The organism is Amycolatopsis sp. A1MSW2902 (assembly GCF_017312175.1).
Classification (GTDB): Bacteria; Actinomycetota; Actinomycetes; order Mycobacteriales; family Pseudonocardiaceae; genus Amycolatopsis; species Amycolatopsis nivea.
Genome location: NZ_QJPO01000001.1, coordinates 1,995,990 through 2,457,362, shown reverse-complemented (window position 1 = coordinate 2,457,362; position 461,373 = coordinate 1,995,990). Strand labels below are relative to the sequence as shown.

406 protein-coding genes, 1 tRNA gene, 4 pseudogenes and 1 riboswitch (2 of these 412 running past the window's edge) are annotated in these 461,373 nt (G+C 70.3%); of the genes and pseudogenes, 172 read left to right on the top strand and 239 right to left on the bottom strand.

Going from position 1 to position 461,373, the window contains the following annotated elements; genetic code table 11:
• The 4 genes in view from DMP23_RS11150 to DMP23_RS11135 are tightly spaced (at most 18 nt apart) and all read right to left on the bottom strand, a layout consistent with a single transcriptional unit that may run on beyond the window.
• Positions 1-304, bottom strand: partial view of a hypothetical protein gene (locus DMP23_RS11150; protein WP_158691474.1) — the 5' portion only. It extends 185 nt beyond the left edge of the window; the window shows 304 of its 489 coding nt (coding positions 1-304); its start codon is at positions 302-304; its stop codon lies off the left edge, out of view.
• Positions 297-1,058, bottom strand: coding sequence for a hypothetical protein (locus DMP23_RS11145; protein ID WP_337820979.1), 762 nt, complete (start codon positions 1,056-1,058; stop codon positions 297-299). Before DMP23_RS11145 ends, DMP23_RS11150 begins: the two co-directional genes overlap by 8 nt.
• A gap of 18 nt (positions 1,059-1,076) precedes the next feature.
• Entirely contained in the window at positions 1,077-1,820 is a 744-nt protein-coding gene (locus tag DMP23_RS11140) for a hypothetical protein (protein WP_037812380.1), read from the bottom strand.
• Positions 1,817-2,176, bottom strand: a complete 360-nt coding sequence (locus tag DMP23_RS11135; RefSeq protein WP_051172698.1) for a hypothetical protein — start codon at positions 2,174-2,176, stop codon at positions 1,817-1,819. Before DMP23_RS11135 ends, DMP23_RS11140 begins: the two co-directional genes overlap by 4 nt.
• Before the next feature lie 168 nt (positions 2,177-2,344).
• On the opposite strand from DMP23_RS11135, the gene mgrA reads away from it, so the two are divergent.
• Entirely contained in the window at positions 2,345-3,373 is a 1,029-nt protein-coding gene (gene mgrA / locus DMP23_RS11130; RefSeq protein ID WP_037812382.1) for an L-glyceraldehyde 3-phosphate reductase, read from the top strand.
• 23 nt (positions 3,374-3,396) lie between these two features.
• On the opposite strand, the gene DMP23_RS11125 is transcribed toward mgrA, so the two are convergent.
• Both DMP23_RS11125 and DMP23_RS11120 read right to left on the bottom strand, forming a co-directional pair.
• Complete coding sequence (locus tag DMP23_RS11125) at positions 3,397-3,993, bottom strand: NUDIX hydrolase (protein WP_337824386.1); 597 nt, start codon at positions 3,991-3,993, stop codon at positions 3,397-3,399.
• On the bottom strand, positions 3,957-4,481 hold the full coding sequence (locus DMP23_RS11120) for a PadR family transcriptional regulator (protein WP_107051028.1): 525 nt from the start codon (positions 4,479-4,481) through the stop codon (positions 3,957-3,959). The genes DMP23_RS11125 and DMP23_RS11120 overlap by 37 nt, the downstream gene beginning before the upstream one ends.
• Positions 4,482-4,570: 89 nt before the next feature.
• Here DMP23_RS11120 and DMP23_RS11115 point away from each other — a divergent pair, with 89 nt between their 5' ends.
• The 6 genes from DMP23_RS11115 to DMP23_RS11090 all read left to right on the top strand — a co-directional run bounded on the left by DMP23_RS11115 (position 4,571) and on the right by DMP23_RS11090 (position 12,405).
• A complete protein-coding gene (locus tag DMP23_RS11115; RefSeq protein ID WP_037812383.1) occupies positions 4,571-5,131 on the top strand; it encodes a hypothetical protein in 561 nt (186 codons plus the stop codon).
• Between the two features lie 4 nt (positions 5,132-5,135).
• Positions 5,136-6,440: a carotenoid oxygenase family protein gene (locus tag DMP23_RS11110; RefSeq protein WP_337820978.1), complete on the top strand. Its 1,305-nt coding sequence runs from the start codon at positions 5,136-5,138 to the stop codon at positions 6,438-6,440.
• Between the two features lie 229 nt (positions 6,441-6,669).
• The gene (locus DMP23_RS11105; RefSeq protein ID WP_199817639.1) at positions 6,670-7,827 is read left to right on the top strand and encodes an ROK family transcriptional regulator; all 1,158 of its coding nucleotides are present in this window, start codon (positions 6,670-6,672) and stop codon (positions 7,825-7,827) included.
• A 247-nt stretch (positions 7,828-8,074) separates the two neighbouring features.
• Positions 8,075-8,905, top strand: coding sequence for a transposase family protein (locus DMP23_RS11100; protein WP_337820977.1), 831 nt, complete (start codon positions 8,075-8,077; stop codon positions 8,903-8,905).
• 402 nt (positions 8,906-9,307) lie between these two features.
• Positions 9,308-10,039 carry an HAD family hydrolase gene (locus DMP23_RS11095; protein WP_337820976.1) on the top strand — a complete coding sequence of 244 codons (732 nt, stop codon included), beginning with the start codon at positions 9,308-9,310 and terminating at the stop codon, positions 10,037-10,039.
• Positions 10,036-12,405 (top strand): glycoside hydrolase family 65 protein, encoded by a 2,370-nt coding sequence (locus DMP23_RS11090; RefSeq protein ID WP_037812390.1) that lies wholly within the window; start codon positions 10,036-10,038, stop codon positions 12,403-12,405. The genes DMP23_RS11095 and DMP23_RS11090 overlap by 4 nt, the downstream gene beginning before the upstream one ends.
• Positions 12,406-12,444: 39 nt before the next feature.
• Here DMP23_RS11090 and DMP23_RS11085 read toward each other — a convergent pair whose 3' ends face one another.
• The 5 genes from DMP23_RS11085 to DMP23_RS11065 all read right to left on the bottom strand — a co-directional run bounded on the left by DMP23_RS11085 (position 12,445) and on the right by DMP23_RS11065 (position 19,447).
• Complete coding sequence (locus DMP23_RS11085; protein WP_037812392.1) at positions 12,445-12,648, bottom strand: hypothetical protein; 204 nt, start codon at positions 12,646-12,648, stop codon at positions 12,445-12,447.
• Between the two features lie 41 nt (positions 12,649-12,689).
• Positions 12,690-13,652, bottom strand: coding sequence for a Ppx/GppA phosphatase family protein (locus tag DMP23_RS11080; protein WP_037812394.1), 963 nt, complete (start codon positions 13,650-13,652; stop codon positions 12,690-12,692).
• Between the two features lie 159 nt (positions 13,653-13,811).
• The gene (locus DMP23_RS11075; protein WP_037812396.1) at positions 13,812-14,852 is read right to left on the bottom strand and encodes an LLM class F420-dependent oxidoreductase; all 1,041 of its coding nucleotides are present in this window, start codon (positions 14,850-14,852) and stop codon (positions 13,812-13,814) included.
• Between the two features lie 84 nt (positions 14,853-14,936).
• A complete protein-coding gene (gene fahA / locus DMP23_RS11070) occupies positions 14,937-16,136 on the bottom strand; it encodes a fumarylacetoacetase (RefSeq protein WP_337820975.1) in 1,200 nt (399 codons plus the stop codon).
• A complete protein-coding gene (locus DMP23_RS11065) occupies positions 16,133-19,447 on the bottom strand; it encodes a DUF885 domain-containing protein (protein ID WP_337820974.1) in 3,315 nt (1,104 codons plus the stop codon). The genes fahA (DMP23_RS11070) and DMP23_RS11065 overlap by 4 nt, the downstream gene beginning before the upstream one ends.
• Before the next feature lie 372 nt (positions 19,448-19,819).
• Between DMP23_RS11065 and DMP23_RS48020 the strand changes: the two genes are divergently transcribed.
• Positions 19,820-21,316, top strand: coding sequence for an AsnC family protein (locus tag DMP23_RS48020; protein WP_443111258.1), 1,497 nt, complete (start codon positions 19,820-19,822; stop codon positions 21,314-21,316).
• On the opposite strand, the gene DMP23_RS11050 is transcribed toward DMP23_RS48020, so the two are convergent.
• Positions 21,313-22,239, bottom strand: coding sequence for an RluA family pseudouridine synthase (locus DMP23_RS11050; protein ID WP_107051029.1), 927 nt, complete (start codon positions 22,237-22,239; stop codon positions 21,313-21,315). The genes DMP23_RS48020 and DMP23_RS11050 overlap by 4 nt on opposite strands.
• Positions 22,236-22,844 (bottom strand): signal peptidase II, encoded by a 609-nt coding sequence (lspA, locus tag DMP23_RS11045; RefSeq protein ID WP_337820973.1) that lies wholly within the window; start codon positions 22,842-22,844, stop codon positions 22,236-22,238. Before lspA ends, DMP23_RS11050 begins: the two co-directional genes overlap by 4 nt.
• A gap of 88 nt (positions 22,845-22,932) precedes the next feature.
• Between lspA and DMP23_RS11040 the strand changes: the two genes are divergently transcribed.
• On the top strand, positions 22,933-23,421 hold the full coding sequence (locus tag DMP23_RS11040) for a hypothetical protein (RefSeq protein ID WP_134728589.1): 489 nt from the start codon (positions 22,933-22,935) through the stop codon (positions 23,419-23,421).
• An 11-nt stretch (positions 23,422-23,432) separates the two neighbouring features.
• Here DMP23_RS11040 and DMP23_RS11035 read toward each other — a convergent pair whose 3' ends face one another.
• The 7 genes from DMP23_RS11035 to ileS all read right to left on the bottom strand — a co-directional run bounded on the left by DMP23_RS11035 (position 23,433) and on the right by ileS (position 34,580).
• Complete coding sequence (locus DMP23_RS11035; protein ID WP_337820972.1) at positions 23,433-24,764, bottom strand: aminotransferase class V-fold PLP-dependent enzyme; 1,332 nt, start codon at positions 24,762-24,764, stop codon at positions 23,433-23,435.
• 40 nt (positions 24,765-24,804) lie between these two features.
• A riboswitch (SAM riboswitch) is annotated at positions 24,805-24,919 on the bottom strand.
• A gap of 96 nt (positions 24,920-25,015) precedes the next feature.
• Positions 25,016-26,494 carry a potassium/proton antiporter gene (locus DMP23_RS11030; RefSeq protein WP_337820971.1) on the bottom strand — a complete coding sequence of 493 codons (1,479 nt, stop codon included), beginning with the start codon at positions 26,492-26,494 and terminating at the stop codon, positions 25,016-25,018.
• A 99-nt stretch (positions 26,495-26,593) separates the two neighbouring features.
• Positions 26,594-27,289, bottom strand: a complete 696-nt coding sequence (locus tag DMP23_RS11025) for an ArsR/SmtB family transcription factor (RefSeq protein ID WP_337820970.1) — start codon at positions 27,287-27,289, stop codon at positions 26,594-26,596.
• A 265-nt stretch (positions 27,290-27,554) separates the two neighbouring features.
• Positions 27,555-29,156, bottom strand: coding sequence for a penicillin-binding transpeptidase domain-containing protein (locus tag DMP23_RS11020; protein WP_337820969.1), 1,602 nt, complete (start codon positions 29,154-29,156; stop codon positions 27,555-27,557).
• Between the two features lie 127 nt (positions 29,157-29,283).
• A complete protein-coding gene (locus tag DMP23_RS11015) occupies positions 29,284-30,675 on the bottom strand; it encodes an amino acid permease (RefSeq protein WP_337820968.1) in 1,392 nt (463 codons plus the stop codon).
• 59 nt (positions 30,676-30,734) lie between these two features.
• Positions 30,735-31,325, bottom strand: coding sequence for a helix-turn-helix domain-containing protein (locus tag DMP23_RS11010; RefSeq protein WP_037812410.1), 591 nt, complete (start codon positions 31,323-31,325; stop codon positions 30,735-30,737).
• Between the two features lie 93 nt (positions 31,326-31,418).
• Positions 31,419-34,580 (bottom strand): isoleucine--tRNA ligase, encoded by a 3,162-nt coding sequence (gene ileS / locus DMP23_RS11005; RefSeq protein ID WP_337820967.1) that lies wholly within the window; start codon positions 34,578-34,580, stop codon positions 31,419-31,421.
• Positions 34,581-34,992: 412 nt separating this feature from the next.
• On the opposite strand from ileS, the gene DMP23_RS11000 reads away from it, so the two are divergent.
• Positions 34,993-36,762, top strand: coding sequence for an HSP90 family protein (locus tag DMP23_RS11000; protein ID WP_337820966.1), 1,770 nt, complete (start codon positions 34,993-34,995; stop codon positions 36,760-36,762).
• A complete protein-coding gene (locus DMP23_RS10995; RefSeq protein WP_337820965.1) occupies positions 36,762-39,506 on the top strand; it encodes a hypothetical protein in 2,745 nt (914 codons plus the stop codon). The genes DMP23_RS11000 and DMP23_RS10995 overlap by 1 nt, the downstream gene beginning before the upstream one ends.
• Positions 39,507-39,759: 253 nt before the next feature.
• On the opposite strand, the gene DMP23_RS10990 is transcribed toward DMP23_RS10995, so the two are convergent.
• On the bottom strand, positions 39,760-41,103 hold the full coding sequence (locus tag DMP23_RS10990; RefSeq protein ID WP_337820964.1) for an MFS transporter: 1,344 nt from the start codon (positions 41,101-41,103) through the stop codon (positions 39,760-39,762).
• Positions 41,104-41,167: 64 nt separating this feature from the next.
• Between DMP23_RS10990 and DMP23_RS10985 the strand changes: the two genes are divergently transcribed.
• Entirely contained in the window at positions 41,168-41,956 is a 789-nt protein-coding gene (locus DMP23_RS10985; protein WP_337820963.1) for an ArsR/SmtB family transcription factor, read from the top strand.
• Here DMP23_RS10985 and DMP23_RS10980 read toward each other — a convergent pair.
• The 11 genes from DMP23_RS10980 to DMP23_RS10930 all read right to left on the bottom strand — a co-directional run bounded on the left by DMP23_RS10980 (position 41,901) and on the right by DMP23_RS10930 (position 51,186).
• Positions 41,901-42,509 carry a hypothetical protein gene (locus tag DMP23_RS10980; RefSeq protein WP_337820962.1) on the bottom strand — a complete coding sequence of 203 codons (609 nt, stop codon included), beginning with the start codon at positions 42,507-42,509 and terminating at the stop codon, positions 41,901-41,903. The two genes, DMP23_RS10985 and DMP23_RS10980, sit on opposite strands and share 56 nt — an antisense overlap.
• A 152-nt stretch (positions 42,510-42,661) precedes the next feature.
• Positions 42,662-43,513, bottom strand: a complete 852-nt coding sequence (wag31, locus tag DMP23_RS10975) for a DivIVA-like cell division protein Wag31 (RefSeq protein WP_037812417.1) — start codon at positions 43,511-43,513, stop codon at positions 42,662-42,664.
• A gap of 53 nt (positions 43,514-43,566) precedes the next feature.
• Positions 43,567-43,839, bottom strand: coding sequence for a YggT family protein (locus DMP23_RS10970; protein ID WP_037367937.1), 273 nt, complete (start codon positions 43,837-43,839; stop codon positions 43,567-43,569).
• A gap of 115 nt (positions 43,840-43,954) precedes the next feature.
• A complete protein-coding gene (locus DMP23_RS10965; protein ID WP_037812419.1) occupies positions 43,955-44,527 on the bottom strand; it encodes a cell division protein SepF in 573 nt (190 codons plus the stop codon).
• 81 nt (positions 44,528-44,608) lie between these two features.
• A complete protein-coding gene (locus DMP23_RS10960) occupies positions 44,609-45,352 on the bottom strand; it encodes a YggS family pyridoxal phosphate-dependent enzyme (protein WP_337820961.1) in 744 nt (247 codons plus the stop codon).
• Positions 45,349-46,062 carry a peptidoglycan editing factor PgeF gene (gene pgeF, locus DMP23_RS10955; RefSeq protein ID WP_337820960.1) on the bottom strand — a complete coding sequence of 238 codons (714 nt, stop codon included), beginning with the start codon at positions 46,060-46,062 and terminating at the stop codon, positions 45,349-45,351. Before pgeF ends, DMP23_RS10960 begins: the two co-directional genes overlap by 4 nt.
• A gap of 235 nt (positions 46,063-46,297) precedes the next feature.
• Complete coding sequence (gene ftsZ, locus DMP23_RS10950) at positions 46,298-47,614, bottom strand: cell division protein FtsZ (RefSeq protein WP_043838482.1); 1,317 nt, start codon at positions 47,612-47,614, stop codon at positions 46,298-46,300.
• A gap of 228 nt (positions 47,615-47,842) precedes the next feature.
• Entirely contained in the window at positions 47,843-48,604 is a 762-nt protein-coding gene (locus tag DMP23_RS10945; protein ID WP_337820959.1) for an anti-sigma factor, read from the bottom strand.
• The gene (sigK, locus tag DMP23_RS10940) at positions 48,601-49,194 is read right to left on the bottom strand and encodes an ECF RNA polymerase sigma factor SigK (RefSeq protein WP_037812427.1); all 594 of its coding nucleotides are present in this window, start codon (positions 49,192-49,194) and stop codon (positions 48,601-48,603) included. The genes DMP23_RS10945 and sigK overlap by 4 nt, the downstream gene beginning before the upstream one ends.
• Positions 49,187-49,912, bottom strand: coding sequence for a DUF1365 family protein (locus DMP23_RS10935; protein ID WP_037812784.1), 726 nt, complete (start codon positions 49,910-49,912; stop codon positions 49,187-49,189). The genes sigK and DMP23_RS10935 overlap by 8 nt, the downstream gene beginning before the upstream one ends.
• Positions 49,906-51,186: an NAD(P)/FAD-dependent oxidoreductase gene (locus DMP23_RS10930; protein ID WP_337820958.1), complete on the bottom strand. Its 1,281-nt coding sequence runs from the start codon at positions 51,184-51,186 to the stop codon at positions 49,906-49,908. The genes DMP23_RS10935 and DMP23_RS10930 overlap by 7 nt, the downstream gene beginning before the upstream one ends.
• Before the next feature lie 63 nt (positions 51,187-51,249).
• Here DMP23_RS10930 and DMP23_RS10925 point away from each other — a divergent pair, with 63 nt between their 5' ends.
• Positions 51,250-52,488 carry a cyclopropane-fatty-acyl-phospholipid synthase family protein gene (locus tag DMP23_RS10925; RefSeq protein WP_337820957.1) on the top strand — a complete coding sequence of 413 codons (1,239 nt, stop codon included), beginning with the start codon at positions 51,250-51,252 and terminating at the stop codon, positions 52,486-52,488.
• Positions 52,485-53,264: a DUF1295 domain-containing protein gene (locus DMP23_RS10920; RefSeq protein ID WP_337820956.1), complete on the top strand. Its 780-nt coding sequence runs from the start codon at positions 52,485-52,487 to the stop codon at positions 53,262-53,264. The genes DMP23_RS10925 and DMP23_RS10920 overlap by 4 nt, the downstream gene beginning before the upstream one ends.
• Positions 53,265-53,393: 129 nt before the next feature.
• On the opposite strand, the gene DMP23_RS10915 is transcribed toward DMP23_RS10920, so the two are convergent.
• Positions 53,394-53,903 carry a DinB family protein gene (locus DMP23_RS10915; protein WP_134669168.1) on the bottom strand — a complete coding sequence of 170 codons (510 nt, stop codon included), beginning with the start codon at positions 53,901-53,903 and terminating at the stop codon, positions 53,394-53,396.
• Positions 53,904-54,017: 114 nt separating this feature from the next.
• Here DMP23_RS10915 and DMP23_RS10910 point away from each other — a divergent pair, with 114 nt between their 5' ends.
• Both DMP23_RS10910 and DMP23_RS10905 read left to right on the top strand, forming a co-directional pair.
• Positions 54,018-54,452, top strand: coding sequence for an OsmC family peroxiredoxin (locus DMP23_RS10910; RefSeq protein ID WP_337820955.1), 435 nt, complete (start codon positions 54,018-54,020; stop codon positions 54,450-54,452).
• Between the two features lie 120 nt (positions 54,453-54,572).
• Positions 54,573-55,286 (top strand): DinB family protein, encoded by a 714-nt coding sequence (locus tag DMP23_RS10905; protein ID WP_337820954.1) that lies wholly within the window; start codon positions 54,573-54,575, stop codon positions 55,284-55,286.
• Positions 55,287-55,503: 217 nt separating this feature from the next.
• On the opposite strand, the gene DMP23_RS10900 is transcribed toward DMP23_RS10905, so the two are convergent.
• The 17 genes from DMP23_RS10900 to DMP23_RS10820 form a co-directional block, all read right to left on the bottom strand.
• Entirely contained in the window at positions 55,504-56,337 is an 834-nt protein-coding gene (locus tag DMP23_RS10900) for an NAD(P)H-binding protein (RefSeq protein WP_337820953.1), read from the bottom strand.
• A 213-nt stretch (positions 56,338-56,550) separates the two neighbouring features.
• The gene (locus DMP23_RS10895; RefSeq protein WP_337820952.1) at positions 56,551-57,414 is read right to left on the bottom strand and encodes a cell division protein FtsQ/DivIB; all 864 of its coding nucleotides are present in this window, start codon (positions 57,412-57,414) and stop codon (positions 56,551-56,553) included.
• On the bottom strand, positions 57,411-58,829 hold the full coding sequence (murC, locus tag DMP23_RS10890; RefSeq protein WP_337820951.1) for a UDP-N-acetylmuramate--L-alanine ligase: 1,419 nt from the start codon (positions 58,827-58,829) through the stop codon (positions 57,411-57,413). Before murC ends, DMP23_RS10895 begins: the two co-directional genes overlap by 4 nt.
• Positions 58,822-59,946, bottom strand: a complete 1,125-nt coding sequence (gene murG / locus DMP23_RS10885; protein ID WP_275295789.1) for an undecaprenyldiphospho-muramoylpentapeptide beta-N-acetylglucosaminyltransferase — start codon at positions 59,944-59,946, stop codon at positions 58,822-58,824. Before murG ends, murC begins: the two co-directional genes overlap by 8 nt.
• Positions 59,943-61,379, bottom strand: coding sequence for a putative lipid II flippase FtsW (gene ftsW, locus DMP23_RS10880; RefSeq protein WP_037812789.1), 1,437 nt, complete (start codon positions 61,377-61,379; stop codon positions 59,943-59,945). Before ftsW ends, murG begins: the two co-directional genes overlap by 4 nt.
• Positions 61,366-62,772, bottom strand: a complete 1,407-nt coding sequence (gene murD / locus DMP23_RS10875; protein ID WP_134728573.1) for a UDP-N-acetylmuramoyl-L-alanine--D-glutamate ligase — start codon at positions 62,770-62,772, stop codon at positions 61,366-61,368. The genes ftsW and murD overlap by 14 nt, the downstream gene beginning before the upstream one ends.
• Before the next feature lie 3 nt (positions 62,773-62,775).
• Positions 62,776-63,858, bottom strand: a complete 1,083-nt coding sequence (mraY, locus tag DMP23_RS10870; protein ID WP_037812444.1) for a phospho-N-acetylmuramoyl-pentapeptide-transferase — start codon at positions 63,856-63,858, stop codon at positions 62,776-62,778.
• A complete protein-coding gene (locus DMP23_RS10865; protein WP_037812446.1) occupies positions 63,855-65,360 on the bottom strand; it encodes a UDP-N-acetylmuramoyl-tripeptide--D-alanyl-D-alanine ligase in 1,506 nt (501 codons plus the stop codon). Before DMP23_RS10865 ends, mraY begins: the two co-directional genes overlap by 4 nt.
• A complete protein-coding gene (locus DMP23_RS10860) occupies positions 65,357-66,916 on the bottom strand; it encodes a UDP-N-acetylmuramoyl-L-alanyl-D-glutamate--2,6-diaminopimelate ligase (RefSeq protein ID WP_238608300.1) in 1,560 nt (519 codons plus the stop codon). Before DMP23_RS10860 ends, DMP23_RS10865 begins: the two co-directional genes overlap by 4 nt.
• A 403-nt stretch (positions 66,917-67,319) precedes the next feature.
• On the bottom strand, positions 67,320-69,239 hold the full coding sequence (locus DMP23_RS10855) for a peptidoglycan D,D-transpeptidase FtsI family protein (protein ID WP_134728571.1): 1,920 nt from the start codon (positions 69,237-69,239) through the stop codon (positions 67,320-67,322).
• Positions 69,239-69,892, bottom strand: a complete 654-nt coding sequence (locus DMP23_RS10850) for a hypothetical protein (RefSeq protein ID WP_134669154.1) — start codon at positions 69,890-69,892, stop codon at positions 69,239-69,241. The genes DMP23_RS10855 and DMP23_RS10850 overlap by 1 nt, the downstream gene beginning before the upstream one ends.
• The gene (gene rsmH, locus DMP23_RS10845) at positions 69,889-70,845 is read right to left on the bottom strand and encodes a 16S rRNA (cytosine(1402)-N(4))-methyltransferase RsmH (protein ID WP_337820950.1); all 957 of its coding nucleotides are present in this window, start codon (positions 70,843-70,845) and stop codon (positions 69,889-69,891) included. Before rsmH ends, DMP23_RS10850 begins: the two co-directional genes overlap by 4 nt.
• Before the next feature lie 192 nt (positions 70,846-71,037).
• Complete coding sequence (mraZ, locus tag DMP23_RS10840; protein ID WP_009080393.1) at positions 71,038-71,469, bottom strand: division/cell wall cluster transcriptional repressor MraZ; 432 nt, start codon at positions 71,467-71,469, stop codon at positions 71,038-71,040.
• A gap of 649 nt (positions 71,470-72,118) precedes the next feature.
• Positions 72,119-72,817 (bottom strand): ESX secretion-associated protein EspG, encoded by a 699-nt coding sequence (locus tag DMP23_RS10835; RefSeq protein ID WP_037812452.1) that lies wholly within the window; start codon positions 72,815-72,817, stop codon positions 72,119-72,121.
• Positions 72,814-73,383, bottom strand: a complete 570-nt coding sequence (locus DMP23_RS10830; RefSeq protein ID WP_037812454.1) for a PPE domain-containing protein — start codon at positions 73,381-73,383, stop codon at positions 72,814-72,816. The genes DMP23_RS10835 and DMP23_RS10830 overlap by 4 nt, the downstream gene beginning before the upstream one ends.
• Before the next feature lie 22 nt (positions 73,384-73,405).
• Positions 73,406-73,948: a DUF3558 domain-containing protein gene (locus DMP23_RS10825; protein WP_240690919.1), complete on the bottom strand. Its 543-nt coding sequence runs from the start codon at positions 73,946-73,948 to the stop codon at positions 73,406-73,408.
• A complete protein-coding gene (locus DMP23_RS10820; protein ID WP_337820949.1) occupies positions 73,941-74,306 on the bottom strand; it encodes a hypothetical protein in 366 nt (121 codons plus the stop codon). Before DMP23_RS10820 ends, DMP23_RS10825 begins: the two co-directional genes overlap by 8 nt.
• A gap of 264 nt (positions 74,307-74,570) precedes the next feature.
• Here DMP23_RS10820 and DMP23_RS10815 point away from each other — a divergent pair, with 264 nt between their 5' ends.
• The 3 genes from DMP23_RS10815 to DMP23_RS10805 all read left to right on the top strand — a co-directional run bounded on the left by DMP23_RS10815 (position 74,571) and on the right by DMP23_RS10805 (position 79,574).
• Complete coding sequence (locus DMP23_RS10815) at positions 74,571-75,635, top strand: AAA family ATPase (protein ID WP_443111257.1); 1,065 nt, start codon at positions 74,571-74,573, stop codon at positions 75,633-75,635.
• Positions 75,636-75,667: 32 nt separating this feature from the next.
• Positions 75,668-76,939: a DUF58 domain-containing protein gene (locus DMP23_RS10810; protein ID WP_337820948.1), complete on the top strand. Its 1,272-nt coding sequence runs from the start codon at positions 75,668-75,670 to the stop codon at positions 76,937-76,939.
• 76 nt (positions 76,940-77,015) lie between these two features.
• On the top strand, positions 77,016-79,574 hold the full coding sequence (locus DMP23_RS10805) for a transglutaminase family protein (protein WP_337820947.1): 2,559 nt from the start codon (positions 77,016-77,018) through the stop codon (positions 79,572-79,574).
• Between the two features lie 497 nt (positions 79,575-80,071).
• Here DMP23_RS10805 and DMP23_RS10800 read toward each other — a convergent pair whose 3' ends face one another.
• From DMP23_RS10800 to DMP23_RS10790, 3 genes are all read right to left on the bottom strand, one after another.
• Positions 80,072-80,476 (bottom strand): DUF3040 domain-containing protein, encoded by a 405-nt coding sequence (locus tag DMP23_RS10800; RefSeq protein WP_043827044.1) that lies wholly within the window; start codon positions 80,474-80,476, stop codon positions 80,072-80,074.
• Positions 80,477-81,395: 919 nt separating this feature from the next.
• The gene (gene dinB / locus DMP23_RS10795) at positions 81,396-82,613 is read right to left on the bottom strand and encodes a DNA polymerase IV (protein ID WP_337824383.1); all 1,218 of its coding nucleotides are present in this window, start codon (positions 82,611-82,613) and stop codon (positions 81,396-81,398) included.
• Between the two features lie 134 nt (positions 82,614-82,747).
• Positions 82,748-83,473 (bottom strand): methyltransferase domain-containing protein, encoded by a 726-nt coding sequence (locus tag DMP23_RS10790; RefSeq protein ID WP_134669146.1) that lies wholly within the window; start codon positions 83,471-83,473, stop codon positions 82,748-82,750.
• A 111-nt stretch (positions 83,474-83,584) separates the two neighbouring features.
• Between DMP23_RS10790 and DMP23_RS10785 the strand changes: the two genes are divergently transcribed.
• From DMP23_RS10785 to DMP23_RS10770, 4 genes are all read left to right on the top strand, one after another.
• Positions 83,585-84,436 (top strand): ParA family protein, encoded by an 852-nt coding sequence (locus DMP23_RS10785; protein WP_037812467.1) that lies wholly within the window; start codon positions 83,585-83,587, stop codon positions 84,434-84,436.
• A 3-nt stretch (positions 84,437-84,439) separates the two neighbouring features.
• Positions 84,440-85,258, top strand: coding sequence for a DNA-formamidopyrimidine glycosylase family protein (locus DMP23_RS10780; RefSeq protein ID WP_134669144.1), 819 nt, complete (start codon positions 84,440-84,442; stop codon positions 85,256-85,258).
• Positions 85,259-85,634: 376 nt separating this feature from the next.
• Positions 85,635-86,207, top strand: coding sequence for a GNAT family N-acetyltransferase (locus tag DMP23_RS10775; protein ID WP_134728567.1), 573 nt, complete (start codon positions 85,635-85,637; stop codon positions 86,205-86,207).
• 552 nt (positions 86,208-86,759) lie between these two features.
• Positions 86,760-87,785 (top strand): quinone-dependent dihydroorotate dehydrogenase, encoded by a 1,026-nt coding sequence (locus tag DMP23_RS10770; protein WP_337820946.1) that lies wholly within the window; start codon positions 86,760-86,762, stop codon positions 87,783-87,785.
• A 66-nt stretch (positions 87,786-87,851) separates the two neighbouring features.
• On the opposite strand, the gene DMP23_RS10765 is transcribed toward DMP23_RS10770, so the two are convergent.
• From DMP23_RS10765 to DMP23_RS10725, 9 genes are all read right to left on the bottom strand, one after another.
• The gene (locus DMP23_RS10765; RefSeq protein ID WP_337820945.1) at positions 87,852-89,159 is read right to left on the bottom strand and encodes an allophanate hydrolase-related protein; all 1,308 of its coding nucleotides are present in this window, start codon (positions 89,157-89,159) and stop codon (positions 87,852-87,854) included.
• A gap of 390 nt (positions 89,160-89,549) precedes the next feature.
• Positions 89,550-90,533 carry a phage shock envelope stress response protein PspM gene (gene pspM, locus DMP23_RS10760; RefSeq protein ID WP_337820944.1) on the bottom strand — a complete coding sequence of 328 codons (984 nt, stop codon included), beginning with the start codon at positions 90,531-90,533 and terminating at the stop codon, positions 89,550-89,552.
• Positions 90,534-90,571: 38 nt separating this feature from the next.
• Positions 90,572-91,426 carry a PspA/IM30 family protein gene (locus tag DMP23_RS10755; protein ID WP_134728562.1) on the bottom strand — a complete coding sequence of 285 codons (855 nt, stop codon included), beginning with the start codon at positions 91,424-91,426 and terminating at the stop codon, positions 90,572-90,574.
• 253 nt (positions 91,427-91,679) lie between these two features.
• The gene (locus DMP23_RS10750) at positions 91,680-92,129 is read right to left on the bottom strand and encodes a helix-turn-helix domain-containing protein (protein WP_037812480.1); all 450 of its coding nucleotides are present in this window, start codon (positions 92,127-92,129) and stop codon (positions 91,680-91,682) included.
• 100 nt (positions 92,130-92,229) lie between these two features.
• Entirely contained in the window at positions 92,230-92,694 is a 465-nt protein-coding gene (locus tag DMP23_RS10745; protein ID WP_238605445.1) for a CinA family protein, read from the bottom strand.
• Complete coding sequence (gene pgsA, locus DMP23_RS10740) at positions 92,694-93,341, bottom strand: CDP-diacylglycerol--glycerol-3-phosphate 3-phosphatidyltransferase (RefSeq protein WP_337820943.1); 648 nt, start codon at positions 93,339-93,341, stop codon at positions 92,694-92,696. The genes DMP23_RS10745 and pgsA overlap by 1 nt, the downstream gene beginning before the upstream one ends.
• Entirely contained in the window at positions 93,338-94,786 is a 1,449-nt protein-coding gene (gene rimO, locus DMP23_RS10735; RefSeq protein WP_337820942.1) for a 30S ribosomal protein S12 methylthiotransferase RimO, read from the bottom strand. The genes pgsA and rimO overlap by 4 nt, the downstream gene beginning before the upstream one ends.
• A gap of 167 nt (positions 94,787-94,953) precedes the next feature.
• Positions 94,954-99,159 carry an AAA family ATPase gene (locus tag DMP23_RS10730; protein ID WP_337820941.1) on the bottom strand — a complete coding sequence of 1,402 codons (4,206 nt, stop codon included), beginning with the start codon at positions 99,157-99,159 and terminating at the stop codon, positions 94,954-94,956.
• A 119-nt stretch (positions 99,160-99,278) separates the two neighbouring features.
• Complete coding sequence (locus tag DMP23_RS10725) at positions 99,279-101,327, bottom strand: acyltransferase family protein (protein WP_337820940.1); 2,049 nt, start codon at positions 101,325-101,327, stop codon at positions 99,279-99,281.
• 156 nt (positions 101,328-101,483) lie between these two features.
• Here DMP23_RS10725 and DMP23_RS10720 point away from each other — a divergent pair, with 156 nt between their 5' ends.
• Entirely contained in the window at positions 101,484-102,002 is a 519-nt protein-coding gene (locus tag DMP23_RS10720) for an amino-acid N-acetyltransferase (RefSeq protein WP_037812807.1), read from the top strand.
• 215 nt (positions 102,003-102,217) lie between these two features.
• On the opposite strand, the gene DMP23_RS10715 is transcribed toward DMP23_RS10720, so the two are convergent.
• Complete coding sequence (locus DMP23_RS10715; RefSeq protein WP_240691273.1) at positions 102,218-102,625, bottom strand: hypothetical protein; 408 nt, start codon at positions 102,623-102,625, stop codon at positions 102,218-102,220.
• Positions 102,626-102,669: 44 nt separating this feature from the next.
• Positions 102,670-105,012, bottom strand: coding sequence for a DNA translocase FtsK 4TM domain-containing protein (locus DMP23_RS10710; RefSeq protein WP_043827035.1), 2,343 nt, complete (start codon positions 105,010-105,012; stop codon positions 102,670-102,672).
• Here DMP23_RS10710 and DMP23_RS10705 point away from each other — a divergent pair.
• The 6 genes from DMP23_RS10705 (at position 105,002) to DMP23_RS10680 (ending at position 109,470) form a co-directional block, all read left to right on the top strand.
• Positions 105,002-105,232 carry a hypothetical protein gene (locus DMP23_RS10705; protein ID WP_037812487.1) on the top strand — a complete coding sequence of 77 codons (231 nt, stop codon included), beginning with the start codon at positions 105,002-105,004 and terminating at the stop codon, positions 105,230-105,232. The genes DMP23_RS10710 and DMP23_RS10705 overlap by 11 nt on opposite strands.
• A 115-nt stretch (positions 105,233-105,347) precedes the next feature.
• Positions 105,348-105,992, top strand: coding sequence for a hypothetical protein (locus DMP23_RS10700; protein ID WP_337820939.1), 645 nt, complete (start codon positions 105,348-105,350; stop codon positions 105,990-105,992).
• A 133-nt stretch (positions 105,993-106,125) separates the two neighbouring features.
• Positions 106,126-106,785, top strand: a complete 660-nt coding sequence (locus tag DMP23_RS10695) for a hypothetical protein (RefSeq protein WP_336161105.1) — start codon at positions 106,126-106,128, stop codon at positions 106,783-106,785.
• A gap of 123 nt (positions 106,786-106,908) precedes the next feature.
• A complete protein-coding gene (locus DMP23_RS10690; RefSeq protein WP_037812490.1) occupies positions 106,909-107,718 on the top strand; it encodes a lysophospholipid acyltransferase family protein in 810 nt (269 codons plus the stop codon).
• Between the two features lie 47 nt (positions 107,719-107,765).
• Entirely contained in the window at positions 107,766-108,419 is a 654-nt protein-coding gene (gene wrbA, locus DMP23_RS10685; RefSeq protein ID WP_337820938.1) for an NAD(P)H:quinone oxidoreductase, read from the top strand.
• Positions 108,420-108,525: 106 nt separating this feature from the next.
• A complete protein-coding gene (locus DMP23_RS10680; protein WP_337820937.1) occupies positions 108,526-109,470 on the top strand; it encodes an EamA family transporter in 945 nt (314 codons plus the stop codon).
• Between the two features lie 211 nt (positions 109,471-109,681).
• Here DMP23_RS10680 and DMP23_RS10675 read toward each other — a convergent pair whose 3' ends face one another.
• The 6 genes from DMP23_RS10675 to thyX all read right to left on the bottom strand — a co-directional run bounded on the left by DMP23_RS10675 (position 109,682) and on the right by thyX (position 116,690).
• The gene (locus DMP23_RS10675) at positions 109,682-111,271 is read right to left on the bottom strand and encodes a ribonuclease J (RefSeq protein WP_235146553.1); all 1,590 of its coding nucleotides are present in this window, start codon (positions 111,269-111,271) and stop codon (positions 109,682-109,684) included.
• Positions 111,272-111,375: 104 nt separating this feature from the next.
• The gene (gene dapA, locus DMP23_RS10670) at positions 111,376-112,389 is read right to left on the bottom strand and encodes a 4-hydroxy-tetrahydrodipicolinate synthase (protein WP_337820936.1); all 1,014 of its coding nucleotides are present in this window, start codon (positions 112,387-112,389) and stop codon (positions 111,376-111,378) included.
• Positions 112,390-112,501: 112 nt separating this feature from the next.
• Complete coding sequence (locus tag DMP23_RS10665; protein ID WP_337820935.1) at positions 112,502-114,004, bottom strand: serine/threonine-protein kinase; 1,503 nt, start codon at positions 114,002-114,004, stop codon at positions 112,502-112,504.
• 84 nt (positions 114,005-114,088) lie between these two features.
• Positions 114,089-115,330, bottom strand: coding sequence for an Nramp family divalent metal transporter (locus tag DMP23_RS10660; protein ID WP_337820934.1), 1,242 nt, complete (start codon positions 115,328-115,330; stop codon positions 114,089-114,091).
• A 192-nt stretch (positions 115,331-115,522) separates the two neighbouring features.
• Entirely contained in the window at positions 115,523-115,921 is a 399-nt protein-coding gene (locus tag DMP23_RS10655; protein ID WP_134728550.1) for an ACT domain-containing protein, read from the bottom strand.
• A 10-nt stretch (positions 115,922-115,931) separates the two neighbouring features.
• Positions 115,932-116,690, bottom strand: coding sequence for an FAD-dependent thymidylate synthase (gene thyX, locus DMP23_RS10650; protein ID WP_037812497.1), 759 nt, complete (start codon positions 116,688-116,690; stop codon positions 115,932-115,934).
• 84 nt (positions 116,691-116,774) lie between these two features.
• Between thyX and DMP23_RS10645 the strand changes: the two genes are divergently transcribed.
• Positions 116,775-117,305: a toxin-antitoxin system HicB family antitoxin gene (locus DMP23_RS10645; RefSeq protein ID WP_134669123.1), complete on the top strand. Its 531-nt coding sequence runs from the start codon at positions 116,775-116,777 to the stop codon at positions 117,303-117,305.
• 323 nt (positions 117,306-117,628) lie between these two features.
• Entirely contained in the window at positions 117,629-118,504 is an 876-nt protein-coding gene (locus tag DMP23_RS10640; RefSeq protein WP_051728925.1) for a DUF4097 family beta strand repeat-containing protein, read from the top strand.
• Positions 118,505-119,289: 785 nt separating this feature from the next.
• On the opposite strand, the gene DMP23_RS10635 is transcribed toward DMP23_RS10640, so the two are convergent.
• Positions 119,290-120,504, bottom strand: coding sequence for a winged helix-turn-helix domain-containing protein (locus DMP23_RS10635; protein WP_336161103.1), 1,215 nt, complete (start codon positions 120,502-120,504; stop codon positions 119,290-119,292).
• Positions 120,505-120,554: 50 nt separating this feature from the next.
• Here DMP23_RS10635 and DMP23_RS10630 point away from each other — a divergent pair, with 50 nt between their 5' ends.
• Positions 120,555-121,109 (top strand): GNAT family N-acetyltransferase, encoded by a 555-nt coding sequence (locus DMP23_RS10630; RefSeq protein ID WP_043827028.1) that lies wholly within the window; start codon positions 120,555-120,557, stop codon positions 121,107-121,109.
• Here DMP23_RS10630 and DMP23_RS10625 read toward each other — a convergent pair.
• Complete coding sequence (locus DMP23_RS10625) at positions 121,099-121,575, bottom strand: GtrA family protein (RefSeq protein WP_078870439.1); 477 nt, start codon at positions 121,573-121,575, stop codon at positions 121,099-121,101. The two genes, DMP23_RS10630 and DMP23_RS10625, sit on opposite strands and share 11 nt — an antisense overlap.
• 152 nt (positions 121,576-121,727) lie before the next feature.
• Here DMP23_RS10625 and DMP23_RS10620 point away from each other — a divergent pair, with 152 nt between their 5' ends.
• Positions 121,728-122,243 carry a membrane protein gene (locus tag DMP23_RS10620; RefSeq protein ID WP_037812507.1) on the top strand — a complete coding sequence of 172 codons (516 nt, stop codon included), beginning with the start codon at positions 121,728-121,730 and terminating at the stop codon, positions 122,241-122,243.
• 69 nt (positions 122,244-122,312) lie between these two features.
• On the opposite strand, the gene DMP23_RS10615 is transcribed toward DMP23_RS10620, so the two are convergent.
• From DMP23_RS10615 to DMP23_RS10550, 15 genes and pseudogenes are all read right to left on the bottom strand, one after another.
• Positions 122,313-123,167 carry an IS3 family transposase gene (locus DMP23_RS10615; RefSeq protein ID WP_337819872.1) on the bottom strand — a complete coding sequence of 285 codons (855 nt, stop codon included), beginning with the start codon at positions 123,165-123,167 and terminating at the stop codon, positions 122,313-122,315.
• Positions 123,164-123,487: a helix-turn-helix domain-containing protein gene (locus tag DMP23_RS10610; protein WP_240691576.1), complete on the bottom strand. Its 324-nt coding sequence runs from the start codon at positions 123,485-123,487 to the stop codon at positions 123,164-123,166. Before DMP23_RS10610 ends, DMP23_RS10615 begins: the two co-directional genes overlap by 4 nt.
• Positions 123,488-123,520: 33 nt before the next feature.
• Positions 123,521-123,631, bottom strand: a pseudogene (locus tag DMP23_RS48015) (helix-turn-helix domain-containing protein); the annotation flags it as partial.
• Between the two features lie 140 nt (positions 123,632-123,771).
• Entirely contained in the window at positions 123,772-124,221 is a 450-nt protein-coding gene (locus DMP23_RS10605) for a tetratricopeptide repeat protein (RefSeq protein WP_167756728.1), read from the bottom strand.
• Positions 124,218-124,967, bottom strand: a complete 750-nt coding sequence (gene dapB / locus DMP23_RS10600) for a 4-hydroxy-tetrahydrodipicolinate reductase (RefSeq protein WP_037812509.1) — start codon at positions 124,965-124,967, stop codon at positions 124,218-124,220. Before dapB ends, DMP23_RS10605 begins: the two co-directional genes overlap by 4 nt.
• On the bottom strand, positions 124,964-126,328 hold the full coding sequence (locus DMP23_RS10595; RefSeq protein WP_275294329.1) for a M16 family metallopeptidase: 1,365 nt from the start codon (positions 126,326-126,328) through the stop codon (positions 124,964-124,966). The genes dapB and DMP23_RS10595 overlap by 4 nt, the downstream gene beginning before the upstream one ends.
• An 86-nt stretch (positions 126,329-126,414) precedes the next feature.
• Positions 126,415-128,661 (bottom strand): polyribonucleotide nucleotidyltransferase, encoded by a 2,247-nt coding sequence (locus DMP23_RS10590; protein ID WP_037812512.1) that lies wholly within the window; start codon positions 128,659-128,661, stop codon positions 126,415-126,417.
• 237 nt (positions 128,662-128,898) lie between these two features.
• A complete protein-coding gene (gene rpsO, locus DMP23_RS10585; RefSeq protein ID WP_037812514.1) occupies positions 128,899-129,168 on the bottom strand; it encodes a 30S ribosomal protein S15 in 270 nt (89 codons plus the stop codon).
• A gap of 144 nt (positions 129,169-129,312) precedes the next feature.
• The gene (gene thpR, locus DMP23_RS10580) at positions 129,313-129,825 is read right to left on the bottom strand and encodes an RNA 2',3'-cyclic phosphodiesterase (RefSeq protein ID WP_337820933.1); all 513 of its coding nucleotides are present in this window, start codon (positions 129,823-129,825) and stop codon (positions 129,313-129,315) included.
• A 3-nt stretch (positions 129,826-129,828) separates the two neighbouring features.
• Positions 129,829-130,305, bottom strand: a complete 477-nt coding sequence (locus DMP23_RS10575; RefSeq protein WP_043827020.1) for a helix-turn-helix domain-containing protein — start codon at positions 130,303-130,305, stop codon at positions 129,829-129,831.
• Between the two features lie 164 nt (positions 130,306-130,469).
• Entirely contained in the window at positions 130,470-131,435 is a 966-nt protein-coding gene (locus DMP23_RS10570) for a bifunctional riboflavin kinase/FAD synthetase (protein WP_078870440.1), read from the bottom strand.
• A 42-nt stretch (positions 131,436-131,477) separates the two neighbouring features.
• On the bottom strand, positions 131,478-132,425 hold the full coding sequence (truB, locus tag DMP23_RS10565) for a tRNA pseudouridine(55) synthase TruB (RefSeq protein ID WP_443111256.1): 948 nt from the start codon (positions 132,423-132,425) through the stop codon (positions 131,478-131,480).
• Between the two features lie 733 nt (positions 132,426-133,158).
• A complete protein-coding gene (locus DMP23_RS10560; RefSeq protein WP_134670175.1) occupies positions 133,159-134,478 on the bottom strand; it encodes an MFS transporter in 1,320 nt (439 codons plus the stop codon).
• A 111-nt stretch (positions 134,479-134,589) separates the two neighbouring features.
• A complete protein-coding gene (locus tag DMP23_RS10555; protein WP_037812522.1) occupies positions 134,590-135,411 on the bottom strand; it encodes a PhzF family phenazine biosynthesis protein in 822 nt (273 codons plus the stop codon).
• A gap of 57 nt (positions 135,412-135,468) precedes the next feature.
• Positions 135,469-136,806 carry an MATE family efflux transporter gene (locus tag DMP23_RS10550; protein WP_337820932.1) on the bottom strand — a complete coding sequence of 446 codons (1,338 nt, stop codon included), beginning with the start codon at positions 136,804-136,806 and terminating at the stop codon, positions 135,469-135,471.
• Positions 136,807-137,057: 251 nt separating this feature from the next.
• Here DMP23_RS10550 and DMP23_RS10545 point away from each other — a divergent pair, with 251 nt between their 5' ends.
• Complete coding sequence (locus DMP23_RS10545; protein WP_336161101.1) at positions 137,058-137,627, top strand: TetR/AcrR family transcriptional regulator; 570 nt, start codon at positions 137,058-137,060, stop codon at positions 137,625-137,627.
• Between the two features lie 112 nt (positions 137,628-137,739).
• Here the strand turns inward: DMP23_RS10545 and DMP23_RS10540 are convergent, their stop codons facing one another.
• A complete protein-coding gene (locus DMP23_RS10540; RefSeq protein WP_337820931.1) occupies positions 137,740-138,750 on the bottom strand; it encodes a DHH family phosphoesterase in 1,011 nt (336 codons plus the stop codon).
• Positions 138,751-138,775: 25 nt separating this feature from the next.
• On the opposite strand from DMP23_RS10540, the gene DMP23_RS10535 reads away from it, so the two are divergent.
• Complete coding sequence (locus DMP23_RS10535) at positions 138,776-139,810, top strand: TRM11 family SAM-dependent methyltransferase (protein WP_205673485.1); 1,035 nt, start codon at positions 138,776-138,778, stop codon at positions 139,808-139,810.
• Between the two features lie 25 nt (positions 139,811-139,835).
• Here DMP23_RS10535 and DMP23_RS10530 read toward each other — a convergent pair whose 3' ends face one another.
• The 7 genes from DMP23_RS10530 to rimP form a co-directional block, all read right to left on the bottom strand.
• Positions 139,836-140,669 carry an alpha/beta hydrolase gene (locus tag DMP23_RS10530; RefSeq protein WP_134734481.1) on the bottom strand — a complete coding sequence of 278 codons (834 nt, stop codon included), beginning with the start codon at positions 140,667-140,669 and terminating at the stop codon, positions 139,836-139,838.
• Between the two features lie 4 nt (positions 140,670-140,673).
• Positions 140,674-141,147 carry a 30S ribosome-binding factor RbfA gene (gene rbfA, locus DMP23_RS10525; protein ID WP_134734482.1) on the bottom strand — a complete coding sequence of 158 codons (474 nt, stop codon included), beginning with the start codon at positions 141,145-141,147 and terminating at the stop codon, positions 140,674-140,676.
• A gap of 34 nt (positions 141,148-141,181) precedes the next feature.
• Complete coding sequence (locus tag DMP23_RS10520) at positions 141,182-141,475, bottom strand: DUF503 domain-containing protein (RefSeq protein ID WP_337824382.1); 294 nt, start codon at positions 141,473-141,475, stop codon at positions 141,182-141,184.
• Between the two features lie 180 nt (positions 141,476-141,655).
• The gene (infB, locus tag DMP23_RS10515) at positions 141,656-144,610 is read right to left on the bottom strand and encodes a translation initiation factor IF-2 (RefSeq protein WP_337820930.1); all 2,955 of its coding nucleotides are present in this window, start codon (positions 144,608-144,610) and stop codon (positions 141,656-141,658) included.
• A gap of 88 nt (positions 144,611-144,698) precedes the next feature.
• Positions 144,699-145,001: a YlxR family protein gene (locus DMP23_RS10510; protein WP_238605427.1), complete on the bottom strand. Its 303-nt coding sequence runs from the start codon at positions 144,999-145,001 to the stop codon at positions 144,699-144,701.
• An 89-nt stretch (positions 145,002-145,090) separates the two neighbouring features.
• Positions 145,091-146,149 (bottom strand): transcription termination factor NusA, encoded by a 1,059-nt coding sequence (gene nusA, locus DMP23_RS10505; RefSeq protein ID WP_037812537.1) that lies wholly within the window; start codon positions 146,147-146,149, stop codon positions 145,091-145,093.
• Complete coding sequence (rimP, locus tag DMP23_RS10500) at positions 146,146-146,664, bottom strand: ribosome maturation factor RimP (RefSeq protein WP_275294336.1); 519 nt, start codon at positions 146,662-146,664, stop codon at positions 146,146-146,148. The genes nusA and rimP overlap by 4 nt, the downstream gene beginning before the upstream one ends.
• A gap of 111 nt (positions 146,665-146,775) precedes the next feature.
• Between rimP and DMP23_RS10495 the strand changes: the two genes are divergently transcribed.
• Positions 146,776-147,696, top strand: a complete 921-nt coding sequence (locus DMP23_RS10495; protein WP_037812821.1) for a ferritin-like domain-containing protein — start codon at positions 146,776-146,778, stop codon at positions 147,694-147,696.
• A 51-nt stretch (positions 147,697-147,747) separates the two neighbouring features.
• On the opposite strand, the gene DMP23_RS10490 is transcribed toward DMP23_RS10495, so the two are convergent.
• The 5 genes from DMP23_RS10490 to DMP23_RS10470 are packed head-to-tail and all read right to left on the bottom strand — an operon-like array spanning position 147,748 to position 152,357.
• Positions 147,748-148,413, bottom strand: coding sequence for a hypothetical protein (locus DMP23_RS10490; protein ID WP_337820929.1), 666 nt, complete (start codon positions 148,411-148,413; stop codon positions 147,748-147,750).
• Between the two features lie 32 nt (positions 148,414-148,445).
• Positions 148,446-149,468, bottom strand: a complete 1,023-nt coding sequence (locus DMP23_RS10485; RefSeq protein WP_037812540.1) for an aminotransferase class V-fold PLP-dependent enzyme — start codon at positions 149,466-149,468, stop codon at positions 148,446-148,448.
• Positions 149,469-149,478: 10 nt separating this feature from the next.
• Complete coding sequence (locus DMP23_RS10480; protein WP_337820928.1) at positions 149,479-150,243, bottom strand: isocitrate lyase/PEP mutase family protein; 765 nt, start codon at positions 150,241-150,243, stop codon at positions 149,479-149,481.
• Between the two features lie 48 nt (positions 150,244-150,291).
• Positions 150,292-150,921 (bottom strand): GPP34 family phosphoprotein, encoded by a 630-nt coding sequence (locus DMP23_RS10475; RefSeq protein WP_337820927.1) that lies wholly within the window; start codon positions 150,919-150,921, stop codon positions 150,292-150,294.
• Positions 150,918-152,357, bottom strand: coding sequence for an ArnT family glycosyltransferase (locus DMP23_RS10470; protein WP_337820926.1), 1,440 nt, complete (start codon positions 152,355-152,357; stop codon positions 150,918-150,920). Before DMP23_RS10470 ends, DMP23_RS10475 begins: the two co-directional genes overlap by 4 nt.
• 168 nt (positions 152,358-152,525) lie before the next feature.
• On the opposite strand from DMP23_RS10470, the gene DMP23_RS10465 reads away from it, so the two are divergent.
• The gene (locus tag DMP23_RS10465) at positions 152,526-153,737 is read left to right on the top strand and encodes a sensor histidine kinase (RefSeq protein WP_134730606.1); all 1,212 of its coding nucleotides are present in this window, start codon (positions 152,526-152,528) and stop codon (positions 153,735-153,737) included.
• Positions 153,734-154,384 carry a response regulator gene (locus DMP23_RS10460; protein ID WP_134666707.1) on the top strand — a complete coding sequence of 217 codons (651 nt, stop codon included), beginning with the start codon at positions 153,734-153,736 and terminating at the stop codon, positions 154,382-154,384. Before DMP23_RS10465 ends, DMP23_RS10460 begins: the two co-directional genes overlap by 4 nt.
• A 1-nt stretch (position 154,385) precedes the next feature.
• On the opposite strand, the gene DMP23_RS10455 is transcribed toward DMP23_RS10460, so the two are convergent.
• The gene (locus DMP23_RS10455) at positions 154,386-155,063 is read right to left on the bottom strand and encodes an IclR family transcriptional regulator (RefSeq protein WP_037812547.1); all 678 of its coding nucleotides are present in this window, start codon (positions 155,061-155,063) and stop codon (positions 154,386-154,388) included.
• Between the two features lie 117 nt (positions 155,064-155,180).
• Here DMP23_RS10455 and DMP23_RS10450 point away from each other — a divergent pair, with 117 nt between their 5' ends.
• The 9 genes from DMP23_RS10450 to fahA (DMP23_RS10410) all read left to right on the top strand — a co-directional run bounded on the left by DMP23_RS10450 (position 155,181) and on the right by fahA (DMP23_RS10410) (position 163,872).
• On the top strand, positions 155,181-155,600 hold the full coding sequence (locus DMP23_RS10450; protein ID WP_134730608.1) for a nuclear transport factor 2 family protein: 420 nt from the start codon (positions 155,181-155,183) through the stop codon (positions 155,598-155,600).
• A 23-nt stretch (positions 155,601-155,623) separates the two neighbouring features.
• Positions 155,624-156,457: an SDR family NAD(P)-dependent oxidoreductase gene (locus DMP23_RS10445; RefSeq protein ID WP_337820925.1), complete on the top strand. Its 834-nt coding sequence runs from the start codon at positions 155,624-155,626 to the stop codon at positions 156,455-156,457.
• Positions 156,450-157,244, top strand: a complete 795-nt coding sequence (locus DMP23_RS10440; protein WP_037812554.1) for an SDR family NAD(P)-dependent oxidoreductase — start codon at positions 156,450-156,452, stop codon at positions 157,242-157,244. Before DMP23_RS10445 ends, DMP23_RS10440 begins: the two co-directional genes overlap by 8 nt.
• Positions 157,241-158,644: an FAD-dependent oxidoreductase gene (locus tag DMP23_RS10435; protein WP_337820924.1), complete on the top strand. Its 1,404-nt coding sequence runs from the start codon at positions 157,241-157,243 to the stop codon at positions 158,642-158,644. Before DMP23_RS10440 ends, DMP23_RS10435 begins: the two co-directional genes overlap by 4 nt.
• A 38-nt stretch (positions 158,645-158,682) precedes the next feature.
• Positions 158,683-160,017: an MFS transporter gene (locus tag DMP23_RS10430; protein ID WP_134666713.1), complete on the top strand. Its 1,335-nt coding sequence runs from the start codon at positions 158,683-158,685 to the stop codon at positions 160,015-160,017.
• Between the two features lie 43 nt (positions 160,018-160,060).
• Positions 160,061-160,600, top strand: coding sequence for a MarR family winged helix-turn-helix transcriptional regulator (locus DMP23_RS10425; protein WP_037812827.1), 540 nt, complete (start codon positions 160,061-160,063; stop codon positions 160,598-160,600).
• A gap of 82 nt (positions 160,601-160,682) precedes the next feature.
• Positions 160,683-161,882, top strand: a complete 1,200-nt coding sequence (locus DMP23_RS10420) for a homogentisate 1,2-dioxygenase (protein WP_043830279.1) — start codon at positions 160,683-160,685, stop codon at positions 161,880-161,882.
• The gene (locus DMP23_RS10415) at positions 161,849-162,706 is read left to right on the top strand and encodes a hypothetical protein (RefSeq protein WP_337824381.1); all 858 of its coding nucleotides are present in this window, start codon (positions 161,849-161,851) and stop codon (positions 162,704-162,706) included. Before DMP23_RS10420 ends, DMP23_RS10415 begins: the two co-directional genes overlap by 34 nt.
• The gene (fahA, locus tag DMP23_RS10410) at positions 162,703-163,872 is read left to right on the top strand and encodes a fumarylacetoacetase (protein WP_336161092.1); all 1,170 of its coding nucleotides are present in this window, start codon (positions 162,703-162,705) and stop codon (positions 163,870-163,872) included. Before DMP23_RS10415 ends, fahA (DMP23_RS10410) begins: the two co-directional genes overlap by 4 nt.
• Positions 163,873-164,198: 326 nt before the next feature.
• Here the strand turns inward: fahA (DMP23_RS10410) and DMP23_RS10405 are convergent, their stop codons facing one another.
• Positions 164,199-164,828, bottom strand: coding sequence for a CoA transferase subunit B (locus tag DMP23_RS10405; protein WP_037812570.1), 630 nt, complete (start codon positions 164,826-164,828; stop codon positions 164,199-164,201).
• Positions 164,825-165,535: a CoA transferase subunit A gene (locus tag DMP23_RS10400; RefSeq protein ID WP_037812574.1), complete on the bottom strand. Its 711-nt coding sequence runs from the start codon at positions 165,533-165,535 to the stop codon at positions 164,825-164,827. Before DMP23_RS10400 ends, DMP23_RS10405 begins: the two co-directional genes overlap by 4 nt.
• Before the next feature lie 157 nt (positions 165,536-165,692).
• Here DMP23_RS10400 and DMP23_RS10395 point away from each other — a divergent pair, with 157 nt between their 5' ends.
• Complete coding sequence (locus DMP23_RS10395) at positions 165,693-166,460, top strand: IclR family transcriptional regulator (RefSeq protein ID WP_240690789.1); 768 nt, start codon at positions 165,693-165,695, stop codon at positions 166,458-166,460.
• Between the two features lie 12 nt (positions 166,461-166,472).
• Here DMP23_RS10395 and DMP23_RS10390 read toward each other — a convergent pair whose 3' ends face one another.
• Positions 166,473-166,844, bottom strand: coding sequence for a winged helix-turn-helix transcriptional regulator (locus tag DMP23_RS10390; protein ID WP_037812581.1), 372 nt, complete (start codon positions 166,842-166,844; stop codon positions 166,473-166,475).
• 141 nt (positions 166,845-166,985) lie between these two features.
• Here DMP23_RS10390 and DMP23_RS10385 point away from each other — a divergent pair, with 141 nt between their 5' ends.
• From DMP23_RS10385 to DMP23_RS10370, 4 genes are read left to right on the top strand one after another with little or no spacing between them, the layout of a single operon-like run.
• Positions 166,986-167,381: a hypothetical protein gene (locus tag DMP23_RS10385; protein ID WP_037812583.1), complete on the top strand. Its 396-nt coding sequence runs from the start codon at positions 166,986-166,988 to the stop codon at positions 167,379-167,381.
• Positions 167,378-167,551: a hypothetical protein gene (locus DMP23_RS10380; RefSeq protein WP_199817627.1), complete on the top strand. Its 174-nt coding sequence runs from the start codon at positions 167,378-167,380 to the stop codon at positions 167,549-167,551. Before DMP23_RS10385 ends, DMP23_RS10380 begins: the two co-directional genes overlap by 4 nt.
• 50 nt (positions 167,552-167,601) lie before the next feature.
• A complete protein-coding gene (locus tag DMP23_RS10375; RefSeq protein ID WP_037812584.1) occupies positions 167,602-168,282 on the top strand; it encodes a response regulator transcription factor in 681 nt (226 codons plus the stop codon).
• On the top strand, positions 168,279-169,631 hold the full coding sequence (locus DMP23_RS10370; RefSeq protein ID WP_337820923.1) for a sensor histidine kinase: 1,353 nt from the start codon (positions 168,279-168,281) through the stop codon (positions 169,629-169,631). Before DMP23_RS10375 ends, DMP23_RS10370 begins: the two co-directional genes overlap by 4 nt.
• A gap of 211 nt (positions 169,632-169,842) precedes the next feature.
• Here DMP23_RS10370 and DMP23_RS10365 read toward each other — a convergent pair whose 3' ends face one another.
• Both DMP23_RS10365 and DMP23_RS10360 read right to left on the bottom strand, forming a co-directional pair.
• Complete coding sequence (locus tag DMP23_RS10365; protein ID WP_037812591.1) at positions 169,843-171,069, bottom strand: LCP family protein; 1,227 nt, start codon at positions 171,067-171,069, stop codon at positions 169,843-169,845.
• A gap of 158 nt (positions 171,070-171,227) precedes the next feature.
• On the bottom strand, positions 171,228-171,971 hold the full coding sequence (locus DMP23_RS10360) for an SDR family NAD(P)-dependent oxidoreductase (RefSeq protein ID WP_037812593.1): 744 nt from the start codon (positions 171,969-171,971) through the stop codon (positions 171,228-171,230).
• Between the two features lie 100 nt (positions 171,972-172,071).
• On the opposite strand from DMP23_RS10360, the gene DMP23_RS10355 reads away from it, so the two are divergent.
• Genes DMP23_RS10355 through DMP23_RS10345 form a run of 3 tightly spaced genes read left to right on the top strand, consistent with a single transcriptional unit; the run spans position 172,072 to position 175,267 of the window.
• Positions 172,072-172,680 carry a TetR family transcriptional regulator gene (locus DMP23_RS10355; protein WP_037812595.1) on the top strand — a complete coding sequence of 203 codons (609 nt, stop codon included), beginning with the start codon at positions 172,072-172,074 and terminating at the stop codon, positions 172,678-172,680.
• Positions 172,681-172,708: 28 nt separating this feature from the next.
• Positions 172,709-174,265 carry an MFS transporter gene (locus DMP23_RS10350; protein ID WP_037812597.1) on the top strand — a complete coding sequence of 519 codons (1,557 nt, stop codon included), beginning with the start codon at positions 172,709-172,711 and terminating at the stop codon, positions 174,263-174,265.
• A 15-nt stretch (positions 174,266-174,280) separates the two neighbouring features.
• Positions 174,281-175,267 (top strand): RNA polymerase subunit sigma-70, encoded by a 987-nt coding sequence (locus DMP23_RS10345; RefSeq protein WP_337820922.1) that lies wholly within the window; start codon positions 174,281-174,283, stop codon positions 175,265-175,267.
• A gap of 136 nt (positions 175,268-175,403) precedes the next feature.
• Here DMP23_RS10345 and DMP23_RS10340 read toward each other — a convergent pair whose 3' ends face one another.
• Positions 175,404-175,673, bottom strand: a complete 270-nt coding sequence (locus tag DMP23_RS10340; RefSeq protein WP_037812602.1) for a WhiB family transcriptional regulator — start codon at positions 175,671-175,673, stop codon at positions 175,404-175,406.
• Between the two features lie 422 nt (positions 175,674-176,095).
• Here DMP23_RS10340 and DMP23_RS10335 point away from each other — a divergent pair.
• A pseudogene (locus DMP23_RS10335) lies at positions 176,096-176,530 on the top strand (RNA polymerase sigma factor); the annotation flags it as partial.
• Positions 176,531-176,581: 51 nt separating this feature from the next.
• On the top strand, positions 176,582-177,262 hold the full coding sequence (shbA, locus tag DMP23_RS10330) for an RNA polymerase sigma factor ShbA (protein WP_337824380.1): 681 nt from the start codon (positions 176,582-176,584) through the stop codon (positions 177,260-177,262).
• On the opposite strand, the gene DMP23_RS10325 is transcribed toward shbA, so the two are convergent.
• Positions 177,239-178,102, bottom strand: coding sequence for a LysR substrate-binding domain-containing protein (locus DMP23_RS10325; RefSeq protein WP_337820921.1), 864 nt, complete (start codon positions 178,100-178,102; stop codon positions 177,239-177,241). The genes shbA and DMP23_RS10325 overlap by 24 nt on opposite strands.
• Before the next feature lie 100 nt (positions 178,103-178,202).
• Between DMP23_RS10325 and DMP23_RS10320 the strand changes: the two genes are divergently transcribed.
• From DMP23_RS10320 to DMP23_RS10245, 16 genes are all read left to right on the top strand, one after another.
• On the top strand, positions 178,203-179,228 hold the full coding sequence (locus DMP23_RS10320; protein ID WP_337820920.1) for a bile acid:sodium symporter family protein: 1,026 nt from the start codon (positions 178,203-178,205) through the stop codon (positions 179,226-179,228).
• A gap of 40 nt (positions 179,229-179,268) precedes the next feature.
• Positions 179,269-179,949: an SAVMC3_10250 family protein gene (locus tag DMP23_RS10315; RefSeq protein ID WP_134666737.1), complete on the top strand. Its 681-nt coding sequence runs from the start codon at positions 179,269-179,271 to the stop codon at positions 179,947-179,949.
• 182 nt (positions 179,950-180,131) lie between these two features.
• The gene (locus DMP23_RS10310; protein WP_337820919.1) at positions 180,132-180,680 is read left to right on the top strand and encodes a DUF1062 domain-containing protein; all 549 of its coding nucleotides are present in this window, start codon (positions 180,132-180,134) and stop codon (positions 180,678-180,680) included.
• Between the two features lie 555 nt (positions 180,681-181,235).
• Positions 181,236-181,574 (top strand): WXG100 family type VII secretion target, encoded by a 339-nt coding sequence (locus tag DMP23_RS10305; RefSeq protein ID WP_037812610.1) that lies wholly within the window; start codon positions 181,236-181,238, stop codon positions 181,572-181,574.
• 30 nt (positions 181,575-181,604) lie between these two features.
• Positions 181,605-181,904 carry a WXG100 family type VII secretion target gene (locus DMP23_RS10300; RefSeq protein WP_037812613.1) on the top strand — a complete coding sequence of 100 codons (300 nt, stop codon included), beginning with the start codon at positions 181,605-181,607 and terminating at the stop codon, positions 181,902-181,904.
• 45 nt (positions 181,905-181,949) lie between these two features.
• Positions 181,950-182,501, top strand: a complete 552-nt coding sequence (locus tag DMP23_RS10295; protein ID WP_037812616.1) for a WXG100 family type VII secretion target — start codon at positions 181,950-181,952, stop codon at positions 182,499-182,501.
• A 45-nt stretch (positions 182,502-182,546) separates the two neighbouring features.
• On the top strand, positions 182,547-186,614 hold the full coding sequence (locus tag DMP23_RS10290) for a hypothetical protein (protein WP_337820918.1): 4,068 nt from the start codon (positions 182,547-182,549) through the stop codon (positions 186,612-186,614).
• Positions 186,611-190,624, top strand: a complete 4,014-nt coding sequence (gene eccCa / locus DMP23_RS10285; RefSeq protein WP_238605409.1) for a type VII secretion protein EccCa — start codon at positions 186,611-186,613, stop codon at positions 190,622-190,624. Before DMP23_RS10290 ends, eccCa begins: the two co-directional genes overlap by 4 nt.
• Complete coding sequence (gene eccD, locus DMP23_RS10280) at positions 190,621-192,006, top strand: type VII secretion integral membrane protein EccD (protein ID WP_337820917.1); 1,386 nt, start codon at positions 190,621-190,623, stop codon at positions 192,004-192,006. The genes eccCa and eccD overlap by 4 nt, the downstream gene beginning before the upstream one ends.
• A 16-nt stretch (positions 192,007-192,022) precedes the next feature.
• The gene (locus DMP23_RS10275; RefSeq protein WP_037812626.1) at positions 192,023-192,256 is read left to right on the top strand and encodes a type VII secretion protein EccB; all 234 of its coding nucleotides are present in this window, start codon (positions 192,023-192,025) and stop codon (positions 192,254-192,256) included.
• 17 nt (positions 192,257-192,273) lie between these two features.
• Positions 192,274-194,727, top strand: a complete 2,454-nt coding sequence (locus DMP23_RS10270) for a hypothetical protein (RefSeq protein ID WP_337820916.1) — start codon at positions 192,274-192,276, stop codon at positions 194,725-194,727.
• Positions 194,728-194,746: 19 nt separating this feature from the next.
• The gene (locus DMP23_RS10265) at positions 194,747-198,034 is read left to right on the top strand and encodes a right-handed parallel beta-helix repeat-containing protein (RefSeq protein WP_337820915.1); all 3,288 of its coding nucleotides are present in this window, start codon (positions 194,747-194,749) and stop codon (positions 198,032-198,034) included.
• A 19-nt stretch (positions 198,035-198,053) separates the two neighbouring features.
• Positions 198,054-198,452, top strand: coding sequence for a YbaB/EbfC family nucleoid-associated protein (locus DMP23_RS10260; RefSeq protein ID WP_337820914.1), 399 nt, complete (start codon positions 198,054-198,056; stop codon positions 198,450-198,452).
• Positions 198,449-199,192: a hypothetical protein gene (locus DMP23_RS10255; RefSeq protein WP_337820913.1), complete on the top strand. Its 744-nt coding sequence runs from the start codon at positions 198,449-198,451 to the stop codon at positions 199,190-199,192. Before DMP23_RS10260 ends, DMP23_RS10255 begins: the two co-directional genes overlap by 4 nt.
• 30 nt (positions 199,193-199,222) lie before the next feature.
• Positions 199,223-214,357 carry a WXG100-like domain-containing protein gene (locus DMP23_RS10250; RefSeq protein WP_337820912.1) on the top strand — a complete coding sequence of 5,045 codons (15,135 nt, stop codon included), beginning with the start codon at positions 199,223-199,225 and terminating at the stop codon, positions 214,355-214,357.
• Between the two features lie 43 nt (positions 214,358-214,400).
• Positions 214,401-214,910 (top strand): type VII secretion system-associated protein, encoded by a 510-nt coding sequence (locus tag DMP23_RS10245; protein ID WP_337820911.1) that lies wholly within the window; start codon positions 214,401-214,403, stop codon positions 214,908-214,910.
• Positions 214,911-214,992: 82 nt separating this feature from the next.
• Here DMP23_RS10245 and DMP23_RS10240 read toward each other — a convergent pair whose 3' ends face one another.
• On the bottom strand, positions 214,993-216,003 hold the full coding sequence (locus tag DMP23_RS10240; protein WP_037812648.1) for a helix-turn-helix domain-containing protein: 1,011 nt from the start codon (positions 216,001-216,003) through the stop codon (positions 214,993-214,995).
• A 168-nt stretch (positions 216,004-216,171) separates the two neighbouring features.
• Between DMP23_RS10240 and DMP23_RS10235 the strand changes: the two genes are divergently transcribed.
• Complete coding sequence (locus tag DMP23_RS10235; RefSeq protein WP_134730637.1) at positions 216,172-218,064, top strand: putative Ig domain-containing protein; 1,893 nt, start codon at positions 216,172-216,174, stop codon at positions 218,062-218,064.
• 279 nt (positions 218,065-218,343) lie between these two features.
• On the opposite strand, the gene DMP23_RS10230 is transcribed toward DMP23_RS10235, so the two are convergent.
• The 4 genes from DMP23_RS10230 to DMP23_RS10215 are packed head-to-tail and all read right to left on the bottom strand — an operon-like array spanning position 218,344 to position 221,854.
• Positions 218,344-219,267 (bottom strand): ribokinase, encoded by a 924-nt coding sequence (locus tag DMP23_RS10230; protein WP_337820910.1) that lies wholly within the window; start codon positions 219,265-219,267, stop codon positions 218,344-218,346.
• On the bottom strand, positions 219,264-220,298 hold the full coding sequence (locus tag DMP23_RS10225) for a phosphotriesterase family protein (RefSeq protein ID WP_134730641.1): 1,035 nt from the start codon (positions 220,296-220,298) through the stop codon (positions 219,264-219,266). Before DMP23_RS10225 ends, DMP23_RS10230 begins: the two co-directional genes overlap by 4 nt.
• Positions 220,291-221,283 (bottom strand): DMT family transporter, encoded by a 993-nt coding sequence (locus DMP23_RS10220; RefSeq protein WP_337820909.1) that lies wholly within the window; start codon positions 221,281-221,283, stop codon positions 220,291-220,293. Before DMP23_RS10220 ends, DMP23_RS10225 begins: the two co-directional genes overlap by 8 nt.
• 31 nt (positions 221,284-221,314) lie before the next feature.
• Entirely contained in the window at positions 221,315-221,854 is a 540-nt protein-coding gene (locus tag DMP23_RS10215) for a glutamine amidotransferase (RefSeq protein ID WP_337820908.1), read from the bottom strand.
• Between DMP23_RS10215 and DMP23_RS10210 the strand changes: the two genes are divergently transcribed.
• Positions 221,813-222,355, top strand: coding sequence for a peptidase dimerization domain-containing protein (locus DMP23_RS10210; RefSeq protein WP_337820907.1), 543 nt, complete (start codon positions 221,813-221,815; stop codon positions 222,353-222,355). The genes DMP23_RS10215 and DMP23_RS10210 overlap by 42 nt on opposite strands.
• 266 nt (positions 222,356-222,621) lie before the next feature.
• Here DMP23_RS10210 and DMP23_RS10205 read toward each other — a convergent pair whose 3' ends face one another.
• Genes DMP23_RS10205 through DMP23_RS10185 form a run of 5 tightly spaced genes read right to left on the bottom strand, consistent with a single transcriptional unit; the run spans position 222,622 to position 227,133 of the window.
• Positions 222,622-223,311, bottom strand: coding sequence for a GntR family transcriptional regulator (locus tag DMP23_RS10205; RefSeq protein WP_337820906.1), 690 nt, complete (start codon positions 223,309-223,311; stop codon positions 222,622-222,624).
• A 25-nt stretch (positions 223,312-223,336) separates the two neighbouring features.
• On the bottom strand, positions 223,337-223,801 hold the full coding sequence (locus tag DMP23_RS10200; RefSeq protein ID WP_037812664.1) for a ribose-5-phosphate isomerase: 465 nt from the start codon (positions 223,799-223,801) through the stop codon (positions 223,337-223,339).
• Positions 223,798-225,480, bottom strand: coding sequence for a dihydroxyacetone kinase family protein (locus tag DMP23_RS10195; RefSeq protein WP_337820905.1), 1,683 nt, complete (start codon positions 225,478-225,480; stop codon positions 223,798-223,800). The genes DMP23_RS10200 and DMP23_RS10195 overlap by 4 nt, the downstream gene beginning before the upstream one ends.
• A gap of 27 nt (positions 225,481-225,507) precedes the next feature.
• The gene (locus tag DMP23_RS10190) at positions 225,508-226,281 is read right to left on the bottom strand and encodes an SDR family NAD(P)-dependent oxidoreductase (protein ID WP_337820904.1); all 774 of its coding nucleotides are present in this window, start codon (positions 226,279-226,281) and stop codon (positions 225,508-225,510) included.
• 30 nt (positions 226,282-226,311) lie between these two features.
• On the bottom strand, positions 226,312-227,133 hold the full coding sequence (locus DMP23_RS10185; protein WP_337820903.1) for a sugar phosphate isomerase/epimerase family protein: 822 nt from the start codon (positions 227,131-227,133) through the stop codon (positions 226,312-226,314).
• A gap of 187 nt (positions 227,134-227,320) precedes the next feature.
• Here DMP23_RS10185 and DMP23_RS10180 point away from each other — a divergent pair, with 187 nt between their 5' ends.
• From DMP23_RS10180 to DMP23_RS10170, 3 genes are read left to right on the top strand one after another with little or no spacing between them, the layout of a single operon-like run.
• A complete protein-coding gene (locus DMP23_RS10180) occupies positions 227,321-228,664 on the top strand; it encodes an MFS transporter (protein ID WP_337820902.1) in 1,344 nt (447 codons plus the stop codon).
• A 27-nt stretch (positions 228,665-228,691) separates the two neighbouring features.
• Entirely contained in the window at positions 228,692-229,576 is an 885-nt protein-coding gene (locus DMP23_RS10175; RefSeq protein ID WP_308196535.1) for a transketolase, read from the top strand.
• Positions 229,573-230,568 (top strand): transketolase family protein, encoded by a 996-nt coding sequence (locus DMP23_RS10170; RefSeq protein ID WP_134666771.1) that lies wholly within the window; start codon positions 229,573-229,575, stop codon positions 230,566-230,568. Before DMP23_RS10175 ends, DMP23_RS10170 begins: the two co-directional genes overlap by 4 nt.
• Before the next feature lie 25 nt (positions 230,569-230,593).
• Here DMP23_RS10170 and DMP23_RS10165 read toward each other — a convergent pair whose 3' ends face one another.
• Genes DMP23_RS10165 through DMP23_RS10145 form a run of 5 tightly spaced genes read right to left on the bottom strand, consistent with a single transcriptional unit; the run spans position 230,594 to position 239,009 of the window.
• The gene (locus DMP23_RS10165; RefSeq protein ID WP_134666773.1) at positions 230,594-231,322 is read right to left on the bottom strand and encodes a TetR family transcriptional regulator; all 729 of its coding nucleotides are present in this window, start codon (positions 231,320-231,322) and stop codon (positions 230,594-230,596) included.
• A gap of 19 nt (positions 231,323-231,341) precedes the next feature.
• The gene (locus DMP23_RS10160; RefSeq protein WP_337820901.1) at positions 231,342-232,874 is read right to left on the bottom strand and encodes an FAD-dependent monooxygenase; all 1,533 of its coding nucleotides are present in this window, start codon (positions 232,872-232,874) and stop codon (positions 231,342-231,344) included.
• Positions 232,871-234,550 carry a (2,3-dihydroxybenzoyl)adenylate synthase gene (locus DMP23_RS10155; RefSeq protein WP_337820900.1) on the bottom strand — a complete coding sequence of 560 codons (1,680 nt, stop codon included), beginning with the start codon at positions 234,548-234,550 and terminating at the stop codon, positions 232,871-232,873. Before DMP23_RS10155 ends, DMP23_RS10160 begins: the two co-directional genes overlap by 4 nt.
• A gap of 10 nt (positions 234,551-234,560) precedes the next feature.
• Entirely contained in the window at positions 234,561-236,882 is a 2,322-nt protein-coding gene (locus DMP23_RS10150) for a hydantoinase B/oxoprolinase family protein (RefSeq protein WP_337820899.1), read from the bottom strand.
• 18 nt (positions 236,883-236,900) lie between these two features.
• Entirely contained in the window at positions 236,901-239,009 is a 2,109-nt protein-coding gene (locus DMP23_RS10145) for a hydantoinase/oxoprolinase family protein (protein ID WP_337820898.1), read from the bottom strand.
• A 195-nt stretch (positions 239,010-239,204) separates the two neighbouring features.
• Here DMP23_RS10145 and DMP23_RS10140 point away from each other — a divergent pair, with 195 nt between their 5' ends.
• From DMP23_RS10140 to DMP23_RS10125, 4 genes are read left to right on the top strand one after another with little or no spacing between them, the layout of a single operon-like run.
• Positions 239,205-239,951, top strand: coding sequence for a maleate cis-trans isomerase family protein (locus DMP23_RS10140; RefSeq protein ID WP_337820897.1), 747 nt, complete (start codon positions 239,205-239,207; stop codon positions 239,949-239,951).
• 23 nt (positions 239,952-239,974) lie between these two features.
• Positions 239,975-240,595 (top strand): VOC family protein, encoded by a 621-nt coding sequence (locus tag DMP23_RS10135; protein ID WP_337820896.1) that lies wholly within the window; start codon positions 239,975-239,977, stop codon positions 240,593-240,595.
• Positions 240,592-240,837, top strand: a complete 246-nt coding sequence (locus DMP23_RS10130) for a hypothetical protein (RefSeq protein WP_134666785.1) — start codon at positions 240,592-240,594, stop codon at positions 240,835-240,837. Before DMP23_RS10135 ends, DMP23_RS10130 begins: the two co-directional genes overlap by 4 nt.
• Positions 240,834-242,063, top strand: coding sequence for an alpha/beta hydrolase (locus DMP23_RS10125; protein ID WP_337820895.1), 1,230 nt, complete (start codon positions 240,834-240,836; stop codon positions 242,061-242,063). Before DMP23_RS10130 ends, DMP23_RS10125 begins: the two co-directional genes overlap by 4 nt.
• Before the next feature lie 39 nt (positions 242,064-242,102).
• Here DMP23_RS10125 and DMP23_RS10120 read toward each other — a convergent pair whose 3' ends face one another.
• The gene (locus DMP23_RS10120; RefSeq protein WP_337820894.1) at positions 242,103-242,507 is read right to left on the bottom strand and encodes a hypothetical protein; all 405 of its coding nucleotides are present in this window, start codon (positions 242,505-242,507) and stop codon (positions 242,103-242,105) included.
• A gap of 682 nt (positions 242,508-243,189) precedes the next feature.
• Between DMP23_RS10120 and DMP23_RS10115 the strand changes: the two genes are divergently transcribed.
• On the top strand, positions 243,190-244,455 hold the full coding sequence (locus tag DMP23_RS10115) for an MFS transporter (protein ID WP_337820893.1): 1,266 nt from the start codon (positions 243,190-243,192) through the stop codon (positions 244,453-244,455).
• Between the two features lie 36 nt (positions 244,456-244,491).
• Here DMP23_RS10115 and DMP23_RS10110 read toward each other — a convergent pair whose 3' ends face one another.
• Positions 244,492-245,571 carry a DUF6801 domain-containing protein gene (locus DMP23_RS10110; protein WP_337820892.1) on the bottom strand — a complete coding sequence of 360 codons (1,080 nt, stop codon included), beginning with the start codon at positions 245,569-245,571 and terminating at the stop codon, positions 244,492-244,494.
• A gap of 67 nt (positions 245,572-245,638) precedes the next feature.
• Positions 245,639-246,874 carry a DUF6801 domain-containing protein gene (locus tag DMP23_RS10105; protein ID WP_337820891.1) on the bottom strand — a complete coding sequence of 412 codons (1,236 nt, stop codon included), beginning with the start codon at positions 246,872-246,874 and terminating at the stop codon, positions 245,639-245,641.
• 320 nt (positions 246,875-247,194) lie between these two features.
• Between DMP23_RS10105 and DMP23_RS10100 the strand changes: the two genes are divergently transcribed.
• Genes DMP23_RS10100 through DMP23_RS10090 form a run of 3 tightly spaced genes read left to right on the top strand, consistent with a single transcriptional unit; the run spans position 247,195 to position 249,416 of the window.
• Positions 247,195-247,758, top strand: coding sequence for a hypothetical protein (locus DMP23_RS10100; protein ID WP_337820890.1), 564 nt, complete (start codon positions 247,195-247,197; stop codon positions 247,756-247,758).
• Complete coding sequence (locus DMP23_RS10095; protein WP_337820889.1) at positions 247,755-248,939, top strand: lipase family protein; 1,185 nt, start codon at positions 247,755-247,757, stop codon at positions 248,937-248,939. The genes DMP23_RS10100 and DMP23_RS10095 overlap by 4 nt, the downstream gene beginning before the upstream one ends.
• A 3-nt stretch (positions 248,940-248,942) precedes the next feature.
• Positions 248,943-249,416 (top strand): GtrA family protein, encoded by a 474-nt coding sequence (locus tag DMP23_RS10090; RefSeq protein ID WP_337820888.1) that lies wholly within the window; start codon positions 248,943-248,945, stop codon positions 249,414-249,416.
• Positions 249,417-249,443: 27 nt separating this feature from the next.
• Here the strand turns inward: DMP23_RS10090 and DMP23_RS10085 are convergent, their stop codons facing one another.
• Entirely contained in the window at positions 249,444-250,625 is a 1,182-nt protein-coding gene (locus tag DMP23_RS10085; protein ID WP_134730675.1) for a helix-turn-helix domain-containing protein, read from the bottom strand.
• 188 nt (positions 250,626-250,813) lie between these two features.
• Between DMP23_RS10085 and DMP23_RS10080 the strand changes: the two genes are divergently transcribed.
• From DMP23_RS10080 to DMP23_RS10065, 4 genes are all read left to right on the top strand, one after another.
• Positions 250,814-252,013 carry a PucR family transcriptional regulator gene (locus DMP23_RS10080; RefSeq protein ID WP_337820887.1) on the top strand — a complete coding sequence of 400 codons (1,200 nt, stop codon included), beginning with the start codon at positions 250,814-250,816 and terminating at the stop codon, positions 252,011-252,013.
• Positions 252,014-252,950: 937 nt separating this feature from the next.
• Entirely contained in the window at positions 252,951-253,904 is a 954-nt protein-coding gene (locus DMP23_RS10075) for an alpha/beta fold hydrolase (protein ID WP_337820886.1), read from the top strand.
• 196 nt (positions 253,905-254,100) lie between these two features.
• Positions 254,101-255,435, top strand: a complete 1,335-nt coding sequence (locus tag DMP23_RS10070; RefSeq protein WP_337820885.1) for a helix-turn-helix domain-containing protein — start codon at positions 254,101-254,103, stop codon at positions 255,433-255,435.
• Between the two features lie 31 nt (positions 255,436-255,466).
• Positions 255,467-256,663: a PucR family transcriptional regulator gene (locus tag DMP23_RS10065; protein WP_337820884.1), complete on the top strand. Its 1,197-nt coding sequence runs from the start codon at positions 255,467-255,469 to the stop codon at positions 256,661-256,663.
• Between the two features lie 87 nt (positions 256,664-256,750).
• On the opposite strand, the gene DMP23_RS10060 is transcribed toward DMP23_RS10065, so the two are convergent.
• Genes DMP23_RS10060 through DMP23_RS10005 form a run of 12 tightly spaced genes read right to left on the bottom strand, consistent with a single transcriptional unit; the run spans position 256,751 to position 268,218 of the window.
• Entirely contained in the window at positions 256,751-257,371 is a 621-nt protein-coding gene (locus tag DMP23_RS10060) for a hypothetical protein (RefSeq protein WP_337820883.1), read from the bottom strand.
• Positions 257,368-257,874, bottom strand: a complete 507-nt coding sequence (locus tag DMP23_RS10055) for a hypothetical protein (RefSeq protein WP_337820882.1) — start codon at positions 257,872-257,874, stop codon at positions 257,368-257,370. Before DMP23_RS10055 ends, DMP23_RS10060 begins: the two co-directional genes overlap by 4 nt.
• Positions 257,871-258,977 carry an MlaD family protein gene (locus DMP23_RS10050; protein ID WP_337820881.1) on the bottom strand — a complete coding sequence of 369 codons (1,107 nt, stop codon included), beginning with the start codon at positions 258,975-258,977 and terminating at the stop codon, positions 257,871-257,873. The genes DMP23_RS10055 and DMP23_RS10050 overlap by 4 nt, the downstream gene beginning before the upstream one ends.
• Positions 258,977-259,948 (bottom strand): MCE family protein, encoded by a 972-nt coding sequence (locus DMP23_RS10045; protein ID WP_337820880.1) that lies wholly within the window; start codon positions 259,946-259,948, stop codon positions 258,977-258,979. Before DMP23_RS10045 ends, DMP23_RS10050 begins: the two co-directional genes overlap by 1 nt.
• Entirely contained in the window at positions 259,945-260,943 is a 999-nt protein-coding gene (locus DMP23_RS10040) for an MCE family protein (protein ID WP_337820879.1), read from the bottom strand. The genes DMP23_RS10045 and DMP23_RS10040 overlap by 4 nt, the downstream gene beginning before the upstream one ends.
• Positions 260,943-261,953, bottom strand: coding sequence for an MCE family protein (locus DMP23_RS10035; RefSeq protein WP_240690791.1), 1,011 nt, complete (start codon positions 261,951-261,953; stop codon positions 260,943-260,945). The genes DMP23_RS10040 and DMP23_RS10035 overlap by 1 nt, the downstream gene beginning before the upstream one ends.
• On the bottom strand, positions 261,950-262,966 hold the full coding sequence (locus DMP23_RS10030; protein WP_337820878.1) for an MlaD family protein: 1,017 nt from the start codon (positions 262,964-262,966) through the stop codon (positions 261,950-261,952). Before DMP23_RS10030 ends, DMP23_RS10035 begins: the two co-directional genes overlap by 4 nt.
• On the bottom strand, positions 262,963-264,147 hold the full coding sequence (locus DMP23_RS10025; RefSeq protein ID WP_134666821.1) for an MCE family protein: 1,185 nt from the start codon (positions 264,145-264,147) through the stop codon (positions 262,963-262,965). The genes DMP23_RS10030 and DMP23_RS10025 overlap by 4 nt, the downstream gene beginning before the upstream one ends.
• Positions 264,144-264,959 (bottom strand): MlaE family ABC transporter permease, encoded by an 816-nt coding sequence (locus DMP23_RS10020; protein ID WP_134666823.1) that lies wholly within the window; start codon positions 264,957-264,959, stop codon positions 264,144-264,146. The genes DMP23_RS10025 and DMP23_RS10020 overlap by 4 nt, the downstream gene beginning before the upstream one ends.
• Entirely contained in the window at positions 264,960-265,754 is a 795-nt protein-coding gene (locus DMP23_RS10015; protein WP_134666825.1) for an MlaE family ABC transporter permease, read from the bottom strand. It abuts the gene before it with no gap.
• Positions 265,751-266,497 (bottom strand): hypothetical protein, encoded by a 747-nt coding sequence (locus DMP23_RS10010; RefSeq protein ID WP_337820877.1) that lies wholly within the window; start codon positions 266,495-266,497, stop codon positions 265,751-265,753. The genes DMP23_RS10015 and DMP23_RS10010 overlap by 4 nt, the downstream gene beginning before the upstream one ends.
• A 35-nt stretch (positions 266,498-266,532) precedes the next feature.
• Positions 266,533-268,218: a DUF6801 domain-containing protein gene (locus DMP23_RS10005; RefSeq protein WP_337820876.1), complete on the bottom strand. Its 1,686-nt coding sequence runs from the start codon at positions 268,216-268,218 to the stop codon at positions 266,533-266,535.
• A 254-nt stretch (positions 268,219-268,472) separates the two neighbouring features.
• Here DMP23_RS10005 and DMP23_RS10000 point away from each other — a divergent pair, with 254 nt between their 5' ends.
• Both DMP23_RS10000 and DMP23_RS09995 read left to right on the top strand, forming a co-directional pair.
• On the top strand, positions 268,473-269,408 hold the full coding sequence (locus tag DMP23_RS10000) for an ATP-binding cassette domain-containing protein (RefSeq protein ID WP_337820875.1): 936 nt from the start codon (positions 268,473-268,475) through the stop codon (positions 269,406-269,408).
• The gene (locus DMP23_RS09995) at positions 269,405-270,238 is read left to right on the top strand and encodes an ABC transporter permease (protein WP_337820874.1); all 834 of its coding nucleotides are present in this window, start codon (positions 269,405-269,407) and stop codon (positions 270,236-270,238) included. The genes DMP23_RS10000 and DMP23_RS09995 overlap by 4 nt, the downstream gene beginning before the upstream one ends.
• Here the strand turns inward: DMP23_RS09995 and DMP23_RS09990 are convergent.
• From DMP23_RS09990 to DMP23_RS09965, 6 genes are read right to left on the bottom strand one after another with little or no spacing between them, the layout of a single operon-like run.
• Entirely contained in the window at positions 270,235-271,377 is a 1,143-nt protein-coding gene (locus DMP23_RS09990; protein WP_337820873.1) for a glycosyltransferase, read from the bottom strand. The two genes, DMP23_RS09995 and DMP23_RS09990, sit on opposite strands and share 4 nt — an antisense overlap.
• Positions 271,353-272,129, bottom strand: coding sequence for an alpha/beta fold hydrolase (locus DMP23_RS09985; protein WP_134666835.1), 777 nt, complete (start codon positions 272,127-272,129; stop codon positions 271,353-271,355). The genes DMP23_RS09990 and DMP23_RS09985 overlap by 25 nt, the downstream gene beginning before the upstream one ends.
• Positions 272,117-272,407 (bottom strand): phosphopantetheine-binding protein, encoded by a 291-nt coding sequence (locus tag DMP23_RS09980; RefSeq protein ID WP_134666837.1) that lies wholly within the window; start codon positions 272,405-272,407, stop codon positions 272,117-272,119. Before DMP23_RS09980 ends, DMP23_RS09985 begins: the two co-directional genes overlap by 13 nt.
• The gene (locus DMP23_RS09975; RefSeq protein ID WP_337820872.1) at positions 272,404-272,637 is read right to left on the bottom strand and encodes a hypothetical protein; all 234 of its coding nucleotides are present in this window, start codon (positions 272,635-272,637) and stop codon (positions 272,404-272,406) included. The genes DMP23_RS09980 and DMP23_RS09975 overlap by 4 nt, the downstream gene beginning before the upstream one ends.
• Positions 272,634-276,470, bottom strand: a complete 3,837-nt coding sequence (locus DMP23_RS09970; RefSeq protein ID WP_337820871.1) for a beta-ketoacyl synthase N-terminal-like domain-containing protein — start codon at positions 276,468-276,470, stop codon at positions 272,634-272,636. The genes DMP23_RS09975 and DMP23_RS09970 overlap by 4 nt, the downstream gene beginning before the upstream one ends.
• Positions 276,464-282,229 carry an SDR family NAD(P)-dependent oxidoreductase gene (locus DMP23_RS09965; RefSeq protein ID WP_337820870.1) on the bottom strand — a complete coding sequence of 1,922 codons (5,766 nt, stop codon included), beginning with the start codon at positions 282,227-282,229 and terminating at the stop codon, positions 276,464-276,466. The genes DMP23_RS09970 and DMP23_RS09965 overlap by 7 nt, the downstream gene beginning before the upstream one ends.
• 272 nt (positions 282,230-282,501) lie before the next feature.
• Here DMP23_RS09965 and DMP23_RS09960 point away from each other — a divergent pair, with 272 nt between their 5' ends.
• The 4 genes from DMP23_RS09960 (at position 282,502) to DMP23_RS09945 (ending at position 286,216) form a co-directional block, all read left to right on the top strand.
• Positions 282,502-283,290 carry an SDR family oxidoreductase gene (locus tag DMP23_RS09960; protein ID WP_337820869.1) on the top strand — a complete coding sequence of 263 codons (789 nt, stop codon included), beginning with the start codon at positions 282,502-282,504 and terminating at the stop codon, positions 283,288-283,290.
• Between the two features lies 1 nt (position 283,291).
• Complete coding sequence (locus tag DMP23_RS09955) at positions 283,292-284,254, top strand: aldo/keto reductase (protein WP_337820868.1); 963 nt, start codon at positions 283,292-283,294, stop codon at positions 284,252-284,254.
• A 253-nt stretch (positions 284,255-284,507) separates the two neighbouring features.
• Positions 284,508-285,722, top strand: coding sequence for an LppP/LprE family lipoprotein (locus DMP23_RS09950; RefSeq protein ID WP_337820867.1), 1,215 nt, complete (start codon positions 284,508-284,510; stop codon positions 285,720-285,722).
• A gap of 71 nt (positions 285,723-285,793) precedes the next feature.
• Positions 285,794-286,216: a hypothetical protein gene (locus tag DMP23_RS09945; protein ID WP_337820866.1), complete on the top strand. Its 423-nt coding sequence runs from the start codon at positions 285,794-285,796 to the stop codon at positions 286,214-286,216.
• A 66-nt stretch (positions 286,217-286,282) separates the two neighbouring features.
• On the opposite strand, the gene DMP23_RS09940 is transcribed toward DMP23_RS09945, so the two are convergent.
• Positions 286,283-286,651, bottom strand: a complete 369-nt coding sequence (locus tag DMP23_RS09940) for a hypothetical protein (protein ID WP_037812704.1) — start codon at positions 286,649-286,651, stop codon at positions 286,283-286,285.
• A 133-nt stretch (positions 286,652-286,784) separates the two neighbouring features.
• Here DMP23_RS09940 and DMP23_RS09935 point away from each other — a divergent pair, with 133 nt between their 5' ends.
• Both DMP23_RS09935 and DMP23_RS09930 read left to right on the top strand, forming a co-directional pair.
• Entirely contained in the window at positions 286,785-287,405 is a 621-nt protein-coding gene (locus DMP23_RS09935; protein WP_134666853.1) for a TetR/AcrR family transcriptional regulator, read from the top strand.
• A 19-nt stretch (positions 287,406-287,424) separates the two neighbouring features.
• Positions 287,425-288,294: an SAM-dependent methyltransferase gene (locus DMP23_RS09930; RefSeq protein ID WP_337820865.1), complete on the top strand. Its 870-nt coding sequence runs from the start codon at positions 287,425-287,427 to the stop codon at positions 288,292-288,294.
• Between the two features lie 20 nt (positions 288,295-288,314).
• Here the strand turns inward: DMP23_RS09930 and DMP23_RS09925 are convergent, their stop codons facing one another.
• Positions 288,315-289,136: a hydrolase gene (locus DMP23_RS09925; RefSeq protein WP_337820864.1), complete on the bottom strand. Its 822-nt coding sequence runs from the start codon at positions 289,134-289,136 to the stop codon at positions 288,315-288,317.
• A gap of 34 nt (positions 289,137-289,170) precedes the next feature.
• Positions 289,171-289,806 (bottom strand): TetR/AcrR family transcriptional regulator, encoded by a 636-nt coding sequence (locus DMP23_RS09920; protein WP_337820863.1) that lies wholly within the window; start codon positions 289,804-289,806, stop codon positions 289,171-289,173.
• Between the two features lie 102 nt (positions 289,807-289,908).
• Between DMP23_RS09920 and DMP23_RS09915 the strand changes: the two genes are divergently transcribed.
• The 3 genes from DMP23_RS09915 to DMP23_RS09905 are packed head-to-tail and all read left to right on the top strand — an operon-like array spanning position 289,909 to position 291,885.
• Positions 289,909-290,319 carry a DUF4345 domain-containing protein gene (locus DMP23_RS09915; protein ID WP_337820862.1) on the top strand — a complete coding sequence of 137 codons (411 nt, stop codon included), beginning with the start codon at positions 289,909-289,911 and terminating at the stop codon, positions 290,317-290,319.
• 30 nt (positions 290,320-290,349) lie between these two features.
• A complete protein-coding gene (locus tag DMP23_RS09910; RefSeq protein WP_337820861.1) occupies positions 290,350-290,682 on the top strand; it encodes a hypothetical protein in 333 nt (110 codons plus the stop codon).
• Between the two features lie 39 nt (positions 290,683-290,721).
• Complete coding sequence (locus tag DMP23_RS09905) at positions 290,722-291,885, top strand: FAD-dependent oxidoreductase (protein ID WP_337820860.1); 1,164 nt, start codon at positions 290,722-290,724, stop codon at positions 291,883-291,885.
• 10 nt (positions 291,886-291,895) lie between these two features.
• On the opposite strand, the gene DMP23_RS09900 is transcribed toward DMP23_RS09905, so the two are convergent.
• The 11 genes from DMP23_RS09900 to DMP23_RS09850 form a co-directional block, all read right to left on the bottom strand.
• Positions 291,896-292,516, bottom strand: a complete 621-nt coding sequence (locus tag DMP23_RS09900; protein WP_337820859.1) for a hypothetical protein — start codon at positions 292,514-292,516, stop codon at positions 291,896-291,898.
• Positions 292,517-292,687: 171 nt separating this feature from the next.
• Positions 292,688-293,839, bottom strand: coding sequence for an acyl-CoA dehydrogenase family protein (locus DMP23_RS09895; protein WP_337820858.1), 1,152 nt, complete (start codon positions 293,837-293,839; stop codon positions 292,688-292,690).
• A complete protein-coding gene (locus DMP23_RS09890; protein WP_337820857.1) occupies positions 293,839-295,506 on the bottom strand; it encodes an AMP-binding protein in 1,668 nt (555 codons plus the stop codon). Before DMP23_RS09890 ends, DMP23_RS09895 begins: the two co-directional genes overlap by 1 nt.
• Before the next feature lie 102 nt (positions 295,507-295,608).
• Positions 295,609-296,199 carry a TetR/AcrR family transcriptional regulator gene (locus DMP23_RS09885; RefSeq protein ID WP_199818128.1) on the bottom strand — a complete coding sequence of 197 codons (591 nt, stop codon included), beginning with the start codon at positions 296,197-296,199 and terminating at the stop codon, positions 295,609-295,611.
• Between the two features lie 713 nt (positions 296,200-296,912).
• Positions 296,913-297,686 (bottom strand): TIGR03084 family metal-binding protein, encoded by a 774-nt coding sequence (locus DMP23_RS09880; protein WP_337820856.1) that lies wholly within the window; start codon positions 297,684-297,686, stop codon positions 296,913-296,915.
• Positions 297,687-297,694: 8 nt separating this feature from the next.
• Positions 297,695-298,459 carry an enoyl-CoA hydratase/isomerase family protein gene (locus tag DMP23_RS09875; protein ID WP_337820855.1) on the bottom strand — a complete coding sequence of 255 codons (765 nt, stop codon included), beginning with the start codon at positions 298,457-298,459 and terminating at the stop codon, positions 297,695-297,697.
• Positions 298,452-300,437 (bottom strand): acetyl/propionyl/methylcrotonyl-CoA carboxylase subunit alpha, encoded by a 1,986-nt coding sequence (locus DMP23_RS09870; RefSeq protein ID WP_337820854.1) that lies wholly within the window; start codon positions 300,435-300,437, stop codon positions 298,452-298,454. The genes DMP23_RS09875 and DMP23_RS09870 overlap by 8 nt, the downstream gene beginning before the upstream one ends.
• An 11-nt stretch (positions 300,438-300,448) precedes the next feature.
• On the bottom strand, positions 300,449-302,047 hold the full coding sequence (locus DMP23_RS09865; RefSeq protein ID WP_134666873.1) for an acyl-CoA carboxylase subunit beta: 1,599 nt from the start codon (positions 302,045-302,047) through the stop codon (positions 300,449-300,451).
• Positions 302,044-302,892 (bottom strand): phosphate acyltransferase, encoded by an 849-nt coding sequence (locus DMP23_RS09860; protein WP_337820853.1) that lies wholly within the window; start codon positions 302,890-302,892, stop codon positions 302,044-302,046. Before DMP23_RS09860 ends, DMP23_RS09865 begins: the two co-directional genes overlap by 4 nt.
• Entirely contained in the window at positions 302,889-303,224 is a 336-nt protein-coding gene (locus tag DMP23_RS09855; RefSeq protein WP_337820852.1) for an AtuA-related protein, read from the bottom strand. The genes DMP23_RS09860 and DMP23_RS09855 overlap by 4 nt, the downstream gene beginning before the upstream one ends.
• Complete coding sequence (locus tag DMP23_RS09850) at positions 303,221-304,594, bottom strand: acyclic terpene utilization AtuA family protein (protein ID WP_337820851.1); 1,374 nt, start codon at positions 304,592-304,594, stop codon at positions 303,221-303,223. Before DMP23_RS09850 ends, DMP23_RS09855 begins: the two co-directional genes overlap by 4 nt.
• 195 nt (positions 304,595-304,789) lie before the next feature.
• Between DMP23_RS09850 and DMP23_RS09845 the strand changes: the two genes are divergently transcribed.
• Positions 304,790-306,376 (top strand): AMP-binding protein, encoded by a 1,587-nt coding sequence (locus DMP23_RS09845; protein ID WP_337820850.1) that lies wholly within the window; start codon positions 304,790-304,792, stop codon positions 306,374-306,376.
• Here DMP23_RS09845 and DMP23_RS09840 read toward each other — a convergent pair.
• From DMP23_RS09840 to DMP23_RS09800, 9 genes are all read right to left on the bottom strand, one after another.
• Positions 306,361-306,918, bottom strand: a complete 558-nt coding sequence (locus tag DMP23_RS09840) for a GNAT family N-acetyltransferase (protein WP_337820849.1) — start codon at positions 306,916-306,918, stop codon at positions 306,361-306,363. The two genes, DMP23_RS09845 and DMP23_RS09840, sit on opposite strands and share 16 nt — an antisense overlap.
• A 75-nt stretch (positions 306,919-306,993) precedes the next feature.
• Positions 306,994-308,388 carry an MATE family efflux transporter gene (locus DMP23_RS09835; RefSeq protein WP_337820848.1) on the bottom strand — a complete coding sequence of 465 codons (1,395 nt, stop codon included), beginning with the start codon at positions 308,386-308,388 and terminating at the stop codon, positions 306,994-306,996.
• Positions 308,389-308,408: 20 nt separating this feature from the next.
• A complete protein-coding gene (locus DMP23_RS09830; RefSeq protein WP_337820847.1) occupies positions 308,409-309,464 on the bottom strand; it encodes a PLP-dependent cysteine synthase family protein in 1,056 nt (351 codons plus the stop codon).
• Positions 309,461-310,801: an alanine racemase gene (locus tag DMP23_RS09825; protein WP_337820846.1), complete on the bottom strand. Its 1,341-nt coding sequence runs from the start codon at positions 310,799-310,801 to the stop codon at positions 309,461-309,463. Before DMP23_RS09825 ends, DMP23_RS09830 begins: the two co-directional genes overlap by 4 nt.
• Positions 310,792-311,772, bottom strand: a complete 981-nt coding sequence (locus tag DMP23_RS09820; protein ID WP_337820845.1) for an ornithine cyclodeaminase — start codon at positions 311,770-311,772, stop codon at positions 310,792-310,794. Before DMP23_RS09820 ends, DMP23_RS09825 begins: the two co-directional genes overlap by 10 nt.
• A gap of 303 nt (positions 311,773-312,075) precedes the next feature.
• Complete coding sequence (locus DMP23_RS09815; protein WP_337820844.1) at positions 312,076-312,837, bottom strand: ABC transporter ATP-binding protein; 762 nt, start codon at positions 312,835-312,837, stop codon at positions 312,076-312,078.
• Positions 312,828-313,910, bottom strand: a complete 1,083-nt coding sequence (locus tag DMP23_RS09810; protein ID WP_205673254.1) for a FecCD family ABC transporter permease — start codon at positions 313,908-313,910, stop codon at positions 312,828-312,830. The genes DMP23_RS09815 and DMP23_RS09810 overlap by 10 nt, the downstream gene beginning before the upstream one ends.
• Positions 313,907-315,088: an ABC transporter substrate-binding protein gene (locus DMP23_RS09805; protein WP_238605305.1), complete on the bottom strand. Its 1,182-nt coding sequence runs from the start codon at positions 315,086-315,088 to the stop codon at positions 313,907-313,909. Before DMP23_RS09805 ends, DMP23_RS09810 begins: the two co-directional genes overlap by 4 nt.
• A gap of 128 nt (positions 315,089-315,216) precedes the next feature.
• On the bottom strand, positions 315,217-316,053 hold the full coding sequence (locus DMP23_RS09800) for a helix-turn-helix transcriptional regulator (protein ID WP_037819283.1): 837 nt from the start codon (positions 316,051-316,053) through the stop codon (positions 315,217-315,219).
• A gap of 101 nt (positions 316,054-316,154) precedes the next feature.
• On the opposite strand from DMP23_RS09800, the gene DMP23_RS09795 reads away from it, so the two are divergent.
• A complete protein-coding gene (locus DMP23_RS09795) occupies positions 316,155-317,030 on the top strand; it encodes an alpha/beta hydrolase (protein WP_337820843.1) in 876 nt (291 codons plus the stop codon).
• A 19-nt stretch (positions 317,031-317,049) separates the two neighbouring features.
• Here the strand turns inward: DMP23_RS09795 and DMP23_RS09790 are convergent, their stop codons facing one another.
• Positions 317,050-317,511, bottom strand: a complete 462-nt coding sequence (locus tag DMP23_RS09790) for an AsnC family transcriptional regulator (protein WP_037819279.1) — start codon at positions 317,509-317,511, stop codon at positions 317,050-317,052.
• Between the two features lie 69 nt (positions 317,512-317,580).
• Here DMP23_RS09790 and DMP23_RS09785 point away from each other — a divergent pair, with 69 nt between their 5' ends.
• The 3 genes from DMP23_RS09785 to DMP23_RS09775 all read left to right on the top strand — a co-directional run bounded on the left by DMP23_RS09785 (position 317,581) and on the right by DMP23_RS09775 (position 320,716).
• Positions 317,581-318,477 carry an SMP-30/gluconolactonase/LRE family protein gene (locus tag DMP23_RS09785; RefSeq protein WP_337820842.1) on the top strand — a complete coding sequence of 299 codons (897 nt, stop codon included), beginning with the start codon at positions 317,581-317,583 and terminating at the stop codon, positions 318,475-318,477.
• Positions 318,478-318,623: 146 nt separating this feature from the next.
• On the top strand, positions 318,624-320,300 hold the full coding sequence (locus DMP23_RS09780; protein ID WP_337820841.1) for a right-handed parallel beta-helix repeat-containing protein: 1,677 nt from the start codon (positions 318,624-318,626) through the stop codon (positions 320,298-320,300).
• Between the two features lie 14 nt (positions 320,301-320,314).
• Positions 320,315-320,716 carry a hypothetical protein gene (locus tag DMP23_RS09775; RefSeq protein WP_134666889.1) on the top strand — a complete coding sequence of 134 codons (402 nt, stop codon included), beginning with the start codon at positions 320,315-320,317 and terminating at the stop codon, positions 320,714-320,716.
• A gap of 257 nt (positions 320,717-320,973) precedes the next feature.
• Here the strand turns inward: DMP23_RS09775 and DMP23_RS09770 are convergent, their stop codons facing one another.
• Entirely contained in the window at positions 320,974-321,927 is a 954-nt protein-coding gene (locus DMP23_RS09770; RefSeq protein WP_134666891.1) for a helix-turn-helix domain-containing protein, read from the bottom strand.
• 71 nt (positions 321,928-321,998) lie between these two features.
• On the opposite strand from DMP23_RS09770, the gene DMP23_RS09765 reads away from it, so the two are divergent.
• Together DMP23_RS09765 and DMP23_RS09760 are read left to right on the top strand one after the other, a co-directional pair.
• A complete protein-coding gene (locus DMP23_RS09765; RefSeq protein ID WP_134666893.1) occupies positions 321,999-322,838 on the top strand; it encodes an alpha/beta fold hydrolase in 840 nt (279 codons plus the stop codon).
• A 219-nt stretch (positions 322,839-323,057) separates the two neighbouring features.
• Entirely contained in the window at positions 323,058-323,231 is a 174-nt protein-coding gene (locus DMP23_RS09760; protein WP_240690796.1) for a hypothetical protein, read from the top strand.
• A 109-nt stretch (positions 323,232-323,340) separates the two neighbouring features.
• On the opposite strand, the gene DMP23_RS09755 is transcribed toward DMP23_RS09760, so the two are convergent.
• Positions 323,341-324,045: a FadR/GntR family transcriptional regulator gene (locus DMP23_RS09755; RefSeq protein ID WP_134666895.1), complete on the bottom strand. Its 705-nt coding sequence runs from the start codon at positions 324,043-324,045 to the stop codon at positions 323,341-323,343.
• Between the two features lie 75 nt (positions 324,046-324,120).
• On the opposite strand from DMP23_RS09755, the gene DMP23_RS09750 reads away from it, so the two are divergent.
• The 4 genes from DMP23_RS09750 to DMP23_RS09735 all read left to right on the top strand — a co-directional run bounded on the left by DMP23_RS09750 (position 324,121) and on the right by DMP23_RS09735 (position 327,740).
• On the top strand, positions 324,121-324,996 hold the full coding sequence (locus DMP23_RS09750; protein WP_337820840.1) for a carbon-nitrogen hydrolase family protein: 876 nt from the start codon (positions 324,121-324,123) through the stop codon (positions 324,994-324,996).
• Positions 324,993-326,318 (top strand): APC family permease, encoded by a 1,326-nt coding sequence (locus DMP23_RS09745; RefSeq protein WP_037819260.1) that lies wholly within the window; start codon positions 324,993-324,995, stop codon positions 326,316-326,318. Before DMP23_RS09750 ends, DMP23_RS09745 begins: the two co-directional genes overlap by 4 nt.
• A 115-nt stretch (positions 326,319-326,433) precedes the next feature.
• Complete coding sequence (locus DMP23_RS09740; protein ID WP_078870749.1) at positions 326,434-327,054, top strand: sensor histidine kinase; 621 nt, start codon at positions 326,434-326,436, stop codon at positions 327,052-327,054.
• Complete coding sequence (locus tag DMP23_RS09735; RefSeq protein ID WP_337820839.1) at positions 327,051-327,740, top strand: response regulator transcription factor; 690 nt, start codon at positions 327,051-327,053, stop codon at positions 327,738-327,740. The genes DMP23_RS09740 and DMP23_RS09735 overlap by 4 nt, the downstream gene beginning before the upstream one ends.
• Positions 327,741-327,911: 171 nt before the next feature.
• Here DMP23_RS09735 and DMP23_RS09730 read toward each other — a convergent pair whose 3' ends face one another.
• Positions 327,912-328,436 (bottom strand): hypothetical protein, encoded by a 525-nt coding sequence (locus tag DMP23_RS09730; RefSeq protein ID WP_337820838.1) that lies wholly within the window; start codon positions 328,434-328,436, stop codon positions 327,912-327,914.
• Positions 328,437-329,531: 1,095 nt separating this feature from the next.
• On the opposite strand from DMP23_RS09730, the gene DMP23_RS09725 reads away from it, so the two are divergent.
• Entirely contained in the window at positions 329,532-329,930 is a 399-nt protein-coding gene (locus tag DMP23_RS09725) for a VOC family protein (RefSeq protein WP_037819255.1), read from the top strand.
• A gap of 46 nt (positions 329,931-329,976) precedes the next feature.
• The gene (locus DMP23_RS09720) at positions 329,977-330,597 is read left to right on the top strand and encodes a CBS domain-containing protein (RefSeq protein WP_134666903.1); all 621 of its coding nucleotides are present in this window, start codon (positions 329,977-329,979) and stop codon (positions 330,595-330,597) included.
• 10 nt (positions 330,598-330,607) lie between these two features.
• Here the strand turns inward: DMP23_RS09720 and DMP23_RS09715 are convergent, their stop codons facing one another.
• The 5 genes from DMP23_RS09715 to hxlA (DMP23_RS09695) form a co-directional block, all read right to left on the bottom strand.
• The gene (locus tag DMP23_RS09715) at positions 330,608-331,990 is read right to left on the bottom strand and encodes an ATP-dependent 6-phosphofructokinase (protein WP_037819252.1); all 1,383 of its coding nucleotides are present in this window, start codon (positions 331,988-331,990) and stop codon (positions 330,608-330,610) included.
• Positions 331,991-332,021: 31 nt separating this feature from the next.
• Positions 332,022-332,990, bottom strand: a complete 969-nt coding sequence (gene glpX, locus DMP23_RS09710) for a class II fructose-bisphosphatase (protein ID WP_037819251.1) — start codon at positions 332,988-332,990, stop codon at positions 332,022-332,024.
• Positions 332,991-333,034: 44 nt separating this feature from the next.
• A complete protein-coding gene (gene hxlB / locus DMP23_RS09705) occupies positions 333,035-333,622 on the bottom strand; it encodes a 6-phospho-3-hexuloisomerase (RefSeq protein ID WP_134730770.1) in 588 nt (195 codons plus the stop codon).
• A gap of 305 nt (positions 333,623-333,927) precedes the next feature.
• Complete coding sequence (gene tkt, locus DMP23_RS09700) at positions 333,928-336,030, bottom strand: transketolase (RefSeq protein WP_337820837.1); 2,103 nt, start codon at positions 336,028-336,030, stop codon at positions 333,928-333,930.
• 104 nt (positions 336,031-336,134) lie between these two features.
• Entirely contained in the window at positions 336,135-336,761 is a 627-nt protein-coding gene (gene hxlA / locus DMP23_RS09695; protein WP_051729834.1) for a 3-hexulose-6-phosphate synthase, read from the bottom strand.
• A gap of 165 nt (positions 336,762-336,926) precedes the next feature.
• On the opposite strand from hxlA (DMP23_RS09695), the gene rpe reads away from it, so the two are divergent.
• A complete protein-coding gene (gene rpe, locus DMP23_RS09690; protein ID WP_134734447.1) occupies positions 336,927-337,583 on the top strand; it encodes a ribulose-phosphate 3-epimerase in 657 nt (218 codons plus the stop codon).
• A 183-nt stretch (positions 337,584-337,766) separates the two neighbouring features.
• Here rpe and DMP23_RS09685 read toward each other — a convergent pair whose 3' ends face one another.
• Positions 337,767-339,218 (bottom strand): DNA-binding protein, encoded by a 1,452-nt coding sequence (locus tag DMP23_RS09685; protein WP_337820836.1) that lies wholly within the window; start codon positions 339,216-339,218, stop codon positions 337,767-337,769.
• A 482-nt stretch (positions 339,219-339,700) separates the two neighbouring features.
• Here DMP23_RS09685 and DMP23_RS09680 point away from each other — a divergent pair, with 482 nt between their 5' ends.
• Positions 339,701-341,095: a DNA-binding protein gene (locus tag DMP23_RS09680; RefSeq protein WP_337820835.1), complete on the top strand. Its 1,395-nt coding sequence runs from the start codon at positions 339,701-339,703 to the stop codon at positions 341,093-341,095.
• A 357-nt stretch (positions 341,096-341,452) separates the two neighbouring features.
• Here DMP23_RS09680 and DMP23_RS09675 read toward each other — a convergent pair whose 3' ends face one another.
• From DMP23_RS09675 to DMP23_RS09660, 4 genes are all read right to left on the bottom strand, one after another.
• Positions 341,453-343,132 (bottom strand): PQQ-dependent dehydrogenase, methanol/ethanol family, encoded by a 1,680-nt coding sequence (locus tag DMP23_RS09675; RefSeq protein ID WP_037820735.1) that lies wholly within the window; start codon positions 343,130-343,132, stop codon positions 341,453-341,455.
• A gap of 15 nt (positions 343,133-343,147) precedes the next feature.
• On the bottom strand, positions 343,148-343,603 hold the full coding sequence (locus tag DMP23_RS09670) for an MSMEG_3727 family PQQ-associated protein (RefSeq protein ID WP_037820734.1): 456 nt from the start codon (positions 343,601-343,603) through the stop codon (positions 343,148-343,150).
• Positions 343,604-344,037: 434 nt separating this feature from the next.
• A complete protein-coding gene (gene katG, locus DMP23_RS09665; RefSeq protein ID WP_337820834.1) occupies positions 344,038-346,245 on the bottom strand; it encodes a catalase/peroxidase HPI in 2,208 nt (735 codons plus the stop codon).
• 19 nt (positions 346,246-346,264) lie between these two features.
• Entirely contained in the window at positions 346,265-346,819 is a 555-nt protein-coding gene (locus tag DMP23_RS09660; RefSeq protein ID WP_337820833.1) for a manganese efflux pump MntP, read from the bottom strand.
• Positions 346,820-347,296: 477 nt separating this feature from the next.
• Here DMP23_RS09660 and DMP23_RS09655 point away from each other — a divergent pair, with 477 nt between their 5' ends.
• On the top strand, positions 347,297-347,767 hold the full coding sequence (locus DMP23_RS09655; protein ID WP_337820832.1) for a ribose-5-phosphate isomerase: 471 nt from the start codon (positions 347,297-347,299) through the stop codon (positions 347,765-347,767).
• 100 nt (positions 347,768-347,867) lie between these two features.
• Here the strand turns inward: DMP23_RS09655 and DMP23_RS09650 are convergent, their stop codons facing one another.
• The 9 genes from DMP23_RS09650 to pqqB form a co-directional block, all read right to left on the bottom strand.
• Positions 347,868-348,893 (bottom strand): HAD-IIA family hydrolase, encoded by a 1,026-nt coding sequence (locus DMP23_RS09650; protein ID WP_336162238.1) that lies wholly within the window; start codon positions 348,891-348,893, stop codon positions 347,868-347,870.
• Positions 348,886-349,866 (bottom strand): fructose-bisphosphatase class II, encoded by a 981-nt coding sequence (locus tag DMP23_RS09645; protein ID WP_337820831.1) that lies wholly within the window; start codon positions 349,864-349,866, stop codon positions 348,886-348,888. Before DMP23_RS09645 ends, DMP23_RS09650 begins: the two co-directional genes overlap by 8 nt.
• Before the next feature lie 95 nt (positions 349,867-349,961).
• Positions 349,962-350,939 (bottom strand): class I fructose-bisphosphate aldolase, encoded by a 978-nt coding sequence (locus DMP23_RS09640; RefSeq protein ID WP_238605286.1) that lies wholly within the window; start codon positions 350,937-350,939, stop codon positions 349,962-349,964.
• Complete coding sequence (locus tag DMP23_RS09635; RefSeq protein ID WP_037820728.1) at positions 350,926-351,903, bottom strand: LysR family transcriptional regulator; 978 nt, start codon at positions 351,901-351,903, stop codon at positions 350,926-350,928. Before DMP23_RS09635 ends, DMP23_RS09640 begins: the two co-directional genes overlap by 14 nt.
• A gap of 551 nt (positions 351,904-352,454) precedes the next feature.
• The gene (gene pepN, locus DMP23_RS09630; protein ID WP_337820830.1) at positions 352,455-354,947 is read right to left on the bottom strand and encodes an aminopeptidase N; all 2,493 of its coding nucleotides are present in this window, start codon (positions 354,945-354,947) and stop codon (positions 352,455-352,457) included.
• Between the two features lie 3 nt (positions 354,948-354,950).
• Entirely contained in the window at positions 354,951-356,051 is a 1,101-nt protein-coding gene (pqqE, locus tag DMP23_RS09625; protein WP_167756686.1) for a pyrroloquinoline quinone biosynthesis protein PqqE, read from the bottom strand.
• On the bottom strand, positions 356,048-356,323 hold the full coding sequence (gene pqqD / locus DMP23_RS09620) for a pyrroloquinoline quinone biosynthesis peptide chaperone PqqD (RefSeq protein ID WP_037820723.1): 276 nt from the start codon (positions 356,321-356,323) through the stop codon (positions 356,048-356,050). Before pqqD ends, pqqE begins: the two co-directional genes overlap by 4 nt.
• A complete protein-coding gene (gene pqqC / locus DMP23_RS09615; RefSeq protein ID WP_337820829.1) occupies positions 356,323-357,018 on the bottom strand; it encodes a pyrroloquinoline-quinone synthase PqqC in 696 nt (231 codons plus the stop codon). Before pqqC ends, pqqD begins: the two co-directional genes overlap by 1 nt.
• Complete coding sequence (gene pqqB, locus DMP23_RS09610) at positions 357,015-357,917, bottom strand: pyrroloquinoline quinone biosynthesis protein PqqB (RefSeq protein ID WP_337820828.1); 903 nt, start codon at positions 357,915-357,917, stop codon at positions 357,015-357,017. Before pqqB ends, pqqC begins: the two co-directional genes overlap by 4 nt.
• A gap of 536 nt (positions 357,918-358,453) precedes the next feature.
• Between pqqB and hxlA (DMP23_RS09605) the strand changes: the two genes are divergently transcribed.
• The 4 genes from hxlA (DMP23_RS09605) (at position 358,454) to DMP23_RS09590 (ending at position 361,304) form a co-directional block, all read left to right on the top strand.
• Positions 358,454-359,080 (top strand): 3-hexulose-6-phosphate synthase, encoded by a 627-nt coding sequence (gene hxlA, locus DMP23_RS09605; protein ID WP_051729834.1) that lies wholly within the window; start codon positions 358,454-358,456, stop codon positions 359,078-359,080.
• Between the two features lie 35 nt (positions 359,081-359,115).
• Positions 359,116-359,385 carry a hypothetical protein gene (locus DMP23_RS09600; RefSeq protein ID WP_337820827.1) on the top strand — a complete coding sequence of 90 codons (270 nt, stop codon included), beginning with the start codon at positions 359,116-359,118 and terminating at the stop codon, positions 359,383-359,385.
• Between the two features lie 40 nt (positions 359,386-359,425).
• Positions 359,426-360,040, top strand: a complete 615-nt coding sequence (locus DMP23_RS09595; RefSeq protein ID WP_134667817.1) for a GPR1/FUN34/YaaH family transporter — start codon at positions 359,426-359,428, stop codon at positions 360,038-360,040.
• Between the two features lie 61 nt (positions 360,041-360,101).
• Positions 360,102-361,304: an NAD(P)/FAD-dependent oxidoreductase gene (locus DMP23_RS09590; protein WP_134667818.1), complete on the top strand. Its 1,203-nt coding sequence runs from the start codon at positions 360,102-360,104 to the stop codon at positions 361,302-361,304.
• Between the two features lie 46 nt (positions 361,305-361,350).
• On the opposite strand, the gene DMP23_RS09585 is transcribed toward DMP23_RS09590, so the two are convergent.
• Positions 361,351-361,980 carry an MBL fold metallo-hydrolase gene (locus tag DMP23_RS09585; protein ID WP_037818440.1) on the bottom strand — a complete coding sequence of 210 codons (630 nt, stop codon included), beginning with the start codon at positions 361,978-361,980 and terminating at the stop codon, positions 361,351-361,353.
• Positions 361,977-363,062 carry an S-(hydroxymethyl)mycothiol dehydrogenase gene (locus DMP23_RS09580; protein WP_037818441.1) on the bottom strand — a complete coding sequence of 362 codons (1,086 nt, stop codon included), beginning with the start codon at positions 363,060-363,062 and terminating at the stop codon, positions 361,977-361,979. Before DMP23_RS09580 ends, DMP23_RS09585 begins: the two co-directional genes overlap by 4 nt.
• Before the next feature lie 148 nt (positions 363,063-363,210).
• Here DMP23_RS09580 and DMP23_RS09575 point away from each other — a divergent pair, with 148 nt between their 5' ends.
• The gene (locus DMP23_RS09575) at positions 363,211-364,464 is read left to right on the top strand and encodes a helix-turn-helix transcriptional regulator (RefSeq protein ID WP_134734094.1); all 1,254 of its coding nucleotides are present in this window, start codon (positions 363,211-363,213) and stop codon (positions 364,462-364,464) included.
• 122 nt (positions 364,465-364,586) lie between these two features.
• On the opposite strand, the gene DMP23_RS09570 is transcribed toward DMP23_RS09575, so the two are convergent.
• The 9 genes and pseudogenes from DMP23_RS09570 to DMP23_RS09530 all read right to left on the bottom strand — a co-directional run bounded on the left by DMP23_RS09570 (position 364,587) and on the right by DMP23_RS09530 (position 369,523).
• The gene (locus tag DMP23_RS09570) at positions 364,587-364,805 is read right to left on the bottom strand and encodes a hypothetical protein (protein ID WP_337820826.1); all 219 of its coding nucleotides are present in this window, start codon (positions 364,803-364,805) and stop codon (positions 364,587-364,589) included.
• Positions 364,806-364,997: 192 nt separating this feature from the next.
• A tRNA-Met gene (locus tag DMP23_RS09565) sits at positions 364,998-365,068 on the bottom strand.
• Positions 365,069-366,626: 1,558 nt separating this feature from the next.
• Positions 366,627-366,863, bottom strand: a pseudogene (locus DMP23_RS09560) (MerR family transcriptional regulator); the annotation flags it as partial.
• A 27-nt stretch (positions 366,864-366,890) separates the two neighbouring features.
• Positions 366,891-367,130 carry an integrase core domain-containing protein gene (locus DMP23_RS09555; RefSeq protein ID WP_337824379.1) on the bottom strand — a complete coding sequence of 80 codons (240 nt, stop codon included), beginning with the start codon at positions 367,128-367,130 and terminating at the stop codon, positions 366,891-366,893.
• 11 nt (positions 367,131-367,141) lie between these two features.
• The gene (locus DMP23_RS09550) at positions 367,142-367,768 is read right to left on the bottom strand and encodes an IS3 family transposase (protein ID WP_337820825.1); all 627 of its coding nucleotides are present in this window, start codon (positions 367,766-367,768) and stop codon (positions 367,142-367,144) included.
• Positions 367,765-367,989 (bottom strand): transposase, encoded by a 225-nt coding sequence (locus tag DMP23_RS09545; protein WP_337820824.1) that lies wholly within the window; start codon positions 367,987-367,989, stop codon positions 367,765-367,767. The genes DMP23_RS09550 and DMP23_RS09545 overlap by 4 nt, the downstream gene beginning before the upstream one ends.
• Positions 367,958-368,419 (bottom strand): IS3 family transposase, encoded by a 462-nt coding sequence (locus DMP23_RS09540; protein ID WP_337820823.1) that lies wholly within the window; start codon positions 368,417-368,419, stop codon positions 367,958-367,960. Before DMP23_RS09540 ends, DMP23_RS09545 begins: the two co-directional genes overlap by 32 nt.
• Positions 368,416-368,727 (bottom strand): transposase, encoded by a 312-nt coding sequence (locus DMP23_RS09535; RefSeq protein WP_337820822.1) that lies wholly within the window; start codon positions 368,725-368,727, stop codon positions 368,416-368,418. The genes DMP23_RS09540 and DMP23_RS09535 overlap by 4 nt, the downstream gene beginning before the upstream one ends.
• Before the next feature lie 148 nt (positions 368,728-368,875).
• A complete protein-coding gene (locus DMP23_RS09530) occupies positions 368,876-369,523 on the bottom strand; it encodes a MerR family transcriptional regulator (protein ID WP_337820821.1) in 648 nt (215 codons plus the stop codon).
• 121 nt (positions 369,524-369,644) lie between these two features.
• Between DMP23_RS09530 and DMP23_RS09525 the strand changes: the two genes are divergently transcribed.
• The 8 genes from DMP23_RS09525 (at position 369,645) to DMP23_RS09490 (ending at position 378,878) form a co-directional block, all read left to right on the top strand.
• Complete coding sequence (locus DMP23_RS09525) at positions 369,645-370,520, top strand: ATP-binding cassette domain-containing protein (protein ID WP_337820820.1); 876 nt, start codon at positions 369,645-369,647, stop codon at positions 370,518-370,520.
• A gap of 30 nt (positions 370,521-370,550) precedes the next feature.
• Positions 370,551-371,546 (top strand): ABC transporter substrate-binding protein, encoded by a 996-nt coding sequence (locus DMP23_RS09520; protein ID WP_337820819.1) that lies wholly within the window; start codon positions 370,551-370,553, stop codon positions 371,544-371,546.
• On the top strand, positions 371,546-372,901 hold the full coding sequence (locus DMP23_RS09515) for an NtaA/DmoA family FMN-dependent monooxygenase (protein ID WP_337820818.1): 1,356 nt from the start codon (positions 371,546-371,548) through the stop codon (positions 372,899-372,901). The genes DMP23_RS09520 and DMP23_RS09515 overlap by 1 nt, the downstream gene beginning before the upstream one ends.
• Positions 372,902-372,989: 88 nt before the next feature.
• Complete coding sequence (locus tag DMP23_RS09510; protein ID WP_337820817.1) at positions 372,990-374,525, top strand: MFS transporter; 1,536 nt, start codon at positions 372,990-372,992, stop codon at positions 374,523-374,525.
• 3 nt (positions 374,526-374,528) lie between these two features.
• On the top strand, positions 374,529-375,113 hold the full coding sequence (locus tag DMP23_RS09505) for an iron chelate uptake ABC transporter family permease subunit (protein ID WP_337824378.1): 585 nt from the start codon (positions 374,529-374,531) through the stop codon (positions 375,111-375,113).
• Positions 375,114-375,470: 357 nt separating this feature from the next.
• Positions 375,471-375,767, top strand: coding sequence for a hypothetical protein (locus DMP23_RS09500; RefSeq protein WP_337820816.1), 297 nt, complete (start codon positions 375,471-375,473; stop codon positions 375,765-375,767).
• 476 nt (positions 375,768-376,243) lie between these two features.
• Complete coding sequence (locus DMP23_RS09495; RefSeq protein WP_337820815.1) at positions 376,244-378,061, top strand: AAA family ATPase; 1,818 nt, start codon at positions 376,244-376,246, stop codon at positions 378,059-378,061.
• Positions 378,012-378,878 carry a hypothetical protein gene (locus DMP23_RS09490; protein ID WP_337820814.1) on the top strand — a complete coding sequence of 289 codons (867 nt, stop codon included), beginning with the start codon at positions 378,012-378,014 and terminating at the stop codon, positions 378,876-378,878. The genes DMP23_RS09495 and DMP23_RS09490 overlap by 50 nt, the downstream gene beginning before the upstream one ends.
• Positions 378,879-379,003: 125 nt before the next feature.
• Here the strand turns inward: DMP23_RS09490 and DMP23_RS09485 are convergent, their stop codons facing one another.
• From DMP23_RS09485 to DMP23_RS09445, 9 genes and pseudogenes are all read right to left on the bottom strand, one after another.
• A complete protein-coding gene (locus DMP23_RS09485) occupies positions 379,004-380,020 on the bottom strand; it encodes a methyltransferase (protein ID WP_337820813.1) in 1,017 nt (338 codons plus the stop codon).
• Positions 380,017-380,772, bottom strand: a complete 756-nt coding sequence (locus tag DMP23_RS09480) for a thioesterase II family protein (protein ID WP_337820812.1) — start codon at positions 380,770-380,772, stop codon at positions 380,017-380,019. Before DMP23_RS09480 ends, DMP23_RS09485 begins: the two co-directional genes overlap by 4 nt.
• Entirely contained in the window at positions 380,765-381,889 is a 1,125-nt protein-coding gene (locus tag DMP23_RS09475; RefSeq protein ID WP_337820811.1) for an acyl-CoA dehydrogenase family protein, read from the bottom strand. The genes DMP23_RS09480 and DMP23_RS09475 overlap by 8 nt, the downstream gene beginning before the upstream one ends.
• Before the next feature lie 45 nt (positions 381,890-381,934).
• Entirely contained in the window at positions 381,935-382,099 is a 165-nt protein-coding gene (locus DMP23_RS09470; protein WP_337820810.1) for a hypothetical protein, read from the bottom strand.
• Positions 382,089-383,093, bottom strand: a complete 1,005-nt coding sequence (locus tag DMP23_RS09465; RefSeq protein ID WP_337820809.1) for an FAD-dependent monooxygenase — start codon at positions 383,091-383,093, stop codon at positions 382,089-382,091. The genes DMP23_RS09470 and DMP23_RS09465 overlap by 11 nt, the downstream gene beginning before the upstream one ends.
• Positions 383,051-383,950 carry a non-ribosomal peptide synthetase gene (locus tag DMP23_RS09460; RefSeq protein WP_337820808.1) on the bottom strand — a complete coding sequence of 300 codons (900 nt, stop codon included), beginning with the start codon at positions 383,948-383,950 and terminating at the stop codon, positions 383,051-383,053. Before DMP23_RS09460 ends, DMP23_RS09465 begins: the two co-directional genes overlap by 43 nt.
• Positions 383,951-384,062: 112 nt before the next feature.
• A pseudogene (locus DMP23_RS48010) lies at positions 384,063-385,032 on the bottom strand (AMP-binding protein); the annotation flags it as partial.
• A 17-nt stretch (positions 385,033-385,049) separates the two neighbouring features.
• Positions 385,050-386,213: a condensation domain-containing protein gene (locus DMP23_RS09450; protein ID WP_337820806.1), complete on the bottom strand. Its 1,164-nt coding sequence runs from the start codon at positions 386,211-386,213 to the stop codon at positions 385,050-385,052.
• Positions 386,180-386,827: a hypothetical protein gene (locus tag DMP23_RS09445; RefSeq protein ID WP_337820805.1), complete on the bottom strand. Its 648-nt coding sequence runs from the start codon at positions 386,825-386,827 to the stop codon at positions 386,180-386,182. Before DMP23_RS09445 ends, DMP23_RS09450 begins: the two co-directional genes overlap by 34 nt.
• A gap of 172 nt (positions 386,828-386,999) precedes the next feature.
• Between DMP23_RS09445 and DMP23_RS09440 the strand changes: the two genes are divergently transcribed.
• Complete coding sequence (locus tag DMP23_RS09440; RefSeq protein ID WP_443111255.1) at positions 387,000-388,163, top strand: IS30 family transposase; 1,164 nt, start codon at positions 387,000-387,002, stop codon at positions 388,161-388,163.
• A 1,019-nt stretch (positions 388,164-389,182) separates the two neighbouring features.
• On the opposite strand, the gene DMP23_RS09435 is transcribed toward DMP23_RS09440, so the two are convergent.
• The 9 genes from DMP23_RS09435 to DMP23_RS09395 all read right to left on the bottom strand — a co-directional run bounded on the left by DMP23_RS09435 (position 389,183) and on the right by DMP23_RS09395 (position 400,973).
• On the bottom strand, positions 389,183-389,362 hold the full coding sequence (locus DMP23_RS09435) for a thiomuracin/GE37468 family thiazolyl RiPP peptide (RefSeq protein ID WP_337820804.1): 180 nt from the start codon (positions 389,360-389,362) through the stop codon (positions 389,183-389,185).
• A gap of 97 nt (positions 389,363-389,459) precedes the next feature.
• A complete protein-coding gene (locus DMP23_RS09430) occupies positions 389,460-390,470 on the bottom strand; it encodes an acyl-CoA dehydrogenase family protein (protein WP_337820803.1) in 1,011 nt (336 codons plus the stop codon).
• Between the two features lie 44 nt (positions 390,471-390,514).
• Complete coding sequence (locus tag DMP23_RS09425) at positions 390,515-392,473, bottom strand: TOMM precursor leader peptide-binding protein (RefSeq protein WP_337820802.1); 1,959 nt, start codon at positions 392,471-392,473, stop codon at positions 390,515-390,517.
• The gene (locus DMP23_RS09420) at positions 392,470-394,335 is read right to left on the bottom strand and encodes a YcaO-like family protein (protein WP_337820801.1); all 1,866 of its coding nucleotides are present in this window, start codon (positions 394,333-394,335) and stop codon (positions 392,470-392,472) included. The genes DMP23_RS09425 and DMP23_RS09420 overlap by 4 nt, the downstream gene beginning before the upstream one ends.
• A 17-nt stretch (positions 394,336-394,352) precedes the next feature.
• A complete protein-coding gene (locus DMP23_RS09415) occupies positions 394,353-395,726 on the bottom strand; it encodes a SagB/ThcOx family dehydrogenase (RefSeq protein ID WP_337820800.1) in 1,374 nt (457 codons plus the stop codon).
• A 1-nt stretch (position 395,727) separates the two neighbouring features.
• Entirely contained in the window at positions 395,728-396,840 is a 1,113-nt protein-coding gene (locus DMP23_RS09410; RefSeq protein WP_337820799.1) for a thiopeptide maturation pyridine synthase, read from the bottom strand.
• Between the two features lie 4 nt (positions 396,841-396,844).
• Positions 396,845-397,759, bottom strand: a complete 915-nt coding sequence (locus DMP23_RS09405; RefSeq protein WP_337820798.1) for a lantibiotic dehydratase C-terminal domain-containing protein — start codon at positions 397,757-397,759, stop codon at positions 396,845-396,847.
• Positions 397,756-400,332, bottom strand: a complete 2,577-nt coding sequence (locus tag DMP23_RS09400; protein ID WP_337820797.1) for a lantibiotic dehydratase — start codon at positions 400,330-400,332, stop codon at positions 397,756-397,758. The genes DMP23_RS09405 and DMP23_RS09400 overlap by 4 nt, the downstream gene beginning before the upstream one ends.
• On the bottom strand, positions 400,329-400,973 hold the full coding sequence (locus DMP23_RS09395) for a hypothetical protein (protein WP_337820796.1): 645 nt from the start codon (positions 400,971-400,973) through the stop codon (positions 400,329-400,331). Before DMP23_RS09395 ends, DMP23_RS09400 begins: the two co-directional genes overlap by 4 nt.
• Positions 400,974-401,536: 563 nt before the next feature.
• Here DMP23_RS09395 and DMP23_RS09390 point away from each other — a divergent pair.
• Positions 401,537-404,350 carry an AfsR/SARP family transcriptional regulator gene (locus DMP23_RS09390; protein ID WP_337820795.1) on the top strand — a complete coding sequence of 938 codons (2,814 nt, stop codon included), beginning with the start codon at positions 401,537-401,539 and terminating at the stop codon, positions 404,348-404,350.
• A 290-nt stretch (positions 404,351-404,640) separates the two neighbouring features.
• Here DMP23_RS09390 and DMP23_RS09385 read toward each other — a convergent pair whose 3' ends face one another.
• From DMP23_RS09385 to DMP23_RS09375, 3 genes are all read right to left on the bottom strand, one after another.
• Positions 404,641-405,234, bottom strand: a complete 594-nt coding sequence (locus DMP23_RS09385) for an MFS transporter (protein ID WP_337820794.1) — start codon at positions 405,232-405,234, stop codon at positions 404,641-404,643.
• A 236-nt stretch (positions 405,235-405,470) separates the two neighbouring features.
• On the bottom strand, positions 405,471-406,970 hold the full coding sequence (locus DMP23_RS09380; RefSeq protein ID WP_337820793.1) for an ISL3 family transposase: 1,500 nt from the start codon (positions 406,968-406,970) through the stop codon (positions 405,471-405,473).
• A 360-nt stretch (positions 406,971-407,330) separates the two neighbouring features.
• Positions 407,331-407,558 (bottom strand): hypothetical protein, encoded by a 228-nt coding sequence (locus DMP23_RS09375; RefSeq protein ID WP_337820792.1) that lies wholly within the window; start codon positions 407,556-407,558, stop codon positions 407,331-407,333.
• Between DMP23_RS09375 and DMP23_RS48005 the strand changes: the two genes are divergently transcribed.
• The 3 genes from DMP23_RS48005 to asnB all read left to right on the top strand — a co-directional run bounded on the left by DMP23_RS48005 (position 407,502) and on the right by asnB (position 412,379).
• A complete protein-coding gene (locus DMP23_RS48005) occupies positions 407,502-407,789 on the top strand; it encodes a transposase (protein ID WP_443111254.1) in 288 nt (95 codons plus the stop codon). The two genes, DMP23_RS09375 and DMP23_RS48005, sit on opposite strands and share 57 nt — an antisense overlap.
• A 1,550-nt stretch (positions 407,790-409,339) precedes the next feature.
• On the top strand, positions 409,340-410,521 hold the full coding sequence (locus tag DMP23_RS09370; protein WP_337820791.1) for a cytochrome P450: 1,182 nt from the start codon (positions 409,340-409,342) through the stop codon (positions 410,519-410,521).
• A gap of 28 nt (positions 410,522-410,549) precedes the next feature.
• Positions 410,550-412,379: an asparagine synthase (glutamine-hydrolyzing) gene (gene asnB / locus DMP23_RS09365; RefSeq protein ID WP_337820790.1), complete on the top strand. Its 1,830-nt coding sequence runs from the start codon at positions 410,550-410,552 to the stop codon at positions 412,377-412,379.
• A 149-nt stretch (positions 412,380-412,528) separates the two neighbouring features.
• Here the strand turns inward: asnB and DMP23_RS09360 are convergent, their stop codons facing one another.
• Entirely contained in the window at positions 412,529-413,062 is a 534-nt protein-coding gene (locus DMP23_RS09360; RefSeq protein ID WP_337820789.1) for a CGNR zinc finger domain-containing protein, read from the bottom strand.
• 26 nt (positions 413,063-413,088) lie between these two features.
• On the opposite strand from DMP23_RS09360, the gene DMP23_RS09355 reads away from it, so the two are divergent.
• From DMP23_RS09355 to DMP23_RS09305, 11 genes are all read left to right on the top strand, one after another.
• Positions 413,089-414,495, top strand: a complete 1,407-nt coding sequence (locus DMP23_RS09355) for an MFS transporter (RefSeq protein ID WP_337820788.1) — start codon at positions 413,089-413,091, stop codon at positions 414,493-414,495.
• 291 nt (positions 414,496-414,786) lie between these two features.
• Entirely contained in the window at positions 414,787-416,052 is a 1,266-nt protein-coding gene (locus DMP23_RS09350) for a DegT/DnrJ/EryC1/StrS family aminotransferase (protein ID WP_337820787.1), read from the top strand.
• Entirely contained in the window at positions 416,049-416,996 is a 948-nt protein-coding gene (locus DMP23_RS09345; RefSeq protein WP_337820786.1) for a streptomycin biosynthesis protein, read from the top strand. The genes DMP23_RS09350 and DMP23_RS09345 overlap by 4 nt, the downstream gene beginning before the upstream one ends.
• Before the next feature lie 100 nt (positions 416,997-417,096).
• Positions 417,097-417,354 (top strand): hypothetical protein, encoded by a 258-nt coding sequence (locus tag DMP23_RS09340; RefSeq protein WP_051729097.1) that lies wholly within the window; start codon positions 417,097-417,099, stop codon positions 417,352-417,354.
• Positions 417,351-418,997, top strand: a complete 1,647-nt coding sequence (locus DMP23_RS09335) for a (2,3-dihydroxybenzoyl)adenylate synthase (protein ID WP_337820785.1) — start codon at positions 417,351-417,353, stop codon at positions 418,995-418,997. Before DMP23_RS09340 ends, DMP23_RS09335 begins: the two co-directional genes overlap by 4 nt.
• Positions 418,994-419,743 (top strand): thioesterase II family protein, encoded by a 750-nt coding sequence (locus tag DMP23_RS09330; RefSeq protein ID WP_337820784.1) that lies wholly within the window; start codon positions 418,994-418,996, stop codon positions 419,741-419,743. Before DMP23_RS09335 ends, DMP23_RS09330 begins: the two co-directional genes overlap by 4 nt.
• Complete coding sequence (locus tag DMP23_RS09325; RefSeq protein WP_337820783.1) at positions 419,740-420,930, top strand: NAD(P)/FAD-dependent oxidoreductase; 1,191 nt, start codon at positions 419,740-419,742, stop codon at positions 420,928-420,930. Before DMP23_RS09330 ends, DMP23_RS09325 begins: the two co-directional genes overlap by 4 nt.
• Positions 420,927-423,836 carry a type I polyketide synthase gene (locus DMP23_RS09320; RefSeq protein ID WP_337820782.1) on the top strand — a complete coding sequence of 970 codons (2,910 nt, stop codon included), beginning with the start codon at positions 420,927-420,929 and terminating at the stop codon, positions 423,834-423,836. The genes DMP23_RS09325 and DMP23_RS09320 overlap by 4 nt, the downstream gene beginning before the upstream one ends.
• A gap of 8 nt (positions 423,837-423,844) precedes the next feature.
• Positions 423,845-424,855, top strand: a complete 1,011-nt coding sequence (locus DMP23_RS09315) for a pyridoxal-phosphate dependent enzyme (RefSeq protein ID WP_337820781.1) — start codon at positions 423,845-423,847, stop codon at positions 424,853-424,855.
• Positions 424,856-424,951: 96 nt separating this feature from the next.
• The gene (gene epsC, locus DMP23_RS09310) at positions 424,952-425,461 is read left to right on the top strand and encodes a serine O-acetyltransferase EpsC (RefSeq protein WP_337820780.1); all 510 of its coding nucleotides are present in this window, start codon (positions 424,952-424,954) and stop codon (positions 425,459-425,461) included.
• Between the two features lie 181 nt (positions 425,462-425,642).
• Positions 425,643-426,317, top strand: a complete 675-nt coding sequence (locus DMP23_RS09305; RefSeq protein ID WP_337820779.1) for a hypothetical protein — start codon at positions 425,643-425,645, stop codon at positions 426,315-426,317.
• A gap of 19 nt (positions 426,318-426,336) precedes the next feature.
• Here DMP23_RS09305 and DMP23_RS09300 read toward each other — a convergent pair whose 3' ends face one another.
• Both DMP23_RS09300 and DMP23_RS09295 read right to left on the bottom strand, forming a co-directional pair.
• The gene (locus tag DMP23_RS09300) at positions 426,337-427,308 is read right to left on the bottom strand and encodes a FecCD family ABC transporter permease (RefSeq protein ID WP_037815296.1); all 972 of its coding nucleotides are present in this window, start codon (positions 427,306-427,308) and stop codon (positions 426,337-426,339) included.
• A gap of 115 nt (positions 427,309-427,423) precedes the next feature.
• Positions 427,424-428,440: a FecCD family ABC transporter permease gene (locus DMP23_RS09295; protein ID WP_051729103.1), complete on the bottom strand. Its 1,017-nt coding sequence runs from the start codon at positions 428,438-428,440 to the stop codon at positions 427,424-427,426.
• Positions 428,441-428,568: 128 nt separating this feature from the next.
• Between DMP23_RS09295 and DMP23_RS09290 the strand changes: the two genes are divergently transcribed.
• Together DMP23_RS09290 and DMP23_RS09285 are read left to right on the top strand one after the other, a co-directional pair.
• Positions 428,569-429,537 carry an ABC transporter substrate-binding protein gene (locus DMP23_RS09290; RefSeq protein WP_337820778.1) on the top strand — a complete coding sequence of 323 codons (969 nt, stop codon included), beginning with the start codon at positions 428,569-428,571 and terminating at the stop codon, positions 429,535-429,537.
• Positions 429,538-429,626: 89 nt separating this feature from the next.
• Complete coding sequence (locus tag DMP23_RS09285; protein WP_337820777.1) at positions 429,627-430,649, top strand: pyridoxal-phosphate dependent enzyme; 1,023 nt, start codon at positions 429,627-429,629, stop codon at positions 430,647-430,649.
• A gap of 820 nt (positions 430,650-431,469) precedes the next feature.
• Here the strand turns inward: DMP23_RS09285 and DMP23_RS09280 are convergent.
• Entirely contained in the window at positions 431,470-431,994 is a 525-nt protein-coding gene (locus DMP23_RS09280) for a GNAT family N-acetyltransferase (protein WP_167754401.1), read from the bottom strand.
• A gap of 51 nt (positions 431,995-432,045) precedes the next feature.
• Here DMP23_RS09280 and DMP23_RS09275 point away from each other — a divergent pair, with 51 nt between their 5' ends.
• The gene (locus DMP23_RS09275; protein ID WP_238604499.1) at positions 432,046-432,783 is read left to right on the top strand and encodes an alpha/beta fold hydrolase; all 738 of its coding nucleotides are present in this window, start codon (positions 432,046-432,048) and stop codon (positions 432,781-432,783) included.
• On the opposite strand, the gene DMP23_RS09270 is transcribed toward DMP23_RS09275, so the two are convergent.
• Entirely contained in the window at positions 432,776-433,606 is an 831-nt protein-coding gene (locus tag DMP23_RS09270; protein ID WP_337820776.1) for an aminoglycoside phosphotransferase family protein, read from the bottom strand. The genes DMP23_RS09275 and DMP23_RS09270 overlap by 8 nt on opposite strands.
• 135 nt (positions 433,607-433,741) lie before the next feature.
• Here DMP23_RS09270 and ctaD point away from each other — a divergent pair, with 135 nt between their 5' ends.
• The 4 genes from ctaD (at position 433,742) to DMP23_RS09250 (ending at position 438,432) form a co-directional block, all read left to right on the top strand.
• Positions 433,742-435,514, top strand: coding sequence for an aa3-type cytochrome oxidase subunit I (gene ctaD / locus DMP23_RS09265; protein WP_037815289.1), 1,773 nt, complete (start codon positions 433,742-433,744; stop codon positions 435,512-435,514).
• Between the two features lie 461 nt (positions 435,515-435,975).
• Complete coding sequence (gene serB / locus DMP23_RS09260; protein WP_337820775.1) at positions 435,976-437,205, top strand: phosphoserine phosphatase SerB; 1,230 nt, start codon at positions 435,976-435,978, stop codon at positions 437,203-437,205.
• Positions 437,202-437,975: a peptidyl-tRNA hydrolase gene (locus DMP23_RS09255; protein ID WP_337820774.1), complete on the top strand. Its 774-nt coding sequence runs from the start codon at positions 437,202-437,204 to the stop codon at positions 437,973-437,975. Before serB ends, DMP23_RS09255 begins: the two co-directional genes overlap by 4 nt.
• Positions 437,976-438,027: 52 nt before the next feature.
• Positions 438,028-438,432 (top strand): OsmC family protein, encoded by a 405-nt coding sequence (locus DMP23_RS09250; RefSeq protein WP_134667353.1) that lies wholly within the window; start codon positions 438,028-438,030, stop codon positions 438,430-438,432.
• A gap of 277 nt (positions 438,433-438,709) precedes the next feature.
• On the opposite strand, the gene DMP23_RS09245 is transcribed toward DMP23_RS09250, so the two are convergent.
• From DMP23_RS09245 to DMP23_RS09235, 3 genes are all read right to left on the bottom strand, one after another.
• A complete protein-coding gene (locus DMP23_RS09245; protein WP_037815281.1) occupies positions 438,710-439,042 on the bottom strand; it encodes a hypothetical protein in 333 nt (110 codons plus the stop codon).
• Positions 439,043-439,099: 57 nt separating this feature from the next.
• Positions 439,100-441,151, bottom strand: a complete 2,052-nt coding sequence (locus tag DMP23_RS09240) for an ATP-dependent DNA helicase (protein ID WP_037815279.1) — start codon at positions 441,149-441,151, stop codon at positions 439,100-439,102.
• Positions 441,152-441,242: 91 nt separating this feature from the next.
• Positions 441,243-441,833 carry a biotin transporter BioY gene (locus DMP23_RS09235; protein ID WP_337820773.1) on the bottom strand — a complete coding sequence of 197 codons (591 nt, stop codon included), beginning with the start codon at positions 441,831-441,833 and terminating at the stop codon, positions 441,243-441,245.
• A gap of 187 nt (positions 441,834-442,020) precedes the next feature.
• Between DMP23_RS09235 and DMP23_RS09230 the strand changes: the two genes are divergently transcribed.
• The gene (locus tag DMP23_RS09230; protein ID WP_337820772.1) at positions 442,021-442,677 is read left to right on the top strand and encodes a choice-of-anchor P family protein; all 657 of its coding nucleotides are present in this window, start codon (positions 442,021-442,023) and stop codon (positions 442,675-442,677) included.
• A 4-nt stretch (positions 442,678-442,681) separates the two neighbouring features.
• Here the strand turns inward: DMP23_RS09230 and DMP23_RS09225 are convergent, their stop codons facing one another.
• Both DMP23_RS09225 and DMP23_RS09220 read right to left on the bottom strand, forming a co-directional pair.
• Positions 442,682-443,257, bottom strand: coding sequence for an isochorismatase family protein (locus DMP23_RS09225; RefSeq protein WP_037815275.1), 576 nt, complete (start codon positions 443,255-443,257; stop codon positions 442,682-442,684).
• Positions 443,258-443,267: 10 nt separating this feature from the next.
• Positions 443,268-444,572 carry a nicotinate phosphoribosyltransferase gene (locus DMP23_RS09220; protein ID WP_037815273.1) on the bottom strand — a complete coding sequence of 435 codons (1,305 nt, stop codon included), beginning with the start codon at positions 444,570-444,572 and terminating at the stop codon, positions 443,268-443,270.
• A gap of 74 nt (positions 444,573-444,646) precedes the next feature.
• On the opposite strand from DMP23_RS09220, the gene clpS reads away from it, so the two are divergent.
• Genes clpS through DMP23_RS09205 form a run of 3 tightly spaced genes read left to right on the top strand, consistent with a single transcriptional unit; the run spans position 444,647 to position 446,513 of the window.
• Positions 444,647-444,946, top strand: a complete 300-nt coding sequence (gene clpS / locus DMP23_RS09215) for an ATP-dependent Clp protease adapter ClpS (RefSeq protein ID WP_037718267.1) — start codon at positions 444,647-444,649, stop codon at positions 444,944-444,946.
• Positions 444,943-445,500 carry a DUF2017 domain-containing protein gene (locus DMP23_RS09210; protein WP_037815272.1) on the top strand — a complete coding sequence of 186 codons (558 nt, stop codon included), beginning with the start codon at positions 444,943-444,945 and terminating at the stop codon, positions 445,498-445,500. The genes clpS and DMP23_RS09210 overlap by 4 nt, the downstream gene beginning before the upstream one ends.
• Positions 445,461-446,513, top strand: coding sequence for a P1 family peptidase (locus DMP23_RS09205; protein WP_337820771.1), 1,053 nt, complete (start codon positions 445,461-445,463; stop codon positions 446,511-446,513). Before DMP23_RS09210 ends, DMP23_RS09205 begins: the two co-directional genes overlap by 40 nt.
• Here the strand turns inward: DMP23_RS09205 and DMP23_RS09200 are convergent.
• Entirely contained in the window at positions 446,497-446,868 is a 372-nt protein-coding gene (locus DMP23_RS09200) for a hypothetical protein (protein ID WP_134667356.1), read from the bottom strand. The genes DMP23_RS09205 and DMP23_RS09200 overlap by 17 nt on opposite strands.
• An 81-nt stretch (positions 446,869-446,949) precedes the next feature.
• Between DMP23_RS09200 and DMP23_RS09195 the strand changes: the two genes are divergently transcribed.
• The 3 genes from DMP23_RS09195 to DMP23_RS09185 all read left to right on the top strand — a co-directional run bounded on the left by DMP23_RS09195 (position 446,950) and on the right by DMP23_RS09185 (position 448,659).
• Positions 446,950-447,357, top strand: a complete 408-nt coding sequence (locus DMP23_RS09195; protein ID WP_043827849.1) for a Mov34/MPN/PAD-1 family protein — start codon at positions 446,950-446,952, stop codon at positions 447,355-447,357.
• Positions 447,358-447,425: 68 nt separating this feature from the next.
• Complete coding sequence (locus tag DMP23_RS09190) at positions 447,426-447,704, top strand: MoaD/ThiS family protein (RefSeq protein WP_009082495.1); 279 nt, start codon at positions 447,426-447,428, stop codon at positions 447,702-447,704.
• A gap of 4 nt (positions 447,705-447,708) precedes the next feature.
• The gene (locus tag DMP23_RS09185; RefSeq protein WP_037358507.1) at positions 447,709-448,659 is read left to right on the top strand and encodes a PLP-dependent cysteine synthase family protein; all 951 of its coding nucleotides are present in this window, start codon (positions 447,709-447,711) and stop codon (positions 448,657-448,659) included.
• Between the two features lie 36 nt (positions 448,660-448,695).
• Here the strand turns inward: DMP23_RS09185 and DMP23_RS09180 are convergent, their stop codons facing one another.
• Positions 448,696-449,340 carry a TetR/AcrR family transcriptional regulator gene (locus DMP23_RS09180; RefSeq protein WP_337820770.1) on the bottom strand — a complete coding sequence of 215 codons (645 nt, stop codon included), beginning with the start codon at positions 449,338-449,340 and terminating at the stop codon, positions 448,696-448,698.
• A gap of 22 nt (positions 449,341-449,362) precedes the next feature.
• Here DMP23_RS09180 and DMP23_RS09175 point away from each other — a divergent pair, with 22 nt between their 5' ends.
• The 10 genes from DMP23_RS09175 (at position 449,363) to DMP23_RS09130 (ending at position 458,581) form a co-directional block, all read left to right on the top strand.
• The gene (locus tag DMP23_RS09175) at positions 449,363-450,685 is read left to right on the top strand and encodes an MFS transporter (protein ID WP_337820769.1); all 1,323 of its coding nucleotides are present in this window, start codon (positions 449,363-449,365) and stop codon (positions 450,683-450,685) included.
• 186 nt (positions 450,686-450,871) lie between these two features.
• The gene (locus tag DMP23_RS09170; RefSeq protein WP_043827852.1) at positions 450,872-451,558 is read left to right on the top strand and encodes a rhomboid family intramembrane serine protease; all 687 of its coding nucleotides are present in this window, start codon (positions 450,872-450,874) and stop codon (positions 451,556-451,558) included.
• A complete protein-coding gene (gene murI / locus DMP23_RS09165; protein WP_037815260.1) occupies positions 451,555-452,355 on the top strand; it encodes a glutamate racemase in 801 nt (266 codons plus the stop codon). The genes DMP23_RS09170 and murI overlap by 4 nt, the downstream gene beginning before the upstream one ends.
• Positions 452,356-452,391: 36 nt before the next feature.
• On the top strand, positions 452,392-453,159 hold the full coding sequence (locus DMP23_RS09160) for an MBL fold metallo-hydrolase (RefSeq protein ID WP_337820768.1): 768 nt from the start codon (positions 452,392-452,394) through the stop codon (positions 453,157-453,159).
• Between the two features lie 37 nt (positions 453,160-453,196).
• Entirely contained in the window at positions 453,197-453,973 is a 777-nt protein-coding gene (gene rph, locus DMP23_RS09155; protein WP_037815257.1) for a ribonuclease PH, read from the top strand.
• Entirely contained in the window at positions 453,970-454,578 is a 609-nt protein-coding gene (gene rdgB / locus DMP23_RS09150) for an RdgB/HAM1 family non-canonical purine NTP pyrophosphatase (protein ID WP_337820767.1), read from the top strand. The genes rph and rdgB overlap by 4 nt, the downstream gene beginning before the upstream one ends.
• Positions 454,579-454,644: 66 nt before the next feature.
• On the top strand, positions 454,645-455,334 hold the full coding sequence (locus DMP23_RS09145) for a response regulator transcription factor (RefSeq protein ID WP_043827855.1): 690 nt from the start codon (positions 454,645-454,647) through the stop codon (positions 455,332-455,334).
• The gene (locus DMP23_RS09140; RefSeq protein WP_337820766.1) at positions 455,324-457,069 is read left to right on the top strand and encodes a sensor histidine kinase; all 1,746 of its coding nucleotides are present in this window, start codon (positions 455,324-455,326) and stop codon (positions 457,067-457,069) included. The genes DMP23_RS09145 and DMP23_RS09140 overlap by 11 nt, the downstream gene beginning before the upstream one ends.
• A gap of 51 nt (positions 457,070-457,120) precedes the next feature.
• Positions 457,121-457,936: a helix-turn-helix domain-containing protein gene (locus DMP23_RS09135; RefSeq protein ID WP_337824376.1), complete on the top strand. Its 816-nt coding sequence runs from the start codon at positions 457,121-457,123 to the stop codon at positions 457,934-457,936.
• Positions 457,937-458,002: 66 nt separating this feature from the next.
• On the top strand, positions 458,003-458,581 hold the full coding sequence (locus DMP23_RS09130) for a dihydrofolate reductase family protein (RefSeq protein WP_337820765.1): 579 nt from the start codon (positions 458,003-458,005) through the stop codon (positions 458,579-458,581).
• A 50-nt stretch (positions 458,582-458,631) separates the two neighbouring features.
• Here the strand turns inward: DMP23_RS09130 and bcp are convergent, their stop codons facing one another.
• From bcp to DMP23_RS09110, 4 genes are all read right to left on the bottom strand, one after another.
• The gene (bcp, locus tag DMP23_RS09125) at positions 458,632-459,108 is read right to left on the bottom strand and encodes a thioredoxin-dependent thiol peroxidase (protein ID WP_037815250.1); all 477 of its coding nucleotides are present in this window, start codon (positions 459,106-459,108) and stop codon (positions 458,632-458,634) included.
• A 15-nt stretch (positions 459,109-459,123) separates the two neighbouring features.
• Positions 459,124-459,663 carry a hypothetical protein gene (locus tag DMP23_RS09120; protein WP_037815248.1) on the bottom strand — a complete coding sequence of 180 codons (540 nt, stop codon included), beginning with the start codon at positions 459,661-459,663 and terminating at the stop codon, positions 459,124-459,126.
• A 197-nt stretch (positions 459,664-459,860) separates the two neighbouring features.
• Complete coding sequence (locus DMP23_RS09115) at positions 459,861-460,043, bottom strand: hypothetical protein (protein ID WP_037358542.1); 183 nt, start codon at positions 460,041-460,043, stop codon at positions 459,861-459,863.
• Positions 460,044-460,074: 31 nt separating this feature from the next.
• Positions 460,075-460,950 carry a LysR family transcriptional regulator gene (locus DMP23_RS09110; RefSeq protein WP_337820764.1) on the bottom strand — a complete coding sequence of 292 codons (876 nt, stop codon included), beginning with the start codon at positions 460,948-460,950 and terminating at the stop codon, positions 460,075-460,077.
• A 117-nt stretch (positions 460,951-461,067) separates the two neighbouring features.
• Between DMP23_RS09110 and DMP23_RS09105 the strand changes: the two genes are divergently transcribed.
• A protein-coding gene (locus DMP23_RS09105) for an MBL fold metallo-hydrolase (RefSeq protein ID WP_337820763.1) crosses the window boundary here: on the top strand, positions 461,068-461,373 show its start. 594 nt of this gene lie beyond the right edge of the window; 306 of the gene's 900 nt are visible here — the first part of the coding sequence; the start codon lies at positions 461,068-461,070; its stop codon lies beyond the right edge, outside the window.

Here is a 461,373-nt window from a genome sequence, read left to right as displayed (position 1 = left end):
TGCTCGATTCGCTGTGCCCGCTCCAGTCCTCCGCCTCGCCGAGCTCCAGCGTCGCGGCCAGGTCGCCGCCGGTCAGCTTGCCCGACGGCGGGTTCCATTCGGTGCGGCAGCCGCCGACGCCTCCCGACGCCCCGGAGTCCGCCAGCTTGTACTCGCTGTGCTGTGGGTCGATCGGCGTGCCCCGCGCGGCCGTCGCCAGCAACTCGCAGGCGTTCGTTTTCGCGAACGTCTCCTCCGGACCGGCACCGCCGCATCCCGCCACCGAGACGGCGACCGCCAGCACGGGCACGAGCCGCTTAATCATTGCCATGGAACCCCTGCCACGCGTCCTCTTCGTCGTCGAACTCGCGGCCGGCCGACCGGTCCGGGCGGACACTGCCCGATTCCGAGACGGCGTGCGGCGATTTCAGCCCCGCGTTGCCGAACGCGGCTTCGATGTCCTCCTGGATGTTGGCCGTGCCGGCGTTGTCCAGCGCACTGACGTTCGGGGTCGCCGAGATCATCGCGCCGCCCTGGACGCGCAGGGTCAGGTAGCCGAAGCTCCCGCGCACCTCACGCGGCCCTTCCGGCTCCGCCGCCGAAGCGCGTTCTCGCTGCTGCCGGAGCCGTTCGTTCTCGTTGCGCTCCCGGCTGGCCCTGGCTGCCGCGACCACTTCGTCGAGCGTCGGGACCACCACGGGACCGTCCGCGTCGCCCGGAGCCCCGGCAGGCGGCGGTTCCGAAGCCAGGCGTTCGGATCTGGCCTGCACCGCCGCGTCCAGCGCGGACAGGTACGCCTCCGTCAGCGCTTCGCCGAGGAAAGCCGGCTCGACCCGGTCTTTCCAGTGGTCCAGGACGGTCGCCTCGACCAGCCTGAGGTCCTCGTCCAACGTGATCGTGACGACGCCGGTCCGGTCGGACGCGCGGAAACCGCGCGCGTGCCCGGTGCCGACCAGCACGGGTTCGGCGACGGTCGGCAGTGCCTGCGGCTCCGGGGCCCGATCGAGCCGTGCGCTGATGTCCCGAAGTGCTTCCAGCCCCGCGTCGAGCGTGTTCGCCGAGGCGACCGGATCGGTCATTGTCGCTCCTCCGTGCGGCTAGCCGGCCAGGCTCGGCCATTTGTCATGCGGGAATTCCGCGGCGTCGTACTGGATGCTGGTGGCGTCGCGCGTGCGCCCGACCGCCTCGCTGTACATCTCGACCACCTTGGTGAGCCGCTGCCCCGCGGTGGTGACGAGCTTCTCGACGAGTTTGCCCGCTTCCCCGATGGCTTCCAGCGCGCCGACGATCGTCCCGGCCTCGACCAGAACGGCGACGAACTCCCCCGCGATGGCGGCGAAGGCGTCGCCGAGTTCCTTCACGAACATGATGTTCGCCTTGGCGATGTCGAGCAGCCAGCTGCTGATGTTGTCCGCTTTGGTCTTGATCGCGCCCAGCGCGGCGTGCTGCAGGTCGACGGCGTCGTTGTACGCGTTCCGGGCCGCGCCTTCCCAGTACCCGAAGTTCGCGTCCGGGTGTTCCTTGACGACGCCCTGGAGCTGGGACGCGGGACGCTGGGCGTCCTCCAGCCAGGAGAACCCCTGGACGATGATCGAGACGATCGGGGTCGAATGCTCCAGGATCTTCTTGATGTCCTCGACGATCTTCGTCAGCTTCTCGCTGAGCGCCTTCATTCCCCGGTCGAAGGCGATGACCGCCGGGCCCAGGACGTACCGCCACGCGGAGTCCGCCCATTTGCCGACGAACTCCCGGAACCCGTTGACCATGTCGTTGACCCACTGGACCAGCTGGTCGATCAATTTCTTGAACTCGGCGGTGGTGCTTTCCGCGTCCTCGCTCACGAGCCGCCCTCCGGGATCTTCTTCGACCAGTCCTTGAGGTCGAGTTCGACGATTTCTTCGTTCTGGTCGTAGGTGTTGGCCGCCTTGACCAGCACGTCGCCGATGTGGCCCATGTCCGCGCCCGCCGTGGAGAGTTTCTGCTCCATGAACTGCTGGAGCTTGTCGTAGGCGGATTTGTCGATCGCGGCGACCCCGGCGGTGAGGAGGAAGTTCACGCCGTCGCCGATCCAGAACGCCGAGATGTCGAGCGTCATGCCGGAAACCGCCGTGTGCACGCCGGCGATCTTCTCCGCGTGCGGATCCCACTTCTTCGCTTCGGTGCGCAAAGCGCCGGTGATGACCTTGTAACCGGCCATGCGTTCCTCCCTCGTTCGCCGTCGGGCTGCCCGGCCGTGACGGGTGCCACAGCCCGCATAGTACGGAGCCAAATGGGATGTCGCGCGCAAAACCGCCTTTTGCCACCGATCAGGAGGTCACCGGCAGTGTGCGGGCTCCGGCGGCGGGTCGCGGGCTAGCATCGCGGCGTGACTTACGCTGCCGCTGACGCCCGTTACGACTCGATGCCCTACCGCCGCTGCGGGCGCAGCGGCCTGAAGCTGCCCGCGATCTCGCTGGGGCTGTGGCACAACTTCGGGAACGACCGCCCGCTCACCGTCCAGCGCGACATCGTCCGGCGCGCCTTCGACCTCGGCATCACGCATTTCGACCTGGCCAACAACTACGGCCCGCCCTACGGCAGCGCCGAGGAGAACTTCGGCCGGCTGCTGGCGAGCGACCTGAAGCCGTACCGCGACGAACTGGTCGTCTCCACCAAGGCGGGCTACGACATGTGGCCCGGCCCGTACGGCGAATGGGGTTCGCGGAAGTACCTGCTGGCCAGCCTCGACCAGTCGCTCGGGCGGATGGGCCTGGACTACGTCGACATCTTCTACTCGCACCGCTTCGACCCGGAGACGCCGCTGGAGGAGACCGTCGGCGCGCTCGACCGGGCGGTCCGGTCCGGCAAGGCGCTGTACGTCGGGATCTCGTCCTACAACTCCGCGCGGACCGCGGAAGCCGCGCGGTTGCTGCGCGAACTGGGCACGCCGCTGCTGATCCACCAGCCGTCGTATTCGATGTTCAACCGCTGGACCGAGACGGACGATCTGCTCGGGACGCTGGAGCAGGCCGGGGCCGGGTGCATCGCGTTCTCGCCGCTGGCGCAGGGCTTGCTGACCGACAAGTACCTTTCCGGGGTGCCCTCGGATTCTCGTGCGGCGCAAGGGAAATCGCTGAACCCGGACACGATCACCGAGGAGAAGCTCGCCAAGATCCGGGCGCTGGGCGAGATCGCGGCGCGGCGCGGGCAGACGCTGGCGCAGCTCGCGCTGGCGTGGGCGCTGCGGGATCCGCGGATGACGTCGCTGGTGATCGGGGCCAGCAGCGTGAAGCAGCTGGAGGACAACGTCGCCGCGCTGGACAACCTGTCGTTCACCGCGGAGGAGCTGGCCGAGATCGACCAGCACGCCACCGAAGAAGGCATCAACATCTGGAAGCGGTCTTCCGACGGATGACCCGGCACGGCCGGAGGCGAGGACTACCCGAGCCTCCAGCCGAACTCGCCGTAGACCGTCTCCCCGGCCAGAAACGCTTGGTGCGCCAGCGCGATCCGCCGTGCCTTCGAGGGCCGCAATTGCGTTTGCGCGGCCTCGAGGTCAAGGAACTCGAACCGGCTCACTTCGTCCGTTGCCAGGCGGATCGCGCCGATCTGCTCGCGGCTCAGCACGCCGCCGTCGAAGACGAATTGCAGGCTGTCGCGCCAGACTCCGTGCTCGGGCAGCCAATCGACCACGAGAAGCCGCCCCACCGGCACGTCGATGCCGAGTTCCTCGCGGACCTCCCGACGGCACGCCGCCAGCGGTGATTCGCCGTCTTCGACCAAGCCGCCCGGGATTTCCAGGAACGGCTTGTAGGTCGGGCAGACGAACAGGATCCGACCGCGTTCGTCGCGGACGAGCGCTCCCGCGGCCGCGTTCTTGCGCGGAAACCGTTCGGCGATGCCCGGGTTGAACTCGGCCTCCGGCTCGCCCTCGTCCCGAAGATCGCGCGCGAAAACCGCGTCGTCGCCGCAATGGCGGGCCTCGCTGCCGGTCATGATCAGCCGCGGGCCGCGCGGATCGTCTCCGCCGCCCACTCCGCCCAATCGCGTTCCATCGCCGCGTATCGCTTGCCCCACTCCAGCGCGAGGCGGCCGTACAGCGACGGATCGCTGTCGTCCCAGTCCACCGACGCGTCGATCGCCGCCAGTTCGTCGACCAGTCCCTCGGCGAAAGCCCCGTGCCTGCGCAGGAATCCGCGGGCCTCCTCCGGCGTGACCTCGCCCAGGAAGTACACCCGCAGCAGCATCTCGTTCCGCCGTGCGGCCGGCGGCCGCTCCTCCAGCAGCCACTTGCGCAGTTCCGACCGGCCGGCGTCGGTGATCGCGTACTCCTTGCGGCCGCGCGGGCCTTCTGCGGAGACCTCGATCAGGTCCGCGCTCTCGAGCTTGCCCAGTTCCCCGTACAGCTGGCTCTGCGTGGCCGTCCAGACGCTCGACATTGCCGTTTCGAAGCGTTTCAGCAGGTCGTAGCCGCTGCCGGGGGCAGTGGCGAGCAGCCCCAGCACCGCGTGTCGCAAGGTCATGCGCTCACCCTACCTTCCACTATTGACATGTGCACGCCGGACGTTCTAGCTTTGACATGTCACCACAGGAACGTGAGCGAGGGGCACCGATGAACTACCTGAAGAGTTTCCTTCCGTGGATCGCCTTCGCGGTCGTGTCGACGCAGGCCGACTGGCGCTGGTCCGGGCTGACCGGCCTGGTGCTCGCGGGCGGACTGCTCCTGCTCGAGCGCCGGCGCGGCAAGGGCTGGGACACGCTGGTCATCGAGGTCTCCGCGGTCGTTTTCTTCGCGGCGCTGTCGATCTGGTCCTTCAGCGACCCGGCCTCGCCGCTCCGGGATTACGTCGGCGCGCTCACCGATCTGTGGCTCGCGGCGACCGCCTGGGGGTCGGTCGCCGCGAAACGGCCGTTCACCCTGGGAATCGCGAAAACGATGGTCCCGCCGGAAATCGCCGCGACCGCGGTGTTCCGCCGCGTGAACGTCGTCATCACCGCGGTATGGGCGGCCAGCTTCACGGTCGCCGGAATCGCCGAAGCCGTCCTGCTGCATTACGCGCCGCACGACACCGTCGGCTTGGTCGTCATCAAGGTGCTCGGCTTCGCGATTCCGATCTCGTTCACCATCCGCTATCCGCGCATCGTCCGGGCCCGTGCCCAGAAAGCCGCGTGAATCCATGACCACCACCGATTTCCACCTCAAGGGCCACTACGCCCCGGTCCACGACGAACTCACCGCCTACGACCTGCCGGTCACCGGTGCGCTGCCGCCGGAACTCACCGGCTGGTATCTGCGCAACGGGCCGAATCCGCGCCAGGACAGCGCGCATTGGTTCACCGGCGACGGAATGGTGCACGGCGTGCGGCTGGAAAACGGCCGCGCCGCTTGGTATCGCAATCGCTGGGTGCGCACCGAAAGCTTCGATCTTCCGGATCCGGCGCTCTACAACGCGGACGGAACCCGGAATCTCCGGTGGAGCGTCGCCAACACCCACGTCGTCAACCACGCGGGACGCACGCTTGCGCTCGTGGAATCCTCGCTGCCGTACGAAATCACCACGGATCTCGACACTGTCGGCGTCTACGATTTCGGCGGCAAGCTCGCCGATGCGATGACCGCGCATCCCAAGATCTGCCCGGAAACCGGCGAACTGCATTTCTTCGGCTACGGCAGCATCACCGCCCCGCACGTGAGCTACTACCGCGCCGACGCCGCCGGGGAACTCGTGGTGCAGCAGCCGATCGACGTTCCCGGGCTGACGATGATGCACGACTTCGCGCTCACCCGGCGGCACCTGGTGTTCTTCGACCTCCCGGTGGTGTTCGACCACGCGACCGACGGCGGGATCCCGTACCGCTGGAGCGACACGTACGGCGCGCGGCTCGGCCTGCTCAGCCGCGACCGGCCGGAGGACGGCGTGCGCTGGTTCGAAATCGACCCGTGCTACGTCTTCCACACCCTCAACGCGCACGACACCGCCGACGGCCGGATCGTGGTGCACGTCGTGCGGTATGAGCACCTGTCCAAGCCGGACGTCCCGAATCCGAAGGGCGTGCTGTGGCGGTGGACGATCGACCCGCGCGCGGGCACCGTCGCCGAGGATCTGCTCGACGACCGCGACGGCGAGTTCCCCCGCATCGACGACCGGCTCGCCGGGCTCGACGCTCGCTTCGGCCACGTCACCGGATGGCACAGCCCGGAAGGCCCGCTCGTGCTGCGCCGGTACGACCTGCACACGAACGCGTCGCGCGAGCACCTGTTCCCGGAAGGACACATCCCGGGCGAAGCGGTTTTCGTACCGGCGGACGACCGTCCGGACGGCGCGGGCTGGCTGCTCGCCTACGTCTACGACGGCCCCAACGACCGCAGCGATCTGGTCGTGCTCGACGCACAGGACCTCGAAGCCGATCCGGTCGCGACGGTCCACCTGCCCGGCCGCGTGCCCGCCGGGTTCCACGGCAACTGGCTGCCCGACGCCTGATCCGCCTCGATCAGCGGACGGCACACTCCGCGTGCCGTCCCCGGGTCTTGCCCGCCGAGCCCGTATCGTCGGGCAAGACCTCCCGCCTGCCCTCCCGAGCCGGAAGAAAAGAAACTTTCCTGCCAAAGCGGGGCGAATCCGGTTACCGTGGCAGGACGGAAGTCCGAACGGGAAGGAAACTCAGCAGGTGGCAGGGTCGGGTACACCACCGGTCGGCACCCCGGCCGGGATGCGCATGATCAACCAGCGGGCGGTGCTCGACCTGCTGCGCCGCGGCGGGCCCGCGACGCGGCCGCAGGTGGCGAAGGACACCGGGCTGTCGAAGCCCACGGTGAGCCAGGCGCTGCTGGCGCTGGAGGCCGCCGGGCTCGCCCGCGCGACCGGGCACACGTCCACCGGCACCGGCCGTTCGGCGGTGCTCTACGAGGCGGACCCGACCGCGGGGTACGTGCTGGGCCTGGACATCGGCCGCGAGCACATCCGGGTCGCGGTCGCCGACCTGGGCCGCACCACGGTCGCCCGGCGCGACGTGCGCAACACGGCCCGCTCCGGCAGCGCGCTGATCTCCGCACTGGGCAAACTGGCCGCCGACATCGTGGCCGAGGCGGGCCTGACCAACGACGACATCGTGGTCCGCGTACTGGGCTCCCCCGGCGTCGCGGACCCGGTGAAACGCTGCTTCCGGCACGCCCCGAACCTGCCCGGCTGGGGCCGCCCCGGCTTGCTCGACGACCTGGAGCAGGTCCTGGGCCCGGAACTGGTGGTGGAGAACGACGCGAACCTCACCGCCGTCGGCGAATGGGAAAGCGGCGCCGCCCGCGGAGCATCGGTGGTCGGCTGCATCACCATCGGCACCGGCGTAGGCATGGGCCTGATGGTCGACGGCCGAGTTTTCCGCGGCGCCACCGGCGCCGCAGGCGAAATCGGCTACCTCCCCTACGGCCGCACCCGCGTCGCCGACGAACCAGCCGAACCACCCGCGCGCGGACACTTGGAAGAAGCCACCGCCGCACAGTCAGTAGTCCGCGGCGCACGAGAACTGGGCCTGGGCACAGCACGATCCGCCCGCGAAGTCTTCCGCCTAGCCCGCGAAGGCGACGAACTGGCCCAACGCGCAGTCTCCGCGGAAGCAGACCGCCTCGCCTACACAGTCGCTTCGGTAGCCGCAGTAATCGACCCAGAACTCATCGTCCTGGGCGGCGGCGTAGGAACAGCAGCAGACCTGCTGCTGGAACCGATCGACCGAGCACTCCGCGCCTTCACCCCCCTGACCACCACAGTGGTACAGGGCGAACTAGGCGACGACGGCGTACTGACCGGCGCAATCAGCGTCGGCTTACGCGCAGCGGAACGCCTGGTATTCGACCGCCGAGTAGGCGCCGCCTAGCGTTCCGCCGCAGCCACCGGGATGCCGCCCCAATGGGGATTTTTCATCTTGTTGGTGCTGGTTAGGTGGGGTTGACGGGGCTGGTTGTGGTTGTGCTGTAACGGAGTTGCGGGGCGGGCGTGGGCCGGGCGGGAACGCGGCGGAGCCCCCGGATGTTGATCAAGTCGTGACTCGAGAAAAAACGTCCGGGGGCTCCGCTCTCACTGTCTCACAGCAGGTTCTGGCCTCGTATCGCAGCGTGTTGCCGGTGTCGCCGCCCACGATCGCGATGCTGGCCGGGTTGATCGGCCGCCGCCGGGCGATCGGGTCGCGGTGGCGCAAGGCGTCCCCGGCCGAGCAGGCGGTGCTGGTGCTGGCGATGCTGCGCCACGACCAGCGCCTGCTGGACCTGTCCCGCGCCAACGCGGTGTCGGCCGCCACGCTGCGCCGCTGGCTGCTGGAGGCCATCGACCTGCTCGCGGCCCGGGCGCCGCGGCTGGGGCGGGTGCTGCGGCGGCTGGCCGCCCGCGGCGCGGCGGTGGTGCTGGCCGACGGGACCCTGATCCGCACCCGCCGCCGCACCGGCACAGACAATCGCCGCAACTACAGCGGCAAGCACAAACACCACGGCCTCAACGTCCAAGGCCTCACCGACGAACACGGACGGCTGCTGTGGGTCTCGGCCGTGCTGCCGGGCAGGACCGCCGACATCACCGCCGCCCGCCGCCACCGGCTGCGCGACCGCCTCCACGCCCACGGCCTGACCCCCGCCGCGGACAAGGGCTACCAGGGCTGGCACAAAGACGTCCGCGACACCCGCCACTGCCCGGACTGCGGCGGCCCCTGCGCGCAGATCGTGCTCACCCCGTTCAAAGCCGAAACCAACCGGCCGCTCACCGAGCCGCAGAAACAGGCCAACAGCGTGTTCAACGCGATGCGCTGCGCGGTCGAGGGCGGCTTCGCCGCCCTCAAAACCTGGCGCGTCCTCGACAAACTCCGCATCGCACCACGCCACGCCACCACCCTCGTCCGCGCCCTGCTCGTCCTCACCCAGCACGAACAAGCCGTCCGCGACACCGCCCAGCCCACCCCGGCCTGACAACTACCACACCCCGTCAACCCGCCATGAACAGCACAAACCAGGATGAAAAATCCCCAATGTGGCATTGGGTGCGTCAGACGCACCGAACGCCACATTGGGTGCATCCCACGCACCCAATGCCACATTGGGGCGCTAGCCCCCACCCCCGCCCAACCGCAGCCGATGCACCCACGAGCGAGGCACCCAGCCCCTCCCCCGCACCCCGATACGAAGCCTCCCTGCGGTTCGGGGGTGCTTGTCAAGGCATCTTTCCCGCCTTGACAAGCACCCACCGCCCGTCAGCACAATCGGGCTTCGGGGTGCCCCACGCAACCAACGGGCCAATGTCGCCGCCAGGCGACGAGACCCACCCACCCCCAGGAGCCCGCGAACAAAGCCGGAGACCGGTACCTTGCAGGCATGATCGGACTGCCCGACACCATCACCGCCTGCCTCTTCGACCTGGACGGCGTACTGACCGGGACGGCCGTGCTCCACCGCGAGGCGTGGAAACGGACGTTCGACGAATACCTCCGCACCCGCGACACCGCGAACTTCCAGGAATTCACCGACGCGGACTACGCCACCTACGTAGACGGCCGCCCGAGGGCCGACGGCGTCCGGGAATTCCTCCGCTCCCGCGGAATCGACCTCCCCGAAGGCACCCCGGACGACCCCGTCGACGCCCCGACCGTGAACGGCATCGGCAACCGCAAAAACGAGTTAGTCCTGAAAATCATCGACGAACGCGGCGTAAACCCCTACCCGGGCTCCGTCCGCTACCTCGAAGCCGCCAAGCAAGCCGGACTCAGGATCGCCGTAGTGACCTCCTCCGCGAACGGCGCGAAAGTCCTCGACGCAGCAGACCTGTCCCGCTTCGTGGAAGCCCGCGTAGACGGCCTGGTCATCCGCCGTGACCACCTCAAAGGCAAGCCCGCACCCGACTCGTTCCTCGCCGGCGCCAAGGAACTCGGCGTGGACCCGAAGCAGGCCGCGGTGTTCGAGGACGCACAATCCGGCGTCCAAGCAGGCAAAGCCGGCGGTTTCGGTTACGTCGTGGGCGTGAACCGGGAAAACCAGGCCGACGCCTTGCGCGCGCACGGCACCGACGTCGTGGTGGACGACCTCGCCGACCTGCTGGAGGACAAGTGACGGAATCCGGTTACGAATGCGCGCCGTGGGAGCTGCGCTGGCGCGGTCTCGACGTGGATGCGTTGCAGCGCACCGAATCCGCCTTCGCGGTGTCGAACGGACACATCGGGCTGCGCGGCACGCTTGAGGAAGGCGAACCGCGCGGGCTGCCCGGCACGTACCTCAACGGCTTCTACGAACAGCACGAACTCCCTTACGCCGAGGGCGGTTACGGCTATCCGGAGGAAGGCCAGACCGTCGTCAACGTGACCGACGGCAAGATCATCCGGCTGCTGGTCGAGGACGAGCCGCTGGACATGCGCTACGGCATCGCGACCGCGCACGACCGTGTGCTCGATTTCCGCCGCGGCACGCTGCGGCGCGTCACCGAATGGTCTTCGCCCACCGGCAGGCGGGTGCGGGTGACCACCGAACGGCTGGTTTCCTTCACCCAGCGCGCGGTCGCCGCGATCCGCTACGAGGTCGAACCGCTGGACGAGGACCTGCAGCTCGTCGTGCAGTCCGACCTGCTGGCCAACGAGCCGGTCGAGTCCGACACGCACGATCCGCGTGTCGCCGCCGCGCTCGACGCGCCGCTGGTCGGCGAGTTCAGCCACGCCGCGGGCTACCAGGCCGTGCTGGTGCACCAGACCCGGATGTCCGGGCTGCGGGTCGCCGCCGCGATGGACCACAAAATCGAGGTCGACGACGGCCTGCGCACCCGCATCCACGCCGAGGAGGACCTCGCCCGGCTCACCGCCGCGGTCGACGTGCCCAAGGGCGGACGGCTGCGGGTCACCAAATTCCTCGCCTACGGCTGGTCCGCGCAACGCTCCGCACCGGCGTTGCGGGCGCAGGTCGAAGCCGCGCTCGCGGGCGCGAGGCAGACCGGCTGGAAGGGGCTCGCCGCCGAGCAACGCCAGTTCCTGGACGATTTCTGGGCCACGTCGGACATCGAAATCGACGGCGACCCGGAACTCCAGCAGGCCGTCCGGTTCGCGCTCTTCCACCTGCTGCAGGCCGGCGCCCGCGGCGAAACCCGGGCTATCGCGGGAAAAGGCCTCACTGGACCGGGATACGACGGGCACGCGTTCTGGGACAGCGAGACTTTTGTGCTGCCGGTGCTGACGTACACGATGCCGGACGCCGCCCGCGACGCGCTCGGCTGGCGACACTCCACAATAGACAAAGCCAAGGAACGCGCGACCCAGCTCGGGTTGCGCGGCGCGGCTTTCCCGTGGCGGTCCATCAACGGGGCCGAATGCTCCGCGTACTGGCCCGCCGGCACCGCCGCGTTCCACGTCAGCGCGGACATCGCCGACGCTGTCGTGCGCTATGTCAACGCCACCCAGGACGAGCATTTCGAGCGCACCTGCGGCGCGGAACTGCTGCTGGAAACCGCGCGGCTGTGGGCGTCCCTCGGGCATTTCGACCACCACGGGCACTTCCGCATCGACGGCGTCACCGGGCCGGACGAGTACTCCGCGGTGGCGGACAACAACGTCTACACGAACCTGATGGCGCGCCGGAACCTGCTCGCCGCGGCTGAGGTGTGCCAGCGGCATCCGGACGTCGCCGAACAGTTCGAAGTGGACGCTCCGGAGATCGATTCCTGGCGCGCCGCGGCGGACGCGATGGCGCTGCCGTACGACCAGGAACTCGGCGTGCACCCGCAGTCGGAAGGCTTCCTGCAGCACGACGAGTGGGATTTCGCCGCCACCGACGAGGATTTCTACCCGCTGCTGCTGAACTACCCGTATTTTGACCTCTACCGCAAGCAGGTCGTCAAGCAGGCCGACCTCGTGCTCGCCCTGCACCTCTGCGGCGATTCGTTCAGCCCGGAGGAAAAAGCCCGCGACTTCGCCTACTACGAGGCACGGACGGTCCGCGACTCCTCGCTGTCCGCGGGCACGCAGGCCGTCATCGCCGCCGAGGTCGGGCACCTGCAACTTGCGTACGACTACCTCGCCGAAGCCGCGCTGACCGACCTGCACGACGTGCACAACAACGTCCGCAACGGCCTGCACATGGCATCGCTGGCCGGCGCCTGGCAAGCCGCGGTGGCCGGATTCGGCGGTTTCCGCGACTACGGCGGCCAGCTGTCGTTCGCGCCCCGGCTGCCGGACGAGCTCGGCGGCCTCACCTTCCGCCTCGCGTTCCGCGAAACGCGGTTCCAGGTGTCGATCCGGCCCGGCGCGGCGACGTATCGGGTGCTCAACGGCCCGCCGCTGGACCTGCTCCACCACGGCGAGCGGTTCACCGTGACCGAGGAGCCGGTGGAACTGCCGATCCCGAAGCTCGACCCGGGCCCCGCGCCGGTCCAGCCGATCGGCCGGGCCCCGGCGCGCCGGGATCCGTCGAAGGTGCGGCAGTTCGACCGGAGCTGACTCGTGAGCGGCAATCGCGGAGAGAACCGCGATTGCCGCTCACGACGGCGTTTCGTCCGTACCCGGCACCCGAGGCACCTCGTCGGTCCGGGAAGGGCTCAGATCCGGCCCCGGCGCGTTCGCCACCTCGCCGGGCAGCTCGTCCGGGTCCGGCAGCTCGCGTTTGCGGCGCGCGGGGAACGGCGTTTCCTCGTCGTCGTCCTCGGACCGGTCGCGGGGAAGGAATTCGCTGCGCGGGGTCATCTCTCCGGGATACCCGGTTTACCGCGCCCGCACCAGGGAGTTCACGCGGCCGGACGCGAGCGCTGCTTTCCGGTCGCGTCCGTGAGCTGGTCCAGCAGCGTCAGCAGGAGCCCGTCCCGGGTCGACCACGGGCAGATCGACAGGCTCCCGCCCGCGACCGTCAGCAGCGCCTCCGCGACGACCGCGCCGCCGAGCGCTTGCTGGGCCCGCTGCCGCGAAATCCCCGGCAGCTGCGCGCGCCGCGCGAACGGCATCGCCGACAGCCGCGGAATCCACGCGCGCACGTCGTCCAGGTGCAGCTCGCGAGCCTTGCCCGGACGGTCGCCCGCCAGCCGCGCCAGCTGCCGCAGCACCTTCGAGCAGCCGACCACCCGGTGTTCGGCCAGCTCGTCCTTAACGTCGCCCAGTGCGGCGGAGACTTCCTCCAGCACGTGGTCACGCAGCGCACGCACTTGCTTGCTGCGCACCGGCGGTTCGGCGGGCAGCCAATCGCGCGTAACCGACCGGGCGCCCAGCGGCAGCGACCGCGCGAACGTGGCCTGCTCGCCCGCTCCGGCGGACAGCTCGACCGTGCCGCCGCCGATGTCGAGCGCCAGCAGCGGGCCGCCGGACGCGCCGTACCAGCGGCGCGCGCCGACGTAGGTCAGTTCCGCCTCGCGGCGGCCGGACAGGAACCGCAGTTCGACCCCGGTCTCACGAGCGACCTCGCGGACCGCGTCGCGGGAGTTGACCGCGTCCCGGATTGACGAGGTGGCCAGCGGAAACACGTCTTCGACGCCGTGCTCGCGGGCGAATTCCATCCCGTTCGAGACGGCCTTGGCGATGGCGGCGATGCCGCACTTGCTGAGCCGTCCGTCGTCGTCCAGTTCGCGGTCCAGCCGCAGCCGGGTCTGGTGCGTCAAGGCCGGGTCGATCGGGGATCCGCCGGGTTCGAGCACGACAAGCCGGGCGCTGAACGACCCGACGTCCAGCACCGCAGCAGCGGGTCCTTCGATTCTGCGCACAGCCCGGCCTACCTCGCTTTCGCCCCGCCCGGATTCCCCGTTGAACCCGTTCTTACTCCCGAATTCGCGTCCCGCGCGGGGAGTTGACGGCATTTCGACGGCGGCATCGACCTGAGGTGCGGTTTTTTCACACTCTCAGTAGCCCGCATCATAGCGGACCTACCCGAGCAGCTCCTTCAGCTTGGCGACGGCGGCCACTCGCGCCTCGCGTCCGGGCTGCAGCGGGTTGACCGCCAGGGTCGTCGCGCCGGCCTCCTTGAACGCCGCCAGCCGCTCCTTCACGTACCCCGCCGGACCGACCAGCGACGTGGCGCGCAGCAGCTCCGTCGGGACCGCCGCGGCGGCTTCTTCCTTCTTGCCGTCGAGGTAGAGGTCCTGGATCTGCTTGGCCTCGGCCTCGTAGCCGTAGTTGCAGGCCAGCGTGTTGTAGAAGTTCTTGCCGCGCGCGCCCATCCCGCCGATGTACAGCGCGAACACCGGGCGCACCCAGTCGAGCAGGTGGTCGACGTCGTCGCCGATGGCCAGCGGCGGAGCGGCGAACACGTCCAGCTCGCCCAGCTGCGGGTCGCGCTTGGCCTTGCCCTCGGCGAGCGAAGCGCCCCAGACGTCGGCGGCCTTCTCCGGGTGGAAGAAGATCGGCTGCCAGCCCTCGGCGACCTCGGCGGCGAGCGCGACGTTCTTCGGCCCGAGCGCGGCGAGCACGACCGGGATCCGCTCGCGGACCGGGTGGTTGATCAGCTTGAGCGGCTTGCCGAGGCCGGTGCCCTGGTCGGCGGGCAGCGGGATCGTGTAGTGCTTGCCGTCGTGCACGACGCGCTCGCGCTTCCACACCTGGCGGCAGATCTCGATGATCTCGCGGGTGCGGCCGATCGGCGCGTCGTACTTCACGCCGTGGAAACCCTCGATGACCTGCGGTCCGGACGCGCCGAGGCCGAGAGTGAACCGGCCGTCGGACACGAAGTCCAGCCCGGCCGCGGTCATCGCGGTGAGGCTCGGCGTGCGGGTGTAGATCTGGAAGATGCCCGACATCAGTCCGACGCGCTCGGTCTTCGCGGCGAGGAAGCCGAGCTGGCTCACCGCGTCGAAGCTGTAGGCCTCGGGGACGAACACGATGTCGAGCCCGACCCGTTCCAGCTCCACGATGTCCGCGACGCTTTCGGCGAACCCGCCCGAGTAGCTGACGCCGGTGCCGATCCTCATCGATCCCTCATTCCCGTGCCGGTCGACTGTGACTAAGCGTTTGCTCATTATGCGGCCGCCCGGGTGACGACGCTACGGCGTGGGTCACACCACAGCGGGCGCCACCGTCCCGCGCACCTCGCCGAACCCGATCCGCGCACCGCCTGGACCTGGGGCGGAAGCGGTGATGACGACCTCGTCGCCGTCCTCCAGGAACGTCCTGGTCTCCTCGCCGACCGCGAGCGGTTCGCGCCCGCCCCAGCTCAGCTCCAGCAGCGAGCCGCGCTGGTCCTTCGCCGGGCCGGTGACCGTGCCGGACGCGTACAGGTCGCCGGTGCGCAGGCTCGCGCCGTTGACGGTGAGGTGCGCGAACTGCTGCGCGCCCGTCCAGTATTGCGTGGCGAACGGCGGACTGGACACGAGCCGTCCGTTGATCCGGATTTCCAGCGTCAGGTCCAGGCTCCACGGCTCGGCCGCGCGCAGGTATTCGAACGGCTCCGGGTCCTGCGCGGGCTGCGGCACGCGGGCGTGCTTCAGCGCGGCCAGCGGAACCAGCCACGGCGACATCGACGTGGCGAACGATTTGCCGAGGAACGGCCCGAGCGGCTGCGATTCCCAGCCCTGCAGATCGCGCGCCGACCAGTCGTTGACCAGGCAGACACCGAAGACGTGGCGGGGGAACTCGTCGATCGGCACCGGCGCGCCCAGCTCCGATCCCACGCCGACGACGAAGCCGACCTCCGCCTCGAAGTCGAGCCGCTTGGCCGCGCCGAACGACGGTTGCGTCGCCTTGCGCGGTTTCCGTTGCCCGGCCGGGCGGATCACCGGCGTGCCGGACGCGACGACGGTGCCCGCGCGGCCGTGGTAGCCGATCGGCAGGTGTTTCCAGTTCGCCGGCACCAGATCGTCGCCGCCGGTGAAGATCCGGCTGGCGTTGATCGCGTGCTGTTCGCTGGAGTAGAAGTCGACGTAATCCGCGACCTCTACTGGCAGATGGCTCGTGATTTCGTTGCGGGGCACCAGATGCGGCCGGATCCGGTCGGCGTGCCGCGGTTCGGAGAGCCATTCGCGGACCCGCGCCCGCACATCGGCCCAGATGTCCGGGCCGGCGGCGAGCAGCGGGTTCAGCACGCCCGCGCCGAGCAGGCGGCCGAAGGACTCCCCCTCGGCCGCCGCGGTCAGGTCGAGCACCTGGTCCCCGACCGCGACGCCGGCCCGGCGGGTCCGCTCGCCGTGCGAGAAGACGCCGTAGGGCAGGTTGCCGAGGCCGAAGAGGGTGTCGGCCGGAAGGTCGAGCCACGTCACGCGGACGCCTCCGCGATCCACGCGCCGACCACGGTGTCCAAAGCGGACAGCGGGAGAATCCCGTTGCCCAGGATGACATCGTGGAACGCGCGGATGTCGAACCGGTCGCCCAGCGCCCGCTCGGCCTCGGCGCGCACGCGCTGGATTTCCAGCCGCCCCACCATGTAGCTGAGCGCCTGGCCCGGATTCGCGACGTACCGGTCGATCTCCGCTTCGATCTCCATCTTCGCCATCGGCGTGTGCTCGACGAGGTAGTCGACCGCCTGCTGCCGGGTCCAGCCCAGCGCGTGCAGGCCGGTGTCGACGACGAGCCGCCCGGCCCGCATCGAGTCCTGGGCGAGCATGCCGAAGCGGGCGACGTCGTCGGAGTACAGGCCCATCTCGTCGGCGAGGCGCTCCGCGTACAGGCCCCAGCCCTCGATGTAGGCGTTGAACGGCGCGATCCGCCGCAGCAGCGGCAGATCGGTGAGTTCCTGCGCGAACGTGAGCTGGAAGTGGTGCCCGGGAACGGCCTCGTGGAACGCGATCCCCTCGCTGGTGAACCGCGGCCGCGAACTCGCCTCGTAGGTGTTCGCGTAGTACGTGCCGGGCCGGGAACCGTCGAAGGCCGCCTGGAGGTAGTAGGCGATGGTGCCGCTCGCCGCGTCCGCCTCCGGGACCGGCTCGACCGCGCACTTCGCGTCCGGCACCCGGGAGAACCATTGCGGGGCAACGGTTTCCGCCCGGGCGATGGCGGTGCGAGCGCCTTCCAGCAGCTCCTCGCCGTCGCGCCAGCGCAGCTCCGGGTCGGTGCGGAGGCGGTCGAAGATTTCCCGCAGTTCTCCGGTGCCGAACACGCGGGAGCCCAGTTCGCGGTACTCCTCGGCCAGCTTCTCGCCCAGCCGCAGCCCGGTGTCGTGCAGTTCCTGCGCGGTGCGGTCCGTGGTGGTGTGCGCGCGGATCAGGCCCTGGTACTTCTCCAGCCCGCCCGGCAGGTGGCTGATGCCCGGCTGGCTGTCCGTCTTCGAAACCGGCAGCACGTCCTCGGCGAGGAAGTCGCGGTAGCGGCGGTACGCGGGCCGCACGACCTCGGCGAGCAGCCGGTCGCACTCCGCCGCGAAGCCCTCGACCTCGACTGACGGCGTGACGCGGAACGGGTCGCCGTCCTCGTTCGCGAGGTACCGCTCGACGTACTCGATCCCGATGCGCACCAGGAAGTCCGGCGGCGCGAACCCGTCCGCGACGGTCGTCCGCTGCGCCTCGATCACCGCGTCCAGATAGCCGCCGATCGCCGCCAGCCGGGTGAGGTAGTCGCGCGCCTTGTCCGCGTCGTCCGGGGCCAGCGCGGGAAGGATGGTCATGAGGTTGAGCGCGGGCGAGCTGAACCCGTCGCTCACCGCGAAGCCGGACAGCCGCGAGTCGATCGTGTCGATCGCGCCGCGGGCGTGCGTGCGCACCACCTCGCGGGTGATGACCTCGGACGGAGTCAGCCCGGCCGGGTCGATCGCGTCGGCGCGTTCGGCGATCGCGGCGTACTTGGCCCGGTCGCGCTCGGCCGCGGCGAGGCTCGGGTCGGCGAGCTTCGTGTGGTCGCCGGGGAGGCCGAGGACGGTGCGCTCCAGCGGTTCCCGCTCGAAGTCCAGTTCGACCAGCTCGTCCGCCAGACCGACGACGGTGTCGCCGTAGCCCGCGGCCCATTCGGTGACCACGGCGTCCAGCACCGACAGGGGCAGGGAGCCGCCGGAGAGGACCGTGTCGTGGAAGGCCTTGACGTCGAAGCGGCTGCCGAGCCGCTGTTCGGCCTGCTTGCGCAACCGCTCGATCTCCAGCCGCCCGACCAGGTACGCGAGCGCCTGGCCCGGGTAGCCGAGGTACCGGTCGACCTCGGACTCGATCTCGACCTGCGCCATCGGCGTGTGCTCCAGCAGGTAGTCGACCGCCTGCTGCCGGCTCCAGCCCAGCGCGTGCAGGCCGGTGTCGACGACCAGCCGCCCGGCCCGCATGGACTCCATCGTCAACATGCCGAGCAGCGACACGTCGTCGGAGTACAGGCCCATCTCGTCGGCGAGGCGCTCGGTGTAGAGGCCCCAGCCCTCGGCGTACGCGGTGAAGTTGCCGATGCGGCGCAGCAGCGGCAGGTCGGCGAGGTCGAGCGCGGTGCTGAGCTGGAAGTGGTGGCCCGGGATCGCCTCGTGGAACGCGATGACCTCGGCGGTGTGCCGGAACCGCTCGGTGGCCTGGTGGGTGTTGGCGAAGTAGACGCCCGGCCGGGACCCGTCCGCGGCGGGCGGCATGTAGTACGCCGGGGGCGCGCCGGGCGCGGAGTCCTCCGGCACCGCCTCGACGGTCCACGGGTGCTCCGGGATCTTGCCGAACCAGTTCGGTGCCTCGGCCGCGGCGCGGGAGATGGCCGTGCGGGCGGTTTCGAGGAGGTCCTCGGCGCTCGTCCAGCGGAGCTTCGGGTCGGTGCGCAGCCGCTCGAAGATCTCCGGCAGCTCGCGCGTGCCGAACACGCGCTCGCCGAGCGCCTGGTACTGCTCGACCTGGCCGGCGATCACCGCGAGGCCGGTGTCGTGCAGTTCCTGCGGGGTGCGGTTGCTGGTGGTGTGGGTGCGGGCGAGACGGGCGTAGATCTCGTCGCCGCCGGGCAGCCAGGAGACGCCTGCCTTGTCGTCCGGGCGGCCGTGCGGGAGGACCTCGGCCTCGAGGAAGTCGCGGTACTCGCGGAAGCCGGGCCGGGCGACGTCTTCGAGGATCTGCCTGCGGCGCGCGGCGAACTCGTCGTCCGGGGCGGGCTGGCGCAGCAGCGGGTCGTTCTCGGGCTCGGCGAGGTAGCGGTCGAGGTGCGCGATCGCGGCCTTGACCAGGCGTTCGATCGGCAGCAGCCCGGCGGCGATGCCGTCGCGGTGCCGTTGCGCGACGGCGCGGAGGTACTCCGGGATCTCGCGGAGCCTGCCGAGGTGCACCTCGGCGGTTTCCGCGGTGACGGTGACCATCGGCAGCGCGGACAGCAGCCCGGAAGCGGGCCCGACGAACAGGTCGGTGACGGTGAAGTCGACGACCCGGCTGTCCATCCGGTCGAGGGTGCCGTCGACGGAGCTGAGCAGGACGTCGCGGGTGACGCGGTCGACGTCGTCGAGCCCGGCCGGGTCGACCGCCTCGGCCCGCTCCCGGATCCCGGCGAGCTTCCCGCGCAGCGCCGCCTCCGCCGCGGCCGACGGATCGCCGAGCCCCGGCGCGTCCGGCCGGATGCCGAGAATGGCGGCGTCGAGCGGCTCGTGGTCGAACGACACCTCGACGAGTTCGTCGGCGAGATCGGAAACGACGGTCATCGGCGTGGACCCCCAGGGTAGGCGGAGCGAGTGCTGCTCCCGACCCTAATCGAGACAGGGGCTCCGACGCCCGTGTCCTCGGCGGCCGGTCCCTCGGCAGGCCGTATCGGCGTGCCGGGGCGTGGAACTCGCGCAGTCCCGTCTGCCGCCGCGGGACACGCCGATCGCCGACGTCGCGGTGGCGCGGTGGCGCGGTGCCGCGGCGGCGCGGGCCACGTGGTGCGGCAGGCCGTACCGGCGTGCCAGGGCGTCGAACTCGGGCGGTCCCGCCCGCCCCCCGGGACGCGCCGATCGCCGACGTCGCGGTGGCGCGGGGCACGCCGGGCGCGTGGTGCGGCCGGGCCGGGCGGGCGAGGCGGTAGCGTTGCCGGAGTGGCCGTGACCGATCCCGCCGACATCCGCCTGCTCGCCGCGCTCGCCGAGCTGGGCAAGGGGGCTGTGCACGAGCTGGCGGCGAAGGTCGGGATGGACCCGAGGGAGGTCGCGTACCGGCTGGTCGCGCTGTCCGGGAGCGGATTGCCGCTGCTGGTCGGGGTCGAAAGCGACCCGAACGGCCTCCGCGCGGCGATTTCCGGGGCTCCGGCTTCGTGGCAGCGTCCCCCGGGCGGCTATCCGGGCGGGCCCGGGTCGGTGCCGTTCCCCGCTGCGGGCGGACCGAACGCGGGGCCCGGGACGGCGGGACAGAACCTGGGCGGGATGCCCGGGGCTGCTGGACCTAACCAGGGCGGAATGCCAGGGGCTGCCGGGCCCAACCAGGGCGGGATGCCCGGGCCCAACCAGGGCGGTATGCCGGGGCCGATGACGTCCGGCCAGGGTGCGGCGCCAGGCGCCGGCCCGGCGTCGGCGGGAGTCCCCGTGCGAGGCGGGGCGGCGGGAATGCCGGGCGCGCAGGGCTCCGGTCCGCATCCGCCCGGGCCGAACGGGATCCCCGATTCCGCCGGGATGCCGGGGCACTCCGGACCGCATCCGCCGGGACAGCACGGCATGCCCGGCCCGGGAACCTCCGGCGCCTACTCACCGGGGCAGACCGGGATTCCCGCGGGTCCGGGGCAGCACGGCATGCCCGGCCCGGGGACTTCCGCCGCGTACCCGCCCGGGCAGACCGGCCTTCCGGCGACCGGGCCAGGTCCGGGCGTGTCCGGCGCGTACGCACCCGGACCGGCCGGGATTTCCGGCGCGTATCCCCCTGGGCCGAATGGAATTCCCGGCGGGCCGGGGGTGTCGGGCGCGTATGCCCCGGGACCGAACGGGATCCCTGCCGGGCCAGGAGTGTCCGGCGCGTACTCCCCCGGGCAAACCGGGATGCCGCACCAGGTTCCCGTCGGCACGAATGTCCACAATGGACCCTCCGGGCCGTACCCTGCTCCGGATCCGGTCGTCAGCACGTGGGGCGTCCCGCAGACCGCGTCCTGGGCCCGCGGCGACGAACCCCGGCCCGCCGCGGCGCCTGCCAAGCAGGGGCGGATCGGCGAGACGATGCAGTCGCAGGGGCTCGAAGGGGAACAGCTTTCCGTGCAGCTGCTGGAGGTCCAGGATCCCGCCGACTTCCTCTTCGGCGCGGCGGGCTACCGGCTCGAGGACGGCGAGCGCGCGGTCGTCGTGCACACCGAGATCACCAATCGCGGGCCGATCCCGTTCGCGTCGCTGCCCGACAACTATCTCGAGCTCGTCACCGACAGCGGCGAGACCGTCGCGAAGGCCCCGGTTTCGCTGACGTCCCGGCCGCCGCACAAGATCGGCGTGCAGCCGGGCGAGACGCTCGGCGGGCACACCGTCTACGTGCTCCCCACCGCGACCCGCGTCGTCTCGGTGCGCTGGAGCCCGCGGCCCGAGCCGGACGAGCGCACCCTGACCTGGGCCGTCGACTAGTTCCCGTCGCGCAGGATCTCCAGCGCACTGGCCAGATCGTCGGGGTACTCCGCCTCGAACTCGACCCACCGGCCGTCCGCGGGGTGCGCGAACCCGAGCGTCCGCGCGTGCAGCCACTGCCTCGTCAGGCCGAGTTTCCGGGCCAGCACCGGGTCCGCCCCGTAGGTCAGGTCGCCCGCGCACGGGTGGCGCAGCGCGGAGAAGTGCACGCGGATCTGGTGCGTACGGCCGGTTTCCAGCTTCACGTGCGCCAGCGACGCCGCCCGGAACGCCTCGACCACCTCGTAGTGCGTGACGCTCGGCCGTCCGCCCGCGACGACGGCGAACTTGTAGTCGTGGCGCGGATGGCGGTCGATCGGGGCGTCGATGGTGCCGCGCGTCGGGTCCGGGTGGCCCTGCACGACGGCGTGGTAGCCCTTGTCGACGGTCCGTTCCTTGAACGCCCGCTTCAGCACGGTGTACGCGTGCTCGCTCTTCGCCACCACCATCACCCCGGTGGTGCCCGCGTCGAGCCGGTGCACGACGCCCTGCCGTTCGGCCGCGCCGGAGGTCGAGATGCGCAGCCCGGACGCGGCGAGTCCGCCGACGACCGTCGGGCCGGTCCAGCCGGGGCTGGGGTGCACGGCGACGCCGACCGGTTTCGAAATCACCACGATGTCGTCGTCATCGTGCAGGATCTTCATGCCTTCGACCGGCTCCGCGACGATTTCCGCCGCACGTTCCGGTTCGGGCAGCGTCACCTCGAGCAGCCCGCCCGCGGACAGCCGGTCCGATTTGCCCGCCGGGCGGCCGTCGAGGAGGACGTCGCCCGCCGCGGCGAGGTCCGCGACCGCGGTGCGGGACAGGCCGAGCAGTTTGGCGAGCCCGGCGTCGACGCGCATCCCGTCGAGCCCGTCGGGGACGGGCAGCATGCGCGCGCTCACTCGGAGTCCTTCTTCTTGCCGCGGGTGGAGGTGCCGTCGTAGTCCTTGCCGAGCAGGGACAGCAGCACGATCAGCGCGCCGCCGACGCAGATCGCGGAGTCGGCGATGTTGAAGATCGCGAACCCCTGGCCGTTGGGCGCGAACGCGGAGATGAAGTCGACGACGTGGCCGCGCAGCGGTCCGGGCTCGCGGAAGAACCGGTCGGTCAGGTTGCCGAGCGCGCCGGCGAGCACGAGCCCGAGGCCGATCGCCCAGCCGACCGAGCGCAGCCTGCGCGAGATCCACACGATCGCGATCACGACGCCGATCGCGACCAGCGCGAGCACCCACGTCATGCCGGTCGCCATCGAGAACGCGGCGCCCGGGTTGCGGATGACCTGCAGGTAGATCAGCCCGCCGAGGATCGGCTTGGGCTCCTTGCCCTCGAGGTTCGCGACGACCAGGTTCTTCGTGATCAGGTCGATCGCCCACAGCAGCGCCGCGACCGCGAACACCACCCAGACCCGCCGCTTGGGCAGCGGCGCGCCGTCCCCGGCGGCATCCTGCTCAGGCGGTTCCGCAGACGGCTCGACCTCGGACTCGGACGGCGAAGGATCGGTGCTCACACCCCCATTGTCCACAACCGCGCCCGAGCAGGTCACAGCGGCCGAATTCAGTCGCCCCGGAGGCCCCTCGCCCGCCATCATCGCTGCCATGCCCGCCGAGATCCCCGCCCCCGCCGCGGCCGCGGCCTGGATCGCCCTCGACCTCTCCCCCACGAGCGACCTCCCGCTCTGGGCCGCCCACTGGCTGGCCGACGGCGAGGACGGCGAGCACCTGCGCCACCTGGCCGGGCTGTCCCGCAGCGAACCACGGGAAATCCACGACGTGCAGGAGGCGGCCTTAGCCGACTGCCGCACGCCCATTCCTGCGGTGGCCGACGCAGCCGAAGCCGCGTTCACTCACCTGGCCCGGCTGTTCCTCAACGGCCATCTCAGCGAGCGCGGCCTGCTGAACGACCTGCACGCGGTTATCTTGCGCACCGGTTACGCGGAGAGCGCCACTTCCTTGCCGCTCGCCCAAGTCTGGCTGGCGGACGAAGAGTGGGACGGAGGCTGGGGCCGCACCGAAGAGCAGATCAAAGAGGCGATCCGGGCCGCCTGCAGATCCCAACTCGACCACAATGCGAGCTCACGCGGTTAAACCCAGCCCGGTCAGGCGCAGAACGGCGGCAGCTCCCGCGGGTCCCCGACCGGTGCCCACCGCCCGTCCACCTTCGCGTACTCCCAGCGGGCTCCCCGGGCCACGATCTGCCGCAGTGCCAGCACCAAGCGGTCGACGTGTTCCTCGGTGCTCCCCAGCCCGAGGCTCACCCGGACCGCCTGCTGGCCCTGGCTTCCGGCTTCCCGGATCAACCGCCGGGCGGCCACGTGCGCGCAGAACGCCCCGTCCCGCACGCCGATTCCGTACTCGGCCGACAGCACCGCGGCCAGCCATCCGGGCTCGAACCCGTCGACCACGAAGCTCACCGTGCCGACCCGGTCCACCGGCGCGTCGAAGAACCGCAGCTCGGCGAACCCCGGCAAGCTCTCAAGACCCTTGCGCAACCGCTCCAGCAACACGGCCTCGTGCGAACCCACGGCATCCCACTGAGCCGCCAGCTGCTCGCAGGCCACTCCAAGCGCATACACGCCAACGGTATTCGGCGATCCGGCCTCGTGCCGCTCCTCGCCGCTGTTCCACACCACGGCTTCCTCGGTCACCAGCTTCGTAGCGCCACCACCGGCCAGGTACGGCTCGGCCGCCCGCAACCAGTCGCTGCGCCCGATCAGCGCACCGGCCCCGAAGGGCGCGTACAGCTTGTGCCCGGACAGCGCAACATAGTCAACATCCAGCTCCCGCAACGAAATCTGCCGATGCGGAGCGAGCTGCGCGGCGTCGAGGGCCACCCGGGCGCCGTGTTTCCGGGCCACCGCAGCGATCTCGGCCACCGGCAGCAGCTCGCCGGTCACATTGGACGCACCGGCGACGACCACCAACCGCGGCCCCTGCGGGCATTCCGCGAGCGCTTCGTCCACAACGGACACTGCGGCGAGCCGGGTCCGCGGCAGCTGCACGCGCCGGACGTTCGGGCCGCGCCACGGCAGCAAGGCCGCGTGGTGCTCGCTGTCGAACACCACCACGGAAGTCTTGCGCGGCAACGCTTTCGCCAGCAGGTTGAACGCGTCCGTGGTGTTGCGGGTGAAGATCACCGAGTCGCCGTTGCGAGCGTCCACGAACCGGCGCAGCACGTCGCGCGTCCGCTCGTACAGCCGCGTCGAGACCTGCGAAGCGAAGCCCGCGCCGCGGTGCACGCTGGCGTACCAGGGAAGGAACTCGTCGACCGCCGAACGCACCGCGTCCAGACACGGCGCGCTCGCCGCGTGGTCGAGGTTGGCGTACCCGATGTCGCCGCCGGTGACCAGCGGGACCCGCAGCGTCGCACCGGCGACAGCGGGAACGGCAGCGGCAACAGTTTCCGTGGACCGGTCGAGTGCGAGAGTCATGACGGCGCCTCCTCGGCGTTCCGGGGGACCCCCGGCGAGGGGCCCGCGCTTGCCCGCCGCACTGCGCGACCGGCCTGGTCCTCACCCGGGGCACCCCACCGCGGTAGGAGGGTTGCCGGCCAGCAAGCCGGGGCTTCGCGCTGGCACTCATGACCTGAAACCGAAGATAGCGGACGACCCCTGGGAGAAACCAGACCCGTCTCGTGATCTGAGACGGCAGTCACAGGGTGTGTCCACAAAGGACAGAAAGATCAGGCTCCGGATTCCCCGTGCCAGCGCGCGAGGCGGCCGGCGCGATCGACGGCACGGATGCGCCGTTCGGTCGCGTCGCGGTCGGCGGCGGTCGTGACCACCAGAAGCTGGTCCTCGACCTGCAAGCGGCTCGTTTTCTGCGGGGTGAAGCCCGTCCCGCCGCGCACCACGAGGCTGACCGTCGCCCCGGCGGGCAGCCGCAGCTCGGACAGGTACACGCCGTGCAGCTTCGACCCCTTCTGGATGCGCACCTGCAGCAGTTCGGCGCCGAGTTCGTCGAGCGGGGCGGCGTCGACCTCGATCTCGTGCGCCTGCGTCGCCTTCGCCAGTCCGAGGATCCGCGCGAGCGGGCTGAGCGTCGCGCCTTGCAGCACGGTGAGCACGATGACGAGCACGAAAACCGCGTCCACGAGCCGTTGCGCACCGGGCACGCCCTCGGACAGGGGGATCATCGCGAGCACGATCGGCACCGCACCGCGCAACCCCGCCCAGGACAGGAACACCTGATCCCGCCACGGCAAACGGAACGGCAGCAGCGACAGGACCACCGACAGCGGCCGGGCGAGCAGCAACACCACCGCGCCCGCGACCAGGCCGGGGATGAGCGTTTCGAGCAGCCGGGTCGGCGACGCGAACAGGCCGAGCAGCACGAACAGCCCGATCTGCGCGAGCCAGCCGAGCCCTTCGGCGAACGACAGGGTGTCCGACCGGTGCGGCAGCTTGGAATTCCCCAGCACCAGGCCTGCGACGTAGGTGGCGAGCAGGCCGGACGCGTGCGCCAGCTGACCCGAGGAGTACGCGAGCACGCACACCGCGACCGTGGCGAGCGGGTACAGGCCGGTCGCCGGGAGCGCGGCCCGGCGCAGCGCCTGCGCGCCCAGCCAGCCGAACGCGAGGCCGAGCACGAGGCCGGTGAGCAGTTCGTAGACCACCAGCAGCGGCAGCGACCAGTCGACCGCCTCGCCGGACGCGAGCACGACGACCGCGATGTAGGCGGGCGCGTCGTTGATGCCGGATTCCAGTTCCAGCGCGCCGACGAGCCGTTTCCCGACCCCGGCCATGCGCAGCACGGAGAACACCGCCGCGGCGTCGGTGGACGCGAGAACCGCGCCCCACAGCAGGGCGAGCCGCCAGTCGAGGCCGAGCAGCCAGTGCAATGCCGCGCCGGTGACCGCGATGCTGATCACCACGGCCACTGTGGACAGCAGGATTCCGGGCCCCAGCGAGGGTTTCACCGCGGACCACCGCGTGGTGAGCCCGCCCTCGGTGAGGATCAGGACGAGCGCGGCGAGCCCGAGGGACTGGGTGAGCGCCGGATTGTCGAAGCGGATGCCGAACCCGGCTTCGCCGAGCACGACGCCGATCCCGAGATACAGCAGCAGCGACGGGAATCCGAGCCGGATGGACACCCGCACCGCGACGACCGAGACGACGAGAACCAGCGCTCCGACGCCCAGCACCAGGGGAAGCTCGTTCACCCTCCGCCTCCCTCCCGGTCGCCCGCAGGCGTCCAGAATAGTGAGGCAGTGTCCGGTTCCCGAGCGCGCACCACCGGTCCGGGGGACCTCGCCGGTGTGTTACGAAGCCTCGGCGGCACTCACCGTCGCGAGATCGACACCGAGCGCGGCGAACGGCCCCTGCGCGCCTGGCAGGACGCGGACCGCGCGCTGCTGGTCCCGCGTCAGCCATCCCGCTTCGACCGCCCGCTCCAGCACCGCCGCCGGGACCGCGCCGGCGAGGTGCTCCCGCCGCTCTGTCCAATCCAGACAGTCGCGCAACAGCGGCCGCCGTGGCCGATCCGGCACCGCGACGCCGAGCTCGGCCAGCACGTCGCGTCCGGCGTCGGTGAGCGCGAGCCCGTCCGACACGTCGATCAGGCCCCGCTCGACCATCCCGTCCCGCAAGGCGACGCCGAGGGTCCCGGCGAGATGGTCGTAGCAACTGCGCGCGAACGACAAACGCTGCACCCGCAACGAAGTCCGGAGCCCGGACGGCCGTTTCAGTTCGGCATGCTGCGCCAAATGCTCGATCAGCTCCGCGACCCGCGGATTCGCGAGCCGCACGTACGCGTGCCGCCCCTGCTTCACCCGGGCGACGAACCCGGCCTCGGCCAGCCGCGTCACGTGCTCGCTGGCCGTAGACACCGCGATCCGCGCCGCGGCGGCCAGTTCGCCGACCGTCCAGGCCCGCCCGTCGAGCAGGGCGAGACACATGGTCGCGCGGCTCGGGTCGGCGAGCACGGCGGCGACCTCGGCCAATGCGACGGTTTCCATGTGCCCACGGTAGAGCGGGGACGCTTCGGCCGCGGCCGAAGTGAGGTTTCTCAGCAGCCGCGGCGTGCGCCCTGGTTGCCGCGACGCGCGGCATCAGCCGGGCTTCGTGGCTTCTCCGCACCCGCCGACACGCATCGCGGCTCGCGGAGCTGGCGCGGTTGCGAGGTCCGTGAAGGGCTCCTTGAGGGAATCAGATTCCCTCAAGGAGCCCTTCACGGACTTTCAACGGGAGAGGAACCCGCCGCACACCCGCGCTGCTGAGTCCCTACAGCGCGTCGAGGAACTTGGCACCCAGCGAGACGGCCGGTTTGGAGTCGTTGGCTCCCTCCAGGAACACCGCGAACGCCAGGTCGCCGCGGTAGCCGACGAACCAGCCGTGTGCCTCCGCACCGTCGCCGAACTGCGCGGTGCCGGTCTTGCCGAACACCGGGCCGGAGTGTGCCAGGCCGGTAGCCGTGCCGCCGGTGACGACCTCGCGCATCATCCCGCGCAGCGCCGCCAGGACCGGGCCGGACGGCGGGTGGTAGCCGGTGTTGACCTTGGTGCCGTCCTCCCACAGCCGCGGCACGACCGCGCGCCCGGACGCCGCGGTCGCCGCCATCACCGCCGCTCCCATCGGGCTGACCTGCACCTTTCCCTGGCCGATGCCGTCCTCGACCTGTTCGTCCGCGTTCGCCGCCGGGTCGACGCGGCCCATCTCGGTGGACAGGCCCTCGATCGAGAAGTCGGCGTTGAGGCCGAACTGGGTGGCCGCCTTCGCGAGCCCGTCGGCGGGCAGCTGCGACGCGAGCCGGGCGAACGTGGTGTTGCAGGACTTCGCGAACGCCTTGTGCACGGTCGTCGTGCCGAGGTCGAACCCCTCGTTGGAGAGCGTGCGGGTGCCGATCCGGTCGGTCAGCGGGCACGGAACCGTGGAATCCGGCGTGACGATCCCGGCTTCCAGCGCCGCGGTCGCGGTGACGATCTTGAACGTCGACCCCGGCGCGTACTGGCCGCTGAACGCCGACGCCGCGTTGGTGACGCTGGCGTTCTGCGCCACCGCGAGCAAGTCGCCGGAGGACGGCTGGATGGCGACGAGAACGGCCTTGCCGTGATACCCGTCGACCGCTGCCTGAGCCGCGTTCTGCGTCGCGACGCTGAGCCCGGTGGCAGCCGGTTTGTGGTCGCCTTCGGGGTTTCCGAACAGCGCCTCCAGGTTCTTGCCCGAGGCATCCACGCGCTCGACCGCGAAGGCTTCGGACGACTGCCCGTGCCCGGTGAGCGCCGAACGGAGCAGCGGGAACGCCTTGTCGTCGGCCAGCTTCAGTCCCCCGCCGCCGGAGACGACGAGCGGTTTGCCGTCGCGGTCGACGACCGCCGGGACGTCCGAGGACGCGATCGCCAGCCGCTGCCCCGCTTCCAGCTTGGGGTGCAGCACCGTCGGGGCCCAGTGGACCCGCCACTTGCCCTGCGCCTGGACGAGCCCGAGGCTGCCGGTGTACGTCCAGACGTGGCCGGGGCCGAGGTTCCAGGTGATCGTGTAGCCGGCGGTGGCCTTGTCGCCCTGCGCCGCGCCGACGTCGCCGAGCTTCGCGGTCAGTTCCTTGGGCTTGAGCATCGCCCACGCGTCCTGCAGTGCGGTAGAGGCGTCCATCGGAGCGTCGGTGGCTTTGCTGGCGGCGTCGGCGTCCTTCCCCGCGAAAGCGAGCAGGTAGGTGCGGGCCGCCGACGTCGGGTCGCTTGGCGCCGCGGCCGTCGAGGCAGTCTCCGCGCCTGGTGAGGCCGCTGTCGTTCCGCTGCCGTTGAGCAGCACGACCGCGGCCACGACGATCGCGACCACGACCAGCGCGCCCCCGATCAGCACGCCCTTCTTCCCGGCAGGACTCACCGTCGCCTCCCCCTCGCCCACGCGGTCCGCCCGCGTCCGTGGCTCAGCTTGCCCATCGCAGCGCGGGACCGGGCGTTACCTCGGGGAACGCGACGGATTCGTGATCAACGCCAGGCCGTATAGGTCGTTATACAGTCTGATCAGCCGCCCGGCGGGCGCGTTGCCAGCAGATCCCGGCCACGACCAGCGCCGCCACGAGGACGCCTGAGCTGATCAGCTGGATCCGGGCGTCGGCGTCGCCGGTCATCACCGCCAGGATCGCGATCATCGCGGCGAGCGTCGCCCAGGTCAGGTACGGGAAGCCCCACATGCGCACGGTCAGGCTCTCCGGCGCGGTGCGTTCTAGCTGCTTGCGCACCCGCAACTGCGTGCAGGCGACCAGGATCCACACGATCAGCAGCACCGAGCCGACCGCGTTGAGCAGGTATTGGAAGACGGTGTCCGGCCAGAGCGCGTTCAGCGCCACGGCGACGAACCCGAAGAGCACCGAGGCCGCGACCGCGAAGACGGGCACGCCGTTGCGGTCCACTTTGGTCAGTGCGCGCGGTGCGTGACCGCGGCGCGCCAGCGAGTACACCATGCGGGCCGCGCCGTACATGTTGGTGTTCAGCGTGGACAGCAAGGCGAACAGCACGACCACGTTCATGATCTGCCCGGTCGCCGGGATCCCGATCCGCTCGAGCACCGCGGCGAACGGGCTCTGTCCGATGTGGACACTCGACCACGGCAGCAGCGAGACGATGACCAGCATGGAACCGATGTAGAACACCGAAATCCGCACGACCGCGTTGCGGACCGCCTTGCCGACCGCGTGCGCCGGGTCGTCGGATTCGGCGGCCGCGATGGTCACCACTTCCAGGCCGCCGAAGGTGAAGACCACCGCGAGCAAACCGGTGCCGACGCCTTCCCAGCCGTTCGGGAGCAGCCCGCCGTTGCCGAGGAGATTGGCCGTGCCGACGAAGGACGTTCCCGGGAGCACACCGAGGAACGCGAGCACGCCGAGGACCAGGAAGGCCACGACCGCCACGACCTTGATCAGCGCCAGCCAGAACTCGAGCTCGCCGAAGCGGGACACCGCGGTGAAGTTGACCGCGGTCAGCACGGCCATGAAGAGCAGGACCAGCGCCCACTGCGGAATGCCGGGCAGCCAGCTGTTCACGATGATCGCGGCCGCGGTGGCCTCGACGGCGAGCACGACCACGAGCGCGGCCCAGTACAGCCAGCCGATGGCGAACCCGGCCCACGGCCCGAACGCGCGCTCGGCGTGCACCGAAAACGACCCGCTGGACGGGATCGCGGCGGCCATTTCCGCCATCATGCGCATGACCAGCATCGCGAGCGTGCCCGCGAGCACGAAGGACAGCACGATGCCGGGCCCGGCGAGCTTGATCCCGACGCCGGAGCTGACGAACAGTCCCGAACCGATCACGCCGCCCATCGCGAGCATGGCGAGGTGCCGCTGGCGCAGGCCGGCGGCCAGCCCCTCGGCGGCCGGTTCGGCGGCGGCTTTCGAAGTCATGGGGAAATCCCTAGCAGACGCGTTCCGCGGCGCAGGAGCCGAGGCCCGTCCGTCCGGAGTCACCGGCTGGGCCGGTAGCGGGCCCTGAGGTGGAATCGTTCGCCCTGCGGCCCGAGGATGCTGAGGAATTCCACCGCGTGCTCGTCGGCGTTGCCGAACCAGTGCGGCAGATGCGTGTCGAATTCGGCGACCTCGCCGGCCTTCAGCACGAAATCCTGGTCGCCGAGGATCATCCGCAGCCGCCCGCTCAGGACGTACAGCCAGTGGTATCCCTCGTGCGAACGCGGATCCGGGTCGAGCCGGTCGGTCCGCCCGGCGGGAAGGATCTGCTTGTACACGTGCAGCCCGCCGGGTTTGCGGGTCAGCGGCAGGACTGTCATGCCGTTGCGGTCGAACGGCCGGAGATGCACGCGAGGGTCGCCGCTGGGCGGGGCGTCGACGAGTTCGTCGAGCGGCACCTGATAAGCCTTGGCCAGCGGGAGCAGCAGTTCCAGGCCCGGTTTGCGCTGCCCGGATTCCAGCCGGGACAGGGTGCTCACCGCGATCCCGGTGGTCTCCGACAACGCGGTGAGGGTGATCCCGGTCCGGCGGCGCAGCTCCCGCAGCCGGGGACCGACCGCGGCCAGCACGGCGTCGAACTCTTCGCTCATGCCCTCATGGTGCGGGCGGCTTTGCGGTTTCCGCCAAGAATTTTGCCGAAACCGCGGTCTTGCCCCGGAGGCCCGGAGCAAGACCGCGGCACGTCACGCCTTAGCGACCGCCACGCGCACCTTCACGCCCTCGCCGACCGTGCCGTCGAAGCCCTCGGCCACCTCGCCGTAGGACACCGACGTCGCGAGCGTCTCGGACGCCACGAACTCCTCGTGCTTGCGCACCGCGGCCGTCACCTCGCCGGCGGCGTCCACGGTCAGCGAGATCCGGTCGCCGACGTCGAGACCGGCCTCGCGGCGCGCCTGCTGGACCACGCGGACCAGGTCGCGGGCAAGGCCCTCGGCCGCCAGGTCCCCGGTGACCTCGGTGTCCAGCACGACCAGACCGGCCCCGCCGGGCAGTTCGGCCGCCGCGCCGCCGCCGGACGCGACCAGTCGCCGGTCGTACTCGCCCTCGACAAGTTCGACGCCCGCCGCCACGACCGCGCCGGACGCGTTGGTCGTCCAGTCGCCCGCCTTGACCGCCTTGATCACCTGCTGCACGGCCTTGCCCAGCCGCGGCCCGGCCGCCCGCGCGTTCACCGCGACCTCGAACGTGCCGTGCGCCGCGACGTCGGTGGTCAGCTCCACCGACTTCACGTTCACCTCGTCCCGCAGGATCTCGGTGAACCCGCGCAGCGCTTCGACGTCCTCGGCCGCGACGACGAGCTTCGCCAGCGGCAGCCGCACGCGCAGCTTGTTCGCCTTGCGCAGCGCCAGCGCCGACGACGCCACCTGCCGCACCTTGTCCATCGCGGTCACCAGCGCCGCGTCGGCGGGCAGGTCGAGCGCGTTCGGCCAGTCGGTCAGGTGCACCGAACGGCCGCCGGTGAGCCCGCGCCACACGGTTTCCGTGGTGAGCGGCAGCAGCGGCGCGACGACCCGGCAGGTCACCTCCAGCACGGTGTGCAGCGTGTCGATCGCGTCCTGCTCGCCCGCCCAGAACCGGTCGCGCGACCGGCGCACGTACCAGTTCGTGAGCACCTCGAGGAAGTCCCGCACGGTCTGGCACGCGCCCGCGATGTCGTAGCCGTCCATCGCGGACTCGACGTCGGTGACGAGTTCGTGCGTCTTGGCGAGCACGTACCGGTCGAGCAGATGCGTCGAATCCGTGCGCCACTGCCCCTGCTTGCCTTCGGCGTTCGCGTACAGGGCAAGGAAGTAGTACGAGTTCCACAGCGGCAGCACGGCCTGGCGCACCGCGTCGCGGATCCCCCGGTCGGTGACGACGAGGTTGCCGCCGCGCAGGATCGGGCTCGCCATGAGGTACCACCGCATGGCGTCGGACCCGTCGCGGTCGAAGACCTCGTTGACGTCCGGGTAGTTCCGCAGCGACTTCGACATCTTCTGGCCGTCGGAGCCGAGCACGATGCCGTGCGACACGCAGGTGCGGAACGCCGGCCGGTCGAACAGCGCGGTCGCGAGCACGTGCAGCAGGTAGAACCAGCCGCGGGTCTGCCCGATGTACTCGACGATGAAGTCGCTCGGGTAGTGGTGCTCGAACCATTCGCGGTTCTCGAACGGGTAGTGCACCTGGGCGTACGGCATCGACCCGGAGTCGAACCACACGTCGAGCACGTCCGGCACGCGGCGCATCGTGGAGCGGCCGGTCGGGTCGTCCGGGTTCGGCCGGGTCAGCTCGTCGATGTAGGGCCGGTGCAGGTTGTCCAGCCGCACGCCGAAGTCGGCCTCCAGCTCGTCCAGCGAGCCGTAGACGTCGATGCGCGGATAGGCCGGGTCGTCCGAGCGCCACACCGGGATCGGCGTGCCGAAGTAGCGGTTGCGGGAGATCGACCAGTCGATGGCGTTCTCCAGCCACTTGCCGAACTGGCCGTCCTTGACGTTCTCCGGGTACCAGGTGATCTGCTGGTTCAGCTCGACCATCCGGTCCTTGAACTGCGTCACCGCGACGAACCACGACGACACCGCGCGGTAGATCAGCGGGTTCCGGCACCGCCAGCAGTGCGGGTACGAGTGGTCGTAGGTCTCGTGGCGCAGCAGCACCGCGCCCTGGCGCTCCGCGCCGCCGGTGCCGTTCTTGAGGTCCCGCACGATGTTCGGGTTCGCGTCGAACACCAGCTGCCCGGCGTAGTCCGGAACGGTCTCGTCGAACTTGCCGTGGTCGTCCACCGGCGTCACCGGGGCGATCCCGGCCGCGTCGGTGACTACCTTGTCCTCGGCGCCGTAGGCGGGCGCGATGTGCACGACGCCGGTGCCGTCGTCGGTGGTGACGTAGTCCGCCGACAGCACGCGGTGCGCGTTCTCCGTGCCGACGAAGTACGGGAACGGCGGCGCGTAACGGGATCCGAGCAGCTGCTCGCCGGTGTAGCGCGCGACGACGGCCGGCTCCTCGCCGAGTTCGCGCGCGTACGCGGCGACGCGGGCCTCCGCGAGCAGGAAGCGCTTGCCGTCGCTTTCCACCACGACGTACTGCACCTCGGGGTGCACCGCGGTGGCGAGGTTGGACGGCAGCGTCCACGGGGTCGTGGTCCAGATCAGCAGGTACGTGCCGTCGAGGTCGTTGTCGTTGCCCTCCAGGCGGAATCCGACCGTGACGGCCGGGTCCTGCCGGTTGCGGTAGACGTCGGCGTCCATGCCCAGCTCGTGGTTGGACAGCGGCGTCGCGTCGCGCCAGCAGTAGGGCAGGACGCGGTAGCCCTCGTAGACGAGTCCCTTGTCCCACAACCGTTTGAACGCCCAGAGCACCGACTCCATGTAGGTGACGTCGAGCGTCTTGTAGTCGTTGTCGAAGTCGACCCAGCGGGCCTGGCGGGTCACGTAGTCGCGCCACTCGTCGGTGTAGCGCAGCACGGACTCGCGCGAGGCCTCGTTGAACTTCGCGATGCCCATCTCTTCGATCTCGGTCGTCTCGGTGATCCCGAGCTGCCGCATCGCTTCGAGTTCGGCGGGCAGGCCGTGGGTGTCCCAGCCGAACCGCCGGTCGACGTGCTTGCCCTTCATCGTCTGGTAGCGCGGGACGATGTCCTTGACGTACCCGGTGAGCAGGTGCCCGTAGTGCGGGAGGCCGTTGGCGAAGGGCGGGCCGTCGTAGAAGACGTACTCGTTGTCGCCGTTCGTGCCCTCGGGACGGGCGTCGATCGTCGCCTGGAAGGTCCGGTCGCTCTCCCAGTACGCGAGGACGCTCTCCTCCAGCGCGGGGAACGACGGCTGGGACGGGACCGTGGTCTCTCCGCCCGGCGAAGCCTGGGGGTACATCCGGGTGCTCCTTGCGTTCGTCGCTCGTACGGGCGACCGGCGGCCACCCACACGGGGACGAGACGCTGGCGCGTCACGCGGTACCACCCCGCTTGCCCGGCGCACTGCTCCCGGGCCACTCGTTGCGCGGCTGTCACGGGCCGCACCCGTCCGGTTCTACTGCGGGCGGCGACCGCCCGGTTCTTCCGGAGGCTCCCCGGTGATGGCCGGATCGACGCCTTGCTGACTCCAGGTTAACCCGTCGCCGCAACCCGCTTTCGCCCTGCCCCGGCCGGGCTCGCGGGATCGCCGGGGGAAAAGGCGAAAACCGATGTCCGGCACCGGGTTCCGCCGATACGGTAACGACCGGGCGTGCGCGGCGGATGTGCCGGGCAGATTTTCCTTCCGGCCACAGCACAGGAGTCGAGCACGGGTGAACCGTAGTTTTCAGGTGGATCTTCGCGGGGTCGTCGACCTGCTGAGCCAGCACCTCTATTCCAGTCCCCGCGTCTACGTGCGCGAACTGCTCCAGAACGCCGTCGACGCGGTCACCGCGCGCCGGGCGGCCGACGCTTCGGCGCCCGCGGAGATCGCGATCGAAGCCGGCGACGGGACGCTGCGGATCACCGACACCGGCATCGGCCTGTCCGAGGCGCAGGTGCACGAACTGCTCGCGACGATCGGCCGCAGCTCCAAACGGGACGAACTCGGCTACGGACGGCGGGATTTCCTCGGCCAGTTCGGGATCGGGCTGCTGTCCGCCTTCCTGGTCGCCGACGAGACCCGCGTCGTCACGCGTTCCGCGAGCGGCGCTCCCGCGGTCTCGTGGACCGGCCGCGCGGACGGCACCTACGCCGTCGGGCCTGGCGAACGGGACACGGTCGGCACCACCGTCACCCTCACCGCGCGCCGCGGCGCCGAGCAATGGTTCGTGCCGGAGACGGTCGCCGATCTCGCGACGCTGTACGGCTCGATGCTGCCGTTCGAAATCACCGTCAACGGCAAGGCGATCAGCGGCGCCGGCATCCCGTGGCAGGCCGACGAGCGCTCCCCCGGGCACCGCTCCGCGGACCTCGTCGGCTACGCGCAGGAGGTCCTCGGCTTCACTCCGTTCGACGTCGTCGACCTCGACGTGCCGGAGGCCGGGCTCACCGGCGTCGCCTACGTGCTGCCGTTCCCGGCGAACCCGGCCGAGCGCGCCGGGCATCGCGTGTACCTCAAGCGGATGCTGCTCGCGGAGAACGCGCCCGGGCTGCTGCCGGACTGGGCGTTCTTCGCCCGCTGCGTCGTGGACACCGGCGAGCTGCGGCCCACCGCGAGCCGCGAGGCGCTTTACGACGACGACCAGCTCGCCGCGACCCGCGAAGCGCTCGGCGAGCAGCTGCGCGGCTGGCTCGTCGGGCTCTCGGCGACCAGCCCGCGGCGGCTGAACCAGTTCCTGAAGATCCACCACCTCGGCGTCAAAGCGCTCGCGCTGCACGACGACGACATGCTGCGGCTGGTCGACGAGTGGTGGCCGCTGGAGACGAACGTCGGCCGGATGACGCTCGCCGAGTTCCGCTCGCGCCACGGCGTGCTCCGCTACTGCGCGACCGCCGACGAATTCGACCAGCTGGCCGGGGTCGCCGCCGCGCAGAACCTGCCGGTGATCAACGGCGGCTACACCTACGACAGCGAACTCGTCGAACGCGTCGGCGCGCTCGAACCGGGGGTGCGCGTCGACCGGCTCGACCCGAGCGACCTCACCACCGCCTTCGCCGATCTCGCCCCGGACACCGCGCTGGCGGTCCGGCCGTTCGTCGCGGCCGCGCAACGCTGCGTCGACCGGCTCGGCTGCGAGGTCGTGCTGCGCGAATTCGAGCCCGCGTCGCTCCCGGTGCTCTATCTCGTCGACCGCGCCGCCTCGTTCGCCGGCGAACTGCGCGCGACCAAGGAGGCCGTCGACGAGCTGTGGGCCGGGGTGCTCTCGGCCTTCGAAAAGCCGGAACGGGACCGCCCGCAGCTCGTGCTCAACTACCGGAACCCGTTGGTGCGGCGCGTTTCCCGGCTCGAGAACGCGGAACTGACCGCGCTGGCCGTCGAATCCCTCTACGGCCAGGCGCTGCTGCTCGGCAAGCACCCCATCCGGCCCGCCGACTCCGCGCTGCTCAACCGGGCCTTCCTCAGCCTTCTCGACCACGCCGTCCCGAACCGGGAGAACTGATGACCGCACCGACCGAAGAGGACCTGTGGAACCGGCTGGGGTCGGCCCGGGCCCTTCCGTTCGGCAAGGGCCAGATCGCCGCGACGGAGAGCCTGGTCCGGACCGCCGACGCCGAGCGACTGCCGGACCTGCAGTACGCCGCCCGGCTCTCGCTCGTCCGCGCGTACACGCACGGCGGCGAGCCGGCGAAGTCGTTCGTGCCGTTCGCCTGGTGCCTCGCCAAGCACGACCAGGGCGAGGGCAACGAGCGGTGGGACTACATCCTCTTCTGGTCGTTCAAGTCCATCGTCACGTCGCTGACCGACTTTCCCGAGGTGCCGCTGGACCGCACCTACGCCGTGCTCGACGACATGGAGCGCCGGTACCGGGCGGCCGGGTACGCGATGAACCCGGTGCACCAGCACCGGCAGATCGTGGCGCGGCACGTCGGCGACCACGAAACAGCCGTCGAGCAGTACCGGCTCTGGGCCGCGGCCCCGCGCGGCGAGATGTCGGACTGCGTCGGCTGCGAACCGTCCGCCAAGGTCGCCCACCTGAGCCGCTACGGCCGGTTCGAGGAGGCGATCGAGGTCGCCGAACCCGTCCTCGGCGGCACGTTCACCTGCAGCGAGCAGCCGAACGGGATCCTCTCCTCGCTGCTGCTCCCGTTCGTCCGCACCGGACGGCTCGAGGAGGCCGCGCGAGCCCACCGGCAGGTGTACCGCACGATCCGGCACAACCGGCTGGACCTGGATCTCCTCCCCCGCCACCTCCGGTTCTGCGCGCTCACCGGCAACCACGTGCGCGGGCTGGAAATCCTCGAACGGCATCTCGGCTGGCTCGCCGACGCGCCCTCTCCGGACGTCGAGATGGAGTTCTGCGCGGTCGCCGCGCTCAACCTGCGCCTGGTCGCCGATTCCGGGCACGGCGGCACGACGGTGCGCCGTACCGACGGCGAGATTTCCGTCCAGGCACTGCACGACGAGCTTTCCGAGCGCGCCCTGGGCATCGCGGCCCGCTTCGACGCCCGGAACGGGACGAGCGAGCAGAGCGACTTGATCCGCGACGTCCTCGCCTCCGAGCCGATCGTGGACCACCTTCCGCTGTCCTTGACCAGTCCGCGTCCGGTTTCCCCGCCGCAGACGCCCGCCGCACCGTCCCTTCCGGACACTCCCGAAGAGCTGGCCGATCTCGCCGATCAGCACTCCCGGCTCAGCGCCTACGAGGCCGCCGAAGCCGCTTGGGCGAAGTTCGACGAACTGTGCCCGGAACCGGCGGGGTCGCTGCTCGCCCGGCGGCTGTCCGGATCCGCGACCGCGGTCGTGGACACCGACCCCGAGGCCGCCGTGCGGGATTGGCTGCGCGCGGCCGAACTGTTCGCGGCCGAAGGCGACGAGGTCGCCCGGCACACCGCGGCGAGCAAGGCCGGGCTCGCCCGTTACCAGCTGGGCGAGCCCGAATCCGCTCTCGCCGCCCTCGCCGGCACGGCCGAGGCGCTCGCCGGGCTCGGCGACGTAGAACAGCACGTCCGCGCGCTGCTGCGGTGGTCCCTGGCGCTTTCCGGGAACGACGACCTCGACGCCGCGCTCGAGATTCTCGGCCGTGCCGAAGCCGCCGCCACCGAGGTTCCCGCTGAGCTGACCGCCCGGCTTTTGCTGCTGCGCGGCGAACTCACCGCACGCAGCGGCCGGCTGGACGAGGCGCGGGAACCGGCGGGACGCGCGGTGGACCTGTTCGCCGAAGCCGGGTTGGCCGAGCAGGAGGCGTGGGCGCGGCTCATCGCCGGGCGGATGGCCGCCGCGAGCGGCGAACTCGAGACGGCCTACGCCACGGTGCGGCCCGCCGAGTCCGCCGCCTCCCCGGGCCTGCGCGCCCAGGTGCGGCACACGCTCGGCTTGCTCGCGTCCGACCTCGACCTGCGGGACGAGGCGGTGGCCCACTACCGCGGCGAGGTCGCTGACCTGGTCGAAGCCGGGGACCTGTCCGGCGCCGCGCTCGCCCAGCTCGGACTGGCGTCCGCGGCCGAACGCGCCGGGGACCCGCTGACCGCCGCCGATGCCGCCGAGGCCGCGATCGAGGTCCTGGAGCAGGGCGACGACGAGGACGAACTGGCCCGGGCGCGCTACCTGCTCGCCGGAGCGCACCGCGCACTCAACCAGCCGGATCCGGCGCTGACCCTGCTGGAGCAGGTACTCGGGCACTTCGCCGCCGCGGGCAACCAGCCCGCCGCCGGGCAAGCGGCCGAGACCATCGGCGACCTCCTCGACGAACTCGACCGCGACGCCGAGGCCGCCTCGTCCTACGGGCGCGCAGCGGAGTACTACACGGCAGCGGAACTCCCGGTCGACGCCGTGCGCAACCTCCGTCAGGCAGCGCTGTCATGGCAGTGGACGACAGAAACGGATCAGGCGCTTTCGGTGCTGGCAGAAGCGGAAAAGAGCGCCGCGGACCTCGACGGCGACGAGCCGCCGATCCGCTGGGAACGAGCCATGGTCGCCTTGAACGGCGGCAAACTGCTGGGTGCCGCAGAGCGGCCCGAGCAAGCACTGCCCCGGGCGACCGCGGCCGTCGAACTGTTCCTGGCCCTCGACGCGACCACCGAAGCCGCGATCGCCGCGGGACTGCGCGCCCGGCTGCTGGTCGACCTGGGCCGCCCCGCCGAAGCCCGCGCCGCGACGCAGGCCGCGATCGAAGGCCTGCCGCCGGAAGCGACGGAACAGATCGAACGGCTCGAATACATCCTGGCGAGTCTCGACGCGGAGTAAGCGCTTTCGCCGGGCCCACGGGTTCGCCCGCGAGCCCGGCGGAGGGTGCGCTCTCGCCGGGCTTTTTCCCGGCCATTGCCGTGAGCCCGCAGCCGCCGAGCCCACGGGTTTTCCCGCGGGCCCCGGCGGAGGCTGCGCTCTCGCCGGACTCCTCTCCCGGCCGTTGCCGTGAGCCCCGCAGCCGCCGAGCCCACGGGTTTCTCGCAGGCCGACGGAAGTTGCTCTCTCGCCGGACTCCTCTCCCTGCCTCAGCTCACCCCGTCGGCTCAAGCCGCTTCCCGCGCACCCGCCTCTGCACCGTCACGACCGCCAGCACCGCGGCCACAACCCACAACCCACCCGAAACAAACCCCAGCAAGTGCAGACCGTGCACGAACGACCCGCGCGCCCCCGGTTCCCCCGCCACCGCACCGAAAACCGCCACGCCAAGCGCACCGCCCGCCTGTCGCGCCGCGTTGTTGATTCCGCCCGCGATGCCTGCCCGCTCGTCCGGCGCGTCGGAGACCGCGGCGGTTACCACGGCGGCGGTCAGCAGTCCCATTCCGATGCTGAGCACGAACAGCGTCGGCAGCAGCGTCCAGTACCCGGTGCCGGGGCCGATGCGCAGCAGGTTCAGCATCGCCGCCGCGCCGAGCAAGAGCCCGGTCACGATCTGCGGGCGCGGGCCGAACCTCGCGGTGAGCCGTCCGGAGACCGGGCCGAGCAGCACCATCGGGACGAACATCGGCAGCAGCGCCGCGGCCGCGGCGATCGGGTCCGCGTGGAGCACGTCCTGCAAGTACAGCGTGAACACCAGCACTGAACCCAGGCCGACGAAGTTCATCGCGGCGGACACCAGGTTCGCGCCCGCCGCCTGCCGCGACCGCAGCAGCGGCAACGGCAGCATCGGCGCCGCAGAACGCCGTTCCACCACCACGAACGCCACGGCCGCCGCCACCGCGAGCAAACCGACCCACGGCGTCCCCGCGATCACCGCGTACACCGCGGAGCCGAGCGCCAACGCCGCGGTCGCCGCCCCGGGAACGTCCACGCGGCCCGGTTTCCGGACGTCCCGCGGCACCAGTCGCCGGGTCGCGACGGCCGCCGCGGCGACGATCGGGATGTTCAGCCAGAACACCGGCCGCCATCCGGCCGTCTGCACGAGAATCCCGCCGAGCAACGGTCCGGCAGGCAGGGCGAGCGCGGAAATCCCGGCCCAGATCCCCAGCGCCCGGGCCCGTTCGGTACGGCCGGGGAACGCCCCGGAGATCACGGCCATCGTGCCCGGCAGCAACAACGCCGCCCCGACCCCTTGCACCGCCCGGGACGCGACCAGCCAGCCCGCCGACTGCGCGAGCCCGCACGCCGCCGACGCGGCCCCGAAAACGCCCAGCCCGGTCAACACCACGCCGCGGTGCCCGAGGACGTCGCCGAGCGCTCCCCCGGTCAGCAGCAACGCGGCGAGCACGACCGAATAGCCGACCACCACCCACTGCAACTGCGGGACGTCCGCGTGCAGTTCGCTGCCAAGAGTCGGAAGGGCGACGTTGACGACAGTGACGTCGAGCTGCACCAGGAACATCCCGGCGCACATGGTGAACAAGATCGCGGTGCGCATGGGTCCAGCAGACACCGGGAACGCTTCCGTCGCGGTGGAAGTGTGCCGGGGGCATGCTGGAGGCATGGAAGGAGACGCCGACATCGCGCGCACCGCCGCCCTGTTCGCCGATCCGGCGCGGGTCCGCGTGCTGATGGCCCTCGCGGACGGCCGGTCGCTGGCCGCGTCCGTGCTGGCCGGCGAAGCGGGCCTGACCGCCCAAGGCGTGAGCGCGCACCTGTCGAAACTGCTGGCCGCCGGGCTGGTGACGGCGGAAAAGTCCGGCCGGCACCGGTTCTACCGCATCGCCGGCGCGGCCCCGGAACTGCTGGAAGCACTCGCCCGGCACTCCCCCGCGCGCCCGGTCCGCTCGCTGCGGGAAGGCACGCGCGCGGAAGCCTTGCGCACCGCGAGATTGTGCTACGACCACGTCGCCGGACGCCTCGGCGTCACCGTCACGGCCGCCTTGCTCGATCGCGGCGCGCTGGCCACTGTGGACGGTGACCCGACCACGCAACGACGGCCCGGGGACCGGATTTCCTCGCAGCTGCAAGAACATCCGTACGTGCTGGGGCCCGCTGCCGACGACGTGTTCGCCGCGTTAGGCGTGGATGTCGAGGCGGCCGCGAAGAGCCGTCGCCCGCTGCTGCGGTTCTGTCTGGATTGGACAGAGCAGCGCCATCACCTGGCCGGAGCCTTGGGCGCGGCGGTGACGCGACGGTTCATGGACGCGGGCTGGCTGCGGTCACGCGCGAAGGCGCACCGAGCCGTTCAGCTCACCGGAAGCGGCGCGAAGGTACTTGAAGAGGTGCTCGGCGTCAGCGATGCGCCGCGGCCAGCACAGCGTCCGGACCGCACCGCGCGCACGGCGTGAAGCCGAGCTGCCGTGCCTCGCCGACGCCGATCGGGATGGTGTCGCGGCCGGACAGCCAGCCGCAGTCCACCAGGTGGTAGCGCGGGTACTCGTCGACGACCACGACCTCGTCCTCGAGCTCCTTGACCACCTCGAGGTCCTCCGGCGCGGTCTCCTCGACGCCGGGCGGCGTGTCGCGCACCGCCTTCGCCTCGGACTGGGGCTCGGCCTCCGCGGCGGGCTTCTCGAGCTCCGGTTCCGGCACGTCCGCCGGATCGCCCAGCTCGCCCGTCGCCGGGATCAGCGCGGTCTGCTCGGCGTCCTCCTCGGCCGGGACCGCTTCGTCCTTCTCCTCCGCCGCATCCGAATCGGCGGCTTCGGAGTCCTCGGACTCCTCGGCGTCCGGGCCGCGGTCCGCGCGCTTGCGCCGGCGCAGCCAGTCGACGAGCAGAAGGAGCCCGGCGAGCACGGAAAGGCCGATGGAAACCCAGGCCCACAGCGAGGTGCCCGTGATGAGCGCCGTGACGAGCAGCCCGAGAGCCGCCAGCACCAGAAGGAGGACGATGTAGAGCACGCTGAATTACAACACGCGCGGCCCGTCAACCGGGCGCGACCCGCCCACGCGGCGTGCTCCGCCGATGCCCCACCGTGGCGGGAACCGGACCCGGACACGCCGAAACCCCGCCGGGTCGGAAGGTCTTCCGGCGGGGTGCGTACGGCGGTGGGTCAGCCGGCCTCGGCGCGCGGGCCGAACGAGTAGCCCTGACCGCTGCTGCCGGTCGAGGACTGGCTCGAACCGGAAGAGGCCGACGCCGGGGCCGCGGAGCCGCGGTCGTCGAGCTCGCGCAGCTGGGACTCGAGGAATCCGCGCAGCCGGGTGCGGTATTCGCGCTCGATCGTGCGGAGTTCTTCGATCTTCTTGCCCAGAGCGCCCTTTTCGGCGTTCAGGTTGTTCATCGTCTCGGTGTACTTGCGCTGCGACTCGCGTTCCATGGTGGTCGCCTTGTCGCGCGCCTGGCGCTCCAGCGTCTCGGCGCGCGTGCGCGCGTCGTTCAGCATCGTCTCGGCGCGGGTGCGCGCCTCGTTCACCATCGAGTCGGACTTCGCCCGGGCGTCGGACAGCAGCTGCTCGGACTTGGTCCGCGCCTCCGCCAGCATCCCGTCGGACTCGGTCTTCGCCTCGGCGGTGAGCCGGTCGGCCATCTCCTGCGCCAGGCCGAGCACCTTGGCGGCCTGCACGTTCGGCTCGCCGCTGTCGGGGACCATCGAGTGCGCCTGGGTCTGTTCCATCGCCGAAGCGGGCGGCGGAACCGGGGCGAGCCGCCGCGACGGCTCGGGGTCGCGGCCCGGCGGCGGGCCGGCGACCTTCGCGTTCTCGAGCTCCGAGCGGGTCGACTCGAGCTCGGAGTCGAGCTGCTCGACCTGCTGGCGCAGCTCGTTGTTGTCCTCGATCAACCGGGCAAGCTCGGTCTCCACCAGGTCGAGGAACGCGTCCACCTCGTCCTCGTTGTAGCCCCTCTTGCCGATGGGCGGCTTGCTGAACGCGACGTTATGCACGTCAGCGGGGGTCAACGACATCAGATCACCTCACGCACTCCATGGCCTGCAGGACACACCCGGGTTTTCCCCGATCACCTGGGTGTCAGTTGCATCGCGAAGAACACAACCAACAGCAGCACCATAATCGACAAGTCCAGTCCTACGCCGCCGATCCGGACCATCGGAATGATCCTGCGGAACAACCGCACCGGCGGGTCGGTCACTGTGTAGATGGTCTCGAGCGTCACCGCAACCCCTCCGGCGGGACGCCATTCCCGTGCGAAAGTCCGCACGAGCTCGACCACGATCCGGGCCGTGAGCAGCAGCCAGAAGGCAAACAGCACGTACCAGATCGCAAGCCACACAGCATTCACGGCGACCACTCTAGCGGGGGACGGCCGGATTGGGCGCGACCAGTCGCCCTGAGGGCGACATAGTCGACAAAATCACGTCTGGCTGCGCCCAGCGGTCCGTTCCCGTTCACCCGCGCAGGAACAATCCGCCCTCGGCGATCCGCCTGCGGTCCTCGGCGGTCACGTCCACGTCGGGCGGTGAGAGAAGGAACACCTTGTTGGTGACCTTGTCCATCGACCCCCGCACGGCGAACGCCAGGCCCGCCGCGAAGTCCACGATCCGCTTGGCGTCCGCGTTGTCCATCTCGGTGAGGTTGATGATCACCGGGATGCCCTCGCGGTAGTGCTCGCCGATCGCCCGCGCCTCGATGTAGCTCGTCGGGTGCAGCGTGGTGATCCGGCTGAGCGGGTCCCTCGCCGGCGCGGCGACCGGTTCGGCGACCGGGCGCAGCCGGGCGACCGGCTCCGGCTGGCGGTCCACGGCGAGCGCGCCGTGCGTCGCCGGCTCGGCCGCCATCGACCGGGACCGCACGCGCGCGGCCGGTTCGTCGTAAGCCTCTTCGACGTCGCGGTAGCGCGCCCGGGACCGCGCCGGCGGCTGGTCGTAGCCGTCGTCGTAGTCGTCGTAACCGTCGTCGTAGCCGTCTTCGTCCGCGGGCACCATCCCGAAGTAGGCCTTCAGCTTCTGCAGCGCGCTCATAGCCTCTCCCTAGCCCTTGCCGCTCCCGCACCGTTGTGCCCCGCCCGGCCGGACACGAAACGTGACCACCGGGCGGACTCCCTACGGCGAGGCTAAACCGCGCCCGCCGAGCAACGCGGTTCCGACACGCACACACGTCGAGCCGTGCCGGATCGCCTGGTCCAGATCATGGCTCATTCCGGCGGACACGTCAGCCGCTTCGGGATGCCGGGCGCGGACTCTTTCCGCTGCGTGGGACAGGCGGGCAAAAGCAGTGCCCGGGTCCTCCCCTAACGGGGCCACCGCCATCACGCCTCGCAGTCGCAGCTCCCCCGTGTGGGCGATGCGGTCGGCGAGGGCGTCGAGCTCCTCGAGCGGGGTCCCGCCGCGCGCGACGTCGCCGTCGAGGCTCACCTGGACCAGGACGTCGAGCGGTCCGGTCCGCTCCCCCGCCTCCTGCGCGGCGGCGACCGCGCGGGCGAGCGCGTCGGCGAGCCGCGCCGAATCGACCGACTGGACCTCGGCCGCCCAGCGCACGACCGAACGCGCCTTGTTCCGCTGCAGCCGCCCGACCATGTGCCAGCGCGGCGCGGCGTCCGGGCGCAGCTGCGCGACCTCGGCGGCCTTCGGACCGGCTTCCTGGTCGCGGTTCTCGGCGAGGTTCAGCAGCCCGAGGTCGGTCAGCAGCGCGGCGTCGCTCGCCGGGAAGGTCTTGGTGACGCCCAGCAACCGCACCTCGTCGCGGGAACGGCCGGCCTCGGCGCAGGCGTTCGCGATGCGCTCCTCGACCGCGGCCAGCGCCGCCGCCAGCTCCGCCCGCCGCTTCTCTGCCGGGTCCTCGGTCACGCTTTCTCCTCTTCAAGCCAGGTGATGCCGGCGATGCGGCCGGTGGTGCCGTCGCGGCGGAAGCTGAACAACGTCTTGTCCTCCGCCGTGCAGCGCGGATCCGCGCCGACGCGTCCGACGCCGAGGTCGGCCAGCTGCTGCCAGAGCCCGGCGCGCAGGTCCAGGCCGGTCGTGCCCTTGCGCGTTTTGCACGCGCTGCCGGGCAGGTGTTTCTCGACGTCCGCGGCCATCGCGGCCGGGACCTCGTAGCAGTCGCCGCAAATGGCCGGGCCCAGCAACGCTTCGACGCGGCCCGGTTCGGCGCCGAGATCGCGCATCGCCTCCAGCGCGGCGGGAACCACGCCGACGCGCGCGCCGACCCGGCCCGCGTGCACCGCGGCGACGACGCCCGCTTCCGGATCCGCCATGAGCACCGGGACGCAGTCCGCGACCAGCACCACGAGCGCGACGCCCGGACGGTCGGTCACCAGCGCGTCGGTCGCTTCGGCCGCGGCGGTCTCGGTGCCGTCCACCACGGTCGCGGTACGGCCGTGCACCTGCTCCATCCAGGCCAGCTTGTCCTCGGCGAGACCGAGTTCGGCCGCCAGCCGCTTGCGGTTGGCGTAGACGTCGCCCGCGTCGTCGCCGACGTGGTCGCCGAGGTTGAAACTCTCGTACGGCGGCCGGGAAGCCCCGCCCGCCCTGGTCGTGACCACTCGTCGTACTCGCACCCCGCCATCCTGCCAAAAACCGCGGCGGCCGCTGATGCGAGTCTCGCGAGCGGCGGTCCCGGTTCTCGCCGGAGCCATTGCGCACGACACCCCTGGAAGTCCCGAGCTTCCGCACCGCCAGACGGCGTCGCGAGCGGCGGCCCCGGCGAGAACCGGCGCCAACACCCACGAAGGTCCGGACACGGCAACGGCCGCCCCGACCAGATCGGGGCGGCCGTTGCTCGCGAGTCCTTGCTTACCGCCGCATGAACGGGGGCACGTCGACGTCGTCGTCGGTCGGGTCGTCGTGCACCGTCGTCGGGCGGCTCGGCAGACCGCCCGTCGCGGAACCGGAACCGATCGGCGAATACCCCCGCGAGCCGCCGCCCGGCTGGGGAAGGCCGCCCGGCGGGGTGCCGGTGCCCGGCTGCGGCAGGCCTGAGGGCGGGGTCCGCGGCGGCGCGACCGGGTAGCCGGAACTGCCCGCGGGCGGCACCGGAGTGGCCCCGGTCTGCGGCGGGGTCTGCGCGGCCGAACCGCCGCCGACCTGGCCCGCCGCGGCGGACGCGGTGCCGTTGCCCTGTTTGCCGCCGAACGCGGGCGGGTCGAGTTTCTTGTGGGTGGGCGCGCCCGCGTCGAAGCCGGCCGCGATCACCGTGACGCGGACCTCGTCGCCGAGGGAGTCGTCGATGATCGTGCCGAAGATGATGTTCGCGTCCGGGTGCGCCGATTCCTGCACGAGCGACGCGGCCTCGTTGATCTCGAACAGCCCGAGGTCCGATCCGCCCGCGATGGACAGCAGCGCGCCGTGCGCCCCGTCCATCGACGCTTCCAGCAGCGGCGAGTTGATCGCCTTCTCCGCCGCCTGTATCGCCCGTCCCTCCCCGCGCGCGGAGCCGATGCCCATCAGCGCGGAGCCCGCGCCGGACATGACGCTCTTGACGTCGGCGAAGTCCAGGTTGATCAGACCCGGCGTGGTGATCAGGTCGGTGATGCCCTGGACACCGGAGAGCAGCACCTCGTCGGCGGAGCGGAACGCGTCCATCAGGGACACGCCGATGTCGCCGAGCTGCAGCAGCCGGTCGTTCGGGATCACGATCAGCGTGTCGCACTCGTTGCGCAGCTGTTGGATGCCGTCCTCGGCCTGCTTGCCGCGGCGTTTGCCCTCGAAGGTGAACGGGCGGGTCACCACGCCGATCGTGAGCGCGCCGAGCTTGCGGGCGATCTGCGCGACGACCGGCGCGCCGCCGGTGCCGGTGCCGCCGCCCTCGCCCGCGGTCACGAACACCATGTCGGCGCCCTTGATGACCTCTTCGATTTCCTCGCGGTGGTCCTCGGCCGCCTTCTGCCCCACCTCGGGGGCGGCTCCGGCGCCGAGTCCGCGGGTGAGTTCCCGGCCGATGTCGAGCTTGACGTCGGCGTCGGACATGAGCAGTGCCTGCGCGTCGGTGTTCACCGCGATGAACTCGACACCCTTGAGGCCGACCTCGATCATCCGGTTCACGGCGTTCACGCCGCCGCCGCCGATGCCGACGACCTTGATCACCGCAAGGTAGTTGTGCGGGGGCGTCATCGGGTCCGCCTTCCTGATCGTGATGTGCACATGCCGCCCGCCGGGGCCGGAAACCCTCAACCTCAACCCGAGAGTGAGAGTTATGTCAACCACCGGCGTCAAGGCAGGACGGTAGGCGCCGCGCAAGCTCTAATCCAGTAGCCACGCCGTGAGCGGCAAAGGTGTTTTGCCACAACGCGAAGCCGCGCGCAAGGCCGGAACCCGCCGCGAGGCCCGGCGCGCGGTCTGCTATGCGGGCACCGAAGCGACCAGGACCACGTCCTTCGACGGCTTCCCCGACGGCGACCCGCCCGCCTGCTCCACGCTCACCGCGAACTGCTGCGCACCGGCCAATCCGTCCGCCACCACCAGCGAACCCGACGGGCCGCCCGGCAGCAGACCGGCCGGACGCGGAGCGAGGTCCGGGCCCATCAGCCAGGCCTCGTACACCTGCCCGGACGGCACCGGCGGCAGCCCGGACTGCATGAACATCACGCGGTCCAGCTTCCGCGAAACCACCACGGTCCCGCCGCCTCCGCGCGGCGACGCGACGTGCGACGTCTGGCTGTCCGGCGCGGCGAGCAGCTCGGCCACCGGCGCGTAGCGGTCGCGCGCGGCGTCCAATTCGGACTGTGCGCTGTTCAGCTGGCTGCTGGTGTGCAGCGCGATCCCGCCGAACACGCCGGCCAGGGCGAGCCCGATGACGGCCGCCGCGGCGGCGATGAGCATCGGCCAGCGGCGCGGCCCGCGCGGACGCGGTTCCGCGGCGCCGGTCCGCGGCGGCAGCTGGCGCGTCGTGCGCATCTCCGCCAGCACCCGGTCCTTGAGACCGGACGGCGGCTGCTCGTCCATCGCCGCGCCGAGCCGGGCCGCGGTCTCGCTCAGTTCCCGTACTTCCTGCGCGCAGGCTTCGCACTGTTCGAGGTGACGGCGGAACTGGGCCCGCTCGACCTCCGACAGCGCGTCGAGCGCGTACGCGCCGGCCAACGTGTGCATCTCCGGGCTGCTCACGCCGTCACCCCCAGGCAGTCGCGCAACCGGATCAACCCGTCGCGCAGTCTGGTCTTGACCGTCCCCTGCGGCGTGTCCAGCACGTCGGCGACCTCGCGATAGGTATAGCCCTGGTAGTAGGCCAGGAGGACGGATTCCCGCTGCAATTCGGTCAGCGTCTTCAGGCAGCGCCGCACCTGCGAGCGTTCCAGGCGGGTCGCGACGGATTCGGCAACCTCGTCGAACGGCCGTCCGCGCGCGGCCTCGAAGGTCGCTTTCCGCTCGCGTTCGGTGCTCGCCCGCGCCGACCGGACCCGGTCGACCGCGCGGCGGTGCGCGAGAGTCATCGCCCAGTTCAAGACGCTGCCTTTCCCCGGCGAATAGCGCGTCGCGGTCTTCCACAGCTCCACGAGCACCTCCTGCGCGACCTCCTCGGACTGCGCGGGGTCCCGCACGATGCGGCGGACGAGCCCGTAGACGGGACCGGCGAGCTGATCGTAGAGCCGTTCGAAGGCGCGTTCGTCCCCCTTCGCGACCAGCGCCATCAAATCCTCGGCACTCGTCGGCGGCACCGCCGAGAGCCGGTCCGCCGGGCGTGCGCTCTCATCCATGGAGGGCTCCTGCCGTGTTCTGTCCGGTCCGGGCGGCGAGCGGGGCCTTGCGCCGCCACAGCGCGAGGCCGTGGCGACGGATCAGCGCGGCGACGCGCTGCGGTTGCAGCGGCCTGCCCAGCAGGAAGCGCGCGAGCGTGCGGATCCCGACCGGACGGCGGACTCCTCGCAGCGTAGCGGTCAGGGCGGCGTCTCCGTCGTGCTGCAGGACGACGGTCAACGCCAGCAGCGCGTCCGGCCGCGGCAGGTGCATCCGGTACTCCCCCGCCATCTCCTGGAACGGCGACACGTAGAACTCCTTCTCCGCCCGGAGCTCGTCCCCGGGCCGGAGCAGGTAGGCGTGCCGGCCGCCGTAGGTGTTGTGCACCTCGGCGACCACGCAGGCGAGCGCGCCGTCCGGCGTGTGGCACCAGTAGACCGTGATCGGATTGAACACGTACCCGAGAACGCGCGCCGACGCGAGCATCGTCACCGGCCCGCCGCGCAAGTCCACCCCTCGGTGCGCGAGCCAAGCGTCCAGTTTGGACCGGATGTCGCCGGGTTCGTCCCGGCCGAAGTGGTCGCGGCCGTCGAAGCGCGCGAACGGGCGGAGCCACCACGGCAGCCGCGGCAGGTCGTCGAGCTCGGTCCGCCACAGGTACATCCGGTGCGCGAAGGAGTACGGCGGGTCGGCCCGGCGGACGTGCGCGACGGTGGCGTCGTAGAGAGCGGTCACCAGATCACCCCGAAACTGGCCGCGGCGCGGACGCCGGAGGAACAGCCGTCCTCGTGGAATCCCCAGCCTTGATAAGCACCGGCGTAGGCGAGGACGCCGTCGTTCAACTCCGCCAGGTTCCGCTGCGCGGCAACGGATTCCGGCGTGTAGATCGGATGTTCGTAGGACATTTTCGCGACCACCGCGTCCGGATCGAGGCCGACGCTCGGATTGAGAGTGACGGCGTAGGTCGTCGCTTCGTCGAGGCCCATCAAGCGATTCAGGTCGTACGTGACTTGGACAGCGCGCAGATCCGCCCCGCAGCCGGGCGTCCGGTAATTCCAGGAGGACCGGGCACCCGGCACGGTCGGCAGCACGGCGGGATCGGTGTGCAGCCAAGCTTCGTTGCGCGAGTAGCGGAAAGCACCGAGCAGCTTCTGTTCGGCCGCAGTGGGATCCGGCAAAAGTCGCAGCGCTTGATCCGCGTGGGTTGCGACCACGACTCGGTCGACCCGGTGCGCCGTGTCGGCATCGTCGCGCACCTCGACGCCGCGCGCGGTCCGCCGCACCGCGCGAACCGGAGTGGACAAATGCACCGCGGTCAACTGCTTGGCCGCCCGCTCGACGTACTCCCGCGAACCGCCGACAACCGTCCGCCACGTCGGCGAATTCCGCACGCTGAGCATTCCGTGGTTGCGCAGGAATTCGAACAGGTACCGCGCCGGATACTGCATGGTGTCGGTGCGATCGGCGGACCACACGGTCGACACGAGCGGCAGCACGAAATGGTCCACGAAATACCGTGAATATCCGCCGATCGCCAGGAACGCGCCGAGCGGCACGTCGCCGGCCTCGGGACGCGCCAGCAGTCGTGCGGCGTGCCGGTGGAACCGCTTCACTTCCGCCAGCATGAGCAGATAGCGCGTGGACGCGGCATTGCTCCGTTGCGCGAACAACCCGCGCACGCCTTTCGCCCCGGCGTACTGCAGACCGCAGCCGTCGCAGCGGATGCTCATCGACATCTCGGTCTCGCGGGTGCGGACGCCGAGTTCGCCGAACAGCCGCAGCAGCGTCGGGTAGGTGCGCTCGTTGTGGACGAGGAACCCGGAGTCGACGGCGACCGTCCCGCCGTGCGCGCTCGGCACGTCGTGGGTGTGGGCGTGGCCGCCGAGCCGGTCGTCGGCCTCGAACAGCAGAACCTCGTAGCGGCGCTGCAGCAGGTACGCGGCGGTGAGGCCGGCGACCCCGCTGCCGATGACAGCGATGCGTTGTCCCGTGGTGTGGTGCACGGAAGGCATTCGGCGCGGCGGCCCGGCCGGATTGGTACCAATCCGCGCGAACCTCGGCTCCGAATCCCCCGCATGCCGAAATCCGCAGCCCATCGACTCGCCGACTTCGCCGAACGCGTCCTCGGCGGCCCGCTGCCGGTCGCCGTCCGCACCTGGGACGGGCACCAGGCGGGGCCGGCCGGGCCGACCGTCGTCCTGAAAAACCGCCGCGCCCTGCGCTGGCTGCTGTACTCCCCTGGTGAACTGGGCCTGGCCCGCGCTTACGTCTCGGGCGACCTGGACGTCGAAGGCGATCTCACCGAGGGCTTCCGCCGCGCCTGGGCTTACCGCCCGCACCTCTCCGCACGGGACTTCGGCGAGGCGGTCCGCCTGGCCGCCCGGCTCGGGGTGTTCGGCCTGCCGCCGAAACCGCCCGCCGAAGAGGCCCGGCTGCGCGGGAAGCTGCACACCCTCGGCCGGGACCGCTCCGCGATCTCGCACCACTACGACCTGTCGAATGCCTTCTACCAGCTGCTGATGGACGATTCGATGGCGTACTCCTCGGGCTACTGGTCCGAAACCGCCGATCTCGCCCGCGCCCAGCACGACAAACTCGAGCTGATCTGCCGCAAACTCGGCCTGCGGCCGGGCATGCGCCTGCTCGACGTCGGCTGCGGCTGGGGTTCGCTGCTCGTGCACGCGGCGAAGCACCACGGCGTCGAAGCGGTCGGCGTCACCATCTCCGCCGAGCAGGTGCAGCACGTCAAAACGCGGCTGGCGCAGCACGATCTGGACGACCGCGTCGAAGTGCGGCGGCAGGACTACCGGGAACTCGCCGGGGAGTCCTTCGACGCCGTAGCGTCCGTCGAGATGGGCGAACACGTCGGCGAGGAGAACTACCCGACCTACGCCAGCACGCTGTACCTGATGCTCAAACCCACCGGACGCCTGCTGCTGCAGCAAATGTCGCGCGGAGCGGTCGCACCCGGCGGTGGCGCGTTCATCGAGCGCTACATCGCCCCCGACATGACCATGCGTCCGCTCAGCCGCACCCTCGGCCACCTCGAAACCGCCGGCTTCGAAATCCGCGACGTGCACGCGTTGCGCGAGCACTACGCCCCGACCGTGCGAGCGTGGGCAGACACCCTGGAGCGGCACTGGGACGAGGCCGTCGCGCTGATCGGCGAGGCAGGCGCCCGGGTCTGGCGGCTGTACCTGGTCGGCGGCGCGCTCGCCTTCGAGGAGAACCGCATGGGCGTGGACCAGATCCTCGCGGTGCGCCCGGACGCGACCGGCCGCTCCGCCCTGCCGTGGACGAGGGAGTGGGCATGATCGCGCTGCTCGCCCTCACCGGCGGAGTCACCCTGGTCGCGGTCACCGTGACCTTCGGCATCGCGCGCCTGCGCCGCCGCTACGACACCATCGACACGTTCTGGGGCTTAGGTTTCGCCCTCGTCGCCGTGGTCTCGTTCCCGTTCGGCACCGGCCCGCTCGCCCTGCGCCTGACGACGGCCGCGCTCACCGTCGTCTGGGGCGTCCGGCTGGCCGTCCACCTGCACCTGCGCAACCGCGGCAAACCGGAAGACCCGCGCTACCAGCAGATAGCCGAACGCGCCGGCCCGAACCCCGGCGTCCGGATCTTCGTGCGGACCTACCTGATGCAGGCCGTGGTCCTGTGGTTCGTCTCGCTGCCCGTGCAATTCGCCATGTCCGGCACGGGTTTCGGCGTCACCGCCTGGCTGGGCGTGGCGGTCTGGCTGGTCGGCTTCGCCTTCGAAACCGTCGGCGACGAGCAACTCCGCCGCTTCCGCGCGAACCCGGCCAACCGCGGCGAAGTCCTCGACACCGGCCTCTGGCGCTACACCCGGCACCCGAACTACTTCGGCGACGCCTGCGTCTGGTGGGGCCTCTACCTGCTGGCCTGCTCGACGTGGCCCGGCGCGGCGACGATCCTGTCCCCGGTCGCGATGACCTTCACCCTCGCCCGCGGCACCGGCAAGCCCATGCTGGAAAAAGGCATGCGGCACACTCGCCCCGGCTACGCCGACTACATCGCCCGCACCAGCGGTTTCGTCCCGCTTCCCCCGAAAAAGCTCACTCCCCGATGAGCCCGCGCAGCAACTCGAGACGCCGCTAGGTCCCCACCGTCACGAGCCGGTCGCCCGCGAACCCCACCGGATCGTCCAAAGACCGCTCGGAGCACGTCCACGCCACGGTCGCGCGCAGCAGTTCGAGGCTCATTCCCCGGTGAGACCGTCGGTCAGCTCGCGCAGCAGGTCAAGATGCCCGAGATGGCGCGCGGTCTCCTCGATCATGTGCGTGACGACCCAACGCACCGTGAGCGGTTTGTCCCCCTTGAACAGCACTGTGTCGTCGAACCCTCGCGCCGCCACGACCGCGCGGCATTTCTCGGTCTCCGCCTCGTAGTCGGCGATCAGCTGGGTCATCGGCAGTTCCAGCGCGAGCCGGAACTCAGCGTCCCGGTCGATCTCGAGCCGGTCCGCCCACTCGTCCGGCTGCCCGTCGAGCACGACGCGGAACCAGTAGTTCTCCACGAGCGTGAGATGGCACAGCAGCCCGGCGATCGTGGTCAGCTCGCTGGGCACGTGCGTCCGGCGGGCTTGCTCGTCGGTGAGGCCGGAGCATTTCCACACCACGCTGGCGCGCAGGAAGTCGAGGAAGCCGGTGAGCTGGGTGCGCTCGTCCCCCGCCATCGGCGGGTCGGGACGTTCAGGAGCATCGGTCACAGTTCGCAGTCTGCCGCACCCGGCCACCCGTTTTCGCGATTTAACTTGCGCGCAATGTAATTGCGCACTACCTTCATGGGAGCAGCACCCCCAACCGTTTCGAAGGAGACAGCGATGCCCAGCCGCGACGCGACCACCCACTGGACCGGCGGACTGCAGAAAGGCAAGGGCGAGGTCACGTTCGACTCGTCGAACCTCGGCACCTACGAGGTGTCCTTCCCGACCCGCGCGGGCGACCCGGACGGACAGACCAGCCCCGAGGAACTCATCGCCGCGGCCCACTCGAGCTGCCTGGCGATGAACCTCTCCGGCGTGCTGGAGTCCCAGAAACTGGAAGCCGAGTACATCGACGTCTCCGCCGAAGTGACCCTCGGCCCGGCCGACGGCGGCGGTTTCGAAATCAGCGGCATCGCCATCACCCTGCGCGCGAAACTGGACGGCGTCACCGCGGACCAGTTCGCCGAGCTGGCCAAGACCGCCGAACAGACCTGCCCGGCCTCCAAGGCCCTCTCCGGCACCACCATCACCCTGGACGCCGCACTGGCCTGACCGTAGTTCGCGAGGGGAACCCCGACGGAATCCGATTCCGTCAGGGTTCCCCTCACGACGTTCCCCCCGCACGACTCGCGGCACCCGGTTTTGTCGGTGGCCGCTCCTACGATGCGGGTCATGAAAAAGCATGTCGACGAAGACCTGCACGACGCGGAGTTCCGCGAATGCGACCTGACCGGCGCGCGCCTGATCGGCGTGGTCATGCAGGACGCCGTGATCGACGGACTCGTCTCCAACCTCGTGGTGAACGGCGTCGAAGTCAGCGGCTACGTCGAAGCAGAGCTGGACCGCCGCCACCCAGTGCGAGTACTGATCCGCTCCGACGACCTTGCCGACCTGCGCGAAGCAGCACGCAAACTCCGCGCCGACTGGACCACGACGATCGAGCGCATCCGCCGCACCCCAGGCATCGAACACCGCAGCGTGAACGACGAATGGTCGGCCGCCCAAACGATGCGCCACCTGGTCTTCGTCCACGACTCCTGGTTCCGCCGCTGCTGCCGAGGCTCGACGGCACTCTTCACCCCCATGGGCATCGGCCCGGCCGTCGAGCCCTACCGCGAAGCACACGGCCTGAACCTCTCGGCAACTCCGTCCCTGGACGAAATCGCGACCGTGCGCGACGCACAAACCGCCGAACTAGAGACCTGGCTGAACGAGATCACCGCCGCCGAGCTGGCAGCCCCCGCCCCAGTACCCGACGACGACGTCTGGCCGCCCTACTCAAGAGGCCGCACAGTACGCCAATGCCTACGCACAGTGCTCAACGAAACCTTCGAACACCACGGCTTCTGCGTCCGAGACCTAGACCTCATCGACCAAGCCGACTAACGGACACACACAAACCGCAGCCAGCACACCCAACCCATCGAGGCAGCCACACCTCCCCCGCCCCCGATACGAAGCCCAAAACACGGCGCGGGGGTGCTTGTCAAGGCATCTTTCCCGCCTTGACAAGCACCCCCGCGCCGTAGTCACACTCAAAAATCGGGGTGCCCCGTCTCACCACTCACGGCGCAATGTCGCCGCCAGGCGACGAGCCGCCACCTCAGGAAAACGCAGCCACATTACCCTTCGCCCACTCAGCAAAAGAAACCCCCGACCGCCCCAGCAATTCCTCAACCACCCCAGTAGGCACCTGCGGCTCCCGATCAGTAACCGCGAAATTCTCCAGCAACCACGAAGCAACCCCCTCCGGATACCCAGCCCCGATCCACTCGGCAACCTGCTCCTCCGGAGTCAACTCCACAAACGGCAGCGTCTTCCCCAACGCACCGCCAATAGCCGCAGCCATCGCCTCGAGAGAAATCCCCTCCGGCCCACTCAACTCATAGACCCGCCCCACATGCCCCTCGCTACCCAACACCTGAGCAGCGACCGCAGCAATATCCCCCAAATCAATAGGTGTCTGAGTAGCCCGAGGATAAACCGACCGAACCTCCCCACGCTCCCGAATCGAAGACGCCCACCCCAGAGAATTCATCATGAACGCCCCCGGCCGCAAAAACGTCCACGCAAACCTGCCAGCCCGAACCGCATCCTCAACCGCGGCAAACCCATGCCCGCTGGAAGCCGGATGCGTATCCCCCACGCTGGACCCGGACAACGCGACCACCCGCCGAACCCCAGCCCCCGCAGCCAGTTCGCAAAACCGCGAAACAGTCCGCGCATAAGGCGCCAGATAAACCGCCTCGACCCCGTCCAACGCAGCAGGCAACGTCGACGGCTTGGCCAACGACCCGACCACCACCTCAACCCCGCCAGGCAACGCCGCCCGCTCCGGATCCACGGTCAACGCCCGCACCGGCACCCCGCGAGCCACCAGCTCGTCGACCACCAGCCGCCCGACGTTGCCCGTCGCACCCGTCACCAGAACCGTCATGCCCCCACCTTCTCGTATGGCGTACGAACTCAACAAGCGTACGCCATACGAAAAGTCCGCGCCACGAAAATCTCGCGCATGGCAATGCCAATGAGAACGACGTCTGCCTCCCCGCACACCCGCGCCCGCCCGCACGAGTTGCTCCCGCCGCGCGCAGGCTGCGTCACCAGGTCCCGCGCCTCGTGAGCGTTGATGCCGGTGAGAACCCGGCACTCACGAGGTGATAGTCGGCAACTCCGGCGCGGAAACGTCGTAGATCTTCCCCTGCTGCGTCAGCAGCGCGGCCAGCACCTTCGCCTTGCGGTCGGTGTTCTCCGCGTTCCCCCACCGCACCGTCTTGCCGGTGGACAGCGTGAACTCGACACTCGCCGGCGTCTGCGCGGTGACCGTCTTCGTCTGCTTCAGCAGCTGCTCCGGCAGCACCCCGAGCACCGCGGTCACCGCGCGGGTGACCGGGTCGTCCACCGACACCTTCGGCAGTTTCAGCTCGGGCAAGCCGACCGGCCGGGTCTTCACTGTCTTGAACACGACCCCGCCGCCGTCGACGAGGTGCACCCCGTCGCCGCCGGGACCGCTGTCGAAGAACGCGATCGCGGTCCGTTCGGTCACCGCGATCTCCAGCGTCGTCGGCCACGACCGGGACACGTCGACCGTCGCGATGCCCGGCATCTGCGCCACCCGGTCGCGGATCCCGTCGACGTCCGCGCGCAGCATCGGCTGCCCGGGCGGCACCGCGGCGGTCGCGCGGATCTGGTCCGCCGACACGGTTTTCGCGCCCTGCACCTCGATCGTCTTCACCGCGAGCAGCGAGCTGAAGAACAGCAGGTACCCCAGCGCGACCAGGGTGACCACGGTCAGCAGCGCGACCCAGCGACGGCGGATCTCCTTGCCGCGCGAGGGCCGGGACTTCCGCGCGGAAGCCCGCGTCGAGCGGCCGGAACGCGCGGAGGTGCGGGCGCGGGTGCGCTGGCGTTCCTCCTCGGTCCGCCGCCCGCGGCGTTCCCGGGCCAGGGCGGCACGCTGCTCCTCGCCCGCACGAGGCGCGGGCGAGCGACGGCGCTGCCGGGTCTCGGTCATGCTCCCGAGGCCCTCCGGTCCAGCTCGGCCAGGATCTCCGGGCCGAGCTGCGTCACGTCGCCCGCGCCCATGGTGATCGCGAGGTCGCCCGGCCGGACGAGGTCCGCGACCAGGCCGGCGGCCACGTCGAAGGCGGGCTGGTAGTGCACCGGCACGGTCACCCGGTCGGCGATCAGCGCACCGGTCACGCCCGGCACCGGCTCCTCGCGCGCGCCGAACACGTCGAGCACCACGACCTCGTCGGCCAGCGACAGCGCTTCGGCGAACTCGGCGGCGAAAGTCTGCGTGCGCGAGTACAGGTGCGGCTGGAACACGACGACGACCCGTCCGCTGCCCGCCGCGGTGCGCACCGCGCGCAGCTGCGCGGCGACCTCGGTCGGGTGGTGCGCGTAATCGTCGTACACCCGGACGTCGCCCGCGCGGCCCTTGAACTCGAACCGGCGGCGCACCCCGCCGAACGCGGCGAGCCCGGCGGCCATGCCGTCCAGCGGCGCGCCGAGTTCGAGCCCGGCGAGCAGCGCGGCGACCGCGTTGAGCGCCATGTGCTCGCCCGGCACCGCGACCCGCAGGTCGTGTTCTTCGCCGTCCAGCGCGATCCGCACGACGCCGCCGTCCGGCGCGGGCGTGTAGTCGAGCACACGCACGTCGCCTTCGCCGGAAGCGGCACGGCCGTAGCGACGCACCCGTACTCCGGCGGCGGCAGCCTCGTCGCCGAGCCGCGCCGCGCCCTCGTCGTCCGCGCACACGATCAGCAGCCCGCCCGGCTCGATCTGGCCGACGAAGTCGCTGAACACCTTCACGTACGCCTCGGCGGTGCCGTGGTGGTCGAGGTGATCGGGCTCGACGTTCGTCACCACCGCCACCGACGGCGTGTAGGTGAGGAAGGAACCGTCGCTCTCGTCGGCTTCCGCGACGAACACGCCGCCCTCGCCGTGGTGCGCGTTCGCCCCGGATTCGTTGAGGTCGCCGCCGATCGCGAACGACGGGTCCATCCGGCAGTTCTGCAGCGCCACGGTGAGCATCGACGTGGTCGACGTCTTGCCGTGCGTTCCCGCGATGCACGCGACGCGGTGCCCGGCCATCAGCCCGGCCAGCGCCTGCGCGCGGTGCAGCACCGGGATGCCGCGCTCGCGGGCCGCGGCGAGTTCCGGGTTGGTCTCCTTGATCGCGGTCGACACCACGACGGCCGACGGCGGTTCGGCCAGTTCGCCGAGATTTTCCGCGGTCTGGCCGACGAACAGCGTCGCGCCCTGCGCGCGCAGCGAAAGCAGCGCGCGCGATTCCTTGGCGTCCGACCCGGACACGGCGGCGCCGCGGGCGAGCAGGATCCGCGCGATGCCGGACATCCCGGCCCCGCCGATCCCGATCAGGTGCGCCCGGCGCAGCTGCGCGGGCAGTTCGGGCGTGTCAGGCACCGGCGGCCTCCAAAACGATGCGGGCGAGGGTCTCGTCGGCCTCGCGGTGGCCGAGCCCGACGGCGGCCGCGCTCATCGCGGCGACCCGGTCGGCGTCGGTCACCAGCGGGATCACCAGTTCGGCGACCTTCTCCGCGGTGAGGTCGGCGTCGGCGACCATCAGCGCGGCGCCGGCGTCGACCGCGGGCTGGGCGTTGACCGCCTGCTCGCCGTTGCCGTGCGGCAGCGGGACGAACACCGCGGGCAGCCCGACCGCGGACACCTCGGCCGCGGTCATCGCGCCGGACCGGCACACCACCGCGTCCGCCGCGGCGTAGGCCAGGTCCATCCGCTCCAGGTACGGCACCGGCACGTACGGCGGGCGGCCGGGAAACTCTTGCACCACAAGGGAATTCTTCGGGCCGTGCGCGTGCAGCACGCCGACGCCCGCCTCGGCGAAGTCCTTCGCCGCACCGGAAACCGCCGAGTTGATCGACGCCGCGCCCTGCGAACCGCCGAACACCAGCAGCGTCGGCGCGTCCGGGTCCAGCTCGAAGAACTCGCGGGCCTCGGCGCGCAGCGCGGCCCGGTCCAGCGACGTGATCGAGCGGCGCAGCGGAATGCCGACCACCTCGGCCTTCGGCAGCGGCGTGCCCGGCACCGCGACCGCGACGCGGGACGCGAAGCGGGCGCCGACCTTGTTGGCCAGCCCGGCCGACTTGTTCGCCTCGTGCACCACGATCGGCGTGCGGCCGCGCGCGGCGAGGTACGCCGGCAGCGCGACGTAGCCGCCGAAGCCGACCACGACGTCCGCGTGCACCCGGTCGAGCACCTCGCGGGTGCGGCGGACCGAATCGCGCACCTTCAGCGGCAGCCGGAGCAGCTCCGGCGTCGGCTTGCGCGGCATCGGCACCGGCGGGATCAGCTCCAGCGGGTACCCGCGCGCGGGCACGAGCTTGTTCTCCAGTCCGCGTTCCGTGCCGAGGGCGATCACCTCGGCGTCCGGGCGCAGCCGCTTCACTGCGTCCGCCAGCGCGAGCGCGGGCTCGATGTGCCCGGCGGTGCCCCCGCCCGCGACCACGACGACCGGCGCCCGGCCCGCTGCCGACCGCTGCGTTCCCTTGACGGGCTTGCTCACCGATGACCTCTCCGGTTCGCGGTGCTCCGGGCACCGCGGTTCGCTGTAGTCCGCCGCGCCGACCGGCGGCGTTCCTGTGCCGGTGCGGGCCGGGCCGCACGCGGCGCCGGCCGGGCCGCCCTCGTCCCGGTCCCCGCTCCGCGCGTTCCCTTGCGGGTGGACGGCGGGCGGTACGGATCGGGCGCGGGCAGCCGCAGCAGGCGTCCGAATTTACCCGGCCCGTGCGAGCGCAGTGCGGCCACCGCCTCGGGTTCGTGCCGCGCGGCGTTGGCCAGCACGCCCATGATGAGCATGGTGATCACGAGCGACGTGCCGCCGTAGGAGATCAGCGGCAGCGTGACGCCGGTGACCGGCAGCAGCCCGACCACGTAGCCGATGTTGATGGCCGCCTGCGCGACGAGGAACACCGTCAGGGTGCCCGCGACGATCCGGATCCACGGGTCGATGTTGCGGGTGGCGATGCGCAGGCCGACGACGGCCACGCCGGCGAACAGCGCCAGCACGACCGCGCAGCCCACGAAGCCCAGTTCCTCGCCGATCAGCGCGAAGATGAAGTCGTTCTGCACGTTCGGCAGGTAGCCCCAGTTCGACGCGCCCTGCCCGAGACCCTTGCCGAACAGCCCGCCGTCGGCGAGCGCCAGCTTGGCCTGGTTCGCCTGGAACCCCTCGGCCGAGGTGTCCGCGTCCGGCGACAGGAACGACATCACCCGCGCGAGCCGGTAGGGCGCGATGATCGCCAGCACCAGCACGCCGCTCAGGCCGCCGGCGAGGATCACCCCGAAGAGCCGTTTCGGCGCGCCGGCGAACCACAGCAGGCCCAGCAGCACCACCGCGAGGGTGATCGTGCCGCCGAGGTCGGGCTGCAGCATCACCAGCGCGAACATCAGCAGCGCCACCGGGACGACCGGGACGAGCAGATGCCGCCACTGGTGCAGCACGTTGTACTTGATCACCAGGATGTGCGCGCCCCAGAAGGCCAGCGCCACCTTCGCCGCCTCGACCGGCTGGAAGGTGAACACGCCGAGCTTGAACCAGCCCTGCGAGCCGTTCACCGTCGACCCGAGCGGCGTCAGCACCAGCAGCAGCAGGCCGAGGCAGGCGACCGTCATCGTCGCCGACATCCGGCGGACCCGCTCGAGCCGGACCCGCAGGCCCACCCAGAACACGATCCCGCCGATCGCGACGAACATCAGGTGCCGGAAGAACAGCGCGTACACGCCGCTGCCGGTCTTCGGGTTGTAGGAGGCCACCGACGACGCGGACAGCACCATCACCGCGCCGATCACGGTGAGGATGCCGGTCAGCGCGAGGACCAGGTGGAACGACGCCAGCGGCCGCGACAGCCAGGCGGTCAGCGCGGTCCGGAGCGCGACGAACGGGCTTTCCTTGCGGACGCGCCGCGGCCGGGGCTTGTCTCCGTCAACGACCGTCATCCGCCGCCCCCGCCGCGCCGTCGTCCAGAGCACGCACCGCGGCTTCGAACGCGTCGCCGCGCGCTCCGTAGCCGGAGAACATGTCCAGCGAGGCGGCGGCGGGCGCGAGGAGCACCACGTCACCAGGACGAGCCAGGGCGCTGGCCGCATTCACCGCCGCAGTCATGGGCTCATCGTCACCCGGAAGGAGGCGGTTGACCGGGACATCCGGCGCGTGTCGCGCGAGAGCGGCCTCGATCACGGGTGAATCGACGCCCAGCAGCACGGCGGCGCGCAGCCGTCCGCCGACCGCGGCGACCAGCTCGTCCACCGACGCGCCCTTGAGCTGCCCGCCGGCGATCCAGACCACGCTTTCGTGCGCGAGCAGCGAGCCGAGCGCGGCGTGCGGGTTGGTGGCCTTCGAGTCGTTGACGTAGCGGACTCCGCCGACCTCGGCGACCTCCACCGCGCGGTGCGGCGCGGGCTCGTAAGCGCGAAGCCCCGCGCGCACCGCCTCCGGAGTCACGCCGTGCGCGCGGGCGAGCGCGGCCGCGGCGAGCGCGTTCGCGAGGTTGTGCGGTCCGGCCGGGCGGACGTCGGCGATCTCGGCCAGTTCCTCCGCGCTCGTCTCCGGGTCGGCCCCGAAAGCACGGTCCACCAGCAGGTCTTCGACCAGGCCCAGTTCGCCGGCGCGCGGGGTGTCGAGCACGAACCCGATCCGCCGGGCGCCGTCCGGCGCGTGCTCCTCGGCGATCCGCGCGGACCACGGGTCGTCCACGTTGTGCACGACGGCGCGCGAACGCTCGTGCGCGCGGCCCTTCGCGGCGGCGTACTCCTCCATCGAGCCGTGCCAGTCGAGGTGGTCCTCGGCGAGGTTCAGCACCACCGACGCGTCCGGCGCGATCGTGGACGACCAGTGCAGCTGGAAGCTCGACAGCTCGACGGCCAGCACCTGGTGCCCGCCGCGGACCGCGTCCAGCACCGGATAGCCGACGTTCCCGCAGGCCACCGCGTCCGCGCCGGCCGCGCGCAGGATCGACTCCAGCATCCCGACCGTGGTCGTCTTGCCGTTCGTGCCGGTGATGACCAGCCACGCGGGCGGATGCTCGCGCAGCTGCCCGATCCGCCACGCCAGCTCGACGTCGCCGATCACCTCGACGCCCGCCTCGGCCGCCGCGACCAGCAGCGGGGACGTCGGCCGCCAGCCGGGGCTGGTCACGACGAGCGCGGTGTCCGCCGGCGGTTCAGTGAGGCCGGGGACCAGCTCGGCGTCCAGGTCCTCCAGTTCGGCGAGCCGCTCGGCGTTGCCGTCGGTGACCGTGACCCGCGCGCCCAGTTCGCGCAGCACGGGGACGACCGATTTCCCGGTGACGCCCGCGCCCGCGACGAGAACGTGTTTGCCCTCAAGCTGCAAGGCTCAGCCTCCGAAGTTGAGCTGCTCGCTGTAGAACAGCCCGAGCCCGAACATGCAGCAGATCGCCGAGAGCAGCCAGAACCGGATGATCACCGTGGTTTCCGCCCACCCGGCGAGCTCGAAGTGGTGGTGGAAGGGCGCCATCCGGAACAGCCGCCGCCGCGTCGTGCGGAAGACCGCGATCTGCGTGACCACCGAGATCATCTCGACCATGAACAGGCCGCCGATGACGATGGCGAGCAGTTCGGTGCGGGTGGTCATGGACAGCCCGGCGACCAGGCCGCCGAGGGCGAGCGACCCGGTGTCGCCCATGAAGATCTTCGCCGGAGCCGCGTTCCACCACAGGAACCCGATGCAGGCCCCGGTGGCGGCGGCCGCGACGACCGCGAGGTCGAGCGGGTCGCGCACGTCGTAGCAGGCCGGGAGCGGCTGGGTCGAGCAGGAGAGCCGGGCCTGCCAGAACGAGATGACCACGTACGTCGCGAGCACCATCGCCGCCGCGCCGCCCGCCAGGCCGTCGAGGCCGTCGGTGAAGTTCACCGCGTTCGACCAGCCGGAGATGACGATGTAGCAGAAGATCACGAACACGACCGACGGGAACGTGATCAGCGCCAGGTCGCGGACGTAGGACAGGCTCTGCGACGCCGGGGTGAGCCCCTGCGCGTCCTTGAACTGCAGCGACAGCACCGCGAACAGGATGGTGACCACCAGCTGGCCGACCAGCTTCGCGGTCTTGTTCAGCCCGAGGTTGCGCTGCTTGCGGATCTTGATGAAGTCGTCGAGGAAACCGACCACGCCGAGCCCGACCGCGAGCATCAGCACGAGCAGGCCGGACGCCGAGGGCGCGGCCGAGCGCGAGTTGCCGATCCAGGTGATCAGGTGCGCGACGAAGTAGCCGACGACCATCGCGATGATGATCGCGACGCCGCCCATGGTCGGCGTGCCGCGCTTCGACTTGTGCCCCTGCGGGCCTTCCTCGCGGATCTCCTGGCCGAAGCCCTGCCGCGAGAAGACCCGGATGAGGTAAGGCGTGAGCAGGATCGAGACCAGCAGACCCGCCGCGGCCGCGATCATGATGTTGATCACGCGTGACCACCGTTCGAGCGTTCGGAAGACGAGGAAGAGAGGTTCCCGGGTTCGGCCAGCAGCGCCTCGGCCACCCGCCACAGACCGGCGGCCTTGGACGCCTTGACCAGCACCACGTCCCCGGGACGGAGCTGATCATGCAGCACGGCGACGGCGGCCTCGACATCGGGTACCAGCACCGACTCCTCGCCCCAGGAACCCTCCTGGAACGCGCCCTGGTGCATGGCGGCCGCGTCCTGGCCGACCACGACGAGCTTCTCGATGTTGAGCCGGACCACGAGCCGCCCGATCGAGTCGTGCGCGGTCACCGAGTCCTCGCCCAGCTCGCCCATCACGCCGAGCACCGCCCACGCGCGGCGGCCGGAGCGGCTCATCGAGGCGAGCGCCTTCAGGCCGGCCCGGACCGATTCCGGGTTGGCGTTGTACGAGTCGTTGAGGATGGTGACGCCGTCCGCGCGGGTGGTGACGTCCATCCGGCGCTCCGAGCGCCGCTGCAGCGACGACAGCCGCTGCGCGATCTCCTCGGTGGTCGCGCCCAGCTCGCGCGCGATGGCGGCGGCCGACAGCGCGTTGCCGACGTGGTGCTCGCCGTGCAGTGGCAGCGTCACCTGGGCCTCGCCCTCGGGCGTGATCAACCGGAAGGACGGGCGGGCCTCGTCGTCGACGGTGATGTCGGCGGCCCGGACCTGCGCCCCGGCCGACTCCCCCACGCCGACGACGCGGGCCTTCGTGCGGCTCGCCATGGCCGAGACGAGCGGGTCGTCCAGGTTCAGCACCGCCAGGCCGTCTTCCGGCAGCGCCTCGACCAGCTCTCCCTTGGCCTTCGCGATGCCCTCGCGCGAGCCGAACTCGCCGACGTGCGCGCTGCCGACGTTGAGCACCGCGCCGATCCGCGGCGGCGTCGTCTCGGCGGCCGCGGCGATGTGCCCGACGCCGCGCGCGGACATCTCCAGCACGAGGAACCTGGTCGACGCGTCGGCGCGCAGCGCGGTCCACGGATGGCCCAGCTCGCTGTTGAACGACCCGGGCGGCGCGACCGTCGGGCCCATCGGCTCGATCAGCTGCGCGATGACGTCCTTGGTCGAGGTCTTGCCGGACGAGCCGGTGACGCCGATGACGGTCAGCCCGCCCGCCGCCAGCCGGTCGACGACGTGCCGGGCCAGCTTGGCCAGCGCGGCCAGCACCGCGGCGCCGGAGCCGTCTTTGTCGCCGGTCAGCGCGACCGACCCGGCGTTGCCCTGTCCCGGCGGCAGCGGCGGCACGACGATCGCGGGCGCGTCGACCTCGCGCGCGGCCAGCACGCCGGCCGCGCCGGCCTGGACCGCCTTCGCGGCGAAATCGTGCCCGTCGACGCGTTCGCCGGGCAGGGCGAGGAACAGCCCGCCGGGGCCGAGCTCGCGGGTGTCGAATTCGACGCTGCCGGTCACGACGGCGGATCCGTCGGTGCGGTGCAGCCTGCCGCCGACGACGTCGGCGATCTCGGCCAGGCTCAGCTCGATCACGCGGTCACCTCGAGACGCTTGCGGATGGCGGCCTCCAGTTCGTCCCGGTCGGAGAACGGGTGCACCACACCCTGGATCTCCTGGCCGGTCTCGTGGCCCTTGCCTGCGATCAGGACGATGTCCCCCGGCCGGGCGAGCGACACCGCGGACGCGATCGCCTCGCGCCGGTCGCCGATCTCCACGACCTCGCCGCCGGCCGCGGGCCCGACCGCGCGGGCGCCGGCCATCATCGCGGCGCGGATCGCGGCCGGGTCCTCCGAACGCGGGTTGTCGTCGGTGACGATCAGCAGATCGCTGCGGCGCACCGCGGCCTCGCCCATCATCGGGCGCTTCGCGGTGTCGCGGTCGCCGCCGCAGCCGAGCACGGTGATGATCCGGCCGTCGGTGCGGGCGCGCAGGGCGTCGAGGCCCTGCGCCACGGCGGCCGGTTTGTGCGCGTAGTCGACCACCGCGGTGAACTCCTGGCCGAGGTACACCCGCTCCATCCGGCCGGGCACCTCCACCGCGGCGAGCCCGGCGACGATGTCGTCGGCGTCGATGCCCGCGCTGTCCAGGATCGCCGCGGCGAGCACCGCGTTGGCGACGTTGAACGTGCCCGGCAGCGGGATCTTCGCCGCGCGGCCGATCCCGTCCGGCCCGAGCAGCGTGAAGGTCTGCTCCCCCGCCGGGGTCGCCGCGATGTCGGCGGCCCGCCACAGGGCGTCGGTCCCGGCCTCGATCGAGACGGTCACCGTCTGCGGCGTGAGCAGCGCCTGCCCCCACGCGCTGTCGACCACGACGACCTCGGTGGTCGACCGGCCGTCGAACAGCAGGGACTTGGCGGCGAAGTACTCCTCCATGTCCTTGTGGAAGTCGAGGTGGTCCTGCGACAGGTTGGTGAACGCGCCCACCGCGAACCGGGTGCCGTTGACCCGGCCGAGCGCCAGCGCGTGGCTGGACACCTCCATCGGCACGTGCGTGACGCCGCGCTCCAGCATCACCGCGAGCAGCGCCTGCAGGTCCGGGGCCTCCGGCGTGGTGAACCCGCTGGCGAGGCGCTCGCCCGCGATCCGGGTCTCGACCGTGCCGATCAGGCCGGTGGTGCGGCCGGCGGCGCGCAGGCCCGAGTCGACCAGGTAGGAGGTGGTGGTCTTGCCGGAGGTGCCGGTGACGCCGAGCACGGACAGGCTCAGCGACGGCTCGCCGTAGATCCACGCGGCGATCTCGCCGAGCGCGGCGCGCGGGTCCGGGTGCACGAGGACCGGCACCGGCGCGTCGCGCAGCGCGGGCCGGTCGGCTCCGCTCGGGTCGGTCAGGACGGCCGCGGCTCCGGCGGCGAGGGCCTGGTCGCTGAAGTCGGCGCCGTGCGCGCGGGCTCCGGGGAGGCCGGCGAACAGGTCACCGGGGAGCACGTGCTGCGCACGCAGCGTGGTGCCGGTGACGGTGAGGTCGGCGGCCTCGGGACGGTCGGCGATCAGCCGGGCTCCCGCACGGGCGAGCAGAGTGGCCAGCGGGACCGGGTCGATCCGGGCCGGGCGGGGCGGCGCGGCGGCCGCCTTGGCCGGGCTGTCCGGCAGCGACGCGGCAGCGGGCCCGCTTCGGGGCTGGGACGAGGACACGGACACGCCGGAGAGGTTACCGAGGCCGGATCCGGGTGACCCAACGCGGTACGGCGAACGCGCGCCCCCGCCCCGGGTGTGGTAGGCGGGGCGGTCAAGATCGTTGCGGCGCAACCCTTTCCCCGGCGCCGCACCGGCCCGTGTGGACGATCGGCGCGCGTTCCGGCCCGGATCCGCCGCCTGCGGTGCGTCCGCATTCGCCGCCTGGCCGCTATGTCGGCCGCAGTGAACGCACCCGACGCGCCGTGCGGTGCACACCAGCCGCGACCGCCCGGCCCCCGCGGAAATGCGTGAAGGGCTCCTTGTGGGAATCGGATTCCCTCAAGGAGCCCTTCACGGACAACCGAAGCGGCCGGGGCGGTCAGCCGACGACGAGCGGCACCACCGGCGACGGGCCGTCGGACAGCGGAATCTGGTACCGCTGCGACAGGTACGACGCGATCGAGTGGAACAGCGGGCCCGCGGAATGCCCGGCGGGCAACGTGGTGTCCGGCGCGTCGAGCCGGATGCCGACGACGAACCGCGGGTGGTCGGCGGGCAGGATCCCGGCGAAGGTGATGTTCGCCAGGCTCGAGCTGTACGCCTTGGTGCGCGGGTCGATCTGCTGGCCGGTGCCGGTCTTGCCGGAGATCTGGTAGCCCTCCAGCCCGGCCGAGGGCGCGGTGCCCGCGTTCGGGCTCTTCGCGTTCTGCACCACCGCGCGCAGCATGTCCCGCACCGTTTTCGCGGTCTCCGGGCTGACCACGCGCTCGGTCTTCGGCGGCGCTTCCGGCGTGACCGTGCCGTCCGGGTTCTTCTTCGCCTTCACGATCCGCGGCTCGACGCGCAGGCCGTCGTTCGCGATCGCCTGGTACATCCCGGCCATCTGCACGACGGTCATCGAAAGGCCCTGCCCGATCGGCAGGTTGCCGAACGTGGACGCCGACCAGTCCTTGCGCGGCGGCACGTAACCGGAGCTCTCGCCGGGAAGGCCGATGCCGGTCTTCTGCCCGATGCCGAACTTCTTCAGCAGCGCGAGGTACCGGTCCGGGCCGACCTGCTGCGCGAGTTCCAGCGTGCCGACGTTGGAGGATTTCGCGAACACGCCGGTGGTGGTGAACGTCTGCGTGCCGTGCACCCACGCGTCGTGGACGGTCCGGTCGGCGACCTTGATCGAGCCCGGCACCTCCAGCGTCGAGGTGGGCGTGGCGATCTTGTCGTCGATCGCCGCGGTCGCGGTGACCACCTTGTTCACCGAACCGGGCTCGTACGGCGTGGTGACCGGGCGGTTGTTGAGCAGGTCGTCCTTGATCGTGGACGGGTCGTTCGGGTTGAACGTGCTCGCGTCGGCCAGCGCGTACACCTCGGACGTCTTCGCGTCCATGATGACCGCCTGGCCGCCCTTGGCGTTCGCCTTCGCGACGTAGTCGGCCAGCTGGCGCTGCAGTTCGAACTGCAGGTCGGAATCTATGGTCAGCTCCAGATCGGAGCCCGGGACGGCGGCGGTGAGCACGTGCTCGGTGCCCGGCAGGTACAGGTTGTCGTTGCCGTTCTGGGTGTTCACGATCTCGCGGCCGGGCGTGCCCGCCAGGTCCGCGTCGCGCGATTTCTCCAGCCCGATCACGCCGTGCAGGTTGTGCTTCGACACGTCGGGGTCGTCCATCCGCCAGTTCGCCAGGCCGACGATGTTCGACGCGAGGTTGTCGCCCGGGTATTCGCGTTTGGCGCGCTTCTCCACGCTGATCCACGCGTACTTCTTGACGATCTGGTCGGCCACCGAAGGCTCGACGTTGTCGACGAGGTAGGTAAAGGACTGCTGTTTGTGCAGCAGTGCCAGCTGTTCGGCCTCCGTCGTCAGGTGCGGGACTTTCTGCGCGATCAGCTTCGCCGCGCCGGCCACCTCGGTTTCGAAGGTGCGGCCCTTGTCCGGGTACTTCTTCGCGTACTCGTCCATCGTCTTGTGCAGCGCGCGCAGGTTCACCGACAGCGTGCGGGTTTCCACGCTGAACGCCAGTTTCGCCCCGTTGCGGTCCACAATGGACCCGCGCTGCGCCGGGATGTCGATGGTGAGCGTGCGCTGCCGTTCGGCCGCCGCGGACAGCGCGGGGGCCTCGAACCACTGCACCTGCACCAGTTTCGCGCCCGCCACCACCATCAGCACGACGAGCATGATGCGCACCGCGGAGAACCGGCTGCGCTGTCCGCCGTTGCCCCGTTTCGCGACCGCGCGGCGGGTGCCCGCGGCGTAGGTCCGCCGCGCGCTGCCCGCCGCCCGGGAACGGCTGTTGCCGCCTGCCGCCATCACTGCCCTCCTGCGGTCCCCGCGGGCGTGCCCGACAGGTCGCCTTCGATGCCGCCCTCCGGCGGAGCGGCCGGCTGCGCCGGGGGCGCGGCCGTGTCCTGCTCGTCCGGCTGGGCCTTCTTCGGTTCGCCGACGACGGTCGTTTTGCCGTCCTTGCCGACGACGATGCGCGCCGGGTCGCCGCCGGGCACCATGCCCAACTGCTTGGCCGCGGGCGCGAGAGACGCCGGGGACTGGGCCTTCGCGACCTCGCGCTCCAGCCGGTCCTTCGTCTCCATCAGCGAAGCGCTGTCCGTGCGCAGCTTTTCGAGCCGGTACGAATCGGCGATCGCCTGCGTGGTGAACCACAGCGTCGCGGCGACCCCGACCGCCAGCAGCCCCATCATCACGAGCACGAACGACGCGCGCGAGCGCGGCCAGCGCAGCTGGAACCGCGTGCGCACGGTCTTCGTTTCGACCCGTTCCGGTTCCGCGACCGGCTTTTTCGGCGCACGCTGGCGCAGCAGGTCGGCCCGCTGCGCCCGCCGGGCGTACGCGCGCTCGGCCGCCGTCGTGCGCCGCCGCGCCGGAGCGTCGGTCTCGGCGACGGTGTTCCGCGGTGCCCGCTCCGCAGCGGTCGACGACGAGCGGCGGGACTTCGTAGGTGCGGTCATCGCGGCTCTCCGATCCGTTGTGCTGCACGCAGCCGTACCGAGGCGGCCCGCGGGTTGTGCTCGATCTCGCTCTCGCCGGCCTTCTCCGCTCCCCGCGTGAGGAGCTTCAGTTCCGGCCCGTGCCCGGGCAGTTCGACCGGAAGCCCTTCCGGCGTCCGGGATTTCGCCAGTTCCGCGAGCGCCTGCTTGACCAGCCGGTCCTCGAGGGACTGATAGGACTCGACGACGATCCGGCCGTCCATCGCCAGCGTGCCCAGCGCCGCGGGCATCGCCCGGCGCAGCACTTCCAGCTCGCCGTTGACCTCGATCCGCAGCGCCTGGAACGTGCGCTTCGCCGGATGCCCGCCGGTGCGCCTGCTCGCCGCGGGCACCGCGGAGTAGAGCAGTTCGACCAGCCTTCCGCTGCGGGTGAACGGTTCCTTCTCCCGTTCCGCCACCACGGCGCGGACGATCCGCTGCGCGAACCGTTCCTCGCCGTAGTCGCGCAGGATCCGGATCAGCTCGCCGGGCGCGTAGGTGTTGAGCACGTCGGCCGCGGTGAACCCGGTGGTCGGGTCCATCCGCATGTCGAGCGGCGCGTCCTGCGAGTAGGCGAACCCGCGTTCGGTGCGGTCGAGCTGCATCGACGAGACGCCGAGGTCGAACAGGATTCCGTCCACTTGGGACAGTCCGAGTCCGGACACCGCTTCGGGCAGTCCGTCGTAGACGGTGTGGACCAGGTCGACGCGGTCGCCGTGCCGCGCGAGCCGCTCCGCGGAGCGCTCGAGCGCGGCCGGATCGCGGTCGAGACCGATCAGCCGGAGCCGGGGGAACGCGGCGAGCAGCGCGTCGGAATGGCCGCCGAGGCCGACGGTCGCGTCGACGAGAACGGCGTCGCGATCCGCCAGCGCGGGGGCGAACAGCTCGACGATGCGGTCCAGCAGCACCGGAACGTGCTCGGCTTCGTCCGCCATGTCTTCCCCCTTTCTGCCGCGAGTGTTTCCGGGGAAGATGCGGCGGATGCCGTCAGGTCCCTGCCCGCCCGCTTGCTGACCTGGCACCGGGGAAGGTGCGCCAGGGTCAAAGAGCGGACAGAGGCCTCACGGCATCCGCGTCGAACGGCGTACCCGCGTCCCCCGACGACGCAGGTCCGCCCGGGGCGCCTCCTAGAAGACGCCCGGCAGAACTTCCTCCCGAGCCTGTGCGTAGCTGTCCTCGTGTTCGTCCAGGTAGCCCTGCCACGCCTGGGCGTCCCAGATCTCGAGCCGGGTGATCGCGCCGATCACCACGCACTCCTTGTTGAGCCCCGCATACCGGCGCAGCTCCGGCGCGATGGCGACGCGCCCTTGCCCGTCCGGACGTTGCTCGTCCGTCCCGGCGAACAGGTAGCGCTGGTAGGCCCGCACCGCCTCGTTGGTGAACGGGGCTTCGGCGACCTTCCTGGCCATCTGCTCGAACTCGGCTCGGGGGAAGACGAAGAGACAGTGGTCCTGCCCCTTGGTGACCATCAGCCCGCCTGCCAAGGCTTCGCGGAACTTCGCGGGCAGCGTGAGCCGCCCTTTGTCGTCCAGCTTCGGGGTGTGGGTGCCGAGGAACACCGGCCTCCACCTCCCTACCGGATCCGGTTGGCTCCCCACCCGGTCCCGGCTCGGGGGCTCCCTTCCGCCCCACTGGCCACCACCGTACCCCACTTTTCACCACAGTCAACGAGTCTTGCGCGCGTGCCACTCCGTCGGGTGGCGCGTTTGCGCAGGTCACGGAGGTGGGTCCAGGTGGGGGCGCGGTGGGGGGGACCGTGGCGAAGATCCCCCGCACCGGGGTCTCCCGCAACCTCGGAAGGTCTGAAACGTCCGCGTTTCGGCAGCGTGGGGACCCGTGGTGGGGACGGGTGGGGGAACCGGTGGGGGCTGGTGGGGACGCGGGTGGAGCGGGGTGGGGAGCCGCGGTGGGGCCTGGTGGGGGGCGTCGTGGGGAGTCGGCGCGAGGTCCGGCAAGTGCGCGGCGCACGGCGAGCGGGGCTTGGTGGGGGCCGCCGTGGGGGCGGGTGGGGAGCCGCGGCGAGGCCTGGCGGTGGGGCCAGCCGGGTGGGGCTCGGCGGGGAGTCCGGCGCAAGCGGCGGCCAACCGCGGTCGTGCGTGGCGATGCCGCTGAGAACCGGCATCGTCGCGCACGAGTCCGCCGCCAGCCGGTCGACCGTCCACTCGCGACACCGGCGCGGCCGCCACCGTCCACTTCAGACGCGCCGGGTCAGCGCGGCACCAGCTCCATGACCCGCTCGGCCAGCCGCGCGCTGTCGACCGGGGACACCGTCACCCACTCCTGCCCGCCGCGTCCGGGCGAGCTCACCGCCGAATACGCCCCGGCGTCCGTGTCGAACCACGTCAGCCCGCCGGTCCTGGCGAGTTTGCCCGCCCGGTCGCGGACGTGGACGGTGAACTGGCCCGCCGCGTACACCGGCCGGGACTGGATCGCCCGCAGCTCCTCCCCCTGCGCGCCGCCCGGCGGCTCCCCCGCCGCGGGCAGCCGGACGCCGTAACCGGGTCCGGCCGAGAGTTCGGGCAGCACGTCGACGATCGCCGAGGCCAGTTCGCTCTCCCCGATGCCGCGCACGCCGATCGTCCGCGCCGGCTGCACCGCCAGCACCGCGTTCCGTCCGCGAAGAGCGGCGACCGCGCGGAACGGTTCGTCGGCGGTCATGTCGGCGAGCGCCTCGCACTCCACATACCGTTCCGCGGACGCCAGCACGCGGAGGCTGTTCTCCAGCGCGGCGTCGAGACGGCCGTCGAAGAGGCCGCGGTCGCCGAGGTTCCGGTAGACCTCCGCGCGGATCGCGGAGCGGTCGGCGTCGGTCTCCCCCACGCTGCGCACCGCCAGCGGCGCGGGCGGGGCGTCGAGGCCGAGGTCGGCCCAGACGATGTCGAACGCGGACGCCGACAGGCTGATCAAGCCGGCCCCGCGCCGAGCGGCGGGACCGCGGGGAACTCGCCTTCGGGCAGGAGTCCGCGCAACGCCGTGTCACGGGTGCGCAGGACGTCGATCGCCTTCTGCCGGGCAGCTTCGGCTTCGGCGCGCCGCTCGTCCATCGCGGACGACAGCCCGGCCAGCCGCACCAGGTCCCCGCTCGCCGCGGCGGACCGGATCATCGCCGCCGGGTCGAAGTCCACCGGCGCGGGCATGTCCGCGCGCGCCCGGGCGGCGACCTCGGCCTGTCCCTGCACGGCCTCCCCGACCTTCGCCGACACCACGGAGGTTTCGGCCAGCCAGCCGGACGCCTTGCCGAGCACTTTCCGCATCGCGTCGCCGGCGTCGCCCTGCCAGGCTTCCTCGCTGCCCGCGGACAGCGCGATCAGCCCGCCGAGCGAGTCCTCGAGCCGCTGCGACAGCCCGGCCCACCGCGTGCCCGACTCGCCGGCCGCGGCCGGGTCGTTGCCGTCGACCGCCTGCGCGGCCAGCGCCGCGTGGCTGAACGCTTCGTACCGGGCCGTCGGCTCGGGGGCCGGGGTGTCGGTCACGACTTTCCTCCTCGCACGGGGTTCACGGCAGCTTCGGCTCGACCAGCCCGGCCACGTCGCCCGCCCGCGAGCAGGCGAGGTCCGAGTCGGCGAAGTTCGCGTTGTTCACGTCGACCTGCACGCTCTGCGCGCCGCCGACGTCGAGCAGCACCGCGCACGTGCCGCGGCGGCCGGACACCTGCACCGCCTGGTGCGAGCCGACCTCCTTCTTGGTGCGCTTGCCGTCGGAGAGGTCGAGGTTGGCCAGCCCGTTGGTTTCGTCGAGGGTGACGGTGACGCCGAAGGTCGAGGGGACCGTCCAGTCGCAGGCGCGCGCCTCGCCGATCGTCTTCGGCTTGCCCTGCCCGGTGAGCCCGGCCGACGACCGGTCCTGCGGCGAGAGCAGCGTGCACGGGTCGAGCTTGGCCAGCGAAGGAGCGGAGGAGGACGGCGGCGGAGCGGGCGGGCCTCCGTCGGCGGGCGCGGCGTGCGAGAGGCCGGGCATCCGGCCGCAGGAAACGAGCATCGTCAGCCCGGCGAGCGGGAGGAGAAGGAGCGCGGCGCGCGCCGCGGAACGGTCAGCCACCGGTGCAGTCCACGCCTTCGGCGGCTTCGCGGTCCTGGTCGCGGTATTTCTCGAGCGCGCCGCCGATGCGTTTCTTCAGCCCGGCGATTTCCTTCCCGAACGCGGTGAGACTGTCGACCGCCGAGCCGTCGCGGCCGAGGCCGTACTTCGCCATGAAAGCGCCGACCTCGCCGGCGTACCCGCCGCCCAGCGGCACCGACCGGCCGAGCACCGCGGCCTCGCGGACCATCTCGCCGACGACGTCCTGCAGCTCGCCCAGCTTCGCGTACGTCGCGGTCGCCAGTTCGGGCGTGACCGCGAACCGGCCGCCGGACAGTCCCGGGAGCCCGGCTTTCCGTTCCGCCTCGGCCTCGCTCATGCGCGGATGCACCTCTTCCGACGTCGAACCGTGGTCGGGCGACTTCGTTTCGGAGCATACGACAGTGCATACGGTCAGCGGGATCACCTGAAAATGCCTCATAATCACCCGTAAGAAGGAGTGCTGAGGTGGCTGGGCGTCACCATGAAACGATCTCGGGGTTCCGCCGCCCGGTTCTCCCGGGTTTGACACACTGGGGAGCACGCTGGGCAGGCGCGCATCCCCGCCGGTTCCCGCCCAGCCATTGCGCCACCAGGAGGTCGAGTGACGTCGAGAATCCAGTCCGCTTCCCCCGCCGGAGGTCACGGCAACGGGTCCGGGCAGCCGCCGTACCCGGCGGTCGAGTCCCCGGACGGGCTGGCAGCGGTCCCGGCGGCCGGGCTCGGCGAACTGCACGACGCCGCGCGCCGGATCGCCGCGAACGTGGAACGCGTCCTCGTCGGCAAGCCGGACGTCATCCGGATCGCGCTGGTGACCCTCCTGGCCGAGGGTCACCTGCTCGTCGAGGACGTGCCGGGCGTCGGCAAGACCTCGCTCGCGAAGGCGCTCGCGCGCTCGATCGACTGCACCGTCAGCCGCGTGCAGTTCACGCCCGACCTGCTGCCCAGCGACGTCACCGGCGTCTCCATCTACAACCGGCAGACCGGCGAGTTCGAGTTCCGGCCCGGCCCGGTGTTCGCGAACATCGTGGTCGGCGACGAGATCAACCGGGCCTCGCCGAAGACGCAGTCCGCGCTGCTGGAGTGCATGGAGGAGCACCAGGTCACGGTCGACACGAGCACCTACCGGCTCGGCGCGCCGTTCATGGTCATCGCGACGCAGAACCCGATCGAGATGGAGGGCACCTACGCGCTGCCCGAGGCCCAGCGCGACCGGTTCACCGCGCGGGTGTCCATCGGCTACCCCGACCAGCAGGCCGAACTGGCCATGGTCGACGAGCACTCCGGGCACAACCCGCTCGCGGACCTGGAGCCGGTGTCCGACGGCGAGACGATGCTGCGGCTGATCGAGACCGTCCGCGGCGTGCACATCGCGCCGGAGGTCCGCCGGTACGCCGTCGACGTCGTGTCGGCGACCCGGCAGGTGCCGGAGATCCGGCTCGGCGCCTCGCCGCGGGCGACGCTGCACCTGGTCCGGGCCGCACGCGCGCAGGCCGCGCTGTCCGGGCGCGACTACGTGGTGCCCGACGACCTGCACACGGTCGCCGTGCCCGTGCTGGCGCACCGGCTGGTGCTCACCACCGAGGCGCACGCCGCCCGCCGTTCGGCGACCGACGTGGTCCGCGCGGTGCTGCACCGCCTCCCCGTCCCCCAGGGCTCGGCCCGCTGAGGCGCGTCCCGCTACCCGAGTAGGGAATCCGCATGCTGCGCGCGCTTTCCGGCCTCACCACCCGAGGCCGCTGCCTCCTCGCCGCCGGGATCGCGGCCGCGGTGTGCTCGCTGGTGCTCAACGAACGCGACCTGCTGCGGGTCGCGGTGTTCGTCGTCGCCCTGCCGCTGCTGGTCGCCGCCTACATTTCGGCGACCCGGCTGCGGCTCGGCGCCGCGCGCTCCCTGCGCCCGGACCGGGTCGCGGCGGGCGCGACCGGCGAGGTCGACCTGGAGCTGTGGCGCAGCGGACGGCTACCCGGCGGCGAGGCGCTGCTGGAGGACGGCGTGCCGTACGCGCTGGGCGCCCGCCCGCGGTTCGTGGTCGAACGGCTGCCGCACGACCGGCGGGTGCTGCTGCGGTATCCGCTGCGCCCGGCCATGCGCGGGATCCAGCAGGTGGGCCCGTTGCGCGCGACGATCACCGACCCGTTCGGGCTGTGCGAATTCGAACGCGAGCTGATCGGTCATTCGCGGCTGGTCGTCGTGCCGCGCGCGGTGTCGTTGTGGGGGCTGCCCGGCGGAGCCGGGGCCGGCGCGGGCGACGACGGAAGCGTCCGGCTGCATTCCGGGCAGGGCGAGCCGGACGTGATCGTGCGGCACTACCGCACCGGCGACGACATGCGGAAGGTCCACTGGCGGTCGACCGCGCGGCGCGACGAGATCATGGTCCGCATCGAGGAACGCCCTTGGCGCGGCGGCACGACAGTATTGCTGGACCACCGCGCCGCGGCGCACCACGGGAGCGGGCCCGCGGCGAGCCTGGAGTGGGCGGTCTCGTTCGCCGCTTCGGTGTCGCTGCATCTGCGGCGGACAGGCCACCGGGTCCGGCTGGTGACCGAACACGGCATCTCGCTCGCCGACTCTCCCGCCGACGGCGGCGAGGGCTACGACAACCTGGTGCTCGACGCGCTGGCCGCGCTCCAGCCCGCGCACCAGCGAGACGTGACGCTCGGCCACGACCCGGCCGAGGGACAGGAACTGATCGCGATCCTGGGCACGGTGAGCGCGGAATCGGTGCACGAGCTGACGCGGTACCGGGCGCGCGGAGTCCGCAGTCTCGCCGTCCTTCTGGATACTCCGGCCTGGGCGGGTTCGGCCTCGCCGGACCACCTCGCCGCGGCGACCGAGGAGTCGGCGGAGCTGCTGCGCGGAGCTGGCTGGGGCGTCGTGGTGGCCGGTCCGCGGACGCCGATGCCCGAGGTGTGGGGGCTGCTGTGCCGTGCGGGGACCCACCGGTCGACGGTGATCGGCGGGACGCGATGAAACTGACGAAGACCGTCGTGCGCGGCAATGCCGGTTCTCACCGGCTTCGCCACGCACGAGCACGCAGGGGGATCCGATGACCACCACCGCTCCCCGCCCGTCCAGCGCGCCGCCGATCCCGCACACCCCGACCCCGCAGCCCACCGATCCGCCGCCCGCGTGGCGGAGCAGCGTGCTGCCGCCGATCGCGGCCGGGCTCGCGACGCTGTGCGCGTCCACGTCGCTGACCAGCGTCGTCTCCGGCTGGGCGTGGTTCGGGTACATTTTCGTCGCCGTCGTGCTGGTCGCGGGCACCGGGCTGGCGCTCCGTTCGCTGCGCGCGCCGACCGTCGTCGCCGGGTTCGGGCAGCTGTTCGTGCTGCTGTTCCTCATCACCGGGGCGTTCACGACCCAGGGCGTGCTCACGATTTTCCCCGGCCCCACCGCCTTCGGCGAACTGCAGGCCACGCTCACCGCGGCGGCTGAGCAGATCCGGACCGGCCTCCCGCCGGTCGACAGCACCCAGCCGATCCTGTGCCTCGTCACGATCGCGATCGGCCTGGTCGCGGTGCTGGTCGACACGCTCGCCGTCGCCGCGGCGGCACCCGCGGCGACCGGGCTCGTGCTGCTCTGTGTGTACGCGGTGCCCGCGGCGCTGTCGGACGACTTGATGCCGTGGTGGACGTTCGTGCTCGGCGCCGGTGCCTTCGCGTGTCTGCTCGCGCTTGACGGAAACCACCGGCACCGCCGCTGGCGCAACCGTGACGCGCCCGGCTCCGGCGGCATGCTGCGGCTCGCGCAGGCCCCGGTGGCCGTGGTCAGTTCGGCGATCGTGCTCGGCCTGCTGGGCGGCGGGATCACCATGGTCGGGACGGTCGGCAAGATCCCGTTCGGTTCCGGCCCGGGCGGCGACGGGGACGGGACCGGCGGCTTCGGCATCGCGCCGTTCACGCAGCTGCGCGGACTGCTCGACCAGGGCCAGAACACCGAACTGTTCCAGGTCCGCGGCCTCGGCCCGGATCGGCGGCTGATGCGCGCGTTCACCTTGGACACCTACACGCCGAACAAGGGCTGGGGCCTGCGCGCCGGCGGCCAGGCGCAGACCGGCGTGCTCGCGAACAGCACGCTGCCCGCCGCGCCCGGCGACGACGGCACCGGCGTGTCTCGGCAGATCCAGATCCAGCCGACGCGCTGGGTCGACAACTGGCTGCCGGTCTACGGCGCCCCGCGCGCGCTCCGGGGCGTGCCGCCGCAGTGGCTGTACGACCGGGTCAGCGGCTCGGTGTTCACCACGACGAGCGAACCCGCCCCGGCGTACGTGGAAACCGCGTCGCTGAAGGAGCCGACCGCCGCCGAATTGCGCGACGCCGCCCCGAAATCCGACGAGGTCCCCGCGCTGTACACGCGGATCGGCCAGGTCGACCCGCGCGTCACGGCGCTGACCGACCAGCTCACCGCGGGCAAGTCGAACAACTTCGACCGGGCGACCGCGCTGTGGCAGTACTTCAGCGCGCAGAACGGTTTCGTGTACGACACGAAGACCGCGGACGCCACCGACGCCGACGCGCTCGCCGACTTCATCCTCAAGGGAAAACGGGGCTACTGCGAGCAATACGCGTCGGCGATGGCGGTGATGCTGCGGGTCGCGCACATCCCCGCGCGCGTCGCGATCGGCTTCACTCCCGGCGTTTCCAAGGGCGACTACCAGTCGATCAGCTCGCAGGACGCGCACGCGTGGGTCGAGGCGTACTTCGGCGACAAGGGCTGGGTCAGCTTCGACCCGACCCCGCTCGCCGACGGCCGCGGCATCGTCCCGCCGTATCTCCAGCAGAACACCCAGAACCCGCAACAGCCCAACGCGACCGACGACCTCCCGACGGCCCCGCGCTCCGCCTCCCCGTCGACCGGCGCGTCGGCCGACAAGACCCACGACCAGGCCGCACCCGCCACCCCCGCCGACACGACCCCGGACGACAGCTGGATGACCTGGCTGGCGCTCGCCCTCGCGGTTCTGGGCGCCGCCGCCGTGGCCACGTCGTACTTCCTGCGCCGCCGCCCGCGTCCCGGCATGGCCCCGTCCGGCGTCCCGCCGGGCGCCACGCCGGACGGGAACGTGCTGGTCAGAAACCCGGTCGCCGCCCCGACCCCGTTGCACCTGGCCGCGTTGTGGCTGCCGCTGACCGGAGCGGTCCTGCTGGTCGCCGCGATCGGCCTGCTGGCCGGCACGGTGTCATGGTGGTTCGCCGCGGTGGTGGTCCTGATCCTCGCCGCGACCGGCGGCCCCGCTGCGCTGCGCGACCTGACGCGCCGCCGTCACCTCCAGACGATCGCCACGCACTCCTCCGGTGCCGCCGACGCGGCTTGGCGCGAGCTGAAGGCCGAGTGCGCGGACAGAGACCTGCCGATCTCCGACAGCGACACGGTTCGCGTGGCGGGCGGGAAGATCGCCGAACGCCACCGTTTGGACGACTCAGGCCGGGAGGCTTTGCGCACTGTGCTGGGCGCGGTGGAACGCAGCTGGTACAGCGACGAGGCGACTCCGGATGCGACGCTGGAGCCCGCCTTTGGGCAGCTGCGGGAAAGCCTGCGCCGGACGGCCCCGCTGTCGATGCGGGGGCGGTTGTTCCCTCGATCGGTCATTCGCCGACGACGGTGAGCTTCACGGGGGTCGCGTTGGCTGGGGTGTGAAGCCTGAGCCAGCGCGGCCTGGTCTTGCCTAAGCGGCGCGCGCAGATCGCGGTGGTGCATTTGCTGGGTGCGGTGGGACGAGCCAAACCATCCGGATGCGTTCCGCCGCGGCAAATCCCAGACTGCTGTCCCGCCTCAGCCTTTGCACTGCCGCGCCCTCGCCGCTCTCGGGGGCCGTTTTCCCCGAACTCCGCGCGGCCTGCTGGCTCTGATCGACCTCGGCGAATCCGCTCACCCCGGCACGCTGCGACACCTCGCCCGATCCGGTGCCGTATTCGGCCGCACCGCATGCCCCGGGGCGCGACGCAACTCCTCGTCGCGCATCCCGACCGGGCTCATGCGAGTCAGACTTGCCGCGCCCCACGCGGGGTCGAGAACCGGTGTCCCGCTAGCCGGTGCAGTCCGTGCCCGCGCACGAGAAACCGCGCTCCGCCCCGAGGGGAGAAGCGCGGATTCGCCGTCGTGCTATTGGCCTTCGAAGCGCTGGCGGAAACGTTCCTCCATGCGCTGCGTGAAGGAGCTCTTGCGGCCGGATTGCTTCCCCCCGCCGCCTCCGTCGTCATGGCTGTTCTTGCCGCCGCTGTCGCTGTGGCGCAGCGATGTCACGGCCATCATGACCCCGAAGAACATCACGAGGAACCCGAGCACGCTGACCACCGGCACGTCGGCGACCCGCAATACCGGGATCACCACACCGAGCACCAGCAGCGCAACGCCCACCACGAACAGGGCGATCCCCTGGATGCGCCGACGGCGCGCGGGTCGGCGCAACCGGGTGCCGCGCACCGTGGATGCGAACTTGGGGTCCTCGGCATAGAGCTCGCGCTCGATCTGGTCGAGCAGCCGCTGCTCATGCTCGGAGAGTGGCATCTTTCCTCCTCCGGCACAGCTGTCGCGGGCGCCGGGCCGCGCAACGTCCTGGACCCAACAGCCAACCCCAGGCGGGGTGGCACTGTCCAGGATACGAGCCCCGCGCTCGTCCGACTACCCGATCCCCGATCCGGAAATGATCGAATCGGGGGAAATCCCGCACAACGCGGGTTGACAGTGCGTCACCGCGACGGAAGTCACCCCCATCGGCGCAGTCCAGGGCCCTGCGCCGCCCCGTCGGCCTCCCCCGGGCGGGGTCCCTCGTCACGGAGAGAAACCGTCTCCGCGCCGACCACCCGCCCTGCCGACGCCCCCGCCGGGCCGATCTTCCGCCGATCGGTACCGTCCGCGATTCATTCACCCGGAGGTATCCGGGATCGGCAATTCCTCACCGCTCGAACGGCCCGGCTCCCGCTAACTCAGCGCGACCGACGAACCCTGTTCCGGGCCTTGGTCGATCGCCTCGAACCGGGCATCGATTGTCGATTGGGCGGTCATTCCGGTGAATCGCCCACGAATCCGTCGAGGCGGATGAATCCGGCTAGGCGGCCCGGCCGGACAGAGAAGCCTGCGCCCGGACGCGTGCGGGCGTGCCCGCCGCTGCCGTCCGAACGTCTGCGGTGCCAGAACGGCGACGGCCACACGCCCAGCAGGCCTGGGCTTCCCAGCGGTGCCGAGACCTCCCAGCGCGCGATCAGCTCCCGGCCCCGAAGGCGGTCTTGCCCGGGACACCGTGCCAGGCAGCGGGGGCGGGATTTCGAGGAAGGCGCGGACGGATGCTGTGCGGGCGAGCGGAAACGGGTCCCGCAGCATCGCTGCAGGGCATTGACGGGCGAAGAAGCAAGCCTCGGGGTTTCCATCCGAACAGGCCAGCCAGGGCCCGCTCTCCACCTCAGCCTCACTCCTGCACGCCCCGCCCTCAATCCTCCCGGGGAGAAAGCAGCGAAGCAGGCCGGATAGCCGCCGAGCCGAACTTCAGTCTTGCGACGTCCGCCGCTACCTCCGCGTCGCGCCATCGAGGTTCGTCGTTCGCGAACGACAGTTGCTCGCCTCCGTCGCCGGTGTCCAGGCCTTCCACTCGCACTCCGATCAGCCGGACCGCTCCCGTCGGTGCGTGTTCGGTCAGCAGCTCGACTGCCGTGCGGTGGATGTCGCGGGCCACGTCCGTCGGGGAGAGCACGGTGCGCGCTCGGGTGATCGTGCGGAAATCGGCGAACCGCACCTTGATCGAGACCGTCCTCCCGCGCAGCGCACGCGATCGGAGCGTCGCCCCGACTCGTTCGGACAGGCGCAGCAACTCCAGGCTCAGCTCGCCGCGGTTCAGGACGTCGACATCGAAGGTGTGCTCGGCTCCGATCGACTTCTCCGCCGACTCCGGTTCCACCGCCCGGTCGTCGTGGCCGTTCGCCAACGCCCACAGGTGATCTCCGACCGCTCGGCCCGCCGCGCGCCGCAGCCGGGCGAGCGGGGTGGCGGCGATGTCCGCGATCGTGTGCCAGCCGTGCTGGCGCAGCTGTTCCTCCGTCCGCTTGCCGACGCCCCACAGCGCCGACACCGGCAGCGGGTGCAGGAACTCCAGCGTCTCGGCCGCAGGGACGATCACCATCCCGTCCGGTTTGGCCATCCCCGACGCCAGTTTCGCCACGAATTTGACCTTCGCGACCCCGACCGAGCACGTGATCCCGTGCTCGGCCTCCACCCGTTCCCGAATCCGCGCTCCCAGCGCACCCGGAGTGGTCCCGAGCCGCCGCAGTGCGCCTCCTACGTCCAGGAACGCCTCGTCCAGGCTCAGCGGCTCCACCAGCGGCGTCAGCTGCCGGAAAATTCCCATGACGCCGCGCGACACCTCGCCGTACAGCCCGGGCGTCGGCTGGATGCAGACCAGCTGCGGGCACAGCCGTTTGGCGGTGGCGAACGGCATGGCCGAGCGCACGCCGAAGCGCCGCGCCGGGTAGCTCGCCGCGGCGACGACCGAGCGCGGGCCGCCGCCGGACACGACGACCGGCTGGTCCGCCAGCTCCGGCCGGGTGCGCAGTTCGCACGACACGAAGAAGGCGTCCATGTCCACGTGCAGAATCGAGCAGCCGGTGTCGTCCGGCAGCTCGGTCGCGCCCGTGGTGACGCGGTAGCGGGCCATCCCGCTCGGCAGTTCGGCGTTTCTCCCCACGCCTCCGGACGCTACCTTCCGCCACCGACAATTCCCGGCGCGCGAGCACCGGCGACCACGCTTACGGGTGGTCCGGGACGGCTACCGCGGCAGAGCGGAGCGGATCAGCCCCGCCGGGCGATGGCGTGCAAGCGGCCCGCGACGTCGCGCAGCGCGGGCACCGCCGAGGCGCTCAGCTCGAATTCGGCCAGCTCGTCCTCGCGGACCCCGCCCGGCACGACGTCCGAGATCACCCGGTCGCCCTGCAGCAGCGTGACCTCAAGGCCGGCCGCCACGAGCGAATCGGTCAGCCCGGCGCTGTCGTACCTGCGCAGTACGGTGTCCCCCGCGACGATGCCGTCCGGGCCTTCCATCAGCTGCTGCGCCTCGGAGATCCGCCCGGCCAGCGCGCGATGCAGCACGGCCGCGTTGCGGTTGGCCACCAGCACCGACACGGCGCCGCCCGGCGACACGGCCGCGGCGAGCGCGTCGAGCACGGCGCGCGGGTCGTCCACGACCTCCAGCAGGCCGTGCGCCAGCACCAGGTCCGCCGATCCGGCCTCGACGTGCGCGGCGAGTGCGTCGGAGTCGTCCGCGATCACCGTGATCCGGCCGGAGACGCCCTCCTCCTCGGCGCGGCGGCGCAGCGTCGCGAGCGCGTTCGGGTTCGGTTCGACCACGGTGACCAGGCATCCGGCCGAGGCGAACGGCACCGCCCAGCCGCCGCTCCCGCCGCCGACGTCGACGACGACCGGCTGCTCCACGCCGCGGGCGCGGGCGGCCCGCAGTTCGGCCTCGAGCGCCCGGCGAACAGCGCCCGAACCCCGGGCGGCCACGGTGTCGGTCTTCATGGCCGACAGGGTAATGGCCGCCGGTCACTTGCCGTGACCCGCGTGGCGCCGCAGCGGCGTTCGCCACCTTCCGGGCTACCGCCCCGGCGCACGGCCCGTAGGCTGTGTCGAGTGCACACGGTCGCCGTTCTCAGCCTCAAGGGTGGTGTCGGCAAAACGACGGTCGCGCTCGGTATCGCGTCGGCCGCGCTGCGTAGGGGAACCCGCACGCTCGTAGCCGACCTCGACCCGCAGGGCAACGCCACCACCTCGCTCGACCCGCCGTTCACCGACGCGACGCTCGCCGACGTGCTCGAGACGCCCGCGCGGGCCGTCCTCGAACGCGCGATCGCGCCCAGCGTCTGGAGCGAGGACATCGACGTGCTGGTCGGCGCCGAGGAGCTGGAGTCGCTCAACGAACCCGACTCCGACGGCCGCCGCCTGGAAAACCTCTCCCGCGCGCTCGACGAGCTGCACCAGCACCCGCTGCGCGAGGATCCGTACGAGCTGGCGATCATCGACTGCCCGCCGTCGCTCGGCCGGCTCACCAAATCGGCGCTCGTGGCGGCCGACAGCGCGCTCATTGTGACTGAACCCACAATGTATGCCGTCGCCGGTGCGCAGCGCGCGCTCGAGGCGATCGAACGGATCCGCGAGGACAGCAATCCGTCGCTGCGCCCGATCGGCGTGCTCGTGAACAAGCTGCGCGTGCGGTCGTACGAGCACCAGTTCCGGGTCTCGGAACTGCGCGAGAACTTCGGTTCGCTGGTGATGCCGACCGCGATCCCGGACCGGCTCGCGGTGCAGCAGGCGCAGGGCGCGTGCAGCCCGATCCACGAATGGCATTCCCCTGGCGCACAAGAGATCGCGCTGACCTTCAACATGGTCCTCGCCAAGATCCTGCGCTCCAACCGCGCCGGACGGCACCGCGTGCGCGCCGAGGAGGAAGCGGTGCAGGCGGAAGTGTCGGAAACCGCGGGCTGAACCGTGCCCGAGGGCGACACCGTATTCCTGGCCGGAAAACTGCTCGACCGCGCGCTCGCCGGGAAAACGTTGGTGCGCGGGCAGTTCCGGCACCCTGAACTGGCCACTGTGGACCTCGCGGGCCGGGAGGTGCACGGCGTCGGCACCGTCGGGAAGCATCTCTTCACGCGCTTCTCCGGCGACCTGACGCTGCACAGCCACCTGCGCATGGACGGCTCGTGGAAAATCCAGCCCGCGGGCGCGAAGTGGCCGATGCCCGCCCATCACGCGCGCGTCGTGCTGATGACCGACGACGTCCAGGCGATCGGTTTCCGGTTGCACGACCTGAAACTGCTGCCCACCGCCGAGGAGCACACTCTCGTCGATCACCTCGGCCCGGACCTGCTCGATCCACAGTGGACGGACGAGCACGCCGCGCTGGCCGCCGCCAACCTCGCCGCGAAACCGGACCGCGAACTCGGCGACGCTCTGCTCGACCAGCGGATCATGGCAGGCGTCGGCAACCTGTACAAGTGCGAGATCTCTTTCCTGCTAGGGGTTTCCCCGTGGACCCCAGTGTCCGAAGTGGACCCCGCACGAGCCGTGGCGCTCGCCCGGAAGCTGCTGGTAGCCAACGCCTGGCGGCACGAACAGGCCACCACCGGCGACCTCCGCCGCGGCCGCCGCACCTGGGTCTACGAACGCACCCGCCAGGGCTGCTTCCGCTGCGGCGGCCCGCTGCTGGTGCGCCAGCAGGGCGACGGCCAGTACCAGCGCCCGACCTGGTGCTGCCCGCGCTGCCAGCCCGGCCCCGTCCCGGCCGATGGACCGCCGCGCAAATGATGTTGCCGTATCTAGAGGTTCGCGGTTAGCGTGGCAGTACACGAGAGAGGAGGTGGTCCTAAGTTGTATTCACACAGGACTCGTGAGGTGGCTGTCCGCTAGCGGATGGCACGTGTAGGGACTTTGAGCAGCGATGCAACAAGAGCCACCTTCGGCTCATCGCCTGCTTCACGTGCTGCCTGCTGACGAATACCAGGCAGTCACCGGGTTCCCGGGGTTCTCGAGCACCGGTCCGGCTCGAGCCTGGACGCTGACGGCGTCCAGGAGGCGCCCCGGGAATTTCCATGTCCGCACGCGGCTCCGCGCGTGTTTTTTCCGCGCCAGGCGATCACCGCGGCGGTTCCTGCGGGCACGCGGAAGTCGCTAGGCTGGGAGGATGCTCAGGCCGGACTATCCGATCAGCACCGAACGCCTGCTCCTCCGCCCGTTCCGGGACGACGATCTCGATGCCCTGAACTCGTTCCAGTCCCGCGCGGACGTCGTCCGCTACCTGTACTGGGGACCGCGCAGCCGCGCGGAATCCGCAGCCGCGCTGGCGAAGCGCGTGCACAGCGCGACGCTGTCGGAGGAAGGCCAGTTCCTCGCCGTCGCCGTGGAACTCGCCGAAACCGGGCAGCTCATCGGCGACCTCAACCTCGAATACCTCAGCGCCGAACACCGCCAGGGCGAGATCGGCTTCGTCTTCCACCCCGACCACCACGGAAAAGGCCTGGCCCTGGAAGCAACGCGCGAGGTCCTGCGCCTCGGCTTCGAAGACCTGGGCCTGCACCGCATCATCGGCCGCTGCGACGGCCGCAACACCGCGTCGGCGACCTTGATGGAACGGCTGGGCATGCGCCAGGAAGCACGCCTGCGGGAAAACGAGATCGTCAAGGGCGAGTGGACCGACGAGCTGGTCTACGCCATGTTGGAAGACGAGTGGAAAGCCGGCGCCGCGAGGCGAAACTGATCCGCTCTGGTCGTGAGGGTTCCCTTCACGGACTACCGCCGCACTCGCCCGCCCGCGCCCCCAATGCGGCATTGGGTGCGTCAGACGCACCGAACGCCACATTGGGTGCATCGCATGCACCCAATGCCACGTTGGGGATCTTTCATCCTGGTTTGCCCTGATCAGGCTGGTGAACGAGCACGAGCAACGCCCAGAGCCGAGTGGTGGCGCGGCGCGGTTTGAGCCGCAACTCGCCGAAGATTCGCCAACTCTCGAGAGCCGCGAAGCCCCATCCCACGAAGCAACCCGCAGCCGATGCACCCACGATCGAGGCACCCAGCCCCTCCCCCGCACCCCGATACGAAGCCTCCCTGCGGTCTGGGGGTGCTTGTCAAGGCATCTTTCCCGCCTTGACAAGCACCCCCAGACCGTCAGCACAATCAAGCTTCGGGGTGCCCCACGCCACCGCTCAAAGCGATGTCGCCGCCAGGCGACGAGCCGCAACGCGACCCCCACCACACCAACCGAGATCCACCCCAGCCAGCCGACCCCCCATACGGCAGCATGGACGACGTGCTCTTCGACAGGATCGTCCGCCCAGCGATGTACCGGCTCGCCTACCACGACCCCGAGGTAGTCCACGAACGCACCGTCACCTTGCTGAGCCGAGCCGGGAAAACCCTCCGCCCGATCTCGAAGCTGTACCGCACCGCCGACCCCACCACCGTCCTCGGCCTGACCTTCCCCAACAAGATCGGCCTGGCCGCGGGCATGGACAAAAACGGCCGCGCCCTCCACGCCTGGCCCGCCCTGGGCTTCGGTTTCGTCGAGGTAGGCACAGTCACCCGCCATCCCCAGCCGGGCAACCCCAAGCCCCGTCTCTACAGCCTCCCGGCCACCGACGCGGTCATCAACCGCATGGGCTTCAACAACGACGGGGCCCAAGCCCTCGCCGACCGCCTGGCCGCGGACGGAAAACCCGCGGTCCCGCTGGGGATCAGCATCGGCAAGTCGAAGGTGACGCCGCTGGACGAGGCCGTCGAGGACTACCGCTTCTCGCTGCGCGCCCTGCACCCCTACGCGGACTACTTCGCGATCAACGTCAGCTCCCCGAACACCCCGGGTCTCCGTGCGCTGCAAGACAAAGCCGCGCTCGCCGAGCTGCTCGCCGAACTCCGCAAGACCGGCTCCGAACTGGGCGGCAACACTCCGCTGCTGGTCAAGGTCGCCCCCGACCTCACCGACGACGCGCTCGCCGAACTCCTCGAGGTCTGCCTGGAGCACGGCGTCGCCGGAATCATCGCGACCAACACGACCCTCTCCCGCGAAGGCATCGCCCCCGCCGAAGCCGCGCTGGCCGCCGAAACCGGCGGGCTTTCCGGCCGTCCGCTGACCCGGCGTTCGGCCGAGGTCGTCCGCTTCGTCCACGAGAAGACCGAAGGCAAGCTGCCCATCATCGGCGTCGGCGGCATCCTCGGCCCGGACGACGCCCGCCGCATGCTCGACGCCGGGGCCAGCCTCGTGCAGCTCTACACCGGCTTCGCCCTGCACGGGCCGGGACTCGTCCGCCGCGTCGGCCGGGGGCTCGCCGCCCGGTAGCACAGCGCCGAGCCCGAGTCCTCCCACGAAGACTCGGGCCCCCGCGCCGAAAGCGACCGCCCGGCCTCAGCCGGGGAACCGCGGTCCGCCAGTGCTGACGAACCGCAGGTACCCCCGCCAGGACGCGTACCGGTCCAGACCTTCCCCGCCCGCCGCGGCCGCTGGTTCGCACAGCACCGCCAGCGGCGTGCTCCCGTCTTCCAGCTCGACCCGGCCCAGCACGAACGGCGCGGCCAAGCCGGCGGCGAACCGGCCGAACGCCGCGGGAGACAACAGCCAGCGCTCGCCGTCCACGCCCGCCGAGCCGGAGATCACCCCGGGCTGCGGCGGCGTGACTCCGTCGAGCAGCACCATCCGGTAGCGCTCGGCGGTCCGGACCAGACCGCCGAACCGGGCGCCGTGCAGTTCGTCGTGCAGCGGCTGGCCGCACAGATGCGCGCCGAACACCACGACGTCGACGCTTTCGCACGGATACGGATCCGGCGACTGCTCGCCGGTCAGCACCGAAGCCAGGTCGAGCCCGATCTGGTCCTCGAACGCCCTTGTCACCACCGTGATCCCGTACGGCCGCCGGCCCCCCGGCACGGTCACCGCAGCGAGATCCAGGGCGTTCAGCGTTGCGTCCAGGACTCCGACGGTCGGCAGGAGAACCGCGTCCAGCTCCGCCAGCAGCGAGCGCGCCGCAGGGGCGTTTCCGGCCCCGTAAAGCGCACTGACGTCCACGGGGGCCAGCACGGCACCCGAAGCCTCCAGAGAGGCCGCGGCGACGTCGAACGCCCTCCTCGCGGGCAGCGGGAGGCTGGCTTCGGCGGGGATGCCGAGGCGCGGGTGCTGCCCGGCGGCGAGCCGGACGTCGGCGGGCCATTCGCGGGCCGCCGGGTCCAGACCATCGGGGCCGAGCATCGCCGCGATCGCGCGCTGGGCGGACGCGAGGCGGTGCGCGGACACCGAAACGGTCGGGCCGGGGATGAGCCCGGGCGTCGGTTTGAGGGTGAGCACGCCAGGCGGGGCGGCGATCTCGCGGGCGGCGGAATTCAGTGCCAGGTCGACGATCTCGAGTCCCACGACCGCGTTTTCCGGGTCCGCGACAGTGGTTCCGAGGACCACCGCGCCGGCGTCGGTCAGCCGCGCGAGCGCGGGCGGGCCGTCGGCGTCGGCCGCGCAGACGATTCCGGCGAGCGGCAGGTCTTCTCCGGCGTGGACGCGTTCGTCGACGGTTTTCGCCTCGACGAGCACTTCCTCCATGGTCCGCACCGAAGCCCAGAGTCCGGGGCGGTCGGCTTTCGCGAGCCGCTCGAACGCGGTGCGGACCCGCTCGTGCGAGCTGGGCGGAGGGACGGGAACAGGATCAGGTTCCGGCGGGAGCGTAGTCACGAGGGCGTCCTTTCCTCGGCGGGATCGGAGGAGTCCACTGTGTACGTCCGGCGCCGCGAACCTCAGCCCGCGACGCCGGGCCTGGCGGGTGCCAACACCGACCTCATGAGAAAAACGTTAAACCGCAGACGTTTCCGTCACCAGCAGGATCGGATTACGCGATTGTTGCGGTGTGCGGGGGAAACTCACGCACCGTCGCGGCCGGATGCGTCCGGTTGCGCCGACCGGAATCCCAAACTCGGCCATCAGGACGGCGGTTCCGCCCGATCGCTGCGATTCCCGGAGTCGTCGCGAAGCAGCAGGCCCGGACCACATTCACCCCTGGATCGGGCGTTTCGCAGCGGATTCCCCGGTCGCAAGTCAGCCCCCTGGCGCCCCACGGAACCAGGGTCAGCCGAGATCCTTCAACGCCAGCGCCAACCCGGCGAGCCGGTCCGTCGCGTCCGTCAGCGCCTCCCGCGACGTGACCATCCCGTCACTGCTCGCGGCCACCGCACGACCGGCCGCGGCGACCAAGCCGCCGTAGCCCTCGATGCCGTCGTCGAGTTGTTCGCGCAGTTTCGCGATCGCGGCCTGCAGCGCCGAACGTTCGCGCTCCGGCGCGGAATTGCGGCCCCGTTCGATCGCCTGGATCCGGTCGGCCAGGCCGCGCAGCGCACGGGCTGCCTCGTCGGCCGTCGCGCGGGCGTCGGCGACGGAAACCTCGGGAACCGCCGTGGTGCCCAGCGAAGTCGGGACCGAAAGCTGCTTCAGGAGTTCCCGCAGCGAAGCTTCCGACTCGGCCAGCCGCTCCATCGGCTCGCGCGCGGCCGAACCGGCGGCGGGCAGCGGCGGCGGGCCGCTGGGCGCGGCGGGCAGTTCGACCTTCTTGAGCTCTCGTAACCGCATCCCGGTGCGGACGCTGAACGTGCCGAACACCAGCGTCGCGAACCCGGAGAACACCGCCTGCCCGATCTCCGGACCGGCCACCGCCCCGCCGAGCAATCCGGTGGCGGTGAGCACGGTGAGGACCCCGAACAGGATCGTGACCAGCACCCACAGCGTCAGCACGCGCGAGGTGCGGCGGACCCGCCGCTGGTGCTTCGCGCTCGGCTCGTTCCAGCGCTGCCATTTCGCGCGGACCTCGGCCACCGCGGGCACCTGTCCGGCCACCGCGGAAAACGCGGCCGGGGCCGACGGGCGGCGCGGAACCGGCGGCGGGGAGACCGGACCGCGCTGGGTCCGGCCGTTCTGCTGCGGCTTCCCGCCCGCCTCGTCGGCGGGCGGGAAGTACCGCTGCAGCTTCTCCTGGGCGCGCTGGGCGTAGTCGGGCAACCGCTCGATGTGCTTCTCGAGCTTCGCGTTGAACTCGCTGAAGTCCCGTCGCTTGGTCATCCGGCCCTACCCCCTGCGCGCCGCTCGTGCCCGGCCGGTCAGGCCGGGTTCTTGCCCTGTTCCGCCTGCACGCGGGCCTGGATCTCCCGCTGGATGTCGCCGGAGGCGGCGGCCGGCTTGGCCGCACCCGCGCCCGCGGACGCGCTGCCGTCGGTGACCTGGGCGACCGAGTCGCCGCGCATCGACGCGCGGATCTGCTCGAGCCGCGAGTGGCCCGCCATCTGGGTGGCCGACTCCTGGACCTCCATCATGCGGCCCTGCACCGAGTTCTGCGCCAGCTCCGCCGAGCCCAGCGCGGTGGTGTAGCGCTTCTCGATCTTGTCCCGGACCTCTTCCAGCGACGGCGTGTTGCCCGGCGCGGCCAGCTGGCTCATCTGGTTCAGCGACGCGGAGACCTGCTCCTGCATCTTCGCCTGCTCCAGCTGCGAGAGCAGCTTGGTGCGCTCGGCCAGCTTCTGCTGCAGCATCGTCGCGTTGCGCTCGACGGCCTGCTTGGCCTGCGTCGCCGCCTGCAGCGACTGGTCGTGCAGCGTCTTGAGGTCTTCGATGCTCTGCTCGGCGGTGACCAGCTGCGCGGCGAAGCTCTCCGCCGCGGTCTCGAACTGGGTCGCCTTCGCCTCGTCGCCCTTGCTGCGGGCCTCGTCGGCCAGCACCAGCGCCTGGCGCGTCGAGGCCTGCAGCTTCTCGACCTCGCCGAGCTGGCGGTTGAGCTTCATCTCCAGCTGCCGCTGGTTGCCGATCACGGAGGCGGCCTGCTGCGTCAGCGCCTGGTGGTTGCGCTGCGCCTCCTCGATGGCCTGCTGGATCTGTACCTTCGGGTCGGCGTGCTCGTCGATCTTCGACGAGAACGCCGCCATCATGTACTTCCAGAACTTCACGAACGGGTTGGCCATCTCCTCCGCCTGCCTTCTTGCGTCCCACGGGCCCTGATTGCTTCGGGGCGGGGCGTCGCTCCCCTAGTCGCATAACGTACCGACCCCGGCGTTGGGTTCCATCGTGTCAGGTCGGCCTCCGCCGTTCCAGGCGACCCCGGGGGAATTCAGGGTCAGCCCTGACCGGCGGCCGGGACCGGCCCGGAGGGGAACCCCGCGCACGCCGACGGCCCCGGGGAGATCCCCGGGGCCGTGCAGCGAAACAGCGCCGGCGTTACGCCGCGATCGTGGACGCGAGCTTGGGCGCGCCGATCGTGGTCCGCAACGTCGTGTTCATCCGCGGCGCGGGCTGAAGCCGCAGGTCGGAGAGGTCGTCGCCGATCAGCTCCGACACCAGGCGGCCGCCTTCGAACCCGGCCTCGCCCCGGTCCGGGACAGTCTGGCCCGGCGCGGTCTCCACCTCTTCGACCGGCGCGACCTCGACCTTGTCGAGGGCCGACACGTCGGCGGCGACCTTGTGCAGCAGCTCGCCCAGCGGCAGCTCCAGCGCCTCGCAGATCGACGCCAGCAGCTCGCTGGAAGCTTCCTTCTGGCCGCGCTCGACCTCGGACAGGTAGCCGAGGCTCACCCGGGCGGCGCGGGAGATGTCACGCAGCGTCCGACGCTGGTTGGTGCGGGCATGACGGAGCCGATCACCGATCGCCTCGCGCAACAGCACGGTCATCACGCGCCTCCCTTCCCGAACTGGTGCCTCCTACGTTACCCAGAGCGGTACCCCGAGTGCAGGACTTGACACGTACGTACGCCAAGGGCGAACGCCGTTTTCAGTCTAATTGTTCCCCGAGCAGCGCGAACGCGGCGCGCACCGACGCGGTCCGGATCGTGTCCCGGTCACCGGTCTCGGCCAGCTCACGCACCGTGTCCACGCCGGGTCCGCTGAGCCCGACGTACACCGTGCCCGGGGCCACGCCGTCCTGCGGATCCGGCCCGGCGACACCGGTCAGGCCGAGGCCCCAGGTCGCCCCGCACCGCTCCCGCGCGCCCCTGGCCAGCTGCGCGGCGACGTCGGGGTGCACCGCACCGTGCTCGGCCAGCAGCTGTTCGTCGACCCCGGCGAGCGCGGCCTTCAGCTCTGTGGCGTAGACCACCAGACCGCCGCGCAGCACCGCGCTCGCGCCCGGCACCTCGGCGAGCGTGGCGCAGACGAGACCGGCCGTGAGCGACTCCGCGGCGGCCACGGTTTCCCCCCGGCGGGTGAGGGTCGCGACGAGTTCGCGCGCTTCGGTCATCACGAGCCCATCGCGCGCCGGCCGGCGGCGCGCAGGCGGATCGCGCGGATCAGGTAGTCGACCCCGGTGATCACGGTCAGCGCCACCGCGAGACCCATCAGCGCCCAGCGCACCGGGTCCGCGCCGGCCGGCAGCGGCAGCAGATAGGTCACGATCGCGACGATCTGCGCCATCGTCTTCGCCTTGCCGCCGCGGCTGGCCGGGATCACGCCATGGCGGATCACCCAGAACCGCAGCAGGGTCACGCCGATCTCGCGCACCGCGATCACGATCGTGACCCACCAGGACAGCTCCCCCAGCGCGCTGAGCCCGACCAGCGCGGCGCCGATGAGCGCCTTGTCCGCGATCGGGTCGGCGATCTTGCCGAAGTCGGTGATGAGCCCGTAGCGGCGGGCGACCCAGCCGTCGACCTGGTCGGTGGCCGAGGCGATGGCGAACAGCCCGGTGGCGATCGCGCGCCACGTGGTGTCCTCGCCGTGGCCGGTGAACAGCGCGACCACGAACAGCGGGACCAGGACGAGCCGCGAGATGGTGAGCAGATTCGCCAGGTTCAGCGTCGGGACCGGAGTCGCCTCGGGCAGCTGAGCCCCGCCCTCCGACGCGGCGCGGGGCACGCCCTCGCCAGCCCCGCTGGGCGCGGCACTCACCGGCCGGCGTCCGGTGCCGGACGGACGACCAGGTCGACGCCGGCGGAGTCGACGACCTCGCAGCGGACGATGTCGCCCACCGAGAGCGGCTTGGTCTCTTCGTCCTCGAGAATGACGCATTCCCCGTCGACCTCAGGGGCCTGGTGCGCGGCGCGGCCGACCGCGTCGTCGCCGTCCGTGCCGTCGTGCTCGACCAGCACGTCCACGAAGGTGCCGATGCGGTCCTCGGCGCGCTGCGCGGTCAGCTCCTCGACCAGCGCCGAGATGCGCGCGACGCGCTCGGCGACCACGGCCGGGTCGAGCTTGCCCTCGAAGGTCTCGGCCTCGGTGCCGTCCTCGTCGGAGTAGCCGAACACGCCGACCGCGTCGAGCCGCGCCCCGGTGAGGAACCGCTCCAGCTCGGCCAGGTCGTCCTCGGTCTCGCCGGGGAAGCCGACGATCACGTTGGTGCGGATGCCCGCCTCGGGCGAGTACTCGCGGATCTGCTCGGTGAGCGCGAGGAACGAGTCGGTGGACCCGAACCGGCGCATCCGGCGCAGCACCTGCTCGCTGGAGTGCTGGAAGGACAGGTCGAAGTAGTCCGCGACGCCCGGCGTGGTCGCGATCGCCTGCACCAGCTGCGGCCGCGTTTCGGCGGGCTGCAGGTAGGAGACGCGGACGCGCTCGATGCCGTCGACCTCCGCGAGCCGCGGCAGCAGCAGTTCGAGCGCGCGGGTGCCGTCGCGGCCGAAGTCCTTGCCGTACGACGTGGAGTTCTCGCTGACCAGGAACAGTTCCTTCGCGCCGTTCTCGGCGAGCCAGGCGGCCTCGGCGACGATCTCGTCGGGCTGGCGGGACACGAACGACCCGCGGAACGACGGGATCGCGCAGAACGAGCAGCGCCGGTCGCAGCCGGAGGCGATCTTCAGCGCGGCGACCGGGGAATCGTCGAGCCGCGTGCGCAGGACGCGCGGGCCCCAGCCGTGCTGCGCGTGCCCGGGCACCTCGACCTCGGCGGTCGCGGCGGGCCGCTGCACCGGGCTGATCGGCAGCAGCTTGCGGCGGTCGGACGGGGTGTGCGAGGCGATCGCGCGGCCGGCGACCACGTCGTCCAGCCGCGACGAGAGGTCGGCGTAGTGGTCGAAGCCGAGCACCGCGTCGGCCTCGGGGAGGCTGTCGGCGAGTTCGGTGCCGTAGCGCTCGGCCATGCAGCCGACCGCGACGACCTTGCGGCCGGTGTCGGCGGCGGCGAGCAGCGTGTCGACCGAGTCCTTTTTGGCCGATTCGACGAACCCGCACGTGTTGACCACGACGACGTCGGAGTCCTCCGGTTCGGCGGCCAGTTCCCAGCCGCCCGCGGCCAGCCGGCCCGCCAGCTCCTCGGAATCGACCTCGTTGCGGGCACAGCCCAAGGTCACGAGGGAGACACGGCGGGCGCGAGCGGAGTCAGCGGCTGGAGAAGGCACGACGTTCAGGGTAGCCGTCGCGTCCGGACCGCCCCGAGACGGAGTCGCCCAGTGCGGTGACCCGGTCTCCTCCGGCGCCGGGTTCGCCGTCCGTGAAGGGCCCCTCGAGGGAATCAGATTCCTTCAAGGAGTCCTTCACGGACGGCAAACCCGGTCGTCCGAGCGGGTCATTCCGCGGCGGACACGTCCGGGACCGTCAGCAGGGTCAGCTCCGCGTCGTCCAGCGCCTCCAAGTCGACGTCCGGGCCGGCCAGCCGCATCGCCTGCGCCCGGATCGCGCGTTCGAGCAGGCCGCGGGCCGAACGGCCGTTGGCGAAACCCGTTCCGCGGTCGAGGCCGGCCATGAACCCGGGCAGCGCTTCGACGAGCCCGGGGTCGAGCCGGTAGCCCTGTTTGCCCGCCATGGCGGTGAAGATCGCGGCCAGCTGGTCGTTGTCGTAGTCGGCGAAGTGCACCGTCGCGCCGAAGCGGGACCGCAGGCCCGCGTTGGCGTCGAGGAAGCGGTCCATGTCCGCCGGGTAGCCCGCGGCGATCACGATCAGGTCCTCGCGGTGGTTCTCCATCTGCACCAGCAGTTCGGCGACCGCCTCGCTGCCGAAGTCGGTGCCGTTCGAGTAGCTCTGGACCAGGTTGTACGCCTCGTCGATGAACAGCAGCCCGCCGATCGCCCGCTCGCACACCTCGCGGGTCTTCGGCGCGGTCTGGCCGATGTACTCGCCGACCAGGTCCGGCCGCGCGACCTCGACGAGGTGCCCGGACGGCAGCACGCCGAGCTCCCGGTAGAGCTGGCCCATCAGGCGCGCGACGGTCGTCTTCGCCGTGCCGGGGTTGCCGGTGAACACCAGGTGCCTGCTGCGCGCCCCGACCGGCAGCCCGGCCTTGCGGCGGCGCGCGTCCAGCCGCGTTTCCGCGACCAGTGCGCGGACCTGCTCCTTCACCCCGTCCAGGCCGATCATGCCGTCGAGTTCGGCCAGCAGGTCGTCCAGCCCGCGGCGCGGTCCGGCGTCGTCGCTGACCGCGACCCCGGCCTCGCCCGGCAGGTCCGCGGCCACGAGGACGGCCAGCTGGTCCGGCGGCGTGTCCGGGGCGGCGGCGAGCCGGCTGGACTGCCCGCTGATCGCGGCTTCCAGCAGGCCGCGCGCGGACCGGCCGTTCGCGAACCCGCGGCCGCGCGGGATGCGGCGGATCGCCTCGGGCAGCGCGGCGGCGAGGTCGGCGGACAGCTCGTAGCCCTGGCTCTTCGCCATCACGGTGAAAATCCCGGCGAGTTCCTCGTTGGTGTAGTCCGGGAACTCGATCCGGCCGGAGAACCGCGACCGCAGGCCGGGGTTGGACTCGAGGAACTCGTCCATCTGCTTGGGATAGCCCGCGACGAAGACCACCAGGTCCTCGCGGTGGTTCTCCATCTGCACCAGCAGTTCGGTGACGGCTTCCTTGCCGTAGTCGTCGTTGTCGTCGCGCACGAGGTTGTACGCCTCGTCGATGAACAGCACGCCGCCCGCGGCCCGTTCGCACACTTCGCGGGTCTTCGGCGCGGTCTGGCCGGTGAACTCGGCGACGAGATCGCCGCGGCCGACTTCCACGAGGTGCCCGGACGGCAGCACGCCCAGCTCGCGGTAGATCTGCCCGACCAGCCGCGACACGGTCGTCTTCGCCGTGCCCGGGTTGCCGGTGAACAGCAGGTGGCGGCTGCGGACGGCGACCTTCATGCCCGCTTCGCGCCGCCGCGCGTCGACGGCCATCTCGTCCACCATGGACCGCACGCGCTGTTTCACCGAGCCGAGCCCGATCATCGCGTCCAGTTCGGCCAGCAGCTCCGGCAGACTGCGCCGCGGTCCGGTGTCGTCCACCGCGCCCACCCCGGATTCGCCGGGCTGCGGGAGGTCGGCGGCGACGAGCGTGACCAGGTCCGCGCCGCCGTCGGTGGTCAACCGGGTGGACTGCTTCCCGATCGCCGCTTCCAGCAGCACGCGCGCGGACCGGCCGTTCGCGAAGCCGCGCCCGCGCGGGATCCGCCGGACCGCTTCGGGCAGCGCCGCGAGCAGGTCCGCGGACAGCTCGTAGCCCTGCCCCTTCGCCATCGCGCGGAAGATCTGCGCCAGCTCGTCGTTGGAGTAGTCCGGGAATTCGATGGACCCGGCGAACCGCGAGCGCAGGCCGGAGTTGGACTCCAGGAAGGCGTCCATCTCCTTCGGGTAGCCGGCCGCGAAGACCACCAGGTCCTCGCGGTGGTTTTCCATCTGCACCAGCAGTTCCGCGACCGCTTCCCGGCCGAAGTCGTCGTCCTTGTCGTTCACGAGGTTGTAGGCCTCGTCGAGGAACAGCACGCCGCCGACGGCCCGCTGGACCGCCGCGCGGGTCTTCAGCGACGTCTGGCCCACGTACTCGCCGACCAGATCGGTGCGGGTCACCTCGACGACGTGGCCCTTGGGCAGCGCGCCGAGCGCCTGGTAGATCTTGCCGAGCAGCCGGGCGACGGTCGTCTTCGCCGTGCCGGGATTGCCGGTGAGCAGCAGATGGCGGCTGCGCACGGCGACCTTCATGCCCGCTTCGCGGCGCCGCGCGTCGATCGTCATCTCCGACGTCAGCGAACGGACCCGCTCCTTGACCGCGGCGAGGCCGATCATCCCGTCCAATTCGGCGAGCAGCTCCTCGATCGAGGACCCGCCGCGCTGGCCGGCCGCGGCGACGAGCGGCTCGATGTCCGGATGGCCGATCTCGATCCGGGTGCCCGGCATCGCGCCCCGGCTGATCGCCTGCCGCGAGGCCGCGTCCAGCAGCGCCTCCACCGTGCGGGCGCTGGGTTCCTTGACGAGCGCGGCGAGGCGGTCGCGCACGTCGGCGGGCAGGCCGAACGAGCGCTCCCGGGCGAGGACGTCGAGCAGCGCGGCCGCTTCGGCGGGCCGGTCGAACCGGGGCAGCCGGTACTGCAGCATGTTCTGCACCAGGTCGGGGGCCTCGGCATTGAGCTGTTCGAGGACCTTTTCGGTGCCGTCCAAGACGATCAGGCGGCAGCTGTCCTGGTCGCGCGCGTAGTTGCGGAGCAGCCGGACGGTGCCGGCGAGGTCCTTCTCGAAGAGCGCGTCGACCCGCTCGGCGAGCATGAGCGCGGAGCCGCCGTTCTCGATCTCGTTGATCGTCGTCGGCACGGAACGCTCGATCGGGTCGTCGCCGTACTCGGCGACCAGGACGGCGCAGTCGAAGAACTCGGCGTTGTCGAACCCGACCTCGGCCTCGGTCAGCGACGCCTTCAGCGCCCGGGTGAACCGGCGCTGGCCGGTGTTCGCCTCCCCGATCAGCAGGATGAACGGGTTCGGCTGCTTGGTGCCCGCGGTCATCCGGGCCGCTTCGCGCTTCTCCCATTCGGCGTAGGCCTTCTGCCACTCCTCGTAGGCCTTTTCGTAGCGGGACTGCTCCTTGCGCTGCCACATGCGGTTGCCCGCGGCGAGCAGGTCGAGCGTGACCGACCGGCTGTGCCGCGCCATGTCGCCGAGCACGTTGTTGCCGTTGCCGTCCGAACCCGGCCGTTCCGGTTCCGGCGGCGGCGGTTCGCCGGGGCCGTTCGCGGTGCCGTGCCGGGTGGCGTCCGCCCAGGCGACCACCCGGGTGGCGCGCGTGACGAACTCGGCCATCGATTCGGTCCCGGCGACGAACATCCCCGCCTGGCCGAGGCTCTCGACCCGGATCTGCGGCGGCTGAGCGGGATTCGGGGCGCTCGCGGGGACCGGCTGCGGCGATCCCGGAGGCCCGGCCGCGGGCAGCGGCGGAGGCCCCGCGGGCGCGGCTGGCGGCTGCGGTGCCGGAGGCGCGCCGGGCGGTGGCTGCGCCGGGACTTGTCCGGACCACGGGCCGCCCTGCGGCGGCTGGTAGCCGGGCGGCGGCGGCCGGTAGCCCTGCGGCGCGGGAGGCGGGCCGCCGAATCCGTTGCCTTGCGGCGCGGCGGGTCCGGGATAGCCGCCGGGGCCGCCCTGCGGTCCGGGATAGCCCTGCGGCGGCCCCGCGTACCCGCCGGGATTGCCCTGGGGCGCGGCGAAACCGCCCGGGTTGCTCGGCGGACCCGGATACGGCGGCCGGGGTCCTCCGTTGCCGGGACCGGCGTAGCCCGGCTGGCCGCCCGGGTACTGCTGCGGCGCGCCGTAGCCCGGCGCGGGCGTGCCGGGAGCGGGCGGCGGCACGAGACGGGCCGCGCCGCGGTAGCTGGGATCCGCGGGCGGCTGCGTGTACTGCCAGTTCCCGTCCGGCAGCCTGCGCTGCCACGCCTGGCCGGGGACGAGCAGCCATCCGACGCCGTCCGGGCCGGTCAGCGCGGCCGTCCGGCCCGCCGCCGCCTCGGACTGTGCGGCCTGGAATGCGTCCCACCCTGCGCGCGTCAAAAAGACCAGCTCCCCCTCAGGTGCCCGTGCGGCGATCCCGCCGCCGCCCCATTGTGCCCAACCCGGGACGCTCCGCGACGGCTAGTCGCCGAACTCGTCCCTTGCCGCCTCGCGCGCGGTCACCACCGCAGGGCTTGTTTGAGCTGTTTGACCGCGATCGGCGCGAGTGTCGTGTTGAAGGTCGCGGACGGATGGTTGTCGTCCATGTAGACCAGCACGTTCCCGACGACCGCGCGGCAGCGCTTCTGGTCGCAGTAGTAGTCGGTGAAGTCCAGGAAGGTCACGTTGTCCGGGACGTCCTCGACCTGCTCCCACGACGGCGTCGCGGCCACCGCGGCGGACCGCGGCACCGAGCACGACGGGTCGGCCGGGCTCTTCTGCGCGACGCAGCTGGCCATGTTGAACGTGTAGCGCGGGTTGTCGCGCACGGCCACGACCGGGATGCCCGCCTTGTCCAAAGTGGACCAGACGTCGGCGAAGCCCTTCGGCGTCGTCTCGTGCGGCCCCGGCTTCGAGTTGATGGTGCCGAGCATGATCACCGCGTCCGGGCGCGTGTCGAGCAGTTCGTCGGTGACGGCCTTGTTCCAGTCGAGACAGGGCTGGTCGCCGGGCATCAGCTCGGAGCCGGACGAGTACGGGCACGCGCCCTTCAGCATGGTCGAGACTTCCCAGCCGTCGGAGACGATCGCGGGCCGGAAAGACGCGAGGAACTGCTGGATGTGCGAGTCCCCGACCAGCACGACCCGCTTCGTCGGCGGGCCCTCCGGGAACTCCGAGCAGATCTGCAGTTCCTTGTTGCGCGGCGAGATCGAGCACTGGTCCAGCGGCGTGCGGGCCCAGTCGTCGGCCAGCTTCACCGTGGGCGGCACGATCGACGGCGACGGCGTGCCGCGGTAGACGAAGCCCGGCGCGTGCGCGACCGCGCCCGGGTGGTCCGGGTCGCCGATGGCGATCTCGTAGTTCGCCCGCGCGCTGCTCACGCCCTGCCAGACGCCGCTCGCGACGAGCACCGGGGCCAGCGCCAGCACGCCGAACCGGTAGGCGCCCCAGCGTTTCGCGGTGCCGATCTTCGACAGCCGGATCGGGTTTTCGATCAGGTGGTAGGTCAGGATCGAGAGCAGGAACGACACGCCGACCACGAACGCGCCGCCGAGCAGGCCGACCGCCACCCGGTCGCGGACGATCAGGTAGAACACCAGCACCGGCCAGTGCCACAGGTACAGCGAGAAGCTGAGGTTGCCGACGTAGCCGAGGAATTTCGAGCTGAGCCAGCGGTCCGCGCCGAGCACGCTGCCGGTCTGCCCGGCGACCAGCACCAGGCCCGCCGAGACGGTCGGCCACAGCGCGATCCAGCCGGGGAACACGCTGTCGACCTCGAGCAGCACGCCGCACAGCACCAGCCCCGCGACGCCGACCCAGCCGAGCACGATGCGCAGCAGGCGCGGCAGCGTGACCTGGTCGAGGAACATCGCCATCAGGCCGCCGAGCGCGAATTCCCACACCCGGGTAAGGCCGTGGAAGTAGGCCAGCGGCTGGTCGGCGGCGGTGAGGTACACCGAGTACGCGAGCGAGGCGGCGAACAGGACGATCAGCAGCAGGTTCACCGTGCGCCGCAGCGACCAGCCGAGCCGGCGCACGAGCAGGCCGAGGCCGACGAACAGCAGCGGCCACAGCACGTAGAACTGGCCCTGGATGGACAGCGACCAGAAGTGCTGTACCAGGCTCGCGCTGTTGTGCTGGGCGAAGTAGTCCACCGAATCGGCCGCGAGCTGCCAGTTCTCGTAGAACAGCGCCGACGCGACGACCTCGCGGATGGTCTGGAACCAGCGGTCCTGCGGCAGCAGCAGCTGGGACACGACCACGACGGTGAGCAGCACGGTCATCGCGGCCGGGAAGAGCCGTTTGATCATCCGGGCCCAGGTGGCGCGCAGCTCGATGCGGCCGCGCAGCAGCGCCCGGTAGAGCTGCCCGGTGATGAGGAACCCGGAGACGAGGAAGAACACGTCGACGCCGCCGGAGATCCGGTCGAACCACACGTGGTAGACCACGACCAGCACCGAGGCCAGCGCCCGCACGCCCTGCAGCTCGGGCCGGAACCGCGCTTGCGCGCTCGGCCCGGCGGGAGGTTTGCCGGGCCGTTCCGGGGCAGCCACCGTGGTGCCGGACATGCAGGTTCCTCCCGGGGGCCGGCGGCGGGCCGGGCCGCCGACTACTGGTCATGTGCGTCCACTAGCTATACGTGACGGCTCGCGGCGTCACGCATCCGGGGTCCCCCGATGGAGCCGCTCGGCGCGGCCGGTCCTCGCGGTCGTTATCTTGACCAGGTGCCCGATTCCCGCTCCCCGTCCGTCCGCCGCGCGCGGATCGCCGACGTCCGCAAGATCAAGGCCCTCGTCGATTCCGACGCGGGCCGCGTGCTCCTCGAGAAAGATCTGGTCACGCTCTACGAGGCGGTGCAGGAGTTCTGGGTCGCGACCGACGAGGAGAACGGCACCGACGACGTGCTGGGCGCGGCCGCGCTGCACGTGCTGTGGGAGGACATCGGCGAACTGCGCACCGTGGTGGTCGACAAAGCGGCGCGCGGCCGCGGGATCGGCCGCGCGCTGGTCGGCAGGCTCGTCGAAGAGGCCCGCGAACTGGGGTTGAAGCGGCTGTTCGTGCTGACGTTCGAGACGTCGTTCTTCTCCGGGCACGGATTCGTCGAGATCGACGGCGCCCCGGTGTCGCACGAGGTGTACGAGGAGATGCGGCGGTCGCTGGACCCGGGCGTCGCGGAGTTCCTCGACCTGCCTTACGTCAAGCCGAACACGCTCGGGAACTCGCGGATGCTGCTCGAGTTCTGAACGCCGTCAGGAGAACCGCACGAGGATGTGGTTCCCCGACCCGTCCACCGCGGCCAGCTTCACCGTCGTCCCGGCGAACGTGGTCGCGTCCGGACCCTGACGGCCGGTGTGCAGCTGGACGGACGTGTGCTCGCCCCGGTGTCACGAAGAAATGCCGCACTCGCCGACCCGGGGCATCCCGAGAACTCCCGGACGCTGCTCGAATTCCGAGCCCCTCAGGAGAACCGCACCAGGATGTGGCTCCCCGACCCGTCCACCGCGGCCAGCTTCACCGTCGTCCCCGCGAACCTAGTCGTGTCCGGACCCTGACGGCCGGTATGAAGCTGGACGGACGTGTGCTCGCCCCGGCCCGGTTCAGTGAGGACCAGCGCCACCACGGCCTCCCCCGCCACGAAGCATTGCCTGCCCGGCTTGCAGCGCGAATCCGAGACCAGCTGGCGGTAGCGCACGGTCAGGTCCCGTCCGGCGACCTGCACCTCCTGGCCGGGCGTGAGCGCCACGTTTCCGCCCGGATCAGCGGCCGGCGGGCGCGACGGTGTCTGCGCGATGGCGGCCGTTCCGCCCGCGCACCCGGCCAGCGCGGCGGCCGTCCCGATACCCAGTGCGAGCTTCTTGAGGTCCATGCGCAGTGGACGGGCCGGACGCGCCGCCGGGTTGCACGCGCGGCTCAGAAGTCTTCGTCCTCGCCGCCGGCGGGCGAGCCGCCCGCGTCGGAGCCGCCGCGGATCATGAACAGCACCGACTCCAGTTCCTCCGGCTTGATCAGCACGTCGCGGGCCTTCGAACCCTCCGACGGGCCGACCACGCCGCGGCTTTCCAGCAGGTCCATCAGCCGTCCGGCCTTGGCGAAGCCGACGCGGAGCTTGCGCTGCAGCATCGAGGTCGAGCCGAACTGCGACGTGACGATCAGCTCGGCGGCCTGCAGCAGGACGTCGAGGTCGTCGCCGATGTCCGGGTCGATCTCCTTCTTCTCGCCCGCCTTGGCGCTGGTGACGCCCTCGTTGTAGTCCGGCTGCGCCTGTTCCTTGGCGAAGTTGACGACCGCGGCGATCTCCTCGTCGCCGACGAACGCGCCCTGGATGCGGACCGGTTTCCCGGCGCCCATCGGCAGGTAGAGCGCGTCGCCCATGCCGATCAGCTTCTCCGCGCCCGGCTGGTCGAGGATGACCCGCGAGTCGGTGAGCGACGACGTGGCGAACGCGAGCCGCGACGGCACGTTGGTCTTGATCAGGCCGGTGACGACGTCGACCGACGGCCGCTGCGTCGCGAGCACCAGGTGGATGCCCGCGGCACGGGCCTTCTGGGTGATCCGGACGATCGCGTCCTCGACGTCGCGCGGGGCGGTCATCATCAGGTCGGCCAGCTCGTCGACGATCGCCATGATGTACGGGTACGGCTGGTACTCGCGTTCGCTGCCCGGCGGCGCGGTGATGTCGCCGGAGCGGACCTTGGCGTTGAAGTCGTCGATGTGCCGGACCCGGTTGGCCTGCATGTCCTGGTAGCGCTGCTCCATCTCCTCGACGAGCCAGGCCAGCGCGGCGGCGGCCTTCTTCGGCTGCGTGATGATGGGCGTGATCAGGTGCGGGATGCCCTCGTACGGGGTCAGCTCGACCATCTTCGGGTCGATCAGGATCATCCGGCATTCGGCGGGCGTCGACCGGGCCAGCAGCGACACCAGCATGGAGTTCACGAAGCTCGACTTACCGGAACCGGTGGAACCGGCGACCAGCAAGTGCGGCATCTTCGTGAGGTTCGCGGTGACGAACTCGCCCTCGATGTCCTTGCCGAGCCCGATCAGCATCGGGTGGTTGTCCTTGACCGTGGTCGGCGCGCGCAGCACGTCGCCGAGGCGCACCATCTCGCGGTCCGAGTTGGGCACCTCGATGCCGACCGCGGACTTGCCCGGGATCGGCGCCAGGAGGCGGACGTTGTCGGTGGCCACCGCGTAGGCGATGTTCTTGGTCAGCGCGGTGATCTTCTCGACCTTCACGCCCGGGCCGAGCTCGACCTCGTACCGGGTGACCGTCGGGCCGCGGGTGAAGCCGGTGACCTGCGCGTCGACGTTGAACTGGTCGAGGACGCCGGTGATCGCCTCGATCATCTGGTCGTTGGCCTTGCTGCGGGACTTCGGCGCGTCGCCGAGCTTCAGCAGGTCAGGCGGCGGGAGCGCGTAGTCGCCCTCGACGGTGCGGGTGACCGACAACGCGGGTTCCGGAGCCTTCTTCGGCTTCTTCTCCGGCACGTCGGCAGGCGGCGCGACCGGCTTCGGCGGCCGGATCGGCGTGGCCGGTTCGGCGAGCGCGGCGTCGATGTCGAGCTGCTCGCCGTCCTTGTCGGCACTGGCCTGGCGGCGGCGCGACGGTTTGCGCAGCCGGACGGACTTCGGGTCGGCCTCAGGTTCGGGTTCGGGCTCGTCGTCGTGCTGACCGGCCTCGTATTCGGCCAGCTCGTGCTCGTCGAGGCCCCAGGTGCGCAGGCGGTGCGGGATGTCGCGCACCGGCGTGCCGGTGAACACGAGGACGCCGAACAGCAGCGCGAGGATCAGCAGCGGCACCGCGACCCAGGTGGTGACGCCCTTGGTGAGCAGCCCGCCGGAGAACGCGCCGAGAATGCCGCCCGCGTACATGCGGCCGTCGTTGGTGTCCGGGAGCGCAGTGAAGATGTGCAGCATCCCGAGCACGGACAGCACGACCAGCAGCGTGCCGATCACCATCCGCGGCCGGGTCTCCGGACTCGGCTCGGACCGCATCAACGCGACCGCGACCACGAGCAGCACCAGCGGCAGCGTCACCGCTCCCGCGCCGAGCACCGTCCGCGTCGCGATCTCGACCCCGGCCCCGATCGGCCCGGCCGCCCGCCACCAGACGCCGACCGCGGCGACGATGGCCAGCGCGATCAACCCGAGAGCGAGCCCGTCGCGCCGGTGTTCGGCCTCGAGCTCCCGCGTGCGCCCGACCGTGCGAGCCAGCGAACCGACGCCCTTGGCCACGAGGTTCCAGGTGCTGCGCACGCCGCGCCCGAACGCGCCGTTCTTGCGCCGGGGAGCCGGGCGCCGGGCACTGGACGTCCGCGGCCGCGAACTGCCCCTGGTCGAACGGCCTTTCGACGACCTGCTCGACGCGGCGGCCCGAGACTTCGCCGGCGTACGCGAACTACGCGCCGGTGCCTTCCCGCCGCTTCCCGCAGTGCTCCGCTTTCTCGTCGCCGACCCAGCCATGCCTCCACGGTAACGGGCGAGGACCGATAGTCACATGTGCCACTCGCAGCGCACCCGAAACAATCGTCCCGGATCACAGTGGATCTTGTGGAAGCGTCGGGGTTCCCCTGGGAAGGCGAGGTCCCTCCATGCCCAGCCCTGCCGAGATCGTGCGACTGCTTGCCGAACGGACCGTTTTCGCTGCGGCACCTCGGGGTACGGGGCGGTACCACTACCTCCGCAAGTCCGGATGGGCCGGGCATAGCGACCGGACCGCTTCGGGGCGGGTTCTGTCGGCGAGCACTCGGTTCTTCGAGCGCGAGGACTGGATCGCCGCGGACGGTTCGGGGCGGTTGCTGGTGACGCAGGATGGGACGCCTGTGCGGCCCAGCGGCTACTTTCCGCCGGGCGGGTTGATGGGCGACTTCCTGCGGGGCCGGGATCTGCCGTCGGTGAGCGCAGAGCTGCGGCGGCGGATTAGTCCGGCTGGAGTGGTCAAGGCTTTCAACACTGTGTGGCTGACTCAGGTGGTGACGCCTGAGCTGCAGCGATTGCTGCTCTTGTGGTTGGCGGACCAGCCCGGGCTGGTCTTGGAGGACGCGGAGGTGCCGGGAGTTGTGGTGAGTGCCCCGGATTCGGCGCGGGCTGGGACGCGGCAGCTGGTGTTCGATTCGGAGACCGGGATGTTGCTGCAGACCCGGGACGTCGACGGTGCGACGGTGTCGGGCTGTACGAGGTGGCTGGAGTCCGGGTATACGGAGTCCACTGAGTTGCGACCGGCTGAGGTTTCCTGACCAGCGACAACCGCTCAATCCCCGCCCATGAATCCGGGTGCGCGGCCGCTCTCCTTCCGGACATTCGTGCCGTAACAGCTCGCGTGATCAACGCGACCCATCGAAGCACTCTTCGACCGGGCTTGGAGCAAGCATGACCATCCGGACTCTCTTCGGCCTCGTCCTCGGCACAGCGACGCTGACTGTGCTGCTCAGCTCGTGCGGCAACAATGCGCCCGCTCCAGCGACTCCCGCTCCGCCGACTTCCCGTCCGTCGGTTTCCGAACCAGCGTCCCCCGTGGCCGACTCCCCTGCGCCCGCGAGCGTCGCGGCGGTGCCGACCACCAGCGCGATGGCAGCGGACACCTACTTGAAGAAATCCGTCGGGCAGGTCTGGGGCACCCGCGACCCCGGCACCGGCGAACCGCGCATCACCGCGTGGCTGACCAAAATCACCGTCGACCCGGCCTGCGACCGGCCCGGAACGCGCAAGCCGGGCATGCACACGCTGGTGCTCGACTTCACCGTCCAGATGCCCGCCGCCGGCGGCGACCCGTCCGACATCTACGCCTTCGGCAATGACGTGCTCAACGAGACCCGGTTCTCGACCCGCGGCGAGGACGGCTTCACCAACCAGGCCGAGTACAACAGTCCATGCAAATGGCGGGTCAAGCAGCTCCCGTTCCAGTTCGCGCCCAGCAGCAAGTACACAGGTCAGCTCGTGGTCGACACCCCCAATCCGCACGGCATGCTCCTGCTCACCGCCGCCAACGGGTACCTGAACGGCAGCCTCGGCTGGGAATGGGACTACTGACCGCGAACCAAGCCCCTCCGCACGCGCTCTGAGCAGCTACAACAGCATCCGAAGCCCACACCGCCCCCACCGCACCGAGAACCGCGTTGCCGCAGGTGGCTCCGCCCGTGAAATGCTCTGCTCATGTTCGCGCTCCAACAGGACGAGGCTCCGCGCCGTGCCCCCGCGATCTGGCGGACGATGCTCAACCTCGACCGAGGGCTGGTGAATCTCGTCGGGCGGCTCACGGTCACCGGGGCGGTGCCGCGGGAGCTTCGGGGGAAGCCGTTGCTCATGGCGGCCAATCACATCGGCGTGTTCGACGCCTTCGTGCTCATGGCGGCGTGCAAGCGGATCGGCATCAATCCCCGGTTCATGCTCGCCGGCGGGATTCTCGACGCGCCGGTGATCGGGCCCGCGCTCAAGGTCAGCGGGCATTTGCGCGTGGACCGGGCCAAGGCAGCGACCGCGATCGGGCAGTTCGCCGAAGCCGCGGAGGCGTTGCGGACCACTCGCGAGCCGATCGTCGTTTATCCCGAGGGACGGATCAGCCACGACCCGGGGCTGTGGCCCGAGCGCGGCAAGACCGGGGCGGCGCGGCTCGCGCTCGCCGCGGGCGTGCCGGTGATCCCGATCAGCCAGTGGGGCGCGCACGAGGCCGTCTACTGGGGCACGGAGACGGTGAACGGGCCCGCGGACCTGCTGCCGCTGGCGAAGTCCGGGTTGAGCGCGCCGTTGCGGCGGCCCAGGTTCAAGGTGCACTTCGGCGCGCCGGTGGACCTCTCCGACGTCGAGCCGGAGCGGCCCGGCGCGGGCGTTCGCGCGCACGCCAAGATCATGCAGGCCATCACGGACGGCCTGGTTCCGTTGCGCCGCCACGAACCCATCCGCCCGCGCTTCTACGATCCGACCCGGCCGACCGACACGGTCAGTCCCTGGAAGCCGCAGCGCTGAGTCCGGATCGTGGGACGCCTCGCTGAGCCCGGCTAGGGTCGCGAGGTGTGAGCACCCGCATTCTGGTCGTTTACTACAGCGCCACCGGGAACACCGCTGCCCTCGCCGGCGCGCTCGCCGAGGGGGCGGGCGAAGCCGGGGCGGAGGTCCGCGTCCGCACCGTGGCCGAGACCGCGCCGCCGGAAGCGATCGCGAGCAATCGGCGCTGGCAGGCTTGGGTCGATTCCGGGCCGCACCACGAACTCGCCGCGCTGGCCGATCTCGAATGGGCGGACGGGCTCGCGCTCGGCAGCCCCACCCGGTTCGGCGGGCCCGCCGCGCAGCTGAAGTCCTTTGTGGACGCCACGGGCGGCCTGTGGGCGCAAGGGAAACTGGCCGACAAGGTGGCGACGTCGTTCACCTCGGCGTCCACCGCGCACGGCGGCCTCGAAGCGACCGTGCTGGCCATCAACAACATCTTCTACCACTGGGGCGCGATCGTCCTCCCCCTCGGCTACGCGGACCCGCACCTCATGGAGTCCGGCAACCCGTACGGCGGCTCGTTCGTCTCCCGGAAATCCGCGGCGCCGGACGGCACCGCACTGCAGGCACTGCGGATTCAGGGACGGCGGCTGGCGACGATCACGACACACGTCGCGACGGGCCTGACTGTGCCGATCATTACTAATCCGACCACAGCCACGGCCGAATGGCTTTCGTAGCAACGGTTACGTGCCGCGGTCGGGGTCGGCCTACTTTTGGTCGGATTAGTAAAACCGGGGAATAACTCAGTTTCGCTCGGTCGTCCCGCTCCGTAATGTCGCGCGCGTGACCACCGAACTCCCCGTCCTGGAACAACCCCGGGTGATCCACCGCGGCCGCGGGCTGTCGCTCGTCCTGCTCGCCGCGGTCTTCTTCAGCACCTCCGGGACGCTCGCGAAACCGGTCATGGGCGCGGGCATGACGCCGGAACAGGTGGCGGTGCTGCGAATCGGGACGGCGGGAGTCCTGCTGCTGATCGGCACCGCGCTCTTCGCGCCGCACACGTTGCGCGTCCGGCGCGGGGAATGGCCGATGCTCCTGGCGTACGGGGCGCTCGGCGTGGCCGGTACGCAGCTGCTGTATTTCATTGCCGCGCAACGGATCCCGGTCGGCATCGCGATCCTGCTGGAGTTCCTGTCGCCGGTGCTGATCGCGTTGTGGGTGCGCGTGGTGCGCAAGAAACGGCTGCCGCGCATGCTGTGGTTCGGGATGGCGGTCGCGATGGTCGGGCTGGCGCTGGTCGCGCAGGTCTGGCAGGGGCTGCGGCTCGACGCGATCGGGCTGCTGGCCGGCCTCGGCGCGGCGCTCTGTTCGGCCGGGTACTTCCTGCTCGGCGAACGCGCGGTTGCCGACCGCAAACCGCTCGGGCTGGTCACCTGGGGCATGGTGATCGGCGGGGTGCTCGTGAGCGTCGCCGCGCCGCCGTGGACGCTGCCGCTGGGGATGGCGGGCCAGACCGTCCCCTTCGGAGCGTGGGCCCCGCCGCTGTGGCTGCTGCTGCTCGGCCTGGTGATCCTGTCGACGGCGATCCCGTACGTCGCGGGGATCTCCGCGCTGCGCCACCTGCCCGCCTCGGTGGCGAGCGTGGTCGGGCTGCTCGAACCCGTCGCGGCGGCGGCGTTCGCGTGGGCGCTGCTCGGCGAAGCCCTCGCCTGGCCGCAAGCGGTCGGCGCCGCGCTGCTGCTCGGCGGCGCCTACCTGGTCCAACGACAGACCGCTGAGGTCGCCTGACTCCCTCTCCGGACGGAGACGGGAACCAACCTCGAGCGGGATGTGTCCTATCCGCGGGCCCGCCACACTGGAGCGAGCCGCACGAGACACCTGGGGGATCTCATGGACCACCGACCGAGCCGGGCCGAACAGCGCAGAGCCCGCAACGCGCTCGCCCGCCAGGCAGCGATCGTCGTGATGGCGTTGCTGCTGGCGGGCGCGCGGCGCTGAATCAGACCGGGATGACCGTCGGCACGATCATCGGCCGCCTGCGGTAGGTGTCGGCGACCCACCGGCCGACGACCCGGCGCACCGCCTGCGCGATGCGGTGGGTGTCGGTGATGCCCTCGGCCTCCGTCCGCGCCAGCTCCATCTCCACGAGCGGCACGACGGCGTGCAGGGCCTTCGGGTCGTCGGAGAAGCCGCGGCCGGAGATCGTCGGGCTGCTGACCGCGCGGCCGGTGTTCGAGTCGATCACCACGGTGATCGCGATGAACCCGCCCTCGCCGAGCACCAGCCGGTCGGACAGGGTCGACTCGCCGACGTCGCCGACGGACAGCCCGTCCACGTACACGTGCCCGACCTCGACCCGGCCGGTGCGCGAGGCCTTGCCGTCGACCAGGTCCACGACCACGCCGTCCTCGGCGATCACCACGTTGTCCGGCGCGACGCCGGTGCGGATCGCGAGCTCTCCGTTGGCGCGCAAGTGTTTCCACTCGCCGTGCACCGGCATCACGTTGCTCGGCCGGACCGCGTTGTACAGGTACAGCAGTTCGCCCGCGGACGCGTGGCCGGACACGTGCACCTTCGCGTTGCCCTGGTGCACGACGTTCGCGCCGAGCCGGGTCAAGCCGTTCACGACGCCGAACACCGCGGTCTCGTTGCCCGGGATCATCGAGCTGGCCAGCACGACGGTGTCGCCCGCGCGGATCGAGATCTGCCGGTGCTCGCCGCGGGCCATCCGCGACAGCGCCGACAGCGGCTCGCCCTGCGAACCGGTCGACACGAACAGCACCTTGCTCTCGGGCAGGTTGCTCGCCTGGTCCAGGTCCACGAGCAGGCCTTCCGGCACGTTCAGCAGGCCCAGTTCGGCCGCGATGCCCATGTTCCGGACCATCGACCGGCCCACGAACGCCACCCGGCGGCCGTGCCGGACGGCGGCGTCCAGCACCTGCTGCACGCGGTGCACGTGGCTCGCGAAGCAGGCGACGATGACGCGCTGGTCCACGCGCCGGACGACGTCGTCGAGCACCGGGCCGATGTCGCGCTCGGGCATGACGAACCCGGGCACCTCGGCGTTGGTCGAGTCCACGCAGAACAGGTCCACGCCCTCGTCGCCGAGCCGCGAGAAGCCCGCGAGGTCGGTGAGCCTGCCGTCGAGCGGCAATTGGTCGAGCTTGATGTCGCCGGTGTGCAGCACGACGCCGGCCGGCGTGCGGATGGCGACCGCGAGCGCGTCCGGGATCGAGTGGTTCACCGCGAAGAACTCGAGGTCGAACGCGCCGACCTTGCGCTTCTCCCCCTCGCGCACCTCGATCAGCTTCGGCCGCTGGCGGTGCTCCTTGGCCTTGGCCGCGAGCAGCGCGTTGGTGAAGCGCGAACCGTAGATCGGGACGTCCGGGCGCAGCCGGAGCAGGAACGGGACGGCACCGATGTGGTCCTCGTGCCCGTGGGTGAGCACGAGGCCGTCGATGTCGTCGAGCCGGTCCTCGATCGCGCGGAAGTCCGGCAGGATCAGGTCGACGCCCGGCTGGTCGTCCTCGGGGAAGAGGACGCCGCAGTCGACGATCAGGAGCCTGCCGTCGTATTCGAAGACGGTCATGTTGCGCCCGACCTCGCCGATGCCGCCGAGCGCGACGACGCGCAGGGCTCCCTCGGGAAGGGCGGGCGGGAGGTGCGTCGGGCCGGGTCCGGCGGGAAGTGAGGTCACCGGGGCATTGTCCCAACGCTGGTGTGCGAGGTGGGGGCGGTGTAGGCCGCCTGCGAATCTGCTTGTGCCACCCGTGCACCATGCCAGTCCGAGGCCGCGCTGTCCTCCAGCGGCACGCCGCCCTGGGCGAGATCGGCCGCGATCTGCTCGAACTGGTCGTCGAACGGGGCCACGATCGGCAGCCGCGGGTCGCCGATGTCGAACCCGCGCAGCCGCAGCGAAGCCTTGCTGAACGCCACGCCGCCGACCCGCGACATCGCCCGCAGCACCGGCAGCATCGCGCGGTGGTTCGTGCGCGCGGTGGACGTGTCGCCCGCCTCGTAGGCCTCGATCATCGCGCGGATCCGGCCCGCCACGACGTGCCCGATCACGCTGACCACGCCGACCGCGCCGACCGACAGCCACGGCAGGTTCAGCCCGTCGTCGCCGGAGTAGTAGGCGAGGTGGGTGTTCGCGATGACCTCGGAGCCGGCGATCAGGTCGCCTTTGGCGTCCTTGACCGCGACGATCCGCGGGTGCTCGGCCAGCCGCTGCAGCGTGTCGACCTCGATCGGCACGATCGAGCGCGGCGGGATGTCGTAGAGCATGACCGGCAGCTCGGTCGAATCGGCGACCGTCGTGAAGTGCGCGTACAGCCCGGCCTGGCTCGGCCGCGAGTAGTAGGGCGTGACGACGAGCAGGCCGTGCGCGCCCGCCTCGGCGGCGGCTTGCGCCTGCTCGATGCTGTGCGCGGTGTTGTTGGTGCCCGCCCCCGCGACGACGGTCGCGCGGTCGCCGACCGCCTCGACGACGGCGCGGACCAGGGCGGCCTTCTCCTCGTCGGAGGTGGTCGGGCCCTCGCCGGTGGTGCCGTTGACGACGAGGCCGTCGTTGCCGAGGTCCACGAGGTACTCGGCCAGTTCCTGGGCCCGCTTCACGTCCAGCGCCCCGGCTCGGTCGAAGGGGGTCGCCATCGCGGTGAGCACGCGGCCGAACGGACGTCCGGGCGCGGCGGCAGGTGAGGTGGACATGGCCACGACGGTACCTCGTCGGAGCGCCGAACCCGGCCTCGACCTGGTGTGCCACCGGCAACTTCGGAGAATTTCCGCCGCCGCGCCGCTCCCGGCGGAACTTCTCGCGCGGCTACTTGACCTTGGCGGTGATCTGCGCCGGGATCTGGTCGTTGTTGGCCCGCGAGAGGACGCAGTAGATCTTGCGGTTCGGGCCGCTGCTGCTGTCGCTGTCCGGCTGGACCTGCCATCCCTGCTGGGTCGGCACGATCGCCCGGTACGACAGCCCGGCGCGCTGCTGCGGCGGCACCACCGAGGAGTGGAACGTCGCCGCGCAGCGGGCCTCGGCGGCCCGGCTGATGTCCTCCAGGCCGGGATACGGGGCGACCGTCGCGTCGTCGTTGCTCCAGTTCTCCAGCGGCAGCGGGTCGGCCGCGTCGTAAACCTCGAGCGTGTGGTTCTTCTTGCAGTCGACGTTGTTGTCCGAGCTGATCACCACGCCCGGCTGGACGACCGCGTTGTAGCAGATCTCGTACGAGGAGAACTTGGCTTTGAGGTAGCCGTCGGGACCGTAGGTGACCGTCTCGGCCTGCTGCTCGTCCTTCTTCGGCGACCACACCGGCTTGCCGAGGAAGAACCCGCCGACCAGGGCCGCGATCACCAGCACCGCGATCGCGCCCGCCCACAGGCCGCGCCTGCTCTTGCCGTCCGGCTTCGCCGCCAGCCGGGTCGGCTGCCCGCCGACGCGGGTCTCCTGCTGCGGCATCACCGCGGTGGCCGGACGCTGCTGCGGACCGGTGGCGTGGGCGAGCTGCGCCCGCGCCTGCGCCGCGGTGAGCCGGGCTTCCGGGTTCGCCACCAGCAGGCCGAGGATGACCGCGCCGAGCGGACCCTGCACGCGGGTCAGGTACGGCACCTCGGTCATGATCGCGTGCAGCGTGGCGGCGGTGGTGGGCCGTTCGAACGCGACGATCCCCTCGACCGCGAAGTACAGCGTCGCGCCGAGCGACCACAGGTCCGATTCCGGCATCGCTTCGCGGCCCTCGACCCGCTCCGGGGCCATGAACGCGGGCGAGCCGACGATCATCCCGCTCGTGGTGAGCCGCGGGTCGTCGATGGCGTGCGCGATGCCGAAGTCGGTGAGCTTCACCCGGCCGTCCGGCGCGACCATGATGTTGGCCGGCTTGACGTCGCGGTGCACGATCCCGGCGGCGTGCGCGGCCTGCAGCGCCGACAGCACCCGCTCCCCGATCACCGCGGCCTGCTGCTCGGGCATCGGGCCGTGCGTGCGCACCAGGTCGGCGAGCGTGGGCGCCTCGACCAGTTCCATCACGATCCAGGTGGTGCCCTGGTCGGTGACCACGTCGTAGACCGTGACGACGGCCGGGTCGTTGAGCCGCCCGCCCGCGCGCACTTCGCGCAGGATCCGCTCCGAGAACACCGCGGCGCCTTCAGCTTCGGGCAGCCGCAGCTCTTTGATCGCGACCTGCCGCCCGATCACCTGGTCCTGCGCGCGCCACACGATGCCCATGCCGCCGCGGCCCAGTTCGCCGAGCAGCAGGTAGCGGCCGGCCACCACGCGGCCGGCGGGGGCCGTGCGGTTCGGGTCGTGCGGGCGGGTCTGTTCGTCGGTCACGGGGTCGGGCTCCTCGGTCGGCTTCGCGCAGATGCTAGTCCGACCGTCCGGCAGCCTTGCCGGTTCCGTCCGGTTAGGACAGCGTCAGCCGGTGAAGGTGAGCACGATCAGCACGACGTTGAGCAGGATGATCACCGCCGCGATGACGGCGGCGAGCACCGTGGTGGTCCGGCGGTTGACGTCCGTGCCCATGAGTCCGCGGTCGGCGGTGAGCCGGATCAGCGGCACGAGCGCGAACGGGATGCCGAACGACAGCACCACCTGCGAAACCACCAGCGCGGCACTCGGATCGGCGCCCAGCGCCAGCACGACGATCGCCGGAGTGAGCGTGACGAGCCGCCGCACCACGATCGGAATCCTCTTGCGCAGCAAGCCTTGCATGATCATCGCGCCCGCGTACGCGCCGACCGAGGTCGACGCCAGCCCGGACGCGAGCAGCCCGATCGCGAACAGCAGCGCGACCCCTGGCCCGAGCGCGGCGGCGACCGCGCCGTGTGCGCCTTCGATGGTGTCGACGCCTTGCTGGCCTTGGAGATTCGTCGCGGCCACGAGCAGCATGCCGAGGTTCACCGCGCCGGCGAGCAGCATCGCGAATCCGACGTCGTAGCGGGTCGCCCGCAGCAGCCGCCTGCGCCGTTCGGGTTCGGGTTTGCCGTGCCGGTCGCGGACCAGTCCGGAGTGGAGGTACACCGCGTGCGGCATCACCGTCGCGCCGAGCATCGCGGCCGCGATCAGCACGCTGTCGCCGCCGCTGAAACGAGGGATCAGGCCGTTCGCGATCCCGGCGGCCGACGGCGATTCGACGAACAGGCTCGCCAGGAAACCGACCGCGATCACCACCAGCAGGCCGGTCACGACGCGTTCGAACGGGCGCTGTCCGCCGCGGTCCTGCACCGCGAGCAGCACCAGCGACACGAGCCCGGTGATGAGCCCGCCCGCGACCAGCGGGAGCCCGAAGAGGAGGTTGAGCGCGATCGCGCCGCCGACGACCTCGGCCAGGTCGGTGGCGATCGCGACGATCTCCGCCTGCGCCCAGTACGCGAGCCGCGCCCGGCCGGACAGCCGGTCGCGCAGTGCCTCGGGCAGCGACCGGCCGGTGACGAGACCGAGCTTCGCCGACAGGTACTGCACCAGCACGGCCATCAGGTTCGCCGCGACGATCACCCACACCAGCAGGTAGCCGTAGCGCGCCCCGGCGCTGACGTTGGCCGCCACGTTGCCCGGGTCGACGTAGGCGATCGCGGCGACGAACGCCGGTCCGAGCAGCGCCCAGCCGGCGCGCAGCCGGGCCACGCCGCGCGGACGTGCCGCTTCCGCCACCGCCATGTGCGCCACTCCCTGGTATCGGTCGCCCCAACTCGAAGTTTAGGCATGCCGAACTTTGCGGGGCAAGGGTGTGCTGCGCCACGCCGCGCCCGCCCTCGCAGACGTCGGCATCACGTCGGGCGCGGCGGGACGGTCCGTGAAGGACTCCTTGAGGGAATCTGATTCCGGCAAGGAGCCCTTCACGGACTTTCGTCAGGCAGGGAGGAGCACTTCGTGCCCGGCGTCGCGGAACGCCGCCACGGCTCGGTCGAGGTCGTCCGAGCGCACGAGGATGTGATCGGTGTCGAAGGTGGACAGCGAGAACAGCGCGACGCCCGCCGCCGCCAGCTCCGAGGCGAGCGCGGAGATGATGCCGGTGAGGGTGAATTCCAGCGGCCCGCGCACGGTGAACAGCCGCCAGCCGTCCTCGACGGTGCCGCCCTCGGGTTCACGGCCGGTCGGGCAGATCACCGACAGTTCGTCGGGCGTGCGGGTGACCGACACGAGCGCGGGCTCGCCGGGTTCGAGCAGTTCGGCGGGAACGGCGGCGTCGGCGGGCAGCCGCACGACCGAGTAGGGGCCGGGGCGGAGGTCGATCGTCAGGTGTTTCATCAGTGCGTTGTCAGCCTTCCAGCACTTTCGGGCTCGAGGCGATCTCGGTGCCGTCGGGCAGGGTCGAAATCGTGAAGTCGGCGAACACGTTGGCCGCCGCCTTGTGCAGCTGCCGCAGGCATTCGATGGCCAGCGAACGGATCTCGACGTCCGCGTGCTCGGTGGCGCGCATCGCGATGAAATGCCGCCAGGCTCGGTAGTTTCCGGTGACGACGATGCGGGTTTCGGTCGCGTTCGGCAACACGGCGCGGGCCGCCTGGCGCGCTTGCTTGCGGCGCAGGGTGGCGCTGGGCGTGTCCGCGAACTTCTCCTCCAGCCCGGCGAGCAGCTCGTCGTACGCGGCCGCGCTGGCCTGCGTGGCCTTGACGAATTTCTCGTGCAGCACCGGGTCTTCGGCGATGACGTCCGGCTCGACGAACTCGGCGTCGCGCTCGGGAACGTAGCGCCGGGAGAGCTGGGAGTAGGAGAAATGCCGGTGCCGGATCAGCTCGTGGGTGAGCGAGCGGGAGATCCCGGACAGGTAGAAGGTGACCGAGCCGTGCTCCAGCACGGCCAGGTGGCCGACGTCGATGACGTGCTCGAGGTATCCGGCGTTGGTCGCGGTCGCGGGGTTCGGCTTCTCCCAGGACTGGTAGCAGGCGCGCCCGGCGAACTCGGCGAGCGCTTCGCCTCCGTCGGCGTCGGTGGACCAGGGCACGTCCTCGGGCGGGAAGAACTCGGTTTTCGCGATCAGCTGCACCTTGGGCGGCACCGGTCTCGCTCCCCTCATGTCGGCTCCGCCAGCCTAACCCGGCGGCACGGGTGACATCACCGCGCCTTGACGTGACGTCATTGGTGACGCCATAGTGGTGTCATGGACTTGACGCCGTATATCGCGAACCTTCGCGAAGACCTCGCGAACACGGCCTCCGCCGGGGACGAGCAGACCCGGCGGGCGGCCGCACTGCTGTCGTCTGCTCTGGAGCCGGCAGTCCGGCTGACGCTGATGAACGCGCTGGCCGACCTGGCGGCCGAGGTGACCGCCGCGCTGCCCGGCCAGGTCGTGGACGTCCGGCTCGACGGCCGGGACGTGCGCGTGGTCGTGACCGGCGGCGAGGACCGTTCTTCGTCCGCGCCTCCCCCGCCGCCGCCACCACCACCCGCCCCTCCGATCGACGGCGGCGACATCTCGCGGATCACGCTGCGGCTGGTCGAGCAGATCAAGGGCCAGGCCGAACAGGCGGCGGCCGCGCAGGGGGTTTCGCTGAACACGTTCGTGGCGCAGGCCGTGCAGGGGGCGCTCGGCCAGGCGCAGCAGCACCAGCAACGGCACCAGCGCTGGCACGACAGCAGCAGCGGCGGGGGCCGCACCGAGACCAAGCTGCACGGCTGGGTCGAAGGCTAGAAGGGGGCACCACCATGGGCGAAAACCGGGAAGACCAGGGGAAGAACGCCGAAGACCGGGTTGGGGAACCTGGCTTCGGGACGGAGGAAGCGGCCAGCGCCGACGCTGCTTCGACGACATCCGCCGAATCTGCCGCTCCGGCGGGCGAAGCGGCGTCCACTCCGGCGGGCGAAGCTGCATCCGCTCCGGACAGCTCGGCGGGCGACGGCGCTTCGGAGGCCGCCAGCGAATCTGCTGCTCCGACAGGCGAAGCTGCGTCCACTTCGGACAGTTCCGCGGACGACGCTTCGGCGGGTTCCGACAGCGCGGAACCGGGTCCGTACGTGCGGCTGCAGGACTTCGAGGCGGACGGTCCGGTCGAACTGGACCTGGGCGTCACGATCGGGCGGGTCGAGGTCGTGCTCGGGCGGGAGTCCGGGGTGACGGTGCGGTTGCAGCACGACGCGGGCGATCAGCCGTCGTGGGTGAACGGGGTCAGCAGCCTGCTGTCGTGGGTCGGCGAGAAGTTCGGCGACCAGTTCGGCGGCGTGCCGGAGTTCTCGGTCGCCGACGCGGTGCGCCAGGCGCGGATCGAGAAGACCGGCAACCGGGTCGTCGTGCGGGCCGCGAAGGCGTGGCAGCTGCGGAACGTCCCGGTAGCGGTGACGGTGCACGCGCCGGCCGGGTCGCACCTCGAAGTGCGCGCGGGATCGGCGGACGTCACGGTGACCGGAGCCGCGGGCCGCGCGGACATCCTCACCGGATCCGGCGAAGTGTCGCTGGAACGCGCGGACGGCGCGGCCACCATCCGGACCGGAACGGGAGCCGTGAAACTCGGCCCGACCCTGGCCGGACTGCAGCTGCGCAGCGGAAGCGGCTCCGTCGAAGCGGCGTCGATCGCCGGACCGGCGACGCTCGGAACCGGCACCGGAAACGTCTGGCTGGGCGCGGTCGAGGGCGACGTCATGGCCCGCACCGGAAGCGGCGACCTCTCGGTGGCCGACGCGGCGTCCGGCTCGCTCGAACTGATCACCGGCTCGGGAGAGGTGCGAGTCGGCATCCGGAGCGGAGTGCGAGCGGAAGTGGAACTGGCGTCGGCGGCCGGGCGGGTTTCGAGCGAATTGGACGTCTCGGAAACGCCGCCGGAGGGCGCGGTCGCGCTGAAAGTCCGCGCCCGCACCGGAACCGGCAACGCAGTGGTGACCCGCGCGGCGGGCTGACATCCCGTCTGCTTTGGCCTGCACACTCCACTACCCCGAGTGCGCCGAGCAGACGGATGCAAGGGGGAGGCGGCGGGCCGCACCGGAGGCATCCCGGGCGGCCCGCCGCTTCGTGCTGCACGGGGTTTTCCTGGCGGGGCAAGGTGCTTCTGGCGGTGATGGGCTGAGTGCGGGGTGCCGCAATGGGTTCGGGACGGGCGATCCGAGGTTTCCTCGCGCGCGGCCTGCGGATTTCATTCAGCCGGGCACAAGCTCGGCGCTGGCCCGGCCTGCGAGTTCTCCGCCCGCGCCGAGGGCTCTTCCCCGCAACTGCCCGCTCGCTTCCCGCCCAGCCGAACGCGCTGCCCCGCACCTGACGGCTGCCGGAAACGTCCGCACGCCACGCCACGCCACGCCGCAGCCGCCGGAAACGTCCGCTCGCCGCACGACCACCGCCGGAAACGTCCGCGCGCCGCACCACCGCCGCTGGGAACTTCTGCACGCCCCAGCAGCCGGAGACTTCCGCACGCCACACCACGGCAGCCAGAAACGTCCACGCGCCACGCCACCGCCACCGGGAACTCCAGCACGCCACAGCCACCGCGAACCTACGCATGCCACGCCAGAGACGCCGAGAACCTCCGCGCGCCACACCACAACCGCCGGGACCTCTGCATGCCAAGCACAGCGGTCACGGCGAACACTTCCGCACCCGCCAATCCCACCCGCCGCGGCAATAACTTCCGCGGCCGTCGTGAGCGGCGATTCCGGTAAGAACCGGCACCACCACGCACGAGCCGCCCCGCTTACTTCACCGCTCGTCGCAATGCCCGGGCCAGGTCACCCCGCTCCCCCACCGCCACGCCGTCGAGGCCTTGCCATTCCGCCATCGTCCGCAGTTCTCCGGCCAGTTCCGCTGCCACTCGCGGCTGGTCGGCGCCGGGTTCGGCGAACGCGCCCTGCACTCGCAGCACCCCGGCCGCCCGGTCGGATTTCAGGTCCACTCGTGCGGACAGCGCGCCGTCCAGCAGGAACGGGAATACGTAATACCCGTACTCCCGCTTCGGTTCCGGCACGTAAATCTCGATGCGGTACCGGAATCCGAACAACCGCTCCGTCCGCGCGCGTTCCCAGATCAGCGGGTCGAACGGGCACAGCAAAGCCCGCCCGGACACTGCCCGCGGCGTCCGCGCGTCGGCGTGCCGGTACGCGACCGCGCGCCAATCGGCCACCTGGACCGGCTCCAGGACGCCTTCCTCGACCAGCTCCTGGACAGCTTGCCGAGAGACGTCCGGGCCAAGGCGGTAGTAGTCGCGCAGATCGGTTTCCGTCGCCACGCCCAGTGCCCGCGCCGAACGGTCGATCAGGCCGCGCGCGCCCTCCTCCGCGGACACCTTGCGGGACAGGATCTCCGGCGGCACGACTCGCTCCGTCAGGTCGTACAGCCGCTCGAAGGACCGCCGCGTTCCGGTGCTCAGCTGGCCGACGCCGAACAGGTACTCGCACGCCTTCTTCACCACCGAGCGTTCCCACCACGCCCCCGGCCCGCGCCGGACCGCCTCGGTCTCCAGTTCCTTCTCGATCGCTCCGGCGCCGATCGGGCCGTGCTCTTTGATGACCGCCAGCACGTCGTCGAGCAGGCCGGGCATCGTGTCGACCACCTTGGTGTAGTTCCGCCACCAGCCGTCCCGCTTCGCGCCGGACCGCAGCAGCGGCCAGTCTTCGATCGGCAGCAGGCTCGCCTCGTGCGCCCACGACTCGACCAGCAGCCGCGGCTGTCGTGCGCGGTGGCTCCACGCGGCGTCGTCGACCAGCGCCGGGTCGTACGCGCCCAGTCGCGAGAACAGCGGCATGTAGTGCGCGCGCACGGCGACGTTGACCGAGTCCAGCTGCAGCAACTGGACCCGCGACAGCACCTTGGCGAGGTGCCGCCGGGTCGGGTCGGAGGCGGGCCGCGGGTCGGCGAACCCCTGCGCGGCCAGAGCGGTGCGGCGGGCGGCGGAAAGGCTGATCGTCTGCATGATTCCGCCATGGTGCCAGCCACCCCCGACAGTTTCGGTACATTGCCCGCGTGAGTGCCGCCGAAGTCCGTCCCGCGAACCCGTCCGACGCCGCGGAGATCGCCCGCATCCAGCGGCTGACCTGGCGGGCCGCCTACGCCGGCCTGCTGGGCGACGAAGCCATCGACGAACTCGACAAGGCCGACCTCGAAGGCACCTGGGCGGAGACGATCGAGTACCCCGGCTCCCGCGTCTACCTGGCCACCGAGGGCTCGTTCACGGTCGGCTACTGCGTCGCGGGCCCGGCCCCGCAGGACGAAGCCGCCGCGGCCGACGGGTCAGCGCCCGAGGACGCGCCCGGCCTGATCGCGTCGCTGGTGGTCGAGCCGCGCTGGGGCCGTCGCGGGCACGCCGGGCGGCTGCTCGCGACCGCCGCCGCCGACCTGCGCGCGAACGGGCTCAGCCGCGGCATCACCTGGGTCGCGCAGTCCGACCACGCGACGCTCGGCTTCTACCGCCGCGCCGGCTGGTCTCCCGACGGCACCGTCCGCACCCTCGACACCGGCCGCGGCACGCTGCGCGAGGTCCGGCTCACCGGCACCCTGGAACTGGAACTCACACACTGACCGGCTCTTCGCGCTTCGCGAAGACCACCCAGCGCATCACCGAGTACATGAACACGCCCTCGCACGCCCCGGCGATCAGCCGCGACAGGTGGTATTCGACGCCCAGCGCGGCCAATCCGGCGCCCAGCCCGAGCAAAAACGCCAGGTAGTTCACGGCGATCGCCGCCACGTACAGCACCGCCTGGCGGCCCACCGGCGCGTGCGAGCGGAAGTTGAGCGCGCGGTTCAGCACGAAACTCAGCCCGAACGCGACCACGTACGCGACGCTGATCGACAGCCACACCGGCCACTTCAGCCCGCCGTGAAACAGCGTCAGCAGCAGAAGATCGACACCGAAGGTGAAGCCGTTGATCACCGCGAAACCGAGGAAACTCGGCGCGACGATCCGCGGCAACCCGAACGGCAGCACGCGCACGACGGCGGCGCACAACCCGGCGAAACGGTCGGCGATCGGCACCTCAGGCACGGGTTCGAGAGTGGCAGCAGAAGGTGTCCGAGACCGGTCGGCCAGGTGATCTTCTGGGGTTGGCTCCCCGGGAAAGAGTGGGGTTAACCCCCGTGATCTTTTCGTGATGGCTGATAGCTTGGAGTGAGCACGGACACGGAGGGGGTGGCGCGATGGGATGGGTGCTCATCACCCTCGGCGTCGCCTTCGGCTCGGCGATCGTGCCGCTGATCAACGCCGAGCTCTTCGTCATCGGCCTCTGCGCGAGCCAGCCCGGCGTGCCCTGGCTGTGGCTGGGCGGCGCGGTAGCGGTCGGGCAGATCGCCGGGAAACTGATGTACTACCTGGCCGCACGCGGCTCGATCCGGCTCCCGAAATTCCTCCACGACCGGCTGCACCGCGAACGCCCGATGACGCCGCGACGGGTCCGCTGGCAGCTGCGCACCAAGGTGATCCGCGGCAAGATCGAGGCGCTGCGCGAACGCTGCCAGCGCCATCCGCACTGGATGACCGGCACCTACGGGGTCAGCTCGCTCGTCGGGCTGCCGCCATTCATGGCGACGAGCGTGCTCGCCGGGATGGTCCGGATGCGGCTGACGACGTTCCTCGCCGCGGGCCTCGCCGGGCGGTGGGTGCGGTTCAGCCTGCTGGCGGCTTCGCCCGCGATGTTCGCCGGCTGGCTGCAGTAAGCGACTAGACGTACGTGAGGGGCACCCTGAGTGAACTGGGCCCCGGAAGTTGGACTGGTTATGTAGAGGTTAGGCGGCGGGGGTCTGGGCTCGGTATTCGGCCGGGCTCAGGCCTTGGAGCGTGGTGGAGATGCGGGTGGTGTTGTACCAGTCGATGTAGTCGTGCAGTGCCGTGATGAACGTGTCGACGGTGTCGAACTTGGTGTGGTGGAAGAGTTCTTCTTTGAGGTGGCCGAAGAAGTTCTCGGCGACGGCGTTGTCCAGGCAGGTGGCTCGCCGGGACATCGACTGGGTCAGGCCGGCGTCGGCGAGCAGGGTGCGCCAGGAGGCGTGCTGGTATTGGAAGCCTTGGTCGGAGTGCACCAGCGGGCGGGCTCCGGCGGGCAGGGTCGCGATCGCGGCGCGCAGCGAGGAGTTCGTCAGCTCCAGCGTCGGGGACGGCCCGCAGGCGTAGGCGACCACGGACCGGTCGAACAGGTCGATCACGGGCGAGAGGTAGAGCTTGCGGTCGCCGATGCGGAACTCGGTCACGTCGGTGACCCATTTGGTGTCCGGGGCGTCGGCGCCGAACTCGCGGTTGAGCAGGTTCTCGGCGGCCGTGCCGGGCTGCCCGGGCCAGGTCCGGCGCCGGCGCGGCCGCCGGACCTGGCAGACCAGGCCGAGGGCGTTCATCAGCGTGCGCACGGTTTTCTTCGCCACCCGCCAGCCGGCGCGGACCAGGACCGCGTGGACGCGCCGGTGCCCGTAGCGGCCGCGGGCGGCCTCGAACGCCTCGGCGATCGCGGCCTTGAGCCCGGCGTGCGGGTCGGGCCGGTCGGGCCGGGCCTGGTGGTAGAAGAACGTCGACCGGGCCAGGCCCGCGACCGCCAGCAGCACCGGCAGCGGATAGTCGGCCTTGAGGGCGGCGACGGCCTGGGTTTTCACCCTCGCCCCTGCTCCCTCAAGGCCCGCAATTTTTTTAGGTAGGCGTTCTCCGCCGACAGCCGCAGGTTCTCCGCCCGCAACCGCTCCAGCTCGCCGGGACCCGGCGAGTCCGCGACACCGGGCGGACGGCCTTTCGGCTTGGGCCGCAACGCGTCCTCGCCCTCGCGCCGATACGCCCGCGCCCAGTTCTCCACGAGTTTGGGCGAGGACAGCCCGTGCTCGCGCGCCAGCTCGGCCGCGGTCGCCTCGCCGCCGACATACCGGCGCACGACCTCCAGCTTGAACTCGAACGCGAACGACCGCCTGCCTGGCTTGTTCATCAGCGCTCCCGCGCTCCGCAGCCTCCAACGATCACGCAAGCGTCGCACGGCACCCGCCGACACCCCCAACCGGGACGCCACGGCCTTCGCGCCATACCCGTCCTCGAACAACGCAACAGCGGACGCCCGCTGCCACTCAGACAACGAACTGTGTGGATGCAACGAACCACTCCCCGGACAGCTGGAACTGGATTCCCAGTCCAACTTCCGGGGCGCAGTTCAGAGGGAATCTGATTCCCTCAGGGTGCCCCTCACGAACATCAGCAGGAGTGGGGTTGCCAGCGCTACTTCCGTTCCGCCGCTTCCAGTTCGATCGCCTTGCGCATGGTCGCCCGCGCCCGCCGCCGGTCGCCCGCGATGTCGTACGCGTACGCCAGCCGGTACCAGGGCCGCCAGTTTTCCTGGTCCGCCTCGACTTCCGCGCGGCGTTCGTCGAACCACGCGTCCGCGGCGTCGCGGTCCACGCGGCCGGACGGGCGGCGCGGCAGGTCCGACACGTCCGGCAGGCCGCCCTCGGCGTCCAATCGCCGCGACAGCCGCTGGATCTGCATGCCGGAGCGCCACGTCACCACGACGATCCACACGCCCAGCAGCGGCAGCAGGAACACGCCGATGCCCAGCGCGATCCCGGCCGGCGTCCCGGTCTGCAGCAGCGCCACGGCCCGGTCCGCCAGCAGGACGAGGTACACCACGAGCGCCGCCGTCATCAGCAGCGCGAAATTGCGAGCTTTCACAGGTCGAGCACGTTCTCCAGGCCGACCGTCAGGCCGGGACGCGACACCACCGAGCGCACGCCGAGCAGGACGCCGGGCATGAACGACGTCCGGTCCAGCGAATCGTGCCGGATGGTCAGGGTTTCGCCCTCGCCGCCGAACAGGATCTCCTCGTGCGCCACCAGGCCCGGCAGCCGGACCGAGTGCACGTGGACGTCCTCGACGGAGGCGCCGCGGGCACCGTCCAATTCGGACGTGGTGGCGTCCGAGCCGGGAGTGACCCCGGCCTCGGCCCGCGCGGCGGCGATCATCCGCGCGGTGTGCGCGGCGGTGCCGGACGGGGCGTCGGCCTTGCGGTTGTGGTGCAGTTCGATGATCTCGGCCGAGGCGTAGAACTTCGCCGCCTGCGCCGCGAACCGCATCGCCAGCACCGCGCCCAGCGCGAAGTTCGGGGCGATCAGCACGCCCACCGACGGCTTGTCCGCCAGCAGCCCGCGCAGTTCGGCCAGCCGCTCCTCGCTGAAGCCAGTAGTCCCCACGACCGCGTGCAGGTCGTGCGCGATCAGCCAGCGCAGGTTGTCCATCACCGCGTCCGGATGCGTGAAGTCCACGACCACCTGGGCGTTCTCGAGCGCGGCGAAATCGTCGCCCGCGTCCAGCGCGGCCACCAGTTCCTGGTCCGCGGCGCCTTCCACGGCTTTCACCACGGTGGCGCCCATGCGGCCGCGTGCGCCCAGCACGCCGACGCGGATCGGGGACTCGGTCATAACGCGATCACCTCGTGCAGATCGTCCGGCAGGTCGTCGGCGTGAGCGTACGGCCCCACCACCGCCGCGGACGACACCCCGCCGGGGCGCCGCAGCAGAGTGCGAGCGAGCGCACACACGTCTTCCGTCGTGACCGCGTCGATCCGCGCGATCGTGTCGTCCACGCCCAGGTACCGGGCGTAGTTCAGCTCGTTCTTGCCGATCCGGGACATCCGCGACGACGTGTCCTCCAGGCCCAGCACGAGCCCGCCGCGCAGCTGCCCCTTGGCGCGCGCGACCTCGGCGTCGGACAGCCCGTCCGCGGCGACCGAATCGAGCACCTCGCGGATCACGCCGGCGACCTGGCCGAGGCGCTCCGGCTGGCAGCCCGCGTACACCGACATGTGCCCGAGGTCGGCGTAGCTCGCCACCGACGAATACACCTGGTACGCCAGACCGCGACGCTCGCGGATCTCCTGGAACAGCCGCGAACTCATGCCGCCGCCGAGCGCCGCGTTGAGCACCGACAGGGTGAACCGGCGCTCGTCGTGCCGCGGCAGCGCCCGGAAGCCGAGCATCACGTGCGCCTGTTCGGTGTCGTCCGGGTGCAGCGCCAGCTTCGGCACCGTCTTGAGCCGCGCACGGCCGGACCGCGGCGCGACCGGCGTCGCCGTGCCGCCCAGGCGATCGTTCAGTGCGCGCTTGACCAGCCGCAGCACCTGGGCGTGTTCGACGTTCCCGGCGACCGCGAGCACCATCCGCGGCAGGGTGTAGCGACGGCGGTAGAAGCCGCGCAGCGCGACCGGCGACATCTCGGTGATGGACTTTTCCGTGCCCAGCACCGGACGGCCCAGCGGGTGGTCGCCGAGGATCGCGCTGACGAACTCCTCGTGCAGCAGGTCTTCCGGGTCGTCGTCGCGCATCGCGATCTCTTCGAGGACGACACTGCGTTCCATGTCCATGTCGCGATCGGTGCACTGCGCTTCGAAGACCACGTCGGTGACGAGGTCGAGCGCCAGCGGCAGATCCGCGTCCAGGACCTGGGCGTAGTAGCAGGTGTGCTCTTTCGCGGTGAAGGCGTTGAATTCGCCGCCGACCGCGTCGATCTCCTCCGCGATCTGGGTGGCGTCGCGGTGGGCGGTTCCCTTGAACAGCAAGTGTTCCAGGTAGTGCGCCGCGCCCGCGACCGGCGACGGCTCGTCCCGCGAACCGACCCCGACCCACAGCCCGACCGTCGCCGACCGGGACGCCGGGACGTGCTCGGTGATCACCCGCAGGCCGCCGGGAAGGACGCTCCGCTTGACGACCGCACCGTCCGAAGTGGACTCGAGCGTACGGGTGGTGCCGACGGGCTGCTCGTGCCCGGAAACCTGCCGTGCCAATGGATTCCTTTGCTCACATGCGGTGAAGGCCCCCTCCCCGGCCGGAGAGGGGGCCTTCACGGACCAAGCTGTGCGGGGCGCGAGCCTTACTTGGCTTCGGCCTTCTCCGCCTCCGCGTCGCCCTCGGCGGGCTTCGCCGCCTCTTCTTCCTTGACGACGATCAGGCTGATCTTGCCGCGGTTGTCGATGTCGGCGATCTCGACGCGGATCTTGTCGCCGACGTTCACCACGTCCTCGACCTTCGCGATCCGCTTGCCGTTGCCCAGCTTCGAGATGTGCACGAGGCCGTCCTTGCCCGGCAGCAGCGAGACGAACGCGCCGAACGCGGCCGTCTTCACCACGGTGCCCAGGAAGCGCTCGCCGACCTTCGGCAGCTGCGGGTTGGCGATGGCGTTGATCTTGCCGATCGCCGCCTCCGCCGACGGGCCGTCGGCCGCGCCCACGTAGATCGTGCCGTCGTCCTCGATCGAGATGTCGGCGCCGGTCTCCTCGGTGATCGAGTTGATCATCTTGCCCTTCGGCCCGATGACCTCGCCGATCTTGTCGACCGGGATCTTCACCGACGTGACGCGCGGGGCGTACGGGCTCATCTCGTCCGGGCCGTCGATCGCCTCGGCGATGACTTCCAGGATGGTGAGGCGAGCGTCCTTCGCCTGCTTCAGCGCGGCCGCGAGCACCTCGGACGGGATGCCGTCCAGCTTGGTGTCCAGCTGCAGCGCGGTGATGATGTCCTTCGTGCCGGCGACCTTGAAGTCCATGTCGCCCAGCGCGTCCTCGGCGCCGAGGATGTCGGTGAGCGCGACGTAGCGCGTCTCGCCGTCGACCTCGTCGGACACCAGGCCCATGGCGATGCCCGCGACCGGAGCCTTCAGCGGCACGCCGGCGTTGAACAGGCCCATGGTGGACGCGCAGACCGAGCCCATCGAGGTGGAGCCGTTGGAGCCCAGCGCCTCGGAGACCTGGCGGATCGCGTACGGGAACTCGTCCCGCTTCGGCAGCACCGGGACCAGGGCGCGCTCGGCGAGCATGCCGTGGCCGATCTCGCGCCGCTTCGGCGAACCGACGCGGCCGGTCTCGCCGGTGGAGAACGGCGGGAAGTTGTAGTGGTGCAGGTAGCGCTTCGTCGTCTCCGGCGACAGCGAGTCGATCTGCTGCTCCATGCGGAGCATGTTCAGCGTGGTGACGCCCAGGATCTGGGTCTCGCCGCGCTCGAACAGCGCCGAACCGTGCGCCCGCGGGATCACGGCGACCTCGGCCGAGAGCTGGCGGATGTCGGTCAGGCCGCGGCCGTCCATCCGGATCTTCTCGGTGAGGACGCGGGTGCGCATGATCTTCTTGGTCAGCGCCTTGAACGCACCGCCGACCTCCTTGTCGCGGCCCTCGAAGGCCTCGCCCTCGCCGAGGCCGAGCTTCTCCAGGACGGCGGCCTTGACCTCGTCGGTCGCGGCGTCGCGCTCCTGCTTGCCGGCGATCTGCAGCGCCTTGGCGAGCTCGTCGGACGCGATCGCGGCGACGGCCTCGTAGATGTCCGGCTGGTAGGCCGGGTACAGCGGGAACTCGCCGGTCGGCTTCGCGGCGTCGGCGGCCAGGCGCTGCTGCGCCTCGCACAGCACGCGGATGAACGGCTTCGCGGCCTCGAGGCCCTGCGCGACGGTGGTCTCGTCGGGCGCGGTGCCGCCGTCGGCGATCAGGTCGAGCGTGTGCTCGGTGCCCTCGGCCTCGACCATCATGATCGCGACGTCGTCGCCGACGATGCGGCCCGCGACCACCATGTTGAAGGTGGCCTTCTCGAGCTGCGGCCAGGTCGGGAACGCGACCCACTGGCCCTCGATCAGCGCGACGCGCACGCCGCCGACCGGGCCGGAGAACGGCAGGCCGGCGATCTGGGTGGAGGCCGACGCGGCGTTGATCGCCAGCACGTCGTACGGGTCGTCCGGGTTGAGGCTCTGGACGGTGATGACGACCTGGATCTCGTTGCGGAGGCCGTCGGCGAAGGACGGGCGCAGCGGGCGGTCGATCAGGCGGGCGGTGAGGATGGCGTCGGTCGACGGGCGGCCCTCGCGGCGGAAGAACGCGCCCGGGATGCGGCCGGCGGCGTACATCCGCTCCTCGACGTCCACGGTCAGCGGGAAGAAGTCGAAGTGCTCCTTCGGGTGCTTCGACGCCGTGGTCGCCGACAGCAGCATGGTCTCTTCGTCCAGGTACGCGACGACGGCGCCGGCGGCCTGCTTGGCGAGCCGGCCGGTCTCGAACCGGACGGTGCGGGTGCCGAACCGGCCGTTGTCCAGAACGGCTTCGGTCTCGAACACGGTGACTCCGGTGGAGTCGGTCATATGGTCAATCTCCTCTTTGGTTCCTTCGTACGGCGAGAGTCTCCCACTGTGGGACCCGGTTCGCCCGAGGACGCTCGAGGAGGTGTGAGGCCGGTCTTCGATCGAAGCCCCCGGGTCCGTTGCCCGGGAACCACTACCGAGGACCGGCGAGATCGTTCCTCCAGCGCGCTCGCGCCGTGTGGGGGGTGTGCTTGCGGCGAGGGGGAGCGGCCGAAGCCGCTCCCCCTCGTCAGCACGCTATCGGCGCAGGCCGAGACGCTTGATCAGGTCCCGGTACCGCGCCACGTCCACCTTTTCCGTGTAGTTCAGCAGCCGGCGGCGACGGCCGACCAGCAGCAGGAGACCGCGACGGGAGTGGTGGTCGTGCTTGTGGGTCTTCAGGTGTTCGGTGAGGCCGATGATCCGCTTGGTGAGCAGCGCGACCTGGGCCTCGGGGGATCCGGTGTCCGAGTCGTGCAGCCCGTACTCGGCGAGGATCGTCTTCTTCTCATCGGTGGACAGCGCCACTGGTGGTGCTCCTTGTGCATCTAGTGCCGTGAGGCCCGCACCGCGCCACGCGGCCGGGTGAGACGGTCACGGCCGCCACGGACTGCAGCCGGACCCGATTGCGAGGTTACCAGCCGGTTGAACTGCGGCTTCAGCCGCGTGCGGCTAGCTGGGCGGCGTCGGCTCGCGGCCGGCTCCCGCGCGGCGCAGCGGCCAGGACCGCAGCGTGCGGTACGGGCTGCCGCCGCCCATCAGCTCGACCCGGTCCGCGGTCCAGGCCCGGCCGCGGAAACCGGCGAGGTGTTCCGTCCACGCCGTCGGCGGCCGCGTGCGGGAGCATCGCGCCAGCGTCAGGTGCGGCCGGTACGGGCGTTGTTCGCCGGAGCCCATGGTCGCGGCCGCGGCGAGATCGGCGAGGTCCTCCCCCGCCACTCCCAACCACAGCACTCCCGGGAATGTTCCCGAACCGGAGAGCCGGACGTCAACGGATTTTCGGCCGTCCAGTGCCCGGTCGAGGAAGGCGGCGCAGCCGGCGGGGTCCGCCTCGCCGTAAAAGGCCAGTGTGATGTGCCAGCCGGCCGGATCGGACCAGCGCAGCAGCCGGTCCCGGTCGCCGAGCGCGTCGGCGATTTCCGCCGCGACGTCGGCGGGCGGGCGCAGCGCGGTGAACAGCTGCATCGGCTACTGGCCCGAGGCTCCCGCGCGGCGGAGCAGGTCGGCGATCGCCGGGAAGTCCTCGTCGAGCAGCTTCGCCGCCTCGGCCAGGTTCTCGTCCTCGGCGACGTCCCGGATGCCCGCGAGCACGATCTTCTCGTCCGAGTTGACCGGGATGTTGTCGCGGCCGACGGTGGGCCGCGAATCGCGCACGTCCTCGAGCGCGGCCTGCATCGCGTCGCGGTCGCCCGCGGCGACCTCGGGCACCAGGATCTTGCGCTCGAGCATGATCATCCTGGCCAGCACGACCGGATTGCCGATCTTCGCCCGCCGCCCGCTCATCACCTGGCTCAGCATCGGCGCGCTGATCCCCAGCACCTCGGCCAGGAACGCCTGCGACACGTCGAAGGCCACGACCAGCCTGCGCACCCGATCGCCCAGCGGCTCCCCGTACCACTCCCGCTGCAGCGCGATGTTCCGCTGGACGATCTTGTGGTCCTCCACCTAGCTCCGCTCCCCTAGCGCTGTCGTCCCCGCGGCCCGGTGCTGCCGGCCCACTCCGCTTCCCCGGCCCGGCGCCGCCGGCCCATCTTGCCACTCCGGGCGTCCCCCGCGGGCCGGAACGCCCGATTCGCCCCGCGCCCGGCCCGTCCCGGGACCGGGTCCGCTCAGCTGTCCGAGCCGAGCGCTTCCCTGGTCCGGGCCACGTCCTCGTCGATCTTCCGCACGAGATCGGCCGGCGCGCCGAACCGCGCCTGATCCCGCAACCGGGTGACGAAGTCCAGCGCGACGTGCTGGCCGTAGAAGTCCTCGTCGACGTCCAGCACGAACGCCTCGACGGTGCGCTCGCGCCCGGAGAATGTCGGGTTCGTGCCGACCGACACCGCCGCGCGCAGCCGCCGGTCCGGATCGGACAGCCGGGTGAACCAGGCCGTGTACACGCCGTCCGCGGGCACGGCGGCGAACCGCGCGGTGGACAGGTTGGCCGTCGGGTAGCCGAGGTCGTGGCCCCGTCCGTCGCCGCGCACGACGATGCCTTCCAGCCGGTGCGGGCGGCCGAGCGCGTCGGCCGCGGCCACCACGTCGCCCGCGTCGATGCACGAACGCACGTACGTCGAGGAGAAGGTGATGTCGTTGGCACCGCGGTCGTCGTCGAGCGAACGGCCCTGCAGCTCCGCGCCGTAGGCGACGAACCCGAAGCGGCGGCCGAGTTCGCGCAGCAGCGCGACGTTGCCCGCGGCCTTGGCCCCGAAGGTGAAGTTGTCGCCGACCAGCACCGCGGCCGCGTGCAGCCGGTCGACCAGCACCTCGTGCACGAACTCGTGCGGGCTGAGCCGGGACAGCTCCAGGGTGAAGGGCAGCACGCAGAACACGTCCACGCCGAGCCCCTCGACGAGCTGGGCCTTGCGCCGCAGGGTGGTCAGCTGCGCGGGATGGCTGCCCGGCCGCAGGACCTCGGACGGATGCGGGTCGAAGGTGAGCACCACGCTGGGCACGCCGCGTTCGGCGGCCGTCGCGACGGTGCGCTTGATCAGTTCCTGGTGCCCGCGGTGCACGCCGTCGAACACGCCGATGGTGACCACGCACCGTCCCCAGCCGCCCGGGAGGTCCCCGAGCCCACGCCACCGCTGCACTGTTGTCAACTCTCCCCGAGCGAGGTGCCTTTGCCTCCCACCCTATGCGGGCAGGAGGACCACCACCGAACGGGTCACTCCCTCGGTGTCGGAGGCCAGTGCGAGCACGTGGCCGTCCGGCGCGAAAAGGCCGTACGTGCCGGTGATCCCGGCGGCCGGGATGCGCCTGCCGTACTGGACCGCCTTGGCGGTGGCGGCGTCGAGATCCCGGCGAGGGAACGCGGCGGCGACGGCGGCGTCGAGGTCCAGCGACAGTTCCGGCTTTTCCTCGAGCTGGTCGAGTGTGCGCGCGCGGGCGAGCGTGAACGGCCCGACTGTGGTGCGGCGCAAGGCTTTCAGGTGCCCGCCGACGCCGAGCCCGGCGCCGAGGTCGCGAGCGAGCGCGCGGACGTAGGTGCCGGACGAGCATTCGACGATCGCGTCGAGCTCGATCCGGTCGTCCTCGCGGCGGAGACCGAGAACGTCGAACCGGTGCACGGTCACCGGCCGCGGCGGGAGGACGACGTCCTCGCCCGCGCGCACCCGGGCGTAAGCGCGCTTGCCGTCGATCTTGACCGCGGAGACGGCGCTGGGCACCTGCTGGATGTCCCCGGTCAGCGCGGCGATCCCGTCGGCGATCTGCTCGTCGGTGACAGCGGCCAGGGTTTCCGGCGCGGCCTCGGCGCCGAGCGGTTCGCCTTCGGCGTCGTCGGTGGTGGTGGACCGGCCGAGCGACAGGGTGGCGAGATAGGTCTTGCGGTCGAGCGCGAGGTGGCCGAGCAGTTTGGTGGCGCGCTCGATGCCGAGCACCAGCACCCCGGTCGCCATCGGGTCGAGCGTGCCGGCGTGGCCGACCTTGCGGGTGCCCATGATCCGCCGCGCCCGCGCGACCACGTCGTGCGACGTCATGCCCGCCGGTTTGTCGACGATGAGCAATCCGGGAGGAGGGGCGGGACGACGCGGTTCTTTCGGGCGAGACACGGCGGAAACCCTACCTAGACCGGATTCCATGGCTGGCGCCCGGTTCTGGGCGGGGGTGCGGGGTGGAGGGAGACCGGAGGGGGTTGGGTTCGGGGGCTGGTCCGGGCGGTTGGTCGGCGGGGGGGCGGTTCGGGCGGGTGGTCCGGGCAAGTGCACTGGGCGGTCGAACCGGCTCGGGTGGATGAGCCGGACGATCGCCCTGGGAGTCGAACCGACTGGGCCACAACGAGCCTGAGCAACTGGCTCGGGCAAGTGCCCTGGGCAGCTGACCGGCTCCAGCGAATGAGCCGGGCAAGTGCACTGGGCAGCCGACCAGCTCGGGCGGACGATCCGGCAAGCGCCCAGGGCAGTCGACCATCTCGGGCGAATGAGCCCGGCAAGCGCCCTGGGCGGTCGACCGGCTCGGGCGGATGATCCGGACGATCGCCCTGGGAGCCGAACCGACTGGGGCCACAACGTGCCCGAGCAACCAGCTCGGGCGAGCGCCCTGGGCAGCCGACCAGCTTGGGCGGACGATCCGGGCAAGTGCCCTGGGCAGTCGACCTGGTCCGGGAACCGACCGGGCGAGCGCTCCAGGCTGCCGATCTGCGCGACCGGCCAGGGCGAGTGTCCCGGCCGATCGCCCTGGACAACCGAAGCCTGGGGCGGTCGCCGCAGATGGACTCACCCAGCGAGTGACCTCGGTGCCTGAGCAGGGCGACTGGCTCGGGCGGCCGCCCCAGGACGCATGCCCAGGGCAGTCGAACCGATCGGCGCGGGTGGCTCAGGCGGCGGCCACGGCCTCTTCCGGGGCGCGGTCCCAGCGGTGCCGCCGGATGCGGACCGGGACCTCTTCGCCGCGGGCTTCCGCGGCGAATACGTGGGCGCGGGCCCGGCGCCACCACACGAGCATTCGCGAAGCGCCCAGTGCCAGCATGGCCACGACGACCAGCAGCGCGATCCGGAAGTTGCCGCCGGTGGCCTGGAGGAGGATGCCGATCAGCAGGGCGGTCACGGTGGTCGCCAGGAAGCCGCCGACGTTCACCACTCCGGTCGCGGTTCCGACGCGGGACAGCGGGTTGTAGTCGCGGGCGATGGCGAAGCCGATCATCGACGCCGGGCCGCCCAGGGTGAGGAAGGCGAATGCGGGGACGAGGACGCCTACCGGGATGTGGCCGTTCCAGCCGAGCAGCACCGCCCACACGATCGCCGCTCCGGCGAGGTAGCCGATGACCAGCGGCACCCGCAGCACTGGGGCGCGGCCGATCACCGCGCCCAGGAGCGGGCCGCCTGCCATGGAGCCGAATACGAAGACGGTGAGCAGCGCGCTGGCGGTCGCCGCGGGCAAACCTTCGCCCTGCACCAGGAAAGGCACGCCCCACAACAGGGTCAGCACGTTCGGCGCGAACATCGTCGAGAAGTGCACCCAGAAACCCAGCCGGGTGCCGGGAGTCCGCCAGGCCAGTTTGACCTGCCTGCCAAGTTCCGCCGGGCGCACGGGTTCGCGCTTGCGTTCCGGTACGCCTTCGGGGGTGTCGCGGACGCGCAGCGCGACCGGCACCGCATAAAGCACCGTCACCGCGCCGACGGCGAGGAAGGTGACTGTCCATCCTGGACCGTCGAGGAGCAGGGTGAGCGGGACGGTCGCGGCGAGGTTTCCGATGTAGCCCACACAGGAGGTGAACGACGCGAGCAGTGCGTACCGGTGCGCCGGGAAGTGCGCCGCGACGAGGCGCAGGACGCTGACGAAGGTGAGCGCGTCACCGAGGCCGAGGACGCCGCGGGCCACCAGGCCGAGTGCGTAGGTGTCGGCGACGCCGAGCAGCAGCTGCCCGGAGCCGAGGATCAGGACGGCGGCGGTGAGCACGCGGCGCGGGCCGTAGCGGTCGACCAGCACGCCGGTCGGGATCTGCATGGCCGCGTACACGCCGACCTGCAGGACGGTGAAGATGCCGAGCGCGGCGGACCCGACGCCGAAGCGTTCGGCCGCCTTCAGCCCGGCGACGCCGAACGAAGTGCGGTGGAAAACGGCGAGCAGGTACACCGTGACCGCGGTGAGCCAGATGAGCCAGGACCGGACAGGGGCGCGGCCGGCGGGCGTCAAGAGTTCCTCCAGTAAGCAGGCGAGCGTCGGGCTAGGAGGACGACGACGCTGCCGCCTCGATAGTTGTATCGCCTCAGCAACCTCGAGACATAGCCGTGACCGGGGTGTGCTTCACCACAGATCCGCTTCGCCCCGGATTCCGACGACCGTTTCGCCGCCGACCCACACGTCGTCGCCGTCCCGTTCGACGTGCACCCGCCCGCGCCTGCCGAGCCGCGTTCCCTGCGCCGCGACGTACGACTCGGGCGCGATGCCGTCGCCGATCAGCCACTGGCCGAGCGCAGCGTTGAGGCTGCCGGTGACCGGGTCCTCGACGGTGTCGCTGAACGCGCGGACCTCGAAGGCCGTGTCGGATCCGGCGGGCTGCGCACCGGCGACGCCCACCTTGAACTCGCCGAGCGCGGCGAAGTCCGGCTCGATGGCGAGGACGGTCGCCGCGTCGCGCAGCAGCAGCGCGACCCAGCCGGGGCCGTTGTCCGCCCAGCGCGCGTCGAGGACGTCGGCGTCGCCGAGGTGCAGACCGCGCTTCACCGCGGCGAGGTCGGCCTCGTCCACCGGACCGCTGCGGCGCAGCGGAGGCGCGGCGAACGCCAGCCGGTCGCCGTCGCGGCGCACCCGGACGAGCCCGGCCCCGCATTCCTGCACGAGGTGCCCGGCTTTCGGCTCTCCCCCGGCGGCCAGCCACGCCCGCGCCGACCCGAGCGTCGGATGCCCGGCGAAGGGCAGCTCGCCGTGCGGCGTGAAGATCCGCACGCGGTAGTCGGCGGCCGGGTCGGACGGCTCCAGCAGGAACGTGGTCTCGCTGAGGTTCGTCCAGCGGGCGAACGCCGCCATCCGCTCGTCGGACAGCGCGTCCGCGTCGTGCACGACAGCGAGCGCGTTGCCTCGGGTGAGCTCGTCGGTGAAGACGTCGACCTGGGTGAACTTCGGCATGCGCCCACCCTCGCATCCGCCGGGCGCCGGCGGCGAGCGGGTTTCGCCGTTATGCCATCACGCCTCCCGCACCGCGCCGACCACGGCCCACCGCCCGGACCGCCATCGCGCCACCACCGCCGCCAGCCGGAACACCATGAACAGCGACAACCCGCTCCAGATCCCGCTCAGCCCCCAGCCCAGCGCCAGCGACAGCCAGATCAGCGGCAGGAACCCGAGCCCGGCGCTGACGAGCGTGGCGGTGCGGAGGAAGGCGGCGTCCCCCGCACCGAGGAGGACCCCGTCGAGCGCGAACACCACCCCCGCGATCGGTTGCAGCGCCACGAAGAACCACCAGGCGTGCGGGATTTCGCCGAGCACTCCCGGATCGGACGTGAACGCGTGCGGCAGGACACTCCACAACGCCGCGAACAGCACGCCGAGGAAACAGCCGAAAATCAAGCCGTATCCCGTGATCTGCGTAGCCACCCCGCGCGCCTGCCGCGCCGCTCCCGCACCGAGCGCCGCGCCGACGAGCGATTGCGCGGCGATCGCGACCGAATCGAGCACCAGGGACAGGAACGTCCAGAGCTGCAGGACCACCTGGTGCGCCCCGACCGCCTCGGTCGAGGTGCGCGCGGCCACCGCGGCAGCGGACACAAAGCACGCCTGGAACGCGAAACTGCGCAGCACCAGGTCCCGGCCGAGACCCAGTTGTGCCCGCATCACCGGGAAATCCGGCCGCAGCGGCACCTTTTCCCGCACCAGCGCGGCGACGAACATCGACGCGGACACGACCTGCGCCACGACGTTCGCGATCGCCGACCCCTCCAGCCCGAGATCGGCGACATACACCAGCACCGGGCACAGAACGGCGGAAATTCCGTTGCCCGCCAGCACATAGCGCAGCGGACGCGTGGCGTCCTGCACGCCGCGCATCCAGCCGTTGCCCGCCATCGTGACGAGGATCAGCGGCGCGCCGAACAACGCGATCCGCAGCCACGACACGGCCGCCTCGGCGATCTCGTCGCTGCCCGAAAGCGCGCGGGCGATCGGCCCGGCCAGCAACTGCCCCGCCACCAGCAGCACCAGCCCGACCAGCACGCCCAGCCAGGTGGCCTGCACGCCTTCGCGCACCGCGTCGGCGCGCCTGCCCGCGCCGTGCAGCCGCGCGGTGCGCGACGTGGTGCCGTACGACAGGAAGGTGAGCTGCGTGGAGACCTGCGACAACACCACGCCGCCCAGCGCGAGGCCGGCGAGCGGCAACGCCCCGAGATGGCCGACGACGGCGGTGTCGACCAGCACGTAGAGCGGCTCGGCGGCGAGCACGCCGAGCGCGGGCACGGCGAGGCCGAACACTCGGCGGGGCGGGATGCGGTCACCGCTTACGGCGGTGGTCGTGGCGTTTTCGGACACGGGAGGAGAGTAACTACCGGCACCGACAATTCCGGCGACCCGGACCGCGAGGACACTCCTAGGCGGGCAAGCAAGACGCGGGATTCGCTTATCAGGCAAGGGGATCGCCGAGAGACGGGAGTCCTCTGTGGCGTGCTCCGGCACGGGCGGCGGGCTGTCTCAGCTGCGGCCGGACAGCAGGGTTTTCGCGCCACCTCGTGCGGTACGCTCGATTTGGAGACGATCTCCGCTTGCCGACGGGAGGGCAGCGCATGACTGCGGGCAAGCCGCTGCGGGCCGACGCCCAGCGCAACCGCGATCTCCTGGTCGCCAAAGCGCGCGAGATCTTCGACGCGGGCGAGTTCTTCGACCTGCGCTTCGACGACTTCGCCAGCCTGGCCGGAGTGGGCACCGGCACGCTGTACCGCCACTTCCCCACCCGGGAGGCGCTGGCCGAGGCGGTCTACCACGGGGAAGTCGCCGCACTGTGCGACCGCGCCCGCGAGTTGCAAGCCACGCTGCCCGCAGCGGAGGCGCTGGCGACATTCCTGCGCGGCATGGTCGACCACATCGACGCCCACGCGGGCCTGGCCCGGACGCTGGCCACGCTCATGGCCGACCGCTCGAACGCGCTGGCCGGGGGCAGCCAGGCGCTGGAGGAGGCCGTCACCGACCTGGTGGCCGCTGCCGCGCAAGACGGTGCCGTGCGCGACGACGTGGATGCCGGTGCCGTGATGATGGCTCTGCACGGCATCGGCGCGGCCCACGACCGTCCCCGGTGGCGGGCCGAGGCCGACGACGTCATCACCCTCGTGCTGGACGGACTGCGCCGACCGGGCTGACCAGGCGCGAACAGCCGCGAGCGCCGGACCCGGGTCAGCAGTACGACACGGGTCCAACGAACCTTCCGGACGCGGCTGCGCTCATGCTCCCGTCGAACGCGCCCAGCCCGGTTCAGGAAGCCCGCAACAGCGGCACCCGTCCCAACGCCTTCCGCAGCCGGTCCAGCACCTCCTCCGCCGGACCTTCCGCCGTGCACCCCGCCGCCATCCGGTGCCCTCCCCCGCCGAACTCCGCGGCGGCCGCGGACACATCGATGTCGCCGGCCGAGCGCAGCGAGACCGTCCACACTGGACCCGGCCCGGCCTCCTTCAGCACCGCCGCGACGCCGGCCTCCCGGGTCGCGCGCACCACGTCGATCACCGACTCCACCTCTTCGAGACGCACCGTCGCCGCGGCGGCCGCGCGCACCACCGTGTGGACGAAGCCGAATCCTTGCGCCCCTTCGGGTTCCAGCCGGGCTTCGGACAGGACCGTCGACAGCATCGGCAGCCACGCGAACGGGTGATCATCGACGATGCGGCGGGCCACCTCGCCCGGGTCGGCCCCGGCTTCCAGGAGACGGGCGGCGATCCGGTGCGTTTCGGGGCTCGCCCGGCGGAAGCCGCTCGTATCGGTGACCACCCCGGCATACAGGCAGCGCGCAGCCGCCGCGTCCAGTTCGACTCCCATCGCCTCGACGATCCGCGTGACCAGGATCGCCGTCGCTTCGGCGGTGTCGTCCACGACGTGGTGGGTGCCGTAGCGGGCGTTGGTCGCGTGGTGGTCGACGACCAGGACCGAGCCGCCCGCGTCGCGGACCGCGGCGACCCGCGGGGCGAGCCTGCCCAGGCGGGCCAAGGTCGGGGTGTCCAACGCGACCAGCAGACCGTCCGTCGGAGGGAGGGCGCCGACGGGAGTGATCAGGCCGTCGACGTCCAGCCACGCCAGTGTTTCCGGGGCCTCGTCCGGCTCGCCGAAGGCGACTCGCACGTTCGCGCCGCGGCGATGCAGCACGTGGCCGAGGGCCAGCGCGCTGCCGAGGGCGTCCGCGTCGGGGCGCACGTGGCCGAGCAGCGTCACGTCGGTGGCCCCGGCCAGCAGTGCGGCGGCGGCCTCGATGTCCTGTACCAGGGAAGCTGTCACGAAGTGTCACGCTACGCTCTGCGGGATGCCTGAGTACGTGATCCTCGTTCTGCCTTCCGCCAACCGCGTGTACGCCGCCTCGTCGCCGGCGCTGCTGCGCGCCGAACTGGCGGCCTTCGGCGCCGGCCTGTCCGCCGAGGTGTCGGCGATCGAAGAGATCGAACTCGGCGGGGTCGGGTACGTGAAATTCGCCTGCGCCGCCCCGCTCGGCGAGCGCGACCTGGCGCTGCTGTCGAACCTGTCCTCGCTGTACGCCCTGTTCGAACTGGGCGACGGCGTGCTGCGGCCGGTCGCCGTGCACCCGCTGGCGAAGGCGGACTCCGACCTGCTGACCATTCAGAAGTACCCGGGCAAGACCAACGAGCAGTTCACGAAACTGCTGCTCAACCTCACCCTGCTGGCGACCTCGCGGCCCGCGGACTGGCCGGACCGCGAACTGCACGTCCTCGACCCGCTGTGCGGGCGCGGGACGACGCTGAACCAGGCCGTGATGTACGGCTTCGACGCGACCGGCCTCGACGTCGACGCGCGCGATTTCGAGGCGTACGAACAGTTCGTGAAGACGTGGCTGCGCACGAAGCGCGTGAAGCACACCGCGGAATCCGGCCAGCTGCGCCGCAACAAGGTCCGCCTCGGCCGCCGGCTGGACATCGAGTACGCGTTCGACAAGGACGACTACAAGTCCGGCCGCACCCGCCGGCTCAGCTACCTGAACGCGGACACGCTGACCACCGACGAGGTCCTCCGCCCGGCGTCAGTGGACCTGATCGTGACCGACGCGCCGTACGGCGTGCAGCACGGCAGCCACCGCGAGACCGGTCTGGCCCGCAGCCCGCGCGACCTCCTCGCGGCGGCGATCCCGGTGTGGAACCGCGTGCTGCGGCCGGGCGGGGCCATCGGGATCTCGTGGAACACGCATGTGCTGCCGCGCGAGGAACTGGTGGCGATCCTGGAACGGGCAGGGCTGGCGGTGCGGTCCGGCGGGCCGTACGAGGAGCTGGCGCACCGGGTGGACCAGGCGATCGTCCGGGATCTCGTGGTGGCGGGAAAGCCCAACTGATTTCGCGCCGGACTGGCAGAGCCCGCTACGCCAGCCGCGGCCCGAGGAATCGCAGGACTTCCGGCAGGACTCCCTGCCAGTACTCCGCCGTGTGCTTGCCCGCCGTGATCCGCGAGACCTCCGGCTTGGCGCTGGTGATCAGCTTCCGGTTGGCCGCCAGGAACGGATCGCCGTCGCCGCACCACACGCCGAGGCCTCGGGTCGGGAGTTCGTCGACGTGCCGCAGCGGTTCGGCGGCGGTCCAGTCGTCCTCGGACGCGAAGATGTGCCGCGACCGGGCTTCTGGCCACGTGCGGAACAGGGCCGCGCTGCAGGTCGCCACGGCGGTCACGTCGCGGCGGTGGAGGGCAAGGTTCAGGGCGCCGAAGCCGCCCATGGAGATGCCGAGGAGGCCGGTCATCGGGCGGAGGCCCGCCTCGGACAGCCAGCCGGGGAGTTCGTCGGTGAGCATGCGGTGCGGGTCGTCGTCGCCGTCGGGCATCCAGTAGTGGCTGCCGTCGACCGCGACGACCGCGAACGGCGGGATGCCCGAGCGGACCGCGGCGGTGAGGGCCGCGGGCACGCCCAGGTCCAGGAACGTGCGGGCGTTCGACCCGCGGCCGTGCAGTGCCACGCAGACCGGCAGGCCGGTGCTGGGGACGTCGTCGGGCGTCATGAGCACGACGTCGACGTCCCGGCCGCGGGCCGCGGAGTGCCTGCGGTGGATCGTGACGGACGCCTTCAGGGGCGACGGGCTGGAGGCCGGGGCAGCCGAGGTCGGCGCAACCACCGGGGCGGAGCGCCCGGTGCAGGCGGAGACGAGCGCCGCGGCACTGCCGAACAGCAGGCCGCGTCGCGTGACACCGGGCTTTGACCGCATCGCTTCAGCCGCGCGTCTCCTCTTCTGTTTGCTCCTCGTCCTCGTCGGCCCGAGGAGCTTTGTAAGGGTCCGCTTCGCCCGCGGGCTGGGCTCCGGTCGCCCGGCGGGCCACCTCGGCGTCCGATTCGCGGGCTTTCGCGAGCAGTTCTTCGATGCGGCGGGCGTCGTCCGGGACGCTGTCCGCGACGAAGGTGAGCGTCGGGGTGTAGCGGACGCCGGTGCCCTGTCCCACCTTCGTGCGCAGGACGCCGCGCGCGGCTTCCAGGGCGGCCGCGGCGCTCGCGAAGTCCGGCTCCGCGTCGAGGCTTTCGCCGAGCACCGTGTAGTACACCGTGGCGTCGTGCAGGTCCGCAGTGACGCGGGCGTCGGTGATGGTCACCGAGCCCAGTCGCGGGTCCTTGACGTCGTGTTCGATCGCCGAGGCCACGATCTGCGAGATCCGCTTGGCGAGCTTGCGTGCCCGAGCGGGATCGGCCATGGCTGAGGTCTCCTTCTCCGGATTTCCGGGTGTTCTAGTCGTCCGGGCCGAGCAGCCGGCGGCGCGCGGACAGCAGTTCGAACTCGGGGCGGCCCGCCGCGAACCGCTCGCACGCGTCGAGCACGTCCCGGATGTGCTCGCCGTCGGGGGCGACCGCGGCGACGCCGATGAGCGCGCGCCGGTGCAGGTCCAGATGTCCCGCCTCGGCGACCGAGACGGAAAAGCGTTTCCGCAGTTCGGCCACCACCGGCCGCACCACGGATCGTTTCTGCTTCAACGAATGCACGTCGTCAAGCAGCAAGTCGAGCTCGAGGACTCCGACAAACAAGCTAGTCACCTCAAAACTCGACGAAAACAAAACTCGACGGGACAGCCCGACTGGACCCCACGCGGGGGTCCAGGGGGCTTGCCCCCTGGCGGGGGCGCGGGGGTTCGACCCCCGCACAACACGCTGAGGGCGGGAGGGGCGAGCGCAGCCTGCGAGCACGCCCCTCCCCCAACGGAGGCCTCAGCTACGGGGCTTCTCCCGCTGTTCGTAGGTCTCGATCACGTCGTCGACCTTGATGTCGCTGTACGAGCCCAGCGTGAGACCGCACTCGTACCCTTCCCGGACCTCGACCACGTCGTCCTTGAAGCGGCGCAGCGAGTTGATCGGCAGGTTCTGCGCGACCACGTTGCCGTCGCGCAGGAGGCGGGCCTTGGCGTTGCGCCGGATCTCGCCGGACATGACCAGGCAACCCGCGATCGTGCCGATCTTGGAGGACTTGAAGACGTCCCGGACCTCTGCGCGGCCCAGTTCGACCTCTTCGTACTCCGGCTTGAGCATGCCCTTCAGAGCCTGCTCGATCTCCTCGATCGCCTGGTAGATGACCGTGTAGTAGCGCACGTCGACGCCCTCGCGGGTGGCCCGCTCGGTCGCCTTGCCCTGCGCCCGGACGTTGAACCCGAGAACGATCGCGTCGGACGCGGTCGCCAGGTCGATGTCCGATTCGGTCACGCCGCCGACGCCGCGGTGCACGACGTGCAGTTCGACGTCTTCGCCGACGTCCAGCTGCAGCAGCGCCGCTTCGAGCGCCTCGACGGTACCCGAGTTGTCGCCCTTGATGATCAGGTTGAGGCTGCTCGTCTCCTTCAAGGCGGAGTCGAGGTCCTCGAGGCTGACCCGCTTGCGGCGCGACGCGTTGAGCGCGTTGCGGGTGCGAGCGGAACGGCGCTCGGCGATCTGCCGGGCGACGCGGTCCTCGTCGACCACCAGGAAGGTGTCGCCCGCTCCCGGCACCGAGGTGAACCCGATGACCTGGACCGGACGCGAGGGCAGCGCCTCGGTGACGTCCTCGTTGTGCTCGTCGACCATCCGGCGGACGCGGCCGTAGGCGTCGCCCGCCACGACCGAGTCGCCGACGCGCAGCGTGCCGCGCTGGACCAGGACGGTGGCCACCGGGCCGCGGCCGCGGTCGAGGTGCGCCTCGATCGCGACGCCTTGGGCCTCCATGTCCGGGTTGGCCCGGAGGTCCAGAGCCGCGTCCGCGGTCAGCAGGATCGCCTCGAGAAGCCCGTCGATGTTGATGTTCTCCCGTGCGGAGATCTCGACGAACATCGTGTCGCCGCCGTATTCCTCGGCGATGAGGTTGTACTCGGTGAGCTGCTGCCGGATCTTGTCCGGGTTCGCGCCCTCCTTGTCGATCTTGTTGATCGCGACCACGATCGGGGCCTTCGCGGCCTGCGCGTGGTTGATCGCCTCCACCGTCTGCGGCATGACGCCGTCGTCGGCCGCCACCACGATCACCGCGATGTCGGTCGAGTTCGCGCCTCGGGCACGCATGGCGGTGAACGCCTCGTGACCCGGGGTGTCGATGAAGGTGATGAGCCGCGGCACGCCTTCGAGCTCGGTCTCGATCTGGTAGGCGCCGATGTGCTGGGTGATCCCGCCGGCCTCGCTCTCGCGGACCTTCGTCTTGCGGATCGTGTCCAGCAGCCGGGTCTTGCCGTGGTCGACGTGACCCATGATGGTGACGACCGGCGGACGGACCTGCAGGTCCTCCTCGCCGCCCTCGTCCTCGCCATAGGTGATGTCGAAGGTCTCCAGCAGCTCGCGGTCCTCCTCCTCGGGGGAGACGACCTGGACGACGTAGTTCATCTCGCCGCCGAGCAGCTCGAGGATGTCGTCCGACACGGACTGCGTCGCGGTGACCATCTCGCCGAGGTGGAAGAGCACCTGCACCAGCGAAGCCGGGTTGGCGTCGATCTTCTCGGCGAAGTCGGTCAGCGAAGCGCCGCGCGGCAGCCGGATCGTCTCGCCGCTGCCCTTGGGCAGGCGGACGCCGCCGACGCTGGGCGCCTGCATGTTGTCCATGTACTCCTGGCGCTTCTGCCGCTTCGACTTGCGGCCCTTGCGCGAGCGCCCGCCGGGACGGCCGAAGGCGCCGGCCGTGCCGCCGCGACCGCCGGGGCCGCCGCGACCGCCGCCGCCGCCGCGGAAACCGCCGCCGCCGGCCGGGGCACCACCGCCGCCGCCCGGACGGAAGCCGCCACCGCCGCCGCCACCGGGACGGAAACCGCCGCCACCGCCGCCGCCACCGGGGCCGCCGCGGAAGCCGCCGCCACCGCCGCCGCCGGGACGGCCGCCGCCGCCACCGGGACGACCGCCGCCGCCAGGACCGCCGCGGCCGCCTGCCGGTCCGGCCGGACGGGCGCGGCCCGGCATCATGCCGGGGTTCGGGCGCGGGGGCATGTTGCCCGGGCTCGGCCGGTTGCCGCCGCCCTGCCCGCCGGGACGCGGCGGACGCTCTCCGCCGCCCTGGCCGCCGCCCGGACGCGGGGGACGGTTGTCGCCGCCCTGGCCGGGGCCGGGACGCGAGGCGGGCGGGCGCGGGGCCGGGGAACCGGAACCGACGCCGAACGGGTTGTTGCCGACCCGCGGGGTGCGCGGACCGGGCTTCGGGCCGCCGGGCTTGGGGCCCTGCGGCTTGGGCGGCACGACCGAACCGGCGGACGACGAGTCCTGCTGCTTCGGGGCCGGCTTGGGCGCGGCGGGCTCGGCCTTGGCGGCCGGGACCTCCTGCGCCGGGGCCGGCTGGGCCGGGGCGGGCGGACGCGGGCCGGGGCGGGGGCCGCCGGGCTTCGGGCCCGGGGACGCCGCCGGCTTGGCAGCCTGCGGTCCCGGCTTCACGGCCGGGGCCTGCTGCGGCGCGGGGGCCGGAGCGGACGGGGCCTGCGAAGCGGCGCTCTGCTGCTGCGGAGCGGGCGGCTTCGGGGCCGGAGCGGGCCGCGGTCCCGGAGTGGGGCCGGGCTTCTTCCCGCCCTTGGCGGGGTACGCGTCGCGGAGCCGGCGGGCGACGGGCGCCTCGACGGTGGACGACGCGGACTTCACGAACTCGCCCTGCTCCTTCAGCTTGGCGAGAACTTCTTTGCTGGTGATGCCGAGCTCCTTAGCGAGCTCGTGTACACGGGCCTTGCCTGGCACAGCTCTCCTCATCTAGGGGAGGCCAGGCGGGGACCCGCTGACCTCGTCCTTATCGTCGCGCGTTCATGGCTTCAGCTTCACGGCTGACTCATGACGGGTCGACCTGCTTCCTTGTTTCCCGCGACCCCGGGAGCGTCCCGGCGTCGTTGTCCTCGGCGAACGCCGCGTGGCGGTGCAGTCCCGCGGCCTCGAGCGCGCCCTGGGCCCGGAGAGCCCGGGGGAACGCCCGCTTCCGCTCGGCTTTGGCCAGGCAGCCCGGTCCCGGGTGCAGCCACGCACCCCGTCCCGGCAGCCGCCGACGTTCGTCGACGACCAGCCGCCCGTCCGCCGCGACCACGCGCAGCAGTTCGCCGGTCAAGTCCCGTTTCCGGCAGCCGACACACGTGCGCACCGGCGAGTGCCGGTGACGCGGGAGGTCGGGGGTGTCCCCAGTGGCCCTTCGCGGGACTTGAACCGTTGTCGAGTCTAGCGCCTGCACCTTCAGTCGGCCGAACCGGTCGCCGCGGCGGGCCGCGCCTGGCCGGCGTGGTCTTGCTCACCCTGCGCCGGACCGGCCGGCTCGGCGGGGGCCGCGTCGCTGCGGATGTCGATCCGCCAGCCGGTGAGCCGGGCGGCGAGGCGGGCGTTCTGGCCCTCCTTGCCGATCGCCAGCGACAGCTGGAAGTCCGGCACGACGACCCTCGCCGTCTTGGCGCGCTCGTCCACGACACGTACCGAAACAACCTTCGCCGGCGACAATGCATTCCCGACGAACCTGGCCGGGTCGTCGGACCAGTCGATGATGTCGATCTTCTCGCCGGCCAGCTCGCTCATCACGTTGCGCACGCGCGCGCCCATCGGGCCGATGCAGGCGCCCTTGGCGTTGACGCCCGGGATGGTGGAGCGCACCGCGATCTTCGACCGGTGCCCCGGTTCGCGGGCGACCGCGGCGATCTCGACGGTGCCGTCGGCGATCTCCGGGACCTCCAGCGCGAACAGCTTGCGCACCAGGTTCGGGTGCGAGCGCGACAGCATGATCTGCGGGCCGCGGTTGCTGCGCGACACCCCGAACACGAATGCCTTGATCCGGGTGCCGTGCTCGTAGGACTCCCCCGCGACCTGTTCGGCCTGCGGCAGCACGCCCTCGGTGTCGCCGACCTGGATCACGACCATGCCGCGGGCGTTGGCGCGCGCGTCGCGCTGCACCACCCCGGCCACGATCTCGCCCTCCTTCGCGGAGAACTCGCCGTAGGTCTTCTCGTGCTCGGCGTCGCGCAGCCGCTGCAGGATGACCTGGCGCGCGGTGGTGGCGGCGATCCGGCCGAAGCCCTCGGGCGTGTCGTCCCATTCCTCGTCGACCTCGCCCTCGGACGTGAGGGTGTGCGCGAGGACGCGGACGAGGCCGGTCTTGCGGTCGATGTCGATGCGGGCGTGCGGCTGGTGGCCCTCGGTGTGCTTGTACGCGGTGAGCAGCGCGGTCTCGATGGCCTCGATGACCGTGTCGAAGGGGATGTCCTTGTCCCGTTCGATCGCCCGCAGCGCGGCGATGTCCACGTTCACTTCGACTCCTCCTTCTTCTCGTTCTCGTCCGCGGTCAGGGCTTTGAGGTCGTCTGCGGGCGGTTGCTTGAATTCGACTTCCACCACGGCCTTCGCGACGGACTGGTAGTGCACGTCCTTGATCCGGCCGTCGACGAGGACGCGCACGCCCTTCTCGCCGGCGTGGCCGACGCGGCCGAGGTAGGCCGAACCCTCGACGGGCGTGATCTTGACGAGGCGGAACCGGGCGCGCCGCCAGTGCCGGCGCTGGGTGAGCGGCCGGTCGAGGCCGGGCGAGGTGACCTCGAGCGTGTAGGCGCTCGCCAGGACGTGCTCGTTCTCGTCGAGTGCGGCCGAGACGGTGCGGCTGACCTCGGCGACCTCGTCCAGGCCGACGCCGTCGTCGGAGTCGACGACCACCTTCACCAGCTGTCGCCTTCCGGCTTGCTGCACCTCGAGCGAGTCGAGGTCGAAACCCGCGGTCGTGACGGCTTCGGCCACGATCGGCTCCAGCCGGCTGGCGAGTTCGTTGGGCACGTGGAGCACTCCTGTTCGGCCTGTTGGTCGGTGAAGGTCAAGCTTATCCTGCGCCCCCGCGAAGACGCGCGAGCGGCGGCGCACCCGGGCGGCCTGGCAGGATGGGCCGACGTGACCGCAGACCTTTCCCGGCGCGCCGTGCTGCGTCTGGGCGCGCTGAGCGCCACTGTCGCCGCGGCTGTGCCGCTCGCCGCCTGCTCCGGCGGCTACGACGACGCCCCCGATCCCCTGGCCCCGCTGCTGGCGACGGCCGAGGCGGACGCCGCCGCGGCCAGGAAGCTGCCCGCGGGCGGCGACGCGGCCGGACAGGTCGCCGACGCCAGAGCCGCGCAGGCGGCCGCGCTGAAGACCGAGGTGGACCGGCTGAACCGGCCGAAGAAGGCGGCGGACGTCCCCGCCGCGCCCGCTGACCTCGCCGGGTTCAAGGACCGGCTCGCCGCCGCGCGCAAGCAGGCGGAGGACCTGGTGCCCGCGCTGCCGGCGTACCGGGCCGGGCTCGTCGCGTCGGTGGCCGCCGGGTGCGCCGGGCTGCAGCGGGTCGCGCCGGAACTCGGGCCGGGGGCCGACGCGAAGGCCGCGGCCGCGCCGTCGTCGGTGCCGAAGGAAGCGGTGGATTCGCTGCAGAAGGCGCTGGCGGCGGAGCACGCGTCGCTGTGGGTGTACGGGTTGGTGACGGCGTTCCTGCCGGGTGATTTCGGGGAAGCGGTGAAGGCCGGACGCGCGGAACACACCGCGCGGCGGGACGTGGTCACGCAGATGATCACGTCGGTGTCAGCGACGCCGGTGGCTCCTGAAGCCGCGTACGTGCCGCCTAAGCCGGTTACCGACACCGCTTCGGCGGCTGCGCTGGTGGCGAGCGCGGAGGCGGACACGGCGGCGGCTTGGCTTGCCGTGCTTACGCATACCGACGATTCGGGGCTGCGCGGGATGGCTTTGCAGGCGGTGATCGCGGCGGCTCGGCGCGGGATGCCTTGGCGGCAGGAGGCGGGTCTCAAGCCCGCCGCCGTTGCCCTCCCCGGGCAGCCCTCCTAGCACAAGCGCGCAGGCCGGGCCGAACCCGAGCCTGCGCGCTTCACGAGAAGCTCAGCGGAGCTTCCCGGACAGCTTCAACGCGTTCTTCGCGATCCGGTTGAGCAGCTGCTTGTCGTGGTGGCCGTAGTAGAAGTCGGTCAGCACGATCGTCACCTCGGCTCCGGTGGCCTTCGACTCGTACTCCGCCTCGTTGCCGCTCAGTTTCGGGGCGTCGGCGTCGTGGAAGGTGCCGTCGCGGACCAGGTCGCTCACGTTGCCGGTGCCGTCGCGGTCGGTGAGCTGTTTCAGCTCGGTCGCCTTCGCCGCGTCCGGCATCGTCACCAGCACCACCGACACCAGCGCCTTCGCGTCCCCGGACTGCACCGTGTACAGCGCCCGCGCCAAGGACTTGCACTGGTTGTCCTGGAAGAACTTCTTGGCGCCCGAGTACGCGTTGGCGGCGCAGTCGGTCGCCTTGACCGGGCCTTCGGCCAGTTTGTAGTCGAACGCGGGCTTCGCCGTGGTCGCCGGGGGTTCGGCGACCGGCTCGTCCGGCGTGCTGTCGTGCCGGATCAGGTACCAGACGAGCCCGGCCACGACGGCGATCGCCACGAGCCCGGTGCCGCGCAGCAGGAGGGCGCGGTTGCGCGACGGCCCGGGCGGCGGACCCGGCTGCGCGGGCACGGCCGGGATCGGGGCCGTGTCCGAGGGTCCGGGGGTGAAGTGCGGATGGGACACGCGAACACCGTAGTTCACCGCCCGTGCGGCCTTCAGCCAGACGCTGCGCCCAGGGCGTCCAGCACGCGTTCGACGTCGTCAGGGCCGTTGTAGAGGTGGAAACCGACCCGTACCCGCCCGTTGCGGACGCTCGCGACGATCCCGGCTTCGGCGATCCGCGCGGGATCGGCTTCCAGTGCCACGATCGCGCTCCCCTGCGGCTCCAGCCCGGCCGCGGTGCGCAGGGAATCGGCCAGTCCGGCGTTGTGGTCGCGCACCGCGGCGAGGTCCAGTGACGCGAAGTAGTCGAACGCTTCCGCGGCGCCGACGTGCGACAGCCACACCGGCGAAAGGTCGAATCCGCGCGCGTTTCCGGCCAGGCGCAGTGGCATTCCGTATACCGAGGACCACGGATCGTCGCCGGCGTACCAGTTCGCGGCGACCGGGCGGGTCCGTTCGTGCGCCCGCGGGTGCACCGCGAGCCAGGCGCAGCCGCGCGGCGAGAACAGCCATTTGTAGCCCGCGCAGACGATCCAGTCCGCCCACGCGACGTCCAGCGGAAGCCAGCCCGCGGCTTGCGTGACGTCGATCATGACCGGCACGCCCGCGGCTTCGGAGGCGGCCCGCAGCGCGGCGGTGTCGAGGAGCGCGCCGTCGGCGGACTGCGCGAGGCTGACCGCGACGAGGTCGTGGCCTTCGACGTGCTGCGCCAGCTTGGCGAGCGGCGCTTCGGTGACGTTCGCCCGCTGCGCGAACGGGAACGTCACGCTGGTGAACTCGCCCTCGGCGACCAGGACGCGGGCGTCCGGGGCCAGTCCGCCCGCGACGTTCGCCGCCAGCTGCGACACCGACGCGCCGATCGCCACCCGGTCCGCCGGGACCCCGGCGAGCCGCGCGAATCCGGCGCGGGAGCGGGAGACCGCCTCGTCGAAGTCCGACGGGGTGTCCTTGCCGGTGCGCCACCGGCCGACCGCGGCCTCGACCGCGTCGGCGACCGGCGTCGGCGGGATTCCGATGCTGGGGGTGTTGAGGTATCCGGCGGGGACAGCGAAGTCGGTGTTTCCTCCGAAGATCATGTCCCCCAGATTACGGGAGCAATGCGGTGATTTCGCCGTACGAAGGCGGCTTCATCGGCAGTTCGGTCCCTTCCCGCGCTGCGTCTACTGTGGACAGTTCGGCGGAAAGTGCTACCCGGTAGGGAGTTGAGCCGAGACTGACCCGCGCCACGCCGAGGGAGGCCAATTCGGAGAAAGTGGCTTTCCCGGGCAGGTGCAGGAGGTTCACCGGCACCTCGACCGCTTCGACGAGCTCCGCCACATCCGCTGGCTCGTGCAGGCCGGGGACGAAGACGCAGTCCGCACCGGCGTCGGCGTACGCGCGGACCCGGGTGATGGCGTCCGCGACCGGGCCGGCGCCGAGCCAATGCGTGTCGGTGCGGGCGTTGAGGAACATGCCCGGGACGCGTTCGCGCACCTTGGCCAGCAGCGCGGCCTGGACGACGATCGGAGCGAGCGCGTCGGCTCGGCCGTCTTCCAGGTTGATGCCGGCTACTCCCGCGTCGGCGAGTTCCGCGACGAGGTCCGCTACTTCCTCGGGATCGGTGCTGAAGCCGTCGGCGAGGTCGACGCTGACCAGGATGTCCAGCGGTGCCAGCGATTTCGCCAGCGCGACGGTCGCGGCGCGGGACTCCGGGGCTCCGTCGGCGAGCCCGGCGGCGGCCGAGACGCCGAGGCTGGTGGTGCCGACCGCCGGGTGTCCCGCGGCGGCGAGGGCGGCGGCGAAGCCGAACTCCCAGACGTTCGGCAGCAACAGCGGACGGCCCGGGACGTGCAACGCGGCGAAGGAGGTCATGTCCGCCACGGTACGACGTCCACGCTTCGGCGGCGGCCGAACTGTCGGTCAGCCGCCGGAACCGCCGGAGAACGCCGCGATCCGCGCTGCCCGTCGGCCCGCTACGGCTTTGCGCAGTGCCGGAAGCACTGGTCCCGCGAGCTTCTCCAACTCCTTCAGCCGGTCAGCGTGGCGACGCGCGTCCGAGCGGGACATCCCGGCTCCGGACGCCGCGGCGAGGGAAGCCAGCGCCGCGGCGGAAGCGTCCACTTCGGACAGCGGAGCGGTCAAAGCGTGGGCGAGCTGTGCGTGCGCGTCGCGTACCCGCGCCGGGTCGGCGGGCACCAAGACCTTGCGATGCAGGATCGAACTGCTGCCCTCTTCGAGCAGACCCGCCGCGGAGAGTTGCGTTTCCAGCGACTGCAACGTGTCGTTCCTGCCACGGCGCAGCAATGCGCGCCACGACGCCGGGCTGTGCGTGCGGAGGTCGGCGAGCAGATCGTCGAGCAGGAGGTCGCCGGTCGGGGCGGCGGCGGTCGGTTCGGCGTGGCCGCGCTGGTCGCGGAGGTTGCCGCGCAGCACCAGGTCGGTCACCGCGGCCGCGCGGACCAGCAGGGCCGCGTTGGAGCGGCGGGAGACTGGGCCGCCGTCCGGGTCGCAGGCGAGGAAATACGCTCGCGCGGGCAAGGAGTCGCTCATTGTTTCTTCACCTCTGGCCAGATCGTTTCCCAGGATTGCTTTCGCCCGGTGTACAGCCACATCAGCCCGGGCACCACTTCAGTCACCGAAGAGAAGTACGGCCGCAGCAGCGCAGGATCGAAGCCCGCGAAAAGCACGTTGCGCGCGGAATCCGGCGGCCGGTCGAAGTACCAGTAGCCTCGGTGTCCACTGTAGACATTGTTGATTCCGTATCGCGGGCCGTAGTACTCCACGGCCGCGGCGAACGGGTAGATTTCCCCGTATACGGCGGTTTCCCGGCGCACCGGCTCCGGCAGGGATCGATACGTCTGCCCGACCCCGTCCGCCAACTGCTGTTGCGCGGTCTCCCCGGCCGCGAATACGGTGCCGAGCGGAAAGGGGCCAAACGACGTGGCTTTCATCGAAGCTGGCCATACCGGCAGCCCGGCAATGGTGACCGCCGCCGAAAGCGTGAACACGATTCCGACCGGGATCTTCCACCAGCGCACCAGCTTTCGCCGCGAAAGCTCCGTCGCGGCCGCGGCGAACGGCAGCGAATACAGGCTCATCAAGTAATACGAGCGGCCGTGCGTCCCGATGATCACCGCCACGACCAGCAGCAACGCCACCGCGAGGTACCGGTACGGCACCAGGTCCGGCGAACGGAACAGCCGCCACATCCCGTACAGCAGCGCCAGCACGCCGATTCCCATTCCGGCACCGAGCAAGCCGTCGCGCGCGAAGGTGAGGTAGCCGGGGAATTCGGCCGCGACGACCTCGCCCATCCGGGTGTAGGCCCAGCCGTGCGTGGCTTGCCAGAGGAACGTCGGCAGGGTCGCCACGACGGCGATCAGCGCGCCCAGCCACAGTTTCGGCCGGGACACCAGGTTGCGCGGCCCGAAGACGAGCGCGGACACCAGCACCGCGCCCCACAGCGCGGGGATCAGGAATTTCGTCTGCAGCGACACCGCGGTGACCACTCCGGCCCACACCAGCAAGCCGTCGCGCCGGGTCCGGGTCCAGCGCACGAGGAGGAACACCACGAGCGTCCAGAAGAACGGGTCCAAAGCGTAGGTGGCGACCCAGTGGCTGATGATGATCAGCCCCGAAGTCGCGTACGCCCCGGCCGCCATCGCCTGTGCTCCGCGACCGCCGCCGAGTTCGCGAGCAGTCAGCGCGGTCACGATCACCCCGGCGCCGGCCGCGAGCGCCATCGGCAGCCGCAGCGCGACCAGCGAACCGGGGAACCACTGGTCGAGCGTGCCGGCCAGCAGCGGGACGAGCGGCGGCTGGTCGAAATACCCCCAGGCCAGATGATCTCGACCGGCCACGAGGAAGTACAGCTCGTCGAAGCCGTGCGCGTACCGGGTGCTCGTCGCCGCCAGCAGCGCGACGGCGCCCGCCGCGACCGCCAGCACCGGCAGCCGGGCGAACCGCGGGATTCCTTCGCTCGTCATGGCGTCGAGTCCACCGCGCCGGGCGGGTGCGGCGTAAGCGTGCTCGGTAGCTGCCCGCAGCGACGAAAGTGGATCTCTTCCGATCGAGCCGCAACTTTCGGCGGTAACCCGCCACCCGGGCGATGCGGATCCGGCGCGGCCGGGCAGGCGACCGGATACCGTGGCCGGGTGACCAGCACGTGCCGTCCCTGGCCGCGGTCGACCGACTGGTTCTGGCTGGCCGGCACCGCGCTGGTGTTCGCCTGCCTCGACTTCGGCCTTTTCCTCGCCGCCGGGCCTGCCACCGGCTTTCTCGGCCCGTACGCGACGCTCGTGCTGGAACTCGTCTGCGACGCGTCCCTGCTGCTCCTGGCGCGCTTCCCGAACGGCGTCGCCGGCCTGCTGATCATGGCCTCGCTGGCGATGCTGGCGTCCGACCTCTTCTCCCCCGGCCTGCTCGTGCCCGTCCGCCAGCCGACGCTGATGACCGTCCCCACGATCACGCCGATCGTGCTGGCGCAGCTCGTCCGGCAGCTGGACCGGCGGCGGCTGCTGTGGATCGCCGGGTTCCTGGCCCTGCTGGCGACGCGACCGTGGAATCCGGCTTGGAACACCACGCCGTTCGGACTGCTGAGCACCGCGCTGCCGGTGGCGATCTCGCTGTATTTCGAGGCGCGGCGGCAGCTGCTGAGTTCCTTGCGCGACCGGGCTGAGCGTGCGGAACGCGAGCAGCACCTGCTCGCCGAACAGGCGCTGGCGGCGGAGCGGCGACGGCTGGCGAGCGAGATGCACGACGTCGTCACGCACCGGTTGAGCCTGATGGTGCTGCACGCGGGCGCGCTCGGCGTGACGTCGCCGGATCCGTCGGTGAAGTCGGCCGCCGAGGACATCCGGCGCGAGGGTGCGCACGCGCTCGACGAACTACGCGACTTGGTCGGCGTGCTGCGCAACGGCACCGGAATCGAACCGCCGGTGCCGAATCCGCCATTGCCGGGCGAGGTGGCGGACCTGGTCGCCGAATCGGTGGCGGTCGGGATCGCGACCGAGCTTTCCGTGACCGGCGACCGGACCTCGGTGTCGCCGACCGTCGCGCGCACCGCGTACCGGGTGGTGCAGGAGGCGCTGACCAACATCCGCAAGCACGCGCCGGGCTGCTCGGCGACGGTTTCGCTGCGCTATCACCCGGGCGGACTGGACGTGGCCGTCGCCAACACCCGCGCGACCCGGCCGCCGGACGCGGCGCTCGCGGGGAGCGGCTCCGGCGCGGGGCTGAGCGGGCTGCGCCAGCGCGTCGAACTCGTCGGCGGGACCTTCGAGGCGGGCCCGGTGCCCGGGGGCGGGTTCAAGATCGGTGCGATACTGCCCGCCTACGTCCCGACCACGGAAGGTGCTGCCCGGTGATCACGGTCGTGGTGGCCGACGACGAGCCGATGGTGTGCGCGCACCTGCGCACGATCCTCGGTTCGGCCGGCGACATCGAGGTAGTCGCGCAGGCGCGGGACGGCGCGGAGGCGGTCGAGGAAGTGGTCCGGCACCGGCCCGCGGTGGTGCTGATGGACCTGCGGATGCCCGGCGTGGACGGGCTCGCCGCGATCGAGCGGATCTGCGCGCTGCCGGATCCGCCCGCGGTCGTCGCGCTGACGACGTTCGACGCGGACACCTACGTCATCCGGGCCCTCCGCGCGGGCGCGGCCGGATTCCTGGTGAAGTCGACGCCGCCGGAGGACCTGATCGGCCTCGTTCGCGTCGCGGCGGACGGGCACACCGTGCTGTCGCCATCAGCCGCACGCCGACTGGTCGCGCTGTCGTCGGACGGCCACCGCCGCGATGACGAAGCCCGCCGCCGCACTGCCGGGTTGACGGAGCGGGAGCGGGATGTGTTGGCGTGCCTGGGAGAAGGACTGTCCAATGCGGACATCGCCGGGCGGCTGCATCTGGCAGAGGCGACGGTGAAGAGCTACGTGTCACGGATGCTCGTGAAACTCGGCTGCACCAACCGGACCCAGGCCGGACTGCTCGCCCACGAAGCCGGGCTCGTCGGCCGCTAGGTCATTTCAGCATCGAGCCCAGCCGCTGCGCTGAAGCCACCACCAACCGGCCTAGTTCGTCCGGGTCCGGAGCTTCGAACAGAGACAGCCCGATGCTCGTGCCCGGTGCGTCCCGGCCGGTCGGCACCACCGCCGAGATCCCGGTGATCCCCGGCGCGATCTCCCCCACCGACACCGCGTAGCCGCGCGACCGGGCGCGGGTGATCTCCTCGCGTTCGCCCTCCACCGGCGGTTCCGCCGCGAGCAGTGCGAGCCCGGCCGAGCCGCGGCCGATCGGGTCCAGCTGGCCGCTGCGGAACGACACGTGCATCCGCGCCTGCCGCGGTTCCACGATCATCAGCATCCGCACCTGCTCGGCGTTCTCGCGGACCACCAGGTGCGCCGACGCGCGGCCGGCGTCCGAAAGCTCCTCCAGCACCGGGCGCGCGAGCGTGCGCAGGTCCTGTTCCACCGGTTCGGCCAGGCGCACGAGGCCGGTGCCGAGCGAGATCCGCTTGAACCGGTCGCGCCGGCAGAGGTGGTGCGCCTCCAGCGTGCGGACCAGCCGGTGCGCGACCGTGCGGTGCACGCCGATCCCGTCGGCGATCTCGGTCATCGTGAGCCCCTGCGGGTGCTCCACCAGCAGCTCCAGCACCTGAAGCCCGTGGCTCAGCGTCTTCGACGTCCCCGATTCGGACACACGACTCCCTTGACGACAGCTTGTCCGGCGACCTACTGTTCCTACATATCGCACGGTGCGTGCGAATATAGCACGTTTGCCGTTCGAGGCAACCACCCCGCGGATCGAGGTTCGGACATGAGCGAAGTCCCCGTCGAGGACGTGCTGGCGGTGCATCAGCTCTACGGCCGCCAGAGCCACGCCATCGACTCCGGGCAGGCCGCGCGCTGGGCCGCCACGTTCACCCCGGACGGGGAGTTCGTCTCGCCCAGCTACCCGGAACCCGCCGCGGGCACGGCCGCGCTGACCGCGTTCGCCGAGCGGTTCCACGCCGGGTGCGTCGAGTCCGGCGAACGGCTGCGGCACGTGGTGTCCACCGTGGAGGTCCGGTTAGGACAGTCCGAGGACGCCTTGCGAGCGCTCGCCTATCTGCAGATCGTCGGGACCCCGGAAGGCGGGTCCCCGCGACTGCACCGGCTCACCGTGCTGGACGACGAACTCGTGCGCACCGCGGAAGGCTGGCGCGTGCGCCGCCGCACCGTGCACCGCGAGCCCTGAGAAACAACGAGGAGAAAACCCAGATGACCACTCTCGAGCCCACCGGCCCCGGCCGGGTGCTGCACCAGCCCGCGACCGCGCGCTACCCGGAGATGCCGGGCAAGGTCGCCGTGGTCACCGGCGCGGCCCGCGGCATGGGCGCGCGCTTCGCCGCCGGTCTCGCCACGCGCGGGGTGCACGTGGTCGGCGGCGATCTCGACGCCGCCGCGATGACCGCCACCGCCGACGACCTCACCGTCGCGCTGGCCGCCGAGTCCATTGAGGACAAGCCGGGCCGGATCGTCGCGTCCGCTGTGGACGTCACCCGCGCCGAGGACCACGTCGCGCTCGCCCAGCGCGCGATCGGCGAGTTCGGCCGCATCGACTTCTGGGTCAACAACGCCGGGATCTTCCCGTACGCCGAGGTTCCGGACATCACCCCGGAGCAGATCCGCTCGACGCTTTCGGTGAACGTCGAGGGCGTGCTGTTCGGCGCGCAGGCCGCGGCCGCGCGGATGGAACCGGGCAGCGCGATCGTCAACATGGCGTCGGTGTCCGCGGTCCGCGTGCGCAAGGGCCGCGCGGCGTACTGCAGTTCTAAGGCCGCGGTCGCGCACCTCACCGAATCGCTCGCGGTGGAACTCGGCGACCAGGGCATCCGGGTCAACGCCATCGCCCCGGGCTACATCGACACCGAAATGACCCGCTGGATCCAGGACGACGCGCCCGCACTGGCGAAGGCGCTCGACGCGGTGCCGCTGCACCGGATCGGCTCGCCCGAAGAGGTGTGCGGCGTGCTGCTGTTCCTGCTTTCGGACAGCTCGCGGTACGTCACCGGGCACAGCCTCGCGGTCGACGGCGGCTCCCGGCATGTCTGACGCCACCGAAGCCGTGCGCTACCCGGACGTCGTGCTCGTGACGGGCGCGGCGAACGGGATGGGCGCGCAGCACGCCCGCGCGCTCGGCGAACGCGGCGTGCACGTCTGCGTCGCGGATTTCGCTGGTGCGGACGAAATCGCCGACGAGATCCGCGCGGCGGGCGGGGCGGCGACTCCGTACACCATGGACGTTGTCGAGCCGGCACAGTGGACTCGCGTGCTCGACCGGATCCGCGCCGAGCACGGTTCGCTCGGCGGGCTCGTGAACAACGCCGGGATCTCGCGGCGGCTGGAATTCCAGGACACCACCGCCGAGGTGTGGGACCGGGTGCTGGCGGTGAACCTGTCCGGGCCGTTCCACGGGATGCGCGCGGCCGCCCCGCTGATGCGCGATTCGGGCGGCGGTTCGATCGTGAACATCTCGTCGATCTCCGGCCAGATCGGCTACTTCTCCCCCGCCTACTCGGCGAGCAAATGGGGGTTGACCGGACTGTCGAAGTCCGCCGCGGGCAATTTCGCGAAGTGGCGGATCCGGGTCAACTCCGTCCATCCGGGACTGGTCGACACCGGGCTGCTGGCGGGCGCCGACGCGTTCGTCAAGTCCGCGGTGGACAGTGTGCCCGCCGGAAGGATGGCCGACCCCCGGGAAATCACCGACACGGTGCTGTTCCTGCTCTCGGACCGGTCCACCTACTTGACCGGAAGCGAGGTCACCGTGGACGGCGGTCTCGTCTCCAACGGTCTCTACCATCGCATTCTCGCCGAAACCGGAGGTGATCTCGGATGAGCGTCGACGCTGACGTCGTGGTGATCGGCGGGGGCGGCGCGGGTCTCGCCGCGGCGGTGTCCGCGGCCGAGCACGGTGCCTCGGTGATGCTGTTCGAGTCGGAGAAGGAACTCGGCGGCTCGACCCAGCTGTCCGCGGGCATGCTCACCGCGGCAGGCACGAGTGTCCAAAGTGCACTGGGCATCGAGGACACGCCGGAACGGTTCTTCCAGCACTACCTCGATCTCAACCAGTGGCAGCTGAAACCCGGACTGCTCAAGACTTTCTGCCGCGAGGCCGGTCCCGCCGTAGAGTGGCTGATCGGGCTCGGCGCGGAAATCCCGGCGAAGGTGTCGCACGACGCGCACACCCCGGGCCTGACCCGCGCCGGTGTCGAGGACGTCTGGCGCGGGCATGTGCCGAAGGACCAGGGTTACGGCCTCGTCCAGGTGCTCGACCGCGCGCGTCGCAAGGCCGGCGCTGAAGCGGTGTTGAACACCCGGGTCGAACGACTGCTCGTGGAGGACGGCCGGGTCGCCGGTGTAGTCGCCGACGGCATCGAGGTCCGCGCGAACTCCGTGATCGTGACCAGCGGCGGGTTCGCGCAAGACCCCGCCCTGCGCTCGCGGTATTACCCGGACGCCGACGCGGCGGGCGAGGATCTGTTCGTCGTCGCCGCGCCCGGTTCCCGAGGCGACCACTTCGCGTTCGGCGAGCAGGTGTCCGCCTCGATCACTGGCGAAGGCTGGGGGCTCCTGCTGCCGACTGCGTATTTCCAGCGCCTGCACCACTGGCAGTCCGGTTTCCCGCCGCGCTCGCGCGTGCTGGTGAACGCGCACGGCCGCCGGTTCATGGACGAGGACGCGTCGTACGCGGTGTCGAGCGGCATCATCTCGGCGCAGGACGGTCCAGTGTGGATGGTCTTCGACGACCGAGCGCGCCGCGATCTTCCGCCGGGCTACGCGCACTGGAACGCCGAGTACGTACTGTCCGAAGCGGACGCTGGCCGTACTCTGCGGGCCGACACGCTGGAAGAACTGGCAGGCAGGATGAACGTGCCCGCCGCCGCCCTCCAGGCCACTGTGGACAGATGGAACACCCAGCTCCCCACCGGCGAGGACCCGGAGTTCCTGCGGCACGAAACGCTGTCCGTCAAGGGTGCGGCCGAACCGCCCGAGAAAATCGCGACCGGACCGTTCTTCGCCGCGCGCACCCTGCCCGCCGAACTGGTCTGCACGCACGCCGGGCTGGAGATCGACTCCAGCGCCGCGGTGCTCGACGTCCGCGGCGACCGCGTGCCCGGGCTGTTCGCCGCGGGCGAGGCCGGAGCCGGAGTGCTCGGCTTCCGCTACGTCGGCGGCGGCAACGCGGTCGCCAACGCCGTCACCATGGGCCGCATCGCCGGCCGCTCCGCCGCCTGATCCTTCAGAGTTACTGCTCACCGTCGAGGAGAACCCCCATGTCCGTCCCCGCCGCAGCCGCCACCACGGCGGACTCCCCGCTGGCCAGACGCACCGTCCGCAAGGTCGGCGTCCGCGTCATGCCGATCGTCCTGCTGCTCTACATCTTCAACTACATGGACCGGGCGAACATCGGCTACGCCCAGCTCGGCATGGCCAAAGAGCTCACCATCACGGCCGCGACCTTCGGCGTCGCGTCGGCGATCTTCTTCCTCGCCTACGTGGTGTTCGAGGTGCCCAGCAACATGATCATGAAGAAGGTCGGGGCCCGGCTGTGGCTCAGCCGGATCGCGGTCAGCTGGGGCATCGTGACCGTGCTGACCGGGTTCGTCGCGAGCGTGACGCACCTGATGATCGCGCGGATCCTGCTCGGCATCGCCGAGGCGGGCCTGTTCCCCGGGCTGCTGCTGTACTTGACCTTCTGGTTCCGCGGCAAGGAACGCGGCCGGGCCATCGCGACGCTCGCGCTCGCGCAGCCGATCGCGCTGATCCTCGGCAGCCTGTTCGGCGGCTGGATCCTCGACCACGTGCACTGGTTCGGGATGAGCAGCTGGCAGTGGGTGTTCATCCTGCAGGGCGCGCCCGCGGTGCTGATCGGCCTGCTGACCTTCTTCTACCTGCCGAACAAGCCCGCCGACGCGAAGTTCCTGACCGCCGAGGAAAGCTCCTGGCTGCAGGCCGAGATCGACCGCGAGTACGTGCCGGAGGAGAAGGAGACGTTCCTCGGCCAGCTGCGCGCGGTGCGCGACGGCAAGGTCCTGCTGCTGGCGATTTCCAACCTCTTCATCGCCTGCGGCCTGTACGGGCTCACGTTCTTCCTGCCGCTGATCGTGAAACAGCTCGACCCGAAGTACTCCTCCACCAACATCGGCCTGCTCGGCGCGATCCCGTACGTCGTCGGCGCGGTCGGCATGCTGCTGCTCGCCCGCAACTCCGACCGCACCGGCGAGCGCAAGGGCCACGTGATCGCCACGGTGCTGGTCGCGGCCATCGGGTTCTTCGGCGCGATCCAGTTCAAGACCGTGCCGGCGTTGTCCCTGATCAGCCTATCGCTGGCGGCGATCGGCGTGCTCGGCTACCTCGCGCCGTACTGGGCGATGGCCGCGCGCGTGCTGTCGAAGGAGCACACGGCGGTCGGCCTGGCCGCGATCAACTCGATCGCCGCGCTCGGCGGGTTCTTCGGGCCGTACGCGATCGGGCTCGCGGCCACCGAGAGCGACGTGACGATCGGGCTGTACTTCCCGATCGGCTGCCTGATCGTCGCCGCGGCGATGCTGGCGTTCCTGAAAGTGCCGCGCGACGCGGGCGCCCGCCTGGCTCGTCCGGTGAAGTAGTTTCGAGTTTGATTATCCCGGCGGCGCGGTTACAGTGCTGTCCATGCAGGACCCCGCCGCGCCGCCGGACCCGGACTCGCTCGACTTCTGGTCGTTCATCGCGCTGGCCAACCGCAGGCTGGCCGACGAGTTCGGGTTCCGCCACCAGCTGGCGACCGAGGTCCTGCTGACGCTGAACCGCGCGTCGAACCTGGTCACCTACGACCTCGAATCCGCCGTGCACCGGCCGCGCGGGCGGTCGTGGTCGGCGTTCCGGGTGCTGTTCGTCGTGTGGCTGGCCGGGCCGCTCGAACCGTCCGCCGCCGCGCGGCTCACCGGCATGAGCCGGGCGGCGGTCTCGAACCTCGCGAAGACCCTGGTCAGCGAGGGTTTGCTGACCAGGACGCCCGGCGAGACGGACGGCCGTTCGGTGCGGCTTTCGCTCACCGAGGCCGGGCACGCCGAGATGCTCGAGGTGTTCGAGGCCCAGAACGAACGCGAGGCCGGGTGGGTCGAGGTGCTCACCGAGGCCGAGCAGCGCGTGCTGGTGATGCTGCTCGACAAGCTCATCTCCGGCCGGGCGGGCTTCGCGACCCGCCGCTAGCCCTTCCCCTGGTCCAGCTCGGGGACTAGGCTGGTCGGAAAGTAGTACATACTTTGATTACTTCGCGCCGAGGAGGCGACCCATGGCCTACTACCGCAGCGCGGGCAGCATCCCGCCTAAGCGGCACACCCAGCACCGCACGCCCGAAGGCGGGCTCTACTCCGAGGAGCTGATGGGCGAGGAGGGCTTCTCGTCGGACTCGTCGCTGCTGTACCACCGCGGCATCCCGTCCGCGATCGTCGACGCGACGCCGTGGGAACTGCCGGACCAGACGCTCACCGAGAACCGGCCGCTCAAGCCGCTGCACCTCAAGCTGCACACGCTGTTCCCCGGCCAGGAGTGGAAGAGCGCGGACGTCGTGAACAACCGGCGGCTCGTGCTCGGCAACGGCGACGTGCGGATCTCCTACGTCGCCGCCGGCGAGGCTTCTCCGTTGTACCGCAACGCGATCGGCGACGAATGCGTGTACGTCGAGTCCGGCGAAGCGGTCGTCGAAACGGTGTTCGGCGCGCTGCCCGCCCGCACCGGCGACTACGTGATCCTCCCCCGCGCCACCACGCACCGCTGGGTGCCGAAGGGCCCGGAACCGTTGCGCGCCTACGTGATCGAGGCGAACTCGCACATCGCGCCGCCGAAGCGCTACCTGTCGCGCTACGGCCAGTTGCTGGAGCACGCGCCCTACTGCGAGCGCGATCTGCACGGCCCGGCCGAACCGCTGGTCGTCGAAGGCACCGACGTCGAGGTCCTGGTGAAGCACCGCGGCTCGCGCGGCGTCGTCGGCACGCGTTACGTGTACCCGACGCACCCGTTCGACGTCGTCGGCTGGGACGGCTGCCTCTACCCGTACACGTTCAACGTCTCCGACTTCGAGCCCATCACCGGCCGTGTGCACCAGCCGCCGCCCGTGCACCAGGTGTTCGAGGGCAACAACTTCGTCATCTGCAACTTCGTCCCGCGCAAGGTCGACTACCACCCGCTCTCGATCCCGGTGCCGTACTACCACTCCAATGTGGACTCCGACGAGGTGATGTTCTACTGCGGCGGGAACTACGAGGCGCGCAAGGGATCCGGCATCGGACAGGGCTCGATCAGCCTGCACCCCGGCGGCCACAGCCACGGCCCGCAGCCGGGCGCGGTGGAACGCTCGCTCGGCGCGGAGTTCTTCGACGAACTGGCGGTCATGGTCGACACGTTCCGCCCGCTGGAGATCGGCGAGGGCGGCCACGCGAGCGACGACCCCGGCTACGCCTGGACCTGGGCAGGACGGGGACCGCAGTCGTGACCGACGCTCTCACCCGCGGCCTCCTGGACGACGCGGCGGTCTTCCCGCCCGGCCTCGCGCCGCTGCCGGACGCCGTCGCCGCCCACGACCGGCACACCGCTTCACCGTACGCCGCGATGGTCGGCCCGCTGGTCGTCGCCGCGTCCGGCTTGGCGGAACTGGCTGAAGTCGTCGCAGGCCGCGAAACCCCGTTGCCGCTCACCGTGACACTGCCCGCCGGGCCGGGCGGGATCGCCGACGTGCTCAAGGCGGTCGACGGGCTTCCGGTGTCGGTCGAATCGCTGGAAATCGCGGTGCCGCAAGGAATGGCTGTCGATGAGTTTCTGTCCGCAGTGGACGGATGCCCGGTGCCGGTCGCCGTGGAGATCCCGCGCGACGAACGCCGGGTTCCGTTGCTGCGGGCGCTTTCCGGAACTCCGCACAAGGCGAAGTTCCGCACCGGCGGGACGTCGGCCGAGTACTACCCGGACGAAGCCGAACTCGCCGCCGCGATCCGCGCGACCGCCGAGGCGGGCGTGCCGTTCAAGGCGACCGCGGGCCTGCACCACGCGATCCGCAACACCGACCCGAACACCGGTTTCGAACAACACGGTTTCCTGAACCTCTTGCTCGCCGCCGAAGCGGTCGACCGCGGTGCCGGCGACGAGGAAGTCGTTGCCCTGCTTGCCGAACGCGACGGTGCCGCGGTCGCCGACCGGATCCGCGCGCTGGCCCCGGAACGCCTGGCGGCGGCGCGCGCTGAGTTCACCTCGTTCGGGACCTGCAGCATCACCGACCCGCTCACCGAACTGACAGACCTAGGCCTGATCGGAGCCCCCGCATGACCGTGCTCGACATTCCCGCCGGCTCCCCCTTCGGCGTCGAAAACCTGCCGTACGGCGTCTTCTCGGCAGGCGGCGGCAGTCCCCGGGTGGGCGTGCGCGTGGGCGAGCACGTGCTGGACCTGTCGATCGCCCTCGGCGACGAGGTGTTCGCCGAGCCGACGCTGAACGCCTTCATGGCACAGGGTTACGACCGCTGGGTCGAGGTCCGCACGCGGCTGCAGACGCTCGTGACCGGCGAGGTGCCCGCCGAAGCCGTGCACGCGGTCGCCGACGTCAAGCTGCACTTGCCCATCGACGTCGCCGATTACGTGGACTTCTACGCCTCGGAACACCACGCGTCGAACGTCGGCCGGCTGTTCCGTCCGGACGCGGAACCGTTGCTGCCCAACTGGAAACACCTCCCGGTCGGCTACCACGGCCGCTCCGGAACGGTCTACGTGTCCGGCACCGACGTGGTCCGCCCGAGCGGCCAGCGCAAGGGCGAGGACGGCCCGGTCTTCGGCCCGAGCACCCGCCTGGACATCGAAGCGGAACTGGGCTTCATCGTCGGCGCGGGCACTCCGGCCAACACCCCGATCTCGCCGGACGACTTCCCTCGCCACGTTTTCGGCGCGGTCCTGCTGAACGACTGGTCGGCCCGCGACATCCAGGCCTGGGAGTACGTGCCGCTGGGCCCGAACCTGGGCAAGAGCTTCGCGACGTCGATCTCGCCGTGGGTGGTCCCGGTGCTGGCGCTGGCCGAGGCCCGGGTGCCGCTGCCCGGGCAGACCTCGCCGGAACCCCTGCCCTACCTGCGGGAATCGTCGCCGTGGGGCTTGGACATCACGCTCGCCGTGGAGTGGAACGGCCAGGAGGTGGCGCGCCCGCCGTACCGCGAGATGTACTGGTCCCCGGCCCAGATGCTGGCCCACCTGACCGTCAACGGCGCCTCGGCCCGCACCGGCGACCTCTACGGCTCGGGCACGATCTCCGGCGCGGACCCGGCGGAACGCGGCTCGTTCCTGGAACTCTCCTGGGGCGGCCGGGATCCGCTGACCGTCAAGGGCGAATCCCGCACCTTCCTCCAGGACGGGGACGAGGTCGCGATCACCGGCGCCGCCACCACGGGCAGCGGCGCGAAACTGGGCTTCGGCGAGGTCCGGGGGCGCATCCTTCCCGCTCAGTAACCCGCGCAAAGTACGTGAGGGGGCCCCTGAGGGAATCAGATTCCGTCAGGGGCCCCCTCACGTACGACCCCAATGCCACATTGGGTGCATCTGACGCACCCAATGTGGCATTCGGTGCGTCTCACGCACCCAATGCCACATTGGGGCGCTACTCCCGCCACTCAACCGCAGCCAGTGCACCCACCCCGCCAACGCACCCGCACTCCCCCGCACCCCGATACGAAGCCGAAACGCGGCGCGGGGGTGCTTGTCAAGGCATCTTTCCCGCCTTGACAAGCACCCCCGCGCCGTCGTCACGATCAAGCTTCGGGGTGCCCCGACCGCAGCTACTCCGCGACCGGCGCCCCAGTCTTCTCTCGCACCTCGTCAAGAGAAACCCCAGGCGCCAACTCCACCAGCTTCAGCCCGTCGTCGGTAACGTCCAGCACCGCCAGATTGGTGATGATCCGGTTCACCACTCCGGCCCCGGTCAACGGCAGCGTGCACTTCTCGACGATCTTCGGCGTCCCGTCCTTGGCGGTGTGATCAGTAATGATCACCACCCGGCGAGCCCCGGCGACGAGATCCATCGCCCCGCCCATCCCCTTGACCAGCGCGCCGGGCACCGTCCAGTTGGCCAGGTCGCCGTTGGCGCCGACCTGCAGCGCCCCGAGCAGCGCCAGGTCGATGTGCCCGCCGCGGATCATCGCGAACGACTCCGCGGAGTCGAACAGGCTGGCCCCGGGCTGCAACGTGACCGTCTGCTTGCCGGCGTTCACCAGGTCGGGGTCTTCCTCGCCTTCCCAGGGGAACGGCCCCAGTCCGAGAATCCCGTTCTCGCTGTGCAACGTCACCTGCACGCCGTCCGGAATGTGGTTCGCCACCTGGGTGGGAATCCCGATCCCGAGGTTCACGTAATCGCCGTCCCGCAGTTCGCGAGCCCCGATCGTGGCCATGTCGTCCCGAGTCCAGCTCACGCCGACGCCTCCTCACGCACGCGCACGGTCCGCTTTTCGATCTGCTTTTCCCGCGCAGTCGCCTGAATCAGCCGCTGCACGTAAATCCCCGGCGTCGTGATGCGCTCCGGATCCAGGTACTCGTCCGAAACCTGCTCAGCCTCGGCGACGGTCACCTTGCCGCAGGTCGCGACGAGCGGGTTGAAGTTCCGCGAGGCGTACCGGTAGATCAGGTTCCCGGCGGGGTCCGCGACGTACGCGTGCACCAGGGAAAGGTCCGCGACGATGCCGCGCTCCTGCACGTAGGTGACGCCGTCGAACTCGGCGTGCGGCTTGCCCTCGGCGATCGGCGTGCCGACGCCGGACTTGGTGTAGAACGCCGGGATCCCCGCGCCGCCTGCCCGCATCCGCTCGGCGAGCGTCCCCTGCGGGGTGAACTCGACCTCGACGGTCCCGTCGAGGTACTGCTGCGCGAACAGCTTGTTCTCGCCCACGTACGACGCGATCACCCGGCGCACCTGCCGGTTGTCGAGCAGAATGCCGAGCCCGGCCCCGTCGACTCCCATGTTGTTCGAGACGATCGTCAGATCGCGCACGCCCGAGTCCCGGACCGCCTCGATGAGGTCGTTCGGGTTCCCGGTGAGGCCGAAGCCCCCGACCGCGATCGTCAGCCCGTCCTCGAGCAGCCCGTCGAGGGCCTCCGCGGCGCTGCGGTACTTCGTCGGCACGGCATCCTCTCCACTTCGTTCGGTGAGTGGTCAGTCCCCGCATTCCACCCAGCGCAGGGGAAACGGGTCAACCGACACGCCGGGATCCCCGGCAAACCTCTCGCGCACCGAACACCCGCGCCCGATGCGTCCACTGAGCGGACGTACCCTCGTTCCCGTGCCCACCTCGCCTCCCGACCACGTCGTAGGACGGGTGTCCGCGGTCCTGCGCGCATTGTCCGCCTTCCGCGACGGAGCGTCGACCTCGCAGCTGGCGCGCCAGTGCGGCCTGGCCCGGCCGACGGTGCACCGGCTGCTCGCGTCGCTGGCCGCCGAGGGCTACGTCGACCGCGACCGGCAATCCGGCCGCTGGTACCTGGGCCCGGAGCTGTACCTGCTGGGCGAGGCGGCCGCCCCGCGCTACGACGTGACGCAGCAGGCGCGCGCGAGCGTCCACCGGCTGGCCGCGGCGACCGGGGAGAGCGCGTTCTTCTCCGCGCGCCGCGGCAACGAGACGGTCTGCCTGCTGCGCGAGGACGGCGACTTCCCGATCCGGTCGTTCGTCCTGTACGAGGGCGCCCGGTTCCCGCTGGGCGTGGTGTCGGCGGGGCTGGTGGTGCTGTCGATGCTGCCGGACCGGGAGGTCGAGGAGTATCTGTCCACAGTGGACCTGACGGCCGAATGGGGCCCGGCGCACCGGGCGGCGGACGTGCGGGCCCGGGTCGCGCGGACGCGGGAGGACGGGTATTCGACCAACCCTGGGCTGGTGGTCGAAGGAAGCTGGGGGATGGCTGCGGCGGTGTTCACGCCGACCGGGGAGCCCGCGTGGGCGTTGACGCTGACCGGCGTGGAGTCGCGGTTCCGGGCGGAGCGGCGGGGCGAGCTGGGGGCGTTGCTGCTCAAGGAAGCGCATGCGTTGACGAACCTGCTTCGGCAGCCCTCGTAAGCGGCCAGCCGCTCACGAAGCAGTAGCGGCGTTCTCCGCGTCGTAAGCCGCTCGCGCGGCCGTCACCTGGTCCATGTTCTGGCGGGCCCAGCGGTCCAGCAGGTCCAGCGGTTCGGCGAGGTTGCGGCCCAGCTGGGTGAGCTCGTACTCGACCTTCGGCGGGATCACCGGGTACGCGGTGCGGATCAGGATGCCGTCGCGGACCAGGCTGCGCAGGGTCTGCGTGAGGACCTTCTGCGAGATCCCGTCGACGCGCTTGCCGATCTCGGTGAACCGCAGCGGGCCGTCGGTCAGGGCGCCGACGATCAGCACCGTCCACTGGTCGCCGATGCGGTCGAGCAGCTGGCGCGTCGGGCAGTCGCGGTCGTACGGGTTTCCGAGCACGGCGGCCTCCTCACTCTCCGCAAGAGAGTAACACTCCCCCGGGCCGGCAGGCTTTACCGAACCCGAACATTCGTCCCACACCCCTCGTACACCCGCGCGCGACGGTGGTCTCCAGAACACCGACGCAGGAGGACGAGAACGATGCGAGGAACGAAGCGGCTGGCACTGGCGGGCTGCGGGATCGCGGCCGGACTGCTCGTGGCCGCGCCGATCGCCAGCGCCGACACGCAGGCGCCGGCCCCGGCTCCGGTCACGCTGAGCCCGCAGGAGGTGCAGCAGATGTGCACGGCCTGGGTGCCGAAACTGCACAAACAGGCCCAGAACCTGACCAACCGGATCAACGGCGGGCCGGAGGTTTCCGGGTCGGTCGCGAATCTCAAGGCACGCGCGAACGACGCCCGCACGAAGGGGCACACCGCGCAGGCCGACCGGCTGCAGAAGCGGGCGGACAAGCGGCAGAGCCGGATCGGGGAGCTGGCGAACGCGACGAAGCAGCTCGACGCGTTCACCGCGGCGCACTGCCAGGCGCCGAAGTGAAACGGCTGATCGCGATCGCCGCCGCGGCCGCTGTCGTCGGGCTCGGCTGCGCGGCGTGCGACGACAGTTCGGCGCCGTCGTCGGGGGCGGCGCCGGACGGCGACCTGAGCAGCATCCAGTCCACGCTGGACTCGATCCAGTCCGACATGGCGGGCGACGGGCAGCGGTGACGCGCGTACCGTTTCCCCCGACGTAGCCGGCCGGAGGAACGGGAGCCCGCATGGGGTCAGCTGGCCGCGGTCTCGTCCTCGTCGTGGAGGACGAGACCGCGATCGCCGAGCTCGCGGCGCTGTACCTGCGGCGCGACGGGTTCGGGGTGGAGGTCGAGCCGGACGGCGCGAAGGCGCTCGAGGCGATCCGCCGGCTGCGGCCGGTCGCCGTGGTGCTCGACATTGGACTGTCCGGAATGGACGGTATCGAGATCTGCCGGGCGCTGCGCGCGGCGGGCGACTGGACGCCGGTGCTGTTCGTGACCGCTCGCGACGACGAGCTGGATCGCTTGCTGGGCCTCGAAATCGGCGCGGACGACTATCTCACCAAACCGTTCAGCCCTCGCGAACTCGCCGCCCGCGTGCGGACTGTGCTGCGCCGCGCGTCCGGCGGTCCGGCCACGACACTGGCTTGCGGCGGCGTGCGCATCGACGTTCCCGGCCGTCGCGCTTGGGCAGGCGAGGCGGAGGTCACGCTCACCTCCACGGAGTTCGATCTGCTCGCTTACCTGCTGCGCCATCCCGGCCAGGTGTTGTCGCGCGATCAGCTGCTGAGTGCGGTCTGGGGCTACGCCGCGGCGGCCGGTACCCGCACGGTGGACGTGCATGTCGCGCAGCTGCGGGCAAAACTCGGCGACGATAGTCCGATTCGGACGGTCCGAGGCATCGGCTACGCGGCGGACGCCGGATGAAAACCACGCTCGCGCTCCGGATCACCGTGGTATGCCTGGCAGTTGCCGGGATCGCGGTGCTCGTGGCCGGGCTGGTCGCGTCCCGGCTGGTCCGCAGCACCGCCGATTCGGTGCTGCAGCAGTCGTTGCGGGATCAGGCGGACGTCGTCGCCGGGCAGCTCGACGGCACCAGCATCGGCAACCGGCTCGCGATCGGCAAAGTGGCGGCGGTCGTGCGGGGGCAGGGCATCGAGGTCGTCGTGCACCGGGTCAGCGGCCAGAATTCCGGGCAGGCGACGGCGGTGCGCGCGGCGGAACGGGCCGGGCTCACGTCCGGAAAGGACCGTTCGACGCGGGTCACGATCGGCAACGTCGACTACCTCGTGGAAGTGCGCCCGGTCGGCCCGGAAGTCGCGTTCGCGCTCGTGCAGCCGGTGCGCAGCGCCGAATCCACGCAACATGCGTTGCTGCGCAACATCCTTCTGGCACTGGGCATCGGGCTTTTGGTCGCCGCCATCGCCGGATACGTATCCGGTCGCTTGCTCGGCCGACCCCTGCGCCGCGCGGCCGCCGCCGCGGGCAGCCTCAGCGCGGGCCGGCGTGACGTCCGGGTTCCGGTCGAAGGCCCAGCGGAGGTCGCGCAGGTCGCGGGCTCGCTGAACGAACTCGCCGACGCGCTGGCCCGCAGCGAATCCCGGCAACGGGAGTTCCTGCTGTCGGTGTCGCACGAACTTCGCACCCCGTTGACCGCGGTGACCGGTTTCGCCGAGGCGATCGCCGACGGAGTCGCGGAAGGCCCGGACGCCCGCCGCGCCGGCGAGACGATCCACCGCGAGGCCCAACGCCTGGAACGGCTCGTGTCCGACCTGCTGGAGCTCGCCCGCCTCGGCGCCGACGAATTCCAGCTCGACCTGGACGTTTTCGACTTCGCCGCGCTGGTCCGGGACTGCGCGGAGGTGTGGCAGCTGCGGTGCGTGCGCACGGACGTCCCGCTGACCGTCCAGACGCCCCCGGGACCCGCGATGGTCACCGCCGACGCCCGGCGGCTGCACCAGGTCGTGGACGGGCTGGCGGAGAACGCCCTGCGCGTCACGCCCGCGGGTGCGCCGATGGTGTTCGCCCTGGCAGTCGCGGACGGCCACGCCCACCTGTCGGTCCGCGACGGCGGGCCGGGGCTGGCGCCGGAGGACTACCCGGTGGCTTTCGAGCGCGGCGTGCTCAATGCGCGGTACCGCGACAGCCGCCCGGTCGGATCCGGCATCGGGCTCGCGCTGGCGCACGGGCTGGTGACGCGGATGGGCGGGACGCTCATCGCCGGACCAGCGCCCGAAGGCGGGGCCGCATTTACGATCACGCTGCCGTTGGCTTAGTTCACGCACCCGCTGGCCGCCGCCATCTTCGGCTGCGCAGCGTTCACCATCACGCTGCCGCTGGCCTAATTCACGCACCCACAGGCCGTCGTCACCCCCGGGACTACCGGGACGCGGCGTTCACCATCACGCTGTCACTGGCCTAATTCACGCACCCGCTGGCCGCCGCCATCTTCGGCTGCGCAGCGTTCACCATCACGCTGCCGTTGGTCTAATTCACGCACCCACTGGCCGCCGTCATCTTCGGCTGCGCCGGGGTGCCTGCCGGAGGGGTCGGCGTCGTGGTCTCCGCGATCGGCCGCACCACCCCGCCGCTCGATGACGGGTGGACGGTGCCCGGGTCGGAGGTTCCCCCGGACGCGGCGGCGTCCGGCGAGCTGATCTGCGTCTGCACGAATTGCCGCACCTGCGCTGGATCCACCTTCACCGCGTCCCCGTCGGACGGGGTGGCCAGCGACAGGCTCTGCACCGGGATCGTGCCGAAGGAGATCGCGCCCGAGCTGAGGCCGTGCAGTTGCTGGGCGAAGCTCAGCAGGTTCCAGCCGTGGTCGAGCGTGACCGAACCTTCCAAAGCGTCCACCAGGGACGAAAGCCGCGCCGGATCGGCGAATGTGCCCGAGCCGAGGACGGTTTTCGCCATCGCCGACATGAACGCCTGCTGCCGCGCGATCCGGTCCAGGTCGCCGTTGGGCAGGCCGTGCCGCTGCCGGACGAAGGCGAGCGCTTGCGTACCGGAAATGGTCTGCGTCCCGGCGGGGAAATCCGCGCCGGAGAAGGAATCGTGCACCGGGGCCTTCAGGCACACCTGCACCCCGCCGACCGCCTGGCTCAGCGCGGCGAATCCGGAGAGGTTGACCGCGGCGTAGTGATTGATGGTGAGCCCGGTGAGTTTCTGCACCGCGGCGATCGCCGATTTCGCCCCGGCGGCGTCCGCGGCCACTTCCAGTTCCGGGCCGCTCATTCCCTGCTGCGCAAGCTTTCCGCGCTGATCGGCCCGCGCGCGGCTGTACGCCGAATTGATCTTGTGCTTGCCGTATCCTGGAATGTCCACATAGGAATCACGGGGGATCGAGATCGCGGTGGCCGCCGCGCCGCCGACCGGGACGTGCACCACGATCATCGTGTCGGTGGTGTTGCCGCCGTCGTCTCCCCCGCCCGCGTGCAGCGCGTCGAGCACGTTCTGCGGCAGCGGCGTCCCGTCCGGTTTGGTGCGGGAATCGAGACCTACCAACAGAATGTTCTGCGCGACGGTGAGCGGTTCCCCGGCCGGGGTGTCCGGGACCTGCGCGGACGGGGCGATGACGTCCGCGGTGACGAGGCTGGTGTCCAGCCGGTGCAGTTGCGACCACGCGAATCCGGTGGCGCCCAGCACCAGGGTGGACACCACCCCCAGCACCGCACGGCCGCCGATCCGGCGGCCCCGGGACGTGATCAGCACGGCCGGTTCCTCGCTTCCCGGGGGACGGATTTCGACCCCCGCGTTCGAGGATCACCGCGTTAGCTGGGAATAGCCTGAGAAACCTGTCGCGAACATGTGATGCTGCCCGTTCGGCGGAGCGCGCGGCGACAGCCGGTATCCCTTCGGGCACCGGGAGTTCAGCGCGGCATGCGCCGCCACACCGCACGCGGCACGAACCGCATCGCGGCGAACACCAAGCGCAACATGCCGGGCACCCACACGACTTCCCGGCGGCGGCGCAAGGCGGCGACAGTCGCGTCGGCCACCTGATCGGCGGTGCTGGAGAACGGCGCGGGAGACATTCCTTCGGTCATCCGGCCGATCACGAAGCCCGGGCGCACGAGGAGCAGGTGGACGCCGGTGCCGTGCAGCGCGTCGGACAGTCCCGAGGCGAACCCGTCGAGGCCCGCTTTCGCCGAGCCGTACACGTAGTTCGCCCGCCGCACGCGAATCCCGGCGACCGACGAGAAGACGACCAGATTTCCGGAACCCTGAGTGCGCAACAGTTCCGCCGTGTGAGTGAGTACGGACACCTGTGCGACGTAATCGGTGTGCACGATCGCGGTGGCGTGCGCGGCGTCGGTCTCGGCGCGGGCTTGGTCGCCGAGGATGCCGAACGCCAGCACGACCGTCTCGAGCGGTCCGTGCTCCTTGATGACGCGCTCGAGCAGCGGACGGTGCGCGGAGAGGTCGTCGGCGTCGAAGTCCTCGGTCGCGACAGTCTCCGCGCCCGCTTCGCGCAGGGCGGCGGTCTGCTCGCTGAGGTCCGCGCCCGGTCGCGCGGCCAGCACGAACCGCTTCGCTCCCCCGCGCGCCAGCCGGACGGCCACCGCCGTCCCGATCTCGCTGCGTCCGCCTAGTACCAGCACCGTTCCGCTCACGGTGGGTGAGTCTGCCAGCCCGCTCCCCGGGCAGCACGAGGTGCCCTGATTCACAAACTGCAACTTTGCAGACTCTGCAAGATCTGGCTACGCTGATCAAGTGCCCTCCCCCGGACTTCGCGAGCGCAAGAAGCTCGAAACCCATCGCACGATCGCTCTCGCGGCGCTTCGGCTGATCGACGAGCGTGGTCTGGACCAGGTCACCGTCGACGACATCGCCGCCGAGGCGGGCGTGTCCGCGCGCACGTTCTTCAACTACTTCCCGGTCAAGGAAGACGCCGTGCTGCTCGCGTACGCCGACCACGCGGAGCGGGCAGAGCAGACGATCGCCCGGTTCCTCGCGCAGCCGGACGGGATCGACGCGTTTCCCGCGTTCGTCGCGACCGTCCGGGAAGACCTCGCCGACATCGAGCGGGACCGCGACGAGTGGCTGACCCGGCTGCGGATCATCCACTGCGACCCGTCGCTGCTCATCCGCGCGACGACGCTCAACTCCGGCTCGCGCGATCCGATGATCGCGGCCATCGCCCAGCGCTCCGGCACCGACGCGGAGAAGGACCTGTTCCCGTCGCTGCTGCTGGCCGTGGCGGGCGGAGTGCTCAACACCTCGCTCAGCCGGTGGGCCGCCCGCGACGGCGCCCAGCCGCTGCTCGAGATCTTCGACGAGGCCGCCGCCGCCGCTGCCGCCGGCCTGCCCGACCCGCGCTGACCCCTCCCGAGTCCGGAAAGGACTGTCCATGTCCCTGTCCACCGCGGAATCTCCCGCGCCTTCCCCGGCGATGAGCCACCGGCAAGTGCTGCAGGCGATGTCCGGCCTGATGATGGGCATTTTCGTCGCCATCCTCGCGTCCACTGTGGTCGCGAACGCGCTGCCGCGGATCGTGTCCGAGCTGGGCGGCAGCCAGTCGTCCTACACCTGGGTCGTCACCACCGAACTGCTCGCGATGACCGCGACCGTCCCGCTGTGGGGCAAGCTTTCCGACCTGTACAACAAGAAACTGCTGATCCAGCTCTCGCTCGGGCTGTTCGTGGTCGGGTCGCTGGTGGCCGGGTTCGCGCAGAACATCGACGTGCTGATCCTCAGCCGGATCGCCCAGGGCATCGGCGGCGGCGGGCTCACCGCGCTCGCCCAGGTGATCATGGCGGCCATCGTTTCGCCGCGCGAGCTGGGCAAGTTCTCGGGCGTCTTCGGCGCGGTCTTCGCGGTCGGCACGGTCGCCGGACCGCTGATCGGCGGCGTGCTCGTGGACACCTCGTGGCTCGGCTGGCGCTGGTGCTTCTTCCTCGGCGTGCCGTTCGCGCTCGCCGCGATCCTGTTGCTGCAGCGCACCCTGGACCTGCCGACCCTGCGCCGCGAGGTGCACGTCGACTACCTCGGCGCGTTCCTGATCATGCTCGGCGTTTCGACGCTGCTGGTGTGGTCGTCGCTGGCCGGCTCGACGTTCGCATGGGGCTCCTGGCAGACCGCGGTGCTCGTGCCCGCCGGCGTGCTCGTGCTGGTGCTCGCGGTGTGGGTCGAGTCGAAGGTGCGCGAACCGGTCGTGCCGCTGAAGCTGTTCCGCAACCGCACGGTCACGCTCGCCACCGTCGCGAGCTTCCTGGTCGGCGTCGCGATGTTCGGCGGCACCGTGTTCCTGTCGCAGTATTTCCAGCTGGCGCTCGGCAAATCGCCGACGGTGGCCGGGCTGATGAGCCTGCCGATGATCTTCGGCCTGCTGGTTTCGTCCACGGTGTCCGGCCAGCTGATCAGCCGCACCGGCAAGTGGAAGCCGTTCCTGCTGCTCGGCTCGGTGCTGATGGCGGCCGGGCTGGGCCTGCTCGGGCTGATCGACGCGCACACCTCGCTGGTGGAGCTGAGCCTGTTCATGCTGGTGCTCGGCGTCGGCGTGGGCATGCTCAACCAGAACCTGGTGCTGGTGACGCAGAACGATGTGCCCGCCGCCGACCTCGGCGCGGCGACCTCGACGCTGTCGTTCTTCCGCAGCCTCGGCGGGTCGATCGGCGTGAGCGCGCTCGGCGCGGTGCTGGCCAGCCGGGTCGGCACGCTCATCTCCGACGGGCTCGGGCCCGCCGCGTCCGCCGGGTCCGGCAGCGGCGGGAAGGTGCCCGACCTGGCACAGCTGCCCGCCCCGGTCGTGACCGTGATCCGGGAGGCCTACGGGGTCGCGACCAGCGATCTGTTCCTGATCAGCGCGCCGATCGCGCTGCTCGTGGTGGTCGCGGTCGCGTTCCTGAAGCACCTGCCGCTCAAGACGCAGAGCGGGCTGGAACGGCTGGCGGACGAGGCCGCCTGAGCTACCGTTGCCCGGGTGACCAGCGACGAGGAGTTCGGCGCCCTGATCGAACGGCACCGGCGCGAGATCCGCGTGCACTGCTACCGGATGAGCGGTTCGTTCGAAGAGGCCGAGGACCTCACGCAGGAGGCGTTTCTCCGGGCCTGGAAAGGCCGCTCCGGCTTCGCCGGGCGGGCGAGCGTGCGGACGTGGCTGTACCGGATCGCCACGAACGTCTGCCTCGACGCGCTCGCCCGGCGGCCGCGGCGGGTGCTGCCGGACGAACTGGGTCCGGCGGCCGACCCGGCGGGCGAGATCTCCGCGCTCGACGTGCCGTGGCTGAGCCCGTTCCCCGATCTGCTGCTCGACCCCGCGGCGCCGGACGACACCGGCGCCGCGGTCGTCGAACGGGAAACCATCGAACTGGCGTTCCTCGCCGCCATCCAGTTGCTCCCGCCGCGGCAGCGGGCCGCGCTGATCCTGCGCGACGTGCTCGATTGGTCCGCAAAGGACACTGCCGACCTGCTGGGCACTTCGGTGGCCTCGGCGAACAGCGCGCTGCAACGGGGCCGGGAGACGTTGCGCGCCAAGCTCCCCGCCCGGCGCGCCGAGTGGTCCGCTCCGGACAGCACGACCGCCGAGGAAACGGCGCTGCTGCGGAAGTTCATCGCCGCCTACGAATCGGCGGACGTGCAGGCGGTGGCCGCGGTGCTCAGCGAGGACGCGCGTGCGGTGATGCCGCCGTACTCGTTGTGGTTCGACAGCCGCGATCGGATTCTCGGCGCGCTCGGACCGAGTTTCGATCCGCGGTCGCCGTACTACCGGGGCAGTTTCCGGATGGCGCCGGTGCGGGCGAACCGGCAGCCCGCGGTCGCGACTTATCTGCGCCGGCCCGGCGAATCGGTTTATCGCGCTTTCGGAGTCAGCGTCCTCACCGTGCGAAACGGACTGGTCACGGCGGTGGCCGCGTTCGAAACGGCGGCATTGGCACCTTACGGACTCGCCGAAACGTTCGACGAATAAAAAAACGCCCGGGCGGCGACCGCAAGTGCTGCGATCGCCGCCCGGGCGCAACCACCGAGTTCCGGGCTTTGCGGCCGGTCGTGGTGGGGGAAACTGCTAGCGCCCTCGCCGCCGGGAAATGGTCACCGGCTCGCGGTCAGGCGACTCGATGCCGTGCGGCGGCGGAGCCGGTTCGCACCAGCTTCCGGCGCTCCAGCTCGGTAGTTCCCCCGAAGATCCCGTTGCCGAGACCGTTGTCGAGAGCATAGGAAAGGCATTCCGCGCGGACCGGGCATCGCGCGCAGACCGCCTTGGCCTTCGCGACCTGCTGCGCCCCCGGACCCATGTCGGAAATCGGGAAGAACAGTTCCGGGTCCTCGTCCTGGCACGCCGCGCGGGCGAGCCAGCTGGTGGCCGTGAGTTCCATTGTTGCTTTTCACCTCCTGTCCTCATTGTCGAACCGTGGTCAACCGACTTCTCCGCGCGCACGGGCACGCCATGCCTTCGGAGGGTGTTCGGTGGGCTTTTCGGCCGAACCGCCCCGGGCCGCGAAGGACCCGGCGGACGACCGGCTTTCCAAGTTACCACCGATCACCGCCCGCGCGCGAAATTTCGATTCAGCTCACATCGCGGACGCGGTTGGCGGCGGACGTGCTACGGCCCCCGCGCCGGGCGCTCTCCGGGTCCGGAGAGTCCGGGTTTTCCTTTTCCGCGCACCGTTTCCCCCTTCCGCCGCGTCCGAGGCCGGCCTGCCCGTCCGACCCAGGTACCCGCCCGCCCCGGAGTTAACCACATTTCCGTGACCGGATCGTTACATCCCACGGGCGCGCCACCGCACCTGTTCGACAAGTGCGGGATCGGGAGGGGGTGCGCGTGGCGGGGTTCGACGGCTTCTTCCGGGGCGAATTCCCTCGCCTCGTGGCGTTCCTGTGCGCGGGCGGGCTCGGCCCCGCCACCGCGCGCGAGGTGGCGGTGGAGGCGTTCGTCCAGGAAACCGGGACGTGGCCGCCGCCGGGCGACCCGCGCGTCGCGGTGCGGCTGACCGCCGTCCGGCTCGCCGCCGAGCAGACGTGGTTCGACGGCGGCGCGCCGTCCGCGGACCCGCCGGGCGACCGGCTGACCTCGGTCGTGGAGCGGAACGCGCGCGGGGTCGAACTGCTTTCGACGCTGCCGGAAACCCAGCGCACGGTGCTGACCTGGTCGCTCAACGGGTTTTCGCCCGCCGCGATCGCCTCCGCGCTCGGCATGGCGGGCACCACAGTCCGCTCGAATCTGCGGCACGCGCGGGAACGGCTGAAGCACCGGCTCGGCCTGGCCGGGCGCGAGGAGGCGCTGATGACCGAGCTGCGCGAAGCCGAAGCCGCACTGGTCAACGCGCTGCGCTCGGCGCTCGACGTCGAAGAAGCGTTGACCCGGGTGAAAACCGAGGCGACCGCCTTGGCCGCGCCGCGCGTCCCGGCCGGCCGGTTCGGCTTCGACGGCCCGGTGCGCGCGGCGGTCGAGGGCGATCCGGACGCGGCGCAGGCCCTGCTCGCCGCGGTGCAGCCGTTGATCGTGCGCTATTGCCGAGCCCGGCTCGGCGGTGCCGACGCATATTCCTCCGCGGACGACGTGGCACAGGAAGTCTGCCTCGCGTTGCTGTCCGCGTTGCCCGGTTACCGGCATCAGGGGCGGCCGTTTCTGGCTTTCGTTTACGGGATCGCGCAGCACAAAGTGGCGGACGCGCACCGGGCGCACGCGCGCAACCGGACCGAAACGGTGGCCGAGATGCCGGAGGCGGTCGATCTGGCCGACGGGCCGGAGGAACGGGCGCTGCGCGCGGAGCTGAACCGGCAGCTGGCTCGGCTGCTGCAGTTGCTGCCGGAGCGACAGCGGGAGATTGTGTTGCTGCGCATAGTAGTCGGGCTCTCTGCCGACGAAGCGGCCGAAGCGGTCGACTCCACTCCGGGCGCGGTACGGGTGGCGCAACACCGCGCGCTGCTGCGGCTCCGCTCAGCCCTCGAACGACGCCGCTGACCCGATCCGCGCCACCACGAACTCCGCCAGCGCCGCCACCGGGCCCTCGCTGCCGTCGCGCGACAGCAGGATGAAATCGACGTCGCCCGGATCCGGCAGGCCGAGTTCGGCGGGCAATTCGACCAGGTCGGACGGCACCAGGCTCCGCGCGTGCACGGTAATCCCGAGCCCGGCGGCCGCCGCCGCGCGCAGGCCGGTCAGGCTCGAGGTCTGGCAGGCCGCCCGCCATTCCAGCCCGGCGCGCTCCAGCGTTTCCACCGCCAGCTGCCGGGTGACCGACGGCATCGGGTACTGCACGAGCGGCACCGGATGGCCGGGCGTGAGGTCCGTCGCCGCCGAGCCGATCCACACCAGGGGTTCGCGGCGCAGCAGCCGTCCCGGGCCGGGCGCGCCCGGGCGGCGTTTGCCGAGCACCAGGTCGAGGCGGCCGTCGGCGATCCGGCGGGCGAGCACATCGGACAATTCCACGTGCAGTTCGACGTCCACCAGCGGATGGCTTTCCCGCAGCCGCCGCAGGATGTCCGGCAGCTCGCCGAGCGCGAAGTCCTCCGACACCCCGAACCGGACCCGGCCGCGCACCTGCGCGCCGCGGAAATGCCGGGCCGCGCGGTCCTCGGTGTCCACAATGGTCTGCGCGAACCCGAGCATCGCCTGCCCGCGCGCGGTCAGGTCGACCGCGTGCGTGTCCCGGGCGAACAGCAATCCGCCAGCCTCGGACTCGAGCCGCCGGATGTGCTGGCTGATTGTGGGCTGCCCCACACCGAGACGCCTCGCCGCCGCCGTGAAGCTGCGAGTTTCCGCCACGGCAAGGAAAGAACGGCACAACCGCGGATCCAGCATGCGTCACATCTTATCGGCTTTCACAATGACAGTCAGTACGGTCATCGGGGTTCCGAATGACCGTCGGCGACGGGAGAATGACCGGGAAAGGAGATCCACCGTGCTCGCTTCGTTCGCCCGCCCCGTCTCGGCCTTGCTCGCCAAGCTGCGGATCGACCCGTTCATCGCCCTGATCCTCGTCACCGTGGGCATCGCCTCGCTGCTGCCCGCCTCCGGCGCGGTCGCGACCGGATTCGGCGTGGTGACGAAGATCGCGGTCGGTCTGCTGTTCTTCCTTTACGGCGCAAGGCTTTCCAGCCAGGAAGCGGTCGAAGGGATGCGGCACTGGCGGTTGCACGTCACGGTGCTCTGCGCCACTTTCGTGCTCTTCCCGTTGCTGGGGCTCGCCGCGTCGTTCCTCTCCCCCAGGCTGCTGACCTCGCCGCTGTACACCGGCGTGCTGTTCCTCTGCCTGCTGCCCTCGACCGTCCAGTCGTCGATCGCGTTCACCTCGATCGCGAAGGGCAACGTCGCCGCGGCGATCTGCAGCGCGTCGCTGTCCAATCTGCTCGGCATCGTGCTGACGCCGCTGCTCGTCGCGCTGCTGCTGGCCACCGACGGACCGGGCGTGAGCGGTTCGGCGGTGCTGGACATCGTGCTGCAGCTGCTGGTGCCGTTCGTCGCCGGGCAGCTGGCACGCCGCTGGATCGGCGGATGGGTGCAGCGGCATTCCGCGCCGCTCAAGATCGTCGACCGCGGTTCGATCCTGCTGGTGGTCTACACCGCGTTCAGCGAGGGGATGACCGAGGGGATCTGGCACCAGCTGGACGTCGGCCCGCTGCTGGCGCTGGTCGCGGTCTGCTGCGTCCTGCTGGCGGCGGTGCTCGCCGCGACGAGCGGCGGCGCGCGGCTGCTCGGGTTCGCCCGCGCGGACCGGATCACGATCATGTTCTGCGGTTCGAAGAAGAGCCTGGCGAGCGGCCTGCCGATGGCGACGGTGCTGTTCGGGCACGCCGAGGTCGGGCTGATCGTGCTGCCGCTGATGCTGTTCCACCAGATTCAGCTGATCGTGTGCGCGGCGATGGCGCGCCGGTACGCCCGGCAGGAGGCCGCGCAGGAGCCGGGAGAACTGGCGGCGGTCGGCTGACGTTGACCGGGTGCCTCCGGGCCCGCCAGGATCGGTTCCCATGCGGGAACTGGTGTACGTCTCCGAGGCCAAGCTCAGCCAGTTCGAGAGCCAGGGGCTGGACAAGCACCTGGCCCGGGCGTCGGAGGTCGCCGGGAAGGTCCCGGGCGTCGAGCTTCGCGTGCACCTGTCCGGCCGGGCCGCCCATCCGGGGCTCGACCGGGCGGTCCGGAAGATCGGGACCTCCGCGCGGTGGTACACCGACGACGAGCTGGTCCCCGGGCAATGGGTGCAGTTCGAGGCGCGGCTGAACTACCGCGTCGTGCACGGCGGAAGCCACGGCGGACAGTCGGCCGCGCTGCTTTTCTGGGAGCCCGCGAACGGCGACGAGCCCCGGCTGCTCCTGCACGGTTCGCCGGAGCATCTGGTCGGCACGCGCACGCCACCGCCCGCCGAAATGATCGGGCTGCCGATCTCGCACAGCGGCGGGATGGCGGATTTCCTCGACGAGCTGACCGGGAAGTCCTTCTCTCAGGCGCTGCACTTCCTGCTCGGGGACCTGGACCGGCGGACGCCGCCCGAACTGGCGGGCTGGATGGCGGGGTACGCGCGCCTGACGGCCGATCTGGCCGTCACGAACACCCCGGCCCATTTCACCCGGGAGGAACGCACCCCGCCGACCCGGGTGGTGCTGGCCAGTCCGCTGTATGTCGAGTACACGAGCGCGCCGGAGCCGGGCTGACGGAAAATCCGGTGGAGCCGCGCCCGCGTCCGCGGCTACTGTCGCCCGACCAGTGTCGGCTAGGCGAGGACGTGCCGTTGTACATCGCGTGAGGCATCCCAAGCTCTGATCCCGTCGCGCGCCGCGTTCGAGCGTCGCGCTTCTTCGTGCTGCGGAATTCTCACTGGAATCGGTGTACTCCTGTGCTCTTTCACTGGACAGTCCTGCCCACTTGCCTGCCGCTCGTCCGGCGGCGCTGCCATACGTGCTCGTCCGGGCTTTTCCGGGCGGACGGCAAGTTCCGGGTCAACGCCAACCACAAACTCGTCGACGCCTGGCTTCTCGTGCTCTGCACCGGTTGCGGGGAAACGGCGAAACTCACCGTGTTCGAACGGGCGAAGGTGCGCTCGGTCCGGCCGGATCTGCTGGACCGCTTGCACCACAACGATCCCGGCCTCGCCGCCGAACTGCTCCAGGACCCGGTCCTGCGACGGCGCAACCGCGTCGCGCTCGACTGGAACGGCGGCTGGCGGCTCGACACCGGTGGTCCGGACCACTTGGACCAGGACGCGATCGACGTCTCGGTCGGCTTCGCGGCCCGGATCCCGGTCCGCCCGGTTCGGCTCATCGCCGAGGGCTGCGGCCTGTCCCGGGCTGAGGTCGAGCGGTTGCTCGCCGAAGGGAAGGTTGTGTCGGGAGTCCGGCTGAGCGGCAAGCTCTCCGGCGACTTCGCCTTCACGCTCAAGTACTGACCGCCGTGCGGGGAACCCTGATTCTCGCGGGTTCCCCGCACGGACGGTCGGCGGCGTCCGTGCACAACGGACACCGCAAGTCCGCCCGCGATTTCCGCTCGCATGAGCGCGAACCGCGAACGCGGGCAGCAGCCAGTGCCTGAACGGGCAATCCGCAGCGGCCCCGCACCTCCAGGGGCCCTTCGCGGCTGATCGCGGAGGCGGCGTCCGTCCACAGAGGACCGCGCAAGTCCGCTCGCGATTCCCGCTCGCATGAGCGCGAACGGCGAACCAGGGCAACGGCGGTGCCTGAACGGGCAATCGCGCGTAACCAGGTCCAGCGGAAGACGTTGCCACTGCCCGCGCCCCCCGGGTGGAGGAGCCCCTTGCCCCGCCGTCCGCGCACTGGTGTTCAGAAGGGAACAACGCGGCGACAACCCGTAGACCGGCGCTTACCGTAAGTCCGCAGTCTCCCCGTGCTCTGTCGTATCGGCCGAACGAAGGGCATCCGCGGCGACATCGGCGGTCTGGCATGCCAGTCCGTCATATCCGGAGAACCCGACCAGAGGAGAAAGCATGGCTTCGCAGGACGGCGCCCGCGTCGACACCAGCGTCATGCGCAAGGGCGCGCAGACGATCAGCGACACCGGGCAGAACATCACCGGGGTGAACCAGAAGGTCGACGGCACCATGCAGACGCTGTTCGGCACCTGGCGGTCGGACTCGGCGAACGTGTTCAACCAGGCGATGGGCCAGTTCGACCAGACGGTCCGCAAGATCGTGCAGAAGCTGGACGAGCTCGCGCAGAACGTGCAGACCTCGGCGAGCGAGTACGACAGCCGGGACTCGGACAACACCTCCACCGCCCACAACGCCGCGACGGTCATCGGCGGCGGCGGTCTGCAGGGCTTCTGATCCCCTTCCTTCCCACGAAAGGACATTCCCATGGCTTTGGGCCAGTTCCAGATCAGCTTCGCCACCATGCAGGACACCGTCGGGCAGGCGAAGCAGCAGTCCAACCAGATCACCGAGCTGCTGGACCAGATGAAGGCCGTCATCGAGGGCCAGCGCGAAAACTGGACCGGCGTCGCGGCGGACATGTTCCACGAGACCTACAACTACTGCCACCAGGCGGCGCTCACGCTGCCGCAGGCGCTCGACGCCGCCGCGCAGACCCTCGGCCAGATCAACGAGGGCACCTCGAACACCGAGGGCAACAACGCCAAGCGGTTCGCCGCCAACTGACGCCGCCGCCTCGCCGCAACTGACCAGAAAGGAGGGTGAACGGCCATGGTCGCGCCAGGTGACACGAACTACGGGATGAACAACGATTCGCACACCCATCAGAAGACCTCGGACGACGGGAAGTTCCACAGTCCGGGCGACCAGACCCCGCCGGACGTGAAGAACGAGTGGATCCCGCCGGGCGACGTCGGCAAGCCGCCGCCGGTGCCGGGCGGTTCCGAGCATCCGGGCAGGGGCGTCACCGCGGTCAACACCGAGGCGATGCGCACGTTCGCGAAGAACATGCAGGCGCTCGCGGACGGGCCGCTGAAGGACCTGCCGGCGAAACTCGACGGCATCCAGCTCAAGCCCGGCGTGTTCCTGACGGCGCAGAGCAAGATCTTCACGCCGATCCAGGGCACGAACGCGCTGCGGGACACCACCCGCACGGCGATCCACGACCTCTGCAAGGCGCTCGACGAGGTCGCGGACGCGGTGAACAAGGCCTCGAAGGCGTACGACAACGCCGACGAGGTCAACAAGATGTCCGCCGACGACTACAACCAGTACTTCAACACCGTCAGCGGGCACATCACCGGCGCCGGTCAGAAACCCTGACCGGACGGGCGGCGGTCTCTCCGGGTTCGAAGCGATCGAGGGAAGATGGCGGACGACAACAACACCCACGGGTTCACCTCGGACGACAACGGGGTCTGGCCCGACACCACGCAGACCGGCAACCAGAACACCACTGGTGACCCGTCGAAGGATTTCGACGGCCTGACGTGGAAGCAGATCGAAGCGGCGATCCTCGGCGGCGGTTCGCTGTCGGGCGGCCAGGACAACCGGGACAAGGCCTACGGCAACGTCAACTGGCAGTCGCTTCAGGACGCGGCCGGGGTGTTTCAGGAGACGCAGCAGAACCTCGCGATGGTCGCTCAGTCCATTCAGGACCAGACCGCCGCCCTCGCCGGACCCGACGGTCCGTGGAAGGGCGACGCCGCGACGAAGTTCAAAGACATGATGACCGCGCTGGGCAACAAGTTCTCCGATCTGGCCGACCGGATCGGCGACGGCGGCGGGTCGAACAACGTGCCGACGAACCTCGTCAATTCCGCGGCCTATCTCAAGTGGGCGCAGGACACGATCCGCTACATCGACAGCTATTACGCCAGCCAGGTCCTCGCCCAGGGCAGCAAGTACCACCTCAGCGACGGGCGCGCGTACATCTCGCAGTTCCCCGAGGCCGTCGAGATGATGACCAACGACATGCGCAAGGTGGGCGGGCAGCTCGCGCAGAAGTACAACACCGTGCACGTCAACGCGGGCAAGACGACCCCGCCGCCGACCCCCGGCGGCGGTGACGTCAACACGCCCAAGCCTCCCCCGCCACCGCCTGCTCCGCCGCCACCGCCCACACCGCCGCCGCCTCCGCCGCCGGTGACTCCTCCTCCCCCGCCGCCGGCTTCTCCGCCGCCGCCTCCGGTGACGCAGCCGCCGCCGACCCCGAAACCGCCGCCGGTGTCCCCGCCGCCGGGCGGTGGCAACGGCACTCCACCGCCGCCGGTGAACAAGGCCGCGATTCCGCCGCCGCCGAACGGCGTGAACGGTCCTGGCGGGAGCAATGTGCCGCCGCCGATCAAGAACGCGATGGTGCCGCCTCCGCCCGGGGACGTGAACGGTCCCGGCGGGAACAACGTGCCGCCGCCGATCAAGAACGCGATGGTGCCGCCTCCGCCCGGCGACCTCAACGGTCCCGGGGGCAACGGCACGCCGCCGCCGGTGAACGCTGCCTCCATTCCGCCGCCGCCCAACGGGGTCGGCGGGAACAACGTGAAGCAGCCGTCGGTCAAGCCGCCGGCCATTCCCGCGCCGCCGGGCGATTCGACGGGAGGGAACAACCTCAAGTCGCCGTCGATCCCGCCGCCGCCCGGGGCCTCGGGCAACAACCTGGGCGGGAACGTCAATCCGCCTTCGATCCCGGCTCCGCCGGGCAGCTCGGGCGGGTCGGGGCATGTGAACCCGCCTTCGATCCCCGCTCCGCCGGGCAGTTCCGGCGGATCCGGGCACGTGAACCCGCCTTCGATCCCCGCTCCGCCGGGCGATGCCGGCGGCAACCTGGCGAACAACGCGCTCAACCCGGCGCATCTGCCGCCGGGCCTCAACACCCCGCCGGGCAACCAGACGCCGGGCGGCAGCGGCATCCCGATGATGCCGCCGGGCGGCATGGGCGGCGGCGGTGGGCTGAACCCGCCGTCGGCGGAACGTCCGGACTCGTCCGGGCTGCTCGGCAACATCAAGAAACCGTGGGTGAGCCCTCCCCCGGACGGCATCGGCAACCCCGACGCACACGGCGACACCCCGCCGCTCAGCTCGGCCAAGTGGGCTCCGCCTCCTGGCGCGAGCGGAGGCGTCGGCGGACCCAGCACCAACGGTCTCGGCGGCCCCGGCGATGGCGTCGGCGGCCCTGGCGACTCCGGTCCGGGCGCGATCAAGGGCCTCGGCGAGAGCGATCTGCCGAAGATCCCGGACCCGGTCGGCAACCACGAGCAGGTCCCCGGCGGCGGAACCCCGCCGATGATCCCGCCGGGCGGCATGGGCGGCGGCAGCGGCTTGAACACGCCCTCCGCCGAACGTCCGGACTCGTCTGGATTGCTCGGCAACATCAAGAAACCGTGGGTAGGCGCTCCCCCGGACGGGATCGGCAACCCCGACGCCCACGGCGACACACCCCCGCTCAGCTCGGCCGAATGGGCCCCGCCGCCAGCTGCCGTCGGCGGTCCGGGCGTCAACGGTCTGGGCGGCGAGGAACCGACCGGGCCCGGAGTGAAGGGGCTCGGCGAGAGCAACCTGCCGAAGATGCCAGATCCGGTCAGCAACCACGAGCAGCAACAGCTTCCGGCTTCGGGAACGCCACCGATGGTCCCGCCAGGCGGAATGGGCGGCGGCAGCGGCTTGAACACGCCCTCCGCCGAACGCCCGGACTCCTCCGGACTGCTCGGCAACATCAAGAAACCGTGGGTAAGCGCTCCGCCAGAGGGCATCGGCAACCCCGACGCACACGGCGACACACCCCCGCTCAGCTCGGCCGAATGGGCCCCGCCGCCAGCTGCCATCGGCGGTCCCGGCGGCGAGGAACCGGCCGAGCCGGGAGTGAAAGGCCTCGGCGAAAGCAACCTGCCGAAACTGCCCGACTCCGTCAGCAACCACGAGCAGGCCTCCGGCGGCGGAACCCCGCCGATGGTGCCGCCGGGCGGCGGCAGCGGGCTGAACACCCCTGCCGCGGAACGTCCGGATTCGGCTGGACTGCTCGGCAACGTGCAGGAGCCGTGGACGGCCGACCTACCCGGCGGCGTCGGCGACCCGAGCGCGTTCGGGGATACCCCGCCGAGCGCAGCGGCGGACTGGGCGAAGAACCAGCAGCCTCAAGGGCCTGGCATGCCGATGGTCCCGCCGGGCGGTGCCGGTGGCGGAGCGAACACGCCCGCCGCCGAACGACCCGACTCCGCCGGGATGCTCGGTGACGTCCAAGAACCGTGGGCAGCAAGCACGCCGGTGGGCATCGGAAATCCGAGTGCGCAAGGCGAAACCCTGCCCAGCGCCTCAACCAGCTGGGCAAACGACCGGCAACCCGGCGGCGTCGGGAACCCCAGCGCCCCGAGCACCACAGCCGGTTGGGCAAACGACCAGCAACCCGCCACACCCGTCGACATCGCGAACCCCAGCGCCCCGAACACCACAGCCGGTTGGGCAAACGACCAGCAACCCGGCGGCGTCGGCAATCCCAGCGCCCCGAGCACGGCCGACTGGGCGAAGCAAGCCCAAGGACCGGGCATGCCGATGGTCCCGCCCGGCAATGCGGGCAGCGGAGCGAACACGCCCGCCGCCGAACGACCCGACTCCGCCGGACTCCTCGGCGACGTCCGGCAACCCTGGACGCCAGCCACACCGGTCGGCATCGGAAACCCCAGCGCACAAGGCGAAACCCCGCCCAGCACCGCAACCAGCTGGGCAAACGACCAGCAACCCGCCACACCCGTCGGCATCGCGAACCCCAGCGCCCCCAGCACCTCCGCCGACTGGGCAAACAACTGGCAACCCGGCGGCGTCGGGAACCCCAGCGCCCCGAGCACCACAGCCGACGGGGCGAACCAAACCCCGGGAGCCGCCATCCCGATAGTCCCGCTGAACGCCCCAGGCAACAGCACAAAGCCCCCAGCCGAACGTCCCGACACGGCCGAAATGCTGAGCGAGGCCCCGCAATCCTGGCTGCCGCAGTCCACTGTGGACACTCCGGCGAACACCGGCTGGGGAACCGCAGCAACCCCCGAAGACGAGAGCGTGCGGATTGCCGTGGTCCAACCCCTCGACCACGAGGACATCTCCGCCTGGGACGTAGGCACCGCCGACTTCCTCCCCGCTCTCCTGCCGGTCACCACGCCAGCGGAAGACCGGGCCGAGGAGATCACCACCGACCACGTCCAGCGCACCGACGAACCGTGGCGGCCCGACGAAGCGCTCGGGACCTACCAGCGGGTCCGCGGCGGACCGGCCGAAATCCTGCCTGACGAGCTGCCCACCTGCGGCGACGCACCAGAACCCCTGGAGCCCGAAGCCGACGAGGCGGACGAAGAGACCGAGGAAGAAGAGGAACGCACCATGGCCGACCTGCTCCGGCAGGACGATTCAGCCTGGGGCAGGCACCGCAGCTCTCCGGGGGTGCTCGAATGAGTACGGAAACCGTCAAGCGGGGCCCGCGCGCGGCGGGTCCGGAAATGCCCGAGGGGCAAGAAGAACTGCAGGAACCGCCCGTCATGGCGGAACCGGCGGCGCGCGATTTCAACTCGCTGCTGATGATGCTGCCGATGGCCATCGGGTCGCTGGTGATGGTGCTGGCGTTCTCCGGAGTCGCGGGCAGTTCGCCGTTCACCTACGTGATCGGCGGCGGCATGGGCGTGTCCATGATCGCGATGAGCCTCGGGCAGCTGTCCCGCGCGGCCGCCGAGCGCAAGCGCAAGATGCAGGCCGAGCGGCGGGACTACCTGCGCTACATCGGGCAAGTCCGCGAGCGGGCCCGTTCGACCGCGGAGGACCAGCGGCACGCGGTGGCCTGGAACAACCCGTCCCCGGACTCGCTGTGGTCGCTCGCGATGGGGCCGCGGCTGTGGGAGCGCCGGATCAGCCACGAGGACTTCGCGCGGGTGCGGATCGGGCTCGGCACGCAGCAGTCGGCGCTCGAACTGGTGCCGCCGGTGACCAAGCCGATCGAGGACCTCGAACCGCTGTCGGCGATTTCGCTGCGCCGGTTCACCGAGACCTACCGCACGCTGTCGGGCATCCCGACCGCGGTGGGGCTGCGCAGCTTCACCAGCGTCGAGTTCGACGGCGATCCGGACGCGGCCGTCGGGCTGGTCCGGGCGATGCTCGCGCAGCTGGTCGCCTTCCACTCGCCGGACGAGCTGCGGCTCGCGGTGCTCACCACGGAAGCCGCGCAGGCGCAGTGGGACTGGGTGAAGTGGTTGCCGCACAACAACCATCCGACCCTGCGCGACGCGGCGGGCCCGCTCCGGCTGCTCGCCGCCGACCACGACGAGCTGATGGACCTCCTCGGCCCGGACGTCGCCGACCGCGACGACCACGACAAGACCGTCGGGCCGACGACGACCGAACCGTTCGTGGTGGTCGTCGCGCACCTGGCGACGATCCCGGAGTCCTCGCGGCTGGTCGGCGCGGGACTGCGCAACGTCGTCCTGCTCGACGTCACCGGCACGCTCCCGGGCGGCCCCAAGGTCCTGCGGCTGACCACCAAGGACGATCTAGTCGAGTTCCCGGCGGGAAGCGGCGTCGGATCGGCGACCCGCGACGAGCTGTCGGTGACCCAGGTCGAAGGGCTCGCCCGGCTGCTCGCCCCGAAAAGGACCAGCGGCACCCTCGAGATCGCCGACCAGCCGCTGGAAAGCGATTTCGGCCTGACCGCCCTGCTCGGCATCAAGGACGTGCACACCTTCGACATCCCGGGCCAGTGGCGGCCGAGGTCGGCGCAGCGGGCCCGGATGTCGGTGCCGATCGGCGTGACCGAGGACGGCGAGATCGTCGAGCTGGACCTGAAGGAATCCGCGCAGGGCGGGATGGGCCCGCACGGGATGCTGATCGGCGCGACCGGTTCGGGCAAGTCGGAGCTGCTGCGCACGCTCGTGCTCGGGCTGGCCGCGACGCATTCGTCGGAGATCCTCAACTTCGTGCTCGTCGACTTCAAGGGCGGCGCGACGTTCCTCGGCATGGACCGGCTGCCGCACACCTCGGCGACGATCACCAACCTCGCCGACGAACTGCCGCTGGTCGACCGCATGCAGGACTCGCTCAACGGCGAAATGGTGCGGCGGCAGGAACAACTGCGCGCGAGCGGCTACCCGTCGCTGTACGAATACGAAAAGGCGCGCGCGGCCGGCGAACAGCTGGCTCCGATGCCGACGCTGTTCCTGGTGGTCGACGAGTTCTCCGAACTGCTGAGCGCCAAGCCGGAGTTCATGGAGCTGTTCGTCTCGGTCGGACGGCTGGGCCGCAGCCTCGGCGTGCACCTGCTGCTCGCCTCGCAGCGGCTGGACGAGGGCCGCATCCACCGCGTCGAAGGCCACCTGTCGTACCGGATCGCGCTGCGCACCTTCTCCTCGATGGAGTCCCGCAGCGTGATCGGCGCGGGCAGCGCCTACGAGCTGCCGCCGGAACCGGGCAACGGCTACCTGAAGATCGACACCACGAACCTGGTGCGGTTCAAGGCCGCTTACGTCTCCGGTCCGGTCCCCGCGGGCAACGGCGAAACGCACGTGGACGCCGCGCGCGTGAGCCGCGAGGTCGTCCCGTTCCGCACCGAGGCCCGGCCCGCCAAGCTGATCATCCGCGACGACGAACCGGAACCGGCCGAGAAACAGTCCGATGTGGACGCTCTCGAAGCCGCCGTGCCGGGCGGGCCGACGCTCGCCGACGCGTTCATCGACCGGCTGACCGGCGCGGGCCCGGCAGCGCGCCAGGTGTGGCTGCCGCCGCTGGCCGAATCGCCGAGCCTGGACTCGCTGCTGCCGAGCGTCACGCCGGACCCGGTGCGCGGCATGGCCGTGGCCGACCCGGCGCACTGGGGCAAGCTCCGGGTGCCGATGGGGATGATCGACCGGCCGTTCGAGCAGGTTCGCGAACTGCTGACGGCCGACCTGTCGTCGGCGGCCGGGCACGTCGCGGTGGTCGGCGGGCCGAAGACCGGCAAGTCGACGCTCCTGCGCACGCTCGTGCTGGCGCTGGCGATGACGCACACCCCGCAGGAGGTCCAGTTCTACGGGCTGGACTTCGGCGGCGGCGGGATCATGTCGCTGTCCGGGCTGCCGCACGTCGGTTCGGTCGCCACCCGCCTCGAGCGCGACCGCGTCGTCCGGACCATCGAGGAAATCTCGCAGGTCATGGAAGGCCGCGAGACGCTGTTCTCCGAGCACGGCATCGAATCCATGGACGCTTACCGCGCGTTGCGCCGGAAGGGCCAGATCGAGGATCCGTTCGGCGACGTGTTCCTGGTGGTCGACGGCTGGTACAGCCTCAAGAACGACTACAGCGACCTGGAACAGAAGATCGGCGAACTGGCCTCGCGCGGCCTGTCCTTCGGCGTGCACGTGGTGATCGGCGCGACCCGCTGGTCGGAGATCCGGCCGTACCTGCGCGACCTGCTGCAGACGCGGTTCGAGCTGCGGCTCGGCGACCCGATGGAGTCGGAAATCGGCTCGCGCAAGGCGAAAACGGTGCCGAACCAGCCGGGTCGCGGCCTGACCCCGGACGGACTCCATTTCCTGGCCGGGCTGCCGCGGATGGACGGCAGCGGGAACACCGACGACCTCGCCGCGGCGGCCAAGGCGGTCGCCGAGGAGGTCCACCTGTTCTGGCCGGGCGCGCCGGCCCCGGCGGTGCGGCTGCTGCCCGCGAAACTGCCGATGGCCCAGCTGCCCGCGCCGGACGGCGACCTGCGGATCGCGCTCGGCCAGGACGAGCAGCGGCTGCTGCCGGTGTGGCACGATTTCGCGGCCACTCCGCACCTGCTTGCCTTCGGCGACAACGAAACCGGCAAGACGAACCTGCTGCGGGTCGTCCTGCGGTCGGTCCTGACGCGCTACTCGCCGAGCGAGGCGAAGATCGTGCTGGCCGACCCGAGCCGTCAGCTGGACGCCGAAGTGCCCGAGGCCTACCGCGTCGGGTACGCGACCACCACCGAGGCCCTGCAGGAATTGGCGCAGCAGGCCAGCGTTTCGCTCACTCCGCGGGTGCCGGACCAGACCATCACCGCGGACCGGCTCAAGCGCCGCGACTGGTGGACCGGCCCGCGGCTGTTCTTCGTGGTCGACGACTACCAGCTGCTGACCAGCGGCATGGGCTCGCCGCTCGAACCGCTGTTGTCCTTGCTGTCGCAGGGTTCCTACATCGGGTTCCACCTGATCCTCAGCCGCAGCACCTCGGGCGCGATGCGGGCGCTGAGCGACTCGGTGGTCCGCCGGATCTGGGAGCTCGGCAGCCCGGGCGTGGTGTTCTCCTACCCCAAGGAGGAGGGCAAATTCCTCGGCGAGGCGGCGCCGCGCCCGCTGCCCGCCGGACGCGCGCAGCTGGTCACCCGCCGCGGCGTGAAGCTCGTGCAGACCGCGATCGCGGAAGAAGAACGGGCCGGCGAGGGCTGGTCCCCGCTCGCGACGACCGAAGGAGGCGTGCGATGACCGCGTCGACCGGCGAACTGTGCCGGATCACCGTGTACGGGCCGCAGGGCAGGGCGGATCTGGCGGTGCCGATGTCCGTCCCGCTGACCAGCCTGCTGCCGGTGCTGCTGGAGCACACCGGCGGCCGCGACGACCTCGGCGAGGCCTGGGTGCTGCAGCGGCTCGGCGAGGAACCGCTCGACGCGTCCGGCACGCCGGAGTCGCTGGACTGGAAGGAGGGCGAGGAGTTCCACCTGCGCCCTCGCGCGGATCCGTTGCCGGAACTGGACTTCGACGACATCGCGGACGGCATGGCCACCGCGGTGAGCCGCCATCCCGGCCGCTGGCGCCCCGAGTTCAACCGCGGCCTGTTCCTCGGGTTCGCGATCTTCTCCCTCGTCGTGCTGGCCAAGGTGCTGCTCTACCCGGGTTCGTCCGGGCTGAGCGCGATCGGCGGCGGCGTGGTGTCGCTCGGGCTGCTCGTCGCGGCCGTGGCGACCGGGGTGCGTTCGGACGACAAAGCCCTGCTGACCCTGCTCGGGCTCGGCGGGTGCGGGTTCGCGTTCCTCGCGGGCGCGGTCGCGGTGGCCGGGCTCGAGCCGGCGTTCGACCTCCAAGGCACGCCGATCCTGACCGGTTGCCTGGCCTTCGCGCTGGCCGGCGGTCTGGTGCTCGGCGGACGGGCCGCCTGGTCGCACGCCATCCCGTTCGTGCCGTTCGGCGCGGTGGTCGCGACCGGGCTGGCCGGGGCGATCTCGCTGTGGCTGCACCTCGGCGCCGGGTTCACCACCGAGCAGGCGGCCGGCCTGGTGTCGTTCGTGCTGGTCGGGCTGATGGTGTTCGCGCCGCGGATCGGCATCCGGTTCGCGCGCATCCGCGGTCCGCAACTGCCGCGTTCGGCCGGCGAACTGCAGTACGACATCGAGCCGATGCCGGCCGCGCAGATGGTGCACCAGACCGGGTACGCCGACGGCTACCTCACCATCGCCTGCCTCGCCGCCACGGCCGTTTTCGTCGGCTGCTTCCCGTTCCTGGTCGGCCACGGGCTGTTCCCGGCCCTTCTCGGCGGGCTGGTGTCCGCGGCGGTGCTGATGCGGTCGCGGGCGCTGCTGGGCGTGTGGCAGCGGGTTCCGCTCGCCGTCGCCGGCGCGGTCGGCCTGGTGCTGCTCGGGCTGGCGCTGATCCAGCCGCTGCCCGTGCAGTGGCGGGGCGCCTGCCTCGCCGGGCTGTGCCTGGTGTTCTTCCTGCTCCTGCTGGCGATGCTGCGCCCGCCGCCGCGGCGGCTGCTGCCGATCTGGGGGCATCTGGCGAACTGGCTGGAAACGCTGAGCGCGGTGGCGATGATCCCGATCCTGCTGCAGCTGTTCGGCGTCTACGCGTGGGCTGTCGGGCTCACCGAATAAGCGAAGGAGAGGTGCCATGGTGCAGACGCAGAAGGACCACGTCGAGGCGTATTCGTTCCTGATCGGGCGGATGACGTCGGCGCTGGTGCTCGGCGACGCGAGCCACCTCGACGTGCCCGCCCGGCGGGCCTGGGTGGGCCTGCTGGTCGGGCTCGTCCTCGGACTGCTGATCGCGGTCGGGTTCTTCGTGTACGGGCTGATCGCGCACCACACCGGCGGGGCGGCGCCCGCCGTCGGCCGCCGAGCCTGAGCGGAAGGAGGACAGCCATGGAACTCTCGCTGATCCGGCGCGACGACGGCGCTTTGGAGAAGAAGACCGTGGGCAACGCGCTGGTCGTGCACCTCGCGGAGGGGATGACCGGCGAGGCGCAGTCGCTCGCGCTCGGCGTCGCCGCCGATCCCGACCACGACCTGGTGGTCGTCGACCTGCCGGTGGATTCGCCGATCACGATGTGGGAATCGGTCGCCAAGGCGCTCCCCCGGCGCCGCCGCGGCGTGCGGCTGGTGATCGGCGGCCGTTCGCGCGAGACCACCGCGCTGGCCGGGCAGTGGCTGGCCGAGCGGATCAACCGCCCGGTGCTCGCGCCGGACGGGTCGGTGATCCCGAGCGCGGGCGGCGCGCTGTTCGTCCACGCCGGGCGCGGCGGGGGCTGGGTGCGGTTCCGGCCGGGCCGTCCGCCGACGTGGGAGGCGAAGCGGTTCCCGCGCCCGGCATGGGATTCCGGGATCGCCGCCGAGCTCACCCCGACGAGTTCGCGCGGCGTCGCCGAACCGCTGCCGGGCGGCTTATGGGTCCGTCCGGTCGGCTTCGACGCGCCCCAGCGGCACCACCGCCGCGCACTGATCTCCCGGATGCCCGCCCAGCACGACACCATGACGATCGTGCTGGGCTGCCCCGGCTGCCCGCCGCTGGCGCTGGACGACGCGGCCCGGCTGTGGGTGCAGCTGCCGGAGAAGGTGCGGGCCAAGGCGCGGTTCGTCCAGTACGGCCCGATGCAGGTGCCCGGCGAGGCCTCGATCGGGCAGGCGCTGGCCGATCTGCTCGGCAAGCCGGTCGCGTTCTACGCTGGCGTCCCGGTCGGTTCGCCACAGCTGCCGACCCTGCGGACGGTGCTGTACGACGGACGGCTCGGCTGGCGTCCGTTCACCACCGAACTCGGCTACGAACCGGGCTCGGCTTCCGTCTTGCCTCAGCTGCTGTCGCACCGTCCGCCGATCCACGGGCTCGACCAGGTCTCTCCGGCGGTGTACTGGTACTCGCCGGACGCGGTGGTCGAGGTCGTGCAGTCCGGCCTGTTGGTGCGTCCGCCGCAGGACGGTCCTTCGTCGGCCGCGATCCGCGAGATCGGCCTCGACGCCGCGGTGCACAATCTGACCTTTGACGCGGCGGACGAGGGCTCGGCCTCGCGGATGCGGTTGCTGGCGGAGGATTTGCTGGCGCGGCTGGACGAGCAGACTCGCCGGATGAGCCGGGTGCTGCCTGCTGCGGCGCTGCTCGCGGAGCGTGCTCGGCCGCGGGTGGTGGCGCGGGCGTTGGACGCGATCGAGTCCGGACATCCGGTGCCGGTGGTGGCTGCGCCTGCTCCGGCGGCTTATCTGCCGGCGGCTCCGGCGGCGTTGGGTATTGCCGCGCCGACGGAGGTTCCCGGGGCGATCGCTGCTCCGGTTCCTCCCGTTGCTGCTCCGGTCGCTGCTCCGGCGGAAACTCCCGCCGAGCCCCCGGTCAAGGTCTCCGCCGCTCCTCCGGCCGCGAAGCCGCTCACGCACCTCGCCCCGGCCGACGTCGCACCGGCCAAGCCCGTCGAACCACCGGTCGCCAAGCCCGCGACTCCGGCGTCCACTTCGGACCATCCGGAACCCGCGGCCAAAGCGGAGCCCGCGCCGAAACCGGCGAAAGCCCCGGCAGAGTTGCGTTTCCAGGAAACCCCCGGTGCGGAATCGACCGCACTGCTGCCCAAACGCGGTGCCGACAAGGAACGCCAGTGGCTCCGTAAATCGCTCGGCGCGGAATACGGCCTGATGTCGAACACCGTCGCGCGGATCCTGTCCGAGCACCCGGGATTCCAGGGCGTGCTGTCGACGTCGTCCTCGGCCGAGGTGCTGACCGACGCGGTGGCGGTGCAGCTTTACTTGTCCCCCAAGGGATCGACGATCGACGCGGGACTGCGGCGCGGCGCGAACGGCCCGCACGTCCCGGTCGCCCGGTGCGTCGTGGCGGGGCTGAGCAGGCTGCCCTCGCACCGCGGCCCGGCGACCTTCGCCACCGAGCTGCCGCCGTCCGCGTGGCCGCTGCTGGACGGGCGGAAAGTGCTGACCGAATGGGGTTTCCTCAACGCGCTGACCCAACCGTCGTCCACAGTGGACGGGGAGACGGACGTGCTGGTGTGGTCGATCACCGGACGGCGCACCAAATTGCTGGAACCGAGCGAGAGCGGCGTCGAAAACCGCGTCCTGTTCGTGCCGGGGACCAGCTTCAAGGTGCTGGAAACGCGCAAACCGGCCGCCGGTGCGCGCGGCGCGGTGCTGCTGCGGGAGCTGACCGCGAGCGAGATCGACGAGACCGGACGGGTGGCGAACGACCGGGCTTCGCTGGACGAGCTGGCCATGAATTCGCTCCGGCAGACGGTGCAGACGTGGGCGGAAGCGGGCGAGGACCTGGTCCGGACCGTGATGGACGAGCAGGCCGCGGAGCGGTTCGGGGCGCTCCCGGGCCTGGCGTGAGTGCGGAGAGGCGGAGACGATGAACCGACAGCTGCTCGTGGTCGGCAGCGACCGGCCGGGTGCCTTCGGAACCATCGGCGCGGCGCTGGCGCAGGCGCAGCCGGGGGCGACGATCAGCGTGCACCCCGGCCGGTACGAGGAAAACCTCGTGGTGGACCGGATGGTGTCGCTGGTGGCCGAACAGGGCGCGGGCACCGTGGAAATCGTGGCGAACACCGGGAGCGTGCTCGTCGCGAACGCCGAGGCGGTGCAGCTCAGCGGGTTCGTCCTCACCGGCGTCGACGACCAGCTGGTCACGGTGGACGTCGTGCGCGGCGAGGCGGCGCTGGACGGCTGCCGGCTGTCCGGGACCTCGTGGGCGACGCTGCTGGCCCGGTTGGAGGGTTCGCTCGCGCTGCGGGGCTGCACGGTGACGAGCACCGGCGGTGCCGGGGTCGTGGTCGCGTCGCCGGTGCAATCGGCCATTGAGGACACTGAGATCGTCGACGCCGCGTCGTCCGGCGTTGTGGTGGCCGAGACCGGTTCGGTGCTGCTGCGCCGCTGCGTGGTGCGGGGCGCGGCGGGCAACGGGGTGTGCGTCAACGGCGAAGCGGTCGCGATTGTCGAGCAGTGCGAGATCGTCGGCGCGCAGAAACCGGCGATGGTCGTGGAGCAGCAAGGGCGCGCGACGATCACCGGGCTGACTGTGCGGGACAGCGCGAATGTCGACCTGTACGTGACCAGCAAGGGCCGGGTTTCCGTTGCGTCGTCGCAGTTCCGGTCGGCGCCGATGCAGGCCGCGCACATCGCCGCGTCCGCCGAGCCGTTGCTGCGCGAGTGCTTGTTCGCCGGGGCAGGTGCGAACGCGGTGCAGGCCACTGGAGCCGCCGCGCCGCAGTTCGTGGACTGCACTTTTGAAGGCTCACCGGTCACAATCCTGGTCGACGATCAGGCGCGGCCGCGGTTCGAGCGCGCGACCGTGCGGGGCTCGACGCACACCGCGATGTCGGTCAGCGCCGACGCTGCGGTGACCGTCGGCGGGCTTCGGATGACGCCGGACGGCGGCGTCGGGATCGTCCTTTCCGGACAGTCCACCCTGGACCTCGCGGACGCCTCCATCGACACTGGCCGGGAAACCGGGGTGCAGGTCACCGAGGACGCCCGGCTGACCGTGGCCGACCTTCGAGTCGATTCGACCTCCGACAAGGCAGTCTCGTTCGCTAGCGGCGCGCCGTCCTCGGCGAAGTCGGTGCAGGTGCGCGGCGGCGGTCTGCACCTTGGCGGTACTGCGGAAATATCCTTGCAGGACTGCGAGATCATCGATTCCACTGGGGACGGAATCACCGTGGGTACGACGCTGACCGCTTCCCGCTGCCGGGTGCGCAATGCGCGCGGCAACGGCGTGTACGTCGCTGCTCAGGCGTCGTTCACCGAATGCGAGATCCTCGGCGCGGGCGAGGACGGCTTCCACGTGGAAACCACCGAGCCGGTCAGCATCCGCGATTGCGTGGTCAACGACGCGTCGGGCGAACTCGTGAGCGGCGAGCACGCGGACGTGGACAACTTGAGCACCGATTCCGCCCGGACCGCGGAGCCGGTGCCCGCCGGTCCGCCGGGCGACTTCGCGACCGCCGACCAGACCGTGAGCGAGGCTGCCGGAGAGGTGCTCGAAGGCCCGCTGGGCGATCTGGAGGCGCTGGTCGGGCTCGCCGGGGTGAAGAAGGAAGTCACCGGCCTGATCAACCTGATCAAGATGTCGCAGATGCGCGAGCGGATGGGCCTGCCGATGCCGCCGATGTCGCGGCATCTGGTGTTCGCGGGCCCGCCCGGCACCGGCAAGACGACCGTCGCCCGGCTGTACGGCACGGTGCTCGCCGAACTCGGGATCCTGTCGAAGGGGCACATGATCGAGGTGGCCCGCCAGGACCTGGTCGGCCAGTACATCGGGTCCACCGCGATCAAGACGACCGAGGTCGTCGAGAAGGCCGTCGGCGGGGTGCTGTTCATCGACGAGGCGTACACGCTGAGCGCGCCGACCGGCGGTTCCGGTCCGGACTTCGGGCAGGAAGCCATCGACGCGCTGATGAAGATCATGGAGGACCAGCGCGATTCGCTGGTGGTGATCGTCGCGGGCTATTCCGAGCAGATGGAACAGTTCCTGCAGTCGAACCCCGGTCTCGCTTCGCGGTTCACGCGCACCATCGAATTCCCGAACTACAGCGTCGACGAACTGGTCACCATCACGACCGGTCTGACCCGCAAGCACTACTACGAAATGACCGACGACGCGCTCGCCGCGCTGCGCGAGTATTTCGAACGGGTGCCGAAGAACTCGACGTTCGGCAACGGTCGGGTCGCGCGCAAGCTGTTCGAGGCGATGGTGAACAACCAGGCGTCGCGGCTGGCGCTTTACCCGCCGTCCAAAGACATCGAGCTGAACCGCCTCACCGCCGACGATCTTCAGGCCGAGCTGGCGCAACTGCCTTCGGCCGCGAAGTCAACGGTTTCGGTCACCGCCGATCCCGCCGCCGCAGTTTCGACCAGCGCGGGCTGGAAACGCCTCAGCGGCTTGGTCGGTCAGAAATCGGTGCGAGAGAACGCCGAACGGCTGCTGCTCAAACTCGGCCGGCTCATCCACGAACGCCAGCCGCTCGGCCACCAGGCCAACCTGGTGATCAGCGGCAAACGCGGCACCGGACGGTCGGAGTACGCGAAACTGTACGCGCAAATCCTCTCCGAATTCGGCATGGCCCCGATGGGACAGCTGGTGCACCGCAACCTCGCCGAAGAGCTTTCCCCGCAATGGCCCGGCCAAGCCGAACACCTCGTCCGGGCCGCCGTGGAGGACGCTTCCGGCGGCACCCTGGTCGTCGACCTGGACGGCGACTGGGACACCTCGCCGCACACCCCTGGTATCGAAGCCCTGGAGGCGCTGTCCGAAATGATCGCCCGCCGCCCCGCCGACCCGGTCGTGGTGTTCACCGGCGAAAGCGACCGCGTCGGCGAACTGCTCGCGCAACTGCCCACCCTGCGCGACGCGTTGCCGTACGGCTGGCAACTCGGCGAGTACACAGTGGACGAACTCGCCGAGATCGCCGTACGGTTGCTGGTCCGCCGCGGCCACGAGGTCCCCGACGACGTCCGCGACGCCCTCGCCCACGAGTTGTCCGCTGCGTCCGACCACACCGCCTACGCCGCGCACGAACTGGCCCGCACGCTGTCGGCCGCCGCCGCGTCCCGCACGCTCGCCGCCGCCGACCTGCGCGGCATCCGCCCGCCCGACACCGGTGCCATGGCCCTCGGGCCCGGCCTCGCCTCGGTCGGCTGACCCCTCGGGAGGAGACCCGATGAGCACGCACTACGAAAAGATGCTCGAGGACGCGATGGCGGCTTACCAGCACCAGCGCGACCATTTCGACCAAGCCCGCCAGGACGTCGAAACCGCCACCAGCACTGTCACTTCCGCTCGCCGCGAGGTGACCGCGACCGTCGGCCGTACCGGCGAATTGACCGAACTTTCCTTTCCCACCAGCGCGTACAAACGCATGGCTCCCGCCGAACTGGCCTCGGTGATCGTGCAGACCGTCTCCGCCGCCCGGCAGAAATCCGTCGCCGCGGCCGCGGAAATGATGGCCCCCATGCTGCCGCCGGGCATTTCCGCGGAGGATTTGATGAGCGGAAAAGTGGACGTCAACGTCCTGTTCTCGGCGCGGGTGCCGGGATTCGACGAAGGGAACCTGCCGTGACCGACCAATTTTTCGTCGACGCCGACGGCCTGGACGGAGGCCGCGACGGCTTCGACGGCAAGAGCGCCGAACTGCGCACGCTGGCCCAGCGGGTGCAAAGCCTGGCAAACCCCAGCCGGATCCAGGACGCGGCCGGGAATGACAAGAACGGCAACGAATTCTCCAAAACCCACATCCAGTCGGCGGCCGAGATCTACAACGGCATCAACGCGTGGGCACTGGCGGTGGAGGCGACCCGCGACGCGATCGGCGACATGGCGACGTCGTTCCGCGAGGCCGACCAGGGTGCTTTCGACGGGTCGAACGCCCTGTTCAAGAACTTCACCGACCTGCACGAGAAGGTCACCAAGTCCGACCCCGGCGGCGGTTCGGACGCCCCTCCGACCGAGTACCGGCGCGGCGTGCGAATCCAAAACAGAGTGCTGGGCAAATCCCCGGAAGCCGAAGACGGCGGCTGGACCGCCGCGAAGAGCGTCCGGGCCCGGATTCCGGATCGCGGCCAGGAGCCGTTGCCTGACGAGGAACCGCGCTTGAAGCACCTGTCCATCGGACGCCCGGTTCAGCACAAGGTCGTGAACCCGCTACAGCCGACAGAATCGACCGTCTTCGTCCGCTCGCAAAAGCCAGTGGACGCGGTCGAGGGCGAAGTCACGCACCCTCTGGAGCCCGCCGAACTCTGGGAACCCGCGAAGTCGATCCCCGCCCAGCCGCCGGTCACCCCGGAAGAGCCCGTTTCCTGATTTTCCTCGCGCCAAGGAGGTGCCCCCGCGATGAGTCTCATGGTGGACCCCAGCCTGAACTGGGTGTTCTACATCATCGCGGGCGACGCCTGGCCGCAGGGCGACGAGGACAAAGCCCGCGAACTGGCCGCCGAGTGGGATCAGGTCGCGCAGGAGATTTCCGCCGCTGGAACCGGTTTCAGCCAGCTGGCGGAGCAGGTAGTGTCCAATGTGGGCGGTGAGGTAGCGACCAACTTCGCCGACTACGCCAACAAACTCAGCACCATGGGCGCCGGTTTCTCCTACCGTGCCCAGCAGCAGGCCGCCGCCCTGCGCGAATACGCGTTGAATGTGGAAAACGCCAAATACGGCATCCTCATCTCCATCGCGGTCACCGCAGCGGATCTGATCTGGGCGATGACGAACCCGTTCACCGCCCCGCTGATCCCGGGAATCTGGGCAGCCGGGCGGACCGCGGTGATGCAGATCGAACGCTCGCTGATGTCGCGCCTGATGAGCCTGCTGTCGAGGGTCGCGCGAGAGGCCGCGCAGGAAGCCGCGGAAGAGGCGGCGGAGGAGATGCTGGCCGAGTTCATCCAGATCGCGCAGGGCAACCGGGACGGCTTCGACTGGAAACAAATCGGCCAGAACGCCGCGCTGGGCGCGATCGGCGGCGCGTTCGCCGCGGGCGCGCACAGCGGCCTGGGCAAGTGGGGCCACAACGTCTTCGGAGCGGCCGGCGTCGAAGCGGCGACCGAGGTAGTAGTCGGCCTGGCCGGCGCGGGTCTGTTCGGCGGAGACCTGGACAGCCTGGGCTGGGGAGCCTTGAACGGCGGCCTCAGCGGCGCTGCTACGCATGGTGCCCATCACGCGGGCCAGAACCTGCACGACAAACTCACCGGCGGCGGTGGCGGCGGTGAGGGGAAGGGCCCGAACGACCCCGGCGGGGAGAACGGGACCGGGAACATCAAGGTGGACCCGGTCAACGGCCCGAACGGCCTTGGCGGATCCGGCGATCCGAGGGGTCTCGGCCCTGGCGATTCGGGCGGCTCCGGTCCTGGGGGCGCTGGTCCGGGTGGCACCGGCTCCGGCTCCCATGGCTCCGGTGGCTCCGGCCCTGGTGGCACCGGGGCTGGCGGCTCCAACGGCTCCGGTTCCCATGGCTCCGGTGGCACCGGCCCTGGCGGCACCGGCTCCGGTGGCTCCGGCTCCGGCTCCGGCGGCACCAACAACTCCGATCCCCATGGCTCCGGCGGCACCGGCGCCGGTGGCTCTGGCGGTGCCAACGGCCCCGGTAGCTCCGGCCCGGGCGGCGCTAATAGTTCCAGCAACTCCGGCAACAACGCCCCGCACAGCGTCGGCCAGAACAACTCCACCTCCCCAGACACCAACTCCGCCAGCAACTCGCCTGGCAGCCAGAACTCCCCCAACGGCTCGACGACCGGCGATGCCTCGAACTCCGCGCCCGGCACGCCCAACTCCACACCCGACGCACACTCGACGAACGGCAACCCGTCGACCGGAGACCCCGCCACCAACTCAAGCTCAGCGAACGGCTCCCACACCCCAACCTCACCCGGCGCCAATTCCCCTTCAACGGGCGGCCCCAACTCCGCGAACAACCCGTCCAACGACCCCACCACCAGCAACGCTCCCGCGAACGGCTCGGCCAGCAATCCCGCGCCGCAGTCACCCGGCAGCAACCCCGCTGGTTCGTCCGGCAGCACGAACGACAACACCCCCGCCACCGGCTCGACCCCTCCCGGCAGCGACCCCAGCACCGGAAACCAGGGCGGGAGCAACACCACCAGCCCCACCCCCGACCAGAACCCCAGCACGAATGGCGGCCACAGCACTGGCCCTGGCACGAGCGCCGGAAACCCCACCACCGGTCCCAGCACGAGCGCCGGAAACCCCAGCACCAGTCCCAACACAGGTGCTGGGAACCCCAACACCAATCCCGACGCAAGTGCCGGAAACCCCAACACCGGTCCCAACGCAGGCACCGGGAACCCGAGCACCAATCCGGGCACGAACTCCGCCCCGAATCCGGGCGCGAACACCGATCCCGGCACCAACCCGTCGCCCAGCACGATCACCAACCCAGGCACCAGCACCAGCCCGTCCCCCGGCGCCAACCCCGGAGCCAGCGCCAACCCGCCCTCCGGGGCAAACACCAACCCCAGCACTAGTCCGAACCCCGGGTCAAACACCAATCCCGGTGGCAGCACAAGCCCGTCAACCAGCACAAACCCCAGCCCGGGCTCCACTCCCGCCAGTCAAGGCACGAACGGTGCCGACCACCACGCCGCCCCGCCGCCGTCCACGCCGGACTCGGTCAAGACCGGGACCCCCACCCCGCCACCGTCCACACCCACCCCCGCCGGGCCACGAGACTCGACCCCCTCGACGGCGGATTCACCGGCCAACCCCGCCACCAGCCCATCACCGAGCGGCCACCCTGTCTCGCCGCCCGCGACCGGCGGCACCCACACGCCCACCCCGCACCACGACACCGGGCTCCCCGGCTTCGGCGGCCAGAACGCGTCCCCGCACCCCGCCACCGACACCAGCCAGGCGAACGGCTCCTCGAACCCGACGCCCCGCCCCGGTCCGGACGCCGCCCCCAACCCGTCCGGCCACACCGGCCCGGTCCCCGCGACCAACGCTTCTTCACACTCGTCGCCCGGCCCGAACGTCACCGCCTCCCCGACCCCGTCCGCTCAGCACGGCCCCGAGACCAACTCATCCCCCGACTCCGTCCGCACCCCGAACACCAGCCCGAGTTCCACCAGCACCAACCCGGACCCGGCGACCGCCCAGCAGACCAAGCCGGTGCCTCCGCCGACGTCAACCAGCGTCAAGGGCATCGACTCCACCCCAAGCCCCTCCCCGAAAACCACCGTCGACGGCCCGAACCCCGCAACTGATCCGAACCCCATCCGGACCTCGGCCACCGGCCCGACGACCGGCAACCCCAACCCGGCAACCAACCCGGGCTCGAGCACCGATCCGAACCCAGCCGCGAAACCCGTCTCGAGCCCTGCCCCCGGCCCGGAGCCGACGACCAAGCCGAGCCCCACCCCGGACCCGCGCCCCACCGCCGACCCGAGCGCCCACAGCAATCCGGCCACCAACCCCAGCCCGAGCCCGGCCCCCAGCCCGGATCTGGCAGCGAAGCCCGGCCCCGCCGCGGACCTGAATCTCACCCCGTCTCCCAACCCGAACGTCACTCCCAACCCGGGCACCGATTCGCATCCCGCCACTAACTCCGACCCGTCTCCGGCAACCAAGTCCAGCCCCGCCACAAACCCGAACCACGCTGGCAACCTGGGCACCCGCACCAATCCCCATCCGGCCACCAACCCGAGCCCGACTGCACACCCGGACCCGGCCACCAACCCGAGCCCGGCTACCCGGCCGGACCCGGCCAGCAATCCGAACCTGACCACCAACCCGGATCCGAAGACAGGCACGAACCCCGCTGCCGAACCCAACTCAAGGCCGAACGCTCCCGGCAGTCCAAGTCCGGACCAGTCCGCCAGTCCCACCGGGACCCCGGTCAGCGATTCCAGCCCGAAACCTCCCGCGAAGCCAGCTTCCGAGCCGAAGCCGTTCGCCGAGCCGGCTCCGGCCGTGCATCCGCGCGCAGCCACATCACCGAACCCCGGCCGGGATTCCACCAACTCTGCGAAGCCCCAGCCGACTCCGGACGACCCCAAGAACAACCAACCGCCCTCCCCGGCGAAGCCGATCGGCACGAAGCCCACTCCTGCCCCGCGCTCCAGTGACAACACCACGCCGCGCCGGGACCTTCACACCCCCGTCGCGGCACCCAAAAAGCCCACAGCAGCACCCGAGAGCCCTAACCTCCACGCCCCGGTCGCAGCACCCAAAAAGCCCGCGACAACACCCCACAGCAGCGACCTCCACACCCCGATCGCGGCACCCAAGAAGCCCGCGGCAACAACCCAGAGCCCTAACCTCCACACCCCAGTCGCAGCACCCAAAAAGCCCGCAGCAAAACCCCAGAGCAGCAACCTCCACACCCCGGTCGCGGCACCGAAAAAGCCGACCCCCGCCACCGGCCCGGGGCCGAATGTCGGCAAGCAGCCCTCTGTCACCGGCGGCAAGGGCGACTTCGCTCAGCACCTCAAGAACTTCAAGTTCACCGTCGTGCACGAAACCGGCATCATCGGCAACCTCGGCACTCGCAACGAGAACAACCAGGACAGCATCGGCGTCGTGGCCACCGTCGCCGCGACTCCGGACGACAATCTCCAGACCATCGCCGAAAAGTACGCAGGCGGGTTCACCGGGAACTCCGCCGACGGACGGTTCGGCCTGGTCATCGGGATCAACGGCACACCAGGCTCGGAACAAGCGATCAACCAGAAAATCCAGCAATTCCAGAATACCTGGGACAACCGCTTCCCGGTAGCGATTATCGGATTCACTTGGAAACACCCGAGCAACCCGAACATCGACCAGAAGACCATCCCGTACGGCGGCATCCGCGAAACGATGGTCCGGAATCCGGTCACCGAACAGCTCGTCGGGCAAATCCGCGAAGCGGGCGGGACCAACGAGGTCTACCTGCACACCGGCGACGCCGACGTCCACTCCTTCAACACCCGCACCGGGCCGCTGTTCGACGCGGTCAATACCGTGGTCCAGCAGAACCCCGAAGGGCCGCCCGAGGTGATCAGCGGCGGGTACAACGTCCGGCCCGAGGACGGGGATCTCGCGAATCGCGCGGCGCAACTGGATCTCGACGTCCGGCAGGCGCTCGCCGGGGTCGATTCTCGGGCGGTTTACTTCCCGGAACCGAACACTTTTGTCCGGATGGAGGGCAACAGGCTCGAGAACGACGCGACTTTTGGCACCAAGAATCCGAACACGGGGAATTTCGATTACGGAGCCAAAGAAGGCCAGGGTCTGGTCGATTCAGTGCTGTCGCAACGCAATCCGAGCTGGCAATACAGCGACCATCCGACGGCGATCGCGAAGTTCTCGTCCGATCTTGCCATCCAGACCAACGGCACCCGGATCGCGAGCAAGGTCGGCACCGATCCGAACGGGATCACCGCACTGACTCAAAGCCACGCCAACGAAACGACGTGGTCCGACCTCCTCGGCCACTATCTCGGCAACCACACGACGCTCGATCCCAATCTGGCGAAGATCGCCGCGAAAGCCGCGTTCCACGGGATCACTCCGAGCGGGCCGAATCCGAACCGGCCGGAGGTGTTTTCCGAGGTTGTCGCGAATCTGCCCAAGAACGAGCGCATGTCGCTGGTCAAAGGCATGAAGGAGAACGTCGAGGACGGCAAGAAGCTCGCCGATCTGACGCTCGCCACCCGGCAAGCGCTGGTCGACAATCTCAGCGGCAATCGTCCGGCGAACACGCAGACTCCCGCTGCTGCGCCCAAAAACAATGGGCAGGCAAAGGAAACGCCGAAGCCGAATCCGAAGACGCTGCCCGGGCCGAAGGACTGGAACGGTCGTCGCGACACTGCGCCGGTCACGCGGTTTTCCTCGGAGCGGTTCGATCCGATCAAGAAGATCGCCGATCAATTCACCGGAAACCGCGACGGGCTCAAGGGCGGGCAACTCGCCGGGGCGATGGCGCACATCCGGTTCGACGTGCGCCGGTTCGAGATCGCGCCGGGCCAGTGGGTGCGCGAGCACACCATCCCGATCGACCTGACCTCGCATTCCGGGTCGGTCACGCCCCAGCAGCGAGAGCAATTCGTCCAGGACCTTCGGCAGCATCTCGAGGACTGGGTCAACCAGTCGTCCCGGCTGCCCGGCGGAGACCAGCTGCATCTCCGGCTCGACGTCCGCGTCGCCGACGACATCCACCCGGACGACACCGGCTGGCAGGCTGACCCCAGCCGCCGGGTCCCGGTCAACGTGCACGATTCCACTGTGGACCCCGACACCCCGGACACGAACCAGCTCAACTGGGACGTCCACGACTCGCCCTTCGGCGTCACGCACGAGCTGATGCACTTCATCGGTCTCGGCGACGGCTACAAGAACGACGAAATTCTCTTCAACCGCCAGGACCAGCCTGGCGTGATGGGGCCGGACGCGTGGCACGATTCGCGGCTCAACCCGGGCAACCTCGCGCAGATCGAGCAGGTCTCGAACACCGCGAACATCCGCGACCACCACCTCGGCGACGCCCCCGCGCCGAACCCGACGCCGCACCAGGACGACCACCGCTCGGAGCCGGATCCGGACGGCAGGCCGAACCTGCACACCCCTATCAAGGCCCCGCAACCCGACAGCCAAACACCGAACCAGGACCACGCTCAGCCCGGGCCAGACCACAACGCCCCCACGAACACAGCGGAGCAAAACCAGAACCAGCAGGACGCCGTACTCGTAGCGGACGAGCAATCCGAGGAGGAGCCCGACACCCGTCCCCTCGCCGACCGGCTGCCCGAGTTCGTCCGCGACGGCAAAGCGCTCGGCTCCGTGGTCCCGGTCGACGTCCGCGGCGCCAAAGACGTCGGCACGAGCATCGAAAACCTGATCCAGCGCCTCAACCCGAAGCAGCAGAACCCGCCGCAAATACACGGCATCGACGCGATCACCGATTCCCTGTCCGGCCCTGAGTTCGAGTCCTTTATGGGCGACGGCCGCAAGCAAATGGTGCGCGCCGGCGAGAAATGGTACGAGGTGCACGTCACCGCGGAGCCGGACTTCAGCTCCGTCAACGCCGACCAGATCACCAAACTCCCGCAACCGACCATCGGCGACGTCAAGAACGAGGTCAAGACCACCCACGCAAGCCCGAACACCGACACTACCGCGAAAGTCGTCGGCTCCTCGTACTTCGCGTTGTTCCCGGCCGGACCGTACGCGTCCGTCGGCGGCACCGCGCAGCTCGCCAGCCCGTCCGCGGAGCACACCGGCACCACGACCGGGACCGACCAGCGGGTGATCCGCACCGCGGGCGACATGCAGCGGGCCGACGCTCCGGTCACCTACCGCATCACGGTGCGCAACGAAACCGGCGGCCTGGTCGGCTCCACAGTGGACGGACAAGTTGGACTCGTCCTCTCCACCGACCTGTCCAACCTGAAGCAGGAACCGACGGTCGGGCCCGCGGAGCCGAAGCCGGACTGGGCCAAGAAGATCGAATTCCTTTCGCCGGAAGCGGTCGACTTCGACGAGAACGCGCTCTTCGATCAGGTGAGCAAGAACCTGCATCCGTCGGTGACCAAATTCGGCGCCCCGGGCCGTACCTCGTTGCGGGAATTCCTCAGCCGCGGCGGGGTGCGCAGCATGCTCGGCACCGCGATGCAGGGCAGTCCGGTGGTCTCGAACGACCTGCTCAGCCCACATGGTGCCCACCGCGACGCGGTCCAGCTGGCGGCGCGGCCGACGAAGGTCGAATACCTCGGCACAATCCCTGGCGACAGCGAACTGCGCTTCAACGATTCCTCGGTAAACGGCGGAAGCACCACCGTCTCGTCGAAATACGGCGGCGAGGTCAATGCGATCTTCGGCGGCGGTTCCTATGTACCCGGCACGGTCGGCGGCGTCGGCGGGGTCAGCGGCAGTTATTCCCGGAAGGTCAACCAACAGTCCACAAGCGGCACCAGCTTCACCAACAAGTCCACAGTGAACGCGAAGGGCGACATCGGCCTGTACAAGGTCACCGTCGACCTCGAGGTCACCACCTCAACCGGGGAAACGACCACGATCCAAGCCACTTCGTACACGCGAATGGGCTTGCCCGAGGCGAAAGCCCAGGGACTTCCGGTGCCGAAGAACACCTCGCCGAAGTTCAAGGACGTCGGCGCGCGCTACGAACCGCCCTATCTCGCGGCGGCCATGGCGGCGGGCACGGCGCGGCCCGGATCGTTCGAACCGGCGACCCGCGTCCAGCCGCAGATCGAAAACGCGCTGCGGAACCTCCCGGGTGCGGACAAGTTCCTGCCCCGCTGGGACAAATTCCAGGGCGACAACCAAGGCTCCAGCCGGGACATCTCCGAGCGGTTCGCGAACCTGCGGAAGATCGCCTCCACGTTCTCGGTCGCCTCGCTGCGGGGCAAAATGGACAGTCTGTTCACGCAAGGCGTTTCAGCGCAGTTGAAGCGGCGCGGGCTGTTCACCGACGAATACATCAACGTCACGGTGAAGGCGAAGCCGGGACCTGGCCGTCACCTCGGTCAGGCGGACGGCCGTTCGGTCAAGAACAGCAACGAAACCAGCCCCTCGCTGACCAGCGCGACCACCACCGAACGAGGCTGGTCGGTCGGTCTCGAAGGCCGCGTGATCATTCCGGGCGCCAGTGCCGGCGCGAACCTCGGCATCAGCCCGACCGTCAGCCCGCTGCAGTACTCGGACAACCGGACCTGGAAGAATTCCGGCGGCCCGACGGTGACCACGACGACCGGCAAGGGCGGCAGCCCCGATTCGCAGGTCTTCGAGCACGACGTCGAGTTCGAGGTCGAGATCACCAGCTACACCCGCCACCGGCCGTGGGTGCGGCGGCTGACGCCCGGCTCGCCGTTCCGGGTCACGCCGAAGGTGTCCACAGTGGCCAAAACCGGCGATCCCGGCCTGCCGAAGATCGACGGCAAAGTCGACCTGTGGATCAACGACGGGGCCGCGCTCAGCAAGGACCCGGCCGAATTCAAGCCGGGCAAGCCGGGTGTCGTCTCGATGTCGCCGAACGAAACGCCGAGCATCGACGACCTGCTGACCCAGCAGCAGAACCAGACGCCGCCGAAATTCCTGCACGTGGAAGCGTTTGCGAACACCGAGGCACTGCGGGACGAGGCGCTGCGACAGCTCCAGCGCGCGGCCGGCGGCGACGCGGTGCTCGGCCTGCCGGGCAGCGAGGCGCGCGCCCGCGTGGACCGGATGTTCTCTCCGGAAAACTTCCGCGGCCTCACGCCGAAGCTGCTTAAACAGGGCGGTACCGCGAACGGATTCCGCTACGACCGCCGCGTCGCGGACCGAGTCGGCGGCCTCGGCGTGGGCGTCTCGCTGAGCAATCCGAAGCTCGTCGCGGTTTCGGAAACCGGCGGCGGCGACCGGACGTATTCCGGCGGCTCGAAAGCCAGTTACGAAGGCACGCACAAGCAATCCGTCGAAGCCAACGTGCAACTCGGCCTCACCATCCGGCCGCCGGGCAGCGACACCCACGGGCAGGGCCAGTTCTTCGGCACCGCGAAATGGAGCCCCTGGCAGCGCAGCTCCGGTTCGTCCCAGGAGATCACCGCGAGCATCGACCACACCAACCGGTCCTCTTCGGACAGTCGCACCGTGCTGGTGCAGTACGATTCGAACGTCCGGCTGATCGCGGAAAGCCGCCAGGAAGGCCTGGTCAACGGATCGATTTCGCGCGCGGGCGCGGACGTTCATCTGCCAGGTTCGGTCTTCGTGGCGATGACCGAGGACGAGGCACGCGCGGAAGGATTGCTGCCGCCGGTCGAACCGCGCACCCCGGCGCCCGGCACACTTTCGGCTCCGCCGCTGGTGGGCGGCAAGTCCAGTTCGCTCGGCTCAGCGGTGCTGGAAGACGCACCCAACCTGACGAAGTTGGTCCAGGACGCTCGGCAGCAGCTCGGCAAACTCGGCGACAGGCTGCTGCCGAAATCGGTGCTGAACGATTCGATGAACAACCTCCAGCGCACGCTCGACACTGCCTCACCGGAAGCGGTCACGTCCCTTGTGGACGGTGCACTCGACGGCGGCGTGTCCTTGCTGGCACAAGACGCGGGCGTGCTCTGGACCGACAATTACCAATTGCTGCTCAAGGCGAAGATCCTCGACACGCAGTTCCTCGGCGTGAAGCACGACGGCAGCGAGGTCGACCACGTCGTCAACTCAACCCAGACGGACAAAAAGAATTCCGGCCACGGCTCGTCTTACGGCGGGCAAGTACGAGGCGCGGGCCGCGGGCTGTTCCAGGACAGCCAGCCCAAGGTCAGTGGCTACGACGGCGCGTACCTGGGCGCTACCGGGACTCGCGCGAAGACCGACCAGACCGTCGAGGCCAAGACCACGACCACCGCGTTGACCTCCTCCTCGAGCGGACCGTCGGCGCGGTACCAGCACCAGGTCCAGTTCGAGCTGGTCGTCGCCCGGGACGGGCGCACCTACCCGGTCGCTTCGCAGGAGGCGACCGTGACGTCGCGGTCGTCCGCGGACGACCACCGGATCTCCGGCGACGAGCAGTACCACACCAAACTGTACGGATCGCGGACGACCGAACTCAGCGCCACGGAGTCCACTCAGGACCGTCTCCAAGCGTGGCAGCAGGAAGGTTTCGGTCCCCTGCCGAAGTCTTCGACCGTGGAAGGGATCCGTGGCGCCGCGGATGTGCGGGCCGGCGCCATCCGCGCGTTGCGGCTCGCCGGCGCGGGCAACGGCCTCACCGGACCCGGCACTGGCGCGCACAACACGCTCTCGTCCTCAATCACCAACGAAACGCTGCAAGCGCATCTGCCGAACATGGTCGGCAAACCCTTCGCGACCCCGGATCTGCATTCCTCCGCGGTAACCGGCAGCAGCCACGCCTCGGTGAAGGTCTACACCCGCGTGGTGAAACCGGATCTGACCGGACTGAGCGATTCGGTCAAATTGGAGCGTTCGGACCAATCCGGATCCACTTTCACCGGCGAGGCCAAGGAAACGGTCACCGGCGAACAGCAGGGCAATATCGGCACCGGCGGCATCACCGACCCGGGCCGGAACACGCATGCCTGGGGCGGGCTCGACGTGCGCGGCCCGGTCGGGCAAAGCGATCCGACGTCCAGCACCGCCGCGGCGCAGCGGTCCGTCGTCGGCAAGGACAAGGGCCGGACCGGGCTGGTCGGGTTCGACGTCGAGTACCGGATCGTCGCGACGGTCGACGGCAAGACCGCGGCGGTCGAGGTGCGGGTGCCGCAGTCGTCGCGGACGCGGATGAGCGAAACGGACCTGGAACAGTCGCTCGGCCAGCCCTTGCCGGAGACGCTCACCTCGGCGCAGGACGCGGTGAAGAAGGCCGCCGAGGATTGGCGCACGGCGGAAGAGGAACTCGAAAAGGCACAGCGCGACTACGACGATGCGTGGCTGTCCGAAAACGACAACGTCCGCACTACGACCGACGGCGCACGCGGGCTGCACCTCCCGGCCGACGGCAATCCCGTGCAGCAAATGCGGCAAGCCGTACAGACGGCGCAGAACGAAGCTCGCGACGTGGGCCAAGCCTTGCGCGCAGGCAATGACGAGATCACCCGGCTCAACGAACTCGACGAGCAGCTTCTGTCGCTGGCTCTCGGCGAGGAACCGGGTTCTGTCGAGCAAAGCGATCTGGTCGCGAGGGCCTGGGACGCGCAACGGCAGGTCCAGCAGATCCGGAACGAGCAGGCGAACCTGGTCCAGCAGCGGCAGGCCGCGCAGGATCGCGCCGCGGAAATCCTGGCTGTGCTGGACGAGTACCGCAACAATCACACCGACCACACCGCGCGGCAGGACGATGCGGCCAACCGGATCCAGGAAGCCCGCGACAAAGCCGACGAGGCGCTGCGGAAATGGTGGCAGGCTAAGTCCGAAGTGGACAGCCAGCTCAACGCGCACACCTGGCCGCGTCCGGCGGAGAACACTGTCGAAGAACATCGCGAAGGCACTGTCGAAGCGAACGACACAGTGTCCGGTTGGGACACTGACACCGACCGGCCGTACAGCTTCGACCCGCACGACATTCAGGTCCGCCAGATCACCGACGCCTCCGGCCGGGTTCGTGCTGTCTCGTTCCTTCCGGCGAACGAGCACACCGAAAGCGTCGAACGAGCCTGGGTAGCCAGCAATTCCGGTACGGTCAGCACCCTTCCGGAGGGCGCGACGCCGGAGAAGTTCGATCCGCTTCTGAAGCAGGCCAACGCCAACGGGGCCACGCCGGAACTGTCCGGCCGCCGGTTCGGCGAGTGGGCCGACCACACCGCGGCACCGTGGGACGACGACTCCCTCTTCGTTTTCGCCCACGGACGCGAACAGTCGGTCAAGGTGACTTTGCTGGGCGGCAAGACTGTGCGAGTCGACGGCGATACGTTCGCCCGGATCGTCGCGCAGGCCGCGCCGCTGGCGCAGTCCCATTCGGTCACGCTCATCGCGTGCAGCACCGGCCAGACCGACGGACCAGGCGGCCTGGCCCACGACTTCCAGCGAGCACTCAGCGAACTCGGCGGTCCGTCCACAGTGCACGCGCCGACCAAGCCTGCGTTGTTCGGCCGGGATTCGGCGACACTCGGCAAGGCCATCGGCGCGAAGGACAGCTTCACCGCAGTCACCGACGGCGGGCATTTCCACACCTTCGGCGACCCTTCAGTGCAGTCCACAACAGACAGCGCGCCGCCCGTCGAGGAAACCCGCTATTCCTCGCCCGAGGACCTCGTGGCAGACCTTCGGCAGACCGCGGTCAACGGTCCGGCGCCAGCGCCGTTGCTGGGACCAGACCTGTTCGGCCTGTACCGCGCCCCGGAACCGCCGGAATTCCTGCGCGGACACGACTTCCGGACCCTCACCGCCGGACAGGGCATCAGCTTCCTGGACCTGCTGGACCTCGCCAAGGGCTACCAGCTGAGCAGCGAACACTTCGATCCCGCCAACCTGGACGACAATCGCGACTGGACCCTCGAGAAGGAACGACCCGACGAGAAACTGTCCACATGGGCGCCCGGCAACGTCGAACCGCTCGCCAAGACGACGTCCACCCCCTTGCTGATGCACTCGATCTGGCTGGGCGGACCGCTCAAGGACACCGGCACGATGCACGCCTTCCGCCGCAACTTCGGCGACGCGGCGGACCGGCTCGGCGACGGCATCGTCCCCGTACTGTGGACGGACGTCCCGCGCTGGCAAACCGAACTGGCTCTGACCACCACCGCCCCGGAAGAGGGCCCGGATCCGCTGCACGACGTCCGGGACCTGCTGCGCTGGGCCGGCGAGCACCGCGTCCAACTGGTCAATGTGGACGAAGTGTTCACCAGCGAGCATCCCATGCGGACACAGGAGTTCTATCTGTCCGAAGTGGCCAAACAGACCGGCCCAGGGTTCGCGGCGGCGAGCGACATCCTGCGGCTGGAGCTGATGCACCGGTTCGGCGGTCTCTACACCGACGGCGACAATGTCGTGCACGGCCTGGACGACGTCGTCCGCGCCGCCGAGTCCGACGCCGGCTACGCGGTGCACCGGGTCGGCGGGAACATCGCGAACTCGGCGTTCACCATGTCGAAAGGACACCCGTTCGCCTCGTCCTATTTGGACCAGCTGCGGGACAACTACGGGCAGACGCAAGCGAATCTGATGCCGCGCGAAGTGGACTCGCTCGGCCAGGGCTTCTTCGCCACGCCGCTGGGCCGGGTACACCGGCAGTCGGTGATGTACCGTTCCGGCCCGGTCGCGATGACCGAAACGGCCCGGCGGATCGGCCTGAGCTCCGCGCTCGAACTCCCGGGCATGACGGAGATCCGGATGAACAGCGACCACAGCTGGCTCCTGCCGCCGCAGGGCGATCCGGCCCCGCTGGCGGACCGGTTCGAGACGCTGGAGCTAACCCAGCGCGTGATCCAGACGCTGGTGCGCGGCCTGCACAACCGGGACGGTGACCTGCATCTGACCGCGGTCGAACCCGCGGTGCGCCGGCACGCCGACCCAGATCTGGTGTGGCACGCGGCGTTGTCCTACATCGCGGCGAACCCGGAGCTGTCCGCCCTCGTCCGCACCGTGACCGACCGCAGCAGTTACACCGGCAAGGTGCACGACGTTCCGCTCCCGCCCGCTGCCCGCGCGCTGCTGACCGTCGACGACAGCCGCGTGCACTACCACCTCGGCGAGGTCCAGCGCGGCGCGACGATGCAAGCCGCAGACGCCGTCCTGGTGGCAGATACGCCGCTGGATAACCTGATCTCCCGCCTGCGTTCGACGGACGGCCCGGTCCCGCCGGTCGAGGTCACCGGAACCGGACCGGGCGGGCGAGCGCTCGCCACCGCCGCAGCGCGCGAATTGGCCGGGAAGCTCGCCGACGCCTTAGGTGCCGACGTGCTGGACCGCGTCCCGGTGAAGATCCGAGTGTCCGAAGGGGACGGTCAAGTCAGGATCGCTTTCGGCCCGGGTATGTCGACTGGCACGCCAACGCCGAAGGTTTTCCGCGGCCTGGACGACTCCCCCGCACCCGCGACACCTCGGCCATGGACACCTGACGGCCGTACCGTGGGGGTCCACTACGGACCGTCCGATGTGTCCGTCCCTAATGGATCGTCCTTCTTGACCACTGACGCAACAGCGATCCGGAACTTCACCGAACAGTTGCGTACTGATGGCACAGACCGTCCAGCCGACGCCGTCCGGCTGCCCGCGGGCGAACACCCGACTGCGGACCGTTTGCTCAGCGGCACCCCCGACGCGGATCTGATGATCGAAGAACTGGTACGCACCGCCACGCACCGCTGGTGGTTCCGTCCGACGCCGCCGGCCGGGCCGATCCCGCTGAACGACCGGGACGGCACCGCCAAGCTGCTCGGCTGGGTGCTCGCGGAACTCGGCCGCGGCGAATCGGCGGCTTCCCTCGCCGAGGACGTCGCGCGGCACGAACGACCGGACCTGATCTGGACCGCCGCCCGCGAACTCGCCGCGCTGTCCCCGCAACACGCCGACCTGGCCGAGCAGCACGCCGTCCTCCATCTGCACGGCGTGACCGACACCTTGCTGGGCAAGCCGGACGCCGCCGGAGTGCTCTCCGACCTCGCCCAAGCGACCCGAGACGGCGCGGACGTCACGCGGATCGCCGAGGCAGTCGAGGTCCTGGAACGGCATGGCGCCCTGGACGCCGTCCTGAGCGCCCCCGGCGGCCGAGCCTTGCTGCTCGAAGAACTCACCCGGCTCGCCAACCGTCCGAACCCCGATGGTTACGCCCGCGACCTGGCCGCCGTCATCCAGAAACTGGCCGCGAAGGATCTGCCCGCGGCCGCCTTCCGCACTGCGCTGCGGAATGCCCTCGACGGCCCGAGGACGCGCCCGAGGCCGCACCGGCTGAGCGTCGTCGGGCTGGGCTGGCTGGACCGTTGGCATACGGCCGCAGCCATCCGCCGGTACCAGGCGGAGGAACGCGCGGCGTCCGCTCGCCAGGCCGCTGAACTGGCCGAACTGGCGCAAGGAAGTCCCAGCCATGAGTGAAGCCCGCCCGGTAGATTCATCGGACGCGAAGGAGGCGCCAGCGATGTCCGAGGACCAGTGGGTGCTGCTGGTCGACCCAGCGTGGACGGCCGACGGCAGCGAGGCCCCGACCCCGCCGCCGGAGGCCGTGGTCGGCGGCTGGCTCGCGCGCGAAGACGGGTCCGTCAGCCGCTTCGAGCCCAACCCGTCCTACGAACCGTCGGCGGAAGACTCCCCGACCGACCCGCTGGACGCCGTGCTCCGCCTGACCGCGCGCGGCGAGGCGGACTTCGACCAACTCGCCACCGTCTTCCGCGAATCGGCCTTCGCGGTCGCTGTGGACACCGATGAGTCTCCGCTCGTCGCGCCGTCGCCGGACAACATCCCTTGCCTGCTCGTCACGACCGCCCCGGCACACCGTCGCCGAGTGCGCGCCGCTGGTTGGCGTCCGGCTGGTCCTGTCGATCTGCTCCGTTTGCTGAACGACTACGACGGGGTTGACCTGCTTCTCAATCCTGGGGCGCCGGGGTGCCTTCGGCTGCTGGCTGACAGCGTGCGGGAGATCATGAGCTGACCGGCGGGTCGGTGCTCAGCGGACAGATCGCTCCGGGCTGGCGGCAGGCGGGGCGTGCACCGGACGCATGCCACCCCCCAGCTCACAACGGCACCGACCGCACCGGCGAAGCGCCTGGCTGGCTGTCCACCGAAAGCCAGTCGTTCCGCGTCGCGTGCAGAGCGAGCTGGAACCGGTTCGCCGCGCCCGTGCGAGCCATCAGGTTTTCCAGGTACCGGAACATCGTCCGCCTGCTCACGCCGAGCACCCGGGCGACCTGGTCGTCGGTGAGGCCGGCGGCGAGCAATGCCAGCAGCCGTCGTTCGCTGGGGCGGATCTCCGGGCCGGAGGTGTCGTCGGCGAGGCCTAGCGGCAGCGCGACTTGCCAGCACATGTCGAACAAGCCGGCCAGTGCGTCGAACAGGCCGCACGAGCGGATGAGCAGCACAGTGCGGTCCGCGCCGGACAGGGCTGCGCAGTCGTCGACGATCAGCAGTTTCACCGGGACCTCGGGCAGCACCCGGGCCTCCTCCCCGCGTTTGCCGCAGGGCAGGATGTTTTCCTCGACGTACTCGGGGCGTTCCAGCGCGAGCCGCCCGTAGACGGCGCGGTAGCGGACGCCGCGGGCCAGGTTCTCGAGTTCGATCTCGTTGGCGTCCGCGTCGGCGTAGTACGGCGGCGAGTCCAGGCCGCGGACCTCCTTCCGCGCCGCTCGTTCCAGTTGCTGCACCCGTTCGGCGGCAGTGGTTCCGCTGACTACCTCGATCATCGAGTCGGCGTCATAACGGACCGCATGTCTTCGGTATTGCTCGTACAGCCGGGTCATCGCCGCGCGGGCTCCGGCCAGCTCGGCCTCGCGTTGCCTGCTCAGCACTTCCAGCACCGGTTCCGGGCGCAGCGCGGACATCGGCGAGCCGGGGCCGTCGACCGGGCCGGCCAGTCCGATTCCGGCGAGCACCGTCAGCACGCGGCGCACTTCGCCGGGGTCGCGGCCGGTCTCGTGCGCTAGCCGATCAGGCGGAACCGGTCCCGACGAAAGTAGGTCGAGATAGATTTCTGCTTCGTCCGCTTTGAGCCCGAGCGTCAGGAGATGGCCGATTGCTTCGGGAACCATTCGGAGGCACCTCCACCGGGCTTGCCGACACCATTGCGCCACTGGCACCAGCGCGTCACCGCCAGGGCTGAACGAACTGTAGACAACGGGGCACCGAATGGCCCGACGCCGTTCGCAGGAAATTCCCTGGGAGGGATCGTGTCCCGTTCAGCCCGAAGAATCCTTGCCATGGCCGGTTTCGCGGCCTTGGCCTTGACCGCCCCGGCCCTGCCCGCCGTGGCCGCGCCCGCCGCGGCGCATCCGACCGCCCGCGTCTGCGCCGAGAAGGCGAAGCCCGGCATGGTCACGTGTTTCGCCGAACGCCAGACCGACACCATGCGCGCGCTGCTCTCCCCCGGCGCGCTGCCCAGCGGGTTCGGCCCCGCGGACCTGCGCTCCGCCTACAACCTCACCGCCGCCGGCAGCGCCTCGGCGACGGTGGCGATCGTCGACTCCAACGACGACCCGAACGCTGAATCGGACCTCGCGAGCTACCGCTCCACCTACGGGCTCCCGCCCTGCACCACCGCGAACGGCTGTTTCAAGAAAGTCAACGAAAACGGGCAAACCAGTCCGCTTCCGTCCGCCGATTCGGGCTGGGCGGGCGAAATCTCGCTCGACGTCGACATGGTTTCGGCGATCTGCCCGAATTGCCACATTCTGCTCGTCGAAGCGAACCAGCCGAGCATGGCCGATCTCGGCACCGCGGTGAACACCGCCGTGTCGATGGGCGCGAAGTACGTCTCGAACAGCTACGGCGGCGGCGAGGACGGCTCCGAACCCTCCTCCGACTCGAGCTACTTCCACCACCCCGGCGTCGCGATCACCGCGAGCACCGGCGACAACGGCTACGGCATCAGCTACCCGGCCTCGTCGCAGTACGTGACCGCGGTCGGCGGCACCTCGCTGACCCGCAACAGCAGCGCCCGCGGCTGGGGCGAAACCGCGTGGAGCGGCGCGGGCAGCGGCTGCTCGGGCTACGTGACCAAGCCCGCCTTCCAGAACGTGACGACCGCTTGCAGCAAGCGCGCGGTCGCCGACGTCTCGGCGGTGGCCGACCCGCAGACCGGCGTCGCGGTGTACCAGACCTACGGCGGCAGCGGCTGGGCCGTGTACGGCGGCACCAGCGCCTCCGCCCCGATCATCGCTTCGGTCTACGCCCTCGCCGGCACGCCCGGCGCGTCCGACACCCCCGCCGCCTACCCGTACTCGCACACCGGCAACCTCAACGACGTGACCTCCGGCAGCAACGGCAGCTGCTCGTCCTCGGTGCAGTGCAAGGCCGGCCCGGGCTGGGACGGCCCGACCGGTCTCGGCACCCCGAACGGCACCGCGGCCTTCACCGCGGGCACCCCGAGCGGCGGCGTCACGGCGAACAACCCCGGCAGCCAGAACGGCGTCGTCGGCACCGCGGCGAAGCTGCAGCTCTCCGCGTCCGGCGGCAGCGGCGGCTACACCTGGACGGCGACCGGCCTGCCCGCCGGACTGTCGATCAGCTCCGGCGGCCTGATCTCCGGCACGCCGACCACCGCGGGCACGTACTCGGTGACCGCGACCGCCAAGGACTCCTCCGGCGCCACCGGCTCCACCACGTTCAGCTGGACGATCGCCCCGACCGGCGGCGGCACCTGCTCCGGCCAGAAGCTGGGCAACCCCGGCTTCGAGAACGGCACCAGCCCGTGGACCGCGTCCAGCGGAGTCGTCAGCACGTCGTCCAACGGCGAGCCCCCGCACAGCGGCAGCTACCTCGCCTACCTCGACGGCTACGGCAGCGCGCACACCGACACGGTCTCCCAGTCGGTGACCATCCCCTCGGGCTGCCACGCGACGCTGAGCTACTACCTGCACGTCGACACCGCCGAGACGACCACCTCGACGGCGTACGACAAGCTCACCGTCAAGGCTGGGTCGACCACGCTCGCCACCTACTCGAACCTGAACCAGGCGAACGGATACCAGCTGCGCACCGTTGACATGTCGGCGTACGCCGGCCAGACGGTGACGCTCACCTTCACCGGCACCGAAGACTCGAGCCTGCAGACGTCCTTCTGCCTCGACGACACGGCGCTGACCGTGAGCTGACTCTGTACCGACGGAAGGGCCGTCCCGTACGCGGGGCGGCCTTTCCTTGGTGGGCAAGGAACTTTCACCTCGCGCGGGTGCGGAATGCCTCAGCCGGGCTCGGCGGCAGGCGGATCCAGCAGGACGCCGCCCGGTCACTCGCCGAGCACCGCGCGGCCCTCGGCGCCCATCGGCGACCGGTTCAGCACACTGTCGCCGTCGATCATTGCCACGCCGTTGCCGTAGAACAAATCCGAGGCCACTCACCGGCGGCCGCTTCCCGGCCAGGAAGCCGCGGCGTCACACCTCGACCACCTCCGCCAGAGTCGGCAGCGAGGGATGCGCCCCGTGCCGCGTCACCACGACCGCGGCTACTTTCGCTGCGAAACCACAGGCCGCCACCACATCCGCGGTCGTCGGCTCACCGGAGATCTCCGCGAGCCGGGCAGCAAGCGCCCCGACAAACGAATCCCCCGCGGCCGTGGTGTCGACCGCCCGGACCGCAACGGCAGGGACATGCGCGGACGACGAGGCGTCGAGCACCGCGCACCCCTCCGCCCCCAGCGTCACGATCACCCATCGGCAGCCCGCCGCGAACAGGTCAGCGCTGCCGCGTTGCAACCCGTTGCTGTCGAAGGGATCTTGGCCGGTGAGCTGCCGGAACTCGATTTCGTTCGCCACCACCACATCGCTGAACGGCAGCAGCTTCCCGGCCACGTCGGCGGCGGGCGCGGTGTTGAGTACCGTCAGCACCCCGCGTGCGCGAGCAGCCGCGAACGCGCGTTCCGTCGCGTCGGGCACCGCCTCCAACTGGCCTACTGCGACTCGAAGACCTGACATCGCGTCGATCGCCGCTTCGGCTGTCGTTGCGGGGATGTCGGCGTTCGCCCCGGCCACGACAACGATCGAGTTGACGCCCTCCGCGTCGACGGTGATCGCTGCTCGGCCGGTGGGCAGCGGCGACCTTCGCACATGGGTGACGTCCGCGCCCTCGGCGACGAGGGCTTTCAGGTACTCGTCGCCGTCCTCGTCCTGGCCGACGCATCCGATCACCGCGACGTCCGCGCCGAGCCGGGCGGCGGCGACGGCTTGGTTGCCGCCTTTTCCGCCCAGTTCCCGGCTCGCCGAGAATCCCATGAGGGTCTCCCCTGGTTCGGGTATCCGCGGTGCTTGGACGATGTGGTCGACGTTGAGCGACGCGACGACCGCTACGACGGCGCTCATGCGGTCAGCCATCGCACCGGGACATCCCGCATCAGCCGGGCGACCGCGTCGGCCGGGACGCCTTCGGCTTCGAGCAGATCGGCGAAAACAGTCGGCACGAAGACCAGCCCGTTCCCGCCGTTGTGCGTCCACATCTGCTTGAGGAACAGGTCGTGCGACAACATGATCTGCTCCCCGAAGCCCTCGTGCACCCATCGCGCTACGGCGTGCGCGGTCTGGGAAACCGTCGGGGCCACGCCTTCGCCGGGGAACGAAATGTCGAGGCCGATCATGTCGAACTCCAGCAGCACGCCGCGTTCGAGCAACTCGCGCTGGTAGCCGGGATCGTCGCCGGACGGATCGCTGTGCGCCAGCGCGACTTTGCCCGGCAGCGCACCGCATTCGTCCAGCACCAGGTCGAGCACCTCGTGCCCGCGGCGTTGCCAGCCCGGCATGTGGATGTTGAGCCCGACGTTCGGTCGGGCCGCCTGCGCGAGCGCCGCGGCGCGCAGCGAAGCCCGTTCCCCGTCGGTGAACAGCGGCGAGACGCCGACCTCGCCGATGACGCCGGCCCGGATTCCCGTTTCGCCGACGCCCTCGTCCAGTTCCGAGAGAATGCGCGCGGTCTGCGCTTCGACGGCGACCGCGGTGATGCGCTCGCCCTCGAATTTCTCCAGGTACGCACCGGTGCCCATGATGACGGTGACCCCGGTGGCCTCGGCCACCGCCGCCAGCGCTCGCGGGTCGCGGCCGATCGCCGCGCTGCCGGTCGCGTCGACCACCGTGCCGCCGCCTGCCGCGGCAAACGCGGCCAGCTCGCGCACGACACTCGCGTGGTCCTTCACCGCCACGTTGTCGGCGCAGCAGTAGGGATCCTGGCGAAGCAGGAACTGCCAGCTAGGCCCCACTTCCGCTTCGACGAGCCGCCGAGTGGAGGCGTAGGAGGGTTCGGCGACGGCGGAGGACAGGTCGTTGAAGAGGTGCTCGTGCGGCAGCACCAGCCCGAGGTCCGCCGCCTCGACCGCACCGAGGACGCCGCGCACCTCAGCCACGATGCACCTCGGCGGGCTGGGCGAGGACCGCCGGGGCCGTGTGCCGGGACGGAATCATCGCGATCGCCGCGGCCGCCAGTGCCACGAGCGCGCCGAGGACGGTGACCAGGTGCAGGCTGGACCCCGCCGCGGGAGCGACGACCTCGAGCAGCAGCGACCCGATGAGCTGGCCGGCCGTGGAGGCCAGCCCCAGCAGCAGCAGGCCCAATCCGCGCACCAGCAAGGCCATCAGCGCGATCGACAACAGGCCGAGCGGCCCGCCGAAGTACATCCACCACGTGCCCGGCAACGCGAAGTGCGCGCCCGAAGCCGCCATCCGCACGACGTACACGAGGCCGAGCGCCACGAAGCCGATGAGGAAGTTCCAGGTGATGGAGATGAACATCGAGCCGGACAGCAAGCCGATCTCGGAGTTGCCCGCGGGCTGCCAGCCGGCGAGCAGGCCGCCGACGAACGGCATGATCGCCAGCGCGATCATGTGCGGGGCCGACCAGTTCGGGGACACGACCAGCACCGTGGCGCAGATGGCGAGGATCGCCCCGGCGATGCGCGGCGCGCTCATCGCCTGCTTGAACGGGACGCCGATGCCGAGCCGGTCGCACACCACGCCGGAGATGACCATGCCGGAGATCAGCGAGGTCTGGAAGATCGCCACGCCGAGGAAGCCCACCGTCACGCCTTCGGAGAGCACGATCACCGCGCCGCACAGGCCCGCGAAGAAGTTCCACCGCGGGATCTCGCCGCGTACGAGCTGACCCGGCAGCCGGAAGAACGCGGCGCGCGTCCGGGCCCGCGCCAGCACGATGACCAGCATCAGCACCAGGCCGGTGCCGAAGGACACCAGCGCGGCGGCGTGCCCGTCGCCGAGTTCGGTGCCGAGATGTCCGTTGACCAGCGACTGCAACGGGCCGAGCATGCCGGCGAAGACGGTCGCGATGGTCAGCACGACGACCGAGGTCGCGCGGCGGGTGGGTGACGTACTCATCGAATCCTCCTTGATCCCGAGTGCGCGCGGCTCAGCTGTCGCGTCCGGCGAGCCAGGTCAGCGCCTGGGCGAAGAGCTTGCGGTAGCCGTCCCAGCTCATGAACTCCTCCGGAGCCCAGTGCGGGGAGATGTCCGAGGTGAACGCGAGGGTGCGGCCCTCGCCGAACCGCCGCGCGGCCAGCATGACGTCGTCCTCGACGGTGGCGAGCAGTTCGGCGTCCGGCTTCAGCGTGGTGTGCTGGTAGCCCAGCAGGATCGGCCATTCCTGGTCGAGGCCCGCGACCACCGGGTGGCCGGACTGCACGACCTGGGCGCGGACGCCCTCCGGGGTCTCGACGCGGTCGTCGAACGGGTCGATGTCGACCGGGAGGATCTCCTCGATCGGCGTCCGGTGGTAGTTGGCCTTGCCCTCGAAGCCCTGGAAGCTCAGGTAGCCGCCCGCCATCATCAGGCCGCCGCCGCCCCGGACCCACTCGCGCAGCAGCTTGAGCCGGTTGGGCGTCGGGCGGCCGCGGGTGAACGTGTCCGGGTGCAGCAGCAGCGTGTTGGAGCCGACGTCGGAGAGCAGCACGACGTCGTAGGCCCCGAGTTCCTCCAGCGTCTGCTCGCCGAGCGGGCCCTAGGTGCGCTCGACTCGTTTCCGCTGTCCACTGAGGACTATCTCGGCAAGGAGACCGTCAACGTCGGCACCTTCGAGGGCGGAACCGCGACGAATATCGTTCCCGCTGCGGCAGTTCTGACGCTGGACGTGCGCACCGTAGACGGAGGAGCGCCCGCGATCGCCTGGGCGTCTTCGCTCGATCCGGCAATCAGTACCGAGGTGGATCTCGACCTGCCCGCCGTCCGGACCCCACGCCTGCCGGACGCGCTCTCCGACCAAGTCACCGCTCCAGCCGCCACCTACTTCACCGACGCCTCAGCATTGGCCGGATCGGTGGCCGGAGCCCCGATCGTGATCTGGGGACCAGGAGACCCACGCGAAATGCACGCAGCGAACGAAAAACTGGAACTGAAATCCTGGCAAGAGGCGTCGCGCAACTATCAAGAACTGGTACTTTCCGCCGCACGGTGACCCCACAGTCCAATATGGACTGAGACCCCGCCGCTCGACCCCCCAACCCAATACGCCCCCGCACCGATGCACCCAACGAGCGAGGCACCCACACCACCCCCGCACCCCGATACGAAGCTCTCCTGCGGTCTGGGGTGGCTTGTCAAGGCATCTTTCCCGCCTTGACAAGCCACCCCAGACCGTCAGCACAATCAAGCTTCGGGGTGCCCCACGCAACCCCCACGGCAATGTCGCCGCCAGGCGACGAGCCGAACACGAACAGCCGACTACCCAAGATCAATACGAGGCCGAGTCCGCACAGTCCCGAACAACAACGCCTGCCCAGTAGCCGCCATAAGATCCGAAATCACCTGCTGAGTCTTGACCGGATCCCCGGACTCAATAGCGGTGACGATCTCCAAATGCCGCCCAGCACTCATATTCGACAGCGCCCGCTCAAGCCCCCGATACATGATGCACATCCGAATCGCCCCCTCGAGCAGCTTCCAAGACCGCACCAGCGCGTCATTGTCCGTAAGCTCCACAAGCAGCTCATGGAACGCCAGATCAGCCTCGATCTGCGCCTCCAGCGACACCCGCTCCGCACGAGCCATCGCATCGACCGCTTTCCGCAGCTTGGCGCAGTGCTCCTCCCGGTAGTAACTCGAGGCCAGCGTCTCCCCCGCGAGCGCCTCCAGCGCGGCGCGCACGGTGAAGGTGTTGATGATGTCCTTCTCGTTGATCGAGCGCACGGTGACGCGACCCCGCTCGCCGTACGAGACCAGGCCTTCCTGCTGCAGTTCGCGCAGTGCCTCGCGCAGGGTGCCCCGGCTGATCCCGAGCTGCTCGGACACCTGGACCTCGCCGAGGTGGCTGCCGGGCGGGAACTGGCCGGTGGTGATCGCCTCGCGCAGCGTGTCGACCGCCATCTGGCGCAGGTTGCGGCCGGGTTGGCTGGCCGAAGCCGGACGGCTCACCGCACGCCTCCTCTCTGACTCGGCGTCAGCACCGTTCGTAGTCGTCGAGCAACTGTACCTTCGCCGCGCTCGGCGACCGGTCGTCGAAGGCGTACCCGAGCCATTCGCGCACGAGCCGGCGGGCGAGTTCGAGACCGATCACGCGCTGGCCCAGCGCGAGCACCTGGCAGTTGTTGGACAGCACCGAGCGTTCCGCGGAGAACGAATCGTGCGCGGTGGCCGCGCGGATCCCGGGCACCTTGTTCGCCGAGAGCGCCATGCCGATCCCGGTCCCGCACACCAGCACGGCGCGGTCGACCGTGCCCGCTCGGATCGCCTCCCCCGCGGCGAGCCCGATCTCCGGGTACGGCCGGTGTTCGTCCTCGGCGCCGCGGTGCACGCCGAGGTCGAGCACCTCTGACACCCGCGGATCCGCGCGCAGGTCGCGGGCGAGTTGTTCTTTGTAGTCCAGGCCGGCGTCGTCGCAGCCGACCGCGATCCGGTAGGTCATCGGATTCCTTCCGCGAGAGTGCGCACGATCAGTGCGAGGGAAACGGCACCGGCGTCCGGGGTGCCGACACTGCGTTCGGCCAGCGGGCGCGCCCGGCCTTTCTTCGGGGTCAGCGCGGCGGTGTCCCGCGCCGCGGTTTCCGCGACCGCGGCCGCTTCCGCCCACGGCTTCCCCACCACCAGCGCGGTACGGAACGGTTCGAGCGCGTCGACCATCGTCTTGTCGCCCGGTTCGGCGCCGCCGAGTCGCACGACCCGGTCGGCGAACGCGTCGACCACGACCCGGACGTCGACGACCCCCGATTCCGCACCGATGGCTTCCCCTGCCGCACGCAACCCGGCACCCCACAGGACACCGGACGTGCCGCCGGCCCGAGCGGCCCACTCGTCCCCGGCGGCCGCGAGACAATCGCCCGCGCCCGCCCCGTCGTGCCAGGCGGACTCGGCACCCGCGAGAGCAGCGTCGATGCCGCGGACCATGCCGCGTCCGTGGTCGCCGTCCCCCGCGACGGCATCGATGGCGCCTAGCTCGGTTTCGGCTCCGTGCAAGGCTTTTCGGACCGCGCGCAGGCCGTTCAGCACCGCTTCGGCAAGCTTTCGCGACTCAGGCGAGGCAGCGGCGTAACGCGGCGCAGCAGGTTCGGCCACGACCTCGGCTGCCGGGGCGGCGGCCGGTTCGTGCCGGGTTTCGCCGCGACGGAAGGCGGGCGTGGCGGCAGGCGCGCGCCACCAGCGTTCCAGTTCCTCGTCCAGCCAGGTCACGGTGAGCGAAACGCCTGCCATGTCGAGGCTGGTGACCAGCTCGCCGACCTCCGGGAGCACCGGCGTGTGACCGGATTCCCGCAGCAGCGCGGCGATCCGCGTCCACAGCACGAACAGTTCCTCGTGCTTGACCGAACCGAGGCCGTTGAGCACCACCGCGACGCGATCGCCCGCACCGCCGGGCTTCTCGGCGAGGATCCGGCCGACGAAGTCCTCGGCCAGGACGGCGGCGGACGGGAGCGGGAGGTCGCGCAACCCGGGTTCGCCGTGGATGCCGAGGCCCAGCCCCATCTGCCCGTCCGGGACGGTGAACAGCGGGGTGTCCGAGCCGGGGAACGTGCAGCCGGAGAACGCGCTGCCGATCGTGCGAGTCGCCGCGTTGGCCTTGCGCCCGGCGCGCACGACCGCGTCGAGATCCAGGCCTTCTTCGGCGGCCGCGCCAAGGATTTTGAAGACCACGAAGTCGCCGGCGATGCCGCGCCGCTGCTCCGCTTGTTGCGGCGGGGCGCTGGCGATGTCGTCGGTGACCACGACGTGTTCCGCGCGGATCCCGCGTGCCCGCAGCGATTCCGCGGCGAGACCGAAGTTGAGCACGTCGCCCGCGTAGTTGCCGTAGCTGAACACCACTCCGGCGCCGGAATCCGCGGCTGCCGCCACCGAACAGGCGTCCTGCGCGGACGGCGAGGTGAAGAGGTTGCCGCTCACCGCGCCGTCGGCGAAACCCGGCCCGATCACGCCGTAGAACGCCGGGTAGTGCCCGGATCCGCCGCCCGGCAGCACCGCGACTTTCGGCCGGGCGGGCCGGTCCGCGCGCACCGCGCCGCCGGGCACCCGCCGCACCGCGCCTGCGTGCAGATCGCAGAACCCGGCGAGCGCGTCCTCGGCGAACGCCGCCGGATCGTCGTAGAGGTAGGTCATCGCGTGTGCTCCGTCCTCAAGGGAGGGTCAGTGGAGGAACGAGCCGCCGTTGACGTCGATCGTGGTGCCCTGCAGGTAGCCCGCGTCGTCGGTGGCGAGCCAGGCGATCACCCCGGCGACGTCGTCCGCGGTGGCCTGCCGGCCGAGCGGGACGCTGCGGGTGATCGCGGCTTCCAGTTCGGCGGTGGTCGATTCGGCGCGGATGTCGGTCTCGACCGCCCCGGGCGCGACCGCGTTCACCGTCACCCCGGCGTCGCCCAGTTCCCGCGCCAGCGCCTTGGTGAAGCCGAGGATCGCGGCTTTCGCCGTGCTGTACGGGGTCCGGCCGAACACGCCGCCGCCCTGCTGCGCCGACACCGAGGACATGTTCACGATCCGTCCCCAGCCCGCCTCGATCAGGTCGGGCAGGAACGCCTTCGTGACCAGGTAAGTGCCGGTCGCGTTGACCGCCAGCACTTTGTTCCACAGGTCGAGCGTCGTCTCCAGGAACGGCACCGGAGAGGTGATGCCCGCGATGTTGACGACCGCGCCGACGCCGGGCAGGCGGCCAGCGTCGACCTCGGCCCGCACGGCCGCGTACGCGGCGAGCACGGACGCTTCGTCGGCGACGTCGACGCCGTGCGAGAAGGCGGTCGCACCGGTCGCCGCGAGTTCGCCGGCCACTTCCTTCGCGGCGGGCTCGTCGAGGTCGAGCACGACGACCGCCCAGCCGTCCCTGGCGAAGCGGGCGGCGGTGGCGCGGCCGATTCCGCGGGGCGCGCCGGCTCCGGTGATCACGGCGGTGCGACGGGTTCCGGTCATGTCCGTTGTCTCCTTGGCGTCAGAAGGGAATCAGAGGGCGGCGAGGTAGGCGGCCGCTTTGACCGCAGCGGCCGGACGTTCCTCGTCGGTGACGTCTCGCGTTTCGAGTTCGAGAGAGCTGTGGCCGCGGTAGCCCGTGGCGCGCAGCGCGGCGAAGGTCGCGGCGAAGTCCACGTCGCCGTTGCCGATGCTCAGGTTGATCTGGCCCGGCGTCGCGTCGCGGAGGTGGACGTGCGCGATCCGTCCGGCGAACCGGTGCGCGAACGCGGCCGGGTCGCCGCCGGACGCGACGATGTGGCTGGTGTCGAGGACCAGCCCGACCGCCGGGTCGAGCCGGTCGGCCAGCTGACCGGCGAGGTCGACCGTGTGGCAGAGCCGGAACAGATGCGGCGCTTCGCACCACAGCTCGAGGCCCCGGCTCGCGGCCAGCGTCGCCGCCCGGCCCAGCTGGTCGGCGACGAGGTCCAGGTCCGCTTCCAGGCTCGTCACCGGCTCGTGCGACAACGCGCCGCACGGCAGCACGAGCGCCCGCGCCCCGCACGCGGCGGCCAGGTCGAGCAGCCGCCGCAGGTGGGCCGCCCGGTCCGCCGCCTCCGCCGGGGCGAGCGGGCGGTTCAGGTCGCCGACGTCGCCGTTGACCGAGCGCACCGCCAGCCCGGACGCGCGCACCCGCCCGGCGACGATGCGCACCGCCGCGTCGGTGAGGTCGTACGGCACGTGGTCGCAGACCCCGGGCAGCGCGCCGAGGTCGATCTCGGCGAAGCCGCAGTCCGCGACAGCCGCCAGCGCGGCGGGCAGAGGCAGGTGCCGGAAGCTGATCGTGGAGCAGCCCGGCGCGGGGAGACGTTCCATGGTCGGCAATGTTAACAGAGAAGTGTCAACAGACAAGGCCACGCCGAATGATCAGTTCTCACAAGGGATTATCTCCGATATTTACTGTTGACAGAGCATCCAGCAGAGCGCACGATACGCTCCATTGTTGACAGCCAGGCAGCTCGATTACTGTCGAGACGGCCGCTGGAAGAGAGAGGCGATCGACATGCGCAGCGAAGCGCTCACCATGCGGGGCCCGGTGCACGGCACCGCGGACGCCCGCCGGGTGGCCTGGGGCTCCACCGCCGGGGCCGTGATCGAGAGCTACGACTTCATCGGGTTCGGCACCGCCGCGGCGCTCTACCTCGGCCACGCCTTCTTCCCCGGCGCGTCGCCCATCGCCGGCACGCTGTCGGCGTTCGCGACCCTCGGCGTCGGATTCATCGCGCGGCCGCTCGGCGGGATCGTCGGCGGGCACCTCGGCGACCGGATCGGCCGCAAGCCGGTGCTGGTCGCGTCGCTCATCATCATGGGGCTGGCGACCTTCGCCATCGGCCTGCTGCCGACCTACGCGACGGCGGGCGTGCTCGCGCCGGTCCTGCTGGTGACCGTCCGGATCGTGCAGGGCCTCGCCTACGGCGCCGAGTGGAGCGGCGCGATCCTGATGACCTACGAGCACGCGCAGTGGCTGCGCAAGGGCAGGTTCACCGGGATCGTGCAGTCCGGGTTCCCGATCGGGCTGCTGCTGGCGAACCTGGTGTTCCTCGTGTCGGTGAACCTGCCCGGCGACTGGGCGTGGCGGGTGCCGTTCCTGGCCAGCCTGGTGCTGGTGATCGTCGGGCTGGTGCTGCGGGCGAAGGTGCCGGAATCGCCGGTGTTCCAGGACGTGCGCGACAGCGGCGACCTGGTGAAGGCCCCGATCGCGGCGGTGCTGCGCGACGACTGGCGCAACGTGGTGCGCGGCATCGGCCTGCGGATCGCCGAGACGGCGGGCTACGCGGTGTCGATCACCTACCTGATCTCGTACCTGAAGTCGGAAAAGCTCGCCAGCAGCGGGGAAACGATCCTGGCGCTGTGCATCGCCTCGGCGATCGGCATCGCCGCGACCGTCGGCTGGGGCGCGCTCACCGACCGGGTCGGCCGCCGCTCGGTGTACGTCTGGGTGACGCTGTTCGCCGCGCTGTGGGCGATCCCGATGTTCCTGCTCGTCAACACCGGCACGCTGATCGCGATCGTGTGCACCGTCGTCGTCTCCTACGGCGTCTGCCAGAACGCGCTCGCCGGATCGCAGGGCGCGTGGTTCCCGGAGCTGTTCCAGGCGGGCACCCGCTCCTCGGGCGCCGCGCTGGCCTATCAGATCTCGGCGATGATCTCCGGTCTCACCCCGTTCGTCACGACGCTGCTGTTCCTCGGCATGGGCTGGCTCGGCCCGGCGCTGCTGTTCCTCGCGTTCTCGCTGCTCGGCCTCGTCTCGGCGCTGGTGACCCGGGAAACCTGGGGCCGCGCGGAGCGCGAGGCGGCCCGCGCGGCGGTCGCGAGCTCCGCGCCGGCCGCCCAGCCCGCCGCCTGAATCCCTGTCGCCGAAAGGAAAATCGCTGTGAGTCTCGACCTGATGACGCCGACTTCGTTCCGGCGACGGCTGGACGCCTGCGCGGAATCGGCGTACCGCATCCGGATGGGCGTCCTCGACGAGGGCGAAGCGCAGGGCGAGGGCTACGTCGGGCAGGCGCTCGGCGCGGCCGACCTTCTCGCCGTGCTCTACCGCGACGTCCTGCGCTTCGACCCGGCGGATCCGGAGTGGCCGGACCGCGACCGGTTCCTCCTGTCCGTCGGCCACTACGCCCTGCTGCTCTACTCCGCGCTCGCCGAGGCCGGGGTGCTCCCCCGCGAAGAACTGGCGACCTACGCCGCGGACGGCTCGCGGCTGCCGATGTCGGCGATGGCCACCTACACGCCCGGCGCCGAGATCTCCGGCGGTTCGCTCGGCCACGGGCTGGGGCTCGCCGTCGGGATGTGCCTCGGGCTGCGCGCGCAAGGCCGGACCGGGCAACGGGTCTTCACGCTGTTCAGCGACGGCGAACTCAACGAAGGGTCGACGTGGGAGGCCGCGATGAGCGCGGCGAGCTGGCAGCTCGGCAACCTCGTCGCGTTCGTCGACATGAACGGGCTGCAAGCGGACGGACCGACCCGTGACGTCCTCGCCCTCGACCGCCAAGAAGACCGCTGGCGCGCCTTCGGCTGGCACGTGCAACGCGTCGACGGCAACGATCCCGAGGCGTTGCTGCGCGCGGTGGACGAGGCGACCGGCAACGCGTCGGCCGTCGGACAGCCGCACCTGGTCATCTGCGACACCGTGGTCGGCAAGGGCGTCCCGTTGCTCGAAGGCCGGGAAAAGCTCCACTTCATGAAGATCGCCGCCGAGGAATGGCCTGTGTGCAAAGAGCAGCTGACCGCCGGACACGAGAAGAGGACCCGCCGATGACCGTCGCCCAGCCGCAGCGCTCGGCCGCGATGATCGCCTCGATCGCCGACCCCGGGGTGCGCACGACGCGGGCCCCGTTCGGCGACGCGCTCGTCAAGGCGGCCGAGGCGGACCAGCGGATCGTCGGGCTCGCCGCGGATCTGGCGAAATACACCGACATGCACGTGTTCGCCCGCGCGTTCCCGGACCGGTTCTTCCAGATGGGCATGGCCGAGCAGGTGATGATGGCCGCCGCCGCGGGCATGGCCGAGGTCGGCCAGATCCCGTTCGCCGCCACCTATTCGGTGTTCGCCACCCGGCGCGCCTACGACTTCCTGTGCCTCGACATGGCCGAACCGGGGCTCAACGTCAACATCGTCGCGGCGTTGCCCGGCCTCACCACCGGCTACGGCCCGAGCCACCAGGCGACCGAGGACGTCGCGATCCTGCGCGGGATGCCCGGACTGACCATTGTGGACCCGTGCGACGCGGTGGACATCGAGCAGGCCGTGCCCCAGCTCGCCGCGGCCCCCGGCCCGAGCTACACCCGGCTGCTGCGCGGCGCGGTCCCCCGGATCCTCGACGACTACGACTACTCCTTCGAACTCGGCAAAGCGAAACTGGTCCGGCCCGGCGACGACGCCGTTTTCGTGGCCTCCGGCCTGATGACCATGCGTGGCCTCCTCGCCGCCGAACAGCTGGCGAAGCGGGGAATCGACGTGGCGGTCGTGCATTGCGCGACGCTCAAGCCGTTCGACGAGGAGACCGTGCTCGCCCAGATCGCGGGCGACCGTCCGGTGTTCACCCTCGAAAACCACAGCGTGATCGGCGGCCTGTTCGAGACCGTCGCCGCCGCCCTCGCCCGGTGCGGCATCGGCAAGAAGGTCGTGCCGATCGCCCTGCCGGACGAATTCCTGGCCGCCGGCGCGCTCCCGACGTTGCACGACCGCTACGGCATTTCGACGAACGCCGTGACCGACCGGGTCCGAAAGGAGCTGTCCGCGCGGGCCTGACCGAACTGGCCGCGCGCCGGACGTCTTACGCCCGCCCGGATTCGTCCGGGCGGGCCAGCCGCTCGACCAGATCCAGCTCGAGCCGGACGTTGGCGAGAATCCCTTCCACCGTCGGGGATTCCGGTGCGCGGTCGTCGCTCCGGACGGTGCGCACGGCCATCTCCGCGAGCTGGTCGGCGGTTTCCTGGTCGTCGCCGCCTTCCTGGTGCCACCAGGCGATCCAGTTGAGCATGCCGATGACGCCGAGCGCCGCGGTGCGCGCGTTGACGTTGCGGAAGCTTCCGTCGGCGATGCCGCCGTCGATCACCTCGACGAGTTCCTTCAGCACGCGCCTTCGGCTCGCCCGGTAGGATTTCGCGAGGTGCTCCGGCAGGTCGGATTCCGACCGGATCATCAGCCGGAACCGGTCCGGGTCGGCCATCTGGTGCAGCGCCAGCGTCTGTGCCATGCGCCGCAGCTTCGCGGACGGGCTCAGGTCCGTCAGCGCGTTGATCTCGCGCAGCAGCTGGGCGGGCTGGTCGGCGATCTCGCTGACCAGCTGGGCGAACAGGTCGTCCTTGCTCGCCACGTAGTGGTAGACCGCCTGGCGGGTCAGGCCGGTCGCGTCGGCGATGTCCTGCAGCGTCGTCCCGGCGACCCCGCGCTCGGCGAACAGCCGGGCGGCGTTCTCCTTGATCTCCCGTTCGACGAGTTCGCGCCGCACGCTGGGGCGGCCCCGGCGTTTGGGCGGCGGGTCGGCGGCAGGGGAAGTCATAGCGGCCAAGGCTAGTCCATCACCCGGTGAAGGCTACGAGATCGACACGCTCGCTGGCGAGCGCGCCCGCGGCGACGGCCCGGAGCCCGGCGGGCACGTCCGCGACCAGGAGCGCGCCGGTCGCGCGGCGGATGCGCTCGCCGACGTCCAGCCGGTCGAGGGTCGCCTCCCGGTCGGCGGGGCCGGTCAGCCAGTACGCGCTCGCGGGCGGCAGGCTCGCGATCAGTGCGGCCGCCTCGGGACTCCACGGCCGGACCGAGATCTCGACCGGCAGCGTCCCTGCGGCGGTGCGCAGCGCCTCCGGAGCGGTGCGGCCGGGGAACCGCCGCCCGCCCGCGGTCAGCGGCCGGTCGAGGATCCACTCCGTGACCGAGCCCGGGCACGGGACCTCGTCGATCCCGACCCCGCCGAACGCGGCGAGACCGGGGACGGCGGCCTGCGGCGCGGACTCCGCGAACCGGTCGACGGGCACCTTCCCGGCCCGCGTCATGTACGCGACCATCAGCTGCTCCACCGGCATCGACAGGCGCTCCGGGAACGAGTCCCACCACGCCATCGAGCGTTCGGCGATGGACTGCAGGTGTTCGACGGAGGGCCGCCGCTCCGCCTCGTACGCGGCGAGGGCGTCGTCGAGGCCGCCGGCGGCGAGCACCGCGCGGTCAAGCGCGATCGCGTCCTCCATGGCGAGTTTCGTCCCGGAACCGATCGAGTAATGCGCGGTGTGCGCGGCGTCGCCGAGCAGGACCACGTTGCGCGTGTGCCAGCGGCGGCACCGGATCGTGCGGAACCGGAGCCATTTGGTGCGGTTGCCGATCAGCCGGTTTCCTTGCAGGGTCTCGGAAAACGCCTCCTGGAGGTAGCCGAGCGAGCGCTGGTCGCTGTCTCCGTTGGGCGTCTCGCGGGTCGAAACGTCGAATCCCGCCCGCCGCCACGTCTGCTCGTCGGTTTCGATCAGGAAGGTGCTGCGGTCGGCGGCGTACGGATAGGCGTGCGCGACGAAGGTGCCGTGCTCGGTAGTGACCGGGGTGAAGATCGCCCGCGGCAGCGCGAAATCGGTGCCGCACCACAGATACAGGCCCTCGCCCTCGGCGATCTCCGGACCGAACTCCTCGGCCAGATCGGTCCGGGTCGCGCTCGAAATCCCGTCGGCGGCGACGATCAGGTCGGCATCGAGTTCCGACACCGCGCGGCGCTCGCCGAAGCGCAGCTCCACTCCGGCGGCTTCGGCGTGCTTTTGCAGTACGGACAACAAGGTCGCGCGTCCGATGGCGAGCAGTTCGCCGTGCGCGAGACGCACCTCCGAGTCGCCGACGCGCATCGACATCTCGTGCCCGTGCGAGGCGGCGACGATGCTGTCGAGCGATTCCTCGTCGGCGAGCCGCAAATTCCGCTGCGTCCGCGACGCCAGCCCGACGCCGAATCCGAAGGTTTTGTCGGGCACGCCTTGTTCGTAGACGGTCACCTCGGCGCCGGGATGACTGCGTTTGAGCAGCCGGGCGGCGTAGAGGCCGCCCGGCCCTCCGCCGAGGACGGCGATGGTGTCGAGCTTCATGCTCCGGCTCCTTGCGGGGTCGGTCCGGTCGCGAGCGGTGCCGCCGCATCGGCCCGGAGGCGCTTCTTGTCGATCTTCCCGACGTTGGTCTTCGGCAGTTCCGGCACCCAGACCAGGCGTTCGGGCCACTTGAACTTGGCCACGCCGAGCCCGTCCAGATGCCGCTGCACCTCGGGCATCGTCAGGGTCTGCCCGGTCGCGGACACCAGGAACGCGCAGGCTTTCTCCCCCAGCCGCGCGTCGGGCATCGCGACCACCGACGCGATCGCGACGTCCGGGTGCTTCATCAGCAGCACCTCGACCTCCTCGGCGTTGACCTTCTCGCCGCCGCGGTTGATCAGGTCCTTGATCCGGCCCTCGATCGACACGTGCCGGCGGCCGTCGACGGCGTGGACCGCGGCGAGGTCGCCGGTGCGGTAGAAGCCGTCCGAAGTGAACGCGACCGCGTTGTGTTCGGGCGCGTCGAAGTAGCCCGGGATCGTGTACGGACCGCGGCAGCACAACTCGCCGACCGCGCCGTCCGGCACTTCGGTCTCGGTGCCCGGTTCGAGGATCCGGACCTCGTCCGACGGCGCGATCGGCGTGCCGACGGTCGTCGTGCGCAGGGCTTCCGGATCGCCGGCCCGGCTCGCCAGGAACATCCCCTCGGACATCCCGAACATCTGTCCCGCCCACCGCGTTTCGCCGTCGTCCACGCGCCGGAACACGTCCGGCGGGACCTTCGCCCCGGACAGCACGGTGCGCCGGACGGTGGGGAGGACCGCGTCGAACTCGGCCGATCGGAGCGCTTGGTAGTGGCCGTGCCCGATGAGGACGTCGGTCACGCCGTGCTCCGCCATCAGCGCGAACGCGGCGACGTGGTCGGGGTTGGCCAGGACCAGGGTCGCGCCGACCGAGTGGGCGGCGTGCAGTGCGCAGGAGATGCCGGCGTTGTGGATGACCGGGATGAGGTGCGCGAGCCGGGTGCCGGCGTCCCATCCCAGCGCCTGGGCGTACAGGAGCGCGTTGTTCCAGTACTCGGCGTGGATCCGCGGGATCACCTTCGGCACTCCCGTTGTCCCGCCGGACAATTGGAACACCGCGACGTCCTGCGGATCGGTTTCCGCCTCGACGCTTTCGACGAACGCCCGTGCTCGCGCCGGATCGATCCCGGCGCCGAGGTCCTCGATCCGGTGCGTTCCTTCCGCCGCACCGACCGTGAGGACGGTGCGCAGCGTCGGATGTCCCTCGGCGACCTGGCGGGCGAACGCGACCAGGTCGAACCCGAGCCCGGCCTCGACCAGATGCGCCGCCGCGCCGACCTTGCGGCTGATGTGGCCGATCTCGTGCATCCGGTGCTGCGCCAGCGTCGCCACCGGCACCAGGCCCGCCTTGAGACAGCCGTACCAGGCGAGCACGATCGCCGTCCGGTTGGTCGACTGGAACAGCACCGGGTCGAGTCGGCGCAGGCCCAGGCTGCGCAGCCCGGCGGCGATCCGGTCGGTGCGCTCGTCGAGTTCGCGGTAGGTGAGGGCGCCTTCGGCGGTAATGAGCGCGGGGCGATCGCCTTGCCGCAGCGCGGATTCGTGCAGCCGCGCGCTGATCGGCAGGTCGCTCCATTCGCCGCTCTCCCGGTAGCGGCGGGCGCGATCGGCGGGGTACCGGACCACTCGCCCGTCCCAGTCGAATGCGGTCACTGAATGCTCCTCAGTCGATCGGCGCGGCGGTCAGCAGCGCGGTCAGTTCGCCGACGTGGTCGGGGTGGTCGGCCGGAACGACGCCGGAGTAGACCGCGGACCAGCAGCCCGGGCAGCACTGCTGGCGGAACACGACCTCGGCGTCCACGTACTCCGACGGAGCCGAAACCACCTGCGGTCCCGCCGCGCTCGACGGCCCCTCGTAGCGGGCCAGCGCCAGCTTCCCGGATTTGGTGTCGCCCAGCAGCCGGCCGCAGTGCGCACAAGCGATCACGCGGGCCTCGCCGATGGTGACCTCGGCCAGGTTGTCGTCGATCCGGCGGGCGTTGCGCAGATCCACTGTCGCCTCTTGGGAAAGCGGCGTCTCGGACCGGTCGCGCCGCTCGTCCAGCATGCTCGCGCGCAACTCGGCGGTGGCCGACTGGTCGAGTTCGCCGTTCGCGATCACGACGCCGTAATTGATGCGGGCGCCTTCAGCGGTCACCTTGCCGTTCGCCACATCCCAGGCGACCGCGTCGGCATCGCGGCGCAGCGGATCGCCGTAGCCTCCGCCGCCCTGCCAGTGCATGTACAGCACTTCGCCGGGAGCCAGGTAGCTCTCCGCGTAGCAGGCACCGATTTCCTTGGTGCCATTGAGTTCTTCGAGGTTGCCCGGCAGCTGGCCCGACGAAAGCAGTTCCTGCACCCCGGAATCGCGCGCCAGGATCTCGAGACCGGTGTTGCCGGGAAGACCGCCCGCGAGGCCGCCGTTCTGCGCGACCGCCTTGCCCGCGGACGCGAACACCAGCCCCATCGGCAAGCTGCTGCCGTACGGAGTCACGGCGAGCGACGCGCTCACCCCGCCGCGCATCCGCCCCGGTCCGCCCGAGTCGGGTTCTTCCCGGCGCCAAAGCGTCAGCAACGGGTAGAGGAATTCGGTCATTTCGGTGTCCGGGATCCGGCCCATCGGAATGCAGAACAGGCCGCCGGTGTCCATGCCGTCGGCCACCGGACGCGCGCCGTAGCCGCCCGCCATCGGCTCCATCAGGATGTTCAGGAACGGTGCCGGCTGCTCGCCGCGCTCGTCCAGCCCGGCCACGATCGCGGTGTCCCACGTCCCGCAGCACGACGCCTGGACGCTCTTGCCGAGGTCGACGTCGCGGTCGAGCATCTGCGCGAGGCATTCGGCGATCAGGTTCCCGGTGAGCCAGGCAGGTCCGATCGGGCCACGGCTGACCGCGGCCGGGAAGGTGGCGTTGTTGATGGTGCCCTCTTCGGAGATCAGTTCGAAGCAGCGCATCAGCCCGCCCGCGGCCCACGGGATGTCCCCGGCCAGCACCGGCAGCACGGCGAGCATCACTCCGCCGCGCATCCCGGCGTACGTGCAGTTGATGACGCCGGCCTGCGGGTCGGTGCCGGTGAAATCGAAGACCAGGCGGTCGTCCGATTTGGTCATCGCGACGGTGATCTTGTGCAGCCGGCGGTCGCCGGTCGACGCCTGGTCCTGGTAGCCGGTGGCCTTCCAGGTGCCGTCCGGCAGCCCGCGCAGCTTGGTGCGCAAGCGCGCCTCGGAGTCGTTCATCATCCGCTTCATCACGGCCTTGACGGTGTCCGCGCCGTACTGCTCGATCACCGCGAGGAGCCGGTCGCGGCCGACGGTGTTGGCCCCGATCTTGGCGCGCAGGTCGAGGCCCACGAGCATCGGCACGCGCGAGCGGCGGGTCCAGGCGTCGGCGACGTCGCGCTGCAGGACGCGGTCGCGGACCACCTTGATCGGCGGCGTCGGCACCGATTCGGAGAAGACGTCCTTGGCACCGGGGTCGAACGAGCCGAGGCCGGAACCGCCGAGATCGGGTTCGTGGCAGATCGCGCTGGTCCACGCGAAGAGCTTGCCGTCGTGGAAAATCGGCTGGTACACGATGACGTCGCTCTGGTGCAGCCCGCCGCCGACCCAGGGGTCGTTGCACAGGAACATGTCGCCGTCGGCGATGCCGGGGTTGGCGGAGCGGTGCTCCAGCGTCCAGTAGATCGCGAGGTCGACGGCCCCGACGAGCATCGTGTTGTAGAGGCCCACCTGGACCTCTTGGCCCACCTCGTCGCTCACGGCGAAGTCGAAGTCGTTGGCGTCGGTGACGATCGGGGAACCGGACATGCGCTTGAGCGCCTCCCCCATCTCGTCGGTGACCGACCACAGCCGGTGCCGGATCACCTCGTAGGTGAGCGGGTCGACGGCGTCGATCTGGTCCTGGGTGACGGTGTGCAGCGGGACGGTCCCGCCGACGGCCCGGCTGAGCGCGTCGGGGTCGAGCGGGCGGCTGGAGAAGATTTCCGAGCCGGGGATCGGTGCGGTCATGCCAGTTCTCCTTGGGGCTCAGGCCTGGTCGAGAGCGATGTGCAGGTTGCCGAGCCGGTCGACGGTCCCGGTCGTGCCGTGCGGGACCACGACGGTGGTGGTGGGCACCTCGATCACCGCGGGACCGCGCAGCACGTGGCCCGCGCGGAGCTTCGTGTAGTCGTAGATGGCGGTGTCGGCGTAGCCCTGGCTCGCGCCGAGGCACACCTTCCGGGTGCCGGTGAGCGCCGGAGACGCGTCCGCGGAGTCCGCCTTTTCGAGTTCGGGCAAGGTCGGCGAGAACGGCAGGGCGCCGGTGCCGCGGACGCGGTAGGTGATGGCCTGGATGCCGGCCTCGCGGAATCCGCTGTCCTCGCCGAAAAGCGTGGCGTAGCGGGCTTCGAAGAGATCCGCCGCCTTCGCCACGTCCTCGGCGGCCAGGTCGCCGCTGGGGATCGGGGTCGCCACCTCGGCGAGCTGCATCGTGTAGCGCATGTCGATCTCGCGCTCGATTTCGACGGCCGAGAACCGCATGCCCTGACGTTCGAGCATCTCGCGGACCTCGGACTCGAGCTCCTCGAAGTTGCGCTGCACGCGGACCGGGTCGAGCGGAAGCGCCGCCGGGTCGGAAAGTTCCTTGGCCAGCACGATGTCCGACGAGGCGAGCCCGTACGCGGAGAACGCGGAAGCGACTTGGCCGAGCGGCACCACGACATCCGTGGCGCCGATCTCCTGTGCGTACCGGCCGCAGTGCGCGGGGCCGGAACCGCCGAAGGCGTAGACGATGAAGTCGCGCGGGTCGTGTCCGGCCTCGACCACCGTCTTCCGCAGCAGGTCGCCGGTCTGCGCGTTCTGCACCTCGTAGATCGCCGCGGCGGCTTCTTCGACGCTCAGCCCGAGCGGTTCGGCGATGCGGGTGCGGATCGCGTCGCGCGCCAGTCCGACGTCGAGCGCGCGCCGCCCGCCCAGCAGGCCGCGTTCGGGGATGATGCCCAGCACCAGGTTCGCGTCGGTGTTGGTGGGTTCGGTGCCGCCGTTGCCGTAGCAGGCCGGGCCGGGGACCGCCTGCGCGCTGTGCGGGCCTATCTGGAGATTGCCGCCCGCGTCGATCCACGCGATCGCGCCGCCGCCGGAGCCGATGGCGTGCACCTCGAGGGTGGGCACGTTGATCGGATGGTGGTTGATGATCGTGGTCGACGACCGCACCGGTTCGCCGTCGACGACGAGCCCGGCCAGGAAGGTGGTCCCGCCCGCGTCGGTGGCGATGATGTTGCGGTGGCCCAGCTGCTCGCCGAGCGACACCGCGCCGACCACGCCGCCGGTGAGCACCGAGCCGACGGTGGAGATCGCGTTGCCCGGAGCCTCGGACGCGGCGACCGCCCCGCCGTTGCTCTGCATCACCAGCAGCGGACCGGCGAGCTTTTCCTTGCGCAGCTTGCTTTCCAGCTCGCCGAGGTAGTCGCGCAGGCCCGGGCCGACCTGGGTGCTCATGATGGTGGTCGCGTTGCGCGCGAACTCGCGGATGCGCGGGGAGACCTCGCTGGAGATAGCGACGAACAGGCCGGGGTCGATCTCGTGCGCGATCTCCCGGATCCGCTGTTCGTGCGCGGGATTGCGGAACGACCACAGCAGCGACACCGCGATCGCGGAGATGCCGTCGGCGACGAGGGCGCGCACGGCGGCGCGGACCTCGTCCTCGTTCAGCGGGACGACGACCCGGCCGTCGCGGTCGACCCGCTCGGTGACCTCCAGCGCGTGGCGCTTGCGGACCAGCCCGTGCGATTTGCTCTGCCCGATCGGGTTCTGCAGCTCCTCCGGCGCGCGCCCGAGGTAGCGGCCCTCGACGTTCATGATGTAGATCGAGTCGCGGTGGCCCTTGGTGGTCAGGAAGCCGATGTCCGGGACCTGGTTCATCACCAGCGCGTTGAGCGACGAGGTGGTGCCGTGCGCGATGTGGTGGGTGCGGGACAGCATCTCCGCCACCGGGACGCCCAGCTGCTCCGCGAGCACGCCGAGCACGTCCATCACGCCGTCCGAGTAGTCCGGCGGGGTCGAGGCGGTCTTGCCCGCGAGCACCAGGCCCTCGCCGTCGTCGAGGACGGCGTCCGTGAACGTGCCGCCGACGTCCACTCCGATTACGTATGCCATGAGCTCCGCTCTCCCTTGAGCTGAACGATCCTAGGTGACCCAGATCACTGGTTCGACTACCATGACGATTATTCGACGCTTGCGCAGAAAAAGTCAAGGGGATGTGCGCATCGCCCCCTGCCTGCGCGGACGACTTGACTGTTTTACACGAGCGTCGAATACTCGTCGTAGACGCAAGGAAGTGAAGGGACCCGCATGAGCACCCACCGGATCGGGCTCGTCGTACCGAGCAGCAACGTCACCGTCGAGACCGAGATGCCGGCCGTCCTCGCGAGGCACCCCTCCACGGAGTTCTCGTTCCACTCGACGCGGATGCGCATGCACACCGTCTCGCCGGCGGGCCTCGCGGCGATGAACGCCCAGCGCGAGCGATGCGTCATGGAGATCGCGGACGCGTCGCCGGAGGTGATCCTGTACGCGTGCCTGGTGGCCGTCATGGTCGGCGGCCCGGGCGAGCACCGGCGGGTCGAGTCCGCCGTCGCCGAACAGCTCGCCACCGGCGGGTCCGAGGCCCTCGTCCGGTCCAGCGCCGGTGCGCTGACGGAAGGTCTGCGCGCACTCGGCGCCCGGCGGGTCGCCTTGGTGACGCCGTATCTGAAGCCGCTCGCGCAGCAGGTCGTGGACTACCTCGAAGCCGAGGGGTTCGAGATCGCCGACTGGCGGGCGCTGGAAGTGTCCGACAACAACGAGGTCGGCTGCATCCCCGGCGAACGGGTGATGGCGGCCGCGCGGTCGCTTGATCTGTCCGATGTGGACGCTCTGGTGCTCAGCTGCTGCGTGCAGATGCCCTCGCTCAGCCTGATCGAACCTGCGGAGCAGGAGTTCGGGATTCCCGTCCTCTCCGCCGCGACCGCCGGCGCGTACAGCATTCTGCGCAGCCTCGGCCTCGACGTCTCGATCGACGGCGCGGGCAGTCTCCTGCGCGCCCGCGCCACTGTCTGATACCGCCGGAAAGGAGAACCAGCATGTCCGAAACACACCTGGTGAAGGGCGTCGACCACGTCGCCTTCCCCACGTTCGACCCGGCCGGGACGGTCCGCTTCTACCGGGACACCCTCGGTTTCCCCGTGGTGCACTCGATCTGCGCCGCGGGCTGGGGCCCGGAGCAGCACCCGGACTTCATCCACTTCTTCTTCGACATCGGCAACAACGACCGGCTCGCGTTCTTCTACTACTTCGGGCTGGACCAGTTCGACGGCGGCCCGCAGGGCGACGTGTACGCGAAGTTCGCCGAAGACGTGCCGCTCTTCTTCATCCGCTCGCGCCACCTCGCGATCCATGTGGACAGCGAAGAGCACCTCCTGGAGTACCGCCGCCGGCTCGACGCGAGCGAGTGGCCGGTCGAAATGCAGATCCAGCACGAGACCATCGAGTCGATCTACACGCACGACCCCAACGGCTACATGGTCGAGATCACCCGGGCGCTGCGTCCGGTGACCCCGCAGGAAGACCTCGACGCGAACCTCACCATCGACGCCCTCCTCGACGTCGTGTCCGGTCCGGCGCCGTCGTTGGACGCGCTGCTGGTCCGCAAGGCGGAACTCATCGTCGAGCGGTCTTCGGCGGCGGAGGTGCCCGCGCGATGACTGCCGTGTTCTTGTTGGATGTTCCCGAAAACCAGCCGATCGTGGCGGTCGCGGCCCAAGCCGACACTGTCACCGTCGACCGGGTCGGCGCGTATTTCAAACTCAGCGCACCGGGTCCGATCGTGATCGATCGCCGCGCCACCGGCTGTCGGCACGCTGTCTGGTACAGCAGCATCGCGGGCCTGCTGGACGCGAAAATCACGCAGTGGGACAAGGACGCGCTGCGTCTGGAAGCACGATGACCGCGCGACTCGGTGCCGGACGGTATGTCGACAACGCCGAAATCCCCTCTGGCACCATCACTTCCGCCCACGAGCTGACCACATTAGACGGTGCGAAAGTCTCCGGCGTGCTGCGCGCACTGCCCGGTGCCGACACCGTCGTGTCGATCATGCATCCGCGGATGGACACGACCCACCACGTGCTCGTCCCGGAACTGGTGGCACGGGGTTTCGCGGTGTGGACGCAGGGCACGCGCTCGCCGAACAACGACCTGAACCTGATCCACGAACAGGCCCTGCTGGACGTCGCCGCCGGTCAGGTTTTCCTGCGGGAGAAGGGATTCTCCGCGCGCGTCACGCTAGGCCACTCCGGCGGCGGCACCCTGTTCGCGTTCTACCACCAGCAAGCAGGACTGCCGCCAGAACGGCGACTAACCGCCGCCCCGTCCGGCCGACCGGTCGACCTGGCGTCCGCAGACCTGCCCGCCCCGGACGGTGCCGTGTTCCTCGCCCCGCACCCCGGCCAAGGCGCGCTGCTGCAACGGCTGATCGACCCGTCAGTCGCCGACGAGTCGGATCCGCTGTCTGTACTCCCAGAGCTAGATCCGTTCTCAGCCGCCAACGGTTTCGCCCCTCCCCCGACGTCTTCGGCTTATTCCGCTGACTTCATCGAGCGCTACCGCACAGCTCAAGCCGCCCGGATCGCGCGCATCGACGCGGAAGCCCGCGCCCGCGTCGCCGTCGCCGCCGAAGCCCGCGCCCGGTTCAAGACCACGCAGGACCCCGCGGACCGCCGAGCGTCCCTGGCACCCCGGATCCTGACGATCTACCGCACCGACGCCGACCTGCGTTTCGTCGACCTGTCCCTGGACCCGAACGAGCGCCCGTACGGCTCGCTGTTCGGCCGCCGCCCCGACCTGACCGACTACGGCCTGGTCGGCTTCGCCCGACTGGTGACCCCGGAAGCGTGGCTGTCGACCTGGTCGGCGAACACGAGCAATGCGTCCTTCCTGCGCTGCGCGCCGGGCGTGCGGACTCCGTCGCTGTTCGTGGAACTGACCGGAGACGCGGCTTGTTTCCCTGACGACGCGAAAGCGATGGTCGCTGCGTTGGGTGCCGAGGATGTCGAGCATCGTCAGGTACCGGGGACCCATTTCGGCGGCCCGCTTCGGCCTGGCGAACCTACCGGGGCCAGTCTGGCGGCGGCGGAGATCGGCGAATGGCTTTCGGCTCGGTTTCCGGGGTGAAGGTGCGCTCACCGCAGTGTCGCAGGGACTCCGCCGACCTCAGCGCTTCACCACAACCCTGCGGTAATCGCGAATCCCCACGACGGTCAATGCCACCACGATCACCCCGGCGGAGCAAACCTGCGCGAGCACTATCTCGTCGAACGGAATGATGCCGTTCTTCAGCACCAGGTTCTGGACCAACGCCAGCGCGATGCACAGGGCCAGCGCGAACGTCCATGCCGGGCGTGGTTCGGAGCGGAGCCGGAGCAGCAGGTAGCCGGCTCCGGCGATCGCGCACAGCCAGACGAGCGGGGACAACCCGGTGAGCCGGTCGAGGCCGCCGGGGAGCCCGAACCTGAGCGCGAGGACGGGCGCGAGGAGCAGGCTTCCGCCGATGGCCCACCACCACGGTCGCGTCGGGGGCAGTGGGGCGTCGGAGTGGAAGGCTGGCAGCAACAGCACCAGCGGGAGCCAGGCGGAGCGAAGTACGCGGCGGCTTCGGGGCTGGAATGTTTGGCCAGGAACCAGATCGCGCCGGCGGTCAGGATCGTCACGGCAGCGACCCGCGCCAGGCGGCGCCAGCCGTCGACCAGCAGGACGAGCGGGATCAGCGCGGCGGCCAGCGGGATGAGCTCGGTGATCAGGTCCGACGTCAGCGCGGCGCGGAAGGTGCTCGGGTAGGAGCCGGAGAGGGTACGGAGCATCCAGAGCGTGTTGCTGGCGTTGCAGGCCGATTTGAGCACGTCCCAGAGCAGGCCGAGGAGCGCGACCTGCCGGACGAGATCACCGAGGGCGACTGTTCGGGCGGGTGCTGCCCGGGCTGCCAACCGGGTGCGTACGCCCAGCGCCAGCACCGCCCACAGTTCGCTCCACAGCGCCTTGCGATCCTGCTCGTCATGCAGGTCGAGCAGGGCTCCGACCATCTCGTCGCCTCGGTCGGCGCGGTACCAGGCCGGGAGGACGCGGACCAGGGCGCGGTACTTCGTCTCGGTGCCGGTCATGCTCGTGCTTCCGCTGCGTGCGGGCTTCGCACCATGCTCCACATATATCCTAGGACGATATATAGCGGCGTACGTTGCTTCATCGGCCGCGAAACTTCGCCGAAGCGGCGTTGAGGCTGCTCATCCGCCCCTACGGTCACTCCATGAAGTCTTTGCGGGATGCCCTCTCGCTGGATGAACTCAGGGGGAAGAAGGAACGGTTCTTTGCGGTCTCGATGTCGATCCTTTACCTCGGCACCGGCCTGTCCTACTCCTCGCTGGCGATCTACCTGATCCGCTACGCCGGCCTGTCTCCGTCGGTCTACGGGGCGGGCATGAGTGTCGCCGCGGTCGTGGGGATCGCGGCGGGTCCGCTCGCGGGGTGGCTGGCCGATCGCCGCGACGGACATGCTGTTTACGCGGCGCTGGTGTGGTTGATGGGCATAGCCACCTTGAGCTTCACCGTCGCGCCGGGCTGGGTGGCGCTTGTTCTGCTGAGCGTGCTGGTGGCATGCGGCCGAGGCAGTGCGGCGGTGATCGGCGCGCTGATCGGGCGGGCCGTTGATGCCGAACGCCGGGTGCCGTACCGAGCGGTGCTGAAATCGCTGAGCAATGTCGCGATGGTTGTCGGCCTCAGCCTTGGCGCGCTGGTGCTGGGATTCGGGTCGGTTGTTGCGTTCCGGGTCAGTTTTGCCGTCGAGGCAATGACTTTCGTGGTCGCCGGGATGCTGGTTCGGACAGCCGGGAAGCGCCTCGCGCCGAAGCGGGCGGATGCGGCGCGGGCGGACGAGCCGGGTGCGGGCCGGGCGAACGTGCTGCGGGACCGCCGGTTCGTGCTGCTCACGATCGCCAACGGCGTGCTGACGTTGTCGGAATCGATGATCACCATCGCGTTGCCGTTGTGGGTGCTCGGCCGGATGCACGTCCCGCTGTGGCTGGTCTCGGTGGCGCTGGTCGTGCAGACAGGCGGCATCGTGGTCTGCCAGATCCCGGTGAGCCGCCGGGTGACCGATGTGCCGACGGCGGCCAGGGCGGCCCGGCTCGGCGCGCTCCTCCTCGCCGCGGCCGCCGTGCTGTTTCCGGTCGGGGCGCGCGCCGATCGCGGTGCTATCGCTGTCGCCGCGATCGTCGGGATCGCGCTGGCCGTCGTAGGCGGAGAAGTGCTGTACGGCACCGCTTCCTGGTGCTTTCTCTACGACCTGGCACCCGAGTCGGCGCTCGGCCGGTACCAGGGCTTCTACAACATGGGATTCGACCTGAGCATGATCGTCGCACCGTCCCTGTTCGGCTGGTTCGCGAGCACCGGCACCCAGATAGGCTGGTTCAGCCTGGCAGCGGTGTTTCTCGTGACCGGACTCGCGTTGACGCCACTCACCCGCCGGAGACCACCCCGCGCACAGCCGGAACACAGCACTCGCCCGCCAGCCTAGGCGAGCACCGTGCCCCGCTACCCGATCCCCCGGGGTCTACCGTGCCGTCAACGCGACAGCGAAAGCGTTCCCTTCCCCCTGAAACAACGAGCTGAGGTACCCGGTGAAGGCACCGCAGTCAGTCAACGGCGGGATCGCGTACGTCCCAGACACCGGGCCACCAGCGGCTAACGCGAACCCGGTGCCAGTGCGCAAATCGACCGGGATCGGGGCGCTCGTGTGACAGTTCTGGTCCGCGACGGGCACGCCGAACAGCGACACTTGCGGCACGGCCAACGCGAGCTTCGTGTGCGCCACGAATCCCCCGTCGCCCAACGAGCCGGTTTGCTCGCCGTCTGGTGTGAAGCGCAGTTCGGCGGTTCCTGGCACGAATCCGAAGAGCTTGAACGCCGCTTGGGCCGGGTCGAATGCCGGGCGGTCGCTGAAAGACGGCTGCGTGGTGACGGCGAAAGAACCGTTGAGCGGCACCGTCGTGCCCAATGCCTTCACCGTCGTCGTGCCGGTGAGGCTGTAGTGGTAGCCGCTCTGCGTGGTGCCGACGTCGAAGCTCAGCAGTACCGAATCCTGTCCCGGGTCGAGTGTGCAGTCCGAGGTGAACGAGCCCAGTCCGGTGAACGATCCGTCGGCCTTCTTCGGGGTCAGCCGGGTGCTGAAGCCGCCGAGGGCGACCGTTGTCTTGCCTGCGTTCGGGACCACTATCGGCGGTACCGAGCCGGTCGCTTGGGCGGTGAACGGACCCGACTGCGGCAGCGTCGTCTTCGCCACGGTGAGCGGTACGGTTACCGGCAGAGTGAGGGAGCCGTTGGCCAGCGTCACTTCTGCGGCGGCAGTCCCCTCGACGCTCGCTGCGCCGACTAGTGCCAAGCCGCGCGTGGCTTTGTCCGGAACGACCACCGAGACGGCGAGACCTGAGGTCGTGAGCGTGCCGCCCGGTGCGGACGGTACGTCGAACGACGCCTTCACCTCCACGTCCAGTTTCTGTTCCCCGATCAGGGGAAACGGGCAGGTGTAGCTCAGCTTCTTGTCGACCTGCGTCGCCGCGGCCGAGGGAGAAGCCAGGCAGGCGACGGCGAGGCAGGCGAGACCCGCCGCGAGCAACCACCGGGCTTTCGGCACGGTTTCCCCCTTTCCGAGGGCATGGCACCGGTCCCCGCCGCGGCGCGGCGGGGACCGGCAGATCGGATTACTGGCGGGCGAGGTTCAGGTCGAGCGTGTTGCCGTCGCTCTTGGCGAACGCGCTGATCCAGTCGTTGAACGAACCGCAGTTCTGGAACGCCGACAGCGCGTAGGTCCCGGTCAGCTTCCCGCCCTTGAGCAGGTCGAAACCGTCGCCGGTGCTCATCTCGCTGGTCGACGGGCTGACCGTGCCGCACTTCGGGTCGGTGCTGATCGGGAAGCCGAACAGGTTGACCGTGGGCAGGAAGACGTCGAACTTGATGTGCGCCTTGAACCCGGTGCCGACCAGTTCGCCGCTCTGCGTGCCGTTCTGCACGACCTTGACGTCCGCGCTGCCCGGCAGGAACCCGAGCAGCTTGAAGTCGGTCTTGGTCGCGTCGAGCTTCAGCGAGCCGGTGAACTTCTTGGCCGCGATGTCCACGTCGGCGTCGAAACCGCCCTTGATCGGCGCGGTGCTGCCGAGCGCTTTCAGCGCGGTCTTTCCGTCGATGCCGAACACGAACTTGGTGCCCCCGGGCGGCGGCGTGTCCGACGTCGGCGGCGGGGTGGCCGAGGTCGGCGGCGGCGTGTCGGACGTCGGGGGCGGCGTGTCCGAGGTCGGCGGCGGGGTCGAGGTCCCGCCGCCGTTGACGGTGATCGTGGCGAGGGTGTTGTTCTGGCCCGGGTCCTGGGTGCACGGCGCGTTGATGGTGCCGTCCGGGGTGATCCCGGTGACCGAGCCGTCCGCCTTGCGCGGGGTGACCTTGAGCGCGAGGTCGCCCACGGTGATCTTCGCCTGGCCGGGCTGGGTGAACGTGAGCGACGGCGTCTTGCCGGTCGCGTTGATGTTCATCTCGCCCGACGGCGGGATGTTCGTCTTGTCCAGCGCGATCGGGACGCTGACCGGGAGGTCGAGGCCGGGTGCGGCGACCTTCGCGCTCGCGGTCGCGCTGCCTTCCAGGGTCGTGGCCCCGATCAGGCCGAGCCCGCTGACCGTGTCCGCGTTGATCGTGGACACGGCCTTGATGTCGAACGCCCCGGTCGCCTGCCCGGCGTTCACCGCGGGCGGCAGATCGGTGTTGATCACCACCTTCAGCGACTGCGATCCGACCAGCGGGAAGGTGCAGTGGTAGTTCAGGGTCAGCGAGATCGGGTCGGCGGCACTGGCCTGGGCCCCGACCACCAGCGCGGCGGCGACGAGCCCCGCCGCGCCCGCGGCCGCGGCGGCCACGACCGTCTTCTTCTTGCCTCTTGGGTGACTCACGATGGTCCTTCCGGGTATCAACAGTGATACGAAAAGGCGGAGCGGTAAAACGGTAATCGCTACCGGTCAGCAAGCTAGCGAGCGAGGAGAGCGCCGATCAAGGGCTGGCGCGTAAATCTCGCGGGCAGTCCGGCAAATTGTCACCCCGGCACGCCGTGCGGGCCGTTTTCCTAGCAGGCGCAGGCGACTTTCCCCGCGCCCGCCGCACGAACGGGGCGCTGACGCGGGTGACAAAACCGAATCCGGAAATGTTTACGCGCGTGCCAATCGGGCATTCCTTTCTTGCCCGCCCGCGACCGTGCTGCGTAGCCTCGAAAACCATGAACAGAATGCACAGCGCGGTGCTGGCGACGTCGGCCGCCGTGCTCATCTCGTGCGCCGCCTGCTCCTCGGCCGCGCCCGCCGACACCGGCCGGCACGCCGACCCCGCGGCGCTCGCGTGGGTCGACAAGGTGTGCACCAGCGTCGCTGCGGGCTCGGCGAAGCTCTCGCAGCCGCCCGCCGCCGACAGCGCCGCGCCCGGCAAGACGCGGGACGCGATGGTCGCCTTCCTCGACCGGCTGGGCTCGGCACTCGGCGACATGGCGAGCGGTCTCCGCGCGGCGGGCGTGCCGCCCGTCCCGGACGGACAGTCCGCAGTGGACAAAGCCGCCGCCAACCTGAGCGAGACCACGAACAAGATCGCCGCGACGAAGTCCGCGATGGAACAGGCGAAGGTCGACGACCAGGCGAGCCTGCACCAGGCCATCGCCGCCGCCGACGCGACGATGGGCCAGCTCACCGACCCGGAGGGGCCGATCAAGGACCTCAAGGCGAACCCCGAGCTGAACCTCGCCTTCGCCGAATCCCCCACCTGCAAGCGCGTTTACGGGACGAGTTCGTGACCGCCCGCCGCGCGCTCGCCGCGCTGGTCGCGCTCGTCCTCGCCGCGGCGCTCGCCCCGGCCGCCGCGGCGGAGCCCAGCCCCGGCCCGCCCGACGACTCGTTCTACACGCCGCCTTCCCCGCTGCCCGCGGGCAAACCCGGCGACGTGATCCGCTGGCGGCCGTCGAAGGCCGGGCCGCGCAAGGCATCTGTCGATGCCTGGCAGGTGATGTACTTGTCCACCAACGCACTCGGGAAGCCGGACGCGGTTACCGGCACCGTGCTGGTGCCGAAGAACGCGAACCGGGCCAGCGCGCCGGTCGTCGCGTTCGCCCCCGGCACGCACGGCCCGGCCTTCGCCTGCGCTCCGTCGAAGATGATCGACATGGGCGCTTTCTACGAGCAACCCGGCCTCGACGACCTGCTCGACGCGGGCTACGCCGTCGCGGTCCCGGATTACGAGGGCTACCAAAGCTCCCCCAAGACGACGTACGTCGTGGGAAGGTCCGAAGGGCCGGCCGTGATCGACGCGGTCCGCGCGGCACAGCGACTCGCGCCCGCCGGGCTTTCCAGCACGTCGAAAGTGGTCTTCCGCGGCTACTCCCAAGGCGGCGGCGCGGCGGTGTGGGCGGGCGAACTGCAACCGTCGTACGCGCCGGAGCTGAATCTCGCCGGGATCGCCGCCGGCGGGGTGCCCGCCGACCTGGTCCAGGTGACGCTGCAACTCGACGGCAAGTTCGGTTTCGGCGTCTTCGCCTACGCCCTGCTCGGCCTCGACCAGGCCTACCCGGAGCTGAAACTCGATTCGTTCCTCAGCGACAACGGCCGCGCGAAGCTCGCCGAGATGAAGCAGAGCGCGTGCACGTTCGAGCTGCTGACGACGTACGCGAATCAGAAGATCGCCGACTACACCACGAGTCCCGGCTACATCCAGCCCGCGTGGGCGGCCCGGCTCGCCGAGAACAAGCTCGGCACCACCCCGCCGAAGGCCCCGCTGTTCCTCTACCACGCGACCGGCGACCAGCTGGTGCAGTTCGCGCAGGCCGACGCCCTGCACAAGACCTACTGCGCCGCCGGCGTCCAGGAAACCTGGAAGACCTACGACACCGACCACATCACGCTGGTCTACACCGGCAACGCCGACGTGCTGTCCTTCATCAAGGACCGGATCGCCGGCAAACCGGCTACGTCGAACTGCTGATCCATGCCCGGGCCGCGCGCACTGTTCCGCTTCGCCGTCGTCGGAGCGGCCGCCTACGGGGTCACCGTGCTGGTCGACTACAGCCTCAAACTCACTGTGCTGCAAGAGAAACCGGTGACCGCACTGGCGATCGCGACGGTCGCGTCGACGGCCTTCGCGTACTTCCTCTCCCGGCAATGGTCGTTCGTGGACAGAGGCGGCCACGGACGGCTGCGAGAAGCGACGCTGTTCTTCGCGGTCAATGCCGGTGCGGTCGCGGTGAATCTCGTGCCGTTGCTGGTATCGCGGTACGTCCTTCGGCTCGAAGAGCCGCATATCGGGTATCTGGCACAGGAAATCGCGGACTTCGTGGCGGGGATGATTCTGGGCACGGCGACGGGCACGGCGTTCCGCTGGTTCGGTTATCGGCGGTGGGTCTTTCCGCGACCGGCTCGTCCGAAGGAGATCGACGGCGAGCTGGTCGCTAAACTTCCGTAAATATCGCCCGGCAGGCGGGCGCTCCCGTCAGCCCCGCTCCGGGAGCGCCCGTTCCGCCAGCAACGCCAGCTCGAGCCGGAGCCGCTCGCCGGGGTCGGTCAATCGGTTCCCGAACAATTCCGCGAGCGTTTTCAGCCGCGCGCGGATCGTTTGCGGGTGCAGGTCCAGCATCCGCGCGAGCTCCGGGGCGCTGCCTCGTGTCCGGACCAGCGCCAGCAGCGTCTCCGCCAGGTGCTCGCGCCGTTTCTCCGGAAGCCCGGCGAGCGGGGCCAGCGTCGTCTCGGCCAGCTGCGCGGCCAGGAATTCGTCGGCGAGCAGCAGCAGCGCGGGCACGTGGTCGCGGCACCAGACCACCGGGCCCGGCGCGTCCAACAACCCCCGGGCCGCCAGGCCGGCCGCGCGGCGGGCGACCCGGAACGATTCGGCCGCCGAGCCGGACGGCACCAGCGGGCCGACCGCCGCGGTCCAGCCCGCGGGCAGTCCGGCGAGTCCCGCCAAGTCGGCGTCCGGCGCGGCGGTGAGCGCCGCGGGCGGATCGCCCGCGAGGTCCGCGATGACGTGGTCCGGCAGCAGGTCCGGCGGAAGCCCGGGCGCTCCCGGGACCGCGCGGAACACCACCGCCGCGACCCGCTCGGGCAGCCCGGCCGGACTGTCCTCTTCGGTCCGTTGCCGGTCGCCGAGCAGCGCGCGGAGCACGCGGCGGTTGCGCTCGCCGTCGCCGGACAGCTCCGCTTCGGCCGCGCTGTAGCCCTCCGCCACCGCCGTCATCGCCGTCTCGACGTCGCCGAGCATGCCCTCGGCCATCCCGTAGACGACGTCGCCGGACAGGCCGGTTTCCTGGGCTATTTCGGCGATCCAGCGCCACATGACCCGGCTCGCGACGCGCACCGCGGCCTGCACCGACTCCCGGCTGAGCCCCTCGTGGAACGCCGTCCGCCCGTGCGCGCGGAAATCGGCGAGCCGGTCGCTCTGCCACATCGCGGGAGCGCCCACGCGGTCGATGTCCCGCTCGATCCCCCGCCGGGTCTGCTCGATCGCGGCGCCCCGCCCGGGTTCGCGGCCGAAGCAACCGGAATATTCCGGGATCTCGGCGGCGACGGCGTCGACGCACGCCCGGGCGATCTCCGGGATCCGCGGGCGCACCGCGTCGCCCAGCCGGCGCGGGATCCGCGCCCACACCGAGCCGTCGGAAGCGGCGGAACTGCGCATGGCGATTTAATCCCTCACTCGGAAATTGAAGTTTCAGGAATAACCGGCACGGAGCGTAGAACGCGCACTCGTCCGTGTCAAAAGGACAGGTTCGCGTCGCTCTTTCGGGCGCCGATCGTTCATTTTTAGTGACGCACGTTTTCAGCTACGCTCACCTCCCTCCGTCCCAGCGCCTCGAAGGGGGATTCGTGGTCGAGTACCGCAGCTTCGCACTGCTGGCCTCACTGCCGCGCGCGCTCGGCGCGTGCCTGCGCCCGCACGCGGCGCACGCCGCCGCCGCGATGATCCAGGAGACCCAGCGCGCGGTCCCGGCCTACGGCCAGCCGCTCAAGGGGGTTTTCGGGAAGGTGCTGGTCCGCAGCGTCGAGTACGCGGTGCTGCACTGCGTCGACTCGATGGGCGCGCCGGACCTGCCGCACGAGCAGTGGATCGCGTTCTACCGCGCCCGCGGCGCGATGGAGTTCAGCGAGGGCCGCAACCTCGACGCGCTGCAGGACACCGCCACGATCGGGGCCAGGGTCGCGTGGCGGGCGATGCACCCCGCGGTGGTCGCCGCGGGCGTCGACCCGGCCGTGATCTCGGTCGGCGCGGAAGCGATCTTCGCCTACGTCGACGAGCTGTGCGCCACCGCGATCGCCGGCTACCAGCAGGCCCAAACGGACGCCGAGGGCGCCGTGCCCGCCCGGCGGCGACGGCTGCTGGAGCTGATCGTCCAGGCCCCGGAAGGCGCGGCGAGCAGCATCGCCGAACTGGCGAACGGGGCGGGCTGGCCGCTGCCTGAAACGGCCGCGATGGTCGCCCTCGAGCGCGCTCCCGAGGCGAGCGATTTCCCGGCCGAACTGCTCGGCGGCGGCGTGCTCGCCGACCTCGACGGCCCGGAGCCGCATCTGCTCGCCGTCGATCCGGACGCCGACCTGGCCCCGCTTGCGGCGATGCCCGCCGGCTGGCGGGCCGCGGTGTCGCCGACCGTGCCGCTGGCCGACGCGCCGGCCGCGTTGCGCACCGCGCGCCGGGCGCTACAGCTGTCCGGGCCGGAGACTCCCGGACCGGTCATCTGGTGCCGCGACCATCTGGCGACGCTCTGGCTGCTCGCCGAGGACTTCCTGGCCGCCGAACTGGCCCGGCAGAGCCTCGACCCGTTCGCCTCGCTGAGCGCCAAGCAGCGCGACCGGCTGAGCGAAACCCTGCTGGCCTGGCTGGAAACCCGGGGCGGGGCGCCAGAGATCGCGCAGCGCCTCGGCGTGCACCCGCAGACGGTCCGCAACCGGCTGCGGCAACTGGAGGAACTGTTCGGCGACCGGCTCAAGGACGCCGATGACCGGCTCGGCATGCAATTGGCCCTGCGCGCCCAGCGCCTCATGCGGGCACACCGTCCGACGGACAACTGACCCGCGACCGGTCCACGCGCGCGGTCCGCTGCCGCGAACGTCCGTGAAGGGCTCCTTTTCGGCGACTGGCTCGGCATGCAACTCGCCCTGCGCGCCCAGCGCCTCATGCGGGCACACCGTCCGACGGACAACTGACCGGCGACCGGTCCACGGGCGCGCTCCGGCGCCGCGAACGTCCGTGAAGGACTCCTTTTCGGCGACCGGCTCGGCATGCAACTCGCACTGCGCGCCCAGCGCCTCATGCGCGCGCACCGTCCGACAGAGAACTAACCCGCGGCCAGTCCATGCGCGCGGTCCGGCGCCGCGAACGTCCGTGAAGGACTCCTTTTCGGCGACCGGCTCGGCATGCAACTCGCACTGCGCGCCCAGCGCCTCATGCGCGCGCACCGTCCGACAGAGAACTAACCCGCGGCCAGTCCATGGGCGCGGTCCGATGCCGCGAACGTCCGTGAAGGACTCCTTGAGGGAATCTGAGTCCGGCAAGGAGCCCTTCACGGACCTCAGCGAAGCGTGGCGCGCCCCCAGGGCCGCGCCGCCGGGCGCGCCGGAACAGGCGGAGCAGCCGCGCGGTCGTCATCCGGGGCATTCCCCGGCCGGTGCCCCGCTCCAGCCTGCTCGCGGGCATTGGCAGCACCCGCCGCCACGGTCTCCCGAGCGGCCGCGGCGAGGGCGGCCGGTGCTCTTGGCGGGCGAAATGAATCCTCGCGCGGCACGACATCAGTGCGTCCGGTGCGTCATTGCGACCATGCGTCGAGGATGACCCGGACCCCGCCGCGATGTCGACAAGCCGTTCGGCGGTCCCGGAAAATCCGCACCCGCGAACGTTTTTTCGTTTCTTTTACTGTCACGCGCGTGCCGAATTCCCGGAAAGTGGCGTTTGCCACAGCGGGGAAAGCGAGCGGCTGCCCTAATTTCGGATTCGCGAGAAAGGCTGCCGATGACACTCGAGACGTACACCCTCGTCCTCCACGGCCGACGGGTCCGGCTGCGCGAATACCGGCCCGCCACCGACACCGGCGACGAAGCAGTCGTGCTGCTGCACGGAATCGCGGGCAGCATGGCGACCTGGACCCCGGTTTTCGACCGCCGCGCCACCTTCGACCGCCGCGTGCTGGCACTGGATCTGCCCGGCCACGGCGATTCGGACGCACCCCGCGCGGACTACGGGCTCGGCGCGATGGCGAGCATCGTGCGGGATGCGCTCGCGGTGTCCGGCGTCCGGCACGCGACCGTCGTCGGGCATTCGCTGGGCGGCGGCATCGCGATGCAGTTCTCCTACCAATTCCCGGAAATGTGCGACCGGCTGGTCCTGGTCGGCAGCGCCGGGCTCGGCACGGAGGTGAGCCCGGCGCTCCGGGCCGCCGCGTTGCCCGGCGCGGCCGCTTTCCTCGCGCTGGCCGTCAACCCGGCGACGCTCGCGCTCGCCCGCGAGGCGGCGCGGCTCGGCAGGCGGCTCGGCGGGTCATTGAAAACTGAAACACGAGAGCTGGCCCGGCGTTTCGGCTCCCTCGCCGATCCCGGGCGGCGGCGGGCGTTCCTGTCCATCGCGGGCAGCCTGATCGACCTGCGCGGCCAGCGCGCGAGCGCCGCGGAGAAGCTGTACCTGGCCGAATCGGTGCCGATGCTGCTGGTCTGGGGCGCGCGCGACCCGCTGATCCCGGTCGCGCACGGGCGGCGGACCGCCGAACTCCTGCCGCACAGCAGGCTCGTCGTCCAGGAAAACGCGAAACACTTTCCACACGTGGCCGACCCGGACGGGTTTTGCCTGCTGCTCAACGAGTTCCTCACCGATACCGAGCCCGCACGGCTCACCGCCGACGACGTGGCCGCCCGGCTCGCCGCCTCGGTCGGGGACACGAAAACGCCCGCCGGAAAATTGTCATCCGGATAGCATTCGCGGCGTCCGGAGGTATCACCTCCACCCACCTCTTTCCACCCGTTCGGGTGTAGTCCGGACGGGCGACGGACCCGGCGGTCACCGGCCCGTTGACAGTGCCGTTCCGGGGAAATTATGTTGCCTGTGCCGCAAAATCTGGATCGGCTTCGACCGCGAAGAGGCCGGTTTTGTTGCCAGCAAGGATAAAAACATGACCGACGTGGACTCCGGGTTCGTCCGTCCCGCACCGCTGGGCTACCGGCCGCACCCCGGCGAACGCACCGCCGGACCTTCCGCCCGCCCGCGTTCCGGGCCGGTCCCGCCCGCCCCTCGGAGCCCCGCGGAAACCCGGCCGGTCCGGGCTTCCAGCGCGCTCGGGCTGTGGGCGTCGCTCCCCCGCGAGCTGGCGGTCCGCTTCACGCCGCGGGTCGATCCGCTGGCGACGGCCATCCTGCGCGAGGTCCAGCTGGCGGTGCCGGAGTACCGGCAGCCGATCGAAGGCGCGTTCGGGCACGTCATCACCCAGGGCGTGCGGCAGGCGATCGTGCAGTGCCTCGACAGCGTCGGCAAGCCCGCGGCCGCTCCCGCCGCCGCCTGGTCGGCGGTCTTCCGCGACCTGGGCAAGATCGAGTTCGCCGAGGGCCGCAGCCTCGACTGCCTGCAGACCGCTTACCGGGTCGGCGGGCGGGTGGCGTGGCGGCACCTCTCGGAGTTCGGGCAGACCGCCGGGCTCCCCGCGGAAACGCTCTGCACCAGCGCGGAAGCGATCTTCGCCTACGTCGACGAGATCTCCGCGCTGTCGATCGAGGGCTACACGGCGGCACAGACCCGCGCGGCCGGGAACCTGGCCCGCCGCCGGCGCCGGCTGCTCGACCTGCTGCTCGCCGATCCGCCGTCCGCGCCGCAGACCATCGCCGCGCAGGCCGCCGCCGCGCAGTGGGCGCTCCCGGAAGAGGTCACTGTCGTCGCCCTCGAACCGCGTTCCGGGCAGCATCGCCTCGCCACCCCCGACCTCCATCCGGACGTCCTCGTCGACTTCGAAGGCGCCGAACCGTGCCTGGTCACCGGAGCCCCGGACGAGCATCTGGCCGACCTCGCCGAGCGGCTGCCCGGCTGGCGCGCGGTGCTCGGCCCCGCCGTCCGGCTCGCCGACGCGCCGCGGTCGCTGCTCTGGGCGCGCCGGACGCTGCGGCTGGTCCAGCGCGGCGTGCTGCCGGACGCGCTGGTCACGCACTGCGCGGACCACCTGTCGACGCTGTGGCTTCTCGCCGACGAATTCCTGGTCCGCGAACTGTGCGAGCGCAGCCTGGAGCCGTTCCGGGACCTCACGCCGAAACAGCGCGCGCGGCTCGGCGAGACCCTGCTGATCTGGCTGCAGTCCCGGGGCAGCGCACCCGAGATCGCGAAGATCCTCAAGGTGCATCCGCAGACCGTCCGGTACCGCATGCACCAGCTCACCGAACTGTTCGGCGCGCGGCTCGACAACGCCGACGACCGGCTCGACCTGGAGATCGCCCTGCGCGCGGAAGCGCTGCTCGGCTCCTGAACCGCGTCATCCCAGCGAAGTGGTGAGGCATGTGACAGGACTGTCCGGCGAGACAGCCTTCGGACCGATGCTGAGCGGAGACGGACGGCCGGGGCGGCTGTGGGCGATGCTCCCCCGCGAACTGGCCGCCGTTTTCCGGCCTCGGCTGCTGGACGTCGCCGACGAGGTGCTGCGCGAAATCCAGCGCACCGTGCCCGGCTACGCGCAACCCCTCGAAGGCCCGTTCGGCAAAGCGCTGCGCGGCGGGGTGCAGACGGCGCTCCTGCAGTTCGTCGACCGGATCGCGGCGGCGGGCGCGGTGGCCGACGACCGCCGGAGGGTGTTCGTCGCGCTGGGCGTGCACGAGTTCGAGCAGGGCCGCAACCTCGACGTCCTGCAGGCGGCGTACCGGGTCGGTGCGCGCGTGACCTGGCGGCGGATGGCCGAGGTCGGCACCCGGGCCGGGGTGCCGTCGGCGACGTTGTGCCTGCTGGCCGAAGCGATTTTCGCCTACATCGACGAGCTGTCGGCGTTGTCGGTGGAAGGACACGCCGCCGCTCGGGCCCGGGCGACGGGCGCGCGGGAACGCCGCCGGCGCCGGCTGCTGGATCTGCTGCTCTCCGACCCGCCGACGCCCATCCAGATCCTCGAGGAAGCCGCCTCGGACGCGGCGTGGCCGTTGCCAGGGCGGTTGGTCGCGGTCGCGTTCGACGGACCGGCCGACGTCGTCGGGCTCGACGCTCTCGAAGACCTCGAAGACGCGGCACCGCGGTTGTTGCTGGCGATGCCCGAGGAACGAGGCCCGCTCGCCGCTGCCTTGTCCGGACATCGGGCGGCGGTCGGCCCGCCGGTGCCCCCGCACCGCGCGGGCCGCTCGCTGACGGCGGCCCGGGAGGCGTTGCAACTGGTCGCGGCCAACGTGCTCCCGGACGAACCGTTGACCTGGTGCGCGGATCACCTCTCGACCCTCTTGCTGCACAAGGATCCATTGCTCCCGGCGAATGTCTCCCGCCGCCGGCTGGCTCCGCTGGCCGCCTTGACGGCGAAGCAGTACAGCCGGTTGGCCAGGACGTTGCTGGCCTGGCTGGAGACGCGCGGGAACGTCCGCGAGGTGGCGGACCGGCTGGCGATCCATCCGCAGACCGTGCGCGCTCGCGCCCAGGAGCTGGAGACGATGTTCGAGGGCCGGTTGTGGGACCCGGACGACCGTTTCGAGCTGATCCTCGCCCTCCGCGCGACCCTGGTCTGAACGCTGCCCCGGCGCGGAGATGCGTGCGGGGAACCCTGACGGAATCTGATTCCCGCAGGGTTCCCCTCACGCACTTTGCCGGAGCGTTCAGGCGGCGGACATCCCGGTGATCCGCCACTTCCCGTCGATCCGTTCGGCGGTGACGCTCAGCTGCGCGGCCCCGGTGCTGCGCTGCCCGTCGCCGCGCGTGCCGGTCTGGTCGAGGAACACCAGCAGGGCCGCGCGATCGCCGTCCAGGAGCTTCACCCCAGACGCGACGGCGGTCGAGGTCACGACGAGCTTCTGTTCGGCGGCGAGCTGGCGGACCTGGCCGAACAACCGGGTGTACTGGGTGAGCGCGGCCCCGGTCAGCAGGTCCTTGGCCGCCCGGTCGTTGCGGGCCGGATCGTCGTAGCGGTAGGAGAAAAGCGTGCCGAGCGCGGCGCTGATCTGTTTGCCCGCGTCCGCGGTGCCCGACACGTCGGACAGCGCGGTGTTGTGCGCCACCACCGCGTTCGTGTCGCGCGCCTCGACGGTGAACCACACCGCCAGCGCGGCCATCACGACCGCGACAGCCGCGAAAACCAGTGGTGCTCGGCGTTTCCGCGGCGGCGAAGCTGGCTCCTCGACCGGTGCCGCTGGCTCTTCGACGGTGTCGTCCGGTTCCGGTGCCGGATCACCGTGGCGTCCGGCCACTTTCACGGTCCGCTTCTTCGTTCGCGTGGTCACGGTGCCTCCCCTGCCGGGACTTGGCCCAGTGCGGTGACCCGCCATCCGTCCGGAGCACGGGTCAGCTCGGCCTGGAACCGGGACCGTTTGGTCACCGCCTCCTGACCGGCGGGCGTCACGACCAGTTCCACGGAGGTGATCAGCTTCGCCGTGCCCGCGCCAGTGTCCACTTCGGTCACCGCGGCGTCGGTCACCTTCCCGGTGGTGACGGTTTTCGCCTGGGCGATCCGGTCGAGGCTGCCTTGGCGGTCTTGCGCCAGCTCGTCGTGCAGGGCGCCGCCGGACACGTCCAGCCAGTGCTGGTATCCGGCCGCCGCCTGCCGGTAGTCCAAAGTGGTCAGTCCGGCGATCGCGGAACGCCCGGCTTGCAAGGCATCCTCCCGGACGACCGCGCGCGCGACGCCGTCGTCGTGCGCGGCTTGCCACCAGGTGTACCCGGCCCAGCCGGCCGCCGCGGTCGCGAGGGCCGCGGCGATCTGGGCCAGCGACGCGAAAATCCTCACGGCTGTCCTCCCGGTGCGTTCTGCGAGCCGCGCACGTTCGTCGGGTCGCCCTTCGGCAGCGCGCAGCGTGCGGCGGTGTTCAGCGGTCTGGTCGAGGTGTCGAGACCGTCGCGGTACGGCGTCGTGTATCCCGTCGTGCACGGCGGCGGATCGAAGAACGACAGCGACAGTCCGAAATGCGCCCCGTCCGCCCGGACCACCGCGCTGGCCGCGCCGACTGCCCGCGGCGCGGTGATCAGCAGCTGCCGGATCCCGCTTTGCCGGGATTCGAGGACGTCCGCGGTGGTGAGCAGGTTCGCGAGCAGCACGCCCAGCTGAGGCCCGGAGTCGCGGATCAGCGAACCGACCTCGTTCGCCGCGGCGGGCACTGCCGGAATGAGCTTGCGGAGGTCGCCGTCGGATTGCTTCAACGTCGACGCGAGCAGTTTGGCATTGGCGCCGAAGCTGCGGATCGCGTCCGCCTGCTGCGCTTGGGTGTCCAGCACGGTGTGTGCGTCGGTGACGAGCTGGGTCAGGGGCGCGACGTGCGCGCTCGCGGCTTGCACGAATTCGATGCCGCGGCCGACCAGCTGGTCCAGCGCGGGACCGGCGCCGGACGTCGCGTTGTACAGCTCGTCGACGACGGTGCGCAGGGCGGGCTTGGGCACCGACGACGCGAAAGAGTCCACAGTAGACAGCACAGTGTCCACCGGAAGCGGGATCTTCGTGTTGTCCTGGGTGATCACCGAACCGTCGTGCAGCGTCGGCCCGCCAGCGGTGCGCGGCCGCAGGTCGACGTACTGCTCGCCGACTGCCGACCGATCGGCGACGACGGCCTCGGTGTCGGCGGGGACGGATGCGGTGCCGGAATCGATCTCGAGATCCGCTTCCATTCCAGCGGACGTGAGCCGGAGCTGCCCGACCCGGCCGATCGGCACTCCCCGATACGTGACCTCGGCGTTGGTGAAAATGCCGCCGCCGGTGGGGAATTGGGCCTTCACGGTGTAGCCGCGGCCGAAAAACACCTTGTCCAGACCGGCATAAGTGGCCCCGACGTAGGCCACGCCGACAACGGCGATGACGACGAACAGCGTCACCTGGACGCGCACGAACCGGGTCAGCATCAGTGGCCTGTCTTCAGGAAGCCGTTGAGGTAGTCGCCGCGGATCGCGTCCAGCGCGGCGTCCGGGAACGGAAAGGTGAAGATCATCTCCATCGCCTTCGGCAGCTTGTCCCCGGAATCGGCCAGCCGCCGCAGCAGGGGCGCGAGAGCCTGCAGATCGGCGACCAGGTCGTCCTTGCTGCGGTTGACCGTGGTGACGGCGACCGAGGTCAGCCCGTCGAGCGACTTGAGCATCCCGACCAGCGCCTCCCGTTGCTGGTTGAGCACGCTGATGCCCGGGGTCAGGCCGTTGAGCGTCGTGGTGATCTGGTCGGTGTGCGCGTTCAGCGTTTCGGCGAGCCGGTTGACGCTCTCGATCGCCCGGGTGATCTCGCCGCGTTGTTCGTCGAGCCCCTTGACCAGCGTGTCCAAACTGGACAGCAGGCTGCGGGCCGCGGTTTCCTTGCCGCCGAGCGCCGCGTTGAGCTGGTGGCTGATGTTCTGGACCTGCGCCACGCCGCCGCCGTTGAGCAGCAGGGAAAGCGCGCCGAAGACCTCCTCGATCTGCGGGGTCAGCGTGGAGCGGTCGAGCGGGATGACCGCGCGGTCCACCAGCTTGCCTGTCGGGGAGGCGTCGGGCGGCGGGGCCAGTTCGACGAACTTCTCGCCGAGGATGCTGGCCTGCCGCAGCCGCGCGACGGCGTTGGCGGGCAGGTCGACGTCGCCGTTGAGCACCAGGTCCACGATCGCGCTGTGCCCGTCCGGCGCGAGCCGCACCTTGGTGACCTGGCCGACCGGCACGTCGTTGACCTTGACGCCGGATTGCGGCACGAGGTCCAGCACGTCGGCGAAGCTCGCGGTGACGTGGATCGGGTGGTCGCCGAGCGCGGCGCCGCCGGGCAGCGGGAGGTCGTACACGCTCACCCCGGTCCCGCATCCGGTGGTGACCAGGACCAGCGTCAGCACCGCGGCGGCCTTCGCCAGGGATTTCATTTCGTCTCCGGGAATTCGAGGAGGTTGCCGCGGCCGTCGATGACGCCGGCGTCCGGGTCGTAGGCTCCGAGCAGGTTGGTCAGCGCGTTCGGGGCGGCGCTCAGCGCCTCGGCGAGCGAGTCCTTCTGGTTCACCAGCACCTTCGTGACCCCAGCCAGTTTGTCCACATCGGACTGCACCTTGCCCCGGTTGTCCTTGATGAATCCCTGCACGACGCCGAGAGCCTGGGTCAGTTCGGTCAGCGCGCCGGAGAACTGGTCGCGCTGGTCGGCGAGGACCTTGCTGAGCGACGCGATCTGCGCGATGGCCTGCTTCACCTGGCCGTCGTTCGCCGCGAGCATCGCGGTGAACTTGCTGATGTTGTCCACCGAGCTGAACAGGTCGTCCTTGGAATCGCTTGCCGCGCGGGCGAATTCGCCGAGATTCTTGATCGCCTGGCCGATCGTCGCGCCGTTGCCGTCGAGGTACGCGGCCGACTTCGTGAGGACGTCGCTGACCGCGCCGTCCTTGTTGGCGCCCTGTGGGCCGAGCGCCGCCATCAGCTGGTTGAGGCTGCGCAGCAGATCGTCGACCTCGACCGGCGTCGCGGTGCGCTCGCGCGGGATCGACGCGCCGTCGGGCAGCTCGGGCCCGCCGGTGAAGACGGGCGTGAGCTGCACGTACCGGTCGGCGACCAGGCTGGGCGTGATGACGACCGCGCCGGCGTTCGCGGGCAGCCGCACGTCCGGCTTGAGCGTCATGGTCACTTTGACGTCGGTGCCGTTCGGCTCCACTTGGGACACCGAGCCGATGGCGACCCCGAGGACGCGCACGTCCGAGTTCGGGTAGATGCCGACGGCGGCGCTGAAATACGCGGTCACAGTGCGCTCGCGCGGCGCGGTCGCCAGCTGCCATCCCGCCGTGACCAGGAGCGCGCACACCACGCCGAGCGCGAGCGCGCGCAGCCGGGCCCGCCGTCGCGCGTGGGCTCCCAGGTCGATGAGCTGGTGCGCCATCAGCGTCCCCCGTTCTTCGGTGGCAGGCAGCTGCCCGGTGCGGCGCCGTTCGGGACGAGCCCGCACAGATAGGTGTCGATCCAGCGGCCGTTGCCGACGGCGTTGCCGAGCAGCCGGTAGAACGGTCCGGCCAGGCGCAGGCTGTCCTCGAGCCGCCCCTGGTTCCGCTGGAGCACGGTCGCGACGCGGTCGAGCTGGTCGAGTGCGGGACCCAGGGTTTTCTGGTTCTCCGCGACCAGTCCGCGCAGCTGGATCGACAGATTCTTGATCCCGCTGAACAGCTTCGCGATCGCGTCCTTGCGGTCGTTCAGTTCCTTGAGCAGCGTGGTGCCGTCGCGGATGAGGGCCTGGATCTGACCGGAGCGCTCGCCGAGGGTCTTCGAGACCTTGTTGGTGTTCTGGAACAGCTTCACCAGCTCGTCGTCGCGGGACGCGAGCGTTTGGGACAGGGCCGCGATCCCGTTGAACGCGGTCCGGACGTCGCTGGGCGCCGACGCGCCGAGCGTCTCCGACAGCGTGCGGAACGCCTGTGCGAGCTGGCCGGTGTCGATGGCCCCGACGGTTCCGGCCAGGTCGTTGAAAACCGCGGTGACGTCGTACGGCGAACTCGTGCGCTCGACCGGGATCGGCTGGTCCGGGTTCAGCTCGCCGTTGCCGACCGGGTCGAGCACAAGGTTCTTCTGGCCCAGCAAGGTCTTGATCTTGATCGCCGCGGTCGTCCGGTTGCCCACCCAGGCGTCCTTGACCCGGAACAGCACCTCGACGTGGTCGCCGGCCAGCCCGACCTCGGTGACCTCGCCGACCTTCACCCCGGCGACCCGGACCTCGTCGTTCGGCCGCAGCCCGGCGGCCTCGCGGAACTCCGCCTTGTAGGTCGTGCCGCCGCCGATGATCGGCAGGTCGTCGGAGAAGAAGGTCGCGGTGCCGATCAGTGCCATGACCAGCGCGGTCACCGCACCGACGGCGATGGGGTTGCGCAGCCGGAACGGCTTGATGCGCGGCGGTTTCACCGGCACCTCGCAGCGGTCACCGGAATGCCGGGCATCGGCCCGCCGGGCGCGGGCTTCGCGTCGGTCTGCACGGAGCAGAGGTAGAAGTTCGCCCACGAGCCGTAGGAGAAGATCGTGCCGATGCGGTCGAGTTTCTTCGGCAAGTTGGCGAGGAACTGCTCGAACACCGGGGTGTTGTCGGCGAGGTTCTTGGACAGGTCGCCGAGCGCGGAGATGCTGTCCTTGAGCGGCTGGCGGCCGTCCTGCAGCAGCCCGGCGGTGGATGTCGTGAGTTCGCCGAGGCCGCCGATGGCCTGGCCGATCGGTTTCGCGTCCGCGGCGAGGCCGGTGACCAGTTGTGCTGTCGTGTCCACGAGCGCGTCGAACTGGTCGCCCTGCGCGTTCACGGTGTCGAGGAGCGTGTTGAGGTTGCCGATCACCTTGCCGATCACGGCGTCCTTTCCGGCCAAAGTGGACGTCAGCGACGCCGTGTGCTGCAACAGGCTTTCGATCGTGCTGCCCTCGCCTTGCAGGACCTGGATGATCTCGAAGGACAGCTGGTTGACGTCTTTCGGCGACAGGGCTTGGAAAAGCGGTTTGAAGCCGTTGAACAACGTGGTCAGGTCGAGCGCCGGTTTCGTCTTGTCCGGCGGGATCAACGCGCCGTCGCCGAGCGTCGGGGCCGTTTCGGCGGTGCCGGGGTCGACCGAGAGATAGCGCTGCCCGACCAGGTTGCGGTAGCGGATCACGACCGAGGCCGCGGCGGTGAGCCGGTGGGTCCGGTCGACGGAGAAGGTGACGTCGGCGAGCCGGTGCTCGACCACGCGCACCTCGTCGACCTGGCCGATCCGCACGCCTGCCATCCGGACCTCGTCGCCGGGGTTGACCGAGGTCGCGTCGGTGAAGCGGGCGGTGTAGCCGACCGTCGTACCCACGCCCGAGTTCGCGATTGTGATCGCCAAAACCGCGGTGGCGCACACGGTGACGACAAAGAAAAGCAACCCCTTGAACGCAGGTCCCGCGACGCTCCTCATCGGACAGTCACCTCCGTTCCGCGCAGTGCCGGCCCGATGAGGACACTGCTCCAATCCGGGACTTCTCCCAACGAGGGCCGTAAAAGTTCGGCGACCAGCTGCCGCTCCCCCGGCGAGTTCGCCGGGCCGAGATCGCCTCCCGGGGCCGCGCCGCCGCCGTAGCACTTCGGGCCGCCGGTCGCGTCGTAGCGCGGGCTGTCGCGGCCGGGCACGTACTTGTCGCGCGGGTCCTGCACGGTCAGCGTCACGTGCAGGCCCGGTTCGTTCGTTCCCTTGCCGAGCGCTTTCTCCATCAGCGGTTTGAGCCGGTTGACGGCGTCGAACAGGCACGGGAACTCGGGCGAGTACCGCGACAGCAGCTCCAGCGACGGCCGGCTCGCAGCGGACACTCCGATGAGGTTGTCCGCGTTCTTCCGCAGGAAATCGTTCAGGTTCCCGGCTGCCCCGGTCACGCTCGAGTAGAGACTGCCCAGGTCGGCGCGAGTGTCCACAATGGTCTTCGCGGTAGTCGACAAATCGCTCAAGGCCTGGAGGATGTCCGGCGCCGCGCCGGTGTAGACGTCGGCGGCGTCGGCGAGTCCGGTGATGTCCGCCTTGAACTGCGGCAGCAACGGGTTCAGCTTGGCCAGCAGGTCCTGCAGCTGCACGATGCTGTCGCCGAGCGGTTTCCCGCGGTTGTCGAGGGCGAGCGAGATCGCGCCGAGCGAGCTGTTCAGCTTCTCCGGCTGGACCGCCCGCAGCAGCGGCAGCAGATCGCCCAGCACGCGCTCCAGTTCGATCGCGTTGGCCGAGCGGTCCTGCGTGATGACGTCGCCCGCACGCAGCGCGCCGACCGGGCGAGCGGGCAGCACGAGGTTGACGTACCGCTCGCCGAACACCGTCTTCGGCAGCAGCCGCGCGGAGACGTTGCCCGGCAGCTGCCCGATCTTCGCCGGGTCGAGGGCCAGGTCGATCTCGGCTCCGGACGGCGTGCTGCGCACCGCCCGGACCTCGCCGAAGGGCACCCCCTTGACCTTCACCTCGGCCGTCGGCGCGAGCTGGCTGCCGACCCGGTCCGCCTCCAGCGTGACCAGCACCGAGTCGTCGAAATCCTTGTCGTAGATCGCCACCGCGAGGTACCCGAGCAGGGCGAGCACGCCGAGGAACGCGACCCCGGCCAGCTGCGTGGCCGCCCGGTTCATCCGGACACCTTGACCGTGGTGGTCGCGCCCCAGATCGCGAGCGAGAGGAACAGGTCGAGCACGCTGATCAGCACGATGGACGTCCGCACGGCCCGGCCCACCGCGACGCCGACGCCGGCCGGTCCGCCGCTCGCGCGGTAACCGTAGAAACAGTGCGTGAGGATCACGCCGACGCTGAAGACCAGCACTTTCCCGAAGGACCACAGCACGTCGCCCGGCGGCAGGAACAGCGTGAAGTAATGGTCGTAGGTGCCGCCGGACTGTCCGAAGAAGACGACCGTGGTCAGCCGGGAGCCGAGGTAGGAGATCAGCAAACCGATGACGTACAGCGGGATGATCGCGACGAACCCGGCGACGATCCGCGTCGTCACCAGGTACGGCATGCTCCGCACGGCCATCACCTCGAGCGCGTCGATTTCCTCGGAGATCCGCATCGCGCCGAGCTGGGCGGTGAACCCGCTGCCCACCGTGGACGAAAGCGCGAGCCCGGCGACGAGCGGCGCGATCTCCCGGGTGTTGAAGTACGCGGTGAGGAAGCCCGTCATCGCCGAGATGTTGATCTGGTTGAGCGCGCTGAATCCCTGCAGCCCCACCGTGACGCCGGTGAACACGCACAGCCCGACCATCACGCCGATCGTGCCGCCGATCACCGCAAGCGCGCCGCTGCCGAACGTCACCTCGGCCAGCAGCCGCACGACCTCGCGCGAGTAGCGGGTCACCGCGAGCGGGACGGCCGCGAGCGCGCGGACGTAGAACAGCAGCTGGTCGCCGAGGTCGAACAGCTTGTCGCCGGGCTTGCTGAGGTTGACCACTCAGGTTCCCTTCGCCGGAACGAGTTGCAGGTACAGGGCGGTCAGCACGGTGTTGACGAAGAACAGCAGCAGGAACGTGATGACGACCGACTGGTTGACGACGTCGCCGACCCCCTTCGGCCCGCCCTTCGGGTTCAGGCCGCGGTAGGACGCCACCACCCCGGCGAGGAAGCCGAAGATGACCGCTTTCACCGAGCTGGCAACGAGATCGGACAGCTGCGCGAGCGCGTTGAAGCTGGCCAGATAGGCCCCGGGAGTGCCGCCCTGGACGATGACGTTGAAGAAGTAGCCGCCGAGCACGCCGACCACGCTGACCAGTCCGTTGAGCAGGACGCAGGCGAGGACCGCCGCCTGCACGCGCGGCACGACCAGGCGCTGGATCACCGAAACGCCGAGCACCTCCATCGCGTCGATCTCCTCGCGGATGGTGCGCGCACCGAGGTCGGCGCAGATCGCGCTGCCGCCCGCGCCGGAGATGATCAGCGTCGTGACGATCGGGCTGGCCTGCTGCACGACGGCCAGCACGCTCGCCGCGCCGTTGAACTGCTGCGCGCCGATCTGGCTGGTGAGCGAGCCGAGCTGCAGCGAGATCACCGCGCCGAAAGGGATGGAGACGAGGATCGCCGGCGAGATGGACACGCTGGCGATGAACCAGAACTGCTGGACGAATTCCCGGACCTGGTAGGGACGGCGGAACATCGCGAGGATGATGTCCAGCCCCATCGCGCACATCCGGCCGAACTCGCGCAGGCCGCTCGCCGCCCGTTGCGGGAGCTGGGTCAGCAGGGTCGTCACGGCGCCGTCCCGCACCCGTTCGGGCCCGAGCTGCCGACGCAGCGGAGCACCAGATCGGTCGTCAAAGTGTTGCCCGGCCCGGAAACCAGCCCGGTGAACAAGCGGCTGTAGTCCTCATGGCCGACGCAGCCGGCGAACGGCGGCGTCGTGAAGGTGGTCGTCACCTTCGCCGGCGGCGCGGGGAAAGCCAGCGGCAGCAAGGCTTTCAGGGTCACCTCGGCGGGCTGGGCGGTGCGGCAGTCCGGGCCGACGTCGAGCGGCTTGCCGTCCACTTTGACGTTCGACAGCTTCACGAAGACCTTCGCGGTGACCTCGGAATCGGCGCAAAGGTTGGTCCCCGTCTGCTTGCAGTTGGTGTCCTTGCCGGTCAGCACCTGGGTGGTGCCGGTGACGTCGCCGTCCGGGACGAGTTCGACCGTGCCGGTGGCGGGCATGAAGCGGAAGGCGACGAAATAGCTTTCGGTCACGGGGATGCTGAGCTTGCCGGTCAGCGGCACGCGGCCGCTGAGGCCGAGCAGGGCGCCGTCGAACCGGCCCTGCGGAAAGCTGATGTCCGAACCCAGCTTCGCGACGTGGCTGGTGGTGGGCTGCTGTGCGTCGCCGACATAGAACCCGACGGGGAAATTGACGGCCGCGGGCGCCGGTGCCGGCGCGTCGTCGCCGGGCGCGGCTTGCGCGGAGCCCAGCGAGAACGCGGCCAGCACCAGCACCAGCGGCAGCGAGAACCGGGTCAGCGCAGACATTCGGACTTCCTCATCGAAGGCGATCCTTTCCGAAGCTAATGCCGATTCTCGTTGCCGCACAAGGATTTTCGCGTTCTTGTCACGCCGGTCGGCGTTTTCGCGGGACGAATTCGCTTCCGGGTGAGCGTCACGTCCAGTTTGCTGCCCGGGCCGGAGGCGAGATCGGTGATCAGGCCGGTCAGGAAACCGCAGCCGGTGAATGCCGGAATGGCGTAGGTCGCGGTCAGCTTGCCGCCCGCGGCGGGGTCGAACCCGGACGCCGACGCGAGCGGCACTTGAGCCGGAGTTTTCGTGCGGCAGGAGTTCGAGGTCATGACCGGGAAGCCGAGCAGGCGCACTTTGGCGAGCCGGACGTCCACCTTCGCGTTCGCCTTGGCCGTCCCGTTGGCGAAGGTGCCGTCGATCGCGCCTGCCTGGCTCAGCTTGACCGTCGCGGAGGCGGGGAGGAAGCCGAACAGCCGGAAGTGCACGTCCGACGCGGGCAGGGCGAACCGGGCGTCGAACGTGCCCGCGGCCGCGTCGAGCTTCGCTTCGAGCTTGCCGGGGCCGAGCGGCAGGGTGGCGTGCAGTTGCTTGAGCGTGGTTTTGCCGCGGAGCGAGTAGGTGAAGGAGGTGCTGCCCGGCGGCGTCGTGGTGGGCTGGGTCGGCTGGGTGGTCGGTTCCGTGGATTGGGTCGGGGACGTCGGCTGGGTCGGGGACGTCGGCGTGGTTGGTTCGGTGGAGGAGGTCGGCGAGGTCGGTTGCGTCGAGGACGTGGGCTGGGTCGGCTCGGTCGGCGAGGTTGGTGAGGTTGGCGAGGTGGGCTGGGTCGGCTCGGTGGACGACGTCGGTTGGGTCGGGGACGTGGGCTGCGTCGGTTCTGTGGAGGACGTTGGCTGCGTCGAGGAAGTGGGCTGCGTCGGTTCCGTGGACGACGTCGGCTGGGTGGGCGAAGTCGGCTGCGTCGACGTGGGCTCGGTCGGAGACGTCGGCAGAGTGGGCTCGGTGGACGACGTCGGCGAGGTCGGCGAGGTCGGCTCGGTGGACGAGGTCGGCTCGGTGGACGAGGTCGGCACGGTCGAGGAGGTCGAGGAAGCCGGGGAGGTCGGCGTCGTCGTGCCGCCGCCGGGCTTGATCTCGAAGGTGCCCAGCTGCTGGTTCTGGCCGGGGACGACGACGCAGTCCGAGGTGAACGTGCCGAGGTCGGTGGGCTGGCCGGACGCGGTGCGCGGGGTCATCGTCGTGCTGAAGTTCCCGACGGTCACCGACGCGGTGCCCGCGCTGGGGAACGTCACGGCCGGGGCCTGGCCGCTGGTTTTGACGTGGAACGCGCCGGAGGGCGGCACCGGCGTCGAGGGGATCGTGAGCGGCAGACCGAGGTTCAGCGTCTTGTCGACGGGATACTTGAGCTGGGCCGCCGCCTTGGCCGAACCGTCGAGGGTCGTGGCGCCGACCAGCGCGAGGCCTTCGGTCGCGGTCTCCGGGACGGTGACGTCCACGTCGAACTTGATCGGCGTGGACGCCGAACCCGCGACCGCGTTGTCCGGCAGATTGGTGTCGATCTTCACCGCGAGCACCTGGTCGCCGATGAGCGGGAACGGGCAGGTGTAGTTCAGGGTCAGGCTGGCCGGCGCGGCTTGCGACAGCCCGGCCCCGGCCAGCGTGGCGGCCGCCGCGGCGCTCGCGACGGTCAGGGCGGCCAGCGCACCGGCCGCTTTTCTCGACTTCCACGGAAACTTCACGGCTCGCCACCTCGGGGAATCGGGACAATGTTTCCGGAAAATACCGCCGCGATTGCCCGCACACCACCTCCCGGACATTTCTTTGTCACGCCAGCCGGAATTCCTTGCCAGAAAAGGGTAACCTGGCTCATGACTTGTCACGCGCGTGCTATTCGCCGTGCGGAAAACTGTTACGCCGGGGATAGCGGGCGACCGGATTCTTGCTTTTCCCGGCGGCGGCTCGTTACCTTTTCCGGGAATGGGAAGGAGCGGCCATGCGCCCGCCGGTCATCGCCGTGACGGACCTCGTGAAGAAGTACCGCGAAGTCACCGCGCTCGCGGGGATCAGCCTCGCCGTCGCCCCCGGGACGGTGCTCGCGGTCCTCGGGCACAACGGAGCCGGGAAAACCACGCTGATCGACATTCTCAGCACGCGGATCCGGCCGAGTTCCGGCACCGCCCGGGTGTGCGGGCACGACGTCGTCCGGCGCGGGCGCGCGATCCGGCGGCGGATCGGGGTCACCGGGCAGTTTGCCGCGGTCGACGACGCGTTGTCCGGACGCGGGAACCTGCTGCTGATCGCGCGGCTGCTGGGTGCGAAACCGGCGCAGGCGCGAGCGCGCGCCGCCGAACTGATCGCGTCGTTCGGGCTCGAGGACGCGGCGGACCGGCCCGCCGGGACCTACTCCGGCGGCATGCGGCGGCGGCTCGACCTGGCCGCCGGACTGGTGGGCGCGCCGGAAGTGCTGTTCCTCGACGAGCCGACCACCGGGCTCGACCCGGTGAGCCGGTCCGCGTTGTGGAGCGTCGTCGAGGAGCTGGCCGCGCGCGGCACCACGATCGTGCTGACCACCCAGTACCTCGAAGAGGCGGACCGGCTGGCCGACCACGTCGTCGTGCTCGGGCTCGGGCGCATCACCGTCTCCGGCACGCCCGCCCAGCTCAAAGCGCGACTCGGCAGCCGCACCGCGACGCTGACCCTGGGCAGCGAACTCACCGTGCGGCGCGCGGTGGACGCGGTGTCCCGCCTCGGTCTTTCAGCGGGCCGCGCCGGGCTGACGCTGACCGTCCGGCTGCGCGGGCCTGGCGACATCACGATGCTGGTGCGCGCACTCGACGCGGCCGAAGCTCCGCTGCGGGACCTGACGGTGACCGAGCCGACGCTCGACGACGTATACCTGTCCCTGCACACGACAGCGGCAACCTCGTGACGCAATCCCGCCACCGCGCACCGGCCGCGGTCCTCGCCGATCCGCCGAGGTGGCCCGAAACCACCTTCTGGACCCAGGTCCGCGTACTCGCCGCCCGCTCACTGCGCACCGCGTTCGGCGACTGGCGGCTGGTTTTCTTCGGCTTGCTGCAACCGGTGGTCCTGCTGCTGCTCTTCAGCCAGGTGTTCAGCGGCGTCGGCGCGTTGCCGAGTGTCGCGGCCTATCAGGGATACGTGAATTTCCTGGTGCCCGCGACGCTGGTCAACATCTCGATGACGACCGCGATGAGTTCGGGCGCGGGCCTGCTCGCGGAGATCTACAGCGGGTTCACCGCGCGGCTGCGCTGCCTGCCGATCTCGCTGTTCTCGGTGCTGGTGGCCCGCACCCTCGCCGATTCCGCGCGGCTGTGCGTGCAACTGGTCGTGACCTCGGCCGCGAGCGTGCTGTTCCTCGGCTTCCGCCCGGCCGGCGGGGTGCTCGGGCTCAGCCTGGCCCTGGTGCTGACGCTGGTCGTGGGTTGGTGCTTGAGCTGGGTGTTCGTCGCGATCACGACGTGGCTGCGCAAGGCCGAGACGCTTCAGGCCGCGTCGTTCGTGGTGATGTTCCCGCTGATGTTCTCCTCCAGCGCGTACATGCCGCTGGACTCGATGCCGCAGTGGGTCCGCGCGGTGTCGGCGGTCAACCCGCTGACCTACGCGATCGACGCGACCCGAGCGCTGGCCCTGGCCCGTCCGGTCGGCTGGTCGGTCGCGGCAGCACTGGCGATCGCGGCGGTGGCTGCGGTGGTGGGGAGTACGTTGGCTGCGCGGACGTTTCGCGACCGAAGCTAACCCGCCTGCACCAACGCCTCCAGCCGAGACGCAGCCTCCGGCGCGCCCCCAGCCGCCGCGAACGACGCGCCGATCCGCGCCGCACCCGCGCGATACTCCTCGGCCGACTCCACCGCCGCACGGATGTCGGCAGCGCGAGCACGATCGAAACGCACCCGAATCCCCGCCTGCGCCGCGACAACCTGCTGAGCCAGCATCGACTGGTCATCACGGATCGGAGCGAGCACCAGCGGCAACCCGGCCGCCAAGGCTTCGCACACCGTGTTGTGTCCGCCGTGGCAGACCACGACCGACGCCTGCGCGAACACCTCGACCTGCGGGATCCGCCACGCCAGCGCGACTTCCTCGCTCTCCAGCGTGCCGGTCGGGTCGACGACCAGCCCCTGGACGTGCGGCATTCCGGCCAGCGCGGCGACGCTCTCGGCGAGAAACCGCTCTCCCGCCGAAGCATTCGACGTGCCGAGAGTCACCACCACGAGCGGTCGAGTGTCCACAAAGGACCGCGCGAACCCGTTGGGGGAAGCGGGAAGCACCGGGCCGACGTAACAGACCGGCGCGGAAACCCGTGGCCGCCCGGCCAGGGCGCGGGTCGTGAACGCCAGCACCAGGTGCGGGGAGAACCGCAGGTCGGCGACGCGGGCTCCGTGCCGTGCGCACAATCCCGTCTGAAGCCCGGCCACCCACGACGCGATCCTCGGCATCGAGGCGAGCGGATCGGCCAGTTCGGTGGACGTCGAGGCGGACGTCGCCCACGGCAGCCCGCGGCGGGCGGCGACCAGCGGGCCCGCCAGCGCCTGCTGGTCGGCCACGACGACGTCGGGGCGGAAAGCGTCGACGGCGAGCTGGACGCCGGGAACCATCGCGTCCGCGAGCGGGACCAGATAGGACTCCCAGAGGTACTTCAACGCGGCGAACCCGCGCAGCTCCGGAGGCCGCAGCGCCACCGAAAACGGCCGGGAGTCGCCCGCCGCGAACACCTGTCCGGCGACCAGTCCGGACACCCCCGGCGAGGGCCCGCACCAAGCCACCTCGTGGCCGCGCGCGGACAGCTCCTCGGCCACCCCGCGCAGCGGCGCGATGTGCCCGGCCAGCGGCGGGACGACGAGCAGGAACCTCATGCCGAATGCCGTCCGATCCATTCCAGCACCAGCTTGCGCACCTCGCGATGCTGTTCCACGAGCACCGAATGCCCCTGCCCTTCGAACACGTGCAGTTCGCCGCGCGGCAGCATCGAGGTGAGCGCTTCGAGATCGTCGGCCTGGTAGCCGTGGCTGCCCAGCACGGACAGCACCGGGCAGCCGATCGCCGCCACCTGTTCCCAGGAGAGCAGCGGCCCGAGCGGGACCTCCTCGGCCATTTTCGTGGACGTGATCCGCTCGGCGGCCAGCCGCGCCAGCCGCCGGTGGTGTGCGCTGAAGTTCGCCTCGATCCAGTCGAAACTCTCCTCCTCCTGGAGGAATCGCACGGTGTGCGCGAGGATTTCGCTCATTTTCCCGGCCCACGCCTCGGTCGCGGGCTCCGACTCGATGCACACGATGCTGCGGACCCGCGACGGGTTGGCGACCGCGTAGCTGTAGGCGAGCGTCCCGCCGAAGCTGTTGCCCACCAGGTGCACCGGCTGCTCGACGCCGAGCTGGCCCAGCAGGTCGTCGAGGTCGGCGACGAAATCGGCCAGCGTGTAGCCGCGCACCGGCCGCTCGGTCTTGCCGTGGCCGCGCAGGTCGTAGCTGATCACGTCGATGCCCGCGGCCGCGACCGGGGGCGCGAGCGTCAGGTAGAAGCTCGCGAGGCTGTCGGTGCCCATGCCGTGCAGGAACACCACGGTCTCGGCACCGCCCGCGCGGACGAGCTGCACGTTGGTGCGCAGCCCGTTCACCGTCATCGTGGGCACGTGCGCTCCCCCACGAACCGGGCGATGTCGCCGACGGTCAGCCCGATGACGTCGTCGAGGTCCTTCTCCGCCAGGTACTCGGCGAGGTTGACGTCCTCGCCGAAGTGCTCGGCCAGGATGCTCGCGAAGGTCACCAGGTCGATGCTTTCCAGCTGCAGGTCTTCGTGGAACGTCGTGTCGGGCGTGATCTCGGCGCCGAGCACGTCGGCGTCGCCGACCAGCTCGCCGAGCAGTTCCGCGACGACGTCGAAGACAGCCGAGGCGTGGTCGATGGTCATGTCGTGCTCCTGAGTTGTGCGATGGCGGTGTCCCCGTTCAGCTCAACGGCGACGGCGAGGTCGAGCAGTTCGCGACCACGACCGGACACCCGGCCGTCGGCGTGCACGCGGATCTCGGCCGGGTAAATCTCGCGCGCGGCGACAATCGGCCAACGGTCCGTGACGCGCACGCGACGAGCCGCGCGGTCGCACGGAAACCGCACATCCCGCCAACCCTCGACGAAGGTCATGTCGTGCTCCTGAGTTGTGCGATAGCGGTGTCCCCGTTCAGCTCAACGGAAACAGCGAAACGAGGCAGCTCCCGACCCCGACCGGACACCCGGCCGTCGGCATGCACGCGGATCTCGGCCGGGTAAATCTCTTCGGCCAACTCCGCGCGGACGGCGTCCTTCGCCGCGATCCGGGTCAGCAGCCAGCCACGCTGCTCGCGCGGTGACACCGCGGCGAATTCGGCCCGTTCCTCGGCCGCGAGGTAGACACCGGCGTAGATCTCGCGCGCGGCGACAGTCGGCCAGCGGTCAGTGACGGACACGCGACCGCCGTCCAAGCGCTCCGAAAGCAGGTGCTGGTGGGGGAAGGCGTAGACGCGATGGGCCGCGCGGTCGCACGGGAACCGGACGTCCCGCCAGCCCTCGACGGTCGCGAGCACCTGGCCGTCGCGCACCAGTTCGGCGTCCATTTCCAGCACGTCCGGCCGGGGCAGCCGCGTTCGCACCAGGCAGTCGACCCGGGTGCCCGGTCCGGGTTCCGCGGCGTGCCAGGTGATCCGGCCGATCGAGCGGGGGAAGGCGAGCAGATCGTCGGACCGGGTCGCCATCAGCCAGCAGCCCAGCAGCTGGCCCACGTTGTCGAGCAGCCCGCCGGGAGCGGACGGCACCACCAGCTCGCCCCGGATGTGCTGTTCGCCGAGACCGGTCAGCCGGGCCAAGCCTTGGTACGCCGGGCCGTGGAACATCTCGCGGCGTGCGTAGATTTCGGCCGCGGCCAACGGCGGCGGGGTTTCCGGCGCTGGAATCCGCGCGCGGGGCGGCGGTGGCCGGTACGCGCCCAGCTCGACGGTCAGCAGTGCGTACGGTCCGATCTCGACAGTCACCTGGTCGCCCCGGCGGCTGAGCGACAGCGGCACCTGCTGGGCCGGAGCGGCGATCAGCCACCGCGAGAACACCGCGTCGCGCACTGTGGCCGCGGTCGTGCCCGGCCACGTCCGTTCGACGGCCCGGCAGGCGAGGTCCACCAGCGTGGTCGCGGGCACCACCGGGCGGAAGTCGGTCTCGTCGGGCCAGTCGTCGCGCTGCCGGAAGAACCGGTGGTCGCGCAGGTACGGCATCGCGGCGAGCGATACGTCCACAGTGGACTCGACCGGACGCTGGACCGCAGCCGCGACGACGTCCGCCGCGCTCTGGCAGGTCTGGTCGAGCAGCGCGCGGAACTCCGCGGCGATCGCCTCGGGCGTCCCCGGGGGCAGCTCCGGCAGGCTCCGGTCTTCGAGCAGCCCGCGCGCCCGTTCCCCGAGTGTCAGCAGCGGACGCCCGGTGTTCAACCGGATCCGCCGCGGCTCTGCGGCCGCGAAGTCGGGTGCGCCGCCTTCGGTCCACAAGGCCGTCGCGACCCGGCGGAGTTGAGCGAGCCCGGAGCGGGTACCGGATCCGGCGGCGACGACCAGGTGCCGCCGGTCGCCGAGCGTGTCGGCGACGAACGAGCCCAGCTGCCCGGCGCCGACCTGGACGAACACGCGGAATCCGGCCTGATGCAGCGACTCGGTCAGCTCGCGGAAGCGGACCGGGCGCACGAGGTGCTCCAGGTACAGCCGGCGGATCGCGTCCGGTTCGGCGGGATAGGGCCGCGCGGTGGTGGCCGACCACACCGGCACCGCCGGTTCGCACAGCTCCAGCTCCGCCGCGAGCCGAGTGAACGGCTCCAGGTGCGGCCGCAGCAACGGCGTATGGAAACCGGATCGGAACGGCAGCGTCCGGGCCACGATTCCCTTGCTGCGGCACGACTTGGCGAACGCCGCTATCGCGTCCGGCGGACCGCACACGATCGTCTGTTGGGCCGCGTTCTCGTGGGAGACAACGAGATCTTCGGTGAGGAGCTCGGCCGCTCGCCCGGCTGGGCAGCCCAGCACCAGGTAGTCCGCGGCGGGCAGTTCGAATCCTTCCGGCCAGTACCGGTCCAGCAGATCCGGCTCCGGCTGGTACATCCCGGCGGCCTGCATCGCGGTCCACTCGCCGGCGCTGTGCCCGGCGAGCGCGTCCGGGCGGATCGCCAGCCGCCGCAACGCCTGGTCGAGCACGAGCCCCGCCGCCGACACGCTCGCCGCCCGCGCGGGCACGCTCGCGGTCGACCAGTGCGGACGGTCGAGTCCGAAGTGCCGGGCGACATCGGCGAGGCGCGGTTCGGCGTCCGCTTCCAATCCCGGGTACAGGAACACGGTTTTCCCGTGCGGCAGCAGCGGGTCGGCGGTGCACCAGAGGTCGGCGCTGCGCCACGCCCGGCCGGTGGCCGCGACCTTGCCGATCACCTTGCGGGCCATGGCCAGTTTGCGTTCGTCCGGGCCGACGATCCCGATCCGGCACCGCCCGTCCCCCGGCTCCCCCGGCCGGTCGAGGCGCTCCAGCAGTTCCGCCGGCGAGTTCGCGGCCAGCCGCAGCACGCGTTCCGGCTCGGTGACGCGTGCTTTGCGTTTCGGCGCCGGATCCCCAGCCTCCACCACCAGGTGCGCGTTCACGCCGCCGAACCCGAACGCGCTCACCGCGGCCACGCGCGGCAACGCGCCCCACGGCTCGGCTTCGGCCAGCACGCGGAACCGCGTCTTGTCGAGCAACGGGTTCGGGTCGCCGCAGTGCAGCGTCGGCGGAAGCACCTCGTGGTGCAGTGCGAGCGCCACCTTGACCAGCCCGGCGACCCCGGCTGTCGACAGCGTGTGCCCGATCATCGACTTGACCGAGCCGATCACCGCGCGCGGACCGACGGTCGTGCCGAACACCTCGGCGACGGTGGTCAGCTCGGCCGCGTCCCCGGCGGGCGTGGCCGTGCCGTGCGCCTCCAGCAGGCCTATTCCCGCCGGGTCCATTCCGTCCCACGCCCGGCGCAGCGCGAGGGTCTGGCCCGCGACGGACGGGCTGAGCAAGCTCGCGCCCCGCCCGTCGCTCGACGTGCCGCTGCCCCGCAGCACGGCGTACACGCGGTCGCCGTCGCGCCGGGCGTCGGCCAGCCGCTTGAGCACGACGACCGCGGTGCCCTCCCCGATCAGCATTCCGTCGGCACCGCGCGAGAGCGGGCTGATCCGCTGGCTCGGCGACAGCGCGCCGAGCTGGGTGAACAGCGACCAGAGCGTGTCATCGTGCGTTTGGTGCACGCCGCCGGCGAGTACGGCGTCGCAGCGTCCCCTCGCCAGTTCCCCGATCGCCTGGTCGACCGCGACCAGCGACGACGCACACGCGGCGTCGACGGTGTAGGCCGGGCCGCCGAGGTCGAGCCGGTTCGCCACACGGGCCGCGGCGAGGTTCGGCACCAGCCCGGCGGCGGTCTCCGGCCGGAACTCGCCGAGGGTTTCGCGCAACGCCGTGCGCAGCCGGTCGAGCACGTCCGGCCCGGCGGACGGGACCAATTCGCCGACCGTGCGGGCGATCTGCCGGACCGTGCGAACCCGCTGGTCGAATCCTTGCAGCCCCGGCGAAAGATAGCCGCCGCGGCCGAGCACGACGCCGATCCGTTCGGGGTCGCCGAGCCCGCTGAGACCGCCGGCGTCGTCCACTGCGGCCACGGCGACCGCGAGTGCCGTCAGCTGGTCCGGCTCGATCCCGGCCAGCGACGTCGGCGGCACGCCGTGGGCGGCTGGGTCGAATTCGAGAGTGTCCGGAGCGAATCCGCCGCGGCGGCCGTGCGTCCGGTCCGGGGCGGAGCCGGCTTGCCCATGGAACGCCGGGTCGCGACGATCCGCCGGAATCTCGGTGACGGCGTCGGCGCCCTCGACAAGATTCCGCCAGTACTGGTCCACAGTGGACGCTCCCGGGAGGAAAACGCCCATCCCGACGAGCGCGACTGGTTCCTGCCTCACCATAGCGACGCCGTGTACAGGACCGCGCGATCAGTTCCGTAGGCGAGTTCGCGCAACAGAGCCGCGACGCCTTCTCCGGCGTCGAGCAGGGCAACCTCCCGGCGTTCGTACTCGCGGGCCAGCTCCGGCGAAACCATCCCGCTGTGGTCGCCGCCGGGGGCCCACGGTCCCCAGTGGACAGTGACCGCGCGGCCGGGCCAGCTAGTGCTCAGCGCTTCCAGAGCGTCGTTCGCCGCGGCATAGTCGGTCTGGCCGCGGTTGCCGAGCACTGCGGCGATGCTGCCGAAGAACGCGACGAACCCAGGCTCGACGCCGAACTCCGGCAACGCCGAGAGCAACGCGCGTGCACCGTCCACTTTGGTCTCGAACACGGTGCGGAACGACTGTTCGTCCTTGTCCGCCATGAGCTTGTCGTCAATAACGCCCGCGGCGAAGACGACGCCGTCGATCCGGCCGTGCCGCGCGACGAGGTCTTTGACCAGCTGGTGCACGGCGTTCGCGTCACGTACGTCGAGCGGCTGGTACGCGGGGTCGCCGCCCGCAGCCCGGATCTCGTCGAGGGTGCGGCCGATCTCGCGTTGCGCCAGGACGGTCCGCACCTGGCGTTCGATGTCGGCCACCGATCCGCCGCGTCCGGCGAGCACGGCCCGCATCGCGGCGGGATCGGCGGGCAGGTCGTCGGGTTCGCCGGGCCACGGAGTGCGTCCGGCGAGTTCGATCCGGCAGCCGGACTCGGCGAACGCGACCGCCGCGCGGGCGGTGATCCCGCGTGCCCCGCCGACGAGCAGGACCAGGGAATCCGGGCCGAGGTCCAGCGCGGCGAGTTCGCCGCCGCCCGGCCCGGCCCCGGAGTAGGCGATCGACCCGAGCTCCTGAGGCTGCGGCTCGATCGTGAAACGGCCGTCGTGGTCATGGCCGACGACGGACGGGCCGTCGCCGCAGGCTTCGTCGACCAGCACCTTCGCGAGGTCTTGCCCGACCTCGACCAGCCGGGTGGCGCCCTCGCGTTCCAGCGCGGCCGAGCGGACCAGGCCGCGAAGCCCGGCAGCACCCGGCAGCGCCGCGATCACGACATCTCCGTGCAGCGCCTTGAGCCGGGTGAAAACCTCCGGGGCCTCGGTGCCTTCGGCGAGCAGCACGGTGAGGTCGGCGTCCTCGGTGACGACTTTCGCTCCGGCGCAGGCGAAAGCCTCGCGGACCGACGCGTCGTCGCCCAGCACCGCCACGGACTTTCCGCGCAGCCGCGCGGGATCCGGGTCGAGCGGCACCGGCACTCTGGCCAGCCGGTACCGCTTCGGCGCGGCCGCCGCCGGAGCGGGCGACAACCAGCTCTCCAGGTGCGCGGTGAGGGCGTTCGCGGTCCGGTCGCGGCTGAGCTGGTCGGTGCGGTCGTCGGCGGGCAGGCCCAGTTTGCCCAGCAGGGTTCCGGCGATCTCGGTCCGTTTGATCGAGTCGATCGACAGGTCCGCCTCGAGGTCGAGGTCGCCCGCGATCATCTCCGCCGGATAGCCGGTGCGTTCGCTGATCACGCCGATCACTGTCGTCAGCACGTCGGCGGGCGCTGCCTCGATCGCCGCTGGTTCCGGTGCGGCCGCCGGCTCCTCGAGCACCGGGAGGAGGGCCGGGGCGGCTGGCGCGGGTGCGGCGGGCGCGGTGCCCAAGTAGCCGAGCATCACGTCGCGCTGCGCCGCGACAAGTTCGCGGGCGGTGCGCAGGAAGTCGACGACCGCTTGGTCGCGGCTGGGGGCGGGCTCGGTCATCGCGGTGCTCCGTATCCGTCGGGCAGGCGGGAGGGCGGGGGTTTCGGCGCCGGGTGCGCGGACGGACCGGCCGTCGACTGCCCACGCGGTGTCGGCGGGTTCGGGGCGCGACGGCCGGACCAGCCGTTCGGTGCGGACGGCGACGCCCGCTTGCGCGAGGCGGGACAACGCGGTCAGGAATCCGTTGAGGCCAGGTCCGCACGCGACCGCGGTGTGCGGGAGGTCCCCGAGGATCTCCCCCACCAGCGCGGTCAGCACCCGGCCGGGCCCGACCTCGACGAACGTCCGCGCGCCCGCCGCGTACATCGATTCGATCTGGTCGAGAAACCGCACCGGTGCGCCGATCTGCGCCGCGAGTTCGCCGCAGACGTCGCCTTCGTACGGTTGCGCCATCCGGTTCGACCACACCGGCAACCGAGGCGCGGAGAGGTCTTCCTCGGCAAGCGCCGCCGCGAAGGCGTCGCCAGCTCCGGCGACCAGCGGGCTGTGGAACGCGCAGGCCACCGGGATCCGCTTGGCCGCGATACCGGTCTCGCGCAGCCGCCGGATCGCGCGTTCCACCGCGGGGACCGGCCCGGACAGAACGCTTTGCTCGGGTGCGTTGTGGTTGGCCACCACGACGTCCGGGCCGATCAGGGTCGAGGTGAGGACGTCGCGCGACGCCTTCACCGCGGCCATCGTGCCGGGTGCGGCGACGTCGGCGATGGCCTTCGCCCGGGCCCGGCTGAGCCGCACGAGGGTCGCGGTGTCGAACGCGCCCGCGACCGACAGCGCGACCAGTTCGCCGTAGCTGTGCCCGCCGAGGAAGTCCGGCCGCACGCCGACTTGGTCCAGCAGCCGCGCCACCGCGGTTTCGACCAGCCCCAGCGCGGGCTGCGCGACGCGCGTGTCGGTCAGCGCGTTCTCTTGCGCCGCAACGGAATCAGGGTCGAAGGCATTCGGCGGGAAAGCGGTTGCGGCGACGTCGGGGGCGAGGCGCAGGACGTCGGACAGTTCGGGGAAGTGCACGAACAGCTCGGCGAGCATGCCGACGCGCTGGCTGCCCTGGCCGGGGAACAAGAACGCGACTTTGCCGGGATCAGCCGCGCTCGGGGCGATGCCGGCGAGGGTCTCCGCGGTTCCGGCAGGCCAGTCGCGGAGCCCGTGCCGCCGGTCGGGAGCGACTGGGCCCGCCCCGAGCACGGCGTGGAAATTCGTACCGCCGAAACCGAACGCGCTCACTCCGGCCAGCCGCGCCGGATCCGCCCACGGCCGGGCCGAGGTGGTGAACGTGAACGGGCTGGCCGCCGGGTCCCAGGCCGTGGTGGGCTTGGCCAGGTGCAGCGTCGGCGGGACGACCTCGTGCCACAGCGCGAGCGCGGCCTTGATCAGCCCGGCCAGCCCGGCCGCGCACTTCGTGTGGCCGATCTGGCTCTTGACCGAACCGAGCGCGCAGGAGCCCGGCGTGGCCCCGGACTCGGCGAAGAAGCTCGTCAAAGTGCGCAGTTCGGTCGCGTCGCCGACGACCGTTCCGGTGCCGTGCGCCTCCACCAGCCCGACGTCCGCCGGGGACACCCCGGCGTCGCGGTAGGCCCGTTCCAGCGCGCGAGCCTGCCCTTCCGGACGCGGCGCGGTGAGCCCCAGCGCCTTCCCGTCGCTCGCCGCGCCCACCCCCTTGACCACGGCGTAGATCCGGTCGCCGTCGCGTTCGGCGTCGGCGAGCCGTTTGAGCACCAGGCAGGCGACGCCCTCGCCGAGCGCGATGCCGTCGGCGGACGCGTCGAACGGACGGCACCGCCCGGTCGGCGACAACGCGCCGGCGGCGGTGAACATCAGGTAGTCGTGGATGCCGTTGTGCAGGTCGACCGCCCCGCACAGCACGAGCGAACTGGTTCCGCTGCGCAGTTCCTTCACCGCGAGATCCAGTGCGGCCAGCGAGGATCCGCAGGCGGCGTCGACGGTGTAGTTCGCGCCGCCGAGGTCGAGCCGGTTGGCGATCCGGCCGGAGATGACGTTGGCGAGCGTGCCGGGGAAGGTGTCCTCGGTCGGTTCGGGCAGCTGGTCCCGGAGTTCGCTCGGAACCTCCTCGAAGTAGCCGTCGAGCAGCGAGCGCAGCGTGCCCGCGTTCGCGAGGTCGCCGCCTGCCTCGGCGCCGAAGACGACGCTCGTGCGTTCCCGGTCGAACTCCCGGTCTTCGTACCCGGCGTCGGCCAGCGCGCGGCGCGCGGTCTCCAGCGACACGAGCTGCGCCGGGTCGATGCTGCTCATCGCGGACGGCGGAATGCCGTAGTCCAGCGGGTCGACCGGCAGCGGCGGCAGGAAACCGCCCCACTTCGACGTCGACTGTCCGAAGTAGACTTCCGGATCCCAGCGCTCGGGCGGCACCTCGGCGACCGAATCCTCGCCGCGCAGGATGTTCGACCAGAACGCTTCGAGATCAGGCGCGCCCGCGAAGGTACCGGCCATGCCGATGACGGCGATGTCACGGCTCGCCGTCTCCGTCTCTTCGACGGGGCGCGCGAATGTCCGTCCCGAGGAGACTTCGGCGTGCAGTTCCGCGATCGTGGTCCGGCGGTCGCGCAGCACGGCGACCTCCCCGGCCATGTACATCCCGTCGGCGAGCTGGGTCTGCGCGCTCAGCCGCGTTCCGTCGCGGCGCACGCCCTTGCTGGCGATCCGCGACCGTCCGGTGTTCAGCTCCTCGAGCCGTTGCCAGGCCTGCCGCGCGGGCACGTCGGTCAGGTCTGCCTTGAGCTGCTGGAACTCCGTCGTGTACGGGCTGAGCAGGCAGCGCGTGCGATGGCCCGGCGCGGTTTCGAGGGTGACAGTGGTGTCGGCGGCGAGCACGCATTCCTGGAACAGCCGAGTGATCGCGCCGTGCTGCACGGCTTCCTTGGTGAAGAGGTAGGCGGTGCCCAGCAAAACGCCCGCACCGTCGAGCGGCGCGGCCATCGCGGCGACCATCGCGGCCGAACGGGCGTCGTGGATCCCGCCCGCGAACAGCACCTCGACGTCCTTCTCCCCCGCCAGGACAGCCAGCTGCTCTTCCCACAGCTCGAAGCTCGACCGCGGTCCGACGTGGCCGCCGCATTCGGCTCCCTCGAACACGAACCGGCGCACCCCGGCGTCGAGGTACTGGCGGAGCAGGATCGGCGAGGGAATGTGCAGGAAGGTCGCGATGCCCTCGGCTTCCAACGCCTTGGCCTGCCCCGGTTTCCCGCCCGCGATCAGCACGCAGCGCGGCCGGGCGGCCCGGATCGCGGCGAACTGCTCGGCGCGCAGGTCGTCGGGGACGAAGCCGAGGATGCCCGCGCCCCACGGCCGGGTGCCGAGCCGTTCGGCGGTGCCGCGCAACAACTCGGCCGTGCGCGCGCCGTTCGCGGTAGCCACTGCGATGAACGGAAACCCGTCCGCGTCCGCGACCGCGGCGGCGAACGCGGGCTGGTCGCTGACGCGCGTCATCGGGCCTTGCACGATCGGCAGCGCGGTGCCCAGCGTGCGGCACAGCCGGTCGCCCAACGCTGCCGAGGGCAGCTCCGCGCCGATGACCCGACGGACGCTGGCTTCCGTCGCGGACGGCAGGAGCACCCCCGCCGCGCCGCCCGCGAGCGCGCCCACCGCCGTCCGCTCTCCGGCCGCGCGGCCCCACACCGGGATGTCGAACCTGCCGAGAAGCTGTTGCAGCAGAACGAAATCGCTCAACTCGCCGACCCCGGCGACGAGTCCCAGCGCACCGCCGCGGACCGCTTCGGCGGCGGTTGCCGCGTCGGTCACCTCGGCGAGCGCGCCCTGCCACGGCGCTTTCGTCCGGATCGCGAAGGCCGCGCCCGCGGGCAGCGGACCGTCCGTGCGCACGCCGTAGGGCACGCGAACCCGGGCCGCGACCAGGTGCAGCTCGACCGGGTCGGCCCCGTCGAGCACGCCCAGCCCGCCGCCGCGCGCGACGGCCGCCACCGTGTCGGGATCGCCGACGCCCAGGCACCGCAGCCGTCGAGCGTGCGACGGCGGGACGAGCTCGACCATCGGCTGACCTCCTGTACCGGGATGGGCAGTGGTGCGCGGACGATCGCCGCGGAACCGTTTACAGCAATAACGCATGGGCTGCGGAAAACGCAATACCGGCCGGGAATAATTGCCGCGGAGCGTACCATCGACCCCCTCGCCGTGCTAATGTCCGAAACCGTGGACCGACCCCTCATCAAGCCGCTGAGCAGGGCTTTTATCATGCGAATGACAGTCCGGAAATACACTTTGCTCACCCCGGTAACACTGTCGCCGAAAATAGTGGAGAACAGGTGGAACTGATCGGACGGGTAGTCGTGCTCACCGGCGCGGCGCACGGAATCGGCGCCGCCATGGCCCGCAGATTCGCCGCCGAGGGCGCGAGCGGGGTGGTCGTGTCCGACCTCGACGCGGACGGCGCCGAACGCGTGGCGGCCGGGATCCGGGACGCGGGCGGGCGGGCCGTCGCGGCGGTGACCGACGTGACGTCCAAAAAGGACTTGAAAGCGCTGGTCGCGGGCGCGCGAGCCGAGTTCGGGCCGGTGGACCTGTTCTGCGCCAACGCGGGCGCCGCGTTCGGCACCGGCGTGCACGCCGCGGACGAACAGTGGGCGAAATCCTGGGAAATCAACGTGATGCAGCACGTGCACGCCGCGCAGGCGGTGCTGCCCTCGATGCTCGCCCGCGGCGAGGGCTGCCTGCTGCTCACCGCGTCGGCCGCCGGCCTGCTCGGCGTGCCGGGCGACGCGCCGTACTCGGTCACCAAGCACGCGGCCGTCGCGCTGGCCGAATGGCTCGCGATCACCTACCGGCCGCGCGGGGTGCGGATCAGCGCGCTGTGCCCGCTCGGCGTGCGCACCGCGCTGCTGGAGCCGGGTCTCGCCGCGGGCCACCCGGCCGCGCTGGCGATCGCGGCCGCCGCGCCGCTGCTCGAACCCGAGGACGTCGCCGACGCCGTCGTGCGCGGGCTCTCCCGGGACGAATTCCTGATCCTGCCGCACGAAACGGTGCGGGACACGTTCGCCCGCAAAGCCAGCGCGGTGGACGCGTGGATCACCGAGATGGCCGCCCAAGGAGGCTGAAGTGGAATACCGCAGGCTCGGCACCAGCGGCCTCGCCGTCAGCGAAATCGCCTACGGCAACTGGTACAACCACCACGCCCCCGGCTGCGTCGCCGCGGCGCTGGACGCGGGCGTCACGACGTTCCACACGGCAGCGGCCTGGGACGGCGGCGCCGCGGAAGCCGCTTTCGGCACGGCGTTCGCCGGCGCCCGCCGCGACGATCTGGTCTTGTGCACCGGGGTGTTCTGGCCCGAAGGCCCCGGGCCCAACGACGCCGGGCTGAGCCGCAAACACGTGATCGCGTCCCTCGAAGGCTCGCTGCGGCGGCTGCGCACCGACTACATCGACGTCTACCAGCTCTTGAGATTCGACTACAAGACACCGGTCGCGGAGACGTTCCTGGCTCTGTCGGACCTCGTGCGGCAAGGCAAAGTGCGCTACGTCGGCACCGCGGAGTGGACGGCGGACCAGTTGGCGCAGGCAGCCGAGGCGGCCGCACGGTACGACGTGCCGCTGATCTCGAACCAGGCGCATTACTCGATGCTGTGGCGCGTGCCGGAGGCACAGGTGATCCCGGTGTCCGACCGGCTCGGCATCGGCCAGTTCGCCGCCGTCCCGCTGGCACAAGGCGTCCTGACGGGCAAATACGGCAACGGCGCGGTCCCGCCGGGTTCGCGCGCGACCGGACCGGCGTACGCGCGCCCGCTGCGGTACCCGGAACTGGTCGACCGAGTCGAACTGCTGCGCGGCGTCGCCGACGACGCGGGGTTGACCATGGCACAGCTGGCGCTCGCCTGGACCCTGCAACACGAAACCGTCGCCGCGGCGGTGGTCGGGGCGAGCACGCCGGAACAACTGACCGAGAACGCGAAGGCCGCGGGTGTCCGGCTTGATCTGGATGTGCTGATGCGAGTGGACCAACTGCTGGGCAGCTTCGTGCAGACCGATCCCCGGCTGGTGTGGATGCCGCCGCCGGGGAACTGACGCGACGTCGGCGGCAAATGGGCACCGCTGGACCACCAGCCGCAGCTGCGCGGCAGCGCTGGCGCCGAGTACGGCCGCATCGACAAGGTGTGCTGCGTCTGAGCGACGTCCGATGGACAGCCGAGTTCAGGCGTCTCGCGGACAGCGCAACCCGCTCCAGCCTGTGCCGCTCGAGCAGCACGAGTATTTCAGCGCTCGGTAACACGCTCCGGGATCCGGCCGTCTGTCCTGGTACAGACGAGGAGTTCACGCGATGATCGGTTCCCATTCTGGCGGCCCCACGCCGTGGCCGGGCGCGGTGCCCGCCGCGTTCCCGTGCCCGTACTGCGCACAGCAGGTCCCGGCGGGCACGGTGCGCTGCTGGCGCTGCGGCAACCGGCTGGCTGCCGAGGCCACGCCGGGCGACACCGTCCGGCGGTTCGCCGCCGCGACCGGGCTGGCCGCGGGCGGCGTGCTGGTCGGGGTGTCGCCGGTCCTGCCGTGGTTTCAGGTCGTGCTGCTGGGGAACGCGAGCCTGTTCGACATCGCTCGCCTGGCAAGCAGCCGAACCGTGCCGCTCGTCTTTCTTCCGGCGGCTCTGGCGGTCTGCGGTGCCGCCGCGATCGTCGCGGCTGTCGTGCTGCGAGAGGGCGTCGCGGTCCGGGCGACTGGCTTCGTCCTGTTCGGCGTCTCCGGTGTCCTGGCCGGATTGCTCCTCTTCAGCCTGCTGAGCGGTCTCGACAGCGCTGGCGGCCTCCTGCGCATCGGGCTCGGCCCCTGGGTCAGCGTCGCCGGTGCGCTCTTCATGCTCGTCGGCGCGGTGGTGCCGCAGCCTGCCGTCCGGCCACCGCGCACCGACGGCCGCACCGTCTTCTCCGCTATCACCTGCGCGGTCGCCATCGTGGTCGCCGCGCTGGGACTGACCGCCGTCACCGGCATCGACAGAACGACCCGCAGCACTGCGTACGGCGCGACGGACCCGACCCTGGCCGCCCCCTCGTCGCCGGAACCCGTTCTCCCGCTGCCGTCCACCAGCGACCCGCAGCCAAGCAGCGCCCCGACCTCCACCGTGACCAAGGATTCAGCGCCCCCGGCCGCCCCGCGCGACACCCTCGCCGACGCCGAAGCAGTCGTCCAGGCGAAGGGCTACCGCCCCTATCCAGCCACCTCCTGGGAATCGTCCGACGGTCTGCAGGTCGTCCTCGCCACCATCGCCGAGTCGGCTGACGGCTACGCGAACCGGGCCTTCTTCTTCCACGACGGCAAGTACCTCGGCACCGACACCTCGGTGGACAGCGCCGGCATCCAGGAAGCGTGGTCTACTGACACCACCATCGCCCTCTCGTACGAGATGTACAACGCCGAAGACCCGCAGTGCTGTCCCACCGCCGACGCGGCGACAGTCCGCTACCACTGGACAGGAACCCGCCTCGTCCCCCTCGACGCGATACCGCCCGCCGACCCGAGTGCGAGCCCGAGCCGACGCTGACCTGAACTGCCGGAACCGACCTATATCCGCAACAACCCAGCTTCGCGGCCGAACGTGAGATGGAGTCGCCGTTGCCCACCCTTTCAGCCCCTGACCAAGACAGTGGACCGAGCGGGGCGCTTCCCCTCACGTTCGACCGGGTTTTTCGCCCGTGGCGCTATGCCGTCAGCCATTCGGAACTTCGGTTGCGCACCGTCGACGCCGAAGCCGGCGACCTGATCGAAGCCGCCTTCTTCGGGGTGGTCGGGATGAAACTCAAATCCCTCTATCAGTCCCTGACCATAGACTACGCAGACCGTGCGCAGACCGCGGAAATACTGCGGTTCGCAGACATCAAAGAGAAGTCCGCCCATCACGTGCGATGTTTGACACTGCACTCGACCGGCGACAGCGGATTCATCGCGTGCCTCAGTTTTGTCGTCAGATCCTATCCCGCTGGATCCGACCCCGACCGCACCGACAATTCTGCTTTGATAGTGAAGAGCAATCGATAAGGTCCCTTTCTGACACTTCGTTAAGCCGTATGCGAAAGCCTCGTCCAGCGTGTGCCCCGACAGCCCTCACTCCACCGCGGGACCGATCGGCCCCAGCACCCCAGTCTCGGTCCGGACCCCTTCTTTGAGCTCGATGAACAGGGCGTGGCTGTCGGTGTCGCCGATGTTGTGCCCGGCGTGCTGCTGAGCGGCCAGCCAGCCGACCTTGCCCGCGGTCAGCTCCAGGTCGTGCGTGCTGTCGTCGGCGGCGTACATCCGGCGGCGGAACGAACTGAGCACCACCAGCACGCTGTCGGGATGGGCGTGGCGGGTGGTGCGGTCGCCGGGCTTGTCGGTGTATTCGAGCACGCGGACCCGCTCGTTCTCGAACACCACGTGGTAGTGCTCCGGGTTGGTGACGGTGGGATCCAGGGCGGTTGCCGCATCGATGGTCATGACTGCCTCACCGAGAAGGTTCGAGGTCCGCCCGGCGGACGCCGGACGTGCGGCCCGGCCGCCGTCGCGGCGGGTACCGCAACGGAGGATTTTATTGCACGCATGCGTGCATGTAAATGAGTAGACTGGACGCATGCCTCGCCGTTATTCAATGCAGACCCGGCGCCGCGCCAGCGAAGAAGCGCGGACCCGCATCTTCGACGCGACCCTGGACGCCCTGGTCGCCTCGGGCGGGCAGCAGGTCACCATGCAGGAGATCGCCGAGCGGGCCGATGTCGCGCTGCGCACCCTCTACAACCACTTCTCCAGCCGCGACGAACTGCTGACCGCGGCGTTCGACCACCACACCGCGCAAACCCGTGCGGCCGTGGAGGATCTCGGCTTGCCCGACGCCGCTCCCGAGCATCAGCTGCAGCACATCATCGAGGCGTACTACTCCCGGTACGAGCAGATGGGCCCGCGCCTCACCGTCCTGCTCGCCCAGCAGGACGCACCGGAGCTGGACGAGCAGATCCGCGCGATCCGCCGATGGCGGCGCACCCTCCTGAACAGCATCGTCGAACGCGCCCACCGGGACGGCAGACTCGCGGTCTCCGCGTCGGCCGCCCTCGCGCTGGCCTACACCCTCACCAGCCACGCCGGCTGGCAAACCCTGCTCGACACCTTCGACGGCGACACCGCTTCAGCTGCGCGCGCCGCTACCGAGGCGCTAACCTCCGCGCTGTTCCACCAGCAGCCCAGCGTCGATCATTGACCTGACCGAGGAGCGCCTCATGGCAACCGGAGCCGACCGGACCGCGTTCGGGCCGATGGTCATCGTCGCCGCCGACCAGCACGAGGCCCGGCCGCTGATCGACGACCCGTGGGCCCGCCGCCTCCTGCCCGCCAGCGGGAGGCTCGCGGCCGCGCTGACGAAATACCGGCCGATCCGGCGAGCGCTGATCGCCGCGACCGAGAAGAAGATCCCGGGCCTGTGGGCAAGCATGCTGTGCCGCAAACGCTATGTCGACGATGCCCTCCGCGCGGCTCTCGACGAGGGCGGGATCGAGGCGGTGGTCATCCTCGGCGCGGGCTTCGACACGCGCGCCTGCCGCCTGCCTGCGCTCGCGGAGATTCCGGTCTACGAGGTCGATCTGCCCGCCAACATCGACCGCAAACGCGCCGCGCTCACCAAGGCGCTCGGCCGCGTCCCCGCCAACCTGACGCAGATGCCAGTCGACTTCAACACCGAAAACCTCGCCGACGCCCTCGCCCGGCACGGCTACCTCCCCGGTCGGACTTTCTTCATCTGGGAGGCAGTCACCCAATACCTCACCGAGGACGGCGTCCGCCGCACGTTCGACTTCCTGGCCACCGCGTCCGCGGGCAGCCGCCTGGTGTTCACCTTTGTGCGCAAGGACTTCCTCGACGGCACCCGCCTTTACGGCGCCGAAGCCGCCTACGCCGAGTTCGTTCGCAAGCGGCCGCTCTGGCGCTTCGGCCTGGCCCCCGACCGCGTCGAAGCGTTCCTCGCCGAATACGGCTGGCACGAACGAGAACAAGCCGGACCGGAGGAATTCACCGCCCGGTACCTGCGGCCCGCCGGACGGGACCTGCCGGTGTCGGAGATAGAACGCTCGGTGCTGGCCGAGTTCACCGGCTGATCCTCGCCCGCGGAAGCCGGTCAGGTCAGATGGTCGAATTCCCCGCTGACCCAACGGATATGCGCGTCGGCGGAACGATGCACGACCGCCTTGGCGTCCGCGTCGATGGTGTCGCCGCCGAGCGTGTACAGCCGGTCGTAGGACCAGCCGTCCAGCCGGTCCACGATCCGCCGTACCACCGCGGCGGACAGCGGGATGTGTTTCGGGAAATTGCGCTGGAACGACACCCAATTCGGCGCCAGACCGCCGCTGATCGAGTCGCCGGAGAGGATCGTGCCGTCGTGGGTGCGCAGCACGGCACTGCCCAGCATGTGCCCGCCGACCTGGATCAACTCGACCCCCGGCACCGGCTCGGCGTGCCCGGTCCAGAACTCGAGTACAGGATCGGTACGGCCCAGCCATTCGCGGCCCGCGGCGTTCACCAGCACCGGAACCCGCCCGAACGCGTGACTCCAGCTGACCTGGGCGGCGAACATGTGCGGATGACTGGTCGCGATGGCGGCGACCTCGCCGAGCGCCCGAACCGCGGCGAGCGTGTCCGGCTCGATGGAAGTCGGCGGATCCCACAACACGTTCCCCCGCGCGGTCCGCACGACGAACGACCACTGCCCGATCCCCACCACCGGTTCCCGCCGCAGACTGTGCACCCCGCGGCCGTGGTCCCGCTCCCGCACCACGTGCGGTTCGGCGGCAAGCTGTTCGTGAGTGCGCCAACTCCCCGAATGCGGGCCCAGGTCGCCGCGCTCCTCGATGCCGACCTCGCCGCGGTCCAGCACACAGTGCGGGGGTTCCGGGGAGCCGGGTTGTTCGATGCCGCATCGGTCGCAGATCCACAATGTCATGATCGAGATTCTTGAACCTCGACCATGGTGGAGGTCAACCTCCGATCGACGAACCACGCCGGTTGCTCCCCCGACCTGGCTCGCGAGCTACCGAATCCTCCAGCGCCGCAATCATTCCCGTCAGCGCGCCGAGGCTGGCGGTCCGGACCTGGTCGCGGGTGAGACGGTCGTGTTCGAGCCATTCCAGGCACAGGGTGTGCACGAACATCAGCCAGGACGTGAGCGCCGCGGACATGGTGGCGCGCTGTGCGCCGCTGAGACCGGTGGCGGCGAGCATGACGTCGTGCATGGCCCGGTGGTCGCCCAGCACGATGGCTTGCACGACGGGGTCGCCGGCGAGATCTCGGTTGGCGGCCAGCACGGTGTGGCGGTTGGCCGCGAAGTAGTCCATGTGCGCGTCGAGGCCGGCGGCGATCTGGTCGGTCAGCGGCAAGTCTGGCTCGATCCGGATCTCGGCCTGCAACTGCTCGGCGGCGCGCTGGTAGATCGCCGCGAACAGGACGCTCTTCTTCGGGAAATGCCGGTACAGCAGGGCGCGGGAGACCCCGGCGCGTTCGGCGACGCGGTCCATCTGCACCTGCTCGTAGGGCAGTTCGCCGAACAGCTGCGCGCCGACGTCGAGGAGTTCGGCACGGCGCTGGTCCGGAGCGAGACGGCGGCGAGGCGGCATCGCCCCACCTTAGTTGACGCGCGTCCACTAGCGCGGTTACGCTTCGGCGGCTTAGTAGACGCGTGTGTACTAACGGCGCGCATCCGGGACCGGGAGACGATCATGAAGGCCGTATTGCGGTGGTATCTCGTCGTTTTCGGGATCGACTGCGCGCTGATCGCGCTGGCGCACATCCTGATCGGGCCGAGCACGATCATCGGCGCGAACACCCCGAACGCCACCCTCGACGGCGATCTGCGGTTCTCGATGCTGCTGTTCCTCGCCTACGGGATCGCCTGCGTGTGGGCCGCCCGGGACCTGGACCGGCACGCCGGCCTGATCCACCTCCTCATGCTGGTGTTCTTCGCCGGCGGGCTGGTGCGCTTGCTGACCGTCGCCTACTCCGGCTGGCCGCACTGGTTCTACGTCGCGATGCTGGTTGTCGAACTCGTCACGCCGCTGATTTATTCGCCCCTGCTGCAGAAAGCCACCGGACGCCCGGCGACCGCGGACCTCGCGGCGTTGACGCGGTAGGGCTTCCCGTTGCGAACAAAGGAAAACATCATGCTGGCCGGTTTCATCGCTTACCATTATCCGCGTCCGCATTACCGCGACGAGTTCTTCCGGCGCGTGGAAGGCGTCGCCCGGGTTTTCCGCAGTGCACCGGGGTTTCTGTCGGCGGATTGCTGGCTCACTGCAGACGGGGAAACCGTCGTGTGCGTAGCCAAAGCCGAATCTCGCGAAGCGCTCGAAGCCGCCATCATCCTGCGCCATTCGCCGCAGACCCGGCTCGCGCTCGACGCGGAGTTCGGCGAAGCGCCGCCCGGGGTCGTCGACGGCACGAACACCGAACTGTTCGCGCGCCCGCATCTGGTGCACCAGCTCATGTCGCGGTAAATCCGGCTCGTTTCCCGGTCAACGGTGAGGAAAATCGTGATGAATGCGCATGAACCCGCTCGCACCGAGGTTTTGGTTGTGGGAGCCGGTCCGGCCGGAATGGCGGCAGCGGCCTCCCTGTCCGATCAGGGCGTCGAAACGATGGTCGTAGACAAGCGGGCCGAAATGATGAACACCTCACGGGCAGCCGTCGTGCACGCCCGCACGCTTGAGGTGCTCGAGGAACTTGGCGTCACCGGGGAACTCGTGGCACGCGGCATCCGCGTCTCGAAATTCACTGTGCGCGAGCATAATCGCGTGCTGCTGCACATCGATTTCGACCAACTGCCCAGCGCTCATCCCTATACCCTGCTGGTGCCGCAGGACATTACCGAGCAGGTACTGCTCAAGCGGCTGCACAAGGCAGGCGGGCAGGTAACCCGGCCCAGCGAGGTGACCGCGTTGGCGCAGGACCCCGCAGGCGTCACCGTCACCCTCGCCACCGGCGAGCAGATCCGGGCCGGATACGTCATCGGCGCTGACGGGATGCACAGTCTCGTCCGCGAGCAGGCCGGCATCACCTTCCACGGCGACAGCTACCCGCAGTCGTTCGTCCTCGCCGACGTCGTCCTGACCGGCGACGTGACCGACGCGGAAGTCCGGCTCTACTTCGCCCCCGAAGGAGTCAGCGTGCTAGCGCCCCTGCCCGGCGGCCGGCACCGAATCGTGGCGACGGTCGACGACGCTCCGCCGCACCCCGACCGTTCGCAGGTACAGGCGTTGCTGGACGCCCGCGGTCCGCGGACCGGTTCGATCGAGGTGACCGATCTGGGCTGGAGTTCGCGGTTCCGCGTGCACCACCGCCTGGCCGACCGCTACCGCGCCGGACGCGTCTTCCTCGCCGGCGACGCCGCGCACGTCCACAGCCCGGCCGGCGGCCAGGGCATGAACACCGGCATCCAAGACGCACTGGACCTGGCCCGCCGACTGGGCGCGGTACTGCGCGACGGCGCCCCAGACAGCACCCTGGACGGCTACGAAGCCGAGCGGCGTCCAGTCGCCGAGGAAATCGTGGCGTTCACCGACAAAATGACCCGGGCCGCCACCCTCGGCAGCCCCGCGCTGCGGGCCATGCGCAACACCGCGATGCGCACGCTGGACTGGCTGCCCGCGGTCCACCGCAAGATGGCACTGACGCTGTCCGAACTCAAAACCGGCCACTGACCCCCGCGAGTTACTTGAGGCGCAACAGATCCGGGTGGGGCTGAGAAGGCTGTGGCATCTGCTCCGCACGCAGCCGGTGGAGCTGGCCAATGGTCAGCGGAACCGAGAAATCGGCCCCGTATTTCTCGCCGCGCGTCTTGTGAAACTCCAGGCCGTCCGGCGAAATGCCCACGCCAACAGTCGCCAAGTAGACAACATCCAATTCGTCAGCGAACGCCAGCCAAGCGCCCGCGAAGTGCAACACCGCTGCCTGCACGCGGACGCCGTCCACCGTCCACATCGAACGCGGCCAGCTGGACAGGTCAGCGACACGCTCGGCCAGATGCGCCTGAACAGCCTTGCGAAGAGCGGCGCGATCCGCGCCAGGCGGGATCGGTTCGATGACGTTCAGCAGCTGCCCGAGCGCCATGCCGGGCGCACCCCATTTCAACGGCCCCGTACCCGCCGCGAACGCTCCGCGCGGCAAGGTGCCCACCAGCGCGGCCCGGTCTCCGGCGTCGGTCCGGTGTCCGAACCAGACCGGCGTCGCAGGCGAGTTCTCGATCGCCGCGACCCACTGCTTGTGCGGACCGGGAAAGTCCAGGTCGTACACCGGGTCGACGGCGGGCGCGGCCTGGTCGTCTGCGTTCATCCGCTCGGCTTTCACAGCACGAGATCCTCTCGACGGGGTGTGCACGCAGTAGAGCACATGCACGCGCTGAACCGCCTCAGCCAGGACCGAATGAGCAGCGCAAGCGAGCGTGGAGTCACGATGAAGCTGTCATTCAGCGATGACTTCCGCTTCCGGGGCCGTTTCAGCGGGTCAATACGACCGCGGCAAGCCGAGTGTGTGGCTCGCGACGTAGTTCAGGATCATCTCCCGGCTCACCGGTGCGATCTTGAGCAGGCGCGCCATTCCCCACAGGTGCGCGAGACCGTATTCGGTCGCCATTCCGTTGCCGCCGTGGGTTTGGATGGCTGCGTCGAGGGCTTTCAGGGCGGCATCGGCGGCGCTGTACTTCGCCATGTTCGCCGCCTCGCCCGCCGGGCGGCCCGCGTCGTGCAGCCACGCGGCTTTCGCGGTCATCAAGCGTGCGAGTTCGACGTCCACCGCCGCCTCCGCGAGCGGATGGGCCACTCCCTGGTGCGCGCCGATCGGCGTGCCCCAGACCGAGCGCTCGTTCGCGTAGCGCGCGGCTTTCGCCAGTGCGTACCGTGCGATGCCGGTTTCGATCGCGGCGCCGCCGATGCGTTCCGGGTTGAGGCCGCGGAAAACGATGCGCAGTCCGTCGCCGACCTCGCCGATCCGGCGGTCGTCGTCCACCCGGACGTCGTCGAAGCTGAGCGTGTACTGCTTCTCCGGCGCGCGCATTTCGACCGGGATCCGGCTGCGGTGCAGGCCGTCGGCGTCCGTGGGCACGACGAACAGCGTCATTTCGCCCTGTCCGGAGTCGCCGGCGCCGGTGCGGGCCACGACGAGCAGGTTCGCGGCCTCGTCCACTCCGGAGATGTAGTACTTCGTGCCCGACAGCACCCACCCGTCGCCGTCGCGGCGCGCGGTGGTGCGCAGCTGGTGGCTGTTCGACCCGGCGTCCGGTTCGGTGATCGCGAAGACCATTTTCTCGGCGCCGGAAGCCATCGCGGGCAGCCACCGGCGCTGTTGCGCGGGCGTGCCGAATTCCTTCAGCACCTCCCCGGAAATCGCGGCGGACACGAGCAAAAGCAGCAACGGCATCCCGGCCGCGGCGGTCTCCTCGACCACGATCGCGAGTTCGGTGATGCCCGCGCCTCCCCCGCCATGCTCCTCGGGCAGGTTCACGCCGACGAAGCCCGCTTCGCCGAGGGCGTGCCACAGCTCGTCGGTGCGCCCGTCTTCGTCCAGCACGCGCCGGAAATACCCGTCGCCGAACCCCGCGCAGATCTTGCCGACCGCCGCCCGCAGGTCAGCATGCTCGGGCGATTCGTCGAAATCCATCAGTGCCGTCCCGAGGCTTCCGTGGCCGGCGCATATTGCCGGCGCAACTTGTACTTCATGACTTTTCCGCCGACTGTTTCCGGCAGCGCGTCCACGAACCGCACTGTTTTCGGGGTTTCGAAGCCAGCCAGGCGTTCCCGCGCGAACGCGATCAGCTCTTCCTCGGTGACCGCCGCGTCCTCGGCCAGCACGACGAACGCCGCCACCCGCTCGCCCCAGCGCTCGTCCGGCACGCCGATCACCGCTGCCTTCGCGACGCCGGGATGCAGGTGCAGTGCCGACTCCACCCGAATCGTCGAGACGTTCTCGCCGCCGGATTTCACGATGTCCTTGTACCGGTCGACCATCACGCGCTGGCCGCTTTCGCCGTAGGAGCAACTGTCGCCGGAGTGGAACCAGCCGTCGCGGAACGCTTCGCGCGTGGCCGCTTCGTCGAGGTAGTAGCCCGCGGTGGTGATGGGCGAACGGTAGACGGCTTCGCCCGGCACGCCTTCCTGTCCCTCCAAGGAAACGCCCTCCGGATCCACGATCTGCGACGCCAGCAGCGGACTGGGCGCTCCGACGTAGTTGTCCTGCGGTGCGGTCCGCTCGTACAGGTCCGGATGCTGGTCGGGCCAGAACCGGTGGCAGGCAATGGATTCCGTTTGCCCGAAGATTTCCGTGACTGTCAACTGTGGACAGTGCTCGCGAAGCCCGGCGAGCACCGCGGGCGGGAGCGCGGCCCAGCCGTAGACGGCGATCCGCAGGGACGACACGTCGCGTGGGTGCGCGTCGAGTTCCTGCCGCAGCGCGCCGAGCATCGCCGGGGAACCGCCCCACAGCGCGGTGCTCCGCTCGCGCTCGATGCAGTCGGCGGTCGCGACCGGGTCCGGCCGCCGTCCGATGACGGCCGAGCCGCCTGCTGCGAACGCCGCGAGGAGGAATATCTGATGGCCGACGTGATACATCATCGGCAGGAAGCTGGCGACCTTCACCGCGCCCTCGAACGGGACCCCGCGGGTGAGGGTGAGCGCGAAGCCGTGCGCGGCGAGCGTGGACGCCGCGTGCGAGCACATCACGCCCTTCGGCATCGCCGTCGTGCCGGAGGTGAAAAGGATTTCGTAGATGTCGTCACCGTGGATCGTGGTGTCCGGCGCGGTTTCGGAGACGCCGGAGACGAAGTGCGAGAACGACTCGCTGCCTTCCGGGGCGGGTCCGCCGATTTCCACCGCCACGTCCGGAGAAACCCCGGCGCCGCGCCACTGCTCCGGCGCGGCGGCCCAGATGTCGGCGTCCACGACGCACATTCGCGGCTGGACCCGGTCGATCAGGTAGCGCACCACGTCCGGTGCCATGGCCGGGTTGATCGGCGCCGCGACCATGCCCGCCTTCGCGACGCCGAGCTTGAAGGCGTAGCCCTCGACGGAGTTCTCGCACACCATCGCCACCCGGTCGCCCCGGTGCAGCCCCCGGGCGAGGAGAGCGTTCGCGATTTGGCTGGTGAGCGCGTCGAGCTCGGCGAAGGTCAGCCGGGCGAAGCGGGGATCGCCGAACGCACCGGGCCAGCCCGCGATCGCGGTCGCGTCCGGGACGCTCCAGGTGAGGCGTTCGACCAGATCGGACACGCAGATGCGGTTCCAGCGGTCGTCCGCGCGGCGGTTGTAGAGGCTGGTGACATCGAAGGCCATGAAGCTCCCCCTTTGGAACTCCGCGGTGAGCACGCCGCGTGCTCGGATGCCCCCCACCTTAGAGAATCATCATTCACTAAGCAAGGGGCTCCGCGGCCGGGGTCACTGGTCCGCGGCGATCTCCAGCACGAGCTCGGCGGCGCGGGCGAGGCAGTCGAGCAGCCGGTCGGCTTCGAGGCCGACGTTGTGGAACAGGTTCGACTGGACGGCGCCGACCGCGGCGTGGACGAGCGTGCGCGCCACCGCGTCGTCGAGGTCCGGATGCGCCTCGCGGGTGAGGTGCACCCACTCCTCCAGGTACAGCCGCTGCTTGCGGCGCAGCCGGACCTGGTCCTCGGCGGGCAGGCTGCCGATCTCGTTGTGGTAGACCCGCGCAAGCGCGCGCTGGCGCACCACGAACTCGGCCTGCCCGCGCACAAGCCGCCGCAACGTCTCGCGCGGCCCGGCATGCTCGGCGAGCGCGACCTCCTGGTCAGCGATGAGCCGGTCGATGATGTCGTCGAAGAGCGCGACGAGGATCGCCGCCTTGCTGTCGAAGTGCCGGTAGATCCCGGAACCGACAATGCCCGCGTCGCGGCCGATCTCGGCCATCGACACCGCGTGGTAGCCGTTGCGGCTGATCAGATCGCCCGCCGCGACGAGAATCTTCGCTCTCCGGTCGGGATCCCGCGTCCGGGTGGCCGAACGTGCCACACCCACCACCTCCAGCCTGTCGCTCCTGCCACGATATCGGCCGCGCGGCGGGCACGCCGAGGCGGACCCCGCGGGGTGAACGACGGGTCACTCAGGGTTGGCGGGTTGCAGAGGGAGGACGCGGGCAGGGCAGGCGCGGGCGGAAGGACGGGCGCAACGCTGGGAAGACCCACGCGGGCGGGGAAGCCCGAAGCGTCCGCCGTCGCAGCGAAGGGTTGGCCACGAAGCGCCGCGCGGGCACTGGCGCGGCGAACCCGCAGCGAAGCTCGACCGCAAACCCACGAGCGAACGCCTGGCTTAAACCCCCGCCCGGGCCCAGCTCAGCCGCGACACTGCCCAGACCACTGACGCTCCCCCGGCGAGGGCTCGGCCGCAAACCCGCAGCGGCTACTCGGCCACATCCCGGCCCAGACCCACCTCAGCCAAGGACCTGCCCGGCCACCGACCCATCCCAGGCGAACCGGCGAACACCCGGCCCGAACCCACCTCAGCCACGGAACTGCCCCGACCTCCGGCCCTTCCCGGCGAACCGGCGAACACCCGGCCACCACCCAGCCCAGCCCCGAGACTGCCCCGCCATCGACCTTCTTCGGCCAACCGACGAACACTCGACCACAACCCGGCCCGACCCCACCTCAACCACGAAACTGCCCGGCCACCGACCCTCCCCGGCGAACCGGCGAACACCCAGCCACAACCCAGCCCGGCCCAGCTCAGCCGCGAAACTGCCCCGCCCGCCGCCCAACCCCAGGCGGGCCAGCGAACGCCTGGGCCACCCGCATCCACTCCCCCGCGATGTCACCACGCGTGCGCAACGCCGTGTCCGCCACGTGCCGTCGCTGGGTCACCACCAGGCAGAAGTCCTCGGCCGGTCCGGTCACCGCGTTCGGGGAAGCCGGGTCGCCCCAGGTCCAGTGGTCGCCGTCCGGGGCGGTCAGGGCCACGTGCACCTCGGCGTCGGGCACTGGCCGACCCTGCGCCCGGTAGCTGTTCGGGAAGGCCAGCACTCCGATCCGCGCCACGTGTCGCAGCCGTGCGGTCGCCTCACGGCGCACGCCGAAAGCGTCGGCGACATCCTGCCCGTGCGCCCAAGTCTCCATGATCCGCGCCGTCAGCTTCGACGCCAGGCTCATCGACGGACCGAACCACGGCACCCGGACCGCGGGATCTGCCGCCTCGGCCGCCGCGCGCAAACGGCGGTGTTCGTCGTTCCACCAGGCCAGCATCTGCGCACCGGGGCGATCCGCGTGCGCCGCTCCGATTCCGTCCACATAGGACTGCAGGTCTTCTAGGGAATCCCGCAGTGCGACGAATTTCTCCGGCTCACCGACGCACAGCGCGGTGACTCCGTCGAAATGCGCCAGGTGCGCGATCTGGTCGCGAACCGTCCAGCCAGGCGCGGGCGTCGGCGCGGACCAGTCGTGGTCCGGGCGTCCGGCCAGCAACGCGGCGAGCGCGTCGTGCTCCGCCGCCAAGTCTGTCAGCAATCCGTCGATCATCGCGCCCGCCACTGCGGCGCCCGCTTCTCGGCGAACGCGCGCGGACCCTCCTGCGCGTCCTCGCTCAGATAAACCGGTTCCCAGATCCGCTCGGCCACCTCGAAGGCATCCGACCGGCCGTGCTCGGCGACCGCGTACACCATTTCCTTCGCCGCCCGGACCGAAAGCGGTGCGTTGGCGGCGATGCGGGCGACCAGTTCCCGTGTCGCGTCAAGCAGTTCCGCGCCCGGCACCACGCGGTTCACCAGCCCGATCTCGTAAGCGCGCCGGGCGCTGATCGGCTCGCCGGTCACCAGGATCTCCATCGCGACGCGCGGCGGGACCAGCCACGGCAGCGGCGCGGCCCACGGCGAGCCGCGGCCGACTTTCGCTTCCGACACCGCGAACTTCGCCTCTTCCGCCGCGATGACCAGGTCCGCGGACTGTGCGAGCAGGAAGCCGCCGCCGTACGCACCGCCGTTCACCGCGGCGACGACCGGTTTGGCGAGCTTCAACGTGCGGCCAGGCTGGGGCACGAAGTCCGGCGGCGGCACGGTGAGCTGTGTACTCGCCATCTCCTTCAGATCGCCGCCCGCGCAGAAAGCCCGGTCCCCGGCCCCGGTCAGCACGATCACCGAGACCGCCGGATCGGCGTCCGCCTCCTCGAAGCGCGCTTTCAGGCCGCGCCGGACCGCCGCGTTGAGCGCGTTGCGCGCCTCCGGCCGGTTGATGGTGATCCACGCGGCGCCGTCTTCCACCGCGTATCGGACCTCGTCAGCCATTTTCGCCTCCCGCACCGGTTTCCTCGAGCACGATCAGTACCGTTCCGGTGTCCACAGTGGACCCTTCAGCGACCGGGACGCTGCCCACGACGGCGTCGGCGGGCGCGGTGACGGCGTGCTCCATCTTCATCGCCTCCAGCACGATCAGCTGCTGCCCGGCCCGCACCTGCTCGCCGGGCGCGACCGCCACCCGGGTCACTGTGCCCGGCATCGGCGCGACCAGCGAACCCTCCAGCAGATGGTCGGCGGCGTCCGGGAACCGCGGCAGCACCGCCAGTTCGACCGTCCCGCCCGGCCAGCCCGCGTAGACGGTCGCGCCGGCCCGGTCGATCGAGAACGCCCGGCGCACGCCGTCCACGACGAGGTCCGCGTGCTGCGGCGTGCAGGCGTGGATGACGACCTCGTGCGGCTCGCCGTCCACTTCGAACCGGACGTCGCGGCCGAGCCGGTAGCCGACGGCCAGTTCGCGGTCCAGATGCCGGTACGACCGCGTCTGCAGCTGCGCGGGCGAGGACCGGAAACCCGACGTCACGTGCGGCAGCACCCGTGCCGAGGCCCGTTCGTGCGCTTGCTCGGCCAGCGCGGTCGCGAGCGCCGCGGCGCGCACCACCTCGGCTTCGTCGACCTCGATCAGCGTCGACGGCCGGCGCCGGTCGAGGAAATGCGTGTCGATCCGCGCGGCGGCGAACTCCGGGTGTTCGAGGATGCCGACCAGCAGCGCCCGGTTGGTGGTGACGCCGTGCACCCGGGCCCGCCGGAGCGCCCGGACGAGCCGCGCGGTCGCTTCTTCCCGCGTCCGCCCGTAGCCGACGACCTTCGCCAGCATCGGGTCGTAGTTGGTGGACACCACCGAACCCGACTCGACGCCGCCGTCGACCCGCAGCCCCTCGGCTTCCGGGATCTCGAAGCGCTCCAGCAGACCGGCCGCGGGCAGGAAATCGCGCGCCGGGTCCTCGGCGTAGAGCCGGGCTTCGATCGCGTGCCCGCGGATCCGCGGCTCGTGCGCCTCCGGCGGCAGCGGCGCCCCGGCGGCGACCTCCAGCTGGAGCCGCACCAGGTCGAGGCCGGTGACCAGCTCGGTGACCGGGTGCTCCACCTGCAGCCGCGTGTTGACCTCCAGGAAGAAGAACCCGCCGTCCGGCGCGACGATGAACTCCACCGTGCCCGCCCCGACGTAGCCGAGCGCGCGCCCGGCGTCCACCGCGGCCGCGCCCATCCGGGCCCGCAGCTGCTCGTCCACCACCGGCGACGGGGCTTCCTCGACGATCTTCTGGTGCCGCCGCTGGATCGAGCACTCCCGTTCGTTCAGGTGCACCACGGTGCCGTGCCGGTCGCCGAAGATCTGGATCTCGATGTGCCGCGGATTGTCCACGTAGTGCTCGAGGAACACCGTGTCGTCGCCGAACGCCGCTCCGGCCTCGCGGCGGGCCGACGCAATCGCCTCGAGCAGCTCGCCCGGTTCGCGCACCACCCGCATGCCGCGCCCGCCGCCGCCGAACGACGCCTTGACCAGCACCGGCCAGCCGATGTCGGCGGCGATGCCGAGCACCTTGTCGTCGGCGACGCCGGTCAGGTCGCGCCCGGGCAGCACCGGCACGCCGGCGCGTTCCATCATCTCCCGCGCGGTCAGCTTGCTGCCCATCGCGGCGATCGCTTCGGCGGGAGGACCGACGAACGTGACGCCCGCGGCCTCGCACGCTCGCGCGAATCCCGCGTTCTCCGAAAGGAAACCGTAGCCGGGATGGATCGCGTCCGCGCCGACGCGTTCCGCCGCGGCCAGCACCCGGTCGGCCCGCAGGTATGACTCGGCCGGCGTCGCCCCTCCGAGCGGGACCGCTTCGTCGGCCTCGTGCACGAACGGCGCGTCGGCGTCCGGATCGGCATAGACCGCGACCGTGGCGATGCCGAGTTCGCGGCACGTCCGGAAGACCCGGCGGGCGATCTCGCCGCGGTTGGCGACCAGCACCTTGGTGATCATGTGTCCCTCGCCTACATCCGGAAGACCCCGAACCCGCGGGTCCCCTCGATCTCGTTGTTGTGGCACATCGACAGGGCGATGCCGAGCGTGTCCCGCGTGTCGCGGGGGTCGATCACGCCGTCGTCGTAGCACTGGCCGCTCATGTACAGCGCGAGCGATTCGGCCTCGATCCGCTCCGCCAGTTCGGCGCGGCGGCGCGCGTCGGCCTCCTCGTCGAACGGCCGCCCGGCCGCCGCGGCGGCTTGCCGGGCGACGATCGACATCACCCCGGCCAGCTGCTCCGGCCCCATGATCGCGGTCTTCGAGTTCGGCCAGGTGAACAGCAGCCGCGGATCGTAGGAGCGGCCGGACATGCCGTAGTTGCCCGCGCCGTAGGAGGCGGCCAGGTTGACCGTCAGGTGCGGCACCCGGCTGTTGGTGACGGCGTTGATCATCTTCGAGCCGTCCTTGATCATGCCGTTCTGCTCGTACTGCGTGCCGACCATGAACCCGGTGGTGTTCTGCAGGAAGACCAGCGGGGTGTCGGTCTGGTTGCACAGCAGGATGAACTCGCTGCCCTTCTTGGCCTCCTCGTTGAACAGCACGCCGCGCGCGTTCGCCAGGACGCCGACCGGGAAGCCGTGGATCGAGGCCCAGCCGGTGACCAGAGCCGTGCCGTAGAGCGGTTTGTACTCCTCGAACCGGGAGCCGTCCACGATCCGCGCGACCACCTCGCGCGGGTCGAACGGGACCTTCAGGTCGACCGACGCGATCGACAGCAGGTCTTCGGCCGGGTACAGCGGTTCGTCGGCCGGTTCGGTCGGGCCGGGGCCGAGCTTGCGCCAGTTCAGGTGCTCCACGATCTCCCGGCCGAGCGACAGGCATTCGTGCTCGTCGCGGGCGAGGTAGTCGGCCAGCCCGGACGTGCGGGCGTGCATGTCCGCGCCGCCGAGGCTTTCGTCGTCGGCGTCCTCGCCGGTGGCCATCTTCACCAGCGGCGGGCCGCCGAGGAACACCTTCGCCTGGTTCTGCACCATCACCGCGTAGTCGCACATGCCCGGCACGTACGCGCCGCCCGCGGTCGAGTTGCCGAAGACCAGCGCGATGGTCGGGATCCCGGCCGCCGACAGTGCGGTCAGCTCGTGGAACAGCCGCCCGGCCGGGACGAACAGCTCGGCCTGGCGTTCCAGGTCGCCGCCGCCGGACTCGACCAGGTTGATCACCGGGAGCCGGTTCTCGCGGGCGATCTGCATGGCCCGCAGCACTTTCTTCCAGGTGTAGGGGTTCGACGCGCCGCCGCGCACGGTCGGGTCGTGCCCGACGATCATGCATTCGACCCCGCTGACCACGCCGATGCCCGTGACGACGCTCGCGCCGACCGGGTACTCGGTGCCCCAGGCCGCGACGCCGCCCAACTCCAGGAACGGCGCGTCCCGGTCGAGCAGCAGCTCGATCCGTTCCCGCACCAGGAGCCGGCCGCGTTTCCGGTGCCGTGCCACGTATTTCTCGCCGCCGCCGTCGACCGCGCGGCCGAGCTGGCGGCGCAGTTCGGCCAGCCGTTCGAGGTTGCCCTCGCGGTTGGCGGCCGCGGTCGCCGAGGAGAAGTCGAACGTACTCGTGAGTGTCTTCATCCGGCCTGGATTCCTTTCCCGCACCGGGTCCGCGCCGCCGCTCCGGCGAGCAGCGCGGCGGTTTCGGCGATGTCGCCGGCACTGCAGCCGCGCGAGAGGTCCGCCCAGGGCCGTCTCAGGCCGAGGACGAACGATCCGAGCGCCCGGGCGCCGCCGACCCGTTCGGCGACCTTGTACGCGATGTTTCCCGCTTCCAGCGACGGGAAGACCAGCACATTGGCCCCGCCCGCCAGCACCGAGCCGGGCGCCTTGCGCGCCGCCACGCCCGCGTCCACCGCGACGTCGAACTGGATTTCCCCGTCGGCGACCAGGTCCGGCCGCGTCGCGCGCAGCAGCCGGGTCGCCTCCCGGACCTTGTCCGCGCGCGGGTGGACCGCGCTGCCGCCGGTGGAGAACGAAAGCAGCGCCACCCGCGGCTCGGTCCCGAACAATGCCTGGTGGTGATCGGCCGCCGCGGCGGCGATCCGCGCCAGCTGCGCCGCGTCCGGGTCGGGCACGACCACGCAATCGGCGTAGGTGGCCCACGTGCCGTGGTGGTGGATCGCGAAGCAGCCGCACACGAGGTCCGCCGTCCGCAGCTGCCGGATGCCCGCCCGCAGCACCGCCGCGCTGGTGGTGAGGCTGCCGCTGATGCCCGCGGCGAGCCCGGCCGGTTCCAGCACCCGGGCCAGGTAGTCCACTGTGGACTCACCAGGCGGCGGGGTCAGCTCCTCGACGCCTGCGGGCGCGGTGCCGGGCGCGGCGCCGATCAGCACCGGCGTGATGCCGCCCTGTTCCACCAGCCGGGCCGCCGCTTCGATCACCCGTTCGTCGCTCGCGTCGGCGAGTCCGATTCGGACAGTCATCGCGCGAGGTCCGCAGGAGCGTCGAATTCCATTTGCAGCAGGCCGAGCGAGAGAGTTTTGCCTTGCGCGTCCGTGCGCAGCGAAGCCGCTCCGCCGCCGTCGAGCGCGTCGTGGAGGATGAAGTTCAGTGCCCGCAGGTTCGGCAGTTCGTAGCGTACGACCTCGCCGCGGCACAGCGCGCGGAAATGCGCGGCGACGCGTTCGGCGGTCAGGTTCTCCCGAAGGAACTCATACGCCGCGTCAGTTTCGGTCCAGACGCCGATGTTCGCGTCCGTGCCTTTGTCTCCGGAGCGCGCCGAGGCGAACTCGCGCAACTGCGTCGTCCTGGTCATGCCGCCACCTCGCTGACTCGCACTGCCGGGCGCACCGCGGATTTCTCGAGCAACGCGGGCCAGAACCCGACGATCGCGCTGGCCTTGGGCCGCCCGCCGGCGAAACCAGTCAGCCCGGGCGGGCCAGACGTCAGCAACGAGGCCAGTTCCGCGCCGAGCCGGTCGACCGCCGCCTTGTCCTGCGACCGGACCGACACCCGCAGCACGACTTCCGACGGCGGCGCGGCCGGCTCCGGCAGCATTCCCTCGTACAGCACGTTGGTGCCGACGACCTCCACCCGGCAGTCTTCTGCGGGAAACCGCACGCCGTCCTCGGCGAGCCGCGCCAGCAGAAGATCAGCGGTGAAGCGCGCTTTCGCCGCCGCGTCCGGGCCGCCGACGGTCAGCTGCGCGGTGGTGCGCCAGCCGTCGAGCGTGCTGACGGAAACCTTGTAGGTGTCGGTGGGCGCACTGCCGCGCACGCCGTGCACGCGGACGCGGTCCGGGCCGTCCTGGGTCAGCTGGATCGAGGTGAAGTCCGCGACGACGTCCGGCGTGAGATACCGGGCGGGGTCGCCGAGTTCGTACAGCAGCTGCGCGGTGACGGTGCCGACGTCGACCAGTCCCCCGGTGCCCGGTTTCTTGGTCAGGACGAACTCGCCGGACTCGCTGACCTCCGCGATCGGGTAGCCGATGCCGGCCAGGTCGGGCACGGATTCCCAGCGGTCGTAGTTGCCGCCGGTGCTCTGCGTGCCGCATTCGAGCAGGTGCCCGGCGACGGTGCCGGCCGCGAGCCGGTCGTAGTCGCTCGCGGTCCAGCCGAACTCGTGGATGAGCGGGGCGAGCACGAGCGACGGGTCGGTCACGCGCCCGGTGACGACGATGTCCGCGCCGTCGGCCAGCGCTTCGGCGATCGGGAACGCGCCCAGGTAGACGTTCGCGCTCTGCACGCGCGCCAGCTCGCCGGCCAGCGGAGTGCCGGTCGTGAGGTTCGCCAGCGCATGCCCGTCCTCGATCAGCGCGGGCAGCCTGGCGAGGATGTCGTCGCCGCCGACCGTCGCGACCCGGACCGGGACGCCGAGCCGCCGCGCGACCTCCTCGACCGCCGCCGCGCACGCCGCCGGGTTCACCCCGCCCGCGTTCGCGACGATCTTGATGCCGTGCTCCGCGCAGTCCGGAAGGATCCGCTCGAGCTGCGCGACGAAGTCCGTCGCGTACCCGGCCTCGGGGTTCCGCGCCCGCAGCTTCTGCATGATGCTCATCGTGACCTCGGCCAGGAAGTCCATCGTCAGATAGCCGATGCCGCCGCCGCGCACCAGCTGCAGCGGCCCGCGCACCGAATCGCCCCAGAAGCCCTGGCCGTTGCCGATCGCGACGGTTCTGCCGGTCATGACCCCTCCTCGCTAGTGAATTGCTATTCACTATGGGCATCCCGCTCGCGCCTGTCAAGACGAGCCCCGCGCCGTGATCGCCGCGCTGGCATCCGGCCCGGGCACGCGTTACAGTGCCGCATTAGTGAATGGGAACTCACCTGAAGATCCCGGAGGACCGCCCCGGTCGGGATTCCCGCGATCCGTGGAGGAGCAATGGAGCTCGCCGCCAACCTGATCCAGCGCGTCAACGTCGCGGATTCCCTCCGCCGGAGCGCCGCCGCCCGCCCGGACCGCCCGGCGCTGGTCGACGGCCCGCGTGCCTGGACCTACGCCGAACTGGACGGCTGGGTCGACCGCCTGGCCGGCGGCTTGTCGGCGAAGGGCTACGAACGCGGCGACGTCCTCGCTCTCGCGTCCGGCAACAGCGCGGAATTCCTCGCGGCCTACTACGCCTGCGCCCGGCTGGGCGTCGTCTGCGTGCCGATCAACCTGGGCTGGCGGACGAAGGAAGTCGGCTACGTGCTGACCCACTCCCGAGCCCGCGGCCTGGTCGTGGAAACCCAACTGGTCGCGACGATGGCCGAGTCGCTCGCCGAATGCACCCAGGTGTCCGACGTCTTCGTCGCGCCCGGTACCGATGCGCAGTGGTCCCCGGCACCGGAGGATCGCTCCTGGACCACGCTGGAGGAGGTCGCCGCCGGACCGGCCGCCCCGGGAGAAGCCCTGGTGGCCGACCGCGATCCGCTGAGCTATCTCTACACGTCCGGCACCACGTCGTTCCCCAAGGGCGTCGTCGGCACGCATCTGGGCATCTACCTGGAGTCCATGTCAGCCGCCCTGGACAACGGCTGGAGCGCGTCCGACCGGTTCCTGGCGATGATGCCGATGTTCCACACCGCGCAGCTCAACGCGTTCTGCACGCCCGCGATCCTCGTCGGCGCGACGGTGCGCATCCATCGCGGTTTCGAGCCCGAACGCTTCCTCGAAACGATCGAAGGCGAAGGGATCACCCAGGTGTTCGGCCTGCCGATGATGTACCGGGCGGCGCTGGATCACCCGTCGTTCGGCGCGCGGGACCTGTCTTCGCTGCGCCGCGCCACCTACGCGATGGCTCCGATGCCCGAAGCCCAGATCAAGGCCTGCCTCGACGGCTACGGCTGCGAATTCGCGCTGCTGTTCGGGCAGACCGAGATGTCGCCGGTCACCACCCTGTTCCGGCCCGAGCACCAGCTCACCCACGTCGGCGCCGTAGGCACCCCGCTCACCGGCGTCCACGTCGCGATCATGGACGAGCAGGGCGAGCTGCTGCCCCGAGGGGAAACCGGCGAGATCGTCTACCGCGGACCGTCCACAATGGAGGGATACCTGCGCGACCCGGACGCGACGGAAACCGCGTTCCGGCACGGCTGGTTCCACTCCGGCGACGTCGGCCGGTTCGGCCCCGACGGCGTGCTGTGGTTCACCGACCGGGCGAAGGACGTCATCAAGACCGGCGGCGAGAATGTCGCGTCGCTGGAGGTGGAACGCGCGGTCTACGACGCCGAGCCGAACGTCGCGGAGGTCGTCGTCGTAGGACTGCCGCACGAACGCTGGACAGAGGCGATCACCGCGGTCGTCGTCCCGAAACCCGGCTGCCGGATCGACGCGGAAACCCTGCGCACCGCGCTCAAGGACCGGCTGGACGGGTACAAGGTGCCGAAGGCGGTGATCGTCGCCGATGAACTGCCGCGCACTTCGACGGGGAAGATCCAGAAGAACGTGGTCCGGGAACAGCACGCGAACCACTACGGGGAGCGGTGAAGGAGCCCCTGTTCGGAACGCCACTCCTCAGCGAGCAGCCCGAGCACGACTTGGTCGGCGAATTCCCCGCCGACCCACGCGGCGCGGCGCAAGGTGCCCTCCGGCACGAAGCCCGCGGCGGACGCGGACCGGATCATGGCGACGTTGTCTGCCAGTGTTTCGGCTTGGAGCCGCTGCAGACCGCGGACGGTGAAGCCGTAGTGGCACAGGATCTGTACCACGTCGGCACCGAGGCCCTGGCCCCGATAATCCGGACGGAGAGCGACACCTACGTGCGCGGTCCGGTTGTGGAGATCGATGCCCCACAGCAACGCTTCTCCCGCCAGCGTGTTGTCCGCGAGCCGTACCACTGAGAAGCACGCAGCGTCGTCGACGGGATCGGATACCGCATACGGAGACTTCGCGGAACCCGGCGGAATCGGCCGCCACGGGCGGGAATCGGCCCGCGAGCGGACCGCGACGTCGTCGTAGAGTTCGGCCTGCAGGATCGAGACGTCAGCCTCGTGCCGGGCGCGGAGTGCGACCGATTTTCCGGTGAGCATTCCCGGTTCTTACCGGATTGTGCCGCGAAATCACAATCTATTTCCGGCGTCCGGCGAAGCTGGTGTCGTCGCAGATCACACCGAGGCTAGTTTCGGCGTACTGGCGAGCTCCTGAGTGAACTTCCGCAGCAGCAGCACCGCGGTCGCGCCGAAGCCGAAGCACAGTCCGAGCCAGATCCCGGGTCCGTGCCAGCCTAGGCCGAAGCCGCACAGCACCATGACGGGAATGCCGATCACCCAATAGCCGAGCAGGGTCGCGCGGAAGCCGCTTTTCGTGTTGCCCAAGCCCCGCAGCAGGCCGACGCAGACGTTCTGCGCTCCCTTCAGGTACTGCTGCGCGATCCCGAAGAACAGCAGCGTGTGCGCGAGCGACAGCACTTCCGGCGGCGGGTGCTTCTCCAGGAACAGGCCGAGCACCCAGCCCGGCGCGACGAGATACACCAGGCCCGCCGCCGTCATCGCGGTCACCGACAGAGTGAGCGCCTGTCGCGCGATCCGGGTGACCTCGGGACGGTCGTGGCGGCTCACCGCCCGGCTGATCAGGATCGACGAGCCTTGGGACAGGCCGATGTTCAGCTGGTACACGATGTAGGCGAGCTGGTTCACCACGCTTTGCGCGGCCAGCGTCGCCGGGCCGAAGCTGCCCATGAGCACCGTCGCGACGGAGGTGATGCCGGCTTCGGAACCGTAGGTGAGACTGATCGGGATCCCTAGGCGGAGGATTTCCCGCGCCGCCGGCAGCTCCCGGCGGCTGAAGCCCGCCGACAGCAGCGGCGCGAGATGGTCGTCGCGGCGCAGGATCAGCAGGAACGCGAAGCAGTTCAGGAACTGCACGATCGTGGTGGCCAGCCCGACGCCGGGGGCGCCGAGTTCCGGGAACCCGAACCAGCCGTAGCCGAATCCGCCGTCCAGCAGGATGTTGACGCCCACCGAGCCGATGGTGACCCACAGCAGGGATCCCGGCCGGCGCATGCCGACAGCGAATTGGCGCAGCACGTTGAGCCACAGCATCGGGATCAGGCCGGGAGCGAGCGCGAGCATCGTCGGGCGGGCCAGTGCGAGCACGTCGGCGTCCTGGCCGAACCAGGTCAAGGCGTAGCCCAGTCCGATCAGGACCAGCGCGGCCAGCAGGCCGACCGCCGTCGCCACGAGGAAGGACGCGCGCACGGTGTCGCGGACCTCGGTGCGCGCCTGCTCGTCCAGCTGATCAGTGCCAGCACGGGTTTCGCCGCGGCCCGCCGCTGCGGCGACGAGGTTGCCGACCGCGGTGACGGTGCCCACGCACATTGTGCGGACCTGGTTGTACAGGGTGATCGCCAGTCCGCCCGCCGCGATCGCGCGCACGCTCATCCCGCCGAGCATCGCCAGGTCGGTCGTGGTCAGCGCGACCTGCGCGAGCTGGATCCCGGCGATCGGCACGGACACGGCGAGCAGCGGGCGGTACCCGGCCAGCCAGCGGGTCGGGGGCATTGCGCGGTCCTTCCTCGTGTTCACGACACCCACTGCAGTGCGTGGCCGACCTCAGTATGTCGCGTCAGCCGTTGCAGGACTCGGTCTTCGATGTCCGGCGCGAGCAGCCCGTGCCCGCGCAGCCATTCGTCGTCGTAGACGCTGTCCAGGTATTTCTCGCCCGCGTCACACACCAGCACCACGGCGGTGCTGCCCGGCGGCAGCGCGTCGATCCGTTCCAGCGCAACGTGAATCGCGCCGCCCGCGGATCCGCCGACCATCAGGCCGGTGTGCCGGGCCAGCGCGCGTGCGGTCGCGAACGCGTCCACATCGGACGCTTGCACGCCCTCGTCGATCAGCTCCGGGCACACGTTCTTCCCGACCGGGAACCCCGCCGGGCTGCCGCTTCCGGTCTGCCGGTACGGGCCCGGCGGGGCGCCGAAGATGATCGAACCGTCCGGTTCCACGGCGATCGTCCGCGCCGGGCAACGCAGCCGGCGCAGCTCCCGGGCCGTGCCGCAGAGGGATCCGCCGGTGCCGATCGCGCCGATCAGCCAGTCAATCTGCCCGGCGTCGGCGAGCAGTTCCTTCGCCAGTTCCCGGTAGCCGCCGCCGTTTCCGGGATGGTTGTGCTGGTCGGGCCAGTATGCCTCGCGGTCCGCCGCGACCAGCTCGGCGGCGACCCGGCGGCGTTCGACCGAGCGGAGCGTGCCGCTGCCGTCGTCGGCCACGTAGACGAGTTCCGCGCCGAGTGCCTTCATGGCGCGCAATTTGTCTTTGCTGGCATGGTGATCAACCACCGCGGTGAACCGGTATCCCCGTTCGAGCGCGGCGAGCGCCAGCCCCAGCCCGGTGTTGCCCGAGGTCGGTTCGACGATCCGGCCGCCCGGCCGCAGCCTGCCCTCGCGTTCCGCGTCGGCGATCATCTGCTCGGCCATGCGCACCTTCGCCGAGCCGGTCGGATTGAACTGTTCGAGCTTGAGCAGCAGGCGAACGCCCGTACCTGTCGTGCACAGTTCGAACAACGGCGTGCGCCCGATCAGCTCCGACACGTGCGAGACGATGCCGCGGCCGCGGCGCGGGATGAACTCGTTCACCGGTCCTCCCTCTCGATCCGCCAGCCCGCGCCGGGCAGGTCCAGCACGACCCGCGCGGGCAGCGGAAGGCCGTGGAAACGGGTTTCGTTCTTGTCCATCTGGTATCCGGCGGTGTTCGGGTACACGAGCAGGTCGCCGTGCGCCGGCGGCCGGGGGAACGGGATCTTCCGCCAGCTGAGCATGTCGTACTCGAGACAGCTCGAACCGCCCACGCAGGCCGCGACCGGTTCGCCGGGCCCGTCGGCGGGCCACAGCACCGGGTCGGGCAGGAACTCGCTGCCCTTCCACTGTTCGGAGACGCTCATGCTGAGCCCGGCCACGGTCACGATCCCGTAGCCGCCGCGTTCCTTGAAGCCCTGCACCGGGAAGACGGTGAACCCGGCCTGGTCCAGCAGCGCCCGCCCCGGTTCCAGCAGCAGCTCCGTGCCGGTCCGGGCGAATTCGGCGGCGATCGTCGCCCCGCCGGACGCCGGGCTCGCCAGCACCTCGGTCAGCATGTCCGCGCCGGTCGGCGACTGGTGGTAGGGATAGAAGTGGGTGAACGTCTGTCCATTGTGGAACCAGGACGGCCGGTACTCCTCGGTGAACCGCGTCCAGTCCGCCGGTTCGAGATAGCTCGCCGCGAACCCGCCGCCGATCGAGACCGCCGCCGCGGGCAGCCCGAACTCCCGCGCCCGCAGGCATTGCGCGAGCGCCGCCGCGGCCATCCGCGCGCGCGGCGCGACCTCGTATCCCCCGAGATGGAAGGAAAAACCCTCCATCCGCACCGCGGAACCCGCGTCCGCGCACCGGTGCAGCGCCGCGGTCACCTCGTCCGGGGTGAGCCCGAACCGGCTTCCCGGCGCGGTGTCCGGCACCAGCCGCAGCAGGATCCGGACCGGCTCGGCGGAACGGCCGATCGCGAGCACCCGGTCTAGTTCGTCGAGCGCGTCGACCGCCACCAAGCTCCGGTGCCGGGCCGCCAGCCAGACGAGATCGCCGCTCTTCGCCGCCCCGGTGACCATGACGTCCTCGCCGCGCACGCCGCCGGCCAGCGCAGCCACCAGCTCGGGCACGCTGGCCACGTCGACGCCCGCCCCGGCGTTCGCGCACTCCGGTGCCCAGCAGGCCGAACGGTTCGCCTTCTTGCCGAAATACACCTGCCCGGACACTCCCGCGGCGACGAGCGCGTCGGTGAACGCGGCGAGGTTGTCCGCGAACCGCGGCGGGTGCAGCACGTGGAACGGACCGCCCACCGCGCGGGTGATTTCGCCCAGCAGCACCGGATCCTCTTGCGCCTGCCGGGCCCAGTCCGCCTGGCGGGCCGGCAGGGAGATCGTCGACGTCGTCAGCTCCACAGCCGCACCCGCGTCCCTCGGCCGGCCTCGATCGCACGGGTCGCCAGCGCGTGCGCGACCGGGATGTCGGTGATCACCATTCCGCTGCTGAAGGCGAACACGCGGTCCGACGGATGACGCCGTCCAGGTTTGCGCCCGGCAAGGACGTCCGGGAATTCCGCGTCGATGGTCGCCTTCCCTTCTCCGTCATCGAAACGAGAACCGGTCACGCCGAGCTGGCCCTCGCTCGTCGCGAGCGCGTAGTCGGCGTCCCGCAGCGACGAGGAGTCGACTCCCTTGCTGGACACCGAAATCAGCAGCCCGCCCGGTTTCAGCCAGCTCGTCTTCACCTTCGGATGCGCGGCCCGCCCGGACGCCGCGACCGCGATGTCCGCCTCGGCGACGGCTTCCGGCACGTCGTCGACGATTTCGACCTCCCGGTCCGGGAAATACCGGTGGAACGCGGCCACGCAAGCCTGGATCCCCTCCGGCGCGGTACCGAAGAGCATCAGCCGTTCCAGGCCGGGCAGCGCGGTCTGCAGATACGGCAGGGTGAGCTGGCCCTGCACCCCGGTGCCGATCAGCAACGCCGACCGCGCGTCCGGTTTGGCGCATTCCTGCGCGATCAGCGCCGTGGTCGCCGGGGTCCGGGACGCTCCGACGCGGTCGCAGTCCATCAGCGCGAACGGCATTCCGGTCGTGTCGTCGTACAGGCTGATCACCGTGTAGTACTTGTCCCGGTTGTCGTTTCCCTGCCGGTACGACGTCTTGAATCCGACCTGCTGGGAATTCGCGTCGAATCCGAGCATCGAATAGGCGACCGCGTCCCGCGCCTGGTCCGGCAGCGGCATCATGAGCTTCGTCGGACAGCGGGAATCCCCGGCCGCCAGCGCGAGATATCCTTGCCGTACCGCGGAAATCACGTCCTCCGGGCCCAGCGCCACGTCGGCCAGATCGCTGCGGGTGAACACGTGGAAATCGGGCTGCGTCATCTGAAAAATCCCTCACCATCGAAACGGGGAACCGTGCGCGTGGAAATCGGGTCTCCGGCCGGGAAGCGCATTCCCGGCGGTCCGCGGGCGGCTGCGCCGACCGCGTCGCAGCGACGGTAACCGACCCGTCATACTTAGGCAAGGCTCACCTAACTTTCTCCGCTGTCGAAGTATCCCCCGACACCGCGGGCCCAGTCCCGGCCTGGGAAAACGGCCCGCCCCGGCGTTCGCGCCCACGCACGCCGTGAAGCACCTCACACCGTTGCCTCGCCCGGCAAAACCGTTGCGGCACAAGAAAAGTGTTCAGAGGCTGTCGGCGATCGCGACCGTCAGCACCCCGTTGGCGGCGTGCTGGACGGTTCCCTCCACCTCGTAGACCTCGCCGAGCATGTCCGCGGTGATCACCTCGGCGGGCGATCCCGACGAATGCACCGTTCCCTCGTGCAGCACGACGATCCGGTCCGCGATCCGGGCCGCGAGCGACAGGTCGTGCACCACGGCGACCACCGCCGCGGGCTGGTCGCGGGCGAACTCCCGGACGATCCGCAGCACCCGGAGCTGGTTGCGCAGGTCGAGATTGCTCGTCGGCTCGTCGAGCAGCAGCACGTCGGGTCTGCGCGTCATCGCCTGCGCCAGTCCGACCATCTGGCGCTGCCCGCCCGAGAGATCGGACAGCCGCCGGGTGGCGAACCCGTCCAGGCCCAGTCTCAGCAGGGTCGCCGCCACCCTGTCGTCGTGGTCCCGTCTGCCACCGCCGCCCAGCTTCCGGGCGACCAGCACCGCCTCGAAGACCGTCAGCGAACTCGGCGGCGGCGGATCCTGGGGCAGGTAAAGGATTCCGCCGCCGTCCGGGCGTGCGGCCGCGTCGCGCCCGGACAGCCGGACGTGCCCCCGGACCCGGTGGAACCCCGCGACGCACCGCAGCAACGTCGACTTCCCCGAACCGTTGGGCCCGACGATCGCGGTCACCTCCGGCGCCCGCACCTCGGGCAGCGTCACCTCGCGCAGCACCGGAGTGCGCCCGTAGCCGAACGCGAGCCGTTCGACGTGCAGAGTCAGGTCCACAGCGTCCTCCTGCGGGACAAGATCAGCCCGAGAAAGACCGGCACCCCGACGATCGAGGTGACGATCCCGACCGGGACGAGCACGCCGGGCACGAGCAGTTTCGCCACCAGCGACGACGCGCACAGCAGAAAGGCCCCGCCGAACAGGGACGCGGTGACGAAATAGCGCTGGTCCTCCCCCACCAGCATCCGCGCGATGTGCGGGCCGACCAGCCCGACGAACCCGATGCTGCCCGCGATCGACACCGCCGTCGCCGCGACGAGGGAAATCCCCGCCAGCACCACGATCCGCACCCGCTCGACCCGCACGCCCAGCGCCCGCGCCCGGTCGTCGCCGAGCCGCATCGCGGTCAGCTTCCAGGAAGCCCGCAGCACCAGCGGAACCGCGACGAGCACGACGACCGCGAGCATCCCGACCTGCGGCCAGGTCGCCCGGCTCAGGCTGCCCAGCGTCCAGAACACGACCTGCTGCAGCTGCGCTTCCGACGCGACGTACTGCATCAGCGACAGCAGCGCGGTGAACAGGAACACCATCGCGATCCCCAGCAGCACCATGGTTTCCGTATGCGGGCCGCGCACCACGCTGAACGCGATGATCACCGCGCTGGTCAGCATCGCGAAAATCCACGCCATCCCGGCCGTGCCGACCAGGCCGAGAACCGGGATCGCCGACACACCCGCCACCAGGCTCAGCGCCGCCCCGAAACTCGCCGCGGCCGACACCCCGAGCGTGAACGGCTCGGCCAGCGGATTGTTCAGCACGGTCTGCATCTCCGCCCCGGCCAGCGACAACGCCGCGCCGACGAGAATGGCCGTCGCCGTCATCGGCATCCGGAGGTGCCAGACGATCTCCGTGTCCATCGCCGGCGCGTCCCACGGCGTGAAGATCGCCCGCACCGTGTCCCCGATTCCGAGCGCCTCGCCGCCGACCGCGATGTCCGCCACGGCCACGGCAATCGTCAGCAGCACCAACGCCGTCACGGTCAGCCGTTTGCGCCGGGCCCGGCCGCGGTGTGCGTCGACGACCTCCGCGACGCGGACTTCCGGGCTCGCCAGTTCAGCCTGAGCCGTCACGGCAGCTCCGTCCAGAACGTGCCCTGGTACGGGACCGGCAGGAATTTCGCGTGCAGCTCACGGATCGTCGCGTCGGGATCGACGTCCTGGAACAGGTCCGGGTGAAGCCACTTGGCGAACCACTCCACAGCAAGGAAGTTGTACGGCGAATCGTAGAAGTGGTGCCACGCCGCGTACGTCCGATGCTCGCGAACCGCTTTCAGCTGCGGGAATCCCGCCTGTTTCCGGACGATCGACTGCAACTGGGCCTTCGCGTCCTCCGGCTTCTCGGCATACCCGAGCGACACGAACGAACCCGCCTTCGCCGGGGTGCCGGGCGCCCAGTCCGCACCGGTCGCGATGACGACGTCCGGGTTCCGGCTCAAGACCGTCTCCGGCGAAACCGTCCCCTGCCGCGTTTTCAGCACGTCGTCGGCCAGATTCGCCCCGCCCGCGAAGGTGACGATCTTGGCGAGATTGGACTTCGCGAAGCTGGAACAGCAGTCGAAATACCCCGGCGCACGCCACAGGAACGTCGGCGTCGGCGGCTGGTGCGCACTGTCCAGCCGCGACCGGACCCGATCTATGGCCGACTGGTAATAAGCCGCGAACGCGTCCGCCCGGGCGGTCCGGCCGGTCAGCTTGCCCATCAACCGCACCGACGGGACCGTGTTCCCGAGCGGATTCTCGAAGTAGTCGACCACGACGGTCGGAACGCCGACCCGGTCGAGCTTGTCCACGACGCCCGAATCCTGCGCCGCCTTGAAGTTCGCCGCGCTGATCACGAACACGTCCGGCCGGAGCCGGAGCGCCGCCTCGACCGAGAACGACCCGTCGTACACCTGCCCGGTGCGCTGGATCCGGTCGAGCCCGGGGAACGCCTTCCGGTACTGCTGCCAGGAATCGGGATCGTTCTGCTCCAGGTCGTTCGGCAACCCGACGATCCCCCGCAGCGGATCCTCCTTGTCCAGCAACGCGGTCGTGTACAGCATCCGCGCCCCGTCGAGCAGAATCCGCTTCGCCGGCACCGGAACCTCGACCTGCCGCCCCAGCACGTCGGTGAGCGGCTGTTTGGCAGCACCGGCGTCCGCGCCTTGCGGCGCCGAACACGCCCCGGCCGCCAGGACCGCCGCCAGCAGGACTGCGCCCGGCCGGAGCCGTTCCGGGCGTCGACGGAGCCAGGTCAGGAAGTTAGGCATGCCTTACCTTAACAGCGGACCCGCCGTGCGCAATGCCCTGACCGAATCGCCCCGATTCGGCCGGATTCATCCATGCGGAAACGGGAATGTGTCAGGCCCGATTCCGTGCGGACCGGAAGAACTGCGTTTCAGCGAGCTTGCTCGGGAGACCACTGCAGCAGGAACCGCAGCGCCTCCTCGCTCGGCGAACCCGGTTCCGCGGTATAGGCGACCAGCAGTTGCTCCGGATGAGTGTCCACTGTGAACTGTTGGACGTCGAGTTCGAGCTTCCCGGCGACCGGATGGCGATAGACCTTCGACAGCGCACGCGGCCCGCGCACCTGGTGATCCGCCCACCACCGCCGGAAATCCGGGTCCCGCACGCTCAGTTCGCCGACCAGCGCGCTCAACGCCGGATCGTGCGGCGTGCGGCCGGCTTCCATCCGCAGCACCGAAACGCACTCGCGCGCGGCCCGCGGCCAATCGGCGTACAGCGACCGGAACGATTCGTCCACAAAGGTCAGTCGGATCAAATTCCGCTCAGCCACCGGCAATTTCTCGAAGTCAGTGAGCAAGGCGGCGCTTCCGCGGTTCCAAGCCAGCACGTCCATCCGGCGGTGCAGCACCATGGCCGGAACGTCGCGCATCGTGTCCAGCAACTGCCGCAACCGGGGCGCGACCTCGGGCCGGGCCGGTTGGCGCGGGGAGACCGGCGCGACGTCGGCGACCGTGAAGAGGTACGCGCGTTCGTCCGGCGCGAGTTGCAGGGCATCGGCCAGCGCGTCGAGCACCGACCGGGAAACGCGGTTCGTGCGGCCCTGTTCGAGCCGCACGACGTAGTCGATGCTGAGGTGTGCGAGCTGAGCCAGCTCCTCGCGCCGCAATCCGGGGACGCGCCGCCGCCGTCCGTCGTCCGGATACCCCGCCTGCCGCGGATCGAGCGCCGCCCGGCGGGCGCGCAGGAAGTCGCCCAGTTCGCTTGCCATGCCACCAGTGTGCCGTGCGGGCCGGGCCGCTTGCCTGGTACTGGGATGCATAGGCAGCACTGTCCCTGGTTCGGACCCTGGACCGCGCCGAAGCTGGAGGCATGCGAAACGACATCTCCTTCCGCAGCAACAACCTCCGCATCGCCGCCCACCTCTATCTCCCGGACACCCCCGGCCCGCATCCCGCGCTGGTCGTCGGGCACCCGGGCACCGGTGTCAAGGAACAGACCGCGGGCTCGTACGCCGAGCTGATGGCCGCGCAGGGCTACGCCGCTCTCGCCTTCGACGCCGCTTACCAGGGCGAAAGCGAGGGCCTGCCGCGCGGACTCGAAGACCCTGCTCAGCGAGTCGAGGACTTCAAAGCCGCGGTCGGCTACCTGACCGGCCGCGAGGACATCGACCCAGCCCGGATCGGTTTGCTCGGCATCTGCGCGTCCGGCGGCTACTCGCTGACCGCCGCCTCCACCGACCGCCGAGTGCGAGCCGTCGCCACGGTCAGCGCCGCCGACGTCTCCCGCCAGCTGCGCCTCGGCGCCGACGGAACCCAGGACCCGGCGGTGTTCGACGCGATGCTGACCGCTTCCCGCACCGCGCCCGGCGGCCTGCCGGTCTTCCCCGCGAACGAACAGGAAGCCCGCGCCACCGGCCAGCACGCCTACGAGGGCTGGGAGTACTACTGCACCCCGCGCGGCGCGCACCCCCGCTCCGCCAAGACGCTGGCCTGGGACAGCATCGACCGGCTCGCGTTCTTCGACGCTTTCGCACCGCTCCCGCTGCTCGGGCCGCGACCGCTGCTGATGATCGTCGGCGACCGCGCCGAGACCATGTGGATGAGCATCGAGGCGTTCCAGCGGGCGACTGGTCCGAAGGAGATGTTCCGCGTCCCCGGAGCGTCCCATGTGGACCTTTACGACCGCCCGGCGGCGGTCGGCCCGGCGGCGGAAAAGCTGGCCGAGTTCTTCGGCAAGCACCTGTGACCGTTGGGCGGCAGGGTCTCTACTGTCCAGCGCCCCCGGAAGCAGTGTCGAGCGGACGTTCGAAGAAGGTCTCGAGGACGACGATCGCCTGGGTGCTCGTGACTCCGTCGATCGCGTAGAGGCGGCGAAGCGAGGCCTGCAGTTCCTCCGTAGTCGCCGTGCGGATCTTCACCAGGAGAGCCGCCGGGCCCGCGATGACGTGCGCCTCGACGACCTCGGGGAGCGCCGCGATCGCTTCGCTCGTCGGCGAGTCGCCCATCCAGGCGTTGGCCTCCACCAACACGAACGCCGCCACTCCCCGGCCGACCGCCGCCGGATCGACGTCGACGGTGGTCCGCCGGATGACGCCCTGTTCGCGCAGCTTCCGCACCCGCTCGTGCGCGGCGCCCGCGGACAATCCCACGGCCTGCCCCAGCGCGGCATAGGCCTGGGTGGCGTCACGCTGCAGCTCAGCGAGGAGTCTGCGATCCAAGTCATCCACACCTTGACGATATCAAGTTCGGCAAGACAAGCTCTAGGCGAGATGACATTCAGAACCTGGGGGTAATCAGTGGACCTGGTCAAGACTGAGTTCGCAGTGCTGGACGAGCGGTTCGCGCGCTGCAACGGCGACGAGTGGATGCAGCGCCTGCACACCGGATGCCGCTGGACCGAGGGACCGGTCTATTTCCCGGCCGGCCGCTACCTCGTGTTCAGCGACATCCCGAACGACCGGACCTTGCGCTGGGACGAGACCACCGGCCAGGTCGGCGTGTTCCGGCAGCCCTCGGGCTACGCCAACGGCCACACCAGAGACCGCGCGGGTCGGCTGGTCAGCTGCGAGCAGGGCCACCGCCGCGTCACGCGCACCGAACCGGACGGCAGCGTGACCGTACTCGCGGAGCACTATCGCGGCCGACGGCTCAACAGCCCCAACGACGTCGTCGAACGGTCCGACGGATCCATTTGGTTCACCGACCCGAGCTACGGCATCGACAGCGATTACGAGGGCTACCAAGCAGAAAGCGAGATCGGTGCCTGCCACGTCTACCGAGTCGACCCGGCAGACGGAGAAGTCCGGATCGTCGCGGACGACTTCGAACGCCCCAACGGTCTGGCCTTCTCCGCCGACGAGAGCAAGCTGTACATCGCGGATACGCGGCAAAATCCCAGCCACATCAGGGTTTTCGACGTCACCGACGACGGCAAGCTCACCGGCGGCGAAGTATTCGGCACCTGCGACAACGGCGCCTTCGACGGGCTCAGAGTGGACACCGCAGGACGAGTCTGGGCAGCCGCCCACGACGGGCTGCACTGTTTCGCTCCCGATGGCACCCGGATCGGCAAACTGCTGGTGCCGGAGATCTGCTCGAACCTGACCTTCGGCGGAGCACGCCGCAACGAACTGTTCATCACCGCGTCCAGTTCGGTCTACACCTTGCGCGTCAACTTCAACGGGGTTCGCTGACCGGAATCGCCCACCCGGCAACTTGATCGCGAACGGCTTCGGCATGAGGCGGGGACGGAACGGTCGAGTTCGGTCAACGCACTCTCGCTTGTCCCCGTGCGACGGGAAGCTCACCGCTATGCTCGGGAGCCACAGGAGGGGACGGGATGGCGGTCAGACTCCGGGTTTCGCCCGGCAAGCGCGGAGCTCACCGGAGCATCGAGTCGGCCCTGCGCAGTGCCGCCGGGCGGCGGGGGTCGTGCGTTGTCGAGGTGGATCCGGGGCGTTATCCGGAAAGCCTGTTCGTGCAGGGGGACGTGCGCATCGCCGCGCGGCAGCCTGGGACGGTGGAGATCTGCCCGCCGACCGGTGCGGGCGTCGTAGCCTCGGGCACCGTCCGGCTGGAAGGCCTCGTGCTCCGGGCGCGGGACAACGACGTGGTCCGCTGTGCCGCCGGCACCCTTGCGATCAGCGCGTGCACCCTCGTCGCACACGGGGACACCGCCGCGTTGCACGGGCCGCCCGGCAGTTCGGTCACGGTGACGGACACCGAGTTGCAGTACGGCCGCGCACTCTTCACCGGTTCGCACGCTCTGCTCGAACGATGTGTGTTCACGGACTCCGCGAACACCGGGCTGTGGGCCACCGCTGGTGCCGACGTCACCGTGCGCGACAGCCGATTCGACCGGTGCCGGGTCCACGGCCTGCTCTCCCGCGGTTCCCGCGCCGCCGTGACCGGCTGCCGGTTCACCAGCCCCGGCGACGCTGCGGTCGCCGCGGACCAGAACGGGAGCCTCGACGTCGCCGACTGCCGTATCGAAGCCGCGCAGACCACCGGCATTCGCTACGCCCAGGGGGCGCGCGGCACGATCACCGGCACGCACGTCGGCCCGACCGACACCGGGCTGGTGGTCGCCGACGGCGCCGACCCGCTCGTGCGCGGATGCACCTTCGAAAACCCCCGGGTGGCCGGAATTGATGTGAACACCCGCGGAGCCGGGCGGTTCGAGAACGTCACCGTCCGGCAGGCGCGGAAGTTCGGCATGTTCGTGGCCACCCAGGGCACGCCGGTCCTGAGCGGCTGTCGCTTCGACGGCGGCAACATCGGGATCTACGTCGAGAACGCGCGCCTGGTCGCCGCCGACACCGTCATCGAGGGGTTGGACAACACCGCCGTGCGGTTCGCGGGCCAGGGGAATTCCGAACTGACCCGGCTGCACGTCGCGCGCTGCCCCGTCGCGGTCGAGGCCAACGGAACCGCCGACGTTCAAGTCACCGACGCACGAGTGCGCGACTTCGAGCTCGTGGGAATGCTCGGGCACGAGAATTCGTCGATGCGCGCCGCGAACTGCAGTGTGTCCGGCGGCCAGATCGCGTTCAGCGCGAGCAGCAGCGCCCATCTGGACCTGCACGACTGCGAGGCCAGCGACACCGAACTCAGTGGCGGGGCCGTGTTGGGCAAGGCGACGCTGACCGCACGGCGACTCACTGTTTCCGGGTCGCCGTCCATGGGCGTCTTCGTCGCGGAGAAGGCCAACTTGGTCCTCGACGACAGCGTCTTCACCGGCACGACGACCGCCGGCCTGAATTTGCACGGCGCGACGGCTCTCGTCCGCAACGTCGACGTCAACGGGTCCGAGGGCTGCGCCGTGCACCACAACGGCAGCGCCGTGCTGAAAGAGTTCCGCTCGCCGCTGCGGGTGATCGAGGTCGAGCCGAAGCCCGAGCCACCGCAGATCGTGCACAATTACCACGGCCCGGTCATCCACGGGGACGTCGTCCAGTCCGTGCTCACCTGGGGCAACACCGTCGTCCAGCAAGCGACACCCGACCACCGCACCTGACCGGGAGGAAGCCCGTGCCCACCGAAGAACACCATCACCACGGCCCGGTGATCCACGGCGGCGTGCACAATTCGCAGCTGGCGTGGAACAACCGGAACGTCACGCAGAACCTCGCGCACACCGAGCAAGTCGCACCCGGGTTCGAAGCCGTCGCCGAGGTCGTCGCCGAGGTCAAGCGGCAACTCGGCAGCCTCGGGCTGCCCGAAGCGGACGCCCGCGACGCCCGCGAAACCGCCGACGCCGTCCTCGCCGAGGTGGTCAAGCCGGAGCCGGACCGAGGCATCGTCCGCAAGGGCCTCACCGCGTTGAAGGGCCTGCTGGCCCAGCTCGCGATGGGGCTGCTCACCGGAGCACACGAGGGCGCCGTCGAAACCGGCAAGGAGCTGGTGCACGCGCTCAGCCAGCTGCCTCTCTGAGGTTCGCCTGTCCCGCGCTTCACGGTCTACAGTGGACGGTCAGAAGCCCGGTGCCTTGCCAGGACTCATGATCCCGCGCGGACCAAGCGCCGTCTGGAACGTCTCGTCGGCGGCCCGCCACACCTCGGGCGCGCTCGGCAGCCGGATAGGCCAGCCGCCGGACTTCGAGAAGCTGAGCCGCCTCGACGCGGACTGCGGCTTCCTTCGCGGCGGCCGGATCGAGCTGGGCGATGAGCATGGCCTGGGTCGTTCTTCGCCTACCGGGTTTCGCCGAAGATCCGCCGGTAAGCGCCCGGCGTGGTTCCGAGCCGTGCCCGGAAGTGTCGGCGCAGGTTGACCGCCGAGGCGAGCCCGACCCGGTTGGCGATGGTCTCCACCGGAAGGGCGGTCTGTTCCAGCAGCACCCGTGCCGCGTCGAGGCGCTGGCCGAGCAGCCACTGTCCCGGGCTGGTGCCGAGTTGCTCGGTGAACCGCCTGGCGAGCGTCCGGTTCGACAGCCCGGCCCGCCCGGCGAGCCGGGCCACGGTCAGTTCGGTGTCGAGCTGAGTGGTGGCCCACTGCAGCAGCGGGGCCAACGACTCGTCGGCTCTCGGCGGGACGGGCTGCGCGGCGTACTGGAGCTGGCTGCCGTCCCGGTGCGGCGGCAGCACCATGTTCCGGGCGATCCGGGCGGCGTGTGCCGCGCCGTGGTCCGCGCGGACGAGGTGCAGCAACAGGTCGATGCCCGCCCCGGTTCCGGCGCTGGTCGCCACGTCGCCGTGGTCCACGTAGAGCACGTCCCGATCTACCGTCACCTCGGGGAAGGCGGCGGCGAGCCGGTCGGTTTGGCGCCAGTGGGTGGTCGCGCGGCGTCCGTCGAGCAGTGCGGTCCGGGCGAGGACGAACGCCCCCGTGCAGATGGCCGCGATCCTCGCCCCTCGCCGATGGGCGGCCCGCAGCGCCTCGATGACGGCCGACGGCACCGGTGCGTCGGGCGGCTGCCAGCCGGGGATGATCACGGTGTCCGCCTCCTGCAGGGCTTCGAGCCCGCAGTCGACGAGCATCGTGTAACCGGCGGTGGTCCGCAGCGGGCCGGGACGCTCGGCGCAGATCCGGAAGTCGTAGCGGGCAGGCACGTCCTCCCAGGCGGTGCCGAAAACCTCGGCGGCACACGCGAGTTCGAAGGGCGACTGGGGCGCGTTGAGCAGGGCTGCCACCCGATGACGGGCCATGGCAGGAATATACCCAAGGATGTCATTTTGGACTCTCGGCATCGAAGCCAGCCCCCGGTCACAGTGGTCGGATGAGCGAAGCCAATGGAACAGGCGTGTCGCGGACCGAGGTCCAGGTCGACGGTGAAGCGGCCAGCTACTTGACCGCGGGGCGGGACGGCCCGGTGGTCCTGCTGCTGCACGGGACGTATTGGAGCCGCGTGTGGCTTCCGGTGCTGGGCCGCCTGGCCCAGGCGGGGCTGCGGCCCGTCGCGGTCGACCTTCCCGGGCTGGGACGCTCAGGAGGCGAACTCACCCCGGAAACGGCCACGGTCCCGGCCCTTGCAGACTGGCTCACGCGATTCGCCTCCGCACTGAAGATCTCCGGGCCGATCGCAGTGGCGGGCCACGACATCGGCGGCGCCATTGCCCAGCATCTCCTTGCCCATGATCTGTTGGAGATACGCCGGCTGGCCTTGGTCAACTCGGTCGCCTACGACTCCTGGCCGGCACCGCACGTGGCGCGGTTCCGGGACCCGGCGGTCGCAGCGGCCGTCACCGCCGACGGCCTCCTCGCCGCCCGCCGGCAGGCCGTGGCCTCGGCACTGGCAGACGCCGCCACCGAACAGCTGATCGCCGAGTATCTGGATCCGTGGACGAACCCCCGGGTCCGCCGCTCCTGGCTGGCGATGGCGGGCGCGGCCGACAACCGCTACACCCTCGATCTCGTCCCCGCGCTGCGCCGGTCCACGACGCCCAAGCTGCTGATCTGGGGCGAGGACGACAGCTTCGAGAAAGTGGAGTACGCCGAGAAATTCGCCTTGGAGATCCCGCGAACCACGCTCGTGCGCATCCCGCGAGCGGACCACATCCCCACGGAAAACGCCCCCGGCCAAATCGCCAAAGCCCTCGCCGATTTCTTCACAATGTAGCCGTCATTGCGACGCAGTAAGCGTCCACCTTCCGAGTTACCCCGATGCCGCCTGCTGTGCCCGAAGTGCGGCGACGCCTGGTCGAGCCGGCGGGCGGTGAGGTAGGCGGCGGGCGGTTGCCCGGTCAAGGCGCTGAACCGGTCGGCGAAGGCGGAGCGGGACATGGTGGCGGTCTTGGCGAGGTCGGCCACGGTCCAGCGGCGGGCCGGGTCGCGGTGCATGGCGGTCAGGGCCCGGCCGAGGGCGGGATCCATCGCCGCGATCAGCCAGCCGGTCCGGTCCCGGGTGCGAATCAACCCCCGCCACACCATCGAACTCGACGCCAGCCACGCCTCCCTGGCGTCCCAGCCCGGCCAGATCGCCGACCTGATCGACACCGCCGCCCGCGCCTGACCGGCCCTCTCGACACCGCCCGGCGCTGCTGGAGCACTCCCGCAGCGCCGGGCCTATGGCCAATGGACCAAGGAAAGTGTCCCAGACAGTCAGCGCCGGCGGCCGGGGCCTATTCCAGGCCGACGAACATCGTCTCGTGCAGACGGCCGACGTGGGCGCGCACGACGCGGGCCGCCGTTTCCGGGCGGCCGGCTTCCAGTGCGTCCACCAGTCTCGCGTGTTCCCGGTTGGACTCGCGCAGTTTCGGCATCGGGTACGGCAGGTAAAACCGGTGCAGTTCCCTCAGCACGACCTCGTACTGCCGCACCGCCGCGGCCGGCCCCGGCGCCGCCACCGCGCGGTGGAACTCCGTGTCCAGTTCGTGAAACTCGGCCCAGCCGGCCGCGTCTCGCATCCGGGCCACCAGCTCCCGCAGGCGCGGGACGTCCGGCGACCGAGTGGCCGCCAGCTGCGCCAGCCCGGACTCCAGCACCAGCCGGTGGTCGATCAGCTCCCGCACCTCGGCGGCCGATGCCCGGTACGCGCCGACCTCCCGCACCCGGGCCGCCGGCGGGTGCTCGGCCACCAGCGTGCCGCCGCCCCGGCCGCGACGGCGTTCGATCACGCCGTCTTCGGCCAGGGATTCCAGTGCCCGCCGCACGGTGATCTCCGCGACGTCCAGCGCCCGCGCGATCTCCGCGTTCGACGGCAGCCGCTCCCCCGGCGCCAGCAGGCCCAGCTCCACCGCGAGCGCGATCCGCGCGCGCACGGTGTCCAAAGCGGACAGCCGCCGGATCCCGGTCACCGCGGGGGAATTGAGGTCTGCCGTGGTCATGCGACGACCGTACCGCACAAAGTGCTCATGATGAGCACTCTTGTTTAAGTGTTCAAGATGGTCTATTTTCCGTCCATGCCGCGACCACTGCCGATCGCCCTCGCCCAGGCGCCGCCCCGGCCCGCCGGAACCCCCGGGTTCGCCGGCGAGGTCGAGTCCCTGCTGAACCGGTTTCCGGGCACCCGCCTGGCCGCCTTCCCCGAACTGCATCTCTGCGGCGTCGACGGCGAAGGCGACGACCGCACCCGGCAGCTCCGCGAAACCGCCGAACCGCTGCACGGCCCCCGGACCCGGGAACTCGCCGAACTGGCAGGGGATCTCGGGATCTGGCTCGCGCCCGGCACGGTGTGCGAAGCCGGCGACCGCGGCGAACTGTTCAACACCGCCCTGCTCTTCTCCCCCGGCGGCGAACTGGCCGGCTGGTACCGCAAGATTTTCCCCTGGCGCCCCCACGAGCCGTACGACCCCGGCGACCGCTTCGTCGTCGCCGACCTGCCCGGCACCGGCCGGATCGGCTTCTCGATCTGTTACGACGCTTGGTTTCCCGAAGTCGCCCGGCACCTCGCCTGGCTGGGCGCCGAGGTAGTGCTCAACCCGGTCCAGACGACCACTCCGGACCGCGCGCAGGAACTCGTGCTCGCCCGGGCGAACGCCATCGTCAACCAGGTCTTCGTCGCGAGCGTGAACACCGCCGGGCCGTTCGGCCGCGGCGACAGCGTCCTCGTCGGGCCCGAGGGCGAGGTCCTCGCCGCGTTGCCCGGCGAAGCCGAAGGCGTCCTGGCGCACACGATCGACCTCGACGACGTGCCCCGCGTCCGCCGCGAGGGCACCGCCGGAACCAACCGGATGTGGGCGCAGTTCCGCCCCGCCGACGCCCCTGTGCACCTGCCGCTCTACCAGGGCCGGATCGACCCGGGCCGCTGGAGCCCCCGAGGAGAAGACGACCGATGACCGCCACGCCCACCGCCCCGGCCGCGCTGCGGCGCCGGCTCGGCCTTCCCGGCGTCGTCCTGTTCGGCCTCGCCTACATGGCCCCGCTGATCGTGCTCGGCACGTTCGGCATCGTCGCCGCGACCACCGCGGGCACCGTGCCTTCCGCCTACCTGCTCGCCCTCGTCGCGATGCTGTTCACCGCCGCGAGCTACGGGAAAATGGCGGCCGCGCATCCGGTCGCCGGCTCGGCCTACACCTACGTCCGGAAAGCCATCGACGCGCGCGCCGGTTTCCTCGTCGGGTGGGCGGTGCTGCTCGACTACTTCTTCCTGCCGATGGTGATCTGGCTGATCGGCGGCGCCTACCTGTCGGCGGAGTTCCCCGGAGTGCCGCGCTGGGTCTGGCTGATCGCTTTCATCGTCCTGACGACGCTGCTCAACGTGCTGGGCATCAAAGTCGCCGAAAAAGCCAACTTCGTGCTGATGGCGTTCCAGCTGCTGGTGATCGGCTTCTTCGTCGCGCTGTCGATCAGGCACGTGCTGCATGCCGGCGAGGCGCTCGCGAGCACACAGCCGTTCTTCCACGCGGGCAGCACACTGGGCACGATCTCGGGCGGCGCCGCACTGGCGACGTACTCGTTCCTCGGCTTCGACGCCGTGACGACGCTGACCGAGGAAACCACCGAACCGCAGCGGACGATCCCCCGCGCGATCCTGCTCACCGCGCTGATCGGCGGCGGGATTTTCGTGGCCCTCGCCTATTTCACCCAGCTGGCCCACCCGGGCAGCGCGTTCGCCGACGAATCCTCGGCGGCCTTCGAAATCGCCACCACGATCGGCGGCGACCTTTTCGCGTCGGTCTTCCTGGCCGGGCTGGTGGTCGCGCAGTTCGCGTCCGGGATCGCGGCACAAGCCAGCGCGTCGCGGCTGATGTTCGCCATGGGCCGCGACGGCGTGCTGCCGCGCGTTTTCGGCAAACTCCACCCGCGGTTCGCGACACCGGCCTTCGGCATCCTGCTCACCGGAGCGGTCGGGCTGGCAGCGCTGGCACTGGACGTGAGCACGTCGACCTCGTTCATCAACTTCGGCGCGTTCACCGCGTTCACGTTCGTCAACCTCAGCGTGCTCGCGACCTGGCTGCGCGACCGCACCGGAAAGCGGACGCTGACCTGGCTGGTCTTCCCGCTGATCGGCGTCGTGGTGGACCTGTGGCTGCTGGTCAACCTGGACGGCATCGCGCTGGTCTTCGGCCTGGTGTGGCTGGGCATCGGAATCGTGGTGCTGGCCGCGATCACCCGCGGATTCCGCCGTCCACCGCCGGAGATGACCTTCGACGAGTAGCCCGGAAACGTTGGCCCTTCCTGGGAAACACGTTCCGCGTTCGCTGCGACGGCGTTGGTCGGGTGGGCGCGCCGTTGCCGTTGCCGTTGAGCTGCTGCGCACGCCTCTAGCGACGATGAGGGCGTCGCTGGACGTCGCGATCGCCAAGCCCCATTCAGCCGCTTCGACAATCGCGCTCACGGACCGGCTGCGTCCCCAGCTGGATCGAGTCGATCACCTGCTCGACGGATTTCTCGTGCTGGCCAGAGCGCAACACGGGGCGCTGGCCGATGCTGACCGGGTCGACCTCGGCGAACTCGTCGACGCGGCACGGCGCGAACGTTTCGCCGACATTCGCGAGAAAGGCTTGACCGTGACGGTGGACCTGCCCCCGGCGACGACGGCCCAGGGCAGCCCGGCCCTGCTCGCGCGGTTGGTGGACAACGTCATCGACAACGCCGTAGCGCACAACGAGCAAGGCGGCTGGATCGAGGTCACCGGGTCCGCGACCGAGGAGGAGACCGTGCTGGCCGTCGAGACCGGCGGACGCGTCCTCGACCAACGAGAGGTCGACCGGCTGGCCCAGCCCTTCGAACGGCTGGGCGAGGAACGCACCGGCTCCTCAGGACTCGGCCTGTCGATCGTGGCCGCCGTCGCCGCCGCCCACCGCGGCCGGCTCGCGCTGTTCGCCCGTCCCGAAGGCGGCCTGCGCGTGACGATCACCCTGCCGGCCGTGAAGACGCCGGTCCCGGCATGAGGATCCTCGTCGTCGAAGACGACCGCGCCCTCGCCGAGGTCGTCGCGGAGGGGCTCCGGGACCAAGGAATGGCGGTCGACCTCGCCGGCGACGGACTGACTGCCTCCGCCAAACTCGAACTCACCGCGCACGACGTCGTCGTCCTGGACCGAGACCTGCCCGGTCTCCACGGCGACACGCTGTGCCAGATGATCACCGAACGGGCGGACCGGCCGATGGTGCTGATGCTGACCGCGGCGAGCGCGCCCGGCGACCGGGTCAGCGGGCTGACTCTGGGCGCCGACGACTACCTCTCCAAGCCCTTCCACTTCCCGGAGCTGATCCTGCGCATCCAGGCGCTCGCCCGTCGCAAACCGCACGCACGTCCCCGAACCCTGCGCACGGCAGGGATCGAGCTGGACCCGGTACGCCGCACCGTCGTACGCGACGGACGACAACTCAGCCTCTCGGTGAAGGAGTTCGCGGTTCTCGAAGCGCTGCTGCAGGCGAGTCCCGGTTTCCTGAGCGCCGAGACCCTGCTCGAACAGGTTTGGGACGAGAACGCCGACCCGTTCACCAACACCGTCACGGTCACGATCGGCCGGCTGCGACGCAAACTCGGCAACCCGCCGATCATCACCACGACCCCGGGAATCGGCTACCGGATCGCCTCGCCCACCGACCCGCGAGGGCACGCGGCCGAATAGTGCAAGCTTTGCATCCCCATTCGCCGAACTGGGCGATCCACATATCCATCTCGGCGTTGCGAGACGTTGACTCGCGATTCTCCCCATTTCCTCGGCGGGACTGAAAACTAATGGTGGAGTCGGGTACGCGACTGCCCCTTTTCGAGCGCGGGCGGCAGTGATGTCGCGGGGTCAATCGTCGGCTGCGACGAGGAGAGTGAGCGACGCCGCGGGCCGGTCGATGACGACAAGTTCGCGGTAGTCGATATGGATCGGGCCATAGTCGTGGAGCGCGTCCTCCGCAAGCTGTCCCAACAGGTATGTGCTGGTCGCCTTGCGGATCGGGCGGTAGATCTCCTGGCGCAGGCGTGCTTCGAGCGGCTCTGGGACGTTCCCGTGCTGGCTGGCCCAGGAGCGGATGACGCCGACTGCCGTCGCGGCATCGACCGTCTCGTAGTCGTCCGGGGTGATGCGATGAAGCCACCACTGGCCATGGCGCGGCCAGTCTTGAACGCCGGCACCGTCGTACGTGTCCCGAAACTGGGGGTGTGCGATCAAGGCCGCTAGGACATCTCGGTCCTGCGGCGCCTCGGCCGGCAACTGGAAATGCTTGGCATCAACCCAGCGGTAGCCATGATGGGATCCCTCGCCGAATTCGAAGTCTCGGAAGTTGATGAAGAGACTGACCAGATGGACGAGGGCGGACATCGATTCCATGCTCGTCATCGTAGGTCGCGCCGTCTCCTCGATCCGCCGGAGCGAGCGACCCGGATACGACGTCGCGGACAACGGCGGCGAACTGGCCGTGGTCCACCTCTTCGTCGTCGACGGCTAGGACACAGCTGCGTCTGGCGCGGTCCAGAACCGCATTGCCGGTCTCCCGCAACACTGTCCGCAGCCGCGACAAGTAGCTGTAAAGCGCGGCATGCGCGCGCAACGGCGGCGCGCCGTCCCACACTCGGTCGATCAGTTCGCCGGCCGACACACTGATCCTTGGTGTTGGCCTGGGGAAGGATGTGTTTGTGTCTGGTTCGTCGAAGTATCCGCAAGAATTCCGGCGGGATGCGGTGGCGTTGGTGAGGTCGTCGGCTCGTCCGTTGGCGCAGGTGGCTCGCGAGCTGGGATGAAGCACGAGACGTTGCGGGCGGAGCGGGAGCTGCGCGATGCAGCTGTGCGCCAGCGACTCTCCGGTGCGAAAGTTCGGCCGTTGGCGGAGATGTTCGAAATACCGCTCCAGCTCTCGAGCACCTCCACGGGCGCCTCAACGACGGTCATGAAATCAGGCTTGCTCGAACAATCCCTTGGGTTACCAGCGCTGTGCTCGTTTCCAGTGCTTCCGCGAGGCCTCGCGTCAAGATCGTTTCCGAGGCTGTTTCCGCAGGTCATACCCTATAAAAGGGAAGTCAGAGTGAGCCGGGTCGGGCCCGAACCGACGGCCAAGGGATTATGAGTCCTCCTGGGCCGAACGATGTGCTGACCTGCGAAAACGCAGGTCAGCGGTGAGCATCAGCAGCAAAATCCCTTGGGTTTGGAGAGATCCCCTCCCGTACTGTGCCAGCTTCCGCTAAACCGTGGCGCGGCCCATGCCGAGTTGCTCGGCGGTCCGCACCACCGTCGCACCGGGTTGGGACAGCCAGCGGACTGTCCCGTCCCTCTCCAGTGCCTGCTTCCCGTTCATCCGGCCCCGCCGCCCGCTCGTCCCGGTCCCTCCGCCGCCCGTTCGATCGAGCGGGCTCCGGCCGCGCGGCGGCTGGTAAGAACACCGGTACGTCCGCATGCGAGCGGGCATGCCGACCGCGCGAAGGGGTGCACATGGCTTTCCCAGGTTTGCAGCACATCGCGATCACCGTGTCCGATCTTCAGCGCAGCACCGAGTGGTACACGAGGCTGTTCGGCGCCGGGCCCGTCCTGGACGAGGACGAGGAAGGCGGCGAATTCCACCACACGGTCTTCGCCCTCGGCGGCGGCATGCTCTTCGGGCTGCACACCCACCACGGCAAGGAAACCCGCGACCGGGCGGACGAACGCCGCACGGGGCTGGACCACATCGGGTTCGCGGTCGAATCGCACGCCGCGCTGGCCGGATGGGCCCGGAAGCTGGACGAGCTCGGCATTTCGCACGGCGGGGTGAAGAAAGCGCACTACGGCAGCGGCGTTTCCTTCCGCGATCCGGACAACATCGCGCTCGAGTTCTTCGCCGGTCCGGAATGACCAGGCCACCGGGAAAGCGATGTGCGATCAGCGAGTAGCCGACGTCATGGCACGCCAGGTCGTCTCGGCCGGACGCGACACCTCGTTCCGGGACCTCGTCACGGCTCTGCTCGAACACGGCGTGCCCGCGCTGCCGGTCGTCGATCCGGCCGGCCGGCCGATCGGGCTCGTCACCGCGGCCGACGTGGCGGCGAAGAGCGAGTTCCACGGCGGCGCGGACCGGCTGCCCGCGTTCGGCGGGCCGCGCCGCCGGAGCCGGTGGCGAAAAGCGCTTGCGCGCACTGCCGGCGAGCTGATGACGGCCCCCGCGCCCACGATCGCCGCCGACGCGCCCCTGCACGTGGCGCTCCGACAGCTCGCGGACGCCAAGCCGGCCCAGTTGTGCGTGGTGGATCAGGCCGCCCGGCTGGTCGGGCTGATCTCCCATCGCGACGTCCTGTCCGCGTTGCTGCGGTCGGACGCCGACATCCGCGCCGAGGCCGAAGCCGGTGCGCCGGAAGGCGTCACGGTGCGGGTCGCCGATGGCGTCGTGACGCTCACCGGCACGGTCGGGCTGAGAAGCGTTGCCGAGCAAGCTGTTCGGAGCGCACAGTGCGTGCGCGGGGTAGTCGCCGTCAGCGATGAACTCGACTTCGGCTTCGACGACCGCACCGCGCACGCACTGTGAACCCGGCTGCTCAGCAAAAGCCCATGGGCACTTTCTCCCGGCCCGCCGCGGCGCCGAATTCCGCGGGCTGGCAGGTGGTTTCCAGCACCGACAGCCACAGGTCGCCATCGGGGTCGACTTGGTTGCGGCGGCTGGTCATCAACGACAGCGGGACGTGCACGAAGCGCCGCCGCCAGCGCGCGACAGCCGCCGCGGTACGGCCCGCCATGGCGGCGTGCACCGCCGCGTGCGCCAGCCGCAGGCAATACACGCTGTCATAGGGGTTGGCCGCGATGCTCCGGATCGCATAGCTCGGGTCGATGTAACGCATCGTGGGAGGAAGTCCTGCCGCGGTCAGGTGCGCGGCGATGCGGTCTTTGAGCAGTTCCCCCACGTTGCCGAGCTTGACGTTGCCCGACGCGTCCGTGGCGCGCCCGTTCCGGTGCGCCGCGCCGGGCCGGTCGAGCAGCTCCTGACCGGCCCCTTCGGCCAGCACTATCACGACGTAGCCCTTCGCCCGCACGCGTTGCTCGACGTGGGCGAGCAGTCCGTCCCGTCCTTCCAGCGCGAACGGGATCTCCGGGATCAGCACGATGTCCGCGCCGTTGGCGGCCAGCGCGGCGTAACTGGCGATGAACCCGGAATGCCTGCCCATCAGCTTCACGATCCCGACCCCGTTCGGGCTGGACGCGGCTTCGACGGAAACCGCCGAGATGAAGTCCGTCGCCCGGGCGAACGCGCTCTGGAAACCGAAGGACTGGTCCGTGAAGGGCAGGTCGTTGTCGATGGTCTTCGGCACCCCGATGACCGCGATGTCGAGGCCGCGCGCCCGGATCGCGTCGCTGAGGTACGTCGCGGCGCGCATCCCGCCGTCGCCGCCGATGACGAACATGACGTCGACGCCCCGCAGAACGAGGCTGTCGACCATCTCGTCGGCGTCCTGGCCGCCGCGCGAGCTGCCCAGGATGGTGCCGCCGTCCTTGTGGATGTCGCGGACGTGCGCCGGCGTCAGTTCCACGGTGTCGTGCCGATGCTCGGCGGTCAGCCCCTGCAGGCCGTTCCGGAAGCCCAGGATCCGCTTCACCTTGTAGTGCACCGCGAGTTCCTGGACGAGACCGCGGATGACGTTGTTCAGCCCCGGGCACAGCCCTCCGCAGGTGACGATCCCGGCGGTGACGCGTGCCGGGTCGAAGTAGATCTTCCGGCGCGGGCCCGCCCCTTCGAAGCTCGGAAGGCGCGCCGGCGGGAGGCGGTGCCCGGCCAGCATCGACACGGTGTCCTCGAGCAGGACCCGGTCGCCCTCGGCGACATAGTGCGGAGAGGTCTGTTTCGTCGACACCATCTCGGCGAGCGGCGAATCGTAACGACACTCGCCGAGATGACGAACGCGGAGGTCGTCCAAATGCAGCGTCACCGGATCTCCCTGGTCGTGCGGACAGCGTGGGTCACTCGAAGGTGGTGTGGGTGAGGTAGCGGATCTCGCCCCGGGAAATCAGCAGCGATTCGCAGGTGGTCTTGCCCTCGCATTTCCGGGGGCGGTCGAGGAGCGTGCCCCCGGTGACCCCGGTCGCGACGAAGAAAGCGTCGCCTGCCGCGAGTTCGTCGCATTCGTAGACGCGGTCGAGGGACATGCCCGCCGCGCGGATCGCGTCCGCCTCTTCGTCCCGTTGCGGGGCGAGGCGGCCCAGCATCCCGCCGCCCAGCGCGCGAACCGCGGCCGCGGTCATCACGCCTTCGGGCGTGCCGCCGACGCCGAGCAGCAGGTCGACGTCGAGCGTCGGCAGGAGCACGGCCAGGCTTCCGCCGACATCGCCGCCCGCCGGGGTCTGCACCGCCGCGCCCGCCCGCAGCACGCGGGCGATCAGGTTCTGGTGCCGCGGCTTGTCCATGATCATCACCCGGAGCTCGCTGACCTTCTTGCCGAGCGCGGCGGCGACGTTGGCCAGGGTGCGTTCAGGCGGATCGTCGAGATCGACGACGTTTTTCGCCTGCGGGGGCACGACGATCTTGTCCATGTAGAACCCCGGCCCCGGCGACCAGAGCGTGCCCGGCTCGCCGAAGGCGATCGTCGCCAGGGAGCCGGGAAGATCCTTGGCGCAGAAGGACGTTCCTTCCAGCGGATCGACCGCGATGTCGAAATCCGGGCCGTTGCCGGTGCCGACGATCTCGCCGTTGAACAGCATCGGGGCGTCGTCCTTTTCGCCCTCCCCGATGACCACGGTTCCCCGGCCGGGAGCCTTCGCCAGCGCTTCGCGCATCGCCTTGGTGGCAGCGGCGTCGGCGGCCTTCTGGTCGTACCGGCCGACCCAGCCGTAGCTGGCGACGGCGGCGCTGCGGGTCGCGGCCAGCGCCACCGCCTCCAGTGCGTGGACATCGACGCACGTGCGCGGCGCGGCCTCAGTCTGACAGTGCATTTCGGGCTCCCATTCCGGTCGGTCGCATCAGGACGGCGAGGCCGCTATTCGAGATTCGCGTGGAGCCGCCACAGTTCGCGGGCTTGAGTGCCGCTGGTCTGCCACAGCGCGTGGAAGAGCGAATCCGTGATCAGCAGGACGGACTGTTCGAACAGGCTGCCCGCGTACTGGACGGAGGAGTTGCCGTCGAAGTCCTGCTTGTCCGCGGCCGGGATGACCAGCACCTCGGTCGCGGCCTTGGCCAGCGCCGACTCGGGAGCCGTGGTCAGCGCGATCACGTCGGCGCCCTGGGCGCGAGCGGTCTCCGCGGCCCGCACCACCCGAGCGGTCGACCCGGAGCCCGATGCCGCGACCAGGACGTCCCGTTCGCCGATCGCCGGAGCCGTCACCTCGCCGACGACGTGCGTCGGGAGCCCGAGGTGCATGAACCGCATCGCGGCCATCTGCAGCGCGAGGCCGCTCCGCCCGGTGCCGATGGTGAACACCGCCGGCGCCTTGAGCAGCAGCGCGCCGGCTCGGAGCCACGACGCGGACTGCACCGCCGCGCTCACCCGGTCCACCTCTCCGACGACCGCGCGGGTCGCTCCGGTGAAGAGCGCAGCGTCCAGTTTCTTGGGAATCGTGTTCGTCAACGAGATCTTCCTCCACTCGCGGGCGGGCGACCTTGGGGCGTCGCCTGCGCGGCCATCGCGCGGACCAATCTGCTTAGACCACAAGGATTCTCCACTGCCGGTCCGGCCAGCAAGCCTTGCGGCATCAGGAAAAGCTATCCCCTGATTGGGATGACGAATAATGACGGCGAAAAGGAAGCGGCCCCGGCGGAAACACCGCCGGGGCCGCTTCGTGCGGGCGTACCGTTCAGGAGGCTCCCATCAGCCCTTGTGGACGCGTTCCGGGCGGATGTTCCCGGATCCTCCTGCCGCCCGCGGCAACGACATCACCGCCGAACGGAACGCACGCTTCGGCGTGCGGCTTCCGCCACGGCGTCGACGGTGATGCCGAACTGGCTGTACAGCGTCGTGAAATCCGCCGAAGCGCCGAAGTGCTCCAGCGACACGATTTCGCCGGCATCGCCGACAAACCGGTGCCACGGCTGGGCGATCGCCGCTTCGACCGCCACCCGGGCCCGCACCGAAGGAGGCAGCACCTTTTCCCGGTAGGCCGGATCCTGCCGGTCGAACCACTCCACGCACGGCATCGACACGACCCTCGTGGGAATCCCTTCGTCCTCGAGGATCTTCCTGGCCGCTACCGCCAGCTGCACTTCGGAACCGGTGCCGATCAGCACCAGCTCGGGCGCGCCGGTCGACGCTTCGGCGAGCACGTAGCCGCCGCGCGCAACGCCGTCGGCGGAGGTGCCCTCCAGCGTCGGCACGTTCTGCCGGGTGAGCGCGAGCCCGGTCGGGCCTCCGGTGTTCTCCAGCGCGGCTTTCCAGGCGTACGCGGTCTCGTTCGCGTCCGCGGGGCGAGCCACCGACATTCCCGGGATCGCCCGCAACGAGGCCAGGTGCTCGACCGGTTGATGCGTCGGGCCGTCCTCGCCGAGGCCGATCGAGTCGTGCGTCCACACATAGATGACCGGCAGTTCCATCAGCGCGGCCAAGCGCACCGCCGGGCGCATGTAATCGCTGAAGATCAGGAAAGTGCCGCCGTACGGACGGGTTCCGCCGTGCAACGCGATGCCGTTGAGAATGGACCCCATCGCGTGTTCACGGATGCCGAAGTGCAGCGTGCGGCCGTAGGGCTGGGCGGTCCAGGCGTCGGTGGAGATTTCGGCCGGGCCAAAGGAATCCGCACCCTTGATCGTGGTGTTGTTGCTCTCGGCCAGATCCGCCGAGCCGCCCCACAGCTCGGGCAGCACCCCGCCAAGCGCAGCCAGCACCGCGGCCGACGCCTTGCGGGTGGCGACCCCCGGTTCGCCGGGCTCCCAGACGGGCAGGTCGGCCGCCCAGCCAGCCGGGAACTCGCGCTTGGCCAGGCGGTCCAGCAGGGCCTTGCCCTGCGGGTTGCTTCGTGCCCAGGCGTCGAATTCGAGCTGCCACTTCTCGTGGTCCGCCCGGCCCCGCGAGGCTGCTTCGCGGGTGTGGCGCAAGACCTCGTCGTCGACCTGGAAACTCAGCTCCGGATCGAAGCCGAGAGCGCGCTTGACCGCGCCGAGTTCTTCCGCGCCCAGTGCGGCGCCGTGCACCCCGCCGGTGTTCATCTTCGTCGGGGCGGGGTAGCCGATGACGGTGCGCAGCACGATCAGCGTCGGACGGGAGGTCTCCGCCTTGGCTTGCTCGATCGCGCCGAGGAACCCGGCTACGTCCTCGCCGCCGTCCACAGTGAGCACGTGCCAGCCATAGGCCTCGTAGCGCTTCGCGGTGTCCTCGGACAGCGCGATGCGCGTGTCGTCCTCGATGGAGATCTCGTTGCTGTCGTAGATCACCGTGAGGTTGCCGAGCTGCTGGGTTCCGGCGAGCGACGACGCCTCGGACGTGACGCCTTCTTCGATGTCGCCGTCGGAGGCGATCACGTAGACCTGGTGGTCGAACACGCTCGTGCCCGGCTCGGCGTCCGGATCGAACAGGCCGCGCTCGCGGCGGGCCGCCATTGCCATGCCGACCGCGCTGGCCAAGCCCTGACCGAGCGGGCCGGTGGTGATTTCGACGCCCTTCGTGTGCCCGTATTCGGGGTGGCCCGGGGTCAGCGAACCCCACGTGCGCAGCGCCTTCAGATCGTCCAGTTCCAGGCCGTAGCCCGAGAGGTACAGCTGGATGTACAAGGTGAGGCTGGAATGTCCGGCGGACAGCACGAACCGGTCGCGCCCGATCCACTCAGGGTCGCCGGGGTCGTGCCGCAGAACCCGTTGGAACAGCGCGTAAGCGACCGGCGCGAGGCTCATGGCGGTGCCGGGGTGCCCGCTCCCGCACTGCTCGACCGCGTCCGCCGCCAGCAAGCGGACGGTGTCCACCGCACGCTCGTCCAGCCCGCTCCAGTCTTCCGGGAGCCGCTTGGCGGTCAGGCGGGCAATCTCGTCAGGGGATTGGTTTGCTGCCATGGAAGCGCACTCCCGATGATGTCGATTCTTCGGCGGGTTTCGGAAAAAGCAGATCCGCTCCGCTGCGCGCCGGCGCTTGTCCGGCGCGCAGCGGGCGGGTGTGGTCAGGCGGTGAGGCGGCGGAGTTCGCGGGCCGCGGCGGCGGGATCGGGCGCGTTGTAGATCCCGCCCCCGACCACCGCCACCGCCGCGCCCGCCTCCTTCACCAACCCGATCGTCGCGGCCTTCACCCCGCCCGCGATCGAGAACGCCACCCCCGCCTCCCGCCCGTCGGCCAGCAACGCCTCGATCGAATACCCCGGACGCGCCTGCTCGTCCAAACCCGCGTGGATCTCCACGAACGACACCCCCAGCTTCGCCACCTCCCGGATCCGCGCCACCCGGCCCTCGGTCACCGAAATCATGTCCGCCACCACCTCCTTCCCGTACTTGCGACCCGCCGCCACCGCACCCCGCACCGTGTCGTCGTCCGCCGCCCCCATCACCGTCACCAGATCCGCCCCCGCCTCGAACGCCAGCGTCGCCTCCAGCTCCCCCGCGTCCGCCGTCTTCAAATCCGCGAACACCAGCTTGTCCGGATGCGCCGCCTTCACCGCCGTCACCGCCGAAATCCCCGCCGACTTCACCAACGGCGTCCCCAGCTCCAAAATATCCACCTCCCCCGCCACCTGACGCGCCAACGCCAACGCCGAACCCACATCCAGCACATCCAACGCAACCTGCAACCGCACAACAAACTCCTTCGCCGTCGTCGATGAACTCCGTTCCACCATCGCCTCGCCGGTCCGTTTCCGGCAACACCGCGCCACATGCGCAAAAGCAATCCCCCGATACGCACAAGCAATGCCCGGCGGCGGCGAACCGAAATTACGATTTGTCTCGTGTCGAATAAACCATTGATCGCCCCGTCCATCCTCTCCGCCGATTTCGCGCGGCTCGCCGACGAAGCGGCCGCCGTGCACGGACGTGCGGATTGGCTGCACGTCGACGTCATGGACGCGCATTTCGTGCCGAATCTGACCTTGGGCCTGCCGGTCGTGCAGTCGCTGCTGGCGACGACGGACATCCCGGTGGACTGCCACCTGATGATCGAAAACCCGGACCGGTGGGCGATCGGATACGCGGAAGCGGGTTCCTACAACGTCACGGTGCATGTCGAAGCCGCGAACGATCCGGTCATGCTCGCGAAGAACGTGCACGCGGCAGGAGCGAGGGCAGGACTCGCGATCAAGCCGAACACCCCGCTGGAGCCGTATCTGGACGTGCTCAAGCACTACGACACCCTGCTGGTGATGTCGGTGGAACCCGGGTTCGGCGGGCAGAAGTTCATCGCCGAGGTCCTGGACAAGGCGCGCACCGCGAGGCGGCTGGTCGACACCGGGCACCTGAACCTGGTGGTGGAGATCGACGGCGGCATCAACGGCGACACGATCGAACAGGCGGCGGAGGCCGGCGTCGACTGCTTTGTGGCCGGCTCGGCGGTGTACGCGGCCGACGACCCGGCCCGCGCCGTGGAAGGGCTGCGCAGGCAGGCAGAAAGCGCCAAACGCTGAGCCGCGGCCCCGCGGGGCAGGCGGCCGCGAGACCGGCCCGGCTGCCGGGGCGTCCTCCGCGGCACGGGTTCCTGCCGCCGCGAAGTCCGGCCGCCGGGCATCCTCCGCACGAGGGCGCCCGCGCCGCCGCGCTTCAGCTGCCGGGCGCTCCCGTGCGCCCGATCGCCTCTCCCGCCGCGGGCCTCAGATGCCGAGCATCCTCCGCAGCTCGGGAGCCTGCCGCCGCGACACGGGAACCGACTCGTGCGACCGCGGGTCCATGATCAGGAACAGCTCGCCCTTGATGCCCCGTTCCAGCTCGGCCACCCGGCGCAGGTTCACCAGGAACCGCCGGTGCACCCGGCTGAACCCGCAGGACAGCAGCGAACGCTCGATGTTGTCCAGTCCCCGGGTCGCGGCCTGGATCCTTCCCCGTTCCGTGTTCAGCCACACGATGTTCCGGTCGGCCTCGGCGTAGCGGATCTCCGACGGGGCGAGCAGCACCAGCCGCTCGTTGCGGATCCCGACGATCCGCCGGGGCAGCGGGCCGACCGCGGCTTCCGCGCGTTCCTCGTACGGTTCCCCTTCTCGCACCCCGAACACGCACAGCATCCCCACCACGTGGTCCGAGTCGAGGACCGGCCGCAGGGTCACCGGGGTGGCGTCCTCTCCCGGGCTCACGGGCAGGCACGCGTAGCCGCTCCAGCGAGCCGGCCCCTGAGCGCGTTCCTTGGCCCACCGCACTACTTCGGGAAGCCCGGAAATGTCCGGGGTCCAGCGTTTCGCCGGTTCGGTCGCGCCCGGTGAAATACCGCTTTCGGGAGTCAGCCCGAGCAGCGACACCGCCTCGTCGTTCGCCGCGATCACGTTGCCGCCGCGGTCCATCGCCAGGAACGGATCGGCGACCTGATCGCATTTGCGGTTGAACTCGGAGATCACTTTGTCGGCCTCGTAAATGGCGCGCCGGTAGATCTCCTGCTCGACGCAGGCGGCGGCCTTCGTCAGCCACGCGGGCACCAGTTCGGACAACGCCGCGTTCCACCGCGAGATGTTGATCGACGCGACCGGCGAACCGGTCACCACGTCGCGGATCGAGATGCCCGCGCAGGACCACCGGTGGAACGCTTCGCACCAGTGTTCCGGCCCGGTCACGGTCACCGGACCGGACACCTCCAGCGACGTGCCCATCCCGTTCGTGCCGGTGCACTGCTCCGACCAGGACGACCACGGGGCGAGATTGTGCAGTTCGGCCCGCCGCCGCGCGCTGGGGTCGCCCCACGCGCCGAGGACGCGCCCGTCGCCGTCCGCGACCGTGACCACGGCGCCGTCCTGCTCCACTTCACGACCGGCCAGCGCGCCGAGGCCGCCGAGCGTCGTGAAGATGACGCCGTTGTCGAGCCGCTGGACGTCGTCGCCCCGTGCGCCCGGCGCGACGTCCAGCGTCCGGTCCACCTCGTAGCGGTCCCGGCACCGGTACCACGACGCCAGGATCTCCGGGCGGACGCCGGTTTCGATGTCCTCCCCCGCGGCGAAGCTCTCCCAGGCCTGAGCCACTTCTCTCGCTGACGACGAGGTTTCCAGCGAGCCGCCCGCCTGGTCGCCGCGTCTGCCGGACCCACTCGGTGCAATCGCCAACGGCGGCACGCTCACGGTCATCGCGACCTCCTCGTCGCCTCGAGCACCGGGGTCCCTGGGACCGCCGGGCTGTGACAGCGGTAACCAACGTAACTCGGCGTAGCGCGGCATTACAAGACATGTCCGCGTCGCCCAGTCACGAAGTTGTAGACAAACAAGATCGTTGTCCCGCCGCGGGCGGGCGATCCGGATTTCCCGTCATACGGGACGATGTTCCCGGCTCGTGGCCGTTCGGCGGAAAATCGTTCCGTGCGGCGCCGCCCAGGTCAAGCGCACGCCGCGCGCTCCGAAGGGTAGGGCAGGCGGGCCCGGTCCGGGCCGGTCCGCCGCTGGTGCGAGGACGACCGCCGGTCGTCCTCGTTCCGCCGCCGTTCATCCGGCATTCGCCCGCAGTCATCCCGCTCGGCTTGCCGCCGCGCCGAGCCGGAGCTTAGCTTCCGTGAGCGCCCGGACGACCCGGGCCGCACCCGTTCGGATCTGCACCGGACCAAAGGCGGTCTCACATGGCGGACGTACGCCGGCTCGACGCGGCAGCACGCAACCGTGGCGAATCAACGGTGTACCAGGCCTGGGAACGTTTCGCCCGGGGCGAGGACGACCTCCGCGGCGTGCGGCCCGAGGTCGCGATTTCCTGGCACCGGTGCCGGGACCAGTTCCGGGTCGATCCGCTCCTCACCGAAGCTCCGGTGGCCGTCGCCGAAGTCGACCAGGCACTGGAGCGCGACGTCGTCATCGCGGAACTCGGCTTCCGCGCCGCCGCGCTCGCGCACGAGGTCAACGCGGGCGGCGGCATCGTGACCATCACCGACGCGAGCGGACGGGTCCTGGCCCAATGGGGCGACCCGGCCACCCGCACCGTCGCCGCCGAGGCCAACCTGGCGCCGTGGTTCTGCTGGTCCGAAGGGGCCACCGGAACGAACGGCATGGGCACCGCGCTGATGTCCTACGCGCCGGTGGTGATCCGCGGCGCGGAACACTGGTGCCAGGCGTTCCACGACTGGAACTGCGCCGGTGTCGCGATCCGGGACGTGGTGACCAGGGAATCGGTGGCGGTGCTCAACATCTCGTGCTGGCGCGGCGATCTTCCCGGCGCGGCCGGGGCTTGGCTCAGCAACGCCGCCACGATGACCCAGCGCATTCTTCGCCGGCGCGCCCAAGACGACGGCGCCCAGCTGATGGCTTCCTTCAACGACGCCAGGGCGCGCTCGAGCGCGGCGCTCGCGGCAGTCGATCCCTCGGGGCGGGTGGTGCTCGCCGACGACACGGCGAGCGTGCTTCTCGGCATTCCCGGCTCGACGCCCGCCCCCGATCCCGCCGTGCGGTGGAAACCGGAACTGCCGGAATTCATCCAGGCTTCCGTCTACGCCGCGAAACAGGCGACGCGCAATCACGACTGGCTCGGCTCGACGCAGATCTTCACCAGGCTCGCCGCCGAACCCATGCCGATCAGCTTCCGGCCGGTGTTCCTGTCCGGGCACCTGCTGGGCAACCTGGTCACCTTCGGGACGTCGGAAGGCGTTCCCTTGCCCCGGTCCGGCGAGGACGGCCCTCAGCGGGCGCAGCCGCACCGGATGGTCGCGACCCGCGAAAACCGCATGGTGCTGCTGCGGCTTCCGGAAGTCTCGTTCGCCCAGTCGGACGGCAATGACGTGTGGCTGTCGACCGACCAGGGACGGCTACGCTCCGCCTCTCCCGGCCTCGACAAGCTCGAAACCGAACTGGGCGACGCGGGCTTCCTGCGAGTGCACCGCCAGTACGTGGTGAACCTGAGCCGCATCCGCGAGGTCGAGCGCCGCTACAAGGGCGAGCTGTTCCTCGTCATGGACGACCAGGAACAGACCATGGTGCCGGTTTCCCGGCGGAACACCCCGGCGGTGCGGCGGGCGCTGGCGATCTGAGGCGCTTCAGCCGCGGTACCGGTGCACCTCGCACACGCAATACATGAGACGGCAACTGCAGCACGCCGGCTTTCCGGCGCACACGATGCACGGCCCGCACCGCACCGGTTCGGTATGGCGCGCGCGGTCCTCCCGCCGGTAATCCTCCCCGCAATTCCAGCAGGAAAGCAGTTCGGCTCCGCGTTCCGGCTTCGCCGTCGACGACTGGCTCATTCCAGCTCACCTTTCCGGTCGTTGCTTATCGGGAAAAAAGCCCGCCCGGTGCTCGAATCGTCGGGGCGATTCGAGCACCGGGCGGGCACTAACGGAAACTCCCGGCAATTTTCCTGAAGCCTCCCGCCGACACCGATTCTCCGGTCACAGCGAGAAGGTGATCACCGCGGCGCCGTGCCCCTGGCCGGACATGCCGGGCACAATGCCTTCCAGCCAGCCGCCCCAGCCGACCGGCACCGTGATGTACTGCTTGCCGTCGAGGGAATAGGTGCTCGGGCTGCTGTGGTGCCCGCTGCCGCACTGGAAGCTCCAGAGCTTCTCGCCCGTCTCGGCGTGCAGCGCCATGAACTCGCCGGCGGGCGTGCCCGCGAACACCACGTTGCCCGCGGTGCTGAGCGTCGACGCGGCCATCGGCAGATCCATCCGGTAGCGCCACTTCTCCTCGCCGTGCGAGTCGAACGCGCTGACCGAACCGGCCATGTTGTCGATGTCGACCTCGACGGCGGCTCCCCAGTAGGGCATGCCTTCCTTGAACTCGCGACGGCGCCGCGTGGCGGTGGCGCCCACGTCGGCGACCGGCACGTAGAACAGGTCGTGGTCCGGGTTGTACGACGCGTGCGTCCATTCCTTCGCACCGGCCGGGCCGGGGAAGAAGTGACAGGGCTCGCCTTCCTTGTCCGGGTACTTCCGCGGCGTCACCTTGCCGTCGCGGGTGATGACGCCCCAGTCGATCCGGTCGACGAACGGCGTGACGTGCTGCAGTTCGCCGTTGGTGCGGTCGAGGACGAACATGTACCCGTTCTTGTCGAAGTGGGCCAGCAGCTTCTTGCCGTCCCGCTCGAACAGGGTCATCTCCATCGTGGAGTCGTAGTCCCACAGGTCGTGCGGGGTGAACTGGTAGTGCCACTTGATCTCGCCGGTGTCGACGTCCAGCGCGACCACGCTGTCGGTGTAGAGGTTGTCGCCCTCGCGGACCTCGCCGTCGAAGTCGGGAGCCGGGTTGCCGGTGCCCGCGTAGTAGAGGTTCAGCTCAGGGTCGAACGTGCCGGTGACCCAGTGGTTCGCGCCGCCGCGCTGCCATGCCTCGCCGTCGGCGGGCCAGGTCTCCGAGCCGGGCTCGCCCGGCTTCGGGACGGTGTAGGTGCGCCAGCGCTGTTCGCCGGTCTCGAGGTCCCAGCAGTCGATGTGGCCGCGGACCCCGTACTCGCCGCCGGCGGAACCGGTGATCAGAGTGTCCTTGATGACCAGCGGGGCGATCGAAGCGCTCTCGCCCGCGCGCACGTCGCCGATGGTCTTCTGCCAGACCTTCTCGCCGTTGGTCGCGTCGAGAGCCACCAGCTGGGCGTTCTGGGTCACCATGTAGACCTTGCCGTTGGCGACCGCGCAGCCGCGGTTGACGTTCGCGCAGCACAGCGTCACGTCGACCGGAATCGCGTGCTTGTAGCGCCACAGCTGCTCGCCGGTCCGCGCGTCGAGCGCCCAGAGCCAGCCGTCCCAGCCGGTCACGAACATGACGCCGTCGACGACGATCGGGCACGCCTCGAACGCGTAGGTCGAGGTGGAGGCGATCACGCCGGTCGCGCTCGCCTGGTGGATCCAGGCGACCTTCAGGTTCTTGACGTTGTCGGCGTTGATCTGGTCCAGCAGACTGTGCCGCTGGCCGTCGTAAGCGCCGTAATAGGTGATCCAGTTCTGGGATTCGCTGCGCGCCTGAAGGATGCGCTCGTAGTTGATGCCGCTCGTCACGTCCGGAGCGCTGTGCGGCATGTTGGAAAGCTTGTTGTGGTTGAACGCCCGGCCGGCGTCGACGTATTCGAGGGTCATGGCTGTTCCTCCCTGTTACGGCCGCGGCTGGGCGGGTCGGTCGAGTTTGGCTTCCGGCGGCACCTCGCCGGTGACGACGATGGCTCCGGTCAGGCCCCTGCCCTCGTCGTTGCCCGCCGGCGAGCCGTACCAGTAGCAGCCGGGGCCGTCCAGTTCGAGCCGCGCGCTGCCCTTGGAGTGGTTCAGCAGGCCGATGAACTGCCGGTCGCCGTTGCTCGGGAGCAGGCAGGCGTGCGTGTTCTTGTCGTCGTTGATGATGGTCAGCTCGAGGACGCCGCCGTGCGGCAGGATCAGGATCCCCGGCTCCCACTGCATCGCGTCCTCCGGAATCCGGATGGTCGCTTCCATGGTGCCGTCGGCACGCTCGGTCGCCTTGCCGACCGAGCCCGTGCCGAGCACGGCTCCGATCGTCGCCTTGTTCTGTCCGCTGAGTTCCGCCAAGAGGTCTTCTCGCTCTTCGGCAATGGTCATCGGACGTCACCTCCTCGTCAGCACACGTGAACCTTCTGACAGTTTTCCCGAAGCACCCGCATCGATTACCGGGTCGACCGGGGAAATTCCCGAGCCGGTAACGAAATCCGACCCTACGCCGGGGAAAGCAATTCCGATATCCGTTGCCACCGAAGGGCGGATCGGCGCCGTTCCCCCGCCGGCTGGTACCGCTCGTGTGCGCGGGACCACGCCGGTAGAGTCCACAATGGACACATTGGGTTTTCTCAGCAGCGCGGCGCGCGGCGTCGTTACGGGCGATGCGCAGCATCGACGGGGCCGCGTTGCTTCTCCGCTCCAGCTGACGTCTGTGAGGGGAACCCTGAGTCAGATCGGCGGCGAGGTCCGTGAAGAGCTCCTTGCGGGAACCAGATTCCCTCAAGGAGCCCTTCACGGACCTCAGCACGAGAGGATCCTCAGCGCGGGTCGAACCGGCCGAGTTCCATGACTTTCGCCCAGGCAGCGGCGAAGTCCCGGACGAACTTCTCGCGCGCGTCGTCGCCGGCGTAGACCTCGGCGATCGCCCTCAGTTCGGCGTTCGCGCCGAAGACGAGGTCGACCCGGCTCGCCGTCCACTTCGCCTTTCCGGTGGCCCGGTCGCGGCCTTCGTAGCCGTCGCCGCGCGGCTCCCACTCGGTTCCCGTGTCCAGGAGGTTGACGAAGAAGTCGTTCGTCAGAACACCCGGGGCCGCGGTCAAAACCCCGGCTGGGGATCCCCCGTGGTTGGCGCCGAGGACTCGCAATCCGCCGACCAGCACGGTCGTCTCCGGCGCGGTCAGCGTCAGCAGGCTCGCCCGGTCGATCAGCAGGTGTTCCGGGGCCATGCGGTGTCCGCTGCCCAGGTAGTTGCGGAAGCCGTCCGCTGCCGGCTCCAACGCGCCGAAGGACGCGACGTCGGTCCATTCCTGGGTCGCGTCGGTGCGCCCTGGCCGAAACGAGACCTCGACCGGACAGCCTCCCGCCGCGGCGGCTTGTTCCACCGCGGCGCATCCGCCGAGCACGATCAGATCGGCCAGGGAGACGCGTTTGCCGCCTCGCGCGGACGCGGCGAATCGCCGCTGGATCTCTTCCAGCACCGCCAGGACGACGTCCAGCCGCTCAGGTTCGTTCACCGCCCAGCCGCGCTGCGGTTCCAGCCGGATCCGCGCGCCGTTCGCCCCGCCGCGTTTGTCGCTGTCCCGATAGGTCGACGCGGACGCCCATGCCGTGGAAACGAGCTGCGCCACAGTCAGCCCGGAGCGGAGGATTTCCCGTTTGAGCGCACCGATGTCGCCGGAGTCCACGAGTTCGTGGTCCGCCTCCGGCACCGGGTCCTGCCAGATCATCCGTTCCGCCGGGACGAGCGGGCCCAGGTAGCGCTCGATCGGTCCCAGGTCGATGTGCGTCAGCTTGAACCAGGCGCGCGCGAACGCGTCCTCGAACTCCTCCGGGTTCTCGAGGAACCGCCGCGCGATCGGCGCGTAGACCCGGTCCTCCTGCAGCGCGAGGTCGGTGGTGAGCATGACCGGATGGTGTTTCGCGTCCGGGTCGAACGGATCCGGAACGGTGCCCTCGCCCTCGCCGCCGCTCGGGATCCACTGCCACAGGCCCGCCGGGCTGAGCTCGACGTCCCACCGGTACTGGAAAAGCGTCTCGAAAAAGGTGTGGTCCCAGGTGACCGGGGTGCGGGTCCACATGCCCTCCAGCCCGCTGGTCACCGCGTCGGGGCCCTTGCCGCCCAGCCAGCCGAGGCCCTGCGCGGTCAGCGGCGCGCCCTCGGGTTCGGGGCCGCCGGTCGCGTTCGGGTCCGCCGGGCCGTGCGTCTTGCCGAAGGTGTGCCCGCCGCCGATGAGCGCCACGGTTTCCTCGTCGTTCAGCCCCATCCGCTTGAAGGTCTCGCGGATGTCGCGACCGGCCAGCACGGGGTCGGGATTGGTGGCCGGGCCTTGCGGATCGACGTAGACCAGCCCCATTTCCTCCGCCGCCAACGGCTCTTCGAGCTCGTGCAGGCCGTGGTGGCGTTCGTCGGCCAGCCACTTGCGTTCCGGGCCCCAGTACGTCTCGTCGGGCTCCCACACGTCCGCGCGGCCGCCCCCGAACCCGAAAGTCCTGAAGCCCATGGACTCCAGCGCCCGGTTGCCCGCGAAGACCATCAGATCCGCCCAGGAGATCTTGCGGCCGTGCTTGCGCTTCACCGGCCACAGGAGCCGGCGTGCCTTGTCCAGGTTCCGGTTGTCCGGCCAGCTGTTCAACGGAGCGAAGCGCTGCATTCCGGCGCCGGCCCCGCCCCGGCCGTCGCGGACGCGGTAAGTTCCCGCGGCGTGCCAGGCCATCCGCAGCACCAGCGGCCCGTAATGGCCGAAGTCGGCGGGCCACCACTCCTGCGAGGTCGTCAGCACCTCGTCGACGTCCCGCGCGAGTTCGTCGAGATCGAGCGTCGCGAAGTGACGCGCGTAGTCGAAATCCGCGTCCATCGGGTCGCTCGCGGGACCGTTCCGGTGCAGCGCCTTCAGGTCGAGCCGGTGCGGCCACCAGTCGCCGGATGTCCCGCCGGCCACCGGAGGATTCCGCCTGCCGGACCGGCCGGAACCGGCCAGGACCCGGTCGTAGGTGCGATAGACGTGGGTGTCGGGATTCTCGGGCATCGCGGTCCTCCCCCGTCGCTCAGTCGAAGGCGAGCGGCAACAGGATCGCCGCGCCGACGAGCGAGATGCCGCTGAGCAGATCCGCCCGGATCCGGATGACCTTGGCGGCCATCCGGCCGACGAACAGCCCGGCGAGCGACAGCACCACCGTCATCGCGCCGAACGTGAACATCGGGATCACCAAAGAGAATCCGGCGATCCCCAGACCGGCCCCGGCGAGGAAGTTGTCGACGGTGAGCGAAAACGGCAGCCCGAAGAGCGTCACCCACGGATGGTCCAGGTCTTCCGCTTCCGTCTCCGGGTTCCGGATCGCCGAGACGAGGAAGTACAGGCCGTACAGTCCCAGCGCGGCCACGCCGACGTACTCGCCCCAGTCGCCGACGAATTCGCCGAGGTAGCGGCCGACGAACCCGCCCAGCAGCGGGCCCAGTGCGTCCCAGAGTCCGAAGACCAGGGCGACTTGCACCGCTCGGCGCCAGCCGAACGGAATGGTTCCGATCGCGATCGACGAGCGGAAATTGTCCAGGCTGAGGCCGAACGCGAGCGCCACCAGCGGAAGAAATTCAAGATTCACGGGGACCGCCTCTCCAGGGGGATCGAGCGCGCTCGGAGATGGGCGCGAGGTCCCGCGTCCGGAACCTCGCGCCCATGCCTATTCGCGGAACACGGCCGGTGCGGCCGGGCTGTCAGCGCCGGTAGAAGTAGCCGGTGGCCTCAGCACACACCTCGATGACCGTGTACTCCGGGGTTTCCCACATGATGTCGTTCTCCTTCTGCTGGCTGCTCCCGAAAACCGCTCGATCTCGAGGACACCGTCACGAAATCTCCCGGTCACGATCCAGCTTCTTCGCCTTAACACGGCGGCAGCAACCGGCGGTGCACCAGCGGTCGGCAACCGGTGCCGAACGGTGCGCCGCCGTCGACGAGCGGGAGCGGCCGCGCACGCCCTGCGACGGCAGCGACACCCTGGCGCCGGCCTATAAGGCATTCCAATGACTGTCCGGCAAAGGTTTCCCGCCAATCCGCCGGGCACGACACTAGACTCGCCGCCGTGCGAATCTATCTTGGCTCTGATCACGCCGGCCTCGAACTCAAGAACCATTTCGCCGAACGGCTTTCCGGCCTCGGCTACGAAGTGACCGACGTCGGCCCCGCCGCCTACGACGCCGGCGACGACTACCCGCCGTTCTGCGTCGAGGCGGCGCGGCGCGTCGTCGCCGACGAAGGCAGCCTCGGCATCGTCGTCGGCGGTTCGGGCAACGGGGAACAGATCGCCGCCAACAAGGTGCCCGGCGCACGCGCGGCACTGGCCTGGAACGAGGACACCGCCCGGCTGGCACGCCAGCACAACAACGCACTGCTGGCCGGCATCGGCGCGCGGATGCACACCGTCGAGGAGGCCGAGCGCATCGTCGACGCGTTTCTCACCGCCGAATTCGAGGGCGGACGGCACCAGCGCCGGATCGATCTGCTGTCGGAGTACGAACGCACCGGCGAACCGCCTGCCCTGCCCGGAAGATGACCGTCCGCCGCTGTCCGGCGCCGGACAGCGGCGGAGCGATCTTCTCGCTCAGCCAGCAAGCAGAACGCAGCGCGCACCCTTCTCGGCGGCCGCGCCCGGATCACCCCGGACCGGCGACGCCGAGCTGCTGTTCGATCCGCTCCCACAACCGCGCGTCGTCGGAGATCGCCCGGCCGCCGTCGCGAGCCGCCCACGCGCCCGCGACGACGGCCTGGAGCAAGCGGCCGTTGTCACCGCCGCCGGGCAGCGCGGGGATGCCGTCCGGACCGAGGCCGGCGACGCACTCGGCTGAGGTGCTGTCCAGCGGCAGCGCGGGGGCGAGCAGCCCGCTCACATCGGCGGCGACATACGTCGGACGGGAACGCCGCTGCGCGAAAGCCAGATCGCGGAGCCGGGAGGATCCGCTCAGCACGAAAAGCGAGTCAAGGCCGGCGGCGTTCGCCCCCTCGATGTCGGTGCCCAGCAAGTCCCCGCACACCAAGGTGTCCGGCGGAGCAGTGCCCAGCCGAGCGCGAGCCAAGTCGAACAAAGCCGCCTTCGGCTTTCCGACCACGTGCGGGGACGCGCTCGTCGCGGTCTGCACCAAGGCGACCAGCGCGCCGTTGCCCGGAGCCTTCCCGTACGGCGTGGGCAGCGTGCGGTCGACGTTCGTGGCGACCCACACAGCTCCGGCTTCCGCCAAGCAGCCGACAGCCGCGAGTTCCCGCCACGTGATGTCGTAGCCGAGTCCCTGCACGACCGCCTCGACCGGCGCGCCCGCCAAGTCCGCGACCCGGACCGGCGTCAACCCGGCTTCGGCCAGCGCACGGGCAACGCCCGGGCCGCCGACCGCGCACACTCGCGCGCCAGGAGCCAGCCGCCCGGCCAGATACGCCGCGGCCGCCTGGGAACTGGTGACCACCGACCAGTCGTCCCCGGCGAGCCCCAGCTCGAGCAGGTGGTCAGCGACGTCCTCGGGAGGACGGGACGCGTTGTTCGTCGCGAAGACGACCGGCAGTCCGCACGCGGCCGCCTCGTTCAGGGTCTCGACCGCGTGCGGGACAGCGGAAGCCCCGCGGTACACCACTCCGTCGAGGTCGCAGATCAGCCCGCGGTAACGAGCGAGCAGAGGTTCGGCCTCACGCACGGCCGCGCTCCCGGACGTACCGGTGTTCGGACCGGATCGCCCGCACCGTGTCCGGATCCGAGCACAGCACGAGGGACCGAACGGTCGTGCGGCCCGCGCCGTCGTTCCGGACGCCGCGCAGCAGCTCGCTGCTGGTCACCCCGGAGGCACAGAACACCACGCTCTCCTTGCCAACCAGGTCCTCGGTGCGAAGAACCGTGCCCGGCCGCTCCGCGGGGCCTTCCGGCGCCAGCCGCGCCTGCATCGATCCGCCAAGGCAGGACAACGCGGCGGCAGCGATGACTCCTTCCGCGGCGTTCCCGGTGCACAGGAACACGTCGATCGGATGCTCAGGCCTCGCCGCGGCGACCGCGCCCGCGACCTCGCCGCCCTCCACCAAGTGGACCCGCGCACCAGCGTCCTGGATTTCCCGGGCGAGTTCCACGTGCCGGCGTCGATTGAGCGTCGCGACGACGACGTCCGACACCCGCACCCCTTTCGCCCCGGCGATCCTCCGCAGGTTCTCCGCCACCGGGCGGGTGATGTCGACGACGTCCGCGAGGCCGGGGCCGACCGCCAGCTTCTCCATGCTGTGCTGCGAAGCCAGGTCGGCCATGGCGCCGCGCGCGCTGACCGCCACCGCGGTCAATGCGAGCGGCACATCCTTAGCCTCCGACAGCACGCCATCGCCGATGCTGATCGCGATATCGCACACCGGGCCTTCGCCGGTGCCCACCTCCGCGCCGTGGAAGAGGGCGGGGGCATCGTCCTGAGAGCCCGCCCCGAGCACCACTACGCCGTCCATCGCCACCGAGCGCAGCGACGTGTGCATCGCGTCCATGGCGGCTAGTCCGGCGCTGTCGTCGCGGTGCCCGGCCCACCGTACGGCCGCGAGCGCGGCGGCCTCGGTGCCGCGCACGAGTTCGAGGGCAAGGGCGTCGTCCGGGCGCCGGGCAGTCTCCGCGGCGGCGAGGCCCCATTCCTTGCTCTTCATAGACATCCATCCTGTGCGCGAACGGGAGATTCCCTTGGCCCGGCTCGGCCGATGCGAGCCGTGGCTCGCATCGGCCGAGCTTCCTCGTCGGGCGGTCAGCGAGCCGCCGCGTTCGCCACCGCCCGGTCCGACAGCGCCTTCTGCGCGGCTTCCCGCTTGCTCTCGTCGCCTCGCCAGGTCTCCAGCGCCGGCCCGACCAGCGCCCGTCCGAACGAGTAGGTCAGCTCCCACGGAAGCGGGTCGAGCTTCTGCATCGCCGCGAGGTGCTCGGTCGCCTTTTCCGGGCTTTGCCCGCCGGACAGGAAAGCGATGCCTGGCACGAAAGACGGCACCGTCTCCCGCAGAGCGTCCACAGTAGCCTTCGCGACCTCTTCGACCGACGGCTGCTCCGGGCAGTCCTTGCCGGCGACCACCATGTTGGGTTTGAGGACGATGCCGTCGAGCTGCACCTGCATCAGGCTCAGCTCGTCGAACAGCGAGCGCAGGACGGAAGTCGTCACCTGCTTGCACTTCGCCAGCGAGTGGGAACCGTCCATCAGCACCTCGGGCTCGACGATCGGCACGATGCCGCCTTCCTGGCACAGACCGGCATACCGGGCCAGCGCGTGCACGTTGGCCCGCACCGCGCGGTCCGACGGCAGACCGTCGCCGATCGTGATCGTCGCGCGCCACTTGGCGAAGGTCGCCCCGAGCGCCGCGTAGTTCTTCACGCGATCGCGCAGCCCGTCGAGCCCTTCGGTGACGTTCTCGCCCGGCGCCCCCGCCAGCGGCTTCGCCCCGGTGTCGACCTTGATCCCGGCGAGAATGCCGCGGTCGGCGAGAAACTGCGGGAACGTCTGGCCGTTCGACAGCTTCTGGTGGAACGTCTCGTCGGCGAGGATGACGCCGCTGACCGATTCCGGGAGCTTCGGAGTGGTGACGATCAGCTCCCGGTACACGCGCCGGTTCTCCTCGGTCGCTTCGACGCCCACCCCTTCGAGCCGGGAGGACATCGTCCCGATGCTCTCGTCGGCGGCGAGGATTCCGCGCCGGTCGGAGACCATGATGCGAGCGATCTTGTCAAGAGTGGACATCGATTGTTACTCCTCCTGTGCTAGTGACTTTCGGGCCAGGCCGCGGGCCTGGCATGGGACTGCCCTTCGCCGCCGCGATCTCGACCAGCTCCTTCGCGTGGCCGGGCAATCCCCGGCGTTCGCTCCACGCCGCGTAAATCGGCTTCGCCGGCATCTCCTGTTCGACCGGGACCAGCCGCAGCCTGCCGTCCGCGATTTCGGAGCGGACGGTGGAGATGTTCAGCACGGTCACCCGCCTGCCCGCGGCGACCACCTGCTTGACCGCCGCGCTGGACGGGAGTTCGACATAGCTGCGCGAAGCACGCGCGGAACCCAGCAGTTCGTCGGTGAACTCCCGGAGCCCGGATCCCCGCTCGCGCACCACCAGCTGGGCCGAGGCGAGCTCCTCCACCGTCACCGGACCGGGGCGCTTCGCCCACGGATGCACCGCCCCGACGACCACGGCCAGCTTGTCGTCGCAGATGTACCGAGTGACCAGGCCTTCCCGGAACTGTTTCGGCAGCTGGCTTCCGGCCTGGCACCAGCCGTCGATGAACGCCACGTCGGCCTGGTCCGCCCGGATCAGCTGCCGCAGCTCGTCGACGCGGCCGGTCCGCACCTCCACCCGCACCTCGCCGAACGAGAGCCCGGACCGGTTCAGCCATTCCGGGATCAGGTGCTCGGACACGCCCGGGCTGCCCGCGACCCGCAACCGGCTCGCGCCGGACGAACCGGAGCCGAACTCCAGCAGCTCCCGCGCCGCGTGCATCACGTTGCGGGCGTACTTCGCGAGCATTTCCCCTTCCTCGGTCAGCTTCGACCCGGTCGGGGAACGTTCGAGCAGCCGCAGGCCGAGCCTGCGTTCCATGGCACTGATCCGGATGCTGGCCGCGGGCTGGGAAAGGCTGTGCGCCTGCGCCGCCTTCCCCACGCTGCCGTAGCGTTCGACGGACAGCAGCAGGTCGAGGTCGGCGAGCTGAGGCATTTTTGAGGGAAGAACCACGATTTCCCCCTCTCGCTCCGGAATACGTCGTACTGTGCCTGAGAAAGCAGCGCTGACGGTGCGCGGACTGCGCGACCCGCGGTCACGGGACCCGCGGTGTGCACTGAGCCTGCACTGGCCGGTGAGCCTGGTCAATCCGAGGGACACGAACGTAGCCGCTGCGAAGACGAACGGTGCACAGTACGTCACCTGCGGGGGTTTCCGGCCTTCCCCGCTGACCGCCGAGCGGCGAAACGCCTTGGCGGATAAGGGTTTTATCCCGCTCGGCACCGAAAAACCGCCGTCCGTGGCTATTTCCCGTCCGTCCGGCTCAGATCGGTGGCCGCACTCGCGCCGCGTCGCGGATGCTTCCCGGCGAAGCACTCGCCCGGAATCCTTCTACAGGAGGAAATAACGTGAAGTGGGAAACGCCGGAGTACACGGTCGTCGAGGTTTGCGCTGAAGCCACTGGTTACTTCTACCGAGGCTGACAGCCACTCCAGCCGGCGCAAGGCTTCAGTCTGCCCACGCGACTGAAGCCTTGCGCCTTCCATTCAGTGCGTTCGAAGCGCGGTGTCGCACGCGCGCGCCGCACGCATGATCAGCAGTTCGGTGCGCTCCTCACGGAGGACCTTCACCACGTTCCGCGGCAGCACCGTGCTTTCCAGCAGGCTGTCAGTACCCGCCAGCACGCGCTGCTCAGCGGTGGTGAAATGGGGATAGAGCGCGCGAGCGAAGGCCACCGCGAACTCCGGTTCGACGGCGCCCGGCATGCTTTCCAGCGTCCTCAAGTAGCGGTCCGCATACGGGGTGAGCAGTTCCTCTTGCTCGGGCTGCGCCAGTCCCGCCATGACGGCTTTCCGCTCGGCGAGCGAAAATTCGCCGTTGAACAGCCGCTCCCAGCCCGCTTCCTTGGCTGCCGCCGCGGGCCGGGCGGCCTCCGCGGTCAAAGCGTTCCGGCGGCCGCTGTCACCGGGATCCGCATCCACCGCGACATCCAGGCATCCGTCGAGGTCTTGTCCCGTCGACGCGAGGCGGAACACCGCGCGCCAGCGCAGATCCCGATCCACTTCCAGGTCCGCCCACGGGGATCGTCCGTACGCGATTTCGCTCAGCAGACGGTGTTCCCCGGCCGGGACGACGCCGACCAGGGCACGGGCGAAGACCAGTTGGCGATCGCTCCCCGGAGCTTCGGCGGCCAGCAGTGTCCGCACCCGGTGCGCCAGCGTCGCCAGCATCTCCGTGCGGCGGAAAGGATCCCCGTAAACGCGGACCGCCCGCACCGCGCGATCCAGCAGCGCTTCCAGTATCCCGGCGTCGCTCTCCCCCGGGCCGTGCGCGAGAACGGCCGAGGCGTAGCTCCGCGCCGGCAAGCGCGCGTCGAGCACCTCGTCCCACAACGCTCCCCAGACGACCGCCCGCACCCGCTGATCATCCACCGCGGACAAGCTCGCCAGCGCCTTCTGCCGGGACCGGGCGTCCAGCCGGACCTTGACGTGGCTCACCGCGTCGTCGTTGGGCACCACCAGATCGGCATCGCCGAAGCCGGTCAGCTCGCGCTCGGCCGAATCGAGCGAAACGTGCGCGCGGCGCCGCAGCACCATCTCGCCCTCGCGGTCGTCGAACGCGGCGACCCGGAGGTTCAGCCGCCGCGGCGGAACATCCGCGTGCTGGACAAGCCGGTCCCGGACCATTTCGACGGTATTGACGCCGCTGCTCAGCAGCCATTCCTCGACCCACCGGCCGACCTCTTCGCCTGAAGCCCGCTGCAGCGCGGCCACGAAGTCGCCGAGACCGGCGTTGCCCCACGCGTGCGTCCGGAGGTAACTCCGCACCCCCGCGACGAACGAGTCCCAGCCCAGCCGCTCCGCCAGCTCGTGCAGGACCGCCGCGCCTTTCCGGTACACGATCGGGCCGAAGTTCGAGCGCGCCGCGTCGGTGTCGGGCGTCGCCACCCGGATCGCGTGGCTCGTCGGCAACTGGTCAGCGTGCCGGGCGAGGGGAAGGTTGTGATGCGCGAAGCCGGTCCAGCCTTCGCCGTACCGCGTCGCTTCAGGCTGCGCGACGACCGACATCATGGTCGCGAATGCCTCGTTCAGCCACAGATCGTCCCACCAGCGCATCGTCACGCAGTCGCCGAACCACATGTGCGCCATCTCGTGCGTCAGCAGTTCGGCTCGCCTTCGCCGCGTGTCCTCGGTGACCCGGTGCCGGAACAGAAACCGCTCGTTGAGCGTGACGCAGCCCGGGTGCTCCATGCCGCCGAACGCGTACTCGGGGGCGAAAACGTGGTCGTACTTGGCGAACGGGTACGGCAGGTCGAACAGCCGGCGGTAAAAGTCGAGCCCGCGGCGGACCACGTCGAAGAGCTCGGGCGCCTGGCGGGTCAATGCGCGGTAGAGGGAGTTCCGCGCGTAGAGGCCCAGCGGCAGTCCGTCGTGCAAGGCTTGGACGCGACGGAACGGGCCGGCGGCGAAGGCCGTCAAGTAGGTCGGCAGCGGCGGTGTGGGCGCGAAACGCCAGCTGGTGCGGTCACCCTCCAGCGGCACCAGCTTTTTCGGGTCGGTGTTGGCGACCACCGTCCAGTGATCCGGCGCGGTCACGGTCAGGCCGGTCGTCGCTTTCAGGTCCGGCTGGTCGAAACAGGCGAAGACGGTGTGCGCCGCGAAAGGCTCGAACTTGGTGTGCAGGTAGACCTGCCCGTCGAGCGGGTCGCGGAAACGGTGCAAGCCCTCGCCGGTGCGCGAATACGGAGCGGTCCCGGCCACGCGCACCGTGTTCTCCCCCGGCCTCGCGATCAGCCGGATGCGGGTCCCGGCCTGTGCCGCCGGCCCCAGTTCGCGGTCATTGCACTCCACCGACGCGGCTGTTCCCGCGAAGTCGAGGAAGACCTCGCCAGGCTCTGCGCGGAAGCGGACGACGGTGCTCGTCGCGAACTCGTGCTCGCCCGTCGTCAGGTCGAGTTCCACCTCGTACCGGACGTGCGAGACCCTCGCGGACCGCGCCGACGCCTCTTCCTCCGTGAGTTTGGTGCCTGCCGGCGACATCCGTCAGTGCCTCCGCACGGCGGGACGCCGGTAAACCAGGTCCGCCGCTTCGCCGTCGCTGTGGTTGGCGCGGACCAGAGCATCCTGGACCAGGTGATGGTCCGGCGAGTGCTGGCACACCGGATCGGTGCGCGCCGCGTCGCCGGTCAACGCGAACGCCTGGCAACGGCAGCCGCCGAAGTCGATCTCCTTGCGCGGACAGCTCTGACACGGATCCGGCATCCACGCCGTTCCCCGGAAGGCCTGGAACGCCTCGGATTTCGTCCAGATCCACTCCAGGTCGTGGTCGCGGACCGAGGAGAAGGCCATCGTGGTGATCTCGGCGGCCACCGGACACGGGTACACGGTGCCGTCCGGTGCGACGGTCAGCGCGTTCTGCGCCCATCCGCCCATGCACGGCTTCGGGTAGGGCTCGTAGTAGTCCGGGAGAATCCAGAGAAGTTCCATCCGCTCCCCCAGTTCGGCCTTCCGGCGCTCGTACACGGCGACCGCGTCGTCCAGCTGGGCCTTGCTCGGCATCAGCCGCTCGCGGTTGCGGAGCGCCCAGCCGTAGTACTGGCTGTTGGCGAGTTCCAGCCGCTCGGCTCCCCATTCCGCGCAGACGTCGATGATCGCGTCGAGCCGTTCGAGGTTCAGCCGGTGCAGCACCACGTTCATGTTCAACGGCAGGCCGGCGTCGCGGATGATGCGCGCGGCGGCCTCCTTCTTGTCGAACCGCTTGCTGGCCGCGACCAGGTTCGTCGACTCGGCGGCGTCGCCCTGAATGCTCAGCTGGGCGCTGTTGAGGCCGGCCGCGACCAGAGATTCCGCCCGGCTCTCTGTCAGCCCTAGACCGCTGGTGATCAGGTTCGTGTACAGCCCGAGGCCGCGGCATTCGGCGACCAGCGTCTCCAGATCGCCGCGCACCAGCGGTTCGCCGCCGGAAAAGTGCACCTGCACGACACCGAGCCCGGCGGCCTCGCGGATCACCCGCACCCAGTCCTCGGTGGCCAGCTCGTCCTGCCGGTCGAGCAGCTTCAGCGGGTTCGAGCAGTAGACGCAATGCAGCGGACACTGATGCGTGACCTCGGCGAGCAGGCCGTAGGGCTGCGGCAGGCCGGTCATGCGACCACCACCCAGCCCCGGCCTCGCGCGTCGTGCAGGAATTTCATCACGTCGTTCGCGAGATCGGCTGCCTGGAAGTCGCGTTCGAGCTGGTCGACCACTTGCCGCACGGTCCGGCTGCCGTCGCACAGTCCCAGTATCGCCGCCCCGGATTTGTTCAGCAGGACCACGCGTTCGGGCAACAGGAGCAATTCGACGTCCCGGACGTTGTCGTGCTTGAGCATCGCCTTCGTCGCCAGCTTCGGCACGGCGGTCAGTTCCGGCTCGTTCATCACGAACTCTTGCGGTAGGCGAGTTCCACGGCGTCCAGCAGGCTCCAGAGCACGTCGCACTTGAACTCCAGCGCTCGGCCGCACGCTTCCTGCTGCTGCTCGGTCTTCGCGTTTTCGACCACCAATTCGAGCAGGTGCGCGATGTCCTTGGGCTGCTGAGTGAGCCGCGCCCGGAAGTAGTCCAGGCCCTCCGCCGCGATCCAGGGGTAATGGCGCTGAACATCGGTGATGCGCCTGCTGAGCAGGTCCGGCGCGAACAGTTCCGTCAGAGCCGACGCGACCGCCTCCAGCCACGGCTTCTGGCGGCAGAAGTCGACGTACGCGTCGACCGCGAACCGCACGCCGGGCAGAACGGTGTCCACGTCGTACAGTTCTTCCCGGCTCAAGCCGACTGCTTTCCCCAAGCGGACCCACTTTTCGAGGCCGCCTTCGTCGCCGGTGCGGCCGTCGTGGTCGGTGATCCGCGTGATCCACCTGCGCCGGTCGTCCCGGCCAGGGAGCTTGGTCAGGATGAACGCGTCCTTCTTCGGGAGATTCATCTGATAGTAGAAGCGGTTCCGCACCCATCCGCGAAATTCCGCCTCGGACAGCTCGCCCGCGTGCATCCGCTCGTTGAACGGGTGCAGATGGTGGTACCGCTTCTCTCCGATGGACCGCAGGTACGCTTCGAACTCCTCGGCAGACCTGACGCTCATACTTCCACCTCCAAGCCGGCTCGGCCGATTTCGATGCCCAAGTCCGTCACCCAGCGCCGTTCCGGGGACTCTTCGTCGAGAATCGGATTCGTGTTGTTGATGTGCGTGTAGATCTTTCGCTTCGCGGGCAGCGCGGCGAGCGCGCGAGCCGATCCGCCGTCCCCGCTGACCGGCAGGTGCCCCATCGACCGGCCGGTCCGGTTTCCCGCGCCGGTCTTGGACATTTCGTCGTCCGTCCAGAACGTCCCGTCCACGAACACGCAGTCGGCCGACGCCACCTGCTGCTCGAACTTCTCGTCCCATCGCGGCACCGTCGGCGCGTAGACCGCGATCCCGCCGGTCAGCTTGTCTTCCAGGCGATAGCCGACCTCCCATTCCGCCGGCTGTTCGCGGAGCTGGGAATTCCCCACGTAGCGGGGAGCCTTGGAACCGGTCAGGAAGGGGGTCGCGCGCACCCGGTCGTCCAGATCGACCGGCTCGCCCGCCCGGACCTCGGACCAGGAGATGTCGGCGTAGTCGCTCAGCAGCTGCCGCACCGGGAACCAGAGGTTCAACGCCTCCAGCACGGGAAAGGTCCCGTGCACCGTCAGCGACGATTCCTCGCGCAGCATCAGCAGGCCGATGGTGTGGTCGAATTCCGCGTCGGTCAGCACGACCCCGGCGACCGGCGTCTCCCGGATGCCCGGACCGGGATGCAGCACGGGATCCGCCGCGATCTGGTGGAGGGCGTCGGGAGTCGCGTTGAACAGGAACCACCGCTCGCCGTCGCCGGAAACCGCTATCCCGGCGTGCGCCGTCGCGTGCTCCGGCTTCGCGCGGGCCTTGCCGCACCCGGCGCAGGCGCAATTCCACTGCGGATAGCCGCCGCCCGCGGCGGCCCCGAGGCAATGAATCAACATTCGTCAACGCCGGCCACGAGGCACGGAAGGCACTTCGGCCACAATGGAATCCGGCAATTCGCGCCTCATAAGGTCCTCCCGCACGGTCGACCGGCGACAACGGCAGGACAAACAGGCGCCGTTGCCCGCCGAGGGCTCCGCCGGCGCGATTATCCGGTATCGTCGCCCTGAACTCGGCTATTCTCCGGAGAGCTTCTTCGCTCGCATCGGGGCCTGGCAACCGCTCGAGCACGACCGGAGCCGAATCACGGACGAACGGCGGCCGCGCCGAGACGAGCGGGAAGCCGTGCGCACGAGCGCCGGCGAAAGCCGGGAAGCGGGCGTGACCTGCAGATCGCCGACGCTCCCCGCACCGGCCGGCCGAGGTCTGCCGGGTCGCGAAGGCCCGGACCGCCGCGCCTCGGCGGCCCACGGTTATTGATTGTGCCTATCGGGGGATTGTTTTTCCTCATGCGGCGAAGCATTGCCGGGCGCCGGCGGCGGGGTGATGGTTGGTGGCCTGTCGCGTTTTCCTTTTCTACCGTGAGGAGTTTGTTGTGCGGTTGCAGGTTGCGTTGGATGTGCTGGATGTGGGTTCGGCGTTGGCGTTGGCGCGTCAGGTGGCGGGGGAGGTGGATATTTTGGAGCTGGGGACGCCGTTGGTGAAGTCGGCGGGGATTTCGGCGGTGACGGCGGTGAAGGCGGCGCATCCGGACAAGCTGGTGTTCGCGGATTTGAAGACGGCGGACGCGGGGGAGCTGGAGGCGACGCTGGCGTTCGAGGCGGGGGCGGATCTGGTGACGGTGATGGGGGCGGCGGACGACGACACGGTGCGGGGTGCGGTGGCGGCGGGTCGCAAGTACGGGAAGGAGGTGGTGGCGGACATGATTTCGGTGACCGAGGGCCGGGTGGCGCGGATCCGGGAGGTGGCGAAGCTGGGGGTGTCGTTCGTGGAGATCCACGCGGGTTTGGACGAGCAGGCGCGTCCGGGGTATTCGATCGAGGCGTTGCTGGCCGACGGGCGGGAGGCGGGGGTGGCGTTCTCGATCGCGGGCGGGGTGAAGGCCGCGACGATCGGGTTGGTGAAGGAGGCGGGCGCGGCGGTGGCGGTGGTCGGGGGCGGGATCTACAACGCGCCCGATCCCGCCGCCGCGGCCCGCGAACTCCGCCGCCTCACCGCCTGACCACACCCGCCCGATCGGAACAGAAGGGAGTCGGCGTGGAAGTCCAGAACCCCGCCGCGGGCAGCACTTACGGCTCGTTGCTGCTGCAGGCCGCCGGAGTGCTGCGGCTGCGCTACGTGGAATGCCGGCGGGACACCAGCTTGTCCCCGGAGGCGGCGGGCGAACTCGCGACCGTCTTCGAGGCGCTCGCCCAAGGCGAGCCCGCGTTCGACCAGATCGACCCGAAAGAAGCGATCGCACTGGCGAACCGGCTGATCGACGACGACCATCCGGAGCTTTCCCGCCTGTGGCCCACGACCCGGTAACCCGTCCGCGGATCATTCGCAACTCAACGAGGAGTACACGATGACGACTGCCGAAGCCACCGAAGCGCCCGCACGCACCATTCCCGAGGGCGATCCCGCTCTGATCGGCGTGCCGACCTTCATCGTCGGCGCCACCGCGCTCGGCCTGGTGCTGACCGGCTACGTCCCGGCCGGCGCCGTCGGGGCCTCGATCGCGATCATCCTGCCCGCCACCGGCCTCGGCCAGCTTGTCGCCGCGGTATGGGCCGCCGCGCAGGGCCAGAGCGCCGTAGCCTCCGTGTTCGGCATCTTCGCCGGATTCTGGCTCAGCTACGCGGTGCTGGTGCTCGGCCTGACCCACAACTGGTTCGGCATCCCCGCCGACGCCGCGGTGTCCACCCAGGGGCTGTTCCTGACCGCCTGGCTGGTCATGATCGTCCTGCTGACACTGGCCAGCCTGCGCCTGCCCGCCGCGTTCACCCTTCTCTTCGCGCTGATCGACCTCGCGCTCGCACTCGTGCTGTTCGGCACCGTGAACGGCTCCGCGAGCCTCACCACCGTGGGCGGATATGTCGTCTTCGCGTTCACCGCGGTCGGGGTGTACCTCTTCCTCGGCGCGATGTCCGCGGCGACGGGCGGCCGCTCGCTGCCGCTGGGCCGGCCAGTACTGAGCTGACCCGGGACGGGGCGGCCGCCCGGCCGCCCCGTTTTCGCGTGTACCGCAAAGGAGTTGATCTGTGACCTCGCCGACCTTCGTCGTCATCGGAGCCGGACTGGCTGGGGCAAAAGGGGCGGAAGCGTTACGGGACAAGGGGTTCGACGGCCGGATAGTCCTGGTCGGAGACGAGGAGCATCTGCCCTACGAACGGCCGGCGCTGTCGAAAGACTATCTGGCGGGCAACGTCTCCCGCGACAGCCTGTACGTCCACGACGCGACCTGGTACGCCGAACAGCGCATCGAACTGCGCCCCGGAGTCCGCGCGACCGGCATCGACCGGGCGGCGCACCAGGTGCGGCTTTCCGACGGCACCGGCCTCGACTACGCGAAACTGCTTCTGGCCACCGGTGCCAGCGCACGCACGCTCCCCGGCGCCAACGGGGTCCGCTACCTGCGCCGCCTCGAAGATTCCGATTGGCTCAAGGGTTTGTTCACGACCGCGAGCAGCCTGGTCGTGCTCGGCGCCGGCTGGATCGGGCTGGAGACCGCGGCCGCCGCCCGCCGCGCAGGGCTCGACGTGACCGTTGTGGAAGCTCTCCCCCAGCCGCTGCTGCTCGCGCTCGGCCCCGAAGTCGCCGCGGTCTTCGCCGAATCGCACCTGCGGCACGGTGTCGATCTGCACCTCGGCGTCCAGGTCGACCGGGTCGAGCGAGGCAAGCGCGTCAAGCTCGCCGACGGCACCGTCCTCGAGGCCGACGCGGTCGTCGCCGGGATCGGCGCTCAGCCCAACACCGGCATCGCGCGCGCCTGCGGGCTGCGAGCCGGCAACGGCGTGCTGGTGGACGCGAGCCTGCGCACCAGCGACCCGGACATTTTCGCCGCCGGGGACGTCGCCAACGCCTACCATCCGCACCTGGGCCGCCACGTGCGCGTCGAGCACTGGGCGAACGCGCTCAACCAGCCCGCGGTCGCCGCCGCGGGCATGCTCGGCAAGAACGACGTCTACGACGAACTGCCGTACTTCTACACCGACCAATACGACCTGGGCATGGAGTTCCTCGGCACGATCGACGGCTACGACCGCGTCGTCTTCCGCGGCGACGTGCCCGGCCTCGAGTTCATCGCCTTCTGGCTCAAGGACAACCGGGTCGTCGCCGGGATGAACGTCAACATCTGGGAAGTCACTGAGCCGGTCAAAGCGCTCATCCGCTCCCGCCGCCCGATCGACCCGGACCGCCTCGCCGACCCCGGGACACCGCTCGACCGCCTCGCGGCCCCCTGAGGACAGCGGAAGGCCGCGCCTTCACCGGCCCGGCCTTCCGCTGTCCTCAGTGCCCGCGGGCGATCCATTCCGACAAGTGCGGCGCCTCGTCGCCGATCGTGGTGGCGTCGCCGTGTCCGGTGTGCACCTTCGTGGCGGCGGGAAGTTCGAGCAGCCTGTCCCGGATCGACGAGACGATCGTCGGGAAGTCCGAAAAGGACCGTCCGGTGGCCCCCGGACCGCCGGAGAACAAGGTGTCGCCCGAGAACAACGCACCTGCCTCGGGCAAGTACAGGCACACCGAGCCGGGCGAATGCCCCGGAGTGTGGACGACCCGCAGCTCCGTGCCCGCGACCGCGATCCGTTCCCCGTCCCGCACCGGCCAGAACTTCTCGTCCGGGTGAGTCATCTCCCACAGCTCCTGGTCGCCGGGGTGCAGCAGCACCGGCGCGTGGAGGTTCGCGGCGAGCGCCGGTGCGACGGTGACGTGGTCATTGTGCCCGTGCGTGCACACCACGGCGACGACGTTCCGGCCGTCGACCGCGTCGGTGATCGCCTTCTCGTCGTGAGCGGCGTCCACGATCACGACCTCTTCGTCGTCGCCGATCAGCCAGATGTTGTTGTCCACCTCCCAGCTTCCGCCGTCGAGCTCGAAAACCCCCGAGGTGACGACACGCTCGATGCGCGGCCCGCTCACCAGACCACCACCGAGCGCAGCACGTCGCCGGCGTGCATCGCGTGGAACGCCTTCTCGACGTCGGCGAGCCCGATGCGTTCGGAGACGAACTTCTCGAGCGGGAGCCGGCCCTGCCGGTGCAGATCGATCAGCATCGGGAAGTCCCGCTCCGGCAGGCAGTCGCCGTACCAGGACGACTTCAGCGCCCCGCCGCGGGAGAAGAAGTCGATCAGCGGCATCTCCAGCCGCAGGTCCGGCGTGGGCACGCCGACCAGCACGACCGTGCCGGCGAGGTCGCGGGCGTAGAACGCTTGCCGCCACGTCTCCGGGCGGCCGACCGCGTCGATGACGACGTCCGCGCCGAATCCGCCGGTGAGTTCCCGCACCGCCGCGACCGTGTCGGTTTCCGACGCGTTGACGACGTGCGTGGCACCGAGGTCGCGGGCCCATTCGAGCTTCCGCTCGTCCCGGTCCACCGCGATGATCGTGGTCGCTCCCGCGAGCCGGGCCCCCGCGATCGCCGCGTCCCCGACTCCCCCGCAGCCGATCACCGCGACCGAGTCGCCGCGGCCGACCGCGCCGGTGTTCACCGCGGCGCCGAGGCCCGCCATCACGCCGCAGCCCAGCAGACCCGCCACCGCCGGGTCCGCCGACGAGTCGACCTTGGTGCACTGTCCGGCGTGCACGAGCGTCTTGTCGGCGAACGCGCCGATGCCCAGCGCGGGGGTCAGCTCGGTGCCGTCGGCGAGCGTCATCCGCTGGGCCGCGTTGAACGTGTCGAAGCAATACTGCGGGCGGCCGCGCTTGCAGGCCCGGCACTGACCGCAGACCGCGCGCCAGTTCAGGACGACGAAATCGCCCGGCCGCACGGAGTCGACCCCGGCGCCGACGCTTTCCACCGTGCCCGCCGCCTCGTGCCCGAGGAGGAACGGGAACTCGTCGTTGATCCCGCCTTCGCGATAGGTCAGGTCGGTATGGCAGACCCCGCAGGCCGCCACCGCGACGACGACCTCGCCCGGTCCCGGATCCGGGATCACGATGTCCGCCAGCTCCACCGGACTTCCCTGCGAACGGGCGATCACCCCGCGTACCTGCTGTGGCATTCTTTCTTCCTTCGTGCCGAGCGACAAGCCATGCGCCAGAGCGCATACCGCTCCGACGGTAGTGCCGCGCCGAGCCGCCGCGACCCCGTCGTCCGGCGAGGAATTCCTGGTCTTCCGGCCAGGCGCCCGGGAGGTTACCCTGAGCCGGATGCCCGCCGACTCCGCCGCCGCCGACCTGCCGGGGCTGCGCGACGTCGTCGACGGCCCGCTGCACGACATCGCCGGGCGGTTCTCCCGCTACCTCGCCGAGACCTGGCCGCACCGCGCGCTCGTGATCTTCACCCGGGAGTGCACCGGCAGGCCCCGCAAAGTCGCCGGCGACCCGGAGACGACGGGCAAGATCACGATCCCCGAGCTCGAGGCGCTGAAGGCAGCCGTGCGGCCCGGCTCCGCGACGAGGACGACCGCGCAGCTCGGCGGCACGGCGCGGCCGGTGTGGTCCGTGCACGACCCCGTCGGCACCCTGCTGGTGCTGATCCCCCGGACGGCGCGGAAGCCGGTGCCGCACCCGGTGCTGCTCGCCGAACTTTTCGGGATCGTCGCGACGTCCATCCGGCAGCAAGTCACGCAAGCGAGCCCGGATTACCTCACCGAGTCCCGTGCGGCGTCGAGCGAACGCGCGCGCACGATCGTCGAAATGGCTGCGACACAGGAAAGAACGCTCGTCACGGTCCTGAACGCGCTGCGGTCGGCCAAGCTGGACGCCGAGGGCGCCCGAGCCGCCGCCACCGACGCCGCCTCTGCCGCACTGGTGGCCCTGCGGTCGGCCCACAAAACCGATCTCGCGCTGTCCGAAGAGCCAGTGCACACCGCCTTCGCCCGGCTGCGCCGGGAAGTACGGCAGGTTCTGCGCCACCACGACGCCGAATTGGAGTTCGTGGAGCCGCGGCCCGACACGCGTCCGCTGTACGGAGAACTCGCACCCGCCGCGCGAGCCATGACCTGCACAGCGGTCCTGGCGTTCACCGCCCAGCCGACGTTGACCCGGCTGCGCGTCGCGTGGTCCTGCGACGACTCTTCGCTGCGGCTGGACATCCGCGACCACGAGTCCGGACGCCTCGACGTCGATGCGCTGCACCTCCAGCTCGACGGACGCGCGAAGGCACTCGGCGGCGCCGTCGAGGTCGACGCGGTGTCAGGCTGGGGAAGCCGGGTCTCGATCGTCCTCCCCCGCTCCCTCGCGCGGGACAGCACGGAAACCACCGGCCTCTCGCGACTCAACCGCCGCGAGCTGGAAGTCCTGCGGCACCTTGCACAAGGACTGCGGAACAAGGCAATCGCCGAACGGCTCGACATCACGGAGAGCACTGTGAAGTTCCACGTGGCGAATGTCTTGAAGAAACTGGAGATCGGCTCGCGAGGGGAGGCCGCGGTTCTGGCGCTGAACGCCGGGATCGCGTGAACGCGTCCTCGTTGCCGCAAGACCGTCAGCCACTCGTGAAAGTTCTGCGCCCCGGCCACACCACAGCCCTGCTCGCAGGCGGCTCCGCAAATCTATTCTTTTTTCGGCACCCGGCGGCGAATTCAGTTCAGAAACCCACGACCCGCCAGCGGATTGTCCGGAACGTGCGGCACCACCATTTCGCGGAACGGCGATAACCAGACGATCTCTCCCACGTCGCCGGTGCGGCAATTCGGCGGTTGGCGGAGATGTCCGAAATACCAGTCCAGCTCCCGGCGCCCAATCTCGGGAGCCACCATTGCGATGTCTTCGTCGTCGAGGCAGTTGACCCGCATGGGCACGCTGTCGAGGTAGGCGTCAATCGCGGAGTCGGCGCCGTTCTTCGCCCTCAGATGCGTTCTCCAGTCCGGGACGAGCTCCCGGATGTCATCCGAGCACCCCGACGGGCGCCTCAACAGCGGTCAGGGAATCAGTCGTGCATTGGAGCTCGTTCCTGTTTCCGCAGGTCAAACCCTATATAAAGGGAGGCAGAGTGGGCCGGGTCGGGCTCGAACCGACGGCCAAGGGATTATGAGTCCTCCTGGGCCGAACGGTGTGCTGACCTGCGAAAACGCAGGTCAGCGGCGAGCATTGGGACTAAAATCCCTTGGGTTTGGCGATATCCCCCAAATCGGGGATCACGGCCATCGTCCACATGACCCCGCTAAGAGGCCGCATCGACGACGCATGGAGCGAGTTGCTGCCTAGCGCGAGCCATTCCCGCACGGGTCGTCGACCGGCGTGCTGCCGCCCGGACTGAGCGCAGCGCTCGTCCACGCGATCGCCGCCATGAGCCGCGATGCCACAGCCGGTTCCCGCGCCGTTGCCAACAGGCCCGCAATCGCCGCTCGACAACCACGGAAAACTCACGACAGAAAACTCGACCGCACCGTTCGGCACCAACATATGACTCTGCACCCGACCAGCGCTCACGTTTTTCTGTTTAGCCAATGCCGGAGCCCGGCGGGATGACGACGGGTCGAACCGCGGGAGCGGGAGAAATAACAGGTCACGTTCGGTATTTGACGGCAAACGCTACGGCTCATCATCCTCGTCGTCCGCTTGGTCAAGACTCCGCAAATCGCTGGCTTGCTCCTCCAGATGCCGCAAAGCTAAGGTAAAACTGTTCCGGAGAAGCTCGTTTTCTTCTTTCTCTATCCGCTGAGCGGCGAGGGTTTTGGCGCGTTCAAGTTATTCTGAGGTGCTGGCTGCCCAACTCAAACTACGCACGGCCATTGCGGCGGCGAAGTGGCCTGCCATCGTCGAAGCAACATCCGTCCCAAGAGTGGCCGCACGTTCGAGCACGGCCCTGGCCAAACCCGGGTGGTGCAGTGGCCAAATCCGGCCACCACCCAACCCAGTCGCCATTCCGAGCAGCGTTGCCCCATCCAGCGCACCGACGGCATCGGTGATGTGCGCTGCCAACGCATAGGGCATCCGCTCACCCAGAACAAGACTCGCCACGCCGAACGCAGCGTCGTCCCGTGGACTCGGCCGAGCGACACCGACGAGCCAATCAGCCATCATTCGAGCCTCGTGTTCGAGCACTTCTGCGAGGCCCGTCTCCGCAGGAAGACTCCGTCCGTACGCCGCTGCTCGATGTAGGTACTCGACGAAGAGCTGCAGGTGGGCGCGCGATATCTGCAGCGATAGCCTGGTTCTCGTAGTCACTCCAGCCGGACAATTCAAGCAGCCCCAGAACCACTTCGGCATCTGAGACAGCCAACCCCCTGCCCAGGTTGCGCCGTTGTACTCCGACGCAAGGTGAAGGGTCTTGGTCACAGCCGCTGGCGAGGCCGTCTGCAGGATCGAGCGTCCCGCATCGTCTGGGCTGGCTCGCAGGAGCGGCAGCGATTCGACAACCGCCCAGCCTCGAGCCACCGAGCAGACGCGAGCACGTACCGATTGCCGGATGCTGCGTGACGCGTGACAACCGTCGGACATCCGGCGGTCGTCCGAGGCGCGCGACGATCACGGTGGCTTCGGTACGTGCTCGCTGCGAGGCACGAACCGCTGGAGGACGGATTAGCCCGCGGCGTCGGGCCGGAACAGGTAGCCGGGCAGTGGAGAGGCACACGCCGAGCCCGGTAGTCAATGTTCTCGGAGTAGTCCTCGGAGCCCACCCGTTCTGCCGGGAACTCATCGATGACGCCGGTGACCGTCGCGAGAGCACCGCCGACCGCGATCCCGAAGACACCTTGGCCACCTTGGAGGAGATCGACGATCTCCTCCGGGGACGTGCACTCGTAGATGGTGGTGCCATCGGTGAACAAGGTGATGCCGGTGAGTTCGGTGAGATCACGGCCCCGCAAGTGGTCCACCATGACGCGTACGGGCGCGAGGGGAACGCCCATATTGAGGTTTCCCCCGGGGCCGGACACCGGGTTTTATGCCGCGTGGGCGTGGTGGTGATGGTAGTTCAGGCGGGTTTCGTGGGGTGTTCGGTAGTCGAGGGTGGAGTGCAGGCGGTGGTGGTTGTAGTAGGCGAGGTAGGCGAAAACCGCTTGCCTGGCTTGGCCGCGGGTGGTCCAGGAGCGGGCGCCGATCTCGGTTTTGAGGGTGGCGAAGAAGGATTCGGCGGCGGCGTTGTCGTAGCAGGACGCGGTCCTGCCCATCGACGGGCGGATGCCGAGCGCGGTCAGGGCGGCGCGGAACTCGGTGGAAGCTGGGTGCCGCGGTCGGAGCGGAACACCGCGTCCGGTGCGGTCAGGCCGCGGTCCGCGGCGAGCGTGATCGCGTCGCAGACCAGGCCGGCGCGCATGTGCGGGGCGAGGGCGTGGCCGACGATTTCGCGGGTGTGCAGGTCGAGCACGGTGGCCAGGTAGAGCCAGCCTTCCTCGGTGGGCAGGTAGGTGATGTCCCCGACCAGCCGCTGCCCGGGCGCGTGGGCAGTGAAGTCGCGGCCGATCAGATCCGGCGCGGCCGCGGTCTTGTCCGGCCTGGTCAGCGAATGCCGCCGTCGCCGGGCGATCCCCGTGATGCCGCGCTCGCGCATGACCCGCTCGACTTTCTTGTGGTTCACCGGTTCGCCGCGGCGGCGCAGCTCGGCGGTGACCCGCGGGCTGCCGTAAGCACCCTGGTGGGCGGCGTGGATCCCGGCGATCTCCCCGGCCAGCCGATCCTCGGCCGCGGCCCGTTGTTCGCGGGCCGGGGCGGCGGCGAGCCATTCGTAGAACCCCGGGCGGCGGACCCCGAGGACGCGGCACAGCCGGGCAACGCCGTAGGCGGCGCGGTGGGCGGAGATGAACCGGTAGCTGCGGGTCAACGATCCATCTCCTGCGCGAAATAGGCGGCCGCTTTGCGCAGGATCTCCTTTTCCTTCTCCAGCTCCGCCACCCGTTTGCGCAACGCGCGCAGCTCCCGCTCTCCCGCGTCGCCCCCGGTCGCGGCCGCCCGGTCGGCGCGGTCGGCCGCCCGCACCCACGTCCGCAGCGTCTCGTGATTCACCCCCAGCTCACGAGCCACCCGCGCCAACGGACGAGACACCGACCGCGCCAACGCCACCGCGTCCCGCCGGAACTCCTCCGGATACCTCGACAAACCAGACACAACAACATCCTTCCCCAGCCGGAGTGTGCGCGGCCGGGTCGGGGACGGTGGTGGTGCGCCACCGTTTCGGAGCTCGTCCGGCGCGGTCGGCGGCGCGCAGGAGCCGGGCGATGCGCTTGCGGGAGTGCCGGTGCCCGCGGTGGCGCAGTTCGGCGTGCAGCCGGGGCGTTCCGTAGGTGCCGTTCGACTCGTCGTGGATCGCGGCGATCACCTCGGTCAGTTCCGCATCCTGCCGTGCGCGGGCAGACGGTCCGGCGGCGCGGTGGGCGTAGTAGGCGGCTCGGGAGACCTTCAACAGGGTGCACGCGCGCTTGACGTTGCCACCGTCGGCAGCGTTCTCCGCCTCGATGAACGGGTACACGTTCACCGGATCTCCTTCGCGAAGAAAGCTGTCGCTCGGTTGAGGATCTCCACGTCCTCCGAGAGGCGGCGGTTCTCCCGCCGCAACCGGGCCAGCTCGTTTCGTTCGTCGCTGGTCAGCCCGTCGGTGCGGGTTCCCGCGTCCAGCTCGGCCTGGGTGACCCACTGCCGGACTGCGGTCTCGGTCAGGTCGAAGTCCTTCGCGACCTGCCCCACCGAACGCTCGCCGCGCTGGCACAGCTCCACGATCTCGGCCTTGAACTCCCGCGTGAACGAACGACGAGGCCGAGGCTTCTTCTTGCCCATGGCGTCCATGATGAGGGACATCCTTCCGGAGGCACACGCCCCCTGATCTCAGGTGTCCGCCAAAACGGGGCATCCCCAGATCACTAGCAGAGGCCCGACCCATATCCGCCATCAGGTTCAAAGACAGGCTCTAACAGACGCGGTCGAGACATCACATCTAGACGTTGTCCCCACGTCGGCGTTGACGATAGGCGTGCTGTTGACAGGCGCGGGAGCAGTAGGTGCGAAGGCGACCGCGGGGTGAGAGCTCCACCTCGGTCCCGCACACGCGGCATTCACGCGCTACTCCGGCATTTTCATCACGTCCTTGAGTGGACGGGATTTTTTCGTCACGCTTCCTTGGCCTAACCGTTCTCCGTGTCGCGGCATCGGCGGCTTCGATCAGGTCCGTCGCCGCGATGCGCCCTCGCGGCGTGCTCCGCCTGAGCTCGGGGTCCAGCATCGGGCATGAGGCTGGGTCGTCGTCGGTGCAACTGAGCAGGTTTCGCAGGTAGTTGCGCGCTGCCGCCATCTGTTCGATTTCGTTGTCCAGGTGGCTGATGCAGTCCTTGATAACCTGTTGCCAGACGGAGAAATTGGCCTTCTCGGAGGTCACGACGGCGACGCTGGCCAGGGGCATCCGTCCCTGCACGTGGCAGAGATAGGCCATACCGACGCGTCGCAGATCGAGTTCGTCGTAGCGCCGTCGCGCGGTGGCTCGGCCAGGCGGGGCCATGACTCCCTGTCTCTCCCACCACCGCAGAGTGGAGGGCGCGAGGTCGTAGAGCGCGGCGACTGCTCCGATCGGTACCGAGTGCTGGGTCATGGGTCCATATTGACATGAAGACGGCTTCAACTCACATGCTTAGGAGCAGCCTAACTTCTCTGGTTCCGCTGTCTGCTGTCGCTGCGGGACGGATTGCTGCCGCCGACGAAGGACTCGCTTGATGACGACCACGCATGCCGACGCGACGACGGACCATGCCCGCCCCGCAGTCACCGCACGCGACCCTGAGATGCTTCCGATCGACGCCTTGGCGAGGATGCACCAGCCCATCCACCTCCACATGGTGGTTTGCGCGGTGCTATCGGTGGCGGCGGTCGCCAGGTTGGCGCCGTATGTCGCGATCGGGGAGATCGCGCGGGCTCTGCTCACCGCACACCGGCCGGATGATCGGGCGTCCACGGTTTGGGCGTGGGTGGTGATCGGCGTGGTCGGCGCCGTCGTCCGGCTGGTGCTGGACGGGCTCTCGGCGCACATCGGGCACAACGCCGACGCGCTGATGCTGCACAAGTTGCGGTCGCGGCTCGGCTGGGTTCGGTGCCGCTGGGCTGGCACGATCCGGCAGAACGTCCTGATTGCCCGTCCGGACGCCAACCAGGACGACCTCGACATTGCCGCTCGCGCCGCGCGGCTCGACGAGGTGATCGACAGGCTTCCGCAGGGATGGGGAAACCGCACCGGCGAGGCCGGCAGGTTGCTCTCCGGCGGCGAGCAACAGCGAGTCTCGATCGCACGCGCGTTCCTGAAGAACGCCCGCATCGTCCTCATCGACGAGGCCGCCTCGGCACTCGACCCGGAGAACGCCACCGCCGTCGCCGACGCGGTCACCGCGCTCAGTCAGGACACCGAACGGATCGTCGTCGTGATCGCACACCATCCGACCACCCTGGCCGCCGCCACCCGCGTGGTCACCCTCGACGCCGGCCATGTCGTCGAGACCGGCACTCCCGACGACCTCCGCCGCACAGGCGGCAGCTTCGCGCGGCTCTACGACCAGTACGTGTATGCCCACGCCTGGACCATCACGAACCAGGACTGACCCGGTTCCTTGCACGAAAGGCACACCAGCATGCGCTCGATACGACCACTGGCCGCGCTTCTCACCGCCGTCGTCCTCCTGGAGGGCGGCTCCAGCGGCGGTGAGCCCGAGCCGACCGCGGCCGAGACCGTCACTGTCACCGCCGCGGGAAAGGAGGTCACGGTCCCCGTCATCGACACCGGAATCTGGGCGCTGGAGTACCAGACGGCACTGAACCTGCTGTCGATCGGCGTTGTCCCCGCCTACGTATCGGAGTACGCCTACGAGCCGGACCCGATGATCCGCGCCGCCTACACGATCCTCGAAGACGCCGGGGTCAAGCTCATGGAGAACGGCAAGGCCGAACGGATCGCCGCGGCGAAACCGGAGCTGATCCTGGGCAACCCGATCTTCGACGAGAAGATCGTCGACCAGATCGACCAGGTCGCCCCGATGCTGCCCTGCGACTCGCTGCAACCCCTCAATGACGAGCTCACCCTCCTGGGCACCATCACCGGACACGCATCGCAAGCCGACTCGATCATTGACGCGGTGGCCGCCGATCGGGCAGAGATGGCGGACCGGATAACCAGTACCGACTTCGCTGGCGCCAGCGTCTCCGTCCTGTCCGCCTGCGGCGAGGACGCGATCTGCATCTACGGCACCGACCGCGCCTTCGGGCCGCTCCTCGCCGCGCTCGGCTTCACCAGACCCGCCTCCCCGGACACTGCGGGGAACGAGTGGGGCTACGAGACGATCTCGTCCGAGCGGCTGAACGAGCAGGTCGCCGACATCGTCGTCGCGTTGACCGGCTCGGTCGCCTTCGGGGCACCCTCGCCGATCGGGAACCCGCTGTTCGACACCTCGAAGTCGGTGACCGGCGAGGTCGACTACTCCGCTCGGTACGGCGCGGGCCCGCTGAACCAGGCGCGGATCCTCCGCGACCTCGACCGCGACCTCGACGCGAGCCTGTTCGGCGAAGGGGAGATCACCACCGAGGCTGACGCGCCGGCCCTGTGGGCAGAGGCGATCGAGGCGGCGCGCTGATGCCCGCCCCGATCATCCTCAACTACATCCTGGGAACGCAGGGGTACCCGTGGGAGGCGTGGCGGCATCCCGACAGCCGCATCGACCGCGTCACCGACCTCGACTTCTACCTGGAACAGGCGCGGATCGCAGAGCGGGGCCGGTTCGACACGCTGTTCCTGGTCGACCACCTCTCGTTGTTCCCGACGCCGGACGCCCCGCTGTTCTGGACCCTCGACCCGATGCAGTTGATGACCGCGCTGGCTACGCACACCGAGTACATCGGCTTCATCGCCACCGTAGGCACCTCGTTCGCCTCTCCGTATCAGACGGCGCGTCGGCTGGCCACGCTCGATCACCTGTCCCGGGGCCGCGCCGGGTGGAACATCGTCACCTCCGGTTCCGAGACGGAAGGACTCAACCACGGCCTGACCTCCGCGGTGGACCGCGAGGCACGGTATCGGCGGGCGTGTGAGTTCCTCGACGCCTGTCTCCAGCTGTGGCACGCGTGGGAGGTCGACGCCCTCCCGGCCGACAGGGCCCAGGAGACCCCGGTGGACGTGACGAAGATCAGTGCAATCAACTACCAGGGGCAGGAGGTCTCGGTCAAAGGCCCGTTGGGCACGCCGCGCTCGCCGCAGACCGTTCCGATCCTCTGCCAGGCCGGCCCCTCGCCCTCCGCGCGGGAGATCGCCGGCGCCTACGCCGACCTGGTCTACGCGCGCCACGAGGGCATCGCCGAGTCGCGGGAGTACCGTGATAACCTCCGGGAGTGCGCCCACGCCGCTGGCCGCGGGCGCGACGCGATCCGGCTCATCCCCAACGTCGTTCCTTTCATCGGAAGCACCGAGGCCGAGGCGCGCCGGTTCCACGACGAGCTCATGGACCTGGCGACACCCGCGGCACGGCTCGCCGATATCGCCGGCACCCTCGGCATCTCCCTCGACCCGGCGGACCTGCGCCAGACCGTGCCACCCGAGTACGTCGCCCAGGCGGAGCGTCACTGGCCCTGGGTAACCACGACCGAGGCCGCCCGCTGGCCCCCGGCGGACGAGACGATCACCTGGGCTCAGCTGGTTCGCGCCGTCGACTCCGCGCATCAGCACACCGTGCTCGTCGGAACACCCGAACACATCGCCGACCGCCTGGCCACCGGGTGGGAGCAGGGCGCCTACGACGGCCTCAGCATCGCCGCCCCACTCATCCCGGCAGGCCTTGCCGACTTCGTCGACACGGTCGTCCCGATCCTGCAGGACCGCGGTGCGCACAAGCGCGATTACCCGCCGGGCACGCTGCGCGAACGGCTCCGCCTCCCGATCTCCCAGCACGTCGACCGAAGCCGCTGGACCCCTCACTACCCGACACCCACTGACTGATCATCACCAGAGAGAAGCCACCCCCAGCATGAATATCTTCAGAGAGCCCGCCACCACGACCGCTCGCACAGCCAACACCGGGATCGGAGTGCCGATCGCGATCTACGCCGCGGTTTTCCTCGCCATGCTGGACGTGAGCGTCGTCGTGCTCGCGCTCCCGTCCATCCAGACCGACCTCGACGGGTCAACGAGCCTGGGCCAGTGGGTCATCGCCGCCTACACGGTGTGCCTGTCCGTGCTCTCGCTCTCCGTCGGCGCCGTCAGCGACCGCTACGGTCGCAAACGGCTGTTCCTGATCGGGGTTGCGATCTTCACGGTCGGTTCCGTGTCGTGCGCACTCGCGTGGTCGCCGGCGGTGCTGATCGCCGCGCGACTGGTGCAGGGAGTCGGCGCCGCCATCGTCGTGCCCGGCAGCCTCTCGCTGGTCGCTCGCTCCTTCACCGAGCCGAGCAAGAGAGCGCGAGCCATCGCAGGCTGGTCCACCACCGCGGCCAGCGCTGCACTGGCCGGCCCGATCATCGGAGGACTCCTCGTGAACGCCCTCGGCTGGCGGTCCGTGTTCTGGATCAACCTGCCCATCGGCATCGTCGCCCTCGCGCTCGGATGGCGATTCCTCCACGAGTCCGCAGACCCCGAACACACCGACATCGACCCTGTCGGCCAGCTCCTCGGCATCTGCGTCCTCGGCACGCTCTCCTACGGACTCATCAACGCCGGCGAGCACGGCTGGAACGCGCCGATCACCTGGATCCCGCTGACGCTGTCGGCCGTCGCGCTCCCTGTGTTCGTCGCCGTGGAAGCGCGCCAGCTGCGTCCGATGCTCCCGGTCAGGCTGTTCACCGATCGACGGTTCACGATCCCGATCCTGGGCGCCTTCACTGTGGGATTCAGTCTGCTCGCTCTCGGCGTATTCATCCCCGCGTACCTGCAGCAGGGCCAGCACCACAGCGCTGCCGTCGCCGGACTGATCATGGTGCCGCCGGCGCTCGTCGCCGTCATCACCCCGTTCCTTACCGGCCGAATCCTCGCCAAGACCGGACCCGTCACCCCGATCACCGGCGGGCTCGCCGCCGCCGCGACAGGCGCGCTCCTGCTGCTCACCGTCAACGCCGACGGTCCTCCCTGGGTCGTCATCGTGGCGATGAGCGTCCTCAACCTCGGCTACAGCTTCGCCGTACCCGCGACCAGCGCGGCCGTTCTCGACGCCGTGCACGACAGCAGAGCAGGCACGGCATCCGCGACCGCAAGTGCCGTGAGGCAAACAGGCACCACCCTCGGCATCGCCGTGCTGGGCACGATCCTCGCGGCTCGACTGGCCGCACCCGCCTCCGGCGAAGTCGACGCCGCACAGACCTCAGGGCTGCACGGGATGGCCATCACCGCCGCCGGCGTTGCCCTCATCACGGCCCTGGTCTGCGCAGTCGGGCTCCGGACCTCCAGGCTCCGGGCACCCAACCCCGAAGGAGCGCGGAATGTGCCGACAATTGAGCGAACCGACCCGGATGCGTTCACCCCCAGCGCCACCGCTGTCACGCGCAGGCCGTCCGGTCGACTGCTGTGGCTCTTGATCATCATCACCACCCTGGCCCTGACCATCGTCGCGAGCATCATGATCGGCGCGTGACCGATCTCCGCGGGCACGATCTTGGACGCGCTCACCGCGTTCGACGGTTCCGACGAGCACCTGATTGTCCGCACGCTGCGGATCCCTCGCACCCTGGCGGGGATCGTCGTCGGGGCAGCTCTCGGCACCGCCGGCGCGGTACGGCCTGGCCTTGTCCGGCGCACCGACGCCGTCGTGGGTCACAGCGATACCGATCAGCACGGGGGCCTCCTCATGTGGTTCGCGGGTGAGCCGGGCGAGTTCGGCGGCCCGCGTGTAGTGCGCGAGCGCGGCCTGCCGGCCACCGCATGCCAGCGTGCCGTCCGCGAGTCCGTCGTGCACGAGGGTTTCCAGCGGCCGGATGCCCGTCGCCACCGCGATGTCGAGCGATGCCTCCTGATTCAGGCGTGCCGCCGACGAGCCGCCCTGTCGGCGGTGTACCAGCCCGAGATACGCCAATGCATACCCTTCGGCCTTCCCGGTGGCCTTCGGCCCCGATCGCCGTCAGCGATCGGTCGAGGTGGTCATAGGCCTCCGTCCACCGGCCCAGCGCGCGGTACACGTCGCCCGAGGTTGGACAGCGAGCCACCCACCGCGGCACCACTGTAGCGATCCTGCCCGGAAGCCGCCGCCACCGGCGCTCAGCCCTACCGCGGCGACGTGCTCGTCGACCACAACCGCATCGTCGCCGTCGGCCGGACACCCGGCGACGGCACCCGCGTCATCGACAACCGCAGCAGGATTCTAATGTCCGGGCTGCGCGGGGCACACACCCCACTTCACCTGGGACAACAGCGGCGACCTCGACGGCCTGGCCGCCCTGCCGGTCGAAGAACACCTGCTGTTCGCGATCGCGCTCGACCCGCTCCTACCTCGACTCCGGCTACACCATGCGCCTGGGGGCAGCCTCGGCCAAGGACCGCCTCCGCGTCATCAACGCCGGACGATTCCCCGGCCACTGCTAATATGGCCAACGGCACGGGAATCGCCGTCACCGGCGGCGAACTGGTCAAGGGCATCACCGCGTTCTCTGACGGCCCGGAAGAAAGGCGCAAGACCGTACGCCGTCTGATCGAAATCGGCGTCGACCAGATCAAGCTCTCGATGACCGGCGAAAAGATCACGGACGACAGCGACCACGACAGCCAGCGTCGCGCGACCACGGAAACGGCACCAAACGCGGGTGCCACCAAGGCCGCCTTCACCGCCACCGTTCCGAAAATCATGATTATCCTCCGTCGCCCGCCAGCGCCTTTCAACTGAGAGCCTCGCCGGAAATCCCGCGCATCCGAGGTTACGACCCGACAGGCCCAAACCTCGGATGCGCGAGCCCGCGCCTCGATCCGCAGAACAAATCCTCCCCGGATTCCCCGAATTAGATGCGTGCATCCTCGCACCGAACCGAGAATGTCGACGAGGTCCATTTGAGTGATATATCATTTTACTATACCCCAGCTAGCTGGCAGAACAACCAGACTGCCGCGCCTCGGGGACGATGCCCCGGCAGATGCCCCCGAACTGTGCGATTTGACAGCAGTCCCATCTGCGCACCACCCGAGGCGTCACCGGGGATCGCTTCCTCGCAGGCTTAACAAATCCCTTTCACCTGGAAATCACTAAGGGTAGAGTTACTGACTGACAGTCACCCACACATGGCCTCCGAGGGTTATCGAACTATTTGGGGGAAGTCGAGTGCATATCCTGAAGCCGTACAACTCCTGAAGCCGTACAACGACGTCGTGAACAGCGCGTTCGACCAGGCCGAGGCGGGTACCGGCTGCTCGATGATCATCGAGGGCTCGTTCGGTACGGGCAAGTCAACGTTCCTCGACGCGATCCGCGACCGCGCCGGGCGGCGAGGGCTCCGGACCGCGCACACGGTGGGCAGCTACTACGAGCGAGGACTGAGTCACGGCGTCCTCGACCAAGTGCTGCACTGCCTTGCCAGGCACAAGGAACCGGCGCAAGCCGGGACGTCCGGCCAGTCCGGTCCTTCCGGCCAGAGCGGTCTCACCGTCTCGTCCAGCGGTGGAAACGGACACCCGAATCTGCTTTCCTTCTTCGCCATGACGCCGGTAGTCGTCACCGTCGACGACGTCCAGTGGAGTGACCCGGAGTCTTTGGAAGCGCTTGCTTTCATGGCTCGCCGAGCCGCAACCGTTCCGCTGGTCCTCGTCTTCACCGCCAACCCGCCGGAGGCCCGGCAGCACACCGGGCTCCTGTCCGAACTGATCGCCCGGATCGGCCACCAAACCAGGATCGCCCTGACCGACCTCGACACCGAGGCAGCAACGAACCTGGTACACGGACTACCGGACGGGCAGTTCCTCACCGCCGAGGCAGTCCACGACGTGGTCCGGCGAGCAGGCGGCAATCCCTATCTCCTGACCGAACTGGCCGCAGCGGCCACCTCGCGCCCCGACGGGTCAGGGCATCTGGTCCTCGTGCGCATCGCGTACCGGGTGCTGCCCATGCTCCGGCACCATTCACCGGACCTGCTGACCATCACCCGTGCCGTCACCGTTCTAGGCCCCTTCGCGGACGAGCGCCGGATAGCCGCGTTGACCGATCTCCCCATGTCCTCGGTCCGCGCGGACGCTGCCACCCTCGCGGCGCTGAACGTCCTGCGGCTGGGTGATCGGTGGACCTTCGCCCATCCCGTCCTCGCCGAGGTCATGCACTACGAGTGGCACCACGAAGAGCAGGCCAGGGCTCACCTCCACGCCGCGCGCCTGCTCCACCGGGAAGGCGTGGCGGCCGAGGATCTCGTCGCGCATCTCGAATCGGCGGACCAGGTCGACGGGCGGTGGGTTCTCGACGTACTCACCGAAGCGATCGCGGCGGCCCCGCCCAGCAAGCTCTCCCCACGGGTCGTCTCCGCACTGGGAAAGACCTCACTCGCGGGCCTCGGCGAGGACGACCGGCGCGCGACGCTGACCAGGTTGGGCCTGGCCGAGCTGACAACGTCGTTGCCGAGCGCGATCCGGCATCTCACGGAAGCCGTCCAAGCCTCACCACCGGGCACCAACGCCGAAGCAGCGCTCGGCCTGGTGCACGCGCTGACCTCGACGGGCGAGTACACGCAGGCGAGGTCGCTGTGCCACTTGACGCGGGAGTCCTCCCGTATCGGATCCGGCGAGAACCGTGACGCCGCCGAGGGGATGACCATCCTTCTGTCCGAATTGGACGGATCTGGCACGGAGAACCCGGGTAACGGAGCACTGCGTCGATGGGCCCGGCTCCCGCACCGCCATGGGCAGAAGCCTCTTCGCGATACGCCGGTGTCTGGACGACCGGCCGAGCGCCACCGGATCCAGTCCCTTGCTGGATCTCGCTTCGGGAACGCTCCCGCCCTACCTCGTCCTGCCGGACTTCCTGTCCGCCTTCGTCCAGGCCTGTGCGAACGAACTCACCATCGCGGACCTGGACGAGTACGCGGGAGAACTTCGCGAACGTCCGCGAGTCGTCCCGCCGATGCAGCAGTTCTTTGTCAACAGCCTCTACGCGGTGACAAGCGCGAACGCCGGGTCACTGACCGACAGCGCGCTGGCGGCTGACCTGGCGCTGCGTGCCCTCGGCGCGACGGGGCTCGCCGAGGAATCACCGTTAGCCCGGCTGCTGGCTTCGGTCCAGGCGACCACGCTGGTGGAGCGGGGTGACCTCACCGGCGCGAACCGGGCCCTGGTCAAGGCCGGGCTCACCGACGATCTGCCGGCGGGCACCGCGTCGGCGTTCGCCCGGTACGCCCGCGGGCAGCTGGCACTGGCGCAGAGGCGGCACGCCGAAGCCGTGCGGGAGTTCACCGAGTGCGGCCGCTGGCTGCGGACCCGCCGGGTCCGGAACCCGGCCGTCCTGCCGTGGCGTTCCCACTGCGCGTACGCGCTTGCCGCGCTGGGGACACGCAACCGTGCGCTGGCGTTGGCCGACGACGACCTGCGGCTCGCCCGGTGCCGGCAGCAACCGCTTCCGCTCGGCCGCGCACTGCGGGCCAAGGGCGTCCTCCTCGGCGACCAGGACGGAGAGCAGCTGATCAGTGCCTCGAATCAGATCCTGCGCCCCACCGACCTCCGGATCGAACAAGCCAGGTCGCTGGCCGAACTCGGCAAGCGCGCACTACGCACGAACCGGAAGGTGCGGGCCCGCGAGCTCCTGCTGCGGGCACACCGCATCGCGTCCGAGTGCGGCGCGAAACTCCTCGACGCCGAGCTCCGTGCCGAGCTGCGCAGCGCGGGCAGCCGGTCCATGCACTCAACGCTGTGTGGAACCGATGCCCTGACGGCGCGGGAACGGCGTGTCACCGAACTCGCCGGCGACGGCTGGAGCAACGACGCGATCGCGAAGCACCTCTACCTCGCACGGTGGAAGCTCATCTGACCAACGCGTACCGCAAACTCGGGATTTCTCACCGCGGCCAGCTCGCGTCCTCCTTGCACCCACACTGACCGGGAAGGGCCGGGAACCGTGTGGCCGCACGCGGTTCCCGGCCCTCCGCGTCCGGTTCATCGAGCGAGAGCGTCCAGCAGGATCTCCGATCCCGGCGCGCTGTGTTCGTCGAGCCGCTCGGTGACCTCGAACCCCGCTTCCTCCAGTAGTGCCCGGAGGTCCTCCTCCGTGCGATGGCGACCGCGCGCGTGCGCGAGCAGCAGCAGATCCTCCAGGCGGCTCAGGTGGAAGCCGTTGCCCGGTGGGAGAAGGTGGTCGAACACCAGCAGCCGGGCACCGGGTGCCTCTCGCCGTATTCGCGTCAGCAGGTCGACCAGGTCGTCGTCGGAGTGCCGCCTGCTCACCCGGTTGAGCAGGTAGACGTCCGCGCCACCGGGAACGCTCTCCCTCCAGTCCCCGGACAGGATCGCGCACCGCTCCCCGAGCCCGGCCAGCTCGAACTGCCGCGCCGGCTTCTGGACGGGGCCACGGACCTGGAGGATCCCGGTGGCCTGCGGCCAGGCCTTGAGCAGTGTGCCGAGCAGCCGGCCGCAGTTGCTGCCGACGTCGGCGATCACCCGCGCCGCGCCCAGGTCGGCGCGCTGGGCGACCGGAGGAGGAGCCGCGCCGAAACCCAGCACCGCGGCGAGCGCGTCGGTCCGTTCGGCCGCGGCAGGTTCCTTCACGCTCTGCTGTCCCTGGCGGACGGCGGTCGCCAGCGCTTCCCGGCCCGGTGCCAGGTCCCGCCCATGGGACAGGACAAGCGCCCGCCCCGATCCCGGGACGTCGGCGCGAAGCACCGTCGCCGGGCCGTTCGCGCCGATCCGCCCGTCCGGCCCCAGCTCGAACACCCCCAGTGAGGTCAGCGCGTTCAGCAGCCGGGTGAGCGCCCCTGGGTCGGTCTCCGTGAGCTCGGCGAGCTCCGCGACCGGCCGGGGCCCGTCGGCCACCAGATCGGCCAGGCCCAGCTCAGCGCTGACGACCAGCGCGTCCGCGGCCACCACGCCGCCGAGCAGCCCATGCACGAGCGTCCGGTCGATTCCACTCACGGTGGCTCGCGGCGCCACGTGTGCCACCACTTGTTCTGCCTTCATCCCGCTCTCCTCACGGAATCCGGTGCCAGCATCGGCACGAGCTTGCCGACGAGCAGTTCCGGGAACCCGAAGCCGTGCTCGACGGGGAAGAAATGTCCACCCGGGACCAGCCGCACCGCGAACCCCGCGGTGGTGTGGTCCCGCCACGCCCACAGTTCACGCAGTGCCACGGTGGGATCCTCGGTACCGCCGAACGCGAGGACCGGGCACCGCAGCAGTTCCCCCGGCAGGGGCTCATATCCCTCGGACACGGCGAAATCTGCCCGCAACGCGGGCATCAGCACCCGTAGCGGCTCGGGACTGTCGAAGACTTCTCCCGGTGTCCGGGCGAGCGCGCGGATCCCGGCCAGGAACCTGTCATCGGGCAGGTGCTGAATCCTGCGCTCCCGCAGCGGTAGATGCGGTGCCCGGTGCGCGGCCACCACCAATGCTGCCGGGCGGTGGCCTTCGGTGGTCAGCACGCGGGCGCATTCGTAGGCCAGCACGGCACCGAGGCTGTGCCCGAACAGCACGTACTCCCCCGGCGTGGCAGCCAGTTCCGTGCGGACCCGGCCCGCGAGGTCGTCGACGACGTCGGTCAGGCGGGTCAGCGGCCGTTCCCGGATTCGATGCCCACGGCCAGCGAGCTCCACCGGCCGGACCTCGAGCGGCTCGGGCACCGACGTCCGCCACGGCTCGTATGCCCGCGCCGACCCGCCCGCGCACGGGAAGCAGAACAGCGGCACCCGCCGCCGGACAAGGATTTCAGCCATCGACAGCGGCCTTTCCGAAGAGGCTGGACGCCACCGTGCGCAGCAGGACGGTCGACGTCCCCTCGTAGATCGTGCCCGCCTTGGCGTCCCGGAACATCCGCTCCACCGGGCTGCCCCGGACACAGCCCACGCCGCCGTGCACGTCGACCGCGGCGGCGGTCGCCCGCTCGGCGGTTTGGGCGGCGAACTGCTTGGCCATGGCGGCTACCCGCAGCCGCAGCATGCCGTCCCGTTCGTTCTCCACCACGCGGACCGCTTCGTACAGCAACGCCCGCGCCGCCTCGACCTCGGTGGCCATCCCGCCCACCGTCAGCTGGACTCCCTGGAACGCCGAGAGCTTCCGGTCGAACTGGACCCGCCTGCCCGCGTAGCCGACGACCTGCTCCAGCGCACCGGCGGCCAGCCCCACCAGCTGCGCCGCGATACCGATCCGACCCACGGTCAATGCCTCCATCGCGACGGTCGCGCCGCGACCGGGTTCACCCAGCACCCGTGTCGCGGGTACCTCGACGGCGTCGAGGTGGACCTCGGCGGTCGCGGCTGCCCGCACGCCGATCTGGTCGGTCACCGGCCCGACCGTCAGGCCGCGGGTGTCCTTGTCGAGGACGAACGCGGTGAGGCCGCTCTGGCCGGCGTCCTGCCGTGCCCCGGAGTCCTTGGCGAACAGCACGAAGACGTCCGCCTGAGGTGCCAGGCTGGTCCACCTCTTCGTACCGTCGAGCCAGTAGCCGGACGCGACAGGTTTGGCCACTGTGGACAGTGCGAACGCGTCGCTGCCTGCTTCCGGTTCCGACAGCGCGAAGGCCCCGAGGTCGCAGGCGGCGAGCCGGGGCAGGATCTCCGCCTGCAGCCCGGTTCCGCCGAACCGGGCGATGGCCCGGCTCGCCAGCACTGTGTGCACGTCGAGCGCCACGGCCGTCCCCGCGTCGACCCGCGCGATCTCTTCGATGGCGACGACCAGGCCCTCCAGGCCCTGGTAGCGGCCACCGTGCCAGCCGGGTACGCCCATCGCCATCAGGCCGGAGTCGAACAGGGCCGCGCGAACCTCAGAGGGTGTTTCGAAACCCAGTAGCGCGGCTGGGTGTCGGCTGTGATACGGGCGAGGCGTGGAGGCCATTGCGCAGAGTTGGGCAAGCCGCCACATAGCACAAGGCTTCAACGATTAGCTTCCCGGGTTTCGAAACACCCTCTCAGGGAGCAACCGCGCCTCGAGATCCATCTTGGCGGCGAACGGCGCCACCTTCTCCTCGGCGAACCGCCGCACTTCGGCCCGCTTCGCCTCCACCTCGGCGCCCAGCAGGCACACGCGCGCATCGTCATGCCGCATGACCGGCTCCCTCCCCCGCCCCAGCGGGCCGGTCGTCGAAGGTCAGCAACCGCCGCCACGTCCCGACGGTGGCGTTCGCCGGGATGCGCGTGAACGCCTCGTCCCGCAGCGTGGTCAGCACGGGAAGCTGCCATTCCTGGTACCGGCTGAGCGAAAACACCCGCTGCCGGATCCAGCGCACCCTCGGCTGTCGCCGTTCGGCGTAGCCCTGGAGTGCGGCCTCGACGTCGGCGGTCGCGGAAAGTTCTTCCGCGAGCGTGACCGCGTCCTCGATCGCCTGGCAGGCGCCTTGGCCGTAAACCGTGGGCATGGCGTGGGCGGCGTCCCCGAGCAGGGCGACACGGCCACGCGCCCACTGGTCCTCGAAGTGCCCGAAAAGGTCGGTCCGCATGATGCGGGCGGCGGGCGTGGTGCCGAGGACGCCCAGCAGCGGCGACGGGAAATGGCTCAGGTACTCCAGCAGCATCCGCTTGACCCCGACCGGATCCACGACCGGGGACAGCGCGGGTCCGCCGTTGCGGCTGACCGACCAGCACACCCGCCCGCCGCCGACCGGCCAGGACACCGTCCGCTCCCCCGCGGCGCCGAACACCATCAACGAGGTCTCACGCGGATAGCCCTCGTCGCTTTCGCTGATACCCCGCCAGATCATGTGCCCCAGCGCCTGGGCGGGCCGCCCGTCGAACAGGCCGCGCCGGACCACCGAGCGGATCCCGTCCGCACCGACGAGGACGTCGCCGCGTTCGGCGGCGCCGTCCGCGAACTCGGCGGTGACGCCGTCGGCGTCCTGCAGTACCGCGGTCAGCCTGGCGCGGTACCGGATGGGCACGGCGGCGCAGCCCGCCAGCAGGGTGCGCAGCAGGTCTTCCCGGCGTACCCCGACACCCCGGCGGCCGATCTCGTCGCCGAGCGGGCCGACCGGCACGGTGCCCAGCGGTCGCCCGGACACGCTCACGATTTCCTGGCGGTCCAGCTCGACGCCATGCGCGGCCACGGCGTCCGCGAGCCCGATACGGCCGAGCGCGGTGAGCGCGTTCGTCCAGATCGTGAGCCCGGAACCGGCCAGAGCCCCAGTTCCTCCTCGAACGCCGCGACGAGCCGCATCGCGTAGAGCGACTGCAGGCCGACCACCGTCAGGTCGGTGCCGGGGTTCACCTGTGCGGCGGGCACGCCGAGCAGGCGCGCCACGACCGCACACGCCGCGATCTCCCGCTCCGTCCACGGCCGATGCGGCGCCTCGGCGGCGTCCGGTCCGTCGAACGGCGGCAGCGCCGCGCGATCGACCTTCCCGTTGTCCGTCATCGGGATCGGGTCCAGCCACCCGATCTTCGCCGGGACGGCGTGGTCCGGTATCTGCCTGGCCAGATGCGCGGTCAGGTCGGCGGCGGGCGCGGGATCGTGTTCGGGGACGGCGTAGGCGTGGAGGATCGGCACGGGTCCCGGAGTGGTCGTCGCGACGGCGGCGCGGACCGCGGGGTGGCCGCGCAGCGCGGCCTCCACCTCGGCGAGTTCGAGCCGGAACCCGCGGATCTTGACCTGCTGGTCCGCCCGGCCGAGGTAGACCAGTTCACCGTCCGAAGTGGACACCGCGAGGTCCCCGGTGCGGTACCGCCGTTCCCCGGGTATCTCCGGGTCGTCGGTGAACCGCTCGGCGGTCAGGTCCGGCCGGGCGTGGTAGCCGTCGGCGACCGCCGGGCCGCAGACGTGGATTTCGCCTGGTACGCCAGGCGGTACCCGGCGGCCAAGTTCGTCGAGCACGAGCACGCGCTGGTTGGCCAGCGCCGTGCCGATCACGCTCCCTGTCCGGCCCGCGACGTCTTCGGCGGTGATCCGGTGTGTCGTGCTGGCCACGGTCGTCTCCGTGAGGCCGTAGAGGTTGATCAGCCGGGGGGCGGTCGAGGCCGTGCCGCGCGGCCCAGTCTCGCAGCGCCGTCGGATCGAGCCGGTCCCCGGCGAGCACGACCAGCCGCAGCGTGCCGGGCGACCGGCCGGACTCGGCGTCGGCCCGGTCGAACTCGGTGAACGCGGCCGGGGTCTGGCTCAGGACGGTGACCCGTTCGCGCAGGACGAGGTCGTGCAGCGCGCGCGGCTCGCGGGCGGTCCAGTACGGCACCACGACAAGAGTGCCGCCATGGGCGAGAGCGCCCCAGATCTCCCAGACGCTGTAGTCGAAGGCGATCGAATGGCCGAAGGTCCACACGTCCTCGCCGTCGAACGCGAACCGCCCGCGGCCCGCGGCGAGCAGGCCCAGCACGTTCCGGTGGGTGACCCGGACTCCCTTGGGTTCCCCGGTGGACCCGGAGGTGTAGAGCACGTAAGCCAGACTGTCCGAGGCACCGGCCTCGCCCGGCGGGGAAGCGTCCACAACGGACGTTTCGGGGACATCCTCGACAAGGAGCGCCGTGACGTCGCCGGGGCACCGGCCCACGGTGTCCCGCTCCGCCAGCACGAGGACTGGAGCGGCATCGTCGACGAGATAGGCGAGGCGTTCCTCCGGCAACGACGGATCCAACGGTACGTAGGCCGCGCCCGCCTTCAAGACCGCGACGATCGCCACAACGACCCGCTCGGTGCGGCCGAGGCACAGACCCACGAGACTGCCCGGGGACACCCCGCGCACGAAGCGCGTCCGCGAGGCGATCGGACGCGCGGTCCAGCTCGCCGTAGGTGATGCGGGAATCCCCGGACACCACCGCGCAGTGGTCCGGGCGACGCGCGGCCCGGCGACGGAACGTCTCCTGCAGGGTCGTTTCCGCCGGTGCCGGGGAGGCCGTGGGGGTGGCGACCTCCCTGGCACCGGTCAGCACCAGCTCACCGACGGTCCGGTCGGGCCGCTCGACGAGCTGGACGATCAGGTCACGCAGCTGAGTGGCGATCCGGCGCGCCGCGGCGCGCCCCACCCTGCGCCGGTCGGCGACCACCCGCAGCGGCATCGCGTCACCGGGCAGGATCACCAGTGTGATCGCGAAGTGCGGGCGTCCGTCGTAGGCCATCCCGCTGACGCGGACTCCCGCCGGTCCCAGGTCCACGTCCGGCAGCGGAACGTTCTCGAACGACACCGTGCTTCCCAGCAGGGGCCCGGCCACCGGCGTGTCGAGGAGCCCGGCGATGTCGGGCAGCGGGAGGTGCGTCCACTGCCGTGCCCGCACCTGGCTCGCCTGCAGCTCCCGCAGCCAGCCGACGGCGAGCCGCGCGGGTTCGACCCGCGCCCGGATCGGCAGGGTGACCACACCATCGGCCCGAGCATGCGCTCGGCGCCGGGCAGGTCCGCGGGCCGGTGCGCCACGGTGGACCCGCAGAGCACGTCGCCGGTGCCGTGGTACCGCGCCAGCAACAGGGTCCAGGCGCCGTGGACGACGCTGTTGGGCGTGAGCCGGTTCCGGGTGGCCAGTTCACGCAGGCGCGGTGCGAGGTCCCCGAGCTCCACCTCGACCCAGTCGTGGGGGAATTCGCCCGGCTCCAGCCGGTCGGGCTCCACGGAAAGTGGTGCCGCCGGGACATACCCCGCGAGTTCGGCGCGCCAGAAGCGTTCCGCCTCGGCCGTGTCCCGCGCCTGCCACCAGCCGACGTAGTCGCGGTACGGCGCGGTGGGAGCCAGCTCCGGGGCCCGGCCGGTGACCGTGGCGCGGTAGTGCTCGACGAACTCGCCGACCGCAACGCCGAACGACCAGCCGTCGAGCAGCAGATGGGAGAACCGCCACAGCAGCCGCCAGCGTTCGGGGGCCAGGCAGACGAGGTCGGCTCGCATCAGGGGTGCCTGCGTCAGCTCGAAGCCCTCGGCGCGGTCCCTGGCGAGCCATTCGGCGGCCCTGCTGCGTTGCTCGGCCGGGGACACGGTGCGCCAGTCGTGCACCGGGACCTCCAGCCGGGCGCTGTCGTGCACCACCTGGAGCACCCTGCCGGAGGAATGCCAACGGAACGAGGTCCGCAGGATCGGGTGCCGGTCGACCACCGCCTGCCAGCTGATCGCGACCACGTCCGGGTCGAGCGGGCCGTCGAAGTCGAGCGTGAGCTGTTCGAGGTAGACCCCGCTGCCGGGGTCGGCCAGCTGCTCGTACAGCAACCCGTGCTGGATCGGAGTCAGCCGGTAGATGTCTTCGATGGTGTGTCGCATCCCCTCGCCGATAATTCGAACTCCCCGAGGAATTCCCGTAGTTCCGTGACATCGAGCCCGGCAAGCGGGTAGTCGGAGCCGCTCAGCCCGACTTCGGTGACGCCCGAGCAGTGCGTGGTGAGTTCCCGGAGCGCGAAAGCGACCTGGTTCACCAGCTCCCGCAGGGCCCCGGAGTCGGCGCCGGGCACGAATCCCAGGAGCGTGATGCGCCCGTCGGCCGCGCGCACCGGACGGATCACCGGATATGCCGGGCGTGGTTCGAGCGGGGCCACGGGCCAGCCGCTCAGTGGACGCAGCAACACGGCACCGGTGTCGGTCTCGTCCACGTCGGCAGTGCCCGGAGCGGTGCCGCGCAATCGGTCCTTCACCGCCCCGATCAAGCCGGGAAGCGGCTCGGCACAGTCGGTGCACCCGGTCAGGCCGGACCACCGGGCGGTCCGGCCGCGGGATTCGGACAGCGTGTCGTCGCATTCGACGAACAGTCCGCCGCGGCGTTCACCGGCGTTGCTCCGCGCGGCCATGACCACGGCGACCGCGGGCACCCCCGCCCGGAGCCCGGCGGTCGTGGTCCCCGCCCCGGCGTGGCGGAACACCGCCGCGACCCGGGGAAACAACTAGTCATGCGGAATGTCGCCGACGGTGATCACATCCTCGCCGGACACCGCCAGGTCGGCCCACCCCGACTGGACCACTCCGCGCCGACCGGCGCGCCGAAGAGCGTCGAGGACGATTTCCCCACCTTGGGTTCTAGGGGTCGTCGCAACATCTGTTGTGGGAGGTGTTGCGGTGGTGGGGAAGCGTCGTCGTTGGTTGTCCCGGGATGCTCGGGTGGCGTTCTGGGGGCGGGTGCGGGCGGGTGTGCCGGTGGAGCGGGCGGCGGTGGCCGCGGGTGTGTCGCGGGCCAGCGGGAGGCGGTTGTTCGTCGAAGCTGGCGGCGTGATCGCCAACGCGCCGCAGGCCACGTCGGGCCGCTGTCTCTCGCTGGCCGAGCGGGAGGAAATCATGGTCTTGCATGCCCGTGGGCTGCCGAGGGCGGAGATCGCGCGGCGGCTGGGCCGGCATCGTTCGACGATCGGGCGGGAATTGGACCGCAACAGCACTGCGCAGGGCTATCGGGCCAGCACCGCGCAGCACGCGGCCGAGCAGCGCGCGAGACGTCCGAAGGCGGCGAAACTGGCCGCGGACCCGATGCTGGCCGCCCGCGTGCAGCGGGACCTGCTCGCGTGGTGGTCCCCGAAGCAGATCGCTGCCAGGCTGAGGCGGGACTTTCCCGACCAGCCGAGGATGCACGTGACCCACGAGACGATCTACCAGGCCATCTACGTCCAAGGCCGGGGCGCGCTGCGGCGGGAGCTGGCCGCGTGCCTGCGCGCCGGGCGCGCGATCCGCAGGCCCCGGCGGACGCCCGACGGGCGCCGCGCCCGCCAGGGCAAGATCGCCGGCATGGTCCCGATCTCCGAACGGCCGCCGGAGGTCGCCGACCGGGCGGTGCCCGGGCACTGGGAAGGCGACCTGATCGTCGGCAAGGACGGCCGCTCGGCGATCGGCACCCTGGTCGAACGCTCCAGCAGGTTCTGCATGCTGCTGCACCTGCCCGACGGCAAAGACGCCGCTGCGGTCGCCGACGCGATGACCACGACGATCCAGCGTCTGCCCGAGCAGCTGCGCAGGTCCCTGACCTGGGACCAGGGCACCGAAATGGCCCGCCACGCCGCCATCACCCTGGCCACGGACCTCGACATCTACTTCTGCGACCCGCACTCGCCCTGGCAACGCGGCTCCAACGAGAACACCAACGGTCTGCTCCGCCAGTACTTCCCCAAAGGCACCGACCTCTCCGCGCACAGCGCCCACGACCTCGCGAGGGTCGCCGCCGAACTCAACGGCCGCCCCCGCAAAACACTCGACTGGGACACCGCCGCCGAACGACTCGCCACGCTACTGTCCTAAACGGACCATGTTGCGACGACCACATGAATCCACCGACGGGGATACACGAAGCCCTGCGCATCGCAGGCCGACTTCGTGGTAGTCCGCAGCCCCGCGGAAGTCACACTCCCGCTCGCGCGCAACTGGGCCGCTCAGAACAGCGACCGGTAGGACACCCACCTCCGCGTCAATCTCTACACCTTCTACGCCCTCGCCTCTCTCCGTTAAATTCTATACGCTCAACTCGGTACACCCAGAAAGATGTGGTGTACACCCTCAAACGGGTTCCCCCACGGCGGCATGCCATGGAAACCCGGCGGATACCCCCGGCGATTCGTCTACGCCACCACAACGATGAGAATCCTTGTATCCATACAATGACTTTGACATTGTTCCGCGATACAACGTCCGCAGTACCGAGGAACACTCGTTAAATGGATCCCTTCATGAATGGCGGACCCGGCTGGGCCGATGTCCGACTTCGAGGAGCTCGATTTCGGACGGTGGAAGATCGGCACCAGCCCCCTCAACCGACCCTGAAGGAGATCGCCTTGTTCAACCGCTTGAACCAGGTTCCTCCCCTACGCGACTGCCGATACGTCACACTGGGAGGGTTCACCGTGACGGTCAGCCGCACAAGTCCTGAGGCCGACGCTCGGCCCCCCTTGAGAGGCAGAATTCCTGACGGATCCCGCGCTATCCCGCTCACATTACACCGTCACCGAAAACCGCAACCACCAATCCCCAGATCCCGACCATCCTGCGTGCAGGAGCCACTGGAGAACGGTGGCGAAGTCGGCCATCTCCTCGGCGTGGCCTCGACGGTCTTCGATTCGATAATCATCTCGGGCCGCTACAGCGGACCACAGTTTCGACCCGGGCTACGGCAGCGCGCTGACAGGACAAGCGGGCCCGTGTCACTGATCGGCGACGGTACCGACGATCAGCGACACGGACTCACTTTCCCGAGCCGAGCGCGGCGCGGGAGACTTCGACGAACCCTCCCGCGCCGCCGACTCAGCGTTTTATCCCGATCAGGCTCAGCTGCCGCATCCCGCGCAGCAGCAGAACGAGCAGCAGTTCGACTGGCCATAGCAGGTCGAAGCGCCGATCTCGGTGAGTCCATGGCCGGATGTCAGCGATTCGACCGACGATTCACTGTCGATCAGATCGAACACGTCCAACGGCAGATCGTCAAACTCCGTGGTCACCTTGTTCATCAACCAATCTCCTTTCACAGGGGGACATCCGCAGAATTGCGGTGCAACTTGATTCTAACGACCCAATGGCAGCCGAGATAGATGTTCGCCTCGGGAATTAACACTTTTTCTGCCCGCGCCACAAACGTGTGTTCTCCGTTCTTCCCGCAGGCGAGGAGCCGAAGACCGAAAGAAAGAGTGCCTCCCTGGCGAGGCGGCCCGCCGTCGATCCCGCGAGCATCGAGCGGCTTCCCCCGGCCACGAAGAGGCAGCCTGACGCGCGCAGTGCGAGGTCGACCGCGGCCACGCCGGCGTCGCGGACGGCCGCGACGTCGGCCGACCTGCTCCTGACCCGCAGGTCCTCGATTTGATCCCGCTGCACTTTGTCCTCGGCGAGAGCGACCGCCCGCGCGGCGAGGCCTAGGCGCAATGCGGTGTTCACCCGCGTCGTCCAGATGTCGGGCTCGACCGGGCCGGCGACGGACCGGACCGCGAGTACCCGGTCGTCAGGTACGAAGTGACCGTCGAAGGTCAGCCTCACCGTCCGGCTTCGCGCCACGGCCTCCATTTCGAGCGGAGTGGCCACGACGCTGGGTACCGCAGGCGTGTCGACGAGGGCGGAAACCACCCGGCCGCCCTCGTCGATGGCCGCGACGCGAAGCAGGTCGATCAATCCCCACCCGGTCACCCAGTCGACGCTCCCGTGCAGGAGATAGCCATCCGAGGTCCGTTGGGCACGTACCCTGTTGGCCCCGAGGCGTGCCCCGCTCAGCGCGATGCCCGACCGCTGTTCCCCCGAACAGAGCCGGGCGAGCCAGCGGTCGCGAGCGTGCGCGTTGTCCCCGTAGCTCAACGCGAGCACCGTCGCGTTGTTCTGCATCCAGACGAGAGTGGTGGTCAGGCAGGCACCGGAGAACAGCTCAATCACCCGGCAGGCGCTGTCCAGGTCCAGGCCGAGCCCCCCGGCGTCTACCGGCCCGGCCAGTCCGTAGAACCCACCTTTGGCCAGCACATCGAGCCGCGGCGCAAGTTCAGCGGTCCCGAGGTCGATCTCGGTGGCGGTGGGGAACAACACGTGTTCCGCGATGTGTTCGGCACGGACGACAGCCGTGCTGAGAGCTGATTCCATGGGCGGGCCTCCGGTTCGTTTCGTGCCGCGCTCGGCACGAAGGGTCAGGGGAACGGGTGCGGATGCGGATTCGGCGTGGTGGACACGGACCCGGAGGAGAGGCGCGCCACCAGCACCGGCGGTACCGTCCGAAGTCGGTCAAGGCCCCGCAGGCGGCGGTTCCGGTGGCCGAAGGTGATCGGGATCGCACCTGGCACGAGCACCTTGACGCACCGCAGCCCAGCCACCCGGTGCTCCGGTGTGGTGGTGTCGACGACGAGGACGTCCATCCCGCACCGGTCGAGACGGTCGATCAAGTCGCGCAGATCGTCGGTGAGGTCAGGCCCCGACCACTGGCCCCGTACCGATTCCCGCATGGTTTCGAGGTCTGTCTCCGCGCCGCTGCGGGTGAGGAAGTCGAACCTGTCGAAGGCTTCGTAGGCACCGTAAAGGACAGCATGGTCGTCCATCGTCTTCACCTCAGCCGGATCCCCGGTCATCGACCTGGCCCTGTCTGCGTCGGCGGGGAACGTGTCATCGAGTCCGGCGCGACCGGGACCCAGTTCTGTGAGCGCGGTCATCAGCGCCTTTTCCGGCCGAAGATGGGCCGCGGCCGCGCAAAGCACCTTCGGCCGGTGGTAGGCGTCTTCGGGATGGACCGCCATCACCCAGACACTGGGGATGCCGTGTTCCATCGTGGTGTCAAACGCGAGCACTTCGCATCCGGTCGCGACGGAGATGGTGGCAGTCAGCAGCCTGACGGCCGGATCCGCGGCGCGGGAGAGATCGATTCGCGGCGCGGAATACGACGAATACCACGTCATGAGGAAGGAATCGCGCTCCACGACTTCGAGAAGTCCGTGGAGGATCGCTTCCTCCAGTGATGCTCCCAGCGCACAACCGTTCGAGATCTCGAAACAGAAGTTCCGCAAGGCCTCGGGCGGGTGCGTATGCCAGAACGCCACGCCTTCTGGCACGAGGACGGGACCACCTCGCCCGAAGGAGTGCGCCCAGGTCCACCGGGCGCGCGCGGACGGGTCGAACTCCCGGAAGGGGAACCCGGGCGCGGCATAGTCCTCCGTCTCGTGCAAGCCGAGCCGCCGCGGATCGAGGGCGCAGTCGGCGATCTCATCGTAACTCGCCACCGGACCGGGCCGCCGACCGCCTGCTTCGGCACCGCCGTAGCGCTCGAGACCCTCCAGCACGGCGGTCAACCGCGCGTCGCGGAACGTCGCGGACCTGCCGAATCCCGGTTCGAGCGCGTCGTGCGGCCGGCACCGCAGAGTCGCGATGGCACCAGCCACTCCCCCGAACTCGCCGCTGACGATCGACGACACGATCCCGCATTCCGGGTCGACGTAGCAGTCGTGCAGCGCTGCGGCGTCCTCCGAGATATCGCGGCTCCGGTAGACGTCCGGCGCTATCTTGGGACGGCCTTCGAGAACGAGATCAGCGAGTTCGGGGGTGTCCTCGGGAAGCCTGCCGCACCGCGGGCACCTCGGATCGGGCAGGAACCTATGCCGCCGCACGTCGAGCGACCGGAGGTCAATAACGAGCATCGCGCCCGAGCATCGGCGCGGTTCGCTCGTGGCGAGCAAGGCCCCCACCTCGTCGCCCACGAGCCGCGCGACGATCGAGGCCGCCATCGGCGTGATCCACCCCGATGCCCGCGCTCGCAACGTTTCCCCATGCTGGGCTTGCAGCAAACGGCCGTACTCGGGCTCGGTTCGCGCCCGATGACGTCGCAAATCGAGACAGCCACCGCAACCGGGAAGACCAGGAATCTCCGCGGGCCCGATGACGACCCGCCCGATCTCGGTCCAGACGTCGAGATGGACACTAGCCGTGTCGTCGGACGCGAGCTCGCGGACGAGGCGGTTCCAGCCGTCGGAGACGTGAACGCGGATCGGGGCGGTGTCTCCGATCGTGCCGCCGTGCTTGACGGCGACGAGACTCTTGACGGCGCTAAACAGCTTCCCGCGTCCGGTCACGGTCACCGCCGGGACGATCCCCACCGCGCTCATGCGAACACCACCTGAACGATGGCCGGGAGCACTGCGGCGACCTCCGGGTCGTGGTCCAGTGGTACCGCGACAGGAGCACCCAGGACGGGCTGGACGGCCCGGACGAGATCCAGCACAGAACGTGGCGAGACGGTCGATAACCATCTCGGCGCCCCCGCGGCGACGACAGGGCGGCAGACCGGCGGCCGCTCCCTCAGCTGGAAGCGGCGGAGCGCGGCGAGTAGTGCCCGGCGGACCGCCTCGGCGTGGCTCCGGCCGCAGCCGAGACCGGCGACCTCGCCGTCGGCGAGGCAGGCGACCGAGGGCACGTCGATGATTCCGGTGAGGTCGAGGAACGTCACCTCGGCACCGGTCGCGGAGAAAAGCTGCAGCAAAGGCTGGACTTCCTGGGTGTCAGGCGGGACAAGCCGGGGGTGCGGCCTGTCCTCCCGGTGGCGCAGGATCGTCTCCAGAAACGACTCCAAGTTCCGCACAAGGCCGTTCTCGACGGCTTCCCCCCAAGTAAGCCCGGCACCGACGCCGACCGGAAGGCGGTAGGCGACGTCCGTGCCTCCGAGGGCGGGGAAAGCGCTGCGCGCGGGGACGCGGGTGATCCGGCCGGTACCGAGATCAAGGCCGCGAGCGGTGGCCTCGGCCGTGTCTTGGCGCAGCCGCGCCAGTGCCGCCCAGGGGTCGATGCCGGCCAGCCTGTCGAAGTCCGCCGACCGGCCCACCAGCAGCCGCGGATCGACCATCAGGCTCGCATAGGTGGCGAGGGCGGCGGTCCCGGCGGCGATCCGGGCCCCGGCGAGTCCGGGATCGACCGCGACCACCCGCGCGTGCGCGCCGTCGAGCAGGCCGACCGGGTCGGCGACCGTGGTGGTGACGACCTTGAGCGGGAATTGGCGTACCGGGCCCATTTCCAGTTCGGCGAAGATTCCGACCGTGGAGTCCATCAGGCTGGCCGCGGCCACGGAGAACGCCGTGGCGTCGGCGCGGGCCTCCGCGAGCCGGGCGACGCAGCACGCGAAGGCCTCGTCGTCACCGGCGACCACCCGGCGAAGGTAAGGGTGTGGCCGGACTTCCAGGGTGCGATGGCCGGTCACGTCGCCGACGACGGCGTGCACCCGGCATGATGACCGGTCGGTGTCCCGGACGAGGAACCGAAGGATGTCGTGGGCGATCATGGTGGCGACCACCTGGCAGGGGCCGTCCTCCCCCGGCCACCTGGGGTTCGTGGAACCCCAGGTGGCCTTCCGCGCTCGCACATCGGCCCATCCGACATCGCTTCCGGCGGGACACCACCAGATTCCGTCACCGTCGACGGCCACCTGAACCAGCGGGACACCGGCACGCTCGCAAACCCCTCGCAGCTCGCCAAACCCCTCGGCGTCCGCCGGGGCCACTTGCACGACCACGGCGTGCCGGGAGCCGTCACCCCGAGCGGCCACCAGCTCGACGACCGAAGCACCGGCGACCTGGACGACGTCGGGCACGACGTGACCGACAGCCGCGACGAGCCTCCCGACGGCAGGGCCGTCTCCGGCGACGACGACCATCGCGTGACGGCACCGGTCCAGCGCCGCCGGTACGTCGTCGGTGATCTCACTCAGGAACGTCGACAGCGCGGAGCCCGTCGCGCCACCCGCTACAGACCGACCGGCCCCCGCCTCGGCCAGCTTCGCCAGCACGGTGTCGACGACCGCGCGCCTGTCCGGCCGCAGTTCGGCCATGAGCTTGTCGAGGCTTCGGTTTCCTTTCAAGTACGGACCGAGTCTCGCGAACCAGCCCCTCAGGTGCTCGCCCGGCAGAAACGACTCACCTCGCCCGGTTACCACCAAGACCCCACCGGGGACCTCGACCACGTAGGCGTCCTCACTCATCCGCCAACTCGTGTCCTTCACCGGGTCGCTCCGGTTCGCTCGCGCCCGGGGCGACCGAGCATGAATTCGCCCACGGTGCCTTCGACCAGCGGATCGATCCCCGTGGCGTCGGTGAACAGCACCGAATCCCCGGAGCCGAGGCCGCACGCGGCCAGTCCCATCGCCGTCGCGATCAGGTACATCGTCTGGTAGAGGACACCGACGTGTTTGAGCACGAGGGCGTAGGTCATCGCCTCGTAGTTCCACATCAGCCGCCCGAACCGGGCCGCCACCACAAGGAGCACCTGCGGTCGTTCGGCCTGACGGGACGACGCGGCCGCGCGGCGCAGCATCCGATGTGTCGTGGCGCAGGCGCGGGTGACGGACACGAGACGGTGTTCTTCGGCGTCGTAGTGGTACATGCCCGGCTCGAGTCCCTCGACGCTGCGGACCACGGGATAGATCTCGAGTTCGTACACCGAGCCGCCCGAGGGATGCGGCCTGCTCTTGTACTCGACACCTTCGTAGCGGGTGACCGATCGTGTGCGAGCCGCGCGGTACAGGAACTCCGCCAGTTCGCCGAGGGTCAGCGGGTCGGTGTCGTCGTGCCGCCGGATGGAGCACCGGGCTTCAAGCACCGACGTGAGCGGGGCGTCGGACTCGGACAGTGTCGCCAGGTCCGGTACCGGAAGGTCGATCCCCGGACCGGCGAATTCGGGTTCGTGGCGGGCGGGCGGGGACGGGAACTCCCGTTCCGCCCACCTCGTGCCGCCGAAGCCACCGTGGGTATAGGACCGGTGCCCGCCACGGCTGCGCTCGTGAAACCACAGTTCGTGCGTGGCCCATTGGCGGTGGGAGAACTCGCTCCGCTCGGCTCCGTCCTGCGGGGTGAGCAGGCCAGCCCACCAGAGGTCGGCGCGCAGGACGGCTCGGACGTCGGAGGCACCGTCCCCCTCCGCACTGTCGGCGAGGGCGGCGACCAGACCGGCCACCCCCGGGTCGATGATCCGGATGTCGCACCAGGCAAGCGGGGATTCGATGATCATCTCGCCGCCGTCGCGGTGCAGGAGCGCGAACCGGGAAAGCCGCGTGCCGGGAGGAGGCGGTGTCTTCTCGGGTGGACGCCGCAAGGGTTCGAGGACGTAGCGTGCCGCGTCATCGTGCATGACACCGATCCGCAGCCATCCGCCTCGCCGGAGACGGTCGACGAACGGCGAAACATCGCCGGGGATCTCGTCACCGCTCAAGGCGTCCGTCCCCAGCCGCCGCAGCATCGCCGTCTCCACGGGCGTGAGCTCGGTGAAGGTTTCGGCGTGATGGCCGGAGACCAGCTGGAAGGAGGTCCTGGTGAGCTCGATCCTGAACGTCTCCCGGCGCAGGCTCAGCGTTTCGGACGAAGACCTGGACAGCACCTCAGAACCGCCTTTCCGTTCGTATCCTCGTTCTGGCGGGCTCGCCGATCAGGGTTTCGGCGATTGACCGGGTGTCGAGGCCGAAGTGCTCCTCGACCGCGTTCGCCACGTATGCACACAGCCGATATCTGCTTCGCGCGGGTAGGCCAATACGGCTGAGGTGCAGGTATGTGCAGTTGAGGACCCATCGGTAGGTGAGGAACCACCCGGAGGACTCGACACGGGCGCGGCCGCTGCGGTGAGCCATCATCCAATCGTGGTAAAAGCCAGTGCCTGACGGCTCGGTGTACCCCTCACGGACCGAGCCCGCCGCGTGCGCCGCGTCCAGCGTCAAGGTTCCGGCAGCGACGAGCCGACCGGCTACGTCACGCAGCGGGAGCATGACCTCGAGCCAGCTGTCGACGTGCGGAAAAGCTCCTGTTCGCTCGTCGATGGACTCGACGACGTCGCACATCCTGCGTCGCAGCCGATCCGCCTGGCTCGCGTATTCCCGCGCCCAGCCCGCACGCAGCTCCGACCCTCCGCCCGAATAGGTGAGGAAGCTTTCGGAGTGGGAACGCAGGGAGACGCTCCCGCGCCCGATCGCGCCGGGGTTCAGCGCGTGCGCCGACGCCACCAAGAGGTCGAAGGCAATCCTCGCCCGCGAGTCACCGCGGATGATCCACCGGAGCTGGTCGAGGGCGAGGTCATTGGTGCGCTCGTGGAAGCGCTCGACCATCCGCGCTTCCGCCTCGCCGATCACCGGCGCGCGATCCTCGTAAGGCACCACCCGCATCGTCCGATCCGGGATCCAGGGCAGCAGAGGTCCAGTCACCTGCTCCTCACGGGCGAGAACGCGATGAGCGTCGAGGGTGGCTTCCTCGTCGAATCCGGTGGTCTCCGGCATGCGGCGCAGATACGGGAGGACGAGCACCTCCGCCGCGGGCAGCACCACCTCCGCGAACCGGCCGGGTTCGCAGCGGAAGTGACATCGGATGTGCGGCCCTTGGCGCCAGTGCCGGAGGAAGTGGGTCCCCCGCACGACCGGGCGGATCCGGTCGAACAACGGACGCAACCCATTGACGATCAAGTCGTCCTGATCGCCTCGGCAGGAGACGCGCAACGCGTGCCACATTCGGTCAACTCACCTCATCCGGTTCGAGGACGGCTTCGGTGATCAGGCCGCGCAGGCGGGCTTCGCGCTCGATCGGCACCCCGATCCGGTTGCACATGAGATGCGCGCAGTGGTCGGCGATCGACGCCGTCGTCGGCTCGGGAGCTTCGACGTCGTCGCTGACACCGGCGTTCACGAGACCGGCCCGCAACGTCCGCATCGACTCGGACCACAGCTGCCGGACGGTGGCATTAGCCGGATCTTCGCTACGCGACGGTTCGAAATCCTCGAGAAGCCAGCTGATCACCGGTGCCGCTCTCGTCCGCGCGGCAGGATCGGAAACAAGCAGCCATCGCCCGTCGTGTCGCCGACCCGCAGCCCAAGCCCGCAGTGGGGCAGGTCCTCCACAGCCGATGTTCCAGGCCGAGGCCAGCAAACACAGCGCGAGCACGACTCGTCCGGAGCGCGGCATGTCCCGTACGACTCGAAGCGCGAGAGCACTGGCAGCGCAGAAATGTCTTTCCACCGCCCGAAGCACCGCGCCGTGACCGTATTTCCCGTGCTCCGGCCGGTAGGGCAAGAAAGCCACTGTGTTGTCGGGGTACATCCCGGGCGCGGGCGCGGTGGCGTCCGGTTCCCGCACCATCGCCTCCCGCCGGATACGCTGGTACGCCGCGTCCGTCATCGACACCGTCGAAGGTTCGAGGGCCAGGAACCGCTCGGCCCGCTCACGGACGACTTCCGTCACCACGGGCCGCTCGTCCTCTGATTCCAGCCGCACACGCAGCCGCACGTGCGGCCCGCCCTCCCAGTAGCGGAGGAAGAAACAGTCCCGGGGCGGAACCTGTGCCATCGATGCGACGATCCCGCGCACGATCCCGTCCAGATCGCCGTGATAGAAGACGTGGGCGCTCAGCCAGCGCGACTCGGCGACCGTCATCCGAGACCTCGCGCCGGGACTTCGACGGCGACCTCGATCGTCCGGCCGTCGTCTCCGTCGAGGTCCGGCAAGACCTCTTCGAACAGCACGAGCGAAGCGGTGGAAACGAGCCGCTCGAACGCCAGGACCAGGAACCAGTTCGCCAGATCGACGAACAGAGGTTTCGCCGTCCGCCCGCGGATCCGGGTGCCGTCGTGGTTCCAGACGCGGACGAAGCACCGCGACGGCAGCTCGTGCGCGCGGAACCATCGATGCAACCGCAGCAAATACCCCGCGTCGGCTTCCCCGGCCACGCGTGCGGGCACCAGCCCACCCTCTACCAGGCAGCCACGCCTGCGCAGGATGACGCTGCCCAGCGTCGCGCGCGGATACGTAACCGACGTCGAAGCCGGGGTGAGGTCCTCGAAGGGCACCAGCGCGAGCGCGCCAGGGTGGAACAGCCAGTCCGCCCCGAACGCCTGTACCAGGAAACGCGCCGCACCCGGGAGATAGTCGGCGGACATCAGGCCCCGGTGGATCGGCACGATCCGCCGTCCGCCGGACTCCCGCAGCCGCAGGGTCCCGTCCGCGGCGCTATGTGCCACCTCGATGTCGGAGATCTTGACGCCGGCTTCGGACGCGGCTGTGAAGGGATACCGGACCGCTCCAGCCGAGCTGGGCGCGTGCACATTCAGTGTGGAACCAAACCGGCCCTCCAGCTCGACGAAGTCCTCTCGCTCCCCCTGATCGAATGTCACGTCATGGCCGAGCACTCGCGTGAGCAGGTGGTCCAGCCGCGCCGCGGACCGACCGTACCCGGCGTGCGCAGCGTTGAGCACGACGTGCGCGCGGCCGTCCACCTCGACCGGCTGAACGTAGAACGCCGCCGACCCGGGCATGTCGATCCAGCCGGGCCGGTCGCGGAGCCGGGCACGCACATCTTCGAGCTCCATCAAGCCGGAACCTCGATCACCGCGCAGGAACGCACGGGCCTCCGCCCGCAGTCGGGCTACCTCCCGCAACCGTGCCGACGCCGCTCCCGCCAGCGCGATGTCCCCCCTTGCCGCACCGTCGCCGGCGCGGAAGATCATGCGCAGATCAGCTTCCGCTGCCGTAAGCCGTCCGGTACCGGGTCCTTCCGTGCACCGGCGGATCGCGAGGTGCAGGGTCAGCAGTCCGACGGTGCTGCCGTCGCCGAACCGTTCGGCGTGAAACGCCGCCACCGCGAGCCGCCGGGGCAGCTGAGGATCGAACACCGCCAGCCACCTCCGCACCAGGTCGAGGTCGGCGAGCGGGCCACGCCACGCCGTCGAGCCCAGTTCGGCGGGCCATCGGGAAACGGAGGTTTCGAAGAGGATCGCCGGGCGCCCAAGCACCGGGCCATCGCCGAGCGTCTCCTCGACCGCCGCCAGCTCGGCGCGCACTGCGGCACATCTGGCGCGGTGCGCCGCGACCTGACCGGGCCGGACGTGTCGGCGCACCTGCAAAGCGGCCGCGGCGAGATGGTCACCGACGCTCGTCATCGGTTCGGTGCCCACCGTCCGGAGCAGCCGCGCGCAGTCCCCGAGCCAGTCCGCCGACAGTTCCGGCACTGGCAACGCCGTCTCGACCAGTCCGCGGTCGATCGCCCTGCCGATGAACCGGTCGGCGGCATCGGGATGGCCGCGTCCCTTCACCGCGAGCAGGGCGGCCGCCTCACGGCGCCCGATCGACGGCCGGGTCGCCAGGATGCCGAGCAACGCCGCCAGTACGGGATTCAGTTCCATCCTGAGCATGTCCTCGCGGGGGGGCCTGCCGAGGAACTCGACCCTATCCGCTACGACGGTCACGCTCGGGTTGACGGACAGCCGCAGTTCGCCGTCGAGCTCGGCACGTGCGGTGAGCGCCCTGCCCAGTCCTTCCAGGTACTCACCGTCCACCTCAACGACGCCGGTGGCCTCGTCGACGCCGAGACGGACGACGTCGTCCATCTCGCTCCAGCGGCCGGGCCGCTGAGAGGTGAAGAAACTGAACGGGCTGGTCTTCACCGCCGCACGCGCGACATAGGTCATGAGCCGCGCGAGCTTCCGTTGCTTCGGAAGACGCCAAGGCTCATCGCGCCAGCGCTCGACTGCGTCGTAGAGTGGCGGGCTGGCGGCCGCCAGCGAATGGGCGACCTCGGGAACCGCCGTGAGCCGTAGTAGTTCTGCCGCCTTGGCCGGGAGTTCCCCGGCCATCAGGGCGGGCAGGCCGGACCGGCTCGCCGCCAGCTCCGCGTGTCGTTCCCGCCAGTGGCCGATCAGCGCGCGGAGCGCAGGTTCGAGAAGAGGTTCGATCCGGCACCACCGCCGCGCTGTGATCGTCTTCCCTTGGTGCAGCGTTCGGCGGGCCTCGAGTAGCTCGCGCCGGTCGGGCGGGCGGGTGCCGCCGGAGCCGATCAGCGCGTGCAGGCGGTCCGCGAGCAGGCGGCCAGTCCGGCCGAGCTCTTCCTCCGCTGCGAGGATGCCCGAGACGAGCGCGTCGGTGCGCTCGAACCGGACGGCACGCAGCACTCCCGGCGGCAGCGCTGAGACGCGGACGACGGACGTCATCGCGGACGACCCATCACGATTCATCCCGCCGCCTTCGTGGACCGTTCGCTCCCGTTTTCGACCGTGTCCGCGAGCGTCGCCCATTCGTCCGCGAGGAATCTGGCGACGGCCGCCACCGAGGAACTGCAATGTCCGGGTACGTTCGCCACGAAACTCGCCTTCAATTCCAGGAACTTCCGGTTCGCATCGATCATCCGGACGAGCCCTCGGCCGGATTCCGGCATTCGCAACGCCGGATCGGTTTTGAACTGATCGACAATCGTGCGCGCGATGGGCACGGCCATGATCCCGGCGGCGTCAGCTGTCCGGGAACGGGGCGCGTCGCCCCGTTCCGGGATCGGGTCCCGGCCGGACCGTACTCGAAGGCGGACGTCCCGCGCGGTGCCGATCGAAACGTTCGCTTCCCGCGCAATTTCCCGGATACTCGAATTCGGCTTCTCTTCGAGATACGCTACCGCCGCCAACCGCCGCTTGCCGATGTCCTTCCCACGAGTCCGCCCATCCCGCCCGATCCGCCTGTGCGAGTGAGGATCGTCCACGGCTGAACGCCGAGCGGCCACCGTCTTGGGCGAGATGTCCGCGAGCGCGGCGATGGCGCGGTCCGACCATTCGGGATGGGAAGCGACGATGCGGGTGGCCGCGGCTATGCGATCCCGCGCGGACAATGGAAGACCGTGGACCGCGTTCAGATGAACGGCGAGCGGGAAACAGTCCTCCTCACCGCCTTCGAATAACCGCGTCGCAATGAACTCCTCACCGACGCGAACCGCCGCCCGGAATCGGTGCATGCCGTCCACGATGCGCAGCGTCGCACGGTGAACGACGATCGCGGGGGGGATTTCCGGCCCGCCGGATCGCCGCGACGTGCTCGGAGGATTCACCGTCGCAGCGCGGTGAATCGGCGGGCCGGAGATCGAGTGTCCAGACAAGCTCCACCGGTGTATTCCCGATCTGCTCGGCGAGCGACGGAATCCGGCGATTGTCGGTCAACGATTCCTCCTGAAAACAGTGGCGTTCCGTTGTCGGCTATGGCGCACGTGAACGTGGCCAGTTTTAGGCTAGAACTCACGATAAGTCTCGGAAAGTCATTCCGTACCGCCTTGGCCTGGGCAGCTATCGAGCCGCTACACACCAGCTACTTCCGAACCGGGAATCCGCTGAACCGCTCGGCGGCGGTACGATAGGAAAAGGGAGGGCCACGTCTTGACCGCATCGCTGGGGAGGAGTCGTGAGCGCCGACGTTGTACCCGAGCTCGAAGTGGACATTCTCGGGCCGGTGACGGTACGTGTTTCCGGACGTCCGATCACAGTCACCGCCCTGATGCAGCGGGCGGTGCTGGCCGCGCTGGCGCTCCGGGGAGGCACCAGCGTGAGCGTCGCCGAACTGGCGGCAGACTTGTGGGGAGACAGCCCGCCGGCGAGCGCGATGGCGACGCTGCGCAACTACGTCCGCCGCCTGCGGACCGTGTTGCCCGCCGGGTCCATCGGAAGCGGGGCGGGCGGCTACCGGCTGGCGGTGAGGCCGGACAAGGTCGACGCACTCCGGCTCGCCGGCCTGGCCGATCGGGCGCGTTCACGATCCTGCCTCGCCACCTATGAGGAAGCCCTGTCACTGTGGCGGGGATCCCCGATGTCGGACCTCGGCGGAGTCCCGCTGCGCACGGCCCAAGCCGGTCGGTGGGCCGACCTATGGTGCACGACGCTGGAGAACGCGGCGGATCTCTGGCTGGCCGAGGGTGAGCACACCACGGCGGTGGCGCGTCTCGCGGACGCGGCCGCCCGGCATCCCGGGCGGGAACGGCTAGCCGCGCAGCTCATGACAGCGCTGCATCGTTCTGGCCGCTCGTCAGAGGCCCTCGCGCACTACCACCGCTTCCGCGATCACTCGGTCGGCGAGCACGGCATCGAGCCGGGACTCGCGCTTCGTGACCTTCAGACCGCGATCCTGCGGGACGCGCCGGAGCTGCGGCTGTCGGAGGCGAGGCGACCGCCGGGTATCGATGTGTCGGCGCCGCTTCCGGCGGTCCCGTCGTGCTTCACGGGACGCGGTCAAGAGATCGGCGAGTTACGTGACCGGATCGCTGCGGTCGCAGGCGGCGCCGCTGTGCGCTGCGTCGTGTACGGACCCGCCGGTTCGGGCAAATCGTCGCTCGCGATGGTCGTCGCCCGGCAGGTCGCCGACGTGTTTCCCGACGGAGTCGTCTACATCGATCTTCGCGGCGGCGCACCGGGGAAGAGCCCGCTGTCCTCCGCCGAGGTTCTGGCGAGACTGGTGCATCGCCTCGGCGGCCCCGAATCGGAGATCGAGATCGATCTCAACGAGGTCAGCCGCGCATGTCGCGCGCGGATGCGCGGCAAGCGACTCCTGGTCCTGCTCGACAACGCCGCCTCCGCCGCGCAAACCGAAGCGGTGCCCGGCTTCCCTCGGTGTGCCGTGGTCATCACAAGCCGGGCGCCCCTGCCGCCGGTCGCCGATCACCTCCATCTCGGCGAGCTTCCGCCGCCAGACGCGGTCGGTCTGCTCGGTGTCATAGCGGGCAGGCACCGGGTCGACGCCGAACCCGCCGCGGCGGCACGACTGGTCGAGGCGTGCGGGCGGCTACCCTTGGCCCTGCGTGTGATCGGGTCGCGGGTGAGCCTGCGACCGCACTGGTCCCTGGAGGAATGGGCCGGGCTCCTCTCCGACCGGCGCACCCTCCTCGCCCAGCTGCGGACCGGCGATGTCGACGTCCGCGCGTCGATCCTGGTCAGTCTCGACGCCTTACGCTGCGCCGCCAAGCGTTCCGCCCGTGACGCGGCCGCGGTGTTCCCGCTGCTGGGGTTGGTGACGGCGGTGCACTTCACCCCGGCGCTGGTCGCCGGGTCTACAGGTTGGCCGCTCGACCGCGCGGAAGAGGCCTTAGACGAGTTGCTCGACGCACAACTCGTCTACAGCCCCAGCCCGCATCGCTACGTCCCCTACGACCTCGTCTCCGCGGCGGCGAAGCAGCTTCCGACCGAACTGGACCTCTCACTCGACGACGCCCTCAGTTGGTACGTCGCCGCAGTCCGGAACGCAAGCCTGGCGACAACCGGCACCCGTTCGGACGACCGGCTTACCCGACACGAAGCGATCGACGAGAAGGCGACGCTGACGTTCGCCGACGGGGCCGAAGCGAGATCCTGGCTCGACCGTGAGCTGCCACCCCTGCTCGACATCCTCGACGAACTGCGGCTCAGCGGTCACGACGTCTCGGCGTATGTCCACCTGCTGCTGCTCTCGACCAGCGGGTACTTCAACAGCCAAGGAAGTCTTCACAGCGCGACGAGACTGGCGCTGATGGCGCGCCACGACGATCCCCACCAGTCCGCCACGGCGCTTCTGCAGCTCGCCATGGTGGAAGGGATACGTGGTCACCACCAGCAGGCGCGACGCCTCGTCGACCGGGTCTCAGCCATCGGAGACCCGGATCCACGGACCTTGTTGACCGTCCGCTTGCTGCGGGCGAATCTGCTGGCCGAAGCGGACGATCAGGCGGATGTCACCCCTCTTTTGCTTCAGCTGGCCAAGGACGCCCGTCACGCGGGGATGAGGGGCAAGGAAGCCGCCGCGTTAACCAACCTCGCCATCCTCAGGTTGAGAGACGATCCGCTCCAGGCGTTGTCACTGTCGGAACAGGCCCTGAGCATCGCGCGGGATCTCGGGGACTGTTACCGGGTCGCCGCCGCGTTGGACGTCGTCCTCCAGAGCCAGCTGCGGCTCGGCAACCACCACGACGTGCTCCGGCTCGCTTCGGAAGCTGGCGAGCAGGTGGTCTCTGACCGGCTCGGCCTCCGCGAGGCGAACCACCTGTTCACGGTCGCCCACGCATATCACGAGCTCGGACAGCACAAGGAAGCGCGGGCCGCGTGGGCACGCGCGGTGCGCGGCCTGACCGACATCGCCGTCCGCGCCCGCCTGAGCGCCGACCAGGTGTTCGCCTACGTCGTGCGGGATTCCTGCTGGCTGGCCGACGTCGGGGCTGACTTGTCCGGCAAATACCTCGACGTCACGGCACCGTAGGGGGCGAGCTATGAGGCTTGACGACGTGAACGACGGACAACGTCTGGTGGAGCCGGGAGTCGCGCCGTGCCACCGCGAGAGCGCCTCAGGCTCGACGCAGATCGTCCTCCAGCCGGGAGAGGGAGCCGGTCTCCAGGCTGTGCTAAACCGGGTTCGCCCGGGTATTGCCTACCGATCCCGCTGTCGACGAGGATCCGCCGTCCACCCGCGATGAACGCGAAGGTGTGACGCGAGACGGAGCAGTCCCTCAGCGGCAGCGATGTCCGGCCACAGCCAGCTATGCGACCGGATTACGCCGGAGACGGCGTCGGGCAGTAGCCATGGACCGGTGGCCCAGGTAGAGCGATCTTGTCGATGCGGGCCCAAGCGGGCCGCCCGGCCCGGCCGAGCCAGAACAGCGTCGATGTTCCGGCGAGATCGAACAACAGGCCAGCGACGACCATGCCGAGCGCGCCGCCGACGCCGAACATCGCGCTCAGCGCGGCGACGACGCCATGCAGTTTCGCCGTCGGCAGGGAGGCGCGCGCCAGCCCGAACACCACAGGAAACACGCCACCGGGGCAGCCTTGCAGCGCGCATCCGATGAGCAGCCCGGGGAACCAGCCCGCCAGGTCGCTGACACCGGCAACCAGACTCCCCGCCGCGAGGACGAGCAGCCCGGTGACCATCACGCGGCGGTGCCCGTGCAGATCGCCCAACCTTCCCGCGATGGTGGTGGCGACCGCCGAGGGTTTCATGAAGATCGTCAGCAGCCACGTCGCCGTGCTCGCATCGACGTGGAGCTGCCGACCGAACACCGGGACCGCGGCCAGCACGATCGTCTGCGACATCGCCACGCCGAGGGTTGCTAGCAGCAGGATCGCGGCCGGCAATCCAGACTTCACGGGTGCGGTCCTTGCGGGGGCCTGGGGGATGGGAGTGCTTTCCTGAAAGAGTGTCACAAGGCGGGCAAGGCTACCCTAACACAGTTAGTGACCGATGGTCACTAACGCGTAAATCAGACGGTAGACTGACCCTCATGGGCCAGCAGGAGACGAAACTCGGACAGTGATGGCGCTGTGTGAATAGGGCTCTGGCACGGGTTCCGTGGTCCGGTGACGGCGTGTGATTTTCGTTGGGGTTAGGCCAGGATGACTCGTTTGCGGAGGAGGTCGAGTTTGGCTCGGCCGTACATCTGTCGTTTGATGGCTTTGAGCCGGTTGACGTTGCCTTCGACTTTGCCGGAGCTGTAGGGGAGGGTGAGTCCGGCGGTGACGGCGTCGTGGTCGCGGCGGATGCCTATGGCGAATGAGTGCAGGTGGGGCTGGTCGTCGGCTTCCACTGTGGACAGCCAGGCGTCGAGGTTCTCGCCTTGTCGCCGGACCATCATGGTGGCGAAGGCCTTGACGTGCTCGGCGAGCCGGTCCAGGTGGGGACTGCGTGACCGGATGTCGGCGAGTTGACGGTGCTCGTCGGCGTCGAGATCGTCCGGGTGGCGCAGGAGCCAGCCGGTGACCTGGCGGATCTTGGGCACTGCGGGCGGTGCTGGGGGTGGGGTGAGCATTTCGCGGAACGGGTGCAGGTAGCGGCGGACGGTCTGGTTGCTGCCGCGGTATCCCTGGGCGCTGATTTCCCTGGTGAGCTGAGCGGCGTCAATGATGCCCTCGGCCCAGCGCTGGTGCAGATACGGTTTGAACGGCTCGAGCAGGTTGCTGCGGCCGATCGCCTTGCCGAGCAGGTCGTCGACCGTGGCGGCGCGGGCGAAACGCTGGACGGTCTTGCGGTCCAGCGACAGGGTCCGGCAGATCGCCGACAAGGATTCGCCCCGGCCGCGCAGGTCCTGGACCGCGGCGTAGCGTTCGCGGGTACGGGTCACCAGCCGTGGCTCGGCGGGCTCAGACGTTCGTTCGGCCGTGGGGGCGTCGGAAATCCCGTTGTCGGGCAGTCCGGGTTTGAGGCATCCGAGGTGGCGCGCAACGGTTTTCTCGACGTGGTCGCCGAGGTTGCGCCACAAGTGGAACCGGTCGGCCACCTGGATAGCTTTCGGGGCACCGGTTTTCGCGCCTTCGGCGTAGGCGCCGGCACGGTCGCGGCAGATCACCTCGGCTCCGGGATGGTCTCGCAACCACTGAGCCAGCGGTTCGGCTTCGCGACCGTCCAGCAGATCGATCGCCTTGCCGGAGTCGACGTCTACCAGGATCGTGCCGTATGCATTTCCCTTGCGCAGCGCGAAATCATCGACACCGAGCACGACCGGCGCCTCCGTGAGTTCTGGCTCCGGCAGGGCGCGCACCAGCCGCAGCAGCGTCGTCCGGCTGACCCTGACGCCCAACTGCGCTGCCAGTCGTGCTCCGGCTCGTCCGGCGAGGCTCAGGCCGACCTGCGCCAACGTCGCCAGCAGCGGAACCGACCGGCGACGATACCGTTCGGACAGGCCGTCGGCCTGTTCCGCAAACGTCGCCGCCGCACAGTCGGAGTTGCGGCAGCAGAACCGCCGCACGGTAAACACGATCGTCACCGGCCGCCCGCCGATCGGCTCATCGGACACTCGTCGCAGGTAGCGGCTGTGCACCCGCTCCGACCACGCCCCGCACGCCCGACACGAACAGCCCGCAGCACCCGACCGCGCGAAGATCGTCACGCCTTCCCCCTCGGTCTCCACCCGCTCGACGACCAGCCCACTCAGATGCGGCAGCAGCTTCTCAAGATCAACAGAGCACCGCCGACATGATCAACGACCCCGTTCACCGTCCGTCATCGGACCACGAAACTAGTGCCAGAGCCCCACGGCGATCTGCAAAGCACTCAGCCTGGACCATAAGACCGTGCTGCGCTACGCCCGCGCCGCAACTGCTGACGAACTGCTCACCGAGGTCGCCAAGCGCGGCAGCGACCTTGACGAGCACACCACCTACCTTGCCCGGCGCTGGGAGCAGGGCTGCGTCAACCCCGACGCCTACACCAAGAGGTCCGGGAGCGCGGATACCGCGGCAGCGAGCGGTCAGTACGCCGACTGCTCCAAGGATGGCGCGCCAGCGCGACCCCGCCCAGCCAGATCCCAGCGGCCGCGCCCAAACCCCGCGAGGTTGTCGGCTGGATCATCTGCCCAGCCGCCGACCGCGACGAGCAGCAACGAGCCGACCTGGCCAAGATCCTTGACCGCTGCCCAACCTTGAGGACAGTCGACCAGTTGGTCAGTGACTTCGCTGGCATGCTCCGCCAACGCCAAGGCCAGCACCTCAACCCGTGGGTCGCCGCTGCCCAGGCAAGCGACATCTCCCAGCTACGCGGCTTCGCAGACGGACTACTCAAAGACTATGACGCGGTCCGCAATGGACTCACCCTGGAATGGAGCAGTGGCGCCGTCGAGGGCGCAATCTGCCGCCTGAAGGCGATCAAACGCAGATGCTTTGGCCGAGCCAACTTCGACCTTCTGCGACGTCTCGTACTCCTCAGCTGACTCTGCCCATCCCGGCAAGATCACGGACTTTGTGCCAGAGCCAGTATTCACTGGCCACAGACAAAGGAGCGACAGCACTGCTCACTCCTGACACACCGACAACACACGGAGCGTCGCTGTACCCTGGAGCCAAGCCGGCCGAAGCGCACGAGCGAAACCGTCAGACACCAAAGCCTCGCGCTGGCGAGCGCCCACCGAGACCCTCCCCGCCGCGACCGCATAGCACGCCCCTGCCGCGCAACGAAGAAGCCACCCAAGCGGGACGGCCTCCGCATCGAGCACCCACCACCAACGGCTGCCGTCCCGACACAAAACCGCACTCCCCGCCGTGCGAACTCAAACCCAGACCACCGGCACACAACGGCAACGCGAGAGAAGAACTACTCCGACCCCGCAGACCACGCTGCTCAACACAAGTGAATGAAAATCCACCGACCGTCAGATAAACTCCCAGGTCAAGAAGTGTTCTCCCCGCGCGAGCAGGGGGTCGTCCACCCAACCCGGCCAGCCCCCGGCAGCGTGATTCTTCCCCCGAGTGCGGGGTCCCGGCACGACGAACGCGACGGCCGAACGGCTCGGGTCTTCACCGCGTTACGGGGGTCCCGGCTCGGTCACGATGACGGTGCCGCCCGACGCTTCTGCCCCGGGAGTGCCGGGATACCTCGGCTGGCCCACGTTGAGGAGCACGTCATCGACGTGCTCCTCGCTCGAACTTAGGTTGACATCTTCGATCTCCACCGACGACCGAACACCGACCTCCCTCGTCACCCCAGGCCCTAGACAACACGCCCGCATCGCTGGACGCGCGGAGCGAGGGCGACACCGGACGGTTCCCACGTTCACTCGACAGTCGGTCGACGGGTCAGGCGCCCAGCTCTACCCCTGCGGCATCGCCACGGCTACGCCGCAGGCATTCACCGTGGCCTCCCGGTCGCTTGTCACATGACGAACGGAAGTTCCCCACCACCAGGGTGGGTGCACACCGCGCCCAGCCCATATCCGCCAGATTGGAGCTGGTGGGCCATTAAGGGGCGTCAGACGCTGGTTCCTCGCGTACACCTTCCCGCCTCGCTGACCGGACCCGCGTCGTCTGGCAGTGCCGACACGTCCCGACGTTGTCAGGGCTGCTCCCACCCTCCCCAGCGTTCCCCGGATCAGGCTGCCCCCAGCTTCACCCGGCCGCTGCGACGACCAGGCGGCGAAGGTCTCTCACCTCCGCCCGACTTCAAGCGCCTCGTGGCGCACATGCCCTTCGGCCCAGTCATCTCCCGCGAACAACCGCAACGGTCCTCCCATTCTCGATCCCGACCATCCTGCCGAACACCGTGTGCAGCCAGCGGGAGAACCATCAGCGATCTAATCAAGCAGTGCTCACACCACCAAGAGCGGGCACGACATCCCAGCAACGATCGACTCTCCCGGCCTACCGGCAGGGGCACTGTCTTTCGTCAGGACTCAAACGTCCGGGAGAACAGAGTGCTCACCTGCCGACCGGCTACCACCAGGAGTTTGCCGGATGGCTCACTCCCAGAACTGATTAGGAGAATCCCGTGCCCGTTCCGGAAGACGAACCTGAGCTGAAGCTTGCCCGGGCCTGCCCCTACCGGCCCAACGCGCAGCACGTGCGGGTGCGGGACGCGGCCCGCCCGGTGCGGATGCGGCTGCCGTCCGGGATGCCGGTGTGGGCAGTGGCCGGGCACCGCGGCATCCGCGCCGTGCTCGCCGACGACCGGTTCAGCGCCGACCGGCAACGGCAGGGTTTCCCCTTTCCCGTGGACGGCCAGCCGGGCGCCTTCCGCCGCACGATGATCTCCATGGACGGCGCCGAGCACCGCGCCGCCAGGTCCGCGGTGGCGGGCGAGTTCACCGTCCGCCGGGTCCGGCGGATGCGGCCGCGGATCGAACGCGTCGTGCACGAATGCCTCGACGCCCTGCTGGCCGGTCCGAAACCCGCGGATCTGGTCCGCGCGCTCGCGTTGCCGGTGCCCTCCCGGGTGATCTGCGAACAGCTCGGGGTGCCCTACTCCGACCACGACTTCTTCCAGACCCGCTCCACCACGATGCTGCTGCGCACCGCCACCGCGCCGCAGCGGCTGCGGGCGATCGACGAACTGCTGGCCGCGCTGGAGACGCTGATCGTCGAAAAGGAAGCGGCCCCGCCCGACGATCTGCTCGGCCGCCAGATCCGGAGGGGCCGCGAGGACGGCGAATACCGGCGGACGGCCTTGGTGCGGATGGCTTTCCTGCTGCTCGTCGCCGGACACGAGACGACGGCGAACATGATTTCGCTCGGCGCGCTGAGCCTGGCCGAGCAGCCGCTGCTGGCGGCGGCATTGCGCGCGGACCCGGCGCGAGCCCCGTTGATCACGAAGGAGTCGTTGCGCCGCTTCACGATCGCGGAGTTCATCCCGACCCGGGTGGCCACCGAGGACGTGCGTCTCGACGGCGTACGGATCGCCGCGGGGGAGGTGGTCGTGCTGCTGTGCAACGCGGCTGATCACGATCCGGCGGTGTTCCCCGGTTCCCGGCGCGGCGCTCGCGACCACCTGGCGTTCGGGCACGGCCCGCACCAGTGCCTCGGCCAGCATCTGGCGAGGGTGGAGCTGGACATCGTCTACACCGCGCTCGCGACCCGGTTGCCCGGCCTGCGCGCCGCGGCGCCCGTGCGGCGGCTGCGGTTCAAAACCGATGCCGAGATCTACGGCATCCACGAATTCCCGGTGACCTGGTGAATCCAGGCGTAGAGGAGGCGAAGATCCGATGTGCGGCATCGCGGGGTGGGCGGATTTCGAACGGTTTCCCGGCCGGGAACCACAGGTGCTCCAGGACATGACCGAGGCGATGGCGTGCCGGGGCCCGGACGCGCACGGCTGCTGGTTCGACGAGCACGTGGCTTTCGGCCACCGCAGGCTTTCGGTGATCGACCCGGCGGGCGGCAGCCAGCCGATGACGCTGGAGCACCTCGGCGCCACGGTGCTGACGATCGCCTACAGCGGCGAGGTCTACAACTACCGCGAGCTGCGCGCGGAACTCACCGCGCTCGGCCACCGGTTCCGGACCTCCAGCGACACTGAAGTGGTGCTGCACGCGTACCTGCAGTGGGGCACCGGGATGGCCCGGCGGCTGAACGGGATGTTCGCGTTCGCGATCTGGGACGCCCGCAGCGAGCGGCTGGTGCTCGTGCGCGACCGGCTCGGGATCAAACCGCTCTACTACTGCCCGGCAGGCCGCGGGCTGCTGTTCGGTTCGGAGGCGAAGGCGATCCTCGCGCATCCCGACGTGGCGCCGGTGGTGGACCGGGACGGGCTGCGCGAGCTGCTGGCCGGGGTCAAAACCCCGGAGCACGCGATCTTCCGCGGCATGCGGGAACTGCGGCCGGGACACCTGCTGGTCTTCGGCCGCGAGGGCAGGCGAATCGAGCGGTACTGGGCGTTGGAGGCACGCGAGCATCCGGACGATCTGCACACCACCGTGCGGACGGTCCGCGCGTTGCTCGAGGACATCGTGGAACGCCAGCTGGTCGCCGACGTCCCGCTGTGCACCCTGCTTTCCGGCGGCCTCGACTCCAGTGTGGTGACGGCGCTGGCGGCGCGCTCGCTCGCCGCTCAAGGCACCGGTCCGGTCCGGTCGTTCTCGGTCGATTTCGCGGGCAACGAACGGGATTTCGCCGCCAGCCTGGTGCACGAATCGCCGGACGCGCCGTTCGCCGCGGAAATGGCGCGGCACGTCGCGGCCGAGCACACGAACCTGGTGCTCGGGCTCGGCGAACTCGCCGCTTCCTCGACCCGGGCCGTGGTCCCGAGGGCGCACGACGTGCCCGCGGCCCTGCTCGGCGACGCGTTCGCCTCGTTGTACCTGCTGTTTCGCGCGGTCCGGGAACGGTCGACGGTGGCGCTGTCCGGGGAAGCCGCGGACGAACTGTTCGGCGGCTACCCGTGGTTCCACGTGCCGGAGCTGCGCGACGCGGACACTTTCCCATGGGTGGCCGCCGGGTACGACCTGCTCCCGGCGCTGTCCGGGCTGCTGGATCCCGGGCTGCTCGCGGACCTGGACGTCGAGGGCTACCGCGCTCAGCGGTACACCGAGGCGCTGGCGGAGGTGCCGGTGCTGCCCGGCGAGGACGCCGAGGCGCGGCGGATCCGCGAGGTCGGCTACCTCGCGGTGACCCGGTTCGTGCCGATGCTGCTGGACCGCAAGGACCGCATGAGCATGGCGGTCGGCCTCGAGGTGCGGGTGCCGTTCTGCGACCACCGGCTGGTCGACTACCTGTTCAACGTGCCGTGGCGGATGAAGTTCTTCGACGGCAAGGAAAAGAGCCTGCTGCGGGCGGCGGCGGGCGACCTGCTCCCCGAACCGGTGGCGAACCGCAAGAAGAGCGCGTACCCGATCACGCACGACCCGGGATACGACGCGGCACTGCGCGCCGAGTTCGCGCGGCTCGCGGGTTCTCCCGGCACCCCCGTGCACGCGCTGATCGACGGCGGCGCGACGGCTCGGCTCGGGTCCGCGAACGGCTGGCCGGCCCGGTCCGGGCTGGAGTTCATGGTGCAATTGGACTCCTGGCTCGCCGACCACGATCTGGCGCTGTGAACCCGGAAATCGCTGCCGCCGGACTGCCGCGCGGCCGCGCTGTGCGCCGACATCCGGTTGCCTCGGCCGAGGCCGCTCCGGTCGCGGCGAGTCCGCGGCGCGCGGACCTCGACCCCGGTGGCCGGACGGGCGTTGGCAACGGAAACCCCTTACGGCGAAAGCATTTCCTTCCGGCGCGCCCGGTGCCTCCGGACCGCGTCGCGGTTGACGCAGGCGTGGGTGCAATACCGCTGTGTCCCGCTGCGGGTGAAGTCGACGAACGCTCGGCGGCATTCCGCCGCGGCGCAGCGGCCGAGACGGTGCAGGCTGGTCGAGGTCAGGTACTGGGCCGCCGCCACGGAAGTCACCCCGCGCAATACCGCGGGCAGGCGCATCCCGTCGTCCTGGTAGTGCAGATGCCAGCTGTACCCGTCGTGCTCGGTGATCCTCGGGTAGGCCGCGGCCTCGGCCAGCAGGGCGTTCAGCAACCGGACCCGGTCGGCCTCGCCGGTCGAGTCGATGACCTCGCCCCACCGGTCCAGGAAGGCACTCACCTCCGGGAAGTCCTCGTCGGCGACGGGCGGGACCGGGCCCATCTCCGGCTCGTCCCAGCGTCCGACCAGGTCAGCGACGTCCGCCGGGCGATCGTTGGTGAGGCCGGTCACAAACTTGAGGAAACTCCGGTAGTAAGAGTTATGCGTCATAAGCCTATTACACCACGATCTTAGGTATGCCTCACTTGACGAGTCGCGCCGAACCCGCGGTGGCCGCGCCGTCCTGGGTTCCACTGATCGCCGCGTGCGTCGGCACGTTCCTGCTGCTGATCTACACCAGCATCGTCACCGTCGCGCTGCCCGCGATCGGAGCCGAGCTCGGCGCGGGATACGGGCAGCTGCAATGGATCGTGGACGTCTTCACGGTCGCGCTCGCCGGTCTGCTGCTGGGCTTCGGCTCGTTGAGCGATCTCCTCGGCCGCAAGCGCGTCTACCTCGCCGGGCTGGTCCTGTTCTCCGTCGCGACGCTCGCCTGCGGCCTCTCCGGAACGCCCGGCGAGCTGATCGCCGCGCGGGTCGTGCAGGGCGTCGCGGGCGCGGCGATGTTCGCGACGATCCTGCCGCTGGTCGGGCTGACCTACGAGGGCCGGGACCGCGCCCGTGCGTTCGCGGTCTGGGGAACGGTCGCCGGAGTGGCCAGCGCGGTGGGCACCTTCTCCGGCGGCGTGCTCGCGCAGGTGCTCGGCTGGCGCTGGATTTTCTTCGTCTCCCTGCCCATCTGCGCGGTCGCGATCGTCATGGCGGCGACGTCGTTGAAGGAGGGGCCGCGAGCGCGCGGCCGCACCGTCGACTACCCGGGCATCGCCACGTTCTCGCTCGCCGCGACGGGCCTCACCTATTCCGTCATCACCGGCGGCGATCGCGGATGGTCGTCTGCTGGCGCGGTGATCGGGTACCTGGTCACGGCGGTCGCCATCGGAGCGTTTGTGGTCGTCGAACGGCGCAGCAGCGCACCCATGGTGCCGACCGACTTGTTCGCGACGCGCCGGTTCCTCGGCGTTCTGCTCGTCGCGTTCAGCTACTACTTCGCCGGATTCGGTGCGCTGCCGGTGATTTCGCTGTGGCTGCAGAACGGGACCGGCCTCAGTTCGGCGGCGACGTCGGCGGTGCTGGCGCTGCAGGTGGTGGTGTTCGTCGCGGTGTCGGCGCTGATCAGCGGACGGTTGCACGCCAGGTCGCCGGGCCGGGTGCTGGGCGGCGCGACGATGCTGCTCGGCTTCGGCTGCTTGACCGCGGTCGCGGTGCTGCTCAGCCCGACCTGGATCGCCTTGCTGCCGGCGTTGGTCCTCACCGGAATCGGTGCGGGCATCGTGTCGCCGGTCTTCCCCGCGGTGGCGATCGCCTCGGTCCCCGCGGAGTACGGCGGCACAGCGGGCGCGGCCGCGAACAGCTCCCGGCAGCTCGGGCTGGCGCTCGGGATCGCGGTGTCCGGCGCGGTTTACGCGACCCGCGGCGAGGGGAGTGCCGGGGCGACGCACGGGGTGTTGCTGGTGTTGCTGGTGTGCGGCGTGCTCGCGGCAGTGAGCGGACTCACGGGCGGCTGGCTGCTTCGGGACGGCTCCGGGGGCAACGCTCAGGAATGAATTGACCGCTGTTTCGTCACCTGAAAGGAGGAAGCTGGAAACGGGGGACGATTGCTATTGTTCGGCCTTGCCAAAAACGTCTGTCCACAATGTACATTCAGCGTACGGGCGAGGTGACAAGTTCACCAGTCGATAGCAGTCCGCGCCGTGCCGCGCAAGGAACTTGGGTCGGTAAAACAGCTTTACCCGGTTGACATTCCCGGTCGGGACAAAACACTTCCAGCGGGTTCGTCCGCGATGCTTGAATGAGGCGGATGGCATTCGACCTGAACTGGGGAGATGTGTTCGGCCGTGTCCAGAAACTTCATTGTGTCCTGTCCTTTGCGCGGCAGCGTGCTGGCCTCGCCCGAGGCTGACGCGCTGGTCGAGCTGGTCACCAGTGAGTCCACTTTGTCCATGGGCGAGCACCGCTCGCGGTTCGAGCGGCAGTTCGCCGCGATGGTCGGAACCCGGCACGCGGTCTCGGTCACCAGCGGCACGGTCGCGGTGCAGCTCGCGGTCGAGATGCTCGATCTCGAGCCGGGCGACGAGGTCATCGCGACCCCGCAGACCTACCAGGCCACCGTCCAGCCGCTGCTCGACCACCGCGTGCGGGTCCGGTTCTGCGACGTCGACCCGGGTTCGCTCACCGTCGACCCGGCGTCGTTCGAGGCGCTGATCACCCCGCGCACCAAGGCTTTGCTGCTGGTGCACTACGGCGGCTGTCCCGCGGACATGGACGCGATCATGCGGATCGCCCGTGCGCACGGGGTGCTCGTCGTCGAGGACTGCGCGCACGCGCTCGGCGCCGGCTACCGCGGGCGGGCGCCGGGCGGGCTGGCCGACCTCGGCTGCTTCAGCTTCCAGAACTCCAAGAACATCACCACCCTCGGCGAGGGCGGCATGATCACCTGCGACAACGAGGTCTGGGCGCACCGGCTGCGGCGGTTGCGCGGCAACGACTACGACGGCCACCTCAGCACCTCGGCGCTGCCCGGCGAGGACGAACCGCTGCTGCTGCCGTGGATGAAGTACTCCGAAGGCGTATACCGCGACACGGTGCACCGGATCCGCCGAAGCGGCACGAACGCGACCATGTCCGAGGCCGCCGCCGCGGTCGGGGTGGTGCAGCTCGCGCGGCTGCCGGAATTGGCCGCGCTGCGCCGGGCGATCGCCTCGCGGCTGGACGAGGTGATCGACGGATATTCTTTCGTCACCCCGCAATCCGCCCCGGCGGGCAGCACGCACGCCTACCACCTCTACACCTGCTTCGCGGAAACCGCCGAACTGCGCGAGGAAATGGTGCTCGCGCTCGACCGCGGCGGAGTGGAGATCCAGCTCCGCTATTTCCCGCAGCATTTGCTCCCGGAATGGCGCCACCGCGGGCACGGGCCGGGCGAATGCCCGGTGGCGGAACGATTGTGGTTCAGCTCGCTGATCAACCTGCCGTGCCATCCGGGGCTGCGCCTGGCGCAGGTCGACTATCTGGTCGACACGCTGGACCGGGTGCTCGCCGACCTCAACGGGCCTGCCCCGGCGATGCTGGTGGCGGCCGGGGCGCGGGCGAGCGGCTCGTGATCGGCTTCGCGACACCCGGCGCGGTGCTGTCCGGCGCTCCGGTCTCGCTGCCGGTGCGGAACCTCGTGCTCGGCGGTTCGCCGCGGGTGGACGGCCCGGTCGCCGAACACGTCCGGATGCTGACCGGCCGCGATCCCGCGGTGCTGCCGCCGATCGTCGTGCAGCGCGACACGTTGCGCGTGATCGACGGCGAACACCGCGTGCGGGCGGCGGTGCTGCGCGAGGACGAGCGGATCCGCGCGGTGCTGTGCGAAGGCACCGAATCCGAGTGTTTCCTCTACGCGGTGCGGTCGAACATCGCGCACGGCCTTCCGCTGTCGCTGGAGAGCAGGCGGGCCGCGGCGGTGCGGATCGTGCGGGAATTCCCGGGCTGGTCGGACCACGTGGTAGCGGATCTGGCCGGGCTCTCGGACAAGACGGTGGGCGCGCTGCGGCGTTCGACCGCGGAAATTCCGGGGTCGAACACCGCGCGGGTCGGCCGCGACGGACGGGCGCGCCCGTTGTCCGCGGCCGAGGGACGCCGCCAGGCCGGTGCGCTGCTGGCCGAGGAGCCCGGCCTGTCCCTGCGCGAGGTCGCCCGCCGCGCCGGGATCTCGCTCGGCACCGCGCACGACGTGCGGCGGCGGCTGGATTCCGGCCAGGATCCGGTTCCGGACCAGCGGCGTCCGCGCGCCGAGACCGTGCCGGAAGCCCCGCCGCGGGTGGATGCGGCGCTGTTGTTGCGCCAGCTCCGCACGGACCCGGCGCTGCGTTCGAGCGAACCCGGGCGAGTGCTGCTGCACCTGCTCAACCTGACCGGACAGGCGCTCGGGCGCCGGTCGGACATCCTCGGCGCGGTGCCGCCGCACTGCCTGCCCGCCGTGGCCGCGATGGCCGAGGCCTACGCGCGGGACCTGTCCGGGCTCGCCGAGCAGATCCGCGCGGCGCTGCCGGATCCGCACTGAATGCCTTGCTGTGCCCCGCCGTCCGGAAAACCCCGGACAGCCCCTTCCGAACTCCCGCGCGCCCGGACGCGGGACAAGACCGTGAAAGGTATGGAGAGCTGTGCCATCCTCGCACCCGGCCCCGGCCGCGGAAGAGATCTTCGACCTGCTGACCGAAATCGGCATCGACGCCGAAACCCTGGCCGAGGCGGACTCCTCGACCCGGCTCCGCGCGGACCTCGCGCTCAGCTCGGTCGAGACGACTGACCTGCAACTGGAGCTCACCGCCCGGTTCGGGCTCGCGGTGAACCTGTGGGACACCGAGGACTACACCCTCGGCCGGCTCGCCGAACTGGCCGGTGCGGCGGTGCCCCGATGACCGGGGTGACCGGAGAACGCGCGCGGCGGTACCGGGAATCCGGGCTGTGGAACGACGAACTCGTGGTGACGCCGATCCGCCGGCAGTTCGCCGAAGCGGCGGGCCGGTGTGCCGTGGTCGACGGTGCGCGCCGCCTCGGCTACGCGGAACTCGGCGACGCGGTGGGCGTCGCGCGGGACCGGCTCGCCGGGTTGGGCGTGCGTCCTGGCGATCGGATCGCGGTCGCGCTGACCAACTGCGCCGAGTACGTCGTGCTCGTGCTGGCGGCGCTTGAACTCGGTGCCGCGCCGGTGCTGATCCTGCCTGCCTTCCGGGAACACGAGCTGGACCACGTCGTCGCGGTGACCGGGCCGGTGCTGCTGGCGGTGGACGCGTCCGGCCGGCGCAAGGAAGCGCTGACTGTCGCCCGCCGGCTGCGAGAACGCCATGCCGGGCTGAAAAACCTGCTCGTGCGCGGTGCTGAGACCACCGGGGACGAGGTGGATCTCGCGCTGTTGTGCGAACCCGGCGAGGAGACGCCGAGCGCGTGGAAGCCCGCGGCGGCCCCGTCCGACCCGGCGGTGTTCCTGCTTTCCGGCGGCACCACCGGTCTGCCCAAGGCGATCGCGCGGACGCACGAGGGTTACGGCTGCATGATCCGGCACGCGATCACCGTGAACGCGATGACCCGGGACGCGGTGAACCTGGTCGTGATGCCCGCCGAACACGGCTTCGTGATGAACTGCCCGGGCATTCTCGGTGCGTTGTCCGTCGGGGCGACCGTGGTCCTGAGTTCGCCCGAATCTCCTTCGGGTGCTTTCGAAATCATCGAACGAGAGCGGGTCACGCACAGCACGCTGGTGCCCTCGGTCGCGCTGCGCTGGAGTGCCGAAGCGAAGCGGACCAGCCGCGAGCTGTCGTCCCTCCGCGTACTGCTGGTCGGCGGTTCCCGGCTCGCGCCAGGGACGGCTGACGAACTCCGCGCCGCACTCGGCGGCACCGTTCAGCAGTGCTACGGGATGAGCGAGGGGTTGCTCTGCTACACCCGCCTGGACGACCCGGACGACGTCATCCGCGACACCCAGGGAAGGCCGTTGCTGCCCGAGGATGAGATCCGGGTGGTCGCCGCCGACGGTTCGGACGTCGAGCCCGGCGAGGAAGGGGAACTGCTCACTCGCGGGCCCTACACCGTCGCCGGGTACTACGCCAATCCCGAAGCGACCGCCGAAGCGTTCACGCCGGACGGCTTCTACCGCACCGGCGATCTCGTGCGCGTCGATCCCGGCGGAAACCTGGAGATTCTCGGGCGGCTGCGGGACGTGATCAACCGCGGCGGCGAGAAGATCTCCGCGGAGGAACTGGAAGCGATGGTGCTGCGGCATCCCTCGATCGCCCAAGCGGCCGGGGTCGCCGTGCCGCACGAGATCCACGGCGAGACGGTCTGCCTCTGCGTGGTGCCCGCACCCGGCGCCGAGCGGCCCGGGCTGCGCGAGGTGCGGAAGTTCCTGGACGCCCAGGGCCTTGCCCGGTACAAGTTCCCCGAACACCTCGTCGTGCTCGACGCCCTTCCGCTGACCGGCACCGGCAAGGTCGACAAAGTGGCACTGCGCCGGGACGCGGCCGGGTTGCGCGACGCCGCGATGCTGAGCGGGGCGCGAGGATGACCGGTTCCGCGTGGATCAAACGGATTCCCGGCGAGGGCCCGGTCCGGCAGCAACTGGTCTGCCTTCCGCACGCCGGGGGCGGCGCGTCGGCGTTCCGGCCGTGGCGGCCGCTGCTTCCGCCGGAGGTCGAACTGCTGGCCGTGCAGTACCCGGGCCGGGAGGACCGGACCGGCGAGCCCGCGCTGACCGATCTGGCGGAACTGGCCGAAGCCGCGGCCGACGCGCTGGCCGAGGTGCTCGACGCGCCGTACACCGTGTTCGGCCACAGCATGGGCGCGCTGGTCGGGTACGAGCTGCTGAATGTGGTGCGGCAGAACGGTTTTCCGGCACCGCGCCGGCTGATCGTGTCCAGCCAGTTCCCACCCGGGCTGCTGCCGGACCGGGGCGTCCGCGATTTCGGGGACGAGGCCGTGCTGGACCTCGTCGACTGGCTGGCCGGCGGGACCTCCGGCATCCGGGCCGATTCGCGGCTCAGCGCGTTCGTGGCCGGGCTCGTCCGCGCCGACTACGAGGCGGTCGAGACCTATCGGCCCGCGGCGGCGGAAATCACCGTCCCGGTCAATGCCTTCTGCGGGGCCGAGGATCCGGCGGTGAGCCCGGACGAGGTCGCGGGCTGGGCCGCGTGGTGCCGGGCCGGATTCGACCGGACTGTCTTTCCGGGCGGCCATTTCTACCTGCGCGAAGCGGCGGCGGAGACGGTCGCCGCGATCACCGGGATTCTTCGACGAGAGGACGTACTGGCATGAGTGCCGAGGAGCGGTTCGACGTGATCGTGATCGGCGGCGGTCCGATCGGCCTGTCCGCCGCGTGGCGGTCGGCGGTCGGCGGCGCGCGCGTGCTCGTCACCGACCGGTTCGGCTTCCTGAACGAGAGCTGCGGATCCAGCGGCGGCGAACGGCATTGGCGGGTGCAGTACACCCAGCCGGACATCTTCCGGCTCACGCTGGCGACCGCGCCGCTGTGGAAGGAACTGGAGGCCGACACCGGGCGCACGCTGGTGCACGAACTGGGCAGCCTGTGGTTCGGCGACACCCACGTGCCCACCAACGAGGGCCACATCGCCGACACCGCAGCGGCGATGGACGAGCTGTCCGTGCCCTACGAATGGTTGTCCGGCAAGGAAATCGAGCGCCGCTACGGATTCCGCAACCTGCCCGCCCATTTCGAGGGCTTCCTGCAGCCGAGCGGGGGAGCCATCGACGTGCGCGGCACGCTGGCCGCGCTGGTGCAGCAATGTCACCTGGGCGGCGTGCGGATGCAGTCGCCGGAACGGATTCTCGCGGTGGAGCCGGGGCCGGACGGCGTCGTGGTGCGCAGCGACCGGGCGACCTACCGCGCGGACAAAGTGGTGCTGGCGTCGAACGCGCACGTCAACGAGCTGATCCGGCCGTGGGGCGCGGGAGAACTGGACCTGCACACCTACGAGATGGCGCTGGTGACCTTGCGCGACCGGGGCGACGGCGTGCGCAGGCCGTTCTGGTTCGCCTTCCAGGAGCCGACCGCCGAGGACACCAACCTGTTCTACGGTTTCCCGCCCAATCCGTGGGCGAACGACGGGCTCGCCCGGCTCGGCCCGGACTTCGAGGTGGACGCGCTGGCCGACCCCGACCTCGCCACCGGCCGTCCGCAACCCGCGCACGTCGAGCGGGTGTCCGGCTGGGTGCGCGCGCATCTTCCCTGGCTGGACCCGGAACCGGTGTCGACCGGCACCTGTCTCGCGGTGCTGCCGGGCGATCCGCAGCGGCAGTTCTACCTCGGCACCGCCGAGGGCCTGGTCGACGGCGGCGAGAACGTCGTGGTCGCCGCGGGCGGCTGGGCGTTCAAGCTGGTCCCGCTGTTCGGCCGGATCTGCGCCGACCTGCTCTCCGACGACAAGACCGGGCACGACATCGCCCGGCACGCGTTGACCGGCCTCCGGGCCGCCGTCCAGTGAGTGCGGACCGGCGGATCGCCGTCGTCGGCATGGCGGGCCGGTTCCCCGGCGCGTCCAGCACGGCGGCGTTCTGGCGCAACCTTCGCGACGGGGTCGAATCCGTCGCGCCGCTCAGCGAAACCGAACTGCTCTCCGAAGGCGTGCCCGCCGACGAGATCGCGCACCCGGATTACGTGCCGGTGGCCGCGACGCTGGCGGAGCACGATCTGTTCGACGCCCGCTTCTTCGGCTTCGGCGCGCGCGAGGCGGCGCTACTGGACCCGCAGCACCGGGTGTTCCTCGAATGCGCCTGGCACGCGATGGAGGACGCGGGGATCCGGCCCGGCGACGCGACCGGCGGCGGAGTGTTCGCCTCGGCGGGAATGCCCGCGTACCTGATGTCGAACCTGCTCGACGGACGTCCGGTCGTGCTCGGCTCGGAGATCTTCGAACTGCAGATCCACAACGACAAGGACTACCTCGCCACCCGCATCGCGCACCGGCTCGGCCTGACCGGACCGGCGGTGAGCGTGCAGACCGCGTGCTCCGGCTCGCTCGTCGCGGTGCACCAGGCGGTGCGGGCGCTGCGCGCGGGCGAGTGCGAAATCGCGCTCGCCGGCGGGGTGTGCGTGCGGGTTCCGCACCGGGTCGGCTACCGCTGGGAACGCGGCATAGTGTTCTCGCGGGACGGGCACTGCCGTCCGTTCGACGCGGCGGCCTCCGGGACGGTGTTCGGGAACGGCGTCGGTGCCGTGGTGCTCAAACGGCTCGACGACGCGGTCGCGGCCGGGGACCGGGTGCTCGCGGTGCTCGCCGGATCGGCGGCGAACAACGACGGCGCGGGCAAGGTCGGCTTCACCGCGCCGAGCGCCGCCGGCCAGGAGGCAGTGGTGCGCGCCGCGCTGTCGGACGCGGACTTCGCACCGGACACGATCACCGCGGTGGAGGCGCACGGCACCGCGACCCCGATCGGCGACCCGATCGAAATCACCGCGCTGAGCCGGGCTTTCCGCACCTCGCGCACCGGGTTCTGCACGGTCGGCTCGGTGAAGGGCAACGTCGGGCACCTGGAGTCCGCGGCCGGGATCGCCGGGCTGATCAAGGCGATTCTCCAGCTCCAGCACGGGGTGCTGGCCCCGACGGCGCACTTCGCCGAGCCGAATCCGGCGATCGACTTCGCGAGCACGCCGTTCGTGGTGCGGACCGAGGCCCGGGAATGGGAGACCGGCGGGTCGCCGCGGCGGATCGGGGTCAGCGCGTTCGGCATCGGCGGGACCAACGCGCACGTCCTGCTCGAAGAAGCGGCCCGGCCGACGCCGACGCCGCCGGTTCGCCGTCCGCAAGTGCTGGTGCTGTCCGCGAAAACGAAGGAAGCGCTGGAGACGATGACCGGCGACCTGGCCGCGGTGCTTCGGGAACCAGACGCACCGGCTTTCGCGGACGTCGCTGCGACGTTGCGTCGTGGCCGCGAAACCTGGCGGTACCGGCGGGCGGTGGTGGTGACCGATTCGGCTGCCGCTCTCGCCGCGCCAGCGGCCGCGGCGTCGGCGAACAAGCCCCGCGTCGTGTGGATGTTCCCCGGGCAAGGCGCGCAGTATCCCGGCATGGGAGCGGAGTTCTATCGCGAACTGCCCGGTTATGCCGAGACTGTCGACGAATGCGTCCGGGAATTGACGCCGCGTCTCGGTGTCGACCTGCGGGAGCTGATGTTCTCGCCGGACACCGATCCGGCACGGCTGCGGGCGACTGAACTCGCGCAACCAGCGTTGTTCGTGACCTCCTACGCGCTCGCCAGCCAGCTGCTCGATTGGGATTGCCGCGCCGACGCCATGGTCGGCCACAGCCTGGGCGAACTGGTGGCAGCCTGCTTGTCGGGGGTGCTGTCGCTGCCGGACGCGCTGCGGTTCGTCGCGGAGCGAGGCCGGTTGATGGCGGAGCAGCCGCCGGGAGTGATGCTCGCCGTTTCCGCGGCGGAGGAGCGGATCAGCGGGTTGCTGTCCGGCGAAGTCACGGTCGCCGCGGTCAACGCGCCGGAGCTGTGCGTGCTGAGCGGGCCCGCGAAAGCGATCGAGAAATGCGCTGAAGTCCTTGCTGGGCAAGTGATCCAGCACAAACCGCTGCACACGTCGCACGCCTTCCACTCGGCGATGATGGACGGGGTCGTGCCGCGGCTGGCCGAATTCCTCGGCACGGCGCGGCTCAGCGAACCCGAGGTGCCGGTGTTCTCCGCGGTCACCGGTGCCTTGCTCACCGGCGAGCAGGCCGTCGATCCCGGGTATTGGGCGGCGCACGCGAGGGAACCGGTGCGCTTCGCCTCGGCTCTCGCCGGCGCGGCGGGCGGGCTGGTGCTGGAAGTCGGCCCCGGAGCCACGCTCGGCACGCTGGCGCGGGCGACGCTCGGCGACCGGGTCGCCGTGGCGCGCACTATGCCGCGCCCGAACGAAAACCGGCCCGAGCTGGAGGTGCTGCTGGGCGCGGTCAGCGCGCTCTGGCAGCGGGGCTGTCCGGTCGATCTGGAGGCGGTGCACGACGGGGCTGGTCAGACGGTCGCGTTGCCGGGGTACGCGTTCGCCCGGCAGCGGTACTGGATCGGGCGGCAGCCGGGCACGCCGGAACCGGCCGCAGTCCCGGCGGACGAAGCCGTTTCCCGGCCTGCCGAACTGAGCGGGAGCTTCGCCGCGCCGGACACCGAACTGCTCCGCCGGATCGTCGCGGTGTGGGAGGACGTCCTGCAGTACCGGCCGATCGGCGTGCACGACGATTTCTTCGAATTGGGCGGCCATTCGCTGCTCGCCGCGAAGCTGAGCGCCGGTCTCGCCGCCGCGCTCGGCCAAGAGATCTCGTTGCCGGACGTGATGGCGCGGCCCACCCCGGCCGCGTTCGCCGAGGCGCTGGAAAAGACCGTGCCCGCTGAGCCGAAGGAGTGAAGAGCGTGGTGCCCACGCGACGGTTCCCGAACTGGACCGCCCTGCCCGAACCGCACGGTTCGCTGTTCCGGGAAAGCGTTCCGCTCTCCCGGTTTCCCCGGCTGCGCGCCTTCCGGGCGGGGCTCGGCCTGACCCGGCTCGCCGAAGTGCCCGGACCGCCGGGCGAGGCCCGGGTGCTGGCCAAACACGAATACGAGAACCCGACCGGATCGGACGCGGACCGGGTGGCGTACGCGCTGGCCTGCCAGGCGATCGGGGCCTCCCCGGACGAACCGCGGTTCGTCGCCGCGGCCGGACCGGAGCTGGCTCGCGCGCTGAGCCACCTCTGCTCGCTGATCGGCGTGCCGCTGCGGCTGGCGCTCGCCGAGGAAGTGCCGCTCGGGCCGGACGGGGCCGTCGTGCGGGTCGACCGGGCCGATCCGGAAGGCGGGCCGCTCGCCGCGATCGCGCTGGCCGGGGAGATCGCGGAAGCCGAACCGGAGTGGATTCTCCTGGACGCGCATCGTGATCCGGTGTGCGTGGCGATGCACGAGTTCGTGACCGGACGCGAGATCATCGGCCAGCTCGACGGTCTCGTCCCGGCCGCGTGGGTGTGCGGCGCCGGCGCCGGCGGCTGCCTCGCCGGGGTGACCAGGGCGTTGCGCGCGGCGGGTGCGGACCCGGTCGTCACCGGGGTGACCGCCGCGGAGCTGCCGTACGGGTCGGCGGCCGCGCCGCGGTCCGGGCTGCCGGGATGGGCCGGGCTCGGCCACGGCTACCGGCAGCCGCTCGTGGAGGGCGAATTGCCGGACTTGGCAACGGAAAGCGTGAGTGCGGGCGAGGCCCGCGCCGGGGTCCGGGAATTCCGTGCCGCGACGGGTCGCGAGATCGGCCCGGCCTCGGCGGCGAACTGGCTCGTCGCCCGCGCGGTCGCCGCGAAGCTGCCGCCGGAGGACGTCGTCGTCACGATTTTTCCGGACGGCCCGCACGAGGTCACCGCAGTAGTCGACATCTGGGAAAAGACGAAGGGGAAGGGCTGAACGATGGTCACTGTCCGGTCCGTCAGCCCGGCGCCGCCGCGTCGTGCCGAGTCCGGGGCCGCCGCGGATTCGGGTCGCCTCGGGGCATTCGCACGGATGCGCGAAGACCTCCGCACGATCGTCGAACGGGATCCGTCGATCGACACTCTCGCCGAGGCGCTGGCCCATTCCACGCTGCCCGCGGTCTGGATCCATCGCGTCGCGCACGCGCTTTACCGGCGCGGGCACCGGATCGCCGCACGGCTGCTGACCAATCTCGCGCGGGTGCTCACCGGCGTCGAGATCCATCCCGGCGCGGTGATCGGCCGCCGGTTGTTCATCGACCACGGCACCGGGGTGATCATCGGGGAGACCGCGGTAGTCGGCCAAGACGTGACGCTGTACCAGCACGTGACACTCGGCGCGGTCGGCTGGTGGCGCGACAACAGAAGGGACGCGGGCGAACGACGGCATCCGGCGGTCGGCGACCGGGTCACCTTCGGTGCCGGTGCCACGGTGCTCGGCCCGGTCGAGGTCGGCGACGATTCGTTCGTGGGCGCGACCGCGCTCGTGGTCTCCGACGTGCCCGAGGGAAGCAAAGTGCTCGCCGTTCCGCGGACCGCGTAAGGAAGGCGACAAGAATCGGGCACCGGAAAAAAACCGCCGCGAAGGAATGTTCGCGCCACTCGTGAGGCAGCTCACCGGCGATGGTCAATTGTCGCGGCGCGGCCGGTCCGTTAGGATCGAGGCAAGACGTCGCGATCCGGCGGATGTGGGGGATTTCGTGCAGGCACGGTATCCGATACGGGTGGGCCATGTACCCGGTCCGGAAGGCAATGCGCTTATTCCCGCACGTGCGGGACGGGCGGGCCCGGTCGCCGCTCCGTCGGGTTCGCCGCGGCCGGGTTCCCGGCCGTCGGTTTCGCCTGCGGCCAAAGGAGTTCTCGGCGCGTGCCTGCGGCGGCTTTCCTGGTCGCCGGACCGGCTCGCCCGCGAGATCAACCGCAGGCTCGGATCGGGCACGATCAGCGCCAAGGCCCCTTACCACTGGCTGCGCGGGGTCACGCCGCGCGATCCGCTGCCCGCGGTGGTCGCCTCGATTCTTTCCGCTGAGCTGGGCGAGGAAATCCGGCTGGCGAACCTGTGGCCCGCGCTGGCGGCCCGCGACGTCCGCCCGCCCGCGCCGGCTCCGGTCCCGGTCGAGCCGCTGATGGTCCGCGCGCTGCGGTCCAGGGTGGATCAGCTGCTGGCACTGGACGGCAGGCTGGACGACCGCGCGCTGCTTTCCTGGGCGGCGCAGGACTTGAGCTGGATCCGGCAGCTCAGCGCGGGTCCCGGCGTCGCCTCGGCCGAGCGGGAACTGCGCCGGATGGCCGCGGACCTTTCCCGGGTGATCGGAAACGTTTCCCTGCGAATCGACGATTGCGCCGGCGGGTGCGATTTCCTGCTGGCGTCGATTGAAGAGTGCGAAACCATCGTGTGAACAGTTCGGCCGTATTCCTTCACCGCATTCCCCGGCCGACGAGCAAGAACAGCAGATACGCCCCGCCGACGATCCCGGTCACCACTCCGACCGGGATTTCGGCGGGCGAACTCAGCGAACGCGCGAGCAGGTCGGCCAGCATCAGCAACGCGGACCCCAGCAACGCCGACGCCGCCAGCGACGGCTCCCGGCGGCCGGTCAGCAGCCGGGCCAATGCCGGGGCAGTGAGTGCCACGAAGGCAACCGGCCCCACCGCCGCCGTGGCGGCCGAAGCGAGCACTGTGGCCGCGATCGTCAGGAAAACGCGGGTCCGGCCCACCTCGACTCCGAGCGAGCGGGCGAGGTCGTCGCCGTGCCCGAGAAGCGTCAGCGGCCGCGCGAACGGCACCACGGCCAATGCCGCCGGGATCGTGAACCACAGCAGCGGCACCAGTTCCGGCCAAGACCGGCCGTCGAGGGTCCCGGTGAGCCACACCAGCGCGGCCTGCGCTTCGGTCACCTCGCCGACGGTGAGCAGCCAAGACACCCCGCCGGCCAGCAAGGCCGCGACCGCCACGCCGATGAGGACGAGATTCCGCCCCCGCGCGGTGGCCAGCAGATGCACTGCGCCGGTGGTGACCAGCCCGCCGGCCAGCGCCGACCCCGACACGGCAGGCCCGGTCCAGCCGAACAGCAGCAAGGCGGACACCGCGGCCGTCGCGGCGCCGGAGGTCGTGCCGAGCACGTCCGGGCTGGCGAGCGGATTGCGGACCAGGGATTGCACGATCGCGCCCGCCAGCCCGAAGGCCGCCCCGGTCGTCACGGCGAGCAGCGATCGGGGGAGCCGGACGTCCAGGACGAAGAAACTCGCCCGCGGGTCGGCGGTTCCGGCGAGTGCGCGGAGGACGGACGACGGCGAGAGGGGGAAGTCGCCGTAGAGGAGTCCGGCGATGAGAAGACCGGCGACGAGGACGGCGAGGATCGGCAGGACGAGGCGGGCGGTTCGGTTCATGGTGGACTGCCGTGGGGTCGTTGTGCCTGGATTGCGCACGGTGGGCGGGGATGAATGGCGGGAAGCCGCCGGCGGGCGAGGGCGCGAGTCAGGTCGGCCCGCGGGGCGTCGCACCTCAGGTCGCCGAGAGCTTCTTGCGGCGCGCCAGCACGATCAGCACCGGCGTCCCGAGCACCGCGGTCACCACTCCCGCGGGCAGTTCCGCCGGTCCGGCCGCGAACCGGCCGAGGAGGTCGGCGAGCAACAGCAGCAGCGGGCCCAGCACGACCGAATAGCGCAGCACCCAGCGCTGATCGGGTCCGGTGATGAGCCGCGCCAGATGCGGTGCCAGCAGGCCGAGGAAGCCGATCGGTCCGGCGATCGCGGTGGAGACCCCGGACAGCACCACGACCACCGCGCTGGACAGCAGTTTCGCCGGCGCGGTTCGGTGCCCCAGCGAGATCGCGAGGTCCTCGCCCAGCGCCTGCACGTTGAGCGCCCTGCCGAGCAGCAGCCCGCAGCCGAGCGCGGGCACGAGCAGGGCCATGCCGAAAAGGAGGACCGAGACCGGCCGTCCGGTCAGGGAACCGACCTGCCAGAACCGGAACTGGGCGAATGTGCCGCCGTCGGTCAGCAGGACGGCGCCGGTCGCCGAGGTGAGGATCGCGGTCAGTGCGGTCCCGGCGAGCAGGAGCGTCACCGGACCGCGCGACCGGAGAGCGAGCAGGTGCACCACGGCCGCGGCGGCCGCGGCACCGGCCAGGGCGAGCCAAGCGGTCGACGACCCGGTCAGCGAACCCATGGTGGTCAGGCCGAGGACGATCGCCAGTGCCGCTCCGGCGTTGATGCCCAGGATTCCGGGATCTGCCAGCGGGTTTCGCACCGATGACTGCAGGATCGCACCGGCAAGGCCGAGCCCGGCTCCGGCTGCGAGCCCGGTCAGGGTGCGGGGCAGCCGCAGCGTCCGCACGGCGAGCTCATCCAGCCGGGCGGGGTCGTAGTGCAGCAGCGCGTCTAGGACCGTGCCAGGGGAAACGAACGTCGCTCCCGCACACACGCTGGCCAGCGCGACGAGCGCAAGCACCGCGAGCACGGCGGCCCATCCCGTGCCGGGCCGCACGACGGTTCGGTGCGTTCGCTGAGCTTGCGCCATGTTCATCTCCGGAGAAGGCGAGCGGCTTCTCCGTTCGCAGGAGCCGGATTATGGTTAGGCAACCCTAATCCGAGCAAGTGTCCGACGGGGCCGGACGAACACTTTCTCCCTGCGGCACAGGAGGTTTGATGGCGAGGGGCGCGGGCAAGCCCGCCCGGCGGACCGTGCTCTTCGGCGGGATCGCCGCGACCGCCGCGGTGGTCGCACCGCGACTGTCGGCGGGTTCTGCGGAGGCCGGCCCGGTCCGGGAAGTGCCGCCGGGTTCGTGGACGGTCTCCGACGACACCGGTCTGCGGCTGGAATTCCCTTCGGTGCCAAGGAGAATCATCGCTTACGCCACCGTGGCCAGCACTCTGCACGACTACGGCGTCGACGTGGCCGGGGTGTACGGCGGAGTTCTGGCGCAGGGGCGCAAGCTTGATCGCGCGACGCTGGGAAGCCTTGACCGTGCCGCTGTTTTGGGCTCCGCCTGGGGTCAGCTGAACGTGGAACGAGCGGGCGCGCTGAAGCCGGACCTGGTGCTGGACTCCTTGCAGTACGGGCTTTCCCAGCTCGACCCTGGGGTGGGGGCGCAGGTGCGGAAGTTCTGTCCGGTGGCGTCCTTCGAGAGTTACGCGGCCGAGTTGCCGGATTCGCTGCGCCGGTTCGGCGACCTGGCCGCGTCGCTCGGCGCGTCCGGCGTCGCGGCGCAGCGGGCCGAGTACCTGCGGGCACGTGCGGCACTGCGTGCGGCGGCGCGGCAGGCACCATGGGTGCTGTTCGTTTCGATCGATCCGGACGGGATCCGGATCGCACGCACGGGATGGCCGTTGCTGCGGGAATACCTCGCGCTGGGAGTGCCCGTCGTGCTCCCGCCCGGGGGCAAGTACGCGCTGAAACTGTCGTGGGAAAACTCGTTGCGGTACCCGGCGGACGTGCTGATGGTGGACGCCCGTTCCACGAGCCTGCAGCCCGAAGACGTCGCCGGACATCCGTTCTGGCAACGACAGAAAGCCGTCCAGGCCGGGCGGGTTTACTCGTGGCAGCCCGAACCGCCGCTGAGCTACCGCGCGGCGGCGAATCAGCTGACTGGCCTGACCCGCGCCCTCGCTGGCTGAAGCGTTCAGCCACTGGTGCGGGAAAACGTTGATACGCAAGAAAAAACGGTTACAGTTCGACGCGATTTCCGAGGCGAGAAAGAGGAGTCATGACGAACGCCTACCAGGACGTGATCGACCTGACGATCGGCGATCCGCTGGACGAGATGTTCGACGAGCGGCTGACCCTGGAACAGTTCCCGGCGCTGAAGGAATTCCGGGACCGGCTCGGGCACTCCCGGCTCGTCGAGGTCCCCGGGCCGGACGGTGGTGCGAAGATCTTCGCCAAGTACGAGTTCGAGAACCCGTTCGGCTCAGTGAAGGACCGCACCGCGTACTCGCTGCTGTGCGGCGCGGTGAACGCCAATGTCGACCGCCTTGACGACCTGCGCATCGTCGCCGGCTCGGGCGGCAACATGGCGCGCGCCTTGGCGCAGCTGGGCAAACTGGCTGGAATCCCGATCAAGGTCGTGCTGCCGAGTTCGATGGCGGAGAGCGTCGTCGAGGAGATCCGCGGCACCGGAGCGTCGGTAGAATTCTCCCGGGGTTCGGAGTTCGTGCTCGGTTTTCTCAAGCTCTCCAAGGAAATCGCCGACGCCGACCCCCGGTGGACGATGGTCGCGCAGCACCGCGACCTGCACAACTTCGCGGTGAACCAGTTTCTCACCGGCCAGGAAATCATCACCCAGCTGGTCGGACGGCGCCCGTCCGCGTGGGTAGCCGCGGTCGGCAGCGGCGCGACCCTCGGCGGAGTCGCCCGCGCACTGCGCACCGAGTACGGCGCCCTCGACGTCGTTGCGGTGACCCCGGCGGAACTTCCTTTCGGCACCACGAGCCCGCCCAACGAAACCTCGAAGTTCCCCGGAGCAGGCGGCCTCGGATACGGGATGCGGCAGCGCTTCGTCAGCGACCTGATCCCCGGAGTCCAGCACCAGACCGTGTCCTACCCCGAAGTCCTGCGCGGCATGCGCGACTTCCGCGCCGCCACCGGCACTGCCATCGGCGGCTCCGCGGCGGCCAACTGGATCACCGCCCGCCGCCTGGCCGCGACCCGCACCCCGGACGACACCGTGGTTACCTTGTTCGCCGACTCGGGTACCGCGGAGGACTGGAAGAACGCCAGCCGCCTCTGAGCCTGCTGCCCCTGGGCCCGCGTTTCCGCGCATCGTCACCGGACGCGGGCTTCCGGGGGCACCGGACGACGCCACTGGCGCGACTCGCGTTGGCCGACCACCGGATGCACCAAGCCCGGCGGCGACGGGTCGCACGCGGCCGGTTCAGGGCGGCTGGGGTCGGGACCTCGGAGTCGCCTTGCGGAGTGTGCGCGACGGGGCGAAGCCTCGCGACGTCGCGCTTGCCCGCCCGCTCCAGAACCGCGGTTACGGGGCAGGCGTTGTCTCGCGATGCCCGCGCGGGGTCGGTTCTGGAAGGCCTGGCGATGTCGCGTTTGTCCGGCCGGTTGGGAACGGCGGGTGCATGCGTTGTCTCGCCAAGCCTATGCCGAGCTAGGACGGAAGACCTCGCGTTCGCCGGGCCCCTTTGGGACGGCGCAGCTGCTGTCTCGCGATGCCCGCGCCGGGTCGGGTTCCGGAAGACGTCGCGATGTCGCGTTCGCCCGGTCGCTTGAGGAACGGCGGTTAGGGGTGCAGGTGTTGTCTCGCGAAGCCTGTACCGAGCTAGGACGGAAGACCTTGCCTTCGCCGGGCCCTTCGGGACGGTGCAGCTGTTGTCTCGCGATGCCCGCGCGGTGTCGGTCCTGGAAGACCCCGCGTTCGCCCGCCCGCTCCGGGAACGGCGATTACGAGTGCATGCGTCGTCCCGCGCAGCCTGTGCTGGCGCGCGGAGCAAAAGACGTAGCGATCGCACGCCCGGCCACTCCGCGACCGCGGCCAGCAGCCGTCAGCGCCCTCCCACGAACCCCGCGCCCGATCGAGAAACACCTCCCAAGCCCCCTCACCGCCGGAAATGCCGCGAAACCGCCCCGTCGTACTCCTCCTCCACGTAATCCGTAAAACCCAGCTTCTCCACCACCCGCAACGACGGCGTGTTCGTCACCGCGACGCTGATCAGCACCGGAATCGCCGGTATCTCCCGCTCCGCCCACTCCACCGACGCCCGCGCGGCCTCCACCGCATAGCCCTTCCCCCACGCCGACGGGCGGAAGCGGTACGCCAGGTTCAGCACCTTCTCGCCCCGGAACTCCCGGTTGCGCACGCCGGCCATGCCGATCACGTCCGACCCGTCGGCGGCTTCCGGCCTGCCTCGCTCCCGGACCGCCAGGTACCCATAGCCGAACGTCGCCCAGTGTTCGAGCCAGCTGTCGAACATCACCAGCGTGGTCGCGGTGTCCGGCGGACGCGGGTTGTACCGGTTCGTCTCCGGGTCGCTCTGGATCTCCACCACCGCTTGCCGATCCGCCTCCACGAAGTGCCGCAGCACCAGCCTTTCCGTCACGATCTCTGTCACGCCCCCGACCATAACGACGGGGTCCGACAAAAATCGCGCCCCAAAACAGCGACAATCTCCGCCATGACCGAACTGCCGTTGGTGCTCCTGCACGCCTTCCCGCTCGACGCCCGCATGTGGGACCCGGTCCGCGCGCCGCTCGCGGAGCGCTTCCGGGTCATCACGCCTGATCAGCGCGGCCTCGGCCGGAGTCCGCTGCCGGAGAGCGAAGCCGAGCCGGAGCTGGCGGACGCGGCGAGGGACGTCGTCGCGCTCCTGGACAAGCTCGAACTCGACCAGGTGGTTCTCGGCGGCTGTTCGATGGGCGGCTACCTCGCGATGGCCGTCCTGCGGCAGGCTCCCGAACGCGTCGGCGGGCTGGTCCTCATCGACACCAAAGCCGCCGCGGACACCCCCGAAGCCGCGCAAACCCGGCTCGACGTAGCGAATCGCGCCGAGGCCGAAGGCGTCAAAGGCTGGCTGGCCGACGCGAATCTGCCGAACCTGCTGGCTGACACCGCGTCCGCCGACGTTCGCGCGCGCGTGCGCGAATTGATCGACGCGCAGCCGCCGTCCGGGGTCGCCTGGGCCGCGCGGGCGATGCGCAACCGGCCCGATTCCGTTGACCTGCTGCGCGAAACGGACGTCCCGGCGCTCGTCATCGTGGGGGAGCGCGACGCGATCACGCCGCTCGACGCCGCCAACACCATGGTCGAAGCACTCCCCGACGCGACCCTCGCCGTTCTCCCGGACGTCGGGCACCTGACGCCGCTGGAGGACCCGGCTGGCGTGGTCGAAGCGATCCTCGGCTGGGTCAGCTGAAGTAGTCGACGGCCGCGGCGCGTGCTTCGTCGAGGCGGTGCGGGAAGCGCTGTGCGATCAGAAACCGCCACGTGACCGCGAAGAGCGAGCGAAGCTGCGTACACGTCGCGAGGACGGCTTCGTCCGCTTCGCCCGGGTACGCGGCGAGAAACTCCGAGCCGCCCTGTCGCGCCAGGATCGCCAGGTCCCATTCGAGCGGTCCGCGCCAGGTGTCCTCGAAGTCGAGCCAGCACGGGCCGTCGGCGGTCTCGATGAGGTTCCCGGGGTGCGCGTCACCGTGCAGGGGCTGGACCGGGCCGGACGGCAGCAGCGCGGCGAGCCGTTCCGTTTCCGCGCCGATCCGGTCGGCGAAGCCGTCCAGCAGCGAACCGCTGCGGGCGACGGTGTCCAGCAGTTCGCCGACCGGGCCGCGGGACGGCAGTTCGCCGGGATATTCGCGCAACGCGGTGTGGACCCGGGCGAGCGACGCGGCGGTCTCGTCCGGCCCGTGCCGATGGTCCGGATCGTGCGGGGTCCAGTGCCAGAGCGTGACCGGCAACCCCTCCGCGAAATGCGGTCCGGCCGGGGGATCCGCGGTCGGTGAGACGACGCGCACACCACGTTCGGTGAGGTAGGCCGAAAGGGCGACATCCCGTTCGAGCCACGCCGTCGCGTCCGGCCGCAGCAACCGCGTGGTGGCCGGGACCCTCGCCACCACCGGACCCATCCTCACCAGCACGTTCGAGCGCTCGTGCAGCACCTCGGCCGACCCCGTCGCCAGGCCGAACCGGCGGTCGGCGGCGAGCGCGGAGGAGACCGCCGCAGCGCGGAACGGGTCGGTCATGCGGTGATCTAAGCAGCCGGTGCGAGCGACTGTCGGTACCGAGGGCTACGATCCCCTTGACCGCCCGGATCAGGCCCGCCTGAGCCCGAGCGCCCCGAAGTTGACCACCACAAGGTTGCAGTGTTGGAGGCAGGAGTGACGGCCGTAGCCCCCAAGCCGATCGCGACGCGCCCGTATCCCGCGCGCGAGACGGCAAAGGGTTCGTACCTGCTGCGGTTGTTCCGCACGACGGACCACAAGCAGATCGGGATCATGTATCTGGTCTCGTCGTTCGCCTTCTTCATGATCGGCGGCGCGATGGCCATGCTCATCCGGACGGAGCTCGCCCAGCCCGGGCAGCAGTTCCTGTCCCAGGAGCAGTACAACCAGCTGTTCACCATGCACGGCACGGTGATGCTGCTGCTGTACGCGACGCCGAGCCTCTTCGGGTTCGCGAACTTCGTCCTGCCGCTGCAGATCGGCTCGCCCGACGTGGCGTTCCCGCGGCTGAACGCGTTCTCCTACTGGCTGTTCCTGTTCGGCAGCCTGATCGTGCTGTCCGGCTTCCTGACGCCCGGCGGCGCCGCCGACTTCGGCTGGTTCGCCTACACGCCGCTCTCGGACGCCATCCATTCGCCCGGCGTCGGTGCCGACCTGTGGATCGCTGGCCTGGCAGTATCCGGTCTGGGCACCATCCTCGGTGCGGTCAACATGATCACCACGGTGGTCTGCCTGCGCGCACCGGGCATGACGATGTACCGGATGCCGATCTTCACCTGGAACATCCTGATCACGAGCATCCTGATCCTGCTCGCGTTCCCGATCCTCACCGCGGCCCTGTTCGGCCTGATGGCGGACCGGCACCTCGGCGCCCACGTGTTCGACCCGGCCAACGGCGGGGTGATCCTGTGGCAGCACCTGTTCTGGTTCTTCGGCCATCCCGAGGTCTATATCGTCGCGTTGCCGTTCTTCGGGATCGTGTCGGAGATCTTCCCGGTCTTCAGCCGCAAGCCGGTGTTCGGCTACAAGGGCCTGGTCTTCGCGACGCTGTCGATCGCGGCGCTGTCGGTGGCGGTGTGGGCGCACCACATGTACGCGACCGGCGCGGTCCTGCTGCCGTTCTTCTCCTTCATGACGTTCCTCATCGCGGTCCCGACCGGTGTGAAGTTCTTCAACTGGATCGGCACGATGTGGAAGGGCCAGCTGTCCTTCGAGACGCCGATGATCTTCTCGATGGGCTTCATCGTCACGTTCCTCTTCGGCGGTCTGACCGGCATCATGCTGGCCGCCCCGGCGATCGACTTCCACGTGTCGGACAGCTACTTCGTGGTGGCGCACTTCCACTACGTCCTCTACGGCACGATCGTGTTCGCGACCTTCGCCGGGATCTACTTCTGGTTCCCGAAGATCACCGGCCGGATGATGGACGAGAAGCTCGGGAAGTGGCACTTCTGGACCACGTTCATCGGCTTCCACACCACGTTCCTGGTCCAGCACTGGCTGGGCGCGGAAGGCATGCCGCGGCGTTACGCGGACTATCTGGCCAGCGACGGGTTCACCACGCTGAACACGATCTCCACGATCGGCGCGTACATCCTTGGTGCGTCCACGCTGCCGTTCATCTGGAACGTGTTCAAGAGCTACCGGTACGGCGAGATCGTCACGGTCGACGACCCGTGGGGCTACGGCAACTCGCTCGAGTGGGCCACGTCCTGCCCGCCGCCGCGGCACAACTTCACCGAACTGCCCCGGATCCGCTCCGAGCGGCCGGCGTTCGAACTGCACTACCCGCACATGGTCGAACGCCTCCACGCGGAAGGCGAGATCGGCTTCTTCGGCAAGGCCAAGCACGTCGGGGCCCCGTCGCAGAAGCTCGTGGACGCCACCATGCCGGGCGACCACAGCAAGGACAACGCGAGCGAGCAGTAACCAGCGCTCGCAGGATGTGCCCGGCGCGTGCCCGGTCGAGGTTTCTCTCGGCCGGGCACGCGCCGTTTTTGCGCCCGGAATGCCGTGGCTGGAATCGGCGTGAAAGGCCCCCGAGGACCGGGCTGGGCCGCCAGACCTAGCCCGAGCACCGTTCGCGCGGCCGGTCCGCTGCCGCTCGGCCTGCTCTCGTCAGAGACCTCTCGGCGGCCCGAGTCGCCCGCCTGCTGCCGCTGAGGACCGCCCGTGGACTCTTAGCCGTCCGGCCGCGCGCACCCGACCCCGCCGCTCAACCCGGCCTCATCCGACCCGCCCTCAGCGCCGTTCATCGCCCGTTCGTGGCACCGGCGGTGTGAAGCACGGCACGGGGGCGTTCTGCCCGCCGCCGCTGGAGGCCAGACTGGGCGTGCCGACTCGCCGTGGCCTAAGCGTCGGTGCCGAGACGAACGAGGGATACCGAACCAGTGAGCCAGACTCCCGTCCTCATCACCACGACCGGTCCGGACAAGCCCGGGGTCTCGTCCGTGCTGTTCGCCGTGCTCACCCGGCACGACGTGGACGTGCTCGACATCGAGCAGGTGGTCATCCGCGGGCAGCTCGTGCTCGGCGTGCTCGCCGGCGTCTACCGCGACCCGGAGGGGCTCCAGGAGTCCGTCGAGCAGGCGATGGCGACCGTCGGCATGGAGGTCGAGGTCCGGATCGGCGACGCGATCGGCGCGGACCCGTTCGCGCTCGGCCGGCGCGATTCGTCGCACGTGCTCGTCCTGCTCGGGCGTCCGGTGACCGCGCGGGCGTTCTCCGAGATCGCGCGGCGGCTGGCGGGCGTCGGGGCGAACATCGACTCGATCCGCAGCGTCGCCGACTACCCGGTGACCGGGCTCGAGCTGTACGTCTCGGTGCGCGAAGACACCGAGGAAACGGACGCCGAACTGCGGTCCATGCTGGCCGACGCGGCGTCCGAGGCCAACATTGACGTCGCCGTCGAGCGCGCGGGCATCACGCGCCGGGCGAAGCGGCTGGTGGTCTTCGACGTCGACTCCACGCTCGTGCAGGGCGAGGTCATCGAGATGCTCGGCGCGTACGCCGGGGTCGAGGAGCAGGTCCGCGAGATCACCGAGGCGGCGATGCGCGGCGAGCTGAACTTCGCCGAGTCGCTGGAGCGGCGCGTTTCGCTGCTGGCCGGGCTGCCCGCCAGCGTGATGGACGAGGTCGCGGCGAAGCTCGAGCTGACCCCGGGGGCGCGCACGACCGTCCGCACGCTCAAGCGCATGGGCTTCCGCTGCGGCGTCGTCTCCGGCGGGTTTACCCAGGTCATCGACCATCTCGTGGACGACCTCGGCCTCGACTTCGCGGCGGCCAACGAGCTGGAGGTCGTCGACGGCAAGCTCACCGGCCGCGTGATCGGCGACATCGTGGACCGGGCGGGCAAGGCGACCGCGCTGCGCCGGTTCGCCGGCGAGTACGGGATCCCGCTGGGCGCGTGCGTCGCGGTCGGGGACGGGGCCAACGACATCGACATGCTGGCTGCGGCCGGCATGGGCGTCGCGTTCAACGCCAAGCCCGCGCTGCGCGAGGTCGCCGACACCGCGCTCTCGCACCCGTATCTCGACGCGGTGCTGTTCGTCCTCGGCGTCACGCGCGCCGAGGTCGAGGCGGCGGACGCGGCCGACGGACTCGAACTGGCCCGCCCGTGAACCCTCTGCTCGAACCGCTGCGCGCCCGGTATGCCTCGTGGCTCGGGCTGCCCGCCGAGGACACCTCGGACACGTCCGACGAGAACCCGGACGAGGTCCGCGCGATGCCGATCATCCTGCGGATCGAACGCGCCGAACCGCCGGGCCGCACCGCGCTGCTCGAAGCGGCGGCCGCGGCGGCACTGGCGGTGTGCCTGGACGACCGCGTCCAGCCCGGCGGCGAATGGGCCGAGCCGGTGCACGCGTGGCTCGACAATCGCATCCGGAAGGTCGCGCGCCGGGCTCGTGGCGCGCACTGGCAGGCGGTGCTCGACCAGCCGGGAATCACGATCGAGGTGGACGGCGCGGAGGCGCGGGCGCTCGTGCCCGGGCTGGTCAGGCAGGCCCCGAAAGAGGTCTCGCGACTGCAGATCTCCGGCAGCGAACTGCCCGCCGACACGCCCGGCCCGGCCCCGGCGGACGTCCCGTTGGTGATGCTGAACCCGGACGTCCCGATGACCGTCGGCAAGGCGTCCGCGCAGGTCGGGCACGCCACGATGACCCTCGCGGCACTGCTGCCGGACGACGAACTGGCGGCCTGGGCGGCGAAGGACTACCGGGTCGCGGTCCGCACGCCCAGCCCGGCCCGGTGGAAGGAGCTGTGCCCGGTCGAGGACCCGGAGGCGGGCTGGCGGGACAACCGCGTCATCGCCGTCCGCGACGCGGGATTCACCGAGGTCGATCCCGGCACGATCACCGTGCTGGCGCAGCAGCCCGGAACATCGGCGTGACCCGCGCCGCCAGCGCCAATGCAGTGACCCGACGGGTGGAAAGGCGTCTCGGATGACCTTGGAAGTACAGCGCGAAGGCACGCACAGTTTCGTAGGCCGCAACGAGCGCGGCGCGGAAGTACGGCTGGGCCGGGCCGGCGCGGAGGGCGCGTTCTCCCCGGCGGAACTGCTGCAGATCGCGGCGGCGGGCTGCTCCGCGGTGACGGCGGAACAGCTGATCACGCGGCGGGTGGGCGAGGACTCGAAGTTCCGGGTCTCCGTGACCGCCGACCGGCGCGAGGGAGCCTCGGAACTGGACGCGGTGCACGTCGCGTTCGACGTCGACGTGTCGGCGCTGGACGAAACCCAGCGGGAGGCGCTGGCGGGCGCGGTGGACCGGGCGATCGAGCGGCTGTGCACGGTGAGCCGGACGCTGAAGAAGGCGATTCCGGTGACGGAGACTTTCCCGACCGCCTGAGCCCCCGTGGCGGGCCGCCGAATCGCGCTAGTGGGCGCTTAGTGGCAAGGATGTCAGGCCGCGACGGCGGTTCGTGAGTCGCGCAGTCAAGCGGCCGACGAAGGTCTGCGGTGGAGCGGCGCGGAAGGTCATTCCTGCCGGGCCGCCACCGAGCCGCTCCCGCCGACCGCAGCAGAGCCGCTGAAACCGAAACCCGCGGAGCGCCGATCCTTGTCCAGCAAGGCTTCCCGGCCGGGTCGCTTTCAGCAGAAGCAACCCGGCGTCGAGCTGATCCGGCTCAGCTTTGCCACACCACGTACGCCTGGTCGGCGTCCGTGGTCATCGCCTCGATGAACTTCTCGTTGTCGAAGCCGGGCAAGGTCTGCAGGCGTTCGATGAGGGCGTCCGCGGCCGGGTCGCCGCTCGGGACCGCGGTGCCTTTGCCGTCGTTGCCGACCAGCATGAAGAAGACGTCTTCGTTCCAGGGGCCGTCCGGGATGACTCTCACCATGACGGATTGCAGGTCCGACCACGTCACAGCTTCTTCGCTGCCATCGGCGAGCCGGCGCCGGACCCCGGTGTCGTCAACACTGACGGTCCGGGATTGGGCGCTGGACGAATCCTGGGTCAACGGTGCTCCCTGTCGTGTTCGTTCCACTCACCGTACCCGCCTGTCCGGTTCGCTCGGTCAGGCGGGCGCGGCCGCGTCGAGGCGCTTCAGTGCGTCGCGTGCGACCTGCGGATCTGTTGTCGGCCAGAACGGCGGCAGCGACGCGCGCAGGAAACCGCCGTAGCGGGCGGTGGCCAGCCGGGAATCCAGTACGGCCACTACGCCGCGGTCGGTGACCGAGCGGTGCAGCCGTCCGGTGCCCTGTGCCAGCAGCAACGCGGCGTGCGTCGCGGCGACGGTGAGGAATCCGTTGCCGCCTCGGGCTTCCACCGCGCGCTGGCGTGCGGAGGACACCGGATCGTCCGGACGGGGGAACGGGATCCGGTCCACCACCACGAGCTGCAGCGACGGCCCGGGCACGTCCACGCCCTGCCACAGCGTGAGCGTGCCGAACAGGCAGGTGCGCGCGTCTTCGGCGAATTGCCGCACCAGCAACGGCGTGGCGTCGTCGCCCTGGCAGAGGATCGGGTGGTCGAGCCGTTCCCGCATGGCCTCCGCGGCCTGTTTCGCCGCGCGCATCGAGGAGAACAGGCCCAGCGTACGGCCGCCCGCGGCTTCGACCAGTCCGGCCAGTTCGTCCATTGTGGACTCGGCGAGTCCGTCGCGGCCGGGTGGTGGCAGGTGCTTGGCGAGGTAGAGGATGCCGTTGCGGCGGTGGTCGAACGGCGAGCCGACGTCCAGCCCGGTCCATTTCGGGCCGCTGTCCTCGTCCGACGGGGCTTCCTTGTCGGTGGCCGTGCCCGGCGACTTCACCACGCGCGGGCCGCTCGGCGGGAGGCCCCATTGCCGTGCCATCGTGTCGAATTCGCCGCCGAGGGTGAGCGTCGCCGAGGTCAGCACGGTGGTGTGCTGGTTGAACACGCGCTCCCGCAACAGCCCCGCGACGCCCAGCGGCGCGACCTTCAACGCGGGCGGACGCGGGTTCGCCGAATACTTGTCGCCGGTCAGCCAGACGACGTCGCGTTGGTGCGCCAGATCCTCGTCGTACGCGTCGAGCAGCCGCACCGCGGTGTCGTGCACTTCTTCGAGCAGCGACCGCGCCAGCTTGCGCGCGGTGGCCTCGCCGACGTCTTCCTTGCGATCCGAGCCCAGCGCGGTGAGGCATTCCTTCGCCGCGTCGCGCACCGCCGGGATCGCGCCCTGCAACGGGCGGGGCAGCGCGTCGAGCCTTCCGGCCGGGATGTCGTCGAGGATCAGCGCGAGGCCGTCGGAAGACTCCAGCAGCCGGTCCGCGATGCCCGCGTCCATGAGCTTTCCGCAGCGCCTCGCGGCGGCCGACACCATGGCGCTGGTGAGTTCGCCGGTCGCGACCGAGGTGACCCGGTCGACCAGGTCGTGCGCCTCGTCGATGATCACCAGGTCGTGGTCCGGCAGCACCTGGTAGCCCTGCAACGCGTCGATGGCCAGCAGCGCGTGGTTGGTGACCACGACATCGGCGCGCCCCGCTTCGGCTCGCGCGCGTTCGGCGAAGCAATCGGTGCCGACCGGGCACTTCGCGGCGCCGAGACATTCCCTTGCGGTGACGGAAACCTGCCGCCACGCCTGGTCGGACACGCCGGGCACCAGCTCGTCGCGGTCGCCGGTTTCGGTGTCCGACGTCCACTCGTGCAGCCGCGTGACTTCCTTGCCCAGCCGGGACACCGCGAACGGGTCGAACAGCTGCGCGTCCTCGGGCTCGTCGGCCGGACCGGTGTCGAGCCGGTGCAGGCACAGGTAGTTGCGGCGGCCCTTGAGGATCGCGAAAGTCGGTTCGCGCCCGAGCGGCTTCTTGAGCGCCTTCGCCAGGCGCGGGAGATCACGGTCGACCAGCTGGCGCTGCAACGCGATGGTGGCCGTGGAGACGACGACGGTGGTGTCTTTCTCCACCGCGTGCCGGATCGCGGGCACGAGGTACGCCAGCGATTTGCCGGTGCCCGTTCCCGCTTGCACGGCGAGGTGTTCGCCGGTGCGGATGGCGTGGCCGACGGCATCGGCCATCTTCACCTGGCCGGGGCGTTCAGCGCCGCCGACGGACTCCACCGCGTGGGTGAGGAGTTCGAGGACGCCGGGGAAATCGGTTCGGGCGGGCACAGCGAGACACGATAGCCGCCAGGTCCGACAGGATCTTCGATCCGGCGCGAACGGACCCCTCGCGCCGGATCGAAGCTCCCGGAAATCCGGCTCAGTCTTCCTTGCGGAAGCGCGAAACCGCGGTCCACGCGAGCGGCAGCACGCTGGCCGCGACCACGGTCTTCAGCACGTCACCGATGAGAAACGGCGTGACGCCCTTGTCGAAAGCGGTGGCGAGATCGAAGCCGGTGGCGGCCATCAGCCACGGCACGCCGAAGGCGTAGATCGCGACATTGCCGAGCACCATGGTCCCCGCCATGCGCAGCGGGGTGCGGTCGCCGCCGCGGCGGGCGAGCGCGCCCACGAGCGCGCCGGCGAACACGAAGCCGACGATGTAACCCGCCGAGGCCCCGGACAGCCCGGAGGTCCCGCCCTGGAACCACGGCACGCCGGCCGCGCCGACGAGCAAGTACAGCAGCATCGAAGCCGCACCGCGGCGCATGCCGAGCGTCGCGCCGACGAGCAGCGCGGCGAAGGTCTGGCCGGTCATCGGCACCGGCGTGCCCGGAAGCGGGATGACCAGCTGCGCGGCCGCGCCGGTGAGCACGGCGCCGCCGGCGACCAGCGCCAGGTCGCGCACCAGGGTGCCGGGCACGAGGTCGGCCAGCACCTGACGGCGGGCCGGGAGAGACAGTGACGACACGGGACCTCCAACCACGGAAAACGGACGTCCGGGCAGGTTATCGTCGAGCGAGGCGGCGGAACGAGACAAGTTGCGTTCCTCACCACCCCTGTCTTCCGCCACACGTCCGGGTGAGCTGCGACCGTCGACGTTTGGGACCCCTGCCGCGCTGCCGATGTCGAAGCACGGGCGAAGGGAGACAGGGCGAATGCGCGGACGGATCCTGCTGGTCACCGGGGTTTTCCTAGCGACGGCGCCAGCGGTGGCGCACGCCGATCCGCCGACCTCCACCGGCTGGGGCTCGGCAGGCAGCCTCGACGTGCTGGTGGACCACGAACACGTCGTCACCGGCGAACTGGCCCGGTGCGACGCCGACGGACCGGCCTCCGCGCGCACCCCCGGCGGCGCGGCCGGCGACGTCGCGGTGTTCGGCTTCGGCGGCACCACCTGCGAACGGAAGGGCCCGGTCGCGGACGTGAAGACCGGCGGGCAACGGTTCGAATCCGACCTGCTCACCCGGTACGGCGGGCCGGAGCTGAAGGTCCGCACGTACTCGGTCGGCTGCGCCACCACGACCGATTCGGGCAGCACCGGTTCGATGTCGATCGGCGAGGTCTCCGGCTTCACCGTGCCGTCGTCGATCCCGGCGAACTACCGCGTCACGATCCCCGGCGGCGCGGCGGGCACTGCGCTGGCCACGATCACGCTGAACGAGACCGTGACGCCGCAGCCCGCCGACGGCAGCCTGGTCACGCACGCGGTGCACGTGAAGCTGTTCCCGCAAGGCGGTCCGGCGAGCGGGGACATCTACCTCGGCACCGCGGCGTGCAACCCGTACGGCAAGGGCGGCGTGCCCCAGCAATAACCGATCAGGCGGGCGGCAGGGCGGGCGTGCCGGTGTAGCGCACCCCCGCCTCGTCGAAGTCCTTCAGCGTCGCGTCCACCGTCGGCTGCGAGCCGCCGACGGTCAGGTCCAGCAGCACCTGCACGTTGAACCCGGCGCCCGCGGCGTCGAGGGCGGTGGCGCGCACGCAGAAGTCCGTCGCGATGCCGACGACGTCGACGTCGGTCACCTCGTGCGCGCGAAGCCATTCCTCGAGCGTTTTGCCGTCGCCGGACTTGCCCTCGAAACCGGAGTACGCGGCGGTGTACTCGCCCTTCGAGAACACTGCCTCGACCGGCACCACGTCCAGCGCCGAGTGGAACGACGCGCCCGCCGTGCCCGCGACGCAGTGCGGCGGCCAGCTGGTGTTGAAGTCGGGCGTGTCGCTGAAGTGGTCGCCCGGGTCGATGTGGTGGTCGCGGGTGGCGACGATGTGCGTGTAGCCGCCCTCGGCCATCTTCTGCGAGATGGCCGCCGCGGCAGCCGCCCCGCCCGGCAGGCCGAGCGAGCCTCCCTCGCAGAAGTCGTTCTGCACATCCACCACGATCAGCGCGGTTCCCATGGTCGGCTCCCTACAGAAAAGTCGTCGGTATCGCGGGCTCGCCGTGCGAGAGCTTGAGGCCCTCCCACGGCAGGCTCACCTGCGCGCGCCGCAACCGGGCCCGCGCGTCGTCCAGTGTGGGCAGATCCTCCACCGGCGCGCCATCTCGCACCAGAGGAATCTGCAGGTCGAGATCGTTCTCGCCGGGTTCCGGGCGGCCGCTCGCGGCGGTCCAGACCACTTCCTCGACCGCGGTCCCGGTGCTGCGGTGGCGGCGCAGCGCGTGCTTGCGCCCGCCGCGGGATTCCTTGTGCGCACTGCGTTTCGCGACCGGGCGGCCGTCGACCTCGACCAGCTTGTACACCATCCCGGCGGTCGGCGCGCCGGATCCGGTGACCACCGAGGTGCCGACGCCGTACGCGTCCACCGGCTCCGCGCGCAGCGCCGCGATCGCGTGCTCGTCGAGGTCGCCGGACACCACGATCCGGGTGTCCTTCGCGCCGAGCGAGTCGAGCTGGTCGCGGGCCTTGCGGGCGAGCGGGCCGACGTCGCCGGAGTCGATCCGGATCGCGCCCAGCTCCGGGCCGGCGACGCGCACGGCCGCCTCGATGCCCGCGGTGATGTCGTAGGTGTCCACCAGAAGCGTGGTGTCCGGACCCATTTTGCTGACCTGGGCGCGGAACGCGGCTTCCTCGCTGTCGTGCAGCAGCATGAAGGCGTGCGCGACGGTGCCGCGGGTGGGGATCCCGTAGCGGCGGCCCGCCTCGAGGTTCGACGTGGTGGCGAATCCGGCCAGGTAGGAGGCGCGCGCGGCGGCGACCGCGGCGTACTCGTGCGTGCGCCGTCCGCCCATCTCGATGATCGGCCTGCCGTGCGCCGCGCCGGACATCCGCGCCGCCGCCGAAGCGATCGCGCTGTCGTGGTTGAGGATCGACAGCACCACCGTCTCCAGCACCACCGCTTCGGCGAAACTGCCGGTCACGGTCAGGATCGGCGAACCGGGGAAGTACAGGTCGCCTTCGCGGTAGCCGTCGATGTCGCCGCGGAACTCGTAGTCGGCCAGCCACGCCAGCGTTTCCGGGTCGACGACCGCGGTCTGCTCCAGCATGGCCAGTTCGGCGTCGGTGAACCGGAAGTCGGCGATCGCGTCGAGCACGCGCGCGGTGCCCGCGACGACGCCGTAGCGGCGGCCGTCGGGAAGCCTGCGCGCGAAGACCTCGAACACGCACGGCCGGTCGGCCGTCCCGTCCGCGAGCGCGCTCGCCAGCATGGTCAGCTCGTAATGGTCGGTGAGCAGCGCCGTGCTGGCGCTGGTGACCGGCTCGGGGGAACCCATGGGAGCAGCCTATTCACTCACATGGACGGACCTGGCGCGGCGTACCGGGATGGCCCCGTGACACCATGGTGTGCATGTCCACGCCTGTCGCATCCGAACAGACGCAGGTCGATCCACTCGGGGCCGAGCTGGCCGAATCCGACCAGCCCTGGCGGACGATCGTCTGGAACGATCCGGTCAACCTGATGTCGTACGTGACGTACGTCTTCCAGAAGCTGTTCGGCTACAGCCGGGACCACGCCACGAAGCTGATGCTCGACGTGCACAACAAGGGCAGGGCGATCGTGTCGTCCGGTTCGAAGGAGAAGGTGGAGACCGACGTGGCGAAGCTGCACGCGGCGGGCCTGTGGGCGACCATGGAACAGCCCTCGTGAAGGCCTGGCGGCGCAAGGGGGACGCCATCCTCGCCGGGTTCGAACAGCAGGAGGCCGCGGTGCTGCGCGGGCTGGTCGGGCAGCTCGAGGACATGCTCACCGCGCGGGCCGAGGAGGCCCCGCAGGACGAACTGGCCGAGCTGACCGGGATCCGCACCGGGCCCGCCGAATCGCCGGACGACCCGGTGCTGTCGCGGCTGCTGCCGGACTTCCACCGGCTCGACCCGGACAACCCGAGCCGCGAGGACCTCGATTCGGCGGCGGCGATGCGGTCGCTGCACGAACCGGAGCTGCTGGAGAAGAAGGTCGGCGTCGCGAAGATCGTGCTGGACACGCTCCCGCGCGACGGCGGTTCGGTGAAGCTGAGCTTCGAGCAGGCCGACGCCTGGCTCGGCGCGCTGAACGACGTCCGGCTGGCGCTGGGCACGGCGCTCGACGTCACCGAGGACATGCCGGACGAGCTGCCGGAAGACGACCCCCGCGCACCCCATCTCGGCGTCTACCATTGGCTGACATGGGTGCAGGAGACGCTGATCCAAGCGCTGACCGCCTGACCGGCGGGAAAATCACCGACGTTCCCGGCGTTCTCGTAGGCCATCACGAACGGCTCGGCGACGGCTGGGCGAGCGGAACCACTGTCGTGCTCGTGCCGGACGGGGCGACCGGCGCGGTCGACCAGCGCGGCGGCGCGCCCGGCACTCGCGAAACCAACCTGCTGGAGCCGGAAAACCTGGTACAGCAGGTGAATGCGGTCTGCCTGTCCGGCGGAAGCGCCTACGGGCTCGCGGCGGCGGACGGCGTGATGCGGTGGCTTTCCGAGCGGAACTACGGGTTTCCCGTTGGCGCGCAGCCGTATGAGGTGGTGCCGATCGTGCCCGCGGCGGTGCTGTTCGACTTGCCGCGCAGCGCGTGGGGCAATCGGCCGGACGCCGATTTCGGTTACGCCGCTTGCGAAGCCGCCGGAGAGACCTTCGCGATGGGCACTGTCGGCGCGGGCTCCGGTGCTGTCGTCGGTTCGCTCAAGGGCGGCATCGGGACGGCGAGCGAGGTCGTCGGCGACATGACGGTCGGCGCGATCGCGGCGGTGAACGCGGCGGGCCAGGCCGTGGATTTCGCGACGGGGCGGGCTTTTGCCGCTGATCACGAGGTGGACGGCGAGTTCGGCGTCCGCTGGCCGGATCGGCCCGGCGAGGTGCCGGGGCAGCGGACCGATCTGAACACCACGATCGGTGTGGTGGCTTGTGATGCGGCGCTGACGAAGGCAGAGGCACGCCGGTTGACGGTCGCCGCGCAGGACGGATTGGCGCGCGCGGTGCGTCCGGCGCACTCGATGTTCGACGGCGACACCGTGTTCGCGCTGGCGACGGGCGCGCAGCAGTTGCCAGGGGAGCCCGGGTCGTTTGCCGTGGCGGCGCGAGCGGGCGCACTGGACGCCTTGTGCTCGGCGGCGGCGCGGGTGTTCGCGCGGGCGATGGTGCACGGACTGCTGGCGGCGACTTCCGCGGCCGGCATCCCGGCTTATCGGGATGTGTGGCCGGAGGCGCTGACGGTCAGAACGGGTCCTTAGGGAGCGCGTCCTCGCTCCGCTCGAGGTCGGCGGCGCGCACGGTGGCCACGTACTCGTCGTCGATCTCCAGCACCAGGCCGCCGAACGACACCGTCGGCCCGAGCGAGGGATGCAGGTCCACCGGGCCCAGTTCGGTCGAGCGCGGCAAGTGCGCCCACACCGAAACCGGCCTCCACCGGCGGAAAGTGCTGCAGGCGAGCACCGTCACGTGCCGGTCGGTGACCACGACGACGAAGTTCCGGTGCGCGGCCATCATCGAAACCATCAGCGATGTGGCGGGGAACACGTACTGGACGACGTCCCCTTCGGCCAGCAGGCCACGGCAGCGTTCGCGGATCTTCGACGACACCGGCATCCCGTTATTGTGCCCTGACCTGCGGATGAGCGGTAGCTCTCACAGTGTGGACTCGTTCGGTCCACGAACTAAGATGTCCGTGTGCTCCGGATCCGCCGTGAACTCGTCGACGAGATCGTCGCCCACGCCCGCCGTGACCACCCCGACGAAGCGTGCGGGGTGGTGGCCGGTCCTGCCGGCTCGGACCGCCCCGAGCGGTTCATCCCGATGCTGAACGCGGCCCGCTCGCCGACGTTCTACGAGTTCGACTCGGGCGACCTGCTCAAGCTGTACCGCGAGATGGACGCGAACGACGAGGTCCCGGTGGTCATCTACCACTCGCACACCGCGACCGAGGCCTATCCGTCGCGCACCGACGCGAACATCGCCGCCGAACCCGACGCGCACTACGTGCTCGTCTCGACAAGAGAGCCCGATTCGCACGAGTTCCGCTCGTACCGGATCGTGGACGCCGAGATCACCGAGGAGCCGGTCGAGATCCTCGACTGAACTCTCGCGGAATAAAGCGCGGCGTCCGATACGTCAGCGTGTAGGAACCCACCCGGAGGTAGAAAACCATGGCCGTGACCGTGTCCATCCCGACCATCCTGCGCACCCACACCGGCGGCGAGAAGTCCGTCGAGGCGTCGGGCAAGACTGTCCTCGAGATCATCGACGACGTCGAGTCGCGGCACGCCGGGCTGAAGGCGCGCCTGGTCAAGGAGGAGAAGCTGCACCGCTTCATCAACGTCTACGTCAACGACGAGGACGTGCGCTTCTCCGGCGGGCTCGACGCCGAGGTCAAGGACGGCGACACCCTGACCATCCTGCCCGCCGTCGCGGGCGGCGCGCGCTGAGCCGATGACCCGCTACGAGTCCCTCCTCGACGCGCTCGGCGGCACGCCGCTCGTCGGCCTGCCCCGCCTGTCGCCCACCGACGAGGTGCGGCTGTGGGCGAAGCTCGAGGACCGCAACCCGACCGGCTCGATCAAGGACCGGCCCGCGCTGGCCATGATCGAGGCCGCGGAGCGGGACGGCATCCTGCGGCGCGGGTCCACGATCCTCGAGCCGACCTCGGGCAACACCGGGATTTCGCTGGCCATGGCCGCGAAGCTCAAGGGCTACGGCCTGGTCTGCGTGATGCCGGAGAACACCTCGGCCGAACGCAAGCAGCTGCTGCAGGCGTACGGCGCGCGGATCGTGTTCTCGCCGGCCGCGGGCGGCTCGAACGAGGCCGTGCGGCGGGCCAAGGAGCTGGCGAAGCAGAACCCCGACTGGGTGATGCTCTACCAGTACGGCAACCCGGCCAACGCGGACGCGCACTATCGCGGGACCGGGCCGGAACTACTGAAGGACCTGCCGACGCTGACGCATTTCGTCGGCGGCCTCGGGACGACCGGGACGCTGGTCGGGGTCGGCCGGTACCTGCACGAGCACAAGCCGGACGTCCAGGTCATCGCGGCCGAGCCCCGGTACGGCGAGCTGGTGTACGGCCTGCGCAATCTCGACGAGGGGTTCGTGCCGGAGCTGTACGACGAAAGTGTGCTCAACGGACGCTATTCGGTGGGAGCGTACGACGCTCTCCGGCGGACGCGGGAGCTGCTGGAGCACGAGGGCATTTTCGCCGGGATCTCCACCGGAGCGGTGCTGCACGCCGCGCTCGGGGTCGCGGAGAAAGCCGCGGCCCGCGGCGAGAAGGCGGACGTGGCTTTCGTGGTCGCGGACGCCGGCTGGAAGTACCTGTCGACCGGCGCGTATTCCGGGTCGCTGGACGAAGCGGCAGAACGGCTTGACGGTCAGCTCTGGGCCTGACCTAGCGCTCGTGAGGGGAGCCCGGCCGGGTTCCCCTCACGGCAGCAATCCCTTGACGAGCGCGCGCACGCCTCGTTCGTAATTGTCTTGTGCGGTAAGGGTTTCCCAGCGCGGGCCAATCTGGGCGAGCGTCGGGAATTCCGTCGCGTCCAGTTCCGCGAAGACTCGCTGGCGGTAGGTGTCGCCGCCCTGGTCGCGCCGTCGCGCGGCGGCCGCGCGTGAGCTGATCTCGCCGAGCGTGTAGTGCCACACCGCTCGGTAGACCTCCGCCGCCGCCTCGATCGGCAGCCCGGCTTTTCCCGCCGCCGCAACGATTTTCTCCGGATACCACAGCCCGCCGACCGACAGCAGGTCGTCGGAGCGCAGCACTTCCACGATCCACGGGCAGTTCGCCAGCCCGTCCCGCATCGCCGTCGCGACCGCCACGATCCGGTCGCACGGTTCCTCGGGGAGGTTCTCCGGCCGAGGCATTTCCCGGTGCGCGTAGTCGTCGAGCAGCAGAAGAAGCAGCCCCTCTTTGTCGCGCACGTGGTGATACAGCGCCATCGCCGTGCTGCCGACCTCCCGGGCGAGGCGGCGCATGGTCAGCGCGTCGACGCCTTCGGAGTCGATGACCCGGTGTGCGGCGGCCACGATGTCGGCCTTGGAGATCTTCGGCGGTCGGCCGGTGCGCGCTGGCATGCCGCCATGCTACTTTTTATACATGTACAAAAACTACTGGGGGACGGTCGCCGCGCTGGCGTTCGCGGTGGCGGTCGGGACTTTGCAGATGACTGTGGTGGTGCCGTTGCTGCCGCAACTGCAGCTCAAGCTGGGGGTGCCGCTGAGTTCGGTGTCGTGGGCGCTGACCGCGGGGCTGCTGGCGGGCGCGGTCGCGATTCCGCTGGTCGCGCAGCTGGGCGACCTCTACGGCAGACGCACGATGTCGCTGGTCGTGCTCGCGTTGCTGGTCGGGGGATCGGTGCTGGGGGCGGTGGCGGAATCGTTGCCGCTGCTGGTTGTCGGCCGCATCCTGCAAGGGACGGCCGCGCCGTTGCTGCCGCTGGCGATCGGCCAGGTCAGGAACGTGCTGCCGCCGCGGTCGCTGCCGACCGCGATCGGCGTGCTGAGCGCGACGATCGGCGCGGGCAGCGGCGGCGGGATGATCCTCGCCGGGCTCGCCGGCGGCGATCACCGGCTGGTGTTCTGGGCGCTGGCGGCACTCGGCGTGGTGGCGTTCGCGCTGGTCGCCGCGGTCCGGGAGGATCGGACGGCCGAGGCCCGGAGCGGTTCGCCGGACCTGCTGGGCGCGGTGCTGGTGTCGGGATGGCTGATCTGCCTGCTGCTGGCGATCAGCAAGGGTTCCGAATGGGGCTGGGCGACCGTCGGGCTCCTGGTCGCGGCCGTCGTGCTGGCGGCGGTGTGGGTGGCGACGGCGCGGCGCACGAAGACGCCGTTGATTGAGATTCCGATGCTGCTGCACCGAAAAACGGTCGGCGCGACGGTGGCGTCGTTCCTGCTCGGGTTCGCTTTGTTCGCCACGATCATGACACTTTCCGCGTACGCGCAGGGGGTGCTCGGGGCGTCGGTGTTGCAGGTGGGGCTTTATCTCTTGCCGACGACGATCTTGATGCTCGTGGTTTCCGTGCTGGCCGGTGCGTTGATGCGCCGGTTCAGCGCGCCCGCCCTGGTCGCAGGCGGTTCGGCGGTGGTGCTGGTGGCTGCTCTGTGGCTGACGTTGCTGCCTGGCGACGGACTGGGTCTCTATGCCGTCGCAGCGGTGCTGGGGCTGGGCATCGGGCTCGGTTACGCCGCGCTGGGGACGATGGCGGTCGAGCACGTCGAGCCCGCGAAGACGGCCGCGGCGGGCGGGATCAACGCGCTGGTCCGGGTGGTGGGCAGCAGCCTCGCCGGAGCGGTCGGTGCGGTGGTGCTGTCGGCTGGCGGTCCGGGATGGAGCTTCGCGGTGGCGGCGGTGGCCGCGCTGCTTTCCGCCTTGTTCGCCGCGGCCTACGGAAACTTGCTGCGGAAGCCCGCAATGGTGTGACGGGCGGTCCGTGAAGGGACCCTTCACGACCGAGCCGCCGTCGGGAGGTCCGTGAAGGGCTCCTTGAGGGAATCAGATTCCCGGAAGGAGTCCTTCACGGACCGCGAGCCGGTGAGCCGCACCCGGAGCCCAAGTTCAGGGATTTCTCCCGAGGCCGTCCGCTCGTCCCCGACGTAGCCTGAGGTCGTGAGCACACTGCCTCCCCTCCCGCCGACATCGCCGCCGCCCGCTGCTGGCAGCGGCAAGCCGGTCGACGCCGCGAAGCGCATCCTGCCGCCCCATCCCAAGGCCGCGGCGTTCGTCGCGCTGGGGTTCGTGGCGGTGCTGTACCTCGTGGAACTGCTCGACGTGATCCTTCCCGGCGAGTTCACGCACGGCGGGATCCTGTCGCGGGAGGCGTCCAGTCTCGACGGCATCCTCTGGGCGCCGCTGCTGCACGCGGGCTGGTCGCACCTGTTCTCCAACACGGTGCCGGTGCTGGTCTTCTCGTTCCTCGCGATGGCGGCGGGCATCGGCCGGTTCGCCGTGGTCACCGCGATCATCTGGCTGGTTTCCGGGCTCGGCGTGTGGCTGGTCGGACCGTCGGGCGCCTACACCGTGGGCGCGTCCGGGCTCGCCTTCGGCTGGCTCGCGTACCTGCTGGTGCGCGGTCTGTTCCACCGGTCGCTCGCGCAGATCGCGGTCGCCGTCGTGCTGCTCGGCATCTGGAGCGGGATGCTCTGGGGCCTGCTGCCCGGCAATCCCGGCATCTCCTGGCAGGGCCACCTCTTCGGCGCGGTGGCCGGCATCCTCGCCGCGTGGCTGACCTCACGCGGGGAACGCGTCAAATCCCCGAAGAGCGAGCCGACGGCCCCGGGTAACCTCGGGATGTGAGTTCTCCAGGCGCGCCCATCGGTGTTTTCGATTCCGGCGTCGGCGGGCTCACCGTCGCACGCTCGATTCTCGAACTGCTGCCTGCCGAACAGCTGCGCTACGTCGGCGACACCGCGCGCAACCCGTACGGCCCGTTGCCCATCGCCACCGCTCGCGAGTACGCGTTGGCCGCTCTCGACGACATGGTCGAGAGCGGTGTGAAGGCATTGGTGATCGCGTGCAACACAGCGTCTGCAGCTTGCCTTCGCGACGCGCGTGAACGCTACGACGTACCTGTCATCGAAGTGGTCCTTCCGGCCGCGCGCCGCGCCGCAGTCGCCACGCACAGCGGACGCGTCGGTCTGATTGGCACGGAGGGCACTGTGCGTTCGAGGGCGTACGACGACGCCTTCGCCGCCGCGCCCGATGTACGCCTCACTAGCGTCGCCTGTCCGCGCTTCGTGGACTTCGTGGAGCGCGGCATCACTACCGGCCGACAGATCCTCGGTCTGGCACAGGGTTATCTGCAGCCGTTGCTCGAAGCCGAAGTCGACACGCTCATCCTCGGCTGCACGCACTATCCGCTGTTGTCCGGCGTGCTGCAGATCGTGATGGGGCAGGACGTCACGCTCGTCTCGAGCGCCGACGAAACCGCCAAGGACCTCTACCGCGTGCTGACCGAACTCGACCTGCTCGCCGAACGCGACGAGCCGCCGAAGCACGAGTTCCTCGCCACCGGTTCGCCGGAGCCGTTCGCCCGGTTGGCGCAGCGGTTCATGGGCTTCGCGCCGGGTGCGCTGGACCCGGTCAGCGCGTGACGCTGCGGCACCGCGCAGCGGAGTTAGGGTGACGGGGTGCGACTGACGATCCTCGGGTGTTCGGGCAGCATCCCCGGGCCGAACGCCGCCGCGTCCGGGTACCTCCTGGAGGCGGAGGGCTACCGGCTCGGTCTCGAGCTGGGCTCGGGCGCGTTCGCCCAATTGCAGACCGTGCTGGACCCGTTCGACCTGGACGCGCTGGTTCTGTCGCACCTGCACGCCGACCACTGCGCCGACGTCAACTCCCTCACCGTGCTTCGCCGCTACCACCCCGCGCCGCCGTACCCCGCGCGGCCGCGACGGTTGCCGCTGTACGCACCAGCAGACGCGCCTTCGCGCCTCGCGCACGCGTACGCAGCCGACGCGGCTGAACGAGCCGCCGTGGATCTGTCGGACGTGTACGAGTTCCACGAGCTGCGTGAAGAGCGGATCGTGATCGGTCCCTTCGACGTGACCGCTGTCGCCGTGTATCACCCGACGCCTGCATTTGGCCTACGCATCGCGTACGGCGGCACCATTCTCGCGTACACCGGCGACACCGGACTGTGCCGCGGCCTTGGTGAACTGGCTGACGGTGTCGATGTCCTGCTTTCGGAAGCGTCCTGGACCGATGCCGCCGACCGTCCGAAAGGCGTCCACCTCTCCGGGAAAGAGGCAGGTGAACTGGCCAAGGACGCCGGTGTCGGCCGTTTGCTGCTGACTCACGTCGCGCCGTGGACGGACCGCAATGCCGTCCTGGCCGAGGCCAGAGCGGTGTTCCCGGATGCCGAGCTGGTGACGCAGGGCGCGATCTACGACCTCTGATCGGAAAGTGTCAGAGGTACGTCCTAGAGTGCTCCCCGTGGTGAGAAAAGATGGCAGGAACGACGACCAGCTCCGCGAAGTGAAGCTCACCCGCGGGTTCCAGAAGTGGCCTGCCGGGTCGGTGCTCGTCGAGTTCGGCAACACCAGGGTGCTGTGCGCGGCAAGCGTGACCGAGGGCGTGCCGCGCTGGCGGGCCGGGTCCGGTCTCGGCTGGGTGACCGCGGAGTACGCGATGCTCCCGTCCGCGACCAACACCCGCAGCGACCGCGAAGCGGTCAAGGGCCGGATCGGCGGGCGGACGCACGAGATCTCCCGCCTGATCGGCCGCTCCCTGCGCGCGTGCATCGACCTGGCCGCGCTCGGCGAGAACACGATCGTCATCGACTGCGACGTGATCCAGGCGGACGGCGGCACCCGCACCGCCGCGGTCACCGGCGGGTACGTGGCCCTCGCGGACGCGATCACCTGGCTGGGCGCGGCGAACCGGCTCAACGACCCGCAGCCGCTGTCGTCCTCGGTGGCGGCGGTGAGCGTCGGCGTCGTGGACGGCCGGGTGCGCCTCGACCTGCCGTACGAGGAGGACTCGCGCGCCGAGGTCGACATGAACGTGGTCGCCACCGACGCCGGAACCCTCATCGAGGTCCAGGGCACCGGCGAGGGAGCCACCTTCGCGCGGTCCACTTTGGACACCATGCTCGACCTGGCGCTGGGCGGCTGCGCGGAACTGACCCGGCTGCAGAACGAAGCGCTGGCACTGCCGTACCCGGGCGAGCTGCCGGAACCGCGGCCGGACAAGAAGAAGGGCCAGAAGTGACCAAGCTGCTGCTGGCCACCCGGAACGCGAAGAAACTGGGCGAGCTGCGCCGGATCCTGGAGGCGGAAGGCATCCAGGGCATCGAGGTGCTCGGCCTGAATGACGTCGAGGAGTTCCCGGAAGCCCCGGAAACGGCCCCCGACTTCGAAGGCAACGCCGCGGCCAAAGCACGCGACGCCGTGGCCGCCACCGGATTGCCCGCCATCGCGGACGACTCGGGCCTCACCGTCGACGCGCTGAACGGCATGCCGGGCGTCCTGTCGGCCCGCTGGTCCGGCAAGCACGGCGACGACGAAGCGAACCTGAACCTGGTGCTGGCGCAGCTGACCGACACCCCGGACGAGCGCCGGGGCGCGGCCTTCGTCTGCGCCGCCGTACTGGCCCTTCCGTCCGGCGAGACCACCGCCGTCCGCGGCGACTGGCGCGGCACGCTGACGAGGGAAAAGCGCGGGACCAACGGTTTCGGCTACGACCCGATCTTCGTGCCGGAAAACGAAACGAAAACCAGCGCGGAACTGGCCCCGGCGGAAAAAGACGCCGTTTCGCACCGCGGGAAAGCGTTGCGCGCACTTCTGCCGGCCTTGCGGAAACTGGCCGACGCATAACCGCCGGGTCCGTCCCGGAGCCGCGCTGGTGGCTCCGGGATGGGACTCGGGCTAGTCTCGGCAAGCATGTGCGCCCATATCGTCCTTGCCGAAGACGATCCGAAACAAGCGGAACTGGTCCGCCGCTACCTCGAACACGAGCAGCACACCGTGATCGTCGCGCCCACCGGCGAGGCCGCACTGGCGGAAATCCGCGCGGCGGAACCCGATCTCCTGATCCTGGACGTCATGCTCCCCGGCATGAACGGGCTGACCGTCTGCCGGACCATCCGGGCCTCCTCCGACCTGCCGATCCTCATGCTCACGGCCCGTTCGACCGAGGACGACCTGCTCCAGGGCCTCGACCTGGGCGCGGACGATTACGTCACCAAGCCCTACAGCCCGCGCGAACTCATGGCGCGGGTCCGGACCCTGCTCCGCAGAACGAACTCGGCGAAAGACGGTCCGCTCAAAGTCGGCACGCTGACCGTCGACAAGGAAAGGCACGAGGTCGCGGTAAGCGGAAACCCGATCGAAACGACTCCGGGGGAATTCCGGATCCTGGAGATCATGGCCGCTCGGCCGGACCAGGTTTTCACCAGGGCGCAACTCCTGGAACATCTGCACGGCTTCGACCGCTACATCACGCAGCGCGCCATTGACGTGCACGTCATGAACCTCCGGAAGAAAATCGAAGCCAATCCGAGAAAACCCGCGAAACTCCTGACGGTTTACGGCGTCGGCTACAAACTGACCGCGAAGTCCGATGCCCCGTAGCCTCCTCTTCCGCCTCTTCGCGGTAACCGCCGCGATCGCGGTGTGCGCCATCGCCGCCACCGCCTGGCTGGCGTCCCGGACCACTTCCGGTGCCATCGAACGGGAACAGGGCCAGCTCTTCGCCGACGACGGCACGATCTACCAGGCCCTCCTCTCGTACGCGGCCACCCATCCCACGTGGTCCGGCGCGGCCAAGACCATCAACGACTACGCGGAGAAAACCGGCCGCAAAATCGTCCTGACCACCCCGCAGGGCAAGCTGATCGCCAGTTCCGAACACAACCCGGGCAAACTCCCGCCGCAGCCGTCCGCGGTCATCGACCCCTTGGCGGTCGACACCCGGCTGGGCATCAAATCCACCCCGGACCGCATCGACCCCGACGCGGTCGGCCCCTACCGGCTCCCCGCCGACGAACGCGAAGAGCTGCAGGAAATCGCCGACAAGGTCCTGTCCTGCACTCAGCGCAGAACCGGCCTGGGCAGCCTGGAAATCTCCCCGAGCGGCCACCCCCGGGTGATCGCGCCCGCGGGCACCGCCCAATGCGGCACCGCTCTCCTGGAACGCCCCACCGAGACCGAGCGAGCCGCCCTGGACAAGCTGTCCGGCCTGATCGACGCCTGCCTCGGCCGGAACGACAGCACGATCCCGGTAGCCAAACTGGGTCTCTTGTGGACCTTCGACGGCCCCGTCGTCCAAACCACCGACCAGACCATCACCAACTGCGTAACCTCGGCCCGCAAAGAGCAGCTGACCCCCTACGTCGCCCCCGCGGCCTGGCTCTACATCACCGAAAAGGGCACCGACCAGCCCCCGACCGGCTTCACCCTCTCCTCGGAAAACCGCACGAAACTGATCGCCGTCACCGCCGCGATCCTGCTGCTGACGGTCATCGTCACCGCACTGGCGTCGATCCGCCTGATCCGCCCCCTCCGCGCGTTGACCGGCGCGGCCCAACGCCTCAAAGCAGGCGAGACGGGCGCCCGGGTCCGCGTCAAAGGCAAGGACGAGATCGCCCGCCTGGCCACCGCGTTCAACGAGATGGCGCGGGCGAGGGAAGAACTGGAGAACGCCCGCAAGGCGATGGTCAGCGACGTCGCGCACGAACTGCGCACTCCGCTGTCCACGATCCGAGGCTGGCTGGAAGCGGCGCAAGACGGCATCAGCCAGCTCGACGACGACCTGGTCGCCTCCCTGCTGGAAGAAGCCGTCCACTTGCAACACATCGTGGACGACCTGCAAGACCTGGCTCTGGCCGACGCGGGTGCGCTGCGCGTGCACCCCGAACCCATCGACGCCAACACCCTGCTGACCCACTTGGCCGCCGCGCACGCGCCGCGCGCCGAATCCGCCGACGTCCGTCTTTCGGTCCCGCCCATGGAAAACCCCGCCATCACGGCGGATCCAGTGCGCTTGCGCCAAGCCCTGGACAACCTGGTCTCGAACGCCATCCGCCACACCCCGCCCGGCGGCTCGGTAACCGTCACCGCGAGGCAAGCCGAAAACGACGCGATTTTCGAAGTAACCGATACCGGAACCGGTATCGCCGCCGAAGATCTGCCCCGGGTTTTCGATCGTTTCTGGCGCGCGGATCCCTCCAGAAGCCGAGCGTCCGGCGGCAGCGGGCTAGGCCTGGCGATCGTCCGGAAATTAGCCGAAGCCCACGGCGGCGAAGTCACCGCCGCGAGCACGCCCGGGCGCGGCACCACCTTCACCCTGCGATTCCCGCGCGAGTAGCGCTGGCTGGCGGCTCTCGGCAATGCTGGCTGCGTGGAGTACGTGTCCCAGGTGCCGCGACCGCCGCTGGACGGCCTGATCGACGACATCTACTACCTGGCGGGCACGCCGCCGTACGCCCGGCTGACGCTGCCGCCGGCACCGTCGGCGCTGTTCATCGTCAACCTCGGGGCACCGTTCCGGATCCGCACCGGTCTCGAGACAGCCGAGTACGCCGACGGCTGCGTGATCACCATGCCCACCCGCGCCTACGAATTCGGCTATCCGCCCGGGACCCGCTCCGTCGGCGTGCACTTCAAACCGTGGGGGCTGGCGCCCTTCCTGCCGATGCCCGCCGCCGAACTGTGCGACCGGCCGGTGACGATTGAACAGGTCTGGGGCCGACCCGCCATCGCCGAACTGCGAGACCGCCTCGCCACGGCGACCGGCCCGCACGAAATGCTGGCGCTCCTCGAAGCCGAGCTGATGCGACGGCTGACCGAAACCACGGGGTTGGGCCTGGTCCGCCAGATGAGCAGCATCATCGCGGCCACTCGCGGCGCGGTGGCGATCGGCGGCCTGACCGAGGCAGCCGGGGTCAGCAGCACCCACCTGGCACAGCGGTTCAAGGCACTCGTCGGCGTCACCCCGAAACGGCTGGCCCGCACGCACCGCTTCACCGCCGCCGTGTTCGCGATCGATCCGGCAGGGCCGGTCGACTGGGGCGACCTGGCCGGTCGCGCGGGCTACTTCGACCAAGCCCACTTCGGTCACGAGTTCCGCGATTTCACCGGGTTCACGCCGACCCGGTACCTCGAAGTCCGGCGGCGGTTCCTGCGCGAACATCCCGGCCACACCTTGGACGGCTGGCCGCTGCCCGCCGATTGATTTCTTACAAGAGCGACCGCGCGCGACCCGCTAATTTGGGGCCACCTGAGGCAGAGGAGAACCCCCGTGGGCAAGGTCGTCATGTACAGCTCGGTGTCGGCGGACGGCTTCATCGCCGATGAAAACGACCAGCCCGGTCCGCTGTTCGACTGGCTGACCAGCGGCGACGTCCCGCTGGACGAGAGCGGCGTGCTGAAGGTATCGCAGGCCTCGTACGACTACACCCGTGCGTACTGGGACCAGATCGGCGTGACCGTCGCGGGCCGCCATGTCTTCGACCTGACCGACGGCTGGGACGGAAAACCGCCGAGCGGAATCGACCACGTGGTCGTCGTGACCCACCGCCCAGCACCCGAAGGCTGGGACCCCACGGCACCGTTCCGCTTCGTCGACGGCGTCAAGGCAGCCGTGGCCAAAGCACAAGAGCTGGCAGGCGACCGCATCGTGGAGATCGCCGCAGGCGACGTCGGCGGCCAGGCATTAGCCGCGGGCCTGGTTGACGAGGTGCGCATGGACGTGGTGCCGGTGGTTTTCGGATCAGGCAAACGCTACTTCGGCTCAGTCAACGCACAGCACCTGCTGGAGAACCCCGAGGTGGTCCAGGGCGACCGGGTGCTTCACCTGCGCTATCCAGTGCGTCGCTGACCGATCGCGCGGAGAGGCCAGCCCGGCCTCTCCGCGCTTCGGGAACTCATTCAGGCGGAGATCCCCAGATCCCGGATCAACTTCGCCACGTGCCCGGTCGCCCGCACGTTGTAGGCGGCCTTGGCGATCTTCCCCTCCGCGTCCACGATGAACGTGGACCGGATCACGCCCTGCACGATCCGCCCGTAATTCTTCTTCTCCCCGAACGCTCCCCACGCGGACAGCACTTCCTTGTCCACATCGGACAGCAGCGGGAACGTCAGCTTCTCCGCCTCGGCGAATTTGGCCAGCTTCTCCGGCTTGTCCGGCGAAATCCCCAGCACCTGGTACCCCGCGTCGTTCAGTTCCGCGAGGTTGTCCCGGAAATCGCAAGCCTGCTTGGTGCATCCCGGCGTGCTCGCGGCCGGGTAGAAGTACACCACCACGGCCTGGCCTCGGAAGTCGCTGAGCGAGACGTTCTTGCCGGTGCTGTCCGGCAGGGTGAATCCGGGCGCTTCGTCGCCCACGGCAAGTCGCTGGTCGGTCATGGGGACGAGAGTAATTCAGGCGTCTCCGCAATACGTGACGACGGCGGGCTCGCCCGTGCTCGGCCGCACCTGCACGGCCATCCGCGCACTCTCCGCCGGCACCGCGAAAGCCAGCGTGACCTGCGTAGACCGGCCCGGCATCAGGTCCTTGCCCGCGTCGGAAACGCCGCCGAGCCCCTGCGTGGCGTCCACGACCTGCTTCGCCGGCTTCCCGGCGACCGTCGCGGTGACCGAGAGCGCGGAAACGCGGTACGGGTCGGTGCCGTTGTTCGTGACCTGGATGTAGAACGCCGCCGCGCGGGCGCTGCGCGGATACGCCGCCGGGCTCGGCTGGAAGGACTGCGGGGCCGACAGCGAGACCGTGATCCCGCTGGCGAAGCGGTGGTTGGCGCCGAACTGCAGGTCGCCGGAGGCTTGCGCGGCCGCGGGCTGCGCCGCCGGGTTGCCTACGCCCATCGCGGCGGAGCCTTCCCGAGCGTTGACGCCGCCGCAGGCTGCCACGGAGAACAGCAGGCAGGCGGTCAACAACAGCTTCGGGGTGCGCGGGGGCGCCATCGCGGGGGTACTCCAGTCGGGGTGGGGCGGTGTGCCGTTCGGCGTAGTTGCCGGGCGGACCCGCTCCACTCTGGCGGCACTAATGCCGCCACGGTGCGGAAGACGCGGACCTGGTGTACACCCGTGGCCGATCCGTGATCGAAAGAGCACACCGGGTGACAGTCGTCACCCCGATGTCAACGGCCGGAGGTCGGGATTCAGACCGCGAACGCGAACAACAGGATGAACACCGCGACCCCCGCGCCCCAGGCGACCATGAGCCAGCCGAAGTCGCGCACCGGGTCGACCGCGCGGCTTTCCTCGCCGGGGATGTACACGCCGCGGTTTTCGAACCAGTCCGCGCATTTGCGCAGGATCCGCAGCGGATTGCGTTCCGGCACGGCCCACACCTCCCCGATGTCCGGGCCCAGCCTACGGGTTCGCGGGGGTTTCGCGGCCGTCGAGCCCGGCGATGCGCACGGCGAGTTCGACGAACGAGCGGACCAGCGGCGGCGCGGAGTCCTCGCGCCAGGCGACCACGAGCCGGCTCGGCGGGCAGCCGGCCAGCGGGACCGTCGTGACGCCCTCGGGAAACGAGTGCGCGAGCGGGGCCAACCCGACGGTTCCGTTCCACAGCACGGCTTGCAGGCATTCGTGCACTGTCCGCACGACCGGGCCGCCGGTGCCGCCGCCGCTCCAGAACGCCTGCCACTGCGGGTCGGTGCCGTCGGGAAACCGGAACCACGCCCGGTCGGCGAGCTCCTCCCGGCGCACCTCGGCGCGTCCGGCCAGCGGATCGTCCGCGCGCAGCACGACGCCCATCGGGTCGGAGCGCAGTACGCGCGTGCGGATTCCGGTGGTGTCGAACGGAATCCGGGTGAGCGCGACGTCCACGAGCCCGGCGCGCAGGCCGGTGGTCGGGTCGGTGAGATCGGCCTCGCGGACGCTGATCCGCACGCCCGGATGCCGTTCGCGGAACTCGCCGGCGAGCCGGATCCCGACCGGTTCCGAGCTGTCGGCGAGGGTGCCGAGCGTGAGCGTTCCCGGTCCGGCCGCGGCGGCGACCCGCGCGCGGACCTGGTCGGCTCCCGCCAGCAGGGTGCGGGCCTCGTCGTAGAGCGCGGTCCCGGCGGCGGTGAGCGCGACCCCGGACGGCGAACGCTCCAGCAGGATCGCGCCGAGGTCGGTTTCGAGCTGTTTGATCGCGCGGCTCAGCGGCGGCTGGGTCATGTGCAGCCGCGCCGCCGCCCGGCCGAAGTGGCGTTCCTCGGCGACCGCGACGAAGTACCGGAGCGAACGGAGATCCACAACCAGCGACAATACCCTTGCGGTATCGGAAAAAGCGGATCGGTCTTGGACACCGCGCGGGCGCGGCGCTGGACTGGAACGGTCCCTGATCCCGCGCTTTCCGAGGAGCCCCCGGCGATGGCCGACTACCCGTATCCCGATCCCGTCGTGCAGACCTCCCAGGTGCGCGAACTCGCCCGCGACCTCGTCGTGGTCCCGAACCAGGGCGTGCAGCTGGTGCCGAACGTCGGCGTCATCCGCGGGACGCATTCCGTGCTCGTCGTCGAGACCGGCATGGGGCCGCGCAACGCGGAAACCGTGCTGAAGTTCGCGACCGAGTACGCGCGCGGCCGCCGGATTTACTTGACCACCACGCATTTCCACCCCGAGCACGCGTTCGGCGCGCAGACCTTCGCCGGAGCCGCGACCTATCTGGTCAACCGC

Coding starts and splice junctions, on each gene's coding strand:
- DMP23_RS09295 (WP_051729103.1), bottom strand. CDS start 428,440: ATGGCGCAAGCTCAGCGAACGCACCGAACCGTCGTGCGGCCCGGCACG.
- DMP23_RS09430 (WP_337820803.1), bottom strand. CDS start 390,470: ATGGAATCAGCTCTCAGCACGGCTGTCGTCCGTGCCGAACACATCGCG.
- DMP23_RS10850 (WP_134669154.1), bottom strand. CDS start 69,892: ATGACCGCACCTACGAAGTCCCGCCGCTCGTCGTCGACCGCTGCGGAG.
- DMP23_RS11010 (WP_037812410.1), bottom strand. CDS start 31,325: ATGAGCGAAGAGTTCGACGCCGTGCTGGCCGCGGTCGGTCCCCGGCTG.
- DMP23_RS10250 (WP_337820912.1), top strand. CDS start 199,223: ATGAGTCTCATGGTGGACCCCAGCCTGAACTGGGTGTTCTACATCATC.
- DMP23_RS10145 (WP_337820898.1), bottom strand. CDS start 239,009: ATGGCATACGTAATCGGAGTGGACGTCGGCGGCACGTTCACGGACGCC.
- DMP23_RS09230 (WP_337820772.1), top strand. CDS start 442,021: ATGCGCGGACGGATCCTGCTGGTCACCGGGGTTTTCCTAGCGACGGCG.
- DMP23_RS09405 (WP_337820798.1), bottom strand. CDS start 397,759: ATGACGGTCGCCGAGTCGCGCTGGCTGAGCGCCCACGTCTTCTATCAC.
- DMP23_RS09915 (WP_337820862.1), top strand. CDS start 289,909: ATGAAGGCCGTATTGCGGTGGTATCTCGTCGTTTTCGGGATCGACTGC.
- DMP23_RS11025 (WP_337820970.1), bottom strand. CDS start 27,289: ATGGAAACCGTCGCATTGGCCGAGGTCGCCGCCGTGCTCGCCGACCCG.
- DMP23_RS11145 (WP_337820979.1), bottom strand. CDS start 1,058: ATGACCGATCCGGTCGCCTCGGCGAACACGCTCGACGCGGGGCTGGAA.
- glpX (WP_037819251.1), bottom strand. CDS start 332,990: ATGCACTGTCAGACTGAGGCCGCGCCGCGCACGTGCGTCGATGTCCAC.
- DMP23_RS09935 (WP_134666853.1), top strand. CDS start 286,785: ATGCCTCGCCGTTATTCAATGCAGACCCGGCGCCGCGCCAGCGAAGAA.
- dinB (WP_337824383.1), bottom strand. CDS start 82,613: ATGGCCCGCTACCGCGTCACCACGGGCGCGACCGAGCTGCCGGACGAC.
- DMP23_RS09280 (WP_167754401.1), bottom strand. CDS start 431,994: ATGGTCGGGGGCGTGACAGAGATCGTGACGGAAAGGCTGGTGCTGCGG.
- DMP23_RS10045 (WP_337820880.1), bottom strand. CDS start 259,948: ATGAAATCCCTGGCGAAGGCCGCCGCGGTGCTGACGCTGGTCCTGGTC.
- DMP23_RS09770 (WP_134666891.1), bottom strand. CDS start 321,927: ATGGCCCGTCATCGGGTGGCAGCCCTGCTCAACGCGCCCCAGTCGCCC.
- DMP23_RS09485 (WP_337820813.1), bottom strand. CDS start 380,020: ATGAAGGCAGAACAAGTGGTGGCACACGTGGCGCCGCGAGCCACCGTG.
- DMP23_RS10030 (WP_337820878.1), bottom strand. CDS start 262,966: ATGAGGAGCGTCGCGGGACCTGCGTTCAAGGGGTTGCTTTTCTTTGTC.
- DMP23_RS10165 (WP_134666773.1), bottom strand. CDS start 231,322: ATGACTTCCCCTGCCGCCGACCCGCCGCCCAAACGCCGGGGCCGCCCC.
- DMP23_RS10115 (WP_337820893.1), top strand. CDS start 243,190: ATGAAGTCTTTGCGGGATGCCCTCTCGCTGGATGAACTCAGGGGGAAG.
- DMP23_RS10445 (WP_337820925.1), top strand. CDS start 155,624: ATGACCACTCTCGAGCCCACCGGCCCCGGCCGGGTGCTGCACCAGCCC.
- DMP23_RS09845 (WP_337820850.1), top strand. CDS start 304,790: ATGGAGCTCGCCGCCAACCTGATCCAGCGCGTCAACGTCGCGGATTCC.
- bcp (WP_037815250.1), bottom strand. CDS start 459,108: ATGACCGACCAGCGACTTGCCGTGGGCGACGAAGCGCCCGGATTCACC.
- DMP23_RS09270 (WP_337820776.1), bottom strand. CDS start 433,606: ATGACCGACCCGTTCCGCGCTGCGGCGGTCTCCTCCGCGCTCGCCGCC.
- DMP23_RS10435 (WP_337820924.1), top strand. CDS start 157,241: ATGAGCGTCGACGCTGACGTCGTGGTGATCGGCGGGGGCGGCGCGGGT.
- pqqB (WP_337820828.1), bottom strand. CDS start 357,917: ATGTTGATTCATTGCCTCGGGGCCGCCGCGGGCGGCGGCTATCCGCAG.
- DMP23_RS10675 (WP_235146553.1), bottom strand. CDS start 111,271: ATGACCGTCTTCGAATACGACGGCAGGCTCCTGATCGTCGACTGCGGC.
- DMP23_RS10185 (WP_337820903.1), bottom strand. CDS start 227,133: ATGGAACGTCTCCCCGCGCCGGGCTGCTCCACGATCAGCTTCCGGCAC.
- DMP23_RS10300 (WP_037812613.1), top strand. CDS start 181,605: ATGGCTTTGGGCCAGTTCCAGATCAGCTTCGCCACCATGCAGGACACC.
- DMP23_RS09205 (WP_337820771.1), top strand. CDS start 445,461: ATGGGTGCAGGAGACGCTGATCCAAGCGCTGACCGCCTGACCGGCGGG.
- DMP23_RS09895 (WP_337820858.1), bottom strand. CDS start 293,839: ATGGATTTCGACGAATCGCCCGAGCATGCTGACCTGCGGGCGGCGGTC.
- DMP23_RS09500 (WP_337820816.1), top strand. CDS start 375,471: ATGGCCAACGGCACGGGAATCGCCGTCACCGGCGGCGAACTGGTCAAG.
- DMP23_RS10100 (WP_337820890.1), top strand. CDS start 247,195: ATGAACAGAATGCACAGCGCGGTGCTGGCGACGTCGGCCGCCGTGCTC.
- DMP23_RS09400 (WP_337820797.1), bottom strand. CDS start 400,332: ATGAATCGTGATGGGTCGTCCGCGATGACGTCCGTCGTCCGCGTCTCA.
- DMP23_RS10270 (WP_337820916.1), top strand. CDS start 192,274: ATGGAACTCTCGCTGATCCGGCGCGACGACGGCGCTTTGGAGAAGAAG.
- DMP23_RS09740 (WP_078870749.1), top strand. CDS start 326,434: ATGAGGGCGTCGCTGGACGTCGCGATCGCCAAGCCCCATTCAGCCGCT.
- DMP23_RS10700 (WP_337820939.1), top strand. CDS start 105,348: ATGCCCAGCCCTGCCGAGATCGTGCGACTGCTTGCCGAACGGACCGTT.
- DMP23_RS10660 (WP_337820934.1), bottom strand. CDS start 115,330: ATGGCGGTGGCGGAAGCGGCACGTCCGCGCGGCGTGGCCCGGCTGCGC.
- DMP23_RS10125 (WP_337820895.1), top strand. CDS start 240,834: ATGACCGCGCGACTCGGTGCCGGACGGTATGTCGACAACGCCGAAATC.
- DMP23_RS09795 (WP_337820843.1), top strand. CDS start 316,155: ATGCGAAACGACATCTCCTTCCGCAGCAACAACCTCCGCATCGCCGCC.
- DMP23_RS11015 (WP_337820968.1), bottom strand. CDS start 30,675: ATGACTTCGAAAGCCGCCGCCGAACCGGCCGCCGAGGGGCTGGCCGCC.
- DMP23_RS10140 (WP_337820897.1), top strand. CDS start 239,205: ATGAGCACCCACCGGATCGGGCTCGTCGTACCGAGCAGCAACGTCACC.
- DMP23_RS09285 (WP_337820777.1), top strand. CDS start 429,627: ATGACGAACGCCTACCAGGACGTGATCGACCTGACGATCGGCGATCCG.
- DMP23_RS10715 (WP_240691273.1), bottom strand. CDS start 102,625: ATGGACCTCAAGAAGCTCGCACTGGGTATCGGGACGGCCGCCGCGCTG.
- DMP23_RS10025 (WP_134666821.1), bottom strand. CDS start 264,147: ATGAACCGGGCGGCCACGCAGCTGGCCGGGGTCGCGTTCCTCGGCGTG.
- DMP23_RS11115 (WP_037812383.1), top strand. CDS start 4,571: ATGAACTACCTGAAGAGTTTCCTTCCGTGGATCGCCTTCGCGGTCGTG.
- DMP23_RS09200 (WP_134667356.1), bottom strand. CDS start 446,868: ATGCCGGTGTCGTCGAAGATCCGCGAACGCTGCCGTGGCCTGCTGGCC.
- DMP23_RS10315 (WP_134666737.1), top strand. CDS start 179,269: ATGCGGGAACTGGTGTACGTCTCCGAGGCCAAGCTCAGCCAGTTCGAG.
- DMP23_RS09145 (WP_043827855.1), top strand. CDS start 454,645: ATGTGCGCCCATATCGTCCTTGCCGAAGACGATCCGAAACAAGCGGAA.
- DMP23_RS10130 (WP_134666785.1), top strand. CDS start 240,592: ATGACTGCCGTGTTCTTGTTGGATGTTCCCGAAAACCAGCCGATCGTG.
- DMP23_RS10135 (WP_337820896.1), top strand. CDS start 239,975: ATGTCCGAAACACACCTGGTGAAGGGCGTCGACCACGTCGCCTTCCCC.
- DMP23_RS09750 (WP_337820840.1), top strand. CDS start 324,121: ATGCCGCGACCACTGCCGATCGCCCTCGCCCAGGCGCCGCCCCGGCCC.
- DMP23_RS10190 (WP_337820904.1), bottom strand. CDS start 226,281: ATGACCGGAACCCGTCGCACCGCCGTGATCACCGGAGCCGGCGCGCCC.
- ftsZ (WP_043838482.1), bottom strand. CDS start 47,614: ATGACGCCCCCGCACAACTACCTTGCGGTGATCAAGGTCGTCGGCATC.
- eccD (WP_337820917.1), top strand. CDS start 190,621: ATGACCGCGTCGACCGGCGAACTGTGCCGGATCACCGTGTACGGGCCG.
- DMP23_RS10820 (WP_337820949.1), bottom strand. CDS start 74,306: ATGAGCGAGGCCGAGGCGGAACGGAAAGCCGGGCTCCCGGGACTGTCC.
- sigK (WP_037812427.1), bottom strand. CDS start 49,194: ATGGATGAGAGCGCACGCCCGGCGGACCGGCTCTCGGCGGTGCCGCCG.
- DMP23_RS10200 (WP_037812664.1), bottom strand. CDS start 223,801: ATGACCTACCGGATCGCGGTCGGCTGCGACGACGCCGGCCTGGACTAC.
- pqqE (WP_167756686.1), bottom strand. CDS start 356,051: ATGACCGGCCTGCCGCAGCCCTACGGCCTGCTCGCCGAGGTCACGCAT.
- DMP23_RS09900 (WP_337820859.1), bottom strand. CDS start 292,516: ATGAACGCAGACGACCAGGCCGCGCCCGCCGTCGACCCGGTGTACGAC.
- DMP23_RS09685 (WP_337820836.1), bottom strand. CDS start 339,218: ATGACCGTGAGCGTGCCGCCGTTGGCGATTGCACCGAGTGGGTCCGGC.
- DMP23_RS09675 (WP_037820735.1), bottom strand. CDS start 343,132: ATGACCCTCGAATACGTCGACGCCGGCCGGGCGTTCAACCACAACAAG.
- DMP23_RS09720 (WP_134666903.1), top strand. CDS start 329,977: ATGGCACGCCAGGTCGTCTCGGCCGGACGCGACACCTCGTTCCGGGAC.
- DMP23_RS10160 (WP_337820901.1), bottom strand. CDS start 232,874: ATGAAGCTCGACACCATCGCCGTCCTCGGCGGAGGGCCGGGCGGCCTC.
- DMP23_RS10430 (WP_134666713.1), top strand. CDS start 158,683: ATGTCCGTCCCCGCCGCAGCCGCCACCACGGCGGACTCCCCGCTGGCC.
- DMP23_RS10325 (WP_337820921.1), bottom strand. CDS start 178,102: ATGCTGGATCCGCGGTTGTGCCGTTCTTTCCTTGCCGTGGCGGAAACT.
- DMP23_RS10070 (WP_337820885.1), top strand. CDS start 254,101: ATGACCGACGTGGACTCCGGGTTCGTCCGTCCCGCACCGCTGGGCTAC.
- DMP23_RS10385 (WP_037812583.1), top strand. CDS start 166,986: ATGCGAGGAACGAAGCGGCTGGCACTGGCGGGCTGCGGGATCGCGGCC.
- DMP23_RS10170 (WP_134666771.1), top strand. CDS start 229,573: ATGACCGTCGCCCAGCCGCAGCGCTCGGCCGCGATGATCGCCTCGATC.
- DMP23_RS09860 (WP_337820853.1), bottom strand. CDS start 302,892: ATGACTGTCCGAATCGGACTCGCCGACGCGAGCGACGAACGGGTGATC.
- DMP23_RS10725 (WP_337820940.1), bottom strand. CDS start 101,327: ATGTCCGGCACCACGGTGGCTGCCCCGGAACGGCCCGGCAAACCTCCC.
- DMP23_RS09670 (WP_037820734.1), bottom strand. CDS start 343,603: ATGACCATTGCCGAAGAGCGAGAAGACCTCTTGGCGGAACTCAGCGGA.
- thyX (WP_037812497.1), bottom strand. CDS start 116,690: ATGAGGGGAGCGAGACCGGTGCCGCCCAAGGTGCAGCTGATCGCGAAA.
- DMP23_RS10635 (WP_336161103.1), bottom strand. CDS start 120,504: ATGCAGACGATCAGCCTTTCCGCCGCCCGCCGCACCGCTCTGGCCGCG.
- DMP23_RS10075 (WP_337820886.1), top strand. CDS start 252,951: ATGACACTCGAGACGTACACCCTCGTCCTCCACGGCCGACGGGTCCGG.
- DMP23_RS10240 (WP_037812648.1), bottom strand. CDS start 216,003: ATGGTTCCCGAAGCAATCGGCCATCTCCTGACGCTCGGGCTCAAAGCG.
- DMP23_RS09140 (WP_337820766.1), top strand. CDS start 455,324: ATGCCCCGTAGCCTCCTCTTCCGCCTCTTCGCGGTAACCGCCGCGATC.
- DMP23_RS10810 (WP_337820948.1), top strand. CDS start 75,668: ATGCTGCGCGCGCTTTCCGGCCTCACCACCCGAGGCCGCTGCCTCCTC.
- DMP23_RS09870 (WP_337820854.1), bottom strand. CDS start 300,437: ATGATCACCAAGGTGCTGGTCGCCAACCGCGGCGAGATCGCCCGCCGG.
- DMP23_RS10645 (WP_134669123.1), top strand. CDS start 116,775: ATGGACTTGACGCCGTATATCGCGAACCTTCGCGAAGACCTCGCGAAC.
- DMP23_RS09480 (WP_337820812.1), bottom strand. CDS start 380,772: ATGGCTGAAATCCTTGTCCGGCGGCGGGTGCCGCTGTTCTGCTTCCCG.
- DMP23_RS09575 (WP_134734094.1), top strand. CDS start 363,211: ATGCCCGCCGACTCCGCCGCCGCCGACCTGCCGGGGCTGCGCGACGTC.
- DMP23_RS09760 (WP_240690796.1), top strand. CDS start 323,058: ATGGCGGTCAGGGCCCGGCCGAGGGCGGGATCCATCGCCGCGATCAGC.
- DMP23_RS10855 (WP_134728571.1), bottom strand. CDS start 69,239: ATGGCGGCAGGCGGCAACAGCCGTTCCCGGGCGGCGGGCAGCGCGCGG.
- DMP23_RS10805 (WP_337820947.1), top strand. CDS start 77,016: ATGACCACCACCGCTCCCCGCCCGTCCAGCGCGCCGCCGATCCCGCAC.
- DMP23_RS09520 (WP_337820819.1), top strand. CDS start 370,551: ATGCGCTCGATACGACCACTGGCCGCGCTTCTCACCGCCGTCGTCCTC.
- DMP23_RS10475 (WP_337820927.1), bottom strand. CDS start 150,921: ATGAGCGACTCCTTGCCCGCGCGAGCGTATTTCCTCGCCTGCGACCCG.
- DMP23_RS10695 (WP_336161105.1), top strand. CDS start 106,126: ATGACCATCCGGACTCTCTTCGGCCTCGTCCTCGGCACAGCGACGCTG.
- DMP23_RS10745 (WP_238605445.1), bottom strand. CDS start 92,694: ATGACCGAAGCGCGCGAACTCGTCGCGACCCTCACCCGCCGGGGGGAA.
- DMP23_RS10195 (WP_337820905.1), bottom strand. CDS start 225,480: ATGACCTACCTCTACGACGATCCGGCGGCGTTCGCCGAGGACGCGCTC.
- DMP23_RS10180 (WP_337820902.1), top strand. CDS start 227,321: ATGCGCAGCGAAGCGCTCACCATGCGGGGCCCGGTGCACGGCACCGCG.
- DMP23_RS10895 (WP_337820952.1), bottom strand. CDS start 57,414: ATGACCGAGACCCGGCAGCGCCGTCGCTCGCCCGCGCCTCGTGCGGGC.
- DMP23_RS10925 (WP_337820957.1), top strand. CDS start 51,250: ATGCCGAAATCCGCAGCCCATCGACTCGCCGACTTCGCCGAACGCGTC.
- DMP23_RS10425 (WP_037812827.1), top strand. CDS start 160,061: ATGCAGGACCCCGCCGCGCCGCCGGACCCGGACTCGCTCGACTTCTGG.
- DMP23_RS10485 (WP_037812540.1), bottom strand. CDS start 149,468: ATGATCTTCGGAGGAAACACCGACTTCGCTGTCCCCGCCGGATACCTC.
- DMP23_RS10290 (WP_337820918.1), top strand. CDS start 182,547: ATGGCGGACGACAACAACACCCACGGGTTCACCTCGGACGACAACGGG.
- DMP23_RS10755 (WP_134728562.1), bottom strand. CDS start 91,426: ATGGCCAACCCGTTCGTGAAGTTCTGGAAGTACATGATGGCGGCGTTC.
- DMP23_RS10590 (WP_037812512.1), bottom strand. CDS start 128,661: ATGACCGACTCCACCGGAGTCACCGTGTTCGAGACCGAAGCCGTTCTG.
- DMP23_RS09755 (WP_134666895.1), bottom strand. CDS start 324,045: ATGACCACGGCAGACCTCAATTCCCCCGCGGTGACCGGGATCCGGCGG.
- DMP23_RS09300 (WP_037815296.1), bottom strand. CDS start 427,308: ATGAACCGAACCGCCCGCCTCGTCCTGCCGATCCTCGCCGTCCTCGTC.
- DMP23_RS10545 (WP_336161101.1), top strand. CDS start 137,058: ATGACTGCGGGCAAGCCGCTGCGGGCCGACGCCCAGCGCAACCGCGAT.
- fahA (WP_336161092.1), top strand. CDS start 162,703: ATGACCGTGCTCGACATTCCCGCCGGCTCCCCCTTCGGCGTCGAAAAC.
- DMP23_RS10050 (WP_337820881.1), bottom strand. CDS start 258,977: ATGCTGACCCGGTTCGTGCGCGTCCAGGTGACGCTGTTCGTCGTCATC.
- DMP23_RS10990 (WP_337820964.1), bottom strand. CDS start 41,103: ATGCGCACCGCGATCTTGTTCACCATGTGCGCCGGGATGTTCCTGGTG.
- DMP23_RS09425 (WP_337820802.1), bottom strand. CDS start 392,473: ATGAGCGCGGTGGGGATCGTCCCGGCGGTGACCGTGACCGGACGCGGG.
- pspM (WP_337820944.1), bottom strand. CDS start 90,533: ATGACCAAGCGACGGGACTTCAGCGAGTTCAACGCGAAGCTCGAGAAG.
- dapB (WP_037812509.1), bottom strand. CDS start 124,967: ATGACCGAGTCCCCGATCCGCGTCGGCGTGCTGGGCGCACGCGGCCGC.
- DMP23_RS09680 (WP_337820835.1), top strand. CDS start 339,701: ATGGCGGACGTACGCCGGCTCGACGCGGCAGCACGCAACCGTGGCGAA.
- DMP23_RS09970 (WP_337820871.1), bottom strand. CDS start 276,470: ATGGTGAGGCAGGAACCAGTCGCGCTCGTCGGGATGGGCGTTTTCCTC.
- DMP23_RS09355 (WP_337820788.1), top strand. CDS start 413,089: ATGCCTCACTTGACGAGTCGCGCCGAACCCGCGGTGGCCGCGCCGTCC.
- DMP23_RS09475 (WP_337820811.1), bottom strand. CDS start 381,889: ATGGCCTCCACGCCTCGCCCGTATCACAGCCGACACCCAGCCGCGCTA.
- thpR (WP_337820933.1), bottom strand. CDS start 129,825: ATGCAGCTGTTCACCGCGCTGCGCCCGCCCGCCGACGTCGCGGCGGAA.
- DMP23_RS09850 (WP_337820851.1), bottom strand. CDS start 304,594: ATGACCGGCAGAACCGTCGCGATCGGCAACGGCCAGGGCTTCTGGGGC.
- katG (WP_337820834.1), bottom strand. CDS start 346,245: ATGCCCGAGAATCCCGACACCCACGTCTATCGCACCTACGACCGGGTC.
- ileS (WP_337820967.1), bottom strand. CDS start 34,580: ATGTACCCCCAGGCTTCGCCGGGCGGAGAGACCACGGTCCCGTCCCAG.
- DMP23_RS09835 (WP_337820848.1), bottom strand. CDS start 308,388: ATGCCCCCGACCCGCTGGCTGGCCGGGTACCGCCCGCTGCTCGCCGTG.
- DMP23_RS09410 (WP_337820799.1), bottom strand. CDS start 396,840: ATGTGGCACGCGTTGCGCGTCTCCTGCCGAGGCGATCAGGACGACTTG.
- DMP23_RS09965 (WP_337820870.1), bottom strand. CDS start 282,229: ATGGTCGAGCTCGTCCCGCCGTCGCACGCTCGACGGCTGCGGTGCCTG.
- DMP23_RS11065 (WP_337820974.1), bottom strand. CDS start 19,447: ATGACCGTCGTTTCCGATCTCGCCGACGAACTCGTCGAGGTGTCGTTC.
- DMP23_RS10275 (WP_037812626.1), top strand. CDS start 192,023: ATGGTGCAGACGCAGAAGGACCACGTCGAGGCGTATTCGTTCCTGATC.
- DMP23_RS10930 (WP_337820958.1), bottom strand. CDS start 51,186: ATGCCTTCCGTGCACCACACCACGGGACAACGCATCGCTGTCATCGGC.
- DMP23_RS09435 (WP_337820804.1), bottom strand. CDS start 389,362: ATGAACAAGGTGACCACGGAGTTTGACGATCTGCCGTTGGACGTGTTC.
- DMP23_RS09290 (WP_337820778.1), top strand. CDS start 428,569: ATGGCGAGGGGCGCGGGCAAGCCCGCCCGGCGGACCGTGCTCTTCGGC.
- DMP23_RS10555 (WP_037812522.1), bottom strand. CDS start 135,411: ATGCCGAAGTTCACCCAGGTCGACGTCTTCACCGACGAGCTCACCCGA.
- pqqD (WP_037820723.1), bottom strand. CDS start 356,323: ATGAACGAGCCGGAACTGACCGCCGTGCCGAAGCTGGCGACGAAGGCG.
- epsC (WP_337820780.1), top strand. CDS start 424,952: ATGCGCGAAGACCTCCGCACGATCGTCGAACGGGATCCGTCGATCGAC.
- DMP23_RS09990 (WP_337820873.1), bottom strand. CDS start 271,377: ATGGATCGGACGGCATTCGGCATGAGGTTCCTGCTCGTCGTCCCGCCG.
- DMP23_RS09805 (WP_238605305.1), bottom strand. CDS start 315,088: ATGCCTAACTTCCTGACCTGGCTCCGTCGACGCCCGGAACGGCTCCGG.
- DMP23_RS10150 (WP_337820899.1), bottom strand. CDS start 236,882: ATGACCGCACCGATCCCCGGCTCGGAAATCTTCTCCAGCCGCCCGCTC.
- DMP23_RS10085 (WP_134730675.1), bottom strand. CDS start 250,625: ATGCGCAGTTCCGCCGCTTCCGACGGCTCGGTGTGGGCGCGGATCCCG.
- DMP23_RS10010 (WP_337820877.1), bottom strand. CDS start 266,497: ATGTCTGCGCTGACCCGGTTCTCGCTGCCGCTGGTGCTGGTGCTGGCC.
- DMP23_RS09745 (WP_037819260.1), top strand. CDS start 324,993: ATGACCGCCACGCCCACCGCCCCGGCCGCGCTGCGGCGCCGGCTCGGC.
- DMP23_RS10905 (WP_337820954.1), top strand. CDS start 54,573: ATGAAAAAGCATGTCGACGAAGACCTGCACGACGCGGAGTTCCGCGAA.
- DMP23_RS11110 (WP_337820978.1), top strand. CDS start 5,136: ATGACCACCACCGATTTCCACCTCAAGGGCCACTACGCCCCGGTCCAC.
- DMP23_RS10965 (WP_037812419.1), bottom strand. CDS start 44,527: ATGAGCGCGCTGCAGAAGCTGAAGGCCTACTTCGGGATGGTGCCCGCG.
- DMP23_RS10295 (WP_037812616.1), top strand. CDS start 181,950: ATGGTCGCGCCAGGTGACACGAACTACGGGATGAACAACGATTCGCAC.
- DMP23_RS10450 (WP_134730608.1), top strand. CDS start 155,181: ATGAGCGAAGTCCCCGTCGAGGACGTGCTGGCGGTGCATCAGCTCTAC.
- DMP23_RS10235 (WP_134730637.1), top strand. CDS start 216,172: ATGGCCGGTTTCGCGGCCTTGGCCTTGACCGCCCCGGCCCTGCCCGCC.
- DMP23_RS10370 (WP_337820923.1), top strand. CDS start 168,279: ATGAAAACCACGCTCGCGCTCCGGATCACCGTGGTATGCCTGGCAGTT.
- ftsW (WP_037812789.1), bottom strand. CDS start 61,379: ATGACGGTCGTTGACGGAGACAAGCCCCGGCCGCGGCGCGTCCGCAAG.
- DMP23_RS09865 (WP_134666873.1), bottom strand. CDS start 302,047: ATGAAGACACTCACGAGTACGTTCGACTTCTCCTCGGCGACCGCGGCC.
- DMP23_RS09735 (WP_337820839.1), top strand. CDS start 327,051: ATGAGGATCCTCGTCGTCGAAGACGACCGCGCCCTCGCCGAGGTCGTC.
- DMP23_RS09580 (WP_037818441.1), bottom strand. CDS start 363,062: ATGCCACAGCAGGTACGCGGGGTGATCGCCCGTTCGCAGGGAAGTCCG.
- DMP23_RS10530 (WP_134734481.1), bottom strand. CDS start 140,669: ATGCGGTCAAAGCCCGGTGTCACGCGACGCGGCCTGCTGTTCGGCAGT.
- DMP23_RS10305 (WP_037812610.1), top strand. CDS start 181,236: ATGGCTTCGCAGGACGGCGCCCGCGTCGACACCAGCGTCATGCGCAAG.
- DMP23_RS09360 (WP_337820789.1), bottom strand. CDS start 413,062: ATGACGCATAACTCTTACTACCGGAGTTTCCTCAAGTTTGTGACCGGC.
- DMP23_RS09180 (WP_337820770.1), bottom strand. CDS start 449,340: ATGCCAGCGCGCACCGGCCGACCGCCGAAGATCTCCAAGGCCGACATC.
- DMP23_RS09940 (WP_037812704.1), bottom strand. CDS start 286,651: ATGACCATCGATGCGGCAACCGCCCTGGATCCCACCGTCACCAACCCG.
- wag31 (WP_037812417.1), bottom strand. CDS start 43,513: ATGTCGTTGACCCCCGCTGACGTGCATAACGTCGCGTTCAGCAAGCCG.
- DMP23_RS10750 (WP_037812480.1), bottom strand. CDS start 92,129: ATGACCGTGCTGTTGCGCGAGGCGATCGGTGATCGGCTCCGTCATGCC.
- DMP23_RS09855 (WP_337820852.1), bottom strand. CDS start 303,224: ATGACCAGGACGACGCAGTTGCGCGAGTTCGCCTCGGCGCGCTCCGGA.
- DMP23_RS10340 (WP_037812602.1), bottom strand. CDS start 175,673: ATGGAACTCACGGCCACCAGCTGGCTCGCCCGCGCGGCGTGCCAGGAC.
- DMP23_RS10910 (WP_337820955.1), top strand. CDS start 54,018: ATGCCCAGCCGCGACGCGACCACCCACTGGACCGGCGGACTGCAGAAA.
- DMP23_RS11120 (WP_107051028.1), bottom strand. CDS start 4,481: ATGACCTTGCGACACGCGGTGCTGGGGCTGCTCGCCACTGCCCCCGGC.
- DMP23_RS10245 (WP_337820911.1), top strand. CDS start 214,401: ATGTCCGAGGACCAGTGGGTGCTGCTGGTCGACCCAGCGTGGACGGCC.
- DMP23_RS10230 (WP_337820910.1), bottom strand. CDS start 219,267: ATGAGCGCCGTCGTAGCGGTCGTCGCGTCGCTCAACGTCGACCACATC.
- DMP23_RS09530 (WP_337820821.1), bottom strand. CDS start 369,523: ATGACCCAGCACTCGGTACCGATCGGAGCAGTCGCCGCGCTCTACGAC.
- DMP23_RS09330 (WP_337820784.1), top strand. CDS start 418,994: ATGACCGGTTCCGCGTGGATCAAACGGATTCCCGGCGAGGGCCCGGTC.
- DMP23_RS09975 (WP_337820872.1), bottom strand. CDS start 272,637: ATGACCTTCGTCGAGGGTTGGCGGGATGTGCGGTTTCCGTGCGACCGC.
- DMP23_RS10775 (WP_134728567.1), top strand. CDS start 85,635: ATGCTCAGGCCGGACTATCCGATCAGCACCGAACGCCTGCTCCTCCGC.
- eccCa (WP_238605409.1), top strand. CDS start 186,611: ATGAGTACGGAAACCGTCAAGCGGGGCCCGCGCGCGGCGGGTCCGGAA.
- DMP23_RS09875 (WP_337820855.1), bottom strand. CDS start 298,459: ATGGCTGACGAGGTCCGATACGCGGTGGAAGACGGCGCCGCGTGGATC.
- pepN (WP_337820830.1), bottom strand. CDS start 354,947: ATGTCGCCGGCAGGCACCAAACTCACGGAGGAAGAGGCGTCGGCGCGG.
- DMP23_RS09470 (WP_337820810.1), bottom strand. CDS start 382,099: ATGCGGCATGACGATGCGCGCGTGTGCCTGCTGGGCGCCGAGGTGGAG.
- DMP23_RS09890 (WP_337820857.1), bottom strand. CDS start 295,506: ATGGCCTTCGATGTCACCAGCCTCTACAACCGCCGCGCGGACGACCGC.
- DMP23_RS09765 (WP_134666893.1), top strand. CDS start 321,999: ATGAGCGAAGCCAATGGAACAGGCGTGTCGCGGACCGAGGTCCAGGTC.
- DMP23_RS09190 (WP_009082495.1), top strand. CDS start 447,426: ATGGCCGTGACCGTGTCCATCCCGACCATCCTGCGCACCCACACCGGC.
- DMP23_RS09780 (WP_337820841.1), top strand. CDS start 318,624: ATGGCGGTCAGACTCCGGGTTTCGCCCGGCAAGCGCGGAGCTCACCGG.
- DMP23_RS09840 (WP_337820849.1), bottom strand. CDS start 306,918: ATGCTCACCGGAAAATCGGTCGCACTCCGCGCCCGGCACGAGGCTGAC.
- DMP23_RS09225 (WP_037815275.1), bottom strand. CDS start 443,257: ATGGGAACCGCGCTGATCGTGGTGGATGTGCAGAACGACTTCTGCGAG.
- DMP23_RS09730 (WP_337820838.1), bottom strand. CDS start 328,436: ATGGAATCGATGTCCGCCCTCGTCCATCTGGTCAGTCTCTTCATCAAC.
- DMP23_RS09275 (WP_238604499.1), top strand. CDS start 432,046: ATGACCGAACTGCCGTTGGTGCTCCTGCACGCCTTCCCGCTCGACGCC.
- DMP23_RS10690 (WP_037812490.1), top strand. CDS start 106,909: ATGTTCGCGCTCCAACAGGACGAGGCTCCGCGCCGTGCCCCCGCGATC.
- DMP23_RS09800 (WP_037819283.1), bottom strand. CDS start 316,053: ATGGCAAGCGAACTGGGCGACTTCCTGCGCGCCCGCCGGGCGGCGCTC.
- rsmH (WP_337820950.1), bottom strand. CDS start 70,845: ATGGCGGACGAAGCCGAGCACGTTCCGGTGCTGCTGGACCGCATCGTC.
- DMP23_RS10260 (WP_337820914.1), top strand. CDS start 198,054: ATGAGCACGCACTACGAAAAGATGCTCGAGGACGCGATGGCGGCTTAC.
- DMP23_RS10620 (WP_037812507.1), top strand. CDS start 121,728: ATGGGATGGGTGCTCATCACCCTCGGCGTCGCCTTCGGCTCGGCGATC.
- DMP23_RS11135 (WP_051172698.1), bottom strand. CDS start 2,176: ATGGCCGGTTACAAGGTCATCACCGGCGCTTTGCGCACCGAAGCGAAG.
- DMP23_RS10995 (WP_337820965.1), top strand. CDS start 36,762: ATGACCGCACCGACCGAAGAGGACCTGTGGAACCGGCTGGGGTCGGCC.
- DMP23_RS11095 (WP_337820976.1), top strand. CDS start 9,308: ATGATCGGACTGCCCGACACCATCACCGCCTGCCTCTTCGACCTGGAC.
- DMP23_RS10470 (WP_337820926.1), bottom strand. CDS start 152,357: ATGACGAGCGAAGGAATCCCGCGGTTCGCCCGGCTGCCGGTGCTGGCG.
- tkt (WP_337820837.1), bottom strand. CDS start 336,030: ATGGCAGCAAACCAATCCCCTGACGAGATTGCCCGCCTGACCGCCAAG.
- rbfA (WP_134734482.1), bottom strand. CDS start 141,147: ATGGCCGATCCCGCTCGGGCACGCAAGCTCGCCAAGCGGATCTCGCAG.
- DMP23_RS09120 (WP_037815248.1), bottom strand. CDS start 459,663: ATGGCGCCCCCGCGCACCCCGAAGCTGTTGTTGACCGCCTGCCTGCTG.
- DMP23_RS10655 (WP_134728550.1), bottom strand. CDS start 115,921: ATGAAACACCTGACGATCGACCTCCGCCCCGGCCCCTACTCGGTCGTG.
- DMP23_RS09595 (WP_134667817.1), top strand. CDS start 359,426: ATGACGACTGCCGAAGCCACCGAAGCGCCCGCACGCACCATTCCCGAG.
- DMP23_RS10040 (WP_337820879.1), bottom strand. CDS start 260,943: ATGGCGCACCAGCTCATCGACCTGGGAGCCCACGCGCGACGGCGGGCC.
- DMP23_RS09725 (WP_037819255.1), top strand. CDS start 329,532: ATGGCTTTCCCAGGTTTGCAGCACATCGCGATCACCGTGTCCGATCTT.
- DMP23_RS09525 (WP_337820820.1), top strand. CDS start 369,645: ATGACGACCACGCATGCCGACGCGACGACGGACCATGCCCGCCCCGCA.
- DMP23_RS10900 (WP_337820953.1), bottom strand. CDS start 56,337: ATGACGGTTCTGGTGACGGGTGCGACGGGCAACGTCGGGCGGCTGGTG.
- DMP23_RS10000 (WP_337820875.1), top strand. CDS start 268,473: ATGCGCCCGCCGGTCATCGCCGTGACGGACCTCGTGAAGAAGTACCGC.
- DMP23_RS10610 (WP_240691576.1), bottom strand. CDS start 123,487: ATGAACAAGCCAGGCAGGCGGTCGTTCGCGTTCGAGTTCAAGCTGGAG.
- DMP23_RS09820 (WP_337820845.1), bottom strand. CDS start 311,772: ATGACGCAGCCCGATTTCCACGTGTTCACCCGCAGCGATCTGGCCGAC.
- DMP23_RS09175 (WP_337820769.1), top strand. CDS start 449,363: ATGTACAAAAACTACTGGGGGACGGTCGCCGCGCTGGCGTTCGCGGTG.
- DMP23_RS10920 (WP_337820956.1), top strand. CDS start 52,485: ATGATCGCGCTGCTCGCCCTCACCGGCGGAGTCACCCTGGTCGCGGTC.
- DMP23_RS10790 (WP_134669146.1), bottom strand. CDS start 83,473: ATGAAGACCGACACCGTGGCCGCCCGGGGTTCGGGCGCTGTTCGCCGG.
- DMP23_RS11105 (WP_199817639.1), top strand. CDS start 6,670: ATGCGCATGATCAACCAGCGGGCGGTGCTCGACCTGCTGCGCCGCGGC.
- DMP23_RS09635 (WP_037820728.1), bottom strand. CDS start 351,903: ATGCCTCAGCTCGCCGACCTCGACCTGCTGCTGTCCGTCGAACGCTAC.
- truB (WP_443111256.1), bottom strand. CDS start 132,425: ATGGAATCCGGTCTAGGTAGGGTTTCCGCCGTGTCTCGCCCGAAAGAA.
- shbA (WP_337824380.1), top strand. CDS start 176,582: ATGACCGAGCTGCGCGAAGCCGAAGCCGCACTGGTCAACGCGCTGCGC.
- DMP23_RS09420 (WP_337820801.1), bottom strand. CDS start 394,335: ATGAGTGAGGACGCCTACGTGGTCGAGGTCCCCGGTGGGGTCTTGGTG.
- DMP23_RS09250 (WP_134667353.1), top strand. CDS start 438,028: ATGACCTTGGAAGTACAGCGCGAAGGCACGCACAGTTTCGTAGGCCGC.
- DMP23_RS09910 (WP_337820861.1), top strand. CDS start 290,350: ATGCTGGCCGGTTTCATCGCTTACCATTATCCGCGTCCGCATTACCGC.
- DMP23_RS10265 (WP_337820915.1), top strand. CDS start 194,747: ATGAACCGACAGCTGCTCGTGGTCGGCAGCGACCGGCCGGGTGCCTTC.
- DMP23_RS10420 (WP_043830279.1), top strand. CDS start 160,683: ATGGCCTACTACCGCAGCGCGGGCAGCATCCCGCCTAAGCGGCACACC.
- DMP23_RS09950 (WP_337820867.1), top strand. CDS start 284,508: ATGATCGGTTCCCATTCTGGCGGCCCCACGCCGTGGCCGGGCGCGGTG.
- dapA (WP_337820936.1), bottom strand. CDS start 112,389: ATGTCCACCTCACCTGCCGCCGCGCCCGGACGTCCGTTCGGCCGCGTG.
- DMP23_RS10535 (WP_205673485.1), top strand. CDS start 138,776: ATGCCTGAGTACGTGATCCTCGTTCTGCCTTCCGCCAACCGCGTGTAC.
- clpS (WP_037718267.1), top strand. CDS start 444,647: ATGTCCACGCCTGTCGCATCCGAACAGACGCAGGTCGATCCACTCGGG.
- DMP23_RS09640 (WP_238605286.1), bottom strand. CDS start 350,939: ATGTCCACTCTTGACAAGATCGCTCGCATCATGGTCTCCGACCGGCGC.
- DMP23_RS09335 (WP_337820785.1), top strand. CDS start 417,351: ATGACCGGGGTGACCGGAGAACGCGCGCGGCGGTACCGGGAATCCGGG.
- DMP23_RS10440 (WP_037812554.1), top strand. CDS start 156,450: ATGTCTGACGCCACCGAAGCCGTGCGCTACCCGGACGTCGTGCTCGTG.
- DMP23_RS10220 (WP_337820909.1), bottom strand. CDS start 221,283: ATGAGTACGTCACCCACCCGCCGCGCGACCTCGGTCGTCGTGCTGACC.
- pqqC (WP_337820829.1), bottom strand. CDS start 357,018: ATGAGCGTCAGGTCTGCCGAGGAGTTCGAAGCGTACCTGCGGTCCATC.
- DMP23_RS11035 (WP_337820972.1), bottom strand. CDS start 24,764: ATGACTCTCGCACTCGACCGGTCCACGGAAACTGTTGCCGCTGCCGTT.
- DMP23_RS09220 (WP_037815273.1), bottom strand. CDS start 444,572: ATGGGTTCCCCCGAGCCGGTCACCAGCGCCAGCACGGCGCTGCTCACC.
- asnB (WP_337820790.1), top strand. CDS start 410,550: ATGTGCGGCATCGCGGGGTGGGCGGATTTCGAACGGTTTCCCGGCCGG.
- DMP23_RS09450 (WP_337820806.1), bottom strand. CDS start 386,213: ATGCGACACACCATCGAAGACATCTACCGGCTGACTCCGATCCAGCAC.
- DMP23_RS09905 (WP_337820860.1), top strand. CDS start 290,722: ATGAATGCGCATGAACCCGCTCGCACCGAGGTTTTGGTTGTGGGAGCC.
- DMP23_RS10375 (WP_037812584.1), top strand. CDS start 167,602: ATGGGGTCAGCTGGCCGCGGTCTCGTCCTCGTCGTGGAGGACGAGACC.
- DMP23_RS09645 (WP_337820831.1), bottom strand. CDS start 349,866: ATGAAGAGCAAGGAATGGGGCCTCGCCGCCGCGGAGACTGCCCGGCGC.
- DMP23_RS09535 (WP_337820822.1), bottom strand. CDS start 368,727: ATGGACGCCATGGGCAAGAAGAAGCCTCGGCCTCGTCGTTCGTTCACG.
- DMP23_RS10090 (WP_337820888.1), top strand. CDS start 248,943: ATGCCCGGGCCGCGCGCACTGTTCCGCTTCGCCGTCGTCGGAGCGGCC.
- DMP23_RS09185 (WP_037358507.1), top strand. CDS start 447,709: ATGACCCGCTACGAGTCCCTCCTCGACGCGCTCGGCGGCACGCCGCTC.
- DMP23_RS09515 (WP_337820818.1), top strand. CDS start 371,546: ATGCCCGCCCCGATCATCCTCAACTACATCCTGGGAACGCAGGGGTAC.
- DMP23_RS10800 (WP_043827044.1), bottom strand. CDS start 80,476: ATGCCACTCTCCGAGCATGAGCAGCGGCTGCTCGACCAGATCGAGCGC.
- DMP23_RS09925 (WP_337820864.1), bottom strand. CDS start 289,136: ATGACATTGTGGATCTGCGACCGATGCGGCATCGAACAACCCGGCTCC.
- DMP23_RS09930 (WP_337820865.1), top strand. CDS start 287,425: ATGGCAACCGGAGCCGACCGGACCGCGTTCGGGCCGATGGTCATCGTC.
- DMP23_RS10350 (WP_037812597.1), top strand. CDS start 172,709: ATGTCCCTGTCCACCGCGGAATCTCCCGCGCCTTCCCCGGCGATGAGC.
- DMP23_RS10985 (WP_337820963.1), top strand. CDS start 41,168: ATGGAAGGAGACGCCGACATCGCGCGCACCGCCGCCCTGTTCGCCGAT.
- DMP23_RS10480 (WP_337820928.1), bottom strand. CDS start 150,243: ATGACCTCCTTCGCCGCGTTGCACGTCCCGGGCCGTCCGCTGTTGCTG.
- DMP23_RS11075 (WP_037812396.1), bottom strand. CDS start 14,852: ATGAGGATCGGCACCGGCGTCAGCTACTCGGGCGGGTTCGCCGAAAGC.
- DMP23_RS11085 (WP_037812392.1), bottom strand. CDS start 12,648: ATGACCCCGCGCAGCGAATTCCTTCCCCGCGACCGGTCCGAGGACGAC.
- DMP23_RS09325 (WP_337820783.1), top strand. CDS start 419,740: ATGAGTGCCGAGGAGCGGTTCGACGTGATCGTGATCGGCGGCGGTCCG.
- DMP23_RS11040 (WP_134728589.1), top strand. CDS start 22,933: ATGCCCGCCGAGATCCCCGCCCCCGCCGCGGCCGCGGCCTGGATCGCC.
- DMP23_RS09980 (WP_134666837.1), bottom strand. CDS start 272,407: ATGACCATCGACCACGCCTCGGCTGTCTTCGACGTCGTCGCGGAACTG.
- DMP23_RS09920 (WP_337820863.1), bottom strand. CDS start 289,806: ATGCCGCCTCGCCGCCGTCTCGCTCCGGACCAGCGCCGTGCCGAACTC.